This is a genomic window from Mangrovimonas sp. sgz306409 (assembly GCF_059735265.1).
Genome location: NZ_JCAPEU010000001.1, coordinates 115,344 through 576,716 on the forward strand (window position 1 = coordinate 115,344; position 461,373 = coordinate 576,716).

At 39.2% G+C, this 461,373-nt stretch carries 390 protein-coding genes and 3 tRNA genes (2 of these 393 running past the window's edge); 226 read left to right on the plus strand and 167 right to left on the minus strand.

The genetic code is table 11. The features are described from left to right. Positions 1–536, minus strand: partial view of an Ig-like domain-containing domain gene (locus AC6I5C_RS00565; RefSeq protein WP_497903450.1) — the start only. Its footprint begins 1,075 nt before the window's first position; only the first 536 of its 1,611 coding nucleotides appear in the window; its start codon is at positions 534–536; its stop codon lies off the left edge, out of view. Between the two features lie 99 nt (positions 537–635). Next, entirely contained in the window at positions 636–1,313 is a 678-nt protein-coding gene (locus tag AC6I5C_RS00570; protein ID WP_497903451.1) for a ComF family protein, read from the minus strand. A 72-nt stretch (positions 1,314–1,385) separates the two neighbouring features. Between AC6I5C_RS00570 and AC6I5C_RS00575 the strand changes: the two genes are divergently transcribed. Then, on the plus strand, positions 1,386–2,270 hold the full coding sequence (locus AC6I5C_RS00575) for a DUF8428 domain-containing protein (protein ID WP_497903452.1): 885 nt from the start codon (positions 1,386–1,388) through the stop codon (positions 2,268–2,270). A gap of 60 nt (positions 2,271–2,330) precedes the next feature. Then, entirely contained in the window at positions 2,331–3,872 is a 1,542-nt protein-coding gene (locus AC6I5C_RS00580) for a glycine--tRNA ligase (protein WP_053992706.1), read from the plus strand. A 74-nt stretch (positions 3,873–3,946) separates the two neighbouring features. Here AC6I5C_RS00580 and AC6I5C_RS00585 read toward each other — a convergent pair whose 3' ends face one another. Together AC6I5C_RS00585 and AC6I5C_RS00590 are read right to left on the minus strand one after the other, a co-directional pair. Next, positions 3,947–4,546, minus strand: a complete 600-nt coding sequence (locus tag AC6I5C_RS00585) for a DUF3575 domain-containing protein (RefSeq protein WP_497903453.1) — start codon at positions 4,544–4,546, stop codon at positions 3,947–3,949. Between the two features lie 77 nt (positions 4,547–4,623). Then, on the minus strand, positions 4,624–8,034 hold the full coding sequence (locus AC6I5C_RS00590; RefSeq protein WP_497903454.1) for a DUF8818 domain-containing protein: 3,411 nt from the start codon (positions 8,032–8,034) through the stop codon (positions 4,624–4,626). Between the two features lie 245 nt (positions 8,035–8,279). Between AC6I5C_RS00590 and AC6I5C_RS00595 the strand changes: the two genes are divergently transcribed. From AC6I5C_RS00595 to AC6I5C_RS00605, 3 genes are all read left to right on the plus strand, one after another. Further along, positions 8,280–9,041, plus strand: coding sequence for an exodeoxyribonuclease III (locus AC6I5C_RS00595; RefSeq protein WP_497903455.1), 762 nt, complete (start codon positions 8,280–8,282; stop codon positions 9,039–9,041). A 42-nt stretch (positions 9,042–9,083) separates the two neighbouring features. Continuing rightward, positions 9,084–10,043, plus strand: coding sequence for an OmpA/MotB family protein (locus AC6I5C_RS00600; protein WP_497903456.1), 960 nt, complete (start codon positions 9,084–9,086; stop codon positions 10,041–10,043). 103 nt (positions 10,044–10,146) lie between these two features. Then, positions 10,147–11,187 carry an aldo/keto reductase gene (locus tag AC6I5C_RS00605; RefSeq protein WP_497903457.1) on the plus strand — a complete coding sequence of 347 codons (1,041 nt, stop codon included), beginning with the start codon at positions 10,147–10,149 and terminating at the stop codon, positions 11,185–11,187. Between the two features lie 64 nt (positions 11,188–11,251). Here AC6I5C_RS00605 and AC6I5C_RS00610 read toward each other — a convergent pair whose 3' ends face one another. Further along, positions 11,252–12,793: an Rne/Rng family ribonuclease gene (locus tag AC6I5C_RS00610; protein ID WP_076662915.1), complete on the minus strand. Its 1,542-nt coding sequence runs from the start codon at positions 12,791–12,793 to the stop codon at positions 11,252–11,254. A 314-nt stretch (positions 12,794–13,107) separates the two neighbouring features. Beyond that, positions 13,108–13,398 carry an HU family DNA-binding protein gene (locus tag AC6I5C_RS00615; protein WP_053976877.1) on the minus strand — a complete coding sequence of 97 codons (291 nt, stop codon included), beginning with the start codon at positions 13,396–13,398 and terminating at the stop codon, positions 13,108–13,110. A gap of 133 nt (positions 13,399–13,531) precedes the next feature. Here AC6I5C_RS00615 and mutY point away from each other — a divergent pair, with 133 nt between their 5' ends. The 4 genes from mutY to gldD all read left to right on the plus strand — a co-directional run bounded on the left by mutY (position 13,532) and on the right by gldD (position 17,032). After that, complete coding sequence (mutY, locus tag AC6I5C_RS00620; protein ID WP_497903458.1) at positions 13,532–14,578, plus strand: A/G-specific adenine glycosylase; 1,047 nt, start codon at positions 13,532–13,534, stop codon at positions 14,576–14,578. 77 nt (positions 14,579–14,655) lie between these two features. Then, positions 14,656–15,093, plus strand: a complete 438-nt coding sequence (locus AC6I5C_RS00625) for a single-stranded DNA-binding protein (protein ID WP_053976875.1) — start codon at positions 14,656–14,658, stop codon at positions 15,091–15,093. Between the two features lie 24 nt (positions 15,094–15,117). Further along, positions 15,118–16,428: a gliding motility-associated protein GldE gene (locus AC6I5C_RS00630; RefSeq protein ID WP_497903459.1), complete on the plus strand. Its 1,311-nt coding sequence runs from the start codon at positions 15,118–15,120 to the stop codon at positions 16,426–16,428. A gap of 31 nt (positions 16,429–16,459) precedes the next feature. Further along, complete coding sequence (gene gldD / locus AC6I5C_RS00635) at positions 16,460–17,032, plus strand: gliding motility lipoprotein GldD (protein ID WP_497903460.1); 573 nt, start codon at positions 16,460–16,462, stop codon at positions 17,030–17,032. A gap of 74 nt (positions 17,033–17,106) precedes the next feature. Here the strand turns inward: gldD and AC6I5C_RS00640 are convergent, their stop codons facing one another. From AC6I5C_RS00640 to uvrC, 10 genes are all read right to left on the minus strand, one after another. After that, positions 17,107–18,786, minus strand: a complete 1,680-nt coding sequence (locus tag AC6I5C_RS00640; RefSeq protein ID WP_497903461.1) for a choice-of-anchor J domain-containing protein — start codon at positions 18,784–18,786, stop codon at positions 17,107–17,109. 9 nt (positions 18,787–18,795) lie between these two features. Beyond that, positions 18,796–21,339, minus strand: coding sequence for a TonB-dependent receptor (locus tag AC6I5C_RS00645; protein ID WP_497903462.1), 2,544 nt, complete (start codon positions 21,337–21,339; stop codon positions 18,796–18,798). Positions 21,340–21,497: 158 nt separating this feature from the next. After that, positions 21,498–23,120: a glucose-6-phosphate isomerase gene (gene pgi, locus AC6I5C_RS00650; RefSeq protein ID WP_497903463.1), complete on the minus strand. Its 1,623-nt coding sequence runs from the start codon at positions 23,118–23,120 to the stop codon at positions 21,498–21,500. A gap of 2 nt (positions 23,121–23,122) precedes the next feature. Then, positions 23,123–24,424: a peptidoglycan DD-metalloendopeptidase family protein gene (locus AC6I5C_RS00655; RefSeq protein ID WP_497903464.1), complete on the minus strand. Its 1,302-nt coding sequence runs from the start codon at positions 24,422–24,424 to the stop codon at positions 23,123–23,125. Positions 24,425–24,439: 15 nt separating this feature from the next. Continuing rightward, on the minus strand, positions 24,440–25,372 hold the full coding sequence (locus tag AC6I5C_RS00660) for a tryptophan 2,3-dioxygenase family protein (RefSeq protein WP_497903465.1): 933 nt from the start codon (positions 25,370–25,372) through the stop codon (positions 24,440–24,442). Between the two features lie 7 nt (positions 25,373–25,379). Continuing rightward, positions 25,380–26,159, minus strand: a complete 780-nt coding sequence (locus tag AC6I5C_RS00665) for a DUF3108 domain-containing protein (RefSeq protein WP_053977105.1) — start codon at positions 26,157–26,159, stop codon at positions 25,380–25,382. 148 nt (positions 26,160–26,307) lie between these two features. Then, positions 26,308–27,468 carry a 4-hydroxyphenylpyruvate dioxygenase gene (hppD, locus tag AC6I5C_RS00670; protein ID WP_497903466.1) on the minus strand — a complete coding sequence of 387 codons (1,161 nt, stop codon included), beginning with the start codon at positions 27,466–27,468 and terminating at the stop codon, positions 26,308–26,310. A gap of 12 nt (positions 27,469–27,480) precedes the next feature. Then, on the minus strand, positions 27,481–28,641 hold the full coding sequence (locus tag AC6I5C_RS00675; protein WP_497903467.1) for a homogentisate 1,2-dioxygenase: 1,161 nt from the start codon (positions 28,639–28,641) through the stop codon (positions 27,481–27,483). 301 nt (positions 28,642–28,942) lie between these two features. Continuing rightward, a complete protein-coding gene (locus AC6I5C_RS00680) occupies positions 28,943–31,195 on the minus strand; it encodes a patatin-like phospholipase family protein (protein ID WP_497903468.1) in 2,253 nt (750 codons plus the stop codon). Next, a complete protein-coding gene (gene uvrC / locus AC6I5C_RS00685; protein WP_497903954.1) occupies positions 31,192–32,985 on the minus strand; it encodes an excinuclease ABC subunit UvrC in 1,794 nt (597 codons plus the stop codon). The genes AC6I5C_RS00680 and uvrC overlap by 4 nt, the downstream gene beginning before the upstream one ends. Positions 32,986–33,111: 126 nt before the next feature. Here uvrC and AC6I5C_RS00690 point away from each other — a divergent pair, with 126 nt between their 5' ends. The 4 genes from AC6I5C_RS00690 to AC6I5C_RS00705 are packed head-to-tail and all read left to right on the plus strand — an operon-like array spanning position 33,112 to position 35,949. Then, a complete protein-coding gene (locus AC6I5C_RS00690) occupies positions 33,112–33,540 on the plus strand; it encodes an ATP-dependent zinc protease family protein (RefSeq protein WP_497903469.1) in 429 nt (142 codons plus the stop codon). Then, positions 33,537–34,409: a 30S ribosomal protein S6--L-glutamate ligase gene (rimK, locus tag AC6I5C_RS00695; RefSeq protein ID WP_497903470.1), complete on the plus strand. Its 873-nt coding sequence runs from the start codon at positions 33,537–33,539 to the stop codon at positions 34,407–34,409. Before AC6I5C_RS00690 ends, rimK begins: the two co-directional genes overlap by 4 nt. Further along, on the plus strand, positions 34,410–35,411 hold the full coding sequence (locus AC6I5C_RS00700; RefSeq protein ID WP_497903471.1) for a succinylglutamate desuccinylase/aspartoacylase family protein: 1,002 nt from the start codon (positions 34,410–34,412) through the stop codon (positions 35,409–35,411). Next, positions 35,380–35,949: a 5-formyltetrahydrofolate cyclo-ligase gene (locus AC6I5C_RS00705; protein WP_497903472.1), complete on the plus strand. Its 570-nt coding sequence runs from the start codon at positions 35,380–35,382 to the stop codon at positions 35,947–35,949. The genes AC6I5C_RS00700 and AC6I5C_RS00705 overlap by 32 nt, the downstream gene beginning before the upstream one ends. On the opposite strand, the gene AC6I5C_RS00710 is transcribed toward AC6I5C_RS00705, so the two are convergent. The 9 genes from AC6I5C_RS00710 to panC form a co-directional block, all read right to left on the minus strand. Beyond that, positions 35,931–36,626, minus strand: a complete 696-nt coding sequence (locus AC6I5C_RS00710; RefSeq protein WP_497903473.1) for a lipoprotein signal peptidase — start codon at positions 36,624–36,626, stop codon at positions 35,931–35,933. The two genes, AC6I5C_RS00705 and AC6I5C_RS00710, sit on opposite strands and share 19 nt — an antisense overlap. 139 nt (positions 36,627–36,765) lie before the next feature. Further along, entirely contained in the window at positions 36,766–37,149 is a 384-nt protein-coding gene (locus tag AC6I5C_RS00715) for a TraR/DksA family transcriptional regulator (protein WP_497903474.1), read from the minus strand. A gap of 4 nt (positions 37,150–37,153) precedes the next feature. After that, positions 37,154–40,558 carry an isoleucine--tRNA ligase gene (ileS, locus tag AC6I5C_RS00720; protein WP_497903475.1) on the minus strand — a complete coding sequence of 1,135 codons (3,405 nt, stop codon included), beginning with the start codon at positions 40,556–40,558 and terminating at the stop codon, positions 37,154–37,156. Positions 40,559–40,651: 93 nt separating this feature from the next. Then, positions 40,652–42,013, minus strand: a complete 1,362-nt coding sequence (gene radA / locus AC6I5C_RS00725; protein WP_497903476.1) for a DNA repair protein RadA — start codon at positions 42,011–42,013, stop codon at positions 40,652–40,654. Positions 42,014–42,124: 111 nt separating this feature from the next. After that, positions 42,125–43,294, minus strand: a complete 1,170-nt coding sequence (locus tag AC6I5C_RS00730; protein ID WP_076662898.1) for an alpha/beta hydrolase-fold protein — start codon at positions 43,292–43,294, stop codon at positions 42,125–42,127. Between the two features lie 87 nt (positions 43,295–43,381). Beyond that, entirely contained in the window at positions 43,382–44,524 is a 1,143-nt protein-coding gene (locus AC6I5C_RS00735; protein WP_497903477.1) for an alpha/beta hydrolase, read from the minus strand. 39 nt (positions 44,525–44,563) lie between these two features. Next, on the minus strand, positions 44,564–45,517 hold the full coding sequence (locus AC6I5C_RS00740) for a lysylphosphatidylglycerol synthase transmembrane domain-containing protein (RefSeq protein WP_497903478.1): 954 nt from the start codon (positions 45,515–45,517) through the stop codon (positions 44,564–44,566). A 9-nt stretch (positions 45,518–45,526) separates the two neighbouring features. Then, complete coding sequence (gene panD, locus AC6I5C_RS00745; protein WP_497903479.1) at positions 45,527–45,877, minus strand: aspartate 1-decarboxylase; 351 nt, start codon at positions 45,875–45,877, stop codon at positions 45,527–45,529. A gap of 12 nt (positions 45,878–45,889) precedes the next feature. Next, a complete protein-coding gene (panC, locus tag AC6I5C_RS00750; protein ID WP_497903480.1) occupies positions 45,890–46,738 on the minus strand; it encodes a pantoate--beta-alanine ligase in 849 nt (282 codons plus the stop codon). A gap of 112 nt (positions 46,739–46,850) precedes the next feature. Here panC and AC6I5C_RS00755 point away from each other — a divergent pair, with 112 nt between their 5' ends. The 7 genes from AC6I5C_RS00755 to AC6I5C_RS00785 all read left to right on the plus strand — a co-directional run bounded on the left by AC6I5C_RS00755 (position 46,851) and on the right by AC6I5C_RS00785 (position 57,881). Next, entirely contained in the window at positions 46,851–47,660 is an 810-nt protein-coding gene (locus tag AC6I5C_RS00755; protein ID WP_053976852.1) for a glycogen/starch synthase, read from the plus strand. A gap of 11 nt (positions 47,661–47,671) precedes the next feature. Continuing rightward, the gene (bamH, locus tag AC6I5C_RS00760; protein WP_497903481.1) at positions 47,672–49,393 is read left to right on the plus strand and encodes a BamH family beta-barrel-assembly machinery protein; all 1,722 of its coding nucleotides are present in this window, start codon (positions 47,672–47,674) and stop codon (positions 49,391–49,393) included. A gap of 6 nt (positions 49,394–49,399) precedes the next feature. Then, complete coding sequence (gene glmS, locus AC6I5C_RS00765) at positions 49,400–51,247, plus strand: glutamine--fructose-6-phosphate transaminase (isomerizing) (protein ID WP_497903482.1); 1,848 nt, start codon at positions 49,400–49,402, stop codon at positions 51,245–51,247. A 205-nt stretch (positions 51,248–51,452) separates the two neighbouring features. Continuing rightward, the gene (locus tag AC6I5C_RS00770) at positions 51,453–54,233 is read left to right on the plus strand and encodes a TonB-dependent receptor (protein WP_497903483.1); all 2,781 of its coding nucleotides are present in this window, start codon (positions 51,453–51,455) and stop codon (positions 54,231–54,233) included. Positions 54,234–54,254: 21 nt separating this feature from the next. Then, positions 54,255–55,859 (plus strand): G-D-S-L family lipolytic protein, encoded by a 1,605-nt coding sequence (locus AC6I5C_RS00775; RefSeq protein WP_497903484.1) that lies wholly within the window; start codon positions 54,255–54,257, stop codon positions 55,857–55,859. Positions 55,860–56,061: 202 nt separating this feature from the next. Beyond that, positions 56,062–57,570 (plus strand): F0F1 ATP synthase subunit beta, encoded by a 1,509-nt coding sequence (gene atpD / locus AC6I5C_RS00780; protein WP_053976847.1) that lies wholly within the window; start codon positions 56,062–56,064, stop codon positions 57,568–57,570. Between the two features lie 14 nt (positions 57,571–57,584). After that, the gene (locus AC6I5C_RS00785; protein ID WP_053976846.1) at positions 57,585–57,881 is read left to right on the plus strand and encodes a F0F1 ATP synthase subunit delta/epsilon; all 297 of its coding nucleotides are present in this window, start codon (positions 57,585–57,587) and stop codon (positions 57,879–57,881) included. A 77-nt stretch (positions 57,882–57,958) separates the two neighbouring features. Here AC6I5C_RS00785 and AC6I5C_RS00790 read toward each other — a convergent pair whose 3' ends face one another. The 3 genes from AC6I5C_RS00790 to AC6I5C_RS00800 all read right to left on the minus strand — a co-directional run bounded on the left by AC6I5C_RS00790 (position 57,959) and on the right by AC6I5C_RS00800 (position 60,246). Next, positions 57,959–58,165 (minus strand): helix-turn-helix domain-containing protein, encoded by a 207-nt coding sequence (locus AC6I5C_RS00790; protein ID WP_053976844.1) that lies wholly within the window; start codon positions 58,163–58,165, stop codon positions 57,959–57,961. 2 nt (positions 58,166–58,167) lie between these two features. Continuing rightward, the gene (locus AC6I5C_RS00795; protein WP_497903485.1) at positions 58,168–58,677 is read right to left on the minus strand and encodes a DUF2975 domain-containing protein; all 510 of its coding nucleotides are present in this window, start codon (positions 58,675–58,677) and stop codon (positions 58,168–58,170) included. A 78-nt stretch (positions 58,678–58,755) separates the two neighbouring features. Further along, positions 58,756–60,246: an aminotransferase-like domain-containing protein gene (locus tag AC6I5C_RS00800; protein ID WP_497903486.1), complete on the minus strand. Its 1,491-nt coding sequence runs from the start codon at positions 60,244–60,246 to the stop codon at positions 58,756–58,758. A 70-nt stretch (positions 60,247–60,316) separates the two neighbouring features. Between AC6I5C_RS00800 and AC6I5C_RS00805 the strand changes: the two genes are divergently transcribed. From AC6I5C_RS00805 to AC6I5C_RS00815, 3 genes are all read left to right on the plus strand, one after another. Continuing rightward, entirely contained in the window at positions 60,317–62,137 is a 1,821-nt protein-coding gene (locus tag AC6I5C_RS00805) for a TonB-dependent receptor (RefSeq protein ID WP_497903487.1), read from the plus strand. A gap of 92 nt (positions 62,138–62,229) precedes the next feature. Then, on the plus strand, positions 62,230–63,096 hold the full coding sequence (locus tag AC6I5C_RS00810) for a cupin-like domain-containing protein (protein ID WP_497903488.1): 867 nt from the start codon (positions 62,230–62,232) through the stop codon (positions 63,094–63,096). Positions 63,097–63,141: 45 nt separating this feature from the next. After that, positions 63,142–63,633, plus strand: coding sequence for a DUF6646 family protein (locus AC6I5C_RS00815; protein ID WP_497903489.1), 492 nt, complete (start codon positions 63,142–63,144; stop codon positions 63,631–63,633). 53 nt (positions 63,634–63,686) lie between these two features. Here AC6I5C_RS00815 and AC6I5C_RS00820 read toward each other — a convergent pair whose 3' ends face one another. Further along, entirely contained in the window at positions 63,687–64,160 is a 474-nt protein-coding gene (locus AC6I5C_RS00820) for a regulatory protein RecX (protein WP_497903490.1), read from the minus strand. A 115-nt stretch (positions 64,161–64,275) separates the two neighbouring features. On the opposite strand from AC6I5C_RS00820, the gene AC6I5C_RS00825 reads away from it, so the two are divergent. Next, positions 64,276–68,712: a DUF8693 domain-containing protein gene (locus tag AC6I5C_RS00825; RefSeq protein ID WP_497903491.1), complete on the plus strand. Its 4,437-nt coding sequence runs from the start codon at positions 64,276–64,278 to the stop codon at positions 68,710–68,712. 29 nt (positions 68,713–68,741) lie between these two features. Here AC6I5C_RS00825 and recO read toward each other — a convergent pair whose 3' ends face one another. From recO to gdhA, 3 genes are all read right to left on the minus strand, one after another. Further along, entirely contained in the window at positions 68,742–69,461 is a 720-nt protein-coding gene (recO, locus tag AC6I5C_RS00830) for a DNA repair protein RecO (RefSeq protein WP_497903492.1), read from the minus strand. A gap of 12 nt (positions 69,462–69,473) precedes the next feature. Then, positions 69,474–71,846 carry a type IX secretion system anionic LPS delivery protein PorZ gene (gene porZ / locus AC6I5C_RS00835; protein ID WP_497903493.1) on the minus strand — a complete coding sequence of 791 codons (2,373 nt, stop codon included), beginning with the start codon at positions 71,844–71,846 and terminating at the stop codon, positions 69,474–69,476. Positions 71,847–71,977: 131 nt separating this feature from the next. Beyond that, positions 71,978–73,321, minus strand: a complete 1,344-nt coding sequence (gdhA, locus tag AC6I5C_RS00840) for an NADP-specific glutamate dehydrogenase (protein ID WP_497903494.1) — start codon at positions 73,319–73,321, stop codon at positions 71,978–71,980. Positions 73,322–73,550: 229 nt separating this feature from the next. On the opposite strand from gdhA, the gene AC6I5C_RS00845 reads away from it, so the two are divergent. Then, complete coding sequence (locus AC6I5C_RS00845) at positions 73,551–74,390, plus strand: THC0290_0291 family protein (RefSeq protein ID WP_053976830.1); 840 nt, start codon at positions 73,551–73,553, stop codon at positions 74,388–74,390. Between the two features lie 60 nt (positions 74,391–74,450). On the opposite strand, the gene AC6I5C_RS00850 is transcribed toward AC6I5C_RS00845, so the two are convergent. Beyond that, complete coding sequence (locus AC6I5C_RS00850) at positions 74,451–75,590, minus strand: cystathionine gamma-synthase (RefSeq protein WP_497903495.1); 1,140 nt, start codon at positions 75,588–75,590, stop codon at positions 74,451–74,453. 86 nt (positions 75,591–75,676) lie between these two features. Here AC6I5C_RS00850 and AC6I5C_RS00855 point away from each other — a divergent pair, with 86 nt between their 5' ends. After that, a complete protein-coding gene (locus AC6I5C_RS00855; RefSeq protein WP_497903496.1) occupies positions 75,677–76,396 on the plus strand; it encodes a DUF3298 and DUF4163 domain-containing protein in 720 nt (239 codons plus the stop codon). Here AC6I5C_RS00855 and AC6I5C_RS00860 read toward each other — a convergent pair. Both AC6I5C_RS00860 and AC6I5C_RS00865 read right to left on the minus strand, forming a co-directional pair. Continuing rightward, positions 76,389–77,636 carry a cation:proton antiporter gene (locus AC6I5C_RS00860; RefSeq protein ID WP_497903497.1) on the minus strand — a complete coding sequence of 416 codons (1,248 nt, stop codon included), beginning with the start codon at positions 77,634–77,636 and terminating at the stop codon, positions 76,389–76,391. The two genes, AC6I5C_RS00855 and AC6I5C_RS00860, sit on opposite strands and share 8 nt — an antisense overlap. A 3-nt stretch (positions 77,637–77,639) precedes the next feature. Continuing rightward, the gene (locus tag AC6I5C_RS00865) at positions 77,640–78,095 is read right to left on the minus strand and encodes a DinB family protein (protein WP_497903498.1); all 456 of its coding nucleotides are present in this window, start codon (positions 78,093–78,095) and stop codon (positions 77,640–77,642) included. A gap of 99 nt (positions 78,096–78,194) precedes the next feature. Between AC6I5C_RS00865 and AC6I5C_RS00870 the strand changes: the two genes are divergently transcribed. Beyond that, positions 78,195–78,551, plus strand: a complete 357-nt coding sequence (locus AC6I5C_RS00870; RefSeq protein ID WP_497903499.1) for an arsenate reductase family protein — start codon at positions 78,195–78,197, stop codon at positions 78,549–78,551. A 20-nt stretch (positions 78,552–78,571) separates the two neighbouring features. Beyond that, positions 78,572–79,459 (plus strand): DMT family transporter, encoded by an 888-nt coding sequence (locus AC6I5C_RS00875; RefSeq protein WP_497903500.1) that lies wholly within the window; start codon positions 78,572–78,574, stop codon positions 79,457–79,459. On the opposite strand, the gene AC6I5C_RS00880 is transcribed toward AC6I5C_RS00875, so the two are convergent. Next, positions 79,456–79,932 (minus strand): acyl-CoA thioesterase, encoded by a 477-nt coding sequence (locus tag AC6I5C_RS00880; protein WP_497903501.1) that lies wholly within the window; start codon positions 79,930–79,932, stop codon positions 79,456–79,458. The two genes, AC6I5C_RS00875 and AC6I5C_RS00880, sit on opposite strands and share 4 nt — an antisense overlap. Positions 79,933–80,059: 127 nt before the next feature. Between AC6I5C_RS00880 and AC6I5C_RS00885 the strand changes: the two genes are divergently transcribed. The 3 genes from AC6I5C_RS00885 to nadD are packed head-to-tail and all read left to right on the plus strand — an operon-like array spanning position 80,060 to position 82,079. Then, positions 80,060–80,917 (plus strand): YicC/YloC family endoribonuclease, encoded by an 858-nt coding sequence (locus tag AC6I5C_RS00885; RefSeq protein ID WP_053976822.1) that lies wholly within the window; start codon positions 80,060–80,062, stop codon positions 80,915–80,917. A 7-nt stretch (positions 80,918–80,924) separates the two neighbouring features. Continuing rightward, positions 80,925–81,497 carry a guanylate kinase gene (gene gmk, locus AC6I5C_RS00890; RefSeq protein ID WP_053976821.1) on the plus strand — a complete coding sequence of 191 codons (573 nt, stop codon included), beginning with the start codon at positions 80,925–80,927 and terminating at the stop codon, positions 81,495–81,497. A gap of 3 nt (positions 81,498–81,500) precedes the next feature. After that, positions 81,501–82,079: a nicotinate (nicotinamide) nucleotide adenylyltransferase gene (nadD, locus tag AC6I5C_RS00895; RefSeq protein WP_497903502.1), complete on the plus strand. Its 579-nt coding sequence runs from the start codon at positions 81,501–81,503 to the stop codon at positions 82,077–82,079. Positions 82,080–82,126: 47 nt separating this feature from the next. On the opposite strand, the gene AC6I5C_RS00900 is transcribed toward nadD, so the two are convergent. After that, positions 82,127–82,780 carry a hypothetical protein gene (locus tag AC6I5C_RS00900; RefSeq protein ID WP_497903503.1) on the minus strand — a complete coding sequence of 218 codons (654 nt, stop codon included), beginning with the start codon at positions 82,778–82,780 and terminating at the stop codon, positions 82,127–82,129. 136 nt (positions 82,781–82,916) lie between these two features. Continuing rightward, complete coding sequence (locus AC6I5C_RS00905) at positions 82,917–83,276, minus strand: YraN family protein (RefSeq protein WP_497903504.1); 360 nt, start codon at positions 83,274–83,276, stop codon at positions 82,917–82,919. A gap of 127 nt (positions 83,277–83,403) precedes the next feature. On the opposite strand from AC6I5C_RS00905, the gene AC6I5C_RS00910 reads away from it, so the two are divergent. The 5 genes from AC6I5C_RS00910 to AC6I5C_RS00930 all read left to right on the plus strand — a co-directional run bounded on the left by AC6I5C_RS00910 (position 83,404) and on the right by AC6I5C_RS00930 (position 88,566). Further along, positions 83,404–85,341, plus strand: a complete 1,938-nt coding sequence (locus AC6I5C_RS00910) for a S9 family peptidase (RefSeq protein WP_497903505.1) — start codon at positions 83,404–83,406, stop codon at positions 85,339–85,341. Between the two features lie 711 nt (positions 85,342–86,052). Continuing rightward, positions 86,053–86,658 (plus strand): hypothetical protein, encoded by a 606-nt coding sequence (locus tag AC6I5C_RS00915; protein WP_497903506.1) that lies wholly within the window; start codon positions 86,053–86,055, stop codon positions 86,656–86,658. Beyond that, positions 86,655–87,185, plus strand: coding sequence for a GNAT family N-acetyltransferase (locus tag AC6I5C_RS00920; RefSeq protein ID WP_497903507.1), 531 nt, complete (start codon positions 86,655–86,657; stop codon positions 87,183–87,185). The genes AC6I5C_RS00915 and AC6I5C_RS00920 overlap by 4 nt, the downstream gene beginning before the upstream one ends. Positions 87,186–87,369: 184 nt before the next feature. Next, the gene (locus AC6I5C_RS00925; RefSeq protein ID WP_497903508.1) at positions 87,370–87,894 is read left to right on the plus strand and encodes a Crp/Fnr family transcriptional regulator; all 525 of its coding nucleotides are present in this window, start codon (positions 87,370–87,372) and stop codon (positions 87,892–87,894) included. 78 nt (positions 87,895–87,972) lie between these two features. Continuing rightward, the gene (locus tag AC6I5C_RS00930) at positions 87,973–88,566 is read left to right on the plus strand and encodes an NAD(P)H-dependent oxidoreductase (protein WP_497903509.1); all 594 of its coding nucleotides are present in this window, start codon (positions 87,973–87,975) and stop codon (positions 88,564–88,566) included. Between the two features lie 7 nt (positions 88,567–88,573). On the opposite strand, the gene AC6I5C_RS00935 is transcribed toward AC6I5C_RS00930, so the two are convergent. Together AC6I5C_RS00935 and AC6I5C_RS00940 are read right to left on the minus strand one after the other, a co-directional pair. Further along, on the minus strand, positions 88,574–89,587 hold the full coding sequence (locus tag AC6I5C_RS00935) for a S66 peptidase family protein (RefSeq protein WP_497903510.1): 1,014 nt from the start codon (positions 89,585–89,587) through the stop codon (positions 88,574–88,576). Positions 89,588–89,681: 94 nt separating this feature from the next. Next, positions 89,682–90,299, minus strand: coding sequence for a hypothetical protein (locus AC6I5C_RS00940; protein WP_497903511.1), 618 nt, complete (start codon positions 90,297–90,299; stop codon positions 89,682–89,684). A 208-nt stretch (positions 90,300–90,507) separates the two neighbouring features. Here AC6I5C_RS00940 and metG point away from each other — a divergent pair, with 208 nt between their 5' ends. The 9 genes from metG (at position 90,508) to AC6I5C_RS00985 (ending at position 102,668) form a co-directional block, all read left to right on the plus strand. Continuing rightward, complete coding sequence (gene metG, locus AC6I5C_RS00945; protein WP_497903512.1) at positions 90,508–92,577, plus strand: methionine--tRNA ligase; 2,070 nt, start codon at positions 90,508–90,510, stop codon at positions 92,575–92,577. Between the two features lie 42 nt (positions 92,578–92,619). Then, positions 92,620–94,080, plus strand: coding sequence for a hypothetical protein (locus tag AC6I5C_RS00950; RefSeq protein WP_497903513.1), 1,461 nt, complete (start codon positions 92,620–92,622; stop codon positions 94,078–94,080). Between the two features lie 4 nt (positions 94,081–94,084). Then, complete coding sequence (locus AC6I5C_RS00955; protein ID WP_497903514.1) at positions 94,085–94,711, plus strand: class I SAM-dependent methyltransferase; 627 nt, start codon at positions 94,085–94,087, stop codon at positions 94,709–94,711. A gap of 105 nt (positions 94,712–94,816) precedes the next feature. Beyond that, entirely contained in the window at positions 94,817–95,266 is a 450-nt protein-coding gene (locus AC6I5C_RS00960) for an META domain-containing protein (RefSeq protein WP_497903515.1), read from the plus strand. 53 nt (positions 95,267–95,319) lie between these two features. After that, entirely contained in the window at positions 95,320–96,222 is a 903-nt protein-coding gene (locus AC6I5C_RS00965) for a DUF6268 family outer membrane beta-barrel protein (protein ID WP_497903516.1), read from the plus strand. A 5-nt stretch (positions 96,223–96,227) separates the two neighbouring features. Then, positions 96,228–98,357, plus strand: coding sequence for a Tex family protein (locus tag AC6I5C_RS00970; RefSeq protein WP_497903517.1), 2,130 nt, complete (start codon positions 96,228–96,230; stop codon positions 98,355–98,357). 84 nt (positions 98,358–98,441) lie between these two features. Then, positions 98,442–99,329 carry a DMT family transporter gene (locus tag AC6I5C_RS00975; protein ID WP_497903518.1) on the plus strand — a complete coding sequence of 296 codons (888 nt, stop codon included), beginning with the start codon at positions 98,442–98,444 and terminating at the stop codon, positions 99,327–99,329. 57 nt (positions 99,330–99,386) lie between these two features. Further along, a complete protein-coding gene (locus AC6I5C_RS00980) occupies positions 99,387–99,905 on the plus strand; it encodes a ferritin (RefSeq protein ID WP_053976808.1) in 519 nt (172 codons plus the stop codon). Between the two features lie 369 nt (positions 99,906–100,274). After that, positions 100,275–102,668 (plus strand): hypothetical protein, encoded by a 2,394-nt coding sequence (locus tag AC6I5C_RS00985; RefSeq protein ID WP_497903519.1) that lies wholly within the window; start codon positions 100,275–100,277, stop codon positions 102,666–102,668. Between the two features lie 33 nt (positions 102,669–102,701). On the opposite strand, the gene AC6I5C_RS00990 is transcribed toward AC6I5C_RS00985, so the two are convergent. Continuing rightward, positions 102,702–103,034: a single-stranded DNA-binding protein gene (locus AC6I5C_RS00990; protein WP_497903520.1), complete on the minus strand. Its 333-nt coding sequence runs from the start codon at positions 103,032–103,034 to the stop codon at positions 102,702–102,704. A gap of 192 nt (positions 103,035–103,226) precedes the next feature. Here AC6I5C_RS00990 and AC6I5C_RS00995 point away from each other — a divergent pair, with 192 nt between their 5' ends. From AC6I5C_RS00995 to AC6I5C_RS01005, 3 genes are read left to right on the plus strand one after another with little or no spacing between them, the layout of a single operon-like run. Then, a complete protein-coding gene (locus AC6I5C_RS00995) occupies positions 103,227–103,871 on the plus strand; it encodes a spermidine synthase (protein WP_497903521.1) in 645 nt (214 codons plus the stop codon). A gap of 53 nt (positions 103,872–103,924) precedes the next feature. Next, on the plus strand, positions 103,925–104,275 hold the full coding sequence (locus AC6I5C_RS01000) for a hypothetical protein (protein ID WP_497903522.1): 351 nt from the start codon (positions 103,925–103,927) through the stop codon (positions 104,273–104,275). Between the two features lie 49 nt (positions 104,276–104,324). Beyond that, positions 104,325–105,020 (plus strand): hypothetical protein, encoded by a 696-nt coding sequence (locus tag AC6I5C_RS01005; RefSeq protein WP_497903523.1) that lies wholly within the window; start codon positions 104,325–104,327, stop codon positions 105,018–105,020. A 313-nt stretch (positions 105,021–105,333) separates the two neighbouring features. Here AC6I5C_RS01005 and AC6I5C_RS01010 read toward each other — a convergent pair whose 3' ends face one another. Then, positions 105,334–105,801, minus strand: coding sequence for a CBS domain-containing protein (locus AC6I5C_RS01010; RefSeq protein WP_497903524.1), 468 nt, complete (start codon positions 105,799–105,801; stop codon positions 105,334–105,336). Between the two features lie 112 nt (positions 105,802–105,913). On the opposite strand from AC6I5C_RS01010, the gene AC6I5C_RS01015 reads away from it, so the two are divergent. The 8 genes from AC6I5C_RS01015 to AC6I5C_RS01050 all read left to right on the plus strand — a co-directional run bounded on the left by AC6I5C_RS01015 (position 105,914) and on the right by AC6I5C_RS01050 (position 122,924). Further along, the gene (locus AC6I5C_RS01015; RefSeq protein WP_497903525.1) at positions 105,914–108,217 is read left to right on the plus strand and encodes a M28 family peptidase; all 2,304 of its coding nucleotides are present in this window, start codon (positions 105,914–105,916) and stop codon (positions 108,215–108,217) included. Between the two features lie 161 nt (positions 108,218–108,378). After that, positions 108,379–109,776: a sensor histidine kinase gene (locus AC6I5C_RS01020; protein WP_497903526.1), complete on the plus strand. Its 1,398-nt coding sequence runs from the start codon at positions 108,379–108,381 to the stop codon at positions 109,774–109,776. Further along, positions 109,773–110,477 (plus strand): response regulator transcription factor, encoded by a 705-nt coding sequence (locus AC6I5C_RS01025; protein ID WP_497903527.1) that lies wholly within the window; start codon positions 109,773–109,775, stop codon positions 110,475–110,477. Before AC6I5C_RS01020 ends, AC6I5C_RS01025 begins: the two co-directional genes overlap by 4 nt. Positions 110,478–111,454: 977 nt before the next feature. Next, entirely contained in the window at positions 111,455–114,358 is a 2,904-nt protein-coding gene (locus AC6I5C_RS01030; RefSeq protein WP_497903528.1) for a T9SS type A sorting domain-containing protein, read from the plus strand. Positions 114,359–114,689: 331 nt separating this feature from the next. Next, positions 114,690–117,620, plus strand: coding sequence for a T9SS type A sorting domain-containing protein (locus AC6I5C_RS01035; RefSeq protein WP_497903529.1), 2,931 nt, complete (start codon positions 114,690–114,692; stop codon positions 117,618–117,620). Between the two features lie 372 nt (positions 117,621–117,992). After that, positions 117,993–118,820 carry a T9SS type A sorting domain-containing protein gene (locus tag AC6I5C_RS01040; RefSeq protein WP_497903530.1) on the plus strand — a complete coding sequence of 276 codons (828 nt, stop codon included), beginning with the start codon at positions 117,993–117,995 and terminating at the stop codon, positions 118,818–118,820. A 370-nt stretch (positions 118,821–119,190) separates the two neighbouring features. Then, on the plus strand, positions 119,191–121,776 hold the full coding sequence (locus AC6I5C_RS01045) for a T9SS type A sorting domain-containing protein (RefSeq protein ID WP_497903531.1): 2,586 nt from the start codon (positions 119,191–119,193) through the stop codon (positions 121,774–121,776). Positions 121,777–122,237: 461 nt separating this feature from the next. After that, entirely contained in the window at positions 122,238–122,924 is a 687-nt protein-coding gene (locus tag AC6I5C_RS01050; protein WP_497903532.1) for a tetratricopeptide repeat protein, read from the plus strand. Between the two features lie 321 nt (positions 122,925–123,245). On the opposite strand, the gene AC6I5C_RS01055 is transcribed toward AC6I5C_RS01050, so the two are convergent. Together AC6I5C_RS01055 and AC6I5C_RS01060 are read right to left on the minus strand one after the other, a co-directional pair. Continuing rightward, a complete protein-coding gene (locus tag AC6I5C_RS01055) occupies positions 123,246–125,315 on the minus strand; it encodes a M13 family metallopeptidase (protein WP_497903533.1) in 2,070 nt (689 codons plus the stop codon). Between the two features lie 113 nt (positions 125,316–125,428). After that, on the minus strand, positions 125,429–125,956 hold the full coding sequence (locus AC6I5C_RS01060) for a hypothetical protein (protein ID WP_497903534.1): 528 nt from the start codon (positions 125,954–125,956) through the stop codon (positions 125,429–125,431). Between the two features lie 155 nt (positions 125,957–126,111). On the opposite strand from AC6I5C_RS01060, the gene AC6I5C_RS01065 reads away from it, so the two are divergent. Further along, the gene (locus AC6I5C_RS01065; protein ID WP_497903535.1) at positions 126,112–127,077 is read left to right on the plus strand and encodes an NAD-dependent epimerase/dehydratase family protein; all 966 of its coding nucleotides are present in this window, start codon (positions 126,112–126,114) and stop codon (positions 127,075–127,077) included. Here AC6I5C_RS01065 and susR read toward each other — a convergent pair. From susR to AC6I5C_RS01155, 18 genes are all read right to left on the minus strand, one after another. Then, positions 127,074–128,675, minus strand: coding sequence for a SusR family glycan utilization regulator (susR, locus tag AC6I5C_RS01070; protein WP_497903536.1), 1,602 nt, complete (start codon positions 128,673–128,675; stop codon positions 127,074–127,076). The two genes, AC6I5C_RS01065 and susR, sit on opposite strands and share 4 nt — an antisense overlap. Before the next feature lie 195 nt (positions 128,676–128,870). After that, entirely contained in the window at positions 128,871–129,287 is a 417-nt protein-coding gene (locus AC6I5C_RS01075; RefSeq protein ID WP_497903537.1) for a DsrE family protein, read from the minus strand. A gap of 12 nt (positions 129,288–129,299) precedes the next feature. After that, positions 129,300–129,977, minus strand: a complete 678-nt coding sequence (locus AC6I5C_RS01080; RefSeq protein WP_497903538.1) for a Tat (twin-arginine translocation) pathway signal sequence containing protein — start codon at positions 129,975–129,977, stop codon at positions 129,300–129,302. Positions 129,978–129,979: 2 nt separating this feature from the next. Next, positions 129,980–130,894: a c-type cytochrome gene (locus AC6I5C_RS01085; protein ID WP_497903539.1), complete on the minus strand. Its 915-nt coding sequence runs from the start codon at positions 130,892–130,894 to the stop codon at positions 129,980–129,982. A gap of 317 nt (positions 130,895–131,211) precedes the next feature. Beyond that, the gene (locus AC6I5C_RS01090) at positions 131,212–131,679 is read right to left on the minus strand and encodes a protein-disulfide reductase DsbD domain-containing protein (RefSeq protein ID WP_497903540.1); all 468 of its coding nucleotides are present in this window, start codon (positions 131,677–131,679) and stop codon (positions 131,212–131,214) included. Further along, the gene (locus tag AC6I5C_RS01095) at positions 131,657–132,208 is read right to left on the minus strand and encodes a peroxiredoxin family protein (protein ID WP_497903541.1); all 552 of its coding nucleotides are present in this window, start codon (positions 132,206–132,208) and stop codon (positions 131,657–131,659) included. Before AC6I5C_RS01095 ends, AC6I5C_RS01090 begins: the two co-directional genes overlap by 23 nt. Before the next feature lie 110 nt (positions 132,209–132,318). After that, on the minus strand, positions 132,319–132,765 hold the full coding sequence (locus AC6I5C_RS01100; protein ID WP_497903542.1) for a hypothetical protein: 447 nt from the start codon (positions 132,763–132,765) through the stop codon (positions 132,319–132,321). 158 nt (positions 132,766–132,923) lie between these two features. Further along, positions 132,924–133,439 carry a hypothetical protein gene (locus AC6I5C_RS01105; protein ID WP_497903543.1) on the minus strand — a complete coding sequence of 172 codons (516 nt, stop codon included), beginning with the start codon at positions 133,437–133,439 and terminating at the stop codon, positions 132,924–132,926. A 161-nt stretch (positions 133,440–133,600) separates the two neighbouring features. Beyond that, positions 133,601–134,155, minus strand: a complete 555-nt coding sequence (locus AC6I5C_RS01110) for an NUMOD4 domain-containing protein (protein WP_497903544.1) — start codon at positions 134,153–134,155, stop codon at positions 133,601–133,603. A 165-nt stretch (positions 134,156–134,320) separates the two neighbouring features. Continuing rightward, the gene (locus AC6I5C_RS01115) at positions 134,321–134,902 is read right to left on the minus strand and encodes a DUF1287 domain-containing protein (RefSeq protein ID WP_497903545.1); all 582 of its coding nucleotides are present in this window, start codon (positions 134,900–134,902) and stop codon (positions 134,321–134,323) included. 113 nt (positions 134,903–135,015) lie between these two features. Then, complete coding sequence (locus AC6I5C_RS01120) at positions 135,016–135,876, minus strand: beta/gamma crystallin family protein (protein WP_497903546.1); 861 nt, start codon at positions 135,874–135,876, stop codon at positions 135,016–135,018. 255 nt (positions 135,877–136,131) lie between these two features. Next, positions 136,132–136,755, minus strand: a complete 624-nt coding sequence (locus AC6I5C_RS01125) for a hypothetical protein (RefSeq protein WP_497903547.1) — start codon at positions 136,753–136,755, stop codon at positions 136,132–136,134. 660 nt (positions 136,756–137,415) lie between these two features. Continuing rightward, positions 137,416–137,562 carry a hypothetical protein gene (locus tag AC6I5C_RS01130; RefSeq protein ID WP_497903548.1) on the minus strand — a complete coding sequence of 49 codons (147 nt, stop codon included), beginning with the start codon at positions 137,560–137,562 and terminating at the stop codon, positions 137,416–137,418. Positions 137,563–137,806: 244 nt separating this feature from the next. Further along, positions 137,807–138,073, minus strand: a complete 267-nt coding sequence (locus AC6I5C_RS01135) for a helix-turn-helix domain-containing protein (protein WP_053976770.1) — start codon at positions 138,071–138,073, stop codon at positions 137,807–137,809. Between the two features lie 358 nt (positions 138,074–138,431). Further along, positions 138,432–138,758, minus strand: a complete 327-nt coding sequence (locus AC6I5C_RS01140) for a DMT family transporter (RefSeq protein WP_497903549.1) — start codon at positions 138,756–138,758, stop codon at positions 138,432–138,434. 207 nt (positions 138,759–138,965) lie between these two features. Next, positions 138,966–139,760: a cation efflux transmembrane domain-containing protein gene (locus AC6I5C_RS01145; protein ID WP_497903550.1), complete on the minus strand. Its 795-nt coding sequence runs from the start codon at positions 139,758–139,760 to the stop codon at positions 138,966–138,968. Between the two features lie 157 nt (positions 139,761–139,917). Then, positions 139,918–140,124, minus strand: coding sequence for a hypothetical protein (locus AC6I5C_RS01150; protein WP_497903551.1), 207 nt, complete (start codon positions 140,122–140,124; stop codon positions 139,918–139,920). A 518-nt stretch (positions 140,125–140,642) separates the two neighbouring features. Next, complete coding sequence (locus AC6I5C_RS01155) at positions 140,643–140,933, minus strand: GIY-YIG nuclease family protein (RefSeq protein WP_497903552.1); 291 nt, start codon at positions 140,931–140,933, stop codon at positions 140,643–140,645. Between the two features lie 741 nt (positions 140,934–141,674). On the opposite strand from AC6I5C_RS01155, the gene AC6I5C_RS01160 reads away from it, so the two are divergent. The 13 genes from AC6I5C_RS01160 (at position 141,675) to bglX (ending at position 165,320) form a co-directional block, all read left to right on the plus strand. Further along, entirely contained in the window at positions 141,675–142,196 is a 522-nt protein-coding gene (locus tag AC6I5C_RS01160; RefSeq protein ID WP_497903553.1) for a DUF5004 domain-containing protein, read from the plus strand. A gap of 10 nt (positions 142,197–142,206) precedes the next feature. Then, on the plus strand, positions 142,207–143,289 hold the full coding sequence (locus tag AC6I5C_RS01165; RefSeq protein ID WP_497903554.1) for a hypothetical protein: 1,083 nt from the start codon (positions 142,207–142,209) through the stop codon (positions 143,287–143,289). Between the two features lie 31 nt (positions 143,290–143,320). Next, on the plus strand, positions 143,321–146,254 hold the full coding sequence (locus tag AC6I5C_RS01170) for a SusC/RagA family TonB-linked outer membrane protein (protein WP_497903555.1): 2,934 nt from the start codon (positions 143,321–143,323) through the stop codon (positions 146,252–146,254). Between the two features lie 32 nt (positions 146,255–146,286). Continuing rightward, on the plus strand, positions 146,287–147,792 hold the full coding sequence (locus tag AC6I5C_RS01175; RefSeq protein ID WP_497903556.1) for a RagB/SusD family nutrient uptake outer membrane protein: 1,506 nt from the start codon (positions 146,287–146,289) through the stop codon (positions 147,790–147,792). A 78-nt stretch (positions 147,793–147,870) separates the two neighbouring features. After that, on the plus strand, positions 147,871–149,127 hold the full coding sequence (locus AC6I5C_RS01180; RefSeq protein WP_497903557.1) for a glycoside hydrolase family 99 protein: 1,257 nt from the start codon (positions 147,871–147,873) through the stop codon (positions 149,125–149,127). A 21-nt stretch (positions 149,128–149,148) separates the two neighbouring features. After that, entirely contained in the window at positions 149,149–151,170 is a 2,022-nt protein-coding gene (locus tag AC6I5C_RS01185; RefSeq protein ID WP_497903558.1) for a glycoside hydrolase family 97 protein, read from the plus strand. A gap of 101 nt (positions 151,171–151,271) precedes the next feature. Next, on the plus strand, positions 151,272–154,100 hold the full coding sequence (locus AC6I5C_RS01190) for a helix-turn-helix and ligand-binding sensor domain-containing protein (protein ID WP_497903559.1): 2,829 nt from the start codon (positions 151,272–151,274) through the stop codon (positions 154,098–154,100). 236 nt (positions 154,101–154,336) lie between these two features. Further along, entirely contained in the window at positions 154,337–157,411 is a 3,075-nt protein-coding gene (locus AC6I5C_RS01195; protein WP_497903560.1) for a SusC/RagA family TonB-linked outer membrane protein, read from the plus strand. Positions 157,412–157,414: 3 nt separating this feature from the next. Continuing rightward, positions 157,415–158,884 (plus strand): RagB/SusD family nutrient uptake outer membrane protein, encoded by a 1,470-nt coding sequence (locus tag AC6I5C_RS01200; protein WP_497903561.1) that lies wholly within the window; start codon positions 157,415–157,417, stop codon positions 158,882–158,884. Between the two features lie 11 nt (positions 158,885–158,895). After that, on the plus strand, positions 158,896–160,977 hold the full coding sequence (locus AC6I5C_RS01205; protein ID WP_497903562.1) for a PKD domain-containing protein: 2,082 nt from the start codon (positions 158,896–158,898) through the stop codon (positions 160,975–160,977). Between the two features lie 11 nt (positions 160,978–160,988). Beyond that, positions 160,989–161,873, plus strand: coding sequence for a glucan endo-1,3-beta-D-glucosidase (locus AC6I5C_RS01210; RefSeq protein WP_497903563.1), 885 nt, complete (start codon positions 160,989–160,991; stop codon positions 161,871–161,873). Between the two features lie 20 nt (positions 161,874–161,893). Next, the gene (locus AC6I5C_RS01215; protein ID WP_497903564.1) at positions 161,894–163,003 is read left to right on the plus strand and encodes a family 16 glycosylhydrolase; all 1,110 of its coding nucleotides are present in this window, start codon (positions 161,894–161,896) and stop codon (positions 163,001–163,003) included. Between the two features lie 7 nt (positions 163,004–163,010). Next, positions 163,011–165,320: a beta-glucosidase BglX gene (gene bglX / locus AC6I5C_RS01220; protein ID WP_497903565.1), complete on the plus strand. Its 2,310-nt coding sequence runs from the start codon at positions 163,011–163,013 to the stop codon at positions 165,318–165,320. Positions 165,321–165,365: 45 nt separating this feature from the next. On the opposite strand, the gene AC6I5C_RS01225 is transcribed toward bglX, so the two are convergent. From AC6I5C_RS01225 to AC6I5C_RS01255, 7 genes are all read right to left on the minus strand, one after another. Continuing rightward, positions 165,366–167,258 (minus strand): M61 family metallopeptidase, encoded by a 1,893-nt coding sequence (locus AC6I5C_RS01225; protein WP_497903566.1) that lies wholly within the window; start codon positions 167,256–167,258, stop codon positions 165,366–165,368. Positions 167,259–167,379: 121 nt separating this feature from the next. Beyond that, entirely contained in the window at positions 167,380–168,393 is a 1,014-nt protein-coding gene (locus AC6I5C_RS01230; protein ID WP_497903567.1) for a phytase, read from the minus strand. A 3-nt stretch (positions 168,394–168,396) separates the two neighbouring features. Then, positions 168,397–171,243 (minus strand): TonB-dependent receptor, encoded by a 2,847-nt coding sequence (locus AC6I5C_RS01235; protein ID WP_497903568.1) that lies wholly within the window; start codon positions 171,241–171,243, stop codon positions 168,397–168,399. Positions 171,244–171,405: 162 nt separating this feature from the next. Then, on the minus strand, positions 171,406–173,007 hold the full coding sequence (locus tag AC6I5C_RS01240) for a tetratricopeptide repeat protein (protein ID WP_497903955.1): 1,602 nt from the start codon (positions 173,005–173,007) through the stop codon (positions 171,406–171,408). A 122-nt stretch (positions 173,008–173,129) separates the two neighbouring features. Continuing rightward, positions 173,130–173,390, minus strand: a complete 261-nt coding sequence (rpmA, locus tag AC6I5C_RS01245) for a 50S ribosomal protein L27 (RefSeq protein ID WP_053976751.1) — start codon at positions 173,388–173,390, stop codon at positions 173,130–173,132. Positions 173,391–173,415: 25 nt separating this feature from the next. Next, positions 173,416–173,898 carry a 50S ribosomal protein L21 gene (rplU, locus tag AC6I5C_RS01250; protein ID WP_053976750.1) on the minus strand — a complete coding sequence of 161 codons (483 nt, stop codon included), beginning with the start codon at positions 173,896–173,898 and terminating at the stop codon, positions 173,416–173,418. 76 nt (positions 173,899–173,974) lie between these two features. Further along, a complete protein-coding gene (locus AC6I5C_RS01255) occupies positions 173,975–174,430 on the minus strand; it encodes a DUF4199 domain-containing protein (protein ID WP_497903569.1) in 456 nt (151 codons plus the stop codon). 192 nt (positions 174,431–174,622) lie between these two features. Between AC6I5C_RS01255 and AC6I5C_RS01260 the strand changes: the two genes are divergently transcribed. Next, positions 174,623–175,945, plus strand: coding sequence for a M16 family metallopeptidase (locus tag AC6I5C_RS01260; protein WP_497903570.1), 1,323 nt, complete (start codon positions 174,623–174,625; stop codon positions 175,943–175,945). Positions 175,946–175,962: 17 nt separating this feature from the next. Further along, on the plus strand, positions 175,963–178,011 hold the full coding sequence (locus tag AC6I5C_RS01265; RefSeq protein WP_497903571.1) for a M16 family metallopeptidase: 2,049 nt from the start codon (positions 175,963–175,965) through the stop codon (positions 178,009–178,011). Between the two features lie 60 nt (positions 178,012–178,071). Here the strand turns inward: AC6I5C_RS01265 and AC6I5C_RS01270 are convergent, their stop codons facing one another. Then, positions 178,072–178,950 carry a DMT family transporter gene (locus AC6I5C_RS01270; protein ID WP_497903572.1) on the minus strand — a complete coding sequence of 293 codons (879 nt, stop codon included), beginning with the start codon at positions 178,948–178,950 and terminating at the stop codon, positions 178,072–178,074. 115 nt (positions 178,951–179,065) lie between these two features. Between AC6I5C_RS01270 and AC6I5C_RS01275 the strand changes: the two genes are divergently transcribed. Continuing rightward, entirely contained in the window at positions 179,066–179,476 is a 411-nt protein-coding gene (locus AC6I5C_RS01275; protein WP_497903573.1) for a heavy-metal-associated domain-containing protein, read from the plus strand. Between the two features lie 52 nt (positions 179,477–179,528). Here AC6I5C_RS01275 and AC6I5C_RS01280 read toward each other — a convergent pair whose 3' ends face one another. Further along, positions 179,529–180,071 (minus strand): YciI family protein, encoded by a 543-nt coding sequence (locus AC6I5C_RS01280; RefSeq protein ID WP_497903574.1) that lies wholly within the window; start codon positions 180,069–180,071, stop codon positions 179,529–179,531. Between the two features lie 21 nt (positions 180,072–180,092). Continuing rightward, positions 180,093–180,563, minus strand: coding sequence for a CYTH domain-containing protein (locus AC6I5C_RS01285; protein ID WP_497903575.1), 471 nt, complete (start codon positions 180,561–180,563; stop codon positions 180,093–180,095). A gap of 63 nt (positions 180,564–180,626) precedes the next feature. Here AC6I5C_RS01285 and dinB point away from each other — a divergent pair, with 63 nt between their 5' ends. Next, positions 180,627–181,739, plus strand: coding sequence for a DNA polymerase IV (dinB, locus tag AC6I5C_RS01290; protein WP_497903576.1), 1,113 nt, complete (start codon positions 180,627–180,629; stop codon positions 181,737–181,739). Here dinB and AC6I5C_RS01295 read toward each other — a convergent pair. Further along, the gene (locus AC6I5C_RS01295) at positions 181,736–183,211 is read right to left on the minus strand and encodes a helix-turn-helix domain-containing protein (RefSeq protein WP_497903577.1); all 1,476 of its coding nucleotides are present in this window, start codon (positions 183,209–183,211) and stop codon (positions 181,736–181,738) included. The two genes, dinB and AC6I5C_RS01295, sit on opposite strands and share 4 nt — an antisense overlap. A gap of 125 nt (positions 183,212–183,336) precedes the next feature. On the opposite strand from AC6I5C_RS01295, the gene aceB reads away from it, so the two are divergent. Both aceB and AC6I5C_RS01305 read left to right on the plus strand, forming a co-directional pair. Beyond that, on the plus strand, positions 183,337–184,935 hold the full coding sequence (aceB, locus tag AC6I5C_RS01300; protein WP_497903578.1) for a malate synthase A: 1,599 nt from the start codon (positions 183,337–183,339) through the stop codon (positions 184,933–184,935). Between the two features lie 71 nt (positions 184,936–185,006). Continuing rightward, positions 185,007–186,638, plus strand: a complete 1,632-nt coding sequence (locus AC6I5C_RS01305) for an isocitrate lyase (RefSeq protein WP_497903579.1) — start codon at positions 185,007–185,009, stop codon at positions 186,636–186,638. Positions 186,639–186,722: 84 nt separating this feature from the next. Here AC6I5C_RS01305 and pyk read toward each other — a convergent pair whose 3' ends face one another. From pyk to AC6I5C_RS01330, 5 genes are all read right to left on the minus strand, one after another. Next, positions 186,723–188,168 (minus strand): pyruvate kinase, encoded by a 1,446-nt coding sequence (gene pyk, locus AC6I5C_RS01310; RefSeq protein WP_497903580.1) that lies wholly within the window; start codon positions 188,166–188,168, stop codon positions 186,723–186,725. A 3-nt stretch (positions 188,169–188,171) separates the two neighbouring features. After that, complete coding sequence (locus AC6I5C_RS01315; protein ID WP_497903581.1) at positions 188,172–188,651, minus strand: IPExxxVDY family protein; 480 nt, start codon at positions 188,649–188,651, stop codon at positions 188,172–188,174. Between the two features lie 129 nt (positions 188,652–188,780). Next, the gene (rnc, locus tag AC6I5C_RS01320; RefSeq protein WP_497903582.1) at positions 188,781–189,527 is read right to left on the minus strand and encodes a ribonuclease III; all 747 of its coding nucleotides are present in this window, start codon (positions 189,525–189,527) and stop codon (positions 188,781–188,783) included. Positions 189,528–189,534: 7 nt separating this feature from the next. Beyond that, complete coding sequence (gene fabF, locus AC6I5C_RS01325; RefSeq protein WP_497903583.1) at positions 189,535–190,785, minus strand: beta-ketoacyl-ACP synthase II; 1,251 nt, start codon at positions 190,783–190,785, stop codon at positions 189,535–189,537. A 13-nt stretch (positions 190,786–190,798) separates the two neighbouring features. Beyond that, a complete protein-coding gene (locus AC6I5C_RS01330; RefSeq protein WP_009778413.1) occupies positions 190,799–191,032 on the minus strand; it encodes an acyl carrier protein in 234 nt (77 codons plus the stop codon). A 273-nt stretch (positions 191,033–191,305) separates the two neighbouring features. On the opposite strand from AC6I5C_RS01330, the gene purN reads away from it, so the two are divergent. The 4 genes from purN to AC6I5C_RS01350 all read left to right on the plus strand — a co-directional run bounded on the left by purN (position 191,306) and on the right by AC6I5C_RS01350 (position 195,552). Then, a complete protein-coding gene (gene purN / locus AC6I5C_RS01335) occupies positions 191,306–191,884 on the plus strand; it encodes a phosphoribosylglycinamide formyltransferase (RefSeq protein WP_053976735.1) in 579 nt (192 codons plus the stop codon). Positions 191,885–191,952: 68 nt separating this feature from the next. Further along, the gene (locus AC6I5C_RS01340; RefSeq protein ID WP_053976734.1) at positions 191,953–192,594 is read left to right on the plus strand and encodes a ribonuclease H1 domain-containing protein; all 642 of its coding nucleotides are present in this window, start codon (positions 191,953–191,955) and stop codon (positions 192,592–192,594) included. 56 nt (positions 192,595–192,650) lie between these two features. Further along, positions 192,651–193,571, plus strand: coding sequence for a PfkB family carbohydrate kinase (locus tag AC6I5C_RS01345; protein ID WP_053976733.1), 921 nt, complete (start codon positions 192,651–192,653; stop codon positions 193,569–193,571). A gap of 82 nt (positions 193,572–193,653) precedes the next feature. Then, positions 193,654–195,552: an amidophosphoribosyltransferase gene (locus AC6I5C_RS01350; protein ID WP_497903956.1), complete on the plus strand. Its 1,899-nt coding sequence runs from the start codon at positions 193,654–193,656 to the stop codon at positions 195,550–195,552. A gap of 518 nt (positions 195,553–196,070) precedes the next feature. On the opposite strand, the gene AC6I5C_RS01355 is transcribed toward AC6I5C_RS01350, so the two are convergent. Beyond that, positions 196,071–196,679 carry a superoxide dismutase gene (locus tag AC6I5C_RS01355; RefSeq protein ID WP_497903584.1) on the minus strand — a complete coding sequence of 203 codons (609 nt, stop codon included), beginning with the start codon at positions 196,677–196,679 and terminating at the stop codon, positions 196,071–196,073. 121 nt (positions 196,680–196,800) lie between these two features. On the opposite strand from AC6I5C_RS01355, the gene AC6I5C_RS01360 reads away from it, so the two are divergent. The 4 genes from AC6I5C_RS01360 (at position 196,801) to AC6I5C_RS01375 (ending at position 205,459) form a co-directional block, all read left to right on the plus strand. Continuing rightward, entirely contained in the window at positions 196,801–199,938 is a 3,138-nt protein-coding gene (locus AC6I5C_RS01360; RefSeq protein WP_497903585.1) for a UvrD-helicase domain-containing protein, read from the plus strand. 23 nt (positions 199,939–199,961) lie between these two features. Further along, positions 199,962–201,155 carry a glycine C-acetyltransferase gene (gene kbl / locus AC6I5C_RS01365; protein ID WP_497903586.1) on the plus strand — a complete coding sequence of 398 codons (1,194 nt, stop codon included), beginning with the start codon at positions 199,962–199,964 and terminating at the stop codon, positions 201,153–201,155. A gap of 123 nt (positions 201,156–201,278) precedes the next feature. Then, the gene (locus tag AC6I5C_RS01370; RefSeq protein ID WP_497903587.1) at positions 201,279–202,625 is read left to right on the plus strand and encodes an OmpA family protein; all 1,347 of its coding nucleotides are present in this window, start codon (positions 201,279–201,281) and stop codon (positions 202,623–202,625) included. A gap of 71 nt (positions 202,626–202,696) precedes the next feature. Further along, a complete protein-coding gene (locus tag AC6I5C_RS01375) occupies positions 202,697–205,459 on the plus strand; it encodes a PD-(D/E)XK nuclease family protein (RefSeq protein ID WP_497903588.1) in 2,763 nt (920 codons plus the stop codon). Between the two features lie 50 nt (positions 205,460–205,509). Here AC6I5C_RS01375 and AC6I5C_RS01380 read toward each other — a convergent pair. Then, a tRNA-Ala gene (locus AC6I5C_RS01380) sits at positions 205,510–205,583 on the minus strand. 103 nt (positions 205,584–205,686) lie between these two features. Here AC6I5C_RS01380 and AC6I5C_RS01385 point away from each other — a divergent pair. The 3 genes from AC6I5C_RS01385 to AC6I5C_RS01395 are packed head-to-tail and all read left to right on the plus strand — an operon-like array spanning position 205,687 to position 207,706. After that, the gene (locus AC6I5C_RS01385; RefSeq protein ID WP_497903589.1) at positions 205,687–206,187 is read left to right on the plus strand and encodes a GNAT family N-acetyltransferase; all 501 of its coding nucleotides are present in this window, start codon (positions 205,687–205,689) and stop codon (positions 206,185–206,187) included. Beyond that, the gene (locus AC6I5C_RS01390) at positions 206,184–207,518 is read left to right on the plus strand and encodes an MATE family efflux transporter (protein WP_497903590.1); all 1,335 of its coding nucleotides are present in this window, start codon (positions 206,184–206,186) and stop codon (positions 207,516–207,518) included. The genes AC6I5C_RS01385 and AC6I5C_RS01390 overlap by 4 nt, the downstream gene beginning before the upstream one ends. A 26-nt stretch (positions 207,519–207,544) precedes the next feature. Beyond that, positions 207,545–207,706: a hypothetical protein gene (locus AC6I5C_RS01395; protein ID WP_497903591.1), complete on the plus strand. Its 162-nt coding sequence runs from the start codon at positions 207,545–207,547 to the stop codon at positions 207,704–207,706. A gap of 109 nt (positions 207,707–207,815) precedes the next feature. Here the strand turns inward: AC6I5C_RS01395 and AC6I5C_RS01400 are convergent, their stop codons facing one another. Continuing rightward, the gene (locus tag AC6I5C_RS01400; protein ID WP_076662794.1) at positions 207,816–208,457 is read right to left on the minus strand and encodes a 2OG-Fe(II) oxygenase; all 642 of its coding nucleotides are present in this window, start codon (positions 208,455–208,457) and stop codon (positions 207,816–207,818) included. 91 nt (positions 208,458–208,548) lie between these two features. Here AC6I5C_RS01400 and AC6I5C_RS01405 point away from each other — a divergent pair, with 91 nt between their 5' ends. The 3 genes from AC6I5C_RS01405 to AC6I5C_RS01415 are packed head-to-tail and all read left to right on the plus strand — an operon-like array spanning position 208,549 to position 210,224. Further along, complete coding sequence (locus AC6I5C_RS01405; protein WP_497903592.1) at positions 208,549–209,001, plus strand: 6-pyruvoyl trahydropterin synthase family protein; 453 nt, start codon at positions 208,549–208,551, stop codon at positions 208,999–209,001. Between the two features lie 33 nt (positions 209,002–209,034). After that, positions 209,035–209,475, plus strand: coding sequence for a DinB family protein (locus tag AC6I5C_RS01410; protein ID WP_076662793.1), 441 nt, complete (start codon positions 209,035–209,037; stop codon positions 209,473–209,475). Beyond that, complete coding sequence (locus AC6I5C_RS01415; RefSeq protein WP_497903593.1) at positions 209,472–210,224, plus strand: UDP-2,3-diacylglucosamine diphosphatase; 753 nt, start codon at positions 209,472–209,474, stop codon at positions 210,222–210,224. The genes AC6I5C_RS01410 and AC6I5C_RS01415 overlap by 4 nt, the downstream gene beginning before the upstream one ends. Here AC6I5C_RS01415 and AC6I5C_RS01420 read toward each other — a convergent pair. The 3 genes from AC6I5C_RS01420 to AC6I5C_RS01430 all read right to left on the minus strand — a co-directional run bounded on the left by AC6I5C_RS01420 (position 210,221) and on the right by AC6I5C_RS01430 (position 213,850). Beyond that, positions 210,221–211,492, minus strand: coding sequence for an MFS transporter (locus AC6I5C_RS01420; protein WP_497903594.1), 1,272 nt, complete (start codon positions 211,490–211,492; stop codon positions 210,221–210,223). The genes AC6I5C_RS01415 and AC6I5C_RS01420 overlap by 4 nt on opposite strands. Before the next feature lie 230 nt (positions 211,493–211,722). Next, positions 211,723–213,426, minus strand: coding sequence for a single-stranded-DNA-specific exonuclease RecJ (gene recJ / locus AC6I5C_RS01425; RefSeq protein WP_497903595.1), 1,704 nt, complete (start codon positions 213,424–213,426; stop codon positions 211,723–211,725). A 1-nt stretch (position 213,427) separates the two neighbouring features. Beyond that, the gene (locus AC6I5C_RS01430) at positions 213,428–213,850 is read right to left on the minus strand and encodes an OsmC family protein (RefSeq protein ID WP_497903596.1); all 423 of its coding nucleotides are present in this window, start codon (positions 213,848–213,850) and stop codon (positions 213,428–213,430) included. Between the two features lie 66 nt (positions 213,851–213,916). On the opposite strand from AC6I5C_RS01430, the gene AC6I5C_RS01435 reads away from it, so the two are divergent. The 4 genes from AC6I5C_RS01435 to AC6I5C_RS01450 all read left to right on the plus strand — a co-directional run bounded on the left by AC6I5C_RS01435 (position 213,917) and on the right by AC6I5C_RS01450 (position 218,498). After that, the gene (locus AC6I5C_RS01435; RefSeq protein ID WP_497903597.1) at positions 213,917–214,507 is read left to right on the plus strand and encodes a carboxymuconolactone decarboxylase family protein; all 591 of its coding nucleotides are present in this window, start codon (positions 213,917–213,919) and stop codon (positions 214,505–214,507) included. Between the two features lie 104 nt (positions 214,508–214,611). After that, positions 214,612–215,427, plus strand: a complete 816-nt coding sequence (locus AC6I5C_RS01440) for an alpha/beta hydrolase-fold protein (protein ID WP_497903598.1) — start codon at positions 214,612–214,614, stop codon at positions 215,425–215,427. Positions 215,428–216,398: 971 nt separating this feature from the next. Continuing rightward, positions 216,399–217,151, plus strand: coding sequence for a hypothetical protein (locus AC6I5C_RS01445; protein ID WP_497903599.1), 753 nt, complete (start codon positions 216,399–216,401; stop codon positions 217,149–217,151). 312 nt (positions 217,152–217,463) lie between these two features. Next, positions 217,464–218,498, plus strand: coding sequence for a redoxin domain-containing protein (locus AC6I5C_RS01450; protein WP_497903600.1), 1,035 nt, complete (start codon positions 217,464–217,466; stop codon positions 218,496–218,498). 390 nt (positions 218,499–218,888) lie between these two features. On the opposite strand, the gene AC6I5C_RS01455 is transcribed toward AC6I5C_RS01450, so the two are convergent. The 6 genes from AC6I5C_RS01455 to AC6I5C_RS01480 all read right to left on the minus strand — a co-directional run bounded on the left by AC6I5C_RS01455 (position 218,889) and on the right by AC6I5C_RS01480 (position 223,005). Beyond that, the gene (locus AC6I5C_RS01455) at positions 218,889–219,233 is read right to left on the minus strand and encodes a cupin domain-containing protein (RefSeq protein ID WP_497903601.1); all 345 of its coding nucleotides are present in this window, start codon (positions 219,231–219,233) and stop codon (positions 218,889–218,891) included. Between the two features lie 451 nt (positions 219,234–219,684). After that, the gene (locus AC6I5C_RS01460; protein WP_497903602.1) at positions 219,685–219,930 is read right to left on the minus strand and encodes a hypothetical protein; all 246 of its coding nucleotides are present in this window, start codon (positions 219,928–219,930) and stop codon (positions 219,685–219,687) included. 95 nt (positions 219,931–220,025) lie between these two features. Continuing rightward, a complete protein-coding gene (locus AC6I5C_RS01465) occupies positions 220,026–220,565 on the minus strand; it encodes an AraC family transcriptional regulator (protein WP_497903603.1) in 540 nt (179 codons plus the stop codon). 514 nt (positions 220,566–221,079) lie between these two features. After that, on the minus strand, positions 221,080–221,424 hold the full coding sequence (locus tag AC6I5C_RS01470; RefSeq protein WP_497903604.1) for a HopJ type III effector protein: 345 nt from the start codon (positions 221,422–221,424) through the stop codon (positions 221,080–221,082). A gap of 34 nt (positions 221,425–221,458) precedes the next feature. After that, entirely contained in the window at positions 221,459–222,130 is a 672-nt protein-coding gene (gene rsmI, locus AC6I5C_RS01475; protein WP_497903605.1) for a 16S rRNA (cytidine(1402)-2'-O)-methyltransferase, read from the minus strand. Between the two features lie 134 nt (positions 222,131–222,264). Beyond that, entirely contained in the window at positions 222,265–223,005 is a 741-nt protein-coding gene (locus tag AC6I5C_RS01480; protein WP_497903606.1) for a DUF8457 domain-containing protein, read from the minus strand. Positions 223,006–223,109: 104 nt separating this feature from the next. Between AC6I5C_RS01480 and AC6I5C_RS01485 the strand changes: the two genes are divergently transcribed. The 7 genes from AC6I5C_RS01485 to AC6I5C_RS01515 all read left to right on the plus strand — a co-directional run bounded on the left by AC6I5C_RS01485 (position 223,110) and on the right by AC6I5C_RS01515 (position 230,768). Further along, on the plus strand, positions 223,110–223,754 hold the full coding sequence (locus tag AC6I5C_RS01485; protein WP_053976711.1) for a thymidine kinase: 645 nt from the start codon (positions 223,110–223,112) through the stop codon (positions 223,752–223,754). After that, positions 223,754–224,860 carry an alanine racemase gene (gene alr / locus AC6I5C_RS01490; protein ID WP_497903607.1) on the plus strand — a complete coding sequence of 369 codons (1,107 nt, stop codon included), beginning with the start codon at positions 223,754–223,756 and terminating at the stop codon, positions 224,858–224,860. Before AC6I5C_RS01485 ends, alr begins: the two co-directional genes overlap by 1 nt. Positions 224,861–224,934: 74 nt before the next feature. Further along, positions 224,935–225,336, plus strand: a complete 402-nt coding sequence (gene mscL / locus AC6I5C_RS01495; RefSeq protein WP_497903608.1) for a large-conductance mechanosensitive channel protein MscL — start codon at positions 224,935–224,937, stop codon at positions 225,334–225,336. 146 nt (positions 225,337–225,482) lie between these two features. Then, entirely contained in the window at positions 225,483–226,472 is a 990-nt protein-coding gene (locus AC6I5C_RS01500; protein ID WP_497903609.1) for an aspartate-semialdehyde dehydrogenase, read from the plus strand. Positions 226,473–226,622: 150 nt separating this feature from the next. Further along, on the plus strand, positions 226,623–227,726 hold the full coding sequence (locus AC6I5C_RS01505; protein WP_497903610.1) for a hypothetical protein: 1,104 nt from the start codon (positions 226,623–226,625) through the stop codon (positions 227,724–227,726). Positions 227,727–227,744: 18 nt separating this feature from the next. After that, positions 227,745–229,793, plus strand: coding sequence for an FG-GAP-like repeat-containing protein (locus tag AC6I5C_RS01510; protein WP_497903611.1), 2,049 nt, complete (start codon positions 227,745–227,747; stop codon positions 229,791–229,793). A 63-nt stretch (positions 229,794–229,856) separates the two neighbouring features. Then, positions 229,857–230,768, plus strand: coding sequence for an ABC transporter ATP-binding protein (locus AC6I5C_RS01515; RefSeq protein WP_497903612.1), 912 nt, complete (start codon positions 229,857–229,859; stop codon positions 230,766–230,768). Here AC6I5C_RS01515 and AC6I5C_RS01520 read toward each other — a convergent pair. From AC6I5C_RS01520 to pdxA, 10 genes are all read right to left on the minus strand, one after another. Next, positions 230,763–232,217: a TlpA family protein disulfide reductase gene (locus AC6I5C_RS01520; RefSeq protein WP_497903613.1), complete on the minus strand. Its 1,455-nt coding sequence runs from the start codon at positions 232,215–232,217 to the stop codon at positions 230,763–230,765. The genes AC6I5C_RS01515 and AC6I5C_RS01520 overlap by 6 nt on opposite strands. A gap of 48 nt (positions 232,218–232,265) precedes the next feature. After that, positions 232,266–232,727, minus strand: coding sequence for a 3-oxoacyl-ACP synthase (locus tag AC6I5C_RS01525; protein ID WP_497903614.1), 462 nt, complete (start codon positions 232,725–232,727; stop codon positions 232,266–232,268). Continuing rightward, positions 232,717–233,412 (minus strand): monofunctional biosynthetic peptidoglycan transglycosylase, encoded by a 696-nt coding sequence (mtgA, locus tag AC6I5C_RS01530; protein WP_497903615.1) that lies wholly within the window; start codon positions 233,410–233,412, stop codon positions 232,717–232,719. Before mtgA ends, AC6I5C_RS01525 begins: the two co-directional genes overlap by 11 nt. Positions 233,413–233,416: 4 nt before the next feature. Next, positions 233,417–234,532: an NAD(P)/FAD-dependent oxidoreductase gene (locus AC6I5C_RS01535; protein ID WP_497903616.1), complete on the minus strand. Its 1,116-nt coding sequence runs from the start codon at positions 234,530–234,532 to the stop codon at positions 233,417–233,419. 169 nt (positions 234,533–234,701) lie between these two features. Further along, positions 234,702–236,057, minus strand: coding sequence for an acetyl-CoA carboxylase biotin carboxylase subunit (accC, locus tag AC6I5C_RS01540; protein ID WP_497903617.1), 1,356 nt, complete (start codon positions 236,055–236,057; stop codon positions 234,702–234,704). A gap of 81 nt (positions 236,058–236,138) precedes the next feature. Continuing rightward, positions 236,139–236,624 carry an acetyl-CoA carboxylase biotin carboxyl carrier protein gene (gene accB / locus AC6I5C_RS01545; protein WP_497903618.1) on the minus strand — a complete coding sequence of 162 codons (486 nt, stop codon included), beginning with the start codon at positions 236,622–236,624 and terminating at the stop codon, positions 236,139–236,141. 35 nt (positions 236,625–236,659) lie between these two features. Beyond that, positions 236,660–237,655, minus strand: coding sequence for a beta-ketoacyl-ACP synthase III (locus tag AC6I5C_RS01550; protein ID WP_497903619.1), 996 nt, complete (start codon positions 237,653–237,655; stop codon positions 236,660–236,662). Positions 237,656–237,834: 179 nt separating this feature from the next. After that, positions 237,835–238,038, minus strand: a complete 204-nt coding sequence (rpmF, locus tag AC6I5C_RS01555) for a 50S ribosomal protein L32 (RefSeq protein ID WP_076662774.1) — start codon at positions 238,036–238,038, stop codon at positions 237,835–237,837. Positions 238,039–238,046: 8 nt separating this feature from the next. Continuing rightward, positions 238,047–238,586 (minus strand): YceD family protein, encoded by a 540-nt coding sequence (locus AC6I5C_RS01560; RefSeq protein ID WP_497903620.1) that lies wholly within the window; start codon positions 238,584–238,586, stop codon positions 238,047–238,049. Positions 238,587–238,658: 72 nt separating this feature from the next. Continuing rightward, positions 238,659–239,705 carry a 4-hydroxythreonine-4-phosphate dehydrogenase PdxA gene (pdxA, locus tag AC6I5C_RS01565; protein WP_497903621.1) on the minus strand — a complete coding sequence of 349 codons (1,047 nt, stop codon included), beginning with the start codon at positions 239,703–239,705 and terminating at the stop codon, positions 238,659–238,661. A 142-nt stretch (positions 239,706–239,847) separates the two neighbouring features. On the opposite strand from pdxA, the gene AC6I5C_RS01570 reads away from it, so the two are divergent. Beyond that, on the plus strand, positions 239,848–240,438 hold the full coding sequence (locus AC6I5C_RS01570; protein WP_497903957.1) for a riboflavin synthase: 591 nt from the start codon (positions 239,848–239,850) through the stop codon (positions 240,436–240,438). Positions 240,439–240,445: 7 nt separating this feature from the next. Here the strand turns inward: AC6I5C_RS01570 and AC6I5C_RS01575 are convergent, their stop codons facing one another. The 11 genes from AC6I5C_RS01575 to AC6I5C_RS01625 form a co-directional block, all read right to left on the minus strand. Beyond that, positions 240,446–240,655, minus strand: a complete 210-nt coding sequence (locus AC6I5C_RS01575; RefSeq protein ID WP_497903622.1) for a PID-CTERM protein-sorting domain-containing protein — start codon at positions 240,653–240,655, stop codon at positions 240,446–240,448. A 521-nt stretch (positions 240,656–241,176) separates the two neighbouring features. After that, a complete protein-coding gene (locus AC6I5C_RS01580; RefSeq protein WP_497903623.1) occupies positions 241,177–242,094 on the minus strand; it encodes an alpha/beta hydrolase in 918 nt (305 codons plus the stop codon). A 31-nt stretch (positions 242,095–242,125) separates the two neighbouring features. Then, positions 242,126–242,887: a rhamnogalacturonan acetylesterase gene (locus AC6I5C_RS01585; RefSeq protein WP_497903624.1), complete on the minus strand. Its 762-nt coding sequence runs from the start codon at positions 242,885–242,887 to the stop codon at positions 242,126–242,128. Then, positions 242,874–244,901: a pectate lyase gene (gene pelA, locus AC6I5C_RS01590; protein WP_497903625.1), complete on the minus strand. Its 2,028-nt coding sequence runs from the start codon at positions 244,899–244,901 to the stop codon at positions 242,874–242,876. Before pelA ends, AC6I5C_RS01585 begins: the two co-directional genes overlap by 14 nt. Positions 244,902–244,936: 35 nt before the next feature. Further along, a complete protein-coding gene (locus AC6I5C_RS01595) occupies positions 244,937–246,121 on the minus strand; it encodes a sialidase family protein (RefSeq protein ID WP_497903626.1) in 1,185 nt (394 codons plus the stop codon). Continuing rightward, positions 246,121–247,731: a glycoside hydrolase family 43 protein gene (locus AC6I5C_RS01600; protein ID WP_497903627.1), complete on the minus strand. Its 1,611-nt coding sequence runs from the start codon at positions 247,729–247,731 to the stop codon at positions 246,121–246,123. The genes AC6I5C_RS01595 and AC6I5C_RS01600 overlap by 1 nt, the downstream gene beginning before the upstream one ends. Positions 247,732–247,753: 22 nt before the next feature. After that, positions 247,754–248,989 (minus strand): glycoside hydrolase family 88/105 protein, encoded by a 1,236-nt coding sequence (locus tag AC6I5C_RS01605; protein ID WP_497903628.1) that lies wholly within the window; start codon positions 248,987–248,989, stop codon positions 247,754–247,756. A 3-nt stretch (positions 248,990–248,992) separates the two neighbouring features. Next, positions 248,993–249,409, minus strand: coding sequence for a cupin domain-containing protein (locus tag AC6I5C_RS01610; RefSeq protein WP_497903629.1), 417 nt, complete (start codon positions 249,407–249,409; stop codon positions 248,993–248,995). Next, positions 249,409–250,431 carry a DUF4861 family protein gene (locus AC6I5C_RS01615; RefSeq protein WP_497903630.1) on the minus strand — a complete coding sequence of 341 codons (1,023 nt, stop codon included), beginning with the start codon at positions 250,429–250,431 and terminating at the stop codon, positions 249,409–249,411. Before AC6I5C_RS01615 ends, AC6I5C_RS01610 begins: the two co-directional genes overlap by 1 nt. A 12-nt stretch (positions 250,432–250,443) precedes the next feature. After that, positions 250,444–251,391, minus strand: coding sequence for an alpha/beta hydrolase fold domain-containing protein (locus AC6I5C_RS01620; RefSeq protein ID WP_497903631.1), 948 nt, complete (start codon positions 251,389–251,391; stop codon positions 250,444–250,446). 279 nt (positions 251,392–251,670) lie between these two features. Next, complete coding sequence (locus AC6I5C_RS01625; RefSeq protein WP_497903632.1) at positions 251,671–253,131, minus strand: glycoside hydrolase family 28 protein; 1,461 nt, start codon at positions 253,129–253,131, stop codon at positions 251,671–251,673. Between the two features lie 281 nt (positions 253,132–253,412). On the opposite strand from AC6I5C_RS01625, the gene AC6I5C_RS01630 reads away from it, so the two are divergent. From AC6I5C_RS01630 to AC6I5C_RS01645, 4 genes are all read left to right on the plus strand, one after another. Continuing rightward, positions 253,413–254,438 carry a LacI family DNA-binding transcriptional regulator gene (locus tag AC6I5C_RS01630; protein WP_497903633.1) on the plus strand — a complete coding sequence of 342 codons (1,026 nt, stop codon included), beginning with the start codon at positions 253,413–253,415 and terminating at the stop codon, positions 254,436–254,438. 530 nt (positions 254,439–254,968) lie between these two features. Next, positions 254,969–258,235, plus strand: a complete 3,267-nt coding sequence (locus AC6I5C_RS01635; RefSeq protein ID WP_497903634.1) for a SusC/RagA family TonB-linked outer membrane protein — start codon at positions 254,969–254,971, stop codon at positions 258,233–258,235. An 18-nt stretch (positions 258,236–258,253) separates the two neighbouring features. Continuing rightward, complete coding sequence (locus tag AC6I5C_RS01640; RefSeq protein WP_497903635.1) at positions 258,254–260,044, plus strand: RagB/SusD family nutrient uptake outer membrane protein; 1,791 nt, start codon at positions 258,254–258,256, stop codon at positions 260,042–260,044. Positions 260,045–260,071: 27 nt separating this feature from the next. Beyond that, the gene (locus tag AC6I5C_RS01645; RefSeq protein ID WP_497903636.1) at positions 260,072–261,625 is read left to right on the plus strand and encodes a DUF5123 domain-containing protein; all 1,554 of its coding nucleotides are present in this window, start codon (positions 260,072–260,074) and stop codon (positions 261,623–261,625) included. A gap of 387 nt (positions 261,626–262,012) precedes the next feature. On the opposite strand, the gene AC6I5C_RS01650 is transcribed toward AC6I5C_RS01645, so the two are convergent. The 12 genes from AC6I5C_RS01650 to kduI all read right to left on the minus strand — a co-directional run bounded on the left by AC6I5C_RS01650 (position 262,013) and on the right by kduI (position 274,795). After that, the gene (locus AC6I5C_RS01650; RefSeq protein ID WP_497903637.1) at positions 262,013–262,504 is read right to left on the minus strand and encodes a hypothetical protein; all 492 of its coding nucleotides are present in this window, start codon (positions 262,502–262,504) and stop codon (positions 262,013–262,015) included. Positions 262,505–262,593: 89 nt separating this feature from the next. Next, a complete protein-coding gene (locus AC6I5C_RS01655; RefSeq protein ID WP_497903638.1) occupies positions 262,594–264,063 on the minus strand; it encodes a right-handed parallel beta-helix repeat-containing protein in 1,470 nt (489 codons plus the stop codon). 24 nt (positions 264,064–264,087) lie between these two features. Continuing rightward, positions 264,088–265,704, minus strand: coding sequence for a UxaA family hydrolase (locus tag AC6I5C_RS01660; RefSeq protein WP_497903639.1), 1,617 nt, complete (start codon positions 265,702–265,704; stop codon positions 264,088–264,090). A 5-nt stretch (positions 265,705–265,709) separates the two neighbouring features. Beyond that, positions 265,710–267,155, minus strand: a complete 1,446-nt coding sequence (locus tag AC6I5C_RS01665) for a tagaturonate reductase (RefSeq protein ID WP_497903640.1) — start codon at positions 267,153–267,155, stop codon at positions 265,710–265,712. 31 nt (positions 267,156–267,186) lie between these two features. Beyond that, positions 267,187–268,482 carry a TRAP transporter large permease gene (locus AC6I5C_RS01670; protein WP_497903641.1) on the minus strand — a complete coding sequence of 432 codons (1,296 nt, stop codon included), beginning with the start codon at positions 268,480–268,482 and terminating at the stop codon, positions 267,187–267,189. Next, positions 268,482–268,943, minus strand: coding sequence for a TRAP transporter small permease (locus tag AC6I5C_RS01675; RefSeq protein ID WP_076662756.1), 462 nt, complete (start codon positions 268,941–268,943; stop codon positions 268,482–268,484). The genes AC6I5C_RS01670 and AC6I5C_RS01675 overlap by 1 nt, the downstream gene beginning before the upstream one ends. 1 nt (position 268,944) lies before the next feature. Continuing rightward, positions 268,945–269,922 (minus strand): TRAP transporter substrate-binding protein, encoded by a 978-nt coding sequence (locus AC6I5C_RS01680; protein WP_497903642.1) that lies wholly within the window; start codon positions 269,920–269,922, stop codon positions 268,945–268,947. Between the two features lies 1 nt (position 269,923). Further along, positions 269,924–270,595 (minus strand): bifunctional 4-hydroxy-2-oxoglutarate aldolase/2-dehydro-3-deoxy-phosphogluconate aldolase, encoded by a 672-nt coding sequence (locus AC6I5C_RS01685; RefSeq protein ID WP_053976682.1) that lies wholly within the window; start codon positions 270,593–270,595, stop codon positions 269,924–269,926. 85 nt (positions 270,596–270,680) lie between these two features. Next, complete coding sequence (locus AC6I5C_RS01690; protein WP_076662754.1) at positions 270,681–271,727, minus strand: sugar kinase; 1,047 nt, start codon at positions 271,725–271,727, stop codon at positions 270,681–270,683. Between the two features lie 27 nt (positions 271,728–271,754). Further along, on the minus strand, positions 271,755–273,149 hold the full coding sequence (gene uxaC, locus AC6I5C_RS01695; protein WP_497903643.1) for a glucuronate isomerase: 1,395 nt from the start codon (positions 273,147–273,149) through the stop codon (positions 271,755–271,757). Between the two features lie 18 nt (positions 273,150–273,167). Next, on the minus strand, positions 273,168–273,953 hold the full coding sequence (locus AC6I5C_RS01700; RefSeq protein WP_053976679.1) for a gluconate 5-dehydrogenase: 786 nt from the start codon (positions 273,951–273,953) through the stop codon (positions 273,168–273,170). A gap of 5 nt (positions 273,954–273,958) precedes the next feature. Further along, complete coding sequence (kduI, locus tag AC6I5C_RS01705; RefSeq protein ID WP_053976678.1) at positions 273,959–274,795, minus strand: 5-dehydro-4-deoxy-D-glucuronate isomerase; 837 nt, start codon at positions 274,793–274,795, stop codon at positions 273,959–273,961. A gap of 241 nt (positions 274,796–275,036) precedes the next feature. Here kduI and AC6I5C_RS01710 point away from each other — a divergent pair, with 241 nt between their 5' ends. Then, positions 275,037–277,337 carry an FdhF/YdeP family oxidoreductase gene (locus AC6I5C_RS01710; RefSeq protein ID WP_497903644.1) on the plus strand — a complete coding sequence of 767 codons (2,301 nt, stop codon included), beginning with the start codon at positions 275,037–275,039 and terminating at the stop codon, positions 277,335–277,337. A 172-nt stretch (positions 277,338–277,509) separates the two neighbouring features. Here the strand turns inward: AC6I5C_RS01710 and AC6I5C_RS01715 are convergent, their stop codons facing one another. Then, positions 277,510–277,665, minus strand: coding sequence for a hypothetical protein (locus AC6I5C_RS01715; protein WP_497903645.1), 156 nt, complete (start codon positions 277,663–277,665; stop codon positions 277,510–277,512). Positions 277,666–278,134: 469 nt separating this feature from the next. On the opposite strand from AC6I5C_RS01715, the gene AC6I5C_RS01720 reads away from it, so the two are divergent. After that, on the plus strand, positions 278,135–279,022 hold the full coding sequence (locus AC6I5C_RS01720) for a dienelactone hydrolase family protein (RefSeq protein WP_497903646.1): 888 nt from the start codon (positions 278,135–278,137) through the stop codon (positions 279,020–279,022). A gap of 629 nt (positions 279,023–279,651) precedes the next feature. Then, positions 279,652–279,918: a helix-turn-helix domain-containing protein gene (locus AC6I5C_RS01725; RefSeq protein ID WP_053976673.1), complete on the plus strand. Its 267-nt coding sequence runs from the start codon at positions 279,652–279,654 to the stop codon at positions 279,916–279,918. 120 nt (positions 279,919–280,038) lie between these two features. On the opposite strand, the gene AC6I5C_RS01730 is transcribed toward AC6I5C_RS01725, so the two are convergent. Then, entirely contained in the window at positions 280,039–280,680 is a 642-nt protein-coding gene (locus AC6I5C_RS01730; protein WP_497903647.1) for a DUF6266 family protein, read from the minus strand. Positions 280,681–280,686: 6 nt separating this feature from the next. On the opposite strand from AC6I5C_RS01730, the gene AC6I5C_RS01735 reads away from it, so the two are divergent. The 32 genes from AC6I5C_RS01735 to AC6I5C_RS01890 all read left to right on the plus strand — a co-directional run bounded on the left by AC6I5C_RS01735 (position 280,687) and on the right by AC6I5C_RS01890 (position 316,158). Continuing rightward, the gene (locus tag AC6I5C_RS01735) at positions 280,687–280,860 is read left to right on the plus strand and encodes a hypothetical protein (protein WP_497903648.1); all 174 of its coding nucleotides are present in this window, start codon (positions 280,687–280,689) and stop codon (positions 280,858–280,860) included. Between the two features lie 406 nt (positions 280,861–281,266). After that, positions 281,267–283,009, plus strand: a complete 1,743-nt coding sequence (locus AC6I5C_RS01740) for an AIPR family protein (protein ID WP_497903649.1) — start codon at positions 281,267–281,269, stop codon at positions 283,007–283,009. A 162-nt stretch (positions 283,010–283,171) separates the two neighbouring features. Continuing rightward, a complete protein-coding gene (locus tag AC6I5C_RS01745) occupies positions 283,172–283,576 on the plus strand; it encodes a DUF4348 domain-containing protein (RefSeq protein WP_497903650.1) in 405 nt (134 codons plus the stop codon). 419 nt (positions 283,577–283,995) lie between these two features. Further along, on the plus strand, positions 283,996–284,364 hold the full coding sequence (locus AC6I5C_RS01750; protein WP_497903651.1) for an endonuclease domain-containing protein: 369 nt from the start codon (positions 283,996–283,998) through the stop codon (positions 284,362–284,364). A gap of 528 nt (positions 284,365–284,892) precedes the next feature. Beyond that, on the plus strand, positions 284,893–286,440 hold the full coding sequence (locus AC6I5C_RS01755) for a sulfatase family protein (protein WP_497903652.1): 1,548 nt from the start codon (positions 284,893–284,895) through the stop codon (positions 286,438–286,440). A gap of 441 nt (positions 286,441–286,881) precedes the next feature. Beyond that, complete coding sequence (locus AC6I5C_RS01760; RefSeq protein ID WP_497903653.1) at positions 286,882–287,145, plus strand: hypothetical protein; 264 nt, start codon at positions 286,882–286,884, stop codon at positions 287,143–287,145. 41 nt (positions 287,146–287,186) lie between these two features. Continuing rightward, positions 287,187–287,486 carry a DUF1905 domain-containing protein gene (locus tag AC6I5C_RS01765; RefSeq protein WP_497903654.1) on the plus strand — a complete coding sequence of 100 codons (300 nt, stop codon included), beginning with the start codon at positions 287,187–287,189 and terminating at the stop codon, positions 287,484–287,486. Positions 287,487–287,627: 141 nt separating this feature from the next. Further along, positions 287,628–288,401 (plus strand): peroxiredoxin family protein, encoded by a 774-nt coding sequence (locus tag AC6I5C_RS01770; protein ID WP_497903655.1) that lies wholly within the window; start codon positions 287,628–287,630, stop codon positions 288,399–288,401. A gap of 94 nt (positions 288,402–288,495) precedes the next feature. After that, entirely contained in the window at positions 288,496–289,260 is a 765-nt protein-coding gene (locus AC6I5C_RS01775) for a DUF6090 family protein (RefSeq protein ID WP_497903656.1), read from the plus strand. Between the two features lie 13 nt (positions 289,261–289,273). Continuing rightward, positions 289,274–289,729, plus strand: coding sequence for a c-type cytochrome (locus AC6I5C_RS01780; protein ID WP_497903657.1), 456 nt, complete (start codon positions 289,274–289,276; stop codon positions 289,727–289,729). A gap of 147 nt (positions 289,730–289,876) precedes the next feature. Further along, positions 289,877–290,659, plus strand: coding sequence for a DUF6090 family protein (locus AC6I5C_RS01785; protein WP_497903658.1), 783 nt, complete (start codon positions 289,877–289,879; stop codon positions 290,657–290,659). A gap of 10 nt (positions 290,660–290,669) precedes the next feature. Next, entirely contained in the window at positions 290,670–291,209 is a 540-nt protein-coding gene (locus tag AC6I5C_RS01790; protein WP_497903659.1) for a YfiT family bacillithiol transferase, read from the plus strand. Between the two features lie 11 nt (positions 291,210–291,220). After that, entirely contained in the window at positions 291,221–291,649 is a 429-nt protein-coding gene (locus AC6I5C_RS01795) for a DoxX family protein (protein WP_497903660.1), read from the plus strand. 14 nt (positions 291,650–291,663) lie between these two features. Continuing rightward, complete coding sequence (locus AC6I5C_RS01800; RefSeq protein WP_497903661.1) at positions 291,664–292,086, plus strand: hypothetical protein; 423 nt, start codon at positions 291,664–291,666, stop codon at positions 292,084–292,086. A gap of 128 nt (positions 292,087–292,214) precedes the next feature. Continuing rightward, positions 292,215–292,772, plus strand: coding sequence for a hypothetical protein (locus AC6I5C_RS01805; RefSeq protein ID WP_497903662.1), 558 nt, complete (start codon positions 292,215–292,217; stop codon positions 292,770–292,772). A 180-nt stretch (positions 292,773–292,952) separates the two neighbouring features. Continuing rightward, positions 292,953–293,822: a cation diffusion facilitator family transporter gene (locus AC6I5C_RS01810; protein ID WP_497903663.1), complete on the plus strand. Its 870-nt coding sequence runs from the start codon at positions 292,953–292,955 to the stop codon at positions 293,820–293,822. A gap of 148 nt (positions 293,823–293,970) precedes the next feature. Further along, a complete protein-coding gene (locus AC6I5C_RS01815) occupies positions 293,971–294,729 on the plus strand; it encodes a hypothetical protein (RefSeq protein ID WP_497903664.1) in 759 nt (252 codons plus the stop codon). Positions 294,730–294,869: 140 nt separating this feature from the next. Further along, entirely contained in the window at positions 294,870–296,627 is a 1,758-nt protein-coding gene (locus AC6I5C_RS01820; RefSeq protein ID WP_497903665.1) for an amidohydrolase, read from the plus strand. 90 nt (positions 296,628–296,717) lie between these two features. Continuing rightward, a complete protein-coding gene (locus AC6I5C_RS01825) occupies positions 296,718–297,467 on the plus strand; it encodes a hypothetical protein (RefSeq protein ID WP_497903666.1) in 750 nt (249 codons plus the stop codon). A 119-nt stretch (positions 297,468–297,586) separates the two neighbouring features. Continuing rightward, complete coding sequence (locus tag AC6I5C_RS01830) at positions 297,587–298,186, plus strand: c-type cytochrome (protein WP_497903667.1); 600 nt, start codon at positions 297,587–297,589, stop codon at positions 298,184–298,186. Positions 298,187–298,202: 16 nt separating this feature from the next. After that, on the plus strand, positions 298,203–299,099 hold the full coding sequence (locus tag AC6I5C_RS01835; protein WP_497903668.1) for a hypothetical protein: 897 nt from the start codon (positions 298,203–298,205) through the stop codon (positions 299,097–299,099). 178 nt (positions 299,100–299,277) lie between these two features. Further along, positions 299,278–300,834 carry an arylsulfatase gene (locus AC6I5C_RS01840; protein ID WP_497903669.1) on the plus strand — a complete coding sequence of 519 codons (1,557 nt, stop codon included), beginning with the start codon at positions 299,278–299,280 and terminating at the stop codon, positions 300,832–300,834. Positions 300,835–301,067: 233 nt separating this feature from the next. Then, on the plus strand, positions 301,068–302,258 hold the full coding sequence (locus AC6I5C_RS01845; RefSeq protein WP_497903670.1) for a ligand-binding sensor domain-containing protein: 1,191 nt from the start codon (positions 301,068–301,070) through the stop codon (positions 302,256–302,258). Between the two features lie 132 nt (positions 302,259–302,390). Further along, positions 302,391–304,283, plus strand: coding sequence for a DUF3604 domain-containing protein (locus AC6I5C_RS01850; RefSeq protein ID WP_497903671.1), 1,893 nt, complete (start codon positions 302,391–302,393; stop codon positions 304,281–304,283). A gap of 43 nt (positions 304,284–304,326) precedes the next feature. After that, positions 304,327–306,222, plus strand: coding sequence for a DUF3604 domain-containing protein (locus AC6I5C_RS01855; protein ID WP_497903672.1), 1,896 nt, complete (start codon positions 304,327–304,329; stop codon positions 306,220–306,222). 38 nt (positions 306,223–306,260) lie between these two features. Then, positions 306,261–308,135, plus strand: a complete 1,875-nt coding sequence (locus AC6I5C_RS01860) for a DUF3604 domain-containing protein (protein ID WP_497903673.1) — start codon at positions 306,261–306,263, stop codon at positions 308,133–308,135. 6 nt (positions 308,136–308,141) lie between these two features. Beyond that, positions 308,142–309,014 (plus strand): peptidyl-prolyl cis-trans isomerase, encoded by an 873-nt coding sequence (locus tag AC6I5C_RS01865; protein WP_497903674.1) that lies wholly within the window; start codon positions 308,142–308,144, stop codon positions 309,012–309,014. Beyond that, positions 309,011–310,003, plus strand: coding sequence for a HupE/UreJ family protein (locus AC6I5C_RS01870; RefSeq protein WP_497903675.1), 993 nt, complete (start codon positions 309,011–309,013; stop codon positions 310,001–310,003). The genes AC6I5C_RS01865 and AC6I5C_RS01870 overlap by 4 nt, the downstream gene beginning before the upstream one ends. 679 nt (positions 310,004–310,682) lie before the next feature. Next, positions 310,683–311,321 carry a DUF6266 family protein gene (locus tag AC6I5C_RS01875; RefSeq protein WP_497903676.1) on the plus strand — a complete coding sequence of 213 codons (639 nt, stop codon included), beginning with the start codon at positions 310,683–310,685 and terminating at the stop codon, positions 311,319–311,321. A gap of 277 nt (positions 311,322–311,598) precedes the next feature. Beyond that, on the plus strand, positions 311,599–313,017 hold the full coding sequence (locus tag AC6I5C_RS01880; protein ID WP_497903677.1) for an amidohydrolase family protein: 1,419 nt from the start codon (positions 311,599–311,601) through the stop codon (positions 313,015–313,017). Positions 313,018–313,181: 164 nt separating this feature from the next. Next, on the plus strand, positions 313,182–314,249 hold the full coding sequence (rsgA, locus tag AC6I5C_RS01885) for a ribosome small subunit-dependent GTPase A (RefSeq protein WP_497903678.1): 1,068 nt from the start codon (positions 313,182–313,184) through the stop codon (positions 314,247–314,249). Between the two features lie 151 nt (positions 314,250–314,400). After that, positions 314,401–316,158, plus strand: a complete 1,758-nt coding sequence (locus tag AC6I5C_RS01890) for a cation:proton antiporter (protein WP_497903679.1) — start codon at positions 314,401–314,403, stop codon at positions 316,156–316,158. 36 nt (positions 316,159–316,194) lie between these two features. Here the strand turns inward: AC6I5C_RS01890 and AC6I5C_RS01895 are convergent, their stop codons facing one another. After that, the gene (locus tag AC6I5C_RS01895; protein WP_497903680.1) at positions 316,195–318,084 is read right to left on the minus strand and encodes a hypothetical protein; all 1,890 of its coding nucleotides are present in this window, start codon (positions 318,082–318,084) and stop codon (positions 316,195–316,197) included. A 165-nt stretch (positions 318,085–318,249) separates the two neighbouring features. Here AC6I5C_RS01895 and AC6I5C_RS01900 point away from each other — a divergent pair, with 165 nt between their 5' ends. The 10 genes from AC6I5C_RS01900 to mutT all read left to right on the plus strand — a co-directional run bounded on the left by AC6I5C_RS01900 (position 318,250) and on the right by mutT (position 326,706). After that, entirely contained in the window at positions 318,250–320,493 is a 2,244-nt protein-coding gene (locus tag AC6I5C_RS01900) for a molybdopterin-containing oxidoreductase family protein (RefSeq protein ID WP_076662719.1), read from the plus strand. Then, complete coding sequence (locus AC6I5C_RS01905; protein ID WP_053976641.1) at positions 320,490–321,023, plus strand: 4Fe-4S dicluster domain-containing protein; 534 nt, start codon at positions 320,490–320,492, stop codon at positions 321,021–321,023. Before AC6I5C_RS01900 ends, AC6I5C_RS01905 begins: the two co-directional genes overlap by 4 nt. A 12-nt stretch (positions 321,024–321,035) precedes the next feature. Continuing rightward, a complete protein-coding gene (nrfD, locus tag AC6I5C_RS01910; protein WP_497903681.1) occupies positions 321,036–321,992 on the plus strand; it encodes an NrfD/PsrC family molybdoenzyme membrane anchor subunit in 957 nt (318 codons plus the stop codon). A gap of 10 nt (positions 321,993–322,002) precedes the next feature. Further along, positions 322,003–322,533, plus strand: coding sequence for a YeeE/YedE thiosulfate transporter family protein (locus AC6I5C_RS01915; protein WP_497903682.1), 531 nt, complete (start codon positions 322,003–322,005; stop codon positions 322,531–322,533). A gap of 18 nt (positions 322,534–322,551) precedes the next feature. Continuing rightward, complete coding sequence (locus tag AC6I5C_RS01920) at positions 322,552–323,142, plus strand: YeeE/YedE thiosulfate transporter family protein (RefSeq protein ID WP_497903683.1); 591 nt, start codon at positions 322,552–322,554, stop codon at positions 323,140–323,142. A gap of 15 nt (positions 323,143–323,157) precedes the next feature. Next, a complete protein-coding gene (locus AC6I5C_RS01925; protein ID WP_497903684.1) occupies positions 323,158–323,820 on the plus strand; it encodes a rhodanese-like domain-containing protein in 663 nt (220 codons plus the stop codon). Positions 323,821–323,848: 28 nt separating this feature from the next. Further along, positions 323,849–324,466, plus strand: coding sequence for a rhodanese-like domain-containing protein (locus tag AC6I5C_RS01930; RefSeq protein WP_497903685.1), 618 nt, complete (start codon positions 323,849–323,851; stop codon positions 324,464–324,466). Between the two features lie 143 nt (positions 324,467–324,609). Continuing rightward, positions 324,610–325,374 (plus strand): FkbM family methyltransferase, encoded by a 765-nt coding sequence (locus AC6I5C_RS01935; RefSeq protein ID WP_497903686.1) that lies wholly within the window; start codon positions 324,610–324,612, stop codon positions 325,372–325,374. A 96-nt stretch (positions 325,375–325,470) separates the two neighbouring features. Beyond that, the gene (locus AC6I5C_RS01940; protein WP_497903687.1) at positions 325,471–326,244 is read left to right on the plus strand and encodes a S1 family peptidase; all 774 of its coding nucleotides are present in this window, start codon (positions 325,471–325,473) and stop codon (positions 326,242–326,244) included. A 57-nt stretch (positions 326,245–326,301) separates the two neighbouring features. Continuing rightward, entirely contained in the window at positions 326,302–326,706 is a 405-nt protein-coding gene (gene mutT / locus AC6I5C_RS01945) for an 8-oxo-dGTP diphosphatase MutT (protein WP_497903688.1), read from the plus strand. 231 nt (positions 326,707–326,937) lie between these two features. Here the strand turns inward: mutT and AC6I5C_RS01950 are convergent, their stop codons facing one another. Both AC6I5C_RS01950 and AC6I5C_RS01955 read right to left on the minus strand, forming a co-directional pair. After that, the gene (locus AC6I5C_RS01950; RefSeq protein WP_497903689.1) at positions 326,938–328,305 is read right to left on the minus strand and encodes a T9SS type A sorting domain-containing protein; all 1,368 of its coding nucleotides are present in this window, start codon (positions 328,303–328,305) and stop codon (positions 326,938–326,940) included. Between the two features lie 152 nt (positions 328,306–328,457). Continuing rightward, a complete protein-coding gene (locus tag AC6I5C_RS01955) occupies positions 328,458–329,843 on the minus strand; it encodes a T9SS type A sorting domain-containing protein (RefSeq protein WP_497903690.1) in 1,386 nt (461 codons plus the stop codon). A gap of 253 nt (positions 329,844–330,096) precedes the next feature. On the opposite strand from AC6I5C_RS01955, the gene AC6I5C_RS01960 reads away from it, so the two are divergent. The 3 genes from AC6I5C_RS01960 to AC6I5C_RS01970 are packed head-to-tail and all read left to right on the plus strand — an operon-like array spanning position 330,097 to position 332,119. Next, on the plus strand, positions 330,097–330,516 hold the full coding sequence (locus AC6I5C_RS01960; protein ID WP_497903691.1) for a hypothetical protein: 420 nt from the start codon (positions 330,097–330,099) through the stop codon (positions 330,514–330,516). 1 nt (position 330,517) lies between these two features. Next, complete coding sequence (locus AC6I5C_RS01965; RefSeq protein WP_497903692.1) at positions 330,518–331,159, plus strand: YiiX/YebB-like N1pC/P60 family cysteine hydrolase; 642 nt, start codon at positions 330,518–330,520, stop codon at positions 331,157–331,159. Positions 331,160–331,219: 60 nt separating this feature from the next. After that, complete coding sequence (locus tag AC6I5C_RS01970; RefSeq protein WP_497903693.1) at positions 331,220–332,119, plus strand: peptidase associated/transthyretin-like domain-containing protein; 900 nt, start codon at positions 331,220–331,222, stop codon at positions 332,117–332,119. 101 nt (positions 332,120–332,220) lie between these two features. Here the strand turns inward: AC6I5C_RS01970 and AC6I5C_RS01975 are convergent, their stop codons facing one another. From AC6I5C_RS01975 to hutH, 3 genes are all read right to left on the minus strand, one after another. Further along, positions 332,221–332,781, minus strand: coding sequence for an imm11 family protein (locus AC6I5C_RS01975; RefSeq protein ID WP_497903694.1), 561 nt, complete (start codon positions 332,779–332,781; stop codon positions 332,221–332,223). A gap of 295 nt (positions 332,782–333,076) precedes the next feature. After that, complete coding sequence (gene hutU, locus AC6I5C_RS01980; protein WP_497903695.1) at positions 333,077–335,074, minus strand: urocanate hydratase; 1,998 nt, start codon at positions 335,072–335,074, stop codon at positions 333,077–333,079. Positions 335,075–335,180: 106 nt separating this feature from the next. After that, positions 335,181–336,671 (minus strand): histidine ammonia-lyase, encoded by a 1,491-nt coding sequence (gene hutH, locus AC6I5C_RS01985; protein WP_497903958.1) that lies wholly within the window; start codon positions 336,669–336,671, stop codon positions 335,181–335,183. Between the two features lie 81 nt (positions 336,672–336,752). Here hutH and AC6I5C_RS01990 point away from each other — a divergent pair, with 81 nt between their 5' ends. Next, a complete protein-coding gene (locus AC6I5C_RS01990; RefSeq protein ID WP_497903696.1) occupies positions 336,753–337,640 on the plus strand; it encodes a LysR substrate-binding domain-containing protein in 888 nt (295 codons plus the stop codon). A gap of 59 nt (positions 337,641–337,699) precedes the next feature. On the opposite strand, the gene AC6I5C_RS01995 is transcribed toward AC6I5C_RS01990, so the two are convergent. From AC6I5C_RS01995 to AC6I5C_RS02020, 6 genes are all read right to left on the minus strand, one after another. Further along, positions 337,700–341,062: a T9SS type B sorting domain-containing protein gene (locus AC6I5C_RS01995; protein ID WP_497903697.1), complete on the minus strand. Its 3,363-nt coding sequence runs from the start codon at positions 341,060–341,062 to the stop codon at positions 337,700–337,702. 121 nt (positions 341,063–341,183) lie between these two features. Next, positions 341,184–343,052: an OmpA family protein gene (locus AC6I5C_RS02000; protein ID WP_497903698.1), complete on the minus strand. Its 1,869-nt coding sequence runs from the start codon at positions 343,050–343,052 to the stop codon at positions 341,184–341,186. A 19-nt stretch (positions 343,053–343,071) separates the two neighbouring features. Beyond that, positions 343,072–344,004: a PorP/SprF family type IX secretion system membrane protein gene (locus tag AC6I5C_RS02005; RefSeq protein WP_497903699.1), complete on the minus strand. Its 933-nt coding sequence runs from the start codon at positions 344,002–344,004 to the stop codon at positions 343,072–343,074. 70 nt (positions 344,005–344,074) lie between these two features. Continuing rightward, positions 344,075–350,866 carry a choice-of-anchor J domain-containing protein gene (locus tag AC6I5C_RS02010; RefSeq protein WP_497903700.1) on the minus strand — a complete coding sequence of 2,264 codons (6,792 nt, stop codon included), beginning with the start codon at positions 350,864–350,866 and terminating at the stop codon, positions 344,075–344,077. Between the two features lie 164 nt (positions 350,867–351,030). Then, a complete protein-coding gene (locus tag AC6I5C_RS02015) occupies positions 351,031–352,179 on the minus strand; it encodes a tetratricopeptide repeat protein (protein ID WP_497903701.1) in 1,149 nt (382 codons plus the stop codon). 3 nt (positions 352,180–352,182) lie between these two features. Beyond that, a complete protein-coding gene (locus tag AC6I5C_RS02020; protein ID WP_497903702.1) occupies positions 352,183–353,760 on the minus strand; it encodes a helix-turn-helix domain-containing protein in 1,578 nt (525 codons plus the stop codon). A gap of 295 nt (positions 353,761–354,055) precedes the next feature. Between AC6I5C_RS02020 and AC6I5C_RS02025 the strand changes: the two genes are divergently transcribed. The 16 genes from AC6I5C_RS02025 (at position 354,056) to AC6I5C_RS02100 (ending at position 365,296) form a co-directional block, all read left to right on the plus strand. Next, positions 354,056–354,391: an L-rhamnose mutarotase gene (locus tag AC6I5C_RS02025; protein ID WP_497903703.1), complete on the plus strand. Its 336-nt coding sequence runs from the start codon at positions 354,056–354,058 to the stop codon at positions 354,389–354,391. Positions 354,392–354,396: 5 nt separating this feature from the next. Beyond that, a complete protein-coding gene (gene fucP / locus AC6I5C_RS02030; protein WP_497903704.1) occupies positions 354,397–355,665 on the plus strand; it encodes an L-fucose:H+ symporter permease in 1,269 nt (422 codons plus the stop codon). A 220-nt stretch (positions 355,666–355,885) separates the two neighbouring features. Beyond that, on the plus strand, positions 355,886–356,572 hold the full coding sequence (locus AC6I5C_RS02035; RefSeq protein WP_497903705.1) for a hypothetical protein: 687 nt from the start codon (positions 355,886–355,888) through the stop codon (positions 356,570–356,572). 286 nt (positions 356,573–356,858) lie between these two features. After that, positions 356,859–357,749 carry a TraB/GumN family protein gene (locus AC6I5C_RS02040; protein WP_497903706.1) on the plus strand — a complete coding sequence of 297 codons (891 nt, stop codon included), beginning with the start codon at positions 356,859–356,861 and terminating at the stop codon, positions 357,747–357,749. Positions 357,750–357,906: 157 nt separating this feature from the next. Further along, entirely contained in the window at positions 357,907–358,257 is a 351-nt protein-coding gene (locus tag AC6I5C_RS02045) for a hypothetical protein (protein WP_497903707.1), read from the plus strand. Between the two features lie 284 nt (positions 358,258–358,541). After that, positions 358,542–358,868 (plus strand): DUF4907 domain-containing protein, encoded by a 327-nt coding sequence (locus AC6I5C_RS02050; protein WP_497903708.1) that lies wholly within the window; start codon positions 358,542–358,544, stop codon positions 358,866–358,868. A gap of 18 nt (positions 358,869–358,886) precedes the next feature. After that, entirely contained in the window at positions 358,887–360,107 is a 1,221-nt protein-coding gene (locus tag AC6I5C_RS02055) for a T9SS type A sorting domain-containing protein (RefSeq protein ID WP_497903709.1), read from the plus strand. A gap of 92 nt (positions 360,108–360,199) precedes the next feature. Further along, the gene (locus AC6I5C_RS02060; RefSeq protein WP_497903710.1) at positions 360,200–360,556 is read left to right on the plus strand and encodes a bleomycin resistance protein; all 357 of its coding nucleotides are present in this window, start codon (positions 360,200–360,202) and stop codon (positions 360,554–360,556) included. A gap of 200 nt (positions 360,557–360,756) precedes the next feature. Beyond that, entirely contained in the window at positions 360,757–361,092 is a 336-nt protein-coding gene (locus AC6I5C_RS02065) for a hypothetical protein (RefSeq protein WP_497903711.1), read from the plus strand. Next, positions 361,043–361,603, plus strand: coding sequence for a DUF4349 domain-containing protein (locus tag AC6I5C_RS02070; protein WP_497903712.1), 561 nt, complete (start codon positions 361,043–361,045; stop codon positions 361,601–361,603). The genes AC6I5C_RS02065 and AC6I5C_RS02070 overlap by 50 nt, the downstream gene beginning before the upstream one ends. An 18-nt stretch (positions 361,604–361,621) precedes the next feature. Next, positions 361,622–362,203 carry a hypothetical protein gene (locus AC6I5C_RS02075; RefSeq protein ID WP_497903713.1) on the plus strand — a complete coding sequence of 194 codons (582 nt, stop codon included), beginning with the start codon at positions 361,622–361,624 and terminating at the stop codon, positions 362,201–362,203. A gap of 200 nt (positions 362,204–362,403) precedes the next feature. Further along, a complete protein-coding gene (locus AC6I5C_RS02080) occupies positions 362,404–362,700 on the plus strand; it encodes a hypothetical protein (protein WP_497903714.1) in 297 nt (98 codons plus the stop codon). 142 nt (positions 362,701–362,842) lie between these two features. Next, complete coding sequence (locus AC6I5C_RS02085; protein ID WP_497903715.1) at positions 362,843–363,331, plus strand: hypothetical protein; 489 nt, start codon at positions 362,843–362,845, stop codon at positions 363,329–363,331. Positions 363,332–363,488: 157 nt separating this feature from the next. Next, complete coding sequence (locus tag AC6I5C_RS02090) at positions 363,489–364,232, plus strand: DUF6794 domain-containing protein (protein ID WP_497903716.1); 744 nt, start codon at positions 363,489–363,491, stop codon at positions 364,230–364,232. 58 nt (positions 364,233–364,290) lie between these two features. Then, entirely contained in the window at positions 364,291–364,887 is a 597-nt protein-coding gene (locus AC6I5C_RS02095; RefSeq protein ID WP_497903717.1) for an RDD family protein, read from the plus strand. A gap of 55 nt (positions 364,888–364,942) precedes the next feature. Beyond that, entirely contained in the window at positions 364,943–365,296 is a 354-nt protein-coding gene (locus AC6I5C_RS02100; RefSeq protein WP_497903718.1) for a lipocalin-like domain-containing protein, read from the plus strand. Between the two features lie 40 nt (positions 365,297–365,336). Here the strand turns inward: AC6I5C_RS02100 and AC6I5C_RS02105 are convergent, their stop codons facing one another. From AC6I5C_RS02105 to AC6I5C_RS02115, 3 genes are all read right to left on the minus strand, one after another. After that, positions 365,337–366,500 carry an FAD synthase family protein gene (locus tag AC6I5C_RS02105; protein WP_497903719.1) on the minus strand — a complete coding sequence of 388 codons (1,164 nt, stop codon included), beginning with the start codon at positions 366,498–366,500 and terminating at the stop codon, positions 365,337–365,339. A 178-nt stretch (positions 366,501–366,678) separates the two neighbouring features. Continuing rightward, entirely contained in the window at positions 366,679–367,701 is a 1,023-nt protein-coding gene (locus AC6I5C_RS02110) for a DUF4421 family protein (RefSeq protein WP_497903720.1), read from the minus strand. 113 nt (positions 367,702–367,814) lie between these two features. Beyond that, positions 367,815–368,918, minus strand: a complete 1,104-nt coding sequence (locus tag AC6I5C_RS02115) for a histidine decarboxylase (protein WP_497903721.1) — start codon at positions 368,916–368,918, stop codon at positions 367,815–367,817. Positions 368,919–369,067: 149 nt separating this feature from the next. Here AC6I5C_RS02115 and AC6I5C_RS02120 point away from each other — a divergent pair, with 149 nt between their 5' ends. Next, positions 369,068–369,529 carry an Lrp/AsnC family transcriptional regulator gene (locus AC6I5C_RS02120; RefSeq protein ID WP_497903722.1) on the plus strand — a complete coding sequence of 154 codons (462 nt, stop codon included), beginning with the start codon at positions 369,068–369,070 and terminating at the stop codon, positions 369,527–369,529. Positions 369,530–369,578: 49 nt separating this feature from the next. Here the strand turns inward: AC6I5C_RS02120 and AC6I5C_RS02125 are convergent, their stop codons facing one another. Beyond that, positions 369,579–370,295, minus strand: a complete 717-nt coding sequence (locus AC6I5C_RS02125; protein WP_497903723.1) for a glycine-rich domain-containing protein — start codon at positions 370,293–370,295, stop codon at positions 369,579–369,581. A 226-nt stretch (positions 370,296–370,521) separates the two neighbouring features. Between AC6I5C_RS02125 and AC6I5C_RS02130 the strand changes: the two genes are divergently transcribed. Beyond that, a complete protein-coding gene (locus AC6I5C_RS02130; RefSeq protein WP_497903724.1) occupies positions 370,522–372,570 on the plus strand; it encodes a M13 family metallopeptidase in 2,049 nt (682 codons plus the stop codon). A gap of 76 nt (positions 372,571–372,646) precedes the next feature. Here AC6I5C_RS02130 and AC6I5C_RS02135 read toward each other — a convergent pair whose 3' ends face one another. The 3 genes from AC6I5C_RS02135 to AC6I5C_RS02145 all read right to left on the minus strand — a co-directional run bounded on the left by AC6I5C_RS02135 (position 372,647) and on the right by AC6I5C_RS02145 (position 375,126). Further along, on the minus strand, positions 372,647–373,096 hold the full coding sequence (locus AC6I5C_RS02135; protein ID WP_497903725.1) for a nuclear transport factor 2 family protein: 450 nt from the start codon (positions 373,094–373,096) through the stop codon (positions 372,647–372,649). Positions 373,097–373,188: 92 nt separating this feature from the next. Then, positions 373,189–374,655: an alpha/beta hydrolase family protein gene (locus AC6I5C_RS02140; RefSeq protein WP_497903726.1), complete on the minus strand. Its 1,467-nt coding sequence runs from the start codon at positions 374,653–374,655 to the stop codon at positions 373,189–373,191. A 45-nt stretch (positions 374,656–374,700) separates the two neighbouring features. Next, positions 374,701–375,126, minus strand: coding sequence for a MotA/TolQ/ExbB proton channel family protein (locus tag AC6I5C_RS02145; protein WP_497903727.1), 426 nt, complete (start codon positions 375,124–375,126; stop codon positions 374,701–374,703). Positions 375,127–375,307: 181 nt separating this feature from the next. On the opposite strand from AC6I5C_RS02145, the gene AC6I5C_RS02150 reads away from it, so the two are divergent. Both AC6I5C_RS02150 and AC6I5C_RS02155 read left to right on the plus strand, forming a co-directional pair. Further along, entirely contained in the window at positions 375,308–376,372 is a 1,065-nt protein-coding gene (locus AC6I5C_RS02150; RefSeq protein ID WP_497903728.1) for a sensor histidine kinase, read from the plus strand. A gap of 3 nt (positions 376,373–376,375) precedes the next feature. Beyond that, complete coding sequence (locus AC6I5C_RS02155) at positions 376,376–377,092, plus strand: LytR/AlgR family response regulator transcription factor (protein WP_497903729.1); 717 nt, start codon at positions 376,376–376,378, stop codon at positions 377,090–377,092. A gap of 34 nt (positions 377,093–377,126) precedes the next feature. On the opposite strand, the gene AC6I5C_RS02160 is transcribed toward AC6I5C_RS02155, so the two are convergent. After that, positions 377,127–377,927, minus strand: coding sequence for a hypothetical protein (locus AC6I5C_RS02160; protein WP_497903730.1), 801 nt, complete (start codon positions 377,925–377,927; stop codon positions 377,127–377,129). A 520-nt stretch (positions 377,928–378,447) separates the two neighbouring features. Here AC6I5C_RS02160 and AC6I5C_RS02165 point away from each other — a divergent pair. The 5 genes from AC6I5C_RS02165 (at position 378,448) to AC6I5C_RS02185 (ending at position 382,228) form a co-directional block, all read left to right on the plus strand. Next, positions 378,448–378,969 carry a hypothetical protein gene (locus tag AC6I5C_RS02165; protein WP_497903731.1) on the plus strand — a complete coding sequence of 174 codons (522 nt, stop codon included), beginning with the start codon at positions 378,448–378,450 and terminating at the stop codon, positions 378,967–378,969. A gap of 364 nt (positions 378,970–379,333) precedes the next feature. Then, positions 379,334–380,623 (plus strand): tyrosine-type recombinase/integrase, encoded by a 1,290-nt coding sequence (locus AC6I5C_RS02170; RefSeq protein WP_497903732.1) that lies wholly within the window; start codon positions 379,334–379,336, stop codon positions 380,621–380,623. A gap of 20 nt (positions 380,624–380,643) precedes the next feature. Then, positions 380,644–381,414 (plus strand): hypothetical protein, encoded by a 771-nt coding sequence (locus AC6I5C_RS02175; protein WP_497903733.1) that lies wholly within the window; start codon positions 380,644–380,646, stop codon positions 381,412–381,414. Between the two features lie 78 nt (positions 381,415–381,492). Beyond that, positions 381,493–381,786 carry a helix-turn-helix domain-containing protein gene (locus AC6I5C_RS02180; RefSeq protein WP_497903734.1) on the plus strand — a complete coding sequence of 98 codons (294 nt, stop codon included), beginning with the start codon at positions 381,493–381,495 and terminating at the stop codon, positions 381,784–381,786. 1 nt (position 381,787) lies between these two features. Continuing rightward, on the plus strand, positions 381,788–382,228 hold the full coding sequence (locus AC6I5C_RS02185; RefSeq protein ID WP_497903735.1) for a hypothetical protein: 441 nt from the start codon (positions 381,788–381,790) through the stop codon (positions 382,226–382,228). Between the two features lie 34 nt (positions 382,229–382,262). On the opposite strand, the gene AC6I5C_RS02190 is transcribed toward AC6I5C_RS02185, so the two are convergent. Then, positions 382,263–383,147 (minus strand): helix-turn-helix transcriptional regulator, encoded by an 885-nt coding sequence (locus AC6I5C_RS02190; RefSeq protein WP_497903736.1) that lies wholly within the window; start codon positions 383,145–383,147, stop codon positions 382,263–382,265. A gap of 87 nt (positions 383,148–383,234) precedes the next feature. Here AC6I5C_RS02190 and AC6I5C_RS02195 point away from each other — a divergent pair, with 87 nt between their 5' ends. From AC6I5C_RS02195 to AC6I5C_RS02270, 16 genes are all read left to right on the plus strand, one after another. After that, a complete protein-coding gene (locus tag AC6I5C_RS02195; protein ID WP_497903737.1) occupies positions 383,235–383,432 on the plus strand; it encodes a hypothetical protein in 198 nt (65 codons plus the stop codon). A 247-nt stretch (positions 383,433–383,679) separates the two neighbouring features. Next, positions 383,680–383,889: a DUF6140 family protein gene (locus AC6I5C_RS02200; RefSeq protein ID WP_497903738.1), complete on the plus strand. Its 210-nt coding sequence runs from the start codon at positions 383,680–383,682 to the stop codon at positions 383,887–383,889. A gap of 187 nt (positions 383,890–384,076) precedes the next feature. Beyond that, positions 384,077–385,927, plus strand: a complete 1,851-nt coding sequence (locus AC6I5C_RS02205; protein WP_497903739.1) for a dynamin family protein — start codon at positions 384,077–384,079, stop codon at positions 385,925–385,927. Between the two features lie 5 nt (positions 385,928–385,932). Next, positions 385,933–386,322, plus strand: coding sequence for a hypothetical protein (locus tag AC6I5C_RS02210; RefSeq protein ID WP_497903740.1), 390 nt, complete (start codon positions 385,933–385,935; stop codon positions 386,320–386,322). An 8-nt stretch (positions 386,323–386,330) separates the two neighbouring features. Next, a complete protein-coding gene (locus tag AC6I5C_RS02215; protein WP_497903741.1) occupies positions 386,331–388,205 on the plus strand; it encodes a dynamin family protein in 1,875 nt (624 codons plus the stop codon). Further along, on the plus strand, positions 388,195–390,300 hold the full coding sequence (locus tag AC6I5C_RS02220; protein WP_497903742.1) for a dynamin family protein: 2,106 nt from the start codon (positions 388,195–388,197) through the stop codon (positions 390,298–390,300). The genes AC6I5C_RS02215 and AC6I5C_RS02220 overlap by 11 nt, the downstream gene beginning before the upstream one ends. 3 nt (positions 390,301–390,303) lie before the next feature. Continuing rightward, positions 390,304–390,759 carry a hypothetical protein gene (locus AC6I5C_RS02225; RefSeq protein WP_497903743.1) on the plus strand — a complete coding sequence of 152 codons (456 nt, stop codon included), beginning with the start codon at positions 390,304–390,306 and terminating at the stop codon, positions 390,757–390,759. Between the two features lie 243 nt (positions 390,760–391,002). Further along, positions 391,003–391,206, plus strand: a complete 204-nt coding sequence (locus AC6I5C_RS02230; protein WP_497903744.1) for a hypothetical protein — start codon at positions 391,003–391,005, stop codon at positions 391,204–391,206. Between the two features lie 3 nt (positions 391,207–391,209). Beyond that, a complete protein-coding gene (locus AC6I5C_RS02235) occupies positions 391,210–393,630 on the plus strand; it encodes a type I restriction-modification system subunit M (protein WP_497903745.1) in 2,421 nt (806 codons plus the stop codon). After that, a complete protein-coding gene (locus AC6I5C_RS02240) occupies positions 393,621–394,814 on the plus strand; it encodes a restriction endonuclease subunit S (RefSeq protein ID WP_497903746.1) in 1,194 nt (397 codons plus the stop codon). Before AC6I5C_RS02235 ends, AC6I5C_RS02240 begins: the two co-directional genes overlap by 10 nt. Next, positions 394,811–395,320, plus strand: a complete 510-nt coding sequence (locus tag AC6I5C_RS02245) for a hypothetical protein (protein ID WP_497903747.1) — start codon at positions 394,811–394,813, stop codon at positions 395,318–395,320. Before AC6I5C_RS02240 ends, AC6I5C_RS02245 begins: the two co-directional genes overlap by 4 nt. Before the next feature lie 6 nt (positions 395,321–395,326). Then, positions 395,327–397,147 (plus strand): DUF262 domain-containing protein, encoded by a 1,821-nt coding sequence (locus AC6I5C_RS02250; protein ID WP_497903748.1) that lies wholly within the window; start codon positions 395,327–395,329, stop codon positions 397,145–397,147. A gap of 9 nt (positions 397,148–397,156) precedes the next feature. Next, on the plus strand, positions 397,157–399,607 hold the full coding sequence (locus AC6I5C_RS02255) for a GmrSD restriction endonuclease domain-containing protein (protein WP_497903749.1): 2,451 nt from the start codon (positions 397,157–397,159) through the stop codon (positions 399,605–399,607). A gap of 8 nt (positions 399,608–399,615) precedes the next feature. Further along, on the plus strand, positions 399,616–402,654 hold the full coding sequence (locus tag AC6I5C_RS02260; RefSeq protein ID WP_497903750.1) for a type I restriction endonuclease subunit R: 3,039 nt from the start codon (positions 399,616–399,618) through the stop codon (positions 402,652–402,654). Further along, complete coding sequence (locus tag AC6I5C_RS02265; protein ID WP_497903751.1) at positions 402,644–403,372, plus strand: M48 family metallopeptidase; 729 nt, start codon at positions 402,644–402,646, stop codon at positions 403,370–403,372. Before AC6I5C_RS02260 ends, AC6I5C_RS02265 begins: the two co-directional genes overlap by 11 nt. 1 nt (position 403,373) lies before the next feature. Next, the gene (locus AC6I5C_RS02270; protein ID WP_497903752.1) at positions 403,374–403,802 is read left to right on the plus strand and encodes a hypothetical protein; all 429 of its coding nucleotides are present in this window, start codon (positions 403,374–403,376) and stop codon (positions 403,800–403,802) included. Positions 403,803–403,819: 17 nt separating this feature from the next. Here AC6I5C_RS02270 and AC6I5C_RS02275 read toward each other — a convergent pair whose 3' ends face one another. From AC6I5C_RS02275 to AC6I5C_RS02295, 5 genes are all read right to left on the minus strand, one after another. Next, positions 403,820–404,488: a hypothetical protein gene (locus tag AC6I5C_RS02275; RefSeq protein ID WP_497903753.1), complete on the minus strand. Its 669-nt coding sequence runs from the start codon at positions 404,486–404,488 to the stop codon at positions 403,820–403,822. 211 nt (positions 404,489–404,699) lie between these two features. Beyond that, positions 404,700–405,815 carry a Fic family protein gene (locus AC6I5C_RS02280; RefSeq protein WP_497903754.1) on the minus strand — a complete coding sequence of 372 codons (1,116 nt, stop codon included), beginning with the start codon at positions 405,813–405,815 and terminating at the stop codon, positions 404,700–404,702. Positions 405,816–405,926: 111 nt separating this feature from the next. Continuing rightward, positions 405,927–406,268, minus strand: coding sequence for a cyclic-phosphate processing receiver domain-containing protein (locus AC6I5C_RS02285; protein WP_497903755.1), 342 nt, complete (start codon positions 406,266–406,268; stop codon positions 405,927–405,929). After that, complete coding sequence (locus AC6I5C_RS02290; protein WP_497903756.1) at positions 406,258–406,671, minus strand: hypothetical protein; 414 nt, start codon at positions 406,669–406,671, stop codon at positions 406,258–406,260. Before AC6I5C_RS02290 ends, AC6I5C_RS02285 begins: the two co-directional genes overlap by 11 nt. Before the next feature lie 227 nt (positions 406,672–406,898). Continuing rightward, entirely contained in the window at positions 406,899–407,393 is a 495-nt protein-coding gene (locus tag AC6I5C_RS02295; RefSeq protein ID WP_497903757.1) for a YqiA/YcfP family alpha/beta fold hydrolase, read from the minus strand. 146 nt (positions 407,394–407,539) lie between these two features. Here AC6I5C_RS02295 and AC6I5C_RS02300 point away from each other — a divergent pair, with 146 nt between their 5' ends. Further along, entirely contained in the window at positions 407,540–407,977 is a 438-nt protein-coding gene (locus AC6I5C_RS02300; protein WP_497903758.1) for a DUF6557 family protein, read from the plus strand. Here the strand turns inward: AC6I5C_RS02300 and AC6I5C_RS02305 are convergent. Beyond that, positions 407,932–409,914, minus strand: coding sequence for a DUF2779 domain-containing protein (locus AC6I5C_RS02305; RefSeq protein WP_497903759.1), 1,983 nt, complete (start codon positions 409,912–409,914; stop codon positions 407,932–407,934). The genes AC6I5C_RS02300 and AC6I5C_RS02305 overlap by 46 nt on opposite strands. 2 nt (positions 409,915–409,916) lie before the next feature. After that, the gene (locus AC6I5C_RS02310) at positions 409,917–410,825 is read right to left on the minus strand and encodes a helix-turn-helix transcriptional regulator (protein ID WP_497903760.1); all 909 of its coding nucleotides are present in this window, start codon (positions 410,823–410,825) and stop codon (positions 409,917–409,919) included. Between the two features lie 150 nt (positions 410,826–410,975). On the opposite strand from AC6I5C_RS02310, the gene AC6I5C_RS02315 reads away from it, so the two are divergent. Further along, complete coding sequence (locus AC6I5C_RS02315) at positions 410,976–411,557, plus strand: hypothetical protein (protein WP_497903761.1); 582 nt, start codon at positions 410,976–410,978, stop codon at positions 411,555–411,557. Between the two features lie 101 nt (positions 411,558–411,658). Here the strand turns inward: AC6I5C_RS02315 and AC6I5C_RS02320 are convergent. Then, a tRNA-Ile gene (locus AC6I5C_RS02320) sits at positions 411,659–411,732 on the minus strand. A gap of 56 nt (positions 411,733–411,788) precedes the next feature. Then, positions 411,789–412,190 carry a methylmalonyl-CoA epimerase gene (mce, locus tag AC6I5C_RS02325; protein ID WP_497903762.1) on the minus strand — a complete coding sequence of 134 codons (402 nt, stop codon included), beginning with the start codon at positions 412,188–412,190 and terminating at the stop codon, positions 411,789–411,791. Between the two features lie 112 nt (positions 412,191–412,302). On the opposite strand from mce, the gene rbfA reads away from it, so the two are divergent. Beyond that, entirely contained in the window at positions 412,303–412,698 is a 396-nt protein-coding gene (gene rbfA / locus AC6I5C_RS02330; protein ID WP_053976570.1) for a 30S ribosome-binding factor RbfA, read from the plus strand. A gap of 81 nt (positions 412,699–412,779) precedes the next feature. Continuing rightward, a complete protein-coding gene (locus tag AC6I5C_RS02335; RefSeq protein ID WP_497903763.1) occupies positions 412,780–413,991 on the plus strand; it encodes an ABC transporter permease in 1,212 nt (403 codons plus the stop codon). Here the strand turns inward: AC6I5C_RS02335 and dusB are convergent. Continuing rightward, a complete protein-coding gene (gene dusB / locus AC6I5C_RS02340) occupies positions 413,972–414,964 on the minus strand; it encodes a tRNA dihydrouridine synthase DusB (RefSeq protein WP_497903764.1) in 993 nt (330 codons plus the stop codon). The two genes, AC6I5C_RS02335 and dusB, sit on opposite strands and share 20 nt — an antisense overlap. Before the next feature lie 97 nt (positions 414,965–415,061). Then, positions 415,062–417,479: a TonB-dependent receptor domain-containing protein gene (locus AC6I5C_RS02345; RefSeq protein ID WP_497903765.1), complete on the minus strand. Its 2,418-nt coding sequence runs from the start codon at positions 417,477–417,479 to the stop codon at positions 415,062–415,064. A gap of 157 nt (positions 417,480–417,636) precedes the next feature. Here AC6I5C_RS02345 and lepA point away from each other — a divergent pair, with 157 nt between their 5' ends. After that, complete coding sequence (gene lepA / locus AC6I5C_RS02350) at positions 417,637–419,433, plus strand: translation elongation factor 4 (protein WP_053976566.1); 1,797 nt, start codon at positions 417,637–417,639, stop codon at positions 419,431–419,433. A gap of 80 nt (positions 419,434–419,513) precedes the next feature. Here lepA and AC6I5C_RS02355 read toward each other — a convergent pair whose 3' ends face one another. Together AC6I5C_RS02355 and AC6I5C_RS02360 are read right to left on the minus strand one after the other, a co-directional pair. Next, positions 419,514–420,383, minus strand: a complete 870-nt coding sequence (locus AC6I5C_RS02355; protein WP_497903766.1) for a tyrosine-protein phosphatase — start codon at positions 420,381–420,383, stop codon at positions 419,514–419,516. Positions 420,384–421,525: 1,142 nt separating this feature from the next. Then, on the minus strand, positions 421,526–423,346 hold the full coding sequence (locus AC6I5C_RS02360) for a cation:proton antiporter (protein ID WP_497903767.1): 1,821 nt from the start codon (positions 423,344–423,346) through the stop codon (positions 421,526–421,528). Between the two features lie 112 nt (positions 423,347–423,458). Between AC6I5C_RS02360 and AC6I5C_RS02365 the strand changes: the two genes are divergently transcribed. The 9 genes from AC6I5C_RS02365 to AC6I5C_RS02405 all read left to right on the plus strand — a co-directional run bounded on the left by AC6I5C_RS02365 (position 423,459) and on the right by AC6I5C_RS02405 (position 434,114). Then, positions 423,459–424,307, plus strand: coding sequence for a universal stress protein (locus AC6I5C_RS02365; protein WP_497903768.1), 849 nt, complete (start codon positions 423,459–423,461; stop codon positions 424,305–424,307). After that, the gene (locus AC6I5C_RS02370) at positions 424,304–426,493 is read left to right on the plus strand and encodes a SulP family inorganic anion transporter (RefSeq protein WP_497903769.1); all 2,190 of its coding nucleotides are present in this window, start codon (positions 424,304–424,306) and stop codon (positions 426,491–426,493) included. The genes AC6I5C_RS02365 and AC6I5C_RS02370 overlap by 4 nt, the downstream gene beginning before the upstream one ends. 82 nt (positions 426,494–426,575) lie before the next feature. Then, on the plus strand, positions 426,576–427,433 hold the full coding sequence (locus AC6I5C_RS02375) for an MBL fold metallo-hydrolase (RefSeq protein WP_497903770.1): 858 nt from the start codon (positions 426,576–426,578) through the stop codon (positions 427,431–427,433). Positions 427,434–427,436: 3 nt separating this feature from the next. Then, positions 427,437–429,035, plus strand: a complete 1,599-nt coding sequence (locus AC6I5C_RS02380; protein WP_497903771.1) for a S8 family peptidase — start codon at positions 427,437–427,439, stop codon at positions 429,033–429,035. 125 nt (positions 429,036–429,160) lie between these two features. Further along, positions 429,161–430,567 carry a nicotinate phosphoribosyltransferase gene (locus AC6I5C_RS02385; RefSeq protein WP_497903772.1) on the plus strand — a complete coding sequence of 469 codons (1,407 nt, stop codon included), beginning with the start codon at positions 429,161–429,163 and terminating at the stop codon, positions 430,565–430,567. Between the two features lie 3 nt (positions 430,568–430,570). Next, positions 430,571–431,176, plus strand: a complete 606-nt coding sequence (gene pncA / locus AC6I5C_RS02390) for a bifunctional nicotinamidase/pyrazinamidase (protein WP_497903773.1) — start codon at positions 430,571–430,573, stop codon at positions 431,174–431,176. Position 431,177: 1 nt separating this feature from the next. Continuing rightward, entirely contained in the window at positions 431,178–431,555 is a 378-nt protein-coding gene (gene rnpA, locus AC6I5C_RS02395; protein WP_497903774.1) for a ribonuclease P protein component, read from the plus strand. A gap of 11 nt (positions 431,556–431,566) precedes the next feature. Continuing rightward, complete coding sequence (locus AC6I5C_RS02400) at positions 431,567–433,201, plus strand: S41 family peptidase (RefSeq protein ID WP_497903775.1); 1,635 nt, start codon at positions 431,567–431,569, stop codon at positions 433,199–433,201. Between the two features lie 70 nt (positions 433,202–433,271). Beyond that, positions 433,272–434,114 carry an OmpA family protein gene (locus AC6I5C_RS02405; protein ID WP_053976554.1) on the plus strand — a complete coding sequence of 281 codons (843 nt, stop codon included), beginning with the start codon at positions 433,272–433,274 and terminating at the stop codon, positions 434,112–434,114. A 3-nt stretch (positions 434,115–434,117) separates the two neighbouring features. On the opposite strand, the gene AC6I5C_RS02410 is transcribed toward AC6I5C_RS02405, so the two are convergent. From AC6I5C_RS02410 to rpiB, 3 genes are read right to left on the minus strand one after another with little or no spacing between them, the layout of a single operon-like run. Then, positions 434,118–434,561 carry a GNAT family N-acetyltransferase gene (locus tag AC6I5C_RS02410; RefSeq protein ID WP_497903776.1) on the minus strand — a complete coding sequence of 148 codons (444 nt, stop codon included), beginning with the start codon at positions 434,559–434,561 and terminating at the stop codon, positions 434,118–434,120. Then, the gene (locus AC6I5C_RS02415; protein WP_497903777.1) at positions 434,561–435,472 is read right to left on the minus strand and encodes a cation diffusion facilitator family transporter; all 912 of its coding nucleotides are present in this window, start codon (positions 435,470–435,472) and stop codon (positions 434,561–434,563) included. The genes AC6I5C_RS02410 and AC6I5C_RS02415 overlap by 1 nt, the downstream gene beginning before the upstream one ends. After that, complete coding sequence (gene rpiB / locus AC6I5C_RS02420; RefSeq protein ID WP_497903778.1) at positions 435,473–435,907, minus strand: ribose 5-phosphate isomerase B; 435 nt, start codon at positions 435,905–435,907, stop codon at positions 435,473–435,475. Between the two features lie 648 nt (positions 435,908–436,555). On the opposite strand from rpiB, the gene rnr reads away from it, so the two are divergent. The 3 genes from rnr to AC6I5C_RS02435 all read left to right on the plus strand — a co-directional run bounded on the left by rnr (position 436,556) and on the right by AC6I5C_RS02435 (position 439,833). After that, a complete protein-coding gene (gene rnr / locus AC6I5C_RS02425; protein ID WP_497903779.1) occupies positions 436,556–438,748 on the plus strand; it encodes a ribonuclease R in 2,193 nt (730 codons plus the stop codon). Between the two features lie 15 nt (positions 438,749–438,763). Then, the gene (locus tag AC6I5C_RS02430; RefSeq protein ID WP_497903780.1) at positions 438,764–439,066 is read left to right on the plus strand and encodes a YbjQ family protein; all 303 of its coding nucleotides are present in this window, start codon (positions 438,764–438,766) and stop codon (positions 439,064–439,066) included. A 92-nt stretch (positions 439,067–439,158) separates the two neighbouring features. After that, positions 439,159–439,833 carry a LysE family translocator gene (locus AC6I5C_RS02435; RefSeq protein WP_497903781.1) on the plus strand — a complete coding sequence of 225 codons (675 nt, stop codon included), beginning with the start codon at positions 439,159–439,161 and terminating at the stop codon, positions 439,831–439,833. A 47-nt stretch (positions 439,834–439,880) separates the two neighbouring features. Here the strand turns inward: AC6I5C_RS02435 and AC6I5C_RS02440 are convergent. Together AC6I5C_RS02440 and folB are read right to left on the minus strand one after the other, a co-directional pair. Then, positions 439,881–439,951 (minus strand) — tRNA-Cys (locus AC6I5C_RS02440). Between the two features lie 51 nt (positions 439,952–440,002). Beyond that, on the minus strand, positions 440,003–440,365 hold the full coding sequence (gene folB, locus AC6I5C_RS02445; protein ID WP_497903782.1) for a dihydroneopterin aldolase: 363 nt from the start codon (positions 440,363–440,365) through the stop codon (positions 440,003–440,005). Between the two features lie 225 nt (positions 440,366–440,590). Here folB and AC6I5C_RS02450 point away from each other — a divergent pair, with 225 nt between their 5' ends. From AC6I5C_RS02450 to AC6I5C_RS02465, 4 genes are all read left to right on the plus strand, one after another. Further along, positions 440,591–442,600 (plus strand): glutamine--tRNA ligase/YqeY domain fusion protein, encoded by a 2,010-nt coding sequence (locus AC6I5C_RS02450; RefSeq protein ID WP_497903783.1) that lies wholly within the window; start codon positions 440,591–440,593, stop codon positions 442,598–442,600. Positions 442,601–442,747: 147 nt separating this feature from the next. Beyond that, positions 442,748–443,230 carry a DUF1761 domain-containing protein gene (locus AC6I5C_RS02455; RefSeq protein ID WP_053976545.1) on the plus strand — a complete coding sequence of 161 codons (483 nt, stop codon included), beginning with the start codon at positions 442,748–442,750 and terminating at the stop codon, positions 443,228–443,230. Between the two features lie 62 nt (positions 443,231–443,292). Further along, on the plus strand, positions 443,293–444,447 hold the full coding sequence (locus AC6I5C_RS02460) for a GNAT family N-acetyltransferase (RefSeq protein WP_497903784.1): 1,155 nt from the start codon (positions 443,293–443,295) through the stop codon (positions 444,445–444,447). A gap of 50 nt (positions 444,448–444,497) precedes the next feature. Beyond that, positions 444,498–444,701, plus strand: coding sequence for a hypothetical protein (locus AC6I5C_RS02465; RefSeq protein ID WP_497903785.1), 204 nt, complete (start codon positions 444,498–444,500; stop codon positions 444,699–444,701). A gap of 51 nt (positions 444,702–444,752) precedes the next feature. Here AC6I5C_RS02465 and AC6I5C_RS02470 read toward each other — a convergent pair whose 3' ends face one another. Beyond that, positions 444,753–445,679, minus strand: coding sequence for an SPFH domain-containing protein (locus AC6I5C_RS02470; RefSeq protein ID WP_053976542.1), 927 nt, complete (start codon positions 445,677–445,679; stop codon positions 444,753–444,755). Positions 445,680–445,826: 147 nt separating this feature from the next. Between AC6I5C_RS02470 and AC6I5C_RS02475 the strand changes: the two genes are divergently transcribed. Further along, positions 445,827–446,513 carry a hypothetical protein gene (locus AC6I5C_RS02475; protein ID WP_497903786.1) on the plus strand — a complete coding sequence of 229 codons (687 nt, stop codon included), beginning with the start codon at positions 445,827–445,829 and terminating at the stop codon, positions 446,511–446,513. A 59-nt stretch (positions 446,514–446,572) separates the two neighbouring features. Here AC6I5C_RS02475 and gltX read toward each other — a convergent pair whose 3' ends face one another. Beyond that, positions 446,573–448,084 carry a glutamate--tRNA ligase gene (gltX, locus tag AC6I5C_RS02480; RefSeq protein WP_497903787.1) on the minus strand — a complete coding sequence of 504 codons (1,512 nt, stop codon included), beginning with the start codon at positions 448,082–448,084 and terminating at the stop codon, positions 446,573–446,575. A 188-nt stretch (positions 448,085–448,272) separates the two neighbouring features. On the opposite strand from gltX, the gene AC6I5C_RS02485 reads away from it, so the two are divergent. From AC6I5C_RS02485 to AC6I5C_RS02515, 7 genes are all read left to right on the plus strand, one after another. Continuing rightward, positions 448,273–451,644 carry a hypothetical protein gene (locus AC6I5C_RS02485; RefSeq protein WP_497903788.1) on the plus strand — a complete coding sequence of 1,124 codons (3,372 nt, stop codon included), beginning with the start codon at positions 448,273–448,275 and terminating at the stop codon, positions 451,642–451,644. Next, positions 451,637–452,047, plus strand: coding sequence for an rRNA maturation RNase YbeY (gene ybeY / locus AC6I5C_RS02490; protein WP_497903789.1), 411 nt, complete (start codon positions 451,637–451,639; stop codon positions 452,045–452,047). The genes AC6I5C_RS02485 and ybeY overlap by 8 nt, the downstream gene beginning before the upstream one ends. Before the next feature lie 80 nt (positions 452,048–452,127). Further along, positions 452,128–454,008, plus strand: a complete 1,881-nt coding sequence (mnmG, locus tag AC6I5C_RS02495; protein WP_497903790.1) for a tRNA uridine-5-carboxymethylaminomethyl(34) synthesis enzyme MnmG — start codon at positions 452,128–452,130, stop codon at positions 454,006–454,008. A gap of 68 nt (positions 454,009–454,076) precedes the next feature. Further along, positions 454,077–454,928 (plus strand): class I SAM-dependent methyltransferase, encoded by an 852-nt coding sequence (locus AC6I5C_RS02500; protein WP_497903791.1) that lies wholly within the window; start codon positions 454,077–454,079, stop codon positions 454,926–454,928. Positions 454,929–455,147: 219 nt separating this feature from the next. Continuing rightward, positions 455,148–455,669, plus strand: coding sequence for an OmpH/Skp family outer membrane protein (locus tag AC6I5C_RS02505; RefSeq protein WP_497903792.1), 522 nt, complete (start codon positions 455,148–455,150; stop codon positions 455,667–455,669). Between the two features lie 105 nt (positions 455,670–455,774). Next, positions 455,775–458,150 (plus strand): TonB-dependent receptor, encoded by a 2,376-nt coding sequence (locus AC6I5C_RS02510; RefSeq protein ID WP_497903793.1) that lies wholly within the window; start codon positions 455,775–455,777, stop codon positions 458,148–458,150. A 4-nt stretch (positions 458,151–458,154) separates the two neighbouring features. Continuing rightward, on the plus strand, positions 458,155–459,000 hold the full coding sequence (locus AC6I5C_RS02515; protein WP_497903794.1) for a DUF4249 domain-containing protein: 846 nt from the start codon (positions 458,155–458,157) through the stop codon (positions 458,998–459,000). A gap of 24 nt (positions 459,001–459,024) precedes the next feature. Here the strand turns inward: AC6I5C_RS02515 and AC6I5C_RS02520 are convergent, their stop codons facing one another. Beyond that, positions 459,025–460,173: a DNA polymerase III subunit gene (locus tag AC6I5C_RS02520; RefSeq protein WP_497903795.1), complete on the minus strand. Its 1,149-nt coding sequence runs from the start codon at positions 460,171–460,173 to the stop codon at positions 459,025–459,027. Between the two features lie 158 nt (positions 460,174–460,331). Between AC6I5C_RS02520 and AC6I5C_RS02525 the strand changes: the two genes are divergently transcribed. Continuing rightward, positions 460,332–461,373, plus strand: the 5' portion of a protein-coding gene (locus AC6I5C_RS02525; protein ID WP_497903796.1) for a phosphoglycerate kinase. The gene runs 146 nt beyond the window's last position; 1,042 of the gene's 1,188 nt are visible here — the first part of the coding sequence; the start codon lies at positions 460,332–460,334; its stop codon lies beyond the right edge, outside the window.

Genomic DNA, 461,373 nt, shown 5'->3' on the forward strand with positions numbered 1-461,373 from the left:
TTTTTATAGACTACAGAATCCGTATATGTAGAGTCCATTTCATAAAGCATCACAGACACAAATGTATCTGGCTCTTTATTTTCTGCATCCAAAATCAAACCTTTAACCGACAACGAATCAATATAGGTTCCTGTAGAAAACACATATTTGTAATATGGGTAAGGATTCTCTTCATTATTATCCACAATACTTTGCCCAAAATTGAAAGCATAGGTAGTATTGGGCTGAAGCGTATCCTTTATTTTAATCTTGATATACTTACTGGCAGATCCCAAAGGCGTGATATCCGGTTGGTACTCCATAGGTGGTGAAATGATCAACTGCTTTTGCATGTTTTTCACCTTGATGTACTCATCGAAGTAAATTCTAATCTCTGAAGCCTTAAAATTTGTAGAAAAATTTTCTGGAACGGACTTTACAATTTTTGGTGGATCCACATCTTTTTCTCCTCCTGTTGGCGTTCCTCTATTGGCACACCCCACAATACTAAGAATTACAGTAAATACCGCTAACGTTTTAAAACACTTTTGTAACATCCTAAGGCTTAATTTTTACGCAAATTAACAACTTATTTGGTATACAAACGGTATGCTCTCTTGAAAATTGTCGATTACAGGAAGCCTCAAAGTGTTTAGCTAATCGGTTATGGCCATAGTAGCCAAACTCAAGGATACCCCTTCAATATTCAACAATACTTGGGCACATGCTTCCACCGTTGCACCAGTAGTTATAATATCGTCCACCAATAACAAATGCTTTCCTTTTAAGGATTGTGCGTCTACAACTTTAAACGTAGACGTATCGGTTTCCAAACGTCTCAATCTATCCTTAAATACCTGTGTTTTGGTAGGTGCTTGTTTCTGTAGAACTTCTGTATTGAAAGGTATTTGTAAAACAGTTGCTATTTCTTGACCAAATTTATGTACTTGGTTAAAACCTCGTTTTCGCATCTTAGCCTTATGAATGGGGACAGGCACAACCAAGTCTATATTTTGATAGGCCTCCAAACTTTTTAATTCCTCTCCTAGCCATTTTCCTAAAAACGTCCCAACCTCCTCTTGACCACGATATTTTAAGTTATGTAATATTTGCTGAACAATGCCTTTTTTGGAGAAATACAGTAAAGAGGTTGCTTGTTGCAAAGGCACTCTTCCATAGAGCACATTTTTAACACGCTCATCTCCATTGAAATGAAAATTTGTAAGAGGTAACTGATGCCGACATTCCAAACAAATACAGGCTTCATTATCACCCAAATGGTCACTACAACCCATACAAACCTTCGGAAAGAATAAGTTTAACAAATTTTTCATCACTTCATCGATAAAAATAATATAATCTTAACATTAAACTATATTTTGGAAGCGATAAATAGCGAATTAATAATGATAGTTAACCCTCAATTTTTTAACTACAGATTAATTATTGGTTCATTAATTATTGCTTTAGCTGTTTTAACTGTTTACAGTTTTACAAGTCACCAATCCATTAGAGCTAACGAGCAATTTTTAGAGAGTGAAAAACACTTAATGGAAAACGAACTATCTCAAATGATCTTGAGATACGACGACATTATAGGGTCCAATAATTTAATGTCCTCTCAGATAAAAGAGGCTAAAAGAAATGCAGAACTTACCTTAGATTCTCTTCGAGTCCTTCGCAGCGACCTATCTGTCATCTCTAAATTCAAACACCAGGTTACCCTGTTAAAAACCAGAAACGATCACCTGTTCAGGGCCATCGATTCTCTTAAGGATGCCAATTTGTTACTGCAGCGTGAAAAGTTGTTAGCTTATAATGAGCTAAAGAAAGAGCGCAGTACCAACAACAGCCTGAAGAAGGAAAATAAAATTTTGAGTGAACACATTAAAAAAGGTTCCCTGCTAACCGCCAACTCTTTTGAAGCCAAAGCCTACAAAAGCTTTTTAGGTAGAAACAAAGAGACTAAAAAAGCAACAAAGGCAGACCGTATAGAAGTAAACTTCACTCTAGCTGAAAATGCACTGGCCGAAGAAGGTGAAAAGGAACTGTACATTCAAATTGTGAACCCTCAAAACAATGTGTTGGCTGATAAAGGCTCGACCTTCTTTGGAGATTCCTCATTAATTTACAGCACCAAAAAAACCGTCAACTATCACGGTGACGTTATGGACATTACCGTCGATATTGAACCCAACAATAATGAAAAACCACTTTCAAAAGGCACCTATTTTGTAAATGTCTTTCACAAAGACAGAAAACTGGGAGCCACCCAAGTTACGTTACAATAATCCTTAAATATATTTTAAAAAACCGCTCCCATAATCAGAGCGGTTTTTTATTTTTGCAGCATGGCAAATCAAGACGATCAATTTAAAAAAGTAATATCGCACGCAAAGGAGTACGGATATATATTTCAAAGCAGTGAAATATATGACGGATTGAGTGCTGTTTACGACTACGCACAAAATGGTGCTGAACTAAAGAAAAACATACGCGACTATTGGTGGAAAGCTATGGTACAGATGCATGAAAACATTGTAGGTATCGATGCCGCAATTTTTATGCACCCGACAACCTGGAAAGCGTCTGGGCACGTAGATGCCTTTAACGATCCATTGATAGATAATAAAGATTCCAAAAAACGATACAGAGCCGATGTTTTAATTGAAGACTATTGCGCTAAAATAGAGGCTAAAATCGACAAGGAAGTGGCCAAGGCTGCAAAGCGTTTTGGAGAAGCTTTCAACAAAGAAGAATTTGTCTCTACCAACGCTAGAGTTTTAGGGTACCAAGAGAAAATCAACAGCATATTGTCACGCATGGCAAAATCTTTGGAAAACGAAGATTTGGCAGATGTTAAAGCACTGATTGAAGAATTGGAAATTGCAGATCCACTAACAGGTTCCAAAAACTGGACCGATGTGAAGCAATTCAACCTTATGTTCGGGACCAAGCTTGGTGCTTCGGCAGAAAACGCGATGGATTTGTACTTGCGCCCAGAAACGGCACAAGGTATTTTCGTTAACTTCCTAAACGTTCAAAAAACGGGCCGCATGAAGATTCCTTTCGGAATTGCGCAAACAGGAAAAGCGTTTAGAAATGAAATCGTAGCAAGACAGTTCATCTTCAGAATGCGTGAGTTTGAACAAATGGAAATGCAATTTTTCATCAAACCGGGCACTCAAAAAGAATGGTTCGACCACTGGAAAGAAGCGCGTTTGAAATGGCATTTGTCCTTAGGCCTTGGAGCGGATAACTACCGTTACCATGATCACGAAAAATTAGCGCATTATGCCGATGCTGCTACCGATATAGAATTCAAGTTCCCATTCGGATTTAAGGAATTGGAAGGGATTCATTCCCGCACGGATTTCGACTTGAAACAGCACGAAGAGTTTTCTGGTAAAAAACTTCAATATTTCGATCCTGAAGAAAACGCCAGCTACACACCTTATGTATTGGAAACCTCCATTGGTTTGGACCGTATGTTCTTGGCCGTGTTCTCAAATGCCTTGGAAGAAGAAGAATTAGAAAACAATACTACTAGAACAGTATTGAAATTACCTGCGGTTTTAGCACCTACGAAAGCGGCTATTTTGCCACTGGTGAAGAAAGACGGTTTACCTGAAGTTGCAAGACAGATTGTAGAAGACTTGAAATGGGATTTCAATGTGGTATACGATGAAAAGGATGCCGTTGGAAGACGCTATAGAAGACAGGACGCCCTAGGAACACCATTTTGTATTACTGTAGATCACGACACCTTGGAAGACCAAACGGTTACCATCCGTCACAGAGATACTATGGAGCAAAAGCGCGTGAAAATTGAGGAATTAAGAGATCTCATCAAACAAGAGGTTGATGTTAAAAATTGGTTGATGAAGATGTAAATTTCATCTCTCTTATAGAATAAAAAATCCCAACCAAATGGTTGGGATTTTTTTATGCATTTTAAAATAGATAATTAAAATCTATATCCAAAAGTCGCCCCAAAACGAGGCACCAATTCTGTTCCAATATCATCATTTGAAGAAAAAATATTTCTTCCCACACCTCCATAAAACTCAAACAAAAATCCTTTGCTGCTTACAAACTTAGCTCCAACAGACATCCCAAAGGCCACATTACTAGAAGTATCTTCATAATATCTTTCATTATAGACATCATTAACTGAATCGTATGTATATTCCCAATAGTTGTCTTCTTGGATATTGTACATACCAAAAGCTTCCAAAAAGAATCCCCAGGCATATCTACTTGAAAAATAACGACGATAGTAAGGCGTTAAGGCAAACTTTTCATTATAATTAGGCTCATCATAATCAACATCTTGAGAATCGTTTAAATTAAAAAGTGCGGAGATCCCAACCGAAGATTCCGAATCGATTAAATATTCAAACGAAATATCTACCGTTTTAAAGATAATGAGATTGAAGGCATTGGCTTTTAGCTCCATCCTTTCAGGCCCATCTGCATCATCCTGAGCCATAACCACAGAAGAAAACAATACAAAGGCACAAAACGTCAGCACTTTTGCAAAGGTCATTTTTTTAAAATGTTTCATAGAATTAAGGATTGATTGGTTATCTAAATTTAGATGTGAAATCTACAAAAAGGTTGCGTAAGAATTTTACTTTATCTCTAAAAATATGCTTTCAATTGAACCGTCCCCGTATGAATGGTTTTGGAAGTTTCGGTTTTACGTCCAAAATAATTGAGATTAAGGTCTAAAAATTTGGTCAGCTTCTTTTGCGCCAAAAGCGTCCAAGTAAAGTTTTTCCCAGGCTGCAAGCCTTCCAAAATTTGATATGATACCGGTGTATTCAAATTTCCTTCAAAAGTATTTTGAAACATATTCAACTCTCCCGTCAAGGACACCTTTTGGGCCTTGTTATATGTAAATGACAGCCCGTAATTGTTCTGCGACAATGTTTCCAAACCTCCAATTATATTTTCTTTGGTCGTGTATTGATAAAACACATCAAATCGAGCATTTTCATTAAATAAATAGGATAGTTTTGGATGACACCTTACCTCTTCAATTTTATAATTTCTACTAGCATAATTTTCACTTAAACTTTCATTGGTCCCCACACTATTCTGAAAGTTAAACAACCAACTCTTGGCAAACTTATGGTTAAAGTTGAGCTGATGGCTTTTCAATTTATTCTCTTGAAAACCAATAGACAGCACCGTCCTATTGCGATTACTTAAAAACGTGTACGAAGTCGTATAAAGCTGCTTGCCACGATTAAAAAACAATACATTCCTGATACTTTGGCTCAAGGCCAAAAGATCATCCTCTTCCATTACAAGGGGATTTAAATTGAACTCACCGCCTTCCCTTCTGTTTTTGCTGTCTATTAAAAAGGAAGTCTGATTGTAGAAATGAGACAGAAACTTCTTTGTTCCCTTCTCCTCAACAGACCATTGCGTAGGATTTAAGGTCAAGGTCTGGCTCAATCTGTTTTGATGAGTCTTTACAAATACTTGGTTTGGCAACAACACCCTGATGAATTCACCTTCATCCTGAAACTGGGCTATTTCAAATTCGTTGAGTTCCTGCACCCCATTGTCGTTATAATCAATCCACTTGTAACTTCCTTGCCCTGGCTCCACTTCTACATAGGTAAAGTCTTGTTGAGGCAAAGTCCCCGAATTGGTTTCATAAATGGTATTCCATAGCACCATTTGGTTGAATAACTTTTGATTCAACACCACCCTTGAATTTAAAGATTGTTCATCTTCAACCTCAGCATTAGCCGACTTCAAATTTCGATAATTAACATACACCCCAAGGTTGGTATTGGTATTTTGGATGAGCTTAGATTTAAAATAGTAAGTATTGGAGTGGCTCACTTTTGTAATACTGTCATCTCTTAGACTATCATTGACACGATGTTTATAGCCCAACTCCACAAACACTCCTGTACTGTCCCCAACTCCAGTAAAAACTTCATAAGCTTTAAAACGCTGACTCAAATTAGTAAGCTCATCCGTAGCACGTTCCCGCTGCTCATTATCTTCCATGGCGAATTTAGCTCCCACCCATTGCTTTTTAAAACTATAGATAACACGGTTAAAACTTCTTAAGAACGTAGATGTCGTCAAGCTACTTCTATTATCTAAAAAGCTAGAATTTGAATAAATATTCCACTTATTCAAATACAAGTTGGCAAAAACATTATGCTTATTGCCATTAAAGTTTTCAGAGAAGTTGAGATGTTCAAACCTATAATTGGCCATCCCTTTTTTAGAGTGCAACAATTCCACACCGACAGTCAATAGACTTTGATTTCCCAAAGGATCTTCCAAATTCCAGTCTCTATTAAATTCAGCGTAGTACAACCGCTGAATGGTCTTAAAATTCTTTTGGATGATATCCCCATCCACAAACACATTTAAGTTCCACAGACTATCTGTTTTCACCAAAGCCTGTTTCACTTTCAACTTCGCCGCAAAACCATCATTATTACCATCGTCCAAAGTAGAAAATAGGTTTTCATCATTTTTGCTCCCAGCTACTTCAAAATAAATATCGGTTTTATCCGTAGGCTGATAGGACGCATTTACCACCGCCAATTGTAATTTGGTGGGCGCTATTAGTTTTACAACAGGCTCATAATTTCCTTGTGGGACGCCATTTATCGGCGCAACGTATTCATAAATATTGGAGATAGCGTCGCTACTTACCAAAATATAATTGCCTTGATTGTTCCCAACCAAAGTAAACTTTACGCTGTACAGTTCATCCTCAGGATTGCTCGAGAACACATAAATTTCTTCTCCGTCAACAACCTCCTTCCTATAGAGAATTCTGTTCTCACTATAGGTTTCTGGAATGGCAGATGGTGCTACCATCAAAGAATTATCGTCTCCTGCGTTGGATAGAATTTCCTTTTGATCGTCGGACAAATTTTGCTGCAAAGGTTGATTTTTCGCATCCACTTCGGAATAGACTGAAGCACCAATTTTGAGTTTTTCGGTTTCGTGAGCGGCACCACCGAACACTATAAACCTGGAATAATTGCGTTCACTGAATTGATAATCGACCGTGATCCGCATTTCCGAAGTAATTGGATAGGTAGAATTGAAAATAATCTCTCCAGCATTATAATCTATGATATAATCCTTGTTTTCTCCCCGCTCCACAGGAACTCCATTTACATAAACCGTTTCACTCCCTGACACTATCAACACAAACAACTCATTATTGGGCCCTCGCAATTTATAAGGCCCTTGATTTCCTTCTTCTGCCGTAAATTTACTCGTGGTAAACTGCCCTCTCACCAAAGCTCCAGAAGCAAATAGGTTTGTTTTTGAGTTGGGGTGCTCCAAATTGGCATTTACCAACAAGCCTTGAACCCGCTTACTAAAATTTCCAAAATAGGTATTGGTGGTTCCCAAATCGATATCTCCCGCCCTGATGTTCCATCGGTCGCTCATCAATTCAATAAACACCTGATCAAATTCATCCAAACGTTGGGAATAGCCACTTTCCTGCAGAGGAATATTGGCATCTTGAATAGATGCCCTAAGCGATACTTTATCACTCAATTTTCCAGAAATCTGCAAATCCAATTCACTATTCAATACAGAATTCTGATTGTTCCCAATCGTTACTCCACGAGAAATACTCCCTGAAGTAGACAATCCTTCAAAAGGCGTAAATGTTTTCTCCACAGTAGACTGCTGCAGTTTGTACAAGCGCTGCATATCTTTAGTATCTTCAACGATGATTTTGTCATCCAATTGAAAATAACGCCGTGTCATAAAATCAGGGAACCTCAAATAGTCTACAACAATAGTATCCGTTTCAACTGGCTTCTTAAATACCAATAAGGCTTTTGAAAAATCGATGGAATAAAAGGACGAATCTACAGGAGTGTTCTGTTTTGTTTTCACCAAAAATCTACTGGAATTAATACTCACGGTATCAATTTGAACGGTATCACGAACTGCCAACTTTTTAGTCCTGTAATCTGACGGAAGTTCCTGCGCAAATGCACAAAACGACAGGAACAAACTTATTACACTTAGCGGTATTCTCATTACGGGATTTAAACTTCCTTTTCAGCAGATGTCAAACTTTGGTCTTACATATCACCTTTAAGACTGTAGTATTTCATCTGATACTAAAACTTCATAAGATAAAAATTATTTTATCGTTAAAAGCTCCATAAAATAATGGCGTAAAAGTACTGTATTATTTATTTTAGCTGAAATTTGCCGTTTCTTAAATCGCATCTGTACAAAACAGAACAAATGGCAGCATTCTATTTAATTTACAATCATATATGAAAATCATTTCTTACAATGTCAATGGCATCAGGGCAGCTATTAACAAAGGATTTATGGACTGGCTCAAAAGTGCAAATCCCGATGTTATCTGTCTTCAAGAAATAAAGGCTATGGAAAGCCAATTGGACCTCGAACTTTTTACCGAAGCGGGCTATACCCACAACTATTGGTTCAGCGCACAAAAAAAAGGCTATAGTGGCGTTGCCATTCTAAGTAAAATTGAACCTGATCATGTAGAGTATGGCACGGGAATTGAGTCCATGGATTTTGAAGGTCGCAACCTAAGAGCTGACTTTAATGGGGTTTCTGTAATGAGCATGTATTTACCTTCAGGAACCAATGACGATAGGTTGGCCCACAAATTTGAATATATGAACATGATTCATGAATATTTAGACAACCTGCGTGAAAGCCACCCAAACCTAATTGTGTGTGGCGATTACAATATTTGTCATGAGGAAATTGATATCCACAATCCTAAAATGAAGGGAGTTTCTGGTTTTTTACCTGAAGAACGCGAATGGTTGGGACAGTTTATCGATAGCGGATTTATAGATGCCTTCAGACATTTGCACCCAGAAAAACAAGAATACACTTGGTGGAGCTATAGAGCCAATTCCAGAGCCAATAATAAGGGCTGGCGTTTGGACTACAGCATGGTAACCGAGCCTTTACAAGAAAAAATCAAAAGAAGCGTTATCCTGTCAGAAGCAGTTCATAGCGACCACTGTCCAATTCTATTGGAAATAGAAGCTTAAACCAAATTTTATTACTAAACAACATTTAAAAATTTATCCCGTATGCTTAAAAAAATTTCAGTTGTTGCCCTTTCACTTATGTTGGCCACTTCCTGTGTTTCCAAAAAAATCTACACCGATTTGGAAGACAAATATGCCGAATTGAAAAAGGAGAATCGCGATTTGGCTGACCAAAAAAGCAGCCTTTCGGAAAACTTGAACAAGACCAAAAACGATCTTGACAGATTACAAAAAGAATATGATGCTGCTGTGGCACAGCGTGACGCCTTAAAAAGTGACTACGAAGCTACCAAAGCCAACTTATCCAACTTGAAGTCGTCTTACGACGCCCTTGAGAAAAACAGTTCTTCGGAAATTGCAAAGAACGCACAGAAAAACCGAGAGCTCCTAGCGCAATTGGAAGCCAAAGAACAAGCTTTGGCCAATGAAAATGCCCGTTTGGAAAAACTAAAACAAGAATTAGAATCCCGCTCACAACGTGTGGCAGAATTGGAGCGTGTGATTGCTTCCAAAGATGCAGCCATGGGACAACTTAAGGATGCCATTTCCAAAGCCTTGACCAACTTTGAAGGCAAAGGATTAACCGTTGAGCAACGTGGTGGAAAAGTTTACATTTCTATGGAGAATAAATTGTTATTCCAATCTGGAAGCTGGGCTGTAGGTGCCAATGGTAAAGAGGCCGTTCAGCAGTTGGGTAGCGTATTGGCGGAAAATCCAGATATTGCTATTTTAATTGAAGGCCATACAGATGACGTGCCTTACCAAGGCAATGGTCAATTAAGCGGAAACTGGGATTTGTCAACCAAACGTGCTACAGCCATTGTAAACATTTTAAGAGAAAACCCTTCCATCAATCCTGAAAACTTGACGGCTGCTGGACGTGGAGAATTTGCTCCAATTGCTTCCAATGATTCTGCAGAAGGGAGAGCAAAGAACAGACGTATTGAAGTGATTCTAACACCTAAATTGGACGAAATATCGAAACTGTTGGAGGATATATAAACCAATAACATTAACATAGTTTTAAAACCTTTCCATGCTTAGCGCGGAAAGGTTTTTTTTATCTTTAACCTTCTATTTTTCGAATACAAAACAGCAACATACAATGATATACACCACTTTACCTCATACCGATATAAAAGTTAGTAAAATTTGTTTGGGCACCATGACTTGGGGCAACCAAAACACCCAAGAAGAAGGTTTTGCCCAAATGGACATGGCTTTGGATAAAGGCATCAATTTCTTTGACACTGCCGAAATGTATCCTGTTCCTGCAAGCCCTGAAACACAAGGATCGACCAGTACGATTATCGGCAACTGGTTAAAGGAACGGGGAAATCGCGACAAAGTGATTATCGCAAGTAAAATTGTTGGGCGCCCTAGTGATTATACAGCCCATATTAGAACTACAGGACTTCAAGGAGATTCCATTGAAGAAGCCGTAAACAACGAGTTAAAACGTCTTCAAACGGATTATATAGACCTGTATCAAATTCACTGGCCGGAACGTGAGACGAACACCTTTGGAACTCGTGATTACAAACACAATCCCAATGATGCATGGGAAGACAACTTTAAGGAAGTACTTCATAAATTAGATCTTCAAATTAAAGCTGGAAAAATTCGGCATATTGGTTTAAGCAATGAAAAGGCTTGGGGAACCATGCGTTTTTTGGAAGAATCCAAAAAGAACAGCTTACCTAGAATGAAAACCATTCAAAATGCCTACTCTCTTTTAAACAGAACTTTTGAAGGCGATTTGGCAGAAATCTCCATGCGGGAAAATATTGGCTTATTGGCCTATTCACCAATGGCTTTTGGAGTGTTGTCTGGAAAGTATATCAAAGGTACGGCTGCAGACAATGCTAGATTAAAACTATTCCCTAGATTCTCTAGATACAGTAGTGCTCAATGTACTGAAGCGACCAAACGCTACCTAGAAATTGCTGAAGACAACAATATGACATTGGCCCAAATGTCTTTGGCTTTTGTAACCCAACAACCTTTTGTAACCAGTAATATTATAGGCGCTACCAGCCTAGAACAGCTTGAAGAAAATATCGAGAGCATTCATGTAAACTTAATTGATGATCTTTTAAAAGCTATCAATGACGTACATACAGCAATGCCAAATCCTGCTACTTAAACATAACATCATTAAAACAAAAAACCCCTTCCAAAACTGTTTGAAAGGGGTTAATTTTTTGATATTATTTGATTTCCTTACCATTTTTATCATAAAAATGATATTCAAGATACGTGTAAGCATCTCTGGGTAAAACTTTTACCCATTTTTTATGTTCTAAAAACCATTTAGAACGTATTGAAGGAAAACCTTTGGTTAAAAAGGCTGCTATAAAAGGATGTGTGTTTAGGGTCACCTTTTTGTAGTCTTTTTTGAAAATACGTTCCATGTCTTGGGTAATCTTTTGCACAATTTTAATTGGTGCTTCTATTTCGTCTCCAGCACCATTAGGATTTTCTTCCTTGGTTTCAATATTGCGCTCTGGACGTACTCGTTGTCTGGTAATTTGCACGAGCCCAAACTTACTAGGAGGCAATATTTTATGTTTTGCTTTATCATCCTGCATTTCATCGCGAAGATGATTATAAAGTTTTTTACGGTTCTCTGCTTTCCCCATGTCAATGAAATCCACTACGATGATCCCACCCATATCGCGCAAGCGCAGCTGTCGGGCTATTTCTGATGCTGATATTAAATTGACTTCTAAAGCAGTGTCCTCTTGATTTTTTTCTTTGTTGGAGCGATTACCACTGTTAACATCTATAACGTGAAGGGCTTCGGTGTGTTCAATTACCAAATAAGCGCCCTTGGCCATAGATACTGTGCGTCCGAAAGATGTTTTAATTTGGCGCTCGATACCATACTTTTCAAAGATTGGCACGCCATTTTTATACAACTTTACAATAGACTCTTTGTTAGGTGCAATTTCTTGCACATAATCTTTAATTTGACCGTACATAGCCTCATCATCTACGATAATGCTAGAGAATGAATCGTTAAAAATATCCCTTAAAATAGAGGATGCTTTGTTCATTTCTCCAAGCACTTTACTTGGATGATGTGCTCTGTTCAATTTTTTACACATGGCCGTCCACCTGTTTAGCAAGTTTTGCAGATCCTTGTCCAATTCGGCAACCTTTTTGTCTTCGGCTACGGTACGTACGATTACTCCAAATCCTTTTGGCGTAATGCTTTTTACCAAGCGTTTCAAACGGTCCTTTTCCTCTTTGGATTCAATTTTTTGAGAAATTGAAATGCGATCTGAAAACGGCACCAACACCAAATAGCGCCCTGCAATAGACAATTCTGAACTGATGCGAGGACCCTTAGTGGAAATAGGCTCCTTTACAATTTGAACCAAGATGGATTGGTTGGCTTTTAATACATTTGAAATGCTGCCATCCTTATCGATATCCTTTTCAAACTGAAAATTTTTGAGTAAAAAATCGGTGTTTTTTCCTGTGCTTACACGTTTTACGAATTTTAAAAGTGAAGGTAACTTTGGCCCTAAATCATGATAGTGCAAAAAGGCATCTTTTTCATAACCCACATTCACGAATGCGGCATTTAGGCCCGGAACAGCTTTTCTAATTTTGGCTATAAACACATCACCAACCGAAAAGTTGTTATCCTCTTCATCTTTATGTAATTCAATAAGTTTTCCATCTTTTAATAAGGCAAAATCAACAATATCGGAACCTGATCTAATAATCAATTCTTTATCCATACTGTAAATTTATATCCACCCCAAAAAGCTTTGGAGGCAGATGGATTATACTTTTAATTTTTGACACAGAAAGTATTTTCCGTTAAGTCCATGCAAGCCAAAGTACTAGCAAAATGGGCATGAACTAAATATCAAAGAACGTTACATTAAAAAATGAAAAAGTAGTTAAAAAACTACTTTTTCATTTTATTTCTTTTTGTGACGGTTAGCGCGTCTTCTTTTTTTACGCTTGTGCGTTGCTACCTTGTGTCTCTTTCTCTTTTTACCACTTGGCATAAAATTGTATTTTAAAAATTAATATTTAGGTTAAAAAGTTAGTTAACTTCTACGTTTGTTTTTACGCCTTCTACAAATACTTTTGCAGGTTTGAACGCTGGGATATTGTGAGCAGGAATTTTGATAGTTGTATTTTTAGAAATATTTCTTCCTGTTTTTTCTGCTCTAGTTTTGATGATGAAACTTCCAAATCCTCTCAGATAAACATTGTCTCCATTCTCTAAAGAAGCCTTTACTTCTTCCATGAAAGTTTCTACTGTTGCTTGCACGTCGCCTTTTTCCATTCCTAATTTATCGGAAATCTTCGCTACTATATCAGCTTTTGTCATCGTATTTAATTTTAGGGTTATTATTAATTATTAAGGGATGCAAATATAGGAATTTTAATTTCAATATTTCAAACCTAATTAATTAAAATTTAAGCTTATAAAGGATTATTTTCGCAAAAATTAAAAATTTGAAATGAATTTTAAGGAGAAATTAACTCACTGGTACTCAATAAATAAACGAAGCCTTCCATGGCGAAAAACAAAAAACCCATATCACATTTGGCTCTCCGAAATTATTTTACAACAAACTCAAATCAAACAAGGATTACCCTATTATGAAGCTTTCGTTAAGGAATTCCCCACCGTATTCGAGCTTGCAAACGCCAACGAACAGGACGTTTTAAAACTGTGGCAAGGTCTGGGGTACTACTCAAGAGCTAGGAATCTTCATTTTACAGCTCAATATATTGCCAACGACTTGCAAGGTATATTCCCTAACAACTATAAAGGCCTGCTACAATTAAAAGGTGTAGGCGATTATACCGCCAGCGCCATCGCCTCCATTTGCTTTAACGAACCTGCTGCCGTGGTAGACGGAAATGTATATAGAGTACTCGCTAGACACTTTGGCATCCACACTCCTATTAATAGTACAAAAGGCATCAAGGAATTTAAAGAATTGGCAACCTCGCTACTTGACAGCCACAATCCCTCCGACTATAATCAAGCCATCATGGAATTTGGAGCCATGCAATGCAAACCCAACAATCCAGATTGTGGCCAATGCGTCCTGCAGGAAAGCTGTGTGGCACTTCAAACCAAAACGGTTACCGAACTTCCAGTAAAGTTGAAAAAAGTAAAGGTCACCAAAAAACATTTCAACTTCCTGGTATTGATATCTTCTAAAGGGGAAACCATTTTTAAAAAACGTACAGGAAAAGGGATTTGGCAAAACCTTTATCAATTTCCTTTAATTGAAACCGAGCAGCCATTAAAATCATCGAGCTTTAAAACATATCCATTAATTCAGGATTATTTCAAGGAATTGGATTTTGAATTCTCCTTATATAATAAGGACACGATTGTGCATAAATTATCGCACCAACATTTACACACCAAGTTTTGGATTATTGAAATAGACCAATTACCTGAAAAAGGCCTCCCAATTTCGAAGCTGAAAGAGTTACCCGCACCAATACTGATTGGCAACTTTTTGGATGAATTTCGATTCCCGTTATAAAGACTCACAAATTTTTCTTACTTTTAAGAAAGTCATTGAAAAATGGTTAATTTTGCTAATACAAACACACAAATTATATGTCTGGAACCTTAAATAAAGTGATGCTTATTGGGCATTTGGGAGATGAAGTAAAACTACATTATTTTGAAGGAGGCAATTGTGTGGGCCGCTTCCCTTTGGCAACCAATGAGACATACACCAACAGACAAACCAACGAACGTATCACCAATACCGAGTGGCACAATATTGTGGTAAGAAACAAAGCCGCAGAGATTTGCGAAAAATACCTAACCAAAGGTGACCGAATTTATGTGGAAGGCCGCATCAAGACCAGAAAATGGCAAGATGAAAAAGGTATGGACCGCTATTCTACGGAAATACACTGTACCGACTTTACATTTCTAACCACAAAAGGCGAATCCCAGAATTCGGGATCAAGCCAGCAACCGCAAATGCCACAAGCACAGCCAATGGCTCCAGATACAATGGATGACAATGACGATCTTCCATTTTAATTTGTTTAACTAATCTCTTTTGAATTGGACCCTGAACCCCCGAGTTTCATATTACCTTTAATTTCCATCAACGTTCCCTTAATTTCTGGAATTGTACTGCTTGTTATTTTATTAATATGTTCCGCCCTTATTTCAGGGGCAGAAGTTGCCTTCTTTTCTTTAACCCGGTCAGACATCGATAACGGTCTAGAAGAAAAACCCAATACTTTTAAAATTATTTCCAACCTTTTGGAGCGCCCCAAAAAGTTATTGGCCACCATTTTGGTTGCCAACAATTTTATAAACGTGGGTATTGTGATCTTGTTTGCATTTTTGGGCGAACACCTATTTGCTTCCATTGAGAGCTATTGGATGAAGTTTTTCTTGGAAGTGGTCGTGATTACCTTCCTAATTTTATTGTTTGGAGAAATCATCCCTAAAATATACGCTAGCAGAAACAGGGTAAAGTTCTCCACTTTCATGAGCATTCCGCTCCAAGTTTTGGATGTTATTTTCACCCCCATCACTTTACCAATGCGCTATATCACCATTGCCATCCACAACAAATTGGGCAAGCAAAAATCCAATTTAAGTGTGGATCAATTATCACAGGCTTTGGAACTCACAAGTGAACAGGACACCACTCGCGAAGAGCACAAAATTTTACAGGGAATCGTTTCCTTTGGAAATACCGATACCAAACAGGTGATGAAACCTAGAATGGACATTTTCGCTTTGCAAACCGATCAAAAGTATAGTGAAGTCATTGAACAAATCACAAAAAATGGCTACTCCAGAATCCCTGTCTATAAAGATAGTATTGACTCCGTTATTGGGATTCTATATGTAAAGGATTTACTCCCACACATAGATAAAAAACAGTTTGACTGGACAACGTTGCTTAGAGAGCCATTTTTTGTTCCTGAGAACAAAAAATTGGACGATTTGATGCTTGAATTCCAAAGCAAAAAAGTGCACTTAGCCATTGTGGTTGATGAGTATGGCGGGACATCAGGCGTTATTTCTTTGGAAGATGTTATCGAGGAGATTGTTGGCGACATTAGCGACGAGTATGACGACGATGATTTGTCATACACCATTATTGACGACAAGAACTATTCCTTTGAAGGCAAAACCCCTTTAAAGGACTTTTACAAAATCATCAAGATAGATGACGAATCTATTTTTGAAGACCATAAAGGCGAAGCCGAAACCATCGCCGGATTTGTTCTTGAAATTTCTGGGCTGTTCCCTAAGCGCAACAGCAAAATAAATTTCAAAAACTACGTTTTTACCATAGAGGCTTTAGATAAAAAACGCATTAAGCAAGTAAAGTTTACTATTTTAGACGCCTAAAAGTTCCTTTTTAGGATAATATCATATTAAAATGAAGAGATTAGTAGCAGTTATTTTGGCAGGACTTTGTCTATCATGTGCAGAAGACCCAATTCCAAAACCAAAGGCTTTTTTACGTTTAGATTATCCCCAAGCAAATTACCATACGGTACAGACTGCATTGCCTTTTTCATTTGAACAAAACGAAATAGCTGAAGACATTGACAATATTAAGGTAGATAAATCCAAAAACACTTTTGGTTTGGACATTCAGTATCCAGAAATGAAAGGGACCATTTACCTAACCTATAAACAAGTGAACAAGGATAATTTGGAATCCCTGATTAAGGATGCCCAAAACCTTACCCAAAAACATGTTGTGAAAGCCGATGAGATTATCGAACAACCTTACGAGAACAAATTACATAACGTTTTTGGGATGTTTTACGAAGTTGGTGGCAATGCCGCCAGTCAATCGCAATTCTACGTTACAGACAGCGTAAATCACTTCCTAACAGGTTCTTTGTACTTTTATGCAAAACCAAACTACGATTCCATTTATCCTGCTGCCGTGTATTTAAAAAACGACATCAAGCATATCATGGAAACCATTACTTGGAATTAATTGTTTACATATAAAAAAGAAAAAGCCATCAACGTGTTGATGGCTTTTTCTTTTATTATGCTTAGCTAGAATTTCTATTCATTCAAAATCCATTCTCCACCTTCTTTAATAAGACTCATGGTCTCAACAGCATTACTTCCATTGTAAACATCATAGCTCAACACATATTTCTGTCCTTCTTCTGCCGTAGGATCAACCACATTGGCCATAAGGTCTGTTAATACCGTAAACATCATATCGTCACTCCAAGAAGTACCTCCCCCTGTTCTATTAAAGTTACCATAGTTTGCCAAATTTCCAGCGGCCGCCTCAAATCCAGGCTCAGACGCATAGGCTGTAGCAATATAATCGTAATCAGCCCCTGTTAAAGTATATTGGATTGTATTATCTGGCACCCATTCCGTTCCATCATAACCAAATTGTAAACTAGATTCAATAGTAGACTCATGTCCAGTCCAAACCCCATCAATTACCGTATATAAATTCCCTCTTAACTGAGCACCTGACGAACTCGAAGAATAGTCATAAATCACAAAAAGTTGCTCCTCCTCTTGGCCGTAAGGGAAATTAATACTCATAAACGTTGGCAAATAATTATTTGGTGGAATTGAACTTCCAAAGGTATTGTTCTCTCCTGGTTGCCCTTCACCTTCTCCCATGGCATCAAAATCGGCAGAGCTTAAAAAATAAACACCTTCCATTGGTGTCCACTCCTCTCCCGAATACATAAAAAACTCACCTTTTGAATTATATTCACCTGAAACCCCTAAAGCTTTTACAAGCAACTGGTCCACCTCCCAAGAGGCCGCATCGTCTGCTGTAGATTCATATTTTAAAGCTATATGGATGGTCTCCCCGTCATACGCCGACAAATCATAATCTTCAGAAAGTATAAAATCCCAATTATTTCCGGCTGGCGCATCTGCAAAATCAATGAGTTCCCAAGTTGCTGCCATCACGTCTCCTCCAGTGGTATAATCTGAAGAAACTAATACTGATAACAATGACACATCATCAGCATAGTTAATGGCTTGTCTAATTTGAACTCTTATATCTGTTTCTCCAGACAAATCCATTTCTGGAGAAATCAACCAGTCCTCATTTACGACAGAGCCACCATCATACCCGCTCATATAAACATATTCCACTCCTCCAAATGATGCAGGTTCCCATACTTGACCATCTCCAGCAACACTTATGTTTTCAAATCCATCAAGTGACCCGTTAAAATTATATTCAAACAAGCTTGCAAAACCAACTTCAGGATCCTCAAAATATTGTCTGTATCTAGCCAATACAATTTGCCCTTCAGTAGGTGCCTCAATTTGGTTTTCCAAAACAGATATTATTTCCGAAGTAACATCCACATTAGGATAATACCCAAAAGCATCACTGCCAGAAGCGGCATAATCTGCGATTGTTAATTCATACTCATCTGCCCCTGTAAAATCGCTTACTCCTTCTGCATTCCCAATATACAGGTTATAGAATACATTAACAGATGACCCTGTGTCCAAATAAGGATACAATTCTGCCAAATATGGAGGCAACAATTCCCGAGCTTCATCTTCGGAATTGAAACTCCCGTATTGCAAGTCCAACTCATCGTAATCATCATCCGTCAAAGTCAATTCTATCGATTCAACAACTCCAACTGCATTTTCTCTTGCTTCATCGTGAAGGTCATCCATGGGGTTACAAGAACATACGATTGCCCCTAAAAAAATTGCATATAAATAAAATACTCTTTTCATCGCTTTTCTTTAAAAATTAAGTTTTAATCCTATACTGTAAGTTCTACCTGCACCATAGTAAACTAAAGCACTAGCAGCTGTTCCATCCACATCATTAGAATCTGATATATATTCTGTATTAAAAACATTATTGATCTTTCCATTCAATACGGCCTCAAATGATCCCATATCGAAAGCATGGCTCACACCCACATCAAATAGTCCATAGGCTGGTGTTTCCCATGTATCAGGAAGATCAGCACTTCCACGACTAGTAACCAAATAGGAAGAATACATATTCCCCGCATAATTATAATCCAAATAGATTCTAGATCTATCTGCAAACCTATAATTAGCCCCTAAAGCAAAGGTTGTTTGAGCTGCATCACCTACTTTCAAATCTTTCGCAAACACATCAACCACATCTATCTCCTCACCGTCTTGGTCTCTAATAATGGCCGATACATCACTTTTCCATTTCCAATCACCTATAGAAGCCATCCCTGTAAAGGTAAGGTCATCCGACAATCTATAACGCAAATCAATTTCGATCCCCTGGTGTAAAGCATCCATTCCCGTTAAATTATAATAAATTCTGTCTGCCTCTGGAGTAGCTCCTGGATAAGATCCATTGATTGCTTTGTCCAACCAACTGGTACGGTACAAATTCACGTTTGCAGACAACTTTTCTGCTCTAAACCCATAACCAACTTCTACACTAAAGACCTTTTCATTTGTTGCATCCTTATTGGCATCTAACGTATCTTCATCCAAGAATACCGAAATCACAAAAGGTGCCTTTGAAAAATATCCAACATTAACAAACACATTGTTATTGATATCCAAGTTGTAGTTCCCTCCTCCTTTCACACCAAAACCAAGAAAATCCACATTGTCTGAAGTTCTGCTACCGGTGATCTCACTATTCATAAATTCCTTTTTCTTGTAGTTAGAATTAGACACATCCGCAGCAAGGAAGAAGTTTAAGTCATCTGTTAATTGGTATTCAGCTTGACCAAAAAGGCCATATCTAAGCACAATACCATCATAATCCTTATTATAGCGATCTCCAACTTTTAATGGCTTGCCATAAGCAAAGGTATCCGACTCATTATCTAGGAAAAACTGACCTCCAAGCAAATCATCTACCTCATACCAGTGCGATCCTATATAATAACGCGTATCCAATCCTCCCGAAATTGTCAAGTTATCGCTTAGTGAATTTTTGTAGGTAGATAAAATCCCGTACCATTCGTGAGAGTTTCTAGATGAAGAAATAATATCTGTAGAACCAGCAGCTCCATTAGCAATATTTTCATCAACAATTCTATCAAAATCTATAGGCTGCAAACCAGAACTACCCATTCTATAATCATTTGACCCAATTTTATTTCCTTCATCTCTACGTCCACCACCACTACCAAAAGAAGCATAAAGCGCAGTTGATAAAGCAGAATTATCATTAATCTCCCATAAATGATTTAAGGACAATTGTGGTTTGTGGTAAAAATTAAAAGATTGATGATAAACCTTCCCGTTTTTATATCCCCAATCTTTATTGGCCCTTCTAGGTCCTGACTCGGTAGCTTGCAACTCTGAAATAGTAGATCTATTAAAACGTTGCCCATGCTCTTGCTGTGCTCCAAACGCACTGAAGGTCAATCTATTCTTTTCATTCAACTGTTGAGACAAACTCACAAAGTAGTTAAAACCAGAAAATTCAGTACCATCAACATAACCATCTCCTGAGATTTTAGCAGCACTTACCGTAGCAGCAAAACCTTTTGAGGTTAACCCCGTGGAATATGTCATACCATACTTTAAGTACCCATTATTACCAATACTGGAAGCAATATTTCCGCCTGCTTCGGCATCCGTACTTTTTGTAATAATATTAATGGTTCCCCCAACAGAAGGAACCGCTACTTTGGAAGCTCCCAAACCACGTTGCACCTGCATAGTAGATGTTACATCTCCTAATCCAGCCCAGTTAGACCAATAGACCCTTCCATTTTCCATATCGTTAACAGGAACACCATTAATCATAACAGCAACATTTTCTGAATCAAATCCCCTTAGGTTAATCCTTCCATCTCCATAACCACCACCAGCTCTTGTGGCATACACCCCTGGCGTTGATTTTAAAATTTCAGGAAATTCCTGGGTACTCAGCTTTAAGGCAATTTCTTCTGCCTTTACCGTAGACACTGCCACCGGCGTTTTCCTATCTACAGCCACGGAAGCAATGATTTGGACTTCCTGCAACCCAACCTCGCTAGACTCCAAAGTAATGACTCCAAAGTCCTGATCACCACTAAAGGTAATGGTCTGGGTGGTATACCCTACGTAGGTAATCACCAATTCTCCCGAACTTGCTTGTGTAGTAATTGTGAAATTCCCATCAAAATCGGTGGTTGTCCCGTTTGATGTCCCCTTTTCAATGATGTTTGCACCTGGTAAGGGTTCACTGAAGTCTGAACCGATGATTTTACCTTTGATAGTGCTTTGTGAGAACAGCGCCGAACTACATAAAAATACAGCAGCTGCACATAGTAACTGGTAAATGTTTTTCATGTTTAATTGTTGAAATTTGAATTAGTCTTAGCAAAATTACCTAATAAAAATAATCAAATATTACCTTAACATTAGCAATTAAGCACTTGAAAGTTAACGATTAATATCAAACCGTCAACAATTAAACATGAAAGCTGTTAAAAGTTTTTTAACATTTGTTAAGAAAGTTTTTTATAAAACTCCAAAAGGTTTTGTGTGGAAGCATCGTGGCTATTAGCATTTCCTGTAGCATTGATATCTTCCAAAATAGTATTGGCAAGTTGTTTTCCTAACTCCACACCAAACTGATCGTAGCTGAAAATATTCCAAACAACCCCCTGAACAAAAATTTTATGCTCATACATCGCAATCAATTTTCCAAGGCTTTCTGGCGTTAATTTCTCAATTAGTATAGAGGTTGTAGGCTTATTACCTTCAAAGACCTTAAACGGCACCAAAGCACCAGAAGCACCTTCTTCTTTCACCTGTTGCTCTGTCTTACCATTTAGCAAGGCTTCTGTTTGCGCCAAAAAGTTGGACATCAATTTATCCTGATGATCCTTATCTCCATGTAATGCTTGGGCAAACCCAATAAATTCGGCTGGAATTAATTTTGTCCCTTGGTGGATCAATTGGAAGAAAGCATGTTGCGAATTGGTTCCCGGCTCTCCCCAAATTATGGTTCCTGTTTGGTAGTTTACTGGACTCCCACTTCGGTCGATACTTTTTCCGTTACTTTCCATAATCCCTTGTTGCAAATAGGTAGCAAACTGATTTAAATATTGAGAATAAGGAATCACTGCTTCAGTTTCAACACCAAAGAAATTATTGTACCACACACTTAATAGTGCAGAAACCACGGGGATATTTTTATCAAAACTGGTAGTTCTAAAATGTTCATCCATCTTGTGGGCTCCCAACAATAGCTTGTCGAAATTCTCAAAACCAACAGAAAGACTGATAGACAGTCCAACCGCACTCCATAAAGAGAAACGACCTCCTACCCAGTTCCACATTGGGAAAATATTGGTTTCATCAATTCCAAACGCCTTTACACGTTCTATATTGGTAGACACCGCTACGAAATGTTGAGCAACGGCTTCTTCTGGCGCATTGATTAGGAACCAGTTTCTGATGGTGCTTGCGTTAGACAAAGTTTCCTGAGTAGTAAAGGTTTTTGACACTACTACAAACAAGGTTGTTTCTGGATCTAAGTGCTTGATGACTTCATTCACATGATCCCCATCAACATTACTTACAAAATGCGTCTTTAGGTGATTTTTATAATAGGTAAGGCTATCCACAACCATAGCTGGCCCCAAATCAGATCCACCGATTCCTATGTTCACGATATCGGTAAACGCTTTCCCTGTGTACCCCTTTAACTCTCCTGAAACTACTAGATTGGTAAAAGCCTTCATCTTTTCCTTTACCTCATAGATTTCGGTCATTACGTTTTCACCATCCACCAAAACCTCAGCAGTTTTTGGAGCTCTTAAAGCGGTATGTAAAACCGCTCTACCTTCCGTTTCGTTAATAACATCACCTCCAAAATACTTAGAAATGGCATCTTTAAGATCTACTTCCTCTGCCAATTTCAGCAAAAGCTCAAGAGTTTCTCCTGTAATCCTGTTTTTTGAAAAATCTACGTAGAAGTCTTCCCATGAAATGGTCATATTATTTGCCCTTTCTGAATTTTGAGCAAACCAATCTTTCATATGAGCATCTTTAACGGTTTCAAAATGCTCTTTCAGCTGCTTCCATGCCTCTGTAGTCGTAGGGTTTATTGCTTTTAATGCCATTTTTATTTTACTTGTGTAATTAATGTTTCTTCCGCCAACAATTCTTCATCTTCCTGAAGCCCTTCAAATTGAATGGCATCCAAACGAGCTCTAATTGGCGTAATATATTCCATGTATCTTGTTTTCAAACTATCCGAAATAGGCTTGGCCTCTGGCAATTTTTCCCTAAGAGGATCCACTTGCCTACCATTTTTCCAAAAACGGTAGCAAACGTGAGGCCCTCCTGTATTACCTGTCATACCTACCCAACCAATAATATCTCCCTGTTTTACAAACTGCCCCTTTTTAACATTTTGGGCCTTCATATGAAGATACTGCGTTTCGTAAGTGGCGTTATGTCTAATCTTCACATATTTTCCATTACCACCACGTCTTGTAGACTCGGTTACGGTACCATTGGCAGTTGCCATAATAGGCGTCCCAATTGGCGCCGCAAAGTCAGTTCCCTTGTGAGGTTTTACTTTATAACCATAATAAGCAATTCGGCGGTTAAGATTATATCTAGAAGAGATTCTTCCAAACTGAACCGGCGCTTTCAAGAAGGCACGTCGCAAGTTTTTAGCCTCATCGTTGAAGTAATCCACGATACCCTTCACAGTATCGGTTTTAAATTGAAAGGCATAAAAAGGCTCATTATTATGCTCGAAATAAGCCGCCTTTATTTGATCTACCCCTACATAAATACTGTCATCTATATATTTATCGGTATAAATCACCTTGAAACGATCTCCTTTTTGCAAACGTCTAAAATCGATAGTCCAGGCGTAAATTTCATCTGCCATTTTATAGGCCAATCGTGGACTCAAGCCTTGGGATTCCAAAGTTTCGGAAATATTACTATCTATAATTCCCGTAGCTTCCTTTTCAATATACTTGATAGGTTTCCTGTTGGTATAGGCATGAATGGAATCTTTGAAATTAATTACCACATATTCCTCCTGATTAGGTTGGTAAATAAAACACTGTGGCAACTCTAGGGAATCTTTGGAACACAACAAGGTATACGGCTTCCCTACCTGAAGTCTTCTTGCAATATCGAAGCTATCCTTGGCGCTCTCTACAATATTGTAAATAAGAGGATATCCAATTCTATTACGCTCCATGATAGCTCCAAAACTATCCCCATTTTTAATGGTATCGCGCTTTACAATAAACTCGTTAAGATTGAATCCGAACTCGTGAATTTCTGCAGGTTCAACAAAAGTTTGTAACGGCTCAATTTTCTCTTCTTTCACCTTTTTATCATCCTTACATGATAAAAATGTCACACACACAAATAGTGCTGTTAATAATCTTGTTTGCATTAAATTATATCAATTTTAAATATTCTCTCCCCAGTTATCCAACTCCTCCTGCGACCATAATTCCGGAAAAAATATACGCCTTTGATATTTGGGGTGCATATATTTCTTCCAGTCACTTCCTCCTGTTGCTTCTCCGTCTCCAAGACCACTTTCAATATAATGTCTTGCGGTATTGTAATGTGCCATCACCCATGTGATATTGACTGTATAGTCAAAATGCCTCATGGCCTGCACGAGATTTTCATCTTTTTGAGCTTCCATTGGCAGCTCTTTAAATCTAGTCCAAAGGTTTTTGGTATTGTAACTCTCCATAAACCTCAAGAAATCATCCTTATAGCGCTTTTCAAAATTAACTAAAAGCGTCGACTTTTTCCCTGTTTTGTAATCCTTTCCCGCCGCTTGCCAATACAAATGCTCAAAAGCATGGGTATATGGGGTATTTCTGTCTATGGTGGCACGGAACCTATAATCGATCAAATTGATCAGCTCTGTTGAAGCAAATTCTATCATTCGGTACTGCGCACTTTGGAAACCACTGGCAGGAGTCAATGTATGTCGGAACTTCATATATTGCTCCACTTCCATACCTTCTCGCATGATATTGAAAGAAGTGGTCAACATATCAAAATAGCGACTAACGCGCATTACCTTTTCTGCAAAGAAATCGGCTTTTAACTCTTTACATTCGGCTACCTGCTCAATTTCCCACAAAATCATTTTGAACAACAGTTCATTGATTTGGTGATAGGCAATAAACACCATTTCATCTGGCAATTGCGTGCGCTGGATTTGAAGCCCCAAAAGGGCATCGGTTTGGATATAATCCCAATATGTAATGGGCTTACTGTAAAGCAGCCCTTTTAAATGGTCTTCGGTACTTTGGTTGATGGATTGGAACTTTTGCTCTAGTTCCTCAATGACATTATCAAATTTATTTGGGTTGGCCATATGTTAGTTAGTCAAATTGAATTTGGAAGGAGTGTTTCAAGCCTCTGAAGGATTCCAGTTCTGCCCGTAACGATCCCACCGCCAAATCTGCTTTAATTTTTAATGGGATCTTGTTTTCGTCTGCACTCACCCATAACGTTAAACTTTCTTGTTCTTTAAACACCCTTCCTGCCATTACGTACGGCCTGAATTTAAGTGTCTTTACTTTTCCAAAATCTGTCTCGATAGTTTCTCTTCCCAAAAACTTGAGCTTGAACACATAGTTTTCTTCATCAAAAAACATGTTCAGTTTCACTACATCTCCAACCTTTATCTTATCGGTATCGTAATTGTTGCGCAAATAATAAAACGCCGACACCATGTCCTGAACATCTTTTTCTGTAGCAAACACTTGTCTCCCGCCGTTTTTATAGTTTTTGACATGCGCTTTGCTTTCATTGTGATCAAACTTGATTTCAATATCCTTGGTATGTCCACCTTCGTCAATCTTCCTTATGAACTTATACGGCGCACCGGTTTCCCTATCGAAATAACTTTCGTAATGGTCGTCTACTTTAAAAAACCAACCTATGGCTCCTGTAGTCCATCCTTTACCTACTACATGATATACTTCTTTACCATCCAGCATTTTTTCATGCACCTCAAGTGTTGCGTTACCCGCCTTTAAAAAGCCACTGTAACTCATCTTAAACTTGAACCATTCGCCTCCGCCAAAAGCCGTTTTGTCCTGAGCCGAAGCAATTTGCGCAAAGAAAAGAAAACTGAGAAAAAAAAGATTAAATTTCATGTTAAAAGTATCTTGTCCTCCTAACTTTTGACAAATCATGAGGCTGTTTAAAAAGCTGACAAACAATTACTGTTCCAAATGTATAAAAAACAAAAAACTCCATAGTTGCCTTATGGAGTTTTTTAAAACGTGGAACGTTAAAAATTTGTTATAATGTACCTCTCTTTTCTTGCTCTCTTTCGATGGATTCAAAAAGGGCTTTGAAATTTCCAGCTCCAAATCCGCGAGCCCCCATTCTTTGGATAATTTCGAAAAACAGGGTTGGTCTATCTTCAACCGGTTTGGTAAAAATCTGTAATAGATATCCTTCTTCATCGGCATCGATCATGATTCCCAAACCTTTCAAGGTTTCGATATCCTCACGAAGCTCATGACTGAACTCTTCCAGCCTTCCAGGAACTGCGCTGTAATATTCTTCCGGTGGTGTTGATAAGAATTCCACACCTCTAGAGCGCAAATCAGTCACTGTTTTGATAATGTCATCTGTAGCTACCGCAATGTGCTGCACTCCTGATCCTTCATAAAAATCAAGATATTCTTCAATTTGAGAACGTTTCTTTCCTTCGGCCGGCTCATTGATTGGGAATTTGATGCGACCGTTACCATTACTCATTACCTTACTCATCAAAGCAGAATATTCCGTATGGATTTGCTTGTCGTCAAACGATAGGAAATTCACAAAGCCCATCACGTCTTCATACCACTTTACCCACGTGTTCATTTCACCCCAACCAACATTTCCTACCATGTGGTCGATATACTTCAAACCTGTTGGCGTTGGATTATAATCCGATTCCCATTTTACAAATCCAGGTAAAAATTGTCCATTGTAGTTTTTACGCTCCACAAACATGTGAACCGTTTCTCCATAGGTATAAATACCAGCTCTTACTACTTCACCGAATTCGTCCTTTTCAACCGTTGGTTCCATATAGGATTTCGCACCTCTTTTGGTAGTTTCCTCATAGGCACTTCTTGCATCTTCCACCCAAAGCGCCACAACTTTCACACCATCTCCATGCTTTACAATATGCTGGTTAATTGGTGATTTACTGTTCAAAGGCGTGGTTAAGACCAATCTAATTTTATCCTGAAGTAGCACATAGCTCACCTCATCTCTTGAACCAGTTTCCAAACCTTTGTAGGCATATGATTGAAATCCAAAAGCAGTTTTATAAAAGTGAGCCGCTTGTTTGGCATTACCCACATACAACTCCACATAATCAGTTCCTAACAACGGCAAAAAGTCTTCTGCCCCCTCAAATATTTTTTCCAGTCCGTATTCAACCGACTTAATTTCTTTACTCATAATCTTTATTTTTTAGTGTTCCAACCAAGATTTAAAATAATCTTCGTCTGCTATTTTTAATGCTTCTTCTGTTACTTTCAACGGCTTAAAGGTATCTACCATAACGGCCAATTCATCTGTTTTTTCCTTCCCGATACTACGTTCGGTTGCTCCCGGATGTGGTCCATGAGGAATCCCCGCTGGATGCAATGAAATATGCCCCGCAGCAATATCATTTCTACTCATAAAATCACCATCCACATAATACAGCACCTCATCGCTATCAATATTGCTATGGTTGTATGGCGCAGGAATACTTTCTGGATGATAATCATACAAACGTGGCACAAAACTGCACACCACAAAAGCATCGGTCTCAAAAGTTTGGTGCACCGGTGGCGGCTGGTGGATACGTCCGGTTATAGGTTCAAAATCATGGATTGAAAAAGCGTACGGATAGCAATAGCCATCATAACCAACCACATCAAATGGATGTGAGGCATAGACCATATCAAACATATCATCCTGCTTTTTCACTTTGATCAAAAAGTCTCCCGATTCATTGTAGGTTTCCAATTCTTCAGGACGCCTAATATCACGTTCACAGAAAGGTGAATGCTCCAACAATTGCCCAAACCAGTTACGGTAACGCTTAGGCGTGTAAATAGGACGACGTGACTCTACAATGAACAAGCGGTTATCTTCCGTATCAAAATCTATTTTATAGATAATGCCTCTTGGCACCAACAGATAGTCTCCGTATTTAAAGTCAAGATTCCCGAGATGCGTGCGCAATTTCCCTGTTCCCTTATGGATGAAAATCAATTCATCTGCATCGGTATTCTTATAGAAATAATCGGTAGTGGATTGTTTTGGAGCCGCCAAAATAATACTACAGTCACTATTGGTCAACACTGTTTTTCTGCTTTCCAAATAATCGTTTTCCGGCTTCACTTGAAACCCTCTAAAACGATAGGATTGCATGTTGTTTTCCCTAGCAATCTTTGGAGCCACGCTATATTGATTTTGAATAGCTTTGACCTGAGTTGGTCGTTGTTCGTGATAGGAGTTGGTGGACATCCCATCAAAACCTATAGTCCCAAAAAGCTGCTCGCTATACAAACTTCCATCTGGCTTTCGGAATTGTATATGACGTTTTGGGGGTATTTTCCCTAGTTTATGATAAAAAGGCATTGTTAATAATTTTTTAAGTTGAAAGTAAAAAGTAACAAACAGCATTGCCGCTTGCGCAGAAGGCACAAAACGCCTACTTACTCAGGATTTCTCTTGATAAGAAAATGAAGATGCGCCAATAAACCTGTCCAAAAATGTGTCACTTAAAATTCTTGTTTAATATTTATCAGGAGCGTTTTGCAACCTTATAGTTTTCTCTTAAAACCACACGGTCTTCTGCAAATATCGTAAAATTTTTGTAGATTTTTAATAAATCATGAAGAGCTTACATCCTCAGAGCATTAAGTCAAATTTTATACCACTAAAACCAGAACCCTAGATTGAAGAACCAATAGTCTCTTTTGGTATCTGGCGACCACGTATATTTGGCTTCAATAGGCCCTAAAAAGGTCTCAAAAGAATACCCTACAGCAAAGCCTGTATAGTCTGGAGTAGTTAACCATTCGCCTGTTTCAAAAATATTATCTTCTACATTGCCAATGTTAGCGGCTAGCAAAAAATGGTTCTTTTTAAAAAACTCATAATCCAAGGTAAATGTACTTTTCACAAAGCTATTCCCAGTAATTGACATAAAATCGTAGCCATAAAAGGAAACGAAATTATTTATGAAATTATTGGCATAGCCGCCCAATCCGAAATCCATCGAGTTAGTTGTGTTTTCTCCTATTTTGAATCCTCCCTGCTCCAAAATAGTCATGGATAGGCCATTCGCTATCTTAAAGGCATAACCAATATCCGCCTTAGCAATGGAAAAAGGCTCAAAATTCTCATTAAAACTAGAAGCATAGAAATACCAATGGATATCACCATTAAAGTAGAAGCCTTTTTTGGGAAAATATCGACTGCTATACGTATCCAATTTAATATTACCATAAACACTTAAATAATCAGTGTTTTCAAACAAATAATCATCGTCACTGTTAGTACTAAACTGATTTACCAAGGTTTGAGAAGTTATCCTTAGATGCTTATGCTCTGCCCCTGCAATCAAGGCAAAATCCTTTCGGAACAAGGTCTGTACATAAAATTGCGAACTAAAATCCCGAAGATCCACATCAACCTTATTGACATTACTGACTTCTTCCTCAAAAGTCCGAAATATTAATTGTGAATTGACATCTCTATCAAATTGATTGAATCGCGTCCGTAATCCCACACTCCAATAAAATCCTCTATCAATAAAATAGTCCAAGTTATAGCGAATATTATCGCCTAGAACCACATCAAAAGACAGTACATCATTATCAAAAAGGGCCCGCTTTCGAGTAAGGTTCACTATGGCGGCACTTTTATAAAGCTCATCATAATGCAATCCCAAACGGAAAAAGGTTGTAGTTTCATTTTCCTTAATAGTTGCTAACAAATCATAGCCTTCTATACCGTTTGATTTCTGAAACCGGTACTCAAAAGTGTCAAAATTATTGGTTGCCATCAAATTATTCACACCTCTACTAAATTCGGTATAATTCACAGTGGTGTTACTTTTAAGCTTCAATTTTCCCAAAACATAAGCTCTAGTGTACTTTTGATACCCTTTAATCTTGATGGAATTAATCCTTATACTATCTGGACTTTTCAAGGACTTTGCAGTAGATCTATATGAAGCCCCTACTTTTTTGGCCAGTTCAACAAGAGGGCCAAGTTGCTCCCTTGCCGCACTCTCTCCATTTTTCACAATTCGCTGCCCTTCACTAAACGAGATCACCGAAAAATCCTTGATATCAGGTTTGATGTAAATATCAGTTTTATCCGATTTCCAAACCATGTCATTAATGGTCCTGTAATTATTAATCTGCAGTAAAATATCAGGCGCAGAAGTCAGTTCCTCCCTAGTTGCTAAATCATCCTGAACATCTACCCCTATTATCACATCCATACCTTTAGCCTTCAACTCATCAATAGGGTAGTTATTGGTCACTCCCCCATCTATTAACAACTCATCATTTATAACTACCGGTTGAAACAAGGACGGAAATGCACCACTGGCCGTAACCGACTGCGCCAAATTACCCTTTTCTAAATAGACAGCCTTTCCTGTTTCCACATCGGTAGCTGTACAAAAAAAAGGGATTGGCAACTTATCAAATTCCTTGACATCGCTCACAGGAAGTGTTAAATAAGTCAATAAATTATAGACATTTTGCCCTGAGGAAATGGCCGAGGGCAACTTCAACTTGAATTTATTAAACGGTAAGGTCACGGCATATTTCTCTGAATTGTCCCGCTCATAGAAAGTTTTAGATTCCCTAGGCAAATAATCGGTGATGACCTCATCAAAATTGACGCTTCCAAAAATGGAATCCAACTGCTTTGCCGAATACCCCGAGGCATACAAGGATCCTACAATGGCTCCCATACTGGAACCGGCTATATAATCTACCTTAAGTCCAATACTATCTAATACTTTTAGCACACCAATATGGGCAAATCCCTTAGCCCCTCCACCACTCAACACCAAACCTATTTTCAAAGAATCCTTTGCAGGGGTTTCTTGAGCAAACCCAACTCCCGCAAACAATAGGCAAATGGCAATGATGGCTAGAAAGTGTTTCATTTGTTTACATAATAGGCCTTTATTTTCTGTGCCTTGGAAGGTCCAACTACCGAAGTGAGATCCTCTAGAGAAGCTTGGGAAATCCGTTTTACCGATTTAAAGTGGGTCATCAACTCCACTATGGTTTTCTCCCCAATGCCCGGAATGGTTTCCAGCTCCGTGTTAAGGGCATTTTTACTTCTTCTATTTCTATGATGCTCTATCCCAAAGCGATGCGCTTCGTTTCGTAATTGTTGAATGACTTTTAGGGTTTCGCTTTTTTTATCTAAATATAAGGGAATTGGATCTTCTGGGTAAAATAATTCTTCCAAACGCTTCGCAATTCCGATGATTGCAATTTTTCCGCGTAAACCTAAGATTTCCAAACTATTAAGTGCCGAAGACAACTGTCCTTTTCCTCCATCAATAATGATTAATTGAGGCAGTGGCTGCCCTTCGTCCAAAAGCCTTTTGTAACGTCTGTGAACCACCTCTTCCATAGAAGCAAAATCATCTGGACCTTCTACCGTTTTTATATTGAAATGGCGATAATCCTTTTTACTTGGCTTGCCGTTTTTAAACACCACACAAGCAGCCACAGGGTTGGTCCCTTGAATATTGGAGTTATCAAAACATTCTATGTGCCGTGGTTCTTCATGCAATCTCAAATCGGCCTTCATTTGTGCCATGATGCGGTTGGCATGTCTATCGGGATCTGTGATTTTAACTTGTTTGAAACGCTCCATTCGGTAATACTTGGCATTTCTGATGGATAGATCCAAAATATGTTTTTTATCTCCCAACTTAGGAACCGTTACTTTTATAGTTTCTCCAATATCAATTTTGAAGGGGACAAAGATTTCTTTGGAATTGGAATTGAAGCGTTGCCGAAGCTCGGTTACGGCCAACTCCAAAAGCTCCTTGTCGGTTTCTTCCAATTTCTTTTTGATTTCCAAAGTATGGGACCGAATGATTGAACCGTAGGATAACTGAAGAAAATTGACATACCCATAGCCTTCATCGCTCACTATTGAAAACACATCTACATTACTGATTTTTGGATTGACAACTGTAGATTTTGCCTGATAGTTCTCCAGCACTTCAATCTTCTCCTTTATTTTCTGTGCCTCTTCAAACTTCATATCTTGCGCCAAAGCCTGCATTTGCTTTTTAAAATGAGACAGCGAGTCCTTAAAATTCCCTTTTAAAATCTCTTTTATCGAAGCGATATTGGCATGGTATTCTTCTTCGGTTTCATAACCTTCACATGGCCCTTTGCAATTTCCCAAATGGTATTCTAAACACACCTTGTATTTGTCGGCTTCAATTTTTTCTTCAGCTAAATCGTAATTACAGGTTCTTAATTGAAATAAGCCCCTAATTAATTCCAACAAAGTAGATACCGTTTTCATGCTGGTATAAGGCCCAAAATATTCTGAACCATCTTTGATTACCCTGCGAGTTGAAAACACTCTTGGAAAACGCTCCTTCTTGATACAAATCCAAGGATAAGATTTATCATCCTTGAGCATCACATTGTATTTGGGCTGGTACTTTTTAATCAGGTTATTTTCCAACAGCAAAGCATCGGTCTCTGTATCTACCACAATATGTTTGATACTAGCAATCTTTTTCACCAGTACTCGGGTCTTCCCATAATCATGCTGTTTCGTAAAATAAGAACTGACTCTCTTTTTAAGGTTCTTTGCTTTCCCAACATATAAAATCTTCCCCTCAGCGTCGTAATATTGGTAGACTCCCGGCTGATTGGGCAAGGTTTGCAACTGAATTTCAAGTGAAGTTTGGCTCATCATTCAAAGGTAACTATTTTCATGGTTTTCAATCGGCAGCCAAAATGTTAATTGCCCTAAAAATTATCTTGGCAAAGCTAATTTTGAAATCAGTAATTCACTAACTTCGTACATTTATATTCAGCAATGAAAACACAAACCATTGGCCGCATAGACAAGATTGATTTCCCTGAACTACAACTATTTGAAGTTGATGTTAAGGTAGACACTGGCGCCTATACTTCTGCCATACATTGCTCAAAAATCATCGAAAAAAACAACAGCCTGATCTGTACATTTCACAGTGACGGCCATCCAAACTTTAGCGGTGTCGAGGTGAGCTTTAATTCCTATTCAAGAACCAATGTAAAGAGTAGTAACGGTTCCAAGGAAAACAGATTTAAAATTAAAACCGATGTCATATTTTTTGGTAAAACCTATAAGATTAACTTAACTTTAAGCACCAGAGACGACATGAAATTTCCAGTTCTTATTGGCAGACAGTTTTTAAGCAAAAAATTTCTCGTTGATGTAGACCAGAAGAACGTATCTTTTAACGCCAGTAAACGCGCATGAACATAGTAATTCTATCTAGAAATTCTTATTTATATTCTACCCAACGGCTTATTGAAGAGGGCCGAAAAAGAGGGCATCAGGTTGAAGTGATAGACCCCCTGAAATGTGACATCATTATTGAAAAGGAAAAACCTACCATCTTTTACAAAGACCGCTATTTGGATTATGTAGATGCCATTATCCCAAGGATTGGCGCCTCTGTTACCTTTTACGGTTGTGCGGTGGTACGTCAATTTGAAATGATGAACGTGTTCACCATTGTAACCTCAGACGCTATTCAACGCTCACGGGACAAACTGCGCAGTTTACAGCGCTTGAGCAAAGCCGGAATCGGCATGCCAAAGACGGTATTCACAAACTATTCTAGAGATGTTGAAGAAGTTATTGAACACGTCGGCGGAACTCCTGTAATCATCAAGCTACTTGAAGGCACTCAAGGTTTAGGTGTTGTTTTGGCTGAAACAAAAAGCGCAGCTGAATCTGTTTTGGAAGCTTTCAATGGGTTACAGGCCAGAGTAATTGTTCAAGAATTTATCAAGGAAGCCAAAGGGGCCGATATTAGAGCTTTGGTGGTAGACGGACAGGTAGTTGGCGCCATGAAACGCCAAGGAAAGGAGGGTGAATTCAGATCCAACTTACACCGTGGAGGAACCGCTCAAATTATCAAACTTAACGATGCCGAACTTAAGTTAGCTATGCAAGCCTCAAAAGCGTTGAAACTCCCTGTTTGCGGTGTTGATATGTTACAGTCGGCCAGAGGACCTCTATTATTGGAGGTGAACTCTACCCCAGGATTGGAAGGCATTGAAAAAGCCACTGGAAAAAATATTGCCCGCGCCATCATAACTTATATAGAAAGGAACCGATAGATGACCTACACCCAAAAAACAATCATTTCCATACTTGGCAAAGACATTAAAGCGGGTGAGCGTTGTGAATTGAATTTTGGGGTGGCCAATCTGCATACCACTTCCAGCATCGATGTGCCCGTTATCATTGAACGCTCCAAAAAACCGGGGCCAGTTGTACTTTTTACGGCTGGCATCCATGGAGATGAAGTGAATGGTGTGGAAATCATTAGGCAGATTATCGCCAAAGGCATTAACAAACCTAAATGCGGAACCATTATTTGCATTCCTATTATCAATGTTTTTGGGTTTATCACCCTGAAACGTGAATTCCCTGATGGCAGGGATTTAAACCGCGTTTTTCCTGGCACTAAAAAAGGCTCTTTAGCAAGTCGTGTTGCTCACAAATTGGTTAGTGAAGTAATTCCTGATGTAGATTTCATCATGGATTTCCATACAGGTGGAGCCGGAAGGTTTAATGCACCTCAAATACGCATTACCAAAAACAATCCTCAATTGGACGAGTTGGCCAATGCATTTGGAGCGCCCTTTATATTATATACCAAAAACATCAAAAAGTCCTTCAGAAATACTTGCAGCAAGCTAGGAAAGCCAATTTTGTTGTTTGAAGGCGGAAAATCTACCCATATAGATATCAATATTACCAATACTGGGGTTAATGGCGTAAAACGCGTGCTACACCATTTAGGGATGTTATCTACTAAATTCAAGGTATCCAAGCCAAAAACGCAAACAGTCACAATTTTGGACAGCAGTTGGCAGCGCGCCAACTATTCAGGAATGTTCAAACCTTCCATCGCCTTAAACACAAAAGTGACCAAAGGCGATATTATTGGGAACATTACAGATCCCTATGGCAAATTCAACCATTTTGTAAAAGCCATTTATTCAGGCTATGTTATTAATGTGAATGAATTGCCTATCGTCTATCAGGGTGACGCCCTATTCCATATTAGTACCAAATTAAAAAATGACCAAACAAGAATTAAGAACCCTATATAAATCCAAGAGAGAGGCGCTTTCGGAGGATGATATTGACCAATTGAGCATAGAAATTGCCAATCAGTTATTGAAGATGGATATTTGGAACTATTCTTTCTATCATCTTTTTTTGAGCATTGCATCGAAGAAAGAAATCCAAACCGATTTCATACTGAACATTCTTTCTGGAAAAGATAAAAACATTGTTATTTCAAAAAGCGATTTCAAGTCGGGTACTATGACCAACTTTTTATTGACAGACAACACTGTAATAAAAGTGAACTCATACGGTATTCCTGAACCTCAGGACGGCATTGAAATTACCAATGACAAGCTGGACGTGGTATTTATCCCTTTATTGGCTTTTGACGATAACGGACAAAGAATTGGCTACGGAAAAGGGTTTTACGATCGGTTTTTGGCCAACTGTAAACCTGATGCACTAAAAATTGGACTGTCATTTTTTGAGGCAGAACCTTCATTCGACGACATGCATGAAGCAGACATTCGTTTAGACTATTGCGTTACACCAAAAAACATCTATACATTTTCTAGCTGAGTCGCGTCCTTTTCCTTTTCTACTTCTTTTTCTACATCCAAAACTTCCAATTCATCTGAAGATTTCGGGAACGCTTTTTTGTTGAAGACAATGAGAATGCCTATTCCCGTACTAATGGCCATATCGGCAATATTAAACACAGGTTCAAAAAAAGAAAAGCTTTTACCTCCCACAAAAGGAAACCATTCTGGATAAATTCCACTATAAATAGGAAAATGGAGCATATCCACAACGTTGCCATGAAACAAACTGGCGTAACCCCCTTCAACAGGCAGAAAAGTGGCCACCTTATTGATGCTATCGCTAAAGATGACGCCATAAAAAACCGAATCGATAATATTGCCCAAGGCACCTGCAAAAATCAAGGCTACGGCCCAAATTAAGGTTTTGGAAGCTTTCTTTTGGATGGAAGACACCAACCAATAGCCAATACCAAAAACAGCCACAATTCTAAACAGTGTTAAACTCAACTTAGCTGTTTTATCTGAAATAAACGAGGCAAAATCACTGATTTTAGTTCCCCAGGCCATCCCGTCATTTTCCACAAATGCAATATGAAACCATTCAAACACCTCTATACGATCCCTAAGTTCAAAATGGGTTTTAATGTATAGTTTGCTTATTTGATCGGCAAGCAATATTAAAATAATTAAGAGGAATGCTTTTTTTAATGACATGGATTAGAATTGATGAAACACAAAAATAGGATTTATAAATTGATTGTGAACACTTAATCAATTTTGAACATCCTAGAAAGAAGACAAAAAACAAACGCCCTGTATATACAGGGCGTTATTCTAAAAATATAAATTTAGTTTATTGTTGCATGTTTTTTGCCTCAATACTTAATGTAGCGTGCGGCACTAACTTAAGGCGCTCCTTACTGATCAACTTGCCCGTTACACGACAAATACCATAAGTTTTGTTCTCAACTCTAATAAGGGCATTTTTTAAGTCTCGGATAAATTTCTCCTGTCTGATGGCCAATTGAGAGTTCGCTTCCTTACTCATGGTTTCGCTACCTTCTTCAAAAGCCTTAAATGTCGGCGAAGTATCATCGGTTCCATTATTAAGGTCGTTCATGTACGCACTTTTCAAAAGTGCTAAATCATGTTCGGCCTTTTCAATTTTATCTAGAATCAATACTTTAAACTCTGCCAAATCCCTATCGGAATACCTGTTGTTAGTTTCTACTGCCATAATCTTATAATTTTTCAATAAACAGTTTGGTATTTACATCATCAAAGGCTATCTCAATCCCATCGGTTACAATGTCTAAAATTTCCAATTGATCTGTTAACGTCTCTGTTTTTATATAGTCAATATTTTGTTTTACCGCATTACTAATCTGTTCATCATTTTGCAAGTGGACTGCAATCCTGTCGGTAAGCTCAAATCCTGAATCTTTTCTAAGGTTTTGTATTCTGTTTACCAACTCTCTGGCGATACCCTCTTTTTTCAATTCATCATTGATTGTAACATCCAGTGCAACTGTTAAAGCACCTTCGTTTGCTACAAGCCAACCTTCGATATCTTGTGAGGTAATTTCCACATCAGAACGTTCTAATGTAATACTTTTTCCATTAATTTCAACATTTACCTCCCCTGTTTGCTCCATATTTTTTATATCCTCAGACGTAAATCCACTGATTATCTGAGCGATGGATTTCATATCTTTTCCAAAACGAGGACCTAAAACCTTGAAATTTGGCTTGATCTGCTTCACCAAAATCTCAGAAGCATCTTCCAAAACTTCGATTTCCTTTACATTCACTTCCGAAGTAATCAAGTCTGCAACCGCCAAAATCTCAGTTTTTTGTTGCTCGCTGTTCACAGGAACCATGATCTTTTGCAACGGTTGACGCACTTTTATCTTTTCCTTGGCACGTAATGACAAGACCAAAGATGAAATAGTTTGTGCACTCTCCATTTTACGCTCCAATTCCTTATCTATAAAAGCTGGATCACTAACAGGGAACTCCGCCAAATGTACACTTTCAAAGTTTTCTTTTTGTGTCACTTTTGTTAAGTCCTGGTAAATTTTATCCATGTAGAATGGCGCAATCGGCGCTCCAAGTTTCGCCAAGGTTACCATACAGGTGTACAATGTTTGGTAAGCCGAAATCTTATCGGATTGGTAATCGCCTTTCCAGAAACGTCTTCTACTTAAACGCACATACCAGTTACTCAAGTAATCCTGTGTAAAGTCTGAAATTGCTCTGGCCGCTTTTGTAGGTTCGTATTCGGCATAGTACTCATCAACCTTTTGAATCAATGTGTGTAATTCAGATAAAATCCAACGATCAATCTCTGGCCTTTCTTCCAATGGAATATCAGCTTCACTATAGGTGAAGTTGTCCAAATTGGTATATAAAGTGAAGAACGAATAGGTGTTGTAAAGTGTTCCGAAGAATTTACGTTTTACCTCTTCTACTCCTTCAATGTCAAATTTCAAATTGTCCCAAGGATTGGCATTGGAAATCATGTACCAACGTGTGGCATCTGGACCATAATTGGCCAAAGTTTCAAACGGATCCACGGCATTCCCTAAACGTTTGGACATTTTTTGACCGTTCTTATCCAACACAAGTCCATTGGACACTACATTCTTATAAGCCACCGAATCAAACACCATAGTTGCAATGGCATGAAGCGTGTAAAACCATCCACGTGTTTGGTCTACTCCTTCCGCGATGAAATCGGCAGGGAATGACGTATGGGCATCAATTTTCTCTTTGTTTTCAAAAGGATAGTGCCACTGTGCATACGGCATAGAACCCGAATCAAACCAAACATCTATCAAATCGCTTTCGCGCTTCATAGGTTTCCCTGAAGCCGACACCAAAGTGATTTGATCCACAATGTTTTTGTGCAAGTCTAATTTTGCGTAGTTAGCATCGTCATTATTACCAACTTCAAAATCCTTAAAAATATCTTCAGCCAAAACACCTGCTTCAATAGAACGTTGCATTTCGGCTTTTAATTCTTCTACGGAACCAATACAGATTTCTTCCTTGCCATCTTCAGTTCTCCAAATTGGCAATGGAATTCCCCAATAGCGAGAACGTGACAGGTTCCAGTCATTAGCATTTGCCAACCAATTCCCGAAACGTCCTGTTCCAGTAGCTTTAGGCTTCCAGTTGATGGTTTCGTTCAATTCAAACATACGCTCCTTCACATCGGTCACCTTGATAAACCAGGAATCCAAAGGATAGTACAAGATTGGTTTATCAGTTCTCCAACAATTAGGGTAGCTGTGTTTGTATTTTTCAACCTTAAAGGCTTTGTTCTCTTCTTTTAAACGAATAGCAATCTCAACATCAACAGAACGCTCAGGCGCTTCACCATCGGCATAATATTCATTCTTTACATATTTCCCAGCATGCTCACCCATTTCTGGTCTGAACTTCCCTTGTAAGTCCACCAACGGCACCAAATTTCCTTGCTCGTCCATCACCAACATTGGCGGCACTTCTGGAGTCGCTTGTTTAGCTACCATGGCATCATCGGCACCAAAAGTTGGCGCGGTGTGTACAATTCCAGTACCATCTTCCGTGGTCACGAAATCTCCCGAAATCACTCTAAAGGCATTCTCAGGATTGTTATGTGGCAACGCGTAAGGCAATAATTGCTCATAGCTAATCCCTACTAAATCTGCGCCCTTAAATTCCTTAATCACACGATAAGGAATCTTTTTATTTTCTTTTGAATAATTAGCAATGTCTGCTTGAGATTCGGCAACTATGTACTTCCCTGCGAACTGTTTTCCAACCAACGGTTTTCCAAGAATCACTTTGATTGGTTCAAAAGTGTATTGATTAAACGTTTCAATCAACACATAGTCAATTTTTGGTCCAACGGTTAAAGCCGTGTTACTTGGCAAAGTCCAAGGAGTAGTCGTCCAAGCCATGAAGTGAATATCTCCTTCGTTTTGCAAAAACTCAGGTAATGACTCTGCTTTAGCTTTAAATTGGGCTACGATTGTGGTGTCCGTTACATCCTGATAGGTCCCCGGCTGATTCAGCTCATGAGAACTCAAACCTGTTCCTGCCTTTGGAGAATATGGCTGAATTGTGTAGCCTTTGTATAATAAATTCTTATTATAGATTTCTTTCAACAACCACCATACGCTTTCCATGTATTTTGGCTCGTAGGTGATGTAAGGGGCATCCATATCCACCCAGTACCCCATTTTTTCGGTAAGGTCGTTCCACACATCCGTGTAACGCATAACCGCCTTACGACAAGCTGCATTATAATCTTCTACTGAAATAGTTTTTCCAATATCCTCTTTGGTAATTCCCAATTCCTTTTCAACACCTAACTCGATTGGCAATCCATGAGTATCCCATCCAGCCTTTCTTTTTACCTGAAACCCTTTCATGGTTTTGTAGCGAGGAAAGATATCCTTGATGGCACGTGCCAAAACGTGGTGTACTCCAGGAAGACCATTTGCCGACGGAGGCCCTTCAAAAAACACAAAAGGTTTTGCGTTGTCTCGAGACGTGACACTTTTTTCAAAAATGGAATGTTCTTTCCAGTAGGCCAACATTTCATCGGCTACTTTAGGTAAGTCAAGACCTTTATATTCAGGGAATTTCGTACTCATATTGTCATTAATTCTTTTGGACCTGCGAAATTAATGATTTTTAGAGAAATAGCCGTGCTATTTGGAGGAAAATGGCGACTTTGAAAATACCACTTACACAATAAAGCCCACCAAATCTTCGATTTTGGAAAGTAACTGAATTTTAATAGCTGTTTTTTTCAGTGAAATTTTATTGTATTTCGATACGAAAATGGTAGAAAATCCTAGTTTCTCTGCTTCAAGAATGCGTTGTTCCACGCGTTGCACCGGTCTAATTTCACCGGAAAGACCAACTTCGGCCGCAAAACAGTAGTCTTTTGGCAACGCTTCATCTTCGTTTGAAGACAAAATGGCTGCTACTACAGCTAGATCGATTGCCGGGTCGTCAACCGTAATGCCTCCCGTAATATTTAAGAACACGTCTTTGGCTCCCAACCTAAAACCGGCGCGCTTTTCCAAGACCGCCAATAACATATTGAGACGTTTAGCATTAAACCCCGTGGCACTACGCTGTGGCGTCCCATAAACCGCAGTACTTACCAAAGCCTGAACTTCGATCATCAAAGGACGCATCCCTTCCAAAGTAGCTGCGACTGCATTCCCAGAGAGTTCATCATCCTTTCTAGAAATAAGAATTTCCGATGGATTACTAACCTCCCTTAAACCTGCTCCCTGCATTTCATAAATCCCCAATTCGTTAGTGGATCCAAAACGGTTTTTATTGGCCCGCAAAATTCTAAATACATGGTTTCGGTCCCCTTCAAACTGCAACACGGTATCTACCATATGCTCCAAAATTTTAGGGCCAGCAATATGTCCATCTTTGGTAATATGTCCAACAAGAATCACTGGGGTAGCAGTTTCTTTAGCAAATTTGATGAGCTCAGTTGTGCATTCCTTAATTTGGGAAATACTTCCTGCAGAAGATTCTATATAATCACTATGAAGTGTTTGAATGGAATCAACCACCACAACATCCGGTTGCAAATCTTCGATCTGTTTGAAGATATTTTGAGTTTTGGTTTCAGTTAAAATATAGCAATTACTAGCGACTGGATTGATGCGTTCGGCACGCATTTTTATCTGCTTTTGGCTTTCCTCTCCAGAGACATAAAGTGTTTTATAAGGCAATCGCAAGGCCATTTGCAATAACAATGTACTTTTCCCAATTCCAGGTTCCCCTCCCAAAAGCGTTAAGGATCCAGGCACCAAGCCACCTCCCAATACCCGATTGAACTCCAAATCAACAACATCAATCCGAGCGTCTTGTGAAGCGTCAATTTCATTGATAAGCAACGGTTTTGCCGTACGTTTTACCGAAGCTGAAGCAGGTGATTTCCAATCACTCTTTTCAGGAGTTTGAAGCACCTCTTCTGCTATGGTGTTCCACTCCTTACAAGCAGTACACTGCCCCTGCCATTTTGAATACTGGCTTCCACAATTCTGACAATAAAACGTAGTTTTTACCTTGGCCATCTCTAGAAATTTAGGCTAAAATAAGGAATAAATCTCCGCAAAAAAACAATCCCCAACACAAGGTATTGGGGACTGTACATAATTGAGTGATTGGTATTGGTTTCTATATTTTTAATCTTCTCCTTCCTCCTCTACTTCTTCTGCCACAAACTTTAAATCTTCCACTTTTGACAAGATAAAATCTTTGTCTATATGCGCCATGTCATTCAACTGTAAAGCCGTTTCATACAACTTAACCGCCTTTTTGGTTTTCCCCATTTTTTCGGCATACAATGCTAAATAATAAGTTCCCAAAGAGGAATTAGGATCCTGCTTATCGGCTAATTTCCCAATTTTCTCCAATGATTCCACATCCTCGCGTTGCTCTGCTACAGCCACAATTTTTTCAAATTCTTCTTCGGTAATAGGCTTATAAATTCCAAAAAGTTCTTCAATTCTTTTGTAGCGATCTACAATGTAATCATCCAAAGTTCCTTCATAAGGGAATACTTTTTCTTTAAGCTCCTTTTCATCCAAAGGCTTATACAATTCGAATATTTTATCCAAAGCCTTAGAGATACCTCCCGTTACCAACATATAATGTGTATCTCCTTTGAACTCGTCAAAATAATAAGTCAATGAATTGTTTTTTGCTCCTTGAAGGTTAGCATTCACCTCACGAATATTATCCTTTAATGGGGCTAAATCATGATCACTGGTAACCATGTAATAAAAAATTTCCTCGTCAATCCACTTCAAACGGCTCACCACATTTTCCTTCATTTCGCCCTTAAAATCAGGACTTAAATTTACATAGGCATGAAACATTGGATCTGAACTCAACAAGAATGAGTTGATAAAGTTCCCCATCACGTTATGACCAACGGCCACTCTAAACTTACTAGTATTGTACTTGCTATCAATGTATGGCAACAATTCTTCTGACACGAATCTATAGAATCTCTCTCCAGATTCAATTGGCATTCCAGTTACTTCATCATGGTAACTATCGTAAAATCTCTGCTTACCTTGCTCGATTCCAACGATGATAGACTTGGGCATTTCATCGAAATAAGTTTGAAAAGCCACCTGTCCAGCAACGGCTTCAAAAAGATAATCCCCATCAAAAACCACAATAACCGGGTGTTTTAAAGGGGAACTTGGATCGTAACCTGCTGGAAGTTTGATTTTTATTTCACGAGTAGTATTTAGCTTTCTAGATTCAAACTTTTCTCGGGTAACCTGAGCAAAACTAACACTAAAGGAAAGTAGTGCTAAGACAAAAAGTAGATTTCTATTCATCGTTTAGTAGGTTTGGATTAGGATAGTAAACATACCAAAAAAATAGTTAACCTGCTAAAAAAAATCGATGAACTGCAATTATTTGTATTAATTCTGGTCTTTGATGTCGTAAACCTTCTCCAAAAGCATGTCTTTGTCGATGTATTCGGACTCGTTCAACAACAATCCAGATTGGTAATACTGTAAAGCCTTTTTCAAGTCGCCATACTCCTCATAATACATACCCTGATAATAGGCACTAATCATAGAATCTGGGTATTCCTTTTTGGCCAGTTTGGAAACATTCTTCAAAGATTCCATATCGTCCTTTTTCTTGGAAGCAGCAGCGGTAGCCTTTAAATCGATTTCCACAACCTTTTTCTCAAAACCATAGAACAATTTGATATCATCATATTTCTTCATCAAATAGTCATAGGGAGAGCCTTCGTAAGTAAGCATTTGCTCTGAATATTCCTTTTTATTGATGGGTTTATACAAAGAAAATATCTGGTTCATGGCCTTTGGAATAGCCAAACCTACCAAAGAATAGTGGTTGGCATCATCAAAATTATCAAAACGGTAATGCAACTTTGGGTTTTCAATAGTACTCAAAGTCTTGTCTAAATTAACAATACTTTTGTTCAAATTCCCTAAATCGTTTTCAGCAGTGGCCAAATAAAAGAAAGTATCAATAGGAATATTGTTCAAACGTTGCTCCAAACGACTGGCCATTTCAGGCGCCAAATCTGGGCTAAATTCCACAAAAGCCCTAAAAATAGGATATTCCTTGAACACATAATAGTTCATAAAATTAGCACTTAGATTATGCCCAACGCCAATTCTAAATTTGGAAGCTTTATATCTACTTTCGATGTAAGGAATCAACTCTACCCCAACAAACTCGAAAAATCGTGCACCTTCATGTGCCGGAAAATAGGTTTCGTCATCATAAAAGAAATCCACCTCCCTAGTTGACGCTTGATTGATTCCCACCACAATACATTTTGGCATTTCCCCCCAATAGGATTGGTAATTCACATTACCAATAACTGGTTCAAACAGATAATCCCCATCAAAAACGATAATGATTGGATACTCTGTTTTGTCTTCAGGATTGTAATCGGACGGCAATTGGATTTTCAATTCCCTACTTTCCCCTAAAATGGACGATTCCATTGTTTCGAACAATACCTGGGATTGTAGTGTTTGATAGCCCAAAACAAATACCAAAAGCATGAAAAACTTATGCATAATTTTCCTTCATTTATATTGTTACGGCAATTTATAAAATTATTTGGTTCTATTATAGATTGGAAGGCAAATTAAAGATATTCCTCCCAAAAGTGTAAGCATGAGTGTTTGCGTGGACCACATTATCCATCCAAAAGCCCTACTGGGATCTTCCGGTAACGCAAAGAGCATAAAAGCCAAAACTACCGCTTCGGGATAAGATCCAATCCCGCCATTTGTCGCCGCAATACTAAAAGTTGCAGAAATAAATCCAACCAAAATGGCAGCTAATGGAATGGGCTGTAATTCCTCTATTCCCAACGAAGTCACGTAGAACATTAAAAGATACATGATCCAAATGAACAAAGTATGCCCTATAAACGCCCACTTTTTCTTCATTTTGAGAATACTCAATACGCCCTCTATCAAGCCAACCACAAATGCCCTCACCTTGACCGCAAACTGCGACTTCCCATTTTTAAAGTAGATAATCAGCCCGAATCCCAAAACAAGCAGCAAGGCTCCAGCGGAAAGCACCTTAACGGTATCAAATTTCTGTATGAAGAAATTATAAATGAATTCAAATTCCAAAAATAGGGTTGTGAGTATAATTAAAAGCAGCACCAAAAGATCGGCCACTCGTTCTGAGACAATAGTTCCGAATCCCTTTTCAAAAGGCACGCCTTCGTAATTGGTTAACACAGTTGCCCTAGTAACTTCCCCAGCCCTTGGAATGGTAAAATTCACCAAATACCCTGCAAATACCGCCATTACCCTATTGGGCATTTTAGGGAAATACCCCAAGGGTTCCAATAAAAACTTCCAACGGTACGCCCGAGATAAATGGCTCAAAAAACCAAACAGAATTCCTAAGGCAACCCAAAAATAGTTCGCCTTCTTGAAATGTAAAATGAGTTCCCCAATTGAAATTTTGGACAGCGAATACCACACTAAAACAACACCCAACAATAATGGCAATGTTATTTTAAGAATGGTTTTAAGCTTTGAATTCAATCTCGGGATTTAGTTTAACAAGTTAGTGGCTTCATTTGGAAACACCAATGCAGGCTTGAAGGTCTTAGCTTCTTCAATATCCATAACGGCATAGGTAATCAAAATCAATGTATCGCCAACAGCTACCTTGCGGGCTGCCGCCCCATTTAAGGTGATTTCACCACTGTTGCGAGGTCCAGGAATTACATAGGTTTCCAATCGCTCACCATTATCATTGTTCACAATTTGAACTTTTTCTCCTTGGATAATGTTGGCGGCTTCCATAAGATCTTCATCAATGGTAATACTACCAATGTAATTAAGATCTGCACCTGTACATTTAACTCTATGAATCTTAGATTTTACTACGTGAATTTGCATGAGGCAAAAATATTAATTTAAGGCGATGTTGTCTATAAGTCTAACATCTCCCGCATATACGGCTATAAAACCGCGATATGTATTTGAATTAGTTTTTTCTGTAATTGTTTTCAGGGTCTGCTCGTCTGCAATAATGAAATATTCCAATTCCAACAAATCATTGGCAGCAAACTCACCTTCAACCCAATCGGTAACTGCTTTAGCACTTTCTGTGCCAAACTTGACTTTGGCAGCTTGCAGGGTTTTGTAGATAAAAGGCGAAGCCTCTCTATGAGCAGGTGTCAAACGGATGTTTCTAGAGCTCATAGCCAAACCATCATCTTCCCTATAAATGGGGCATCCAATCACATTTACTGGAATATCATACTTTTCAACAAGCTTCTTAATGATCATCAACTGCTGAAAATCCTTTTCTCCGAAATAAGCATTATCAGGCTGAGCAATTTCAAACAAACGTTTTACAATGGTTCCAACACCGTCAAAATGTCCGTCCCTAAAACGACCTTCCATTTCATGCTCCAAGCCATCGTAAGAGAAAGATGTTGACTCCACATCGGTTCCGTAGATATCTTCAACCGAAGGCGCGAACACCATAATAGCGTCGCTTAGCTGCTTTAACAGCTCCACATCGGTCTCCAACATTCTTGGATATTTCTCAAGATCTTCTGGATTATTGAACTGGGTAGGGTTTACGAAAATACTCACCACAACGGCGTCATTTTCGTCCAATGCCTGCTTGATTAAGGATAGATGTCCTTGATGCAGAGCTCCCATGGTAGGCACCATTCCAATGCTACGCTTCTGGGTTTTTAGTTCCTCGACAGTGCTTTTTAACTCACTGGATTTATGATAAATTCTCACGTGACAACAAAACATTAACAGCGTGCAAAACTAATATTTTACTGGCAATCTGCATAAAATTTTGTAATTTTGCATGTTTTTTATTTCTAATTTACTAAATCGAACCTATTTTATGAAAGATAAGCGAATATTGTATGTGTCTTCCGAAGTTGTACCATATTTACCAGAAACAGAGATCTCATCGATGTCATTTGAAGCTCCAAAAATGGTAAACAAACAAGGAGGCCAGATACGAATATTTATGCCTAGATATGGTAACATTAATGAAAGAAGACATCAATTGCACGAAGTAATCCGTCTTTCCGGTATCAATCTAGTAATAAACGATTTAGACATGCCACTTATCATTAAAGTGGCCTCCATCCCTAAAGAACGTATTCAGGTTTATTTTATTGACAACGAAGAATATTTCAAGCGAAAAGCAACCTTGACAGACGAGGAAGGAAAGCTGTTTCCTGACAACGACGAGCGCGCCATATTTTTCGCAAAAGGGGTGATCGAAACCGTAAAAAAACTCAATTGGTCACCAGATATTATCCATGTTAACGGATGGATGGCTTCTTTGCTTCCATTGTACTTAAAAGAATTTTACAAGAACGAACCACTTTTTAACGAAAGTAAAATTGTAACTTCGGTATACAATCAAAGCTTCGAAGGTACGTTAGATAAAGAAATGATCAACAAAGTAAAATTCGACAATATCGATGAAGATCTGGTAAAAGTCTTGGAAACGCCTAATTATTCCAACATCATGAAAGTGGCTATAGACCACTCTGATGCCTTGATAAAAGGATCGGCTGTTATTCCTGACGAATTGACCGAATATCTTAAAGCCTGCGGTAAACCGGTACTTGAGTACTATGCTCCCGATGAATTTATGGAGCCTTATACCGAATTTTACACTACCGAAGTCTTAAAATAAGAATCGCTTACATGAAAAAGAAAACAATTGCCCTAAAAAACATTGCGGTACTGGCGGTACTATCTTTGGCTACCATTGCTTGTAATGAAGATTTTTCCACTCTGGATTCGGACCTTATCAACAGCGATAACAACTCCCATTTCAATTCAGAAACAAGCCTATACGATGTAATCACTTACAATAGGGCACTTGGAGGGGAAGGTGCACAATTCCGTCCCGTTCAATCCAATAATTTACCGTCCAACCTTTTGGGAATCTATGACGACCCTACTTATGGACGCACAACGGCAAGTTTTGTCACCCAATTGGCACAATCCACTTCAGATCCAAGTTTTGGGGAAGGCACCCAAATTGACTCTGTTGTCATGACCATTCCTTTCTACAGCTCCGTAACAGGAACTGCAGATGAAGGTGGCAACACTTATGAGTTGGATTCTATTTTTGGTGATGCTCATATCAAATTATCACTCTATGAAAGCAACTATTTCCTAAGAGGATTTGATCCAAATTCTGAATTTAACGAAAGTCAACGTTACTATTCAAATGGGGCCACTTCTCTTACTGAAATGATAGACCCTGCTTCCTTGGAAGGAACACCTATTGTTGAACTTTTAAGTGACACAGAGCCATCTGTTCTTGATAATTTCAAACCTAGCGAAACACAGATTATCCTTACAGAACCTTCCGATGATGAAGTAGCCGAAGGAGAGGAACCTGAATACGAAGTAACCGAGCGCTTGGCACCGGCACTAAGAGTAAAATTGGATCCAACCTACTGGAACGAAAAAATCATTGCTAAAGAAGGTGACGTAGTTTTGAGCAACTCCAACAATTTCAATAACTATTTTAGAGGTATTTACTTTAAGGTTGAAGCCATTGGCGAATCGGGTCATATGTCTATGTTGAACATGTCTTCAACTTCCGCAAACATCACCATTTATTACACCAAAGATCCAAGTGTTGAGGATGGAGACAGAATTGAAGCCAGTTATACCTTAACGTTTTCAGGAAATCGTGTTAACTTCTTCGAAAATAATTTCAACCTTCCATTATTGGATGGGGATGAGTTGGACGGAGATGAAAAACTGTACCTAAAAGGAGGACAGGGATCCATGGCAATCATCAAACTTTTTGACGGTGAAGACATCGACGAAAACACAGAAAGTGATAACACTTTTGAAAACTTTAAAAACTTCTTCGCCCAAACAGACGAAGAAGGAAAGTTTGTAAAAAGAAGACGACTAATTAACGAAGCTAATCTTGTTTTCCACGTAGATCAATCTCTAGTGAATGGTCAAGAGCCCGATCGTATTTATCTTTACGACATTGACAATGAAAGATATTTGGCTGACTATTTAGGAGATCTTGCAAGTACTACTTCGCCTTTGTATTCAAGAACCAATCACTTAGGTAAATTGGAGCGCGTTGATGATGAAGCTGATGGTGAAGGAATCAAATACAAACTTAGAATTACCGAACACGTAAAAAGCCTTATAGAAAACGACTCTACAAATGTAAAATTAGGTTTAGTGGTTTCAACCAACGTAAACCTAGAAGTTAATAGCAGTACTGGTCTACCAACCAATCAAGCAAAGATGCTTACTGCAGACGACGTAAAAGTACCTGTAAGCTCTGTCCTTTCCCCAAGGGGAACCGTACTTTTTGGAAACAACACGGCGGATGAGGACAAGAAGGTATATTTGGAGATTTTTTATACAGAACCAGAAAACTAAAACATTATGTGTGGCATTGTAGGGTATATTGGGCATCGTGAAGCCCACCCCATTATCATAAAAGGACTAAAGCGTTTAGAATATAGAGGGTACGACAGTGCAGGTATTGCACTTTTTGATAACTGCGACATCAAACTTTCCAAAACCAAAGGAAAAGTTACCGATTTAGAAGATCGTATTGCACAAGAAATTACTACGGAAGGAACCTTAGGAATTGGCCACACTCGTTGGGCTACCCATGGGGTTCCAAACGATGTCAATTCGCACCCACATCTTTCCAATTCAGGGAATTTGGTAATCATTCATAACGGAATCATTGAAAACTATGAATCCCTTAAAAAAGAATTGATCCAAAGAGGGTTTACATTCAAATCGGATACTGATACCGAAGTATTGGTAAACCTGATTGAGGACGTCATGCAAAAAGAAAACCTGAAACTTGGTAAAGCTGTTCAAGTGGCCTTAAACCAAGTAGTAGGTGCTTACGCCATTGCTGTTTTTGATAAGACCAAACCTAACGAAATTGTTGTTGCTAGATTGGGAAGCCCATTAGCCATAGGTATTGGCGAAGGTGAATTTTTTATTGCCAGCGACGCATCCCCATTTTTGGAATACACTAAAAATGCAGTATACCTTGAAGACGAGGAAATGGCAATTATTCGTCGTGACAAGGATATCAAAATCCGAAAAATTTACGACGACACCAAAGTAGATCCTTATGTTCAACAGCTACAACTAAACCTTGAACAAATTGAAAAAGGAGGTTACCCTCATTTCATGCTTAAGGAAATCTATGAGCAGCCAAGTGCCATCTTGGATACTTTTAGAGGACGTTTGTTAACAGATCAAGCCATCATAAAAATGGCAGGTGTAGAGGATAACATGAAAAAATTCCTCAATGCAGAAAGAATTATCATTGTAGCCTGTGGAACCTCATGGCATGCCGGTTTAGTTGCCGAGTACATTTTTGAAGATTTGGCCAGAATTCCTGTTGAGGTAGAATATGCTTCGGAATTCCGATATAGAAATCCTATCATTACTGAGAAGGATATCGTCATTGCTATTTCACAATCAGGTGAAACTGCCGACACCTTGGCAGCCATCAAATTGGCAAAATCTAAAGGTGCTTTTGTATTTGGCGTTTGTAATGTTGTAGGTTCATCTATTGCAAGAGAAACCGATGCTGGAGCTTACACCCACGCAGGACCTGAAATTGGGGTGGCTTCTACAAAAGCGTTTACTACACAAATTACTGTACTGTCTTTAATCGCTCTTCGCTTGGCAAGAGCCAAAGGCACTATTTCAAGTTCAGATTTCAGACATCATTTAATTGAATTGGAGCTTATCCCGGAAAAAGTTCAAAAGGCATTGGAAACAGATGAAGCTGTTAAGAAAATAGCCGATATCTATAAAGACTCCAAAAACTGTCTTTACCTAGGGAGAGGCTATAATTTCCCGGTTGCTTTGGAAGGTGCCCTTAAACTAAAAGAGATTTCATATATCCATGCTGAGGGCTACCCGGCTGCAGAAATGAAGCACGGTCCAATTGCCTTAATTGATGAAAACATGCCAATAGTTGTAATCGCGACCAAAAAGGGCCATTACGAAAAAGTGGTAAGCAATATTCAGGAAATTAAATCCAGAAAAGGAAAAATTATAGGAATCGTGATGGAAGGTGACGAGAGTGTTAAGGAATTGGCAGATCACGTCATTGAAGTTCCTGAAACTTTGGAGTCTTTATCTCCATTGTTAACCACCATTCCACTTCAATTACTATCATACCATATAGCCGTAATGCTAGGTAAAAATGTGGATCAACCACGAAATTTAGCAAAATCGGTGACCGTAGAATAGTACAAACTCTAAGGTCTAGAAATCAAAAAGCCTCTAAAAATGCAATATGAATTATGCATTTTTAGATGCTTTTTTTATCTATTTCCCATTACAAATAGGTCTTTTTTATCAAAAAGTACTATGCGCGCATAGTTTTTTGATAATTCTTCATTGTAAGTTCTCAAACTTTATATATATTGGCAGCACTAATAACTAATTTTTAATAATGAAAACACTCCCTAAGATTCTTATGCTGCTTTTTTGTGCCTTTTCGTTTGCACAAACAACCGTATCAGGAAAAATTACCGACCACAACGGCCAACCGCTTCCAGGAGCCAACATTATAGCTCTTGGTTCCTCCGAAGGTACCATTTCGGATTTTGACGGAAATTATTCCTTTGTTGTCAACCAACAACCTCCATTTAGCATCCAAGTAAGTAGCGTTGGATTTCAAAGTGTCACTAAAGAAGTTACTACCAACCCTCAAACCATAGACATTATTTTAACCGAAGGAACCGAACTGGACGAAATTGTTATTTCTGCCTCCAGAACTCCGGAACGTATTTTTGAATCCCCTGTTACAGTGGAACGTTTTGGTTTAAAGGAAATCAAAAATACCGCTTCTGCAGATTTCTACGACGGACTTGAAAACTTAAAAGGTGTAGACGTTAACACCAACAGTTTAACCTTTAAGGCTATCAACACAAGAGGTTTTGCCACCTTCGCCAATACCCGTTTCATGCAGTTGGTAGACGGCATGGACAACTCTACACCTGCCCTTAACTTCCCAATCGGGAATTTGGTTGGGATGAATGAAACCGACATCCAAAGTGTAGAATTATTGCCTGGTGCTGCTTCGGCTTTGTACGGAGCTAACGCCTTCAATGGTATTTTGTTCATGCGTAGTAAAAATCCATTTGATCATCACGGAATTAGCGGGTATTACAAGCAGGGAATTACTTCGCAAGATGCTGCAGGAGATAACACCTATAGAGACGCTGGGATTAGAGCCGCTTACAAATTCAACGACAAGTTTGCAGCCAAAGTAAATTTTGGTTGGTTAAAAGGAACCGATTGGGTAGCGAACAACTACCAAGGAAAACCAGGTACAGGAGACACTAGAGCAAGTGTTGGATATGATGGATACAATATTTATGGAGATGAAGTTTCTACAGACATTAGAGACGTGGCCTTAGCATTGGTTGGCTTGGGAATTCTTCCAAGTGGTGCCGAATCGTTAGTGCCTTCTGTAGACGTAAGTAGAACAGGATACGAAGAACGCGACTTAACCGATTATAATGCGGAAAGCATTAAAGCCGACTGGGGATTGTACTTCAGACCAATGGCCGATGACTTTGAAATTGCCTATGTTGGTAAAATTGGAACAGGTTCTACCATTTATCAAGGAACCAACAGATATACTATTGACAACTTCTTCCAGCAACAACACAAATTGGAAGTTCGCAACAACAACTTCTTTGTAAGAGGTTATGTAGTTTCAGATAAAGCCGGAGATTCTTACGATATGGTTTTTACGGGAATCAATATCAACAGAGCCTGGAAAGATGACCAAACTTGGTTTGGAGAATATACAGGAACCTATGTACAGGCCACTTTGGCTGGAGCAACAAATGAACAAGCCCATGCTATTGCCCGTGCCCAAGCCGACACAGGAAGATATGAACCAGGCTCTCCTGAATTCCAAGCGGCTTTCAACAGAAGTATCAGCGATCCAAACTTAAGCACAGGGTCTAAATTCCAGGATGCTTCCAAATATTACCATGCCGATGCCAACTACAACTTCACACATTTATGGGATGTTGTTGAAATTCAAGTTGGAGGTTCTTACAGAAAGTACAGCCTTAATTCTTCTGGAACTATCTATACCGATTATGACGGAGCTATCGATTATTCCGAATTCGGAATCTATACACAAATGCAGAAACTTTTCAAGTTCAACAACGATATGTCCTTAAAGTTAACAGGCTCTATTCGTTATGACAAATCAGAATTCTTTGATGGGTTCTTGTCGCCAAGATTATCGGCTGGTTTAACATTGCATGAAGACCACAACATCCGTGCTTCTGTACAAACAGGATTCAGGAACCCAACTACACAGGATTTATTCATTGGGTTGGACGCGGGACGCGCCGTTTTGGTTGGTGCTGCCCCTGATAACTTAGACCGTTATTCAAGAGATTATGCTGTAAGCGCTTCGGGACAATTGTTAGGACAACCTTCTAATATTACGCAAACAGGAGCTGCCGCTTATAACAACTCCTATTCAGCATCTTCCGTACAAGCCTTTGCACTAGCAGGGAACCCTGCCCTTTTGGAAATAGGAAATCCAGACTTAGTAAAACCAGAACGTGTAACTTCTTTTGAAGTTGGGTATCGTGGTAAGTTTGAAAAGAACATTATTGACTTCAGCGTTTACTACAACAAGTACAAAGACTTTATCTCTAGTGAAAATGTGATAGCACCACTTTACGGTGAAGTTGGAGACAACACACTTTCTATTGCCGCCATTGCTAATGGTGATTACAAGGTTTACCAAGCATACACCAATTCAGAGGCTGATGTAAATTCTTACGGTGGTTCCCTTGGGGTTTCAACAAAAATATTTGGTGATTTCGATTTAGGAGGAAGCTATACTTACACAAAACAAGATTTTGATCAAGCAGCCTATCTAGATTTCAGAACCAATTTCAACACTCCAGAACATAAAGTGAAAGCGTCTTTTGGGCATACCGATTTGTTCAAAAACTTTGGATTTAACGTTGCTTGGAGATGGAGCGATGATTACTACTGGCAAGCAACCTTTGGTGACGGCGCTATTCCAGCATACCACACCTTGGATGCCCAAGTTAACTATAGAGTACCATCTATTAAATCTAGCTTTAAAGCTGGCGCCACAAACCTATTGGGTGATGAGTACTTTACGGCCATTGGTACTGGATACATAGGATCTATGTACTACGTTTCATGGACAATCAACAACCTATAACAATTAGCAAACATCATTAATATGAATACAAAATATATATGGTTGCTCGCCATCTCCTTAGGATTCATGGCCTGCGACAGTGACGACACAATAGCGCCTTCTACAGAACCCCTACCGGAATTAACCGCAGGAGAGGCCGATTTTTCAAATTACGTTTCTTTAGGAAACTCATTAACCTCTGGTTATACCGATGGAGCCCTATTTATAGCCTCTCAAGAAAATTCCTATCCTAACATTTTGGCCTCACAATTCAGCCTAGCTGGAGGAGGAAGTTTCACCCAACCGCTAATGAACGACAATTACGGAGGATTGGCCCTAGCAGGAAACCGCATTGCCTCCCCAAGATTGGTGTTTGGGGGAGCAGGACCAGTACCTTTAGAATCGGTAATTGGACCAGTAACCGTAACTACAGATATTGCTACCAACAATCCCACCGGGCCTTTCAATAATATGGGAGTTCCAGGGGCGAAAAGTTTTCATCTTTTGGCTCCAGGTTATGGAAATATAGCCAACCTTTCAGCAGGACTGGCCAATCCTTATTTTGTAAGAATGACGGGGGCGACTCCAGATGCAAGTGTTATTGAAATGGCCATGGCTCAAAACCCATCCTTCTTTACTATGTGGATAGGAAACAATGACGTTTTAGGATATGCTTTAAGTGGTGCCGATGGGTCTTCACCTATCACAGATCAAGCAACCTTTGATTATGCCATCTCTACGTTGGTGACCACATTAACCTCAGGAGGTGCTAAAGGGGTGGTTGCAAACATTCCAGACATCACAACAATTCCTCATTTTACAACCGTTCCTTACAATCCGCTAGATCCTTCCAACCCTGATTTTGGGCCTCAAATTCCAACCTTGAATGCTATTTTTGGTGCTTTAAACCAAGTTTATGTAGCTATCGGAGCTCCTGAAAGAGCCATTGTATTTTCTGAAACAGAAGCAAGTGCCGTAGTGATTAAGGACGAGAGTTTAGAAGATATTTCATCTACCATTACGGGAGCCTTAATGGTCAGTCCAACCTTCCCTGCCTTTATAGGCCAATTTGGATTGCCTGAAGAAGCAGCTCCATTAGTAGCCGCCTTATTAGGTCAAACCTACGGACAGACAAGACAGGCCAACGAAAATGACTTATTTGTTTTGACCAGCAGTACTGTAATTGGTACAGTGAATACCTCCTATGCAGGAGCCTTAATGGCGCAAGGATTACCTCAAGCTTTAGCTGGACAGTTTTCAATAGAGGGGATTACCTTACCTTTGGAAGACAAGTGGGTATTGATTCCAACAGAGCAAACCGAAATAGCCACTGCCACCAATAGTTTTAATGCAACAATTCAAGAGGCGGCCTCTGCAGCTGGTTTAGCAATGGTTGATGCCAACGCTATGTTGTACCAATTGGCTAACGGAGGTTTAACAGATGGTGATTTTACCTTAAGTGCCAATTTGGTTACGGGAGGCGCCATGTCTTTGGATGGTGTACACCTTACCTCAAGGGGTTACGCTGCAATAGCAAATGCCTTCCTAAAAGCCATAGACCAAACTTACGGTTCCAATTTTGAAGCCTCAGGAAATTTAGTAGATATAGGAAACTTCCCAACAAACTACACTCCTACCCTTCAATAAAATAGCTAAGAAATTTCATAAAAAACGCCTACTTGTCAAACTCTATCAAGTAGGCGTTTTTTTATCCTGAAAAACTAAAAAAAATGGCTTTATTATTAAATTAAAAAAATATATCTTTGCAGCGCAAAAAACGGGGAGCCCGCTTCAATGCGTAGTCCTTGTTTTTCAGTATTAAAATATCTAAACATTAAACATATAAGTAATGTCAAAAGTTACAGGTAAAGTTGCACAAATTGTAGGACCGGTTATCGATGTTGAATTCGGTGCTGATTCAGAACTTCCAAAAATTTACGATTCGTTAGAGATTAAGAGACCTGATGGTTCCACTCTTGTTCTAGAAGTACAGTCTCACATTGGTGAAGATACTGTAAGAACAATTGCGATGGATTCATCTGATGGTTTGAGCAGAGGAACAGAAGTTATCGCTACTGGTGCTCCTATCCAAATGCCAATTGGAGATGATGTTTACGGACGTTTGTTTAATGTAATTGGAGATGCTATCGACGGTCTTGGTGATTTACCAAAAGCAGGAACATCTGGTTTGCCAATTCACAGAGAGGCTCCAAAATTTGAAGATTTATCAACTTCTACTGAAGTATTATTTACAGGTATTAAAGTAATCGACTTGATTGAGCCTTACGCAAAAGGAGGTAAAATTGGATTATTTGGTGGTGCCGGTGTAGGTAAAACAGTATTGATTCAGGAGTTGATTAACAATATTGCAAAAGGTCACGGTGGTTTATCAGTATTTGCTGGTGTAGGTGAAAGAACTCGTGAAGGAAATGACCTTTTGAGAGAGATGTTAGAGTCTGGAATTATCCGTTACGGTGAAGACTTCATGCACTCTATGGAAGATGGTGGATGGGATTTATCTAAAGTAGATAAGTCTAAAATGAAAGAATCTAAAGCAACTTTCGTATTCGGACAGATGAACGAGCCACCGGGAGCACGTGCACGTGTTGCCTTATCTGGTTTAACAATTGCTGAGTATTTCCGTGATGGAGCTGGAGACGGACAAGGAAAAGACGTTCTTTTCTTCGTAGATAACATCTTCCGTTTTACACAAGCTGGTTCGGAGGTATCTGCACTTCTTGGTCGTATGCCATCTGCGGTAGGTTACCAACCAACATTGGCAACTGAGATGGGTGCGATGCAAGAGCGTATTACTTCAACCAAAAAAGGATCTATTACATCTGTACAGGCGGTTTACGTACCTGCGGATGACTTAACTGACCCGGCACCCGCAACAACGTTTGCCCACTTGGATGCTACAACGGTATTGTCTCGTAAAATTGCTGAGCTTGGTATCTACCCTGCGGTAGACCCATTAGATTCTACTTCTAGAATTCTTACTGCTGACATTTTAGGAAACGAGCACTACAACTGTGCACAACGCGTAAAAGAGTTATTGCAACGTTATAAAGAATTACAAGACATTATCGCCATCCTTGGTATGGAAGAATTGTCTGAAGAAGATAAATTGGCGGTATCTCGTGCAAGACGTGTACAACGTTTCTTGTCTCAGCCTTTCCACGTAGCAGAGCAGTTTACTGGAATTCCTGGAGTATTGGTAGATATTAAAGAAACTATCAAAGGATTTAACATGATTATGGACGGTGAATTGGATCACTTACCAGAAGCAGCCTTCAACCTTAAAGGAACTATCGAGGAAGCTATCGAAGCTGGAGAAAAAATGCTTGCTGAAGCTTAATAAAACACTAAACTATGTATTTAGAAATAGTATCGCCAGAAGCTACATTGTTCAGTTCAGAAGTGGACTCAGTAGTGTTGCCTGGAGTTGATGGTGAATTCCAAATGTTGCAAAACCACGCGCCTATTATCTCGTTGTTGCAACAAGGTACCATCAAAATCCATACGCACACCAAAAGTCAGCCTGGATTTAAGGAATTGCCTGCCGAAATCATCCCGTTGCATACAGATGATAAGGTCTTGACCTTAAAAATAGATTCTGGAACTGTTGAAATGAAAGACAATAAAGTAATCATTCTTGTTGAAAAATAAGAGTTAAGAAACTTGAATATAGAAAAGCCAAACAGTATTGTTTGGCTTTTTTGCTTTTATGACTCAGTTCATAGAATTTAATCCTCCACATACTCCAAAATATCCCCTGGTTGACAATCGAGTTCTCTGCAAATGGCTTCCAAAGTCGAAAACCGAATTGCTTTGGCTTTGCCTGTTTTTAAAATAGAAAGATTAGCCGTGGTAATCCCAATAGCCTCTGCGAGCTCATTACTTTTCATTTTACGCTTGGCCAACATCACATCCACATTCACAATAATCCCCATCCCTAAACTGTTAATTCATTCTCCTCTTTAGCAGTTTTGGCTATTTTAAACAGTTCACTTAAAACCATAAAAAACAACCCTAGACATATAAGCATTATAATTGGTCCTGGAGTTACTGAAAAAGTCCGTTCAATATCATTTCTGAGATAAACCGAAAATAAAAACGATGGTATACCCGTAATCAAAGCACTAACAACAAAGAGAACTCCTATTTCTTTGAAATTTTTGATTACAGATTGACTAAACGGTTTTAAGTTTTTAAAATAGTCCAGTGCATCATCCAACAGAAAAACCGCTTTAAGCACCAAGCCCAAAGAAATATAGATTAACAATAATAAAATGTGCTTTTCCATTGTCATTCCCTGCACTTCAACACCATTAATCTTTACAACGGCATTAAGTGTACCGGTAAATAAGAAATGAAGATAGGAGAATAGCATTACGCCCATAGCAAGAACTCCTGTAATCCACAGGTATCTCACCAACCATTTTAAAAGGATTAATTTCTTCATAGGACAACTTCTTTTAAACAAACTTATGAAAAATTATCGTTTTTCAATAATTTTTAATCGTAAAAAGATAAAATATAGTTAAACCACCTCATCATACGCCCTTTCCAAACGTTCAACAACAAATTGAATTTCCTCCTCATTTAAATGCCCAAAACCAAACCTAATAGCACAAGTTTCTACATCTTGATACAAAATGGTTTTTGGCAAAAACAAATCATGTTTTTCAGCTTGTTCGGATAATTTTACCAAAGAAATTTTGGATTTGAATTCCAACCAAATAGCTAACCCTCCAGCCGGAATTTCATAAGAAATGATATCCTTAAAATAAGTCTTCAGCAGACTACACAAACAATCACGCCGTTGTTTATAAACAATGACATTCTTTTTAATCAATCGGTACATTTCCCCTTCACTAATCAATTCCGAAAGCATTTGCTCCTGAATTAAATCACCTTGACGGTCCAACAATTGCAAATAGTTTTTTGCCTCCAAAATTAAGTTCTCAGGAGCCACAACAAACCCTGTTTGAAAACTAGGGAACAAGGACTGCCCCAATTTCCCCAAATAAATCACCAAGCCATTGGCATCGGCGCTCGCCATAGGTAACATGGCAGAGCTTTCAAATTGGAAATCGTAATCATAATCATCTTCGATAATTGCAAACTGATATTCTTTGGCTAATTCCAAAAGCTTTAAGCGCCGTTCAGCACTCAAAGTTTTAGTGGTTGGATAGTGTCGATGAGCACACACATACACACAGCGAATACTTCGCTTTATAAAATGGGTTCTAATATAATCTACATCCAAACCATATTCGTCCACAGGAATAGTCCTTATAGCAGCACCGGCCTGCTGAAAAATCATGTTCGAGGCATAATTACTCAACTGCCCAACCAATACCACATCATTCTGCTTGATCAATAACTGCGAAACAATGTACAGGCTCATTTCGGTACTTCGGGTACTCAACAAGTTGTTTGGTTGAATATGAAATCCCCTGGTTGCATTTAAATAGTTACACAATTGGGTTTCAAACACTGAAGCAGACAATTCACTTGTATGGTTCCATTTCGAGATTAAAGACTTTCGCTTCATGGCCGCACTGTACCATCTTGAAAATTGATGTACCGGATGCAGCCTTAAATCAGGTTGCCCATCATTAATGGTATATTTCGCATTTGTTTCCTGAGCCGTAGACGCTAAATGAAAGGACTGTTGAAATGGAAAACCAGTAGTTTTAGAATAATTATAAACCTGATCTATTTGCTGAACCGAAGCTTTTATGGGAGCTGTTCGCTGTTCGGGCAACAATACAAAGGTTCCTTTATTGGGAAGAATCTCCACCCAACCCTGCGAGGCCAATTCGTCATAAACCGCCACAGCCGTATTTCTATGAATACCGAAAAGCTGGCTAAAACTTCGTGTTCCCGGCAATGCCGTACCTTTGGAAAGGTAACCACGTTGAATGGCATTGATAATTTGTTGTGCTATTTGAATATAAACTGCTGTTGAACTTGATTTTTCAAAAAAAATCAGCTGTTTTAGAAGGTCATTAACCGGACTATTCATAGTTTTAAAACTGGACTAGTTTACTCGTCCGGAAAGTTACGACTTTTGCAGGGTTAAATTACATCAATTCATGAAAACCAAATTATTGTCATCAGCATTTATATTATCAACCTTAATGGGAACTGCCCAAGTGGAACCGGTTAAAATGGACTCCCTGGACGAAGTCATCATTACCTCCACGCGTATTGACCTACCTTTTAAGGAAAACTCCAGAACCATTACTGTAATTACCGCAAAGGACATCAAAGAAAGCCCTGCCACCAATCTCGCCGATTTATTACAGCAAGTAGCTGGAGTGGATGTTCGCCGCCGTGGAACTTATGGTTCACAAGCCGATCTTTACATTCGAGGAGGAAGTTTTGACCAAACCCTGTTGTTAATTGACGGCATTAAATTGGAAGATGCCCAAACGGGGCACCATAGTATGAACTTAGCCTTACCGCTGGAAGTAATTGAACGTATTGAAATCATCAAAGGGCCTGCCGCTAGAGTCTTTGGCCAAAATGCCTTTACGGGAGCAGTCAATATTGTGACTAAAAAATCTATGGACAACCGAGTAGATTTAGGGGTACAAGCTGGTTCTTTCGGGCAGAAAAATGCCTCAGTAACTGTGGGTAGCGAGCTTAGCAATACCTCACACATCATTCACTATTCCCGAAACACGTCTGAAGGCTATCGTTACAACACCGATTATGACAATCAGAATTACTTTTTGAAAAGTAGTTTTAATAAAAACCATATGCCAATAGATTTGATTGCTACATTCCAAGAACGCGATTTTGGAGCCAACGGATTTTATGCCTCTCCTTCGGCAGTTAATCAATATGAAGAAACCCAAGCTAGTTTAGTGGGATTGTCGTCTGCTTACAACCATAACAACCTAACACTGAAACCCCGTTTGTACTGGCGCAGAAATCAGGATATGTATTTGTATACAAGAACCAATCCTGAAGGTTACAGAAACCTACACCAAACCAACAAGATAGGAGCAGAACTTCATGGTTCTTACAACTCCAACATTGGGACAACCGGATTTGGAATGGATTTGGCACAAACCTATCTTTCCAGTAATAATTTAGGAAAACGCGACCGTTTTATGACCAACTTGTTTTTGGAGCACCGTTTCAAATTTTTCAACAACAAATTCGACGTGACTCCTGGAGTGGCCGTGACCTATTTTTCAGATTTTAAATTCCATGCATTTCCTGGAGTAGATGTAGGGTATTCTGTTTCCGATCAATTAAAACTTTACGGAAATATTGGTTATACATACCGCATCCCAACCTACACCGATTTATACTACAGCGACCCAACAACTTTAGGAAATGACCAATTGGATCCTGAAGAGGCCATTGCAGAGGAAATAGGGTTGAAATTCCTAGGAAAATCTATCAATGCTACCGTTGCATTCTTCAACAGAGATTCCCAAAAACTTATTGATTATGTAAAAGTAAATGAGGACGACCTTTGGCAAGCAGAAAACATAAGAGATTTGAACACTAAAGGTTTTGAAGCCAACCTCAATTATCATTTTGAACTGTCTGGACTCACACAACACATCGACCTTGGCTATACCTTTATAGAAGATGAAATTAAAGATTTGGATATCGACTATTCAAGATATTCTATCAACTCTTTAAAGCATCAGGCAACAGCAACCTACCGTGGTCATTTCTTTAAAATTGTACAACCAAGTTTGACCTATAAATATGCCGAACGCACCTCAGGACAAGCCTATACTGTCTTTGATGCAGGACTTACGGTAAGTATTCAACAATTGGACTTGTCTTTTTACGCCAACAACATTTTCAATGAAGAATATTACGAAACTAACTTAGTACCAATGCCTAAAGGCAATGTACTGTTCGGGGCAACTTATCATTTCAATTAAGGATCAAAGCAAGTTTTCAACAATAGCAAAAGTATGAATATCATGTCCTAACGTTTTCTTAACTTTAGACGTTAACTATTCATACTTTTCTATTGAAGCTTCATAACATTCCTCGTGTAAAAACAATTACCAAAGAGGACTTTATTGCAAACTACTTCAAGCCGCAGAAACCTGTGGTTATTGAATCTTTAACTGAAGATTGGCCTGCTTATTCCAAATGGTCGTTGGAGTATATGAAATTGGTTTCGGGAGACAAAACGGTTCCCCTTTACGATGATCGACCAGTACATCACGAAGATGGTTTCAACCAACCTCACGCCACCATGAAAATGGCGGAATACATCGACCTTTTAAGAAGCGAGCCCACCAAATACCGCATTTTCCTTTGGAATATCCTCAAGGAAGTGCCCGAACTACAAAGCGATTTTTCATTTCCTGATTTTGGTATCAAGCTCATGAAGAAGCTGCCAATGTTATTTTTTGGAGGAGAGAATTCGCATACGTTTATGCACTACGATATTGATTTGGCCAACATTTTTCATTTCCATTTTGAAGGGGAGAAACAAATCATCCTGTTCGACCAAAACCAAAACAAGCATCTCTATAAAATTCCTTATTCCTTAATAACTAGGGAAGATATTGATTTCTCGAATCCGGATTTCAATCAGTGGCCTGCCCTAAAAAATGTAGAAGGCTACACTACTAAATTGGAACACGGCGAAGTACTCTACATGCCCGAAGGCTATTGGCACTATATGAAATATCTAACACCTGGATTTTCCATGAGTTTGAGAGCTATCCCAAGACATCCAAAAAATTTGGGAATCGCCATTTATAATGTCTTCGTATTGCGCTATTTGGATAATTTTATGAGACGTTTACAAGGACAAAAATGGATAGACTGGAAAAATGAACAAGCCATTACAAGGACCCATAATAGAATAAATCTTAACGCATAACTTCTTTGGTTATGCTATATTTGTCCACTCAAAAAACCAAATAACATGAAGAATATTCTATTTGTGGCATTTTTGTTATGTGCCACCTTAACCTACTCACAAGCCTTTCAAGGAAAAGGCGACAAAAAATTCCAAATTGGAGCCAATTTTCAAGACCGCGCTACGGGAATCAACGCAACTTACGACTTCGGGCTTGGTGAAAACATCTCTTTAGGATTTGCCTCTACTTATGCTTTGGATGTACCAGAGTTCCTTGATGCCGATTTTATTGACCGTTTTGATGTTAAAGCACGCTTTAATGCACATTTGGGAAATGTCATCAACATTCACGAAGATTTCGATTTATACCCTGGATTGGATTTTAGCATCAAGAATTTTGGAGGGCACTTGGGAGCTCGTTATTTCTTTACCTCAGGTTTTGGTGTGTTTACCGAAGCTACTTACCCTATCGCTTTTTACGATACTGGCAATTTATCACCAGCAGAGAAATTACACAATCAGTTTACCATTAGCTTTGGAGCTTCCTTCAATCTGTAAATTGAAGTAACAAATCATATATAAAAAAAGGCTGTTTAATAAACAGCCTTTTTTTATCGGATCAATTCATTCACCTTTTCATAAACCAAGTGGGATTCCCATCCACGGTACAATAGGTAATCTGCTAGCTTTTTCTTTTTCTTAAAAGGATTGGTTTCCCTAATAGTTTCACATTGCTTTTCTGCCAAGCTTTGAAACACTTCCAAATATTCCTGATCGTCAATTTCCTTTAAGGCTGCATTGATATTATAAGAAGAAATTTCCTTGGCCTTGAGTTCATTCTTTAGCCGACTCCTTCCCCATTTCTTGATTCGGAACTTTCCCCTCACAAAACTTTTGGCAAAGCGCTCTTCGTTTAAAAACTTATGCTCAAGCAAGTGCACGACGATATGGTCAATAGCCTCTGGAATCATGTGCATTGTTCGTAATTTTTGAACTACTTCCTTATGGCAACGCTCCTGATAGGCACAGTAATGTTCCAACTTTTTAACAGCTTCCTCTACCGTATACGTTTTGTGTGTTTGCATGTTTCAAAAATAACAACAATTAAACAATTTGGCGAAAACAAACTAACTATCTGAATATTAGATATTTTACTTATATTTAAGTCTTATTTTTTAACCAACCAATAATTAATCCGTAATGACAAAACAACCAACCCTCAGTTTTGTTGCTATCGCCTTTGTGGCAACATATAGTTTTGGACAATTAGAAATCAACTCAACCGGTGTCCCTTACACTATTGATTTTGACAACACCGTAACCAATGTAAACAGCAATGCCTTTACTGGTACTGGCTGGTCTCCAAACCCCAACAGTGGACAATTAGATTCCGATGCCTGGTCCCATACAGGAAACAGTGATGGAAATCTAAGCTTTGGAGATACTGGAGATTCAGGAGATTATGCTGGAGGGACTTCTACTTATGGCGAATCAATAGGAGGTTGGTATGCCTTTAGCAATAATGGCGATATCGCATTAGGAATCCAACCTGGTGGTAGCGATTGGACTCCGGGAGACCTAACACTGCGTATTCAAAACAACACAGGGAACCTTATTAATTCTTTGGAATTGACTTACGACATTCTCTGTTTTAATGACCAAGAACGAAGCAATAGCTTCAATTTTTCACATTCCGATGATAACACAACATATATCCATGAAACAACACTAGATTACAATTCTCCACAAGTAGCAACCGATGTTTTAATAACTTCCCCAAAAAGTATCACCCTTACAGATTTGGCTGTTGCAGATGGTTCCTTTTATTATTTGCGTTGGAGTGGTGATGATATTTCGGGAACAGGATCTAGAGATGAATTTGCCATAGACAACATTTCAATAACAGCCTTTAGTGGAAGTCCTAGTCCTGAATTAAAACTTTTGGATGCCGATGCCACCCCTCATAATTGCGGCTACACTATAGACTTTGGTATTACAGAAAGCAACAATGGTTATACGGATGTCAATTTCACCATTGAAAATATTGGCAACGCCGATTTGGAAATTAACAATTTCAACCTCACAGGGGATTTTTCAATTATTGATCCCTTAACCCTTCCAAGTGTTGCAACGCCTCTAGTGGTCAATCCCAGTTCAAGCACGATTGTTACAATAAGGTTTTCTCCTCTTAGTGATGGCCTCTTAAATGGTACTTTGGAAATAATTAACAATGATAATAACGAAGGAGATTGCGTTATCAATTTATTAGGAGAAGGATATACGCCCGCTCCAAATATTATTGTGAGAGGTGTGATTGGAGCAAATCCCACAATTGCTAATGGTAGCACCACAACTTCTGGATTAAACAATACCCTTTTCGCATCACAAACCATCAATTCCGGGAGTCAAACCAAGAGTTTTCGCATTGCAAACGAAACTGGCAGTGACGTTCTTGAAGTTTCCAACATTTCCCTTTCTGGAGATACGGCCGATTTCTACGTAACGGCCTCCATTCCCTACGCCATTTCCATTGGCAGCTATGCAGACTTCAGCATTACCTTTCAACCCACAACAAATTCTGGGACCAGAAGCTGCGTTGTTTCCATTGCAAATTCCGATCCCTATAAAAATCCTTATACGTTTACGATTGAAGGCACCGCAACCTGTCCTTCTACAAGTGGCACAATTACTCCTACCGAAGGACCAATTGGCACCGAGGTCACCATAAGTTCCACAAATAATCTTTTGGGAGCCACCGCATCACTTAATGGCACATCTCTTCCCATAGTTTCAAACTCCTCTGAAGAACTAACGGTTAGCATCCCGTCGAACTTCACCATAGGTGGTCCTATCAGTGTAGAATTGGCCAGTGGTTGTATCTTCAGCAATACATTTACGCTTATTGACCAATCAATCTCTGGATGTGACACCAGTAATTCGGCAAATTTGGACAACTTGTTTATTAGTCAAGTAACGGATTCCCCAACCGGAAGTTTATCTTATGTGGAATTATACAATGCTACCAATTCTAACATTGATTTTTCAAGTACAAATTACAGTTTACGAGTCTATAACAATGGGAACACCTCCAACTACAATACTATTACTTTAAACTCTGGCACAATCCTTCAAAATAGTGCCTTTGTTGTCGTAATGGGAACCACGGACACCCAATGTGCCGCCGATGGAGCCGATGGATCTTTGGCCGAATTGGAAATTACTACCGTTGGTATGAGCATTAATTTCCATAAAGATTACAATACCAGTATTGGTCATGATTTTATTGGGCTTTATGAAAACAGTTCTTTAATTGATGCTTTTGGTGTTTTTGGTGACCAAACTTGGGCCTACGGATTGTGGCTTGGAGAAAGTGGCGCTACTTTTGAACGCATTGCTTCTTTATCCTTGCCCAACCCTACTTTTAGTACTTCCGATTGGAACATTTCCAATTGGGAAGATTGTAACGATGTAGATTATTCCGATATCGGAAACTATGATTTTTCTACTGGCATACCTCCTACCGTGAACACCATTTACGCCACGAGTTTAGGATGCACTTCTACGTCCCTAACCGTAGAAGCAAACGAGGGCTACAACGAAATCGATGATACTAATAACCTGACTTATCAATGGTATTACAATTCTTCATCCCAGTCCAATTGGACACCACTTTCTGATAATTCCATTTATTCTGGAACTTCCTCTAATACGCTTGTCATTTGGGATACTACCGAAATTGAAGATGCCCAATACTATTGTCAAGTCATGGAAAGCGGCACTACCTGTTACCAAAACTCCAGCGCCATATCCCTTCCTTCCACCATGGCTATTTGGGATGGCAGCTCGTGGTCCTCCCCTCCTACTTCAGACAAAGGGGTTATCATAAATGCAGATTATGACACAGGTACTAATCTGAACGGACAAACCAGTTTCGAAGCCTGTAGCCTAATTGTAAATTCAGAATATACTCTTACTATTGCCAACAACACCTATGTAGAGATAACAAGTGATTTAACGGTAAATGGCAATATCATTGTAGCTTCTCAAGGTGCTTTTGTGCAACTCAATGACGATGGAATAATTGAGGGAGACGTATTGAATGACCCTTCAAAAATTTCCGTTGAAAAATTTACTGCTCCAATGAACCATTGGTATGAATACACCTATTGGAGCTCTCCTGTTACCAATGAACAAATCCAAACGGGTCTAGCCGAATCTTCAGTGAATAGACGCTACAAATTTACCGCCGAAAATTATCTGGATGCTACTATGGAATCCAATAATGATAATACTGCATCGCCAGGGCAAGATGGTATTGACGACGATGGCAACGATTGGACATGGGTTCCAGGTTCTGAGTTAATGGAAATTGGCAAAGGTTATGCTTCCACCCATAATGCCGGACTATTCAACAGCACACTAGGAACTCCTCCCTTTCAATTCAAATATACCTTTGAAGGCCCATTTAACAATGGCAGTATTGAAGTAGATATTTATAGAAATGACACAGAACTTAACGATGACAATTGGAATCTTATTGGCAATCCATACCCTTCTGCCATTAGCGTGGAAAAGTTCTTTGAAGAAAACCACCTTACAGGAAAAATAGCTGGCGCGATATATTTATGGTCGCAAAACACAGCGCCTTCTAGCAGCGCAAATGGTAACGAAAATGAAAATTTTTCACAGGCAGATTATGCCATCATTAATTTGTCTGGGGAAACAGCTGGCGGAGATGGTGTCTCTCCTATTGTTGGAGCAGATAACGATAGATACATTCCTTCTTGTCAAGGTTTTTTTGTAACCATGAACAATGACGCTCTAGCATCTGGGACTTACCCAATTTACAGTACTCAAATTGTATTTAACAACGACATGAGGGTCAAGGACACAAATGGCAACAGTCAGTTTTTTAAAGCCGCCAATAACACTCCCAATGAAAGACTTTGGTTGAATTTGACCTCAAGCAACAATAGTTTTAGTCAAATTTTAATAAGCTATCTGGAAGGTGCAACTGACAGTTTTGATGGTATGTCCTATGATGCGCCCAGACAAAACCACAATGTATATTCCTCCTTTTATTCTATCATTGAGGGCACGGATAAAGATTTTGCCATCCAAGGGAAATCCCCAACAAGTTTAAATTTTGAAGAAGTGATTCCTTTAGGATTTCAAACGATGGCCCCGGCATCAACCATATACACAATTAGTATTGCTCAAACGGAAGGCACATTTATGGAGTCAAATACTATTTATTTGAAGGATAATTTACTCAACATTACGCATAATCTTTCTGAGGCCAATTATTCGTTCACTTCGGAAGTCGGTACTTTTAATAATCGGTTTGAAATTGTATTCACCGCTAATACGTTATCAACAAATGATTACTTTGCAAACCCTAGCCAATTATCAGTTTTCGAGCTTCAAAATGACGAAGTTCAATTCAAACTAAACGATGACCAATTACAAATCATGCAAATTGACATTTTGGATATGTTGGGGAGGAAAATGTATAATTTGGGAGGAAACAATAATACTGAGACCTATAGTTTATCTCGCTTAAGTACAGCATCCTATATTGCCAAAATCAGCTTATCCAACGGACAGATTCTGAACAAAAAATTTATCAAACAATGAATTGCTCTTACTTACCCCTTAAACACTTGTTAACTGAACACTTGATTAAACACCGATAATGATTTCGGTTTTCTGAAATCCCCCAAATGCAACTCATAATATAACAACAGCATATTAAGGAAGGATTGACGCTGTTTTGAATTCAGTTTCACATTGGAAAGGCCTTCAAAATTTGTATTCAACAACTGTTTTAAAATGCTCAAGTTTTCATCAGATACAGAATAAACACCATCATTGTGACTTTCAAACAAACCATTACTTAGATTAAAAAGAGGTTTAGAACTATTTGAAACGTCCGGATAAAAGCCCAAATGCCTCGTGAGCTGAAGTAAAAACAACAAATGGAAATTGGAAAATTGGGTTTCGTGATCCAACAGCAACAGGGAATTTTCCAAATAATCGTATAGAGCCTCGTTGGGCTCCTCTTCTCTCAAGGCGGTAGACAGGACTTCTGCCAGAAACATTACGATAGAACCCTTCAACACATTTGTATGCAAAGACTCATATGGATGCTCTACCTTAATATCTTTGATAGTTTGAAGCGAATGATTTGGCTTGTAATCTTCATCTATTTGCAACTGTGACAACATTTGAAAATAGGCTACCTTAGAATTTCCCTTTTTACTTTTAAGAACACCCCTTAAAATATAGCTCACCGTCCCTCGATTATAGGTGTAACATTTCACAATTAAATCGTGGTCACGGTATTTAAGCTTGGATAATACAATTATCTTGTTTTTCGAGAGCATGACTGAGAGATTTTATCTAACAATTAGCAACTTCAACACTTTAGTTTCAAAAGAATCCAAATCGGAAATCATGATAAGATACACCCCAGTAGCCACCACATTATTGGCAAGGTTTTTACCATTCCAAATCGCGGTGCCCCCATCGATGGCAAAATTATAACCCGCTCTTGAGGTACGTTGGTTTACTCTTGATTGGGCTTCAGCTACCAAATTCCCCTCTATATCTGTAATTTTAATATTGACATTCTCAGTAAGGCCTTTTATTTTGACTCCCTTGGTGATGTCATTTAGGTCATCAAATCCTAAAAGATTATACTCTGGCCTAACAGGATTGGGGTATACAAAAGCATCATCCAACTCCTCCTCGGTTTTGGAACCTCCCGCTAAAAAGGAAACCAAACCGTTGCTTGTTGCAAAATAAACTCTACCATTTTCACTATCAATGGAAATATCATTAATGGCATTGGAAGGTAGAGGAGAATTGCTTTTGGTAAAATGATAAATAGTTTCCTGACCGTCTGGGGAGAAGTAAAACACCCCAGAAGTTAAGGTTCCAATCCATTTGTTATTGGAGCCATCTACTTTGATATCGGTAATAAATTGATCTGCCAAAAGCTCTTGGGCAACATCGTCTTCTAAAATGACTATTTCATTCACCGATGGATTCGGATTATCTAAAAAATTGGTCATGTTATATAAAACTCTCAATCCTTTTATAGTTCCAATCCACAATTGATTTCTAGTATCTACTGCCAATGCCCGTACATTCTCAGAAGGCATGTTCTGATCCAAGCTATATACTCTATTAATAGAGTTTCCTTCTTCATTGTACCCTATAACCCCATTAAAAAAACCTCCAGTCCACTTGGTGCCGTTATTGTCGATTACCAAATCTGAGAATCCGAATTCATCACTAAATCCATTTGGTATTATCTCCTCGAAACTATAGGCATTCCATTGTCCGCTACTTGGGTCATATGACTTAAGAGGGCTAGCTACCCTACCTGTCATAGTCCACAGCACCCCATTTTTATCAAATTGAGAAGCACTCTGTCTAATACCAAATGCATTTGGATTCTCTGGAATAACGAAAGATTCCAATCCACTATTAGTATTGTCCAACAATACAGTTGGCACTTCATTTTCAACCTGTAAAATTCCATTCTGAAAAGAACTTATAAAAACCTGAGACAGCTTAAACGGATTTACCGCTATGTAATTTAGGTTTCTCGCTCCAAATACACTGTCCTTGGAAGTATTAATCCATTGTTCTCCCTTTAAATGACTAATTCCATACAACCTTAATGGTGAAGGGTTATACGACACTGTATAATCACCAAAAGTTACCCACAAATTATTATTCCCTGCTTGAATTTTGAAAGCATTATTTCTTAAAGGCCCTCCAGGACGAATTTCCAAATATGTTGAAGAACTGTTGATCTCTGTTTGAAGCAGCCCAACACTATCAGTCCCAATATAAATATGGTCATTCGAAATAGTCGCTGAACTAAAGTTAGTTGTATAAATTCCAGAAACCGAAGCGTCACTAACCAAATTAAAATTAGCGTCATAGACAAACACATCTTTTTTTGTAGCAACTACCAAAAACTCCTCCACAGATTTCATGTCCAAAGGAATATCCGTGTAGGTAAATAATTGGTTAAGTATAGTATCTTCTAATTTATAAATTGATTTATTAGACCTTATTGTGTACAAATTATCACTTACAGCTCTAATAGCTATAAAATTCCCAGCAACTACTGTTTGCCATTGTACAAAATCAATTAAGTTCGGATTATTAAGTTCCGCTCTTTTTATACCAATGCCATCTGAACAAGCTGCATAAATATACCCATTATGAATTGTGGTTTGGTTCACGGTGATTTGAGAGCCACCATTCCCAATAAAATAAGTATCTCCAAATTCCAAATACTCTAAATCATAAACTGAAATACCATAATCTGTTGAAATGTAAACCAACCCTTCATATTCATAAAAATCATTGATTCGTTTCAGCGAAGGGGAAATAGTTTCCTTTTCCAAAATATCAACGACCGATAGAATTTCATGCTCGCTGCCCTGAACAACTTCTATCAATCCGTTTTCATAACCAACCAATAACAAATCATAAATTTCGCTATAGGCAATGGTAGAAATAACATCTCCAGAAAGTCCTTCTACCGTGGTGACAGTTTCTAGGTCTTGTGTTGTTTCATCATAAATAAAGATGGCATTTTCTGAAGCGGCATATATTTTATCATTCCCTTGTACGACATCTTTAATGTCATAATAAGAAAAGTGCCCTTCCCAAAGAACAGAATAATCTTGTGAAAAACAATTTATTGCAAATAAAAAAATAAAGAATCGTATAGCGTTGTAAACCATCTTAAAATATTAAGTCTCAAATATATTTATTACAAACGAGAATTTATATATAATCATATCCATAAGGGTAATAAAAAAAGCCTCCATTTTTCAATGGAAGCTTTTTAAAATTTATCTGATGACAGTTTGTGTTACACCACTCCCTGAGCCAACATAGCATCTGCTACCTTAACAAACCCGGCAATGTTTGCACCTTTCACATAATCAATATAGCCATTTTCATCTTTTCCATATTCGATACATGCTTCGTGGATATTGGCCATGATCTCTTTTAGTTTGTTGTCAACCTCATCTCTTGTCCAGTTATAACGTAAAGAGTTTTGAGTCATTTCCAAACCTGAAGTCGCTACACCACCAGCATTAGATGCTTTACCTGGTGCGAAAAGGATTTTAGCTTTGTGGAACTCAGTAATCGCTTCTTTGGTAGATGGCATATTAGCACCCTCACTCACACAGATACAACCATTTTCCAATAGGATTTTTGCATCGTCTCCGTTAAGCTCGTTTTGAGTCGCACATGGTAAAGCAATATCACAGGTCACTTCCCAAGGAGTTTTGCCTTCGAAGAATTTAGCGTTTGGATATGCTTTTACATATTCACTAATACGTCCTCTTTTTACATTTTTCAACTCCATTACGTAAGCCAATTTATCGGCATCGATACCCTCTTCATCCAAGATATATCCAGAAGAATCGGATAACGTTACCACTTTACCTCCTAACTGAGTTGCCTTTTCAGCAGCATATTGCGCCACGTTTCCAGATCCAGAAACCACGACAGTTTTTCCTTCAAAACTGTCGCCTTTTGTTTGCAACATACTTTGTGCAAAATATACGTTACCGTAACCTGTTGCTTCTGGACGAATCAAAGATCCACCCCATGACAATCCTTTACCAGTCAATACTCCGGTAAATTCATTTCTAAGCTTTTTATACATTCCGAATAGGAAACCAATTTCTCTAGCTCCTACACCAATATCCCCAGCAGGAACATCCGTTTGAGGACCAATGTGACGGAACATCTCACTCATAAAGGAATGACAGAATCTCATTATTTCATTATCACTTTTTCCTTTAGGGTCGAAATCACTTCCTCCTTTACCACCACCCATAGGCAATGTGGTTAAACTGTTTTTGAAGACTTGTTCAAAGGCCAAGAACTTCAGGATGCTCATGTTTACCGAAGGGTGGAAACGCAAACCTCCTTTATATGGTCCGATGGCCGAATTCATCTGAATTCTATACCCTCTGTTCACTTGGATTTCACCTTCATCGTCAACCCAACAAACTCTAAAAGTAATGACACGTTCTGGCTCAACCATTCTTAACAGGATGTTCTTCCCGTGATAAATATCTTGCTCTGCAATGTAAGGAATTACAGTCTCTGCAACTTCCTCAACCGCCTGTAAAAACTCAGGCTCATGCCCGTTTCTTTCTTTTACCAGGTCTAAAAAAGCATCTATTTTTTCTCTCATTATATTAAATATTAAAAATCAAAGGTTCTTTTCGAGGCGCAAAGATAGGGAATCTTTAAAAAATTAAACTTATTTTTTTGATATTCTCAAAATAAATTTAACTCAATGTTAATCTCATAATTAAACCTCAAAATTGTACTTAATTACTTGTTAAAATGCTTTTATTTGTTTGTTAATGCACTTTTTCTATATTTGTTAACAACATTTGCCCTAGGACAAACCAAACCATATGAAGCTTAATTTCAAACTATTATCCATTATATTTCTCTTTTCAACCGCATATAATGGATTCTCTCAATTGGGTTTTTCACACGAAATCGGGGCAATTATAGGTCCGGTACAATTCCGTTCAGATTTTGGAAGCCGAAATGATGAAGAGACCAACTACGGTAACTCGGGGATTGGTATAGGGCTTATCCACTATATTAATTTTGCGTATAGAGCCGATTGTAACTGTTATTCTACCGATACTTATTTCAATGATCATTTCAAGCTAAGATCGGAAATTTCATGGAACAAAACCATTTTGGATCACCATGGCCAATGGGTAAGACCCAGCAAAACTAGTGAAAACGCACAACGTTTAAGAGATCATCATGGTGTTGCTGAAAATTTTGATGTGGGAATGCAGCTAGAATATTTTCCAAGAAGTATCCGTTCGTTTCAAGCATTTAGTTACAGATTTGCGCCTTTCGTAAGTTTGGGAGCGCACTATACTTCGGCCTCACCCCAAGCTAGCACTACACATGGCAATGGGAATATTAATGACCCTAGCAATATCTATTCATATTGGTTTGAAAATCCTGTTTACTTACCACCACTACCTCCTGGAGCCTCACCTTTAGCGAGAGAATACCCAATTAACACAGACCATATCAACACATGGTCGGTTGTTACTAGTGTGGGAGTGAGATACAAACTAGGAATCTTATCCGATTTGATGCTAGACCTACGTTGGCAATACTATTTCAGTGATTGGATTGATGGCTTTAACCATAAATTGAGCTACAACAAATATAACGATTGGTTGATCTGGTTGAATTTTGGATACATTTATTATCTCGATTAACTTATAACAGACTAATAAAAAAGCAGGCCGAAAGCCTGCTTTTTTATTTTATGTTCCCAACTATCCTATGGCTTGCTTCAAATCAGCAATCAAGTCCTCAATATCTTCAATCCCCACGCTTAATCGAATCAAGGAATCTACAATACCTGTTTGCTCCCTTTTTTCCTTTGGAATACTGGCGTGTGTCATACTCGCAGGATGGCCGGCCAAAGATTCCACGCCTCCCAAGGATTCGGCTAAGGTGAATATCTTTAAATTTTCAACAATCTTAATCGCTTCCTTATAATTGTTACCCTTCGTAGTAAAGGACACCATTCCGCCAAAATCCTTCATCTGCGCCTTAGCAATGTCATGATTTGGATGTGATTCAAATCCTGGCCAATACACATTTTCAATTTTAGGGTGTGCTTTCAAGTATTCGGCTACGGCTCGTCCATTTTCACAATGCCTTTGCATCCGTATATGCAACGTTTTAATTCCTCTCAACACCAAAAAGCTATCCTGAGGTCCACATACTGCGCCACTGGCATTTTGAATAAAATAAAGCTTCTCTGCCAAATCTTTGTCCTTTACAATCAAGGCTCCCATCACAACATCACTATGACCTCCCAAATATTTAGTTGCTGAATGCATTACAATATCAGCTCCGAGATCTAACGGCTGTTGCAAGTAAGGCGTAGCGAACGTATTGTCCACCGCCAATAAAATTTGATGCTTTTGGGCCATTTCAGCCACCGCTTTAACGTCAATAATATTCATCATTGGGTTAGTTGGTGTTTCAACCCAAATAAGCTTGGTATTGGTATTAATATAGCTCTCAATATTCTTTGCATTTTCCATTCCCACAAAATGAAATACAATTCCAAAACGCTCAAAAATCTTGGTAAACAAGCGGTAACTGCCTCCATACAAATCATTGGTTGAAATCACCTCATCTCCAGGATTCAACAATTTGATTACGGCATCAATAGCTGCTAACCCAGAACCAAATGCCAATCCATAATTCCCATTTTCAATACTTGCTAAAGCTTTTTCCAAGGCATGGCGTGTTGGGTTTTGGCTTCGCGAATATTCATAGCCTTTATGACCACCTGGAGTGGATTGCGCGTAAGTGGATGTTTGATAAATTGGGGGCATCACAGCTCCATAAGCCTTGTCATGTTCCTGCCCACCATGTATGGTTTTGGTATTAAATTTCATATAAAATGGTTTTAAACAAATTTAGGCTATAATTCGCTGTATTCAAATGGATGTTATACCTTTAACTTCCAAAATTGAACCTTCCTATGAAAAAATATCTGTCCCTGTTTGCCCTAAGTCTATATCTTTTCAACTGTGCCGAAGATGCGTCTTTAAAATTTGAAGATTCATTTCTTTCACTTCCTTCCGGAGCAAAAATCGAGGTATTGTATCCAAAGGCAAAAGGTTCTTCCGAAGCAGCCAAAAACATCAACACCACCATCGATTCGTATATTGCCAATCAACTATCTTTTAATGATAGTATCCCTCCTAGCAATATCAAAGATGCCATAGAAAAATTCAATACGGAATATACTGGTTTTAAAGATGAGTTTAAGGATACCGAAGCGAGATGGGAAGCTTTGGTTGAAGGGGAAGTACAATACCAATCACCAGAGATTTTATGCATTTCCATAAACACCTATTTATATACTGGAGGAGCTCATGGTAACGACCGTATTGATTTTTTAAATTTTAATCCCAATACTGGACAACAATATAGTACCCAAGACTTAATCACTGATATGTCAGGTTTTAGCAAACTTGTAGAAACCAACCTAAAAAAAGAGCAGGCCAAAAAGGCAAAGGATAAAGCCATGGAAGACCTTTTCTTCGGAAAGGATTTCCAACTCCCGGAATCCATTGGGTTTAATGAAGATGGTGTTATTATCCTTTACAACACCTATGAAATTGCCTCCTATGCACAAGGCATTACTGAATTTTTAATTCCTTATAGCGAGGCGAATCCTTTTCTAAGCATCAACTAATTTTTTGACTAAACCTTTTAATGATAGGTTCTACCGTCAAGCCTTGCCCAATAATGGAAAACACCACAATAATATAGGTAATTACCAAAAATAAATCTCGGTGCATTTCTGGTTTAAGGCTTAGAGCCAAGGCAATGGAAATACCGCCGCGCAAACCACCCCAAGTCATTATTAAATTGGTAAAAGGCACAAAGCCCAACCTTTGGGCGTAGACTTTAATTGGCACCCAAAGTGAGATGTAACGGCACAACAAGACAATTGGCACAGCAATCAATCCTGCTAAAACATAACTAGTTTCAAAACTCAAAACCAACATTTCCATACCTATCATCACAAAGAGAATGGTATTCAATAGCACATCTATAAGTTCCCAAAACTTATCTACATAAAGTTCCACAACGTCAGACATAGCCGAATTTCGTACGGTATCATTTCCAACAATCAAACCTGCCACTACAATAGCCAATGGTGCAGACACATGAAGTTTGTGGGACAATAGAGTCCCTCCCATCACAGCTGCAATGGTGATGATGACTTCAATTTCATAATTATCTATGGATTTCATTAAACGATAGGTCACCCATCCCAACAACAAGCCCAAGGCGATTCCTCCAAGCACTTCTTGTGCAAATAGTTTCAAGATATCCGTTGCTACCAGCTCCGAATTTGGAAAAGCTGCCACCGAAAAAATCGTCAGGAACACTACCACTCCAACACCGTCGTTAAACAAGGATTCTCCCACAATCTTTGTTTCCAATATTTTAGGCGCATTGGCTTTTTTCAAAATCCCTAAAACGGCAATGGGATCCGTAGGCGATATCAAGGCTCCAAACAACAAACAGTAGATATAAGCCACATCCAAACCAATCAATAACAATAAATAGTACATTAAGGTTCCCACCAAAAATGTAGACACCAAAACCCCCAATGTTGCAAATAGCAAGACAGGTCCTCTTTGTACTTTTAGTTGGGAAAAATTAGTATGCAAAGCGCCAGCAAACAACAGAAAACTTAGCATAACATCCAGTAGCACCGTTTTAAAATCAATTTGCGAAATGAACTCCTTTTCATGGGCCAACAGGGTATCGTCAAAATGAGACACACCCAAAACAACCAAAGTAAAAACAATGGTAATCACCATCAAGCCAATAGTAATTGGCAATTTTAAAAACCTAACATTTATATAGCCAAAAATGGCTGCAAGCACTATTAAAATAGTGGCTATACCGTAGTAATCCATAAATTAAATTGATTTTTTAAGGGCTAAAATGTAGCCTAAATGTATGCCTTCGTGAAAACAATTAAACCCAATGGCGTCTTCCACACAAGTTAAAGTACTGTTTGTACTGGTAGTATATTCGTTATAAGAATTAAAAATCCGGTTGGCGTAGTCGGTTTTTGTTTGTTCCAATGTAGCAAATAACAAATCCTTAATGTTATCTACTTCCTCTTGTGTTACTTCACGCTCCGGTTTTGTGCCTTTTTTAAACTGCTCTATAAATTCATCCGAAACCAAGGTTGGCAAACCAGACAAGCGGTACACCAAAATTTGTTGGGTAGCAATGGTGTGGGCTATGTTCCAAATAACATTGTTCTTAAATCCTGAAGGGATGGTATTAAGTTCTTTCAAACTCAACTGTTCCAAGATTCCTTTTAATAAAATTCTGTTTTTGTAAGTGACATCAAAAATCCAATCCATGTCTTAAATTTTCACTAAAAGTAAGTAAATTTCTTTTGAAATGATTTTACTTTGCACTCCAAATGAAAAGATTCCTTTTCGGTTTTATAATGCTTGGCCATGAAAAAAATATACTACCTAAAAACCTGTAGCACCTGCGTAAGAATCATTAAAGAATTGGACCTTCCCTCCGATTTTATATTCCAGGACATCAAGACCGAACCCATTACGGTGGCGCAATTGGACGAAATGGGGGCTTTAGCCGGTAGTTTTGAGGCTTTGTTCAGTAAGCGTGCCAAATTGTACAAGGAAATGGGGCTCAAGGACCAAAACCTAACCGAAAAAGATTTCAAACACTACATTTTGGAGCATTATACTTTTTTGAGCCGTCCTGTAATTATTTACAACGACACCATCTTTATCGGCAATAGCAAAAAAGTGGTGGAAGCTGCCAAACAAGCTATCCACAGCAACTAAACTTTCTCAGCAAATTACATATGAACGGTAGGATATGGGCACTCATCGCAGCATGTGTGGTACAAGTGCTTTATGGAGTAAATTTTACATTTGCCAACGATGTTATTGACGATGGACACGTACAACCTTTTGCGTTCATTCTACTAAGGGTATTAGGAGCAACCACCCTCTTTTGGATTGTTGGCATTTTTGCCCCAAAAGAAAAGATAGCTCCCAAAGATTTTAGAACATTTTTCTTGGCCTCCATTTTTGGAATTGGCCTGAATATGCTCACCTTTTTTAAAGGATTGCAATTTACCACTCCTATCCACGCCTCGGTTATCATGACGGTAACCCCCATTGTTGTATTGGTACTTTCTGCGGTGTTGTTGAAAGAGAAAATTACCAATCTAAAAATATTGGGCGTACTCTTAGGTTTTACGGGTGCCGTTGTCCTTTCGGTTTATGGTAGGTCCACCCAAGTGGGTGACCATATCTTACTAGGTAATTTCTTAGTGTTTATCAATGCCGTATCTTATAGCATTTACCTTATCATTATAAAAAAGGTTGTAGACAAATACTACCCGCTCACCTTTATAAAATGGTTGTTTACGTTTGGGCTTATTTGGGTAGTGCCTTTTGGGTTTAGTGAATTACAAGGTGTCAACCTCAGTACTTTTACTCCTTACACCTATTTTGCCGTAGGCTTTGTGGTTATTGGCGCCACTTTTGGCACTTATTTACTCAACCTGTTTGCGCTAACCAAATTAAGAGCTTCCACAGTTGGTACGTTTTTATACATGCAGCCCGTTGTAGCAGGCATCTTTGCCGTTGCCATGGGCAGCGACACCTTGAATGTTATCAAACTAAGTGCTGCAGCCTTAATCATGACAGGGGTATTTTTGGTAACCAAAAAACCTAAGAATTAACCTAGGTTTTTTGGCATTTTCCCGTGTTTACGGGTATCTTCTTTGGTCAATATTTTAAAGTCCTCGGCTTTGGGGAGTGACATAATTTCTTCTAGTAGATTTTCTGGCAAACCGGTGAGCTTTCTGGTTTTTAAATTAATCCAGGCCCCCATCAATTCACAATTCGCCAAATGGTTTCCTTTATGGTCGTAAAGGTCATGTTCAAACTTAAAGAACATCCCATCATCACTAAACCCTTTTATTTCTAAGGACACCGTAATAGGTGTTCCCATAAAAGCCTCCTTAAAATAGTAGATATGTTCATAAAAAATAACCGGGCTGATATCGAATTTGGCGAGATCGGCCAAGGAAAAATCATGATCGTCAAAAAAAGACACCCGGGTATGACTCATAAAATTCACATACGCCGAATTGGCCAAATGCCTATTGGCATCTACATCGCTCCATCTTATCTCAAAAACTTTCTTGTACATAGCTGTATTTTTGTTTCAAACAAATTTATGTTAATTTTACTATGCAAGCATAACAAATGGCGCTATTTTATAATATCCTTAACTTTAGCTTTTTGTTTACCTTTGCACAACTTTATAAACTAAGTTCATGATACAGTCAATGACAGGCTATGGAAAATCTGTACTACAGCTTCCTAGCAAAAAGATTTCCATTGAAATAAAATCTCTAAATAGTAAAAATTTAGATCTCAACACCCGCATGCCTTCTGTGTACAGGGAAAAGGAGCTGGATATTAGGAAGCTCATTGCTTCCCAACTGGAGCGTGGCAAGATCGATTTTTCATTGTATATGGAAATCACTGGGGAAGAAACCTCGTCACAAATCAATAAAACTGTCGTTAAGGAATACATCAAGCAACTTAAGGATGTAGTTGATGGCGATGAGACCGAACTACTTAAAATGGCCATCCGCTTACCAGACTCGGTGACCACAGAACGCGACGAGATTGACGAAGATGAGTGGGCAAGCATTGCTGCCACCATCAACGAGAGCATTGAAAAAATCCAGAAATACCGATTGGATGAGGGGAAGGCTTTGGAAACAGAGTTTGAAGACCGTGTTGAAAATATCCACCGACTATTGGAAGCCGTGATTGAAATGGATCCGGAGCGTATTGAAGGGGTGCGTGCCCGATTGGAAAAAGGCATTGCCGATATCAAAGAAAAGGTAGACGAAAACCGCTTTGAACAGGAATTGGTTTATTATATTGAAAAGTTTGACATTACCGAAGAAAAAGTACGCCTTCAAAACCATTTGGACTACTTTTTGAAAGCCCTAAAGTCCGCCGATTCCAACGGTAAAAAACTTGGGTTCATCAGTCAGGAAATGGGCCGTGAAATCAATACCATAGGTTCCAAATCCAACTATGCCCCAATGCAAAAACTGGTAGTTCAAATGAAGGATGAACTTGAAAAGATTAAAGAACAACTATTAAACGTATTATAATACCGTAATGAACAAAGGTAAATTAATTGTATTTTCTGCGCCTTCCGGCTCAGGTAAAACCACCATTGTCAAACATTTACTAAAACAAGAAGAATTAGGTCTGGAGTTTTCCATTTCGGCCACTTCCCGTGCTCCAAGAGGTGAAGAAGTAGACGGCAAAGACTATTACTTTTTATCCTTCGAGGATTTCAAACAAAAAATTAAAAACGACGAATTCCTGGAATGGGAAGAAGTCTACAGAGATAATTTCTATGGCACTTTAAAGAGCGAAGTAGAACGCATTTGGGCCAAAGGCAAGCACGTTATTTTTGATATCGACGTGTCTGGAGGTTTGCGCATCAAACGAAAATTCCCAGAACAGACCTTGGCTATTTTTGTAAAGCCACCAAGCATCGACGAGTTGAAAATTCGCCTAAAAAAACGCAAAACCGAAAGTGAGGACAAAATCAACATGCGAGTTTCCAAAGCCTCTGCCGAATTGGCCACTGCACCACTTTTCGATAAAATTGTCGTGAACAAAGACCTTGACGTTGCCTTGGAAGAAGCCTACAACTTGGTGTCCAATTTTATAAAGGAGTAAGCCATGAACATCGGACTCTATTTTGGAACCTTCAATCCTATCCATATAGGGCACCTTATAATTGCCAACCATCTTGCAGAACACAGCAATTTGGACAAAATATGGTTTGTGGTCACACCACATAACCCTTTTAAGAAGAAAAGCACCCTGTTAGACAATCATCATCGGTTGGAAATGGTGTACCAAGCCACAGAGGAGTACCAAAAACTGCAACCCAGCGATATTGAATTTGGACTGCCTCAGCCCAACTACACCATTAATACGCTAACCTATCTACAGGAAAAATATCCCAAGCACAATTTTTCCTTGATTATGGGAGAAGACAACCTGAAGAGTTTCCACAAATGGAAAAACTACGAGACCATCTTGGAACAATACAACCTTTATGTGTACCCGAGATTATCTGAAGGGAAAATGCACACACAGTTTGATGGCCACCCAAAAATCCATCACGTAGAAGCGCCTATCATGGAACTGTCGTCCACCTTTATCAGGAATGCCATTAAAGAAGGTAAAAACATTAGGCCCATGCTTCCGGAACCTGTTTGGAAGTATGTTGACGAAATGAATTTCTATAAATAAAAAAACCTGCAGATGCAGGTTTTTTAGTATTCCAATAGTACCATTTCCTAGGTTGGTAATGGCGCCTCTTCTTCTCCATCATCCTCACCACCATCGGTAGGGTCTTCCGTAGCAATATCTGGACAATCCAATAGAGAAGCCTCTACAAACATGGCCCAACTGTTACCATCAAACTGAGCACCTTCGGCCCAGGCAGTTTCTCCGCCCGTAGGTCCTTCAACCTCGGCATGCGCCGCAAAACAATAATTGTCACCTAAGCTCTCCAAGCTAATGGCGTACACCACTTCATACTCGGTAGCCGAAATAGGTTCGGTAAATGGAAACTGCCCTATCTGTGGATTTCCGGCACCGTTTAAAGGCACCCAATCATCCTCGCAATTTCCTAAGCTTAAATGCGTAGTTCCGAGCGTCCACTCGCCATTAGAGCTGAAGATAACAATTAAATGCTCCCCGTCATTGTAAACCGAAACGTCTCCGGCAATATGATGCTGACCTGCAATCAAATTAACACTTACGCAAGGATTATCGGTATCTAAATCACCCAAGGAAACTTCATCGGGATTTACAACGGCCTCCGGAGCACTTGAAGTTTGAGGCTTTTTACTGGCACTTTCAAAATCATCGGCATTGACACTTTCCACCTGGCAGCTTGTGCTTAGCAGAAGGAGCAACGCAGAAAGCGTGATCGTAATTTTTTTCATTATAAAAATAGATTTGGGGGTTAAATCAATGATGAAATTACGGAACGCATGACCAAAATCACAATTTAATCGATGTATGACGCAAATTAATAGTAATGAAAAGATTTTTTCCTACAAGTTTCGATGAACGACCTTCCTAGAAATAATAAAAGGCATCTTCCAAATGTTCTATGGAAAAGTCCTTGCCGTTTTTAACAATGGCCACAATGTCAAAACGCACTTCTACATCCAATGTATTTTCAGTGACATAGGCGTCTACAGCCTTTACCAACCGTTGAATCTGCTTTGGCTTTACAAACTCCTCAGGATTACCAAAATCGGCAGTGGAGCGTGTTTTCACTTCTACAATAGCCAAAACAGCGTCCTTTCGGGCAATAATGTCCACTTCGGCCTTATCGAACCTATAATTGCGCTCCAAGATGGCATAGCCCTTGTTCAGCAGAAAATCGACTGCCAATTGCTCTCCCTTATTTCCTAAAGTATTGTGCTGTGCCATTGAAAAATTTAGAAGCTTAGGGGAATTTAACACTTCCTGTTCAAAAAAATGGGGATACTTTATAAAAACTTTAATACCGTAACCGTGAAGTAATTGATATATTTGGCGCTGTTTAAAAATTAACTACATGAAGAAATTAATCTTAATCTTAAGTTTAGTGATTACTGCCAACACCATCCAAGCTCAACAAGTTATGGATCCTGAAATGTTGTGGACTGTAAAGCGCATTAGCGTTTTAGGACTATCTAAAGACAACACCCACATTATCTACAGTGTAAAAACCCCAAATATTGCCGAGAATGGCTTTGACACCGCTTACTTTCAAATTCCTGTGGAAGGAGGCGCTGCCATAGCCATTGAAAAGGAAGCCATTAGCGTAGCCGATAAAAACATTGCCCCAAACGGAGCTTATAAAGTATTCCACAAAGCGGTGCATATTGAAGATATCAAAGCTACCGACATTTATAAAAACTTGGACAAAGCAGATGCCTATGTGTTTACTGATTTGGACAACCGCCATTGGGACACTTGGCAAAATGGAAGTTTCAATCATGTATTCTATAAAGATGTGAATGCCGAAGATGATGCAGCCATAGACATCATGCCAAACGAGCCTTACTACGCTCCGCAAATGCCATTTGGTGGCGACGAGGATTATGTTTGGTCTCCAGACAGCAAGAGCATTTACTACGTAAGCAAGAAGCTAAAAGGTAAAGCCTATGCTACCAGCACCAACACCGATATTTACAAGTACGACCTAGATACTAAAACCACGACCAACATCACCGAAGGGAACATGGGTTACGATACCAATCCTACCTTTAGCCCAAAAGGTGCTTTGTCTTGGTTGCAAATGAAAACCGACGGTTACGAAAGTGATAAAAACGACATTATTGTTCTTGAAAACGGTGTAAAACAAAACCTAACCCAACAGTGGGACGGTACCGTAAACAGCTTTAAATGGAGCAACGACGGTAAAAAAGTATTCTTTACAGCGCCTGTAGATGGTACCATTCAATTATTTGAGGTAAACTATCCTGGAAAGAAAAGAATTGCCCCTGTGGTAACCCAAATTTCCAAAGGGCAGTTTGACATTAGAGGTATTGTTGCTCAATTGGACAATACCCTTATCGTTACCCGTGGCGACATGAACCACGCCACCGAAGTGTTTGCCTACAACCTAAAAAAGCAAAGCTTTAAGCAACTTACCAATGTAAACGACGAGCTTTACAGCAGCATCGATTTGCCAAAAGTTGAAAAGCGTTATGTAACCACTACAGACAACAAGCAAATGTTGGTATGGGTAATTTTGCCTCCAAATTTTGACGCCTCTAAAAAATACCCAACCCTATTATATGCGCAAGGTGGCCCACAATCGCCACTATCGCAGTTTTATTCTTACCGTTGGAATTTCCAATTAATGGCCTCCCAAGGCTATATTGTGGTAGCTCCTAACAGAAGAGGAATGCCAGGTCACGGTGTAGAATGGAACGAAGCCATCAGCAAGGATTGGGGAGGACAGGTAATGAAAGATTACCTATCGGCCATCGATGCCATTGCTGAAGAACCTTATGTAGACAACGACCGTTTGGGTGCTATTGGTGCCAGCTACGGTGGGTATTCTGTGTTCTACTTGGCAGGAATCCACAATAACCGTTTTAAAACCTTTATTGCCCACGATGGTGTGTTCGATACCAGAACCATGTTTGGCACTACCGAAGAGTTGTTTTTTGTAAACCACGACTTTGGTGGCAACTATTGGGACTTAGACAACAAAGTAGCCCAAAAAGCCTATAACGAATTCAACCCTATCAACCATGTGTCCAAATGGAATGCACCTATCTTTATCATTCAAGGAGGAAAAGATTACCGTGTGCCAATCGAGCAAGGTTTAAGTGCTTTCCAAGCTGCTAAAATGTTAGGATTGAAGAGTAAACTATTATACTTACCAGAAGAAAACCACTGGGTATTGAACCCACAAAACGCCCTGGTTTGGCAACATGAGTTCTTTAAATGGTTGGATGATACCTTAATGAACGAATCCTCTGAAACCATTTCAGAATAAGAAAAGCCCCAATATCTATATTCCGAAACATCCCAAAGGCAACACTAGCTTTTGGGATGTTTTTTTTTGGATTGAAATGAAATACGATTGCACCACAAGGTTGTTCTCGATACAAAATGATTTGCAGGCCTTTAACACGAACCGACGTTAATCACAAACTCTAAACAAACAGCACCATCGTCACTTCGAACAATTACTCTGCATGCTAACGAAGAGCAATTATATCGAGAAACACGTGACCTCTCATTATAACTTCCGGCCTGTTTTGACACGTCAAGACACTTCGTGCCCCCTTATGACACATCATCCCTATTTTTAGGGGGTTTTGTTCGAGGATTGTTCGGGGTTTGTTCGTGTTAGGCTTTGGGATGTTTGGGCGAGGTACCTCTTTGCACGAACAAAGGCTAAGGCAAGCCCCACTTATGGCAATTGTTGCGATAGGGTATCAAGGTAAAAAAAGTGATGTTTTTGCATTGCAATTGTACATCCCCCTAGCCCCTTCAAAGTGGGAATTTACTTGTTGATTGGAAAGGGATATGGAGTTGTAAGGATGTCAACAACTGTTTTATAAGTCTTCACCAAAGGGATAAATCCAGCCTTAACTTGTAAGATTAATCTATTATATTTACGGATAACCAACTGATGCTTGTATGTACCGTGGACCTTTTTTTGGGGTTACATGTATGTTATAAGCATTACTAAAACTAACCTATGAAAACAATATTAATTGTACTTGGAATTATTGGACTACCAATTGTACTATTTGTGATTTACAAATACTTTAAATTCCAAAAACAAAGTTCCCAAGCACTAAAATTACGATTTGAACGCATCCAACCTCTTTATGAGAAATTAGAAAATGGCATTGCAATAAATGAAGAAGATGTAAGGGAATATGCAAAAGACAATAAAACGAGGGAAATGACCCATCAACTTCTTTTGGAATATAAAAAAACTGAATTATTTCCAAAAGAATATTTAACAATAGAAAGTGGTGCAGAAAGTCAGTTGGTGAACTGGCTTGAATTTCCAACAGAATTGGACAAAGCACCTGACGAGATAGAACACCTTAAAAAAGTTACCATTCAATTTGATGGAAACAATATGTTTTATCATGTCTTTAAATATATGACCAATTCTCCTCATTGGGCTGCAGAAAATGGTTGGATGTTAGGAGTTGTAGGTCCTTATTTCGAGGATAGCAAACCTTACGATTTTGCGGGAGCCACATTTAGCAGATGCAACAGTCTCCTTGGAGAAATTGAACCAGAAGATGAAGCTAAATGGGTTCATGAAAATATTGCCTTAAAAAGATGAAAAAAGCATTCACACCCTTCCCAGTACTTACTACCGAGAGGTTGACCCTTCGGCAAGTGTTGATAAGCGATGTGAATGCCGTGTTTGCTTTGCGATCGGATAATGAGATCAATAGGTATTTGGACAGGCAACCCGCCAAAACCCTTGAAGAGGCCAAACACTTTATTGCCAACATCACCGAAAACATCCAAAAAAGGGAAGCCCTCTATTGGGGCATCACCTTAACCGAAAGCGGCACATTTGTGGGCAGCATTTGCCTTTTTGGGTTTTCAGACCAACATGATACCTGCGAGATAGGCTATGAACTTTTAAAAAACCACCAAGGCAAGGGGATTATGACAGAAGCAGCAAATGCCATTATTGCCCATGCCTTCCAAACATTGCCCGTTCAAACCATTGAGGCCAACACCCATAAAAGCAACGAAGCGTCTATCAAACTCTTAGACAAACTCCACTTCAAAAAAGCAACCACACAAGACCCAACAGGTCCCGATTTCCTTTTGTATATACTTGAGAAAAGGGAGTAGGGATTATGAAAGCTGTTAACAAAGACCTTACATTCAAATAACAAGACCTGATAAAAACAAATGCAGGTACAAACTTAAAAGTTAGGACTCTTTAGTTATCTTTAAAGAAACATTGCCGCAACACAGCCGTTATGCAAACTATTAGAGATAAGCAAAAACAGGTTATAGCAAGGGACAACATTGAATGGAAAAAATAGATTGGGAAGCTTTTCAGCAGTTTTTTAAAAAACAAGAGGTTTCAGCAAAAACCATACTTTTAAACGAAGGGGAAATTTCAAAAAAAGCGTTTTTTATAGAGAAAGGATGCTTAAGGTCTTGGTTTAACCACAACGGAAAAGACATTACATTTCAATTTTTTACAGAAGCGCAATTTGTGTCGTCCATAGAAAGCTTTAAAACCAGTCAACCTAGCCTTTTCTCAATAGAAACAATAGAACCTTCAATTATTCACTCAATCACAAAAAGTGATTACCAATTAGTATTAGACCAATCTCCCGCTATAAAAGAGCAACTGGAGGAATTAACCTTTGAGCGACTTATCACCTACCAAAAACTATTTCTTTCAAGAATAAAGGACAAACCTGAAGAGCGATATCGTGCCCTATTAGAAAATAGTCCAGAAATCCTATTAAGGGTACCTCAACACTATATTGCTTCCTATTTAGGCATCACCTCTGTTTCATTGAGCAGGATTAGAAATAGACGATAATTGCTTTCTTAACAATTGTTATCGCCCAACAGTTTAGCTTCCTCGACTTTTGTACTGTTATTAAAAATACAGTATACAATGAAAGTAGTTATCATATTTAATCATCCCTATGAAGGAAGTTTTTGCAATGCCATTTTAAAGGCTGTTACCATAGGACTGAAAAAAGGAAATCACGAAATAGACATCATACATTTAGACAACGACAATTTTAATCCTGTTATGACCAGCGACGACCTTAAAGCCTTCAGGAACAAAAAGCCAGTGACCCCTCAAGTAGCAGATTATGCAGAAAGGCTAAAAAAAGCAGACCACCTTGTCTTTATCTTTCCTATTTGGTGGGAATTAATGCCCGCATTAACCAAAGGCTTTATAGATAAAGTAATCTTTCCTGGAGTTGCCTACGACTATACAAATGAAAGCAATACCAGAATGAAACCCCTTTGGTCTAGACTAAAAGGCGTGACCATATTAACCACCATGAACACTCCAAAATTATTATATGGGATTATTTTTGGAAATGCTATAAAGAAAGCAATGTTAATAGGAACGTTTTGGAAAATTGGCTACAAAAACCGAAAATGGATTAGTTTCAACCAAGTAAAACAAGTCTCCAACTCAAAAAGAGAAAAATGGCTGTATCAACTCGAAACAAGATTCAGTAATCTAAAATAAAAAGTTACTACTGAAACACCACCGTAGTTCCCTCTTTGGTGACGGTCATTTCAATAGTTCTACCCAATATCATGGCACGATTGTCCTTTTCATGGCCAGCAGGCATATGAAAGGCAATCGGAAAATCATAGTCGGACAGGGCATCTAAAATCAATTGCTCAATGGAAGTGCCCCAAAGCGTAGTGTTTTTTCTAAGGTTACTCATATCTCCGACCAATACCCCTTTACAGTTATCAAAATAGCCTGCACGCTTTAAACTTTGTAGCATCCGGTCGATATGATATTTATACTCTCCTATTTCTTCAATAAAGAGGATGTCGCCCGAGGTATCGATACTCGTCTCAGAACCCAACATGGTATGCAATAAGGTGAGGTTACCTCCTACCAAAGGCGCTATAGCAGTTCCAGTTCTATTGTATGAAGAACCTTTTAACGTATAGGATAGAGGTTCCCCAAATATCGCCTTTTTAAAACTTGCAATGGTTTCCTGAATCTCGCTTACATCCTTTTTCAAACTGATACACATCATAGCATGAATGGACTCATATCCCAGATTATGGAATTGGTTATGCAAACCTGTGATATCACTATAGCCTATCAACCATTTAGGGTGTTGTTTAAATTGGGTGTAATCCAATTTATCTAAGATACGCACACTACCATAGCCCCCTCTAGCACACCAAATAGCACTAATAGTAGGATCGTCCAGAGCCTTTTGGAAATCTGCGGCACGCTGGACATCGGTTCCCGCAAAATGGTTATCCTGACTGAACACATGGGCTCCCACTTTGGCATGCAGGCCCCAACTTTCCAACAAGGCAATGGCATCCTGTACCTCCTCTTCCCTATTTTTCAATATTCCCGAAGGCGCCACTATGGCCACGGTATCCCCTGCTTTTAAGTATTCTGGTTGTATCAATTTGTTTGGAGTTTGTGAATTGGAATGCTGTGCATTACCAGTGGTCATAGCAAAGAACCATACGGCACAGCAAAGGTAAATTAGTTGAATGTTTTTCGACATAGGGTAAATGTACAGTTTTCATTTCAATATCATAAATCACTTTAGGAAATAAAAAAAGAGGCTTTAAGCCTCTTTTTAAACTGTATTGAAAAGATTATTTTCTTTTAGAAAAACCTTTTGTTTTTGTGGCTCCTGCTGCCATTCTTCCAAACTCTTCAGTAAACACCTCTAACTCCCCTTCATAATTCCCCGAGAACTCAAGACCTTCATCTGTCATCCCTTCAAACTCTAATTTATAAGTTGTTCCGTTTTCCAAAATGGTAACTGTCCCAGAAGTGATTTCAAGAAACGATTCCTCTTCGTCCATTTCATAATTAAGATTAATTACCATGTCTCCATAGTCAAAGGTATTTGGCACAGATTCAATACTCGTGTAATTATAGGTTCCTGGTTCAAGTCCCGCAGGATTTTCGGAAAACAGCTCAAAACTTAAACCGGAAAAAACATTGTTTTCGGGGATAAGTTCTCCCCACATCAATTCATAATTAGTATCCAATAAGTAAATATTAAAATTATATACACCTTCTACCTCAAATTCTCCATAATCATAAATAAACCCACTTTTCAATTGGTATTCTTCTCCATCATATACCAATACATTTGTCGCAGTTTCTGGTTCATTATTGTTGTCATTGTCATCACTGTTGGGTCCACAGTTGAATACAGAAAGTCCTAGCGTCATGGCTAGCAAAAAAGATACACGTGTTTTCATAGGTTGATTTTTTAAAAGTTTTACATTTTGTAGCTAAACATATACAAAAAATAAAAACGAGCGTTAAGCTTTAACCTTTCTTTAGGACATTTCTTACTTTATATTTTTTTCCTAAACCTCATTAAAATCCGTATTTTTGCCACCTATTTGAAACACTAAAACATTAGAGCCTTGTTGCCCTTGCAGCAAGTAGTAAACATACAAATCCATGACAGATCCTAAACGCTATACCATTACCGCAGCATTACCTTACACCAACGGTCCTATCCATATTGGCCACTTGGCTGGAGTATACGTGCCTGCCGATATTTATGCTAGATTTTTAAGACTTAACGGCAAGGATGTGGCCTTTGTATGCGGAAGTGACGAACATGGGGTACCTATCACCATCAAGGCCAAAAAAGAAGGGGTGACGCCTCAGGACGTAGTGGATAAATATCATGCCATCATCAAAAAGTCGTTTGAGGACTTTGGTATTTCGTTTGATAACTATAGTCGCACCTCCGCACAAGTGCATCATGAAACCGCTTCGGAATTCTTCAAAACGTTATATGACAAAGGAGAATTCATTGAAGAAGTCACCGAGCAGTTATACGATGAGCAGGCCAATCAGTTTTTGGCAGACCGTTTTGTAACGGGAACTTGTCCAAAATGTGGTAATGAAGAAGCCTATGGCGACCAATGTGAAAAGTGTGGAACTAGTTTAAACGCCACGGATCTTATCAATCCTAAATCGGCCATTACTGGAAATGTACCAACCTTGAAGCAAACCAAACACTGGTTTTTACCATTAGACAAGCATGAAGACTTCCTTAAGGAATGGATTTTGGAAGGGCACAAAAAAGATTGGAAACCTAATGTGTACGGACAAGTAAAATCATGGATCGATGACGGTTTACGTCCGCGTGCGGTAACAAGAGATTTGGATTGGGGAATCCCTGTACCACTTCCAGATGCTGAAGGCAAAGTATTGTATGTTTGGTTTGATGCACCTATTGGGTACATTTCTGCAACCAAGGAATGGGCTGAGCGTGAAGGCAAGGATTGGGAGCCCTATTGGAAAGACCAAGACACCAAGTTAGTACACTTTATTGGAAAGGATAATATTGTATTCCACTGTATCATTTTCCCAGCCATGTTAAAGGCTGAAGGCAGCTATATCCTTCCGGATAATGTACCGGCCAATGAATTCTTGAATTTGGAAGGCAACAAATTGTCTACCTCCAAAAACTGGGCGGTTTGGCTTCCTGAATACTTACAGGATTTCCCAGAAAAGCAGGACGTATTGCGCTACGCATTGACTGCCAATGCCCCTGAAACCAAGGACAACGATTTTACCTGGAAGGACTTTCAAGCGAGAAACAATAACGAATTGGTAGCCATTTTCGGAAACTTTATAAACCGAGTGGTGGTCTTGACCAATAAATACTATAATGGCATTGTGCCAACGCCTTCAGGGTTGACTGAGATTGACGAAGAAACCTTGGCTGCTGTAAAAGCATACCCATCTGTAATTGCAAGTTCTATTGAACGCTACCGTTTCCGTGAGGGAAGTCAGGAGTTAATGAACTTGGCCCGTTTAGGAAATAAATATTTGGCTGATGAGGAGCCATGGAAAGTGATCAAGGAAGATGAGGCCCGTACACAAACCATCATGTACGTAGCGCTTCAAATAGCTTCGGCTTTGGCAACCTTAAGTGAGCCTTTCTTGCCATTTACCTCTGAAAAATTAAAGAACATGCTAAATGTTGCCTCGGCTTCAGAAAGCATTTCATGGAATGACATTACATCCAAAGAGGTCTTGCTTGCTGCTGGACATCAAATTGGAAACGCAGAATTGTTGTTCTCAAAAATAGAAGATCAAGACATCCAAACCCAATTGGATAAATTGGAAGCGAGCAAAAAGGCCAATGAAGCGGCCAACAAAACCGTAGAACCTCAAAAGGACATTATCACTTTTGATGACTTCACCAAATTGGACCTTCGTGTAGGAACGATTTTAGAAGCTGAAAAAATGCCAAAGGCAAAAAAATTATTGGTGCTGAAAGTGGATACTGGTATTGACGTAAGAACCATTGTGTCTGGTATTGCCGAAAGCTTTTCTCCTGAAGAGGTTGTCGGGAAACGTGTGACCGTCTTGGTAAACTTAGCGCCAAGAGCTTTACGCGGTGTAGAAAGTGAAGGCATGATTTTAATGACCGAAACAGCCGATGGTAAATTGGTGTTCGTCAACCCAGACGAAGGGCAAAACGTTACCAACGGATTGCAAATAAGCTAACATTTTTTTAGCTTAGAAACCCAAACCATAAACCAACCACATATGACATTTATTAAATCTTTAAGCTTTCTAATTTTATTTGTAAGCCTGAGTACCTTTTGTCAAAAAACGGTACTTACGTTTGAAAACGATGAAGTATCAAAACGTTTAACGAAAGAGTCGTATACGTTTTCTAATACTGAAAACAATGATTTAGCCATTCTTCTCATTGAAGACAAAAAGGCTTTTGCCTACCTTTTTGATAAAGATTTCAACCAGAAATCCACATTAGAAACAAAGGGTCTAAAAAACAAGTACAATGAGGTGGTTGGCTATGCTGTAAATAATTTAAACTATCGTGTTTTATATGCAAACGACAAAAAAGACAAGTTTGCTATTTTAAATATCGATTTTGGCGTAGGCTCTATGGATATTTCTGAGTTTAAAATGGATTTTGATGGAGAAATTTATTTAAGCACCGTCAATTACAACAACAAACTTTTTCTTTTTACAGCAGAAAACAATTTAGAGCTGAGTATCTGGACATTCAATAATCTAAGCTTTAATAAAGTAAAGACCTTCACTTTAGATGACTTGAAGGACAAATCACTTTTAACCAAAAATCACCTTGTTAACGTTTATTCTTCTAATAATATTGGGAAGCCATCATGGAACGGGACAAAAGTTTCTGGCGTCTCAAAAATAGATCAACGTATCCCAAACATCTTAGAAGTAACCTCTAGCTTAGGCAAACTTTATCAAACCAAAAACAAGGTATACTTAACCTTAGAAAACGAGGAGGACAAAACTTATTTCTATGACATCGATATAGATAATTATGAAATTGACCTTAAAACTTTTGATTATCCAGAAGGCATTATTGAACCTTTTAAAAAATTCAATTCTTATATCTACGAAGACAAAATTTACCAAATAGCCAGCTCAAAACATGAAATGAATTTTTCAATCAAGAACCTCACTGGGGAATTGGTTAAAAGTTTTTATATCGACAAAGAGCACCCTATTGACTTTAAAAATTCTGCCATAATACAAGAAGGGACAACGGTGCCTTTTATTAGTACCCGTGAACTGGAAGAAACCCAAAAGTATCTTCGAAAAATATCTTCAGGAAATCTAGGTATAACCGTTCTTAAAATAAAAAATAGCTATCATGCATCCATGGGCGGTTATAAAATCACCAAAAACCCCACACCAATCCCTACTGATTTATCTGACCCATTAAATACTTTTACTACTCCTGCAGGAACTTATAGCTCTTACAACCCGACATATTTGGCTTATAATACATACACCAAAACAAAATCCACCTATTTTCACTCCATATTTGATTTAGAGTTTAATCACCAAACTGGAGAGATTGAAGAAAATATATTTGATAAAATCGACACCTTTAAAAAAGACAAAAAATATAGCACTGCAGATTATGTTTTCTTTCATGATAACACACTTTATTATGGGTATTTCGATTTAAAGGAAGGAAACTATAACCTTGTTACATTTTAAAGTAATGAATCACCTCAAATCTCATTGGGACAACGTTTACGATACCAAAGCAGACCCTGAATTAGGATGGTATGAACCTCATCCGGAAACTACATTGCAGCTTATAGATAAATGCAACCTACAACCTGACGCTTCTATTTTAGCAGTAGGGGCTGGCACTAGCAATTTGATCGATGCTCTGGTTTCCAGTGGGTACCCAAATATCATCGCTAACGATTTAAGCGAGGTGGCCCTAAGCAAATTAAAGGCACGTATCAAACATGAGTTTAACCATGACTTAAATTGTATTACAGATGATTTAACCCAGCCTAAAACGCTTTTAGAACACGATCAAATAGATCTTTGGGTAGACCGTGCTGTATTGCATTTCTTTTTGACGGAAGAGGAGCAGCACTCCTACTTTGAGCTGATCAAAAAAGTAATTGCCAAAGGCGGCTATGTATTGATTGCCGTATTTGCTTTGGACGGAGCAGAAAAATGTTGTGGCCTACCCTTACAACGTTACAACACAGACATGCTACAGGAAAAACTGGGCGACGAATTTCAACTTTTGGAAAGTTTAAACTACACGTTCATCAACCCATTTGGCGGTGAACGTCCATACGTATACACTCTTTTCAAAAGAGTCTAAAACACCACATTCTTAATAACCGCTCAATTGATTTTGGTACGGTAATTGGTTAACTTAGAGGAACTGTTTTCGGTATAAAAAACTGTTCCTCTAAAACCCTTGATTATGAAAATAAAAGCACTTTTCTTATTTACATGCATACTAATGCTAACGGCATGTAAAAGCTCAAAACAAACCACTAGTTCCAACAATAATACAACTCCTATTTCCTTAACAGACACCCCTTGGAGATTGGTAGAATTACAGGGACAAAAAATTACAGACATGACGCCACAGCCCTATCTATACTTGGATTCCAAAACCAATCGTGCTGGAGGGAATTCTGGATGTAATGGATTTGGTGGCAGTTACACGCTTGAAAATGAATACAAAATCAAATTGTCAGGACTCATTTCAACCATGAAAGCCTGCCCAGACATGAGTACTGAAAAAGCCTTTTTAAAAGTTTTGGAATCTGTTGACAACTATACTATTGTTAACGGAGTTTTAAGTCTCAATAAGGCCAAAATGGCCACCATGGCAAAGTTTGAAGTAGACCAATCGGTGATGGATTAAGCCATTCACCGATTAACCTAGCTTTATGTAGCTAGGTATAATTACACTATATTTTGAAAAATTTCTGGTTCCTTTTAATTTGGCTTCCCTCCTTCTTTTGTGCGCAAAATTACATTGATGTGCTTCAAGTTAGGTACGCCTACACCCCACATTCTAATTTTGAAAACACCCCTAATCATACAAATGTCAACTCGTTTGAAACGGTTGCCACCGTTCCTTTTCCAATCAATGAGTCCACAGCCATCATTGCCGGGGCCAACTTTACTTATAACAACCTAGAGTTATTTCCAAACGACGGCTACTCCCATCTTTACAATACCACACTAAGGCTAGGCATCAACACCAAACTCTCCAATACATGGCAGGGTACTTTTATTGCCCTCCCCAAAATTGCTTCGGATTACCAAAACATTTCCTCAGACGATTTTTACCTAGGAGGCCTTGCCATATTCAAAAACCAACGTAAGGAAAACCTGTTTTTTAGATACGGCCTTTACCTCTCGCAAGAGGCTTTTGGAGTTACGACCACTCCAATTCTAGGAATATACTACCTGAACAAGAACCAACTTTTTGAGGCTGACTTAGCAATTCCACTCTCTGCCAATATCAACTATACGTTGCCACATTTTAAAGTCGGAGTTGATTATTTAGGAATCGAACGCAGCTACCACTTACACAGTCCAGAACAAATAGGAAGGTATGTAGAGCAAAACCGATTGGAATTTGCTAGCTATATAGAGTTCAACACCTTTAACAAACAAGTCCTCTTTCGAAGCAAATTGGGTTACGCCACTAACAGACATGCAGTTTTTGACGATGACGACACCATTGGCTTAAAGGTGATTGACTTCAGAATTGATGACAAACGCACCCAATTAAATCCAAAGTTGAAAGGAAGTTTGTTCTTCAAAATTGAGGCTATTTATCGTTTTCATTTAAATTCGCAACAAAACTAAATATCATGTCCCAAAGCATCATTTCCTATATCATTTCATACACCAATTTACCAGAGTCTGGAGTTAGAAACACACTCCAACTTTTGGAAGAAGACTGCACCGTACCCTTTATTTCCCGATACCGAAAAGAGCGTACTGGAAACTTGGATGAAGTGCAAATTGGAGATATTGTGAAATACAAAGAGCAATTTGAGGCTTTGGAAAAACGAAAGGCAACCATTTTAAAAGCCTTGGAAGAACAGGACGTTTTAACTCCAGAATTGCAAAACAGCATTGAAAAGGCAGCAGATCTAACCACTTTGGAAGATTTGTATCTGCCCTATAAGAAAAAACGTAAAACCAAAGCCGAAGCAGCAAGAAAAGCTGGTTTGGAACCGTTGGCCAAAATTATCATGAGCCAAAATGCCTCTGATTTGGAAACCATCGCTTTTAAATATGCCAAAGGAGACATTAGTTCTACGGAAGACGCCTTGGAAGGCGCACGCCATATCATTGCCGAATGGATCAATGAACGCACTGATATCAGAAATCAAATTCGCCACCAACTAGAACGCTTTGCGCTTATTTCCTCCAAGGTAGTAAAATCTAAAGCCGAAGAGGAGGATGCCCAAAAATTCAGGGATTATTTTGAATGGGAAGAATCTTTAAGCCGCATTCCTTCACACAGACTTTTAGCCATTTTACGTGCAGAACATGAAGGTTTTATTCGCCTTAAAATAGATATTGATGAAGAGCGCGCCCTTTCAAAAATTGAAAGTCGCATCATTCGTTCCAACAATGCTTGCTCTGAACAAATTGAATTGGCTATAAAAGATGCTTACAAACGCTTATTGCTGCCATCGCTTTCCAACGAAGCCCTTCAAAATGCCAAGGAAAAAGCCGATGCATCGGCCATCTCTGTATTTGCCAAGAACCTTAAACAATTGCTTCTTGGATCACCTTTAGGAGAAAAAAGAATCTTGGCCATTGACCCAGGGTTTAGAACCGGCTGTAAAGTGGTTTGCTTGGATGCGCAAGGAACTCTAAAGCACAACGAAACCATTTACCCGCATGCCCCTAAAAATGATACTACGGGAGCCATAAAAAAAATTAGTTCCTTGGCAGAGGCGTATCAGATAGAGGCCATCGCCATTGGAAACGGCACTGCTTCCAGAGAAACTGAAGCCCTTATCAGACGCATTCACTTTAAAAATGACATTCAGGTATTTGTGGTGAATGAAGCTGGCGCCAGTATTTATTCAGCATCAAAAATTGCCCGAGAGGAATTCCCAAATTACGATGTGACCGTGAGAGGCTCTGTTTCCATAGGAAGACGATTGCAGGATCCCTTGGCCGAATTGGTAAAGATTGACCCAAAATCTATTGGAGTTGGTCAATACCAACATGATGTAGACCAAACCAAATTGAAAAACGAATTGGACACCGTTGTGGAAAGTTGCGTAAATGCTGTTGGCGTGAACATCAACACGGCGAGTAAATCCCTATTAAGCTATGTATCAGGAATTGGTCCAAAATTGGCAGAAAACATTGTGGCCTACAGAGAGGAACATGGTAAATTCTTATCCAGAACCGACATTAAAAAAGTGCCTAGACTGGGAGACAAAGCCTTTGAACAAGGCGCTGCCTTTTTACGAATTAAAGGCGCCAAAAACCCAATGGATGATTCCGCAGTTCACCCAGAAAGTTACAGTATTGTCAAACAAATTGCCAAAGATGAAGGCAAAACAGTTGCCGAATTGATAGGCAATTCCGAGCTTCTTAAAAAAATTGACCTGAACAAATATTGTACAGATAACGTAGGGCTGCCTACTTTAAAAGATATTGTCAAGGAATTGGAAAAACCAGGATTGGATATCAGGGAGCAAGCCAAGGTATTTACCTTCAACCAAAATATCAAAACCATCAACGATTTACAGGAAGGTCAGCTGTTACCAGGGATTGTCAACAATGTGACGAACTTTGGTGCTTTTGTGGATATAGGGATTAAAGAAAGTGGGTTGATTCATATTTCCAATCTATCCGATGATTTTGTAAGCGATGTGAACGAACACATCAGCCTACACCAACAAGTGATTGTTAAAGTATTGGAGGTTGACATTAACCGTAAACGCATTCAATTAAAATTGCACAAATAAGCGTATTTTTTCAAACCATAACACACTACAATACAGATTCATAATAAAGATTTAAGTACTTTTATGTTCTTTTATTTGTAACTGATGACAAAACCTAGAATTGCGCTTGTTATTGGCATTGTTTGCATCTCGATATTTCCTGTTTTGGTGCGGCTTAGCTTGACACCTGGGCTCATCTCTGCGTTTTACAGAATGGCCTTTGCCTCAGCCGTTATTGTACCCTATGTGTTGCTCGCAAAAAAGTTTGTTATTCCTTCCAGAAAACTATTCCTGCTGTCAAGCCTTTGCGGACTTATCTTCGGGTTGGATGTTGGCGTTTGGAACATTGCCATACAAGGCTCTTCAGCGACACAGGCCACATTATTGACCAATTTATCTCCCGTTTGGGTAGGTATTGGAGCCTTCCTATTTTTAAAAGACAAACCTTTAAGGAATTTTTGGATAGGAACCATCATAGCCTTGATAGGCATGGTGCTATTGGTTAGCTTGCGTTTCTTTTTAAATATGGAATTCAACATTCCATTTTTCTTCGCGGTATTATCTGGAATGCTCTATGCTGTTTACATGCTTGTAAGCAAATTTGTTTTAGGTGAAGTAGACGTGGTTAGTTTTATGACCATAAGCGTGATGTCTTCTACAATTACCTTGGGCCTTATTTGTGTTGCCCTAGGCGAACCCTTCAGTGGCTTTTCCAATGAAGGCTGGTTGGTTTTGGTAATTCAAGGGTTGGTTTGCCAATTATTGGCATGGCTGCTCATTAGCTACGCCACCAAACATATGCGGGCTACACGTGTTTCGGTGAGTTTATTGGGACAGGCCATTTTAGCCTCTATTTTAGCTTGGATATTCCTAAACGAAACTATTACCCTCCAAATGATTATTGGCGGACTTGTGTTATTATTGGGGATTAGGATTACCTTTTACACCAAACCGCTTCCTTTATTTAGATTGTCTAAAAAAGAAAAAACCTAAGCAGGAATGTTTAAAACCTAAAAGTTTTATAATTAACTTTGGTAAAAAACGAAGCTTATGTTATCAAAATCTATAGAAAAGGCTCTTAATGATCAAATACGCATTGAAGCCGAATCCTCGCAAATTTATTTGGCCATGGCCTGTTGGGCAGAGGTAAAAGGCCTGGAAGGAGTGGCGAATTTTATGTACGATCAATCCGATGAGGAACGCATGCACATGTTGAAGTTGGTACGTTTTGTAAACGAACGTGGCGGCCATGCCCAGGTATCGGCATTAAAGGCGCCTAATGTGACCTTTAATTCGTTCAAGGAAATGTTTGAAAAGCTTTATGAACATGAAATATTTGTTTCTGAAAGCATCAACGAATTGGTACATATCACTCTTCAGGAAAAGGACTATGCCACTCATAATTTCCTACAATGGTATGTATCTGAACAAATAGAAGAAGAAGCGGTTGCAAGAACTATTTTGGACAAAATAAACATGATTGGGAACGATAAGGGAGGCTTGTATTTGTTCGATCGCGACATCCAACAATTAAACGTAAGTACAGCCGCTGCCGAAACACCTGAATAATTTTAACATTAAATCTTATTTAGATTTATTTAAAATAACTATTTTCGCTCTCGTTTTGAAATAGTTATTATTTGTTTTGGGCAAGAAAAAGGACAAAAAGCAAAAAAAGAAAGAAGCGATAAAGCAGCTGCACGAATCAGGCATCATCAATGCCGATAAGGTAAAAAGCAGTTGTTGCAAGAAATATAAAAAGGGAGAAAACAAGCGCTGCAAAAAGTGCCCTTGTTTTGATTTGCTTAAAAAGGTGGCTTAATTTTCTAGGACCTCCTTTAACAATACGAAAGAGATTAGTTGAATGCTAATCTCTTTTTTTATGCCTTATCATTAATAAAATTTTTAACTTGAAGTTGTTATCATACCTCTATTTAAATGCTTCAAAACCGACAAATAAAAGCCAAAACCGCTTACAATATTACCTACATCATTTGGCTATTTTGCCTGCTTCCATTCGCTTCTTCCTATTCCCAAGAATCTTCTCAAATAAAGCATATTGCAGAATCCTTTACAACCTATACCCAATTACCAAGAGAGATTGCCTATGCGCATCTGAACAAATCCACATATATCAAAGGAGAAACTCTAGCCTTTACGGTGTATGTTTTCGACAAGAACAGTAAACAGTTGTCTACAGTCACCACTAATGTGTATTGTGCTATTGTTGACAATGAAGGTAACATCATAAAGAATAAAATGCTATTGGCTCAAAATGGGGTTTGTTATGGAAGCTTTTTTGTGGATGAACAATTTTCCTCGGGTAATTACAACTTTCAAGCATATACCAATTGGATGAAAAATTTTGACGAGCAGAATTTTTATGTTCAGGGTATCTCCATCATTGATGCCAACGAAACCACACCACCTCCGCTAGTTTCCTCACATCTCGACATTCAATTATTGCCAGAAGGAGGCCATTTGGTGGCCAACACGCCAAACACTATCGGTATTGTTGTAAAAGACACTTTAGGACTTGGGGTGCCCAATGCCACTTTTGAGCTTTTGGATTCCAACAACCAAAACCTGGGCAGTATGACAACCAATCAATTTGGCATTGGGAAATTTGCGCTCACTCCTAATAATGGCACTCTCTACAAAGTAAGAGTTAAAACACAAGAGATTACACAAATTCAGCCATTGCCTCCATCTGAACCTTTTGGCATTGCCATGACCTTAAACAAACTTACCGATAAAATTATACTTAGGTTCAACACCAATACAGATACCTTTAAATCCATTAAAAACAAGCCTTATACTTTAATGGTTCACAATGGGCATGATCTTAAAACTATTGGCATTCAATTTACAGATGCCACAGAAATCCTAACTCTAATCCCTCACAAAGACCTTTTCAAAGGCATGAATATTTTAACCTTATTTGATGAAGAAGGCAATCCTATCTTGGAACGCCTTTATTTTAAATATGACGGGATTCAGTTCGTAAAATCTGAAGAAGCTAATTTCCAAAAAGACGAAGATTCAACGTTGATTAAAATTCCAATTAAAACTGTCAACCCAAAAGCTTTTAATAATTTCAGTATGTCCGTTTTGCCTTCAGAAACCAAATCCTACCAACACCATCAAAACATTATTTCTGCACTGTATTTACAACCCTATGTAAAAGGATTCATTGAAAATGCCCAATACTATTTTTCAGATATTGATAGACAAAAGGAGTTTGAGTTGGACAATCTTTTGTTGACGCAAGGATGGAGCAGTTATAATTGGCAACAGATCTTCAACCATCCTCCCAATGCAAAATATCCTTTTGAACAAGGCATCACCGTTAAAGCGCACATCAACCAATCGAAGTCCAACACCTTTGCCATGTTCCCCATTACCAACAACAATTTTGAAACTTTCGAACTCAATGGCAGCAATGCCTATTTTGAAAAAAAAGGCCTATATCCACTGGACAAAGAACAATTGCGTTTTGTAGAACTGAACCGAAAAAGCTCAGGGATTAAACCTCATTTGTTTTTGGAGTTTACACCTTCCAAAATTCCTGATTTGGAAAAGTATCTTAAAATAGAACCTTTAAAACAACCCATCACTTTTAACTCCAATAACTCACAATCTTTTTTGATCAACTCCTGGAGCGGTGTGGAACAATTGGATGAAATCGTCCTATCCGTTAGAAAGAAAGACAGTCGCAAAGAACAACTGAGCGAGCAGCAACAGGGCAAAATTGATGTGTTTGATGATAACCTACGTAGGTCTTATATGGATTTTGCCTCCTACATACAAACCAAGGGTTTTAGGGTCTACCAAAACAACGGGCAACTCAATATCATCAATCCTTCGGCAGCTTCTGGAACCAACAATAGTCCAGCGGTATTCTTGGACGACATGAGACTGTTTGATTTGAATACTCTATACCAATACCGACTGGATATTGTGGATTACATCCTTGTTGACAAATCAGGATTTGGACAAGGTGTCAACGGAGGCGCCGGAGTCATTAAAATATATACAGATCCTAAAATTTCAGTCACCTTTAATGAAAACAGTCCGTTTCAAACTTTTAATATTCCACTTACCTTCAGCACTCCCTCCAAATTTTACACTCCCAAATATGCCTTTTACAAAACGCAATTCTATAAAGAGTATGGGGCAGTAAATTGGCTCCCTAATTGCCACGTAGATGAAGAGGGCAACATTGTCTTTAAAATTGACAGTATCCAAACCGGCGATCTAAAGATTTTTATAGAAGGGACTTGCAATGACGGCAGCTTGATTTCGGAGATGAAACAGTTACAGATTAATTAAAAAAAGGCTCCATTTGGAGCCTTTTTTATGAGCTTACTTCCCCAACATCAACAATTCGCTGCAGAGGATTTCCGTGGCATAATGTCGTTTGCCTTCCTTATCCTCCCACATACGGTTGGTAAGTTTACCTTCTACGGCAATTTCCTGCCCTTTTGTAATATAGCCTTCCACCACCTTTACAAGGCCACCTCGCACAACAATATTGTGCCAATAGGTGCGCTCTATTTTTTGGCCTTTTTTGTCCTTATAACTATCATCAGTCGCCAAGGAGAATCTCGCCATTTTGTTGCCATCTTCAAAATTTACAATTTCAGGATCTTGTCCTAATCTTCCAATCAACTGTACTTTGTTTCTAAGTGCATTCATAATTTTAAATTTTAAGGTTAAACAGTTAATACTATTGAATTTCATTAGTTCAATTCAACAGGACAAAGATTGTTAACCTCTTCAAAATTAGTCGGTAGTTACGCATTTATAGTCGTTTGTAAACGTTTGTAGTCGTTTGTACACGGATAATTATCCCCCACAAACCCTTATATTTGCAGCTTTTTTAGCAATATGAAACGCTTTCTAAGCTACCTCTACCCAATAAGTAAAAAAGTGCCTTCCCAATACAGTGGAAAGTTGGAGGTAACCTGGTATGATGGCAAAAAATACCTCAACACCAAAAATGCCAACTATTCGTATGGTTCCTTACAGGAAATTTTAAAGTTCGGTTTAGAGCATATCAACCTAAATTCCATCTCCAATTGCTTGTTGTTGGGTCTTGGTGGCGGCAGTGTGATTGACACACTTCGCAACGATTTCAACTTTCAACAGCACATTACTGCCGTGGATATTGACCCCGTAGTCATTGCCATTGCCCAAAAAGAGTTTCAGCATTACAACTCCCCTACTTTGAGTATGGTTTGCGCCGATGCCCAACAATTTGTATTTGAAAACACAAGTAGGTTCGACCTCATTATTGTAGACCTTTACATTGATGCTCACATGCCATCACAATTTATGGAGCTCTCCTTTTGGAAGGCTCTCCTAAAATCACATTCCAAACAAGGAGCCATTATTTTTAATGCAGCTTTACATGCTTCCAACTCAGAAAACTTACACCCTATTATTTCACTTCTGGAAGCCAATGGCTTTTTGGTTAACACCCTTCAAAAAGTAAATGGGACCAATACCCTGCTAGTGGCCCAAACCCAATAATCTATTATAAATGAATATTTCCTATATTGTATACGCAACCAACCCATTGTATTATGCAAAAAGCGTGTCCAGAATGTGGAGATACTATCCGCGGAAGAGTGGATAAAAAATTCTGTAGCGATGCCTGCCGAAACAGTTATAACAATAAGGTTAATAAGGACGTTAGAAACATAATCAGGAATACCAACAACAAGCTTCGCAAAAATTATAGGGTTTTAGAAGAACTTAATCCCGAGCAAAAATCTACGGCATCCAAAGGACGGTTGATTGAAAAAGGCTTCGACTTTAATTACATTACCAGCATTTACACCACCAAAACCGGCAAGGTCTATTATTTTGTGTACGATCAAGGGTACCTTCCACTTGAGGGCGACTTTTATGCCTTGGTAAAACGCGAACAGTAGTTGTAACATTTTAAGCCGTTTTCCTACTTATTAATAAAAGCTCCCTTTTATGATAGCATTAGCTTCATCATTTGTCCCTGCCATTATAGCCCTTGTAATTATTGCTGGCATTGGTTTGGGTTCCTACTATTTCAGTTCGAAAAAGGTCATTCTTCGTGCCCTAGCCAAAATACCGCACAAAACCATGGGGAGTATCAGAACCAACGAGCTGGTGAAAATTTCAGGAAAGGCCCTGCATGCCAATGCACCGCTTAAAGCCCCCTTAAGCAAACGCGATTGCGTATTCTATAGCATCACTATTGAACAGAAGAAGAGCAGCGGCAAACATTCGCATTGGAAAACCTTGATTCATGATGAACAATTTCACGATTTTTTTGTGGATTATCGAGGCGAAATGGTCATGATCAAACCTTCCCATACCCCGAAAAACTATGTCACCTATTTAGTGCACGACAAGAACACCGCCTCTGGAATGTTCAACGATCCAACACCAAAATTTGAAGCCTTGCTAAGACGCTACAATATTGAAAGCACAGGCCTATTGGGCTTCAACAAACAATTGCGCTATAGTGAAGGGATCATAGAAGTAGGTGAACGCATCACCGTATCAGGAATTGCCAAATGGAAAAGCTTTACCGAACCCATTGAAGGCTTCCCCTATTCCAAAATATTGTCGCTTGAAAGCGAAGGCAAACAAAAACTGATCATCACCGATTTGCCCGAGGCCCTTGAAAACCGGTCTTAAAAACCAATTCCGTTGTAAGGGAGATTGAAAAAAACCATACAAATACACATCGCATCCTTTTACTTTTTGTAATTCAGAATGAAGTGAAACGTAATAAAGAATCTATTGTAGACCAAGGGATTCCTCATGCGTCGGAATGACAATAATCCATAACCACTATCTATGATGTTCTAGATACAGCAAAGAACAATTACATCGAGAAGTACGTGACAACTCAAATCACCCTCAAAAAAAATGCAGCGATCCCAAAACCTATCGCTGCACATGTTTAACAAACCCAACTAAAGCGTGATTGTATAACGTTCATTTAATTTTATTTCCAATTATGCCCTTTCAGTTGAAGGGCTGCTTTTAAAATATCCTTTTGGCTTATTTGTCCTACCAATTTGCCGTCCTCTATAATGGGGAAACGGCGCATTTTAGACTCCAAAAACTTCTTGGCGGCGTCAAATACGTTCATATTGCCATCTATCGTTTCTACATCTTTAATCATGCGTTTTTCTACATTGTCCTGCGCCATTGGCATGTTGTAATATCTACTGTCACTAATCTGCTTTAAACAGTCCCCTTCCGAAATGATCCCAACCAGCTCATAATTGTCGTTCACAACAGGTCCCCCCGAAATCTTGTGGGCAATCAAAGCCTTGATTACCTCCTCTACAGACTGCTCTGGCTTAAACGTAATTAATGTTGTACTCATGAAATCTCTAACCCTAAATGGGGTCTCCTCTACCATATTACTTTGCTGCTTTCGTGACCCCTGAAAACTTTTAATACCCATAACCTAAAATTTTAATTCCTTCTAAATTTACTGAATTTAAGTCATTTAACCTAAAGTGAATTTTAGCAAAATATTCAGTACATTTAAGAAGAACTAACTAACATTACTTCCCATGCTAAAAAAAATCATCGCCTTAGCACTGATACTTTTGGCCATTTATTGGAGTTTTCTGGCCCTAAAACCCACTTCAATTTCTGGCTTGGAAACGACTGATACCGAATTTTCTACGGACAGGGCTTTGGGACACCTCAAAGAAATTTCAAAACAGCCTCATTATGTTGGCATTCCCGAACACCAAAGGGTTCGAGACTATATTGTAACTGTTCTGAAAAACTTGGGATTGGAAACCGAAATTCAGGAAGGTTACAGTCACAATGAAAAATGGGGAAGCATCACCAAGGCCAAAAACATTTTGGCCCGCATTAAGGGAACCGACAGTACCAAAGCACTATTGCTTTTATCACATTACGATAGCAACCCACATTCCTCGTTGGGAGCCAGTGATGCGGGTTCTGGTGTGGTAACCATTTTGGAAGGTCTAAGGGCTTTTCTACATGAAGGAAAACAACCTAAGAACGATATCATTGTAATGCTTTCCGATGCCGAAGAGCTAGGACTCAATGGCGCCGAACTTTTTGTAAACGAGCATACTTGGGCAAAAGATGTGGGCTTGGTTTTAAATTTTGAATCCAGAGGAAGTGGCGGACCAAGTTATATGTTGGTGGAAACCAATGGCGGCAACCATAAACTGCTGAAAGATTTTGTGGCAGCTAACCCCCAATACCCCGTGGCAAATTCCCTTGCCTATAGTGTTTATAAGAAACTTCCAAACGACACCGATTTGACCAGTTTTAGGGAAGATGGTAATATTGACGGATTCAACTTTGCCTTTATAGATGATCATTTCGATTACCATACGGCCTTAGACACTTTTGAAAGATTGGACCGATCTTCCTTGGAGCACCAAGGTAGCTACCTTATGCCTTTACTCCATTACTTCGCCGATGCTGACTTAACGGATTTAAAAAGCGATGAGGACGATGTGTATTTAAACATCCCTTTATTTAAAACCATAAGCTATCCCTTTGCTTGGATTGTCCCCATGCTTATTGTGGCTATCGTTTTGTTTTTAGGCTTGGTATTTTACGGCTTGAAAAAACGCATGCTCAACTCCAAACACATGGCCATAGGTTTTATTCCCGGTATGGCCGCCATTTTATTGAATGGACTTATAGGCGTTGGTGGCTGGAAGGTGCTAACGGTTATCTACCCTCAATATAATGAAATCCTCCAAGGGTTTACCTATAACGGGCACACCTATATTTTGGCATTCTCTATAATGGCAACGGCCATATGTATGTGGCTATACAACAAAGTCTATAAACCCGAGAACACGGCCAGTTTGGTTGTACCTCCGCTATTCCTGTGGCTGATTATCTGCACCCTTGTAGCCATTTACCTTAAGGGAGCCAGCTTCTTTATCTTTCCCGTATTTTTTGGTTTGATCAGCTTATGGATTTTGGTACGCCAAAAACGTCCGAACATTTTATTAATGGCACTCCTGCTTTTCCCAACCATTTGGATCTTGGTACCCTTTGTTAAAATGTTTCCCGTAGGTTTGGGACTAAAACTTTTAGTTGCGTCCACTGTACTGATATCCCTAATCTTTTCCCTGTGCATCTCGGTATTTGGTTTTTCCAGATATAAAAACCGTTGGGCCTATTTTCTATTTATAGTATCCATTGGCTGTTTTATCTATGCCCATATAAATTCCGATTTCAACGAGGAACGCCCTAAACCCAATAGTTTGATCTACTTTTTGGATATCGATAGCAGCAAAGCTCTTTGGGCCACTTACGACCAACAATTGGATGCTTGGACCAAAACCTTCCTGTCTGACAATCCAAGAGCCAACGACTCGCTTTCAAATTTTAACAGCCGTAGTAAATATGGCACACCAATAAGTTATGTGAACAATGCCGATGTAAAACCGGTTCCAAAACCTCATATAGATATTTTACAAGATTCACTAGTTGGAGAGGAACGCCATATAAAACTATTCATCGCGCCGCAGCGCGGAGCTCACAAATTGGTATTATTTGCAGACTCCACCCAACATTTCATTGATTTTAAAATGAATGGCTACGATTTTAAGAACACCAAACACAATGGATATGTCTTGGAAGAGCGTTTAGGGCAACAACTATTTGCCTACTCGGTTGTGGACGATAATTTCATGGATATAGAACTCACCATTCCAATGGGTACACCGTTGATACTAGACTATTTGGAAGTCTCTTTCGACCTCCCCAGCAACCCTTTATTTAAGATGCCCCAACGGCCTGCCGGCATGATCCCGAAACCATTTGTTAACAATGACGCAGTGATGGTCAAGGGGACCATTATTTTAAATTGAGAGTTTTTATTCTTATACAAATAATCTTACACGATAATCGAAATATTGCTGAAGAAAAATCAATAAAATTGTTTTTTATGTGAGAATACTCCATGTTAATAAAACGTTAACGCAACATATTTACCTAGCTCATCTTTCTCTGTTAACATAATTTTAAGACCATGAAACTGGTTAACAAGACAAAATTATTAATTGCGGCTTCTATTTTTACCCTATTGGCACTTACTGCCATTCAAGGGTATTTGATCCGTAATACCTACCAGTTGAAAAGAGCTACGGCTCAATATGAAAGCCAAAGCATTTTTACCCAAATTTACAATTCGGAACCTGTTGAATATTTACTTTGGGAATTGCGAAACGACGCCATAAAACAAGCCCAGGCCTATAAAAACAAACAAATTTCCAAAGAAGAGGTGATCACTAACCTTCAACAAAAGTCAGCCTCATTAAATCCCTATTTTCTAGAAGAAATCAACAAAGGCTTTGCAGAATATTCGATCCCTGTAGATATCTCGGTACAAAAAAAACTTATAGCCATTGTTCTTCATGACACCTTGGGAAATTCCGAAACTATTTATTCTGAAAAGGACAGTACCCTACTATTGTTAGGGACGCCTTATAAACCCACAGAAAACAGTGAACAAAAGCTTATCAATAACGCAACCTTTACCAAAGGTCTTGTTGCAGACATCAATGGAAAATCTTACACCTACATGCTTGAATTCAAAACCAAAGTGTTCATGTCTGAATCAACAGGTTGGAGCGGATATCTAATAAAGCAAATGTCGGGTCTGCTACTGTTGGCTTGCCTATTGTTTTTGTTTGTAACAGGCATTTTATTTTATTCCATTAATAGTCTCTTGAAACAAAAAAAACTGGCCGATATCAAGACGGATTTCATCAATAATATTACCCACGAACTCAAAACACCACTATCCACCTTGACCATTGCCATTAAAAACCTGAACAACGAAGCATCCAAGTACAGTGGTCTTTTTAACAATAGTGTTCTGGAAGTTATCAATCGTCAAAATTTAAGGTTACAAAAACTTATAGATCAAGTCCTCAATACCAGTTTGGGCTATGAAGACATTGAACTCAACCAAGAAATTTTCAACATGCCACAGTTTTTGATGGAAACTGTAGACGACTTTAAACTTAGCCTCAAAGGAGATATTGACATAACTACGAACATACATAAGGACGCCATCCTAATTTCTGCCGATAAATTTTACATAAGCACCGCTATCAACAACCTTTTGAGCAATGCTGTGAAATATGGCAGCACGGCTGTAAGCTTATACTACGATTATATCCCGAAAGAGCGCACGCATTTCATTAAAATTAAAGACAATGGTATTGGCATCCCTAAAAAATACCAACGATTCATCTTTGACAAGTTTTACCGTGTCAGCGAACAGGATACCCACAATTATAAAGGATTGGGATTAGGATTATTTTACACCCACCAGATTATCGAGGCACATTCTGGAAAAATCTCGGTAGCCAGCAGTAAAGGAAACGGAACAGAATTCACCATAATACTTTTTAACCAATGAAAAACATACTACTAGCAGAAGACGACCACGATTTTGGAGGTATGTTAACACAGTACCTTCAAAGTAACAAATTCAATGTGGAATGGGCCAAAAATGGCGAAGAAGCCCTTGAGCTGTTCAACACCAACACTTTTCATATTTGTGTATTGGACGTGATGATGCCCAAAATGGACGGCTTTACCTTGGCAAAAAAAATTACGCAGGTTGACCCCGAAATGCCATTTTTGTATTTAACCGCGCGTAAAACCAAGGAAGACAGAATAAAAGGGCTTAAGTTGGGAGCTGATGATTACATTGTAAAACCTTTCGATCCGGAAGAGTTTATATTACGCCTTAAAAACATCATCAAACGTACCGAACAGCAACAGTTTGTAATGCGTGAATATGGCAACCAGGACATCATCTCTATTGGGAGCTACCGTTTCGACTATAAAAATTCCCTTTTAAAAAGTAGCACCACTACCCATACCCTCACCAAAAAGGAAGCCCAGTTGATCTACTTCCTTTACAACAACAAAAACAAGTTGGTACGTAGGGAGGATATTCTTACCAAAATCTGGAACAACAACGATTTTTTCTCTGGCCGAAGTATGGATGTATACATCAGTAAGGTACGCAAGTATTTTAATGAAGATGACGAGATCAATATTAAAAGTATCCGTGGGCTGGGACTGGAATTTCAACTACCAACACAGGCTTAGAACACAGACAAACTTTATAACCTAAAATAGAACAGCCAAAAATAACGAAGCGGGTTTAAAACTATGTAACGCCAACCCTTTATATCTGCCATTGATTGTGCTCGTGAACAAAATGATTGGGTAACCTTTACCCAAAATAGCACAGGTAAACCCTAAAATATCTTTTCTTTAATTAAACGGTTTCCAGAATCAAAAAGGCAGAATGAAACGCTTAAAGTTAGGCTTCTACGACTACATTACAAAACCATATGAGCAGAGGAATTTAGATTGTACCACAAAACATTTTCAGGCCTTCGGAACAACAACAATTTACAATGCATTAAGGCAGCAACCAGAACATCACTGTTATTGGCAACTACTACTTGGAGTTAAAAAATTCTCTATTAAAAAGTAGCATCCTCCTCATCCCCTTATCTATATATATGGAATACCATCAACTTTTCTCAGGAAAAAGCTTAGATGTTTACATAGGTAAGATGCCCAATATTATCACGAAAAGTAAGTTATCACCATGAAAGGAAGTCTCGCCTTAGGACTGTAATTCAAGCTACCAACAAAGGCTTAAAAACAGAAAACCAATCCGCAGAATCATTAATCCTACATACGTATAATTATCCTTACAAAAAACACCTCTAAGTTAAATTAAGGTTAATGGATTAATTATTTAATTAATCTCACAAAGTATCGCATATTTTTAAGAATACTTTATCATATAATTAAAAACACAGCTAATGCCATTGATTTTTCCTACATTTCAAATTTTAGGTTTGACTAACTACCAAATGTTTTTTGGCCTAAAACGCAGTAAACAGCTGAGAGCGCAAGCCATTCTCGATCAAAATAACAGGATAAAATACCATCAAGAATGACCCCATGGCAGAAACAGACCATACTGTTTCTACGACCATAAAACGACATAACAACCTTTAGAAACCAATTACACAATTATAGTTTATTAACCCTTAACTTTTAAACACATGAAAAAAGTTACCCTTTTGTTTATGCTACTTTGTAGCTTGATTACGTACTCTCAGATTTCTTATCAACAAGACTTTAACACTGGTCAAGTGCCAACAGATTGGACTGGAGATTTTACCATAACAAGCGGAAGTTTTTTTAACAGTTGGCAGAGATGCGGCACACCAGGCTTTATCGGGGCCAATAACGCTACCGGAACAAAAACCTTTACCACCCAAAATTTTGCAGGTAGTTCAAACGGAACAGACCTTACCGTTTCCTTCAATTACAAAATTGTTCAATATGCAAATTTTGTTGCCCAAGCTCCCGCAGCCGATTGGGGAACCTTTACTATTGAGTACTCTACCAATGGTACAGATTGGACCGTAATTGGCACTATTGATGATGACAACTACACCTACAATGGTAGCTGTCAGGCGGCTTCTTATACAATTGATGGCGCCAACTTACCAGACGGTGGTGATTTTCAATTTAGAGGGACATTTAATTTAGTTAATACAACAGGAATTACTGGCGCCACCATTGATGATTTAGTATTTCAACAATCCGCTACAGAAGTTCCAAACTGTGATGTGACTTTAACCTCGGAAACCACAGACGTTTTTGTAGACACGACAATTACTTGGAGTGAGGCTACAGGATTACCTACTGGCTACTACGTAAGCGTTGGAACAGAATCGGGCGTATATGACATAGTTGACAATGCCGATGCATTAACCGCAACATCATATGCTTTAACCGATTTGGAATATGGCACCACTTACTATGTATTAATTTCCCCTTATAATGCCATCGGTACAGCCTCTTGTACAGAATTCAACTTTACAACCGTAGATGCTGTGGCACCAAATTGTGATGCAGCTATGACATCTGCGACTACAGAAGTACAAATCAACACAACAATTACTTGGAGTGCTGCAACAGGATACCCTACTGGTTATAATATCGCTATGGGTTACACAGCAGGTGATTATACAGTGGTTGCTTCTACTGACGCTGGCAATACCACTTCTTTCGAAGTACCTGTCACTTTAGACTATTCAACCACCTATTATGTATTGATTACACCTTACAACGAATTTGGAAATGCTACAGACTGTACAGTTTACAGCTTTGTTACAAGAGCCGAACCGATAGCAGGAGCTATTTGTGACAACGCCATCATAATTGAAGACATTGAAGCGGGCTATTCAGCTGATGCAATAAGTTTAAATTTATATGAAGACAATTATGGTACAGCACCATGTAACGCAGGATCGGGAGCTTCCATCAGTGGAAATGAAATGGTTTACACGTTTGCTGCCTTAAACGATGTCTCTTTAAATTTTGAACTCACCAACAACCACAACCAAAGAACCACAATGTATCTTTTGGACAGCTGCGTAGATGTAGCTACAAGCTGTATTGCATCTGGAACTACTGGATATGACAGTGACAATGGTGCTACCGATGATATTTATTATGATATTATTTTGGACGATGTTGTATTGACCCCAGGTATTTATTACTTAGTAATTTCAACCAACAGCACTTCCACTACAGACAACAGCCTTTTCGACCTAGATATTACAGTTAATGATTGTATTATTCCTTCTGCAACCTTAACTCCAATAGGCGATTGTGACAACCAAGAATTTTCCGTAGAGGTAAATGTTACTTATTTTGGAGACGCTACAAACTTAACTTTAAGTGATGGCGGCACCTATCCAGACCAAGAATTGGACACTTTAGGGCAAGTGACTTTTGGTCCTTATGCTTCTGGAACTCCAGTAACTATTGAGATAACTAGTGATTTAGGCTGTTCTATTGAGCCAACAACTACATTCTACTGTACACCTTTAAATAATGAATGTACAAATGCAACGGTACTTTTAGCTTCTACAGACAGTACATGCGATAATGCCGCTTTCGGGACTACCCATATGGCGACACACTCTGCTGGATACTCTTACAGCTGTACAACTGCCACCAATTATAAAGAAGTTTGGTATGTATTTACGCCAACTGTAACAGGAGAGTACGAATTCAATATAACAAGCTTATCTCCTAGTGGTACCAACAATTATAATTTCAATGTGTATACTGGAACCTGTGGAGACACCACTTTAACAGGACTTGTTGGTTGCTATAACGACTTAGACGCCTTAGTTAGCTTAACAGCTGGTACAGATTATTATGTTTCTGTAGCCTCTTTTGGAGCTACTGAAGAATCATTACCTGGAATCGATTTCAGCCTATGCGTATTTATGCCAGAAGGAGCTCCAGCTAACTACAATTGTAGCAACGCCGAAGTAGTAACAGAAACTGATGCAATTGGAAGTGTTACCGTGACAGGTACAACAGAAAATGCCTACTATTCTGCATCTGGATGTTATAGCGATGATAATGTGGCTGTATGGTATAGCTTCACCCCAGAATATACAGGGACGTACCATATTGACTTTACCCAGCTAACAGGCTCTGCTAATTACGTTATGTACAACAGTAGTGACTGTGCTACGGTAGACGATGAGTATGTTCCTGGAATTGGCTCTAGCTGTCATAGCAATACTGACAAAGCTGTTGAATTGGTTGCTGGAATCACCTATTTAATGGATGTGCATTCTGTAGGTGCAGCTACTTTTGAATTCTACATCTACCCAGACGCATCCTTAAGTACTGAAGATGTAAACTTTGAAGGGTTTAGATACTATCCAAACCCAGTGAAAAATACCTTGACATTTGAGTCTCCAAACATGATTTCATCTGTAGACATCTACAATGTAGTTGGTCAAAAAGTATTGGCAACCGCAGATAACAACACCATGTCTACCGTAAACATGGGTGCCTTACCAAACGGTATCTACTTTGCCAAAGTGAACATTGACGGAGCAGAGAAAACAATCAAAATTATTAAGGAGTAGTTAGTCTATGGGAAAACATATCTATAAATACAGGTTACAGCTATTTTTAATTGTGTTATATCTAGCCTTAAGCCTTTCCATATTTTTATGGTATATAGAATAAATCCCGCAAAAACTCTTTTTAAAAAGGGTAGCCAATTGGCTGCCCTTTTTTATTTAACAAAATATACCAGAGGTTAATTTAAGGTTAAACAGCTTCATAAAATTACGCCCAAAACAAGTGTGCTATATATTTAGCGCGTAGTACTTATACCACAAACAGCAAAACTACAACCGTTAAGAAACCAATTACACAACAATAAATTATTATTAACCTTTAACTTTTAAACACATGAAAAAAGTTACCTTATTGTTTATGCTACTCTGTAGTATAATTACTTACTCACAAATTAGTATTGTTCAAAACTTTGACTCAGGTACAGGTGGATGGACATCTGACTGGTATCAGTTCAGCATTGCCGACGGCTTTAATGCTGCATGTAGCAACGCAGCCCTACAAGCACTTGGATCGGCTGGGGGATCTACCACAGCAACTTCACCTGCTTCCACTTCTAATGGTACCGATGTTACTGTAAGTTTTGATTATAAAATTTCAAACTTTGGACCTCCTTATGCTCCTGTTGCGAACTGGGGATCATTCGTGTTTGAATACACAACCGATGGTACAACTTGGACAACCCTAACCACCATCAATGACTCCAATTACACCTATTCTGAAACATGTGCCAATTACAGCACAACTATCGCTGGAGCAGAGGTACCTGACGGAAGTAGCTTTCAATTTAGAGCTACTTTAAACACTGTAACCACATCTGGCACAGGACCTTCAGTATTTTTACTTGGAGGTATTGATAATGTTTCCATTACTCAAGCAGCTACAACGGTACCAAACTGTGACGCTGCTTTAACATCTCCAACAACCGATGTTTCTGTAATGTCTCCAACAATTACATGGAGTAATGCAACTGGAATCCCAACAGGTTATAAACTTGCGGTTGGTTTAATAGAAGGCGACTATACCGTTGTGGCTTCTACTAATGTTGGCAACGTTACCTCATATCAATTGCCAAACCTTCAGTTTGAAACCACCTATTATGTATTAATTACACCTTATAACGAGTTTGGAGATGCTACTGGTTGTACGGTAGCTAGCTTTACAACAGAAGAAGAGCCGCTATTAGGAGATGTTTGCTCTAACCCAATTTTAATTGACATGCAGAGTGGAAGCTACAACACTTCAGTTGATTTATATGGATATGAAGATGACTATGGTACATCTCCTTGTAGTTCCAACACTTATATTGGAGGAAGAGACATTGTATATGCCATTACCCCTTTTGAAGACATTTCAGTTAATATCAGCTTAACAAACATTGCCGGTAGAAGTACAACTGTACATGTATTAGACAGCTGTGTAGATGTTGCAGAATATTGTGTTGCAACGGGTCAATCTCTTACTAGTGATGACTATCCAGATATTAACATGACAGATGTAGCATTTTACGCAAATACCATCAATTATATTGTAATTTCAAGTAACAGTGTCAACTCTCCAAACAGTACCTTTGATTTAACCCTTACCACCAATGACTGTATTGTACCTGCAGCTACGTTAACAACGGTAGCAGATTGTGACAATTATGAGTATTCGGTGGATGTAAATGTTACTCAATTTGGAAATGCAACTACCTTAACCCTTAGTGACGGTATTCATCCAAACCAAACCGCTTCTAGTACTGGTGTATTTACTTTTGGCCCTTACGAATCTGGCTTTGTACCAACCATTACAATCGCTAATGATTTAGGTTGCAGTATTACCCGATCAACTGTATACTATTGTACCCCTTTGAATGATGAATGCTCTGGTGCATTACCATTAACACTTTCTGGAGATAACACTTGTACTAATGCAACTGCTGGCTATACCCATTCTGCTACATTTTCCTCAGAAAACAATTGCGCTGCTAACACCATAGATGTTTGGTACACGTTTACGCCTACAGAAACTGGATATTACAATTTCGCAGTACAAAATATTTCTGGATCAGTTAATATTTCATTATATAGTGGCTCTTGCGGCGCAATGGCTTTAGAATCTGATTGTAATCATACAACAGGACTTACTGAACTGCTTACCGCTGAAACAACTTATTACATCATGATGAGATCTTACCAAACAACTGGACAAACCTTTGAAATTTGTACCACTATGGCTGCAGACGGTGAAGTGAACACAGAATGTAGCGATGCCATTGTTGTTGAGGTGTCTGATGCAAATGGGAGCAACACCATAAGTGGCGCATTGGCCAATGCTTATTTTTCTCCAGAATTGGAATGTGGAAACTCCACTTATATAGATGTTTGGTATAGCTTTACGCCAGAAACAACCGGTACTTATTACGTTAATTTTTCACAGTTAAACATTACTTTCCCAACTTTTGCTATGTATGATACAGACGATTGTAGCAACACAGCAACCGCCGGACTTGTAGAGGGGCTAACCACATGTAACAGCAAAGGATTAAAAGCAGTAGAATTGGTAGCTGGCAATACTTACTTAATGGATGCGCATCATAACAATGCAAATGGAGAATACGAATTCTACATCTACCCAGATGAATCAGAATGTAGTGATGCTATGGTTGTCGCAGAGTCTGACATGAGTGGTAGTAACACCATTACAGGTTCTTTAGCAAATGCCAAAAACTCTCCTGAATTAGAATGTGGCACCACATCATCAATTGATGTTTGGTATAGCTTCACCGCTCAAAGCACCGGTACTTATAATATTAACTTTACGCAGTCATCAGGGACTCCAAGCTATAAAATGTACAACACTGCCAACTGTGCTGACACAGCAACAGCAGGTATTGTAACTGGTCTTTCTGAAGTTTGTGACAACACTGGAGCAAACGCTGTAGAATTAGTTGCTGGATCTACATATTTAATGAACGTACATGGTACTGAAACTACAGATACATACTCATTCTACATCTACCCAGATGCTTCATTAAGCAATTCAGATGTTAACTTTGAAGGCTTTAGATACTATCCAAACCCGGTTAAAAACACGTTGACGTTTGAGTCTCCAAACATGATTTCATCTGTAGCTATCTACAATGTTGTAGGTCAAAAAGTATTGGCTACTGCTGGTAACAACACCATGTCTACCGTAAACATGAGTGCCTTACCAAACGGTATCTACTTTGCTAAAGTGAATATTGACGGAGCTGAGAAAACTATCAAGATTATTAAAGAGTAGTTAGTCTATGGGCAAAAACATCTATAAATACAGGTTACAGCTATTTTTAATTGTATTATATCTAGCCTTAAGCCTTTCCATATTTTTATGGTATGTAGAATAAGTCCCGCAAAAACTCTTTTTAAAAAGGGCAGCCTAATAGGTTGCCCTTTTTTATTGAGAATAAATCTATTCACTCCCCTATCCTATTTGCCAAAAGAAACCTCAGGTTAAATAAAGGTTAACCTCCTTTAACAACCCTTACCCAAAAAGAATGAAAACATAATTTTGAGATTGAAGTCTTGTACAATACAAGGCCTAAACTTACATGACGTCAACACAAACCACTAACTACACATTTTTACATTTTTAAACATTTAACAAGTAACACCAATGAAAAAAATTACCCTTTTCTTCATGCTACTTACAGGCATGATTACCTACTCGCAAATTGATATTAATGAAAATTTCAACTCTTATCTAACAGGTAACATGCCTCCAAATTGGACTGGAGATTTTGAAACTACCTCTAATGTCCCCAATTATAGTTATCTCATCTGTGATGAAAGATCATTTTATACGGCCGGTAGCAGTCTGGGCTCCTTGAGCTTTACTACAGAAAATTTACCTACCGCCAGCACAGGCACAGATGCTACCGTGACTTTCAATTATAAAATTGTAGCAATGAACTTAAGCACAGGTGCAAAAACAGCCCCAGCAGCTGATTGGGGAACCCTAATCTTTGAATACACCACCAATGGGACGGATTGGAATGAGATTGTGACCATAAATGATGATAACTACAGTTATAATGAAGCATGCCATTCAGCCTCTTACACTATTGAAGCGGCTAACTTACCCCTAAACGCAGATTTTAAATTTAGAGGCACTTTTAACATTGAAAATGTAGCTTCCTTAACTTACGTTTATGCCTCTATTGATGATCTTGTCATTTCTCAAACAAATTCACTAAGCAATGCAGAAGTAAACTTTGAAGGCTTTAGATACTATCCAAACCCAGTTAAAAACACCTTGACGTTTGAGTCTCCAAACATGATTTCTTCTATAGCTATCTACAATGTAGTAGGTCAAAAAGTATTGGCAACTGCAGGTAACAACACCATGTCTACCGTAAACATGAGTGCCTTACCAAACGGTATCTACTTTGCCAAAGTGAACATTGAGGGGGCAGAGAAAACCATCAAGATTATTAAAGAGTAGTTAGTCTATGGGCAAAAACATCTATAAATACAGGTTACAGCTATTTCTAATTGTATTATATCTAGCCTTAAGCCTATCTATATTTTTATGGTATGTAAAATAAGTCCCTCAAAAAACTCTTTTTAAAAAGGGCAGCCTAATTGGCTGCCCTTTTTTATTGGTATAAATTCCCTTTAGTATCTCTAAATGCTATAAAAAAACACCACGTTAATTAAAGGTTAACCTAGCTTTTAAAACCTTCTGCCCTAAAAAACATCCCATAATTTTGAGGGTATAGTTTTGCTCAATAAAAGACTTAAACAAACACAACAGTAACACAAACCACTAACTACACATTTTTACATTTTTTAACCTTTAACAAGTAACACCAATGAAAAAAGTTACCCTTTTCCTCATGCTACTCTGTAGTTTGATAACCTACTCGCAAGTTTTTCTTAGCGAAGATTTTAATGGCTCTAAACCTTCTTGGGCCGGTTCTGGATGGGATAATAATGCCTCTGCATTTCCCTATGTAGTTTGTGAAACAAAATCTTTATTCTATGCAGCAAGTTCAAATGGAACTAAAATATTAACAACTCCAGAACAAGAATCTGATGGAACAGATATAAACATCAGTTTCATTCATAAAATTGTAGGATCAGATAATTTCAGTGATCCATCAACACCTTTAGAAAACTGGGGAACAGTAGTCTACTCATACACCGCAAATGGTGGTACCAATTGGACGGTTTTGGAAACTATTGATGACTCCAACTATACCTACGATGGATCTTGCCAAGCCATGTCTTTTACTATTAATGGCTCTGAGGTCCCAAATGGTGATATTTTTCAATTTAAAGTAACATACACCATATCCAATACATCCTTTTTACTTTTATATGCAATAGACAACCTCAACATAACCCAAGGATTAACCACAATCCCTAATTGTGATGCTAGCTTAACTTCCGATTCTAGCAATGTAAGTATAGATATGCCTACCCTTACTTGGAACAATGCAACAGGAAGCCCTAGTGGCTATACTATAGCGGTTGGTCTATCAGCTGAGGATGACTCTGTAGTGGCAACCACCGATATGGGCAGTGCCACCTCCTTTACCTTCTCCAATACTTTGGAATATGCTACTACCTACTATGTAACTATCACCCCGTACAACAATGCAGGTGAGGCTACCGACTGTACTGTTCAAACCTTCACAACAGAGGAAGCGCCTCTTTTGGGAGATGTTTGTAGCCACCCTATTGAAATTGACCTAGGTACTGGAAATTTCAACCAAACGGCCGTAAGTTTAAATCCTTTTTCAGATGATTACGAAAGCGTTCCTTGCTACGAAGCAGGTTACAGTATTGCTGGCACCGATATGGTGTATGCGCTTACTACAACAGAAGACACTTCCCTTGACATTGCTATTACCAATGTGGAAAACCAAAAACTAACCCTTCTTGTTTTGGATGCTTGTATTGGCGTAGCAGACACTTGTATTGCATCTGGCACTACAGGCTCTGCTGTTGATGGCGTGTTTAATGATATCAACCTAAATGATGTGGTATTACCTGGAGGTAACACCTATTATTTCGTTTTTGGTTCTTTTGGAGTCTCCTCAACTGCCAATAGCCAATTCAATCTTAACATTACCACTAATGATTGTATTACACCTGCTGCTTCCTTAACCACTGTAGCAGATTGCGACAACCAAGAGTTTTCGGTAACGGTAGATGTGACTTCCATGGGTAACGCCACTACCTTAACTTTAAGTGATGGGGGAACCTACCAAGACGAAGACCTTGGCGCTTTAGGACAAGTAACTTTTGGTCCTTATGCTTCAGGAACTCCTGTAACTATTGAAATTACAAGTGATTTAGGATGTTCCATTGCACCGTCTACCATCTATTACTGTGCACCGGTTAACGACGAATGTGCCTCGGCGCTTCCATTAACCCTTTCCACAAACAATACGTGTGACAATGCTGTTTCTGGAGCTACCTACGGGGCTACACACTCCACAAATAATACATGTAATGCCGATTACAAAGATGTTTGGTACAGCTTTACGCCCACTACCTCAGGATACCATAACATCTCCCTTACCAACACTAATGAGGAGATAAACCAAAGAATCAATATTTACGGTGGTACCTGTGGTGAACTTACAGAACTTACAAACGAGTGTGACTTTAATTCTAACTTCTCTATCTATTTAACCGAAGGAAACACCTATTACATTCCGGTACAATCCGAAGGTGAGGACAACGACGTTACCGTTGGAAAAACCTTCGAGCTTTGCGCTTACAAACTTCCTGAAGCGATTGCCAATGACGAATGTAGCAACGCTATTGCCATTCAAGCTTCAGATGCCTCGGGAAGTTTTAATGTGGTTTCTGCAACTACTGCAAATGCTTACCACTCTGCAGAATTAACCTGTGCAGCTAGCTATTATGAAGATGTATGGTATTCCTTCACTGCGGAAAACAGCGGAACTTACTACTTTAACTTTGACATTCTCGTAGGCAACAACACGTTCTACACCATTTACGATACAGACGATTGTGCTTCGGTAGATGCAACCTACGTATCAGGTCTTACCAATTGTAATAATGGAACAGGCGAAAAAGCAATACAGCTTGTGGCGGGGTCTACTTATTTAATAAATGTGCATTCCCAACAAACAGCCACCTATGCCTTCTATATCTATCCAGATGCTACCTTAAGCGATGCAGACGTAAACTTTGAAGGCTTTAGGTATTATCCAAACCCGGTAAAAAACACCTTGACCTTTGAGTCTCCAAATATGATTTCATCTGTTGCCATCTACAATGTTGTAGGTCAAAAAGTATTGGCCATTGCTGGTAACAACACCATGTCTACCGTAAACATGAGTCCCTTACCAAACGGTATCTACTTCGCTAAAGTAAACATTGACGGAGCAGAGAAAACCATCAAGATTATTAAAGAGTAATTCTTCTATGGGAAAATATATCTATAAATACAGGTTACAGCTATTTTTAATCGTTTTATATCTAGCCTTAAGCCTTTCCATATTTTTATGGTTTATAGATTAACTCTCACAAAACTCTTCAAAAAAGGGCAGCCCATTGGCTGCCCTTTTTTTTTGTAGTCAATTTTCAATAGTAAGATAGATTATGTTCTTAGCAATAGTTCTCGATACAAAATTCTTTTCAAGAATTTCACTCGAACTGACGTTTCTACCACTCATTTAAAACCACACTGGAATACCTTCCATCACTTCGAGCCTGCAAGCCGCAGGTTGGTGATTGGTCGGCATGATAATGCTGAACAATCGTATCGAGAAGCCATTTAAACTTACATATACCCCTCAAACAAACCTTAAATTATTAGCATCTCTTTAAGAGAATATCCTTTGAATTTTTATAGATTTAGAACCTAAACTTTGAAACTATGAAAAAACGATTTTTTATGGTCTTGGCATTGGCGAGTTTTGGCCTAAATGCCCAAACCAACTCCGAACTTACCAAACACTTCGAAGCCTATTATAAACAAATGAAAGAACATGGGGATGTGCAAGGAGTGATTAACGCCCTAACACATTTGGACGTGCTCAAGCCTACCCAATCACGCAAAGACACCCTAGCCTACATTTACGTGTCCGAGGGACGCTATATGGAAGCTTTAAACACTATTGGAATTGATAAAAACCAAAACGATTCCAACCTCAACACCGAAGTAAAGGCTATTGCCCTTAAAGCCATCAACCAACCACAGCGAGCTTTGGAACATTATGAAGTCTTATTTGCTAAAGAACCTAATCCATATTTGGCTTATGAAATTGCCGACCTAAAAATGCAGGTTCAGGATCTTGCGGGCGCCAAAACCAGTGTAGAATATGGATTGGCTAATGCCACAGAAGATATGAAACGTACCTATTACGAATCTCAGCCACCTTACCAAGCTTCTTTAAAAGCAGGATTTTTATACCTAAAAGGCATTTTGGTATTCAATGAAAATAAAGATGAAAATGTTGAAAGTGCTCTTGCTTTGTTAAACCACGCTTTGGTAGTAGACCCAAGTTTTAAATTGGCCCAATTGGCCAAGGATGCCTTGTTATCTAGACAGCCGAAGTCGTAAGAAGGAGAAACCTACTTTGTCATTGACTGCGTCGAATCTTCTGTTTCAAAATGAAGTGGAACGCAATGAAGAATCTATTTAACAGCAACTAGATTCCTACTTCGTTGTAATGACAAATAACCTATAGTCACTTCGAGTAGGTGTTCAGAATGGAATGAAGAACAACGGTATCGAGAAGTCTTGGAGATTCATTCCTTAGTTCTCGATACAAAATCCTTTACAAGAATTTCACTCGAACTGACATGTTCGAATTACAATAAAACAAAAAAGGCGTTGGAACATCCCAACGCCTTTTTTATAAAATTTTGTTTGACTTTCGTCTTACCAAATTCTTACACGATCTTCTGGTGCCACATACATTGGGTCACCTTCTTTGATGTCGAAAGCTTCGTAAAACGCATCGATGTTTTTCAATGGCTGTGTAGCTCTTACTTGACCTGGAGAGTGCGTATCTGTTTTGATACGGGTTCTCAAAGCATCTTCTCTCATTAAAGTTCTCCAAACTGTAGCCCAAGACATGAAGAAACGTTGCTCTGGAGTAAATCCGTCAATGTTCTCTGGTCTACCATTCTTTTCTATATCCAATTGAAGGGCATCATAAGCTCCCAATACACCACCTAAATCTCCAATGTTTTCACCAAGAGTAAAGGCACCGTTAATGTACACGCTATCCAATACTTCAATAGCACTGTATTGCTCTGCCAATTGGTTACCACGCTTAGTAAACTCTTCCAAGTCTTGTTCTGTCCACCAGTTTTTAAGGTTTCCATCCCCGTCGAAACGTGATCCAGAATCATCAAAAGAGTGAGAGATTTCGTGACCAATTACAGCTCCAATACCACCGTAGTTTACAGCATCATCCGCATCGAAATTATAGAAAGGTGGTTGCAAGATAGCCGCAGGGAACACAATTTCGTTGTTCATTGGGTTGAAGTATGCATTCACGGTTTGTGGCGACATTCCCCATTCTTTCTTATCTACAGGCTCTCCAATTTCAGAAAGATTCTTTTGGTTAGACCAATCTGCAACAGCCATCATGTTTTGGAAATAACCATTACCTTCTTTAACGGCCATTTTAGAATAATCTTCCCACTCATCTGGATAAGCGATCTTAATGGTCATTTTACCCAATTTCTCAACGGCTTTTTCCTTAGTTTCGGCAGACATCCAATCCAAGGCTGTAATTCTGTTTTGGAAGGCAGTAATCACGTTCCGGATCATATCTTCAGCTTTTGTCTTAGCTTCTGGTGGAAACTTGGCATCTACATACAATTTCCCTACAGCTTCACCAGCAGCGCGGTCTACAGTACCCAAAGCACGCTCGTCAGCTGGTTGCATTTGCTTAGCACCATTCAACGTTTGCTCATAAAACTCCCAGTTAGCTCTTTCAATTCCGGTAGTCAAATACCCAGCCAAACCATCTAAAGTTTCCCAAACCATCAAAGTTTTGATATCTTCAATAGAAGTAGTCGTCAAGAAGTTTTGAACAGCAGCCATGTACTTAGGCTGCATTACATTTACAGTATCAAGAGACTTTTCAATTCCCATATCTTTAACAAACTTAGCCCAATCGATAGCAGGAGTCATCGCTTGCAAATCAGCAAAGGTGGTTGGGTTATTAAAGTTTCTAGCATCACGTCTTGCTACTTTATCCAATCTAGGCTCTGCCAATTGGGTTTCCATAGCCAAAATCTTGTCGGCAGCAGCTTTTGCAGTGGCTTCATCATAGTTAATGAACTGCAACATTCTAGCAATGTGCGCTACGTATTTTTGACGGATTTCCTGAGATTTCGCATCTTGATCTAAATAGTAATCACGTTGCAAACCTAAACCTCCTGGTACTACCCAAGCAATGTTCATTGAACTGTTGTTCAAATCGGCAGAAGCACCAATCCCTACAAAAGGAGCGGCAACACCTGTAGTTTTAGCATACACCGTTTGCATATCTGCCAAAGATTGGATACCGTTAATAGCCTCCAATAAAGGTTGAATTGGTGCAATTCCTGCAGCATTACGCGCCACAGTATCCAATTCGGTTTCATAAATTAAAAGCGCCTTCTTTTGGTCAGTTCCTTCTGCATAAGTTCCCAACTCTTTAGAAGTATTCACGATTTCAAGGACATCTTGTCTTGTATCTTTTCTCAATTGTGTAAACCCTCCCCATCCTGTTTCGTCATCTGGTATTTGGGTATTTTTCATCCAATTACCATTTACATAATTGTAAAAGTCATTCTTAGGGCTTACAGAAGGGTCCATATTCTCAAGAATGATTCCTGGAACCTTTTCTTCTGCCATAGCAGTCTCCCCAACCTTGGCTTCTTCTTTACAAGAAGTAAATGCTGCCAAACTTAGTACAGACACTGCCAATACATGTTTCATATTGGTATTCATAAATAAATAGTTAAAAAAATAGGGTTAAAATTAGTTATATAAGAAGTTTTGAAATTGCATTTGTTACATATTAACAGAACTTTATATGTTAAAATTGAAGTTCTTCCAAAAGTTTACTCAGGTCTGCCCACATTATTGGCATCCTTTTCAAATTTTTTGTTGATTTGAAGATTAAGATTGGCCAAGGCTTCCAAAAATTCCTTGATATCCTGAAGCAACTCTTTCTTAGACACATTATCCAATTCAGTAGCGCCGTTCAACTTTAACAATTTAGTTTCCAAAGCGGTCACCCTTGCCTGGATCACATTGGTCTTTACTGACTCCGGAATTCCTGCCTTAAACTCTCCTACAAACACCTTCACAATAGAATCTGATCCCGCAAAAAACGACAAGTCCCCTTTTTTCAGGAAGTCGGCTTGGGTATTCAATTCGTGTAATTTTTCCCAATCGGCCACTTTGGTCTGCGAACTGGAATTGAGCATATAATCGGTAAAATCAAGAGCTTCAATATCCTTGGAAGTAATTTGGTTGGGGTCTACCTTCGTCTCGTTTACAATTACGGTTTGCGTTTCAGAATCGCCTCCGCATGAAACCGCCAAAAAAACAGTGCAGCACAACAAGGCTGTTTTTAGAATTTGCATATTTCGTAGCTATTAACCTAATTAAAATCAGGTCACAAATATAGCGAATCTAATCTTCAGAGTGCTTATGTTAAAGCACACATATATTTCAATATTCTATTTTTCGGACACTATATTCTTATTACTTTTGCAAAAAATTCAAATATCTACAGTTTATGTCATCAAAAATATTAATCATTGGCGCTTGCGGGCAAATAGGATCTGAATTAACAACGAGACTTCGTAGCATTTATGGAAACGACAATGTGATTGCCAGCGATATCAATTACAACAATCTTGATGTGGTAAACTCTGGGATATTTGAAATTGTAGATGCACAGGATTATGGATCGATCAAGATTTGTGTTGAAAAATACCAAATCGATACCATTTACCTAATGGCCGCCATGCTAAGTGCTACTGGGGAAAAATACCCAATGAAAGCCTGGGATTTGAACATGGACTCCCTATTCCACGTATTGAACTTAGCCAAAGACGGTTTTATCAAACGTGTGTTCTGGCCTTCCAGTATTGCAGTTTTTGGTCCTACTACGCCAAAAGTAGACACGCCACAACATACGGTTATGGAACCAAGCACCGTTTACGGAATCACCAAGCAAGTTGGGGAGCGCTGGTGTGAATACTACTTCAACAAATATGGTGTAGATGTGCGAAGCATCCGTTACCCTGGTATCATCAGCTGGAAAACCTTGCCTGGCGGAGGCACCACCGATTATGCAGTGGAAATTTACCACAAAGCTTTGGCTGATGGCACTTACGAATGTTTCCTTTCGGAAGAAACCGAATTGCCGATGATGTTTATGGACGATGCTATTAATGCCACCGTAGACTTGATGCAAGCCGATGCCGACAGACTTACCATCCGTTCTTCTTATAATGTAGCTGCAATTAGTTTTACGCCTGCGCAATTGGCTGAAGAAATTAAAAAGCACATTCCTGATTTCAGCATTTCTTACAACCCTGATTTCAGACAGGCCATTGCGGATAGCTGGCCAAAGAGCATTGACGACTCTATCGCTAGAAACGACTGGAATTGGTCACACTCTTTCGATATGTCGAAAATGACCGAGGAAATGTTGACGAATTTAGCTAAAATCCAAAGCGAAAAAGACGCTAACTAAATAGCTCTAATTTCCATAATTTTTTCATCGAAGTCCTCTTTATAATTGGATCGAGCCTTGATGCGCGCCTTGTAGGTATAGATTGTAGACACGGTAAGTTCCAAAAATTGGGCAATTTGGCTACTGTCCTGTATCCCCAAACGGTAAAGTGCAAAAATACGTAGCTCGGTATTTAACAAATCGCCACGCTTTACAGCTGTGAGCTGATCTTCAGGGAAGAGCTTATTAAAGTCATCGATAAACGTTGGAAAGAGTTTCAGGAAGATTTCATCAAACTGATGGAACAACTGTTCGCGCTCTTCCTTGACATTGTACCGCTTTAAATTTGGGATAACCTCATTATGCTTTTTGGCAATCATCTTTTGGATGGTGCTCTTTTGAATATGGTCTATTTTATTGATAAAATCTGACGTAGCATTGATAAAATACTTGATGTATTCCTGCTTAATCGCATCAGACTCACTCAAACTTTTGTTCATTTCCTGCAACTTGGCATAAGAATCGGCCATTGCTTTTCTGGACTTATTTCGAACCTGAAGCTGTTTGAAGATAATCACCAAAAACACGATAATAATTACCGAAAGGACTGTCAATAATATAACAATGCTCGCCAGTTTATTGTTTTGGCTTTCTACCTTGTTCAACTGTGCTTTTTCGATAATGGGCAGAATTTTCGATATCTCAATTTTTCGGTGTCGCGCATTATAAAAGGTAGCATCTTCCATGGCCAATCCAATATAGCGGTTGGCCTTCTCCAAATCGCCCATTTTAAACAGCTCATTGGCCAAGTTTCTGAGGGCTACCGTTTCTTTGGTAGCATGCTTCACATCGGCAATTGCCGCTAAAGCCAAATATTCAATTGCCTTTTGAGGATAGCCTTCTTCCGAGTAAATATATCCCAAACTAGAGGTGGCAATCCCATAATATTCTGATGGCAACTGGAAATTGTTAATCCAATATTTAAAGGCGAATTCCGCCCCTTCCCAATCCTGCTGTTTCATGCGCTTCAAACTCTCGGTAGCCCAATATTCGTTGGTGTTGGGTTCTGCCAACTCTAAGGCCCTTTCCAAAAATTGCGTGCCTTGTTGGATGTAGTGAATGCTAAAACGTTCGTCCTTGTTATAATCGGCAAGGTCGTAGTAAGATCTGGCCTTTACAGCATAATACTGAAACTGGGAATTTCTATCCAACTCTCCAACATCAACACTATTAAGCGTATCCAAAGCCTCCTTGAACAAACCGGAAGACATCAATACAAAGCCTTCCTTGATCTTGGCCTTGTCCAATAATTGGGAATCCTGCAACACCAAGGCCCTAGCTTTGGCCTTGTCCAAAAAATGGTATGCCGAATCGTACTTAAACGATCGGTATTCATTGAACAACTTTAAATAGGTATCGTAAAGATTGTGATTATCCTGGCTTAGTGTATGCTTTTTGACCTCATTTTTTAAAGCATCTATTGTGGCATACTTTTCTTTGATATAGAGCTCCTTTTGTCCCAACACCTCATCCAACTGCTCCAAAACAGGCAGTTCTTTTACGGTGAAAGACGCAAACATAAAACTCAAAAAAAGTAATGCAATAATTCTGTAGGCCATGCAAGTTATTTAAATCCCTCTAAGGGTTACTCAAGAAAACCTTCAAAAGGATGGCCTAAAATACACAATTTTTAATGATACACTCCAAAAATTGATGTTTTCACAATACAACTTTACACGATTTACTTCAAAAGAAAACCGCTATTTCTGCGGTTTCCATAACTTAATTATTTTAAAAAATAACTCATTTAAGAACTACTGTCCCTCTTTAATATAGCTCCAACCTTGTTGCTGCTTTTCTACAATTTCTAAAATCCCATCTGGAACCGTCCTTACCCCCGTAATCAAATCGGAGTCCTTGGCATTGTAACGCTTCATGGTTCCTTGGCAAATCACAAAATCGACATTGTCCTTTTTTGCTAAAGTTTCCAATTCCTCTGCCACTACAGATTTATCCTTTAACACCATTTCCATAGCCCCACTATACATCACTACCTCAAACTTTGAATTAGGATAAGCCTGAGACATGGCCTTTACATGCCTAACCGTGGATTGATGCACCTTGGTATTTGGACTCGTAACATCAAATACTATTTTCACAGGTGTTTGCTGTGCCAACATTATCATGGTAGATAACAGGAAGACACATGCTGCTTGAATGATTGCTTTCATAATCCTAATATTTTATTCCCCAGCGAAAATATAGCCACAGCCATTTTCTTGAGCACGACCTAAAGCCCACACTCCAGAAGGCACCAACTGAATACCTGGAAGTACTCCATTTACCCATTCCTGATAAGTTTCCTTAGGATCTAAGCCCATCTTTATGGCTGCTGCCCCACTATACACTTGAATGGCTAGATCGCATACACAAAATAAAGCACCACGCTCCTGCAAGCGCTTGATACCTTCAATTTGTGCCATTGGAAAATCGCCTTCCTGTGGCGCATAATACGGATTTCGTGTATATGCATTACCACTGCTCATATTCACTTTAAACATGTCTCCAAAGGAATATTTCTGCCACAATTTGTCTTCCATAGCCAGAGGTATCGCATCATGACGTAGCACTGTAACCGCTGTCATTTCCTTATCCAACACCCCCATACTGTTATTACTGAGGTAATATGCCCAGTTCCAAATAATAGGAAAACCGTGATGCGGCTTAGATCCATCATATACAATGCGATGGGTTCCCTTGATATTTTTGAACCACTCTTCCGCCTCTGAAAGTTTCTTGGTATCATCCATTGGAATATTGGCATAAATAGGATTGGTAAGTACCGAAAGGGTACTTGCTGTAGCCCCAAGGGCCAGGGCCCCTAGAAATTGTCGTCTTGAATTGCTTTTGGCTGTTTTCATAATTATTTGTTTTTGGTTATGTTATGTGTGTTTTTATAGTATTCCATAATGGGCTGAAAAGGTCCCATTTGGTGTTGTTCCACAGGAAAATCATCGGCATAAGGAGGATAAGGGGTAGATACTGGCTTTTTTAGAAGATCTGGAAAGTCCTTTTCGGGATTGGCTTTTTGGGGACGCTCCTGTTGGTTGATATACCCTGCCACATCGTACGCTTCTTCATCTGTCAATACAGGGGCATTATGTTTCGTTCCAAAAGGCATATTGGCCTTTATAAACTGGGCCGAAGTAATCACCCTAGCCATTCCTGCTCCATGATTAAAGGAGTCGTCTCCCCACAAAGGCGGATATAGATAGGTATAACCGTTGGCATCCATCACTCCTTTTCCACTTGGGGTATGGCAAACCGCACAGTTTTTTGCAAACACCTCTTTACCATGCTCCAGATCGACAGCGCGATTGGGAATAAAAATCTTTACAAATCCCTGTCCTTTTATCTTCCCATCCTCCGGCGCAAATCTGCTTAACCATTCCAAATACTTTACCAAGGCTTGCATTTCCTTGCTCTCCTCGGGAAGCATCTTACCATTCATACTACGCTCAAAACAACCATTAATGCGTTCTTGGATGGTTCCCATTTTGTTTTCGCGTCCACGGAATTGCGGAAACCGTTGAACGATTCCTATCAATGGTGCCGAATAGGCTTTGGTCCCCGAATTGAGATGGCAATTTTTACAGGCCAGCCTATTTCCTTGGTACACCATATCGGCATTTCCATTATCAGGTCCCAGATACCTTGGGGTTTGATTGAACAATTGATACCCAAATTTTATGACGGCATCTTCTTCAGAATCACCTAAAGTAGTAGGATCGTAATTCTGGGCATAGACATCAAGTTTGGTTTCAATAGGAGCTATCAAAGGCTCTACCTCATGTTTTCCACACCCCTTTACAAGAAGAAAAGTAATTGCACTTGTCAATACTATAACAAGACCGCAATACAAAATACTTTTATTCCTTGAACGACTAAGCTTATGTTCCGAGGGCTCACCCATGAATACGTTCTAAAAATGCAACGGGTTAAATTGAAGGTATCTTTGAGACTTATAAGCAGGAAAAAATAAGGTTTGGGGTAGACTATTGGTTCACCTTTTTTAAAGATGAAAACTATTAGGAAGGGATTATGTTCTTCTAATTTACAAAAAAAGCGGTTTGTTTTACAAATTCTCCTACTTTTTTAATTTGGGTCCAATTGCAACATAAAAGACAATGTACGAGGATAATAGCATTGCTTATTATCGCAAGCTTGATAGCTCAAAGTTCCTTTCCACGGAATGGAATCCTTCGGAATTTCAGCAATATAAAATTCAAGTTGCACAATTAATGTCCCTGAAAAGACTTGTAATGGCTCCTTGATACCTATCAAGGAAATTTTATGTGGTTTGGGAAAATACACAGAAACATCAGACAATAGACTCCTTGTTTCCATGTTTAAGGTTGAAGGTATCACCCAATACAAAACACCAGTATTAGCTTGAATATGATAGCCCTCAGCAATTAAAAATTGGAGTTGAATTGTATTTTTTCCTTTCTGTATTTGGTATCCCGTATCCTGAATTTGCACCCATTGGGTTTGGGCATTTGTAGACCAAGAAACACCAATGAAAAATAAAAGGAATAACTTAATGTTTTGAAAGCAGCTCATCAAGCCGTGACTTAAGAGCCAAAAGTTTGGCATCAAAGTTTTTGGAATCCAAAAGCGACATAAATTGAATTTTGCCTTCTGGATCTATTAACAAATTAGAAGCCAACATCACTTCATCTCTAGCCAAATCCGGCAATACCCCCTCAGGGGCAAAACTAGCTGCTACAACACCATCTTCGTCCAACAATACGGGAAATGGAAAATCAAACCGATCCTGTAACTTTTCCTGCACCAAAGTCTGAGGCTCTTTTACATCAATAATTAAAACCTTTACATTTTTGGAGGCATACTCATTGGCCAACTCTACCAAATAGGGTGCTTCGGCATTACAAAATGGACACCAAGTAGTGGCGATATGCAACACCAAATAACTTCCATTATAAGAAGACATTTCAACTGTATTGCCTTTTAAGTCCTTAAGAGTGAAATCAGGGGCAGCTGTACCCACAAAAGAAGACTCCTTTTGTTGGGCTTGGAGAGATACCATGCAAAAGAAACATATCCCCCAACAAATCATTAATCGTTTCATAAGCTATTGATTTACAGGAGCCACACAAAGTTACTCAATTTATATAAACTACTGTAAATCAACAACCAAACACCTCTAAACAAGGTTCATTTCCATTTTTAGAAGAAATGCTAATGCTTTTTACCCTTGCCTTTTGATTGCTTTTTACCGGCTCCCTTGCCCTTTTTGGAATTGGCACTGTTCTTAAGCTGATGGAACTCTGCCGAGCCTGGCTTGATTCCCATTTGTTTGGCAATATAGCCCCACCCTTTGCTTTTATGGGTTTCATAGCAAACTAGCACATCATTTAAAGGTTTTCTTGTGATTTTTGCAATTTCGAGCGCCAAATACACTTCACCAAAAGCCATATGCAAATTGCCCGTCATATACTCAATGCTCTTTTCAGACACATTGTAAGACAATTTCATATCGGTTTTAAAGGCTCCAAAATCGGCACTCGCACGTGCATTGATGGAATTTAAGTCGGTATCTAATTGAACACTGCCCGTTTTGAAAGAAATTTGGGCAGTGGCAGAAAAGAAGCTGAAAGCCAGCATCCACATACATAACTGTTTCATAAGTAGGTTTTATTGGTTATAAATTATTCAAATGTCCATTAGGTGTTGGGGCACCTAAAAGACGTGTACAATATAACCAAATTTCTTACACAAGAACATATTTATGCCTGCCACCCTAGAATGGCTTCAACATCCCTATGTGAAACACCTATGGAAACTTATTCAAAAACCTGCTTTAATTCGGCAAACAACTTCTGTTCGTTTTCGCTAAACTGTTCGCCACCAAACCCAAGAAAACCACCTTCCTTAGCAGTATTGGCAACGGTTTCGGCAATATTTAGTACCCAAGTTTTATAATCGTTCACGACCGTTTCGGGTTCTTTTTCCTTTACAATTGACAAGGCCTTTTTACAATCTTCCAATACCAAATTGGCCAAACCTTCTTTGGAATTGACCTGAGCTTCCTTGATACGGTTTACAAACTGCTTGCGCTGTTCACTGGCATCAGACATGGCTTCTTTGGCTGCTTCCGGATCTGGAATAATGGCTGTAATCAATGGATTGCTAGCGTAGGTTTCCTTGGCGCCCATCATACTTCGGACGGTTGCAAACAACTCTTTACCAGACCCCACAATACCACTAAATCCTGCACTAGCCATAGTAGCGCCTACCAACTGCGGAATGGATGCCACTACATGCCATTCTTCTTCTGTGTAATTATCTAATTTTCCCATGGAAATTGACTTTAAGAATTAAAATCCTAAAGATAAAATAATTACATAACAATCTGATTAAGTGATAGTTAAAGATTAAAATAAACGCTTAATTTTAAACCATTCTGTATAACAGCTTAATTTCATGAACAAGAGACATGTAGCCAAAAACCAAGAGCACATTATTTCTCATAATCGGTAACCGAACCCCAATTCTCACCACTTTTTATGCGATACAACTGCATTTCTGAAATCCCAAATTGTTTGGCAATCATTTTCATGCGTGTACGCCGATTGGGATCGTGAATTTTACGTTTAATGAGTTTTACCTTGGCCTCTGAGAGTTTGGAATAGGTTCTTTTACGAGAGCCCGTTTTATATTCCGGATTGCTAAACTGATGTCGTTCCTTTTCTTTTTTGGTTGCCCATTTTAAATTGAGCACTCTATTGTCGGTTTTGTCATAATTAAGATGAATGACATAAAGACCGTCCCCTTGTTCCAAAAAGTGTTGTGCTACAAGTTTATGCACATAGCGGCTAGTAGCTTTTCCGCTGTGTTTTTGTTTGACCCGTAAATTCTGATACCCATTGATATAGGTTTTATTGACCAATACCTCTTCGTCTCCTTTGCAGTTAATCACCCGCCCATAATTGGAAATCTTAAACTTTTCATTATCCGCAATCTTGTCGTCGAAGGTAATGGTCTTCCACTCCTCCTTCCAATTGTTCGTTATCATATTTGTAAAATCTTAGCATGTATGAGGCTAAATATAAGCATTTTACAATATCCAACACAAAAGATTCCAATTAGTTAGCAAAGCAATGTTGTTTTCCAAGAACCAAAACGAGGCGCTCGAAATATTAATTGTCACCCCAAATTCAACCCAAAAAAAACGAATAGCCTATTGGACATACCTGTAATGCCCTATGATTTTAAAATCAAACAAACAATCCTCTAACACCTGGCCACCACCGATATTATGTACTATCAAATATCGTTTGCCATCAGAAGATTTTTTATTTACCACAATGCCTATGTGTGTAATGGCACCGCCCAAATTCCAACACACAATATCTCCTGGCACATAATCTTCAGCATTTTGGGAAATTGGTTTACTCGCACCTTTTCTACCAAAAAAGGTCATTAGGTTAGGCACCCTTCTGTGGTCAATATTCTTATCGGTACTTTTTAAGCCCCAAATATTGGGATAGCTTGAAAAGTTCGCTTTCATATCCTCATGCACTTCCTTCTGCAAATCTACACCAACCTGTCTATAGGCCCTTATCACCACATCGGTGCACACACCCTTATCACTTGGTACATCCCCATTAGGATAAGGAATTGAAAAATAACTAGGATCGTAAGTCACCTTTTGCTTGGTCAGATCCAAAGCACAGTCAGACAAGGCCAGAGCGGAAACAGCTGTTTGCGAAAAACAAATAGTTACCGCTGCCAAAAAGAATAGAATTACAACTTTCTTCATTATCAAAAACAATTTATGATTCTTAAAGATAACCAATATCTTGAAAGTCTATTACGGCACAAAAAAAGCATCAGCTACAGACTGATGCTTTATAACAGTTTTCGAATATTATTTTAATCTCTTTCTATTCTGATGCTTGAAGTGCGATCGTTCCAATCGTCATCGGTTAGACAGCTGACATCATTATAGTAGGTTCTGCTGCGCCCACCATAACGCTCATTTTGGTATATGGTAATTTTATATCCACGAGGGACTTCAATAGATGACAGATTATCATTTCCTATTCCCAATTCATCGTGATCGTAACGCCCTTCTCCCAAAGTGATGTTACCTCCTTTAAAACCACAATCTTTGTAGAGAGTTACACCTCTACCATAATCACGACTATCATGACTGGAATGGTGACTACTGTTAGAATGATGGCTACTGGAACTACTTCCTCCAGAACATAGAGATGAATTCACTTTTGTTACCGCAGAAACCCTATCGTTATGCACCGTCATCAACAAACACTTATCGTTCCTTTCATGCAGCCAATACAAGGAAATTACAGAAGAGCCATAACTTTTTACCACTTTATACCCATGGTCCTGTAATCTGGTTGAAGCCCTAGGTTCGTCCATACCCCTCAAATCCGATAAGTTCACATCGTCCCTGTCATAACTGGAATGACTAGAACTACCGCCATTTTTTCCACAATCAAAATCCGGTGATTTTACCACAGAACGCACACGGCCATCTACAAGGCGTACGGTTACACACTGACTCTTTCTGCTGTTCCACCAATTCTGGTAAATACCATTTGAAGATTTATCCACATTTTCCAAGTGATAGCCCCTGTCTTTCAAGACTTCTTCTGAAGAGGACCCTCGCATATCTACGATGTCTTTGAGGTCATAGGCCGTATCCTGCCCAAATACCACTGCCTGAAGCAATAGCACTGCCAACAATAAAATATGTTGCTTTGTTTTCATAAGGTTGTGTATTAAAAGTTGCATAAAACGTTATGTAGGAAATCAAAACTCAAGGCAAATGCTATTAATACAAACCGTACAGAACTGCAAAAACTAAGGAAACATAGAGAAGTCGGGGCTGTTCAGCTTAAGAAATGCCAACACCATACAGCCTCCTAAAATTAGTGAATTCTAAACTAAAAAAGAAACTTTTTTTCTTACAATATGATTCATAAAAACCTATTAAAAAGCAAATTAAAACTGAATAACTACTATTTAAGGCAACACCACTGCAAGCAAACTATCAATATATGTTTGTTGGGTACGCTTATACTCATTGGCCTGCCTGCTTCTTAACTTATAGCTATATGGAATGGAGTCGCCTTTATAAAAATATTTCCCGGTCTCCTCATAAATACCCATCCAATTCTCAGGCGGTAGAATACGGATATCGTTTCTGGAAATAAGCGACGGATTTAGATGTACAATATTGCTGTTTACAAGCCATTCTTTACCAAAGAGTCCCTTTCTGCTAAAATTGTCCAAAGAATTTTCATCGGCATCGTAGAGCACAAAAATATAATTCTCATCGGTCGCTATATGGATGTCAGCACTACTGCTGGAATAGCTGTACAATAGGTACCCTCCCCCAAGCAGCAGCAGTTCAGCCAACATGAGTAGAAAATAGTTTATTTGGTGTACAAGAAAGCGGTCTATGGCATACAAGCAAAGAATGAATAACGTTGTTGGGACGGCGACAATAGGATAGATAATAGCAGGACTCTCTAGCGTAAACCCTTTGTAAATGGCCAATATACTCAAGCCAATACTTAAAAGGGCTACCAAGGTGAGCAAGGTAACAGGATACAACAGCCGTTTAAGAGTGTTTAAAACTGACATGCCTAAATATTGTATTGAAAACCTTACTTAAAGATACGCAATAGATAGGAGTTCTATTATCAAAATATGCCTTTGTTCAGGGTGAAGCAAACTTTGCACAAGTTTCCCCGTAAATCAAGATATTTCCGAATAGGAGTTAGAGGGCAGTACCTAGAAGTGAGATAGACGCCCTACTGTTTGTAAGCTGTTACCACTGTCTCGATACAGATTTCCTGCGGAAATCCACTCGAACTGACGATTCCCATTCTCCTAACACCCAAGCAGCGCAAAGCTAACACCTACGTCTCTTCTAGTAGTTGCACAGAATGACAATGAAGTGCAACTGTATCGGGAAGCCATGAAAAGGCCTTATTTAAAAGTTAACAACCTAGAGGACAATTACAGCTACAAAACCCATAACCCTGGCAATTGAATTACAATTTTATAAGGGAATGCGGTAAATAGGATTGAGCTATAACGCTACCCCAACTAACAATTTTAAGTTCTACCCTTTACAATAATAATCAGTAACACAAAAACTCACACAATACTCTTGATCAAACAAATCTACAAATGCCAACAAACATGATTATTTATAGATAATTGAAAACGAATTAACGCTGTTTATAGAAATGCCCACCCTTTTTGCCGGCTCCCATTTAGCATTTTTAACAAACTCTCTTATCCTATTTTCAAACAAGTCGCGATATTTTTCGTTATCGGGATTTGCGAAACTTTTTCAGGCGTGCTGTTTTCATCTTCATTTGTAGAAAAGCCAATAAAATTTACCAGAATTGTTAATAGTGCTAATCTTAAAATAGTTTTCATAAAGTTGGTTTTCATTTAGTAATTTATTCAGGGGTCAATATATTCTTGAGGCAAGCAACAATAATAAATTACACTATAGCCACGCATTTTCAATGCTTAAATATATAAGAATTTTCATAACAATTGCATTCCAAAACTTTATATATAAACATGCCAATTCCAGCAGCACAAAATTACTTGAGTTTTTGGCTGCTGGCTTCGGCTTTCATCACTATATCTCAGGGAAAAGATACTTCTTAAGGCACTAGGCCGCCGACCCCTGTTTAAGGGCCAGCATACTGTTTTGCAACAGATACTTGTTAATAAGGTTTTTAGGGTAACATATTACCCGCCCCAACTTTATGTAGGGGATCCGCCCATCCTTTCGGTAGCGGTAGAGCGTACTGGAACTAATGTTCAACAAAGCCATTACATCTTCAGAGGTAAGCCAATCTTCCTTTTGGGCCAGTTTCAGGTTGAATACCAACTGACCCTGATCCGCAATGGGCACTGTGTGTCTTGGGTTTTGCATAACGTTTATTTGAGTTGGTTAACATACCCTAAGATATTCATTTTCAACACGTCACCACAAAACACTCTTGTTTATTATCAACAACTTATTGTTTATAAGTGAGTTAGGGTTAGTTAAGTATAAAAGAGCTTAGAAAAGAAGAATATGCATTGAGAAGGTATCGAACGAAGCCCAACGATGCGCCAACAAATCAAGCAATAGCACAACTGTCATTCCGACGAAGGAGGAATCCCATCTAAGGCCAATGGATGCTTCATCGCATTGTGCTCCACTATGAAATCCAAGATACCACGCATATAATGACAAAACAATTTTGGAATTTGTTTCAAAGTTACAGGGGCTCATAACACACATACCCCTAATGCGACACCATTTTCAACCCTACAATGGAAGCAATTAAAGTAGTAATGAAGAAGAGCCTCCAGAAAGTTGCGGGTTCCTTAAACACCAAGATACCCACCAACACGGTACCAACGGCCCCTATGCCCGTCCAAACGGCATAGGCTGTACCAATGGGCAGCTGTTTGGTAACCTTAACCAAGAGAAACATACTAATGGCCAAACACACCAAAAAACCAATGTACCAATAGGTAACGTCCACGCCCTTGGCCTCCTTTGCCTTTCCCAAACAGGCCGCAAAGGCCACTTCAAAAAGTCCGGCGATAATTAATAGTACCCAATTCATGGTTTGTAGTCTTGCTATATAATGGTTCTCTATTGCTATGGCTTGAGCCTAGTAACCCTATGGCAATATACACGAAATCTTAAACAAAAATAGAGGTCTCATCTTGAAAACATGAGCTGTTTACCTCAATAGCCACTAGTGATAACACAAAAAAATGTGCACCCTCCATCTCACTAATCCATACTAACTCCTCAATACTCCCAAACCCTACTTGCCCAACTGCAAAATCCTAATGGCACCCTGTACCACCAAAACAAATACAATGCTGCCAATGATCAAATCGGGTTTATTGGAGTGCAACCAGTGCACCAAAGCACCGGCTATTATAACACCTAGGTTGATGATTACATCGTTGGAAGTAAAAATCATGCTGGCTTTCATATGGGCCTCCTCCTTGCTTTTGGACTTCTGCAGCAAGTACAAACAGTAGCCATTGGCCAATAATGCCAAAACAGACACCCATATCATGGTATTAAAATCGGGAAGCTTTTCGCTGCCAAAAAAGCGGCGCAGTACTTCTGCAAAACCAATAAGGGCCAACAGTATCTGAAAATAGCCCGCTAGCTTGGCAATGCGTTTTTTGCGTACCAAAGTACCGCCCACCGCAAACAGGCTAATGCCATACACAAAGGCATCGGCCAGCATATCAAGGCTATCGGCTACCAAGCCCATCGATTTAGAAAGCAGCCCCGTAGTCATTTCAACCACAAAAAAGGCAAAGTTAATGACCAAGACGGTCCATAGCAGTTTGCTCTGGTCTTTGTGTTCGGAGAACTCGGTTTGTTCGGTAGGTTCACTGCTAATCTGTTTCCCTCCTAAATTGAGTTCTACAATAGCCTGTTCTATTTGCGCGAGGTGGCCTTCGTGAAATACGGTCAAGGCCCTATTGGGAATATCAAAATCCAGTTGCTGGATACCCGGCATGCCCTGAAGTTTCATACGGATGAGGTTCTCCTCTGAAGGGCAGTCCATTTTACTAATCTCGAAGATGGTTTTTTCCATGTACAGTTATGTTATAGGCCATGAGCCCAAACAAATATACAATTCCCCAATTGGATACCATTCAAAAGGTAGGCAATGGAAAGAGGTGACATCACAAAATCTTGTAAAAAATCTGTGATTCTATCTATCTACTCTATATTAAATACTTAGTACTAAGCTACACTGTAGCCTTTACATATAAAAGACGCATGAGTTGACGGTACATTAAAAGGGTACCAATGGTAGTAAACACAAGGGTTAATACATTGAGAAAGAAGGAGGATGGCATAACCTCAGCAACATTGGTTCTAATCTGTAGGCTCAAGCCAACACCCAACACAAAGGATACAAGGCCTAAGGCTACTTTTAAATTTTTGGTATGCATATAGTTCTAGTTAATGGATTACTAACTTTAGTTATTATTTAATTAATATGGGTTTATAATTCCGGATGGCGGGATAGCTCATCCAACAAACAAGATACTTGGTCAGGAAATTGTTTGTAATTATGTTGACACAATAGGGAATTAGACCTTTGTGCCTGATAGCGTGACCAATATAATAAAACAAGTTGAATATGCAGTATAAAAATTTCCTATAATTTCCACATAATGCACTGGAACGCAAATTTTTAACACTTCATCGAAACAATCGATTACAAATTGACCGTAACTACTTAAAATACATATAAAAAAGACTACAATGTGTTTGAGCTTGCATATGCTGAAAGCTGGCAAGTAATTACATGCTTAATACTTTCAACATTAATGTTTGGAACACGATATAATCTTGTATGAAAGGTGAATAGATCAAAAATTAAAATAGGATAAATACAACAAACTCGAACTACGTCAGTTCGAGTGGACTGCTTGCAAAGCAGGCTGTATCGAGAACTCTTCAAAAATCATTTAAATTTCTTTTTAGCTAAATTAGGAAGCGCTTCAAACCTATTTGAAATCAAAGCCTCTTTTTTAGCTCTAGACCATTTTTTGATTTGCTTTTCATAGGCAATGGCAAGATTGATGTCTGTGAAAGTAGCATAAAACACCAAGCTTACCGGGCGGCGTTTAAACGTATAGCTTTCAGCATGAATACCTGTGTGATGTTCAACAAGCCTTTTATCTAAATTAGAAGTGACACCAGTATAATAACTATTGTCGGAGCATTTAAGAATATAGACATAGGAAAGGTTCATAACTAAAAATATAAAATTTCTTGATATTATTTACAAGTCAGTTCTAGTACCATCTGCAAAGGGGATGGTGTATCGAGAAACTGAACAGACAACACATAACCTTCTCGATACTATTGCCCTGCATTGCCATGCTTACCAATCACTCGAAGTGATGAAAACCTTTATAAACAAAAGAATAAATATACAGAATTATCCCACCACGTCAGTTCGAGCGCCATCTGCGAAGCGGATGGAGTATTGAGAACTATTGCAGGAGGTAAAAACACTTCTCGATACTATTGCTCTGCATTGCCATGCAAACCAATCACTCGAAGTGCCGAGTAGCTCAAAACATCAAAAAGAAAGAACATAACAAATATTAATTCATAACCGGGCCCAAAAAGAACCAAACCAAAACTATAATAGGCTCCTTATTGTCAAATTGACAATAAATGTTTAGCTGTATTATTTTTAAACGAATTAAAAGAGCTTTATTTGCGAATTAGCAAAAAACACGCCTTTTATATTATGAAATTCACATTATTTTCAGCAAAAAATACTTTGATTTTTCTTAATATCATCTTGATTTTTTCCATTTACCAATTTCAATAAACCCATATACTACAACGTTTTAGGAGAATTTTCCGTCTTGAAACACTTTGATTTTAACTCAATCTTTTTTTTAAGGATTTCTTAACAGATAATTTAGACCATCACTTAATTGAAGTGGTACAAGTCTAACAATCACCAATTACTTTTTTTATGAAATACACTAACATTCGGTTTCTAATGATCATTGGTTTCTTGGCATTTTTTGGATGCAACAAATCCGATGATGGGAGTTATGTAGCCCCCATTACCGTGTACGAAAAAATCGCGGGCCAATGGAACTTGATGAACCTAAAAATGGTGGACGAAGTGGCCAAGGCCAGCAACATCTCCCCCAACGAACAAAACTTGAGCACTTGGTTCAATTATGACACCTTCCAAATTACCTTTAATGTAGATGGAGACAACCAGCCTACTACCTATGAGGTAATGGGCAATGTGCCGCCTTTGTTTGCTGCCAGTGGGTACTATGAGTTGAGCACGCCTTTTCAGCCTACCACTGCCAATCCAATCCTGATCCATCTGTATAGCGATGCGGCCCACACCAACCTTACCCATGTGCTACAGCTTACCGCGGTGCCTGGTACCAACGCACAAATGCAAATTACTTTGGTGCGCACTTCGGGCGGAACTCCATTTGTATCCTATGTATTCAACTTAATGGCTAACAACTAATCAAACTAACATGAAGAAACTATTATATACCTTATTAATGGCACTGTACCTCATCCCCAACCTGACACAGGCTCAGGAGTTGGTAGGCTCGGTAGGCTCTATGTGGTCCTACCCGGTAGTGTACCAATATAGCGAGGAGGTCACTTGGTACTTTGACCTTTCGGGTACCACCCTTGCCGAAAACGAAGACGTATACATCTGGATCTGGTCACCAAGCGAACCCGATGCAGGCAACTGGGAAAACTCCTCTGAGTTTGCACACCTTAGTTATGAAGGCAATTTTATTTGGAGCTTTACCTTAACCCCTACCGAGTACTTTTCTATGAGTGCCGAAGACATTGCCGCTAGTGCAGGCTTTTGGTTCCGTTTAAAAGACCTTACAGGAAGCAAACAAACCGAAGTGGCCAACATGCCCTACACGCCAATAGACTCCTTCTTTACGGCAGATGAAATGATGCGTTCCTACCCAACCGAAGCAAGCTTGGATGGAGGTTTGAGCATCCTGTTCAACTCCAATTTGGTAGATGGTTTTGCAGACGCTACTAGCGTACACATGCATTCCGGAATGAACACTTGGGCCATTTTACAAGAATACCAATCGTGGCTCCCAGAGATTGTGGAAAAGACCAAGTTGAAAGACATGGGCAACGGCTTTTACAAAATGGACTTGATTCCTTCAGAGTACTATAATGATATTCCAGAAGGCTTTATCATGGAGAATATTACCTTCTTGTTTGTAAAGGACGACTGGGCAGGCACTTCCCCTGAACTGGTAATCTATGCCGCTGAATATATTCCGCCACCACCACCAGAGTTTAGATTCTTTCCGTTGCAGATCAGTCAAAAGGACTTTCTACAAATTTCCCGTATCAATAACGAAACAGGCATCAATACCTTAATCTATACGATTACAGCGGGAAGTACGGAAATCAATGGTGAATTCTCGGGCAATATGGACGAGATCAAAGGGTTTATCGATTTGCCTACCCTGTTAGAGGGCATTCCTAACCTTACCGAAATTCAGGTATTGGTAGTAGACAACCAGGGCAACACCATAATTGACACTACCCTTCCATTGAAAACTCTAGACTAACTAATACTATCACTTTAAAACATCGATTAGAATGACACTTAAAAACATACACAAAAGTCCAAATCCATTCAGGACTTTTAAGGCGTTGTTTGCTCTATTGCTCCTGTGTTGCCTGTCTGTGACAGCCTATGCCCAAGAAAAGCTTTTGGTAACAGGAACCGTATTTGACAACAACGGATTAGAATTGGCCGGTGCCACGATCTTGGAGGTGGGAACCTCCAATGGAACCACAGCAGACTTTGATGGAAAGTTCAGCTTACAAGTGACCACCGGCAATGACATTCAAATTTCCTATATAGGATATGCCACACAAACCATTAACATTACCGCCAATACGGCCATGCCTTTGCAGGTGACCCTTCAGGAAGATGCCTATGCCTTGGACGCTGTAGAACTGGTAGCCGTTGGTTATGGTACTATGAGAAAATCGGACCTTACCGGAGCTATTTCTACCGTATCGGCAGACGAGCTTGAAAAAGGGGTGATTTCTTCTACAGAGCAGGTGCTACAAGGGAAGGTAGCAGGTTTAACCGTAATACAAGGCACAGGAGATCCAAGTAGTGGTGCTTCCTTACGCCTTAGAGGAGGCACCTCCTTAACGGCCAGCAACAATCCGTTGGTGGTAGTAGACGGGATTCCAGGAGTAGACATCAACACTGTACAACCAAACGACATCAAAACCATAGACGTTCTTAAGGATGCCTCGGCTACCGCCATTTATGGATCTAGAGGAGCCAATGGGGTCATCATCATTACCACAAAGAGTCAAAAATCTGGTTTCAATGTGACTTATAATGGGTATACCGGGATTAGCTATGCCAGCAACAACCTAGACATGCTTTCGGCCAACCAATGGCGTCAATATGTACGTGACAATAATGTTACGGGTGCTATCGACTACGGTGGAGACACCGATTGGCAGGAAGAATTGCAGACGACTTCAGCAACCATGTCGCATACCGTAAGCTTAGCTTCTGGAGCAGAGTATAATGGTTTAAGAGCATCGGTGTCTTATTTGGACAATAAAGGGATCATCAAAACTACCGGATTAGAGCGTTTGAGTGGAAACTTGAGCATTTACCAATATGCCATGGACAAGAAGTTAAAGTTTGATGCAGGAATGTTTGCTACGGTTGACAAATGGAATCCACTGGATTACCGCATCTTCGAGCGTGCCTTCAACTTAAATCCAACCATCCCAGTATATGACGAAAACGGAAATTTCACTTCTGTAGACGGAACCTTATACGAAAACCCTGTGGAAATATTGACCAACCGTACCGCAGACAGCAAGCGTAACCGCCTATTGGGATACTTTAAAACAGAGGCTGATCTTTGTACAGACCTTAAGGCCGTATTGAATCTTTCCTACGAGCATAATGCCAGCACAGGAAATACATACAAGCCTTCTTATGCTATTTTGGAAGGAATCACCGAAAACGGTTATGCCCAAAAAACCTATGGAGAATATACCAACATGCAGTTGGAGACCTACTTAAACTACACCAAGGAATTTAGAAAGAACAACCTGAACTTAATGGGTGGTTATTCCTTCCTTGAAAATGTATACGAAGGTTTTGGAGCACAACGTAGTGGTTTTGTGACCAATGCTTTTGGCTATAACAACCTTGGCGCGGGTACCAACTACCGTATTGGTGACGTATACTCTTACAAAGGGAAATCGCGTTTGGTATCCTTCTTTGCAAGAGCCAACTATAGCTTCGACAGCCGCTTTATGCTTACCGCAACTATTAGAGAGGATGGCTCTAGCCGCTTTGGTAAAAACAACAAATGGGGAACCTTCCCTTCGGCTTCCGTTGCTTGGAGAATTTCCAACGAAGCATTTTTGGAAGACTCCAGTTGGTTGAACAACCTAAAACTTCGTGCAGGATATGGGGTAACCGGTAACCAAGATGGAATTGGCGAGTACAAATCCCTTTCTATTTTGGGTGTAGGAAACGATTCTTACTACGACCCTGCAACCGGCGATTGGAGTTTAGCCTATTCACCAACACAAAACCCAAATCCAGACTTGAAGTGGGAAACTACTGAGCAGTTCAACATTGGTTTGGACTTTAGTTTGTTCAACTTCTTGAACGGTACTATTGAGTGGTACAACAAATACACTAAAGACCTATTGTACACTTACGAAGTACCTCAGCCACCTTACTTAGTGGGAACCATGTTGGCTAACGTGGGTGAACTTTCCAACAAGGGGATTGAGTTGAGCTTAAACGCCAACATCATCAACACCGATAAGTTTACTTGGGATGCCAACCTTACCATGGCACATAACAAACAAAAGATAGAAAAGCTATCCAACCAAACTTATGAAACCGATGTGATCTATAGTGGATCGCTTCACGGCTTGTCAGGATTGTCCAACCAATTCTCTCAAATCATTGCCGAGGGTTACCCTGTAGGAACCTTCTGGGGCTATGAAAGTTCTGGTTTGGATGAAAACGGAAACTTCATCCTGAGCGAAGAAAAAACAGACATAGGAAACATTCAACCGGACCTATCTATGGGATTGGCCATGAACTTCACCTACTCCAATTTCGACTTTGCCATTACAGGTTACGGAATGTTCGGGCAAGAAGTATTGAACGCTACCAACATGGTATTGTACAACCCAAATCGTTTGCCTGCCTATAATGTACCAGACGGATATTTGGACAGCGGCATTAATGAACCTTCTCCTACCTACTCTAGCTACTGGATTGAGAATGCTTCCTTCTTCAGATTACAGTCTATGAGCTTGGGTTACACCTTTCCGTTTGAGAAATCCAACTCTAAATTGCGTGTATACCTATTGGGAGAAAACTTGGCTGTATTTACAGGCTACGAAGGTGTAGATCCTGAAATTGACATGAGCGGATTGGCAAATCCTGGAATTGACAGATTTAATAATTACCCAAGACCAACCACCATTTCTTTGGGTCTTAACTTAACACTAGGTAATTAATAGAGCGATAGTAATTAGAAAATATGAAGACAATGAAATTTAAAATATTTGCAGTACTACTAAGCAGTTTGTTTGTGACGGTATCCTGTACCGATTTGGACGAGGATCTGTACGACCGCGTAGAAGACAACAACTTTGGGACTACCCCAGATGAAATAGATGCCCTTGTTGGGGGTGCCTATTCGTCCCTAAGAGGCTTTAGCGACGAGATCTCCAATGCCTTTCCTGGCAGTGAGTTTGTGTTTTTTCTTAACGAAGTAGTGTCAGACGAGGCTACCATCCCAACCCGAGGCACCAACTGGTACGATGGCGGGGTGTACCAACGCGCCCAAAACCACACATGGTTGGCAGAAGATGGCATCATCCTTTCGGCATGGCGTTATTGCTATGCAGGAATTGCTAAGGTGAATTCCATCATCTATCAAGTGGACCAATCTGGTTTGACGGAAGCTGAAAAGACCCCTATCTATGCCGAATTGAGATCGGTGAGAGCCTATTATTACTACATGTTATTGGACATGTTTGGAAATGTGCCAATTGTAACCGACTTTGAAGATACGGGATTACCTTCCAATTCATCCCGTCCGGAAGTGTACAACTTTGTAGAGGCTGAATTGTTAGAATCCCTACCGTATCTGAAATCGGAAATTGTGTATTCTAAATTCACTAAAAATGTAGCTTATGCCTTATTGGCAAGGTTGTATTTAAACTCCGAAGCGTTTGTAGGAACTCCAAGATGGCAGGACTGTATCAACATGTGCCAAAACATCTCTGGATACACTTTGGAACCTGATTATTTCGCCAATTTCTTGACAGAAAATGAAAACTCCAGTGAAACCATTTTCGCAATTCCCTATGACAATGATGCAGGAACTATCGGTAACTACATGAACTCCATGTCCCTACACTATTTGCACCGTTTAACGGTTTCGGCTTCAGGAAATGATTTCCCTTGGTCTGCCAACGGAATGTCGGCCCAACCAGGAGTATATTCTTCTTTTGCTGAAAATGATATGCGAAGAGAGGCCATCCTTATTGGGGATCAAATCAATGTGGCAACCAACTCGGTAATCATGATGGACAACGGATCGCCATTAACCTATACGGAAGAGATCAGCAGCCTTGCCGATGCACAGGAAAATGAAGGAGGCCGCCTGTTCAAATACGAAACCAAAGCCGGCGAACAATGGGAACGCGACCATGATTTGGTAATTATTCGTTATGCCGAAATCCTAATGATGCAAGCCGAATGTTATGTGCGTTTAGGGAATCCAGATGGTGCCATTCCGTTCTTGACCCAAATTACTGAAAGAGCAGGTACAGACATGCCAGACATGATCGACCTACAGTTCATCAACCAAGAGAGTTTAAGAGAATTTATATTTGAAGGAAAACGACGTACAGATACCATCCGTTTTGGAACGTTCTTTGAGCCTTGGTGGGAAAAAGGATCCACCGAGCCTTATAGAGCTATTTTCCCAATACCTGCAACGGTACTCAGTACCAATACTAATCTAACTCAAAACCCAGGGTATTAAGTTGTTTTCATGTTGGCCTTCTAAGATATTTGAATTAGTTCTTAGGAGGTCAACTCTTTATCGATTAATTTTATAACAATGATAACTTCCAAAAGTTTAAAAACAGTTTGCGCAATGCTATTGGTGTCCATGTTGAGCTGTGGTTCCGACGATGGTGGCAGTGATAATCCTGATCCTACCCCAGAAGTAGAAGTACTGGATCCCATAGCCGTTAGCAAAACCAATAGCACCAAAGTGTACATGCATTATATGCCTTGGTTTGAGACCAACGAGAGCAGTGGCAATAACCAATGGGGCTACCATTGGACCATGGCCAACAAAAACCCCAACAATGTGGATGGGACAGGAAAACGGGAAATTGCCTCGCATTTCTATCCGTTGATTGGTCCTTACCACTCAGGTGATAAAGATGTCATAGAATACCATTTGCTATTGATGAAGTATGCCGGTATTGATGGCGTTTTAATAGATTGGTATGGTCGATATGATGTAAATGACTACAGGATGATTCGCGACAACACCGAAGCCCTAATAGATCTTTTGGATGAAGTAGGCATAAGCTATGCCATAGTTTATGAAGACCGCTTTTTACAGGCTATTGTGGACCAAGGAATGGCACCAACCATAGAGAGTGCTGCCAAGTCGGATATGAGTTATATGCAAAGCAACTACTTTAACAATGATGCCTACATTCAAATAAACAACAAACCCTTGTTGCTCAACTTTGGCCCCATTACCTTGACTACTCCAGAACAATGGACAGAAACCTTTAGTGTTTTGAACCCTAAACCTAGCTTTTTGACGCTGTGGTATGAATCGGCAGAGGCTGGCAATAATGCCCAAGGCGAGTTTTCTTGGGTTTATGAAGACAATACCCATCTCACCAATTTTTACAACAACCAATACCCAAATCTAGATTTAGCTTTCGGAAGTGCCTACCCTGGCTTTGACGATTTTTACTTAGAAGGCGGTGCCGAGGCAGGTATCGGTTGGAGCATAGACCATAACAGTGGAGCAACCTTAACTGAAACCTTATCTTTAGCTACTAGCTCTAATGCTGAATATTTACAGTTAATAACTTGGAACGATTTTGGAGAAGGCACCATGCTGGAACCCACTCAGGAATTTGGATACAGCTCTTTGGAAAGCATTAAATCCTTTGCAGAGGTTCAAAACCTTCCTAATGTATTCAGCAGCATATATCAGCTGTATACCCTTAGAAAAGCGCATGCCAGCAATACCAACATACAAAAACAATTAGATCAAGCATTCTATTATTTCGCGGCTTTGCAGGTGGATGATGCCCTTGCACTGCTACAGGCAATTGAAGACTAAATAACCACTCAATATATCACCATGAAAAATTACCTCTATACATTTGGCCTCACCCTTTGCAGCTGCGCGCTCATTGTGTCCTGCGCCAAAGAGCAACCAACCTACAAGCTTAGCTCTCCAGACCAAGCAACCACATTAGAGTTTAGCCTCACCGAATCAGGAGCCCCTCAATACAAGGTATCTCATAACGGAGCCTCTGTTTTGGGGCCTTCCTTATTGGGGTTTGAATTTGAAGACCTGAAAAGCATGACCGATGGTTTTGAAATTATTAGCAGTGAAGAGCATAGCACCGACACCTCTTGGGAGCAACCTTGGGGTGAATTTAAAACCATAAGGGATCATCACAACGAATTGGTGATACACCTTAAAGAAACCGATGGTGAACAGCGTTTGATGGACTTAAAATTCCGTTTGTTTGATGATGGACTTGGGTTTAGATATGTCTTCCCAAAGCAAGAACATTTGGACAGTGTCAAAATCTCAAACGAGTTGACCCAGTTTACCTTTCCACAAAACCATGATGTATGGTGGATTCCTGTTCATACTGAAAACAGCTACTACGAGAGTCTGTATAAAAAAAGCCCCATGAACACCACTGATACTATCAACACCCCTGCAACATTCGAAACCAAAGACGGCCTGTATTTGGCACTTCACGAAGCTAACTTAACAGACTTTGCTTCGATGACCTTATTGAAATCCAAAGACAATCAATATGAAAGTGATTTGGTGCCTTGGGCCAATGGTGTAAAAGTCTACGCCCAAACTCCTTTTGAAACGCCATGGAGAACCTTAATTATTGGTGAGCAACCTGGCGATTTGGTGACGTCAACCTTAATGCTCAACTTGAACGAACCGTCTAAAATTGAGGATTTGTCTTGGATCAAACCTTCCAAATACATCGGAATTTGGTGGGGAATGCACCTAGATAAATATTCTTGGGGACAAGGAGATAAGCACGGTGCCACTACCGAAAACACCAAAAGATACATCGACTTTGCCGCGAAGCACGGTTTGGATGGCGTTTTAGTGGAAGGTTGGAATGTAGGATGGGATGGCGACTGGACCGCCGATGGAAGAGCATTCAGTTTTACACAGCCTTACCCCGACTTTGATATTGAAGCGATAGGTGAATATGCAGCCATGAACAATGTGCGTTTAATTGGTCACCACGAAACCGCAGGAGCTGCCAAACATTATGAAGACCAATTGGAGGACGCCTTCAAACTTTACAACAGGATTGGTGTGAATGCCGTAAAAACAGGCTACGTAAACAAATATCTGGATAAAAAAGAATGGCACGATGGCCAGTATGGCGTGCGTCATTACAGAAAAGTAATTGAAACCGCAGCCAAATACCATATCATGATCGACAACCATGAACCTGTAAAAGGTACGGGGTTACAACGCACCTACCCCAACTTGATGACCCAAGAAGGCGGTAGAGGACAAGAATACAACGCTTGGTCTGCCGATGGCGGTAATCCTCCGGAGCACACTACGATTTTACCATTTACAAGAATGTTATCTGGCCCCATGGACTTTACTCCAGGAAACTTCGACTTTAGTTATGAAACTCCTAACAAAGCCATGGTACCAACTACCCTTGCAAAACAATTGGCTTTGTACGTTACTATGTTCAGCCCGCTGCAAATGGCATCAGACTTACCCAAAAATTACGAAGGCCAAACAGCGTTTCAATTTATAAAGGATGTCCCTGAAATTTGGTCGGAAACCGTGGTGCCAAATGCCGAAATTGGCAAGTACGTCACTATGGCTCGCAAGGATTGGGATGGCCCAGATTGGTATCTAGGAGCCATTACCAATGCGGACGCCCGCCAACTACAGGTTCCCTTAACCTTTTTAGATGAAAACACTTCTTATACAGCTCAAATTTATGAGGACGACGAAGGCGCCAATTACATAAGTAATCCCTACCCAATTAACATAACTACTAAAACAGTGGACCGAAACACCACTTTAGAATTGCACTTGGCTGCTGGTGGAGGAACCGCCATTAGGTTCACCCCAGTTACCGAGTAGTTCATTTGTTTAAATGTTAATTTGAAAGCCATATCACTATCAAAAGGATATGGCTTTTTTTTATGGATTCCTTAAAAATCGACATTATTTAATTTGTATTATTGTATATTAACAGCAAGGAATTGCCAATTGTGAAATTATATCTCATCCCTCTTTTTGCACTCTGTTGTATATTTAATTTGGTAGGCCAAGAGCTGCCTCCCATTGAAATTTATACTCCCACACAATACGGTGCAGAAAACCAAAACTGGGGCATTTCACAAACTTCCAACAAAACCATTTATGTAGCCAATAATAAAGGCCTTTTAGAGTTTGATGGTGCCAAATGGCGGTTATACGCTTCTCCAAACGAAACAGTGATTCGCTCAGTTAAAGTTATTAATGATGTGATTTACACTGGCTGTTATATGGAGTTTGGATACTGGCAAAAAAATTCATTGGGAGCTTTGGAGTACACGTCACTTTCTAAAGACCTTTCCACTCCTTTAATTGAGGACGAACAGTTTTGGAAAATTCAAGCCATAGACAACTGGATTCTCTTTCAATCCCTTAACAGGATTTATGTTTACGACACGACAACTTTTGAATTCAATGTGATTGAATCTAAAGTCGCTGTTACCAAAATGTACAAAGTAGACAATAGCATTTATTATCAAGACATTGGTTTGGGAATTTGCAAGATTGAAAATGGTCAATCAAAAGTAGTGTCAGGCGATCCTGTAATGACCCAGAATATTGTCGTTAATGTTTATTGGCACAACAATATGCTTTTAGCGGAAACTCAAGACAATGGTTTTTATATAATAGAAAATGGGACAACCAAACAATGGGATATCCCGGCTAAAGATCTACTCTCCAAAGTCAGTGTCTATAGCAGCATCCAATTACAGGATGGGAGTTTTGCCCTTGGAACCATTTCCAAAGGAATTATTCATCTAACCAAAGACGGAGAAGCCAATTACATCATTAATCAGCAAAATGGCTTAAGTAACAACACCGTGCTTTCCATTTTTGAGGATATGGAACAGAATATCTGGCTAGGATTGGACAATGGCATCAATTGCGTAAATATCACCTCGCCATTTCGTATTTACAAAGACGAAAATGGCACCTTAGGAACGATATATGCTTCGGCCATTTTTAAGGGTCTGCTATATTTGGGCACCAACCAAGGACTATTTGCAAAGCCTTTAAATTCTTCAGAGGAATTCACTTTTGTTGAAGGCACCAAAGGTCAGGTCTGGTGTTTGGTTACCCATAACAACACACTCTTTTGCGGCCATAACATTGGCACCTTCATAGTTGAAGGCTACAAAGCCTCCTTAAAAATTCCTATAGATGGTACTTGGGATCTTAAACCTGTCCCAAATCATAACAACTTATTATTTCAAGGAAATTATAACGGCATCAACGTACTCGAAAAAACAAATGGCGAATGGACCTTTAGAAATAAAATTGAAGGTTTCAACAATTCCACTAAGTTCTTTGAAGTATTGGGCACCAATGAATTTTTTGTGGATCACGAGTACAAAGGGGTTTATAAAATTACCACAGACAAGAATTACACAAAAGTTCTCAACGTCGGAAAAGTTCCTATTGAACAAGGCATCAATTCAAGTCTTGTAAAATACAATGGACAAATTCTTTATGCATATAAAAAGGGAATATTTGCTTATACCTCAGAAAATAAAACCTTTGTAAAGGACACCATTTTAAGCCAAATGTTTGATGAAGAATCCTATACTTCAGGAAAATTGATTTCTGAGAAACTTACCAACACCCTTTGGGGATTCTCAAAAGAAGATATTAGCTTCCTCTCAGAAAGGAATTTCAGCGGCCATCCAAAACTCACAAAAATTGCCTTTCCAAATACCTTAAGAAAAGGAATGACCGGCTATGAAAATATAAGTTACATCAACCAAAACAACTACTTATTTGGGTCATCAACAGGCTACACCATTTTAGATCTTGACAAAATTTCCACAAAACAATATGAAATTTCTTTAAACACGGTAAGCAACCAATCCTTAGACTCAGATATCTTTTTTGCTGACAAAACACAAACAGGGCAATTCAAAAACAAGCAGAATAACCTTGAATTCACCTTTAGCATCCCTGAATTTGACAAATACCTAAAGCCCGAATACCAGTATCAATTAGAAGGTTTCTATGATCATTGGAGTCCATGGAGTGAATCTTCCTCTGAACTATTTAAAAACCTACAATACGGCACATATATTTTTAAAGTAAGAGGCAAGGTAGGGGATACACTAACGGATAATGTAGCTAGCTACAAATTTACGATTGGCAGACCTTGGTATTTATCAAATTTAGCTTGGGGATTTTATGCTATTTGTTTTATTTTACTGTCTTTACTACTTCATAACGTTTATAAGAACTACTACAAAAAGCAACAACACAAACTGTTAAAAGAGGCAGAACATGAACTTGAATTGAAAGAGCTTGAAAATGAACAGCAACTCATGCAATTTCAAAATGAAAAGCTACAGCAGGATATTGAAAACAAAAACCGGGAATTGGCCATCTCCACTATGAGCCTCATCAAGAAAAACGAATTCCTGAATGGCATTAAAAACGAACTCAAAAATTCAAAAGAAGACAAGAGCATTAAATCGGTTATTCGTATTATTGACAAAAACCTCAACAATAAGGAGGATTGGAAATTCTTCGAGGAAGCATTTAACAATGCTGACAAAGACTTTTTAAACAAGATCAAAGACAAACATCCATCCCTTACTCCTAACGATTTAAAACTTTGCGCTTATTTAAGGCTCAACCTTTCATCCAAAGAAATTGCACCCTTGTTAAATATTTCTGCAAAAAGCGTGGAAGTTAAACGTTACAGACTTCGAAAAAAAATGGATTTACCTCACGAAGCTAGCTTAACAAATTACATTTTGGAAATATAGAGCCTATACAAAGCTTAAAATTACCTATACATTACCACTACACAGACTGATTTTCAGCATTTAGAAAACGTTTTCGCAACAAAAACACTCCACCTAAAAGCCTTTATACACAAGGACTTCATTATCATATTCTCATAAAAACACCAATATTTTTAAATTGTATGTTTTTTGTTGTGGTCTATTTTAAGGATTTCACACTGTATTATAATAAGTTTACCTTACTAAAAGCTAATTCTATGATTTCAAAACTTATTTCAACGACACTTTTCCTTTTAGTGTCGACATTGGCATTCTCCCAGAATGTCAATGTTACTGGAACGGTATCTGATACAGACGCCCTACCGTTACCAGGTGTCAATATCATTATTAAGAATACCAGTAAAGGAGTAACCACAGATTTTGACGGTAATTTCCTTTTGGAAAATGTCCCTATCAATTCCATTTTGGTGTTCTCCTATGTAGGTTACCAAACCCAGGAAATTGTCATTACAGAAAGTACAACTTTAAATGTCATACTTCAGGTAGACACCGAAACTCTAGATGAGGTGGTAGTGGTAGGATACGGAACCCAAAAACTAAGCAAGGTATCTGGTTCTGTAGCCACAGTAAAAGAAGAAGCGGTAGAGCAACTCAAGCCAGTTCGAGTTGAAGAAGCCCTTCAATCTAATGCTGCTGGTGTCAATATTATTTCCAGTGGTTCCCCAGGTGCGGGTCCCGCAATAGCCATTAGAGGAGTTGTTTCCAACAGTGGAAGCAGTCCTTTGGTAGTTATTGATGGTATTCAGCAAACTTTGGCAGATTTAAACTCCCTTAACCCTTCCGATGTCGCTTCCATTAGCGTCCTTAAAGATGCTGCCTTGGCTGCCATCTACGGAGTAAAAGGAGGAAATGGGGTTATTGTAGTAACCACTAAATCTGGATCCAAATATGGAAAAACCACTTTTAACTTCGATTCGTATTATGGAGTTCAAGAAGTTACCAAAACCATTGACGTCCTTAATGCCAGCGAATATGCGGCAATTCTAAATGAAGCCAGCGCCAATGCAGGAGAGGGCATTATATTTCCGGATATTTCCCAATTTGGGGTCGGCACCAATTGGCAGGATGAAGTGCTTCGCACAGCTCCAATTGAAACCTACAACATTTCTGCCGCAGGAGGTGGGGAAAAAGTAGATTACTATGTTTCTGCAGGATATTTAAGTCAAGAAGGTGTTGTTGGCGGAGGAGACAAATCGTTTTTTGACAGATTGACCTTGGCCAATAGATTGAATGCCGACCTTTCGGACAAATTCAAACTTCTTCTAAACACCAATTACACCAATATAAAAGGTAAGGGGCTGGCAGAAAACAGTGTGAACAGTGTACTAGCCAATGCTTTGAACTTCGACCCCACTGTTCCTGTATACAATGAAAATGGCGACTACAGCATCAGTAACACCATTACTCAGGAAATCGTAAACCCACTAGCACAAATTGCAAACACCTTTAATGAAAGTAATACCAACAAACTTTTTGGTAAAATTGAATTGCAGTATGATCTTTTGGACAACCTAAAAGTAACGTCTCGCTTAGGTTATACCTATGTAGACATTTACAATAAAAATTTCTCTCCTTTTGTATTCTACGGAGTTGGACATAACGCTACAAATTCAAATCCAGATTTATCCCCAATTGTAACAGTGGATGCAGAAACAGGTGAGGAAACTAGAACACATAACAGAGTAAGCGAGTCCAAGACCAATTACTTCAATTATACGTACGAACTGTTTGCGAACTACAATTTCATGATTAATGAAAACCACAATTTTGAAACCGTTCTGGGAATGTCACTTCAACGTGACAAAGGCGAAAACATCACTGCCAATGCACAGGATATTCCATTCAACTCATGGACCTACGCCGATGTTAGTTCAGCTACTGGAGATGCCGAGTCACAGACCTCTAGTTCTTGGCAATATGTAAAACGCAACCTATCTTATTTTGGACGTGTCAATTACGACTATAAAGGAAAATACCTGTTATCTTTCACAGGGCGTGTGGATGGTTCCACCGTATTTGGAAAGAACAACAAGTTCGGATTTTTCCCTTCAGGATCTCTTGGTTGGGTTATTTCAAACGAAGACTTTTACAGTTCCAACACTTTCGACTATCTAAAAATTAGAGGAAGTTATGGTACCGTAGGAAGTGACAATATCCCGAACCAATTCTCAAGAATCTCTACGTTCCCAAAATATGTGTTTGATGGAAACATCATTAGTGGCGCTACTTTAGGAACCATTCCAAACGAGAATGTATCCTGGGAAAAACAGATACAGATCAATGCCGGTTTTGATTTAAGAGTGTTCAATAACTCATTATCGCTAACAGCGGATTACTATCAAAAAACTACTGACGATTTACTTTTTGACCCTACGCCTTCCCTATATTTGGGTTCAATCACGGCACCGCCTGCCAATATTGGAAAGTCCAAAACTAACGGGGTTGACCTTTCCTTGGGTTATAACAATAGTTTTTCAGAAAACTTCTCATTTAGCACTAGCGTAAACTTTACAACGGTAAGCACCAATGTTGAAGAAGTTAGCAATGACAGTAAGTTTATATGGGGATCTGGTTACGGTATTCCTTACACAAACATCACCCGCTTTGAAGAAGGCTTTACCCCTTGGTATTTCTTTGGCTACCAAACAGACGGAATTTTCCAAAACCAATCAGAAGTTGATGCTCATGCAACTCAAGACGGCGCACAACCAGGAGATATTCGTTACAAAGATGTTAATGGAGACGGTGTCATCAACGACAACGACCGCACCCAAATTGGAGATCCTTTCCCTGATTTTACCATTGGATGGAACCTATCCTTCAATTTTAAAAACATAGACTTCAACGTATCCACGTTTGCTTCCGTAGGCAACGATATTTATCGTGCTTATGAAAGAAATCTAAACTACACCAACAGATTTGCTGCAACATTGGACAGATGGACAGGAGAAGGTACAAGCAATAGCGAGCCTAGAGTAACTTTTGTAGACACCAACAACAACCGTAGGGCTTCAGACAGATATATTGAAGATGGAAGCTATTTCAGAGTTAAAAACATCCAATTGGGGTACACACTTCCTCAATCCGTATACGACCAAACTGGTTTGAGCAGTGTGCGTCTCTATGCGCAGGTTAAAAATGCCTTTACGTTTACCGACTATTCAGGTTACGATCCTGAAATATCTGCCGGTTCTTTTTCTGATACAGGAATTGACCGAGGAACCTATCCAATCCCACGAATTTGGGCCATGGGTGTAAATGTTAAATTTTAAAAAATGAAAACGATGAAATATCTAAATAAAATTTTCGTGATAGGTACCGCACTTTTAACAGTTAATGCCTGCACAAATTACGTCGATTTTGAACCATCCGAGACACATGAAATTGTTGCCGGGGTATACTTTCAGTCTAAAGGCGATTACGAAGCTATTCTTACAGGCTGCTACGACCCACTGCAATGGCTTTACCTCAACACGTTGATTGGGGACATTGCTACAGGAAACTCCCTATGCGGTGGAGAAAGTGCCACTGACGTTATAGGATTACAGCAAATAGATGATTATACACATAACCCAAATAATGACAACCTAACCTCTATTTGGCAATGGTGTTACGAAGGTGTGAACCGCGTAAATTATTTGGAAGAAAACAAAGCCAAGCTAGATTTCGAAGGCAAGGATGCCATTTACGGTCAAGCCTATTTCTTAAGAGCATACTATTATTTTGAGTTAGTTAAGTTTTTTGGAGACGTTCCTTTATTTACAGAGCGCAGACTCGACGGTACAGATTCAGGAACGCTTCAAAGAACATCTAAAGAAGAGGTGTATGCTCAAATAGAAAACGATCTATTGGAAGCCGTTAATAGCCTTCCAACCACACAAAATCAAGCAGGACGCATCAATAAATATGCAGCACAGGCACTTTTGGGAAAAGTATACCTGTTTCAGGATAAATTCCAGGAAGCGGCTTCAATGCTACAAAATGTTATTGGCGTGTACAGCTTAGTTCCAGACTATGAAAGTCAGTTTTTAAAGTCTGGAGAAAATGGTCCCGAATCCGTATTTGAAATTCAATATTCCAACGAATCAGAATGGTACGATTGGGGCTGTCCAACCTGTGGAGAAGGAAACTTCGGTATCATCCACAATGGCCCAAGAGCTTTCTCTGGACCCCAATTTGCGTCTGGATGGAGCTTTAATGTGCCTACTTCAGCGCTTTACAATTCTTTTGATGAAGGAGACACCCGCCGTGATGCTTCCATCCTAAACATTGTAGCGTTTTCCGAAGAAACCGGAGCCTCCTACGCTGAGGGTTACGAACACACGGGATACTTCAATAGAAAGTACATTCCTAGAGCAGGTGAAAGTGGCGCACAAACAGAATTGAACTACCTCACCAACTATAGAGCGATCCGTTACGCCGACGTGTTGTTAATGGCGGCGGAAGCCAACGCCAGAGGTAACATCAATGAGGATTTGGCCAGACAATACTTAAACCAAGTCCGCGAACGTGCCTTTGGAAATTCAGACCATAATATTTCAAGTTCAGGAACCGCTTTAGTACAAGCAATTTGGGCCGAACGCAATTTGGAACTTTCCATGGAAGGCCATCACTTTTTTGATTTGGTAAGAACGGGGCAGGCAGCTACCGAAATTGAAGGCTTTGTTTCTGGCAAACATGATGTATTTCCTGTGCCGCAACGCGAAATTGATATTTCCGGATTAACCCAAAACCCACAATACTAAAATTGAATCATATGAAAAATATTAAATACATAGCTTCCATTTGTCTGATAGCATTGTTGGTGTTTGCCTGTAGCAATGACGATGACAACGCAGATTTTGTAAACTCTGCCGTAGCACCTTCCAATGTCTCGGCGGCTTTTAATGTTACCCAAGACAATACAGGCTTGGTAACGATTACGCCAACCGGGCAAGGCGCCGTAGCTTTTGATGTGCATTTTGGAGATACTACCGAAGAGCCTACTACTCTAACAGCAGGAGAAAGCGTTGAACACATTTATGCAGAAGGCACTTATAACGTACAATTAGTTGCCTATGGCATTACAGGTCTGGAAACCGAAGCCTCCCAAAGTTTGGTAGTTTCCTTTAATCCTCCTGAAAATTTAATGGTAACCATTGAAAATGATTTGGCGGTTTCAAAACAAGTCAACGTCACAGCAACGGCCGATTTTGGAATCACCTACGATGTCTATTTTGGAGAACCTGGAGTTACAGACCCTGTAAGTGGTAACATGGGTGAAACCGTTTCCTATGTTTACCAGGAAGCCGGCACTTACACCATCACAGTGGTAGCCATGAGTGCCGCTATAGAAACAACTACTTATACAGAAGAATTTACGGTAACCGAAATTCTACAACCTATCAACTCAGCACCTGCTCAACCATCGAGATATGAATCGGATTATATTTCAATTTTTGCAGGAGCCTACACCAATGTTGCAGGAACTGATTACAATCCGGATTGGGGACAATCTGGACAAGGTAGCAGTTATGCCATGTTCAATCTAAATGGTGACGAAATGCTGCAGTACATCAATCTTAGCTATCAAGGCATTCAGTTTGGAGAAACGGTAGACGCTTCCCAAATGGAGTATTTGCATATTGATGTTTGGACTGCCGATGTAGACCAAATACAAATATTCCCAATCAGCTTAGGAACGGGAGAACAACAGGTTACCCAAGATTTAACTCCAGACCAATGGAATAGTTTCGACATTCCACTTTCGGCATTTACAGATCAAGGATTATCTATGGCAGACTTACATCAATTTAAATTTGTTGGAGAGCCATGGGCCGGAGGAACTGTATTTATAGACAATCTTTATTTCTGGAAAGCACCAGCAGCAGCCTCTGGAATTGAAGGCATTTGGCAATTGGCACCAGAAGCAGGAGCCTTGATGGTTGGCCCTAACCCTGGTAGTGGAGATTGGTGGTCCAACGATGCACAAGTAGTAGCGGATCGTGCCTGTTTCTTTGACGATAAATACGTATTCTCATTAGGTGGCACTTTCAATAATGTATTGGATGGAGAAACTTGGATTGAACCTTGGCAAGGAATGGATCCTGAAGCCTGTGGTGCGCCTGTGGTCCCACACGATGGTTCCAATCCTGCTACCTTTACATACAATGAAGGTGATGGCACTTTAACATTGAATGGAACTGGTGCTTATCTAGGCCTTCCTAAGGCCAATAACAATGGCGAACTTCCTAATGTAGTCGTGCCGAGTTCCGTCACTTACGACATTACACTTTTAGACAACAACAATACCATGATTGTGAGTATTGAAGCTGGTTCTGGAGTTTTCTGGACCTACAAACTGGTGCGTTACATTTCTCCAATCGTTGGGTCTTGGCAAATGGCTCCTGAAGCGGGATCCCTTATGGTTGGGCCAACTGCTGGAAGTGGCGATTGGTGGTCAATTGATGCGCAGGCAGTATCAGACAGAGCTTGTTATTATGATGATGTATATCTCTTTACATCAAACGGTTCGTTTAGCAATATCCTTGGAGATGAAACTTGGGTAGAAGGCTGGCAAGGTGCCGATCCTGAAGGCTGTGCTGCGCCTGTAGCACCTCATGATGGCTCAAACAGTGCTTCCTTTGATTATGATGAAGCTGCAGGAACATTAACACTAAATGGTTCTGGAGCATATTTAGGACTTCCAAAAGCCAATAACGATGGAGAGCTTCCTAATGTGGCTGTTCCAAGTGCCATTACCTACAATGTTACCCTTACAGATAATGACATGACCATGACCGTCAGCATTGAAGCCGGATCAGGCGTATTCTGGACCTATAAATTGATTAAGCAATAAAAATAAACAAGATGAAACATTTAAAATATATCATTGGATTATTACTTGTTGGCTTCTTTACTTTCTTTAGTTGTGAGGAAGAAGACTACGAATTTGGAGATATCATAGCTCCTTCCAATCTGCAGATTACTGCCAATATTGTTGGCCAAGATGCAGATAATCCTTATGGGGATGGAAGCGGAAATGTCAACTTTTCGGCAAATGCAGACAACGCCATTACTTATCAATATGTTTACAACGGTTCAGAATCGTTGGCTCCTAGCGGAGAAAAGACCTATAGTTTTGGCAACACAGGAGTACATACCTACACCGTAACTGTTTTGGCTTTTGGAACTGGAGGCGCCACCACCAGTGCTACCGTAGAAGTGGAAGTTTTAGCGCTTTATGCACCTCCAGCAGATTTACTGACCATGTTGACCAACGACAGTTCTAGAACTTGGCGATTGAAAGCTGAAGCAGCAGGACACTTTGGTGTAGGACCAGCCGATGGAACCAGTCCAGTTTGGTGGGCAGCCGCTCCTTATGACAAGGAAGGATTGGGAGCCTACGACGATCGCTTTATTTTTAACATTGATGGAACTTTCACACACATAACCAATGGTACCGGATACGGAAAAGCAACACCTCTTGACCAAGATTTTGGAGTTGCAGGACAAACGCCTAATGCCGATGACGAATACGTTAACTACCCTCTAGATGATTATTCCGAATCATGGTCGTTAAGTGCTCCTGGAGGACAGGAAACCTTGACTTTCTCAAATGTAGGATACCATGGATTTTACGTTGGTGGCGATCATAGTTATGCCATTCTGGAACGTTCAGCCAATGAAATGATGATTAAAACGGTAGGATCTGATGGGAACGGTTGGTTTGCAATTTTGATCGCCGAAGACTAGACTCAACAAATTGATTTAAAATGAAACATATCATGTTAAATATATGTCTTAGTTTGCTTTGTGCTCTTTCTATATCATGCTCTAGTGGTGGTGATGATTCACAATCCACTGGAGATGATGATGGGGGCATTGTGCCAATTATTCCTTCGGCTTTGGTATTAAATATTACCAAAGTTGGAGCCAGCGAACAATTTCCCAACGGAGATGGCTCCGGCACCATTCAATGTACAGCCTCGGCAATAGATGCCGTGAGTTACGGCTTCCGTTTTGGAAATGGAGAGGAAATACCGAGTACCGATGGTACTATGGAATTCACCTATACCAATCCCGGCACCAACAATTACACCATCTATGTTTTTGCCTATTCCAGTACCAATGACAATATCAGCACCTCAGAAACCATCTCACTTTATGTAGACGATTCCGTGCAATTAGTTTGGTCTGATGAATTTGATGTCAACGGCACGCCTGATGCCTCCAAATGGGGCTATAATATTGGAACGGGACAAAATGGCTGGGGAAACAATGAGTCGCAATATTATACCGATAGAGCGGACAATGCTATTGTTGAAGATGGGGTGTTAAAAATCATTGCCAAACGTGAAAACTATCAAGGATCAGAGTTCACCTCAGCGAGATTGCTGACCAAGGACAAGTTTGAATTCACCCATGGTAAAGTTGAAATTCGCGCTAAACTTCCAGAAGGAGGAGGTACTTGGCCTGCACTATGGCTATTGGGTGCCAATATAGATGCGGTGGGATGGCCAGCCTGCGGCGAAACCGACATTATGGAACATGTTGGCAACAACCAAGGCTATATACAAAGTGCCATACACACCCCTTCAAGTTTTGGGAATACTTCCAATTTAGGCGGACAGCAAGTCGCTAATGTTTCTAGTGAATTTCATACCTACGAGCTAGAATGGACTTCTGAGAAAATGGTGTTTTCTGTGGACGGCAATGTTCATTACACCTATCAACCAAGCAATAAAAATGACCAAACCTGGCCATTTGATTTAGATCAATTTATCATTATGAATGTTGCCATGGGAGGAAATCTAGGCGGTACTATCGACCCCAATTTTACGGAATCCACCATGGAAGTAGACTATGTAAGGGTATACCAATAATAAGCACATGAAAACACGGTTAAATTATGTTTGGGGCTATGCCCTAGCGGTACTTTTTTGTGCCTGCGGAAATACAAACGACACTGGAAAATCAGCTGATACCAATGTAGCATCTCAACAAGGACTCAATCCTGATATTGAAAGAAAAGTAGATTCTCTTCTCTCACTTATGACCCTTGAAGAAAAAATTGGTCAGATGAATCAATACACTGGGTTTTGGGAGGTTACGGGCCCAACTCCAAGCGAAGGGAATCAAGCCTTAAAATACGAACACCTTAAAAAAGGATGGGTAGGCTCCATGCTGAATGTTACGGGAGCCAAAGAGGTGACGGCCCTACAAAAAATTGCGGTTGAAGAAACCCGCTTGGGAATTCCATTGATCATTGGGTTTGATGTGGTACACGGCTATAAAACGGTTAGTCCCATTCCATTGGCCGAAGCTGCCAGCTGGGATTTGGAAGCCATCCAACGTTCAGCCGAAGTAGCCGCTAAAGAAGCAGCTGCCTCAGGAATAAACTGGACCTTTGCCCCAGTGGTAGACATTTCTAGAGATGCCAGATGGGGACGTGTAATGGAAGGTGCCGGGGAAGACCCCTTTCTTGGCAGTAAAATTGCAACTGCTAGAGTACAAGGATTTCAGGGAGATGACCTTTCTGCCAACAGTACCATTGCAGCCTGTGCCAAGCATTTTGCTGCCTATGGATTTCCCGAATCCGGAAAAGACTACAATACTGCAGACTTAGGAACCTCAACACTATACAATGTTGTACTCCCCCCTTTCAAAGCAGCCAATGATGCTGGCGCAAGAACCTTTATGAATTCCTTTAATGAACTCAATGGCATTCCTGCCACTGGAGATGCTTTTCTTCAACGCCAAATTTTAAAAGGCGATTGGAACTTTAATGGCTTTGTAGTGTCCGATTGGGGCTCCATTGGTGAAATGATTGCCCATGGCTATGCCAAAGACGGAAAGGAAGCTGCCAAAATTGCCGCCAACGCAGGCTCTGACATGGATATGGAATCTCATTTATATGTAGAACACCTTTCGCAATTGGTAAAAGATGGCTCAGTGAAAGAGGCCTATATTGATGATGCTGCGAGACGTATTTTAAGGGTGAAATATGAATTGGGATTATTTGAGGATCCTTACAAATATTCCAACGAAACCAACGAAGCCAATGTAGTGGGTAGTGTCGAAATTAAGGAAGCAGTTTTGGACATGGCCAAAAAATCTATTGTACTTCTTAAAAACGACAAACAATTGCTTCCACTTAAAAAAGACGGTCTTAATATTGCTGTCATTGGCGCACTTGCCAACGATAAAACAAGTCCCTTGGGAAATTGGCGATTGGGAGCAAAAAACGGAACAGCCGTATCCCTTTTAGAAGGACTTCAGGCTTACAAAGGAAATACCATCACCTATGTACAAGGCCCCAATTTTGTTGAAAACGACATTGCTTTTTCGCGTCAGTTAGAATTTAACATCTCCAATAAAAAAGGCATACAGGAAGCTGTATCGGCTGCAAAAAATGCCGATGTGGTATTAATGGCTTTAGGGGAACATGCTATGCAAACAGGTGAGGGACGAAGCCAAGCCAATATTGAAATGGACCCATTACAACAAGAATTATTGGAAGCAGTTTACAAGGCAAACCCCAATGTTGTTTTGGTTTTAAGTAACGGACGTCCTTTGGCAATTAACTGGGCCAACGAGAACATCCCTGCCATTTTGGAAACTTGGCATTTGGGAACACAAAGCGGAAATGCCATTGCCCAAGTGCTTTATGGTGATTATAACCCGAGTGGGAAGTTGCCAATGACCTTTCCTAGAAATGTAGGACAAGTACCAATTTACTACAACCACAAAAGCTCAGGTAGACCTAATGAGCCTTCTCCAGGGGAAGTGTTTTGGTCGCATTATACTGATGAAAGCAATACGCCTTTGTACCCATTTGGATATGGCTTAAGTTATACATCTTTTGAGTATGGCGACCTACAAGTTTCGAATGTTGAAAATAATAGCGTAAAGGTTTCAGTTACCGTAACCAATACGGGAGCTTATTCTGGAAAAGAAGTGGCGCAATTGTATATCCATGATTTGTTTGCAAGTGTTACCCGCCCAATAAAAGAATTGAAAGGTTTTGAAATGATTTCCTTAGAACCGGGAACTTCCCAAACCGTAACCTTCACTTTAACAGAAAAAGAGTTAGGTTTCTACGATAACCAAGGGAAGTACATTGTAGAGCCGGGAGATTTTAAAGTGTTTGTTGGTGGAAGTTCAGCAAGTGGTCTAGAATCTGAATTCACAATAAATTAATCCATTCCAATAACTAACTAAATGGAGACTCTAGAGGGAATACCGTTATGGTGTTCCCTTTATTTTATAGTACTCCCCTCCTTTTAGCCAAGCATCTTTAAGTGCTTTTTTGGAAGTATCAGTAAATTTATAACCTTCTCCCTCCGAATAATTGAGGACTACATTGCCCTTCAGTTCCATGATTTCTCCTGCGCGCTCAACTTTTATGGTCATGGGCGCTCCTTCTTGAAGATCATAACCCATCATCAAGGTTTTTTGAAGATTACTACTATCAAATTCGGTTCCATTCATTTCCAACAGAATATCCCCTTGTTCAATTCCCATGCCATTGAAAAATGCATTTTTATCATCAGGAACCACAGCTATAATCTTCCCGCTAATTTGGTCCAAACCTATATAGGGCTTACCTCCCTTAAGAAACACCAAAGGGTCTGCCACGGGCATTCTCGCTCGGGTAATTCCCATTCTACCCAAATACGCATCATAATTGATAGGCGAACCATTTACTATGTAGTCGTTGATAAACTCGCCTACTTCCGGATACGTTAGTTTTACAAACACAGGGATTAGCTCCTCATCATCAAAGGCTTTGCCTGGACCATACATTTTGGCCAATTCGGCCATGACATCCATAAGGCTACGCTCCCCATTGGACTGCTCCCGAATGATAATATCCAAACACATGCCCATCAACGCTCCCTTTTGGTATACATTGGCATACTGTACCTGCATTTTACCATCCAAAACATTTTTGCTCATTTCGATAAAGGACAAATGGTCGTTATAGCGGTAGGATATTTTTATCTTTTTCATCATATTGGCTAAAAACGCAGCCTCATCTATCAATCCTTCGTACACCTGAAAATGTTGGGCAAAATATTCTGTAATGCCTTCATACATCCATAAATGCTCCGACATTTTAGGATCGTTAAAATCGAAATATTGGATTTCCTTGGAATGGATGTGCAGAGGTGTTAGCGTATGGAAAAACTCATGGGAAATAACATCTACCAGATCATTGCTGTTCATGCTTTCCATGAACACGCCCACCGTAGAATAGTTGTGTTCCAAGGCTCCAATACCCTTGGCATCATCTTTTTCAAAAGATGTAATATAATTTAACACCGCATATTTTTTGGTATTGTTGGCCTCTCCCATATAGTTTTTTTGAGCCACAATAATCTTTTTTAAATCCGGTAAAAAGACTTTTGATGTGATGCTTGTATTTTTAGGCGAATACACGCTCAACAGCACTTCCATATCATTATAATTGAAGGTTGAAACATCTAGCGCTGCATACATAATTGGAGAATCTACCAATTCAGCAAAGCGTGAGGTATAAAAACTATCTACATCATTTTTGGGATTTTGGTCCGCTAGGGCACTGCTTCCCAATAAATTCTCAGGGTGCGTTATGGTTACTTCATAAGGATACTCCAGCATTTCAGAAAAATACCCCACAAAACCACTCATATTAAGCACGAAGTTTTTATCGGCTAAAATATTAGTCCCTGCTGGAGAAAAAATGGTCTCGGAGTCTGCCGAAACGAAATGGGAAACCCCTTCATTGTCAAAAGTATCATCCACCAAATAAGTGATATGATGTAGTTTTTTGGCGTCCTTGATTTCCCAAGAATTAACATCCTTATTAGTAACTACCAATAAATTCCCTTTGGAATCGAAAGCCTTAACTTCAGAAATATAGCGCCCATAATCCGCTATGGCATAGGTACCCGGAATGATTTTCGCCATATAATAGGTCACCGCTGAACTGCCTATTGCAGGTGGCGTTACGGTAACCTTTACTTGGTCATTGGTAACATTTACGAGGTCTACGGCTACTTTTATTGCTGAAGACACCTTTGCAGTTTCCTTAGTTGTTCCACAGGACCACATTAAGGCCGAAAAGCCCACGACACACCATAACTTTAGTTTCATTGGGAGAAATATTAGTTTGTGTTGAAAGATACCCATTAATTCCCAATTACTTATTCCTACACACGAAAAAACCCTTTCCGTAAACGGAAAGGGTTCATCGAATTAAAACAACTGCTGATATTTATTCAGCTAACATAAGTGTACCAAGTTCATGATAAAAGAAATCCTGTTCATCATTCATTGATACAAATAAACCTTTTGGATATTTAGCTCCTAATGGCGTGGTGGTTACATCACAACCATCGGTTTCCTTGGTTCCCAAATTGATCGTTTTTACATAAGAGTTATCGCTACGCTTGAAAATATTAAAGCTGTGGTCCTGTTGGTTGGACACAATCAAGAAGCCTTCTCCATTATCATAGGCCGCAATGGCAATACCTTCGATATCTTCCTTGAAATGTTCACCTCCAAAAAGCGCTATCTCTCCATCTCCTTTTGATGGGTCGGCATGGTATTTTCTAATCCCAACACCTTCATCGGAATAATATACGTAACCTAAGGCATCGTCTACCGCAATGGCTTCGATTTCCTTTTGACCACTAAACGTCCCGAACTTTCTCAACAACGTAGCCGAAACTCCCAAAGAATCGGATGCCAAAGCATATTGATGCAAATACCCTTCTTTAGGTCCGTTTTTACGGCTCACGATAAATGATATCTCTGCTGTTTCTGGATTCTTGTAAACAGACACTCCCATAGTGCGCTTCATTTCAACATTGGTTTCATCTTCAAACACCTTAAAACCACCATTGTCCAACTCTGTCATATCCGGCACAGAAAACACACGCACTTGGTGCTTCTCCCTTTCAGTAAACACTATGATATCGGTAGCTGTAGAATCATTTAACTTAAAACCGTATTCCACATCCACATTGTTAGGATAACTGATGCCCACAATGCTTTTTTCTGGAATGATTTTTCCGTCCAAATCAAAAGCATACACACCGCCATTGGTTTCATCCTTATCAGTTCCAAAAACAATGCTCTTTGCTGGATCGTTTGGATTGATCCAAATAGCTGGATCGTCACTATCATGTGGTGTTTTTTCCGTTACTAAAGTTGGAGCAATCACAGGTAAAGACTCCTTACACCCCATCAATGCTAAGGCACAAACTAAACTTAATATATTCTTCATTCCTTATTTCTTAAACAGATCGTATTTCAATCCAAAAGTTAAACGCTTTTCATAGTATTCCATCTGCATTGTTCTTCCTTTTGACCCTTGGAAGTAGCGTAATGGTTGGTTGGTGATGTTATTCAAATCAACATACAAACTCAAGTTTTTGGTAATGGCAGCTGTTGCATTGAAGTCTACAAATAATTGCTCATCATAGTAACGGTCTTCGAATGGGCGTCCTCCGATTTCATCGATATAAGAATCTGAATAGTTAGCAGACAAACGTACACTAAAATACTTTCCGTTATATCCCAAAGATCCGTTGAACATGTTAGGAGCCGTGTTAGGCAAATCCAAATCTGTACGCTCTTCCCCATCTTCATTGAAAATACCATCAGCATCCGACTTTAAATAAGTGTAGTTTAAATAGATGTTGAAATTTTTAGCAAAGCCTGGTAAGAAATCCAAACGACGTTGTAAGGACACCTCAGCACCAAATACGCTGGCGCCATCGCCATTTAAAGGCTGGTAGATTTCATATCCGTTAGCATCCTCCGTTTGTCTTGTGTATACAAATTTATCGATGTTTTTATAGAACACACCTCCAGAGATGATTCCAACAGATTTAAAATAGTGCTCGGCCATGACATCAAAGTTCATAGACGTGGTTGGATCCAGTTCTGAATTTCCTAAGAAGATTTCTTCATCCTCGTTGTTCACTTCCATATAAGGCACTAAGTCTACATAGTTAGGACGCGCCAAAGTGTTGGTCCAAGCAGCTCTTAACACCGTATTCTCTCCAAATCCGTACTTTAAATGTACACTTGGCAGTACATTAGTGTAGTTGTTTTTGTCTTTGAGTACATTGGTGCCTGCAAAATCACCATCTTCATCAAAAATAATTTCATTCCCTTCACTCTCAATAGCCGTGTGTTCAATTCTAGCTCCAAACAATACACTAAATTTACTAGAAAAGTTCTGGCTCATCATGGCATACCCCGCATACACGTTTTCATTGACGTCGAAGTTGGCAGTTAGGTATTCCTCTGGTAAATCTTCTCCTTCAAAAAGGTTGGTATCGTATAAGTTCAAACCTCCCAAAAAGTTTGGATTAACAAACGACCCTACTTGGTATTGGCCACCAGCCAAGAAATCTGAATCTGAATAGTTTCTCGTTGGCACATCGCCTAAGAAATCGTAGTCGCTTCCTTCTGGGCTGAATTCTGTAAAATCGTTCTCTCTATTTTTATTCTTTAATCTGGTTTTTCCACCAAACTTCAAGAATCCTTCCTCTCCGTCAAGAAAGCTTAACGGTACTTGTGCATTTACGAAGAAGTTAATGTCCTGCTCTTCCGTATATTGATTTTCCTCTGATAATTCATCAAATTCGAAAAGTGCGAAATCAGCATCGCCAGCATCTACTGGAGAAAATAATGGCTTATCCTCATTTCCATTAAATGTCACGGCATACTCACTTTCGTAAGTCATATAACGCTCGTTTAGACGCTCTTCAGAAGCTTTGGAATACGATGCCAACCAGTCAATTTTCCAGTTGTTCAACAAATGATCCCCGCTTAAGCTATAGTTTTGCATACGTTGGTCCTCCAAACGTGCATTTTGGTTACGTCCACCTGAGATCCCTCCTTTTGTTTGACGTTTTGCCTCTACAGGGAAGTTTGTTAAGTTGCCATTGCTATCTACTGTGAAATCACCCAATTCAATATCCTCTCCATCCAAAATTTCATTTTCCAAACGGAATCTGTTTTCGCGGTCATCTCTCCAGTTATAAATAGACTTGAAATAAAGTGTGTTGTTTTGATCTAATTTATAGTCAAAATTGGCAGAGAAACTTCTACGAACACGCTGTACCAAATACTCTCTAATTTCAAATACACTGGCATAAGGGTTTACCTCTACTTCTTCCAAGTTATCCTCATCACCATTGTTGAATTCAAATTCATCTTCCCACTCTGCTTCCACGTTATCACTTCCAAAATCATTGTCGTTGATAGAGGCAGCTACCATCCAACCAAATTTGTCGTTTTTAGAACGGTCTCCCACCAAAAAGGACCCGTTTAGAATTCTTTTATCGGTAATGAAGTTGATACCCGATCCAGCAGTAGCTGACAATCTGAACCCTTGCGGCGAAGATCTTGTAATCAAGTTCACCGATCCACCCAAAGCATCTCCATCCATATCAGGGGTTACAGCCTTGTTTACCTCAATAGTTTGGATCATGTCCGAAGGAATCAAGTCCATTTGTACATTTCTATTGTCACCCTCTGCCGAAGGAATTCTACTTCCGTTTAAGGTTACAGAGTTCAATTGCGGCGACAAACCTCTTACAATAATATTTCGCGCTTCCCCTTGGTCTACCTGCATCGTGATACCAGGAATACGCTTTACAGCATCCCCAATGTTGGCATCTGGAAATTTCCCAATCTGGTCGGTAGATACAATATTGGTAATGTTGGTTTTGTTCTTCTGGGTGTTCAAGGCTCTTGCTTGACCACTTAAACCGTACCCTGTTACCAATACCTCATCCAATTCTGTATTTTTAGAGGTTAAGGTAAAATCAAGAATCACGGTTCCACCAGGAACAACAGTGGCCTCTTTGCTGATATCGGAATATCCCAAATATTTCACCGTTACAGTATGGGTTCCCTCAGGAACTTCCAAAAGGGTATAGGCTCCGTCAAAATCGGAAACAGCTCCCTTTTTTAAACTGTCAATTGCCACGGTGGCTCCTGGGACGCTCAATCCATTGTCATCTGTAATGACCCCGCGGATAATACCATTTTGTGCCAAAAGCGCATTTGAACCAAATACTAAAAGACACCAAATAAATAAACTTTTGAGTAGTTTCATTTCTGTTTGTTATATAGATTAGTTGAGAGCAAAACTATATTTAGAGCTTGGATTGGAGCTGAAATTAGCGTTAACAAAATGTAACAACCCTCTGGTTTTAGGCTATATAACAAGGCAACATTAACATTGTGGTAACATACGGGTAAACCTTAGGAAAACTCATTAGAGTTGTAAGAGAAATGCCTGTAAATCGTCTTTGGAATCTAAGGATAATTTTTTACGCATTCTATACCGTGCTATTCTCACACTGTCAGGAGTTATCCTTAAAATGGAGGCTATTTCCTTTGAAGACAAATTTAGGCGCAACAGCATACATAAACGCAATTCGGCAGGTGATAATGGTTCAACGGCAAAAGCATTCAAACCTTGGAAAAATTGTGGATGGATCTGTTCAAAATACCCTGTGAATTCCGTCCACTCATTTTCTTTGGAGAGATCAAAATCAATTTCCTTTACCAAAGCTTCCAACTTCGAAGCCACCATTGTTTGGTTCCTTCCTTTTAAATTAGACAGGGTTCGGGAAATGTTTTCCAACATTTTATTTTTATTGGACAAATGCAAGCTATAGTTGGTTAATGCCGAAAGTTTAAATTCTATTTCCCTTTGCAAGGAAGCTTCCTCCGCTGTTTTTCTGTCTAAATCGGCCTGTAAAATCTGTTGCTTGTATACACTTATTTTAGCTTCTTGTTGCTTCTTCTTTTTGAAATAGATAAACCATCCTGAAAGTCCCAAGAGAATAAAAACACTCGTGAGGGTCATAATATTTTGTCGAATGCTTTGGATTTCATTTCGTTGATTCAACAGAGCCACTTGCGCTTCCTTTTCCTTCACTTCGTACAGCACCTGAAGCGCTCCAACCTGCTCTGTATTTTTACGTTGGATTTCTTGTTTGTTCAGATCGGCATGGGCTTCCATAAATTCAAAGGCCTGTTGGAAATTGCCGAGTTCCGCATACACTTTAGCCATATCCTTCAAGGCACTTTCCTCTTGATGGGTATTGCCTGTACTTTTGGCCAACTCCAAAGCCTGTTGGGTATACTCCATCCCCTTTTCAAACTCTCCGTTTTTTCGTTTGATATCCCCTAGGTTATTGATAATGTTCACCTGAACACTCAAAGGACTATGAAGTGCATAATTCCTTGCTTTCGTAAAAAATTCATAGGCTTTGTCAAAATCTTCCAGATCCTCATAAATACTTCCCATATTTTCAAAGGTAACCGCCAACCCTGTACTGTCACCTAACTTCTCAAATAAGACAAGACTCTGCTGCTGATACCCCAAAGCCTTATCGTAATCGGACTCCTTTTCGGCCACACCACCCAACAAACCTATCGCTGTAGCTTTTCCTTTTTCAAATTGCAGGGCCTCTGCTAGATTTAAGCTTTCACCTAAATGAATTTTGGAAGGTCCGTACTTTTTTAAGGACAAATGCAACGCCCCCAATTTGTTATTTATGTATACTGATAAGGTATCTTGAGTAGTTTGAACCTCCAAAGCTTCGTGATAGTGCTTCAAGGCTTCATTGGCAATTCCTAAACTTCCATAAAAATCGGCCATTTTAATATGGGCCTTTACAATTCCTAATTCGTCCTGAAGATTTTCTGATTTCTGGAGTTGTGTTTTAAAATCCTTAAAAATAGAATCTACAAAGTGATTTTTGAGGCTACTTTCTTGGGCATGTACCTGACAACCCAAAAAGAAATAAAGTATAAAGATATTGGTAATTGAAGGAAGGGCTTTGGCAATTTTCATCATCATTAACATGTAAAACAACCAAAGGAACGGTTTGCATGTTACTTAATGTTGATGCCAATGTTAAATGACTGCAAACAAAAATCCCCACCTGTAATAGGTAGGGATTTTTTAGAATATATGAGAATTGTTTCTTAAGCTTCGAAAGGCTCAATAGAAACAAAAGATTTTCCACCTTTTCTTTTCTCAAATTTAACGATACCATCTACTTTAGCATGTAAAGTGTGGTCTTTTCCAGCATACACATTCTCACCAGGATTGTGTGCAGTACCTCTTTGTCTAACGATAATGTTTCCAGCTACAGCAGCTTGACCACCAAAAATCTTAACACCTAAGCGTTTCGATTCTGATTCTCTACCGTTTTTCGAACTTCCGACTCCTTTTTTATGTGCCATTTTATTTCGATTTTATGTTTTGTTATTAACTTAAAGCAGCGATTAATTCAGCTTTCTTCATAGTAGAATATCCTGAAACGTCTTTTGCTTTCGCCATTTCTCTTAATTCAGCAACAGTTAAAGCGCTTAAATCTTGAGACGCTTCAGCCTTAGGAGCTGCTACTTTTTTCTCAGCTTTTGCAGCTGGCTTAGCACCAGAAGCAACGATACTTTCAATAACAATCTCTGTTAAAGCTTGTCTGTGACCATTCTTAACACGGTAACCTTTTCTACGTTTCTTTTTGAAAACGATTACTTTATCACCTTTAAGGTGCTTTAAAACTTTTGCTCCTACTTGAGCTCCGTCTATAGCTGGGGCGCCAACAGTAATGTTCTTTCCGTCACCAATTAGAAGTACATTATCAAAAGATACTGCATCTCCTTCTTCAGTAGCTAAACGGTGAACAAACACTTTTTGGTCTTTTTCAACTTTAAATTGTTGCCCTGCTATCTCTACAATTGCGTACATAGCGTTACGTTTAAATTAAAATGTTTATTAAAAAATGAGTGCAAATATACTCCTAAATAATTAATCTACAAACCTTTTATACGTTTTGAGGCGTATTATAGCTTTTTTTGAAGATTTGCATGAAGGATAAGGTAAGAACAATACTTGAAGTTAGGCCTTCTATTAGAATGATAAACACCAGAATTCCAGGCCCTGCACCGTAGTTCGCAAACCATTCTCCGAGCAGGTATTTTGTAAATTCAGGATCTATATGATACATGTAAACCGCCATAAAACCAGTAAAAATTAGAGTCCCTACAACCCCTGACATCAACCCGGTTTTAAAACCATCTATATAGGTAAAAGCTTCTTCTGAGGCAAGTTTGTAGTTTTTAATAGCGTAGTAAATGCCAGCAGCCATAATAATCCCGTTAAAAAGTCGCAGCCAAGGATTTTGATGTAGCCCAACCAGGCGTACCAATAAAAAATAAGCCGTCAAACCAACCGCAATAATAATTCCGAATTTTACGGAAACAGAAAAAGGTGTCTTCATAATCCAATCCATTAAAAATCAACCACCTTTAAATTTCGTGAAAATTTATGTATTAATATAATTTTTATAATACTTTTTACATAATTGCTATACAAAGCCAACTTTGATTTCTATTTTTGCAAGGAGTGTAACATTTTCAACCCACGTTAGACTTACATTGAAACTTATAATTTTAAAACTAAAAAACGCACAATGAAAAAAGGCTTATTTTCTTTAGCTTCTTTGTTGCTTATTGGTAATTTGACCATGGCACAAAAAGTTGAATTTGAAGAGTATGACTTAGATAACGGGATGCACGTCATCTTACATCAAGATAATTCTGCTCCAGTAGTAACTACCTCTGTTATGTACCATGTTGGAGCTAAAGACGAAAATCCAGACCGTACTGGATTTGCCCACTTTTTCGAACACTTGTTGTTTGAAGGAACCGAAAACATCGATAGAGGAGAATTTTTCAAAATCGTTGCTGCCAACGGTGGAAAAAACAACGCCAACACTACAGATGACCGTACATATTACTACGAAGTATTCCCTTCCAACCAAGTAGAGCTTGGATTATGGTTGGAGTCTGAGCGTTTAATGCACCCAGTAATCAACCAAATTGGCGTAGACACCCAAAACGAAGTTGTTAAGGAAGAAAAGCGCATGCGTGTAGACAACAGCCCTTACGGTAAGTTTTTGGAAAATGTAAAGGTAAACCTATTCAAAAAGCACCCATACCGTTGGACTACCATTGGTAAAATGGAGCACTTGGATGCTGCCACTTTGGAAGAGTTCCAAGATTTCAACGCAAAGTTCTATGTACCTAACAATGCTGTTTTGGTTGTAGCTGGAGACTTCAACAAAGCAGAAGTTAAAACCATGATCGAAAACTACTTTGGAACAATTCCACGGGGAGAAGATGTGGTTAGAAACCTTCCTAAAGAAGATCCTATCACAGAGACCATCCACGCTAAAGCTTACGATCCAAACATTCAAATCCCAGCGATCATTGCTGCTTATAGAACACCTTCTTTTAAAGATAGAGACGCTTATGTTTTGGATATGATTTCAACTTATTTAAGTGGAGGAAAATCTTCAAAATTGTACAAAAAGATTGTAGACGAGAAAAAAATGGCTTTGGAAGTAGCTGCTTTCAACTTTAGCCAAGAAGACTACAGTGCTTATATCTTGCTAGGATTACCTTTAGGAGATGTAACTCTTGATGCGATCATCAAAGAAATCGACGAGGAAATTGTGAACCTACAGAGCAACCTAATTTCTGAGCGTGACTACCAAAAACTTCTCAACCAATTCGAAAATCAATTTGTAAATGCCAACTCAAATGTTGAAGGTATTGCCAATTCTTTAGCAAGATACTACATGCTTTATGGAGATACCAACCTTATTAATAATGAGATTGATATCTACAGATCTATTACTAGAGAAGACATTCAAGCCGTTGCTAAAAAGTACCTAAACCCTAACCAACGTTTGTTATTAGAGTACTTACCAGAAGAAAAAAGCAACAACTAAAAACATAAATTTCACAGATGAAAGCAAAAATATCAACTTTATTAGTCTTGTTTTTAATGTCTTTAGGTGCCACTGCACAAATTGACAGATCAAAACAACCAGAAGCGGGGCCAGCTCCAAAAATCACCCTCGAAAAACCAAATGAATTTGAACTAAAAAACGGTATCAAGGTGCTTGTGGTAGAAAACCACAAATTGCCAAGAGTATCTTATTCACTTCAAATAGATAACAAGCCTATCATTGAAGGCGACAAAGCTGGCGTATCCAGTTTATTGGGATCTATGTTAGGAAACGGGACAACTACCATCTCTAAAGATGCCTTTAACGAAGAAATAGACTTCTTGGGAGCGCGTCTAGGGTTTAGCTCACAAAGTGCTTACGGAAGCTCTTTGTCTCAATACTCTGAAAGAATTTTGGAATTGATGGCAGATGCTGCAATCAACCCATTATTGACTCAAGAAGAGTTTGAAAAAGAGAAAGCAAAAGCTTTGGAAGGCCTAAAATCTAGTGAAAAAAGTGTTGACGCCATTGCTGGTCGTGTTGGTGGTGCTTTATCTTACGGTTTGGATAACGCTTATGGAGAGTTCATGACAGAGGAAACTTTGAACAACGTAACTCTTGATGACGTTAAGGCTTTTTACAACAAATATTTTACTCCAAACCACGCTTATATTGTAGTAGTTGGAGATGTAAAAGTTAAAGACGTTAAAAAGCAAATCAAAAAGTACTTTGGAAAATGGGAAAAAGGTCAAGAAATCACTACTGCTGTACCTGCACCAAAAGCTAACGTAGCTACAACTGAGATTGATTTCATCGACATGCCAAATGCTGTACAATCTAACATTTCTGTGACCAACAATGTAGATTTGAAAATGAATGACGAAGACTACCTTGCAACAAAATTAGCCAACTACATCCTTGGTGGTGGCGGTGAAGGTTATTTGTTCATGAACCTACGTGAAGCTCATGGATATACTTATGGCGCTTACTCAAGCATTGGATCTAGCAGATACAAAACATCACGTTTTAACGCTTCTGCTAAAGTTAGAAATACCGTAACAGATAGCTCTATCGTAGAAGCTTTAAAAGAAATCAACCGTATCAAAACAGAACCTGTAGATGCAGAAGCACTTAAAAATGCAAAAGCTAAATACATCGGTTCCTTTGTAATGAACTTGGAAAACCCTTCTACTGTTGCTGAGTATGCCCTTAACATTAAATTGAATAACCTTCCAGAGAACTATTACGAAACTTATTTGGAGCGTGTTAACAATGTAACTGTTCAGGACATTACCAATGCTGCCAACAAGCACTTTGCTACAGAAAATTCACGTGTAATTGTAGTTGGAAAAGGAAGCGACGTATTGGAAAACCTTGAAAAAACAGGATTTCCTATTAAATATTATGACACTTATGCAAAGCCTACCGAAAAGCCGGTTTACGAAATCCCAATGCCTGCTGATATGGATGCCAACAAGGTATTGAACGCTTATATCGCTGCTATTGGAGGTCAGGCTAAATTGGACGCCGTAAACTCTGTATACATGTCTGCTGAAGCTGAATTGCAACCAGGAATGGTTATGAACCTTGAAATGAAAAAAACGGTAAAAAACCAATTCCTTCAAGAAATCACCATGATGGGACAATCCCAAAAACAAGTTTTAGACGGTAATTCTGGTTACTCTTCTGCTCAAGGTCAAAAAATTGACATGAACGAAGAGCAAGTTAAAGCTGTTCAAGTAGAATCATCTCCTTTCCCAGAAGTAAACTACCTAAACGGTGGTGTTACTTTGGAAAAAATTGAAGTAGTTGATGGCGAAAAAGCTTATAAAATTAAAGTTGACGCTGAAACTGCTATCTTCTACAGTGTAGAATCTGGATTAAAAATTAAAGAAGAAAAAACAACCCCAATGGGTGTTCAATCTACTTTCTATACCAACTACCAAGAAGTAGCTGGAGTTAAGTTCCCATTCACTATTGGTCAAACATTTGGTCCACGTCGTTTCGATTTCACAGTAAAAGAAATCAAAGTAAACGAAGGTGTTAGTGATGCCGATTTCAAATAAGAAACAAGGATTAACATGAATACAAAAGGGCAAAACATATCGTTTTGCCCTTTTCTTTTATCAACGATTCCTTCTATGCGAAAGATAGACTCCAAGCAGCACTATAGCGGTAGCTAATCCCTGCAACACACTGAAAGACTCTCCATCCAATACACCCCACATTAAGGCCACCACAGGCATTAAATAGGTTACCGAAGAAGCAAATACAGGGGTTGAAATCTGTACCAAAGTAGTGTACAGCACCTTTGCCAATGCGGTCCCAAAAAAGGACAAAATCGTCACATACACCAAGGACATTTTAAACTCTGGATTTGTAAAAGTAGTTTCAGTAAAAAATCCAGACCAAACCAACACCAATATCGCAGGCACAATAATCGCCACATAATTTCCAGTAGCAATTGCCAAAGGCTTTACATCTTGCAGATATCTTTTAATAATGTTTACATTACTTGCGTACATTACCGTGGCCAACAACACAAACCCTGCATATAAATAATTCTGTTCCGGATTCAGGGCTGCACCTTTTAAAATAAGCAAACAGGTCCCAATAAAGCCAATGATTACACCTAACAATTGTCGTTTGGTGGAACCTATTTTGAATACCGCCATCCCCATCAGCAAGGTATTCAAAGGCACTAAAGAATTCAGCACAGAAGTTACCGCACTATCAATTTCGGTTTCGGCTATGGCAAACAAAAACGCAGGAAAGAAGGAACCTAAAAAACCAGAAATGGAAATCCACAACCATTGTCTAGCTTTTACTTCTTTTAAATGCTTCACTCCCACAGTAAAAAGGAACAACCCAGTAATAATCGTCCTCAAAGCCCCCAATTGCCAAGGTGTCAAGCCCAACAAAGATTTCTTAATAAGTATAAAAGAACTCCCCCAAATCAATGACAGAACAACGAGGTAAATCCATTTAATATTGATTCTTTCCATGCTTCTTATTTGAAAATCACAAAATTCGTTAATTATTCTGCAGGAAACATCAATAATTATTAGATTTGTCTTACATTAACATACAGTCCCTCCCTAGGGGCACAAACGAAAAACTATGAAATCTATCTTTACTATTTTGGCTGTTGGCGCATTAACATTAAGCAATGTGGCATGCAAGGACAATTCTGCTCCTGAAGTTAAGACCGTTGCAATTGAATCTCATGCAGAAGAAGCAAAGCAATTGGATCCTAATGCAACTTACGCTAAAGCCGAATTCAGCATTGAAGGAATGACCTGTGCCATTGGATGTGCCAAAACCATTGAAAAGAACATTTCTAAAATGGAAGGTGTAAAATCTGCCACTGTTGATTTTGACAAAAAATTGGCTATGGTTGAATATGACGAAGCAAAGGTAACACCAACTTCTTTGGAAGAAACCGTTACAAAAACAGGAACCATGTACAAAGTGAGCGATATGAAAACCGTAGAAGCTTTCACTGAAACTTCCACTGCAAGTGCTCACTAATTTTCACTATTGAACACATAAAAAAAGCCGCTAATATCAAGCGGCTTTTTTATTATCTAAGCTGAAATCCTTTGGCGGCCCACCATGGATGAACCTCAATCTCTAATCTGCCTGCTTTTACCATAGGGTCCGAATTAGCCAAACTATCTGCTATCTCTATTGTTGGCACATTATAAATAGTAATCCCTCTTATATCCCCATCATCTCCAAAAGGTCCTGAGATATCTGCATAACCCAGCTCGTACATTTTCCCTAGATGTTTAAGATGTTCCTCCTGAAGCAATGCTGCTTCCTCTTCATTTTGATTTCTAACTGCTCCTTTCTTTAAAAAAACTATAAAATATTGTTGCATCAACACCGTATCTTTGGTCTTGGCATCCACATATTCGAAGGTTTGAAATCCTTTTGAGGTCAATGAATCCTTAAGAGCCCTAACTGATATTTTTTTCTCGACAGGCGTCTCTTCTTGAACCACAATGGAATCTACAACAGCTTCTACGGTAGTTTCAATATTGGACTCCTCATGTCCTTTGGAGTTGTCTTTACAAGCAAACAACATCCCAAAAACGAAGATCATTACTATTATTTTTTTCATCAACTCTGATTTTACGTCATTCTATTTCCAAGTTTTATAAGGCGATTTACTTAAATGGGAATTATAATATTCCACTTTTCCAGTCACCTCTTCTCCTAACCATGCAGGCTTCAAAAAGTCTTCATCTACAGCATTCAATTCAACTTCAGCAACTATTAAACCTTCGTTTTCATCATGAAATTCATCTACTTCAAACAAATGGTTTCCCATTGGGATTTCATAGCGTGTTTTATTGATGACACCGGGCTCACAAATCTGCAACAAAGCTTCAGCTTCTGCCTTATCGATTATGGTTTCCCATTCAAATCTGCTCAATCCATTTTCAGTGCTCTTCCCTTTTACCGTCAGGATACCTTTATCACCTGAAATCCTCACTCTAACTGTACGTTCTTTATCCGTATTCAAAAACCCCTGAACAATCTGCTTGCTACTGGTTGCTTCAGTTTTAAACGCTTCCGAGGACACTAAAAATTTACGTTCTATTTCTATCATAAACCTTTCTTTCTCCTTTTAAAAACCAATTATTAAAAGGCATTTAATGCCTAAATTTACGGCATGCAAAGTGATTTACCAATAAGAAAGATTATACATGTAGACATGGACGCCTTCTATGCCTCTGTGGAACAAATGGATAATCCTGAGCTGAAAGGTAAAGCCATTGCGGTTGGAGGCAGCAGTAAACGTGGCGTAGTAAGTGCCGCTAGTTATGAAGCGCGGAAGTTTGGCGTGAAAAGTGCCATGAGCGGCATTCAGGCCAAACGCCTATGCCCGGAACTAATTTTTATCCGCCCTAATTTTGAACGCTACACAGAAATCTCCAAAAGAATCAGGAAAATCTTTTACGATTACACCGATTTGGTAGAACCCCTATCCCTTGACGAAGCCTATTTGGATGTTACCACCAACAAAAAGGGACTTTACAGTGCTTCCATGATTGCCAGGGAAATCAGACAGCGCATTTTTGATGAGATAGGCTTAACAGCTTCCGCAGGGATTTCTATCAATAAATTTGTTGCCAAAGTTGCCAGTGATTACAACAAGCCGAACGGACAAAAAACGGTTGGACCAGAAGAGGTCTTGGATTTTCTCGAAGCCTTGGATATTCGGAAATTTTACGGCGTGGGGAAAGTGACGGCCGAAAAAATGTACCAATTGGGGATTTTCACAGGAAAGGATTTGAAATCCAAATCTATGGAGTATTTGGATGATCACTTTGGAAAATCGGGGCGCTACTATTATAATGTAGTTAGGGGAATCCATACAAGTGAAGTCAAGCCCAACCGTATTAGAAAGTCTTTGGCTGCAGAACGCACATTCAGTGAAAATCTATCTTCGGAAATATTCATGCTTGAAAAACTTGAGCATATTGCAGAGGAAGTTTCCAAACGATTGACCAAAAGCAAAGTGGCTGGAAAAACAGTGACTTTAAAAATAAAATACTCCGATTTCACCCTACAAACCCGAAGCAAAACTTTGCCCTATTTCATAAGTGATAAAAGTATCATTCTTGAAACTGCAAAGGACCTCTTGTACCAAGAAAAACTTGACAATTCCGTAAGGCTATTGGGAATTTCCATTTCCAATTTAAACACTGAAAAACACAAGGATAAAGACAAAATCAAAGACGAAGAAAGCACTGTAAGTGTACAATTGAAATTTGATTTTTAAGAAAATTTATCGTTCAAGGTTTCTACAATATTCTCTATTTTTTTGTTTTTATAGGCCTTTTCCAAAGCTAAGGCAGAAACCTGCCTTACCTTACAATCCATGATAGAACAGCGCTCGCAAGTTACCCCAACTTCTTGTGTTTTAATTCTATCGTCATTTAAAAAGTTTAGCTTCCGTTCCAACTGCTTATTAATGAGCAAACCAATGGTAATACTTCTGTATTGATGGTCTCGAAATGGATCACGCGTAGCAGACGACAATACCAAATACTTCATGTCATCACTAACATAATTAGAAATTTGAATATCAAATTCATGGTCCTTATTACTCTTGCTAATATCCTCCAAAACTTTTAGCGCCACCCAACGCCTACAATAATGCTCATTGGTTTCGTTGGCCCTTGGCGAATGTTGATGTGCTAAGTGCAGCTCCTTTTTCAAGTAAAATTTGTCGCTATTAGCCCTATGTGTAAACCTTAAAAAAAACAGGTCTTGTATATTGAATGATTTAGGCAAAATATTTGTCAACCGTTGATAAAAGGACTCTGGCGAGGCATTAAAACTTTCCATTGTTTTCAAAAACAAACTGGTATCAAAAGTGTCTTGTTCAAAGAGTGTTTCTAATTTCGTTGAAAGTTGAGCTTTTGGAAGAATCAAAGCACCTGCAAAATAGGACGCATAAAAGTTATTAAGTACCTGATCGAAACTTTTAAATTTTATCCAAGGAAAAGTGTACAACCTATCATTAATTTCCAAATAATTATAGGCAATCTCTTTAGCAAAAATAAAGGTGCGTTGTGGCTCATCAATACCATTTGCCAAGAGCAATGTTTTACTTTTGGGTACAAAAACAGACCTTAAATTACCTAAGGCTTCATGTTTGCCCAATTCATTTTCATTAATGCTATATCCATATTCTTCAACTAAAATTTCCTCTAACTCTTTGGACGAAATTGGCATTGTTAAATCCACTTGATAAGATTTTGCAAACCTTAAAACGCCGTGTTCTAAATCCTCAAAATAGTTGTTATTGGCCTCCTGAAAAGAGCGTACTGAAGCCAGAAAAAAACTCTCCCTACTAAAATTGTAATGTTTTGCAATCTCAATAATAGTGCTCACAAATGCATTCACTTTGGCCGGTGCATTGGCCACAATATCAATAAGGTTACTCTCCTTTATTCCAAAAAGATCCAAGGGAATTTCCTTTAAAATTTTTGACTGCAGCAACTCTCCAATGGGCGCCAAATTTTTGTCAAGCTTTAAGGAAACCATTTGGTCATACGGCACATCCAATTTTTCAGATAATACGGCAATTTTGTCTGGCTTGGGGTATTTTTTGCCCTTTTCTATTTCATTTAAATAAGATTTTGACAGTCCCGTAAGCTTGGACAATCCAAATAAGGATAAATTCTTATCTGTTCTAATTTGCTTCAGCTTAAGCCCAAATATGAGTTTTATATAATCTTGTTCCATACTACATTAACAAAAATAACAAAATTTGCGAATCAAACTAAAAAAGCGAAAATACATTTTTAGCGAACGTTCGCTTGTTTTTTAAAAATCTTTATTCTAATATTGTATTGTAAAATTCTGAAAACATGGAAAATACAATTTTAAAAACGTCAAAAATCAAATTGGAGAGTAGCGTTCAAAACTATTACCCTGAAATTTTAACCAAGGAAGCCTTAAAGTTTATTGCCCTGCTTCATGATCAATTTAATTCTAGGCGACTGGAGTTACTTAACGATCGAAAAATACAACAACAGCTGTTTGACAAAGGAGACCTTCCAAAGTTTCCTGAGGAAACCAAAACCATTAGAGAAAGCCAATGGACAGCTGGAGAAATCCCAATTGACCTTCAAGATAGACGTGTTGAAATTACAGGACCTGTGGACAGAAAAATGATTATTAACGCCTTAAACTCCGGAGCCAAAACCTTTATGGCCGATTTTGAGGACAGTAATGCCCCTACTTGGCAAAACTGCATGCAAGGCCAACAAAACCTAATTGATGCCAATAAAAGAACCATTAGCCTAATAGACCATACGAAAGGAAAAACCTATTCACTAAACGACAATCCTGCTGTCCTATTGGTGAGGCCTCGTGGTCTACATTTAAATGAACGACACTTATTATTAAACAATGTTGAGGTCTCCGCAAGTTTAGTGGATTTTGGTCTGTATGTTTTTCATAACGCGAAAACACTTCTAAAAAACAACACTGCCCCCTACTTCTATTTACCAAAATTAGAGCATTACCTTGAGGCGCGTTGGTGGAACGAGATATTTATGTTTGCACAAGAGTACCTTAACATTCCCAACGGTACATTTAAAGCCACCGTTTTAATTGAAACAATCACAGCTAGTTTCCAATTGGATGAAATTATATACGAACTAAAAGACCATATTGTAGGCCTCAATTGTGGCCGTTGGGATTACATATTTTCATATATCAAAAAATTCAGAAATCATACTGAATTCAATGTCCCAAACAGAGATCAAGTCACCATGACCACACCATTTATGGAGGCCTATTCTAAATTGGTGATTCAGCGTTGCCACAAACGCGGCATTCATGCCATTGGCGGAATGGCTGCTCAAATCCCCATTAAAAACAACCCAACAACTAACAATTTCGCTTTGGAAAAAGTGCGAAAGGATAAGGAGCGTGAAGCTAAAAACGGGCATGATGGCACATGGGTTGCACACCCTGATTTGGTACGCGTTGCTATGGACGAATTCGACAAATATATGCCTACCCCTAACCAAATACACTTAAAGAGAGACGATGTTAAAATCACAGAAATGGATTTGGTTGCACAGACTCAAGGTACCGTTACAGAGGCTGGAATACGTAAAAACATAAATGTTGGCATACTCTATTTAGAAGCATGGCTAAGGGGTTACGGAGCAGTGGCCCTCTACAATCTAATGGAAGATGCGGCCACTGCAGAAATATCGAGAACCCAGGTTTGGCAATGGCTTAAAAACGAAGTAATCCTTGAAGACGGAAGAGCCTTTTCCAAAAACCTTTATTCAGAAATATTTGATGATGAAGTAGAAAAAATCATCACAGAACTAAGCGGAAATAATATTAAGGATTCGAAGCTTAAACAAGCCATTAGCCTATTCAACGGCTTGGTACTTTCTGAAGAATTTGAAGAATTTTTAACGATTCCTGCATACAAGTACCTATAAAAAACAATCCTGCGATTGCGGCAACAATCAACAGGATCTAATTATTAATAAAAATAACGTATAACAAAATTATGAAAAATCTACAACAAAGCAATTACTGCTCGGCCTTACACACTGTAAAAAATCTAAAAGAAAAATACGGTGAATCCTGGAAATCAATTAGCTCAGAAAATGCAGCTAGAATGATTGCGCAAAATCCTTTTAAAACAGGTTTGGACATAGCCAAATACACGGCTAGCATCATGAGAAAGGACATGGCAGAATACGACGCTGATTCTTCAAATTACACCCAGTCTCTTGGCTGTTGGCACGGTTTTATTGCCCAGCAAAAAATGATCGCCATCAAGAAGCACCATAAAACCACTAACAAGAAATACCTTTATCTATCGGGCTGGATGGTAGCCGCCTTGCGCTCAGAATTTGGACCATTACCAGACCAATCCATGCATGAAAAAACAGCAGTGCCAAAATTGATTCATGAAATCTATCAGTTTTTACGTCAAGCGGATGCCATAGAGCTTAATGATTTGTTTAGAAGATTGGAAAACGGTGAAGATGTCCAAGAACAGATTGACAATTTTGAAACACACATCGTCCCCATCATTGCCGATATCGATGCTGGTTTTGGAAATGAAGAAGCCACTTACCTCTTGGCAAAACAAATGATCCAAGCCGGAGCTTGCGCTATTCAAATTGAAAACCAAGTATCCGACGCCAAACAATGCGGCCACCAAGATGGTAAAGTTACCGTTCCTCATGAGGATTTTATAGCCAAACTTAATGCGGTGAGGTATGCGTTCCTTGAATTAGGTGTTGAAGATGGCATTATCGTAGCCAGAACAGATTCAGAAGGTGCTGGTCTAACACAAAAATTACCGGTTAACAAAGAGCCCGGTGATTTAGCTTCGCAATATCTAGCCTTTATTGAAGCTGAAGAAACTAGTATTATTAATGCCAAAGAAGATGATGTCCTCTTTAAACGTGGTGGTAAACTAGTAAAACCTGTTAGGCTTCCAAATGGGCTTTATAAATTCAGAGAACACACAAATATTGATAGGGTGGTTTTAGATTGTATAACAAGCCTTCAAAATGGAGCAGATTTGCTTTGGATAGAAACCCCAACACCAAACCTAAAACAAATTGCCCACATGGTTAACCGAGTAAAAGCTGTTGTTCCCAATGCCAAATTGGTTTATAATAATTCTCCTTCCTTTAACTGGACCTTGAATTTTAGAAAACAGGCGTACGAAGAAATGCTTTCATCTGGAAAAGATATGTCCTTTTATGACAAGGATAATTTAATGGATATAAAATATGATAACTCAGAACTATCTTATATAGCAGATGATAAAATAAAATCGTTTCAAAAAGATGCCTCAAATGAGGCAGGGGTTTTTCACCATTTAATTACCCTTCCAACATACCACACCACAGCTCTCCATATGAATGATTTATCGGAAAACTATTTCGGAGAAGATGGCATGTTGGCTTACGTTAAAAAGGTGCAGCGACAAGAAATTCGAAAAGGTGTTTCCTGTGTAAAGCATCAAAGAATGGCAGGTTCGGACTTAGGTGATGACCATAAGACGTTCTTTTCTGGCGAACAGGCCTTAAAAGCAAGCGGCAAGAAAAATACTTCTCATCAATTTGAAAGTAATAAGAATGAAAATAAAACTATTAAGAAGCTCCCATTGACAGCATAGTTTTTCAGTTTACACATTTCAAATAAAAAGAAAGGCGTCTCGATAATTTCAAGACGCCTTTTTGATCAATTTTTGACCAATCTTTTATTTAATATTACAACTTGTAATTTCGGTAACCCTCAACGTATTTACCATTCCTTTTTCCTGAATAGGCATAGCGGCCAAACTTACCAACATATCCCCTTCGGTTAAATAGCCTTTTTCACAAGCAATGGCGTTCACATCTTCGATGGTTTCATCGGTACTTACAAACCTGTCATAATAGAATGCATTCACACCCCAAAGTAAACTAAGTTGAGTTAGAATACGCTTGTTAGAGGTAAACACCAAGATATGTGATTTTGGTCTCCAAGCCGAAATCTGGAATGCTGTATAACCACTGTTTGTCAATGTAGAAATAGCTTTAGCATTGATTTCGTTAGCCATATTGGCAGCGTGGTAACAAATTGACTTTGTAATGTAGCGCTTTGTACGAATGTGAGGTGGCGATTGTGGCACTTGGATTAAATGAGAATCTTCCACACTACGAATAATGTTAGACATAGTTCTAATTACCTGAACAGGATACGACCCAACAGATGTTTCTCCAGAAAGCATTACCGCATCGGCACCATCCATTACCGAGTTGGCAACGTCGTTTACCTCGGCACGGGTTGGCGTTAAACTGGAAATCATAGTTTCCATCATTTGGGTAGCAATAATTACTGGAATCCTAGCTTTTTTAGCACGTAATACCAATTGCTTCTGAATTAGAGGAACTTCCTGAGCAGGAATTTCCACACCCAAATCTCCACGAGCTACCATTAATCCATCACAGTAAGCCACAATCTTATCGATATTTTCTACGGCCTCTGGCTTTTCAATTTTGGCTACAATTGGAATTTTATATTCGCTGTGTTCTTTGATCAGCTCTTGAAGTTGCATTAAATCTTCAGCGTGGCGCACAAAAGACAATGCAATCCAATCTACATTTTGACCAATAGCGAAAATAGCATCTTCAATATCCTTTTCTGTAAGAGCAGGCTGCGAGATGTTTGTGTTAGGAAGGTTAACCCCTTTTTTAGACTTCAAAGGCCCTCCTTGAATTACCCTAGCCTTAACTTCGGTTTCGTTATTTGTAGATACAACTTCAAAGATCAGCTTCCCGTCATCCAACAAAATTCGCTCTCCAGGTTTGGCATCTTGAGGGAATTTCTCATAAGTCATGTAAACACGCTCTTTGGTTCCTTCAAAGCGCTCTCCAGTCGCAAAAATGATCTCGTCTCCTTCATTCACTACCACTTCACCTTTCATAACTCCAACGCGAAGTTTTGGCCCTTGAAGATCCGCCAATATGGCTGTGTTAAATCCAAATTCTTCATTCAGCTCTCGGATCATTCTGATGCGTTCTGCCACATCATTATAATCTGCGTGAGAAAAGTTAATTCGGAACACGTTAACACCTTCTTCCATCATCCCTTTCAATACTTCCTTAGTACTGGTTGCAGGACCTAAAGTGGCAACTATTTTAGTTTTCTTTCTTTGTTGCATTAATTAAAAAATTAAATAATCTTTAGATTTCAATTGTTCGGTATCTACACTGTAGGCCGTAATAACCTGTGGTATAGACTGTATTTTTTCGAGAGCCAATTTTTCATTAAACTGTTCATTCTCGTCTGTTATCTTTACTAAATAATCAACATTTTTTAGTTCAGGAATCAAATTATAGGTTTTCAACACCTTTTCCTGAGCATCAAAAAGCGACCCAGAGCTTTGCAAACTGTCTTCTTCTTTTTTACATACATTGGAAATTAAATTCCAAGTCATGTACTTCTGTTCATTATCCCATTCATAAATAGCGTAAGTAGCCGCAAAATATTTATAATCCAAATCTTGGGGTTTACGCTTCAATTTGATATCTAAGTAGGAATTCAGCAGGTAAGCCAATCTGTAATCTTCCAACCTACAATGAATGGCTAAAAGTGAAAAAGAGGCATCATAAAAATCGTCAACAAGTAATTTATGCAAAGCCATGCTCCCATCAAAATATTGATGGTGTAAATATACTATATTAAAATAATTTAAAAATGAAGTTTCCGTTAATCTTCTTCCAAAACCCAACGAAAACGTTATAGTTAATTATAATTTATTGCAATATTATGGCTATTCGTTAAAAAACTTTGAGATTTTATTTTGATAGGCAAAGAAGGCTCTTTTGGAAGCTTTTTCCTCAGCCTTTTTCTTGGATGTGGCCCTCGCCTTTGCCACCACCTTATTGTCTATGGACAATTTTACAGAAAAGTGTTTTAAGTTGTCGTTACCGGTATCTTCGTATACATTGTAATCGAAGGTTTTCTTTTCCTTTTGGCACCATTCAATCAACAAACTTTTATAGCTGATGACCTTTCCTTCTAATGTTTCAATGTCTACATGGGGATTTATGACACGATCATAAATAAATCGTTCGCAGTATTTATACCCACGGTCTAAAAATATGGCTCCAACTAAAGCCTCAAAAAGGTTTCCGTGAATATTGTTCCCAAAGTTGGATTTGGCAATTTTACTTTCCACCAAATCAATAAGCTTTAGCTCCTTTCCAAGTTCATTTAAATGCTCACGGCTTACTACCTTGGAGCGCATCTTGGTAAGATAGCCTTCATCTCCTTGGGGCACTTCACTAAATAGGTAAGATGCTACAACAGCACTTAACATAGCATCGCCAACAAACTCCAAGCGCTCGTAATTGATTGGGTTCCCCTTTTTGTCCCTTAAATTCATGGAACGATGGGTAAATGCCTTAACATACAAGCTTTTATCCTTTGGCCTAAACCCTAGAATACTTTTCAGTTGTAAAAAAAAATTCCCGTCATTTTTAGAACGGGAATTTAATATGTTACGAATGTAATTCATTCGGGAATTAATCTAATTTTTTGAATAAGACACAAGCATTGTGTCCTCCAAAGCCAAAGGTATTGCTCATGGCAACCTTAATGTCGCGCTTTTGAGCTTTGTTCAATGTTAAATTCAATGATGGGTCAATATTTTCATCTACAACCTCATGATTGATCGTTGGCGGTACAATACCGTGCTCCATCGCCAAAATAGAAGCAATTGCTTCGATAGCTCCGGCAGCTCCCAACAAGTGACCTGTCATGGATTTGGTAGAATTAATATTGATGTTTTTGGCGTGATCACCAAAAACTTCAGAAATTGCCTTAAGCTCCGCAACATCCCCTAAAGGCGTTGATGTTCCGTGAGTGTTGATATGATCAACTTCTTCAGGAGCAATTCCTGCATTCTCCAAACAATTTTTCATTACCGCAATTACACCAATACCGTCTGGATGTGGCGCTGTCATATGATAGGCATCTGATGACAACCCGCCTCCTAAAAGTTCAGCATATATTTTGGCGCCTCTTGCTTTGGCATGCTCATATTCTTCAAGGATAATAGCGCCTGCTCCTTCTCCTAAAACAAAACCATCTCTGGTGGCATCAAAAGGCCTTGAGGCCGTTTCCGGACTCTCGTTTCTTGTGGACAAGGCATGCATTGCGTTAAATCCTCCCATACCTGCAATGGTTACGGCCGCTTCGCTTCCTCCTGTTACTACTACATCACAATGCCCCAATCTAATATAGTTTAAAGCATCGATCATAGCATTTGCAGAAGAGGCACAGGCAGAAACCGTTGTGTAGTTTGGCCCCATAAATCCATTTTTGATGGAAATGTTACCAGGTGCAATGTCTGCAATCATTTTAGGAATAAAGAACGGATTAAACCTTGGGGTACCGTCTCCAGAAGCAAAGTTTAGCACTTCATCCTGAAAGGTCTCCAAACCTCCAATTCCTGCTCCCCAAATAACTCCTACACGTAATTTGTTAATGGCGTCCAAATCCAATTTTGCATCGGCGATTGCCTCGTCTGAAGCTACCATTGCATATTGGGTGAAACGGTCCATTTTACGAGCCTCTTTTCTATCGATAAAATCGGTAGCGTTGAAGTTTTTTAACTCGCAAGCAAATTTGGTTTTGAATTTTTCAGCATCAAAATATGTTAAAGGTGCTGCACCGCTTTTTCCACTCACAAGGCCTTCCCAATATTCATCCTTGGTATTGCCTATAGGGGTCAAAGCACCCAGACCTGTAACTACTACTCGCCTTAATTCCATAAATTGTTTTTAATTATTTTGCTTCTTCTATGTATGAAATAGCTTGACCAACTGTTGCAATGTTCTCAGCTTGATCGTCTGGAATTTGAATATCGAATTCTTTTTCGAACTCCATAATTAATTCTACAGTGTCCAATGAATCTGCGCCTAAATCGTTAGTGAAGCTTGCTTCAGCAACCACTTCGTTTTCATCAACACCTAATTTGTCTACGATAATCGCTTTTACTCTTGATGCAATGTCTGACATAATCTTTAATTTTAAGTTTTAATTAGTTGGCAAAAATAAAAAACTTTATTCTTATAACACACCTTTACTTTAAAAATGTGTTTCTAAAATTACTAAATTCTCATCTAAGTATTTTCATTTTACGCTTCTTATTGTGAAATATTATTCTTTTTTTTGTTTAGGTTTTTAGGGGCGCTGTTAAAACATTATAAAGAACAAAACACCAATACCTAAGGAAGCGCGCGCAACCCTACTGTTATTTTCAACGTAATATCCAAAATAGAAGACTGAAACATGAAACGTATTGTCATATTTGCATCGGGCAGTGGCAGCAATGCCGAGAATTTAATCAAGTATTTTTCGAAATCAAAAACAGCTTCGGTAGTTCAAGTTTTGACCAACAATCCGCAAGCCACAGTCTTGGATCGCTGCAAAAAACTAGAAGTGAGCGCCCTTTCGTTCAACAGAGTTTCCCTTTATAAAACGGATGATGTTTTAAATATTCTCAAAGCCTCCAAACCAGACTTGATTGTATTGGCAGGCTTTTTATGGAAGTTCCCGGAAAATATCCTACATGAGTTCCCAAACAAAGTTATCAACATCCATCCCGCCCTACTACCTAAATATGGAGGAAAAGGCATGTATGGCATGCATGTGCACGAAGCGGTTGTAGCCAACAAAGAACTGCAAACAGGAATTACAATCCACTACGTTAATGAAAACTATGACGAGGGAGCCATCATTTTCCAAGACAGTTGTTTTGTAGACACTTTGGATAATGCAAATGATGTTGCCAAAAAAATTCACGATTTGGAGATGAAACATTTTCCTGTTGTGGTTGAAAAACTCCTAACGGAAGAACATTTAAAATAACTGTTTTCCCTTTTAAAAGAGACACCGTTTACTACTACTAAAATTTACTATTATATATTAAGGTATAAATGGCCAAGAAAAAGCAAAAATACTACACCGTTTGGAAGGGCCATAACACCGGTGTGTTCGACAATTGGAATGACTGCAAAGCCCAAATAAAGGATTATCAAGGAGCTCTTTATAAATCTTTCCCCACTTTTGAGGCCGCAAAAGCTGCCTTCAAAGGGAATTACAAAGATTTTATCGGACAGCCCAAAACCTTTAAAAGCACGCTTTCTCCTGCAGAACTCCAAAAGATAGGACAACCAAATTACAATTCCATTTCGGTGGATGCTGCCTCAAGTGGCAACCCAGGCATTATGGAATACCGCGGCGTGGACACCAAGACCAAAAAACAACTCTTCATTCAAGGCCCCTTCCCTGAAGGCACCAATAATATTGGTGAGTTCCTCGCTATTGTACACGGCTTGGCAATGCTCAAAAAAAACAATAGTAACCGCATTATCTACACCGATTCTAAAACCGCCATGAGCTGGGTGAAGAAAAAAACCTGCAATACCAAGCTTCCTCGCAATGAGAAAAACAAGGCACTTTTTGAACTTGTAGACCGCGCTGTAAGTTGGCTAAAAAATAACGACTATACCACCACCATTGTTAAATGGGAAACCAAAGCTTGGGGTGAAATTCCAGCAGATTTTGGAAGAAAATAATATTCGTAATTTAGAGCGTAAAACACTATATTTGCACAAAATTTTGAAACCTCTTTATGAGCAAGTTAGTTATTGTTGGAACGGTAGCATTCGATGCTATTGAAACCCCTTTCGGAAAAACCGATAAAATTCTTGGAGGTGCCGCAACCTTTATAGGATTGGCAGCTTCAGAATTTAATGTAGACGCCTCAATTGTATCTGTAGTTGGAGGCGATTTTCCACAAGACTACTTGAACCTTTTATCCAACAGACGTTTAGATATCTCTGGGATTGAAATAGTGGAACACGGCAAAACATTCTTTTGGAGTGGCCGCTACCACAACAATATGAATTCCCGAGACACCTTGGTAACCGAACTGAACGTTTTGGCAGATTTCAACCCAGTGGTTCCTGAAAAATATAGAGATTCTGAAATTGTAATGTTAGGAAATTTACACCCTATCGTACAATCTAGCGTCTTGGACCAAATGGTGAACACCCCAAAATTGGCCATTTTAGACACTATGAACTTTTGGATGGACCATGCCTTGGAAGATCTTTTAAACGTCATCAAGCGCATCGATGTGATTACCATCAACGACGAAGAGGCCAAACAGCTGACAGGAGAACACTCTTTATTAACTGCTGCTAAAAAAATCCATGAAATGGGTCCTAAATATGTGGTAATTAAAAAAGGTGAACACGGCGCTTTGCTGTTCCATGAAGAACATATGTTTGCAGCTCCCGCGTTACCATTGGAGCAAGTTTTTGATCCAACAGGCGCAGGCGACACCTTTGCAGGGGGTTTTGCTGGATATTTGGCAAAATCCAAAGACTTGTCTTTTGAGAACATGAAAAATGCGGTCATTTATGGGTCCGCCATGGCATCTTTCAGTGTTGAAAGATTTGGAACCGAGCGAATGCAGGATTTATCATCCAATGAAATCCATAAACGCATACAGCAATTTGAAAATTTAACGCAGTTTAAAATTAACTAGCATAATACAACGCGCTCTTATACGAGTGCGTTTTTAATTAAACAATTATCCTGCTTCGGCAGAAACCTTGACAACAGACATTATGAGTGATGCTTTAAAACATGAATGCGGAATCGCACTTATTAGACTTTTAAAACCATTGGAATTCTATAAAGAAAAGTATGGAAGTGCTTTTTATGGCGTTAACAAAATGTATTTGATGATGGAAAAACAACACAACCGTGGTCAGGACGGCGCCGGTTTTGCCAGCATTAAATTAGATACAGAGCCAGGAGAGCGCTATATAAGTCGTGTGCGGTCTATTGCCCAACAGCCAATACAGGATATTTTTGCTCAAATCAATTCCAGAATCAACAAGGAATTGAGCGAGAATCCAGAATATGCCGACGATGTAGAGCTTCAAAAGCGTCATATTCCTTATGTAGGCGAATTGCTTTTAGGACATGTTCGCTATGGAACTTTTGGAAAGAACAGTGTAGAAAGCGTTCACCCATTTTTAAGACAAAACAACTGGATGCACAGAAACCTTATTGTTGCAGGTAACTTCAACATGACCAATGTAAACCAATTGTTTGATGGATTGGTTCGTTTGGGTCAGCATCCAAAAGAAAAGGCAGACACCATTACCATCATGGAAAAGATTGGTCACTTTTTGGATGATGCCGTTTCTAAAAAATACAAACAACTTAAAGCAGAAGGTTACAGCAAAAGAGAATGTTCTCCAATTATTGCAGAACGTTTAAACGTAGCTAAAATATTAAAAAGAGCCGCCAAGAATTGGGATGGAGGTTACGCTATGGCCGGTTTGTTAGGTCACGGAGATTCCTTCGTTTTACGTGATCCAGCAGGTATTAGACCAGCTTATTACTACAAGGATGATGAAGTTGTGGTAGTAGCTTCCGAACGTCCAGTAATCCAAACCGTATTCAATGTGGATTTTGATAAAGTAATTGAATTGGATCCGGGTCATGCCATCATCACCAAAAAATCTGGAGAAGTTTCCATCAAAAAGATTCTTGAGCCATTAGAGCGTAAAGCTTGTTCTTTTGAACGCATCTATTTTTCAAGAGGAAGTGATGCAGAAATATACCAAGAGCGCAAGACCCTTGGTAAACTTTTAATGCCAAAAGTTCTTGAAACAATAGAGAACGATACTAAAAATACGGTATTCTCCTTTATTCCAAATACTGCGGAAACATCATTTTTCGGAATGATTGAATCTATTGAAAAACACCTTAACGAAAAGAAAACAAAAGCCATTCTTGACGGAGGCGGTAAACTTTCTGCAGAACATGTGACTGAAATTTTATCAGAAAGACCAAGAATTGAAAAAATTGCCATCAAGGACGTTAAATTAAGAACCTTCATTACTGAAGACAGTAGTAGAGATGATTTGGTTGCACACGTTTATGATGCCACTTACGGGGTTATTAAACCACAGGACAATTTGGTAATTATCGACGACAGTATTGTTCGTGGAACCACTTTGAAAAAGAGTATCATTAAAATGATGGACCGTTTACATCCTAAGAAAATTGTTGTTGTATCCTCCGCTCCACAAATTAGATATCCTGATTGTTATGGTATTGACATGGCAAGACTTGAAGACCTAATTGCTTTTAGAGCCATGTTGGAATTGCTAAAAGAAAATGACAAATACCATATGGTTGAGGACGTTTACCACAAATGTAAAGAGCAGGTGGACTTAGAAGACAAAGATGTTCAAAACTTTGTAAAAGAGCTTTACGATCAATTTACAGATGATGAAATATCTGATAAAATTTCTGAATTGATATGTGATGACAGCATTAACGCCGAGGTTAAAGCCATCTTCCAAACAGTGGATAATTTGCATACTGCATGTCCGAAGAACTTAGGAGATTGGTATTTCACAGGAGACTATCCAACAGCTGGAGGTAACCGAGTGGTTAACAGAGCGTTCATCAATTTCTTTGAAGGAAACAAAGAAAGAGCTTATTAACAGCTTTGATATTTTAGAGCACTTTATCCGATAAAACGACTTTTTATCTAATTTAAATGCATTTCATCTAATAATTATCAACAGTTAAGCAAATTACGTATACTTTAGCATCACCATAACATAAGTAGGTTAAGTTCATGGTAGATTTGGGGCAAAAAAAGGTGAACAACAGTTCACCTTTTTTTATTTTCGGTCAATTCTACACCTAATCACCTCTATTTCAGACTGCATTTCGTCGAACAAATAACTTTCAGGGATTCCATAACATATCAAAATAAAATCGCTTTTTACCGCTTAAACCGATTTATGGGTCTTTAATCTAAAAAATTTAAATGTTAAAATTAAGACCTTATATATTTGTCAATACCATAACATAAGTAGGTTAAGTTTATGGTAGATTTGGGGCAAAAAAGGTGAACTAATGTTCACCTTTTTTATTTGTCATAGCTTCTTAAAAATACATGACATAAAAAAAGCAAGCCTTTTGGCTTGCCTTTATAAATTTAGCTATACTAAAATTATTTTGCTTCAGCATACCTACGCTCAACTTCATTCCAGTTAATAAGGTTGAAAAATGCGTTGATATAATCTGGTCTTCTGTTTTGGTAGTGTAAATAGTAAGCGTGCTCCCAAACATCCAATCCTAAAATAGGGGTTCCTTCGCAACCAATTCCAGGCATTAATGGGTTGTCCTGGTTAGGCGTAGAACAAACTTCTACTTTTCCTCCTTTGTGAACACACAACCATGCCCATCCGGATCCAAATCTAGTTGCCGCAGCTTTACTGAACGCATCCTTGAAGGCCTCTTCCGAACCAAATGCAGTTTCGATAGCGTCTTTTAATTCTCCAGACAAAACTCCTTTTCCTTCAGGATTCATAACCTCCCAAAATAAATTGTGGTTGTAAAATCCTCCACCATTGTTTCTTACAGCGGTATTGTCCATATCTAAATTGGTAAGGATATTTTCTATCGTTTTTCCTTCCAAATCAGTTCCTGCAATAGCGTTATTCAAGTTGGTGGTATAGCCGTTATGATGTTTTGTATGATGTATTTCCATAGTACGCGCATCGATGTGTGGTTCCAAAGCATCGTATGCATATTTTAATTTCGGTAATTCGAAAGCCATAATATTTGTTTTATTTGATTAATATTAATTTCATCCAAATTTACACATAATACAGCGCAATTAAAAATATTAAATAGCTATGAAATGATTGATAGTTTCTATCTTGTCAAAAATTCGTTGTATGCAAAACCTGAGCCCATTTTCAATCTATAATGCCTCTGCCGGAAGTGGAAAAACATATACTCTAGTTAAAGATTACCTGAAAATTCTAGTTACCTCCACACACCCAAAACAGTTTAAGCATATCTTGGCCATCACGTTTACCAACAAAGCAGTTGGAGAGATGAAGGAACGTATTATAAACACCTTGCAATTATTTGCAAAACCCGAGATTTTGGATCAAGGCAATAGTATGTTTGAAGAGCTTTGCATGGAAGCCAAATTGTCCCCGAAAGAACTTCATGACAAATCCAAGCGCATCCTAAATGCCATTGTACACAATTACGCCAGTTTTGACATTTCTACTATAGACGGCTTTACCCATAAACTCATAAGGACTTTTGCACACGATTTAAAACTCCCTTTAAACTTTGAAGTAGAACTGGACCAAAACACTTTATTGAACGAAGCTGTTGACAGTCTTATTTCAAAAGCTGGCACCAACAAAGAACTTACTAAGGTTTTGGTAGATTTCGCCATTGAAAAGGCAGATGACGATAAAAGTTGGGACATTTCATTCGATTTTAACAAGATTGCCAAATTATTAATCAATGAAAATGAATTGCCTTTTGTAAAAACCTTCAAGGACAAATCCTTGCAAGATTTTACAAGCATAAAAAAGGAATTGATCAAAAAAAGTTCCAACCTAGACAACTCTATTAAAACAGAAGCGGAAGCTGCCTTGGAATTGATTGATGAAAGTGGTTTGGAACATGGTGATTTCACAAGAGGAAGCCTCCCTAAGTTTTTTATTAAAGCTACAGACAGCAACTTTAAATACGACTTTGGTTCCACACAATGGGAAAAAGGATTCGTGGAGGGCGAGCGTTTATACCCTAAAAAAGTAACCGAGAATGTTGCTTCCACAATTGATGCCATTCAGCCCCAACTCATAGAACACTACAACAATATAAAAAACGCCTTTTATCAATCTAGATTTGCAAAGGCCATATACAAAAACAGCACACCTCTTTCGGTGCTCAATGCCATACAACACGAACTCACAACTATTCAAAAGGAACAGAACAAACTATTGATTTCGGAATTTAACAACATTATCCATAACGAAATCAAAGGCTTACCTTCCCCTTTTATTTATGAGCGCCTTGGGGAAAAATTTCGCCATTATTTCATCGATGAGTTTCAGGATACCTCCGCATTGCAATGGCAAAATCTCATTCCGTTACTTAACAACACCTTGGCGTCGGAAAGTGGAACGGCCATGTTAGTAGGGGATGCCAAACAGGCTATTTATCGTTGGCGAGGTGGTGAAGCAGAACAGTTTATTGATTTGTTCACAGACGTCAATCCATTCCAGGTGGAGAAAAAGGTGGAAAACCTCCCTACCAATTACCGTAGTTTTCAAACCATTGTTGAATTCAACAACAATCTATTTGATTTTATCTCGGAGCACACCTTTAACCATCCAACCTATCAATCGCTTTACCAAACCGCTTCCCAAAACACCTTTTCCAAGGATCAGGGATATGTGAACCTTTCCTTTTTGGAAATTTCCAAGGATGATGACAGGGACGAACTTTATTGTCAAAAAACATATGAAAGCATTTTAGCCTGCATGGACAATGGTTTTGAAGCCAAAGACATTTGTGTGTTGGTAAGAAAAGGCAAAGAAGGTGTTGCTATAGCCGATTTTTTAAATGAAAAAGGCATCGATATTGTCTCTTCGGAAACCTTATTGATTAAAAATGCTCCTGAAGTTGCCTTTACCAATGCCTTTTTAAAACTCTTGATACAGCCAAAAAACAACGAGTTAAAGGTCGACGTATTAAATTTTCTATCCGAAAAATTGAATCTTGAAGATAAGCATGCTTTTTTCAAGAAACACATTCCTTTGGAACTGAAAGAATTCATTCAAAGCCTTTCAGAATATGGGATTTTCCTTGACAGTTCTGCGCTCTTGCTTCTGCCAATCTATGATTTAGTAGAAATTGTCATAAGAAGCTTTCAACTCACAGATACCTCCAATGCCTATATTCAGTTTTACTTGGATTTGGTTTTGGAATATTCCCAAAAGCACACCTATGACCTTGCTGGATTTATTTCCTATTTCGAAAACAAGCAAGATCAATTGAGCATCATCTCTCCCGAAGGTCAAAATGCAGTACGGATTATGACCATCCACAAATCTAAAGGGTTGGAATTTCCTGTCGTGATTTTCCCTTATGCGGACATGGATATATATAGGCAAATAGACCCAAAGGTTTGGTTTCCTTTAACACCGGAAGATTTTCACGGATTCGACTATGCACTACTTAACTACGGAAAGGATATTGAACACTTTGGCGAGATAGGCCAAATGCTCTACGAAGTACAACAGGCTCAATTGGAATTGGACAACATCAACCTGCTCTACGTGGCTTGCACAAGACCCATTGAACAACTTTATATAATTTCAAAAAAGGATGCCGACTCCAAAGGAAACTTTAACAATAAAACATATGCCGGTATATTAACGCAATATCTGGCAAAGGAACAACTTTGGCAAGAAACAACTCTAGAATACACCTTTGGAACGCCACAAAGACAATCTAAAAAAATAGAATTGGCTGAACCCAACCTCATTCAAGAAGCCTTTATTTCCACCCCAAAAGAAGATCACAGCTTAAGGATTCTTACAAAAGCGGGATTACTTTGGGAAACCGAACAAGAAAGAGCCATCGAGAAAGGGAATTTGGTGCATGATATTATGGCCTTGGTACATTCTGATCAGGATGTAGATTTTGCTCTTAGACAATTCCTTGATACAGGAAAACTGAGTTCAAAACAACACGAAGAATTAAAACCATTAATTCTGAAAATCATTAACCATAGTTCCCTAAAACCATTCTTCAATTCAGATTTGGAAATTTATAACGAAAGGGACATTATTACAAAACATGGTGACATTGTAAGACCAGATAGAGTGGTCATCAATTCCCAAAAAGAAGTTACCATCATCGATTATAAAACCGGAACGGAAACCACTTCCCATCTCAAACAGCTAGAAGGTTACCAAACAGTATTGGAAGATATGGGCCTCAAGGTTGCTCACAAAATTCTTGTCTACGTCAATGATGATATTCATATAAAAGAATTTTAACTTTGCAGTAAATTGAAATTATCATGTACGGAAAAATTAAGGAGCACTTACAGCAAGAACTACAAGACATAAAAGATGCGGGATTATTTAAAGAAGAACGCATCATTACTTCACCTCAAAATGCAGAAATTACTTTAAACACGGGGCAAACCGTTTTAAATTTTTGCGCCAATAACTATCTAGGACTATCGGACCATCCAGAAGTCATCCAAGCAGCCAAGGACGCTATGGACACACATGGCTTTGGAATGTCATCCGTGAGGTTTATTTGTGGGACACAGGATATCCACAAAACTTTGGAAGCCAAAATTGCTGAATACTACGGCACTGAAGACACCATCCTTTACGCTGCAGCTTTCGATGCCAATGGAGGAGTTTTTGAACCATTATTAGGCGCTGAAGATGCCATTATCTCAGATTCACTGAATCACGCTTCCATTATTGATGGTGTACGTTTGTGTAAAGCGGCAAGATATCGTTACCAAAATAACGATATGGCCGATTTAGAGAAACAGTTGATCGCTGCCAATGAAAATGGCGCCCGTTTCAAAATTATTGTAACGGATGGGGTATTCTCCATGGATGGACTCGTTGCTCCTTTGGATCAAATTTGTGATTTGGCAGATAAATACGATGCCTTAGTAATGATTGACGAATGTCACGCTGCTGGCTTTATAGGAGAAACCGGAAGAGGTACCTTGGAAGAAAAAGGCGTAATGGGGCGTATTGACATTATTACCGGAACCCTTGGAAAAGCCTTAGGAGGCGCTATGGGTGGTTATACAACTGCCAAAAAAGAGGTTATCGAAATGTTACGTCAACGCTCTAGACCTTATTTATTTTCCAACTCATTGGCACCGGCCATCGTAGGAGCTTCTATTAAGGTATTTGAGATGCTTTCCGCAGACACTTCACTTAGAGATAAACTGGATTGGAACACCAAATATTTCAAAAAAGGAATGAAATCTGCAGGCTTTGACATTATCGATGGTGACTCTGCAATTGTACCTGTAATGCTGTATGATGCTAAGTTATCCCAAACCATGGCTAAGATGCTTTTAGAGGAAGGGATTTACGTTATTGGCTTCTTTTACCCAGTGGTTCCAAAGGACAAAGCACGTATCAGGGTACAGCTATCAGCTGCTCATAATCAGGCTCATTTGGACAAAGCAATTGCCGCTTTCACAAAGGTTGGAAAGGCCTTGGAAATTATTTAAAATTAGTCCAAACACTTATACTTTGAAGCAAATAAGCAATATTTTTATATATTTGTCTTTGTTAATAAATTTTAACAACTTACATTTGTTTACAATTAACACTTAAAATTAAATTATTCGAATATGAAAAATCTTAGCAGATTATTATTGGCTTCGTTGCTTTTATTAGGCTTCAATGCTAATGCTCAAGATGAAGACAATCCTTGGGCAGTAGGTATCGGCGTAAACATGGTTGATTTCTATCCAACTGGTGAAGATGCGCCTCTTGGTGGTTATTTTGATGAGTATTTCAATGTTGGCGATCACTACAACATTCTTCCATCATTATCAAGCCTTAGCGTTTCTAGATACATGGGTAGCGGATTTATATTTACTGCTGCTGGATCTATCAATCAAATAGAACACTTCGGTGACCAATCAGTTGATGATTTATCTTACTATGGTCTTGACGGGACTATCTCTTACAGCTTCTTAAGACATTCTACTTTCAACCCATTCATTGGAGTTGGTGGTGGTTACACTTGGGTTGATGAAATTGGAGCTGGTACTTTAAACGGAACTTTAGGATTTAACGTATGGTTTACTGAAAACATCGGTTTAACTGTACAATCTGCTTACAAACACGCGTTTGAAGATTATTTAGATACACACTTCCAACACACTGTAGGTATTGCTATCAAATTTGGTGGTAAAGATACTGATGGTGACGGAATCTATGACAAAGATGATGCTTGTCCAGAAGTTCCTGGATTGGAAGCATTCAACGGATGTCCTGACACTGACGGTGACGGAATCCAAGATAGCGAGGACGATTGTCCAAACGAAGCTGGTTTAGCTGAATTCAACGGATGTCCTGATTCTGACGGTGACGGTGTGCCAGACAAAAACGACGACTGTCCAACAGTTCCAGGATTGAAAGAATTAAATGGATGTCCAGATGCTGATGGTGACGGTGTTGCTGATAAAGATGATAACTGTCCTAACGAAGTTGGTCCAGCTGCTAACAACGGTTGTCCTTGGCCAGATAGAGACGGTGACGGTGTTGCTGATAAAGATGATAAGTGTCCAGACTTAGCTGGTCCTGCATCTAACGATGGTTGTCCAGTTGTAACTGAAGAAGTGCAAAAAGCATTGAACGCTTATGCTAAAACTATCTTGTTCGACACTGGTAAATCTTCTATCAAAGCTGAATCTGAAAAAGTACTTGCAGATATCATCGCAATCTTGAACGAGTATCCTAACGCTAAGTTTACCGTAGAAGGTCACACTGATAGTGTAGGTCGTGAAGATTCAAACATGAAGTTATCTGAAGCTAGAGCACTTTCTGTAAAAGACTACTTAGTTGATCACGGTATCGATGAGTTCAGATTATCTTCTAGAGGATATGGAGAGTCTAGCCCAATTGACACTAACGATACTAAAGCAGGTAGAGCTAACAACAGACGTGTTGAAATTAACTTAGTAAAATAAGAGGTTCTAAACCTTAAAAATAATAAGTGTAAAAACGCTCCGATATTCGGAGCGTTTTTTATTTTTATGCTATGACAAGTTTTATTGAAGACGTTATAGCAGACCTTAACCATAAAGGCCTTAACATACCCCAGTTAACCTTTGTATTACCTAGTAGAAGAGCCGGAGTGTTTTTGAAACATCAGCTTTCAAAACATAGTACTCAAACTTTTTTTGCTCCCGAAATTGTTTCTATTGAAGAATTTGTAGAAACTCTATCAGATCTCCAGTACATCACCAATACCGAGCTAATTTTTGAATTTTACGAAGTCTATCTAAAACTGACAGACAAGGAAAACCAAGAGTCATTTGACGAAGTCTCTAAATGGGCACAATTGCTCATTCAAGATTTCAATGAAATAGATCGCTATCTTATTCCCCCAGCTAAGATTTTTGATTATTTATCGGCCATTAAGGAAATTGAACATCACCATTGGTCATTAGATGAAAACCCTTCAACTTTTGTCAAGAATTATTTGTTGTTTTGGAACCAACTCAAACATTATTACAACGCCCTTCAAACCCAACTATTGGAGCAAAATAAGGGCTACCAGGGCTTGGTATACAGAAAAGCTGTAGATAACCTAACACAGTTTATTACTGCTAATCCGAATAACAAATATATTTTCATGGGCTTTAACGCTCTAAATAAGGCGGAGGAAACCATTATTCAAGAATTGCTACAGCAAGGACTTGCACACATCTATTGGGATATTGATGAAACTTTCATCAAAAATCCAGAGCATGACGCTGGGCTATTTATCAGACAGCACAAGGCTACTTGGCCCTATTTAAAACAACATCCTTTCAATTGGCTTCATCACCATTATACCAAACCAAAAAACATAAAGGTTACCGGAGTTCCAAAAAATGTGAGCCAAATAAAATATATAGGTGAGCTACTTTTGAAACTCGACAGCGAAAGCTTAAAAAAAGCAGCCATTGTACTGGGAAATGAGGAACTACTGCTGCCCTTGCTCAATTCCATTCCAAAAAGCATAGGGGCCGTTAATATCACTATGGGACTTCCATTAAAAAGTGTCCCACTGGTAGCATTATTCGATCAGCTTTTAAAGCTCCACATTAAAGATGGTGACAATTTCTATTACAAAGATGTGCTGGCAGTATTGTCAAATCAATTTGTACGACCATTACTAAATGATGCCAAAATCAAGGTAGCCGATGTCATTTCAACAATTGAAGAAAACAACATCATCTATCTTAACTTAGATAAACTAATTACCCTATTTAAAGCAGAATATAACTCGGTTCTCAGCCTCCTATTTGGTCCTTGGAAAGACAATCCGAATACGGCTTTAGAGAACTGCTTTAAGCTTATTTCCCTGTTGAAATCATATTTGGACCAAGATAAACCATCCAACATGTTGGCTTTGGAATATCTGTACCGTTTCAATGCCCTGTTTAATGAATTAAGCTTACTGAACAGTCAGCACAAACACATCAAAACCATTGCAACACTTTATAATTTTTACAAGGAACTTCTAAGCACCGAAACTTTAGATTTCCAAGGGGAACCTCTAGAAGGCCTTCAAATTATGGGAATGCTGGAAACTCGTGCCTTGGATTTTGAATCTCTTATAATTGCTTCCGTCAACGAAGGTATTCTTCCCGCAGGAAAGAGCCACAACTCTTTCATCCCGTACGATGTCAAACTAGAAAACAAGTTACCAACCTACAAAGAAAAAGACGCTGTATACACCTACCACTTTTATCGTTTGTTACAGCGTGCCACCAATGCCCATATTCTCTACAATACGGAAACAGATGCGCTTAATTCAGGTGAAAAAAGTAGATTTATCACCCAATTGGAAATTGAGGGTATACATCCTATTCAGCATAAAGTGGTAACACCAAAAGTTCCAAAGATTACCAAACAGTTAAAAACTATTAAGAAAACGGATGCTGTCCTAGATCAAATTAAACGGCTTTCCAATGCAGGGTACTCTCCTTCCTCCTTGACCAATTACATTAGAAACCCCATGGATTTCTATACCCAAAAGATTCTAGGCGTTAAAACCTATGAAGATGTAGAAGAATCAATTGCAGCCAATACCCTAGGGACCGTGATCCATAATACTCTTGAGGATCTATACAAACCACATATTGGGAAGTTCTTAAAACCTGAAGATCTTGAAGGCATGAAGCCCAAAATAGATGAATGGGTAAAAAAGCATTTCAAGGAAACCTATAAGGAAGGTGATATATCTACAGGTAAAAACCTTATTATTTTTGAGGTCGCGAAACGCTATGTGTTGAACACCATAAATTTAGAACTAAACGAATTAAGACTAGGCAATGAGATTAAAATAATCGCCCTTGAAAAAGGATTCAGAACGCTATTGGATATCCCCAACCTGAATTTCCCAGTATATATTACTGGTAAGGTAGACCGTATCGATGAATACAATGGCATTACAAGAATCATCGACTACAAAAGTGGCAAGGTAGACCAAAGTAAAGTAGAAGTGGTGGAATGGGAAGATTTAACCACAGATTATGACAAATACAGCAAGAGCTTTCAGGTACTCACCTATGCCCTTATGATGGACAGTGTTCCCGAAATGAAAACCGAAAATCTGGAAGCGGGTATTATTTCCTTTAAAAACCTAAATGCGGGCTTTTTAAAATTTGCCAAAAAGGACAAACCAGGTGCTTATGCAAAGAAAGACCAATTGATTACTTCAGAAACATTGGAGAATTTCTCTGAAGTCCTAAAAAACTTGATTTTAGAAATCTGCAATCCTGATATTGATTTTATAGAAAAGGAGGTATAAAAACAAAAAACGCAATCAATTAAAACTTAAAAGATTGCGTTTTCGTAAAGTGGAGCATATCGGAGTCGAACCGATGACCTCTACGCTGCCAGCGTAGCGCTCTAGCCAGCTGAGCTAATGCCCCTCAACTGTCTCTCATAACATAGCTGTGATGAGACTGCAAAAAAACGAAATATTATTTAATTTCAAAGCCAAAAAATTAAATTTATATCTAAAAAATTCAGCTGTTGATTAGAAAAGCTACCCTACAAGATTTGGAGGCTGTTGTTTCCATAACATCGGCCTGTGCTAAGCATATGTGTGCCAATGGCATTTTTCAATGGAACGACAACTACCCCAACAGAGCTGCCTTCAAGAATGACATTGATCGAGAAGAACTTTTGGTATTTGAAAGGCAAAATAACATCCTCGCTTGCATAGTAAGAAGTATTCTCAAGGACGACGTTTACAATAGTGTAACTTGGCTTACCAAGGATGAAAACAACCTATATATCCACAGGTTGGCTGTACAGCCAAATTATCAAGGACAGAGCATTGCCCAACAACTTATGGATACTGTTGAACAGTATGCCAGAACCAATTCGTTCAAATCCATTCGCTTGGATACCTTCTCACAAAACACAAGAAACCAAAAATTTTACGAACTTCGCGGCTACAAACAACTGGAAGCAATATACTTTCCTAACCAAAGTGAGCATCCTTTTTATTGCTACGAACTAGTATTGTGAGCACAGACATTAGCCTAAAAAATATCAACAAATTAGCCATACCTGCCCTCATTGCCGGTATTTCCGAGCCTATCCTATCCCTAACCGATACGGCCATAGTAGGCAATGTTCAGCATCATCCAACAGAATCCTTGGCAGCAGTGGGTATTGTCACTACATTTCTATCCATGCTTATTTGGGTGTTTGGACAAACACGCAGCGCCATTTCATCCATTATTTCTCAGTATTTGGGAGCAGGAAAATTAAATGAAGTACAATCATTACCGGCTCAAGCAATTATGATCATTACGTCCATAAGCCTGTTGATAATTGCAGCTACTTATCCCTTTGCCAATTATATTTTCAAATTGTACAACGCTAGCGATTTGATTTTACAGTATTGTGTAGACTATTATAGGATTCGCATTTTTGGTTTTCCATTTACATTATTCACAATCGGTGTATTTGGTGCTTTTAGAGGACTTCAGAACACCTTTTATCCAATGATTATTGCCATCGTGGGAGCCGTTTCCAATATCGTTTTGGATATCGCTTTTGTATACGGCGTAGAAGGTTTTATTCCGGCAATGCACATCAAAGGCGCTGCCTACGCCAGTGTATTGGCGCAATTGCTCATGGCTATTATTTCAGCCATATACCTCCACAAAAAGACCGTCATTCCTTTACGGGCAAGGCTTCCTTTCAATAAAGAAATCAAAACGTTTATGGTAATGGTCATCAACTTATTTGTAAGAACCATTGCCTTAAATGTCACCTTATATTTCGCCAGTTCCTTTGCCACAAGTTATGGCGCCAACTACATTGCGGCCTACACCATTGCCATTAACCTTTGGTTTTTAGGCGCCTTCTTAATTGATGGCTATGCTAGTGCCGGCAATATTTTGTCTGGAAAACTTTTAGGAGGCAAACAATACAAACAACTCATAAACCTAAGCAACAGACTCATTGTCTATGGCATCATTGTCGGATTCGTTATGGCGGGTATTGGTGCACTTCTTTACCACCCTATCGGAAGGATTTTTACTCAAGACGAATTGGTGCTGACTGAATTCTACAACATATTTTGGATGGTCTTGGCCATGCAGCCCATTTGTGCCTTGGCCTTTATTTTTGACGGGATGTTCAAAGGTTTGGGTGAAATGGCCTATTTAAGAAACCTTTTGCTATTTGCAACATTTCTAGTGTTTGTACCTATCCTTTTCACACTTGATCATTTCCACTATCAACTCTACGGTATCTTTATAGCATTGACCCTTTGGATCATTGCCAGAGGCATTCCATTAATCATAAAATTTAGAAAAATGTTTATGCCTCTTTCCAAAAACAGTTAACTTTGGCCGTTAAGCAAATTTGAGCCATGTTATTGACCACTCTACAAGTTGACATAGAAGAGAAAATCAAAAATGCGCCCGATTCCGGATATGAAATTGGCGTGTTTATTGGTTCCTTGTTACCATTTGTAATTTTGGTGGCCATTGCTTATCTCATTTTTAGATACAACAAAAACAAACAAAACTAAACAGTACCATGAATTTCCTAAACTTTTTAAGCGGCAACGGCTTGTTTTTAATCCTAGCCATTGTATTGATTGTGATTTACATCTACAACCGCAACAAAAGACGCTAAGATTAACGCGTCTTTAACCAACCTGTAATACTCAATCTTTGGGTATCCACAGGTTTTACCTCATGCTCTATCACCTGGCTTTCAAAAATCACCACGCGCCCAGGAAACGGATAAATCACTTTCTCCTGTTCCACACCATTTTCATCAAGATATAATACCAACTCGCCTCCATTTTCTGGCTGCCAATCTTCGTCATTCAAATAGCAAACAAAAGACAGTTTACGACGATCGTCATTTTGGAAGGTATCCAAATGTCGTTTGTAAAAAGTCCCCTTCGGATATAAAGCATAATGGAATTCCTTCTGTAAAATTCCCATAAAGCAGGTCTTGTTAAGATAGCCTACCAAATGATTGATCTTATCAAAAAACAATTGCTCTGTAGCATTGGCATTTACCTCATCAATCCAAAGAATCACATCGCCTCGAATGGACTTTTCTATGGTTTCATTCACACGGTTGCCAATAGCCGCTTTTTTAAAAGCATCCAATTGGTGCTTTTCCATTAAAGAATCGCGCAAAGCGGCGACCTCTTCAGCAGTAAAGAATTGTTCAACAACACTGTACTTCTGCGTTAAAATATCCGCTATAACATTCTCATATAGCGGGTTTTCAACAAAATCCAATTGCTCAAAGAGCACACTCATGGTTTCATAGATCTAAAAAAAGTGCGCAAATGTAATCTAAAAACCATTTGCTTTTACAAATTCAATACCTTTGCAATGAAATATTTTGACTATGAGCAACATTCGAATTACGAAGCAATTTTCTTTCGAAACAGGACACGCACTTTATGGTTATGATGGGAAGTGCAAAAATGTACACGGACACAGTTATAAACTCTCGGTAACGGTCATTGGACAGCCTATTTCAGACACCTCCAATGTGAAGTTTGGGATGGTGATTGATTTTGGAGATCTGAAAAAGATTGTAAAGGAAGAAATTGTTGATGTATTTGACCACGCCACCGTGTTCAACAAAAACACCCCGCACGTAGAATTGGCCAAAGAATTGGAAGATCGCGGGCACAACGTACTTTTGGTAGAATACCAACCTACCAGTGAAATGATGGTGATAGACTTTGCACAAAAAATAAAAAATAGGCTGCCCCAAAACATACAGCTCCATTCTCTTAAACTACAGGAAACCGATTCGTCCTACGCCGAATGGTTTGCGAGCGACAATAACTAACAGCACCAACTTTAGTAAACAACACCAACATACATGGAGGATTTCTTTAAAGACATTTTTGAGTACCATCATCATATGAACCAAACGTTGATAGAGGTATTCTTAAAGTATCACCAACAGGTTTCAGAGCGTACCCCTGCCATGTTTTCGCATTGTTTAAATGCCCACCAAATATGGAATTCACGTATTTTGGAAACCACCCCTTTCGAGGTAAACCAATTACACCCTTTGGAGAACTTTAAAATCATAGATACCATTAATTATAGGACCACCCTTAAAATAATTGATACTTATGAGTTTGGAGAACCGATCGTCTACCTCAACTCCAAAGGAGAACCCTATGAGAATTCGGTACAGGACATTTTGTTCCATATTTCCAACCACCATACCCACCACAAGGGGCAGTTGATTTCCGATCTTAGAAAGTACGGAATCACACCTCCTGTAACCGACTATATTTTTTACAAACGATGAACATCCCCCAAGGAAAACACATATACTTTGCTTCCGACAACCATTTGGGAGCCCCTACACAAGAAGCCTCACGCCCAAGAGAACAAAAGTTTGTCGCCTGGTTAGACGAAATCAAGCAGGATGCTGCCGCCATCTTTTTAATTGGTGATCTTTTCGACTTTTGGTTTGAATATAAAACCGTAGTGCCAAAGGGTTTCACAAGAACTTTGGGCAAATTGGCCGAAATCAGTGATTCTGGGATTCCTATTTACTTCTTTGTAGGCAACCACGACCTTTGGATGGATGGTTATTTTGAAGAAGAACTCAACATCCCGGTATACCACGAACCCCAAGAGTTCACCTTCAACGATACCACGTTTTTCATAGGTCATGGCGATGGTCTTGGCCCGGGGGACAAGGGTTACAAGCGCATGAAAAAGGTGTTCACCAATCCTTTTAGCAAGTGGCTGTTCCGTTGGTTGCACCCAGATTTAGGCGTAAAACTGGCCCAATACCTTTCTGTGAAAAACAAACTCATCTCAGGGGATGAGGATGCTGCCTTTTTAGGAGAAGAGAAAGAATGGCTGGTACAATATTCCAAACGAAAATTGGAAGACAAACATCGAGACTATTTCGTGTTTGGACACCGTCATTTACCAATGGAAATAGACTTAGGCAACAACGCTAAGTACATCAACCTAGGTGATTGGATCAACTATTATACCTATGCCGTATTTGATGGCAAGGAAATGCACTTAAAAGCCTATTAGTGCTCTTCCTTCTGGTGTTCTTCCAAATCTTTGGTAAGATCCAATTTTCTAAACGTAGGCGATACTAATCCCGTAGTAATTACGGTGATCAAGGTCATCGTACCACCAAACACTACAGCGGTAACAGTTCCCATCAATTTGGCGGTCAATCCACTTTCAAAAGCACCTAACTCGTTGGAAGATCCTACGAACATGGAGTTTACCGACGACACCCGTCCACGCATATTGTCTGGTGTCTTGATTTGAAGAATGGTTTGTCTAATCACCATGGATACCCCATCGGTCACACCACTAAAGAACAGCGCCACTACCGAGACCCAAAAGATGGATGACAACCCAAATACTATGATGCATATTCCAAAGCCAAATACTGCCCCCAATAGCTTCATCCCGGCTTTTCTACTGATAGGAATATAGGCCGTGGTCAACATCGTTAAAAAGGCCCCTACGGCAGGAGCAGCTCTTAGCACTCCAAACCCTTCACTACCTACCTTTAGAATATCTTGGGCAAATACCGGTAATAGGGCAATCGCTCCCCCAAACAATACAGCTACCATATCCAACGTCAAAGCTCCTAAAATAGCCTTGGTTTTAAATACAAAGCGTACACCTTCCTTCAAACTCTGCAACACAGGTTCCCCAATTTTAGGGTTCAATACAGGTTTCTTTTTAATTTGAAATAATACTATCAAAGCCAACATCGCCAATCCAAACACAAAACACAAAGTCCAATGCACGCCTATGATACTGATAAGAATTCCCGCCGTTGCAGGCCCCAAGACACTGGCCATTTGCCAAGTAGAGCTACTCCAAGTCGCGGCATTGGGGTAAATCTTTTTGGGGACGATCAAGGCTACCAACGAAAAGATAGTTGGCCCGAAAAAGGATCTTACAATCCCACCGAAAAACACTAGAGCATAAATCCCATACAAGATGGTTCGTGTCTCCCAATCAGCGACTACCACATCCCAAGTCAAAAGGAATAACCCTAAACTAATCAAAGAAAAAGCTGCGATACACAGGGCCAACAGGTTCCGTTTTTCCCTTTGGTCTGTAATATGCCCTGCAAACAGTGCCATAGATAGTGCCGGAATGATCTCCATCAAGCCAATAATCCCCAAAGACAACGGGTCTTTTGTGATACTGTATACCTGCCACTCTATCACGATAAACTGCATAGACCAGGCAAACACCAATGCAAAACGAACTATTAAAAAAGTGTTGAACTCTTTATATCTCAAGGCCGCATAAGGGTCGTTTTTTGCCATAAGTTAGATTTTGATGCTGTAGTACTACACTACTTTAATACAATTTATTGAATGAATCTTCTGCAATAATATCTACTTTCAAAAGTCGTGAATTCGAGTGACATTCTACAAAAATATTATATCGAGAATACGACTTCCAAAAGGTATTTTAGTTTCGATATCCTTTTCTCAATGCAATTTCGATAAACTAAGCAACCTAATCAAAGTGGTCTTCAATATCTCTAAGGTAATCACTTAATATCCCGTAACTTCATTTGCAAGGACACTGTACCATTCCAATGGTTTTCGTCTATGGAATACACGGCCTTAAAAGCTTGCTTATCCTGAATTAAAGGAAACTTATCACCAAGACCAAAGCCAATGCCCACAAGGGTATTGCCATTAGCCTGGGGATTATGCGGTTGGCCCACCACAACACGCAAATGCTTATCGTCTTCGCCCACACATTTTCCGTAGCCGGTATCTACAAGGTCTTCGGTCATGAAAATGGGGGACATATTGCCCGGTCCAAAAGGTGCGAACTGCTTCATGATACGCCATAGTTTGGCATTCACTTCGTGCAATTCAATCTTGGTATCAATTTTTATCTCAGGCGTTAACAGGGTCTTGTCTATGGTTTGCGACACCACATGTTCAAAAGCCTGCTTAAAGGCCTCATAATTTTCTTCCTTCAAGGTTAGTCCTGCCGCATATTTATGCCCTCCAAACTGCTCTATATGATCGCTACAGGCCTCTAAGGCATTGTATACATCAAAGCCACTTACAGAACGTGCCGAAGCTGCCAACTTATCCCCGCTTTTGGTAAATACCAGCGTAGGGCGGTAATAGGTTTCTATCAAACGGGAGGCCACAATACCTATCACACCTTTGTGCCAATGCTCTTGGTATACTACCGAAGTATAGCGTTCCTGCTCCTGTAACTGCACAATCTGCTCCAAAGCTTCCACCGTAATTTGTTGGTCCGCTTCACGTCGATCGCTGTTGAAGGTTTCAATTTCGCTGGCATATTGTTCCGCAAGGGCAGGGTTTGTTTCGGTGAGAAGCGTCACCGCATGATTCCCGTGTTTCATACGTCCTGCCGCATTGATACGTGGGGCAATAATAAACACCACATCCGTAATACTCAGGTTGCTTTTCTTTACTTGGTTGATGATGGCCTGAAAGCCCGGTCTTGGTTGCGCATTGATGACCTGCATGCCAAAATAGGCCAGCACTCGGTTTTCTCCAGTAATGGGAACAATATCCGCCCCAATGGCCGTTGCCACCAAATCCAGATATTCCGTAAGGTCATCTATAGTTTTGCCATCATTGGCCGATAAGGCCTGAATCAACTTAAAGCCTACCCCACAACCACACAATTCCTTATAAGGATACGGGCAGTCTTCCTGCTTGGGGTCCAACACAGCCACCGCTTGGGGAACTTCGCTCCCCGGTCTATGGTGGTCGCAGATAACAAAATCGATGCCTTTGTCCTTGGCATAGGCTACCTTGTCAATAGCCTTGATACCACAGTCCAATGCCACAATAAGTGAGAAGTCATTATCATCGGCAAAGTCAATGCCCTTGTAGGACACCCCATACCCTTCATCGTAACGGTCCGGAATATAGGTAGCCACTCTATCGGTTCTGGTTTTTAGGTAGGACGACATCAGGGCCACAGAGGTAGTTCCGTCTACGTCATAATCGCCATACACCAGAATATTTTCGCCTTGTGAAAGTGCCAGCTCAACCCTAGCCACCGCCTTGTCCATATCCTTCATCAGATAGGGATCGTGCAGATGTTCCAAAGAAGGTCTAAAGAAATCCTTGGCTTCTTCAAAGCTTTCAATATTACGTTGCAGCAACAAGGTTGCCACAATATCATCTACTTGAAGGGCCTCCTTTAGGGCCGTAATCTGTTCCTTTGGTGGTTTGGGCTTAAGCGTCCAACGCATGTTATTTGTTGTGATAATGAATAGCGGTATTTACAGTTGCAAATTTCCTAAACATTTCCATAACGCCACAATATTTTTCGACAGATAAATCTACCGCCTTTTTTATTTTGTCCTCATTAAGGTTTTCGCCGTAAAAATGGTATTCCACATTGACCGTATGGTAGATTTTTGGGTGCTCTTCTGTAAGTTCGCCAAAAGTATCTATTCTGAAATCGGATACCTGCACCTTCATTTTGTCCAAGATGGATACCACATCCAAACCGGAACATCCCGCCAAAGACGACAACATCATGGCCTTAGGTCTTAATCCCGAATTGTGCCCCCCGTGTTCTTCTGAAGTGTCCATAAACAGGGTCTTGCCGCTTGGGTTATCCGATTCAAATTGAGAGTTCCCTTTCCAGTGCGTTACAACTTTATGTGTCATCGTTTGTGATTTTTTCGTTACTTGTTAGTTCAAAAATACTACTTAAAACCCTAAAACGGAACAATTATGCCACTTGTCACACCATTATCGCCAGATTATGATCAGGAAACCAAGGAACTAGCCAAATTCTTTAACGAAACCTTGGGATTTTGTCCCAACTCGGTGCTTACCATGCAGCGGCGTCCAGCCATTTCCAAGGCCTTTATCAACCTCAACAAAGCGGTGATGGCTAACGAAGGACGGGTGACTTCTGCCCTCAAGCGCATGATTGCCTGGGTAAGCAGCAATGCCACAGGTTGCAGGTATTGCCAAGCCCATGCCATTAGGGCGGCCGAACGCTACGGGGCACACCAAGAGCAATTGGACAATATTTGGGACTACCGCACCCACCCAGCCTTTAGCGAGGCCGAACGTGCCGCACTGGACTTTAGTCTTGCCGCCAGTCAAGTACCCAACGCCGTGGATGCCTCCATCGAACAACGCCTGAATCAATATTGGGACGAAGGCGAGATTGTGGAAATGCTAGGTGTGATTTCCCTGTTTGGTTACCTGAACCGTTGGAATGACAGCATGGGCACTTCTATTGAAGAAGGTGCTGTTGAAAGTGGGACACAGTATTTAGGGAAACATGGATGGAATAAAGGAAAACATGTTTAGGGGTTGGTATTTCCTAGTGGGGATTGGGGATTGAGGTTTATCAAGCCAATCCAAGCCTGAAGCCACAAACCCTAAAACAATTGTTCCAAACTATTGCAATGAACATGAAAACCTTAGTATTCGTTATTGGATGCATCTTCTTATCAACCCTTTCCTGTAATTCAAAACTTGATAAAGGAAATGCAACATCTGAATTTTTCACAGATTCCATTTACAGCAAAAACCTTTCCGAATATAGGAAGCATATTGTGTATTTGCCCAAGGGATTTAACCCAAGCAAGCAATACCCCATTATGTATGCTACTGATGGCAATAGCCACTTAACGCAAAAGAAGCACTTATTAGATTCGTTAATTGAGCACCAGATTATAAAACCCCTAATTTTTGTTGCCAGCTTTTCTAACAGTAAAATTGCAGACAGCACAAGCACAACCACTGGCGATGGCAAAAAAGTACTGCTCACCTACCGAAATTTTGAATACATAGACAGACACCCTTCGAGAGAAGAAGATTCCTTATTGGTCCACAGATTTAAAAACCATAAAGCCTATTTTGTTGAAGAGTTCATTCCGGAAATAGAAATCAAATACCATCAAAAACCCAAAAAAGATAATCGGTACTTCTACGGTGTGTCCAATGGAGCTGGATTTGGAGTCAGTCTCTTGAACTCGCATCCAAACATCATTGGAACCTATCTATGTTTTTCAACTTTTGGAGGCGACATCCAAAGCAATACTTGGAACAGCAACATACAATACCCCAATTTGTATTTACGCTACGGAAGCGAGGAACCCTTTTTCCTTAAAGAGGATGCCGAATTTATTGAGGCAAAATATGCCGCAGTCAAGGCATTTGCCGAAATACAAGAATTTGAGGGCGGCATGATAACAGCTTGTGGAACGAAGCGTTTATTGACGTAGTTAGTAGGTTGTTCGCTTTGGAGTAAAAGAAAGATTCCTTAGTAATAGTTCTTATATCCATTTCATTTAAAATATGGACTCTACGTTCATTTTATTCATTCACTCTATTTTAAAGTATTCATGAATGCTACGCATTTGCCTTGATGCAATACTTCGCCAGGCTCAGTATAAACCAAGCCAAAAAATCAAGACGGTCTGAGGAATTTAACTGCCGCTGGCAGTTACCGTTCGCTCCCGAAGCTACATGCTAAACGCTGCGCGTTGCACTTCCGCTTCTACGCTCCCTATTTCTGCAGACCTCCACGTTCCGCCCATGGCGGAATGAGGTTTTTATCAATAGGAAACCTTAAAACATCATCACCCATCTTCTTTCCAAAATTCAAACCACATTCCGGCACGGCCGGAAGTACCTGTCGTAAGCATAGAGAGCAAATTCCGTTAAAAACTTGGGAAGCCTTGGACCAAGTTTAGGAATTTGTGAACGGTTTTGGGATTCTGAAAGAAGCACAAAAATGCCTACCGACAGGGCGTCTTTTCCTTTGGTTCGTTTTCTTTACTCACACATAATTATTACTTAATAAAAATAGGTGTTCATGAATGCGCAGCATTTGGACGAGCAAAGAAATCGAAGATTCGGCGTAGCCAAAATGAACAAACACCAACAGCCAAACAAGCACCACTCCCTCCTCACAAAAACCCCAAACCTCCGCACTAATTTCTTAACAATTACCCCATCCCTTCATATCCCTTCCTTCGCTTTTCCTTCGTGTTTCCTTCGAGGATTGTTCGGTAAAAGCCCCGTTTTACGAGGAAAACACGAAGAATCCTCGAACAAAACCCCTAGAAAGCCCCTAGAAGGGGTATTTTAAGAGTGAGAGATATGATAGAATTGATATGTTGGAATAATGGTTATATTCGAGAATATTAAACGGCATATCCCAGAATTAAATGAACCATTCTAAACCCATATAATGTTTAAAACTATTTTATCAGCTTCTATTGTAACCCTTTTATTGGTTGGTTGCAAACGCGAAACAGAAGTTAAGGCACCGCCATTGAACACCATTACAAAACTGATTCAAGTTGATTTTTACGACGACATCCCTTATCTCATGATGCAAAAAAACATTGATACTGTACTGTATGTTGTTTCAAAAGGAGAAATGAATGATGGATTAGTTAAAGGTGACACTTCTGGCATATACACCAGAGTATCTCCATTTCAAATTAACAGACACCTTAAAAGCATTATGTGCTGCTATAACGAATATTTGTATGATTCTTTAGGATTGCTAATGGAAGAAACTGAATTTACAGATTATACAATGGAATATCGATACCAATGGGAAGCAACTGAAAATAACATCTATAAAATTAGGCAAGGCCAATACAAACATGCAGATACAACGTTCTATAAATTAGATAATGGCAAGGTTATTAGCAAACAGTATACCACAGAAAATGGACCACTCTTTAAAACTTTTCACTATACCAACGGACAACTAAGTTCAACATCTGAAACAAGGAATAGTGATGTGAATCCAATTCTTAGAAGCACCACAGAATATGATTGGAACGGTGCTACCTTATCAAAAATCCATGAATATTATGTGACGGTCAATGCCATTCGAGTACAGTTATTTGACGACACCTCATTTCCTTGCTATGAAGCCTTTATATCTAATGGGGACACTTTGGTTGAAATGTCTATAATTAGGAAATAAAATACATGATGCATTAGCTTTTCTGAATCTTGGATCTCGTGCGGTAGCGTAAGGTACTGGACAGAACACCCCTATAGTCCCCTCAAGGGGACAATTATAAAAAGACTACCTTATCAAAACCCAAGTACATTCCCCCTTTGAAGGGGGACTAAGGGGGATGTGAACAGGCTGATTGAAAACCAAAACTTCATACCCCAAATTACCAAATGCATTAATTATGCTACCCCTTCTATTTGAAATCACATTACTAAGAAGTATCTTACAATGATTTTTATATTAAATACCTTAACCTAAACCCCAAACCAACCATTTATGACATTTAAACACAACCCTTTAGCCCAAAAAACAAACAAATCAATCGTACAAATAGTTCTTGGCGCAACAGTATTGCTTAGTTATTCCTGTAAAGAAACCCCTAAAAAAGAATTCTCACTACAGGGCATAACCAACGGTATAGAAAATGGTACAACCATATACCTGGGAAATAAAGAGTTTAAAGATTCAACAATCGTTAACAACAACACTTTTAACTTTAAAACCAAGTTACCCTATACTCCCATTGAGGCCATTTTAAAAACAAAGGACAATTCAACCTATAGGTATCTTTGGCTAGAAGATGCTGCCATGACATATGATGCCAGTAATGCTGATTTAAAAAAGGCAACCGTAACAGGTTCAGAATCTGAGAATTTAAAACAGAGTCTATACAGAGCTGCTGACTCCTTGCCTAATGCAGGACCCTGGGAAAGAGAGATGGACTTTATCAAGAGTAATCCCAACAGTATTGTGAGCGCAAGCATGCTTGCCCAATATATTACCATTTTTGGAAAAGAAAGAACAATGAAACTTTTTGAGCCATTTTCCGAACAAAACAAAGCTTCTAGGTTTGGCCAAAAAATTGCCCGCTACATAGCACTGAATAAAAATCCTAAAATAGGAGAGCAATTTGCAGATTTTGAAATGACCAACCAATACGGCGAGCCATTAAAACTATCCAACACCAATGGAAAAGTGATTTTTTTAGAGTTTTGGGCTTCATGGTGTGGGCCCTGCCGAGAAGAAAACCCAAATCTTGTAAAAACCTATAAAGAGTTCAACCCAAAAGGCTTTGAAATATTTGCTGTATCCTTAGACGAACATAAAGAAAAATGGATCAAGGCTATAGAAAAAGACAGTTTAAACTGGTTGCATGTAAGTGATTTAAAAGGAGATGGCAATGAAGCGTCTTTGATATATGGCATCAATGCCATCCCTGACAACTTTTTAATTGCTGAAAATGGTGAAATCATTGCTCGGGATTTATATGGGGAGGAACTGACGCAAAAATTGGAAGAACTACTTAATTAATTGTTCCAACCTCAAAAATGGCATAGTTTAGTGTTCTTATAATAAATAACCAAGGCCGAAGGACAGGTGAACATATTCAACCCAACACTCCTGTCTGAATGCATCGCGCGGTATCCAAGCACAAAGCACCTCATCAAGTTATGACGGGGTGCTTTATGTTTATCTAACATACGTCAGGTTACCTGGTTTTTCGCAATGGTAATGAGAAAACCTGTAATGAAACCTAAAGGCCTTTCAAAACCCTTTTTCTCGATACAGCATTTCTGTGAAATGCCACTCGAACTAACAGGTGTTGAGCTATGGTTAAAATTACTTCCACGCAATGCATGGGCTTTTCTGTACCCGCGGTTTGACTCCATTGCCCCTTGGATGGCTTACACATGGTTATAGCTATAGCGCATCACTGTCACTTTTTAAAATAATGGACAGCATTTTAAATCTTTCGTTAGCCTCCATAGAATAGCTTACATTCCCTGGAATAATCATACAATCACTATTTTGACAATAGGTCGACACATTGTCTATAACTACTTCGGCCTTGCCCTCAATAACCTTTATAAAGGTTGAAAAAGGAATAGCTTCTGGGTTATATACTTTACCGTAATCTAGAGCCAAAGCCATGATGTTGCCTGCTGAAGCATTAAAAATATGCTTTATAACAATAGTGTTTGAAACATACTGTAAAGTATTTTTGATGTTGAAAGGCGTAAGACTCTCAAATTCATAATTTTCCATAATTCCCGATATATTTTTGGTTAACTAATTCTGTAGGCTTGATATTCCCATATTTGGTAGCCTACTACCAATACAGTCCTCTGGTTTGGCTCCCATCTACCCTTTGCCCTATACCTTGATTTCGATGCATGCTCCCCATACCTTTGTTTTATAAGTCCTCACAGACTTGGCCGAATGGATTATAAATTTCTCCTAAAAAATTACTGATATTACTGTTTTCCAAACAAGTAAAAAGCAGTCTTCCAGACTGCTTTTTAATGCCAAACACACAAGTTGCTTGGGCTTTTCCTAGCTGATTAATAGCCACACAAGGATGGTTATACGCTCACCCATGCCCCCTATACCTCAAAGGTATTCTGTTATATGTATCACAGCATAGAGAAGCTTCCCTATTAAAGGCACAGATTTGCAATTGAATTGCAATTAGAAATTTAGCTTGAAATGCCTACTTCTATGCTTCTTTTGTCACAGCAGCATAGTTGGTTTTCAAAATATCTACAATTTCATTTTGGTCTTTACCCAATTTAGTTTCCAATCGATGGATTAATTCCGATTCTTTTCCTTGTTCAAATTTCACATCTTCCGGACTCAGCTTTGGATATTTTACTTTTAATGCATCAGATTGTTTTTCCCAATTTCCTCTTACTGTAAATAGTTGTCTTGCACCTTGCTCTCCTGCGTTGTTCTTGGTTTCCATAATTATAAATTTACTCAGTACTTATTTGCACTGTTACAAAGATGGCGCTAACTGACTGGTTCCTGTTACATATCAACCAGTTAAACTTACACATATCACAGGTTTTCCAAATTAACTTTCCTTCTTTTCCCAAGCTTCTTATAAAAGGAGGGCGCATGCCCGGTCACTTTTTTGAACTGATTAGACAAATGCCCCACACTGCTGTAGTGCAGTTTATATGCAATCTCGGTAAGGTTTAATTCATTATATAAAATCAGTTCCTTTGCCCGTTCAATCTTGTGCATAATGATAAAATGTTGGATGGTAATACCCTTTACTTCCGAAAATAGATTGGCCAAATAGGTATAGTTATAGCCCAGCTTCTCACCGATATAGTCGGAATAGTTAACCCTTGGAACCTCTTCTGAGTAGTGTATCATTTCAATGATGACATTTTTGATGCTTTCTATAAGAATGCTCCTTTGGTTGTCCATCAATTCAAGACCAGATTGGGCCAAGTTAATGCGAAGCGTTTCTAAAAGCGTGGGACTAATAATTTCTGTTATCTCCACCATTCCCAATGAAACACGGGTATAGTGCAAGCCCAGCTTCTCCAATTCTTGTTTTACCATAAGCTTACACCTTAAACTTACCATGTATTTTATGTAAAGCTTCAATAGTTCTCATAAATTGATAAACACCTCCTTTCCTTAAAGGTAGGCTTTATAAATAACTTATGGATAATCTTAATGAAAGAACCCTCTAAAATATGTCACAATTTGACAATCAAAGGCTAAGACACAGCATTAATTGGTGATACACTTGTTGGCTGCCATAAATTCTATATTGAAAATGCCAAAAGATATTTCAACTAAAATTTCACTAACTCATCCTGCAAAATGGAGATTCAGTAAAACTGATATATCGCGCGGTATCCAAGCACAAAGCACCTCATCAAGTTATGACGGGGTGCTTTATGTTTATTTAACATACGTCAGGTTACCCAGGTTTTCGAAATGGTAATGAGAACAACGGTATCGAAACCTAAAAGCCTTTTAAACCCCTTTTCCTCGATACAGCATTTCTGCGAAATGCCACTGGAAATGACGGGTTTTGACACTCTCTTCAAGAGTTTAGAGGTAAAGCCAACAACCCGCTACTTGCCCGGAACTATTTTTCCTGCAATGGCGCACCTTCAAAGCGAAGACCTTCAAAGCCTGTAACCATAAAGTTCCTAATGTTTTGGTGCCCCGTACCGTTTGGGTCGTTCAATACCTCATCAAAATAGAACTTCCCGAAGCAGGCCAAAGTGTCTTCTTGGCTAAAGCCTTGCAATTGGGCAAAGGCCAACAATTTGCAGGAGCCCGAGTTTTCTCCCGCCTTGTTATGAAGGTTACCGTTAGTAAAAGCCGTAGGCGTAAAATTATAATTGGCTTCTACCACTGCCATGGTTTCTGCAAACTCTATCTGTGTTGGTGTGCTTTGTAATTTTTGTTTGAATGCGTCAATCGTCATGTGTCTCTATGTTTATTTTATGTTGTTTTAGGGCCTATTTCTTTCCGCCTACTATAATCACAATTTCCCCTTTGGGTGGCTTTTGGGTGTAGTGGTCTAAAACCTCTTGAGCAGTTCCCCTCACGGTTTCTTCGTACAGCTTGGTAAGCTCTCTGGATATGGACACGGGACGGTCGGCACCAAAGTATTCGCAGAAATTGGCCAAGGTCTTCAATAGCTTATGTGGACTCTCGTAAAAAATCATGGTTCGGGATTCTTCGGCCAAGAAGGTAAGCCTAGTTTGACGTCCCTTTTTCACGGGCAAAAAGCCTTCAAACACAAACTTGTCGTTAGGCAAACCTGAATTTACCAAAGCAGGTACAAAAGCCGTTGCTCCTGGCAGGCATTCTACATCGATACCGTTTTCAATACAAGCCCTAGTCAATAAAAACCCGGGATCTGAAATGGCCGGTGTCCCTGCATCGCTAATCAAGGCAATGGTCATACCTCCTTTTAACCTTTGAACCAAGCCTTCTACCGTTTTATGCTCGTTGTGCATATGGTGCGATTGTAAGTGTGTGGCAATCTCGAAATGCTTCAGCAACTTCCCTGAAGTACGAGTGTCTTCGGCTAGGATTAAGTCGACCTCCTTTAAAACCTCAATGGCCCTAAACGTCATGTCCTTAAGATTACCAATAGGCGTGGGAACTATGAAAAGCTTACTCATTTTAGGCGGATTAGGGTTCAAAAGTACAATCTTTTCCATTCATGCACTCCACTAAATAAAATAATTAGGCAATGAAAAAAGATTTCAATGCCTAAAAAATGTCTATCACTCAAAAGGAAAATGGAATTGAATACTTACCCAAACTTACTCTCTATGATTTCCATAAAGCGTTCTTCGTAGGGCTCTTTACCTTGCCATTGGTTGTAATCGGGTTTTACGATGTTTTGGATGAGGTTGCTAGCCTCTTCAAAAGATTCTGAAGTATTGATTTGTGACAGGACACGATCGTAGTCTTCATTCCTACCATCAAATAGATGTTTGATAAAGGCTATTTTATCATTAAGACCTATGGCGATACCGCCACGCTTTAGTTTGTCATTAAGCGACTTTTTGGCTTCAAAGCGCGCGTTGGCTTCGGTTACAGGCTCAAACACAGGAGTCTCTTCAAAACCGGCTGTAATATCTTCAAACACATCGCTTCTATATTCATTTTTTGGCACCGCCGATTCAAACAATTCATCAATTTGATGTGTTTCCTCTGGCATTTGCGCCACAATGTCTTTGATTTTTTCAATGGCTGGCTCCATGATTTCCTCATGTTGGGTATCATCAATATCAGTATACACCCTATCCTCTACTTCTATACTATCGCTAACAGTATTGTTGAATGCCTTGTCCAACATTTCGAAGAAAGAAGAATCGCTTCCAATACTGGGCATCTCCCCTTCAAAATTGCTATGTAAAAATTTTAATACGGAAAGTTTCTCATAAAGCGCTCCTACCTCGGTGTGCATTTTTTCCACATCATCCCTCCCTTTCAGTTTTAGGATTCTGTGGGCAATGCTCATCAATTCGGATTCCAACTTCTTCTTCATAACTTTAAAAATTTAATCTAATGTGTGCTTTTGTTTTTTTGATAAATTTACGCCACCTTTATACAAAACGAAAGTTAGCCTAGTTTTAGCGTTAAAATTACAAAATGTTTCTTGAAAATACAGTAAACCCCAAAGAACAATTTGGCTGGATTGAAGTGATATGTGGCTCGATGTTCTCTGGTAAAACAGAGGAATTGATACGCCGTTTGAAACGTGCCCAATTTGCAAAACAGAAAGTTGAAATCTTTAAGCCTGCCATCGACATGCGGTACGATGACGAAAAGGTGGTGTCCCACGATGCCAATGAAATTCGTTCTACACCCGTGCCGGCAGCTGCCAACATTCCTATTTTGGCCGATGGTTGCGACGTGGTTGGTATTGACGAAGCCCAGTTTTTTGACGATGAAATTGTAAGGATTTGCAACGACTTGGCCAATAAAGGGGTTCGGGTGATTGTCGCTGGATTGGATATGGACTATAAAGGCAATCCCTTTGGCCCCATGCCCAACTTAATGGCTACTGCAGAGTATGTTACTAAGGTACATGCCATTTGCACCAAAACAGGAAACTTGGCCCAGTACAGCCACCGAAAAACCCAAAGTGATGCACTCGTTTTGTTGGGGGAAGTAGATGAATACGAACCCTTGAGCAGAGCGGCATTTTACAAATGCATGCTAAGGGACAAAGTGAAGCACATGGACGTGACCGATGCCGAAGATCTTTCACCAAAAAACAAAGAAGAACAGTAATGCCCAAAGCCCAGGAAACTACCCTTGAAATAGACTTAAAAGCTCTCAAGCACAATTACAATTACCTTAAGTCTAAACTCCAACCTGACACTAAATTTTTGGCTGTGGTTAAAGCCTATTCCTATGGGCATGATGCCAATGTAATTGCAAAGTATTTACAGGAACTTGATGTAGACTATTTTGCAGTGGCCTACACCAGTGAGGGGATTGCTCTTCGAGATGCCGGAATTACCAAACGCATCTTAGTATTGCACCCACAGCCTGCGCATTTTAAGCTGCTTATTGAGCGTTGCTTGGAGCCAAGTTTATACAATTCCAAAGTATTGAATGAATTTATTGCTGTCGCAGAAACAGAGCACCAAGTTAATTACCCAGTGCATTTGAAATTCAACACTGGCCTGAACAGATTGGGCTTTTCAGAATATGATGTAAAAGGGATCGCTTCCATTTTGAATCATACTAGAGCTGTAAGCGTGAGATCTATATTTTCTCATATGGCCGCTAGTGAAGACTTAGATGAAAAGGAATTCACTCTGAACCAAATTGAAACTTTTAAAGCCATTGCCAAAGACTTTACCGAAACCCTTGGTTATAAACCTATGTTGCATATGTGCAATACCTCTGGGATCTTAAATTATCCAGACGCCCATTTTGATATGGTACGCAGTGGCATTGGACTGTATGGCTTTGGAAATTCGGAAGAAGAGAACCAAAACTTCCAACCTATCGGGACGCTTAAATCGGTTATTTCACAAATTCACCATATCAAGAAAGGGGAAACCGTGGGCTACAACCGCGCCTTTAAAGCCGATAAATTTCAGAAAACTGCCACCATCCCTATTGGTCATGCCGATGGTATTGGTAGGCAATATGGACAAGGCAAAGGCGCCGTAACTATCAACGGTCAACGCGCTCCTATTATTGGGAATGTATGTATGGATATGATTATGGTAAACATCACCGATATTGACTGCAAAGAAGGAGATGAAGTCATTGTTTTTGGCAAGCAACCAACGGCTTCAGAGTTTGCACAAGGTGCCAATACCATTTCCTATGAAATCCTAACAGCCATCTCTCAAAGGGTTAAAAGGGTCATTCTAGAATAATCTTTTTAATTGATTTTGAGCTGATTGTTTTTTTGGTATTTTAGTGTTCTAATAACCTAATTAACACACATCTTATGCTAAAAGAATTCAAGGAATTTGCCATGAAGGGCAACTTGGTAGACATTGCCGTGGCCTTCGTAATGGGAGCTGCCTTTAGTAAGGTAGTGGCCTCTTTTACAGGAGGCATTGTATCTCCTTTAATCGGCTTAATTTTCAAATCAGATTTCAAGGACCTCAAGTATGTCATTACCGAAGGCACTGCCAATGACGCAGGTGAAATTACAGGAGAAGTTGCCTTACTTTACGGAGAGTTTTTGACTAATGTTATTGACTTTATCATTGTGGCTTTCGTGATGTTTATGCTTATAAAGGGCATCAATGCAATGAAGAAAAAAGAAGAGCCTGCTCCCGCTGCACCTTCAGGACCAACCCAAGAAGAATTATTGGCAGAAATTCGGGATTTGCTCAAAAAATAAAATTGTTAAATAATTAACTTTTTGTTATTTGTTGTAAAAAAGCCTTGGTTTTAAAGACACTGAGGCTTTTTTTGCACCCTAAATACTCAATTAATACTTAGCTTTGCTCAAAACAATTCAAAAACCCTTTAAATACAAAATGTAACATGAAAGTAGCAGTAGTAGGAGCAACCGGAATGGTTGGAGAAGTTATGCTTAGAGTTCTTGCAGAACGCAATTTCCCATTAACAGAATTAATCCCAGTAGCCTCAGAGCGTTCTGTTGGAAAGTCAATTACATTTAAGGACAAGGAATATACAGTAGTAGGTTTGGCAGATGCCGTAAACATGAAGCCCGATGTGGCCTTGTTTTCTGCCGGAGGAGACACCTCTTTGGAATGGGCACCTAAATTTGCAGAAGTAGGCACCACAGTAGTAGACAACTCGTCAGCTTGGAGAATGGACCCAACTAAAAAATTGGTAGTTCCTGAAATCAACGCCAACGAATTAACAAAAGAAGATAAAATTATCGCCAACCCAAACTGCTCTACGATTCAGTTGGTAATGGCTTTGGCACCACTTCATAAAAAATATAAAATGAAACGTGTGATCGTTTCTACTTACCAATCAGTTTCCGGAACTGGTGTTAAGGCAGTAAGACAATTAGAAAATGAAATTGCTGGTGTAGAAGGCGAAATGGCCTACCCTTACCCAATTGGACGCAATGCATTGCCTCACTGTGATGTGTTCCAAGACAATGGTTACACTAAAGAAGAAATGAAATTGGCCAAAGAGCCTCAGAAAATTTTGGGTGATTATTCATTTGCAGTATCCGCAACAGCGGTTAGAATTCCAACAGCTGGAGGACACAGTGAATCTGTAAATGTGGAATTTGAAAATGATTTTGAATTAGCAGATATCCGAACTATTTTAAGTGAAACTCCAGGAGTGATTGTTCAAGATGACACAGCTACAAACACCTACCCAATGCCAATTTATGCACATGATAAAGACGAGGTATTTGTAGGAAGAATACGAAGAGATGAATCCCTACCAAATACTCTGAACATGTGGATTGTTGCCGACAATTTACGTAAAGGAGCTGCGACTAACACTATTCAAATCGCTGAATATTTGTTGGAAAACAATTTGATTTAATAAAAATATCATAACCAAAACCACCTTAAATTAGCAAAAGTTAAAACCTTAAAACAACATTCAAATAAACAGTAAAAACATGTAATTCAACTAATTAATTGCTTTTGCTCTGCACAAACAATTATATTAGTTGTCCAAATTTTACTGCGAATGTTAAAAAACTATGTAAGGGTATTTGGCTTTTTTTGGGTGGTCTTGGTATTTTTTTCTTGCGCCAAGGACGATGACCAGTATATTCCCATCGTCGAGCCAGAAGAAATCTCTCCCGTAGTTTTCGACATTGAAAACGTTCCTTATCCCACACTTTCCGAATACAATTTTTTCGAAGGAAACATCGCTGATTTAAATCCTGTTTATGGAGTGTTGCCTTACGATGTTATTGCGCCACTATTTTCGGACTACGCCCATAAAAAGCGCTTTGTTTGGATGCCCAAGGATTCTCAAGCTCATTATATCGATGACTACTCCATTATTGAATTTCCATTAGGCACCATTCTAATCAAAAACTTCTACTATGACGAAGTTCTTCCTGAAAGCTCTAAAAAACTAATAGAAACTAGACTTCAAATTAAGAAAGAAGAAGGTTGGATTTTTGCCAATTATGTTTGGAATGAGTCGCAAACAGAAGCAACTTTCGATCTTACAGGAAGCTTTAAATCTTTCCAATTTAAAGAAAATGGTGTGCAAAAAAACATCAATTATCGGATACCAGCTAATCCAGAATGTCATACATGCCATAAATCGGAAAATGACACGCCCTATCCTATAGGAGTAAAACCACAAAACCTAGATAAAAGTTATACTTACCAAGATGGCAGTACGATGAACCAGCTTGAAAAATGGGTTGAGTTTGGTTATTTAAGTCCTGATTTCCCAGACACTATTGACCATATGGTTTCTTGGGATGACGACTCAAAGGATTTGGAAACCAGAGTGCGTTCATATTTAGATATCAACTGTGCACACTGCCATTCCGATTTGGGTCATTGCAATTACCGAGCTCTTCGCTTTGCATTTAATAAAACAGATGACCTAACGAATTTGGGGTTATGTATGGTAGCTCAAGACTCATTCGACTCAATGCCTTCCGACATTATCAGTCCAGGTCATGCTGATAATTCGATATTACTAACTAGACTCAATACAACAGAAGAATCCCTTAGAATGCCAATGCTAGGAAGAACCTTAAAACATGAAGAAGGAGTTGAACTGCTAGAAACCTGGGTCAATTCTCTAAATATAAACTGTGAATAATAATTAATCCATTTAATTATGAAAAAACAATTACTCCTGTACACCTCCTTACTAGCCTCAATGGCTATAAGTGCCCAAAGCTACGATTCTTGTGAGGATGCCTCAAACCAACCTTCTGCAACTGAAGGAACCTATACTATCGACGCGATAAATGGAGAAGCTCCTTCAAATTACTGCATACCAGATGCAGAGGATGCAACTGCAGCCGAATGGATAAAATACATCCCAGAAGAAGACTACACAGTATCCGTAAGCTCTAAATTAAATGCTAATAATGATTTAAATACACGCCTTCATATTTTCTCTGGAGATTGTAATTCTTTAACCTGTATCGCCGGAAACGATGATCATGGAATGTCAATTAATGAAAGTAATTTATCAGTAGTAACCTTCGATGCACAAAGTGGTACATCATATTATATTGTTTGGGACAATAAATGGGATGATAGCCCATTTGAATTTACAATCACGGAATGTACTATAGATTTTAGTGACCAGTTCGAAACTGCTACTGGAACAGATTATGCAGTGGTAGACATGAATGGTGATTTTTTGGATGACACTGTTTCCGTCAACAACCAACCTGACAACTATTTAATAAATATAAATTACCAACTGCCTGAAGGAGGTTTTAATAATGTAACCATCTTAACAGAGGAACCAGACTATCCTCCATCATGGAGTTTAACTGCTGGTGATTTCGATGCAAATGGGTTTAACGATCTTATGTATGGTTCATCTAATGGAGTCACATTTATGCAAGCCAATGATGATGGGACATCTTTTAACCAAGTTTCAGGAACTGAATATGTTTTTTCTCAAAGAGGCAATTTTATCGATATTAATAACGATGGACATTTAGATGCCTTTATGTGTCATGATTTGGCACCAAGCGTTTCCTATATTAATGATGGAAATAATAATTTAATTTATGATAACACCAACGGTCTTGGTGATTATGCTACCGGCGGCAACTACGGATCTGTTTGGATAGACTATGATAATGACTACGATATGGACATGTTTATGGCCAAATGTGGAGGTTCTGATGCCCGACGCACTAATCAATTATACCAAAACAATGGAGATGGCACTTATACGGAAGTTGGCGAGGCTTCAGGACTTGCCGATGTTGTCCAAACATGGTCTTCAGCCTGGGGAGACTTTGATAATGATGGCGACATGGATGTTTATGTAGGCTCTTATGAAAACAATAACGACCCTTTATCAGTTAACAACCATAAACTAATGATGAATAATGGAGATGGCACTTTTACAGATGTGTCTGTGAATATTGCAGATACTCATGCCAATTTTGGACGCGAGAATATTCCAGGAGATTTTGACAATGATGGAAATCTTGACATTTATACCAATGGCGATATTCTATTTGGAAATGGAGACATGACCTTTAGACTTGTTCATGACTTAAATGTCCCAGGGGCTGGTGGGATTGGAGATTTAAACAATGATGGCTTTTTAGACTTCTTTTATCTTAATAAAGTATATTTCAACAATACCAATAGCAATAATTGGATTAAAATAGCGACTGTAGGCAAAATTCATGAAAGTGAAGACATGAGCAACCGCAATGGCATTGGAGCTAGAGTTGAAATAAGTACAGCTTCCGGCACTCAAATTAGAGATGTAAGAAGTGGAGAAGGCTTTAAATATATGCACTCCCTTAACACCCATTTTGGAATTGGCTCAGACACAACCATAGCTTACCTTAGAGTTTACTGGCCATCTGGAAATATTGACGAAATTCTAAACCCATCTATAAACGAATTAATAATTATAGAAGAAAACCAAACTCTAAGTCTTGAAAATTCAATAGTGGACAATTTGATCATTTACCCTAACCCGACCAAAGACATGTTATATTTAAGTTCTGCCTTGGAATTGGAAAATACCGTCTATACGGTTTTTGACCTCCAAGGAAAACGGGTTTTAAATGCAAAACTAATAAACAACTCAATTGATGTGTCTACTTTGGCAGAAGGAAACTATATTTTACGACTTGTCAATAACAACTTCATAAAAACCCAGAAGTTTATCAAACAATAACCACTCGGGAACATAACTTAAACGCTCAGTAAACTGAGCGTTTTTTTATGCTATTTTTGCAGCATGCTTCAGGTAAAAAACTTATCATTTCACTATAAAGACAACTCGGTTCTAAAAGATGTTAACTTTGAAGTTGGTGTTGGCGAACACCTTTCCATAATTGGGGAAAGTGGCTCAGGTAAAAGCACCCTTCTAAAATTGCTCTACGGTGAACACGATTTGGATCAAGGCGAAATTTTTTGGAAAAACATACAGATTTTGGGGCCAAAATTCAATTTGGTCATTGGCTACGATTTTATGAAATATGTGGCCCAAGAATTTGATTTGATGCCTTTCACTTCCGTGGAAGAGAATATTGGAAAATTCTTATCCAACTTTTATCCTGAAGAGAAGCAAAAAAGAGTTGCTGAACTCTTGGAGGTTGTAGAATTGACCAACTTTGCCAAAACCAAAGTAAAGACCTTAAGCGGAGGGCAAAAGCAGCGTGTAGCATTAGCCAGGGCCTTGGCAAAACAACCCGAAATCATGTTACTAGATGAGCCCTTTAGCCACATTGACAATTTTAAAAAACAATCCTTACGCCGAAATGTGTTTCAATACCTAAAACAACATAAAATAACGTGCATTGTTGCCACCCATGACAGTGAGGATGTTTTAGGATTTTCGGACAGAATGATTGTTTTGGACAAGCATCAAATTGTAGGCAATGATTCCCCGGAAAATTTGTTCAACAACCCACAGACACCTTTAATAGCGTCCTTTTTTGGAGAATTCAATATCATTGAAGGAAACATTGTTTACGCTCATCAATTAAAAGTGGTTCCAAATTCCAACCTTAAAGCAACCGTCAAACAAGCCTATTTTAAAGGGGATTATTATTTGATTGAAGTAGATTTGGATGGAAAACCCATTTTTTTCGAACATCCCGAATCAATTGAATTAGGCACCCCTATTTATATTGAAAAACAACTATAGGCTTTCCTCCTTCAATACTGCTTCAAGTTGTTCCAATTTACTTGGACTTGGAGCGTCTATAATTTTTATATTTCCTTTTTCATCTACTAACAAATATTGCGGAATAGCTACAGATCCCACATAAGGTGAAAAGTTATTCGCAAAGTGAGCAAAGAATTCTTGACTTGCTAAATGGTGATAGCCTAAAAGGTTATAATATTTAATCATATCCAACCAACGTTGCTTATCCTCTTTCCTATCTAATGACACGTATAACTTTTTGTAGTTATATTTCTCCAATAGTTGGTTTAGAGCCTCATTATGTTCAAATTCCTTTTTACATGGCCCACACCAAGTCGCCCAAACATCTAAATATAATTTTTCCCCTTTAATTTTAGAGAGCAATGCTTTAAGGTCATTAATGTTTTCATTGTCCAAAAATCTTACCTTTGAGGGCATTTCACCCTTTATTTTATCATAAAACTCTACAATCTCATTAATTTCTGGTTCTATGTAGGGTATAAACTTGCTGTTAGGATATGAGGATTTAAAATCTTTGAAAGCAACTACCAAACTCTTTTCAAACTTTTTGACCTTTAATGCAGAAAACAAGTAATAGGCTATATATCGTTCCTGATATTCTGGAGATAAATTTTTATTTATGGTCTCAATCATAACAGGATGCAAACTGTCCTTTTCATACAAATCATCTCTTTGTTCCCAATTAAACTGACTTTTTAATTCAGGCCATATAATACTACTCCTTACATAGTTAAACCAATTTATTGGTGTATCCTTGATGTTATATGGATATTGACGAAGGGTAATAGTGAAAATAGAATCGATTTCCTTTTTCTCCGCGAAATTACCCTTTCTACTTGACCCCGAAACCAAGCTAACCCGTGCATTGGCATAATAATAATTGATATCATTCAGGCTTAACTCGTAAAATTGCGGATCTATTTTTTCTGCATTCAATAAAGATTCTAATTGCTTGAGCTCTGCATTCCTCAACTCTAACAAACTGTTTTCCAACATTGTAAAAGTACTATCCTTTACAAATCTATTATGAAAAATAACAGCATCGGTATCAATTCTGTCGAATTGATTAAACAACTCTTGGCCTTCTCCATTATCTTTTGAAAAAGAGACTATATCATTATTAATTGCAATATGGTATGTTTGATTTGGTAATAAAACCATCCTGCACCAATTGTCCCCTACCTTAAGCTTTACGTATTCAGGTTCCAGGAGGTCAACATCTATTCTAAACTCTTTATTGTTGTTTCGGAGAATACTATCTTTTTTTGCCCCCCATAAAAATATGCCATCTTGAGGTCTGTAAAAATCTGCATATAAAAGACTGTCTTGGTCGGTAGTTATAATAATCTGTGTTTTTGGTTTTTCAATGGCCTTTTGACAACCAAAAAACATCCCTGTAAGAAAACATATTATTGTAATATTTTTCATAATTATATAAATATAGTACTACAATATAAACTATAAATTAAATACTAACTATAATACTCTGATAATATTAAATTGAGTTCCTCTAAAAACAAAGCTATCACCCGCTTGTTTCCCCAATAACAATTGCCCAATTGGAGTGGCTGCAGAAATAGCATAAAAAGACGTGTTTTCAATATTCAGTTCTCCCAAACTTACAGCAATAAAATAATTTCCTTTATCGGTAAACACCACACTTCCCAAACCAATTATTTTCGAGCTACTATTAGGTTCTATTTTGGATAGAACAGCTTTGGTGCGTTCCAGTTCTGCTAATTGTTGGCCTGCCTTTTCCCGTTCCAATTGTAACATGGCACGACCAGTTTCGTGCTTATCTCCAGCACTGCTTTTAGTTTCGGAATTCAGGGATTCTTGAATATCCTGAATACTTTGTTGGCTTACTCTTAACCGCGTTTCAATTAACTCAAAACATTGCTGCAACAACCCGAGTTTTATTGTTTCCTTATTCTTCATTGGGAACGGAATAATCTAAAGGTCCATAAAAGCCCATTTGTTTGACAATCCACTGATTTCTCCCTTGAATATATGCTGTGGCAGGTTTAGCTTTGTAATGTCTTGGATTGGGTAAAATTGCCGCAATAGCGGCTGCCTCATATTGGGTTAATTTACTTGCAGGCTTTTTAAACCAATAGCGAGAAGCGGCTTCTGCTCCATAAACCCCATTTCCCATTTCAATACTGTTAAGGTACACCTCAATGATACGTTCCTTTGGCCAAACCAATTCAATTAGAAATGTGAAATACGCTTCCAATCCTTTACGCAACCAACTACGCCCTGGCCATAAAAACACATTTTTTGCCGTTTGCTGGCTAATGGTGCTTCCTCCTTTTATCCGCCTGCCTTTTTTGTTATTTTCATAGGCCTTTTCAATGGCTTTTACATCAAACCCATGGTGCTTTACAAAGGTCTGGTCTTCACTACAGATAACCGCCAACTGTAGATTTTTAGAAATTGCTTCCAAAGGTTCCCAATCGTGTTTCCACATTTGTCTCTCTTTCTCCTTTGGCTGCTCATAATACCGAATTACCATCAGCGGTGTGATGGGTACCGGCACCCAACGATAGATAATCACCAAGCCTGCAGAAAGGATAATCCACAGAAAAATAAGTTTTATGAAAAATCGTAAAAGTTTTTTCATGATATCAATCTAACAATTCTGCCATTTCACTTCCTATCAAGCTGCCAATGGCAACACCCATGCCTCCCAGTCTAACGCCACAAAACACATTGTTGGACACTTGCTTTACTATTGGTTTCTTTTGCGAGCCAACTCCCATAATACCACTCCATCTGTTTTCAATTTCAAAAGGGGTATTAGGTAAGATTGTATTTTTAAGCAAATCTTCCAATTGATTTTGCACCAATTCCGTAAGCCCAAACTGCACGGTTTCTTCTGTTTTAAAATCTAAGTTTCGACCCCCTCCAAAGAGTATTCTATCCCCTACATTTCTGAAATAATAATACCCTCTATCCAAATGAAAGGTGCCTTTAAACGGTAAGTTTTTGATAGGTTTGGTCACCAACACTTGAGCTCTAGCCGGCAATACGGTTTCGTTTAAAAGTTGGGACGCAAATCCATTGGTGGCCACAAATAATTTGGAAGTTGACACTTCAAAATCCTTCATTTTTATAACTACACCTGTATTCGTTTCCGAATAACCTTCAACAATAACCTTATTTAAGATTTTCACCCCCAATGACTGAACTTTACAAAGTAAAGCCTCCATCATTTTTCCAGTATCAATCTGACCTTCGAAAGGGGTATATAGAAATTTGTTTTGCACATTTTGAAAGCCAAATGTATTTTCCTTCAGTACAAATACATCTTCCTTAAACAAAGGATGAAGCAACTTGTTAACGGATACCATTTGCTCCAAACAAGCATCAAATAAAGCACTCTGTTCTTGAGTAAAAAGTTCGTAACCTCCGTGTTGTTTGAAATCAATAATAGTATCGCTTAAATTTTGACGTAATAGTTTTAAGCCCTCCACACGTTTTTGTACCAATTCAAACACCCTCTCCTCATCATGAAACTCCAAATCCTCCAAAATCTCGCTAAGGCTCCCAAAACAGGCAAAACCGGCATTTTTAGTACTAGCCCCTTGAGGCAAAATCCCCTTTTCCAAAACAAGCACCTTGGCCTTGGGATATTTTAGCTTTAAATGTAAAGCGCAGTTCAACCCAACAATACCACTTCCAACAATGGTAAAATCCACGTTGGAGAACCAAGATTGTATTTCCCAAAAAGACCAATTCATATTACGAAGTTACTGTTTTCGTGTTAAGGATGGAAGTGACATCCTTTTTGTTTTTCACAAAAAGATACAACGGACAGCCTGCCTTTTGACCAAACACTATTGGACAAAAGAACACCATAAAAAAACTCCGAACTTTACAATTCGGAGTCTTTATTATTGTGGTAATTTATTACGCTTCTTCAGTTATAGCTTGCATTTTAAAACCTTCCATAAATTTGGTGGTATAGTTTCCTGCAAGATAATCTGGGTGGTCCATCAACTGTCTGTGGAAAGGAATGGTTGTTTTAATTCCTTCGATAACGAACTCATCCAAAGCACGCTTCATCTTGTTGATAGCTTCTTCTCTAGTTTGAGCGGTTGTAATCAACTTAGCAATCATAGAGTCATAGTTTGGTGGAATGGTGTACCCTGCATAAACGTGGGTATCCAAACGCACACCATGTCCTCCCGGTGCATGCAATGTAGTGATTTTCCCTGGTGACGGTCTGAAATCGTTGAACGGATCTTCCGCATTGATTCTACACTCGATGGAATGTAAATTTGGCTCGTAGTTTTTACCTGAAATTGGCACTCCAGCAGCCACCAAAATTTGCTCACGGATCAAGTCAAAATCAATTACCTGCTCGGTAATTGGGTGTTCTACTTGAATACGCGTGTTCATTTCCATGAAGTAGAAGTTACGGTGCTTGTCCACCAAAAATTCGATGGTTCCCGCTCCTTCGTATTTAATGTATTCAGCAGCTTTTACAGCAGCTTCACCCATTTTATTTCTTAATTCCTCTGTCATAAATGGCGAGGGAACTTCTTCAGTCAATTTTTGGTGACGACGTTGGATAGAACAGTCACGCTCGGACAAGTGACATGCTTTACCTCTGGAATCTCCAACAATCTGGATCTCGATATGTCTTGGCTCTTCGATAAGTTTCTCCATATACATATCATCGTTTCCAAAGGCTGCTTTAGATTCCTGTCTGGCGGAATCCCATGCATTTTTAAGGTCTTCAGCCTTCCAAACAGCACGCATTCCTTTTCCGCCACCTCCGGCAGTAGCCTTCAGCATCACAGGATATCCAACTTCCTTGGCTAACTTTTCGCATTCCTCGTAACTAGCAATGATTCCTTCACTACCAGGAACACATGGTACACCGGCTTCCTTCATGGTTGCCTTTGCAGTAGCCTTGTCCCCCATTTTTGAGATCATCTCAGGAGAGGCACCAATAAACTTGATATCGTGTTCTTCACAGATTTTTGAAAACTTGGCATTTTCAGACAAGAATCCATAACCTGGATGAATTGCATCTGCATTGGTAATTTCTGCAGCTGCAATGATATTTGCCATTTTCAAATAAGATTCTGAACTTGGGGCTGGACCAATACAAACCGCTTCATCGGCAAATTTAACGTGCAAACTATCGGCATCTGCTGTAGAATATACAGCTACCGTTTTAATGCCCATTTCCTTACAGGTTCTAATTACACGAAGTGCAATTTCTCCTCGATTGGCAACTAATACTTTTTTAAACATAAATTCTTCAAATTTTCAATATTCAAAAAACAAACCCCGAAGAACCTCTTCAGGCTTGGAATTGAAAATTGGGATTTTACATTAAGATGGGTCCACTAAAAATAGAGGTTGATCAAACTCTACTGGAGAAGCATCATCCACCAATATTTTTACGATTTTACCTGAAATCTCAGATTCTATTTCGTTGAAAAGTTTCATAGCTTCGATTACACAAAGCACATCTCCTTCTTTAATGCTGCTACCAACCTCTACGAATACAGGTTTGTCTGGAGCTGGCTTACGGTAAAAAGTACCAATAATAGGAGACTTTATAGTTACATATTTTGAATTCTCGTCCGCTGGAGCCGCTACTGGTACAGCAGGCACTGTTGCCTGTACCTCCGCTATTGGAGCAGCTTGTGCGATTGGATTGCTAACTGGTATTTGTTGTAGGATGGTAGTAGATTCACCTTTATCTTCACTTCCTGTCTTAATGGTGATCTTGATATCGTCCATTTCCAATTTAACCTCACTTGCACCCGACTTGGCCACAAACTTGATTAAGTTTTGAATTTCCTTTATATCCATAATAGTTTAATTATATTATTAGTTTAGTTTAAGAATTAGGAATTATAGGCCCATTTTAAATAGACCGATCCCCAAGTAAATCCGCCCCCGAAGGCAGCAAATATTAAGTTATCTCCTTTTTTGAATTGTGATTCGAAGTCGCTTAACAACAACGGTAAAGTAGCCGAAGTTGTATTTCCATAACGATGGATATTTTTAAGAACCTTCTCATCTGGAAGGTTCATTCTGTTAGCCGTAGCATCAATAATACGCAAGTTAGCTTGGTGTGGCACCAACCAAGCCACGTCCTCATGACTAAGGTTATTACGTTTCATGATTTTTTCAGCTACATCGGCCATATTGGATACGGCAAATTTAAATACCGTACGTCCATCTTGATGAACAAAATGTTGACCACTCTCTACAGTCTCAACACTTGGAGGCAAAATAGATCCTCCTGCTTCAATTTTAAGATACTCTCTTCCTGCACCGTCGCTTCGCAAATATTCATCTTGAAACCCTAAACCTTCTGTATTTGGTTCAAATAATGCTGCACCGGCACCGTCACCAAAAATAATACAGGTAGTCCGGTCTGTATAATCAATGATCGAAGACATTTTGTCGGCTCCAATCAACAGAACTTTTTTGTAACGTCCAGATTCTATATACGCCGATGCTGTAGACATTCCGTAAAGGAAGCTAGAGCATGCTGCTTGTAAATCGTAAGCAAATGCATTGGTAGCTCCAATTTCTGAAGCTACATAAACCGCAGTAGATGCCACCAATAAATCTGGGGTAGCCGTAGCCACAATCACCAAATCAATTTCCTTGGGATCTATCTGTTTACGTTCCAATAAGTTTTCTGCTGCTTTGATGGCAAGGTAAGATGTTCCTGCCCCTTCTTTTTTAAGTATTCGCCTTTCTTTAATACCTGTTCTAGAGGTTATCCATTCGTCATTGGTATCAACCATAGTTTCTAGAACTTTATTTGATAGCACAAAGTCTGGCAGATAGGCTCCTACAGCTGTAATTGCCGCTGTGATTTTACTCATTCCTTATTTATTAGTTGTCCGAAATTTTGGCAAAAAAGGCCAAAAACAAGTAAATTTTGACGAAATTACTACTTTTTTAGTCAAATATGACGCAAATTAACTTGTTTTTGAGACTTTAGAAAATTAATCATAAAAAAAACGCTCATTGCTGAGCGTTTTATTATATGCATGCATAATACTTATGCTAAATTCTCTTCTTTTTCAGAGTTGTCAATTAGCACTTGACCTCTATAGTACAACTTTCCTTCGTGCCAATGAGCTCTGTGGTATAAGTGCGCTTCTCCTGTAGTAGGACACGTTGCTATCTGAGGAACAGATGCTTTGTAGTGTGTTCTTCTCTTATCTCTTCTTGTTTTAGAAATCTTTCTTTTAGGATGTGCCATTTTATATGTTATTTATCCGTTAATAGTTTTTTTAATGTATTCCAACGAGGGTCAATCTCCTCTGATGTCTTATGCTCCTTTTCGCCCTTTGGGCTCAACTCTTCCAACTTTTTAAGTACGTCTGACTGCAAAGTGCCATCCAAAACTCCTGGATGCACACGCTTTGCCGGCACGGATAATATAATCAATTCATAAATGTACTGCGCCACGTTTAGTTCGTATTCTCCATGAGGCAAGATCAATATATCTTCATATTCATCATTGTACTCCTCTCCAAACTTCACAACTAAATCAAAGTGACCTTTAATGTCTTGGTCAAATGGCTCATTGGTTACATCGCAATTGACATTTACGGTACCTTCAACTATAAAATGCAACTCCATTAAAGTGGACTTTTTCTCAAAATCCAAATGGGTGTTAATTTTTACATCGTTGAACTCTTCGTACTCAAAATGTTCAAAGAACTTATTATCAATTTGATAATCAAAATGATGCTTTCCAACCTTTAAACCTACAAATTGTATGGTATATTCTTTTAAGGGCTTCATAGTCACTGTCATTTTGAGCCTGCAAATATATAAATTTTTTATTTATTACTACTTGTTATAAACAAAAAATGTTCATATCTTTTTTGGCGCCTTTTTTAACGGGTTTTTTGAGAGTATTTCGTACTCACTTCTATTTTTATAAATCTGTAACGCGGTGAATACCGCTTCTTTAAACGAACTTTCATCCGCTTTATTGGCTCCGGCAATCTCATAAGCCGTTCCATGATCTGGCGAAGTCCTAATTTTATCCAATCCCGCGGTAAAATTCACCCCCTGTCCAAAAGAAATAGTCTTGAAAGGGATTAAACCTTGATCATGATAAGACGCCACCACCGCATCAAAATTTTTGTAATTATTGGAACCAAAGAAACTGTCTGCCGAATATGGTCCATAAACCAACTTTCCGGATTCCCTAATTTTCTTCAAGGTTGGTCCCAATACTTTATCGTCCTCTTCACCAATTACCCCATTATCACCAGCATGTGGATTAATGCCCAACACAGCTACACGAGGTCTATTAATATTAAAATCCTTCACCAAAGAGGTATACACCGTATTTATTTTCTCTTGAATTAATTGTGGTGTAATTTTTTTTGGAACATCCTTAACCGGAACATGATCGGTAAGCAATCCTACCTTAAGATCTTCGGTTACCATAAACATCAAACTCTTACCGCCCAATTCCTTTGCCAAATAGTCGGTATGGCCAGGAAATTTAAATGTTTCGGACTGAATATTATGCTTATTGATTGGCGCAGTCACCAAAACATCTACAGTTCCCTTTTTAAGTGCTTGGGTGGCAGCCTCCAAAGATCTCACTGCATAAGTCCCCATTTTCAGATCTTCCTTACCAAAATCAACAGTGACATTTTCTTTCCAAACATTCAAGACATTAATTTTCCCTTCCACTATTTGGCCAAGATCATGGATTCCATGTAAATTAACGCTACTTCCTGTATGTTTCTTATAAAATGACATCACTTTTATGGAGGCAAAAATTACAGGAGTACAAAACTCCAACATTCGTGGATCCTCAAACGTCTTTAAAATAATTTCTGGTCCTATGCCATTTAAATCCCCTACTGAAATCCCAACTCTTATTGTATGTTCTTTTTTCATTAAATATGGTTCAATTTTCATACTGCCCCGTGAACATGACTTTCAAACGATAGCCAAATTCTAAAAAATGACAGTTCATTTAAGTAAATACCGTAATTGTACGTACTTTTATACCTGCAAATTTAACCATTTATTCGACATTATGTTTACTGGAATTATTGAAGACTTAGGCGAAATTACAAAACTGAATACAGAACAGGACAACCTTCATATAACCTTAAAAAGCAAGATTACCCCCGAACTCAAAATAGATCAAAGTGTTGCCCACAATGGTGTTTGCTTAACAGTAGTAAATATTTCAAATGAAGAATATACGGTTACAGCCATTAAAGAAACACTGAGCAAAACCAATTTAGGCTCATTAAAAGTAGGTGACCAAGTCAATTTGGAAAGAGCCATGAAATTGGGAGACCGCCTGGATGGTCATATTGTTCAAGGCCACGTAGACCAGATTGCAACCTGCAGTTCTGTAACCAATGAAAATGGCAGCTGGGTATTAACCTTTAGTTACGACCCATCTTTACATAATATAACTATTGAAAAAGGATCAATTACCGTAAATGGAGTAAGCTTGACCGTAGTAAACTCTAGGAAAGGAGAATTCAGCGTTGCTATAATTCCTTACACATTTGAACATACCAACTTTAATCAGTTTGATAAAGGAAGTGTCGTAAATCTAGAATTTGATGTTGTGGGAAAATATATTAGTCAACTACACAGATTGTATCAATAGAGCGTTTCTATTTTTCCTGTTTGATTTTCATTCTCACACCATAGAATCCTGCCAAAGCCAATAGCCCTGGGACTAAACCATCAATAGGTAAACCAACAGGCGCAGGAGGACCTGCAGGTTGAGGAGGGGGAGGAGTGTTCTCGCCTTGTGCAGAGCATATAAAAGTCACCACCACAAATAAGGCTGAGGCAAATATTTTTTTGTTTTGTATTTTCATTATCACTTTAATGCAAAAGCGAGCTTTTCAACTCCTAAATTAACAATCGTTTTTATCCTTACTATTAATCAATTCTGAAAACAAATGTTAAAACGAAACGCCTCATAGGGTAAAATTCTTATAGGATTCGAGGCAATTTGGTTTGTAAAATTATAAAAAAAAGTGACCTTACAAAATAAAAGCAAAAAAAATATTCCATAAAAAGCAAAAAAATCCGATAAAGTGCATTTTAAAATTTGAACCCAAAAGATAAGTAATGACCGATTCAATGATAAAACAAATAGGTTAATCCAATGTTAGGTTAACCTCAATAATTCCCTAAAATATTTAATGTTTTCTTATTTTCAGTAGTACCACCCAAATTGAAACACGCTTTTAAACTACGAATAAATTGATTTAAAAAACTGAATAGAAACATATATTTACGTACAATTTTTCTCACTCTCATCCTTTAACCGCAAAATGACAAGTTTATTAGCAAAAAAAAGTGCGATTTATTGCGCTTTTCATAAAAAGTAATACTAGTCACAAAATCCCAAATCCTTTAACCAATCATCCAACGCTTTGGTCCAACCTGTACTACTTCCTCTTCCTTTCAAACCAAATCCATGTCCACCTTGATTATAGACATGAAGTTCCGCTGAGATATTATTTTCAACAAGACTGCTGTAGTATCTCAAACTATTTTCAACAGGTACCGCCCCATCATCTGTAGCATGCACCAAAAAAGCTGGTGGTGTTTGCGCATTAATTTGTTCATCTGCAGAAAACTTTTCGATTTCTTCTTTAGATGGATTTTCACCAAGAAGATTGGTTTTCGAACCTTTATGTGTCACACCTTCCTCTATTGAAATTACCGGATAAACTAATATTGAAAAATCAGGTCTTAATGACACCGTCCCTTCCTCATAAACAATTTCATTGTAAAGCGTAGAAGCCGTTGCAGCTAAATGCCCTCCTGCAGAGAAGCCCATAATCCCAATTTTATTTTCATCAATATGTAATTGATTGGCATGGGTTCTCACATATCGAATAGCTTGTTGTACATCCTGTAATGGTCCAAAAGATTTATCTTTCATAATACCATAATGCGGAAGTCTATATTTTAAAACAAATGCTGTGATCCCTTGCTCATTCAGCCATTTCGCAGGTTGAATTCCCTCTTTATCAAATGACAAATATCCGTAACCACCGCCCGGACAAATAATCACCGCTGTACCATTACTCTTTTCAGGTCTAAACACTGTTAACGTTGGCTTTGAAACCTTATACACTTTAATCACCTTGCCATCCTTCACCTCTGCTTCCTCTTGATACCCCTTATCTTCAATAGCATTAGGAACACCATTTGGATACAAGTCAATTTCCTCTTGCGAAACCATTTTAAATTGCACAACCAACAACATTGCTCCAAAAACTAGCCATTTAATCCAATTCATCTTTTAAAACTTTATTTTCAAAATTATACTTCTATTTCAAATAATCCGCCAAAAAACTATTAGAATCCTTCAAAGCTTGTACAAAGCGTTTCGCCACTTCATTTGCGCCCAGGGCCGATAAATGCGTATCATCCGTTTTTCCTTCAGGATAAAAAGGATGTTCCCCAGAAGCGAAATGAAGATGAAGTTTTTTGGAATCCTCCACTCCATAAGACTCTTCCATTTGTTCTGTTAAATACTGCATATCGACAAAAGGAATCTCAAATTCCTGAGCAATCAACCTTACCTCCAGAGGATACGCACCATGCGTATCTGCCAAAGTACCTTGCTCGTTAAAATTTCTCCTTACAATAGAAGAACACAAAATTGGTCTTGCTCCTTTATCCTTCGTTTCCTGAACCATTTTTATTAAATTATACCGATATGCCGTATGAGGATTGGTATATCTTTTTGGATCGTTTTCCTTTTCATCATTATGCCCAAACTGAATAACAACCACATCTTTTGGTTTTAATTTGGCAACTACCGAATCCCAACGTCCTTCAGCAATAAAACTTCTGGTACTGCGTCCGTTTACTGCATGATTTTCCACAGTCACCTTATCGTTGAAAAATGGCGGCAACACTTGCACCCAACCATGCTCTGGATTTTCTTCTGGATCCTTCTTATCTGCCATTGTAGAATCACCCACAGCATAAATTGTAATAGCCCCTTGCGGTTCTACAACCTGTCCACTTAGCTTTTGACAGCCTATCAACACTGTTAGCAGCAACAATATTTTAAAATAGTTCATACCACTCTTGTTCATTACTTTTTGGATATTCGCCCAAGATGTTCCTTTTCGTATATTTCTTTGCTTCTTTCTTATTTAACTGATGCGACCACGGCACTCTTTGTACTGGATGAAATCCTTCTCCCTTACAATTGTATTCGGCATAAAAGGCATTTTTTTCTGCTTCAGGTTTCGACCAATTATGCCAACCTTCAGGAAGAATATGCCCTTCCATTTCGCAATTCAAAAACACGGTTTGCGCATAAATACGCCACGGCCTTCCCAAATACACTTCTGTCACACCTTTTTCTGCAGTCAACTTACAGTTTAAAAAAACATATCCAAAACTAGCGCCTTTAGGAGTAGATGCCGCCGTTATATATGAATCCTTTTTACTGTGTATTACACAATTCTCGAAGAGTGCCGTAGCCCCTCCAAAAATAAAGTCAGTCGTGCCATCAATATAACAATTCTTATAATATTGCTTCCCAATCCCTGAGGCATACAAAGTATCCTGATTTCCTAAAATATTACAGTTATTTATTATAACACGATCGGAAAACACGGATAAAGCAACAGCCTGCCCAACATCACCCGACGTATTTTGAATGGTCAAATTCCGAGCTTCAAAATCGTTAGCCTCCACCAACATGGTAGGAGTAAAAAAGGTAGAATTTCTTCCAAGATTAATTTTATCAAAATAATCGTCGTAGGTGATAATTGTATGCTCCTTACTTTCTCCAACCAATGACAGGTTAGTATTCCACTCATGTATCTTTACCTTTTCATAATACACCCCATTTTTCACAAAAATGGTTATGCGATCATACGGAAACGACTTTGTATTATTAATAGCCTCTTGAATACTGGCATATTCTCCAGAACCATCTTTAGCCACCACCATATAACGTTCATTCATTGGTTTTTTATGAATGATTTGCGCTTCTTTCCCGTACTTCTCTTTCCATTTTGGGTAACGTTTCAACACCTCTTTAGGCTCATTAGTGTACCACGCATAACCATTTCTTCGCTCAGCACCAATTTCAGCCATTGAATACTTTTTAATCCCATCACGATCGCAGAAGAAAGGCCTGTTATCCTCCAATTCCATAAAGCGCGCCCAAATAGCTTCGGCATTAGGATCCTGAACCATTATTTTATCAGTTAATTTCCCAGAATCATCATAATACCGTTCTTCTCGCAAACCTTCAATCTTTACCTTTTTAAACCAAACCACAGCCGCATCTACAGCCTTTACTACTTCAGGGGAAGGCTGATCTAAAGCCATTAAAAGCAACACAATGTTAGCCGATTCCTTCCCACTTAAAGACGGCAATTCATAAGCCCTTGCCTTAGCAGGCGAATAAGTTGTCTCATCATGTTGGGCACACCATCCTGTTAAAACCCCATTTTGAACATACTGTGTTTTTAAGATACAGTCAATGCCCTTTTCAAAAGCAATATTTACCTTAACTAAAGTTGTTTCATCTGGTTCTATGGAATAATACCCCGACTTATTTTTTAATTCCAAAAGCAGCTTCATGATATTGGCCATGGAATCGTCATTATAGGTGATATATGAATAATACCCCTTTTTAAGTGGATAAAACTGAGGCCAGCCTCCGTTGTCATATTGGGCTGCCAGTAAATAATCCACGCCTTTTAGAAAGGCCTCTTTATATCTTTCATCGGGAATTTGACGATACATTTTAGAAAGAAAACGCATTTCCTGAACCGTACCACCATTATCTGTCGTACAGCCTTCGCCCTGAGTTTTCAACTCCTGCAACTCCTTTTTTTCATTTGAATTCAAAGGCAAATGCATTTGGATGTTTTTGGGCCAACCACCGATATCCCGTTGGTATAACAGAACATTTTCGGCTATTGTCTTGGCTTCTTCCGAAGCAAACCATTCACCTTCTTCCTGATAAATTATTGCCCTCCAAGATTGGTCATGTACTTGGGCCAATACGCTCAAGTTCACCGTTAAACTTATGGCTAAAAATAAAGTATAATATATCTTCGTTAATTTCATTTTGATTCAAAACTGAAGACTAGTCTTCCTTTTAATTAATCTTTCAAACTTTCTAATGGAATCCTAGTAAATTCTACATCTTCCTTATTCGTAGTATAGGAAACATAAAGATACCCATCATGCACCATCGATTTGGGATAATGGTACCCCAATCGTTTGTATTTTCCTTCATAACGCAGTGGTTGAATACCTTCCTCTCCCCTTCTAAGCACAAATGACCTATCAAAAAACTTTCCATCTTTGCTCAAAGAAATTGCCAAGGGCATCCGCATTTTTGAATGCACAGGATTATTTACCAAATACGCTGTACCATCTGGCAAATTACCAGCACTTTGTTTGGAGCGCGAATCTGGCATTTCGGTTAACATTGGACTCGTCCAAGTTTCACCAAAGTCATGACTTACAGATGCCATAGAAAAAAACGAACTGAACTGATCTCTAAAAACCATCACCAATGTCTGATCGTTTTGACTAAAACAACTTGGTTCGATTTCCCGAGATACATCATTTTTGGAGGAACTATTTGAAAAATCAGCCCTAATCCAACCTCTTACACCCGAAGGATCATCCGTAAAAATGGGAGCAACGTGTAATCCTGGTTGAAAATGAGCTGCATTAATAATCCTTCCATTTTCCAAACTACGTGGGTCTTGCTCAAATACGCCTTGCATAGAAGAACCATCTTTCATTAATACCGGCTTTTTATTAGACCAATGCATGCCGTCCACACTCGTTTTATAATAGGCAAAACCTCCTTCGGGCACTAGTTTTGATGGCCAAACATTGAAATAGGCCACCAAAGTATCCCCATTTCTCCACCATCCACCAGAGGTGCTATAGCCCTTAGGTTGTGTCTCCGCTAACACCATTGGCTTAGACCAAGAACGACCATCCTTACTTCTACTGTAAGCTACCCATGTATCTTCTGAGTCTTCATCTTGTTTGGAGCTTTGCCACTGACAATACAAGTAGCCATTAAAAGCTGTCATAACAGCGCCATTACTAAAATGATCGGCACTATCGGACGGTTTAAACACAGAAAAAGTTTCAATTCCCTTAGGTGTTTTCAAACCCAAATCAGCAACTTGCAAAGAATCAAATAAGCCTGATTTCACGGAAAAAGGAAGTTCGGTAGATGACTCTAACTTGCAGCCTTGAAACAACAAGCAACTACCCTCCAAGAACAACGATAACATCAATATTGCCGTTGATTTCTTCATTATTCGGTAAATCTAATCCAATCAATATCCACACTACCTGCATCGTTGATAACACCATCGCGCAATGCCAAAAAGCCTATTTTACTTCCTATCCATTTCCCTTCTCTAGATTTAAAAGAAGTTCCTATCGATTTAAATTTCTTACCATTTTCACTATAGAAGAATTCACAAATACCATTTTTTCTAACCTTCACCTGAAGATAGAAGGTATTATTTTTTAATGCTACGGAAGAGTTTTCCTTTTCAACACCATTTTTATCGGCATTCATGCAAGTTACCTGAGACAACCTTAATTTACCTGATTGCTGTTCCACCTTAAGATAACTATAATCCAATCCCATGATCAAAAACCCAACTTGCTCACCATCAAAACGAGCATTGAAAGTCATTTTGGTGGTTGCCGTAAATTCTTCCGAAGGAAACTTTTGAAGTAATAAATTGGGAGCATCCATTAAATTCTGAGCGTCTCCTTTGGGCATGCAATACATGGTGTAATGTCCCATACTTGTTGGAAAACCCCAATACACTTTCGGGTTGGCATGCCACTGCCATTGCAATCCTAAAGCAGGATTATTGAACTCATCAGAATCTGGAGGTGTTACTTTGGAATAAGTCGCTCCTACATTTGGTTTTTTATAAGAAACCATAGGAACTCCAATACCGTCACCATCCTTATCCTCTCCAATAACAGGCCAGCCATCAACCCACTTCATAGGCTGCAAATGGACAATTCTACCATACGTGCCTTTATCCTGAAAATGTATGAACCAATCTTCTCCTTTTTGCGTTTGCACCCAAGCTCCTTGATGAGGCCCATTAATGGAAGTCTTTCCTTGATCCATTACCTTGCGCTTTTCATAAGGCCCATAAATTTGCTTAGACCTCAGCACAGTTTGCCACCCAGTTGCCACTCCACCTGCAGGTGCGAAAATATAGTAATAGCCATTGTGTTTGTAAAATTTAGGTCCTTCTATTGTTGGTTCTTCCTCATGTCCATCTATAATCATGACCTCATCATCATTGGCGACCGTACCTTCAGCATTCATGGTGCAAATTACCAGTAGACTTTTAATCCCTGCCCTACTTCCTGCAAATGCATAGGCTAAATATACTTGGCCATCATCGTCCCAAAGAGGTGTCGGATCAATCAAACCTTTTCCGCTTTTTACCAAAATAGGCTCAGACCAGTTAGCCTTGGGATCTTTAGTCTTGACCATGTAAATACCATAATCCGGATCGGGATAGTAAATGTAGAATTCACCATCATGATATCGAATGCAGGGCGCCCAAACGCCATTTCCATGTTGGGGCTTATCAAACACCTCATAAGGCGGTTGTTTTGGCAATGCATAATTGATCAATTCCCAATTCACTAAATCTTTGGAATGCAAAATGGGCAAGCCAGGCACACAATTAAACGATGAAGAGGTCATATAATAATCGTCTCCCACCCTTACAACATCAGGATCGGAATAATCGGCATGAAGGATTGGGTTTTTATAGGTCTCATCACCATTGTCCGCTACCCAAACCTGAGATAATGGTGTGGAATTTTGCGCAGAAAGACCCAAGTATAAGCAGGATAAAAATAAACTAATTGCTAGTTTCATAAATGTGAGGAAAGCTTTTTGATTATTGATTCAATTCCAAAGCGGCCATGATAAATGGTCCAGTCCCCTTAGGATCATTAGCTCTAATTTTTTCTCCGATGTAGTATTCAAAAGTACCGTCACGGTAAGGATTTCCTCCCAAACCTGCTACGGCACAACACTTATTAAGATTTACCATGCCATCGGCTTCAACAGTTACAAAAGTGTCCAAAACACCCTGAAACCCTTTTTGAGCGTAGGCCAAATATGATTTTGGCAGATAGCCTTTGTTAACTCCTTTAGCCAAGGCATAGGTGAACATGCAGCTACCTGTAGCCTCCAAATAGTTTCCTTCTCTTTCAGGCATGTCCAATACTTGATACCAAGTACCGCTCTTGTCTTGATATTTCACAATAGCCTCGGCGTATTGGTTTAGGTACTTGATAATTCGCTCTCTTCCCGGGTGGGTTTCTGGCAAAAAATCCAATACATCCACTAAAGCCATCCCGTACCAGCCCATACCGCGGGACCAAAAGTTTTGGGACAGACCAGTTTCCTTGTCGGCCCACTTTTGCTCTTTGCTCTCATCCCAACCATGATAATACAATCCTGTTTTTGGATCTCTATTATACTTTTCAATTAAATCAAATTGAAGCACGATTTTGTCAAAAGTTTTTGCTGCCTCGGCACCATCCATAAATGTTGTGGTATACTTGGCATGAAAAGGCTCTGCCATAAAAACTCCGTCCAACCACATTTGGTACGGATATATTTTCTTATGCCAATAGCCTCCCTCTGAAGTCGTAGGCTGCCCCTCCAATTGCTTATGAAGGGTGTCCATGGCCATTTTGAATCTCGGCTGCTGCTTTTTATTGTACAAATAATACACAGCATCTCCAGATTTAATCATATCCAAATTATAATTACTAAGCTTATAGGTATCAATTGTTCCATCTTCGGCAATCATCCTGTCGGCATAATCGTAGATATAATCAAACAAACGTTCATCATGATTTTGCTCATAAACCCTAGACATGGCCTGCAACACCAAGCCGTTCGTATAACTCCATCTTGGCTTGTCACGAAAATCAAGCTTAGTAGGATCTGGAAAACGCACAATTTCGGACAAGGCCATACGCTCAGACCATTTTAAATTCTTTGGAATTGTCATTTCTTTTTGAGGTTCTTCTGCAGCTACAACCTCCTTTTTATTTCCTTTACAGCTCATTGCCCCCATTAAAACGGCGAGAACAAGAACTGATTTTACATACTTTTTCATTTGTTATTTCTCATATTTTTTAATCACCAAATATTTCAATTCGGTTTCTCCGGCATTACTAATACCGTGCATGCTGTTTGACGGACAATACAAACTGGTATTGGCACCCACCACTACTTCCTTTCCATTTAAATGAAATCTGGCTGTCCCTTCCAGAACATAAAAGAATTCATCTTCGACATGTTTATGAGGCGCATGGGTTGATTTTCCTGGTGCCACCACACTCATTTTAATGGTCCTTCCGTCTAGGAAATCCTTGTCTACAAACCAATATTGATAACCAGCTTTGGTAGACACTGTTTGGTCTTTTGAGAAGGTATTGACGCAATCCTCAATAGTGAATGATGTTTCTTGTGCACAAAGCATTTGGATTCCTAAAAAAAGCCCTCCAAAAAGAAACATTTGGACACCTCGTTTCATTACAAGGTATTGTTATTTAATTCTGACAAAAGCCCATCTAAATACGTCAAGAAACCTTCTTTTGTAGTAATACCATCTTTTTCTTTTTCCCAAGCTCCTAAGAAATAAAATGACACTGCTTCTGTTGTTGGTTTGAACACCACAATGTGGTCATGAGGTCCTTCTACAACTTGATCCACTGTTGACTTTTTATAGAATACGGCCATCCCCAAATTATCAGGTACCAAACTTTGCTCACCATAAGTTGCAATGTAGACCCAATCTGAAGTATCGCTTTCCTTCTGTATTAAATCAATTCCATCAAACTTTACAATTCCGGTACAAATTCCTGAAATTGCTTTTGAAGGCGTCATGGTATGTTTAGTCATTCTACTATCAGGCTGAATGCTCAATTGTGATTTTAAATCGATTTTATCATCCATGGTCTTCCATCCAAAATAGTCTACATTCACCACAGACCTGCTTGCCATATTCTCAACATTGGCAAAGGTAGAATCCACTTCATTGAAGTGCAATACTTCCTTGCCATCATATCTTCCTAAAGAACCAACTCCCATGGATTTTCCTGCCTTTAAGATGTCCATTCCCCAGGACTGCAATTCATGGTACGAATCAAAACCATCTTGCCCAACTTGAGACAAGACCATCTCATCGGTTACCTTTCCAAAAATGTCAATGGCATTTCTCCAATCCAGATATAGTCTGTAACCCACTTTACTGCTTTCCCAACCTGGACCTTCATAACGGATATACCAAGAATGGTCTGTATGTTGCTCTGGAACCTTTAGAGATGCTACATTTTTAAATGACGTTCCACCACTGTATTCCTTATGATCTCTAGGACCATCTATCCACTGGCCTCCTTCGGCAATGGAAATCTCGGCATAGGTTTTAGGCGTTTCAACTACCTCTTTTACCACTTCGGGTTCTTGAGTTGCTTCTGCTTCTTTTGAAGCTGATTTATCTTTACAGGACACCCCAAAAATCATCAACAAAAGGAGTATGGTACTTATTCTTGTCATAATATTTTATTTTTAATTATTGGAAAACACGGTTTTTAAAAATTGATCCACACTTAACAACACCTCATCAAACCAAGGCTGAAACAACCAAAAGGTATGCGGTGCATTGTGTATGGATTTTATCTCATAATATATATCATTTTGTTCTAAAATTTCAACAAACTCATCTCTTCCCGCTTGAAATCTCTCAAAGTCACTTTTGATGAAAAGTGAAGGCGGCGTATTTTCATTGACATGCGAAAGTGCCGAAGCTTGATTCCAGATTTCAGGACGCTCTTGGTAAGTGCCTCCCAACCATTCTGAAGACAAAGTGCCTTCCTCTGATTTGGGATGATGAAATGCCAAAACCCCATCTAAATTAATTAATGCTTCAACATTAGATGAAATTTCTGAAAGGACATCTATATCCTCAAATACTAAATTTCCATTGGTAGTGGCAATTAACGAGGCCATTTGAGCACCCGAAGAACACCCCAAAACAGCGATCTTGGAAGCATCCACCCCGAAGGATTCCGCATTAAATCGTACATATTTTACAGCCGACTTGACATCTTTGATTCCTTCTGGGAATTGCGCTTCAAGCGACAATCGATATTCAACTGTAAAGCAAACCCATCCCTTTTCTGCCAACTGTTGAGCTAATGGCTGCTGCATGGTTTTATTCCCAGATTTCCATCCGCCACCATGAACCAAAATAATTGCCGGCCTCAGTTCCTTTTGAGGTTTAAAAAACGCATCCAAATGTAGATCTCGCCCACCAATACTTTTATAAACAATATCTCTTTGCGCTACCACTTCAGACTCGGCTTTCAAGGTGACCAATTCAATTTCAGGGTATTTTTTTTGAGCTTTCAAAAAGGCACTTCGAGAGGTATAACTAGTATCTAATGGCTCCCTATATTGAGCCATGGTTTGCCCCATAGCAAACAACACTAATACTATTTTTAATAGATTTTTCAAAGTCATTTTCAAGTTACAGCTTTCAAAAAATAGGAGCTTGATATAAAATTATCAAGCTCCTACCCAACTAATTCAAATATGCAAACACTTCTAATTGCATTTCAATTTAACCTCTAACAAATATGCAATTACAATATTATGAACAGGTTGGATGTTATGGAAAATCGGCACTACCCGACTATTGAAATCTTTTATCTCTAAATGATCAAAATATCCCATACATACTCCTACCATACTTTAGTTACACACCCATCTACAAACTTTCATCACATCTGTTGCTTAGTTTGTGATAAGTTCCCCATTGATATGGGTATTGATAAACTTCATGTTTTCCACATTTTCCAATGAATACACCGAATCTACTTGTTCGATAACAACATCCTTAAATGTGATATTTTGCACTGGTGAATCTGGATATCCTTTAGCCAAGATTCCAAATTTACCCCCATTCTTAACCTTTATATTTTCCAAAGAAATATTTTTAACCGTTGGAATAAATTCTCCTGTTTGGTTAGAATAAGTCGCATAAAAAAGGTTCACTCTAAGCACGGCTTCCTTGACCTGGCCAACTTCTACATTTCTCACATACACTCCATCTACAACACCACCTCTTCTGGAATTGGTTTTAATACGAATGGCACGATCCAAATGAGGACTGTCCATACTACAATCTTCTACATATACATTAGACACTCCTGCAGACATTTCACTTCCAATCACTACACCACCATGACCATCAATCATTTTACAATTCTGCACCACGATATTTTCGCTTTTGATGCCAACACGTCTGCCTTCGGCATCTCTTCCTGCCTTAATCGCGATACAATCATCACCAGTATTGAATACACAGTTTTTAATGATGACATTTTTGGAATATTCAGGATCACAACCATCATTGTTAGGTCCATGACTTTCGACAGTTACACCATCTACAATTACATCATTGGACTTTATCGGGTGAATCACCCAAAAAGGGGCATTGACAATTTTCACCCCTTGAATAAGCACATTGCTACACTCAAATGGCTCTAAAAACGTTGGACGCAAATAGTGTCCTTCACCAAAAACACGTTCGGCGACCGGCACTCCCGTTTCTCCCATTTCCATCAATCTAGGCAAATTCAAACTATCGCGTTGGGAAGCCATCCCTTCTATCCAACCATACTCCTCTTTTTTGCACCATGGCCACCAATTCTCATTGGAAGCCTGCCCGTTTAAAGTTCCTTCTCCGGTAATGGCAATATTCTTTTTTTGATAAGCATATATTAAAGGTGAATAATTCATCAACTCAATACCTTCATAAGACGTGTGCACCAATGGATAATCTTTAGGATTGGTACTGAACAAAATTTCGGCACCAGCTTCCAAATGCAAATTGACCTTATCTTCCAAATGAATTGGGCCTGACAAATATTTTCCCGAAGGCACTACAACTTTCCCTCCTCCTTTTTGAGAACATTCCTGAATAGCTTTCCTAAAGGCCTCCGTATTTTCTGTTGTTCCATCTGCAACTGCTCCATAATCCAAAACACTAAAAGTCACATCCGGAAAATTGGGAACTTTAACCTGTTCAACAATTTTTTGCATCGCTTCCCAAGGCCCATCCTGCTGGCTCATTTCTGTAGTTTGCTGCTTTTTTTCAACACATGAAAAAAAGCACACTATCGCCACAAACACAAACATTACGAGATTAATAAAACTAAGTTTAGATAGATGTGCTTTTAACATATGGTTCATTTCAACTTTCTTTAATTTCTTTCTAAAATGCAATCGATTACCCAAACCTAATTAAAATGTCATGAGCAACCAAATTTTTTTCAAAAAATATTATATTAGTAGCAAATAACAGATTCGATTTTTTTTAATTATCTATTTTTAAGCTGTTTTTTTTATAAATTGTAAAAATTCACGCGAAAACAACTAATTTCAAAACATCTAGGTAATCGATAACATTGCAATGAGCACAAGTCCAATGCTTTTGCTTATGTTTGCACAATCATTATGTAACGTTACTTTTAATGAACAAGAAAACAACTATCTACGACATTGCCAAAAAGCTGGACATTACAGCTGCCACGGTATCCAGAGCCCTTAACAATAACCCAAAAATTAGCAAAGCCACAAGGGAGCTGGTACTAAAAACAGCGCAAAAAATGAACTATGAGCCAAATAAATTGGCCGTAGCCCTTAAAAGCGGCAAGAGCAATAACGTAGGTGTAATTGTCCCTAGAATTGACCGTAATTTTTTCTCAACCGTTATTCGTGGCATTGAGGAAGAGTTGCACCCGCATGGGTACCATGTTATCATTTGCCAAACCCATAACGATCAGGATTTGGAAGCCAAAAATCTAGAAGCTCTGTTGAACGCACAGGTTGATGGCATAATGATTTCTGCCTCCAACGTTGCTTTAGATGAAAATCATATCATCCATAAAATCATCCAAAAGAATGTTCCGTTAATTTTCTTTGACCGTAAAAAGAACATTCCGGGAGTAAGCTCAGTAACCATCAATGACTATGAAGCAGCATACAATGCTACCAAACATCTTATAGACCAAGGATGCCAACACATTGCCCACATAGGAGGAGATCGCAGCATTGAAATTTACGACGAGCGTTTTTCAGGATACAAACAAGCTTTGATTGATAATGGCTTTGAATACAACGAAGACTATGTGGAATTGGTTAGAAGTAAAGTGGAAGAAGGTAAAAAGGCTGCCAAAAAGTTAATGAAACTAACCCCCAAACCGGATGGCATTTTTTCATCCAGTGACCCCGTTATTCTGGGAGCGATTCAAGAAATGACAGCACAAGGCGTAAAAATCCCAGAAGATTGCGCCGTAGTAGGGTTTAGTAACGAACCTTTTACAAAGTTTATGGAGCTACCTATTACTTCTGTAGACCAATCGCCTTTGGAAATGGGAAAAATAACCGCACAAGTATTTTTGGAACAGGTGAACAACACCAATAATGTAAAGGTTGAGAAGAAAGTGGTTCTAAGTCCTGAATTGATGATTAGAAAATCTTCATTAAAAAAAGGCTAGACCAGCCACCGCTCCTAATTAACATAAAAACATTTATATAACTGTATATTTTCAGTTAACTATTCCCATTGGATACAAATCCAAAATTAAATCCAAAACCTGATATAGAATTTGTCTTTTATTTTCAAAGATGATACCAATAGACACCTCTCAATAAACACATTCTTCCTCTCCCAACAATTTGCATCAACACTCCTTCATCAATTACAGGCAATACGTTTTAACATATTCACAATCGATTACTCTCTATAATCCAAGAATTTTAGACTCCATTCTTATACAATCAACATGAAATTGGAATCCAAGTTTATAAAATAACACCTTTACCGTTAAAATTAGTATGAAATCATATTTCGGTTAAAAAAACTTTATAAAAGCCACCCTAGCTGCAGATTATCACATCGATATTTCAAGGCCTTTCAATTCATAATTTTTAAAAAAAATTAACAAAAAATTGTATTTTTCAAAATATATGATAACTTTGGGTAATCGATTACATATCATACTAATATTCTAAACTAACTCATTTTATGCACAACAATTTAATTGATGCTTTGTTTTTACACTCTCTAAGGAGAAAAACAAAGGGACTTTATCCATTAAAGTTTCATTCGATAATACTATTGTTCACATTCCTTTTTAGTGCGGCAACTTTACACGCACAAAGTATTACCGTTAAGGGAACGGTGACGGATGGCGAACTGGGAGGCCCCATGGTAGGCGCCACCATTTTGGTTAAAGGCTCCACCAATGGAACAACAACCGATTTTGATGGGAATTACTCCCTAACAATTGAAAACGCCAATGCTACCCTAGTATTCTCATATACTGGATTTGCTACTCAAGAAATCCCTGTTGCAGGACAGACAACAATCAATGTTACTCTTGAGCCTAGTCTGGAATCACTGGATGAAGTAGTAATTATTGGGTATGGTACTTCAAAAAAATCAGACCTAACTGGTTCCGTAGTAGCCATTGACGGGGATGACTTAGCTGCCCAACCGATAGCAAGCGTTGCAGAAACCCTTACCGGTCGACTTGCCGGGGTACAGGTAGTATCTTCAGAAGGTTCACCAGATTCTGAAATAAACATTAGGGTTCGTGGTGCCGGATCTATTACTGGAGACAGTTCTCCTCTAATTATCGTAGACGGCTTCCCGGTACCAAGCATGAGCGATATTTCTCCTTCAAATATTGAAAACATCAGTGTTTTAAAAGACGCTTCTTCAACTGCCATTTATGGATCTAGAGGTGCCAATGGGGTTGTAATCATCACAACAAAAAGTGGGAAATCTGGTAAAATTTCTGTGAGTTACAATATGTTTTATGGCTTTAAGGAAATTGCCAATACAATTGACGTGTTAAGCCCTGAAGACTTTGTAAAATGGCAATACGAATATGCCTTACTAGATGACCAACCAGAAACCTATGAAGAATATTTTGGATCCTATGAAGATTATGATCAATATATAGGTATGGAAGGCAATGATTGGCAAAGACAAATTTATGGGCGAAAAGGTGAAGTACAAAGCCGTGATTTAGCCATTAGAGGAGGAAGTGAGTTGATCAACTACAACTTCAACTACGCCTTATTTGATGAAAAAGCCATTATGGTTGGCTCAGATTTTAAAAGAAATAACGTCTCGTTAGCTTTAAAAAGCAAACCAAGCGACAAAGTAGATTTATCTTTTACTGTACGTTATGCAGATACTGAAGTAAATGGTGGTGGTGCCAATGAGCAAAATGAAGTATCTTCAGCAGATGCGCGTCTAAGACATAGCGTTGGATACTCTCCAATTCCATTACCTGGCTTAACAACCACCAATACAGATGAAGCCTTATCTTCTTATTTGGTGAATCCGTTTGTTGCTGTAGATGACAACCAACAAAGAAAACTAAGCGAAAACCTTAACATGACGGGGAGCTTTAGCTGGGACATCCTCGAAGAGCTTACTTACAGAACAGAAGTAGGTTTTAACAAAAGATATGATTTAGATTATCGTTTCTACGGAAGATCTACCTACTACGCTAGAAACAGGCCTGAGGTTGAAAATCAAGAAAAGCCAGCATTGAGAATACGCGACCGCAAAAGAGAGGGCTTTAGAAATGCTAATACTCTTAACTATGACTTCAAGAAATTACTAGGGGACACTGACAATCATCACCTAAAAGTATTATTGGGAGAAGAAATGATTGTGAACAAAAACCACTTGGTAGAAAGCGAAATTCATGGGTTTCCAAAAGATTTTGATTTTCAAACCTCTCTTAATTTAACAACGCAAGGAGACCCTTTTTCAGTAGATAATTTTTATAGTGCTGATGACAAGCTACTCTCCTTCTTTGGACGTGTGAATTACGACTTTAAAGACCGCTATTTATTAACGGCTACTTACCGTATGGATGGTTCTAGTAAGTTCTTAGGAGACAACCGTTGGGGGTACTTCCCATCTGCAGCATTGGGGTGGAAAATTTCTGAAGAAGCATTTTTAAGTGATTCTTCTTGGCTAGATTTATTAAAATTAAGATTAAGTTATGGTGAAGTTGGAAACAACAACATTCCTACCGCACAAACTTCTCTGGTCTTCCAGTCTTCAAATACATCGTATTTAAATGACATCCCTAATTATTGGGCAGCATCCAACATTATGCCTAACCCAGACTTAAAATGGGAAACTACCGTATCTCAAAACTTTGGTCTTGATTTTGGTTTTTTCAAAGGGACTTTGAGTGGTTCATTTGAACTCTACAAAAACATCACAGAAGATCTGTTAATTAGATTCCCAACACCAGGTACGGGTTATGATGCCCAATATAGAAATATGGGAGAGGTTCAAAACACTGGTTTAGAAGCCTCCTTAAACATTGCAGCCATTCAGAAAGAAAACTACGGATTGAACCTTTCTTTCAATATGGCTATGAACAAGAATAAAATCAATTCATTGGGAATCATGGAAAACTTTGGTGAAAACACCAATTGGGCTTCATCCCAAATAGGGAATGATTATGCCGTTTATGTAGGTGAATCTATTGGAACCATGATTGGCTATCAAAACGATGGAAGATATGAAGTATCAGATTTTAGTTATGATGCAGCCACTGGAGAATACACTTTATTACCTGGGGTTGTAGATAGCGGAGCTGCATTAGAAGACGAAGTGCAGCCAGGATCTATGAAATTAAAGGATATTACTGGTGATGGCATTGTTAATCAAGATGATATAGGCATTATTGGTGATTCCAATCCAGACCTAACCGGAGGTTTTGTACTTAACGCCTACGCTTATGGCTTCGACTTGACTGCAGCATTTAACTATAGCATTGGAAACGACGTCTACAATGCCAACAAAATTGAGTTTACAACCTCCAATGAAAATGGTCAGTACAGAAACTTGAGCACCCAAATGGCCGATGGTGTTAGATGGACCAATCTAAATCCAGAATCTGGACAACTAGTTACCGATCCTGAGGCATTAGCTGCACTAAACGCCAACACAACCATGTGGTCACCTTACATGTCAAGATATATGTTTACGGATTGGGCAGTTGAAGATGGTTCTTTTTTACGATTAAATACCTTAACTTTAGGCTATACCATTCCTAACGATTTATTAGAAGCTACTGGAATCACCAAATTAAGGTTTTATGCTACGGCTAATAACGTATTTATAATTACCAATTATTCAGGACTTGATCCAGAGGTGTCAACTAGAAGAAACACACCTCTAACCCCTGGGGTGGATTATTCTCCATATCCAAGAAGCAGACAATTAGTATTTGGTTTTAACCTAAACTTTTAATTCAAAATGATTATTAAGATGAAACAGATATATATATTAACCGGAATTTTGCTCATAGGCTTATTTTTTGGTTGTGAAGAATTTGAGGAAGATTTTCTTGAAGCTCCTGCCCAATCCACCTTGGATGAATCCGTAATTTTTTCCACATTTGGTTTGGCAAAAGGGGCCGTGGATGGAATAATGGAACCCATGGGGCAAACAAACTCCTACAGAGGTAGATTTATTCCTTTTTATGGCTTCAATACAGACTGTGAGTATCATTACAGCTCAAACGATGGTGGAAGCTCACAAGCGCCATTGATGATTTATGATGCCACTCCAACAAATTCTCAAATGAATACAGACAATAATGCCTGGGCTATGATGTTTAAAGGAATTGAACGTGCCAATATTTGTATTCGTGGTTTAAGAGAATTCGGAAATCCAGTTCCTGGCAGTGATATGGGGCAACTTTTAGGGGAGGCATTAACACTTAGAGCTGTCTATTACGCCGACCTAATGAAAGCTTGGGGAGATGTTCCTTATCGATTTGAGCCTATTACTACAGAAACCACGTATTTACCTAAATCCAATCGTGATGACATTTACAAGCAACTTTTGGTCGATTTAGCTGAGGCTAGCACATTAGTAGCTTGGCCTAGCGAAACTGCAAATACAACTAGTGTAGAACGCATTAACAAAGCATTCGTAAAATCTTTCAGAGCTCGTTTAGCTATGGTGGCTAGTGGTTACCAACAATACCCTGATGGTGTTAGAAGAAGTAATGACCCTGAGCTATCAGTTCAAAACATGTACACACTGGCGCTTCAGGAAGCTACGGAGGTGATTCAAAGTGGTACTGCCCAATTAAATCCTTCTTTCGAAGGCTTTTGGAGAAGTTACAATGAAGAAAACATATCCGCAGGAGGTGAGTCTTTATGGGAAATTCCTTTTAATGCAGGTCGAGGACGCGTTTTATTTTCTTTTGGAGTACGTCATAGAGGACAAGATCAACATACCGACCAACCTAGAGGAGGCGCAGCTGGCCCATTAGCCACCGTATTCTATGATTACGATGAAGCCGATACACGCCGCGATGTAACTTGTGTACCGTACGAGTACGGAACACCAAATGATGTACCGTTTGCGCAACAGGAATTAACAAATCTAAACACTTGGTATTTTGGAAAATACCGCTATGAATGGATGACAAGACATGTGACGTCCACCAACGATGATGGTCTTAATAAAATTTACATGCGATTTGCAGAAGTATTATTAATTGCTGCCGAAGCCGCTAATGAACTTAATGGACCTGGCGCTGCTGCACCGTATTTAAAAGAAATCAGAATGCGTGCATTCCCTTCTGAACTTCACCCAGAAAAAGTAGACAATTATGTTAATAGTTTAGGTAGCCAAGAAGCCATGTTCAATGCCATTGTTAAAGAGCATCAATATGAGTTTACTGGTGAAATGGAGCGTAAACAAGCCTTAATTCGTTGGAACCTTCTTGGCGCTCAATTGGAAGAGGCAAAAACAAAAATGACCAACTTATTAAACCGTACCGGTGACTATGCCGATGTTCCAACAACTTTATATTATAAATACGAAGAAGATGGAGAAACCCTAGACATCTACGGACTTAATAGAAATGAAACAGAGAATCCTGGTCCAGAATATTTCACTAAAGATTGGACCACGATTGAAGATAATTTTATCGAATTCATTTTTAAACCAGGTGTAGACCCTGATACCAGACAATTTTGGCCTATTTGGCAAACTTTCATCGATGGTAGCAACGGTCAGTTAGTAAACGATTATGGATACTAAAATGCAACTAACAAGAAACAATAAACTATGAAAACAACACATATATTGAAATCATTCTTCGCTCTCATGGTACTACTGGGTTCATTCGCTAGTTGTACCAAGCAAGAGCCATTGATTGAAGAATTACAAATTGACAGAGAATTCATGCCTACTGAATTGGAGGCTTTCATTAGAAACCAAATAAACATTGAGCTTAATTGGAATACCGATGATGCTGTAGACACCTACCTAGCGGAATTTAGTACATCTGAAGACTTTAGCACAATTGCAGAATCCGTAACCGTAAACTCTGATGAACTTCCGGTATTAGTACCGTTACAAGCAGAAACGCTTTACTACATTCGTGTAAAAGCCATTAGCAACAGAGGTTTGGACGATTCTAAATACGCCACAATTACTGCTGAAACAGAAACAGAACAGATATTTCTTGCTGAGGAACCAGGCGATATTTTGGCAACAGAAGCTACTTTACGCTGGATAGCGAATAGCGAAGTAACACATATTTCACTTCAACCAGGCGATATTGTACATGACATCACCCCTGAAGAAATGGCGAGTGGAATTGCTGTTGTAACAGGTCTTACCGGTGAAACAGAATACACCGCGCAGATTTTCAACAATGCCACCGTACGAGGTAACACAACTTTCACTACTGGGATTGATATTGGAGATGGCCAATTGGTAACGACAGAAGATGATTTATTGCAAATGATCGCAGATGCCGAGCCTGGAGCAACTTTAGTATTGGATGCCGGAGACTATACAGCTCAGTCAGGTTCTGTTACTTTAGACAAATCTATTACCATTACAGGGCTTTATAGCTTTGACAAACCTTTATTAATGTTGAGTTTTTCTATAGTTGGTGGTGCTACCGATGTTAATCTAATCGACTTGGACCTTACAGGTGATACTGCCAATGAACAAATAGATGTGGTAAGATATACTGGAGCTGGTAATTTCGACAACTTAACAATTAGTGGTTGTAATATTCATGACTACGACAGATCCTTTGTTGCTGGAAATGAAACAGGTGCCATTTTAAGTTCGCTTACAGTTGAAAACTGTATTGTAACCAATGTTCTAACCAACGGAGGAGACTTTATAGATTTTAGAAACTCCGATGTATTAAACGTTAATGTGAATACCAGCACCTTCAATAATTGTGCTCCAGGTAGGGATTTCTTTAGAATAGATGCCGCTGGAGATTCTAACGGTACTGGATTGACCTGTAACATCAACCTAGCAAACTGTACGTTATATGCCTGCTCAAATAATTCCAGCAGAAGAATCTTCTATGTAAGGTTTGCTAGCAACGATATTACTTCTACCAACAATCTAATAACAGATACCGAAGTAGAAGGCTATTCAGATAATAGCGCTACAGATGAGAGTATCACCTTTGCAGATAACAACTATTTCAATGCACCTACATTGTATGATTCGTCGGTTGCAAGGTATGATGATTCTACTACTTATACCACTGTAGACCCAGGGTTTGCAGATCCAGTTAACGGAGATTTCTCTGTGAGCACCCAATCTATTATAGACTATAATATTGGGGACCCACGTTGGCATAATTAAGAAATTATATTCTTTCAACTAGTCAAAAAAAGAGGGGTGATTTAAAAATCACCCCTCTTTTTTTACTTTATAAAGGATGCGTCCTTCACAACTATATTCTATTGAATATAGTTTCTGAAACACTTAGCCTTTCCCTCTCCGAAAGGAAACCTGTCAAAATGGATCTTTTAAGACCTTTCCCCGCCTTCTTTTCATCAAAACCCATATAGACATAACAATAGTGGAATACGAGGCTCAACACCTCTAAAACCAGTAAAAGCTCCGATAAGGAGTTTGTAGATTTTAGAACTCATCAAATTGGAGTGGAAATACATTTATGGGGAGAAAAGGAAACTGCCATTACACGTTTGGGAGTAATTTCCGAAGGAAAATCGAAGGCAATGCTTCTTACACGATGTTGTGCCCAGTTTTCATCTTTTCAATACCGATTATTTCTGTCAATTTTTTTAGTCCATTTTTAGTTATAATTCGAAAAATCAACTCAATAAAAACAAAACGAAGAATGAGGATAAGCAATAGTGTTGGAGTTAAAAGGCCCAATGAGTCTTTTAAGCCATTTTTTATTATAGAAGTTGTCATCCCAATAATTGGAAATAGAAATAAAGCCGATAGAATAATCCTTATTAATTTATTAATTCTGATTTCTAAAATTCCATTTTCTTTTATTAGTTTTCCCTTAAAAACACAAAAGGAACCATATAGTTTTTTCGAAAGTTTTAACTCAAATCCTGATTCATTAATTTCTCCAATGAATGATTGTTTATCCCAATTAGAAACAAATTGTTCGTTTGATATAGTTTTCTTTTGCAACTCATTTAGTGATACCGAATAATCTTCCTGAAGTTTAATGAGATATTTTTGAGTAGGAAAGATTGTCATCGAGATCAGCCATATTATTTAATTGGGCACAACATTAAAACATAGAATATAAACCAATAGTCTTATTGAAAACCACCAAAAAGTAGCTATCAGTCTTGATACTCAAAAGCCCCAATATCAGGAGCTGCACCTAAAAACGGCAAGCCAACATCAACCCCTTGATCAATTAAGTCACTACCTGATGATAGTTTTAAAAAATCAATATCCGGCAAACTACCATCGGCATTTCTTGGAGACGCTAAAAGATCCATATCCAAACTCACAAAATCTGAAGCATTTGTTGTTAATCCAGACTGCCATCCATTATTGGAAATATCTGTTTGGGTTGCCGAATATAAATCGGAATTGTTCCCTTCAAATGACAATGAATTCTTAATCAATAGGAAGTTCGCAATATTGGTACTACTAAAACTGATATTACGTCCGTTGTTATATGCCGAACAATTATACAATTCTATATCACCTCTATTACTATTGTGATCAAAACCGTCATAAATATTTCCCGCAGCAATACAGTTTTTATAAACACCATGATGCTTTAGAGTTTTGTCATCGCTACCGCCAGTTTTAAATCCGTTACCGTCGCCAACTCCAGCACTACCATCCATTAAGTAGCCATTTTTAAAGGCCCAACAATTTTCATAATAGGTAGTAATATTATCATTATCGCGCAAATAACCGTCCCAGCCATCATCCAAATTTTGCCAAGCCCTACATCCAATAAATTTATTGTCAGTTCCAGCTGTTAGTTTGCATGCAAAACCGTCGGCATTTTCAAGTGAAGAATCGGCATTGTAAAAGGAATCACAATTTAAGATCGTGTTATTACTTCCACCTCCTGAAATTTGCAATCCAGAATCGGCATTCTCGCTAAACGTACAAAATTCCACAAGATTATAGTGTCCCGTTATATACATTCCGTTGTCCCCAGCTCCAAAAACATCAATCCCTTTAATATGCCAATTGTCTCCGGAAAGTTGTATCCCTCTATTACTTGAGTTTTCAGACATCGCAGAGAAATTGAATTGTGGACGCTCAGAGTCATCTGGATCACCCATGAAAATAATGGCATCTTCTGAAGTTCCATCTGCACTAAAATTAATGGTAGATGCAAATTGATATTCACCTCCTTTAACATAAATAATATCTCCTGCTGAAGCAGTGATAATAGCCTCGGTAATTTCCTGACTGGTCTGAACAACTATTACTGGGCCAACTCCTACTCCTGATATGGTAAATGAACGTTCTCCAAAAACACCCGAACCATCTTGAGAAGTAGCCGTAACATTTACAGATCCATTAGACACAGCCGATAATAAACCATTGTTGGAAATTGTAGCTACCGAAGGATCTGAAACAGACCAAGTCAGCGAGGTTTCTGTAGCATTCGCAGGCACAATTTGCACAGATAATTGACTACTTAACCCATCTGTTATTGTTTCGCCAAGTATGGTTATAGAAGTGACTTGAATCTCCTCAACATCCGAAGAATCATTACTACAACCAACCGCAAATAACACTAAAGACAATACAAGTAACTGAAAACTAAACTTCCTCATACCAGGCAAAGAATTAAATTAATATTATAGAGACACCCCTCTTTTCCAGGGTATAAAATCGTTTTGATTGAGCAGCTGCGCTTTGGTTTTCACCTCTCCGCTCGCTACCGCTACAATATATTCCAACATCTCATCAGCCATTTCTGCAATGGACTTTTCTCCACGTATTACACCGCCTGTATCCACATCAATAATGTCCGGCATTTTCGTTGCCAATTCTGTATTGGAAGACACCTTTACAATTGGTGCGATAGGATTCCCTGTAGGTGTTCCCAAACCTGTGGTAAACAGCACCAAATTAGCTCCAGAACCTACCAAAGCTGTCGTACTCTCTACATCATTACCAGGCGTACACAACAGGTTCAATCCGGCTTTATGAATGTATTCGCCATAATCCAACACATCGACAATAGGTGAAGTCCCTCCTTTTTTAGCTGCTCCAGCCGATTTCATAGCATCTGTAATCAAGCCATCTTTGATGTTTCCAGGAGAAGGGTTCATATCGAATCCAGACCCTGCATCTACCACCGACTTTTCAAAAGCCTGCATCAATTGCAAAAACTTATTGGCAGATTCTTCTTCAACACATCTATTTACCAATTCCTGCTCTACCCCACATAACTCTGGAAATTCGGCAAGAATAGCAGTGCCTCCCAAAGCCACCAACATATCAGAGGTATAGCCCAATGTTGGATTGGCAGAAATACCTGAAAACCCATCAGAACCACCACACTCCAAACCTACTTTCAATTTAGAAAGCGGTGCAGGTTCTCTTTTAATGTTATTGGCCTCTTTTATGCCCACAAAAGATTCTTTGATAATGGTAGATAACATGTCATCTACCGTTCCCATTTGCTGTTGTTCAAATATTTGAACAGGCTTTTTATTATTCGGATTGATGGCTTCCAATGCATCCTTAAATATCTGAATCTGCAAATTTTGACAGCCCAAACTCAATACCGTAGCACCAGCTACGTTAGGATTGTTCACATAGCCCGCCAATAGTCTCGCCAAACTTTCAGAATCCTGACGAATACCTCCACAACCACCGGCATGGGTGATAAATTTCACTTCAATATTGTCAAATACGCGGTTGGAAGTCGCATTTTTTAGCTGACTTTCATCCCCTTCATCTCCATTCACCAAAGCCCTTAACAGCAACTGCTGTTGGCTTACTTGCTGTTGCAAAAGTTCCTTTTCAAAAACTTCCTTAAGCTTTTCGATATTTCTGTTTTCACAGAATACCAAAGGGAAAAACAACCATACATTTTCGGTTCCTACTTGTCCATCTTCCCTGTGGTAACCCATAAAAGTTCTGTCTTTCCATTTATTAACTTCAGGAACCGACCAACCAATATCGCCCGTTTTCTTATATACTTTTTCACTTTGGTGCGTTACATTTTCGGTGGTAAGCACCTCGCCCAAAGCTATAGGCTTATTGCTTTTTCCAACCAGTACACCATACATAATGATACGGTCATTCGTATCAAAATTGGAAAGAGCTATTTTATGCTTTGCCTTTACATGAGAAATCACTTTGATAGTGTTTCCCTCAAAGGTCACCTCCTCACCTGCATTCAAATCTATCAATGCTACGGCCACATTATCCGATGGATGGACCTTAATTAATTTCTCTTGCATAATGCTTAAATTTTGTCTTTAAACTCCTTCAAACCTTGTTCAATTCCTTTAGTCTCTATTTCTTGTAAAGCTAACGTAATGGCACCGGTCAGACCTTCTACCTTATTTAAATCTTCACCCCAAAATTCAACATTCCCCAAAGTTTCCTTGGCTACCTCATCAAGATTTGGCAACGCCCATATTCGGTTGAACTCTGCTACCACGTCTTCACTATCATTCACAGGCAATGTCATTTCTTTCCATTGGCCTTTGTAAAATTGAATCAAGCAGGCCATAGCATAAGTTAAATGCTTTGGCAACGCTTGTTTTTCGGCCACATATTCCAAAAGGCTTGGCAATACGCGCACTTTAAATTTCGATACCGAATTCAAAGCGATACTTGACAACAAATGCTTGATAAACGGATTTCTAAATCTGTCGAACACCTCATCTGCGAAGGTCTCCAATTCTGCTTTGTCCATATCCAAGGTTGGAATAATCTCCTCAAACACCGCTGCATTCAAAAATGCTCCCGTAAAGGCATCGTCTACTGATTGTTTTACAGTTTCATTTCCATAGAGAATAGACAACGGCACCAAAGCGGTATGCGCCCCATTCAGGATGCGTACTTTTCGTGTTCTATATGGCTGCATGTTGTCTACAATCTTCACATCCAAACCAGTCTTTTCGAATGGTAATTTCTTTTTAAGATCGTCACCTCCTTCAATTACCCAAAGGAAAAAGGTTTCTGCCGTTACAATCAAATTATCACTATAGTCCAACATGGCATTATAGCTCTCAATTTCATCTTTTGGATACCCAGGCACGATTCTATCCACCAAGGTATTGTGGAAACTATTATGCTCTTCAACCCACTGTTTAAAGGCATCTCCCAATTCCCATTCCTCAACATATCTTAAAATGATATCTTTAAGCGTATCCGAATTATAATTGATCAATTCACATGGAATAATCGTCAGGCCTTTTGAAGCATCTCCATTGAAATATTGAAACCTGTGATACAACAAGGCTGCCAGTTTTCCTGGAAAAGACTTTTGCGGTTGCATATCTAGAGTATCATTGGTATCGTAGGCGATACCGGCTTCGGTAGTATTGGAAATAACAAATTCCAAACTGTCTTCCTTGGCCAAAGCCAAATACTGATCAAAATCGTTATACGGATTAATCCCTTTCACAATAGAGGTCACCAATTCCTTGTCACGGATTTCCTCACCCTTCTTAATACCGTTCATAAACAAGGTGTACAAGCCATCTTGATCATTCAGCATATTCACCATCCCATGTTCAATAGGCTGCACTACGGCAACACCACCATTGAAACCAGCTTTTTTGTTAAGCTCCTGAATGGCATAATCCACAAAAGCTCTTAAAAAGTTTCCTTCTCCAAATTGCACCACCTTGATTGGCAGTTGCTCGTTAATGCTTAGGTTTTCTCTATTTAATGTTTTCATTGTATGAAATTCTACGTTCGTAATTCAAATATTAAAGGTCAAATAAGCTTGGTAACCACAAGGATAATTGCGGGAAATAAGTTACCAAGAACAAGGCCAAAATCATTGCCAAAAACAATGGTATTAAAGGCTTTATTACTTTTTCTATACTGGTTTTGGCCACACCAACCCCAACAAACAGCACCGAACCTACCGGAGGCGTACAAAGGCCCACACAAAGGTTCAATACCATGATGATTCCAAAATGCACGGGATTCATCCCCAACTTGGTCACAACCGGTAAAAAGATGGGGGTAAAAATCAACACCGCTGGTGTCATATCCATAAACACTCCCACAAACAATAGGAGTAGGTTAATGATCAATAAAATAATGATTGGGTTATCGCTAATACCTAGCAATACCGAACTAATGTTCTGAGGAATACTTTCATAGGAAAGCACCCAAGACATACTCATGGAGGTCCCAATAAGCAACATTACAATTGCTGTAGTTGCGGAAGAATCCAACAAAATACTCGGTAAGCTTTTAAAGGAAATTTCTTTGTAATAGAACCCTAGAAGTAAGGTGTACAGCACCGCAATAGCCGAAGCTTCTGTAGCCGTGAAAATACCAGAAACAATTCCTCCAATAACCACTACCAATAAAAACAAACTAGGCACCGCTACGATAAAGGTTTTAAATACCTCTCTTAAAGAACTGCGTTTTCCTAACTTATATTTTTTCTTTTTAGCCCAAAAGGACGCCACAATCATCAAGAACAACCCTGTTAAAATTCCAGGAATATAACCTGCCAAAAACAAGGCTGCAATAGACACACCACCACTGGCAAGTGAGTAAACGATCAATACATTACTTGGTGGAATTACCAATCCCGTGGTAGCAGAGGTAATGTTTACCGCTGCGCCAAATTCTTTGGAATAGCCTTCCTTTTCCATTTCTGGCCCTAAGATGCTCCCCATAGCCGAAGCCGATGCCATCGCCGATCCTGCAATCGCTCCCATCAACATGGCACCAATGACATTGATCAAGGCCAAGCCTCCTGGTAATGCTCCCACCAAAGTTTTGGCAAAGGCAATGAGCCTATGGGCGATGCCTCCCTTATTCATGAGCTGTCCCGAGAGGACGAAAAAGGGAATTGCTAACAAGGCAAAACTATCCAAACCTGTTCCTATACGCTGTGAAATAGTCGTAAAAGCAGGCATGGCAGGGATACTTACCAACATGGTCAATAAAGCCGAAATGGCAATACTCCAAGCCACCGGTACTCCAATGGCCAAAAAACAAACAAAACTGAGTACTAAAACTAATATTGGGATAATATCCATTATAAGGTCTTTTTAATATCTGAAACTTTGTAATAAATAATGAGCAGGCCACTTAAAGGAATCACCATATACACGAAGGCCAACGGAATTTGCAGTGCCGGGGAATGTTGTCCCAACAAAAAGGTGATATACACCAATCGTATACCACCTACAACCATAGCCGCAAAAGCAAACAGAATGATCAATCCATACACCAATAAGTGCAACCTTCTTTGAATCTTTCCACTACTTCTAGAAGGAATTACATCAATGGCTACGTGCATATTTCTTCCGGACACATAAGCTGCCCCTAAAACCCCTAACCAAATCATTAAGTAACGGGCCAACTCATCGGTAAAGGAACTGGGCGTTCCCACCACAAAACGGGTAAAGACCTGCCACAGTACATTTACCACCATAACGCTCATGATAATAATGAGCGCTTTGCTTAACACATTGTCTATTTTTTCTCTAAGCACCATATTATTCGGTTTCCTTAATTTGTTGGATTAAACGATACATTTCAGGATTGCTTTTATATTGCTCGTAAATGCCTTGCACCTTATCTGAAAAGAGTGTTTTATCCGGTCTAATAATTTCCACACCTGCCTTTTGAACCTCTCTCAAGGCTTCCGCTTCCGCTTCCGCCCACAATTCACGTTGGTATACCACCGATTTGTCCACAGCTTCCTGCAACCACTCCTTTTCTTGATCAGAAAGGCGCTCCCAAAGGTGCGTTCCAATCAACAAAACGTCAGGTAAGGCCGTATGCTCGTCCAAACTGTAATACTTACAAACTTCGTAGTGACGTGAGAGATAAAAACTAGGCGGATTGTTCTCAGCACCATCTACAACCCCCTGTTGCAATGAGGTGTACAATTCTCCCCAAGAAATAGGTGTTGGCGAACCTCCAAGGCTTTTAACCATATCAATGGCGGTCACACTTTCCATAACGCGAATCTTCAATCCCTTTAAATCCTCTGGCGTGTGAATAGGCTTATCCTTAGTGTAAAAGCTTCGGCTACCTGCATCGTAGTACGCCAAACCTTTCAGCCAGTATTTAGTACCTCCATCCAACAATTGTTTACCAACAGGGCCGTCCAATACTTCAAAGGAATGGGCGCGATCCCTAAACAAGAACGGAATTCCAAACACCTTCATATTTGGGGAGAAGTTCTCCATCACCCCAGAAGATACTTTGGTCATGTCCAAACTACCTATCTGAAGCAGCTCTAAACACTCCCTTTCGGTCCCCAATTGTTGGCTGGGGTATATTTCCAATTGCATTTTTCCTCCTGAAATTTGGGCCAGGTCCTCGCCCATTTTTTCCATGGCCTTGTGTACCGAATGGTTCACGTCCAAACCATGGCCTAGTTTAATAACGCGATGTTCCTGAAGATCACTACAGCCCATAAGCAGTAGTCCCAAAAAGGAAAAGGCTACAATTAGTTTATGATGCATGCTATTTGTTTTGTACTTTTTTAATGATGTCCAAAGCTTCTCTTACTTTAGCTTCCAGACCTTTAAAATCTTTGTTTGCCAATACGTCCTTGGAAATAAGCTGAGAACCCATTCCTACGCAGGTTACACCGGCATCAAACCAAGCTTTTAAGTTTTCTTCGGTTGGTGACACACCTCCTGTTGGCATGATAGAAGTCCAAGGCTGAGGGCCCTTTACGCCTTTTACAAATTGAGGTCCGTAAATATCCCCAGGGAACAACTTTACAATTTCACAGCCTAATTCTTCGGCACGTGCAATTTCAGTCAAGGTGCCACATCCAGGAGACCATAATACTTTTCTGCGGTTACATACCACCGCAATATCTTCACGCAATACTGGGGTTACCACAAAATTGGCTCCCAATTGCATATACAATGAGGCTGCTGCCGCATCGGTTACCGAGCCTACACCCAAAATCATTCCCGGTAGGTTGGCATTGGCATATTTTACCAATTCCCCAAACACCTCATGGGCAAAATCCCCTCTTGAGGTAAATTCCATTAAGCGGGCACCCCCGTCATAACAGGCCTTTAATACATTTTTGCTTAATTCTATATCTCTGTGAAAGAACAAAGGAACCATTCCTGTTTCTTTCATCACACTAGCCACTTCTAGTCTTGAATATTGTGCCATTTTAGTTTACTATTGAAGATGGGCCTACATGTTGGGAATTAGACTAACCCAACATGTATGTACCCAATATTTATTGTCTGTTGAATTATCTCGCTACTCTTCCGGAAGCATCTCCTCCCATCAATTTTTTAACCTCATCGATGGTTACCAAGTTGGCATCACCTTTAATAGTGTGCTTCAAGCAGGACGCTGCTACCGCAAAATCCAATGCGTTTTGATCATCTTCTGGATATTCCAACAATCCATAGATCAAACCTCCCATAAAGGAATCTCCACCACCTACGCGATCCACAATATCAGTGATTTGGTACTGACGGGTTTCAAACATTGTTTTACCATCGTATAATACCCCTGCCCATGTGTTGTGGGATGCCGAAATAGACCCTCTCAAGGTCGTGATCACTTTTTTGGCCTTTGGGAATTTCTCCATCATTTGTTGACATACAGACAAGAAGGCTTCTGCTTTTACATTGTGCCCTTCTGTTTGTACTGAAATCCCTTCTGGCTTGATTCCAAAGTGCATTTCTGCATCTTCTTCATTTCCTAGAACGATATCACAGTAAGCCGTCAATTCGGTCATGATTTTTTCTCTATGCGCCGCATCACAATACTTCCATAATTTAGCACGATAGTTCAAATCGGTTGAAATGGTGATCCCCTTGGCACTTGCCGCTTTTACAGCTTCCAAGCACACATCGGCAGCACTTTGGGAAATCGCTGGTGTAATCCCAGTCCAGTGGAACCATCCTGCGCCTTCAAATACCTGATCCCAATCGATCATTCCCGGTTGAATTTCACTAATGGCAGAATGCGCTCTGTCATACACCACTTTAGAACCACGGGATACGGCTCCAGTTTCCAAAAAGTAGATTCCCAAACGGTCACCACCAAAGATGATGTTTTGTGTATTTACCCCTCTTTTACGCATTTCCATAAGGGCACATTCTCCAATATCGTTTTTAGGTAATCTGGTCACAAAATCTACAGGAACCCCATAATTTGCCAACGACACAGCAACATTGGATTCTCCTCCTCCGTACACTACATCAAACGAATTGGTCTGTGAAAATCTCAAAAATCCTGGAGGCGCCAAGCGCAACATAATCTCTCCAAAAGTGACTACTTTTTTCATTGGTATGTATTGTTTTTTATTAGTTTATTAAAATTTAAAATATTCGTTTGCATTGTTATAACTGATGTCAGACACCAGTTTGCCAATCCATTCCATATCGTTTGGCAATTCGCCTCTGTGCATTTCGTTTCCAAACAGGTTGCACAACACTCTACGGAAATATTCATGGCGCGGGAAAGACATAAAGCTTCTGGAATCGGTTAACATTCCAATAAAGCAACTGATCAATCCCATATTGGACAGGGCGTTCATTTGTTTTTCCATCCCGTCCTTTTGGTCCAAGAACCACCAACCGGAGCCCAATTGCACTTTTCCTTTGATAGTCCCATCATTGAAGTTTCCAATCATGGTAGCCATCACCTCGTTATCGGCAGGATTAAGGTTGTACAAAATAGTCTTGGTCAATTTGTCTTTGGTATCCAAGGCATTTAAGAACTTCGACAAGGTTTCTGCTTGGGAATAATCCCCAATAGAATCCCATCCGGTATCTGGCCCCAATTGTGCCAACATACGGGTATTGTTGTTTCTTAAAGCTCCTAAGTGGTACTGTTGTACCCAGCCCAACTCGTGATAAGTTTCAGCCAAGTATAACAACACAGCTGTTTCAAATTGAAGCACCTCAGTACGGCTCAAAGCTTTCCCTTCTCGTTTTTTGGAGAAAATAGCTTTCACTTCACTTTCGGTAGCAGGTTCAAATGAAATTTGGTTCAATCCATGATCTGACAAGCGACAACCATGTTCATGGAAATAGTCGATACGCTTGCGCAAAGCCGTTTTCAAATCGTCATAAGTACGAATGTCCATTTCGGCCACCTTTTCAAGACTGTCCAAATAGGCATTGAAGGCATCGCTGCCTATCATGATGGCCTTATCTGGTCTAAAAGCGGTGCTCATTTTCACTGTAGCATCGCTTTGTGCCAATCTCGCGTGGTGATCCAAAGAATCTATTGGGTCCTCAGTAGTACACACCACCTCCACATTCATTTTCTTCAACAAGTTTTGGCAGCTATAGCCTGGCGAGTTCAACAACTCTGCTGTTTTTGCATACACAGCATCGGCAGTCTTCTCACTCAACAGGTCGTATACGTCGTAATAACGTGCCAACTCCAAATGCGTCCAATGGTACAAAGGGTTTCGCATGGTATAAGGCACGGTTTTGGCCCAATGCGCAAACTTCTCCTTATCGGAAGCATTTCCTGTGATATAGGTTTCGTCTACACCCAAGGTACGCATGGCGCGCCATTTGTAGTGGTCGCCATTGATCCAAATCTTGGTAATATTTTCAAACACGGTATCATTGGCAATATCTGCCGGCGGCAAATGGCAATGGTAATCTATAATAGGCATTTTGGCCGCGTAGTTGTGGTACAACTCTTGGGCCTGCTTCGTTTCTAACAGAAAATTATCATGTATAAATGACATATCCTTTTTTGTTTGTTGTTAATCTTCGTTGGACGGTTTCCCAATGGTTGCAAGGATTCCCCCATCCACATATACAATTTGGCCATTGACAAAGTCACTAGCTCTAGAGGCCAAGAACACAGCGGTTCCGGCTAAATCTTCAGGATTCCCCCAACGCGCAGAAGGGGTTCTGTTGATGATAAATTCATTGAAAGGATGTCCATCCACACGGATAGGTGCCGTTTGCGAGGTCGCAAAATACCCAGGACCAATCCCATTCACTTGAATGTTGTACTTAGCCCATTCGGTAGCAAGGTTACGTGTAAGCATCTTCAAACCACCTTTGGCAGCAGCATAGGCACTTACGGTATTGCGTCCCAATTCACTCATCATGGAGCAAATATTGATGATCTTTCCACCACCGTTCTTCACCATGCGGTTACCCACTAGTTGCGCCATGATAAAGGCACCAACCAAGTCTACATCAACCACACGTCTGAACTCGTCAATTTTCATAGTCAAGGCAGGTTCTCTTTTAATGATCCCGGCGTTGTTCACCAGGATATCAATTTCGCCCTGTTCCTGTACCATTTGCTCCACCATCTGTGCCGCCAAGGTTTCATCGGTTACATCAAAGAGATAGCCCGATGCTTGATAGCCCTTGCCACGGTAGTGCTCTAGAGCCGCTTCCAATTTGGCTGGTGTGGTACTGGTTATGATCAATTGTGCGCCTGCGTCTGCCAGTCCTTCGGCCATAGCCATTCCAAGACCATGGGTACCTCCTGTGACCAAGGCAATTTTTCCCGTTAAATCAAATAGTGTCATAGGGCCTATCTTAATTCGTTAGGAGTACGGGTATCCATATCGCCATAGTCTAGGTTCTCCCCAGCCATTCCCCAAATAAAGGAGTAGTTAGAGGTTCCCGATCCGGAGTGGATAGACCACTCTGGCGACAATACCGCCTGATTGCTTTCCATAAAAATATGGCGTGTATGTTCTGGCTCTCCCATAAAGTGACTAATGGTTTGCCCTTCTTCCAAATCAAAATAGAAATAGGCCTCCATACGTCTGGTGTGGGTATGGGCAGGCATCGTGTTCCATACATTCCCTGGCAATAACTCGGTCAATCCCATTTGTAACTGACAGGTTTTTACAATGCTGTTCACGATCAATTTGTTCAAGATGCGCTTGTTGGCATACTTCTCGTCTCCTAACTCAATAACTTCGGCATTTTCCTTCCCAACTTTCATGGTTGGGTATTTTGTATGGGCCGGTGCAGAATTGATATAGAACAAGGCCTGTTCTCCTTCGGCACTGGCAAACACCACATCCTTGGTATCTTTTCCAATGTATAGCGCCTCCTTCTTAGCCAATTCAAACACTTCGCCATCTACGGTCACGGTTCCTCGACCGCCCACATTTACAATTCCCATTTCCCTACGGTCCAAAAAGTTTTCAGACTTTAAGTAAGGAATGGTTTCCAACTTCAATTCTTTACCAACAGGCATGGCCCCTCCAACCACATACCTATCGTACATGGAATACGTCAAATTAATCTGATCCTCAACGAATAAGTTAGGGATTAAAAAGTGTTGGCGTAATTCCTCTGTTCCGTAGGCTCTGGCATCTACTGGATGGGATGCATACCTAAATTCTGAATGTGTCATATCTCTGTTTTATGTAATCGATTACACAAATATAGTATAAATTATGATATATCCTATCATTTTACCCCTGCCCCAACAAAAAAACCACGAATACCCTCTGTTCGTGGTTATTGCGGCATTATGAATTTCACATAAAAAATACGGTTAATTTGCGATAAATTAAAACACATCCCCTTAAAAATTGTAATTTTATCCCTTTGTTACAAATCAAGCCCTTTTTACAAGTTAATTACAATACCCCATGAGCAAAACACGCAAGCGCGATATCAGCATACATAGCAACCCAGAATTCACAGGTCTAGAACTCACAAGTCCAGGCCAATATGCCGCCGGCACACCCGCCATAAAGGTAGCCTTTGAGCATATTTATAAGGAAATGGGCATTGTACGCGGCTTGCGCACCCTGTCTCACATGAACCAAAAAGGAGGTTTTGATTGCCCTGGTTGCGCATGGCCCGATCCTGAAAAGCGTTCCAACCTTGGGGAATACTGCGAAAATGGGGCCAAAGCCCTTGCCGAAGAGGCCACCACCAAAAAGGTAGACCGGGACTTTTTCAGCAAATATTCGGTGGAGGAACTTTCACGTTGGTCCGACTATGAAATAGGTCGCAGTGGCCGCTTAATGGAGCCTATGGTACTGCGCCCCAATAGCATTCATTACGAACCCATCTCTTGGGCCGAGGCCTTTAGCCTTATTGCAGAGCAGTTGCATAGCCTTCAACATCCAGACGAGGCCATTTTTTACACATCCGGACGCTCCAGTAACGAGGCGGCCTTTTTGTACGGTCTGTTCGCCCGTGCTTTTGGCACCAACAACATGCCCGACTGCTCCAATATGTGTCACGAATCCAGTGGTGTTGGCCTCTCGGAAACCTTAGGGATCGGCAAAGGTTCGGTAACGCTGGAAGACTTTAACAAAGCCGAAGTGGTGATGGTCATTGGTCAAAACCCAGGTACCAACCATCCGCGTATGCTGTCGGCGCTTGAAAAATGCAAGAGCAATGGAGGAACGGTTATAAGCATCAACCCGTTGGAAGAAGCTGGCCTAATCCGATTTAAAAACCCACAGGAAGTGAATGGTCTTTTAGGTAGTGGCGTAGCCCTTACCGACATTCACCTACAGGTAAAAATTAACCAGGATATTGCCCTGCTAAAACTCATCCAAAAACGTTTGGCTGCTTTAGACCAACAAGGGCAACAGGTATTTGATCATGAATTCATCAAGACCTACACCCACGGTTATGATGCCCTTATCAAAAACCTTGGCAACGATTCGGAAGCAGCCCTGTTGAACGCCTGTGGCGTGCCTTCGCACCTCATTGACGAGGTGGTCAACATCCTCGCCAAATCAAGCAAGATTATCATCTGTTGGGCCATGGGCCTTACACAACATAAAAACGGTGTCGACAACATCAAGGAATGTGTCAACCTACTCCTGTTGAAAGGCAGTCTTGGCAAGCCCGGTGCCGGTACCTGCCCAGTACGCGGGCACAGCAATGTACAAGGCGACCGAACCGTAGGAATCATGCACTATGTGTCCAAAAACTACAACCAGGCCGTAAAGGACACCTTCAATTTTGACCCACCCACCAAGTCGGGTTATGATGTGGTACACGCCATTCAGGCCATGCACAATAAAGACGCTAAGGTATTTATAGGCTTAGGCGGTAACTTTGTCTCAGCTGCCTCGGATACCGAATTTACAGCAGAAGCCCTGCAACGCTGTGAACTCACCGTGCAGATCAGCACCAAATTGAACAGAAGCCACCTTATCACTGGTCAAACCGCCTTGATATTGCCTACTTTGGGTCGTTCGGAAATTGACATGAAAGGCAACTCGCGCCGTCATTTAACCGTAGAAAACAGTATGGGTGTGGTACACCAAACCAAGGGCATGTTACCCCCGGCCTCCTCGCATTTAAAGAGCGAACCCGAAATAGTCTCAGGTATTGCCCATGCTTATTTTCAAGGCAACCATCCTGTAGATTGGCTCTCTTTGGGGTCTAACTATGATTTGGTACGTGAGAAATTAGGGCAAGTGGTCCAAGGCTTTAAGGATGTAAATACCAAATCTAAAGATGGCGGCTATTACTTACCCAACAATGTACGCCGTTTAGACTTTAGCCGACTGCCCAACCAACGGGCCCAGTTCAGCATTACCCAAGCGCCTAAACACGAATTGCACGAGGGCGAATATTTATTGATGACCATTCGTTCGCATGATCAGTTCAACACCACCATCTATGGGCTGGACGACCGTTACCGTGGTATCCATAACGAGCGCCGAGTGATCTTCATGAACCCCAAGGATATGGACCAAGCAGGCTTTGCCCAACGCGATGTGGTGAACATCATGAGCCATTACAACGGTGTGGAGCGCAAGGTATATGGGTTTATTGTAGTGGCCTATAACATCCCTCAAGGGAATTTAGCGGCTTATTTCCCAGAAACCAATGCCTTGATTCCTATTGATCAGTTTGCGGATAAGAGTCATACGCCAATTAGTAAGTCGATTAAGGTGAGTTTGGAGCTTCGTAGTTGAAAACACTCTTTTATTCATCCATTTTATTTGTAGGTATTCATGAATGCTTCGCATTTGTCTTGATACAAAAGAGCCAAAAAATCAAGTCTGCATGTGCTTATTCACCCAACAACACTTCACGCCCTAAATAAAAAGAACTCGGTTTTACTCTCGTAAAACCTCAAACAGCTTTTTATTTTACGGCCGTTTCAGCGGTTGGGTCCCGAAGTCTCACATGAGGACGAAAACTTCTCTCAACATTCAAACCCCATTCCGCTGGAAGCGGAACACGGCGGTCTGCAGAAATAGAGAGCGAAGAAGCGGAAGCGCAACGCGTAGCGTTTAGCATGGAGCTTCGGGAGTGAACGGTAACTGCCAGCAGCAGTTAATTTCCTCAGACCGTCTTGATTTTTTGGTTCGTTTTGCATCAAGGCAAAATGAACGCACAGTGACAGCAATGACCCTATAGAGCACTACGTGCGGTACCTTCGAGCAAAGCAATGCTTTTCTCTCAGTAACCTCAAGAGGAGAGAACACCCCTGTAGCCCCCTCAAGGGGACAATTAATGAGCGCTATTTGATTCCCCCTTTGAAGGGGGACTAAGGGGGATGTTCTTTTGAAAAGCAAAAAAGACTAAGCAATTAGCCCTAACCGATACCCCCTCCTTTTGGCCTTTTACAACGCTTTACATCATTTTAAAACAAACAAATAAAAACCTCCCTTTCAAGACTTTTCGTATCTTAGAAAGTCTTTGCACATAGTATCCTACATAACACATAGTACCAAAGTCAAAGATTACGAACCTAAAATTCGCAGTTATGAAACCTATAAAAAAAGAAGACCTCAACCCCGAGGTATTTGAACTATACGATGCCTACGCCCATAACAAACTAGACCGCCGTCAGTTTATTGAAAAGCTGTCTTTATATGCTATTGGCGGGCTTACGGTGACCTCCCTGCTGAGTTTTATTTCACCTAATTATGTGGATACCTTAGAGGTGCCGGCAGACGACCAGCGACTGAATTCCTTTTACATCCAATACCCTTCCCCAAAAGGTGGAGGCGATATTAAAGGTCTGTTATCTGAACCCAAAGACACCAAAGGGCCCTTGCCCGGTATTGTGATAGTACACGAAAACCGTGGCCTGAACCCCTATATTGAAGATGTTGGCAGGCGTGCCGCTTTGGAAGGCTTTATTTCCTTGGCCCCCGATGCCCTCACCCCTTTAGGTGGCTACCCTGGCAATGACGACGATGGGCGTACGCTTCAGCAACAGCGCGACCGCAATGAGATGTTGGAAGACTTTATTGCCGCCTACGAGTACTTAAAAGGGCATCCTAATTGTAACGGCAAGGTAGGTGTGGTAGGCTTTTGCTTTGGTGGTTGGATATCGAACATGATGGCAGTAAAAGTACCCACCCTAGGGGCCGCCGTGCCCTTTTATGGCAGTCAGCCTAACGATGAGGAAACAGCCCAAATAAAAGCCCCCTTATTGCTGCACTATGCCGAACTGGACACCCGTGTCAATGCAGGATGGCCTGCCTATGAAGCCTCCCTTAAAAACCACAACATTTCATATACGGCCTATATGTACCCAGGCGTCCATCATGGGTTCCACAATAATACCACCCCAAGGTATGATGCGGCTGCTGCGGCTTTGGCGTGGGAACGAACTATTGCGTTTTTTAAAACAAAATTGGTGTAGTGTAGATTTTATTTCTAAATTCTTCTATGTTCATTTTGCCTTGATGCAAAACGAACCAAAAAATCAAGTCTGCATGTGCTTGTTCACCCAACAGCACTTCACGACCTAAATAAAAAGAACTCGGTTTTACCCTCGTAAAACCTCAAACAGCTTTTTATTTTACGGCCGTTTCAGTGGTTGGGTCCCGAAGTCTCACATGAGGACGAAAACTTCTCTCAACATTCAAACCCCATTCCGCAACAAGCGGAACACCCTGTCGTAAGCATAGAGAACAAATTCCGTTAAGAACTTGGGAAGCCTTGGACCAAGTTTAGGAATTTGTGAACGGTTTTGGGATTCTGAAAGAAGCACAAAAATGCCTACCGATAGGGCGTCTTTTCTTTTGGTTCGTTTTCTTTGGACGAGCAAAGAAAATGAACAGACGGAAAACACAAACACACAACTACCACCACCATAAACCCCTACCCAAAAAACAACCAATTCCCCTTTCCAAAAATCCCAAAACAAAAACCCCACAAACACCACGTTATAAACACCTTTCTGTTAAAAACAATACCAACCACAACTCCAAACACCTTCACATTTTCAGTATCTTAAAGAACATGTTAAACACTTAAAAACCAACAGCTATGAAAGTACCACAGGGCCTTGTGCCGTTACCCCAACAACACCCCTTTGCCATTAACCACCTCATGGTAAAAGACGAAGACTGGCTGGTTACCGAAGAAGCCATGGCCTTTTTAAACGTGAGCCGCAGCACTTTGTACCGACTGCGCAGCAACGGCATCCTTCCGGCCTTTAAGTTGGGGCGGGTGGTAGTGTACCCCAAGAGCCTACTGAACAAATGCATGCTTATGGGCGCCATCATTAGCATGGGCAAGGGGCCACAACCCTAGGCACGGCGCGTATTCCCACCCTAACAGCAGCACACTTATAGCCACAACAAACCGGCAGCCTGGGCCTTACAAAAGGTATCCAGCGCTGCCGGTTGTGTGTTTGCTTGTATACAGCCCCTGCTAGCTCACCACCACGGCTCCCAAGTAGGTGCTGGTAGCGGCCTCCTTTAGGTCTTGGGTAACAAAGCCCGCCCAGGCCACCACATCGAAGCCCGCAAAAAAGGCAGGCAGGTTAAGGGTAGCGGCCCCATCTTCCCTTAGGGCCACGCCCTCAAATATCTGAAAGAACCCCTCGTTATAGGCATACACCACAATCAATGCCAGATCGCTGCCACTGGCATTACCCTGCCCGCTGTTGTCGTCCCAGGTAACGGACAGCTGTTGGTTGGCCAAGGCCTGAAACTGCGGGTTGTCCATCCCTCTTAGGTCGCCTTTGCTAATGAGCACTTTAGGGAAATCCATTTCGTAGGTGCCGCCCATATCCTCGATGGCCTCCCTAATGTGGTAGCCCGTAGCCAGGTTAAACGGGCTCTTGTCGCCCTGCGGCTTGCCAAAGTATTGGCCCACAATGCTCTTAATGGGCGTTAAAAATCTAATGACCAAGCCAAACTTTTGGCGCTGTGCTTCCTGCAAGGGCGTTGCAGGGTAGTTGCTCTTTGCGGGAAGGCTGCGCATCACGTCTTTGCCTCTCCAACGTAGTCCCACTACGTTGCCCACTTTTCCTGAAAATCCGCCTAGGATTCCCTTTTCAAATGTTGCCATAATTTTATGGATTTAAGAATTAGTAATAGCACCAAAGTAGCACCCAAAACACTAGCAAACAACAGGATGACACACCCAGACCCGTTACGACACGCCAAGACCCAACAAGACCTGTTAAGACCTACGCAGACCACCCTAGACACCCCTGGACACCTACAGACCCATCCTGACCTATTGTGACACGTCCTGACACATACTGACACATAGAGACACCTACAGACCTGTACAGACACACTGGGACACGTACTGACCCACCACCCCAAAAAACAGGGGGTTTTGTTCGAGGATTGCTCTAGGTTTGTTCGTGTACGGCCCAAGGCTATGTGCTTGGGAAGGGACGTTGGACGAAGCACCCTAGGGCCATACGCTAACCGTAACCATGGTTATGGCCAATAATGCACGTTTAACGATAGAAATTACATCAAGCAACCATTGAAAGAATTTTTATACAATTTTAACGAAAACATTAAGGTTTATCATGGTTTAAAAAAATGAACAGATATCTTTGGAGTAGTAACCAACAAGCAAAAACATTGTAAATACAGTAAAGTATTTATTAAAACATATTTGCATTTAAATTTATAATATGAGTAATGAAAGAATAATATTAGAAGGATGTATCTCTCAATTTAAAGAAGACAATGAATTAAACGATCTTCGAGATGGAGATGTTTTTGAACTATTTTCATTAAACGAAATTACTAAACCCTATCAACTATCGTTTGAAAATATTCAAAATTCAATTGTGGATGGGGGACATGATGGAGGCATAGACTCAATAATATTATTAGTTAATGAAGAAGTCATTGAAAGCCTTGACGATTTGGAAGGTTTCAAGTTCAACAATAAAACCGTTACAAAGGTAATTATTGGGCAATGCAAAAAGGAAAACTCCTTCAAAGAAGGCCCTCTTGACAAATTAATAACTTCAATTCCTGAATTATTCGATTTGGGCGCAACCGATACTTCGCTATTAACTAGGTTCAATGCAAATATTGTTGATCGAGCCATGTTAGTTAGAGATGTTTGGACAAAAACAGCTGTAAAAGGAGGCAAGATCGAAATAGAATTTGTATACGCGTGTAATGCTGATGAAATAGTTGTTAATAGTTCATTTACTAGCAAAGAAACTCAATTAATTACCTTAACAAAGAAAACATTTTCTAGTGATATAGTTAAAATGTCCAAGTATAGCTCAATGCAACTACTTGCTTCATTCAGAACAACTTTTCTAGACCGCCTTACACTGGAATTTAAAGAACAACCTCTATCAACTTCATTTGGACAAAATGGGATAGGTTATATTGGAATGGTAAAACTAGGGAAATATAAATCGTTTTTAACTGCGGAAAATGGTGATATTAGAGATGACCTATTTGAAAGTAATATCCGTCATTTTCAAGGTGCAGTTGATGTAAATATAAAAATTAGCGAATCCATTAAAAACAATATTGACAGAGATTTTTGGTGGTTAAACAATGGAATTACAATAATAGCAGAGTCCCCTAATCAAATTGGAAGTAATTTATCACTTGAAAATATTCAAATAGTTAATGGCTTACAAACTTCATACTCTATTTTCAACACACATGACGGTAATTTAACCGATGAACGAGCAGTTATGGTTAAAGTAATCATAACAGAAGATAAAGAGACTATAGATAATATCATTGCCTCAACCAACAGTCAAAACCCTGTATCCGCTACGCTTCTTAGAGCAACTGACACCATCCAAAGAAATCTTGAATTATATTTCTATAACCATGGCTACTTCTATGACAGGAGAAAAAACTATTACAAAAATCAAGGCAAACCCGCATCAAGAATATTCAGCATACAATTCACGGCTCAATCAATACGGTCGATAGATGGAAGCGACCCCCATACTTCAAGAGCCAAACCTACTTCCCTACTAAAAGATGACAAAAATTACGACCAGATTTTTGATTCTAGCAAAGATTTTAAGGGATACTTAAATTCATGCTTGATTCAAAAGACATCGAATGACTTTTGGTTGTCACTTGTAGATGCTGATGAAAAAAGAAAAATAGCCAACTTTAAACTGCATATGGCATGGTTAACGCCAAGATTTATTTTAGAAACGGATGAATTGTCATTCAAGCAAATATGCGAATTTGATTTCTCACTTTTCACACAAGTGAAATATAATGAATCAAAGGATTTTTTAATTGAACAAATTGAAAACTACCTGAAGGAAAATGAGGGATCAAACCTTATTAATATGGCGAAATCTGCAAGTTTTACTGATTATCTAAAAATTAAATTAGAAGATAAATTAAAAACTCCAGCAAGCGAAAAATCACTATAAAAGATATTATTTTGGTGGTCGCCTCTAATACTACGCGCGGTACCTTCGAGCAAAGCGGCAGCAAAAACAAAAAGAAGAATGGTCAAAAATCAAATGGTCGAACTTATGATGAAATGCCTGAAATAGCATTACAACATAGCGTATAAAATTAACGAGCTAAAAATGAAACAGCTTTTCATACTTCTTTTACTTATCTCTAGCATTGGATTTTCGCAAGAAAACAAAGAGCTTTTTGATGATTTTATAAAGAACTTTGAGGATAAGGAATTTCAACTTGACAGGATTAAATTCCCTGTAGAGATGACTTCTATAGACAAAGATACTTTTGAAGAAGTCAATACAGAAATAACCAAGGAAGATTGGACGCATACACACTTTTATCAGCTTCCTTTATTAAATGGTCAAGATGCTTACCCGCAGCTCTACGATAATTTTGAAAGACAACTAAGGGACACAGATGAAAGGGTCTTTTGTTGGAAAGGCTACACAGATTTAAATGTCAATTATTTTTTCAAGCGCATTGAGGGAAAGTGGTACTTAATTAAAATTGAAGATTTTTCTATTTAATCTTATCTAACATCCATGTTACGTGATGAACACCCCTATAGTCCCCTCAAGGGGACACTAAAAGACACAATGAATTCCCCCTTTGAAGGGGGATTAAGGGGGATGTAAAAAAGCAATTACCAAACACCTTTTTAGCATTAGAACTGAATAGCCAGCTACGTGATGGACATCCTTGTTCCTCAATGAACACCCCTGTAGCACTGCGTGTGGTACCTTCAAGCAAAGCAGTGCTTTCCTCTCGCTAACCTCAAGCGGATTGAACACCCCTGTTACGTGATGAAAACCCCTATAGTCCCCTCAAGGGGACATTAAAAAGGCGCAATTGATTCCCACTTTGAAGGGGGATTAAGGGGGATGTAAAAAGAGCCATAAAACAAACAGATATGTAACTACACTACAAAAAACCATATCTTTATGTAATGCGCAATAAAATCATTCCATATAACCCTGAACTGAAAGCCTTTGCCCGCCATTTACGGAACAACAGTACACTTTCTGAGGTGTTATTGTGGCAACACATTAAACAAAAAGCTTACAGTGTGCAATTCCATAGGCAAGTACCCATGTTGGACTATATTGTTGACTTTTATTGTCACGAACTCATGTTGGCCATTGAAATAGACGGCAACAGCCATGATTTTAAATACCACTACGATGCCAAGCGCCAAGGCAGGTTGGAAGCCTACGGGGTTCGGTTTGTGAGATTCACCGATATGGAAATAAAGCAAGAGATATTTAGTGTTCTGTTGGCTTTGCAACAAACAATAGATGCTTTGAGGAGTGAGTAAAAATAAGTAATGAACACCCCTTTTAAGTAACGGACACGCCTATTAAATCATGGACACCCCTATAGTCCCCTCAAGGGGACAATTGCGGAGTGGATTCCCCCTTTGAAGGGGGACTAAGGGGGATGTAAAAAAAGCAATTATTAAAAACATCTTTTTAGCATTAGAACTGAATACCCAGCTACATGATGGACATCCATGTTATGCAATGAACACCCCTGCAGCACTGCGTGTGGTACCTTCAAGCAAAGCGGTGCTTTTCTCTCGGTAACCTCAAGCGGATTGAACACCTCTGTTGCGTGATGAACACCCCTGTAGTCCCCTCAAGGGGACAATTACTGAAAGGGGACAATTGCGGAGTGGATTCCCCCTTTGAAGGGGGATTAAGGGGGATGTAAAAAAGGAGCTATAGAATTAGCAGGCTTCATTCACCTAAAAAAGGGTATCTTTGAGGGATCAAACAACCAAGGCGTTAATGCGCTTGAAACACCCAATTATAGGACCTATTTTAAAGATTTTCAATTAACAAGCATGACCTATTTCCCCAAAACACTTTTAGCTTCCCGTAATTTAGGATTCCTTTTGTCACTGTTCGGTGTACTGGCATTAGCAACAAGCTGCCAGACCAAAGAGGAGAAAAGACCAAACATCCTGTTTTGTATTTCGGACGACCAATCGTACGTACATACCTCGTTACAAGGTACCAATGAAATTAAAACGCCCAATTTGGATAGGATTGCCCAAAGCGGGATCATGTTTCAAAACGCCTATTGCAATGTGGCTTCCTGCTCGCCATCGAGAGCTTCTATTTTAACAGGGAAGAACATTTGGGAACTTGAGGAAGGCGGCTTGCTGTTTGGAGCCCTACAGAAAAAGTTCGTGACCTTTCCACAGGTATTGCAGCAACACGGCTATGCTACCGGCTATACCGGTAAGGGATATGGCCCTTCCAAACTTGAAGAGCCTTACCAAACCCAACCAATAGCCCAAGGCTATAACGCTATTAAAATGAAGGCCCCAGAAGGCATTTCGGATATTGACTATGCCGAGAATTTTAAAGCCTTCCTTGCACAAAAGGACAGTGAACAACCTTTCTTTTTCTGGTATGGCGGGAATGAACCCCACCGCGGTTACAAGCAGGGCATTGGTGCCGAGAACGGTAAGGACATTTCCAATATTCAAGTACCGGGATTTTTACCAGACAGTGAAGCCGTGCGTAGTGACATTGCCGATTATTACTATGAGATTGAATGGTTCGATTCCCACTTAGGGAAAATGATCAAGATGCTGGAAGCAACAGGCGAACTGGACAATACCATCATTATTACCACCGCCGATAACGGTATGCCTTTCCCTCGTGCCAAGGCCACCAACTATGAGTATGGCACACATATGCCCTTGGCTATTTTTTGGGGCAATAAAATTAAGTCAGGCTTAAAGATTGAAGACTTTATCAGCTTTACGGATTTTGCACCAACCCTATTGGAAGTAGCTGGGATAGAGATTCCAGAAGGCATGAGCGGCAACAGTTTTAAAAACGTGATGCTTGCCAATAAAAGCGGGCAGGTAGATGCTAAAAGAGACCGAGTGTTTACGGCATTGGAACGCCACACCTACTGCCGCCCAGACGGAATGCCTTACCCTGTAAGGACCATCCGCAAAGGGGATTGGCTGTACTTGGTAAACTTTGAACCAGACAGATATCCTGCTGGCGACCCAGACTTTCTATCGCCGCACCAAGGATATGTTGGCGATATAGATGCCGGACCATCCCGCGATTACATCCTTGCCAACAAAGAGGTAGATTCCTTGAAACAATTTTATGAGTTAGCTGCCGGAAAACGCCCAGGCACCGAGCTGTACAATGTAAAGGACGACCCTTATCAATTGCACAACCTAGCCGCTCAACCAGAGTATGCCAACCTATGCAAGGAACTGCAAACCGAGCTGTTTGCCTATTTGAAAGACACCAACGACCCTAGAATGGAAGGCCTATCGCCTTGGGACAACTATCCCTACTTTTTTACGGGTTACGATACCAAACACCTAAAACCTATTGGTGAAAGGGATGTAGAATAAGGTTGTGATTTCTATTGGGAGTTTTTGAAAGCATACTAATGTTGTAGCACTGCGTGCGGTACCTTCGAGCAAAGCGGTACTTTCCTCTCGGTAACCTCAAGGGGAGAGAACACCCCTGTTGCGTGATGAACACCCCTATAGCCCCCTCAAGGGGACACTTAAAAAGGTACAGTTGATTCCCCTTTGAAGGGGGATTGAGGGGGATGTGAAAAAGCAATTACTAAACACCTTTTTAGCATTAGAACTGAATACCCAGCTACGTAATGGACATCCTTGTTCCGCAATGAACACCCCTCCAGTCCCCTCAAGGGGACAATTAATGAGCGCTACTTGATTCCCCCTTTGAAGGGGGATTAAGGGGAATGTAAAAAGAGGCTATGCCATTAGGAAAAAAAAGATATATTTGTAAGAATAGTCAACAATAAAAACTTACAAAACCCTATGTTTAAATTAAAACCAACCCTCATTTTAGCACTCTTAATATCCCTGGAATGTTTTAGCCAACAAACAGGAAGCAACAATATACCAAGTATTGCAATAAGAACTGGTGTGGGCATATTGGGAACCATTTTAGCCATGGTAGTGTCTTGGGAACGCAACAAATCTATTCTATGGGCGATATTCCATGGTATCTTTGGTTGGTTCTACGTCATCTATTTTGCCATAACCAGAAAACTACAACAGTCCTCGCAGAAAATGGTATAAAATAAATTTGCCGTGTATTATGGCTATCTTTAGCTAAAAGTATGGAAGGCAAAATTACATATCAATTCACCAGCCGCATTTGGAAACATGAAGCTCCTGGAGGCTGGTATTTTGCTTCATTGCCTAAGGACATCTCCAAAGAAATCAGGGCACAGCTGAAATGGCAGGAAGAGGGTTGGGGAAGAATGACTGCCGTTGCTATTATAGACACCTATGAGTGGCAATCAGCCATTTGGTTTGACACCAAACTGGACACTTATCTCCTTCCTATAAAAGCTGAAGCAAGAAAGAATGCTCATATAGCCCTTGATGAGGAGATTGTTATTTCGATTAGGGTTTAAAAGGAAGAAATCATCTTCATTTTGGTTGATGCTTAAATCATACTTCATCGATACCCTCCAAAGAGGATGCAAAGATGATGTATAGAATTAACTAAAAAAAGATATATTTATAAGAATAATCAACAATAAAACCATCCAACCATGTCCTTCAAACACACCCTAGTTATCCTTTTCAGCCTTTTTATGGCCAATGTTTACAGTCAGCAAAACGCCCCAGACAACTGTGTTGAAATAACGCGAGAGACCTTTGCCCAATTAAGAACAAACAACCCCGATATAGGCATAAGTACCATATTTGAAAACGGGCAACCTTTTACAAAAAAGGACTCCGACTCTATAAGGGCATTGTCCAAACGCTACAACATCAAGCAACTCATTTACCACGATACCTTGGCCAACAGTATGGTCTTGGTGAACAAAGTGCTTTCAGAAGCCGAAATGAATGAACGCGACAAGCTTCGAGACACTCAAATGAAAGAAGAGGAGCAAGAACGCAAGCAATTGGACGGCACCGTACTGAAAGAGCTGACTCTTGTAGATATAGACAACAATACCCACACCCTTGAAAGCCTTAAGGGCAAGGTAGTGGTATTGGACTTCTGGTTTATACATTGCAAATCCTGTATTGAAGGATTCCCAGATTTAAATGCTTTGAAAAAGAAGTTTAAGGACGAACCTGTGGAATTTTTTGCAATAACTTTTGATGACAAGACTGCCGTAGAGACCTTCCTTAAAACCCACGAGCTTGATTTTACCATTATTCCAAATGCCAGACCTGTTATAGACCAATTCAAGGTATCCTACTACCCTTATAATGTGATCATAGATCAAAATGGCAACATGGAATTCATTGAAAACATTATGTTATTGGATGTATACAACAATTTGAAACGCAAAATTAAAAAACTGTTGTAACATCTGAAAAGGGCACCTGTGAAAAGGGAATCAACTTACAGCAAAAAAAAGTATCTTTATTCCCAACACAGATTCTTGACATCCAGCCTAAAGCATGATTCTATTCTTTAAAAAACTTAGGCAGCAACTGCTCAACAAGAATAAATTCGGGAGATACCTCCTCTATGCCATTGGGGAAATTGTTCTGGTGGTCATTGGTATTTTAATTGCCTTGGCGGTGAACAACAGTAATGAAAAGCGCATCCTCAAGAACAAGGAACAGACCTATTTACAGGGCCTACACGATGAGTTTACCACCAGCCAGTTGAAACTTAAGGAACTGATTGCGGTAAATAAGCGCAATTTTGAAGGTGCCAAAACACTATTGCAATATACAAGGCATCAAGAGACACCACCTACCGAAAGAGTGTTTTCAGAATTGCTGTTCAACAGCTTAGCATCGGATATTTCCTTTAACCCCAACAACTCCCTGTTGAATGAAATCATCAACTCCGGAAGCTTAAAGGATCTGTCCAATGCCCAATTACGGATTTTATTGACCAATTGGATTGCCACTATTGAAGACATTGGCAAACAGGAAACCGACTTGGGGATTCAAAGAGAAAAAGTACTGGATCTTTTTAGGAGCGATGCCTACAGTTTAAAAACCATATTCGACCTAACAGGCGCCAGTCAAGAAATAGATCTGCAGCCTACAGCACAACCTATAAGCAATCTGGAATTGTTGCAGTCGCAGGAATTTGAAAACAACCTTTTAATGTTCGCCCTATCTAGTAGCGCTATGGAAGCCACACATTACAGCCCCCTTATGGACGATTTAAATGCCATTTTGGAGTTGATTGATGCGGAGCTGGAATAAACAACCTTAACTCGTGATAAAAAACATATCGAGACATATTTTCTGTGTTCTAGCATCTGTAACTGTTATTTTAATTGCCATTGCATCTCTTCTGTTTTGCTTAACACCAAAGGAAGAGATTGGGAAAGCGGTTGCTTCTGATATTGCCTCCCCACAATTGGAAGACTACTCTTTAGGGCGTGATGTTTTCAAAAGACATTGCATTACTTGCCATGGGATAAGCAGCATTAGCGACCCTGATTTATTGCAGAACTTAGATAAAAAAATGGAACAGGATTATTTCTTCAAGTTCATCACCAAACAAGATTCCTTAATTGCATATAAAGACAGGTATGCCACAGAAATGGGCTCCTATACGGAGTTCCAAAATATCGCCATTAGCCACACCTTCGATACAGTTACCAAGTACAGTACAAATAAACTTTACGAATATATTGTTGCAGCTAAAAGCGGAAAGCTTGGCTTATAATTCTAGTAAAACAAAGCTTACCTCCCGGTAATCCTCATGGGTGACAGTTTAAATTCCCCCTTTGAAGGGGGATTAAGGGGGGATGTAAAAAGGGCATATTATCCTAAATCAAAAAAGGGTATATTTATACAAACCAACCCTTTGGATATGATTACATTCTTTAGGAAGATACGTCAGAACCTACTTTCGGAAGGACGCACTGCAAAATACTTCAAATATGCCATTGGTGAAATTGTTCTGGTGGTAATTGGTATTTTAATTGCGCTACAGGTAAACAATGCCAATGAACGACATAAAGAACGCCAAACAGAGCGCTTGATATTGCAAGAAATACGCGATAACCTTAACTACGACCTCGAAGATATGGAAAGTAATATTGCGCATTTGGAAAACAAGATTGCCTCCTGCCAGCTACTGCTAAAATCTTTAGAGCATAAAACACTCTATCAAGACTCGTTAGGATATTTCTTCTACTATTTAAAAGTCAATCCGCATGTCAGCCATAAAACCAGCGGCTACAATCTGTTGACCTCTAAAGGCGTGGATATCATCGAAAATGATGCGCTTAGAAAGGGCATTACCAACCTCTATGAAGAGGGCTACGAATACCTGACCAGCTACGAACGCGAACGCCTTGACTACAATGCCTTTTTAGAACCAAGGATTGTGCCCTATTACAGTGCTTCGGCAGTGCTGTCCACAAAAGCTCCAAAGGCATTTAAGGGACAAGCTACAGTAGAGAAAATGGCAAAGATTGGGTTCTTTAGAACCATTAGAAATTACGAAGCTATGCAGGACGATTTGGAGCTACAAGGCATATTAAAAGACATGGAAGTATGGGAAGCCTTTGGCCTCTTAAAACATAAAAATCTCAAAGCAGACACCCAAGAGCTGATTGCCCAAATAGACAACTATTTACAGAAGCACTAAACAACAAAACATGGATATAGAAGCATTAAAATACCCCATTGGCCCTTACACGCCCACAGCCAATCCAGATACTACAATATTGGAATCGTGGATCAAGAACATAGAAAACTTCCCCTCCCAATTGGAAGACTTGACAAAGGATGTATCTGTAGCGCAACTCAATTGGAAATACAGACCCAATGGATGGACCGTAAAGCAAGTAATCCACCATTGCACGGACAGCCATATGAACAGTATCATGCGTTTTAAGCTGGCCCTAACAGAAGACATGCCAACCATTAAACCTTATTTTGAAGACCGTTGGGCCGAATTGCCCGACGACCTTGATGATGACATTTCGGGATCGATGGCACTGCTGAAAGGGCTGCACCAAAAATGGACAACACTATTAAAAAGTTTATCTCCAGAACAATTGGCACGTGAGTTCATTCACCCAGAGCACGAAAAACCTTTGAGTCTCACACAAACCATAGGCATCTATTCGTGGCACTGCCAACACCATTTGGCACATGTAAAAAATGGGCTGACATCTAACGGCATTTATCAATAAATAAACACAACATGAACCCAAAATTGGTTAAACTATTCTTACGACTTTCTATTGCCACTGCCTTTTTATCGGCGGTCGCAGATCGCTTTGGCCTATGGCCAGAAAACATATCGGTTTGGGGCAATTGGTCCAATTTTTTGGACTACACCCAAGCCATCATTCCTTGGTTACCTAATGGCATGATTTCTATAGCAGGAACATTAGCCACCGTATTGGAAATCCTATTTGCACTTTGCCTAATTATTGGCTTTAAAACAGAACTGTTTGCCAAATTAAGCGGCCTGTTATTACTCCTGTTTGGCATTGCAATGACCTTTTCAACAGGCATTAAGGGCGCCTTTGATTATTCGGTATTTACGGCCGCAGCAGCAGCCTTTGCCTTAAGTGCTTTGCAAGAAAAACATTGGGAATTGGACAGTTTGATTTTTAAGGATAAGTAGAAATAGAGTAGTGTATGACAGTATCATGTAAAGATTACAGTTTGATAATGACATTTTTAATTTTAGCGACCTTAATTCCGATTTTAACTTCCTGTAAAGAATCTAAAACGCCTATTAACGAAAATTTAATCGGATTTAAATCTGAAGAAGTAGGTGAACCAGGAGCGATGTTTAAGAATGGTAATTGGATTGATTATGAATTTGACACTGATAGAATTGAAGTAAATTACTTTGAAGATATCATTATAGCTAAAACTTTTTCTGCAGGAAATGCTTGTGGAAACTATCAACTGAATATAAAATTTAAAAGTGATACAATTAAGCTTTTATATTCTTTAGGTAAAGAAACGAAGGATCTATGCGAGTCTCTTAAGATTGAAAGATTGACTTATGTTATTAATAATCCCGAAAAATCAAAATGGAAAATAATAAAATAACAGTTGCCAACAAAGTTGTTATATATACTCTTCATTATGTAAGAAAATAAAGCTTAAATGTAAGGTTAAGAAGTCCAAAATAGGGATAACATCCGTATTTATAATTAGATATCCTAAACCTACCTACTATGAAACCGCTTCTCACCCTATGTTTTCTATTCGTTTGCTTATTGTCCCATGCCGAGTATAACAGGGGCACCGTTTTTTTTAAAGACGGCTCTCTTTCCAAAGGCCTCATTAAGATAAAAACAGAAGGCGGTATTAAATTCAAAGTCAATGAAGATGCCGAGGTTGTGGAATACGACTATCACAGTATTGATGGCTTTGACACCGAAGGAAAACACTACAAATACATTTTGGTTCAAGATAAGGAAACGCCAAAACTATTACATGAAACACTAAAAGGGTCCATTACCTTATATTGCGATGAGATGTACAATCAAAACTTTAACTTTCCCAATGCAGCCACGGTTATGGCAAGCATGTCCACCAAAGGAAACAACGACCCTTCCTATTATTACATAAAGGTCAACGACGACATTATTCGCATTGGTATGAGAATCAAAAAGAAGCATTTGAAAATCTTCAGTTCCTGCACTTCACTTATGGATAAAATTGAATCCAAAGAATTAAAAAAAAGAAATGTAGAGGGCATTATCACCTACTACAATGAGCATTGTTGGTAGGCTTTATTCAGTTCAGTTGAAATCATAAACCTCTTCCTCTATTTAAATTTACCGACGATTCCAAGCACAATAAGGCAATGGAATTTCTTCAGAAATGATGTAGTTTTGTCACAGCGTTAGCTCAATCTCAAAACAGCAATAGACTTTGAATTTAGGCAACGCTCCTGCTGAACACATTGCATGACTAAAGAACACTCCGCCATACGTACCGCTTATTTTAGCATTATTGGCAATACCTGTTTGGCCTTAATAAAAGGGATTGCGGGTATTTTTGGGAATTCCTATGCCCTTATCGCAGACGCCATAGAATCTACCACAGATATTTTTTCGTCGCTTTTGGTGTTATTCGGACTTAAATATGCCAGCAGGCCTGCAGATGACAACCACCCTTACGGTCATGGCAAAATAGAACCTTTGATTACGTTTATTGTAGTCGCTTTTTTGGTGACTTCGGCCACCATCATTGCTTATGAAAGTATCGAAAATATTCAAACTCCCCATAAGGTTCCCAAAGCTTGGACCTTATTGGTGTTGGGAGGCATCATTATTTGGAAGGAAATCTCTTTTCAAATAGTGATTAGAAAAAGTAGGGAAACACACAGCAGCGCCCTAAAAGCCGATGCTTGGCATCATAGAAGTGATGCCATTACTTCCATCATGGCGTTTGTTGGTATTTCCATTGCGCTTGTTTTTGGAGAAGGTTATGAAACCGCCGATGATTGGGCGGCCCTATTGGCTTCCGGCTTTATTCTGTACAACAGCTACCTGATATTACGTCCTGCTTTAGGCGAAATTATGGACGAACACCAATATGACGACCTCGTTGAAGAAATACGCTTAAAATCACTGGAAGTAAAAGGCGTTTTAGGCACCGAAAAATGCTTTATAAGAAAATCGGGGATTACTTACCATGTGGACTTGCACGCTAGGGTTGACGGCAACATTACCGTAACCGAAGGGCACGATATTGCCCACGACCTAAAAGACTACCTAAGGGAACACATCCCTAACATTGGGCACGTACTCATCCATATTGAACCCAACGAGTAAAACTTTAGGAACACCGCTTTTTTTAGTTGAAATAAAGTGTATGTAGTTGTTCAGAAATAATTTATATTTAAGCAACGCAACCTAACCGCCTATTGAAAAGATAGTTCTGCTTAGGTTTTAATCAACCATACTAAAAAACTAATCAACTATGGCAGAGCTTAACGACTGGACTCGGGTACATTTCAGCAGGCCGCTGGACAGCCCTTATATGTTTTATGTAGTGTATGGCGATTTTGATGTGGATTTTAAACTATCGGGAGCACAATACCATACCAAAGGACTTCCACAAGGTATCGACTTGATGCAGTATGGTCCCAATGCCCACCCCGAAGTTCCTAAAAGCTATTTGGAAGGCTACTTTTGGGAAACACTAAAAGAGGACAACCCTAACCTAGCCCTGCAAATTGAAGCAGCAGAGCAATGCTATATTTTTGTAGGCAATGTCCCTGACACCAATACTTTGAACTATTACAGAGACGTGATTGGCTTGGTGACCTATTTATTGGATCACGGCGGTGTAGCTGTTTACGATTTACAAACGGTGACCTTTTGGGATAAAAAGGACTGGAAAGACAACATCTTCACTCCCAACACCCCACAACCCAAAGAACATGTCATGATTCTTTGTTATGACGAAGATGACGACAATACCAAGTGGTTCCACACACGAGGAATGCGAAAATACGGCAGACCCGACATCAGCATTCAAGAAGTTCCAGAAGATAAGGAAGAAGCCATTATAGATTTATTAGGCAAACTAATAGAGTTTCAGGCGCAAGGAGGCATTGTAGATGAAGACTACAAAATAGACATGGAGACCTTGCCCAAAACCATGTGGTGCGAACCCCAAGGCGACTTTGAAGATCCTATGTTTAACAATACCCATGTAGAGATTTATTGGGAATAGCACTCCATAAAAAAAACAAACATTCAGCTGACTACCAAAAAGTTAAGACACTAATTTTGTAAATTAGTCATTGAAAAGTTTTCATTCGATAACTCTTCTTTTACAATGACTATTATTTAACATCCAACAACTGTGTCATCATGAAAATCAACAAACCAATAGTAGTCTTGCTTGCACTGATTATGTTTATGAGCTGCAAACAAAAGGAAACTAACACAACCGAAACACCAGTAAAAACCAACAGCGAACAGACCCTTTATTTTGGTGGAGACATCATTACCATGGAAGGGGAGCAAGCCCAATATGTCGAAGCTGTGGTGAGGGAAAACGGCAACATAGCGTATGTTGGCACAAAGGAGGAAGCCCTTAGTAAATACCCCCAGGCTTCCCAATACAATTTAGAAGGGAACACCCTCATGCCTGGTTTTATAGAACCCCATCTACACCCTTCTATCGCCGCTATCATGCTTCCCAATGAAACCATTGCACCTCATGGCTGGGACAAACCTACGGGAGCTACAGAAGCAGCCAAAACCCCCGAAGAATACAAAACCCGTCTCAAAAAAGTAATAAAAACCAAAGCACAAGCAGACAAAATGCTCTTTGTTTGGGGCTACCATCAATTATGGCACGGCCCCATGTCCAAGGACACCTTAAACCTATTGTGCCCCGATGCGCCCATTGGCATCATCCACAGATCTTTTCACGAAATCTATTTGAATGACAAAGCCGTAGAGCTCTTCAAAATCAAAGAAGCCGATTTTGAAGGCAATCCGCAGGTAGATTGGAAAAACGGCCATTTCTTTGAAGGCGGCTGGTTGGCCCTAGTACCAGCTATTGCTCCCTACCTCATCAACCCAGATTCCTATAAAAAAGGATTGGCCATGATGAGCCAACTCATGCTTAAAAACGGCATCACTACTATAGCAGAACCCGGGTTTCCCAGTTCCGATTTTGATATGGAATACAACCTATTAAAAGATGAAATGGACAAAAACCCACCCTATGATGTGTTTTTAATTCCCAATGGTACACAGCTCTATAGTATGAACGGAAACGACAATGCCAAGGCTATGGAAGCTATGGAGGCCATGCCCACCAAATACAATACAGACAATATCACCTTCTTGCCAAAGCAGGTAAAACTGTTTTCCGATGGCGCCATTTATTCCTTGGCCATGCAAATGAAGGAACCCTATTTAAGTGAAGAATTTAAAGGAGAATGGATGACCCCCCTGCCGTTATTTAAAGAACAATTGAGTTTTTATTGGAACAACGATTACAAAATCCATGTCCATGCCAACGGCGATTTGGGCATACAACAAGTATTGGACTACAACAAAAAGGATCAAAAAAACCACCCAAGAAAAGACCATCGCTTTACCCTTCATCACATGGGCTATTTTGACTCAAGTATAGCCCAACAAATGCAAGCACTTAACATGGAAGCCTCCGTAAACCCCTACTACTTATGGGCCCTGTCAGACAAATATTCTGAATTTGGACTTGGACCAGACCGCGCCGAAAACCTAGTAAGAATTAAAGAACTCAGCCAACGTGGCTTTCCTGTATCCTACCATTCCGATTTTGCCATGGCTCCCGCAAACCCATTGCTATTGGCTTGGACTGCCATCAATAGGGAAACCGCCGAAGAAAGCCACTTTTCACAAGATCAAAAAGTAGATGTTTTTACAGCCATGCAGGGCATTACCATAAACGCTGCACGAACCCTGAACCAAGAAAACACTATTGGCTCCATTAAGGAAGGTAAAACAGCCAATTTCACTATTCTAAAAAAGAACCCTTTTAAAGTGGCTCCAGAAACCATTAAGGACATTCCCATTCTTGGTGTAGTTCACAAAGGAAGACTCGTTTCAACAGTCGCGATTAAATCATAAGAAAACAGACAGTCCGCAAAACAGACAAAACACCTTAAATTGCTTTATTTCTGATTTTTAACTAACTTTAAAAAGAAAGAAACGAAGACCATGCCAACCACAGTAGTTTCAAATCAGGACCACCACAAGAAATTCGAGCATTATTATTTTGCTGCCACCGCCATTTTATTTTTGATATTTTGCATTGTTGGATTCAGTGCCGGCATTCGGAACAAAGCTTCACAAGGCATCAATATGGCAGCCTCCCGCTATATATTACATGGCATTTTTGGATTCCTTTGGATACTACTTTATGTTATTCAAACCCAATTGGTATTTCGCAAAAAAATACAGTGGCATACCAAAGCAGGAAAGGCAGCCTTTGTAATTCTAATTCTATTGACCTTGAGTACGCTATACCTTATCATTTCAGCTAGGACCAGCCACCCTGAAATCCCAATTGAAGGACTTAGTTTTTTAGTGGGCATATTTGGGTTTAGCCTGCTCACAGTGATCCCCCTTCTTTTTATTGGTATTGCCATGAGAAAATCGCCATTCCACCACAAACGATTGATGTTTTATGGCACCTTACTACTCGCCAATACAGGGATAGATCGAATTCCATTAGCCTTTGGAATTCCAGATAACCCCATCTTTACAATGGTTGTTGACCTAATAATTGCACTGCCATTGTTAATTTATGATTTACGAACGGCCTTAAAAAAAGAAAAACGCTTTAGTGTCTTATTTTACTTTTACCCACTATCCATGTTCATGGTTAATGTATTTGTTTTTGCACCGCAAATATATGCTTCCAAAACCTGGATGAAGTTTGTAGATTGGATCTCCTTTTCAGCATAAATACAAGTCTTCTAAATCGCTAATACACAACATTTAGAAATTTCCAGTCGCTTTTACTATCTTAGAGGCATTAACCAACAACAGGCGAGTATATTCACGTCTGTTTCAACAACAATCCTATGACATTCAAACACCAATCAACACTTTTGGCAATTGCCTTAACAGCCTCATTAAGTATTGTATCCTGCAAAGAAGAAACCTATCAAACCGCCAGTGCAACTGCTGAAGTAGTCACACCTTCACCTGAAAGCGTTATTGAAAAAGGAAAATATCTTGTTGGGGTTATGGGCTGCAACGACTGCCATTCACCCAAAAAAGTAGGCCCAAACGGCCCCGAACTTATTCCTGAACTATTGTTATCGGGCTACCCATCGGATAGACCTGTAGTTACATTTGACAGCCCAATGATCAAGGAAGGTTTCGCCATGTTTTATCCAGACCTTACAGCTGCGGCAGGTCCTTGGGGCATCTCCTTTGCCGCCAACCTAACGCCGGACGACACCGGTATTGGCAGCTGGACCGAAGCGCAATTTAAAAAAGCGTTGACCGAAGGCAAATTTAAAGGGATGGACAATGGTCGTATGCTTCTTCCTCCTATGCCTTGGATGAATTTTGCCAATATCAAGGATGAGGACCTTCATGCCATGTTCATGTATCTAAAAAGCATCAAACCTGTGGAAAATGTGGTACCGGCACCTGTAGCTCCTGACCAAATGTAAGTCCATGTAAAAAAACATGTCTGCATTACAACATATCAAATCCTATTGGGTGTTGGCCATCGTAATTTTGAATTCTTCAAGCATTTGGGCCCACCCAACGGGAAATATGATTGTAGTGGACAAGCAAGTATTTTGGTCCTATATCCATCCTATTGATGATGTGCAGCACCACGCTTGTATCATGGTATGGGAAAATGGCAGTACTCCTCGAGTATTCCTAAAATCTGAATATCCGGTGAGTGATTTTATGCTCTATGCCAAAGGTCAGGACATTTACATCTTGGAACGGCGATACCTACAAGCGTCCGACACCTTTGAAATTCGTCTCCTTAAAACAACTAAAAACCAAAAGCCGAAAGTTCTTTGGGAGTGGTTTGAAGACCAATGGCACATTGGAGAAGCTGGGTTCTTCATGCTTTCGGACACCCAAATGGTCTTCGGTAAGTACCCAAGTGTTTACATTCTTCAAAAAAATGGAGAGCCTTCCTTATATTTTGAATTTGAAGCCCCCATCAACCGCATTAGGGCTTTACCTGACGACACAATACTTCTATTGGGAGATACCTCCTGTTTCATGGCAACCCAAACAGGAAGCATACTTCAAGAGTGGAATAATATCACAGAACCGAAAATTACCAATGCCCCTCTGGACCGCAACAAAGTGTTTGATGTTGATTTTCATGAAGGACAATTGCTCATAGCCTACTGGGGAAGACGAAGTTTTGAGATAATTGACGCCCAAGGCAATAAACAGATATTATACAAGCACGACCCTCCTTTAACCCCACATTGGGTAGCCTTTATGGGTAAGGACCAACTATTGTTTGCCTCAGAACTCATCTTTGACGGCAGTACCCCCAAACCAAACCTTATCAAACTAAGCTCCAATGGTACATCCACTAAAATTTGGTAGGATATAAACTTAATATGTCCAAATTACCTATTTTCAAAACAATAAAAATATAATTCACTGCAATTCAATATTTTGAAAGAAATATTTTATTAAATTAGATACCCCCTACAACTAAACTTTCTCAAGCCCTAATCTTAACGGTCGTAAAATCTCTTATTAATAACCAATAGATACTATTATGAAACATGTTGTTACTACATTACTCTTGAGTTTAAGTTTACTGGGCTTCTCCCAGGAAAAGCCTAATATTTTAGTCATCATGGTAGATGACGTAGCTCCCAATTCGCTTAGCTGCTACTCCTTGGGCATGCAATATCCCACACCCAATATCGACAGGATTGCCAAGGAAGGGGCCATATTTACAGATCACTACTCCCAACCAAGCTGCACTGCTGGTCGAGCCGCCTTTATTACCGGACAAAAACCTGTAAGAACCGGTCTTACCACCGTAGGGCAACCAGGAAACCCACTCGGCATCAAACCCGAAGACCCTACCATTGCCGAACTTTTAAAACCTCTTGGCTATATGACAGGGCAATTTGGTAAAAACCATTTAGGCGACCGCAACGAACACTTGCCTACCGTACACGGTTTCGACGAATTTTACGGCAATTTGTACCACCTCAATGTATCGGAAGAACCAGAACAAGGCGATTATCCAAAAACTGAAGAATTCGCCAACAAATATGGCCCTAGAGGCGTCATAGAATCCTATGCCAGCGACAAGTTCGACAAAACCGAAGACCCTCGCTTTGGAGTGATCGGCAAACAAACCGTTAAAGATGTAGGCCAATTGACTTCAGAAAAAATGAAAACCTTTGACGAGGTCTTGGTGAGCAAAAGCAAAGACTTTATGCGCCGTGCCAAAGATGCCGGCAAACCCTTCTTCATTTGGCATGCTACTAGTAGAATGCATGTGTACACCCACCTTAAAGAGGAATCCAAAAATTTGGCCACAGGCATCAGTACAGACATGGATCTTTTTGGTCACGGACTTATTGAGCACGACGGCCATGTTGGGCAGTTGTTGGATTACTTAAAAGAATTGGGCGTAGACAACAACACCATCGTCATCTATACTACCGACAACGGCCCTGAACAAAGTACGTTCCCAGACGCCGGGGTTACCATGTTTAGAGGTGAAAAAATGACCACATGGGAAGGCGGGTTACGAGCGCCTTTTATGGTACGTTGGCCAGGACACATTCCTGCAGGCTTGGTCCGCAATGGTATTTCTGCTCATGAAGATGTTTTGCCAACGTTAATGGCTGCCGTAGGATCTCCAGATATCAGTACCAAACTAAGAAGTGGCTACAAGGTAGGCGACATGAACTATAAAGTTTATATCGACGGTTTTAACAATTGGGATTATTGGGCAGGACGAACAGATACCTCAGCCCGTAACTACTTTTTCTATTATTACGAAAGCAGCCTTACCGCCATGCGTGTGGGCCCGTGGAAAATGCACTTTGCCACCAAGGCACGCTATTTTGACGACATGATTACCCATACCATGCCACGACTGTTCAACTTAAGGAAAGACCCTTATGAAAAATACGATGACCTTACGGCCTTTCATCTAATTATGCATAAGTCTTGGGTGTTCCAGCCAGCTATTGGTTACTTAAATGCCCACCTTATGACCTTTAAGGATTATCCTCCCAGACAAGCAGCAGCTTCTTTAGACATTAATAAGGCCATCGATAAAATATTAAAAGCCGATTCTAGGCAATAAACATATTATGTATCTAGCATGATGCAAGCGTTATGTAGCACAGTCCCTAACCTGTTTCTGCATAACGCTTTTGTGTTTTAAACCATTCATAACAATCAGAATAAAAAAGTACTATCTTTAATCTTATGTAAAATCACTAATAAACGTCAGTTCGAGTGAATTTCTACAAGAAATTTGTATCGAGAACTGCACGTTTCAATATTAAAAGTTTTTACCCTAGGCAACACCAAAGTATGGCAACAGCAAGCTCCCCAATATTCTCCAAAAAACACTCCAACTACTACAGCTTGTTTTTAGCCTTCCTCCTGTTGTGTTCCTGTAAACAACCTCAGCAAACCAAAATATCTGAAGCTCCTAACGTTGAAACAGACACCACAGTGTTTTCCATTTTTGATACAGCGAAAGGTCCTAAATCCCTATATAAGGGCAGACCGCTTCCAGACGATTTCCATGTGGATTTGTTTTATAATGACCAACTCTGCCATTGGGTACGGGATTTGTTCGAAGATTCCAAAGGCAATCTTTGGATGGCTACCAACCACTATGGAGTCATCAAATTGCAAAACAACCAAGTGGAATATTTCACTACCGAAGAGGGCTTTCAAGCCAATAGGGTCAACCAAATTACCGAAGACGCACAAGGCAATCTCTGGTTTGCCACAGGCAATGGCATTATCAGTTACAACGGTAACAGCTTTACCAGCTACAAAGAAGAAAATGGATTGCCAAGCAGAGAAGTTTGGAGCATGATCATAGATCGCAACGGACTATTCTGGCTAGGAACTTCCAAAGGGGTGTATCAATTCAATGGAGCAACGTTTAAAGCCTTCCCGATTCCTAAAGCTACGGTAAAGGATACCACATCCATCATTTCGTATGATAGGGTGAGTACCATTTTGGAAGACAGAAAAGGTAATTTATGGTTTGGCACCGATGGTTTTGGTCTCTGCAAATACATCCCAAATGCCACGCATACCGCAACAGAAAGTGCTTTCACCATCTATTCCAAAAGCAATGGTCTTCAGGACAACAATATCAATGGTCTTTTGGAAGACCGCAACGGCAACCTTTGGATTGGCAGCATGTTTGGAGGACTCAGCCGATTTAATGGCCAAAGCTTTGAACATGTCACCCAAAATGGCACCATTCAAGGGGAAGAAATTGGCGCACTTTATGAAGATCCCCAAGGAAACATTTGGATTGCCCCAGAACACCACGGCATCTACCGTTTCGATGGAAAGGACTTCTCCCACTACACCGAAAAAGACGGCTTGGAATCCCAAGGTATCATCAGTATGCTTCAGGACAGTCAAGGCAGATTTTGGCTAGGTGGTTGGAAAGGTCTCTTCCGTTTTAGCGAGGACCAAGCCAAAGAAAACAACACTTCCTTTTACCACGTGGGCAAATACGGCCCATGGAACTAACAAATAGGTAATCTTCTATTTTTAAAGAGTTACCTTATTCATTTCCAAAGAAAAACGCTACCTTAGTAGTTCCCTCTGTAAATCTTAAGCTACCTACGTTTCATCTTAATATAATGAAAACATACAGGTATTATGAGACTACTGCTATTACCGTTTCTTAGTCTTTTCCTCATACTGGGCTGCAAAGACACTCCAAAAGAAGACACCACAACCGACAATACTCCTGCCGAAAAAGAAGCTATAACACCAAGTGTGCCAACCAATCCTTTAAAAAATGTGTATTGGGGAGACCAGCACTTGCACACTGCTTGGTCTGCCGATGCTGGTGCCGTAGGGACCCGCCTAGGACCAGAAGGGGCCTTACGTTTTGCCCGAGGGGAAGAAGTCATCAGTGCCACCAAGCAAAAAGCCAAATTGAACCGCCCCTTGGACTGGTTGGCCATTACAGACCACTCCGATGGCGCTGGGGTAATTACTGCTGTTATCGACGGAGATGAAGCCGTTATGGGCGACCCTATTGTAGCCCAATACCATGCCGACATGGAAGCCGGAGGCGAAAAAGCTGCTGCGGTAATGATGGACCTCATCAACCGTCAATCCAACAACAACCTTCCTCCCGTTTTTACAGATCCGGAATTTGCCAAGTCTGTTTGGCTAAAAAATATCGACATTGTTGAGAAGTTTAATGACCCAGGAAAGTTCACCGCATTTATTGCCTACGAATGGACTTCCAATTTTGGGGGCGGTAACAACCTGCACCGTAACGTGATTTACCGCGACGGTGGGGATATCGCTAAACAGATGAGTCCGATGACCACCTTCGATTCGGAGAACCCAGAAGACCTGTGGAAATGGATGGCAAATTTTGAAGCCAAAACTGGCGGTTCCCTATTGGCTATTCCGCATAACGGAAACCTATCAAACGGACTCATGTTTAAAACTACGGCTTTCGACGGGTCTCCATTGACCAAGGAATTGGCCACGCTTCGAAACAAATATGAAGTCCTCTACGAAATCACTCAAGGAAAAGGCACCAGCGAAACCCATCCCATTTTATCGCCAAACGATGAATTTGCCAATTTTGAACTTTGGGACAAAGGGAATCTTGTGATGGTGCCTAAAACCAAAGACATGCTACAAACCGAATACGCTAGAAAGGCCTTAAAAGATGGTTTAAAACTGGAAAGTGAACTGGGGGTGAATCCCTTTAAATACGGTTTTGCTGGAGGTACCGACTCCCATACGGCGCTTACCACTGCCGAAGAAGACAATTATTGGGGAAAATATGCTTCCTCTGAACCCAGTGCCGAACGTTGGTCTGAAAAAGCTTTGGATTTTCCTTCCGGATTTGTTCGTGGGTGGCAGTTGGGTGCTTCGGGATATACAGGTGTTTGGGCTACATCCAACACAAGAGAAGCCCTTTGGGATGCCATGAAACGCAAGGAGACCTATGCCTCTACCGGTCCTAGAATGACCGTGCGCTTTTTTGGAGGCTTCAACTATACCGATGCCGATATTGCCGATGCCAACAGCGTACAAATTGGTTACGACAAAGGCGTGCCTATGGGGGGCGACCTTAAAACAGCCCCAGAGGGCAAGGCACCTACCTTCTTGATCCATGCCGTAAAAGACCCAACCAGCGGAAATCTAGACCGTATTCAAGTAGTGAAAGGCTGGCTGGATGCCAGTGGCAATACCCACGAAAAAGTCTATAATGTAGTTTGGGGAGATGCCGACAAACGCAGCTTGGATGCCAAAGGCAACTTACCTCCTGTAGGCAATACCGTAGACGTGAAAAATGCCTCATGGGAAAATACCATTGGCGCCACCGAATTGAAGACCTTTTGGCAAGATCCCGATTTCGACCCAACGTTAAAGGCCTTCTATTATGTAAGGGTTATTGAAATTCCAACCCCCCGTTGGACCATCTTCGACATGAAGAACTACAACCTTACCATGACAGACGATGTACCGCGAACCATTCAGGAACGGGCCTATACCTCGCCTATTTGGTATAACCCCTAATCTATTGAGACACCTGCATTTTTAAAACAAAGTATAGATTATTATGAAAGCCATTATTTCAAGCCTCATGTTCTCGGTTATCATTGTGGTAGGCTGCAAGGATACTCCTAAAGAAACAAGCATTGCTCTTAATTCTTCCCCTGAGGAAACCACCATGACCACTAAGGTACCTTCCAATGCTTTAAAAAATGTGTATTGGGGAGATACCCACAACCACACCGGCAACTCTTTTGATGTGTTCCTATTCGGAACCCCAAATTCAACCCCAGAAATTGCCTATCGGTTTGCCAAAGGGGAAAAAGTGACAAGCCCTACCACGGGCAAACCCTGGAAATTAAGCAAACCTCTAGATTTCCTTGTGGTGGCCGACCACTCCGAGTTAATAGGCTCTATTCCATTAATGTATGAAAACACAACGGGTATTTCAGACACAAAAACCGGAAAAGCTTTCTTAGCAATCGCTCCCAACAAATCGGAAGAGAACATGCAAAAAATATACGATATCCTAAATTATGCTGCGTTCGACCAACCCAACGATGCCAATCTCGGCGCTAAAGATTTAGTCAACGACATTGGAGGCAACAAAGTAAAAGAAGCTTGGACACGCTATGTAGAAACAGCCGAAAAGCACAACAATCCAGGAAAATTCACCACACTCATAGGTTGGGAATGGTCTTCCAATAACAGTGGCGCCAACCTGCACAGAGTGGTTTTTATGCCTCAAGGCGGCGATGTGGCCAAACAGTTTATTCCATATAGTGCTCTAGATAGTGACAACCCTGAAGATCTTTGGGCCTGGCTGGAGACCACAAGTCAAAAAACAGGTGCCGAATTTGTAGCCATCCCCCATAACCCCAATATTAGTTTGGGACTAATGTTTCCCGAAACTCGCTTGAATGGTAAACCTATTGATAAGGCATATGCAGATGCTCGAATGAAGTGGGAGCGTTCTGTAGAGATTACCCAAATTAAAGGAGATTCTGAAGCTCACCCAGCCTTGTCACCTAATGATGAGTTTGCCGATTTTGAAACCTATGATTTTGCTTTAACACCAGATGGCACACGACCTGCCCCAACCAAAGCAGACTATGTGCGCTCTGGACTGAAAACCGGATTGGAACTTGAAAAGAAAATTGGAGCCAACCCTTATAAAATTGGATTTGTGGGCAGCTCCGATTCCCATACAGGAATGTCTGCCATTGAAGAAACCAACTTTGCTGGTAAAGGCCAACATGATTCCGAACCCAAAAAACGTGCTCACCCTACAGGCATTGGGTCTTCCAAAGGCTGGGATATGGGCGCTGCTGGATGGGTAGGCGTTTGGGCCGAAAGCAATACGCGCCAGAGCATTGTGGATGCCTTTCAACGTAAAGAAGTCTATGCTACCACAGGGCCACGCATCACCTTACGTGTGTTTGGCGGCTATAATTTTGCTGAAAACGACCTGAATGCAGATATGGTAAAAACAGGCTATGACAAAGGGGTTCCTATGGGTGGCGATTTAAATAAAACTGCCAATGGTGCGGCTCCTGGATTTTTGATATCCGCATTAAAAGACCCTGACGGCGCCAATTTGGATAGGATTCAAGTGGTTAAAGGCTGGTTAAAAGCCGATGGCACAGCTGAAGAAAAAATATATGATGTCGCCTTATCCGACGGCAGAACAGACGGTAAGCAAAAAGTAGGCAACACTGTAGACCTAAAAACAGGAAAATACACCAATTCCATTGGAGATACCGAACTAAAAGTATTTTGGAAAGATCTAGATTTCAACCCTAGCCAAAGTGCCTTTTATTATGTGAGAGTTCTGGAAATCCCAACTCCTAGATATTCTTTATACGATGCTATTGAACTGGGTATTGATGTAAAAGAAACAAATCATCCCGCGACCATTCAAGAACGCATTTATAGTTCCCCAATCTGGTATAACCCAAACTAAATTGAAAACGTTTTATTTCAAAATTAAAACCAGTTATTATGAAGTCATTATTATTAAGCACTGTGCTATCCATAATGTTTTTGGTAGCGTGTAAAAATGACCCAAAAAGCAGTAGCGACAAAAGTGTTATTGAGAAAATTGATTCTACTTTAGTTGAAACAACCATTAAGGTAAACCCTAATAAAGAGGTGTATTTTGGGAACCTTCACGTGCATACCAGTTGGTCTTTTGATGGCTATATCAACGGCTCTGTAACAGGCCCCGATGATGCCTATCGCTGGGCCAAAGGCGAAAGTATTCCTGGCGGTGGCGATGGGACACCTCTTCAAATAAAAGTCCCATTAGATTGGTATATCGTGTCAGACCACTCAGAGTTTATGGGGGCATTGCCTTTAATGGCAGACCCAAGCAGTCCGGCAAGCAAACACCCACTTGCCGCAGATGTCACAGGAGACGATCCTAAAAAATCATTTGATGCCTATACCAAAATTTTGGATGACATCTCAAATGGAAGGAACGATAGTATTTTAGGCAACCCAGAACTACAGAAGAACATATGGGCAGAAATCATTGACATTGCAGATAAACATTACGAGCCCGGTAAATTTACCACCATGGCAGGCTATGAGTGGACCTCCAATCCCAAATGGAGAAACTTACATCGCATTGTTATTTTTAAGGACACCAAGCATGTGGCAGACGTACCCTTTTCAGCCATCGATTCGGATGTCCCAGAAAAATTATGGGCATGGATGGATAGCCAACGCGCTCAAGGCAATGAGCTATTGGCCGTTCCACATAACGGAAATGCCAGTGACGGTTTAATGTTTCCTGTTGAAGAATCTTATGGCGGCAGTAAAATTGGCAAGGCCTATTCTGAAACCCGTATGCGTAATGAGCCTGTTTACGAAATCACCCAAATTAAAGGCACCTCAGAAACGCACCCTGCCTTATCGCCTAACGACGAATTTGCCAATTTTGAACTTTGGGATTATACTTTGGCTTCTACTGCAACCCCTCCAAAAAATAAAAAAGGCGGTTATATGCGTGAAGCCCTGATTCGTGGTATGCAATATGAAAAAGCAGATAAGGGAAACCCGTTTAAATATGGTTTCATAGGAGATTCAGACACTCATAATTCAGCATCGACTATAGAAGAAGACAACTATACGGGGAAATTCGGCTTTGAAAACGACCCAAAACACCGTTTAGACGGACCTCCGGGAGTTAGTGATGCCGCTGCGAAACAGGTTAGACAGTTCAGTAGTGGTGGCGTCGCTGCGGTATGGGCCGTATCCAATACACGGGAGGCTGTTTTTGAAGCTATAAAAAGAAAGGAAACCTATGCTACCTCTGGGCCCCGCATGAAAGTACGTGTGTTTGGCGGTTATGGCTTCGATAAAAATATACTAAGCAGTGCTGAATGGGTACAAACGGCCTATAGCGCAGGTGTCCCAATGGGAGGCGATTTGAAAGCATCAACAGGTGAAGCCCCTTCATTTATCATTCATGCTTTAAAGGAAGCCAATGGTGCAAATCTTGACCGTATCCAGGTGATAAAGGGATGGATTGATGACAAAGGTGCGGCTCAAGAAAAAATTTACAATGTTGCGCTTTCCGATAACAGAACGGTAGATGCCATGGGCAAAGCAGCTCCGGTAGGCAATACTGTAAATGCCGCCGAAGCTAGTTATACCAACGATATTGGAGCCACCGAATTGAAAACCGTATGGACCGATCCCGATTTTAATGCTGAACTGTATGCGTTCTACTATGTAAGAGTCATTCAAATTCCCACGCCCAGATGGAGCACCTACGATGCAAAAAAATTAGGAAGAGAACCTCGTAAGGATTTGCCTGCAAGCATTCAAGAACGTGCCTGGAGTAGTCCAATATGGTATAAACCAAACTAATTCTAAATGAAACAACTACTTAAAGAACCCCTGATCCACTTTTTCCTGCTAGGCGCCCTACTATTTGTGTTGTATAGTCAAGTAAACAAAAGCGATACCGAACAGGATATCATTGTTGACAATGCAGATGTTGAACATATGGCCGAACTTTGGCGCATGCAATGGCAACGACCTCCAACCTCAGAAGAGTTACAGGGCCTTATCGACAAATATGTGAACCAAGAAGTCTTGTACCGGGAAGCCCTCAGGATGAACCTAGACCATAACGACGAGATTGTAAAACGCAGGCTCGCCCAAAAGATGGAATTCCTTGGGCAGGACCTTTCCGGTTTGGTGGCACCAGCTTCCGAAGAGAACCTAAAAGCCTATTTTGAAGAGCATAAAAAAGACTTTGCCACACCTTACAGGTATAACCTGTACCAAATACTGTTTACGGCAGACAATCATATGAATCCTTTTGAAAAGGCCAAAGCGGTGTTAAAGGAATATAGTGATTTAGACACACAGGACATGCGCGAAAAGGGCGATCCCTTCCTTTTGGATTATGCCCTTCAAGACACCGATGCCTTTTACCTGAACCGCGAATTTGGGGAACAGTTTACCCAACAGTTAGAAACCTTGCCCACCGGGCAATGGACAGGACCCGTCGTGTCTGGCTATGGGGTGCATTTGGTTTTCATTGAATCACGAACACCGCCAAGCATTCCAAACTTTGCAGACGTGAAGGACAAGGTACAGCGCGACTACGAATACCAAATGGAGCAGGAAAGCCAAGCAGCCATCCTAAAAGCGCTTAAGGACAATTACAAGGTGCGCATTACAGCAGACAACCTTGAAAAAGCAACTATTGACGAACTGGCCCAAAACCAACAACCATGAAACGCTCCCTACGCTATATTCTATTGACGCTTGCGCTATTGTTGACCCTCCCCATTGGTGCCCACGAGATCAGGCCCGCCTATTTACAGATTGTACAGCAAAGCGACAACCAGTACCAAATTTTGTGGAAAGTTCCTGCCATGGGAGACCTATCACTAAAGATATACCCACGTTTCGAGGATGGTTTTCAGCTTAGTGAAGCTGGAATCCCAAGACCCGTAAGCGGTGCCATGATACACAACTACATCCTAAGTGGTAACCGTCCATTGGAAGGCAGTCCTATTGAAATTGTCAACCTCAACAAAACCATGGTAGACGTTTTGGTTAACATTACCTACCTCAACGGCGAAAAGGTCTCCCTGATGCTGCACCCAGATGCACCCATGGCCCTTTTACCCGGGAGCAGTAGCAAATGGCAGATCGTACAAACCTACACGGTGTTGGGTGTGGAACACATTTGGTTTGGTATCGACCACCTATTGTTTGTCTTGGCCCTCATCATCATTACCAAAGGCTTTAAAAAATTAGTGACCACCATTACCGCCTTTACCCTGGCACACAGTATTACTTTAAGTATGGCCGTACTGGGCTTTGCCAACCTTCCCGGCCCACCAGTGGAAGCCATCATTGCCTTGAGTATTGTGTTTTTAGCTTTTGAAATGACCAAAATCCATCAAGGAAAGCCCACCTTAACTGCCCAAAAGCCATGGTTGGTCGCTTTCAGTTTTGGATTGCTCCACGGTTTTGGATTTGCAGGTGCCCTAACGGAAGTAGGTCTGCCACAACCTGAAATTCCTTTGGCATTGGCCTTTTTTAATGTAGGTGTAGAATTGGGACAGTTGGCATTTGTAGTTGCAGTATTGGGTATTTTAAGGTTATTGTCACTAAAAAAAGACTGGCCTCTGGTTGTGAAAAACATTCCGGCTTATGCCATTGGAAGCATTGCTGCCTTTTGGACTATTGAACGTGTGGTAGGATTTTTTGGTTAACACATAAAAATTTTCCTTTACTACACAGAAGCCTTATCATTGAAAACCTGTTTGATGTAGACTAGAACGAAACCCAGTTTGCCACCGAAAGTCGCTTGTTTAATGAGGCTGTACCCGTAGAGGAAATTCACTTTACCCCAGGCACACCGTTTTTTGCCAAAAGTACCGTAAGTTATAGGTTTTAAATAAGCCCCCTTTAGATTTATAAATGCCCTGAATGGGGCATTTTTTGTTTGGGATAGTATGAGGTTTTGGTAAGCAATGGTCTGTCATTATAACGGATTATAAGATATAAAAGAACTTTTCTCTATGTTCATTTTATTTATTCACGCTATTTTAAGGTGTTCATGAATGCTTCGCATTTGAATGAGCAAAGAAATCGAAGATTCGGCGTAGCCAAAATGAACAACCGAAAACAGCTAAACAAACACCAACCCATCCACCCCTTAAAAGTCTCTATTCACCCACCTTTACTCACTCCTTCTTCGTGTTTCCTTCGAGAATTGTTCGTAAAAGCCCCATTTTACTGGGAAAACACGAAGAATTGTCGAACAAAACCCATAGATAGGCAGAAGAAAGTAAGACAAAATCAAAAAAAAATCTCACAATATTTTGCGTAACTCACAGAAATACAATAATTTAAAAGCCCAATATTAACCATTTAACTAAACTTTGCATCATGGCACAACTTCCCAAAGGGATTATGGGAGGCGTTTCAGGAAAATTAGGTCCTCTATTAGGCAATTCCTGTAAAGGCATCAATGTGTTGCGCAACATACCGGCGAACACCAACCACCAACCCACCCCAACTCAACAATTACAACTCCAAAAATTTAAAACAGTTTCTGCGTTTTTAAGTCCGTTAAAGCAATTGCTCACAGAAACTTTTGACGCTACGGAACTACAAAAAACAGGTTATAACACCGCCATGTCGTACCATTTGCGCGAGGCATTACTACAACAAGGAAACAACTTTAGTATAAATTACTCCAAGGCCCTTGTTTCCATGGGTTCCTTGAGAGGCCTGGAAGATGCGACCATACAACTTTCCTTTTCCAGTCAACTGCAACTGCAGTGGACAGACAACAGCCATAAGGCCATGGCATATCCCACCGACAAACTAATTATCGTTCTATATAATCCACAAACCCTCAATTATCTTTGGCAACTCACGGAAACCCCTAGAAACGCGCAACAATTCAGCATGTCGCTCCCCGATGTTAGCGAAGGGATGCAATGGCACGTATGGGCCGCCTTTATGGACACCAATACCCAAACGGCGTCACTGAGTGACTATTTTGGGGTGGTGGAAGTGTAACTTCTATAACTTTTATGCAATGCAGAACGAATTGTGAGCATCCCAAAATAGGATGCTCATAATTTCTTGATCGCCGCGCGATACAATCGAGCGGGAGCGGCTTTGTGTGCTGACGCGCGAAATCGCAAATTCAGCGCAGCTAATGCATCGCGTGGTCAATAGCCATAGGTTGAAACTATTTCAACAGAGGTCCAACACCGCTTACATGGATGAAGCAAAGCAGGGGTTTGTTAAGATTTATTATATTTAAGCTACCTGTTACATATTTCGAATTGCCATGAAACCATCCTTCTCCATAATCATTATTGGTATTGCAATGATACTTTGTGCTTTAGGATGTACTACCAAACATCCTGATGCTACGGTATTGAGCAACCTGAATGTTATTGATATAAAAAGCGGCAACATAGCCTATGGGCAAGATTTATGGATTGTGGACGAGCACATTGAAAAGCTTACTTCGCACAGAGATAAACTTCCCAAACAGGCTACAGCAATAGACTGTTCGGGTAAGTATGTTATTCCGGCTCTTTGGGATATGCATGCGCATACAGCCTCCTTCAATTGGGTGCCAAAACTTCTTATTGCCAATGGCGTATTGGGGATACGGGAATTGGACGGGAACGGCAAATTATATCATTTAAACCAGAGGAAGAAGGGTGTTTACAACGGCCTTGAATTTTACTGTGCGGGCAATACCATTGAGGGCGATGGCCCCCATGGCATGGCTTTGGAGCTTGACCACAGCTATACCCCCGAAGAAGGCAGGCAGGAGGTACGACGGCAAAAAGACCTTGGCTTTGATTTTGTTAAGACTAGATTGGGACTCTCTAGGGAAACCTTTTTTGCCATAGCTGATGAATGCCAGAAACAAAACATCCCCATGGTGGCGCACCTAAGTCTGTCGGTAACCCACGAAGAGGCCATAAAAGCGGGCGTTGCAAGCATAGAACACACGGTTGCCTTACAGGAAGCCTTAACAAACAAACAGGCCTTGGCCCTAAGAATTGACCACCGAGACACTACTTTTTTTGATAGCGAGGGCCTTTTTAATGTTCCTAAGTATTATGCACAATTCCTGGATTCTCTAGATTCCAATTTATATCCTAAAATCTCTAAGATTACCAGTGCTGGCAACACTTGGTTTTGCCCTACATTGGTAATGTGGCGGGGTTGGGCCGGGAACGACACGCTCTCCTACCATCCGGAAAAAAACAAATATATCCTAAAGGATGAACTGGACACTTGGTATGACATAAACGACACTTCCAATTCCGAAGAAATCGTTGCGCCAGATGATGCATATAAAGAAGTGGCCTCTAGGTTATTTGATGAAATTCTAAAAGTCATCAAGCCTATGAATGATGCAGGCACCCATTTTCTTGCCGGCACTGATTATATAACGCCTTTTATATACCCAGGCTATGACCTCCATGATGAACTTCAGTTATTTGTAGCAGCTGGGCTTACACCTTTGGAAGCACTACAAACGGCTACCATAAATCCCGCCATATTTTTAAATAGAATGCATGACCTTGGTACTGTTGAGAAAGGAAAAATAGCCAACCTAGTGCTATTGGACAAAAACCCTTTGGAAAACATTGAGAACACTGAAACCATTTTTATGGTGATTCAACATGGCAATATCTATGATAAGGAACGCATCGCGGCTATGCTGGATTCCATTAACAACTGAGTCAATATTAAGATGACACTTCTTTTAGAGACATTACAACTACTATTCTTTCTGTAGAACAATTAAGCAGGCCTAAAAATTCACTATCTTTAATAGACCATATTTAGGCTGATTGACCAAAGCAACATCATCGGCCTTTACTTGTTTTAAATCCCTCTTTAAAAATGACACTTGAAGATTTAGGATACAATAACAGTTTGGAAACCTATCGCATACAACATAGCCTTGACAGCTTTGAAGTAGGACGGGTAATTGCCGAACACAAGGAGCGCTATATTGTAAAAACGGTAGAACAGGACTATGAAGGAGAAATATTGGGCAACTTAAGGTATACGGCCCAAAGCAGAGCAGATTTTCCTGCGGTTGGAGACTGGGTCGCCATTTCCGACTACGATACCGATAAGGTCCTTATCCATGCCGTGTTTCCAAGAACTTCCATTTTGCAACGGCAAGCAGTGGGCAAAAAAGGAGATGCACAAATCATTGCTACCAACATAGACACAGCATTTATAGTACAAGCTGCCGACAGAGATTTCAGTATCAACCGAATTGAAAGGTACTTGACTATTTGCAATGACTCAAAAGTAGATCCGGTAATCATTTTGAATAAAATTGATTTGGTATCAAAGGAAGTTCTTTCGGAACTATTGGAAAGCATTGCCAAAAGACTGCCTAAAATTCCTGTTTTTGCCATAAGCAACACCTCCCAACAAGGGATTGATATCGTAAAAGCCCTTATAGAAAAAGGAAAAACCTACTGTTTGCTCGGCTCTTCCGGGGTAGGAAAGTCGACACTTTTAAATACACTGTCAGGACAAGAATTGATGAAAACCAATGCCATCAGCGAGCATACCAGCCGTGGGCGCCACGTTACCACACACCGGGAACTGCAGGTACTTGACAACGGGGGCATCATTATAGACAACCCCGGCATGCGGGAAGTAGGCATTACCGATGTTACCGAAGGTTTGGAGCTCACTTTTGAAACCATTTTGGAACTAGCTAAACAGTGCAAGTTTAAAGATTGTACCCACACCTCCGAACAAGGTTGCGCTGTTATTGCCGCTGTGGATAGCGGCGAAATCGATGCGATGTCCTACGACAACTACCTAAAAATGGAACGGGAAAAAGAACATTTTGAAGCCACTATTGCAGAAAAACGCAAAAAGGACAAAGCATTCGGAAAAATGGTCAAGGAATTTAAGAACGCAAAAAAGCGAGGTAAGCACTAAAAGCTTCATTAGACAATTACACCACAGCATTCCACATTCACACAACAAACTGACTTCCCGAGCACATAGAGACACAACTATTGGTTTAGTGTAGAAAAAAATTTATATTTAGGAGGCATTGGAAGCTTTCGACCTAAATATCATCAACCTATTGGCAGTACTTGTAGCTGCTTGGCTTGGAGGGGCCGCTGCCAGACGCATTGGCTACCCCTCTATTTTAGGCGAACTTGTGATTGGTATCCTATTAGGTCCCGGGCTGTTGGGGTGGTTGGAGTATACAGAAACCATTAGGGTGCTTTCTGAAATAGGCATCATGCTGCTGATGGTGTATATTGGTATTGAGATTGATTTTAAAGACCTAAAAAAAGCATCCTGGCCTGGACTTTTGGCATCTATAGGTGGCTTTGTTGTGCCATTTGCTTTAGGCTATTATGCCACTATTTGGTTTGGCGGCAATGCCATGGCCGGCATGTTTGTTGGGATGGCCGTAGGCGTGACCTCCCTAGCCACCAAAAGCAGAATACTGGTAGATCTAAAACTCTTGAACACACGGATTGCCTACGTGCTTATGGCCGGCGCATTGATTTCGGATACTTTGGCACTTTTGATTTTTGCCGGCATCCTTAGCGTGGCTGCCATGGGAACCTTTGACGCCTCTGAACTTTTAATTGTGGCCCTTAAAGCCATTGCCTTCTTTTCAGTGACCATTCTTATTGGCATCTACCTATTGCCCAGATTGGGGAGGTATCTTTCTAGGTTTAAATCGGCCAGTAGCACCTTCTTTTTCACCAGCATTATTATTGTGGCCCTAGCCTATGCAGAATTGGCGGAGTTGGCAGGCATGCACAGTATTTTAGGAGCTTTTATGGCAGGGCTCTTTATCAAGGACAATTTATTTCCCAAGAATATTTCAAAAGAAGTACATAAAGCCTTTTATGATGTTTCCATTGGCTTTTTGGCGCCTGTATTTTTTGTATCGGCCGGTTTTATGGTAAATCTAGACGTATTTCATACGGACCTCCCCATGCTATTGACCATTATTGCCATGGCCATAATTGGAAAGATCTTAGGGGTTGCTCTATTTTATCTGCCAACTAGGCTGGGCTGGAGAGAGGGTGTTACCATTGGGGCAGGAATGAATGGCCGTGGAGCAGTAGAGATTATCATTGCCGGTATTGGGTTGGAAATGGGCATTATTGACCAAAAGATATTTTCCATACTGGTATTTATGGCTATATTAACTACTATGACTGTTCCTTTTTTATTGAAATGGACCACCGATTGGCTGAAGAAACGGGGGGAACTGGTAGTGATCAACAAACGTGAAGGCCTATTAATATTGGGAGCTAACCCCTTAAGCCTTTTGATTGCCCAATACTTAAAAGACCAAACCAAAATTACCTTTATAGACGCCAACCAAGATATTGTCAAACAAACCAATGAACAGGGTTTTGTTTGCTATCACGGGAATGCCCTACAGGAAGAGGTATTGGCAGAAACCGGTGCCGCTACCATAGAGACCTTTATAGCCGCAACAGCTAATACGGAAGTCAATATCCTTGCAACCCAATTAGCGAGTGGCAGTTTTCAGATACCCAACACACATGTCTTACTTTCCAAAAGCAACTACCTAGCAGGAATAGATATTTTGGAACTGTCCAATACCTCCAGTCTCTTTGCCTCTGGGGTAGATGTGAATTATTGGTTCCAAAAGATTTCTTCGGAAGAATATTCTAAAGGCATTGACCAAATTTCAGTTCCAATGGATAGCAGGGCATGGATAAAAAAACAGATGGCATCTAATTTAAATGTCTTACCACTTTTGATTGAAGGTCCCTCTGGGCATAAAAAACTATTTCATTTTGGACATCAACTACAACCTTTGGAAAAGGTACATTTTATAACATGAAATAACAACTCGCATTTCAATGCTGCAGTAATCCCTCTATTGAACTGGCAAAATACAAGCCTTGCTCAATTGTTTCATACTCATTTCCAATCCCTGTTCCAAAGTTTGTTGCATGACCTTGGACGTATTATCATGGCACTGTAAACAGGCCCCGACAAACAAGAGGCGCTGTTGTTCAGCTACATTAAAAGGCCTAAAATTGGTTCTTGTTGAGGCTGGCTCTTGGGCTGTCCCCTCCTTCATAAAAGGTATCCATGCATCTTCCGGCAAACCATCATGAGGATTTAAGGCATATTCTGGAGTAAAGACCCATTCCCCTATTTCTTTATTTGTTTGATATACCAAAGTTCCGTTGCCATAGCCCAAAGTATAGGGATTGGCATGGCAGGATTTACAATCGCGCACCGCTTTTGTAGTAGTATGTGGTGCATTGGGCGCAAAGAGTCTATGAAAGGACACATCGGTATCGGGGTGACCACTGTAACTACCTTTATCTATAGTCATGACCATCCCCGGTATGGCGGGTTCAACCAAAATACCGTCGTTATGTTCCCTAACTCCTAAAGCCGGTTGCGAGGCCGAAAACTCAGCAACATATTCCTTCCATTGGCCTTTCACCAATTTCTTATCCAACAAATCGAAGGCTTGGGCTTCATTGCCATCAAACTTATTGTGACAACCAATGCAACGTGGCGTCCAAGAGGAATGACAGGCACTACAACTCACATTTTTATGGGCATTGTCACGAGAACAAACAGCCGATTGCGGATCCAAAGGATGCAATTTCTGATCCTTTTTTCCTATTAAAAAAGCATTCCCCAAAGAGTCCACATAGGTATTTATTAAGGGACGCCCATCTTTTTCCTTAACTAAAATTTCTTTATCACGGTGCTCATAGCCCCTGTGTAAATAGACCAATCGGCTTTCCCTATCAATCGAATCGAAAGGAACCGTACGAAGCTTGGATTTGAAATGGCAATCATTGCATTTCAGGGTAACGGCATCTTCGCCGTGGGAATAGATCTTACCATCGCCCATCACCTCGTGAGAGGAATGACAATCAATACACAATAGACCCTTAGTATGGTGCACATCTTCCTGCAACTGTTTATAGACCCTTTTGTCTTCCAACACCATATGCCCCTTGGCATGGGCCACCTCAGCTTCATCCAATAAAGTTTCCTGAAGCCCTATATAATTGGTGGAAATCCTGCTGGAACGACTATGACAGCCAAAACAATGGGTATCATCCATAAACACATCACTGGAAGGATGCACTTGTGGCAGCTGGGTTTTGTTGGATGCCATGTAACTAGTAAGGTCGGCTTTGGCTTGTTGTGAATAATTTAAATGACAAGCATTACACCCTCCCCCCCGACTTAATTGGGCAATAGGGCCATAATCGGTTTTTTGGGCACCCAAATGGCAATTGGCACACAAATCCCGCAAGTGTTTATCGGCAGCCGAATACTGCAAGTCTTTAATATGGTAATGGGCATTCAAACTATCTGATTCACCAAATACAAATTTATCAACCGCCACCAACCCACTATTGGTAGTCATAAGGGAGTGCTCTACATTGTGTAATTCGTTGGCATGACATTTTCCACAGGTCTTTTGGGCATCTGCTAAATTACCGGGCACCAAAACCATGCCTTCATGCGCTTCCTCTTTATTAAAGGAACCCGTGTTTCCCAAATGGCAATTGGCGCAACCTATGAGTTCTGGATTGTGGTATTCTGAAAACCCCTTGGTTTGCTGATGGCACTGCAAACAGGATTCACCTCCAGAAACGACCTTACCTTCATATTGCTCCCCTGAAAATTCCTGAGACCTAAAAACATCCGTATGCCTCACAACATAAAGCAAGCCAAATAACAAAATGGCCAGTACCAAAATCCATCTGAAATAGGTCTTTTCTTTCATAGTGAGCGCTTGTTCAAATTTACAATAAATCTTCCCCCGAAACACTATCAAAAAAGGGCTTCCACTGTAACAATTGTTACAAGAAACCAGGTGTAGAAATGATACTTTTAATCTCTCTAAAAAGATTGAAAAATTCCTTAACTTTAAGAACCAATCCAAATAGCTATGGTGACATCCAGAAGAAAATTCATCAAAATTTCAGCTTTAGGGTTAGGGGGCTTAGCACTTTCCTCTTCAGCAGTCAATTTATTAGCACCCAATCCATTATTGGATGCTGCCGTAAAAGAAAATATTGCCAAAAAACTTTCTAGAACTGCTACCTATTGTGAGGTATGCTTTTGGAAATGTGCCGCATGGGCCTATACAGACGAAACTGGCGACATCAAAAAAGTGATTGGAAATGATGATGACCCGCACTGTAACGGAAGACTCTGCCCAAGAGGTACGGGAGGTATTGGTATGTACAGCGATGAAGATCGTTTAAAAACGCCATTAATAAGAACCACTATAAACGGTGAAGAAACCTACAGGGAAGCCAGTTGGGAGGAGGCCTTGGACCTGATTGCCGAGAAATTCACGGAAATAAAACAGAAATACGGACCTGAGTCGTTTGCCCTTTTAAAACACGGGTCTCCAGGAAGTCATTTGGAACACCTCTTTAAAGCCTATGGTTCCGATACCATTGCTGAACCGGCCTACGCGCAGTGTAGAGGTCCAAGGGAAACAGGCTTCGGACTTACCTTTGGCTCTTGGGTGGGCTCTCCAGAACCTACCGATATTAGAGACACCAAATGCCTGGTCCTTATTGGCTCCCATATTGGGGAAAACATGCACAATACCCAGGTTCAGGAAATGTCTGACGCCATCGATAATGGTGCTACCATTATTACCGTAGATCCTAGATTTTCTACAGCGGCCAGTAAATCGTCGCATTGGTTACCTATCAAACCCGCGACTGACATTGCCTTACTACTTTCTTGGATGCATGTGTTGATTGAGGAAGAGCTTTACAATAAAAAATACGTTGAAAAATATGCCATTGGTTTCGAGGAACTAAAAGCCCACGTAAAACCGTATACTCCGGAATGGGCCTACGGCATCACCACCATAAAACCGGATAGCATTAGGGAAACAGCTCGCCTTATGGCTGCGGCAGCCCCAGCTACTATCGTTCACCCAGGACGCCATGTGACTTGGTATGGAGACGACTCGCAACGCGAACGTGCCATTGCCATATTAAATGGCCTTTTGGGCTCTTGGGGCAATAGAGGTGGTTTCTATTTTAAAGAGAAAATTAGTATTCCAAAATATCCGCATCCAGCCTATCCAGAGCCTAAATGGGGCTGGCATGAAATAGGTCAGCAATATCCATTTGCTGAAATGGGCAATACTTCGGAAGTAGTCAAGGCTACAATTCCCAATGAAGATAATCCATATCCTATTAAAGCATGGATGATTGCCGGAACCAACTTAATAAACACCCTGCCACAGCGGGAACAAACCCTTGAAGCGATTAATGCGGTTGAATTTTTGGTCGTGGTAGATACCATGCCAATGGAAATCACAGGCTATGCCGATGTGGTGCTTCCGGAATGTACCTATTTAGAACGTTATGACGGTATTCGCTCTGCCACCAACAGGCATCCATCTATTGCCGTTCGTATTCCAGCTGTAAAGCCTAAATACAATTCCAAACCGGCTTGGTGGATCAGTAAACAAATTGGCGACCGTATTGGTTTGGGAGACTATTTCAATTACAACGATTTTGAAGAGGTCATTGAATGGCAACTCAACAAATTGGGGACTTCTTTGGATGAAATGAAAAAGATTGGTGTTAAGAATTTTGAAAGAACTTCTGGACCATTGTTCCTGGAAGAAGGACAGGATTATGTATTTGGTACTCCAAGTGGAAAAATAGAGTTCTATTCTCAGGAATTGGCAGATTTAGGATTCGATCCTATGCCTGTCTACACGCACCACCCGCAACCACCTCAAGGCTTTTATAGGTTGAATTACGGAAGATCCCCAATGCACACGTTCAGTAGAACGATTAACAACCCTTATTTAAGCGATTTAAAAAGTGAAAACACCCTTTGGGTCAACCCTAGGGTAGCCCGAATCCTAGATCTTAAAAAAGACCAGCCCGTTTGGCTTAAAAACCAAGATGGCATACTATCTGCTTTCCCTATAAAAGTGAGAGTTACAGAGCGTATTCGTTGGGATTCTGTGTATATGTACCATGGCTTTGGCCATAACAATAAAAAATTGACCCGCGCCTTTGGAAAAGGTGCCAGTGACGCCGAACTTATTTCCCAAATCGTCGTAGATCCACTAATGGGTGGCACCGGCTTAAGAGGAAACTTTGTTTCCATTTTAACCGAAGACCCACATAAAAATACAATGGTATGAGATATGCAATGGTGATAGACACCTTAAAATGTGTTGGCTGCAGTGACTGTGTGGTCGCTTGCCAAACAGAAAACAATGTGCCCCATGGCTATTGCAGGGATTGGATTACTGAAGCTGTTAGCGGTTCCTACCCTAATTTAGAATTGGAATTGCGCTCGGAACGTTGTAACCATTGCGCCAATCCGCCATGCGTAAGATGCTGTCCAACTGGGGCTAGTCATGTTGTAGAAGGCGGTATTGTTTTGGTGACTGCAGACCAATGTATCGGCTGCGGGGCTTGTATAGAATCCTGTCCTTACGATGCCAGATACCAACACCCCGATGGCTATGTAGACAAATGTACGTTTTGCCACCACCGATTGGAAAAAGGGCAACAGCCCGCATGTGTCTCTGTATGCCCAACAAAATGCATGTATTTTGGCGATTTGGACGACCCAAATAGCGAAATATCCCAATTGTTGAAAAACAGAAAACATAAAACCCTATCCCCAGAGGCAGGGACCGATCCTCACGTGTTTTATCTCATTTAACGCTAAAGTACCATGGAAGAAGAACTATTTACAAGCGGCCGAAACATTCCAAACATTGATCCTTCATTACAAATTTGGCATTGGCCCATCTCCCTGTATCTATTTTTGGGAGGACTTGCTGCAGGCATCCTATTCTTTGCAGCTTTATTCTACCTTATGGGAAAAGAAAAACAGTATCCCGCTCTGAAAGCAGCCGCTGTTATACCGCCAATCGCCCTATCCATTGGTCTCTTGGCATTGGTTTACGATTTAACCCATCCACTATACACATGGCGATTATACACCACTTTTAGGATAGAATCCCCTATGTCCTGGGGCGCTTGGGTATTACTCATTACCACACCGCTGTCCTTTTTATGGTTATTCAGCTTTTACCGAAGTGCTTTCCCTAAGTGGGAATCAAAACTCAAACTCTTTAAAAAATTTAAGTTTTTAGAGAAATTCGAAAAATTCCTTATCGCCAATAGGACCTATATGGCTTATGCCCTTATCCCCCTATCGATAATTTTGGGGGTGTATACAGGTATTTTATTATCGGCCTTTAATGCACGTCCTCTGTGGAACAATGCTATTCTGGGGCCACTGTTCTTAACCTCTGGTTTATCTACGGGAGCCGCAGCCATTATTTTACTGTCCAGAAATAGAGAAGAACGCCATCTGTTCAGCAAAATAGATTTAGCCTTAATTGTCATAGAAATTGCCCTGATTACCCATATGATTATGGGTTATTATGCTGGCTCGCAAGTACAATTGGAAGCCATGGACCTTTTGGTTGGCGGTGAATTTACCCTAATGTTTTTTGGCTTCGTGATCCTTTTGGGCTTACTCGTTCCTGCTATTTTGGAAGTCATTGAATTATTAGGTTATAAAGTCCCCGTAGCAGTTCCGGCTATTTTAGTCATCATCGGTGGGCTTATCTTTAGGTTTATTATGGTAGAAGCAGGACAACTTACCCGATACCTCTATTAAATTATTTGTTATGAATACAAAACATAAAGCAAACCCACACCTATACTGGAACCCATATTTTGGAGGTTTCCTTTTGGGCATCATCATTATTTTCACCTTTTACCTTACCGGTAGAGGTTTGGGAGCCAGTGGCGCCATGAAAAGCAGTGTGGTAACAGTCGTTGAAAATGTCGCTCCCAAACACGCCGAAAGCAACAGTTATTACAGTCAGTTTATCAAGGAAGGGGACTCCCCAATGAACACTTGGCTGGTATTTGAGGCTTTAGGTATTTTGACAGGCGCGTTTATTTCAGGGAGCATCAGTGGGCGCATTAAGTGGCGCGTTCAACATTCCCCTAAAATAACGACTAAACGCCGTTTGATTTTTGCGCTTATAGGAGGTATTTTATTCGGACTCGGCGCTCAAATTGCAAGAGGATGTACCAGTGGTGCCGCTTTAAGCGGTATGGCCGTATTGTCAACAGGAGGGTTTCTTACCATGCTGGCCATTTTTGGATCGGCCTATGCCTTCGCTTATTTTTTTAGAAAGAACTGGATTTAAAATTTAAAAGATAGAATTATGGGACCTTTAATTCCTGGCGGTTATATTCCAATGGAATGGGATAGTATCATAGCAATATTCATTGGCATTGCCTTTGGCTTTGTGTTGGAAGCTTCAGGCTTTTCATCCTCGCGAAAATTGGCCGGTGTGTTTTACGGCTATGATTTCGCCGTATTGAAAGTATTCTTTACCGCAGCAGCCGTATCAGTGATTGGCATTTACTATATGGATTACTTGGGATACCTTGATATTTCAAAACTCTATGTGCACCCAACTTATTTATGGGGGGCCATCATAGGCGGCGTCATTATGGGAGTTGGTTTTGTAACCGGCGGGTTCTGCCCAGGCACCAGTTTGTGTGCCGTAGCCATAGGTAAATTGGATGCTTGGGTTTATGTAATTGGCATCATGATTGGCGTTTTTATCTTTTCGGAACTCTTCAATCTTTTTGAACCCATCTATGACGGCTACAACTTTGGCAATATTACATTGATAGATTCCTTTGGTTGGAATCCCTATTGGGTCATTTTTGTGTTTGCCATTATTGCCGTAGTGGCGTTTGGCATTGCCGATATGGTTAGAAAAAGAGTAAAAAGTGTGTTTTACTAATTAAACTTGATCCTCATGGACAAAAAGAAAACCGTAAAATTCCTCTCGTATCGCTATCAAATACTGGCTGCAACCTTGATTATTCTTGCGGCTGGATTGGTATTACTACCCAAATATGAAAAACAGGAAGGCATTCGCTCCAAACAGTTATTAAGCCACGCCATCAGTCCGGAGCGTTATATTTCCACCGATGACATTTCACATAAACTCATTAGCCAAGATCCTTCTTTTATTTTGGTAGACGTGAGGGATGAAGAAAGCTATAATAATTATAGCTTACCAAATGCCATTAATATCCCGCTGTCAAAATTGTTGGACGAAGACTCTCTTACCTACCTCAACCAAGACCAGTTTTACGTGGTGTTCTATTCCAACGATACCTTTCATGCCGACCAAGCTTGGATGTTGTGCGACCGCCTAGGGTTTAAAAATCTACATGTTTTACAAGGAGGACTCAACACTTGGTATAATACCATTATCAACCCAACTAAACCAAGTGAGGCCATGCCTGAAGCGGACTTTAAACTGTATGCCACCAGAAAAGCGGCCAGTATGTATTTTGGCGTAGCATACCCAGATCAAAATTTAGGTACCGAGTTGCCCTCTGCTCCTTCAACGCCTAAAAAAGTAATAACCGTAGAAAAGAAAAAGAAGCGCAAAGCAGAAGGCGGCTGTTAAGTCTGAAATTGACCTTATACCTAATACCATGAAAGAATTAGAGAAAACCAAACGAATATCCATTGCTGCCACGCTATTTATTCTAGCCGTATTGATAGGTTTTTTAACCTATAAACGCCCCAAAAACACTTATGCTTTCAACACTAAAAGCACTTTGGAAAAAATCACCTCAACAGATTATTTCCTCCCCTATTCCCTTATTGAAAATGAAGATGTGGCATTTATAGACATTAGAAACCCATATGAGTACAACAAAGGTCATTTACAAAATGCCATAAACATGCCTTCCGTGGATATTATGAGTGAAGCCTCCCAAAAACTGCTGCAGGATTTAAAAAAATCAAATACACCTACGGCGCTTTACGGAAGCACTCCCGAAGAAGCCAACATTCCTTTTCTTATCCTCTACCAGTTGGGATTCGATAATCTTAAAATCCTACCTGTAGAACTCAGTTACTCGCAAAACAAACTCATCACAAAAGAGTCAAAAACAGAAACCCTACCTTACGATATCAATGAATTTATCATGGATTCCCAAAAGCATTTGGATAGCTCCAATACCATAGTCCCTCCAACAGCTGACGTCCCCAAAAAAGTGATTACAGTTGAAAAGAAAAAGAAGCGCAAAGCAGAGGGCGGCTGTTAAAAAATATATACATACTATACTTCTTTTGCTTTAAAGTTCACCTCCCTTATTTCTAGAGAAAAACAAAAATAAGGTTCTAAAAACGGCCAAATATTTGATATTTTTAACCTATAGTTTACAGCCACTTAGCTAATATGAACCGTATGAAAAAAACTGTTTACGATCTAGTATCAAAAGCCGTTAAAACTTTTTCAAAAAGTGATATTGTTGCAAAGAAAATCAACAATCACAACAAAGTTCTCTATTATGAAAGATCGCAGCATCTTACATTTCTATTTCAGAAACAGATTCAATATGAAGAACAGATCCAGAACAAAATTAAAGCCTATATAAAGCCTGGAGATATTGTTTTTGATATAGGGGCTAACATTGGTCAATACGCTTTGCCTTTTAGCGAAGCCGTTGGCAACTCAGGAACCGTCTATTCCTTTGAACCCGACTTTAAAAACTATGCGTTTTTGCAATTCAACACCAACATCAATAAATGCACCAACGTTAGGTGTTTCAATTATGGGCTTGGTAAAGAGAACACCCAACAGGAGTTTTTTAGGGACACCGAAACGGGAGGAAGAAAAGGCTCGTTTAAAAGAAAATTTGTGGAGGATAGTTATAAAGGATTTACAGAAGAGGTTTCCATAAAAAGTCTGGATGGCGTAATTGCTGAGTTCGGCCAACCCAATCTAATTAAAATAGATACCGAAGGTTGTGAAGACGATATCATTTCAGGTCTAACCATCGATTTGAACGATTGTGTTTTTGCTGTGGAAGTTAGGGAAGACACCAAACACTTTATCTTTGACTACTTCACCCAAAAAGGATATGATGGTATTTGGATAGACCATAAAGATCGCCCTATTAACAATGCCGAAGATATTCCTGGCTATGCCAATCTTATTTTTAAAAAATGACCTATCAACAAAATAAAAACCTCACAACTAAAGGCAATGGTAAATAAGCATTAAATAACCATTAGCAGTTACAAATCAATCTAAAAAATTGCTAACATGGTAAATGGAATTAAATCAATTGCAATCGGAGTGCTTTTAGCAACCTTAGGATGCCAAGAAGAGCCTGAGCCACCTAAAGAACCTTGGATTGATAAGCCAATTGCACAATGGCCAAGCTTTTCCCTCACCAACCAGATTGAGTTTAAAGACAAAGTTTACAAAGATTTCGCCAACGCATTCCTCATTGATACCGGACAAGATACTTTAGGAGTGTCCTGCAAACATTTGTTCATGGTACTTAAAAACCAACTAGGATTAGAGACCATAGATTTGGGGCCAACATTTCAGGATTGGAAACTCTACCCCAAAAACAACAGTAACAATACTGTAGCCGTCAAACACTTGATCAACACCAACCCAAAAGAAAACATTGGAGAATTCAATACGCTTAAAGTAAGGGATTGGATTCTCCTTGAAATTGAAACCCCTCCTTCAAACCTTTACCCTCTAAAAATACGGTACACACCAATACAGATAAATGAAATTGTGTATGCAGTGGGATGGGGAGCGAAACAACAAGATAATAGTGCGCCTGCCTTGACAAAACTGCAATGTGTAGATAATCTAGGAGACCATTATTATATGAAATCCTTCGATACAAACCCACAGCCACAAGGAAGGAGCGGCTCACCTGTCATTGACAAAAACGGTTATTTAGTAGGTATTATTTCTGGCGCCGAAGGAAAGCTAGCCGTTATTGGCAGCGTGCATTATTTAAAGAAATTATTTGAGGATTATAATATAGATTACCGTAAAGCCAATTATAAATGAATAGACCTTGAAAAGAAACAGACAAACCCTACATTTGATACTTTAAACTTCCATAGTATGCTAAAAGTAGCTGCAGGCATTCTCATTGATCAACAAAACATCTTTATTGCAAGGCGTGCCTCACATAAAGATTTGGCTGGTTATTGGGAATTTCCAGGCGGAAAGATAGAACCCAACGAAACCGCAGAAACCGCCTTGATTCGTGAGTTTCGGGAGGAATTTCAAGTAGAGATTAAAGTCCTCAGGGCTTTTCACAAAAATGAACATATGTATAGTTCCAAGACAATATTTTTAGAATCTTACATGGCCCAACATGTCTCCGGGGAATTTCAACTGAGGGACCATGATCAATTGGCTTGGGTCTCCCTACCCGAATTAAGACACTACCAAATGGCTCCTGCGGATGTGCCAATTGTAGAAAAATTACAACGTACTTTTAGAGAAAATGGCACACCTAAATAAGAAAATCAACCACTTGAGTCTTTTAAAACAACAAGAAATATAGGAGTATTTAATGACTACACTCCTTATCTCACAAGAAAAGCGCCAAAGAAAGTCCTCAAAAGAAAAGATTTGAGGACCATTCAAGTCATTCTTATTAACGGCTCATTGTTTACTATTTTGATTGCCAAACAGGTTAGCAACACCAATCATCTCCCTTTGCAAACGAGACCGAATGGAAGAGCTCAATATTTACTTTAATATCATTTTTACCAACGTCCCTTTATTGGTAACTATTTTGGCCATATATAAACCATTGCTAAAAGCCGAAAAATCAATTTCGTTACTTGAGGCATGCAAAATTTCCTGTCCAGATACATTATAAATACTCACCTCATGAATTTCAATAGATTCCGGGTGCTGAATCACTAATACATCTTTAACAGGATTTACAATGCTTACAGCCTCAAAATCCACTTCAGAAACACTTAAGGCCGTACATTCAGGGCTTAGTTCTGTTTGTTCATCTATATGTAAAAAAATAGGATTTATAGTTTCACCTTCATCAATGAGCACACAATTAAGATCGGGATTATCGGTGAATTTTAAATTATAAAGTCCCCCTAAATCTACATTGGTTAAATTCACTTCATTTAAATTGTTATTGGCAGCGGAAATAAAGGATATTATATTTTCGCTATTACTAAAATCCAAGGAGCTAATGTTATTGTAATCACAAGTAAAGTGATTCATATGTTCTAGGTTATTGGAAACATCCAATGCCATTAAATTATTATAGGAACAATCCAATATCTCTAAATCGGTACAGGTTGAAATATCCAATAGATCAATTGAATTGTTACTGCAATACAATCGGCCCAAGTTGTTATTGGAAAGGTCCAATTCGGTTAGATTATTATTATTGCAATACAACCAATCTAAATTTGGGTTATTGCTAACATCTAAAGCCTGCAACCCATTGCCATTACAATACAACCTATATAGGTTGGTTGAATTTGACAGGTCTAAAGCAGTAATGCTATTACCATTGATATTTAGTTGTGATAAATTATTATTTGACACATCAAGAGAGGTAAGATTGTTCCCGTTGAGAAACAACGTCTCTAAAGCACTGTTATTGGAGACCTCCAAAGCAGTTAAACTGTTGTTTTCAGCCACTAGCCACACCAGATTTGCACAATTACTAATGTCTAAAGAGCTTAGATTATTGTCGGAACATGCCAAATACAATAAAGCGGTGTTATTGGAAATATCCAATGCACTTAAATCATTGCCATAGATGAACAACTTTTCGAGATTTGTGAGTGTGCTCAGGTCCACCGAGGTTAAATTATTCAAATTACAATAGAACTCGGTAAGTGATGTAAAATCTTCGATCCCCGACAAATCACTTATGCCAGCATTACCTAAAGTAAGAAATGTAATCCCATCGATACTACTGGTAAGCACCTCCCCATCCAATACATCATCATACCCTAGATCAATCAATCTTTGCTCAAAATTGCTATCGGGTATTAAAGTCACTGCAGTTTGCGCATTCAAACCCGCACAAAGACATATAAAAAGGGCACAAAAATAATAGTGTAGTTTTCTATTCATAATTTCATTTTTAAAATATTTAAAACAACAGGTAAAACCCCAATTAAACTATGATTTTAAGTTTAAGAAATTTCGAAAACTAACAGACCAAATAATTGAAAGCCATAGCTTCCATTATGAACCAGTCAAATACCTGCAAGAGACTTCAATAGTTACTTAAGTATCTTTTTCACCAAGGTCCCCTTATTGGTTACTATTTTGGCCATATACAAACCATTGCTAAAAGCTGACACATCAATGTCGCTACTTGAGGTATGCATAATTTCCTGTCCAGACAGATCATAAAGGCTCACCTCATGAATTTCAATAGATTCCGGGTGCTGAATCACTAATACATCTTTGACAGGATTTACAATGCTTACAGCCTCAAAATTCACTTCAGAAACACTAAGAGCAGTACATTCGGGGCTTAGCTCTGTCTGTTCATCTATATCCAAAAACAAAGGATCCACACTTACCCCTTCATCCACAAGGATACAGGTAAGATCTGGATTAGAAGTGAAGTCCAACTGAATGTATCCGGATAAATCCAAATTACTTAAGTTTACCTGTGAAAAATTATTATTGGAAGCCGATATTTTAAACACACTATCCGTTCCCAGTGCACTAAAATCCACCGAAGTCAGCTGGTTGTTATCGCACACAAACTGAAATAAACTATTTGAAGTAGCAGAAGACGCTCCTGACACATTTACAGTTGTTAAAATGTTATTTGAACAATCAATGGAATAAATACTTTCACATAACGATATATCCAGTTCAGCAAGTGCATTATCCATACATTTTAACTCACCCAAATCTGGGTTATTACTGAGATCCAATTCGGTTAAATCATTATTGTGACATTTTAATATGGATAAATTTGGATTGTTACTTACATCTAGAGACGTTAATCCAGAATTAGAACAGTCCAAAAAATTCAACGAAGGTAGATTAGAGAGGTCTAAAGAATTCAATGAATTCCCCTCTGTATTTAACCCTGTAAGAGCACTATTGGACAAGGCAAGTTCTGTAAAAGAGTTATTATTTAAAAATAAGCTTGTTAGTGAGGTATTATTACTTATATCTAAATAAGATAAATTGTTATTGTAAGCTTTCAAACTTATTAGTTGACTACAATTACTAATATCCAAACTAGACAAATTATTTCCTGTAATATCTAAATGTTTTAAAAGCGAATTATTGCTAAGATCTAACTCGCTAACATTGTTACCATTTAAGTATAACTGTTTTAATTGAGTTAAAGCACTAACATCTATTTCGTCAAGGTTATTATAATACAGATACAAAAATTTAATTGACGTAAAATCTTCGATTCCCGTAAGGTCGCTAATATTTGCACTTTGTAAATCAAGAGAACTAATAGTATCAATGCTATTAGTAAGCACTTCCCCATCCAAAACATCATCATATCCTAAATCAATCAATTTTTGTTCAAAATAGGTGTCTGGTATCAAAGTCACATCAGTTTGCGCATATACCCCTGCAAAAAAGCCTATAAAAAGGGCGCAAAAATAACAGTGTAGTTTTCTTTTCATAATTACATTTTTCAACCTATTTAACATCAATCATTTATAAATATATGTAAAAAATGTTAAAACAACACTTATTTCGTAGCCACCAAGTGATTTCAAAAAGCTTCAACACCAAAAATCTGTAAAGACAAAACCCCTTTTCACCCCCTAGTTGTTCACTCCTCGCACTTCTCTTCCCAACTCTAAACTTTCAGCGACCATGCTTCCAAAAATTTTATCTATTTTGGCTACCATCTAACTAACATTACACATTGCAATGCGAATCGTAAGAAACATTTTATCCCTTATTTTAGGATGGCTTGGCGGAAGCGCCGCTAACATGGGCCTGGTAGCCTTAGGACATTCCTTATTCCCTTTGGAAGGACTCGATCCCAATGACATGAATGCTCTAGCGGAAGCCATGTCTACTATGGAGCCCAAACATTTTCTGTTTCCATTTTTGGCCCATGCCATAGGAACTTTTGTAGGCGCCATTATAGCCGTTCGCGTAGCTGCGAGCCATAACATGATTTTTGCCATGGCCATAGGAGTGCTGTTTTTTATTGGCGGCATCATGATGGCCTATATGCTCCCCTCTCCTACTTGGTTTACAACTTTGGATCTGGTGGTTGCATACATTCCAATGGCTTGGCTTGGAGGTAAAGTCGCTTTAAAAAAAGCAAAGACATCCATTTAACATGAACAAAAAACACATCACCTTTCTGCTACTTACCATATGTGCAATAGCTATGCAAGCACAGGATGTCATTTTGCAGACTGGTGATGTATTATTTAGGGAATCTGCCGAAAGCAGCTTATCCAAAGCTATAGATGCGGTGACCCAAACCGATAAAGCCACCCATTTCTCCCATATGGGATTGGTTGAAAAAGTGGACGACAGCATTTTTGTATTGCATGCCGATACGGAAAGTGGTTCCAGCAAGATTAGTTTGCGAGAGTTTATCTACCCTCCATCAGACAGCTTACCACAAGAGAGAACGGTGATCGCTTATCGCTTGAAACCAGAGTATCAAAAAGCGATTCCTGACGCTATCAGCAAAGCCAAAACCATGTTAGGGAAGCCCTATAACTTTAGTTATGTCATGAATGACAGTAGCTATTATTGTTCTGGATTTGTGTACAGAGCTTTTGCAAAAGACAGCATTTTTAAATTGAACCCCATGACCTTTAAAGATCCAGACACCGACAAATTCAATCCCTCTTGGATTGCGTTTTACAAAGAACTGGGCATGGAAGTCCCCGAAGGCCAACTAGGCTGTAACCCTAACGGTATGGCCGCTTCTGAAAAGTTAATGCTGCTTGGAAGAGTTAGGTTATAAAAGATGATAGTAAAGACAGTTTTGCTATAATAGAATAATATTGCTATCCTAAATTTAAATATGAAAAGACCACTCATCCTAACAACTCTACTTATTACTCAGTTTATTTTTTCGCAAAATATAGTTATAGCTGACACCATAAATAAATCTCCAATTCCATTTGCAACCATAAAGTACAACAAAACAGATGGCAATTACAGCAACCCAAAAGGGATCATAGATTTAACCCAAGTATCATTTGATACTTTAGAAATTTCTCATTTGGGTTATAATACGGTCAAGATACCAAAACTTCAAGTTATAGACACTATTTACATGACTCCTCATGCAACACAATTGGAGAGTGTAACTGTAAAGGCTAAAACGGATGAACAAATTACATTTAAACCTTTAAAAAAGTCTTCGCTCTGGAAAAGCTGCATTTTAACACCTAAATTAGAGTTGTGCGCTTTGGTATACCCCAAGACAGAATATTGGGATTATTATTTAGATATGGTCTCCTTTTCCTTTTACAACGACATCGGTAAAAACGACATAAAAAAACTACATGACGAAATTGATGCCTTAATAAGAATAAATATTTATCACAACAACAAGGGTAAACTTGGCGAACAAATATACAGCGGTACACCTATAAAAATTAATAACATAGAAAAAGACGAAATTCAACATGACATTTCATCCTTAATGCTGAAAGCTACTCCTGACGGTTATTGGTTTACCCTAGAAATGCTTGGATACTACAGCAACAATAACGAAGTAACTATTGATGGAATTCCTTTTGTAAGACCCCGCCTAACACAAAAAGAGTCCAAATTTTGTCAGGTTGAAACATACCATAAATATGTATTCAATGAAAATGATAATTTTGTACACATAGATAAAGTATTGAAAATGGGAGGTTTTTATGGAGAGAATGAACACAGGTATTTATCTATTGGTTTTACAATATCCAAATAATCTACGTTTGCAACGGGGGCTTTTTTTTGCTCAACCATAAATCCACAAAACCTCTTTGCTTAAAGATTTAGGACAATTTTAGCTCTTGTCACAGACGAGTGCTAGCTCCGATTATCGGATGTTATCTTTTGAAAATAACAACCTGTAACTTTATTTTTTATCAGCAAATCTTTTACTTTTTCAGAAATACAAAATGACGAAGGGTCAAATTCCTCGTAACAAAATACATTGACATTTTTAGGCATTTTATTTCTATCAATAATTGGATTGATTAGATTATCTCTCATTTTATTTCTATCAAGCACATCTATTTTGATTTTGAAATGCATTATATAATATTCATGACTTTCGGAGCCCTTTAAAACACTAGTTTTCACAAACTGAATTTGACTTTCATCTACATAATCTTGGATTAATCTCTGCATTTTTGTCGAAATCAACCTTATAGGCTGATATGGCATTTGGTAATCTGCAAGTTGTTTTCCTACTCCTCCTTCAAAATTGAATTTAATTCCATCTAGCATACCTTTGTAAATTTCAACACCATCTTCAAGTGTCTCTAGTAGGTCTGACATTTCAATATTTTCTGTATCTACTATACCGTACTTTCCCTTTGTCTTGGCGTATTCTTCACCTAATAGGACTCTATAATATTTTTCCATTTCTTTATTTATACAATTCTAATTAATTATACAACATCCCCATATTTTCAAAAGAGTTACTCTCTTATTAGAAACCTACGAACAAAGATTATGGAAATGTTCATTTATAATAACATTCTTAAAGAAACAAAAAAGTCCTGTCGTAAAACAGGACTTTTATATATTATTGCTCTTCACAAGTTAGATTAACGGAAGAGAACAAGAAGAGATTCCTTCTTCGTTGGAATGACACAACTCATCTCTACTCCAATCCTTTAAACTCCAAGCTTCGTGCTTCAAACTACTAACGTCTCACTTAAAACAAATCTGTCAAGACATCTTCAGCCACCAAATGAGGCAAGGTCACTTTTAAGCTAGGTGTACGCTGCATCTCGCGTTCAATGGCAAATCTTGCTTCTTTGTTTCTAGCCCAACTACGTCGGGCAATACCGTTATTGACATCGTAAAACAACATGCTTTTGAGGCGTGCTTCGGCCTCCTTGGTACCGTCCAACAGCATTCCAAAACCTCCGTTGATCACTTCTCCCCAGCCAACACCACCACCATTGTGGATTGACACCCAGGTAGCGCCTCTAAAGCTGTCACCAATCACGTTTTGAATGGCCATATCAGCCGTAAACTTACTTCCGTCATAAATATTGGAAGTTTCACGGTATGGAGAATCGGTACCACTCACATCGTGGTGGTCGCGTCCCAATACCACAGGGCCAATTTTTCCTTCTGCAATAGCATTATTAAAAGCTTCGGCTATTTTGGCACGCCCTTCGGCATCGGCATATAGAATTCTGGCTTGTGAACCTACCACCATTTTGTTCTGCTTTGCATTTTTAATCCAAGTGATGTTGTCCTGCATTTGCAATTGGATTTCCTCTGGGGACACTTCCATAATTTGTTGCAATACTTCCATGGCAATTTGGTCCGTAGCATCCAAATCCTCCGGCTTTCCTGACGTACACACCCAACGGAACGGTCCAAAACCATAGTCGAAACACATTGGGCCCAAAATATCCTGAACATAGGAAGGATATCTGAAATCTATTTGATTTTCGGCCATCACATCAGCCCCTGCACGAGAAGCTTCCAATAGAAAGGCATTTCCATAATCGAAGAAATACGTGCCTTTGGCTGTATGTCTGTTAATAGCCGACGCATGTCGACGTAAACTTTCCTGAACCTTTTCCTTAAATACTTCGGGCTCCTCACGAATCAAGCGATTGGATTCCTCATAACTCACATCCACAGGATAGTAACCACCCGTCCACGGAATGTGTAAAGAGGTTTGATCTGACCCGACATGGATAAAGATGTTTTCTTCATCAAAACGCTCCCAGACCTCCACAATATTTCCAATGTAGGCAATGGAAACCACTTCATTGGCCTCTTGGGCTTTTTTCACACGAGTAATCAAAGCTTCCATAGAATCAATCAATTCATCTACCCAACCCTGTTGGTGACGTTTGGTGGCCGCTTTTGGATTCACTTCGGCACACACCGTGATACAACCCGCAATATTCCCTGCCTTAGGTTGCGCACCACTCATACCTCCCAAACCGGCAGTTAAAAATATTTTTCCAGCGGAAGACTCCTCTTTCTTCAATATTTTTCTAAAGGCGTTCATCACGGTAATCGTGGTTCCGTGTACAATTCCCTGTGGACCGATATACATAAAAGAGCCTGCAGTCATCTGACCATATTGGGTAACGCCCAAAGCGTTGAACTTTTCCCAATCGTCCGGTTGGGAATAGTTAGGAATCATCATCCCATTGGTTACCACCACTCTTGGCGCTGCTTTAGACGATGGGAACAATCCCATAGGATGGCCAGAATACATGTGCAAGGTCTGCTCCTCTGTCATCGTGGCCAAATATTTCATGGTCAACAAGTACTGGGCCCAGTTTTGGAACACGGCACCGTTTCCTCCATAGGTAATCAATTCCTCAGGGTGCTGAGCTACGGCAGGATCCAAATTATTTTGAATCATCAACTGGATAGCTGCCGCCTGTGAACATTGTGCCGGATACTCCGAAATAGGTCGTGCATACAAGTCGTAATCGGGTTTGAAGCGGTACATATAAATGCGTCCGTATTCTTTCAATTCCTCAGCAAATTCAGGCGCCAAAATCGCATGCCAAGCTTCTGGGAAATATCTTAAAGCATTTCTAACGGCTAATTGCTTGTCTTCCTTTGATAGGATATCCTTTCGTTTTGGAGCTCTATTAATACCTTCCGGATAGGCTTTTTTTGCCGGTAACTCTGTTGGGATTCCTTGTAATATTTGTTCTTGAAATGTCATATCGTTCTCTATTTTACTCGATAATCGAGATTTGAATACTCCGAGACCTGCCTCGAAATTAAAAAATTGTACCTTCTAATGCATTACGGGTTTGCCCCAAGGCAATTTACTGCACCCTAAAGGCTTGTTCTTTTACAAATTGAATGATGGCATAAATATCGTCCTTCAACACACGGTCATCTTCCAACTTGGCCACTTTACTTCTGATCAACTTAAAGTTTTCTTCCACAATATCGGAAAAGGTATTTGGACGTCTAAATTCCAAGGCTTGGGCTGCGTACATCAATTCGATGGCCAAAATCTTTTCAATATTCCCCAAAATTTGGTTGAATTTACGCCCAGAGATACTCCCCATAGACACGTGGTCTTCCTGTCCTAAAGAGGTTGGCACACTGTCTGCGGAAGGCGGGAAACACAAAGATTTGTTTTCGGTTACCAAAGCCGCGGTAGTGTATTGAGGAATCATAAATCCAGAATTCAAACCTCCAGATTCCGTCAACAAACGAGGTAATCCAAACTTCCCTTCCAACAACAAATAACATCTTCTATCGGCAATATTTCCTAATTCCGAAGCTGCTATCGAGGCATAATCCAAGGCCATTGCCAAGGGTTGCCCATGGAAATTTCCTCCTGAAATAGCTTCGGTTTCACTCAACACAATTGGGTTATCGGTTACGGAGTTCATCTCAATTTCTGCCAATTCATTTAAGTGATAGAAAGCATTTCTTGAAGCCCCGTGCACCTGCGGTATACAACGCATGGAATAAGGATCCTGCACGCGGGCACAATCCAAATGCGATTTGATATTTTGCGAATCCTTAAACAGTCGGCGCATGCGCTCGGCTACTTTTAGATTTCCTTGAAACGGTCTAATGGTATGTAATGCTTCCTTAAATGGCGAAGCACTTCCTTGGTAGCCCTCAATACTCATAGCACCAGACACATCGGCCAAGTCCAAAAGATATGCCATTTTTTTAAGCCCTTTGATGGCATGCGCCAAAATGAACTGAGTGCCGTTGATCAATCCCAAACCTTCTTTAGCCTGTAATTGGATAGGCTCCAAATTATGTGCTTTTAAGACCTCTGCGGCAGGTTTAATGACATCGCCTACCCAAAACTCACCTTCGCCCAACAACGGCAAAAATAAATGCGATAAAGGCGCCAAATCACCCGATGCTCCTACCGAACCTTGTTCAGGAACTACTGGCAACAAATTATTTTCAATACAGTACAACAATCGGTCGATCACTTCCATTCTCACACCCGAAAATCCTTGACATAAGGCCTGCACCTTACAGATCATCATGATTTTGGATAATTCCTTATCAATCGGGTTTCCCACACCAACGGCATGGGTAATTACCAAGTTCTCCTGTAATTTACTGGTTTCCTCTGGGGTAATCTGTACATCGCACAAGGGCCCAAATCCTGTATTGATTCCGTACACGGCCTTATCGGAATTGGCCATGATTTCCACTTTCTGTCTGCAAGCATCTACTTTAGCTTTGGCCTCTTCTGTTACAATCCCTTTCAAAGTTCCTTCTGCAAGAGCCATTACGGTATCAACCGTAAGCTTATCTATACCATATTTAAACATCATTCTCTCTCGTTTTCTATTAGTTTTTACAAAGTTATCGCTATTTTTGATAGCAAATAATATCATTTACATCACTCATTGATGCCTGTAAGTAATCAAATAGAATTGCGTCACCTGCACTATTTTTTGGCTGTCGCCGAAGAATTGCACTTTAGAAAAGCGGCCGATAAGCTGTTTATTTCCCAACCAGGCTTAAGTAGGCAAATCAAACAGTTGGAAGAATTGTTGGGCATCACGCTTTTTGAGCGTCATAACCGAGATGTAAAACTTACCAAGGCTGGGGCCTATCTTCATACTGAAATCAGCAGAAACTTATCCCGACTAGATGGCATTTTTGAACATGCCAAACTCTTGCAGGACGGCAAGCAAGGCCGCCTGAATTTTGGTTATGTAGGCTCGGCGATGCAGGAGCTTATTCCGAAATTGCTTTTGGCTTTTGAAGAAGAACACCCCAATGTGATATTTAGCCTTAAGGAAATGGACAACCAAAGTCAAATAGACAGTCTTATTACTCATGATATTGACATTGGCTTTGTGAGATTGGAACGTGTACCTAGAGGACTTTCGATCAAACAGATTTTAAAGGAACCCTTTTGTTTGGTACTTCCGAAGGATCACCCATTGGACAACAGCAATTTTAAAAGTTTGACCCAATTAAAGAACGAATCCTTTATTCTTTTCGATCCCAAGTACAGCACGTCTTATTACGAAAAAGTAATGCAAATTTTTGATGACAGTGGTTTTAGCCCCATCGTGTCCCATAATACCATCCACGCCGATTCCATTTATTCGCTTATCAAGAATCGATTTGGGGTTTCCATTGTTCCTAAATCCCTTCAAGTGGGCCATGACCCTGGGGTGAAATTTATCGAACTTTCAAAGATTCCACAACGCACGGTATTGTCTATGATTTGGGATCCAAGCAACATGAATCCTAGCTTGGAGCACTTTATCCAACTGATCAAATAAAAAAAGCACCTATACCGAGTATAAGTGCTTTTCTTATTATTCCCTTAATAAATAATAATTTATCTCTTGATTGAGAAGTGTGCTTGGAATTGTTTTTGCACTCCAAACTCCTCATAAGTCAACACAAACCAGTAGTCAGTTGACGGTAATGGTTTCCCGTTGAAACTTCCGTCCCAAGGCATTCCTGAAGGTTTGATTTTAGCCAGTATTTTTCCATACCTGTCATAAATCAATATTTCGGCCTCCCTATGATCTTCAAGCGCAAAGATGTTCCAAAAATCATTGAAAGTATCTCCATTAGGGGTAAACACTTTAGGATAATCGATAATTCTAATATTCTCAATTACCAATGGATCACAAGAAACCTCTCCTGTCATATCATACACATACACCGTATGCAAACCTCCGCTAACATTGGTAAACACACCTCCGTTATCAACAATAGGCCCGTCATCCAACTGATACCAATACTCTCCGTATCCTTCCACTTCAACAATAATGCTTGGATTTGGAGAAAAGGCTCCAGATTGGTTCACACTTACCAATACCGCTTGACTGGATTGGAACACTTCAAAAGCCTGGCTGATTTCAGAGGTACAATTGGTCTCCGATTGAATTTCTTCAATAGATACCGTATACAATCCTGGAGACGCTGTATTTACGGTATAGGTCCCTTGGGTAGCGCCAGCAATTTCGACACCATTCAAATACCAAGTATAGGCATAATTGGCATCCTGTAAATCACTTACCAAGGTCACAGAATTTAACACCTCTCCTGTTTCATAATCCACACAAATAGTATCGTTACCATCTTGCGAATAAATTTCAGGATTCAACAACGGCGCCACTGTATATTCAAAAGAAGTAGTATCAAAACACTCGTCAGGAATATTATTGTTGACCACTCTAATGTAGATTGTCTCGCCATAAGCCATTGAATTAACATAGCCAGCAGGATCTTCAATTGGATTACTACCATTAGCTGCATCGGTTTCCGAAAGGTAATAACTCACAGAAAAATCGGTTGGATTTTGCCCATTCAGTACTTCTCCATCCAGACTTGTTAAGTCCAAGGCGGCATAGCCGTCATTCTCACCATCATAATCACAAACCGTCATTGGCTCTGGCATGTTGGCAATGGCTGCCGCTTCCACATTCAATTCAAATGGGAACGTCTCGGCACAACCGGAAGCACTGCTAGCAATTACCACATAGATAGTTTGATCGAAAGCAGTTGTATTTGTATAAGGATTACTTGAAATTTCATTTGTCGCAGCAGCATCTTCAAAGAAAGATACTGTATAGTCTGCAGAACTTTGTCCAGCCCCTAAAATATTGTCCGTTTCAGCAATTAAATCAAAAGCATAAAAACCGCTTCCGTCTGTACTACAAACCGTCATACTGTTCTCTGCAATAATTGGTATTGGCTGAACTTCCAAATCGAAACTAAATACCGCATAACAACTCGTTGTTCCTGCATTGGCACTGGTGACATTTACATATACCGTGCTTGTTCCTGCAACATAATTGCCAGGATTTGGAATTGGATTAGCACCAGATTCCGCCTCTGCTTGAGTAGTGTGATAGGAGTAATTCAAGTTAGCAATCCCATTGGCAATGGTAGTTTCATATTGCGTTAAATCGAACGGCTCTTGACTGTCATTAGGAGTCTGCAAATCGCAAAGTACTATAGGATCCAACACTGTAGTACTTGGGTCTGGCAATACGGTTATTTCCAAGACCAATGCTGCTGTATTGGAACACGCCGAACCTTCCGTAGTTACTCTTATCCCCAATACCGTTTGAGGGTTTGGAGATGTAGTATAAGCACTAGCATTTGTTATTTCGTTGGTATCATCGATGGCATCCTGTTGCGTGGCATGGTAGCTCACCACATAATTGGAAGGATTGGTGGCATTGGCCAAGATATCGGCTTCATAATCCAACAAGTTGAAAGTATATTGTCCATCTCCATCCGTATCACATTCAGACACGATATATTCTTCTTCCAAAGCCACTATGGTTTCCACCACAATAGTTTCTACTTCATTGAGGTCTAGCGAACAAAATGGTGCAGTATTACTAGTTACCGATTCGATGGTCACATCTGTAGTGCTCATTAAATCGGGAAATTGCAAACTAAAGTTCCCTGAAGCATCCAAATTTATTGTGGTAGAACTGCCACTTCCTATATGGTATACAACAGTAGCATTAGGGTCTCCTGAAAAGGTAATTTCTCCAATTTCTCCTTCGCAAATTGGAGAGTTGTTGGTTACCGTTAATTCAGAACCCGTATACACCGTAATACCCAAAACTTCACTCAGGGTTTGTGAGCAAACCACATCGCCATTACTATCAAGGATTCTGGCATACTTTAATTCGAAAATCGTATCCTCTGTATAGGTTTGGGTTAAAGTAGCTTCTCCTGAATCGTCTAATACTAATTGTTGGGTAGTACCGGCATCAATGCTATAACCTACCGTAGCACCAGGTGTTCCTGTGAATGTGAAAGTTACTTCTTCACCAAAACAGACAGCAGTATTATCTACAGTAACCGTGGCATCAGGAATTTCCGTAACAATTAAATTGAATTCCACCAAATCATAGCAACCGGACACATTTTCAACCTTAGCATAAATTTGCTGTGGATTTGAGGTATTGGTATAAATACCCGGCAGAGGATTATTATCATCTGTGGCATCCGCCAAACTAGCATAAAACTGGATGGTATTGTTTGCCAGATCTGAGTTGATATCCGATTTGACAGCATTTAAGTTGAAGATTCCCGTAGCCCCATTAGTGCTACAGGTCATCAAATCATCTATTTCGTTTGCCACTGGGGATTCTGGAAAGGCCCCATTTCCATCCATGGCTGATCCTGTCCATTGAATTTCAAAACCACCGCCATCATATGGTCTATCAATAACAATATAATAGCTATCCCCAACACTCACATTCAACCAATACACATATCCTGAATCTCCATTAGCACCAGGTCCCTGAGTGGTACCTAAAGTACCATCAATTCCAGTATTATTATAGGTTAAACCAGCTTCTAATGGATTGATAGTATTACAACGAATAGGATTACTCCAAAATTCCCCACAATTTCCATCATTGGCATCATATACCCAAAAGTCATAATCTACAGCCAAATCAGCATCGTCCGGGATTAAATCAAACCCTAGATTACCAGCCTGTACAATATCTACTTTTAACCAAATGGTATTGTGTTCAATACTTCCACAAGCAGCAACTTCATCAATATCTCCAGCCCCCTCTGCATTACTACTAAAGCTTCCATTTCCACATACAATAACAGCATCGGCACAATCATTTGGGGTTAGCTGTGCATTAGCTTTTAGTAAGCACATTGCAAAAAAACCAAACATTAAAAATTTCTTCATTCTAACTTTCTTCATTTCATAATTTAAAACTCCAATAGTCAACCTGCAATCTCAAAATTTGCAAATTGACTATCAGAAGCTTATAGATATTTTTAGTTTTTTTGGCTGGTCGGCAAATTTATACTAAAAAATGGAATTACTTTTTAACGATCAGGAATTCTGAGCGTCTATTTTGTGCATCCTCTTCTTTAGTACACTTAGACTTACAGTCTATTTTTGGTTCTGAACTTCCCATTCCCTTAGCTGAAAGTCGTTCCTTGGCAATCCCTTTAGAAATTAAGTATTGTACCGTGGCTTGCGCACGTCTTTCAGAAAGTTTTTGGTTATAATCGTGATTTCCTTTGGTATCGGTATGTGAACGCACCAAGATTTCCATTTCTGGGTATTCTTTCATGACAGCCACTAATCGATCCAACTCAAAGGCTCCTTGTTGGGTGATGTTACTCTTATCAAATTCAAAATAAATATTGTTCAACTTCACCTCTGTTTCTGTAATCAATTCATGCTCTGGCTCCAAAACCACAGTTACATTGGTAGTCCCCCCTTTGCTTGGAGCTACTTCAACCATTGCCGTTTTGTATCCCTGTCTTGACACATTAAAATAGTATGCCGTTTCGCATTCTATTTTGAAAGTAGCCGTACCGTTTGCGGCATTAACTTCAGTAGCAATAACATTGTTTTGGCTGTCCAAAATTGATACTGAAGCGTTTGCAAGTACAGAGCCTGACATGGCGTCCTTAACCAAGGCCACAGCCTCGGCAATACAAACAGGAATTGCTGTATAAATATTGTCTACTCCTGTTCTATTTGAAGAAAAATAGCCAACATTGTATTTGGTATTTACACTAAAAGAGAAGTCGTCACTTTTAGTATTTACAGGCTTTCCCAAGTTAATGGCATCTTCATTTTTGCTCAAGTCTACCTTAAAAATGTCGAAACCTCCCAACCCTTGCTTTCCTGTAGACGCAAAGTATAAAATGTGCTCTTCACTGATAAATGGGAATCCTTCTTTCCCGGCGGTGTTAACATTAGCACCTAAGTTTTCAGGAGTGCCATAAGCACCACCATTAACACTAACTTTCCAAATATCGGTATCCCCAAAACCACCAGGCATGTTAGAAGCAAAATATAAAGTTTTACCATCGGCGCTTAAGCTTGGGTGACTTACTGAATATTCTGTACTGTTGAATGGTAAGGCTTGGATGTTACCCCACTTACCATCTTGTTTGGTAGCACTGTACAATCCTTGTTGCCCAACTTTCACCTTGTTCTTCTTTACTTTCTTATAGTTTCCAGTACTCAAGCCATCACGAGCAAAAATCATGGTGTTACCATCGGCACTCAAAGTAATAGGCCCATCGTGGAACGGCGTATTCAAGCTTTTTAATTCTTCTGGCTCAGACAAAGTACCGTCGTCATTTCTAACAGATTGGTAAATATCTAAATATGGGCTATTGGTCCAAGTGTCCTTTTTGTTACCTCCTCTTGAACTCACAAAATACAATGTATTATCGTTGGAAAGCACACTACCAAAATCACTTTGTTCCTGGTTGTTGATGCTCACATTATCCACATCAAACAATTTTGATTGATCAGCCAAACGTGGTACATAGTTTGGATTTTTCAAGTGGTTAATGGCACGTTGATCTTCTGGCATCAGTTTCGCAAATACATCCATTTGCTTGTTGGCCTCTTCGTATTTTCCTTGCGACTTTAAAGTTTGTGCATAGCGGTAATAGGTTTCCGCATCTTGAGTAGATTGGGTTGCCATAGCATACCATTTGGCAGCCTCTTCGGTATTGAATACATTGTAGTAACAATCCCCCAACTGCTTATACACATAGGTATCGGCTTTTTTATTGTCTACCAACTTCAAATAGGCATCGATAGCATCCATATACTGGTAGCTTTCAAACAATTGGTCTGCCTTCTCTGTTTGAGCGTTTTGTCCGTAGCTAGCTGCAACACACATCAGCAAGCATAAAAGACTGTATATTTTTTTCATTTTTTATAGGCTTTTTTGGTTAGAAAAATCTTGGTGAAACAGACACCTTCTTAGCAAAGTTCAGGTCGAATAACACCATAATTTCGTGCGACCCCGAAGTACCTCCACTTAAGTCAGACGTAATTGCATCGTAGGCATACCCTACTCTTAAATTTGGTGTAATGGCAAAGTTTGCCAATCCTGATACTGAATCATCCAAACGGTAAGACGCTCCCAATTCGAAACGCTCAAAGAACAAAACATTGGCTGATACATCTAGAGAGGTTGGCGCATTGAAGGCCGATTTCAACATAAAGGAAGGCTTGAACTTAGTATTTTCTGAAAGGTCAAATACATATCCCCCTGTTAAGAAATAGTGTAATTCTTCCGAACCGAATGTGTATTCCTGACCATTGTTGGTCACATCCAAGTGGGTGCTCTTCAACATGTTTGGCACAGAAAACGCCACATAATATTTATCGGTATAATAGAAAAATCCTGAACCAATATTTAAATAGGTATTGCTGGTGTTTTGGCTAAAGGCTTCATCATCACTCACAAGTAATGATGAGTTGATATCACTGAACAAGCCAATGTTTTGAAAGGTTGCGCCAGCTTTCATACCAAATGCCAAACGGTGCTCACCACCTAAATTCAAAGTATAGGAGAAATCGGCGTATACATTGTTTTCTTCAACTGGCCCGATGTTATCAGAGATGACAGACAATCCCATCCCTACTTTTTCCCCTACCGGACTATGGATAGAGAAGGTAGCCGTTTTTGGCGCTCCTTCTATATCTACCCACTGTGATCTGTACAAAACTCCAATAGATAAATTGTCTTTAGAACCCGCATAGGCAGGGTTGATCACGTTCATATTGTACATGTACTGCGTGTACTGTGGATCTTGTTGGGCCTTACCACTTACCATAAAAAGCAGTGCAAAGACCAAGGTCACATATAGTTTTTTCATCTGTATAGTTTATGCTATAATTGGAAGCTATCTGCCGTATGATAGGCAGATAGCTTATATTAATTTAGGGTTACTTTGCTCTGTTTATATAAACCCATCCGGTCTCATTGGTACCATTTTGGGTTTCGATACTGTAGAAATACGTACCTGTTGGCAACTCATCTCCATCATTGGTCTGACCTCCCCATTGGTTGGTATAACTTCCACTGAAGTTATACACCTCTGTACCGTAACGGTTAAAGATGCTCAATTTCACCACTTGGAAACCTGTTAAGTCAAACGTATCGTTTTTACCATTGCCATCAGGTGAAATTCCTTTAGGAATCTCTCCACAAGAGAATTTTTCAACAGTATAACTAGCCGATGTACTACATCCTCCCAACGTTACGGTTACCGTAAATTGTGTTGGTACCGTAGCATCTGGATTATCAAAAGTTACATAATCGGTTACATTGAATGTATTAGAGTTTTCCCCTACTACCGTTCCATTGGCATCCGTCCAAACGTACTCTACATCATCTGGGTTATAAGCCTCACCTACTGGTGCAGCGGTCAATACAATTTCAGCATTGTCACAGTCTTCCGTGATTTCAGAAGTTAAGTTAGCCAAGATTGTAACTGTGTATGAACTCATACCACCCAACAAACAGATATCCGCATCTTCAACAATTTCATAAGTAACGGTATACTCACCAGGTGTACTAGCTGCTACATTGATTTCACCCGTATCAGGATTGATGTCCAATCCAGCTTGAGAACTAAAGCTTCCACCTAAGGTGAATTCTTCAGATAATACCGGCATTGCAGATCCACTATCTGGACAGTACACATCCTCATAAGTAAAGTCTGTAGTTGGTGTTGTAATATCATTTACTTCCACCACAATTTCAGAACGAGGTCCTTCACATCCACTAGCATCAACATAACCTACATAGTAAGATGTTGTGCCTGCTACCGACGTATCAGGTGTTGGTGCCTCAGTAGAACCAGTACCTCCCACAGCTTCGGTGTACCATAACAAGGTATAGTCACCTTCAACAGTCGCCGTTAATTGCTCAGCAACAGCTCCTACACAGTACATGATTGGCGACTCCACTACTGGACTCTCTTCAATACCGTCATACTCAACCGTTACCATATCGTCACAGTAACGCGTTTGCCAAATAAAGGTATACGTTCCAGGCACAGCAAATCCGCTTACGGTTACCTCTCTTGATGACGCATCAGAAAACAATACCGGCCCTGGGTTATCTTCAGCAGAAATCCAAGTTCCTGTACCCTCTGCACTCATTTCGATACTGTTGTTCGCACAATCCAACTGATCATTTGTGAAGGTATTGATGCTATTGTTGGCCATAAAATTAGTACCATCCAAAATTACACCGTACCCTGAGTATTTATTTCTGAAAATAAATCGTGTGGTCGTTTGTCCTTCCGGAACATTATAGGTTCCTGAATAATTACCCCAAGATCCAACCACTCCGGCTTCTTCACGAATATTCACATACGGTCCTTCTGGTGGTCCTGCAAATAACTGGATAGTATTTCCAGCTGCACGTGGTAAATGTGCAAACGTATAGAACATCTGAGTAATTTCTGAGGTATCAAAATCTCTATAAATTCCTTTGATAGGATCATTTTCTTGAGAGATATCTGCAGCAGGTCCTAACAAGGTTATAGCTTGTCCTCCTTCGTATATTGTAAAGAATGAGTTATTAACCGCTTCCCAGAAGAACAAGTAAGAAGCACCTTCTTCTGTTATTTGCACAGATGATGTCCATCCTGGAATCACAGCTTGATCCACTCCATTCAAATAAGAACCTGAATACGAAGGGATAGATGGATGCTCAAATCCGCCGTTAGGTGCACTCATAGCACACAAATCTTCCGGCGTAGTGGTACATAATGTAAACGTTCTAGTACTTACCTCCGGAGTTGTTAAACTCAAACGTAATTTATAGTTATCACCCACTACCAATTCTGTTGAATAGCTGGCCACAAACAAATTATCAAAGGTACAGCCCATTTCTTCCAAAGAGCCATCAGTCAATTCCTTGTACAAAGTCATGGTGATGTGAGGGAATGGCTCTACAACCATAGCCGTTCCAGCGTGTAATGGCGTTTCAAATCCATCAATCATAAATATCTGTACTCTAGAAGTCGCTGTAAACTCAAACCAGATATCAGATTCCACTTCATCCCCACAAGACAGAGCTTCTGGTGATAAGCTGGCATTTCTAAAGCTAATATCTACAATAGCTTCCTCACAATCCTCACCCTCATTAATAGGGATATTCAAGGCAGTAGAGATATCATCACCAACAGCAAACGCATAAGGTCCAGACCAGTAACTAGTCTCTCCATCGCCACAAATAGCTCTTACAAAATATTCGTAAGTACCCACATTGTCAAACACAAAGTCTGATGCCGTTGGCACGTAAGAAGGCGTATTCACCACAGTTCCAGATTGTGGAAGTGTTCCATTGTCTACAGGCTGCACCGCCACTTCCCATTGGGTTTCGTCACCACCTGGAGTCCATGAGAACTGAGCAGCACCATTAGCTGTAAGATCTGTAGGCTGAGGACAAGCTACCTCACCACATTGGGCTATTCCAGTATAGAAGGTTTGTTGCGGTGGAAGACCTGTGATTGTAGCCACTTCTTCCCCTTGATAATCTTCTAAAATAACTTGCCAATCTGAGAATTGATCAGGGTTGTAACCAACAGTATTGAAATACAATTCAAATTCTACACCTGTACACAAGAACAATGTAAACTCTGGGAACGTGTCATCACCATTATAGAAATATAAGGTTTGCACCAATTGTCCATTTTGATATACATCTACAGAAGGGAACTGAGGAAAGTTTTCATCAATCAAGGTAATCGTGTATTCACACAAGTTATCCAAATCACATCTGGTAGTTACCTCCATTGGCCCTACCCATTCACTCTTATCTGTATCACTACAAATGGCGCGAACGTACACATTATATTTGCTAGCTTCTGTTAAACCTGTCACCGCATATGGATTGGCATCTGCAATATAGGAATAGGCTGGGTCTACATCACCTACAGGCGCATCCTCTTCAAAAGGAATTACAGCAATTTCCCATGAATCCTCGCTTCCGTTGCTATCCCAAGAGGCCGTAAAGCCTTCATCTGTAACAGAACTAATAGCCAAGTTAGAAGGTTGAGGACAACTAGGAATATCCTCAACAATTACATTATCGATAATCAAGATCTGTCCTGAACTTGCTATTTGGAACCCAAAATTAAGGGCTCCAGATAAAGGAATATTGATAATCTTTTCAATATAGGTCGTATTATCAACAGGACCATCTGCTGCAGAATCATACAGCTCAATGTTCATTGATGCCGGATCATTTCCTGAAGTGGACATGAACACTTTAAAGTGATCAGGGTACCCTGCATTGTACGCTGCTCTGTAGAAGAAACGCAATCTTTGGTTGGCCTGAACATTAATAGTGGGCGTAATCAACCAGTCGTTAATGCTTTGTGGGGTAAAAACAGCTGCCGATTGATCACCTTCGTAAGAATACATCACGTTATTTGTCTCCCATCCGCCTGTTGGAATGCTCCAACACGCCTCTGTTTCAGAATCGGAATTAAAGGTTTCAATAAATGGTGTATCAAATGCATTACATGCAGTGATAAAAGTTACTGGTCCAACCCATCCACTACTTGAGTCTCCACAAGAAGACTGAACATACACCTCATATTCTGTTCCTGCTTCCAAACCAGTTGCAGTAAACGTTGTTTCGTCAACCGTTGCCGTTGTATTACTTGGCAAACCAACACCTGCAGGTTGTACTGCAACATTCCAAGCCGTTTCATCATATCCTGCACTCCAGTTGATATTGGCTGAACTTCCCGTAACTCCAGATACAACAATATCTGTAGGTGTTTGACAGTCATCCGCCGCTTCAATGCTTACGTTATCCAAATGCAAATGTGAAAAGCCATTTTCTGCATCAAAGGCTGGTGGTACTCTAAAGGCAACATATATTGTTCCTGCTTCTGCTTCAAAATACAATGTTTTGGTTTCAAAAGCAGCATTGGTAATTTCGAACAACGGATCCAATACGGTAAAACTTGAAGGATCCGTATCTGTAGTAGAAATTAATACTTCCATTCCAAATCTACTGGCAGGGAACAAAGCACTAAACAATACTTTATAATCAAACTCCAATTTGTTCAAACCACCATTCACATTAATGGCAGGAGAAATAAACCAATCGTCAAAACCAGTTGGTGGCGCAAATATGGATGTTTGCACAGCCGCCATATCTGGCAAAGTAGTCCATTGTACGTTATCTCCATTGGCATTGTTTACAGACCAACAGAATTTATAAGAATCTTCATCCTCGTCATTGAAAGACTCGAAATAAGGCACATCAAAACTATCACATAAAGTGGTAAACTCAAATGGCCCAACCCACTCACTGTAATCATCTTCCCCACAAATGGCTCTAACATAATATTCGTAATGCGTAGCCGAATCCAAATCATTAGCTGTATAAGGATTTTGATCTGTAATTACTCCAGGCTGCGTAAAATCTCCCGGCTCTGTAGGCACACCTGCACCTGGCGCCTGCACCATAACTTCCCACTGAGACTCATCAGAACCTAAAGTCCAGCTCAATTGAGCCGATGTAGTTTGAATGTTCGCTACAGTCAAATCTGAAGGCTGCGGACAGGTAGGAATATTTTCAATTAAAATATCATCAATAGACAAACGTGTTGCCTGTTCCAAAGGATTAGGAGTCACCACCCAAGCAATGTTTACTTCACCAGTTACAATTGGAAGTTCTACTGTAATTTCCTCCCATGCACCGTTAGTAATCACGGTTTCCGGCAATACTTCAGTTGTAAAATTCTCTGCTCCAATACCTGTAGTCGACAATTTAACAGAATAGGTAGAGGTTCCGTTGGTTGCTCTATGCTTATAGATCAAACGTTTTGGCTGCGCCGTAAAGTTCAATCTTGGAGATGAAAAGATATCATTGTTATTCCCCGGATTGTCCAAGGTTGCAATGGTAGGATATCCTGTAAGGTAGCCCCATTGAAATTGATCTTCATTTACGTTGATACCGTACCAACATGGTTCAGGAGTACTTGAGTTTGCTCCTGTAAAGTCTTCAAAAAATGGTATTGTAAAGGTCTCACATTGCGTGGTAAAGGTATAAGGGTTAGCCCAGGCACCTGTAGCACCCCCACAAATGGATCTTACATAAAAATCATAAGTTGTTCCAGCTACAAGTCCAGTATCAATAACATTACCTGTTAAAGAAGAGGTCGCTACAATACCTGTAGTAGGCGCTGGATCTCCAGTTGGTACCACTGCATACTCCCAAGAATCTGCAAATCCACCAACATTTTCCCAAGACATAGACACGCTAGTGGCCGTTAAATCGCTATAGTCAATTCCGGTTGGAGCCGCACAAGAGGACCCTTGCATTTCAAAAGTGAAACAGATTCCTGCATTCATAGTAAGGTTGGAAGAGATCACAATAATATAGGTATTGCCAGCTTCTACCAAAAAGCCTTCCAAAGAAGCGTTCATATTACTTGTTGTAGTATTGATTCCATCCAAGCAAGTCACTCCAACATCCTCACAACTCTCATATATTAATACTGTTGAATACGCATTCCAGCAGTTTTCACCGGCACCGGCGCCCGTTGCTGTACTTTGATAAAAGTTTACCAAGCCATCTTCTTCTGGCGTATAGGATAAAAATATTTTATCTCCATTCAACATATTCCAAGTAGCTGGTACACCAGAAATACAGTTTGACCCCGCGGTATCGTAAACAATATCAGGATTACTGTAGTTACTTAAATTATCTTGAAGAATAAAAGGTTCGGTTAAATCTGAAATTACAATCGCCTCGTCACAAGACAGTCCCAGCTCATTGGTTGTAAAGTTTACAGGTCCAACCCATGCACTTACGGTGCCGTTATCACAAACTGCTTGCAGATATACATCGTACGATGTACCACCTTCTAAGCCTGTAATAGTATACGAGGTTCCGTCTACAGGCGTAGTATCTTCATCAGGCAAAGCTCCTGCTGGCGCTACATCTAAATTGAAATTGGTAGCAGATGGGTGTGTCCAAGTTACCAAACCACCTTCGGTAGTTAAATTTGAAATGTCAATATCGGCTAATGCTACATCAGCACAACCTTCCAACACTTCTACATTATCTACAAACCACTCATCGCCAGTTGGTGCAGCACCGTTTTGTGTATTAATAGCCACAAACGCTACATACACGTCTACACCAGCAATACTTGACATGTCTACAATCTGCTGCTCGTATTCTGTACCTAAATCGTCCTCAGTAAACGTGGCCAAAGTCACATTAAAACCAAACACATCTGGCTGAGCGGCCGTAGACACTCTAATTTCATAGGTGGCTCCATTATCTACAGCATTTGCTTGCTTGGTGTAGAAATGAAGTTCTCCATTGGCTGGAATGGTAAATTGTGGTGTTACCAAGAAATATTCGGCAGTATTGGTATCTCCAATATTATCTGCACTAGGATTTACAGATACGGCATTAGTACCTAAATATCCGTCTGAGGTCATCCCCCATTCGGTAGCACCTACTCCATTATCTAGAAGTGTCCATGTTGCAGGCACACCACTTTCAAATGATTCGTTAGCCAATTGTGAAAATCCTTTGGTCGATAAAAGGAAAAACATCCCTATCGTAAATAGGAGTTTTAGTTTCCCTTTAAAGAGGTCCATTCCAGTAGACGTGTCAACATCCACATGAAAATCTCTTCGCAAAAAGAGGGCGGTTTTTGCTACACTTGATTGTAACTTGTTTTTCATCGTTTGCAATTTCAATTAGTATTTCTGCTCTAAAACTATACATAAATATAACATATATATAGGTAAAGACTTTAGTATTTACTGAAATTTGAAAGCATAAAACACCTTTCAAACAATTGAAAAACAAAAGAATAGCCAAAAATCAATGCAATCTTAAGGAATTGTTAAGGCTTCCTCTTCTGAAGGGTCTCAACCTGCTTTTTGAGGGCTTTAATTCGGGTTTTTTGTTTCATTTCCATAAAAACAATGGCCCCTAGAAGTATGATTCCGGCCGCTAAAATAGCCTTTACATTAAATGAAAACTGGGATTCAATAGTGGCAATTTCGGCATCCCTCAAGCGGTCATTTTCTTGAATGGCATCACTGATGGAATTCCTTTCAGATCGCTGAATCTCATCCTTAGTCTCCAAAAAATAATTGTAGTAAACTTTGTATTGCTCCCAATTATCCAAAGCCAAATAGTTTTCAAAAAGTCCTTGGTAAATGCCTTGGTTCAACACCAAGTCGCCAACATCTCTAGAATGGCTAAGGGCATTTTGCAATAGGTCGACAGCCTCTTGATACCGCTCTTCACGCGTATATACTTCGGCCAATCCTTTTTGTGCAAAAGACACCAAACTGTTGGCGCCCTTTACTTTTGCCAGTTCAATAGATTGGTTATAACTCTCTTTGGCCTCTTCGTATTGCGATAAGGTAGTGTAGCAATTCCCTTTATTATAATAGGCAATGCTTAAGTTGGTTTCATAAAACAGTCCCTTTGCCTCATATTCCTTGATGCCCTTGTCAAAAAAGTTTAAGGCAATATCGCAACTCAAGTTTTCTCTATAGATAAATCCTTTTACTATATAGGTCTTAGCCAAAAAGGTGCGTACCGAATCTCTCACAGGATAGGCCAAACAGGCCTTTTCGGTTTTGTCCAAAAACTCTATAGACTTGTCATAGATATTCATTTGCTGATAAAGGATGCCCGTCTTGGACAAAATCTCTATCGCCAATAAAGGGTTATCTACCAGCACCATCAATTCGTTGGCCAACGAGATATACTCCAAGGCTTTTTGATAGTCCCTTTTGGAAGAATACGCAAGCGATACCAAGGCCAGAGCTTTTACCCTAATGTCCATTTCATTGCCTTCATCTCCATAAACCTCTAAGCCAAATTCAATACAACTCTCGGGGTCCTCATAAATCTGGTTGGTCTTCAATGCTATCAAATCTTCCAGATCCTTATCACTTAAAGCATTCTGTGCATAACCTTTCAGCATCCCAAATAGGACCAGCATACAAAAACCCAAAAGCCATTTCCTGATGTCCATAATCTAGTTGTTGCTTAATTCTTCGTTACGCTCTTCCCTTAACAAATTGATATAGGTTGCCGGTGGCATACCTACAATAGACTTAAATACCGTAGCAAAACTACTGTGCGATGAAAAGCCACTCTCCTCTGCCAATACACTTATTTTATAATTGATATAGTTAGGGTCTTCCTTCAACTTCTCAATAATATAGTTAATACGAAGCTTATTGATAAAAGTATTAAAGTTGTCGTTATAGTGCTTATTGATAATTTCCGACAGGTATTTGGTATTGGTTTCAAACTGACCAGCCAATACTGCTATAGACATGTCCTTACTCAAGAACTTTCTGGAATTCTGGAACTTCTTCAATTTGGACAAAATTGCCTTTTCAGTGTCCTCTGGAATCACCAACTTTTTGGCCGCTTTGCGTTTGGCAGGTTTAATTTTGGCCAAATTGGTATGGTTGATCTCCAAATACCGAATGATTTCTCCCAAACGTCGTTTTTTATAGTAACTTCTCAAAAACACCAATAGCCCCATGCCTATCACCAATAAAAAGCCCCCAATAGCCAAATAGATATATTCAGTGAATTTGTTCTTTGTTGCGGCAACGGCTCCCTCGTTTTCCTTTCCTATTAAATTGTAAATAGTATTTACCGCTTCACGCTCCTTAATTTCCACTTCCCTGTTCAACAACAAAAACTCGTAATTATAAACTTTGTGCTGATTGTTCTGCCCCGCCGAAAGGTAATTGAGTCCCAATTCTTGATTGATTTCTTTCAACAAAGAACGGTTATCCAAAATTTCGGCAAACTTTAAAGCGACAAACAAGGTTTCCTCACTTTTTCTAAAATTCCCCTGTTTGTGGTACAAGGTCCCCATAGCCTTAAAAGCCATAGCCTTGCCGTATAAATTACTACTGTTGGATTGGTCTATCAATTGCAGGGCCTTATCCACTTCGGCCAAAGCCGCCTGATAATTTGCCCCATACTGCAAAGCAGTCTCCTTGGCCAAATAAAAATCAATGTAATCTGCAGGTGAACTCTTTAGGAAGTCACCAAATTCCTTTTCCATCTGGTCCAAAAGCGCTAAAACTTTTGCCCTATCATCAGCAACTTTCAAGTCCAACTGTTCCAATTGCAACCTAAAGCGCAAGGAATCCTTAGTAGTTTCCGAAGCGACCTCATCAATCCACTTGGAGGTATGTTCACTATAGGTAGAAATAGCCCCTTGCAATTGCAGCTCACGCAACAATTTAACCTTAAACACGCCTATGGCCGCCCTATCCTTATAGTTGTTTTTTGGTACTTGAGCACTCGCCTTAAACAGCCAGTCGGCAGCTTGTTTATACTCGCCTTTTACCCAATAGCACTTGGCCAAAAGAAGCCCCATTTGTGCCTGAATCTCATCATCGTTCTCATGACTTTTTATAATGACCTCAGCAATTTTAATGGCTTCCTCAGGGTTGGAATACACCAATTCATTGGCCTTAAGCTGCAAATCATCGGCTTGGGCATACAGAACAGCAGCCTCCGTAACACCCCACGAAAGCCCAAGGACAAAGGTGATGGCATAAAGGCGTTTAAAACACAAATTCATTGGCTTGCGTAGTCTGATCTGTTACTAATTAATTGAGGTGCGCTACAAATATAGCTTTAAAAACATAATTTCTACCATCTGTTTACACTGACCATCTAATATGATTATTCTTACATAAGCCACTAGGCTTTTCACAGCCCATTGTTACTGAGGTTTTCCTTTTCTACTTTTCAAAAAATAAAAATATACACCCTCCTCGCCCATTCCTTTCAAAAAGCACTTTTTTGTAGAAGACTTTCAATTTATACTATCTTTATCGGCACAAGCACTACGGACAATTATTATAACGCCATCCATGACCTATTGTTTTACCTTGGATTTAAAGCCTGACCCAGAACTTATTGCCGAATATGAACATTGGCATTCCCCACAAAAAATAAAACCCGAAATAATTGCGGGTCTACGCAACATTGGCATAGAAGACATGCAAATTTTCCGATGGAACACCCGTATGTGCATGGTCGTAACCGTACCCGATGGCTTCAACTGGGAAGCCCAAATGGCTAAACTAGCCGAAATGCCAGGACAACGGGAATGGGAACTCCTTATGGACGCCTACCAACAGCGCCTCACCAATGGCGAAGACAAATGGCTTGAAATGACCCCAATTTTTAAACTTACCGATTGCTAACTCACATGAATAACACCACCAACGGGCCTGTTGTAGCGCCCAAATATTTATTACCCTTTATTTTATTGTCCCTTTGCTTTATGGGCTGGGGTATTGCCAACAATTTAACGGATCCGCTGGTAAGAGTTTTTAAGGCCGTGTTTGGAAACCTCAGCACCTTCCAAGCGTCCCTCATTCAGTTTACCTTCTACTTTGGGTATTTCTGTATGGCCATACCTGGAGCCCTTATCTCACGCAAATACTCTTATAAAACTGGAGTATTGGTAGGCCTGGGACTATATGTGGTGGGCTGCTTTTTGCTATACCCTTCTACTTTGTTGCAGGAGTTTGTGTTCTTTTGCCTGTCCTATTACATTTTAGCCTGTGGGCTTGGCATCTTAGAGACCAACGCCAACCCCTACATGCTTAGTTTAGGCCCTAAAGACACCGCCACAAAGCGCTTGAACCTTGCCCAATCCTTCAACCCCGTAGGTTCGGTCATTGGGGTGTTAATGTGCCAAATCATGATCATGGCCAAAATGCCTTTAGATGCCGAAGGCAACATTTCGATAGAGGCCTCACAAATTCAGGAAACACTTAACATTGTTATTTTCCCCTACCTCTCGGTGGCAGGCGTATTGGTATTGGTGTGGATTTTAATTGCCGCTACCAAGATGCCCAAGGAAGGCAGCCCCGACCAAAAAGTAAGGATGAAGCAGACTTTTATAAAACTCTTTAAACAAAAGAACTACCGTTTTGCGGTGATGGCCCTATTTTTCTACGTAGGTGCGCAAATTTCGGTGTGGACCTATACCAACTTTTACATTCCAGAAGAACTGGCCACCACACAGGAAATGGCGCTACAGTACCATACCTTGGCCTTGATTCTTTTTGGGGTGTTCCGTTGGATCTTTACCGCTCTTATGCAACGTTTCCGTCCGGAGAGCCTATTATTGGTGGCCGCCATTATTGCTATCATCCTTACACTGAACGTTATTTTTATTGGTGGCCTTGTGGGCGTGGCCTCGCTTATTGGCATTTCGGCTTTTATGAGCTTGATGTTCCCAACCATTTTCGGGATGGGTTGTGAAGGGCTCAACGACGACGAAACCAAGGTTGGCTCCTCCGGCCTTATCATGGCCATCTTGGGTGGCGCAGTGTTGACTCCCATACAAGGCGGGCTTCTAGATGCGTTCGGAACGGCCTATTCCTACCTTATCCCCTTAATTTGTTTTATCGTGATTGGGGCGTATGCTTGGTATTATAAGGGATTGGGGAAGGCAAGCAACCTGTAAAACATATATTTAAACCTCAATGGAATAGACATCCCTATAGCCCACTATAGGGGACATTAAAATTCCCCCTTTGAAGGGGGATTAAGGGGGATGTCAACACAAGCCATAATAACCCGAGGAAGCAGAAGGCCCAGACACGGCATCACCTTCATTTCCAAGACCATTTTATCTGTAAGAAAATTAGTTATATTAGTGCCCTTTCATTAAAACCCCTAGCCACATGAAAAAATCGCTTGTAGTTATTGTCCTGTGCACTTGTTTGTTCTCCTGCAAATCGGCCTTGATGAACATGCTTATCAAGGACCCAAAGGTTGAAAACACTGAAACCATTAAAGCCTTTCAACAGAAACACGATTACCCAACTAGCAACTCTTTAATCTTGGCGGCAGATACTACAGCCATTGTTAAAGAAATGTTCAAAGGCCTCTCCTCTGGTTATCATATTTTTAACTCCAAAGGCGAGCTACTATGTTACAATGGCCAATCCACTTGCGGCGGCCAGCAATTCATGGAATTTTTAAATACAAGTTCCGAAACCTTTGTGCATTGCGAGGATAAAGACCTCACCCTTGATACGGTATTGGCACAGACCTACGATTTAAACAACCAACCAGTACAAAGAGCGCAGTTTGAAAATACCGATTACTATATCGTGAGCTATTGGGCCAAATTTATGGGCGGCAAACGAGGCTATGAGGATGACGTTTTGTGGATGGAAGAGGAACTGGCCAAAAACACTACCGACACCAGTGTCACTTTCATAAAAATAAACACCGACTTACAGGAAAGCTGGGGCTTGAAAGCAGGCGAAAAGGTAAAACTGAAACTGAAGCTAAAGGACGACTCCATGACACTTGAACTTTCGGACCTCCCTTATAAAAACCCGCCGTCAACCATTAAAAGTTAAGGGGAGCAAATACCTTCATGAAGGATAACACCCCTATACCACTACGTGCGGTACTTTCTAGCAAAGCGGTGCTTTCCTCTCGGCAACCTCAAGGGGACAATTGTTAAGTACATTCCCCCTTTGAAGGGGGATTAAGGGGGATGTCTTTTTAAAAACCAATGAACCTAAAAGATTACTGCCATAGACTCCATTCAAAATACCGGTTCCTAACATATATTTATCTATCTTAGAAGTCAGTCACAGGAATCAACAAAACACATTTCGTTAAAACAACTTGGTTTACTGTATGAAACACCCCTTCTCCATTCAGCTTTTTGCTTGTTTGATGCTATTGCCGTGGTGCCTTTTAGGGCAAGCACAAACTAATGGCGACACCCTTAGCACCGCCACCATCCTCTTTAGGGTCACCCACCCCAAGAGCCAACAGGTATCCTACCTGTTTGGTACACACCATGCATTTGGAAAATCGTTTTTTGATTCGCTGGTTCCTGCCAACAACGCCCTGGCCTCCTGCAATGTACTCATCAAGGAAAACCTGAACCTTCCAGGACAGGAAGCGCAGGACATCATTAATGCACGCAGCACCACCACGTCATGGACCTCCTATTTAAATAAAGACGACCTAAATTTTGTAAACACCCTTTTTGCCAACAGCCCTACCAACTACCACAAAATGACCCCTACCGAATTATATGTATTTCTTAACAGGCATTTTAAAGAGCAGGTATGCCAGAGCAAAGACAGCACAGATACCTATCTGTCCCTAGACGACTATATTGGCACCAAAGCCCAAGACCACCAGCTTAAGCTGATAGGCCTGGAAACAACCGAGGCCCAAATTGCCCTTATCAACAAAGATGTAGAAGGCATGCCAAAAAAAGTACACAAAAAACGATTGGCCAACATAATTGCCAAGCTAAAAGCGCCAAACCCTAACAACTGCCAAGAAACCGATTGGTACCGCCAAATGGATATAGATTACCAATTCCATACACCTTGCCAAAACAGTTTGATCCTCACAGACAGAAACAAGGCATGGCTTGCAAGAATCACCCCGCTTTTGGAAACCAACAATTGTTTTATTGCCGTTGGGCTAAGCCATTTAATGTACCAATGCGGCCTTATTGTACAATTGCAAAACCTTGGCTATACCATAACACCTATTTCATTAAAATAAGCGCTCCACCTAAACTTGCACCCCGTTTTTTCTGAAAAAGTATTCTTAGTCTAAAAATCCCCTAGAGCAGCTTTTACATACTTCATAAACTCTTTTGAAAAATGGCAATTTAGGCCCATAACTTATAATACCTCTACCTAACTTAACTACTCACAAAATGACCAACCTATTTAAAAACTTAACCATAATCCTAAATTTAGTATTAATAACCGCCTGTAGCAGCGATGACAGCAAAGACAGCACCCCCTCTGTAGACCCACTTATTGGAACATGGCAATATGTAACACAGTTTAAAAATGATGTTCAATATACCGCGAACGACTGCAGCCCTTCAACCATAGTCTTTACCCAATCTGGAAATAGAACAGATGCCTATTATGATACAAACAATACCGGAGACTGCGTTGTAGTTGACACGGTAAACATGACTTGGCAACAATTAAATGATGGTACATATCAGTTCACCCAAAATGGCTGCTTTTTTTCTGAAACAGTATTGTTTTCTTAAAACAATAATACCTTAACGTTAGAAAACACGGATGAGGATGGAAGTGGCAATGTAATTACCTATAGTTTTAAATATACAAGGATTAATTAGGAAATAAACCTTAGCCCCCATACTCAACAGTCGAGTGCTTAAACTCCCAAATTGATATATCAACATATTTTTAAATAATACTTCAATTAAGGCCCCTGCAACTCAGCACTTCAAGCTAAAAAGAATAATTACGCAATTACTATCGTTGTTTTCTTACAAAAAACTTTACTTTTAAGCCGCCTACTAAAAAAAACATGTATAAAATATTATTTCTATTCCCCGTTTTTGTTTGCCTTTTTACTTCCTGTAAAAACAAGACAACAAATAATTCTTGCAGTGAAAAAAACATCTCAATTTCACCTTTAAAAATTGCGGAAGGCTGGGGCTATGATATACTGGCAAACAACAAAGTCATCATTCACCAACCTTATATGCCAGCAATGAGCGGCAATAAAGTATTTGAAAACAAAGAAGCCGCTCTATCGGTAGCAACATTGATGAAAGACAAAATATGCAACAACATATTTCCTCCGGCAGTCACTATTACAGAAATAGATAGCATTATTGCGCTTCATAAATAAAACCAACATCTACTTATTATGACAACACTATTTAAGACCCCACGTTTACTAAACTGCATACTTCTTTTAATTACAAGCACTTCCTTAATAGCTCAAGAAGGAAGCTGGGTGCAAAAGTCTAATTTTGGCGGCGGTGGCCGCGCTAGGGCCATTAGCTTTTCAATAGGAGACAAAGGCTATATAGGTACCGGAAGATTAGAAAGTGAATATACTGAGAAAAAGGATTTTTGGGAATATGACCCAGCAACCAATATTTGGACCCAAAAAGCAGACCTTAGCAGTGTAGGAAGAATTGCTGGGACGGGCTTTTCAATTGGCACCAAAGGATATGCTGGATTAGGATATTCCGGTGGTCAAATAAAAAGTGATTTTTGGGAATATGATCCTGAAACCAATACTTGGACACAAAAGGCATACTATCCTGGTGAAGGAAAGAGCGAAAGCGTTGGATTTTCTATTGGAAACAAAGGCTATATAGGAACAGGCTCTTCCAGTAGCCAAATTGGAAATGAAACCAATGCATTTTGGGAATATGATCCTGAAACCAATACCTGGACCCAAAAAACAGATTTCCCTGGAACACCTAGAGATAGAGCCGTTGGTTTTGCATTAAACTCAAAAGGCTATATAGGAACTGGCTATAGTCACGATGGTCAATTTCCTAGTAAACATGCCGATTTTTGGGAATATGACCCAACATCAAACTCATGGACAGAAAAAACTTCTTTACCAGAAACTAAAAGTGACGCCATAGGCTTCTCCACCTCATCTAAAGGCTATATCGGAATGGGTTATTTAAATGATGTTGATTTTTGGCAGTACGACCCTTTTGCAGATAGCTGGACTTCTGTTGCCTCGTTTCCCGGAGAAGGAAGAGTTTTCGGAACAGGATTTTCAATTGGAGATACTGGCTATATAGGTACAGGTTATAGCATTCCTGTTTCAGATGTTATTAGCTACGACGACTTTTGGAAATATACCGAAGAACTTTTGGGTGTCGATGACTTAACTCTAGAAGAAACAATTAAAATTTACCCTAGTCCAACAACTGCTATTGCAAACATTTCAATAGATCCATCCCTTATTCAATTTATTGCGGTTTATAATAGCACAGGACAATTACAATTGGAGACTTCTCAAACAAACTCAATTGATTTAAGTAACTTTAAATCTGGCATCTATTTTTTCAAAATAACTACAAGCACGGGAGAAGCATTTAAAAAAGTATTGAAAGAATAGAAATAATACACCATTAAATCTAAGGTTACAAACCTATACGACTAACTAGCCATTATAATTTTACATTATTAATTATTACAATTCAATGGAGCATGCTCACCGCTATACACCCCAAACTACCCATGCGGGATAAGTCCGCAACCAAGGCGTTTTATATAGACCAACTGGGCTTTAAGGAATTTGGAGCCCAAGACTATGAAGGCTACCTCATGCTGGAAAAAGACCAGATACAGTTGCACTTCTTTGCATTTAAAGATTTGGATCCCGCACAAAACTATGGGCAGGTGTATATTCGTACCACCCAAATAGATTCGCTATACCAAACCTGGGTAGCCAAAGGCGTGTCCATACACCCTAACGGCCCCTTACAGACCAAACCTTGGGGACAACGCGAGTTTGCACTTTTAGACCCCGACAACAACCTGTTAACCTTTGGGGAAGCCGTGTAACGCTTTTGGAAGGGAGCCGCAACCTATGAGCGGCCCCATAGTTTCCGCTTATCCATTAAAGCTTGCATTAGTAAGAAAATAAACTAGATTTGCAAGTAGGCTTTCTGTGAGCATTTTACAAGAACACGCCTTGAAAGCCACATCCCCTATCATAGCAACCCAAGGATAGGCTGGCATACCAACAAGTAATCTGTACGACCATGAAAAAATTCATGCTTTTGGCCATTGGCATCCTCCTGTACACCTCTTGTGGACAAAATAGAAATGACAAGGCAGCCCTTGAATATGCCTTAGAAGAAAATGGGCCAGTAATGGCCAAACAGTTGCGGTTGGCCGGTACAGAAAACAACACGCTACCCAAAACGGAGACACCACAGGATACCTTAAAAAAAATCATCAAAGACGGGCGTCTAGGCTTAAAAACAACGGCACTTGAAGCCAGCAAAGCACGCATAGACAGCTTGCTAAAACCTTACAGCGCCTATTATGCCAAAAAACTTCAACAATACCGATTACGAGTGGCCATACAACCTTAAAATAAGAATCTCGAGCGCCCATTTTGAGCATTTTATAAACACTCTTGAAACCGGCAACAACGAAGTGCTCTACAAAGAAATTGATGCTAGGGACGTTACATCCCAATTTATTGATTTGCAAACCAGACTTGAAAATAAGCGCAATTACCTAAAACGCTACCAAGATTTACTAAAAAAAGCCAATAGTGTTAAAGAAATATTGGAAATAGAAGAGAAAATAAGAGTTCTGGAAGAAGAAATAGAAAGTACTATGGGCCGTCTGAAATACTTGAACAACCAAGTAAACTACGGTACCTTAGACCTAGAAATAAGCCAACCAAAAGACTTTAATTACAACCCTAGGGACAGGGATAAATTCTCAGAAAAACTTAAAGAATCCTTTTCCAAAGGATGGTATGGCTTTGTCGATTTTATATTGGCTCTCTTCTATATATGGCCTTTCTGGATTCTGTTGTTTCTAGTGTTCTATGCATGGAGACGTTACAGACGAAAGAAAAAGAAGAATTTATAAATATTTAAACCATAAACAATGAACATTCCAAAATTAAAACTTAACCAAAGTATCTTAAAATATGCTTATTTTATATGCACCATTCTCATACTGGTATCTTGCAGTTCTGATGATTCTGAAGAGTCCGCTTCCAATAACTCAACCAATTTTGAAGTTGATATTCTTGGCACCTGGAACCTCACCCAACATAGCTCATCAAATAGCATTGCCGAAACAGGCACTACCATTAGCTCAACAGGCAGCAACTACAACTATACAATTGAATTTACGGACAATCCAAAGTATATAAATACAAATGGTAGCTATACTGTAAACATGACTGAAACAAACAGCGATAATGAGAATAGTAACTATACATATATGGTAAATTCCAACGAAACACAACAAGAAGGATTTCACATTGGTGAATGGAGCATTGTTGATGGTAATTTAATAACCAGAGTTTACGACAACGAACCTTTCGGCCCTGGTTCTTATGAACAAACAACTGAAATCCTTGAGTTAACAGCCAACAAACTTGTGCTAATAACCGACGATTCACCTTCAAGTTCCGAAAACTATACAGTAATAGGACACACCACCCTCATTTACGAAAGGTAACCATACAATTCAAGATGATATCCCACATATAGAATTCCCCCTTTGAAGGGGGATTAAGGGGGATGTGTATTGCAAAACATAAAAAACAGCCACAACAAATTACGGTCGGCATTGATAAATAAATCCGCTTTATGAGAAAACAAATAAAAACACTCGCTTATGCAATCATCATTTTATGTTTTGGCTGTAAAAATGGCATTATGCAAACCTTCACTATTATTGCAGATTTAAGGGAGGAATTTCACATTAATGCAGTGGAGCTATCTCAGGACATGAATGGACAGCACTTAACCTTCATTTTGCGTGATTTAGACTTTTCTGAATTCAATGAAAATGAACTAAAAACCAAAGCCTCGGAAATACATACATATGTAATAACTAACTACCCTAAACTAAGTACTGCTGAAACTATTAGATATAATTTTACAAGTCCCGTAGATGTTGGATTTGTAGTATTTAATGATAAAAGGGAAATAATAGACTTTGCATTCCTTTAAAAGGATGGAAACTCACACAAAATAGACTTGACCTTTGATTAATAACCCTTACCAAAAACTTTTGCATAATTGGTAGTTTTGACTGTTCACTGAAATGAAACGTTTAGCCCACATAACATGCATTACCATACTTGTCCTAACAATGAGCGGCTGCAGCCGCGTTAAGGACAAGACCAAGGAGCTTTCAAACCAAGTTAAGGAACAAGCCAAAAAGGAACTAAAGGCGCAATCCAGAAAAGTGATTGACAAGGTATTTCCTCCGTTTGACCATAAAACTCCCGACACGGAGCACAACAAAGCACGGTTTAAAGACTTCCTAAAAGTGTCCCTAACGGAAGACATCCAAAACATTTATTGCTTTGATGACACTATTGGTATTGATGCCTCCTATATGTTTTCATTTAATTGCAGCCCAACAACTTCAAAGAACATTATTGAAGTGCACCAATTAGCTTTAGACACACTCGATAAGGACAACGCATTTGGCCTTCAGGAGGACTTTGCTTGGTGGGACAAAAACCATATTGCACAGCTACAAAAATACAGTTGGACGGATGGCAATAACTATTTTAAATATTATTGGTACGATGTCAAAACCCAAAAAGCCTACTACTTCGACTTTGACCTGTAGGCCACAAAACCCATTTTCAGGTAGCCGTCTGTGGCACAGAGCAACAACATAAGACAAAACCAAATTTTGTAAGAATATTATACTATATTAGTCATGGTTTTCTTAGAAACGCCCTCAAATCATTACTAAACCAACACCGTTGTCTACACCTATTTCTATGAGAAACTATTTGTTTTGTCTCCTTTCTATTTGGTTATTAAGCTGTTCAAATAAAAAATGCGAAATCTATGAAGCTGATTATATTCCCAAAAATTTAACCGAGGCACTGGAATATCTTGACTGCAAAATGCCCGATGAGGATAAAGCGGTATTTGCAGAAACAGATGAATCTGAAATTATAGGAATCTACCATATGTCCTTGGGTAGATTTATTAGAAATGACTTTAGCCTTTGGAACGCAGACAATGAATTGTATACATTTTTTAAGAATGAGGACATAACCAACCCTGAAACCATCTCCTCCATACTTATCACTTCTTTTCACCGAAAATTAAACCACAAAGACATTGCTTTTGAAACTCAAGTTCAAGAATATCATGAATGGCTTCAAAAAGTAATAAAAGAAAAGAAGGAGAAAGAAAAAAAAGATTTGGAATACTACGAATCCTTTAAAATAAATGATACTGTTGAATTTGATTTTGACGTTAATTTTAACGGAGACAAAAAAATGGAGCTTCTCGAATACGATTACCATGAAGGAAGACATTGCTGCCCTTGTAAAGGAAAAGGAACGGTGGCAGGCAAAGTTGGGAATGACCAATTCTATGGTTATGAAATAAACATCAAATTAATTGATTATTGCGATTACGCCAACCTATCGAAAGATGGCAAAATTGTAAAAAAAGGAGACACCATAAACTATTACATTATGAGACATAACATCCATAGAAAAGCTAATTAATGCTCTTATTAAGACAATTTTGAAGCTCTAAATATCCCCACTACTAACAGTCAACTTTATGAAAAACCCATTTCAACAAGTAATGTCAAAACGGACGAACGAGGAACTCATTAAAATTGTAACCGTAGACAAAATTAAATATGAACCTAACGCAGTGTCCGCTGCAGAGGCCGAAATTGAAAAGCGAAATATTGATCCTTTACTTTTTGAAAAAGTAACCGAAAAAGTCCAAGAACAAAAGCAACAAAGCGAAAGGGAAAAACTAAATGTAGCTGGTAGCAGTATTCGTTTCATCAACTTTATAGTTGATATTATAGCTTTTTCAGTTCTTATCTATATCACAACCTCATTGGTGGGATCCTTAGTTAATCCATTAACAGAAAAAATGGCAACACTGCTTTCATATGCAACCTCCGGCACAACCTTTTTTGCCTATTACGCAATTATGGAAACAAAGTTTCAAAAAACTATCGGTAAATTCCTTACTCAAACTTCCGTGGTTACGCTTGATGGACAAAAGCCTACAGATGCCGATATTATTGCTAGAACCATCTGTAGATTCCTTCCTTTTGACAGGCTTTCCTTTTTACTGATTAAAAACGGTATTCATGACTACTTATCAAAAACAACCGTAATCAAAGACTCGGCTAATTAAAAATATTACTACAAAAAAATACAATCAAATACATAACCAAACAAAAACCTCCACTATGAAAAAACTACTTTTGCTTCCCTTAGCGCTTAGCTTATGCAACTGCAACTCTGAAAAATACGAATTACTCAACGGCAAATGGAACTGCCACAGTTGGACCATAGAATCCAGCGAAGACAACCAATGCAGCAGCAATGTCTATTTTATGTTTTCACCAGACAAGACCTACAGCTCCAAAATTGGCAGCCTTGAAGAAAAAGGACATTTCATGCTGTCTGGAGACAAATTGATCTGCACTCCTGAAGGCAAGATGGATATTGGCGTTGAAATAAATACCCTTACTCAAGACACCTTAAGGTTCACCATGAGTAGAAGCGGACAAAAAGAAATTGTGACTTTACTTAAAGAGTAGCAACTAATTTATTGTACCAGTCACAGACTGGTACACTGTTTTACAACGACGCCTTTCTCCTAATATTAATACGCATGGCATCTTCTATGGGTGTTTCAGATACCAAGATAAGGTAACCACCGCCACCGGCACCGGCAAGCTTCCAAGCGAGGGCTTTATCTTTATATTTGGCAATTTCCTTGTTCACCTTTTCGTTTACCATGGCTGGAAACATAGTAGTTTGTGCATCAAAAGATTTTAAAAACCCTTCTGCAAAAGCCTTAAGATCGCGTTGTTTGATGGCATCCCAAACGGCATCAGCTGCCTGGGCAAGAGCCTTTACATTGGTTTCGTCTATGTAAGTTTCATTTAGTAAATCGAGATCCTTTTCCCTTGGCCAAAGCAGCACCATATAGATGTGTTCTTCCAACCAAGACAACGTTGCTTCATCGTGAATGGATTCAAACTTTAAGGGCCAATAGGCATTGTCATAATAATGTCTTACCAAACCAGGCATACAGATCCCTATGGCATCCTGCGCTCCCGAAATAAGGGTAGACCCAGGTGTATTTTCAAACTTAAAGAGAATTTCAGCCAACTTTTCAGGCTTCTCTAATGGCAAATAATAAGGCCATATCTTTTTGGCGGCATTACGCGTAGAGGTAGACATCCCGCAGCGCTCGTTATACTCTACAATAGGTTCCAAGGACACGGTCAAGGCCCAACCTGGGTGATATTTGGACACGTAGGGTTGGTCAATCCAAGTGCCCGCCAAATCAATTCGGTACGGTAAGGAACAATGTCCATTGGTTCGGATAGCCGTGGTAGAGCGTTCGGGCAAACCAGCATCGGGAGTACGGCGTAACACATGAAGCTCTATATTCAGCTCGTTGCACAGTTCTTCCTTGGCTGGCGAAAAGCCGTCTTCATTAACCACAAAAAAATCGGGCTGCAACTGCCTAAGATCTTTTTCAAAATCCATCATCCCAGACCCTGAATTTACAAAGGCTTCCTTCACATATTTTACGGCATTGATCATATAAAGGCGTTCCTGCTCTGAATTGATGGTATGGCGCCCCTTTAATTCCTGGATAGTACTATCGGAGCCAATGCCCACATACAAATCGCCAAAAGAAGCGGCTTCCTTAAAAAATGCAATATGCCCGCTATGCAGCATATCGAAACATCCCGATACAAATACCTTTTTATTATTGGTTGCACTCATAGGTCTAGTCCCTTATAGGGTTTTGAATTTTGGTGTTAAGAGCTGGCAAGTTATTTTATTTAGGGCAGTTTGGCAAGCCATACTAGTAGTGTTTTAGGGTACTTTTGATCTATTTAGGAAACCCCAGACTTTGCGAAACCCTTAACTATTTAAAGACAAACCACCTAAAGAAAAGCCGCTACATATTCAATTTATACCCAAACGACAATTTCGCCATAGAAAGATTGAACTTATAATTATGACCAAAATCCAAAGAATTGGCATAAATACCCGTTTCATACATCAAGTTAATGTAAAAGCGCTTCACATTATAGCTTAAAGCCACACTCGCATCCAATTTATACAACATAGGCATAGAACCACTACGGCTGCCGTCTTCCAAAGTCACCCTATTGTTCATTAGGGCAATCCCGGGCATTAAATTACAGGTGGCAATCATATTATCAGGAAGTACAAAAGCGCTCATCACCCCTGCCAAAAACCCCAGGGCACGCCCGCTATAGCGTTTTACTCCCTGTACATCTTCATAATACAACCCTACACTTTCCGGAAAAATGGAACCATCCGAATCAAAATAATCGAACATCACAAAAGAACCAATTCCACCTGTGATATACACATCTTTGTTTCGGGTAGGCAACCCTGCTTTCAATAAGGAATAAGAAAACTCAATATCCGTAAACGTGTAAAGATGATTGAATCCAACCGTTCTAGATTTGATATCAAACCTAAATTCTTTGGGTTCGTCAAAACTGTTCTTTACATTATAACCGTTATAAATCTGCAAGTAAGCATTGATGTAATTCCGCTTTTTGAAGATGATGGTACCTTGGGCATCAAATCGGTTGGTTACCTCTTCCTTGCCATTTTTAATATTAATGGCCAAATCCAACAACACCTTACTATTGGCCACCCCAACCCCAACCCCATAACGGTTTTTAGGAACGTACCTAGTCTTAAAATCTTCATTGGAAATCTTAAAACGCTTCACCTTATAGTTGGAAAACAAGCGAAGGGAATAGTTTTCAGGATTGTGGTCTATAAACAGGGAGTCTATCGCTTTACGGAATTTAGTTCTTTGCCCCTGCGCATGAAACGCAAAGGATAGCAATACAACAACAAGCAAAAAATAGCGTCGTCTCAAGGGATCAAGATCAATTAAAAGGTATTCCCTCAAAGGTAGCATAACGCAAGGACGCATACAATAGCTGAATAACAACTAATGCTCCGAAATAAAAAACCTCTTCCTAATTGTAAAAGAATCAAGAAGAGGTTTGCATAAAGGGGCGCCTTTGCAGGTCATTATGACTAATATCAACTAGCTTTCAATCTCTCAAATTGCAAATCTTTGATAAAGGCATCAATTTGTGCCTTTTGAAGTCCTGGCACACAAATAACGTGGGCGATAGCACCTTCTGAAGCCAATTGATAATGTTTACACAACACCTCCGAAGGTTTTTCCAACACAACCGTAAGGGCATCGTTGTTCCGCCATGCCTTCACGCCAATAGCCTTCAACTGTAGTTCGGTATAAGCCGCCAATTCCTGACATTCCTTAACCCGTTTGGACAAACCGTCCTTTCCAAACTTGTTAATGACATGCCACATAAATAGAGGGGTCAATCCATTCCTGGAACCAGTAATCGTGGTATCCATAGTCCCTACATAGGAAATGGAATTGGCAATCCGGTTACGGTGCTGGCGCTTTACAAGCACGACACCACAAGGTATGGGCCCTCCCAAAAACTTATGTCCTGAAATGGCGATACTATCCACACCTTCGGAAAAATCAAACTTTGGCTTGGGCTCTACAAAAGGGGCAATGCTTCCTAAAAAGGCAGCATCACAATGGATGTAATAATCCTTGATGGCATACTGGCGAATAATGCGTTTTACCTCATCCAACTGGTCTACAGCCTCCGTCATGGTAGTTCCAATATTCAAAAAGAAAATGGCAGGCAAATCACGACGCAACATTACCGATTGCTCTAAATCCTGATAATCAATTTCTCCATTCTCCTGACTGCGTATCACAATATTTTTAAGGTTCAGCAAATGCAAATTCTTTTTAACACTGTAGTGCGTAGACTCGCTATAATAAACCACGGCATTGGGAAAACGCTCCCTTGCCAGGTACAAACCATATAAATTACCCTCAGTTCCGCCGTTGGTTACATAACCCCAAACTTCCTCCATATTTGAAGAAAGAATGTCGGCGAAAAAGACAATACACTCCTTTTCAACATCCTTGGTATCGATGGCCAAAGTAGAAGGCGCCTCGGGATCACCAACATTATTTAAACACACATCCAAAAAAGGAGCAAACTCTTGAAAGGAAAAATCTTTAGCCAATGGATAACCCAAAAAGTTTTGGGTACTATTGGAAATCCTATTCAACACATCATCTATTCTATTCATAATCATTATTTTCTGATGCAAAGGTATCATTAAAGTAATTATTCATACATACCAATTCTTTTTCAGAATATTATACCATAAAAGACAATATTTAAAGTATTTTTCATCTGGTTTTCATTAAATTATGTCCTCATATAAAAATATATTCCATGATACGCCTAGATGATATTGACCGCATGCTCATAAATGAGCTTCAAAACGACAGCAAACAATCCATAAAACAGCTTGCAGAAAAGGTCAACCTTTCCATTACCCCCGTTCACGAACGCCTTAAAAAAATTGAAGGCAGCGGGATTATTCAAAAATACGTGGCTATAGTAGACCCCGAATTGGCAGAGAAAAACCTCATTGTATACTGTCAGGTTACCCTCGTAAAACACCAAGGCTCCGATTTCGAAAAATTTGAAGCCTACATAGACGCTTTGGATGATGTTTTGGAAGTGTACTATATTGCAGGAAACTACGATCTTTTATTAAAAATTCTATTGAAGGATATGAAGGCTTACGAAGAACTCATTTTACAGAACATGTCCAGATTGGACATCATTTCGCATATTCAAAGTTCTTTTGTGATCAGACAGATTAAAAACGAAACCCGCATAAAGCTTTAGCCATAAAAAGAGAAAATAAAAAAATAACGATTCAGCCTGGATTTAATAATCAATCACTACATCCTCCACAGCCACTGCAGCCATCTGAACCACAACTGGAATCATAGGAGCAATCATAAGAACATCCCGAACCTCCTCCTCTTTTATTTCGTCCAATGAATAATATGATAAAAAAAATGACAATAAATATGATAAAAGGCCCAGGTGTATCATTATCCTTGGCACTCATAAACAAATAAGGAATTAAAATAATCACTCCAAAAAACTTCAGTGCAACTCCTAACAATTTTGAAGGCTTCTTAACAAGCCAATAATTATTGACATTTATTCTTCTATAATTAACATCTTTAAACCTTTTCGTATGATCCAACCATATATCCGATGGAGGCTCTTGGACGAACTCCTTCTCATACCTTTCAAAGGTAAAGTTGTAACAATTCGAGTATTTTTTTTGTTCACTTTCACCTCCTTTGGTAGGACTATGATGAATTTCCTTTTCTAGAGTGGTTTCGCAAAAATCCTTCCAGTAAGATTTTGTATAAGTCAAATGAAGGTGCCAAGCTTGGTCCACAGCGTCAGAAGGCGTAATTGGCTCGCTACTGATACAGCATAGGTATATAAACTTCTTGTATTCTTCTATTACCCTGAAGGAAAATTCAATATCCCAATTATTATCCCTCGCAAGTCTTTCAGAAAAATTGAAATCAATATTCTCAAAATCTAGCCTAAACGCTTCTATTTTATTCCAAAGTTGTCTATCCGTCATGTATTTAAATTACCTGCATTTTGTTTAAAAGTAAGAAAAGTTTCAACTTTCACAAGTTAGTAAACTCCTTATTCCTGTTTTAAAACAATGGAAATCAAAAACACTACATTTCAAATACATGAACAAACTTAAACATCCACAAAAAACCCTATATTTAACCTCCTGAACTACAAAACACTACACTGTTTGGTTTCTTAAAAAAATTGTCCAACCTAAAATGTGACGTATGAAATCAAAAATCAATCACTCATTAGCATTCCTTACCACCTTCCTGTTGATAACCAGCTGCAAAACCGAAGTCAATGAAACAATTACCGAAACGGAACCTCTAAAATCCGGAATCCTCAAGGAACATATGGACACCTCAGTAAAACCAGGGGATGACTTTATGGGCTATGTCAATGGTAAGTGGATCAAAAACACCGAAATTCCTGCCGACAAATCTTCTTATGGCTCTTTTTATCTTGTGCATGAAGAAGCAGAGGAAAACGTCAAGGCCATCATAGAAGAAGCGGCCAACAATGGATTTATATTGGGATCGGACGAACAAAAAGTAGGCGACCTTTACAAATCCTATATGGATATGGACACCCGCAATACACTAGGTGTTGCCCCACTACAAAGCGAACTAGATAAAGTGGACGCCATCCAAAACTACGATGATCTGGCCAGCTATTTTGCCTATGCCAACAAATACAGCATCAGGGTCCCTTTAGAACTCCTTATATATCAAGACTTCAAAAACCCTACCATCTACACGGTTTACACTTGGCAATCGGGTTTAGGCCTTCCTGATCGCGAGTATTACCTTAGCAACGATACTCGCTCCAAAGAAATTAGAACCAAATATGTAGCCCATATTGCCAAAATGTTTGAATTGGTAGGGGTACCTAATGGAAAAGAAGCCTCCGAGACTATCATGGACCTAGAAACCAAACTGGCCAGCAAACAGATGAAAAAGGAAAAAACCCGAGACTTGGAGAGTTTATACAACATGTTTCCCATAGACACTTTATCCAACATCATGCCCAAGTTCAACTGGTCTGCATTTCTGCAAGAAGCAGGCATTCAAAACGAGAAACATCTTGGAGTCCTTATGTTGGATTATACCAAAGCCCTGGACCACATTATCACCTCAACTAGCATTGACTCTTGGAAAACCTATTTAAAATGGGGTGTGATTAACCACAATGCCTCACGTTTAAACGAAGCCTTGAACAAACAAAACTTTGCCTTTTACGCTCAGGAATTATATGACATTCCAAAACAGCGCCCTTTATGGAGAAGAGGCGTATCAACCGTAAACAGCACTCTAGGGGAAGTGGTAGGTAAAGTATATGTGAAAAACCATTTTTCGCCCGAGGCAAAAGAAAAAATGGAAACCTTGGTTGCCAATCTCCTAAAAGCCTATAAAGAAAGTATTACCGAATTGGATTGGATGAGTGCCGACACTAAAAAAGAAGCCTTAGATAAATTGAGCAAATTCACCCCAAAAATTGGTTACCCAGACAAATGGAAACCCTACGATATCCACATCAAAGCAGACGATCTATTCGGCAATTTGCAAAGGGCAGACCTTATGGAATACAACAGGGAATTGGCCAAACTAGGCCAACCCATAGACAAAACCGAATGGGGCATGACCCCACAAACAGTCAACGCCTATTACAACCCAACGCTTAATGAAATCGTCTTTCCCGCAGCCATCTTACAACCGCCATTTTTTGATTTAGAGGCTGAGGATGCCGTAAACTACGGTGCTATCGGCGCTGTTATAGGCCACGAAATAGGACATGGTTTTGACGATATGGGAAGTACTTTTGATGGGGATGGGGTCATGCGCAATTGGTGGACCGATCAGGACAAGGAAGAGTTTAAAAAGCGTACTGCAAATTTGGTAGCACAATACAATGCCTTTGAAGCCCTACCCGATGTATTTGTCAATGGCGAATTCACCCTAGGCGAAAACATTGGAGATCTGGGAGGCCTATCCATTGCCCTTAAGGCTTATCATATCGCCCTGGGAGGTAAAGTGGCTCCCGTATTGGATGGCTTTACTGGAAATCAACGTGTCTTTCTAGGCTATGCACAGGCCTGGAGAAATAAAATGAGAGATGAAGCCTTACGCATGCTCATAAACACCGACGAACACTCGCCTGCAAACTATCGTGTAAATGGCACTGTTAGAAATGTTCCAGAGTTTTACACCGCCTTCAACGTACAGCCTACAGACTCTTTATACCTGTCACCTGAAGAGCGCGTTAAAATTTGGTAGACTATTTTAATTTTAAGCATTCAAGCTCCTATTTTGCATTGAATAGGAGCTTGAATTTTTCATCTATATTGAACTCTTATTTATTCTTCGGAAATTCCTTTACCGTAGATTGCAAATGCACAATTTTCCATTCGCCATTTACCTTCTTCCAAATTTTAGTGACCACTTCTTTAATCTCTACCTGTTCATTCTTATCGTATGCAATAATCCTTACAACATAGGCACTGTCGGTAGTCAAAGGATACACCGTGAGAGACTCACTTGAAGGCTCCGGAAAGGGACGTGGAATCTTTTCGCAGAAAATAGCAATCATACTTTTTGGAGGCGAGGGGTTGCCATTGGCATAAAACGTAATTTCGGCATCCATCAGGGACATCACGGTTTCACAATCACCCTCCTTAAAAGCCTGTTGCTCTATTAGGCTTAGGCTTTCAATCTCCCTTTTCACTACATCCAAATCATTTTCCGCTTGAACTGAAAACACTGAACAAAGGGTCCATCCAAATAAGAATACAAGGTGTTTCATAGGTCTCGGTTTTTTATACCATGCAATAAACCAAGATAATAAAAATGTATGAATTTACTTAACAACTCAAAATTCCGAACCCTTCAAAAAAATCACCTTGTCAATCCTCCCTCATAAACCCGCAGTTCCAACAAGTCATAAATAGCACTCAGCTTTTCAGGCTCAGTATTGGGTAACTGCTTTAAATGGGTATCAAAAAAAGAAGCGACTAGTCTACTGGTTATCTCCATGCCTTCATAAGGATTGATAGTTCCAGTGCCAGCCAGCGCAGGCACGGGTACCATAAACGGAATGTCCATAAAATTGGGATGTCCAGACTGCAGGAGCTTGCATTCATAAAACAAATCTTGACTCTTATGGGCATACACATGGGCATTGATATCTTCATGCTCTGCAGGCCAATCGGCAGAGAGATAGAGATACGGCACATGATAACTGCTGTCTATCATCGTCCCCCACTGAATCCCATCCAAATTGGCCGCGGCCTTTATGCGCTTGTCGTTCATGGCTACCTTTCCTGCCGCACCACCTCCTACCGAATGCCCAAAAACCCCAAGCCGTTCCAAATCCAAGGCTCCCTTAAGTGGTCCTTTGGCATTCCATTCCTCCAATAAATCTATGGTGCCTATCACATCCTCAGCCCAACGCTCTTGAATAGCGCCTTCAAAATAATCCTTGATAGCCTCCCTAACAACAGGATGCCGCTCCTCATAATTCAATCCTTGTTTAAAAGCTGTAGCAATCGGTTCTATAGTCGCCATGGCATTCGCCGAAATCCTTCGTTGATAATCATAATCAAAAGAAGCAGAGTGCCCATCCGAAAAGCTCACCCCCAAACTTTCATAAGTATGATTCATATTCACAACAATATATCCTTGACTGGCCAGCTCCGTCAACAAGGCATAATACCCTGTGGCCTTCGAGCCATACCCGTGCGAAAACAACAACACAGGAAAGCGTCCATAAGCCACCGAAATCCCCGGATACACATACGTCTGCACCTTATCCAAATAATCCAAGGCCGCTGGCGGCAAGCCGTATTTGGTTGCAAACCCCGCCCGGCTTGCTTTGTCCACATAAGGCTCTGCTTTCATATTCGTGATAGCCGCCTCACTGGGGTACCAAATCTTATACAACAGTTCCCTTTTATCGTTGGGGGCTTCGGTAATCACTTCGTCCCTATCGGTCTGCTCATAAATCAAAGCCGTCCCCACTTGATAGGAGCCTCGTGGTTCTGGTAACGAAAACACCGGCAACACTATAGGCAGCACCCATCCTATTACCAACCACAAACACAACAAAACATACCCAAGCCCTCGAAACCACGAGAACTTTACGGGGGCAAAACCATCCACCACCTTCAGCCTCCAGGAAATAAAAACCAACAACACATAGGCCGGGACCATCTGCCAGCGCCACCCTTCCACAATCAAGTGCAAGGCCAACAACACCCATAAAAACAATAAGGCATAATCGGCATGGATGCGGCGCAGCAAAGGACGCTTCGCAAAAGGCAATAGGGTGACTGCCGCCAACAGGAGGATTTCAAAAATTCTCATAAACAATAAAGGAGCTCTAATTAAAACAAAGTGAAGACAAGCAGGTTAAGCCTTAGGCTCTTGATTGGCAATCAAACCTCTCAACACCAAAATGCCCAAGCGGCAAACCACAAAGGTAAACAGGCCAAAAGTAGCCGTAAGCAAGGACACCTTTAGGCCACCAGCAAAAATAGCAGGTTCGGCATCGCCCATGGCTTCAATGGAATCAAAGGCCATAATCAAACCAATAATGGAGCCCAAAAAGCCAATCACCAGGCCCAATAGGCTGCTATCGATAGCCAAACGCAGCATTTTTTGGGACTGCTCCAAATGGCCTTTCAAGCCCATAAAGCCTTTCGCCAAAAAGAACAGCGACAACACAAAACAGATTAAAATAAGCGACATCATAAGCGGACCACCCTCATTAAAACGGTCTACAATAGAGCCAAAGATTAAAAAGCGATTGAAAACATACATTGCTAAAGGGTTCATAACGTTCGTTTTTTGAATGAATACACCCCAAACTTACGCCATACAGGCACAAGATAATCCAAAATGCGACGAACAACCAAATTAGCTCCCAATATAACCGTAGGTCGAATCCCCCGCTAAATTGGTCATCCGTCTACAAAAGCAACCATCCTGCCAAAAAGTGTTGTATCATTGTAAGGTAATGAGCAGCCTCCTTTCAAAACAAATCCTTTTAAAAACCTTGGCACGCAGCCTTAAGCACCTCCTATTTTGGTGCTTGGTCCTGCTGTTCTTTACCTATTTCTTTGGCTCACAAAGCAAAGATTTCCACAACGCCCTACTGTTTTCGGCTTTTTTAATGCCCATTACCATCGCCACCACCTACGTGTCCATTTACAAGCTCATTCCAGAGTATTTAATCCCCAAACGCTACGGCAAATTTGCATTGTATAGCTGCTACACGCTCATCATTTCGGGCTACCTCATCATGCTTTCCATTTTCTTTAGCTTGATCTATTTGGCCCACTTCAATTACAACGAGATGAACCCCGTTACCAAAAACATCATCTTGGTAACTTCTGGCGTATATTTAATTGTCATTTTGGTAAGCGCCTACAAACTCTTGCAGCTAAATTTGGAACATGCCGAAAGAACCAAAAAGCTCCAAACCCAAATTCTGGAAACCCAACTTAAGCTCAAGGAACAGGAACTGCAGTACCTCAAAATGCAAATCCACCCCCACTTTCTGTTCAATACCCTCAACACCCTGTACGGGTTTGCCCTTAGAAAGGCCGACGAAACCCCAGAAATGATCCTAAAACTTTCCAACCTCTTGGATTATTTGCTGTATCAGGCCGACAAACCCTTCGTATTACTAACAGAAGAAATAGAGCACATTAAAGACTATATTGCCCTCGAGGAAATGCGCTTCAACGAAACCCTGAAGTTGCAGTTCACCAGCAACAACATCCCCGAAACCCTCACCATGGCCCCCATGGTATTGGTGCCCTTTGTTGAAAACAGCTTTAAGCACGGAACCCTACACCAAGGCAAGCTCCATATCAACATCCACTTGGAGTGCCAAGGCCAAACCCTGCATTTCAACATAGACAACACCCATAAAAAAGGGCATACCTCCTCCAAAAAAGGCATCGGACTGGAAAACATCAAAAAACGACTTAATTTATTGTATAAAGACAACTACACCCTGCATATCCAAAATGAAAGTGATATTTTTAAGGTGCAGTTACAACTACAGTTACACTAGCACGTGCACAACCAAAACACCATATCCTGTATCATTGTAGATGACGAAGCCATTGCCAGGGAAGTCATCCAGACCCACCTGTCCAAAATCCCCAATGTAAACGTAGTGGCCAGTTGCAGCAGCGCCATCGAGGCCTTTCAGTGCATTCGTGAGCAGGAAGTAGATGTGGTGTTTCTGGACATCAACATGCCAGAAATATCGGGGATTGCCTTTGCCAAGTCCATCAACAAAAACATCAAGATCATCTTTACCACTGCCTATAGGGACTATGCCGTAGAAGGCTTCGAGCTACAAGCTGTTGATTACCTTCTAAAGCCCATTTCCTTTGACAGGTTATTAAAGGCCGTCAACAACTATTTTGAAACCCATACCGAAAACACCCCTAGCCCATCAGCTCCAACAGAAGCACCCAACTTTATGTTTGTTAGGGCCGACAGACGCATGATAAAAATAGATTTTGAAGTCATTACCTATATTGAAAGCTATAGCGACTACCTTAAAATACATCTGGGCAACCAAACCATCGTCACGCGCGAAACCATTAGCGCTATCGAAGCCAAACTGCCCTCAGAGAAGTTTTTGCGCATCCACCGTTCCTATATCATCGCCATCAAGCACATTGCCTCCTTTACCAACGACGAAATCATCGTTCAAAACAAGGCCCTGTCCATCAGCCGTAGCTATAAAAAAGATGTGTTAAGTGTGTTGGAGCGGTTTTAGAATAATTATTTGAATGCCTTTAGACTGAAAACAACTAGTCAGCCACACCATCAAAACCTCCGGAATCTGCATAGCCACCACCATAATCGCTAAAATCGCCACCGTAGTCACTGTAGCCACCGCCATAACTATCCCCGCCTCCAAAGTCATCATAACCTCCAACATCATCGGAATCATAGTCATCATACCCAAAATCAAATTCAAAGTCATCATCGTAATCATCAAAATCAAACTCGAAATCATCATCTTCCTCATAGGTATCATCCAGCACGCTAAAATCCCTATCAAATCCATTGCGATAATAAACTAGTACAGGGATGGGCCTTCCCTTAAGTCGTCTTTTAGTCTCCTTAATAGATATACGCTCCAATTCCCGCTTTCCAAGACCTACCCAAACCCTTTTATCTGGGCAATTGGATTTTGGAAACCCATAAGTGTAGTGCTTGCCATCAATAACATACTCCTGAAACACACGATACCTCCCATTCTCAAAACCGGATGTTAACACTACTTTAGAGCCTAGTTTTTCTTTAGGCAGCACTTCTTCCTTAGGGGTTAATTCCGTTTTAGGACTTATAACTGTTGGTGTAACGTTTCGGGCTGCAATTGCAATGGCTGCTAGTTGCTCATCCGCTTCTTCAGCAGAAATAAGACCTCCCTCCTTTGTTTTCTCACCAGATAATACGACAGTACTTTCGGAATCATTCCCGGCCCCTACTGTAGACTTAGCATCTCTCTTAGTCGCCTTTTCTTTACTCTGCGTTTCGTTGGGCTTTAAAATTGCAATAATCCAAAACAGCAGTGTCACTGCCGAAATTAACAACAATCCTATCATATATGTATAATTCTAGTGCTTAACCTTGAGATCATCATGACAAACATAATTTATTTTCCTACAAAATCACCTCCACTTCACCTACAAATCACTTCATATGAAAACCTCCTTCAAACCACTTCACTTACCATTACCTAAACTTGTATAAGACATTGTTCGCCCAAAGTCCCTTCTCAACCAAATATGACAAAGCCGTACACGAACAAACCCCGAGCAATCCTCGAACAAAACCCCTTAAAAATGGCAAGTGTGTGTCAGGAGAGGTCTCAACGGGTCTTAACAGGTCTCTATGTGTCATAACGTGTCAGTATGTGTCACAACGTGTCAACCTATTGCATATGTGGAAATTATTTTGTAGGTAATATAACAAACCAACTCCCCCTTCGAAGGGGGACCAAAGGGGATGTAAAAACAAGCTCATCCAACCCACAAAAATCGCCACACATTCATTATCTTTAAGGGACTAAGGTACACCCACTTCAAACCACCCTAAACTAACCCACAGCACACATTGTACAACATGAGCTTAGAGTTAGCAATCAATCTATTAACATCCATTGGGCTCATCATTTCGGTAATCTTTCTTGCCATAGAAATCAAAAAGAACACCCTGGCCGTCCGCTCCAACTTCTACGACTCTTTTGCCAATTCCAACAGAGAGTTCCTCCACCAATTAATTGCGGATAAAGACCTTGGAAAACTGTTCGAAAAAGGCACCAAGTCTTGGAACACCCTAAATGAAGACGATAAAAGGACCTCCAATTTCCTGTACATCCAACTCTTCCGCATTTGGGAAAACCTCTATTACCAAAACAAGATGAAAGTCCTGGAGCCCTGGCTTTGGGTAAGCAACCGGAATACCATCATTTCCTATTTTCACCTTAAGGGCATACAGGAATGGTGGCAAATCCACCGGCAATCTTTCTCAAAAGAATTTGTTGAATTCTTGGAACAGTCCAAAAAACCAGAAAACCAAATCAAGGTTATTGAAGATTTAATGCCTCGTGTTTCAAAAGACAACAAACCAACCAATGACTCATAGTCATTATAGCTTAGTCTTGTTTAAAACACTATTTCCATCCTAAGGTCATCCTAAGGTCATCCTAAGGTCAAGTTCAGACACCTCAGCCAAAAATCCAAACAACCATACAGAAAAATTCAAAAATAACAACCGTTATTATAGGAATAAAAAAAGCTCTGCATCACTGCAAAGCTTTTTAATTGTGGTCCCACCTGGACCATATTTTACTTAAATCTACGTTACACCATTTTATAAAAACAAACGCCACAAGCCCTTATTTTAAAAGGTTTTGGCGATTATTGAAATATTTTATGTAATTTTGGATTACAATAAATTAAACAAAATTGTTGCCCCTTATGTTGCCCCCTTTTTTAAATCTTGTAAGATGAGTAATATAAAATTAACAACAGGAACCGTCGCGTATCGATTGAAGCAAACAACGTCAAAAAAAGAGACACCCATCCTCTTTGAATACAGTTTTGGAAGAGGGAATCGTCTAAAATATTCTACTGGATACAAAATCCTTCCAAAATTTTGGGACAACGGAAACCAGAGAGTAAGATCTATATCCACAATCGATAACAGGGAAGAAATCAATAGTCGGCTCTTAGAAATAAAATCTAAGTTCATCAAAGAGGTTTCTATCCTCGAAGACCATGACAAACAAAATAAATTGGTGCTCAAATCCATATATGACGACATCATGGGAAGGAAAGAGGAAACCGCCCCTCCTACAATTACTTTTTTAAGCTACGCCGATGAGTTTGTAAAAATTCACGAAGGCAATCAAATTAGTGCTTCTGCAATGAAATTGAACCTTATCACCGTAAGAGCATACAAGCAGACCATTAAACAACTAAAAGACTTCAACAAGGCTTACAATTTTGGATTAGACTTTGACAAAATTGACATGAAGTTCTACTATTCGTTTGTCAGCTTTTTAGAAGAAAAAGATTACTCATTAAACACCATTGGAAAACACATTAAAAACATCATAGCCTTGATGAACAGAGCTACGGAAGACGGCATTAATTCCAACTTAAAATACAAACACCGTGATTTTAAACGTGTTTCCGAAAGAACAACCTCTATATATTTAACTACACAAGAAATTGACGATCTATACAATTTAGATCTTTCCTTTAACAAGGATTGGGAACGTGCAAGAGACATTTTTTTAATAGGCTATTATACAGGACAACGTGTTTCGGATTATAACGGCCTATCCACCAAAGACATCAAAACCTTCAATGGAAACGAGGTATTTGAAATATATCAGAAAAAAACAAAAAAGACCGTTTTTATCCCAGTTCATCCAAAAATAAAATCCATAATGAAAGAACGATACAACGGGAGTTTACCAAAAAAAATGGCTGACCAACAAATTAATGAATACATTAAAAAAGTAGGCAGGAAAGCAAAAATCAAAGATATCGTCATCACAAAAAAGACGATTGGCGGCAACATCAAGGAAGACCCCATAAACAAATACGATCTCATAGGAACCCACACAGCAAGACGTTCCTTCTGTACCAATGCCTATTTATCAAAAATGCCCGTTATAGATATAATGGCCTTAAGCGGACATACTACCGAAAAGGAATTTTATAATTACATTAAAGTTACCCCTCAGGAAAGAGCTGTAAAAATTGCCGACTCTTCCTTTTTTCAATAATCTAAACCAACTTATTTATTATGTACCAAAATATATTTGCCATCGACGAGACCCCTTACAAAGATCGTAAAGCAAACAACGATACGACACCTGAATACCTACTAAACAATTACAACTACTATCTTCCAAAGCTAGACAAGGACATCTACTTAATGGCCTTTATGCAAAAAGGCTATTTTGACATCGATATTTTGGAGTTAGAGGATTTTCTATTCACCCAGTATGAGAACTCAGAGAATCCCGCCAAATTTTTAAAGACCATACAACTTAAAGTCATCCCATTGATAGAAAACATTATCAATAACTGCAGACCTTCTTTCGAAGGCAACGGAAGCTTTTACAACGAACACCCTTTAGAAGATGGTTTTGTTGAAACTGAGGGCACAATAAAAAACAATCGTTACACATTAGACCTTCTTTACCATAAGGCAGCCTTTGGCCAACTAAAAGAAGACTTAAGTGAAAGAAAACACATAACAAAGCAGTTCTTAACGGAAAACACTTCTCTAGAAAACCCTGATCAACTTAAATGGAACGGTAAACCTAGCCATCTAGCATTCTTTGTAAGAGCCTTTATCGACCAAGGTTATATAACTCCGCCTATAGGAAATGACAATGAAATTAACTTAACAGAACTTTCTAGGCAAATACTTAAATCCTTTCAATTACAAAAAGGATCCATAAACACCTTTAGAGCCTACTTAAATACCGATTCCGAAAAGCACATAGAGCTTAAAGAATCTTTTGACAATGAAGATTTTAACATTCCAAATTCTGGACGTTTAGGTTAGGTATCAATACCCTATGACACCCGATAAAACTCCATTTATTTAAACCTTTGCATCAGCAAACCAATTAAATAGAGTAAAATGCACACAAGTCAAATAATCATCCACAACACTTCACCAGAAGAGCTTTCGAACCATATTTCGAATGCTGTGGAAGCAAAATTTAAAGAATTCCAACAAGCTAAGACTCAACTTGAAAAAGTTCAAGACCAAGAAGAGTTAATGTCGGTTGAAGAAACCCTTGCATTTCTTAAATGCTCCAAACAAGCTTTATGGAACTGGAGAAAAAATGGCATCCTCCCTTCATACCGCTTAGGAAACCGTGTCTACTACAAAAAGAGTGATATTTTCAAGAAACTTGTAAAACAATCGTAACATGAAAATCATAAAACACTGCAAGCATTGTCAAGAAAAATTTAGAGCCAGGCGCCGCAATCAACTGTATTGCTGCGCCAGCTGCAAAACTTTAGCTAGCTACAAACGCAATAACTACAAATACGTTTCAGGCCATTATCAAAAGTCTTCTGAACAAAATAAAGAACAAGAAACAGGACTAGCAGTCCCCTCAAAGGAAATGGACGCCAAACTGAATGAAGTCAATGAAAAGCTAAACAAAATCAACCTTCCCGCAATTTCCAACTCCACCATAGGGAATCTAGCCGCAGATGCTATTCAATATGGCACAAAAAAGTTCTTTGCGCCCCACACCCTGCCCGCAACAAAACAAGACATCGCAGAACTCAATAGAGCCATTTACGAGCTAAAGCAAATGATCCAGCAAAACAACTCCACCCAATTTCCTTGGGAGTATCAGTAGCGACTTTTTTAAAACCACTTCCTAAATCGCTTTATCAATATAGCTCAAGTGCTTTTTTGAGTTCATTTCGAAAATCGTCCTGAATCCATTCAGGCTCCAGCACCTTTAGATAACTGCCATATTTTAAAAGCTCCTGCCTCAACTCAAAGTTATATTTAACGAATAGCGTAAGCTCAAACCTTCCATTTTTATCTTCATATATTTTCTGAGTACTATGGATCGGCAAAGACTCCAAATAAGGCCTTTGGCTACTATCTATGGATAGCCGAATTATTCCTAAATCATGCTCGCTATGGTTTAAGCCTACCGTGTTCTCAAACGCCTCCATTGCCTTCTCGAATTTCGAAGGCACAACCTCATCATTCACCACCAAACCACTTACCCTATCCAATCCAAAAGCTCTAATCCCTTTCTTAGTTTCACCCACAACATACCACCTATTTTTATACTCCTTTAGAAAATAGGGAGACAACTTATACTCCTCTACCTTGCCCTTATGGTAAAAACTGTGGTGAGAAAAACTTATGGAACGTTTGTTACATATGGCTTCAAAAATGGTGGTGAATATGGAAAAATTTGAAACCGTATTACTATTTCTATCGAATTGAATGTACCTTAAAAAATCAGAATCCAGCTCTACAGCCCGCTCACATAAAGCTGCCATTGCCAAATGTTTAAAATAGTGTGACAAAAAATCGTAATCTTTGGTCAAATCCCTATCCAATGTGAACGAGCCATTATTATCATTTTTTATACAGTACCCCCTATTCCTAAGGAAATCAATATCCCTGTAAAATTGACTTTTGCCATACTTTATTCCTTTTTTTTGATATTCAAACTCCACCATTGGGATTGTTAAAAACTCATTGTTTTCCAACAGTTTCAGTATCCTTAAATGCCTTATTGTTGCTGTACTCATAATTCAAATATATATCTTTTTTTTAGCCGTCCCAAAATATGGGAAAATAAGGTTTTAAGTTTGCTCAAACATCAAAAACAACATCTTATGGCACTTAAAACAACATTTCAAAACGACAATTCAATTCAAAACACTTTACAATCCATTAACGAAATCGTATCCGCATCTGCCATGGCATCCCTAGCGATTGCCAAGCACACAAATTCCGATAAAAATACAGCCTTATTAATTGGCGTAGGAACATCTATTTTGATAACTGGATTGTTAAAATATCTAGATGAATAACTAATAAATAGTTAAAATAGGATAAAAGTTCAAAAATGAACGCGCATAACAATCCTTATTAAGCCACCTAAATTGGGAAATTCTCACGAACCTCCAACCCTAATAAACTAACATACAACAAGTAAGATATTACTTCTATTTGTAGGGTGTTATTTAGTAAAAAAAATTTAAATTGTAACCGCTGTTGACTTCCTGAAAACCCAGGATCCCAACAGAACCAGCTAAACCAACCAAAACCAATATACATATGGCTACTTTTGAAGTCAAAACCAAACATCCATTTAACCTAAATGGAGAATACGTAGATCGCGGTCTAAGCGTACAAATAAGTTCAATGTTTTCTAACCCTTTTGATGAAGCAGAAAAAATCCACAAGGCTTTTCTTCGTGTTCATGGACTTGATTTAAAAGCAGAGGGATACTTAAGCCCTGGATATTTGGAATACAAAACCATATAAACAGTCCTTATGTTCGAGGAAGCAGCTCGCCTGCAAATGTCAGTTTTCTAACGAGCCATACCCTATCAACATCCATCTATTTGGACACAATACTAACTTAAAATTGTCTTGTATTAAAACCCTTTGGCCAACAACAGGCTGAAACACAAAAATTACAATTAATTATTACCAAAGAACAATTATAAAAATGAAAGACCTAACCAAACTCATCGAAATAGCAACAGAAGTAAATTTAATTGATGTTGCATCGGAATTGACTTATATTCAAAAAACATTTGAATCTGAACACAAAAACATTGTCCTTCCAATAGTAGGCGAATTTAGTTCTGGAAAAACAACTCTTATTAACAGATTAACAGAAGGCAACAAACTTGAAACTGCCTCGAAACCAGTTACCTCAGTAATTTACGAAATTTATTTTGGGAATGAACAAGAGCATGCAGAACTAATCTCTCTCAAAGGAGAACCTACCACCATTAAAGACATTACCACGATCAAGAATGACAACTTAGAAGGCGTTGAGAAAATTAAAATTTACGACACTAGTCAAAAAATTGATTCAGGAACAATAATAGTAGACACTCCAGGGCTTTCATCAAATGATCCAAAACATCAAGAAGCCTTAAGCAAATACTTGCCTAACGCAGATGCCTTACTATTATGCATCGATGCTAACCAACAAATTACAAAATCACTATTAGATTTTCTAACAGTACAAAAGTTAACGCATCTGAACATTTTCTTGGTAATTACTAAAGCGGATACCAAAACAAGCGAAGAACTTAACGCAATTAAAACATACATCTCGGAGAATATCGAATTTCCTATTAACAAAATGATTACCATTTCATCCCAGGAAAATCAACTAGATGAATTTTACACCCTGCTAGATGAAATATACAACAAAAAAAATGAGATAGTATCCTCTGTTCTTGATTATAGAGTCGAAGCAACTTGTCAATACATGAAAGAATATATTCAAGAGTTAATTAAAAACAGTAACACAAGTTCTGAAATCGAACAAAAACTCAAGGATAAATCTAGGCAACTTGATAAAATAATGAACTTTATCGATTCAGTATCTTCCGATATGCATCAGGAGGCAAATGACATTCAAAGGATTTCATCAAGAAAATTTGAAAATGCAATTTCAGAAAAACTAGATGGAATAATCCAAACTAGAGACGCCAACATGGACATCAAAGCGCAATCTGCTGTAAATAGCATTGCAACAATTGTCTTTGCCGAATATCAAAACATGATTAGATCTCGCTTTATTGAAGTAGCCAAAAACAAAAAAGGTCAAAATTCAGAAATAAGTCTTCGAACTTTAGAGAACATAGATGTATCAGCTTTCCAAATAAGCAGTTTAGAGTACGGTATAGACCTTTATAGCGCTGGGAAAGAAACAACTAAAAAATGGTCTACGGGACTGAAAATTGGCGGCGCCATTGCCGCTGTTGGCGCAGCAATAGTGGCAGCACCAGCAGCAATAGCCGCGGCTTCCGGAGCTACTGCAGCTGGGTCTGCAGGGGCAGCGGTCACTACAGCAACAGCAATTAACGCAGTCGATGCCGCCACAGATGTTGCAAGTATCGCATCTAATAGGCGTATGGCAAAATTAATGGCTGCCAAACAAAAAATCCAAGGCCACATTGAATCCGCAAAACAAAGTTATGATGCGATAAATCAATACGAACAAAAAATAGACACCATGATGAACAACTCCGAAAAAGAAGGATTTGTTGAAAGGTTCGTAAGTAAAGCTGGAGACGGCTCTTGGGGTAAACCACAAAGACGCAAAATGATTCAGGATTATATTGAAGATAGCCTGTTACCACAGTTCAAATCCAAACTTGACAATATTTCTGTTTCAATTTTACAAGAATCTGAAAATAACTTAAAAAATGAAGCCAAGCAATATATTGACCAGCAATCGGAAGCTCTTCAAGAGCTAAAGGAGCTACATATTATTGAAACGGAAAAATTAAAAGAAACCCTTCAAAACTACAAGGGATATATTGAATACTTAAATTAAACAACATGGGAATAATATATTTAGGAGCAGGAGCGGTTGCAGGCTATTTAGCTTGCAACCTCATCCAAGGAAGCAAGTCTTCTGTCGTGTCAAATACCAATAATAATGAAGTTAGCGAGCTACAAAATAAACTAAACAATCTTAAATCAGAACTTCGTCATAAAGACAATGAGTTAGAAGATATAAACCAATCCTCTATCAAGCTAAAAAAGAAAAATGACACGCTCGAGAACAAACTCGAAGACACCAATTATGAGCTAGAAAAACTCAAGAAACAAAACAGGCAATTACAACAGGAAGTAGCCGAATACAAAACTCAACTTAATGATTTCGAACAGCTTTATGCAGAAAGAAAGTCCGAAATCGAAGAATTGAAACAAAAATTGACAAAATAATTCAAACTATGGAAAACGTTGTTTACCTCATTACAGGCGCTGTCGTAGCTTCATTAGTTTTTATCGTTTTTTATAGAATTAAAAACAACAGGACCACCCCTTCAAGCCAAGAGGAAAGCGATCCGAAATTAGAAATTGAAGATCATAGCTCTGAATATATCAAAAAAACAACCAATGGAAATGAAACCTTAGGAAAACTTAAAAACGAAGTCCAAGAACAAAGGTACAATCTTGAAGCTCCTTCAATTAACGGCAACTCTCACAATCAACTAAAAACACGGATGGACCAAAGTCCAGAGATTGCTGTGATCCAAAAAGAAAACAAAGTTGACGACACTAAATTTAGAGCAAAAATCAGAAAATTGGAGGATGACATTGAGGAACTAGAAGATGACCTAGAGACTTCCAATAAGAAAATTTCCAAATTGAATGAAGAACTGAGAGAGCATGAAGATCGTCTCAGGATTACAAATAAAGAATTTCGAAAGCAGGCAGAAGAAAATGAAAGCTTAAAAACAGAGTTAGAAACTAAAAAGGAAAAGTTGAATAACAAAGAACAAACCCTAGAGTTAGTTAATTCAATCCTAAATGCTAAAAAAATATCAAATCAAAACTTTGAGGAACTAGCGAACAAATCCCATGAAATTGTCACATTTATTAACGATGAAGTAAAACCTTACCTCAAACACATTCCTGAATTCAACAACATAACCGAAGAGGCTTGGAAATGGGAAAATACAGAACGCAAAACATGGCTTAATAATAAAAAGGTAATTGCCATAGTTGGTGAATTCTCAGCAGGGAAGACTTCAATAGTGAATCGCATTCTTACACAAGATGACCCAAACGCTGTATTACTACCAACAAGCAGTAAAGAAACAACAGCTATTCCTACTTATATTTCATACGGAGTAGATTTTAAAACACAGCTATTCACCCCAGGTAATGAGCTAAAATCTGTTGACAGTAAGGCATTTAAAACTATTACAAAATCTGTACTTGATGAAATTAATCTCTCCTCGTTAATAAAATATTTTGTACTTAGCTATAAAAATAAAAATCTTGATAAAATATCCATATTAGACACTCCTGGATTTGCCTCCAATAGTGACAAAATAATATCCCGAACCACTGAAGTAGTAAGAGAATCCCATGCTTTATTTTGGGTTATTGATGCCAATACAGGGGACCTTAATCAAACTTCACTAGATGTTATCCAAAAACATCTCAATGAAATACCTCTCTACTTTATCATCAACAAATGTGATACCAAGAGTACACCTGAATTAGATGATTTAGAAGCAAAGATTGCCAAAACAGCTAATGAGAATAAAATCGAATATAGTGAGATATTACGCTTCTCCCAAAATGAAGACATAGCTATCCTAATGGAGCCTATCAATAAAATTGAAGCTAGTACAAATAGCCATTTAATTGAACGCATTAATGAGTCTCTGAAAAAAGAAATTGAACATTTTAAAAAAGATATCAATAGTAAAAATAAAGAATTTAACAAATGTGAAAATAAAGCAGATAGGCAAATTTATGATTTCAACAATGCCAATATAAACATTAGCAACAACACAAAAGACATTAAAGGATTAGCTAAAAAAAACAATGGCCTATTCGGTTGGAGTGCCACAAAACTTGTAATTGAAAACGAAGACCTTAACAGTTTTAATAGTTTACTTCAAAATATCGACCGTGATTCAATATTTGTGAAGAAAGAAATTCCAAACTTTAAGAAAACAATTGAAGAAAGAGAGAATATATATAAAGCGCAACAAGAGGCTAAGAATTCACAAAATAGACTCAATTTTCTCTCAAAAGAGCTCAACAAAAAGCACAATGAATACACAAAACTTAAACACAATGGAAACTAATTTATTTCAAGATATTCAAAACAAAAAGATACAATTCAGAAAATATGCTGAAAAGGCTCTTGAACTATCATGGATTACCCAGGAGCAGCATGACACTTTTATTTATAATATTGAGAACGAAAAGTTAACTATTGGTGTCATTGGCCAAATGAAGGCGGGAAAGTCGACATTTTTAAACGCACTGATATTTAAAGATGAAATTCTCCCCGCAGCAACCACACCTATGACTGCTTCTCTAGCAACAATCACTTACGGCACAGAAGAAAAACTGGAAGCAGAATTCTACACCAAGGAAGAATGGGAAGATATTAAACAAACTTCATTATTGTCATTTGCTGGAGACAACTCTAATAATGATGCAAAAATAAAAGCAGCAAAGGAAATTGTACAAAGGTCTGTACCAATACAAAATGAACTGGAAAGTTTCTTGGGACAAACAAAAACCGACACCATTGACAAGTTAGTTGAATATGTAGGAGCGGAAGGCAAATACATATCAATTACTAAAGCTGTAAAACTTGAATATCCTTTGGACTACCTAAAAGGGATAGAAATTGTAGATACTCCCGGGTTTAACGACCCTATCGTATCTCGCGAAAAGCGCACCGTGGAATTCCTACAAAAAGCAGATGCAGTAGTCATGCTTACTTATGCTGGTAGAACATTCGACGCCACAGATAAAGATATTATTTTCAACAAAGTAAGATCGGTCGGCGTGGGCAAGCTTTTAATCGGCATAAACAAATATGATATCAATTATGCACAGGGCGAGTTGGAATCTAATATGATTGCAAACATTGAAAGTTGCTTACTTAATGCGTGCAACGAGTACCACAACAGTACAATTAGTGAGCTTATAAAAGAGACTAAGCCTATGTTGATTTCTGCCAACATGGCCTTAATGTCAAAGCTAGATATTAAGAGAATTCGTTCCAATGAGACCTTAAACTTCCATTACACAAAGGCTCTGGACACTTTTGAAATTACTTCTCAATCGGAAATGTACGGGAAGAGTTTAATGAAAGAGTTTGAGGACGCTATAAAAGACATAGTTTTAAATTCCAAAGGCAAAATTCTTTTACGCAAACCAATCAATCATATTAAACAAATTGGGGAGAATGAAATAGACAAACTTACAACTAAACTTACTAACCTTCGCAATGAGCAAAAGATTCTCAAAATGCCAGACGATGAACTCGAGGATACAATTTATAAAGTTTCCAAGCTTGAGAAACGTGTTCATAAAAAACTAATTCACATAAATGATGAAATTGAGGGAACCTTGAGAAAACATTTCAAAGATTTCAAATATGAATTAGAAGATATTGTTGATAAAAATCGAGAAAAGATTTTGAACAATGTTGAAGATCATAATTTTTTGTTCAGAAAAGATAGCAAACTACAAAACAAAATAGATGATGAATTCAGAAAACTTGAAAAAAACTCAAATAGAACTATAGATAGGTTTAATAAAGAAGTCAACGAAAAAACCATAAAAATTTGCACGGAATTCAGTGATGATATTTGTGATATGATTGGAGATCGTTTCCTTATCGACTTCGACCTTAAAGATTTCAATAGATCTGTAAAATCAAGGTTTCAAAATCAGAATATTGTAGACACACAATTTTCGGATCTATTTATTGAACGAAAACAAGAAAGTGAATCCATTTGGAATGATATTTTTGAAATAATAAATATTATTAATCCAATGTCCTATGTTTTAAAAGGGGGATCTAGACTTTTTGGGAATGAAAAAGAGAAATGGAGAGATAGCATAAATGAAATATTTAACCTAATAGAATATGAAAGGTTAGAAAAGCGAATCAACAACAATCTTAAAGATTTTATGAAAAATGTTGAAACCCTTTTAGTCGACGAGTTTATCAAACCCCTCAAAAACACTCTAGATGAGGCAAATAACCAAAAAACCAACAAAGAATCAAAAATCAATGAGGTTAACCAGAAACTAACCCAAAAGGAGCAAGAAAAGAATACACTTGAATCCCAAATTACAGAAATGAAACAACTTGAAAGAATGATAGATTTCAAACCAAGTCAAAAAAACAATTTGGAGCTACAAAAAATCATTTAAAACATGATAGGACTTGTAAAAGACCGCCCCTACCACCGCACCGAGATTGATTTAGTCTTTACCAAAGTTAAGGCTCAAATGCAAAAAGAAGCCTTAAATAGAGGTGGTGATGGCTTAGCATTGTATATAGATTGCTACACAGGTGAAACGCTGCGGGGTGGAGACAGATATGATTACGAACATATCCGATCAGCAGAGGAGGTATTTATGACCTATAGAGGCCAATTAACTAATGAGCAAATAGCAGAAGTAGTTAATTGCCCAGAAAATGTATCTGTAACCTTGCGGACCATCAATCAATCCAAAGGAAAAATTAGGATGGAAGAGTGGCTAGCAATTCCAAACAATGTTTCAAGGAACAATATCGATCTAAAGTTGACAAAAGCAACGCTTATTAATGCCGATAAAGGCATCCGAAAAAAGGCAGAACAGATATTAAAAGGTTCCAAAATTCCTTGAGCAACAATAGTGGGAAGCGTCTAAATATTCAATATCGGGAGCCCAACCTCCCGATATTTAAACTTTACACACTTAGTGAGATACTACCTCTTCAAAAAACCAAAACCGTTAAATTAAACTTATTTTAACGGTTTTTTTGTTTAAACAGAATAGAACTGGCGCATATTTTAGCTAAAAGCATTACGGTAAACCACATTATTTTCTTGGCTTTTTTTGTAAATTTAGACCAAACCAACCCCTGCATTGAAAAAGTATCATACGTTTATTTCTTCTAACCCTACCTTTCAAATAGTTAAGCAAATTGTTGTTTTTAAAGCGATAACAATAGCTAAACAAAAATCCACAACATTAGTGGCACTTTTCATTGCAAATACGGTCGATTTAGTTGTATTGTTGTGGCATGCTTCAAAAACAGAATTATCAATAAAAGAATTTTATAGAATATAAATAATGGCGATAAAAAAATCCGAATTATATAGCTCGTTATGGGCAAGTTGTGATGAATTGCGAGGCGGCATGGATGCCTCTCAATACAAAGATTATGTACTTACCATGCTTTTTGTAAAGTATGTAAGCGATAAGTATGCTGGGGACACAATGAGTCTTATAGACATTCCTAAGGGTGCCTCATTTGACGATATGGTGGCTTTAAAAGGGCAACCAGACATAGGAGATCGTATCAACAAGGAGATTCTTCGACCTCTATTTGCAGCCAATGGATTAGAGGGCGCCATGGAATTAACCGACTTCAATGACGATGAAAAGCTTGGTGAAGGAAAAGATAAGGTGGACAGGCTATCGAAATTAATTGCCATATTCGAAAATCCAGCTCTTGACTTTAAGGGCAATCGTGCCGAAGACGACGATATTCTAGGAGATGCCTACGAATATTTAATGCGCCATTTTGCTACCGAGTCTGGTAAGAGTAAAGGACAGTTCTATACCCCTGCCGAAGTGTCTCGAATCCTTTCTAAAGTCATAGACGTACACAAAGCCGATAAGCCATCATTTACAGCCTATGACCCAACCTGTGGATCGGCATCCCTCTTGTTAAAAGTGGCCGATGAAGCCCCTAATGGTTTAACCCTATACGGACAGGAAAAAGACATTGCCACCAAAGGACTGGCCATTATGAATATGTGGTTGCATGGCTATCCTGAAGCGACAATTGCGGGGAAAAACACCATTGCCTCCCCTCAGTTTAAGGAAGCTGATGGCTCCCTAAAACGCTTTGACTTTGTAGTAGCCAATCCGCCCTTTTCTGTAAAAAACTGGGTAAGCGGCATCAATCCTATGGATGATGAGTTTAACCGCTTCAGAAACTACGGCATACCTCCAGAAAAGAATGGCGATTATGCCTTTTTACTGCATATTGTAGCCTCCTTAAAAAGTACTGGGAAAGCCGCTGTTATTTTGCCTCATGGGGTGTTGTTCCGTGGGAATGCAGAAGCCGAGATTCGTAAAAACATCCTGGAACGCAAGTGGATCAAAGGCATTATTGGTTTACCTGCCAACCTGTTCTATGGTACAGGTATTCCAGCCTGTATTATTGTTATTGACAAAGAACATACCGAAGACCGAAACGGCATTTTCATGATCGATGCCAGCAAAGGCTTTATCAAGGACGGTAATAAAAACAGATTACGGGAGCAGGACATTCACAAAATTGTGGATGCCTTTAACCGCCAATGGGAAATTGATAAGTTCTCTCGATTTGTACCCTACAGTGAGATTGAAAAGAATGAATACAATTTAAACATTCCTAGATATATCGACACTCAGGAAGAAGAAGATGTCCAGGATTTAAATGCACACTTAAATGGGGGCATTCCTCAAAAAGACATCAATGAATTACAGGGCTATTGGGAAGTGTATCCGAATCTAAAAAAAGAGCTATTCTCTTCAATTCGCGAAGGCTATTCGAAATTGAATGTTGAAAAGTCAGAAATCAAGGCTACCATTTACGAGCATGCAGATTTTACACAATACAACCAGCAGTTAGACACCCTGTTCCAGGAATATGTCACCAATAACAATGATAGATTACATGCTATTGACGAAAACACTAAGCCAAAAACCTTTATAACAACCGTTTCCGAAGACTTACTGGAACGTTACTCCAACAAGCCCCTTATTGGGCGCTACGATGTGTACCAACACCTACTGGATTACTGGAACGACACCATGAAAGATGATGTATATATGTTGGTAGAAGACGGTTGGGTAGCCAAAACCAAACGCATCTTGGAAAAGAACAGTAAAGGCAAGGAAGTTGACAAAGGCTGGACCTGCGATTTAATACCAAAGGCATTGGTGATTAATCGCTATTTGGCAGAAGAACATCAAGCTTTGTTGGATAAGGAAGCCGAACTGGAAAGTACGCAGGCCGAAATAACCGCTTATGGTGAAGAACACACTGGCGAGGATGGCTTGCTGGCCGAAGCTACTAATGACAAAGGTGCCATTACCAAAACCACCTTAACAAAATTCTTAAAAGACAATAAGACGAATAAGGATGAAAAAGAAGCCGTTGCACTTGGCAAAACCTTACTGCAATTGTTTGAAACGGAAGCCAAATTAAAGAAGCTTATAAAAGCCAAGGCCACAGAACTGGACGATTTAACCCTTGCACAGTACGGCAAACTCACAGAAGCCGAAGTACGGCGTTTGGTAGTAGACGACAAATGGCTAACCAGTTTACAAACGGCCATACAAACCGAAATAGATGCCATTTCCCAACGCTTAACAGGACGAATTAAGGAACTGGCAGAACGCTATGAAAACACTTTAGGTGAATTGGATGACCACACCAAGACTTTGGAAGATAAAGTAAGTGCTCACCTTGAAAAGATGGGATTAGTATGGAGCTAATGAAAAAAATTGGGTATAAAAAATCTGCAGTTGGGGTAATTCCAAAAGATTGGGATGTTGTCCCGATGAATGAACTTACTACAATGATGACAAATGGCTTCGTAGGTACGGCAAAAACTCATTATACAGAATCTAGAAATGGAGTTACTTATATACAAGGCTTTAACGTAAAAGAAAATGCTTTTAATTTTACAGGAATAAAAAAAGTAACACGAGAATTTCATAAAAAAAATAAAAAATCCAATCTCAGAGAAGGTGATTTACTAACTGTCCAAACTGGTGATGTTGGTTTGACGACCATTGTTCCAAAAGAGCTTGAAGGCAGTAATTGTCATGCATTAATAATATCTCGTTTTAATTTTAATAAGGCATACCCTTGGTTTTATGCTCAGTATTTTAATTCCAAAACAGGCAGAGCAAGGTTGGTAGAATTAGAAACAGGAACCACAATGAAACACATTAATGTTGGTGATTTAATTCATTGGTTAGTTCCTCTCCCCCCAACCCTAGAAGAACAACAAGCCATAGCCACAGCCTTAAGCGATGTCGATGCCCTTATAACGTCTTTAGATAAACTCATCACCAAAAAGAAAGCCATCAAACAAGGGGCGATGCAGCAGTTGTTAACACCGCCACATAAAGGTGGTAAACGCTTGGAAGGTTTTACAGGGGAGTGGATTGAGAAAGAACTGGGGGAGCTTTTAACTTTCGGAAGCGGAATGGACTACAAACATTTAGGTCATGGAGAAATTCCTGTTTATGGAACTGGAGGGGTAATGACTTATGTTGATGACTATTTATATGAAGGTGAATCAGTCGGAATAGGAAGGAAAGGTACTATAGACAAACCAACTTATCTCAAAGGAAAATTCTGGACTGTAGACACCCTGTTTTACACATTTGGTTTTACAAACTGTATTCCTAAATATATGTTTTACCAATTCTTATTGATTAATTGGAAAGATTACAATGAAGCCTCTGGTGTTCCTAGTCTAAATAAACACACACTTAGTAAAATAAAAATCTTCATCCCAGAATCGAAGGAAGAGCAAGAAGCCATTGCACAAATCCTATCAGATATGGATAAAGACATTGAGCAATTGGAAACTAAAAAAGCAAAATACCAAGCCGTTAAACAAGGCATGATGCAGGAATTGTTAACGGGTAAAACGAGATTGGTATGAGTGAGGTAAGCGCTATCGCCTTTTATGAAAACTGGGAGTTTTATTCCAACATGGCCAGTATTGCCGTTACAGGCTTTCTGGGAGTGGCCGTTTGGTTTTCTACCAGAAAATTCAATAAAAACCAATTAAATATATCCAACCACCAACTCCAAAAAGAGCTGTTTGGGGAGTTCAATAAACGATATGACATTTTTAATGGCTACCTGGAGAAAATCACCAAATACAAATCCTTGGAGGAGTTAATGGAACATGAACCTCTGGAATACGATAAATGGAGGTATAAGCTTAACGATTATTTTAATCTCTGTGCCGAAGAGTTTTATTGGTATAAAAATAAACGAATCGACGACGATTTATGGCAGTCCTGGGAAGCAGGCATGAACTCCTGGTACAATAACCACCCTATTATTAGAGAAGCCTGGCAAAAGGAGTATACTAGCTTTGGCCATCAATCCTTTTACCTAAAAAAGGATGAACAGTTTTTTAAACGTGTAAAACAAGATTGATACAATATGGAAATAGACTTACCAACCACAAAACAATTGAAACAAATAAACCTGGAACTTAAACCCATTAACGATCTGCTTGGACAACAATATTTTATCCCTTCCTATCAACGAGGGTATCGTTGGAAAGCACTTCAAGTACAACAATTATTAGATGATATTTGGGAATTTAGAGCAAATGCAGAGAATCAGACTAAAGATGCCTTTTATTGCCTGCAACCTATTGTTGTATCCAAATATCTTAATCCAAAAACAGAAGAATTCGAATGGGAGGTGATTGATGGCCAACAACGTTTAACAACACTTTTTATAATTCTTGATTTTTTAAAAGAAGGATTAGCTTTTTTTGGAAAGGAAAAATACCAAATTCATTACCAAACAAGAAAAGAAAGTTCCTCATTTTTAAACAACATTAATGTTGAGAGGCAAGAAGAAAATATAGATTATTTTCATTTTTGCGAAGTCCATACAGCTGTAAAAAACTGGTTTACGGATAAAGATGGTACCGCAAAAATAAACTTCTTAACAACCTTATTAAATGATAACAAGACTGGTAAAAATGTAAAGGTAATCTGGTATGATGTTACGGAAGAAAACACCTCTAATAAATATGCAATAGACATTTTTACTAGATTAAACATAGGTAAGATTCCCTTAACAAATGCTGAACTGATAAAGGCTCTTTTTCTAAAAAGGGATAATTTTAATACCTCTGAGGCAAGTTTAGAGCAAATCCAAATCGCATCTGAATGGGATGCTATTGAAAAGCAATTACAAAATGATGCATTTTGGTATTTCATTTATACACCAAAAAAAGGGTTCCATTACGAAAATAGAATAGAATATATTTTCGATTTAATGAAAAACAAACCTGCTGATGCCGAATTACATTATACCTTTTATGAATTTCAAAAGGATTTTGCCTCGATTCAAACGGCAGACCATAAACCAGATGTTCGTAAAATATGGCTTGACATAAAGAAGTACTTCTTAACTTTTGATGAATGGTTTAACGATAGGGAATTATTCCATTTAATTGGATACTTAATAACGTTTAACACGTCTATAAAAAGTATCAAAACGTATTCTGAAACAAAGACAAAACTTCAGTTTAAAGATAAGTTACACGATTTAGTAAAGAGTGTAGCTATTCCGAAACACAAAAACGAGGAAGAATCTTTTGAATTGGAAAACCTGTCTTATGGAGACCCCGTTATCAAAAAAATTCTATTGTTATTTAACATACAGACTATATTAACAACAAACGATACCGATATTAAATTCCCATTCCACCGTTTTAAAACTGAAAATTGGGATATTGAGCATATCCGTTCTCAAACAGACAAAACCATTGCCTCTGATGAAAGAAAAAAATGGATGGAGGATATTTACGAGTATTTAACTGGAAATTTATGGCAATCTGAAACTTTCAATAAAATTCAACAAACCTCTCAGCAAGACATTATTAATGAACTTACTGAGCTGTTGAAAAAAGAAAAAGTTACAGATGGAGAGTTTATTAAGCTTTATGACAAAGTAAAAAAAGCTTTTAAGGAAGAAAATGAACCTATTGATAAAGACGGCATAAACAATTTAGCTCTACTTGATGCCAAAACAAACAGAAGCTATGGCAACGCCATGTTCCCTATAAAAAGGAATACCATTATTCAAAATGATATGACAGGTGTGTTTGTACCAATTTGCACTAAAAATGTATTCTTAAAGTCCTATAGCACTAACCTTTCCGAAATTATGTATTGGAGCGATGATGACGCAAAAGACTATTTAAAAGCCATAAAATCTGTATTATCCAAATATCTAAATTAAAACAAGCCCATGAACAATTTAGCAAGTAAAGAAATAGCAGAAAGAACCAGCTTTTATAATTTATTTAAAGAATCTTCCTTAGACATTGAAGTTCCTATTATACAACGAGATTATGCTCAAGGTCGAAAGAGCAAATTTGAAGTAAGAGAAGGCTTTTTAAATGCATTATTTGAATATTTGGAAGAAGGGAAACCAAACAGAGATTTAGATTTTGTGTATGGAAGTCTTACTAATGGTGAAACCAAAAATTTCACACCACTTGACGGACAGCAACGTTTAACTACTCTATTCCTCTTACATTGGTATTTAGCACTCAGATCCGAAAATCTAGAAGCCTTCAAAGAAGTAATGCTTCATAACAATGAATCCAGGTTTACCTATCAAACTAGAACAAGTTCTAAAGAATTTTGTGATGCCCTACTCAACAATGACATTGACCTAGAAGATTTATTGGAACCCGATCAAGAAAAAAATAACAGTTTATCCAAAACTATTAAAAACAATGTGTGGTATTTTAGTTCTTGGAAATACGATTTAACCATACAGTCCATGCTAGTAATGCTGGATGCTATTCATGATAAGTTTTTCGATCATCCTGATTTTTATTATAAATTAATAGATACAGATAATCCTGTAATCACCTTTTTATTTTTAAACCTTCAAAAATTTTCACTGACCGATGACTTGTATCTAAAAATGAATGCAAGAGGTAAACCTTTAACAGATTTTGAAAATTTTAAAGCAAAACTTGAACAATATATTGAAGGAATAGACTGGGACAACAAACTATATACGTTGAACTTAAATAATGATTTAACAACACAGGTATCTACAAAAGATTATTTTTCGTACAAAATTGATACTAAATGGGCAGATTTTTTCTGGAAACACAGAAACAAACAACAGAATAACTTTGACACAGAAATCCTGAATTTCATTCGTTTAATATTTACCAATCAATATGCATTAAATACAAAAGACGAAAAGGATCCAAACCTGGAATTTTTGATTGGTTCAGCTATTGCAAAAAAAAGAGCAGATTATACAGATAATTTTACATTTAGCATATTTAAAAATTTGAATGCACTTACCAAAGAGGCGTTACTGAATTTAATTGATGCTCTGGATATTTTATCTAACCAAGAAACCAGTTTTTTCAATTCCTCTTTTTTTAGCGAAGACGAGTTATTAAAAAGCATTTTTAAAAATGAAGCTTCAGCAAAACAGAGAATTCTATTTTATGCTTTTATCGAGTTTTTAAACCAACCTAATTGCAATCATGGAAGTTTAAAAGAATGGTTAAGGGTTGTTTATAATTTGGTTGAAAATCGGGAATTCGATACTACCTCGGATTATGTAAAAGGCTTAAAAGAAGTGCTGTCTTTACTACCTAAAAGTAACAGTATTTTAAATCACTTAATTTCCGAGGATTTAAAAATAGGATTTTATGTAGGTGCCCAAATCTTAGAAGAACGCATTAAAGCGCATCTTATATTAAAGCATCCAGATTGGGAAACAACAATTAAAGACGCTGAAAAACATAGTTATTTTAAAGGTCAAATAGGTTTTTTACTGGAGTTTTCTGGGATTATCAAATATTTTGAAAGCAATAACAATTGTTACTGGTCCATTGAGGAAGATACTGAATATTACAAGAAATTTAATTTTTATAAAGAAAGAGGCGTTGCTGTTTTCAACTTCTTTAATTCCGATGAAAACTCAGAATATAATTTAGAAAGAGCTGTATTGAGCAAAGGTAATTACTTAGTAAATGCTTCCAGGTACAGAATGAATTTTTTAAGTACCAGTAAAAATCTTCGTGACTACAGTTGGAAAAGACTACTTAGATATAGCAAAACAGAGTATGAAAAAGAGAGAAGTTATTTAAAAGAGCTTTTTGATGATGAGCTATTTAAATCTAGTGATTTAAAAAAATCCCTTTCAGCTATTACTAGCAAAACCCAAATCTCCGATTGGAGGCAATATTTTATTGAAAATCCAAGGCTGTTGGAGTATTGTAGTCAAGGATTTATTTACAAGGAAGATGATAATATACTGCTGTATAATGCATCTCAAAGAAATCATAAGCATAAAGAAATGATTGTTCATGATTATTATTTAAGACACATAGAATCGCTTGATAAGACTCCTTTTACTATAGCCTATTCAACTGAAGAGAAAGCAGATGATTTTAAATCATATATCATTTTTGAAGGGTTTAACTTCAAAAAAGTTGAGTATCAATTGAAAATTAGCTTTAACAAGGAACAGGCTGAGATATCCTTTTATAATACAGATCAAATACAATTTAAATATCCAGATCAGTTAATCCATATACTAGAAAGCAATCCTTTCCAACTATATTCTATAGATGAATTTAATATTTGGAAAAAGGACTGCAAAATCCCTGTATTATTAGATCATATTAAACTTTTCTTTAGTCAATTACCTGTAAAATAAGCTTATCAATGAATTTAATCGGAAAGCCAGAAAGAGAATCTCAAAATCGGGTAGTCAAAATGTTCCAGGATGTTTTGAATTACGAGTATTTAGGTGATTGGGAGGATGACGTTCGCAACCAACCCATTGAAGAGGAAATTCTAAAAAAACACCTCATCAAAAGAGGCTATAGTAATTCATTAGCTAATAAAGCTGTCGACGAGTTGGTTTCTCAAGCTAAAAATTTAGGAAACGGCTTGTATGAGGCAAATAAAAAAGTATATCAATTACTAAGATATGGGGTATCCGTAAGAGAAGAACTCAGTCAGCCCAAGGAAACCGTTTGGTTAATTGATTGGAAGAATGTAGATAAAAATGACTTTGCCATTGCTGAAGAAGTAACAGTAAAAGGAACGTATACAAAACGTCCAGATATTGTTATTTATGTAAACGGCATTGCATTAGGTGTTATTGAGTTAAAGCGCAGTAAAGTAGGCATTGAGGAAGGCATCAGGCAAAACCTGGATAATCAAAAGCCTGAGTTTATTCAAAAGTTTTTTACCACCATGCAATTTGTTTTGGCAGGAAACGATACTCAGGGTATTAGGTATGGAACCATTGAAACTTCTGAGAAATATTATCTAAAGTGGAAAGAAGAGTCCGATAGAGAGTTTGATTATTTGTTGGATAAGCATCTGTATTTGCTATGCCAAAAGGAGCGCTTTCTAGAGTTAATTCATGATTTTGTGGTGTTCGATAAAGGCACCAAAAAGCTGTGCCGTCCCAATCAGTTTTTTGGTATTAAAGCAACCCAAAAAAACATCCATACAAAAACAGGAGGGATTATATGGCATACCCAAGGTTCTGGTAAATCATTAACCATGGTTTGGCTAACCAAATGGATTCGTGAGAATATTAGGGATAGTAGGGTACTCATAATTACTGATCGTGAAGAATTGGATGACCAGATAGAAAAATTATATACTGGTGTAGATGAGAGTATTTACAGAACCAAAAGCGGCAGGGATTTAATCAATGTATTGAATCATAAAACAGAGATGTTGGTTTGTAGTTTGGTTCATAAGTTTGGTAGACAACAGGAAGAAGGAGATTATGATGCCTACATAGAAGATCTTAAAGCAAATTTGGGGAGTGATTTTAAAGCAAAAGGCAATATCTATGTCTTTGTAGATGAATGTCACCGTACACAGTCTGGAAAACTTCACGACGCCATGAAGACGATTTTACCAGAGGCATTATTTATTGGGTTTACAGGGACCCCACTACTTAAAAAAGACAAACAAAAATCTATAGAGGTTTTTGGACCATATATTGGCAACCCCTATAAGTTTGATGAAGCGGTTGAAGATGGTGTTGTTTTGGATTTGTTGTATGAGGCCAGAGATGTAGAGCAATTTGTTACAGACCAGCAAAGTATTGATGAATGGTTTGATGCAGAAACAAAAGGCTTAACAGATGTAGCCAAAGTGGAGCTAAAAAAGCGTTGGGGCACCATGCAAAAGGTTTTGGGTTCAAAATCTAGGCTTGAAAAAGTGGTATTCGATATCATAAAAGATTTTAAAATAAAACCTAGACTTTCAACAGGCGAAGGCAATGCCATGTTAGTTTCGGGTTCTATTTATCAGGCCTGTAAGTACTATGAGTTATTTCAAAATAGTGGGTTCAAGGAATGTGCTATTATTACCTCATATCAGCCCCATCATGCACATATTAAAGGAGAAGCAACAGGAGAAGATAATCCTACCGATAAGCTTTTGAAATATGAGGTGTATACCAAAATGCTAAATGGTAAAACCACTGAAGAATTTGAATCAGAAGCTAAAGCAAAGTTTATCAAAGAGCCTAACAAAATGAAACTGCTCATTGTGGTAGACAAGCTTTTGATTGGTTTTGACGCCCCTTCGGCAACGTATCTATACATTGATAAGAAAATGCAGGACCACGGCCTTTTTCAAGCGATTTGCCGTGTTAACCGAGTGGACACAGAAGACAAAGAGTACGGTTATATTGTAGATTATAAAGACCTTTTTAAAAGCCTCCAGAAATCCATTACGGATTATACCTCTGAAGTATTCGATAATTTTGATGAAGAAGATGTACAGGGATTATTAAAAGATAGGCATAAAGAAAGTAAGGAAAGGTTAGAAACGGCTTTGGAAGTTGTAAGAGCCATGTGTGAACCTGTGCATCCTAAAGATGAACCCTCATTTATTAGATATTTCTGTGGGAATACGGAAAACCCAAATGATATAAAGGCAACAGAAGAGAAAAGAGCGACACTTTATAAAGCAGTGGTGGCATTAATTAGGGCATATTCCAATGTAGCCAATGAAATGCAAAAGCTTGGGTTTACTATTGCAGAAGCTGCTAAAATCAAAGAGGAAGTCCAATATTATTCAGATCTAAGGGATACCATAAAACAAGCCAGTGGAGATTATTTAGACTTTAAAAGGTTTGAACCTGGTATGCGTCAATTGATGGATATGTATTTGAATGCCAACGCCAGTAAAAAGATATCGGATTTTGAGAATAAAACCTTGGTAGAACTTATTGTTAAGCTTGGTGCTGAAGTAGACGCCAGTCCTGAAGGAAAAAGAAACAGCAAACAACAGGCCGTAGCAGAGACCATTGAAAATAATGTAAGAAAGGTAATTAATGAAGAAGCTCAAACCAATCCGAAGTATTATGAAAAAATGTCTAAACTCTTAGATGAAATCATTGCCTTGAGAAATCAAGAAGCTTTAGATTATAAAGAATACTTGGAGAAGATAAAAGAGTTGGCTGATAAAATAGTTACCCCATCATCTAGCTCCAATTATCCATCATCAATTGATACAAGAGCAAAGCAAGCTCTTTATGATAACTTAGACAATGATGAAGAGCTTACAGTATTATTGGATGAAGCCGTTAACTATAATAAACTAGACGGTTGGAGAGATGGTGGCATTAAAGAGAAAAAGCTTCGAATAGCCATAAGTAAGGTTGTTGAAGACCCTCAAAAAGTAATGGAGTTGATGGATATTATAAAAGCCCAGAATGAGTACTAGTGAAGAAACATTACAAATAGCAAATATTGAGATTGATGTGGTACGTAAAAACATCAAGAATATGCATCTCGCGGTCTATCCTCCTCATGGAAGAATAAGGTTAGCTGTACCACAGAAAACAGACAAAGAAGTCCTTAGATTATTTGCTATAAGCAAACTAGCATGGATAAAAAAACATGTCAAGAATTTTCAGGAGCAAGCTCGGGAAACAGTTAGAGATTATGTTTCTGGGGAAAGTCATTATTTTCAAGGGAGACGCTACATCCTTGAGGTTATAGAACATGATGGTTACAGTAAAGTAGAGCTTTCAGGAACAAAAACAATAGTTCTTAAAATTAAAAGCGGAGCTGCCAGAGAGGATAAATCTAAGGTGATGAAGGAATGGTACCGAAAACAATTAAAGCTTCAATTACCTGAACTTATAGAGAAATGGCAACATATTATTGGTGTACAAGCCAATGATTGGGGTATCAAGCAAATGAAAACCAAATGGGGAGCTTGCAATACCGATGCAAAACGAATTTGGTTAAACTTAGAGTTAGCTAAGAAACCTCAAATTTGTTTGGAGTATATACTAGTACATGAACTTGTACACTTACATGAAAGAAATCATAATGATAGGTTCATCAAACTAATGAATGAATTCATGCCTAAGTGGAGGCTTTATCGAGACGAATTAAACAGTTTGCCTATCATTCATAACGATTGGGGATATTAAGATGTTTAAATACTTTGAAAAATATAAGGATCAAGGAAGTTTTGAGTTTTTGCAGTCGGATAACCTAAATAGCGTTTGCAATATTCCTAAAGGAATTAATAGCGGACTATACATAATTTTCGCCAATGAGGTTACACTTGACAACCTGATTTATATAGGAATATCAGGACGAGAAGGACGGTCTGGAGAAATTATACATCGAAAAGATGGCTTAAGAGGCAGAATTGTAAAAGGCAAACAATTTGGTGAGGCTCGTCGCAAATCTTGGCCACTGAAAATGAAAGAAGATGGCATTGACAAAATAATTGTTAATTGGTATGTAACTCATGGGCATCACAATTATGATATCCCTAGACCTTTGGAAGAAAAGTTACTAGCCCTCTTACATTTAAAAAATAATAAATTACCTCTTTGGAACAAAGAAATTTAAAGCCCTTAAAACAATTTTCATTCCACAATTGGGTAGTTTATTTGCCCCCAGTCTTCCTTATGGTTAGTAATTAAAATATCAATGATGATAGGCATTAAAAATTCCAAAATTTGACTGGCATCATTTACCTGCGAACGGTTTAATTTACTTTGATAAGTGGCACCCCCATGAATTAACTGATTGCGGACCGTATAGAGCCTATCAAGAACAACTTCCAATAATTTAGATACCTGCTGGTGAGCCAAATAGTTCCTGGAATTTACTATGGACCGCTTGAAAAGAGTTTCCCAATCTACCTTCTCCCCTCTTTGAGCATCCCAGAATTGCTTATAAGCAAATTTATTATCGATCAGTAATCGTATTGGACCTGAAAATTTAAACCACAACAATTGAAAGAATTTTTCATCCTTGTCGAACTCTACTAACTTATTGATAAAACCTCTAAAACGCTTTTTTTCGGATAGCGTATTACCATGAGCATCACTGTGGGCATAACAAGCATTAAAAGCAATCCAAAGAGTTATAAATTTTAAATCTGGATTATCATGCTGCTCTTCGGAACATTTCAGCCAACTTATAGCCCTATGCAAACGAATACGATCATTTTGATCGCCATCTATCTCCTTCAATTTTGATTTTAAATGAGAGGCTTCAATAATCTCTATTTGGGTATCTAAGTTTTTCATATTTGCAGACCAATAGTATTACCACTTAAAAGTATCAAATTTTATTGAACCCAAAGGTGAATTAACCTACAAATACATGGATAATACCTGCAAATATCGAATTCTTCCTGTCTAGATTTTAAGAGATATATTCACACTTTGAGCATTGTACTCACTGAATGCAGAATATAAAAGGTTAAATTAAACCTTATTTAACCTTTTATTTGAAATATTAGTACTTAATATTCAACCAATACCGAGTCCCTTTTAAAGCTCCAGTTTTTAAAAGAATACCTTTATCCAACAAGTCTTTGAGGTCACGTGTAGCGGTGGAGGCTGATGTTTTCGCAATTCGGGTGTAGTTTTCTGCGCTTAACCCTCCTATAAAACCTTGTGGACCCGTAGCAAACAAACGGTTGATGACTTTTAATTGGCGTTCATTGATTTGCTTGGAATACCTATCAAAGAACTTAGCCTTTTCAATGATAAAGTCAATAAGTTTGAGTGTGTCCTCTTGGGCATCCAAAATGGTTTGGCCAAAATAGAGTAGCCAATCCGTAACCTCGCACCTTTTATTATTATTAGCTAAAGCATCATAATAGGCATTTTTATGGGCTTCAATGGTTTTGGAAAGGGTAATTAAGGCGGGCTGTCCAATACTCAAGGAAATAGACTTTTCTGCCAATGCACGGGCAATACGTCCATTCCCATCTTCAAATGGGTGGATGCTTACAAAATATAAATGGGCAATCCCAGCTTTGGCAAGGGGTAATAAAGTTTCATTTCCTAGCGTATGCACTTGATTGAACCAATCTACAAATTGCGTCATTTCTTTCTGCATTTCATCAGATGGTGGCGCTTCAAAATGGACCGTTGGTCTATCCAGCCGTCCCGAAACCACTTGCATCGGATCTTCATGGGTACGATAAGCTCCAATATCGATTAAATCACGTCTGCCATTGGTAAGCATTTTATGCCAATCAAATAATAATTCATGTGTAAGTGTATCACTGTAGTTTCTATAGAGATCCACCATCATTTCAGAAATACCAAACTCCGCAGGAGGCACTCTCTTTTTATCAACGCTTAAGCCAAGATTCCTCTTAATTGATGATTGTATACTATCTCTATCCAAGTACTCCCCTTCTATCTCAGATGTTTTAAGGGCTTCATTAGATAAAACTTCAATTATAAACTGGTCTCGTTCACCGTCACTAACATGCCTAAAAGCTCCCAAAACAATGCCTATATTTTTAGAAAACTGAAGTTCCAATGCTTTTAAGGCGTCTTCATCATAGCTAAAATGAGGCCATTCTTTAGACTGCCAATTCCAAATGTTTCGTGACATGAGCTATATTTTACAACTTTATAGCTCAAATATAGTCAAAATTTGAGCTATAAAATATCTTTTTTTAGCTCAAAAGACATAAATCTTCACATTTGTGAAACCATTTGGCCTTTATATTTTGTTTAAAAAGGAGATATAATTTGTTAGAAGTCCTCTAATTTGCTCAGCAGCCACAGGGTTTGCAGAATGAACTTTGAACTTAAGATTTCTTAAGTCAAGCCCTGACTCATAAACCAACCATTTGGCCGCAGCCAATCCATCGGGGGCAACCTCACCATGGTCATCCAGTCCTAAATCATTGTCAAAACTTATAAAGTCAGGTAAGCCATTTGTCATGATATAGCCTACAAATTCCTCATAAGTCCGTACAATATCAAAATTAGCTACCATTTCCTCGTCATAGACCATATCCACCGTCCTGACATCATCTAAAAATAGTTTTTCATTCTTCATTTTGAAAATCATCCAAAAGTTCTTCCATGGCAATCAGAAACTGATTCCGTAAGGACATCCCATCCTTTAACATTGCCACTCTCCAAGTAATTTTGCTGAAGGAGCGAATCTCGCAATTCAATAGATCTGGTTGCAATTGATTTTGAGCCACAGCAATAAGTTTACGCTGTCTAATATACGGTATTCTTTCTCCAACCAATTGTTGCAACCGAACATCAGTATTAAGAAAAAACAAAATACTAACATTAGAAGAATTAATTTGGAAATATTCCAAAGGAATATCCTCGTTTCCGTCTGAATATTGTTTCCCAGGAACCACTGTAATGTTATCCAAGACCGCTTTTGGGGCCACACACTTAAAAAAGCTTTCTTTAATAAAGTCATAACTAAATAGACGTTCCATTTTTTCGAAAGAGGTGAGGTCCTCAAAATGCTTAACCATAAAAACTAATATATAAATTCACTCCTAAGGTTTTCAGTCCCAATTACCCGCAACTAGAAAAAAAAAGAGCACCGTTGCTTTCCTTACATTTTACGCATTTTCATTATTCCTTCTTATTGAGAAATTGTATCAATAAGCGCACTTTTCTCTACTCCATTATCATAAACTTGCAGAAGGACACTACTCACTTAATAACATAACTGTCCAAAAAACACTTTCACTTCCTCCTCGAAAACCTCCAACGGTATCCGATGTGCGAGATCGTTACGCAGATGGATCTGATATTCTGGTTGCAAATCCACGGTATTAGCCAAAAACCGAAGTGTTTCCCTCGGGTCCACTACTTCATCTGCACACCCCAACACAATTTGTTTGAAATTACTCTTTTGCTGTTCCATTTCAGGAACTAATTGTTGCACCGAGCGATGAGCTATGGCAGGATTAAACAATAGTGCTGGTCGCTGTAACGCATTGGAAATATAATAACCTGCAAAACCTCCCATACTACTCCCAATAACCACATTAATATCTATTTCCTGATACTTCTCAACTATACTCAAAATACTATTAGGATCCGATTCATAATCAATTGATGGCGAATATACAGTCCCATAACTTTCCAAAATAGTTCGTTTTTCAGGACTCAAACTACCATTAAGTCCGTGTAGGTATAATATGTTCATAGTGAAATTTGTTTTAAAATGTCATTAACTTTTACTGATACAAAAGTGAAACATATGTTCGCCAAAACATGTCGGACTAACCTTAAATTTATGTCCGACACAATTTGACGGAGTAAAGAATTTACTTTACTACAAAATAAATAATTATGAAACTTATAGAACTTATAAGCAAAAACGAATGGATAGATGTCAAACCTATTTTGATTGAACTATTTTCAAAAGAAAATAGAACATATCAATTAAAAGCTTACGAATTTGTTTATTCCAAACTTCAAAAAATGAAAACAATTCCAAGTAAGGACACCATTATATTGGAACGAGTTTGTACCCCAGAAGAAGAATTTGTCGATGTTTACAGTATAAAACCTACAGACAAAGAAAATTGGGCTTTAGATTTTGTGCCATGGCAGGAATGCTTAGGCATGAATATTAGCACAAAATCTTTATCTGAGTTCAATGAACTGGAAATTATTAGCTTTTGTCTCTACGAAATGACATTTTATGGCTTTTCTCAATCAAAAATTAAAGAACAGTTTGATCAATTTATAAAAGGTTCAGATGTAATTGATAAAAAATACTCATAAATCATTACCATAGCAAGGGTGTCCATTTCACAGTATTTCAAGAGACCTTTGGAAATAGCCTCACGTTCTTGATCCATCATGGTTTCAAACTGCAACTTACTATAGGCTGTTAAAGCGGCCCCACCATCGGCAATCATTCCCATGTCGGATACCAAGGTTTCCAAATCCTCATCACTCCAGTTGTCAAATAAAGGAGGTAAGGTTTTATACGGACTTTTCACCTTACCATTTTCAAGGGTAATAAACACGTGGTCTTTACTAAAATTTTTACTGCTCACTTCTATATCCGAAAGTGGCTGTGAGTATTTGGCCTTTAAAAAGTCACTGGAATTTAAAACAGCTGGCAACACCGCTTTGATAGAAATAGATCCTTGGGTGGCTGGTTCATAATAGAAGTTTTTCACTACTTGAAACAAATCAATCATATCCCGTTCACCACTCCATGAATTTGGATTACTTCCTGTGGTATGCGTAATATCCCGTATAAAACCTTGGAGTACTTCCTTGTCTGCTTCGTCAGAATCCTCCAGTTGTAGATAGATTTGGTTAAGAACAGTATTTTCATGATTATGATACCTAAAAATACTGCCACTATTTGTTTCTAAAGCCGCCTTTAAAGCCCTTACAAAATCAAAATTTGGGAACACACCTACTTGGGCATTCAAATACTCCGTTTTGTGCTCTACGCTACCATCTTCATATACCATATGGTGTGAAAACTGAAAAGCCGTTTGTTCATAAGGACGTCTTCCCTTTGTAAATGGCAAGGCTACCATAGAAGTTTCAAAATCGATAAAGTTCAAAGGGTAAACCCAAGTAGCCATTTCTTCCCTCAAACCGTCTAGTTCAAAATAAGGGTCTTTGTTCAGCTCCTGTGTTTTGACAATTTGGATCCATTGCCGTTCGCTATTGGAAATTTTACCAGCTTCGAGGTTCAAATTAACATCAGATTCCTGTAAATCTTCCATAAACAAAGTGCCATTTTCCATAATTTTTTTAGCGCCCCTAAAGTTCCAAACGTCATAGACCTTTGGTTGGGTTACCTGTGATGGCCTGAGCTGTGTTTGAGAAGTCCAGCATTCATGGAAGCCGCTTTTATGGGTATCGGTTGGAGTTTCTGTGTAAAATTCACACCCCTTACAATGATGTCCAATAGGCTGGTTAATTTTGACGTCGTTTTGATAATGGTCCCTAAAGTGGATAACGGTGTCTTCAAAAGTCAAACCATCAAACAAAGGGTTGCTGCCAAGAATCAAATCAATTTCATTTTGAACAGGAATATTGGCTAGTAAAGGAGTGCCCAAATCTTCTAAGGTCAAACCCTCTTTTTTAGTTATTCCCGTTCTCAAATCAGAGTTTTTACTGATTTTAAAGCATTGATTAATCCCGTCAACAGAAGCTATGGCATCTTTATTTACCAATTTTAGATATGGTCTGATTTGCCATTCTGGATAAGCTTTTTGGATGACATAGTTTTGAAAGGCAATATCATACAAATAGGCAGTCCATTCACCATTTAAGCCTCCCCTTGCTCCAATAAAGCTGTCGTGAGTTAGGCCATTTATGGATTTCGCTTTTACTTCAATAAGTTGGACCTTGTCTCCTTTTTTCTCCAAAATATCCACCCGTATAAATAGGCCCTCATATAAAAAGGCGGCTTCAAAAATAACCACATTCTCTTGTTGTAGCAGTGTTGCAGTTTTTTGAACCAATAGCTCATAATTCCAATCGTCTCCAAGAATGGCGATGCCCTCTGGATAATACATTCTGGCCAATTCCTCGACTTGGAAACCTCCTTCTGCCAAGGCTTCTAGAAAGGGATCGCTTTCACTTTGGTCTTCATATTCTGGTTTACGGGTATAAAATAATTTTGTAGGGCAATCTAATGCCAGTTTAAAGCGTGATTTGGTTAAATACCTTTGGTTGGTTGTAGTCATAATTACTGATATTTCTTATAAATCTGTTCAATTGCGTTTTTGATATGCTCTCGGTACCGTTGGGGAGCAATCACCTCAACCTCCAGACTCATTTTAAAAATCTGGATATCCAATTCATAATTCGGGATAAGGCGATAGGACACTCTCGAAAAGCCATCTTCTGGATCAGGCACTACTCGTTGCGATGAATGCAAAGGCAAACTTTCAAGGTATTTAAGATGGTTATTGTTTACCTTCAATACAATCTCCTCCTGTTGCTTTCCACTATAATTAAGACCAATGATATTATCAAATTGGGCCAATTGATCTTCAAAATCTTTTGTTTTGATCTTGCTCAAGCCAGTCAGTTTGGTCTGTTCCATTCGGTCAATCCCAAAAGAGCGGATCTCATCCATACCATCGGGTACTCCAATCACATACCATCTGTTCATATATTCTTTAATAATCAAAGGGGTTATGGTATAGGCTTTACGGGTATCGTTATAGTAATTGTAATGAGTGAAGGATAGTTGCCTATTCTCCTTAATCCCTCTTAAAATCACCTCCAAATTATCCAACCCCTTCAATTGGTTGCTATCGTCAAAATGGACATACCCGAAAATATCCCGACTGTCCTTAAGTCCATCCGTAAATACATCAGCTAGGGTAACAAACTCGATAAACCGAAAAAATGAAGCCACATCCATACTATTCTCGCGGTCTATATAATAACTGTTTGTTCCCTTTTGATAACTAATTTCCAAACCAAAGTCCGTTCGTATCTTGCTGAGGTCCCGTTCAAAAGTGCGCTCAGAGACCTGGCAATCCTTTTCCTCTAAAAATTGAAGAAGCTCTTCCTTAGTGGCTGTTTCACGATCCTTTAGATATTGTATAATAAAACTTAAACGTCTTGGGATTTCATATGTTGACATAGTGTAAAAGTATATCTTATGTCCGCCAAACCTTGACGGCCTTGTGAAAATAGCAATAATAATGGTGAACGACATCATTTGGCGGGTGTATAAACGTCTTTTGCAGTTGAGTTCATAACCAACCCCAAAATTCAAGGCTAGCAAAACTGTATGGAGAAGTCATTGCGCATTAAGCTATACGGCGAATCATTTAAAATCCATAAACTTAAAATTGACGATAAGGACTATAGAAAATGCCAATCAGTAGCTGAGCTACTCAAACAGCCACTAGAAATGGCTTTGATCAACATTGATTTCTTTAGATTATTGAACCATCCAGATTTGAGCTCCATTAATGATCTTATAGAAAAATCCTTTGGAGGTTTAATCAATAACCCCAAGAATAGTATAGAAATAACCTGGGGAAGAAAAAGAGTGGCAAAGTTTACAATCAATGATCTTTTGTTGACCAATACCCTATTTCCTTTGTATAATTCCAAAATATACCAAGTCGACACAGAAAATATGCTTTCTGGAATATATCTTATGGAACGGGAAATTGGATTGATAGGGCAATACGAAACCGTGGTGAATGATTTTAATTTCGATCACCTTCAATTCCATTTAACAAAAAGTAATTTTCAAAACACTGCCCTCGAACTGTTGAATTTCGTTACCTTTAATGGATCTAGGATGCAAATATCCAAAACCGATTGCCTATTGAGGCATCAACAAGCATTTAGGTGCAAATAAATTAAATATTATTCAAGAAATGGTTGCCCCCAATGTTGTAACCCCTAAAAACAAAAAACCCAAAAACTCCTTTATTTACAAGGGTTTTCGGGTTATTTTCGTGGTCCCACCTGGGCTCGAACCAGGGACTTTCTGATTATGAGTCAGATACTCTAACCAACTGAGTTATAGGACCTGAAATTGGAGTGCAATATTACTACTAATTTTATTATACTGCAAACCTTTTTTTAATTACTTGAGGTCTTGGCAAAGCTCCACTAACACACCGTTTGTGGATTTGGGATGCAAAAACGCCACTAACTTATTGTCAGCCCCTTTTTTAGGTATTGGGTTCAAAACAGTAAAGCCTTCTTTGGTTAGTCGCGCAATTTCCTGTTCAATATCATCCACCGCAAAAGCGATATGGTGGATTCCTTCTCCCTTCCTCTCTATAAACTTGGCAATGGCGCTATCTGGATTACTCGCTTCCAACAGCTCTATCTTGTTGGGACCCGATTGGAAAAAAGAGGTCTTCACTCCTTCGCTTTCCACAGTTTCCTCTTTATACTTTGGTACACCCAATAAGGCTTCAAACAAAGGATTGGACACTTCCAAATCCTTAACGGCAATACCAATGTGTTCTATTTTATTCATTTTAAGTTTGTTTTCTTTCTGAGAGTCAAATTTAATGGGACTAAAAATAAGATATTCCTCAAATATGCTCTATTTTTGCAGTGTATTTCCTAATTTATAAAACCTAAACACGTTGGAAGAGAGTCAAAGACAGAAAAAAATTGGAGGTGTTTTACAGGAAGATCTTGTAGACGTATTACAGGGAGCTGCCACAAAAGGCGGCCTTAGAGGCATTATTATTTCGGTAAGCAAGGTTAAAGTCACTACAGATTTATCCGTTGCCAAAGTCTATTTAAGCATTTTCCCTAACGACAAAGGTCAGGAACTTTTAGAAGGTATTCGTTCCAACACACCATTGATTCGTCACGAATTGGCACAGCGCACCAAAAATCAATTACGCCGTATGCCTAATTTGGAATTCTTTATCGATGATTCTTTGGAATATATAGACCGCATTGAAAAGTCGCTAAAAGGCGAAGAAAACCCTATACAAAATCCAGACCTTCTGGATAAACGTAAAAAATCATAATCATCACCACTCCACTCGGAGTGGTTTTTTCTTTAGTACTGTCTTTTCGATTATTATCTTTTTTCGCCTTAAATTACGGCCATGAATGTATCCCTTTACATTGCCAAACGCTACCTGTTTTCCAAAAGCAGTAATAATGCCATCAATATCATGACCCTTATTGCGGCCTCTGGTATTGTAATTGCCTCAGCCGCCCTGTTTATTGTCCTTTCGGGATTTGCTGGCTTAAAGGATTTTAGTCTTCAGTTTACTTCCTATGTAGATCCTGACCTTAAAATACTTCCCTCAAAAGGGAAATCCTTTCAATTTACTGAACAGGATTCTTTGGAACTTTCCAACATTGAAGGTGTGGCACTCTTTTCCGAAATCATAGAGGAACATGTTATTCTGGAATTTGATAACAAACGAAAATTGGCCACCCTTAAAGGTGTTGACGAACATTATACCCAAGTGACCCATATTGATTCTATGGTTGCTTATGGATTTTGGTTTGAAAAAGGAACGGATCAAGTGGTTTGCGGATGGGGTATTTCCAGCAGTTTGTCTTTGGGCGTTTTAGATTATGCCAAGCAACTTAAAATTTATGTACCTAAACCAGGAACGGGTCAAATTACTTCTGTAAAAGGCGCTTTTAATTTTATAAATGCTGTGAATACAGGGGTTTTTCAAATCAATGAAGATTTAGACAATACCTATGTCTACTCCAATTTAGAAACCGCTAAATTTCTATTGAACTACAGCGACAACCAAATCAGTAGTATTGAACTAAAACTACATCCAAATGCTAATGAAGCGCAGATAAGACAAGCTCTAAACGACACGTTTGGAGACCGTTTTATCATTAAAAACAGAACAGAGCTTAACGACTCACTCAACAAAATGCTCAACTCTGAAAACTTGTTTGTATACCTGGTCTTCACTTTGGTAATTGCTATTGCCCTGTTCAACGTTATAGGATCACTTATCATGATGATTTTGGACAAAAAGGAGTCCTTACACACCCTTTTTAATTTGGGGACACCTACCAATGCCATAAAGCGTATTTTCTTCCTTCAGGGAAGTTTAATGACGGTTTTGGCAGGTATCACTGGAATTGTGATTGGATTTATTCTAGTGATATTGCAACAGCAATTCAGTTTGGTCATGATTACCCCATCATTACCCTACCCCGTAGTTATACAACCTATCAACTTTGTTGTGGTATTTGTAACGGTAGGACTTCTAGGAGTGGTCGCTTCCAAAATTGCTTCTGGAAGAATATCGAAAGCTTTAGTTAGACAAACTGGTAATTAGAAAACTGATCCAACACCTCATCAAAAGCATCGAATACATCCTTGGCATCATCACTGGTTACCATTTTGGTTCGGTATTCCTTGAAGTTTGGAATTCCCTTAAAATAATTGGTATAGTGACGTCTGGTTTCAAAAACGCCTAACTTTTCACCTTTCCAATCGATGGCCATTTGCAGGTGACGTCTAGCCGCTTCCACACGCTCTTCCAATGAAATTGGTGCTAAGTGCTCCCCTGTGTTGAAAAAGTGCTTTACCTGTTTGAAAAACCATGGATTCCCAATGGTTGCACGACCAATCATACAGCCATCCAAACCATAGCTATCACGCATTTCCATAGCGCGCTCAGGAGTGTCTACATCTCCATTTCCAAATACTGGAATGTGCATTCGTGGATTGTTTTTCACCTCAGCAATCGGGCGCCAATCGGCATTACCCTTGTACATTTGCGCTCTGGTACGGCCATGGATAGAAATAGCTTTACAGCCCACATCCTGAAGACGTTCGGCAACCTCTACAATCCTAATAGAGTCGTGGTCCCAACCTAAACGGGTCTTCACGGTAATGGGCAAATTGGTACGCTTCACCATTTCGGCTGTCAAGGTTTCCATTAAGCATACATCCTTAAGGATTCCTGCTCCAGCTCCTTTACTTACCACCTTCTTTACGGGACACCCAAAATTGATGTCAATCATATCCGGATTGGACTTTTCAACAATATCAATGGTTTGGAGCATACTGTCTAAATTGGCACCAAAAATCTGAATGCCTACAGGACGCTCCTTCTCGTAAATATCCAGTTTCATGGTACTTTTAGCCGCATCGCGAATAAGTCCTTCACTTGAAATAAATTCCGTAAACACCACATCTGCCCCCTGCTCCTTGCACAACGCACGAAACGGTGGATCACTTACATCTTCCATAGGTGCCAAAAGCAACGGAAAATCAGGAAGTTCTATATTGCCAATTTTTACCATAATAGCCCATTTTGGTGCAAAATTACATCTTTTTGGCTAATCCACTTCTATTCCAATAAAATAGTACTGTAGTGACGAATGCTTGTTGTGAGAAAAATTAATTTTCCTGTGTTTCCAAACGATCCAATTCCTGAAGATCTTTAACAGATTCAGTCTCTGATTTAAGGGTCGTATTTCCGAAGTTATAGCGGAGTCCAACTTTAACGGTACGGCTGTCCACATCGTTGTAGCGAGAATTGTATTGATTCAAGAACCTTGTAGCATCTTCCATGTCCTGCATGTTAAACAAATCTTCAGCAATCAAGGAGACTACTAATTTCTTCTTGCAAAGCGTTTTAGAAATAGACAAACTAGACACCAATCGATCTTCCACAATTCTGAACCCTTGCATATTCTTACCTACCCAAATTAAATTAAGGTTGGCATTTAAGCTTTTATCCTTTAAAAATTGCCAATTATTGCTCAACTCACTGTAATTAGACCACTGATCCTTTGATATGTCATTACCCCAAAAATTGGCCTCATCCTTAATGTTATAAAACGACGTCACCGCATAAAGATACCAACGAGGTGATACATAAAAATTCACTACAAAATCGAAACCAAACTCAAGGGTTCTATCAAAATTAACAGGCGCGTAAGTGAGAATGTTATTGGCATTGTCCTGTGCAGGCAATTCGTAAATATTGTTCTTGTTCACTTTGTAATAGGCCTCTACCGTATAGGTGTTTTTAAAGGAAGCTCCAATAACCGCATGGTCAATAAACACAGGTTGTAACTTAGGATTTCCAACCACAACTGTATTGTCATTCAAATAGAGTTTGAAAGGATTCAAGCTCTGGTAATCCGGCCTATTAATGCTGCGTTTGTAATTGGTATACAGACTTAAATCATCCGAGGCTGTAAAACTGATACTCGCGGTTGGAAACCAACTCAAGTAATCCTGTTTGTTCACTTCATTGTTGGTGATTGAAATCCCTTTTAATTGGGTTTTCTCAACCCTCAAACCAAAATTCAAACTCCATAAATCCCAATCGTTTGAAAAGTCCACATACCCTGCGTAAATAGATTCCTTGTAATCAAAAGCATCTGAGTTGTCCGGATTCAAAGTTTCCTGGCCTTCAAAAATATCGTATTGGGTGATATCGCTATTGGTGGAAATGTTAGAGTACTTAAATCCTGTTTCAAAACTAGAAGTTTCAGAAGCCGCTCTGGCATAATCCAATTGGGACGTAAAAATATCTGTGTCTTGATTGCTAAAGGTATTGTAACTGGTGGTTTGCAAAAACTGATCGTTGTTGTCAAAATAATTACTGCTCACACTTTGGTCACGTGAATAACTGTAGGTTGTATAGTGTGCATTTGCCGAAAGTTGCTCGCCTTCCTCATTAAAATTATGGACATAATCCATGTTGAATCCCAAATTGTGCTTTTCATCAAAAGACAGGTTGTTGGCATCAAAATAATACATTAAGGATTCGTTGGCATCAAACACTTCACTGGTGTTGTTGATGTTGTATTTAAAATCTGGCATCCAAAGTGTATTGGCCGAAAGGCTCAAGGTACTTTGCTTGCTCAACATATAATCCAAATACACATCCAAATTATGGGTTTTAGACCAAGTATTTCTATTTACCGAGGATAACCAAATTTGATCCACATTGCGGTTACTGTCAAAGTAATTGATTTCCTCATCGGAGTCCCTGTTGATCTTGTTTTGGGTATAGCTGTAGTTGGCAGATACATTCAATTTTTCAGTTTTGAAATAATGCCCCATACCACCATTATACCTAGGAAAAACCCCTTGTGTAAAATTGCCAAATACATTGCCTTTGTAACCTGTTACCAAATTCTTTCCCATCACAATGTTGATCACCACACCGCTCTCAGCATCATATTTTGCTGGCGGATTGGTAATCACTTCAATGGATTTTATAGAGGATGCTGAAGATCCTTCCAATAGTTGGGTCAATTCTGAAGAAGATAAATTTACCTTACGGTTATTGATATATACCGTAGGCGCCACACTTTTCACCATAATACTGTTGTCTACCACCAACACCCCAGGTGTGCTTTGTATGGCCTGAAGCATATTGCCTTCTGTAAGCGCTGTACTTTCCACATCAAACACCAATCTATCGGCTTCCTTTTTAATGGTAGGCTTTTTATACGTAATGTTGATTTCCTCTAAGCTTTGCAGATCCTCTTGCATCACCATCACACCAAAATCTAAATTGCCACTCAAGGTAATTTCCTTGCGGATGTCTTTATACCCCATAAATGAAATGGTCAATAGATACGTGCCCAGATCTAGATTGATAACTTGAAACTCTCCTCTATCATCAGTGGCACTGCCTTTTACGAAGGTTTCAGTGTCACTGGTCTCAATCATAACATTGGCATAGGAAACAGGATTGCTGTGTTCATCCACAACCTTTCCTTTTACGAAGGCTCCTTGTCCAAAACTTAATGATGTAACCAGAAATAGTAGGTTGATTATGGGTGTTAATTTCAAGTTAAATTAGCTTTAGGATATTGCAATATACTATTTGTTTCGATATTACATTTATGGATTTCCGTTATTTTTATCGTTTCTTTTGTTATAAATAATTCATCACAAAGCATAATAAATCAACTATATTTGCAAAATCTTATGCATGTAAGTACCAATTATGAAGCACATTAGAAATTTTTGCATTATAGCACATATAGACCACGGTAAGAGTACCTTAGCCGATCGTTTGTTGGATTTTACCGGCTCGGTAACAGAGCGCGAAAAACAAGATCAGCTATTGGACAATATGGATTTGGAGCGCGAGCGTGGTATCACCATTAAATCGCATGCCATTCAAATGGAATATGTCCATGAAGGCGAAACCTATATCCTTAACCTTATTGACACCCCTGGTCACGTAGATTTCTCTTACGAGGTATCCCGTTCCATTGCCGCCTGTGAAGGTGCCCTATTGATTGTAGATGCCGCACAAAGCATTCAGGCACAAACCATTTCCAACCTGTATTTGGCTTTGGAAAACGATTTGGAAATCATCCCTGTATTGAACAAAGTAGATTTGCCTAGTGCCAATCCAGAAGAAGTAACCGATGATATTGTAGACCTTTTAGGTTGCGATCCTTCGGAAGTGATTCCTGCAAGTGCCAAGACTGGTTTGGGAATCCAAGATATTTTAACCGCCATTATCGAGCGTGTCCCTGCTCCAAAAGGAAATCCAGACGAACCTTTACAGGCCTTGATTTTCGACTCTGTATACAACCCATTTAGAGGCGTTGAAACTTATTTTAGGGTCATCAACGGTTCGATTAAAAAAGGACAGCAAATTAAGTTTATTGCTACCGGCAACACCTATTTTGCAGATGAAGTAGGAACCTTAAAATTGAAGCAACATCCTCAAAAGGAAATTAAAGCTGGTGATGTAGGGTACTTGATTACTGGTATCAAGGAAGCCAAGGAAGTAAAAGTGGGTGATACTATTACCGATGCCAAAGAACCTACCAAAAATGCGATTGGTGGTTTTGAGGACGTAAAACCTATGGTATTTGCGGGTATTTACCCTGTAGATACTGAGGATTATGAGGAGTTAAGAACCTCTATGGAAAAACTGCAGCTTAACGATGCCTCATTGGTATTCCAACCAGAGAGTTCTGCGGCTCTAGGTTTTGGTTTTAGATGTGGTTTCTTAGGAATGTTGCACTTGGAAATCATCCAAGAGCGTTTGGAACGTGAGTTCGATATGACCGTAATTACAACGGTACCTAACGTGTCCTACCACGCCTTTACCAACAAAAACCCGGATGAGGTTATCATTGTTAACAACCCGTCTGATTTACCAGACCCTTCCACACTAAACCGTGTAGAAGAGCCTTATATAAAAGCCACCATCATTACCAAGGCCGACTTTATCGGAAACGTCATGTCGCTGTGTATTGAAAAACGTGGACAGATCACCAATCAAACCTATTTAACGCCAGAGCGTGTAGAGCTGAGCTTCGACATGCCATTGGCAGAAATTGTATTCGATTTTTACGATCGCCTAAAAACTGTGTCCAAAGGGTATGCCTCTTTTGACTATTCTCCTATTGGGATGCGCGCCTCCAAACTGGTGCGTGTAGACATCCTGTTGAACGCACAGCCTGTAGATGCCCTATCGGCCCTTATTCACGCCGATAATGCCTACAACATTGGTAAAAAAATGTGTGAGAAGCTTAAGGAATTAATCCCAAGACAGCAGTTCGATATTCCTATCCAAGCCGCGATTGGCGCCAAGATCATTGCGCGTGAAACCATTAAGGCCCTTAGAAAAGACGTTACCGCCAAATGTTATGGTGGGGATATTTCCCGTAAGCGTAAGTTATTGGAAAAACAGAAAAAAGGTAAGAAACGTATGCGCCAAGTAGGGAACGTAGAAATCCCTCAACAAGCCTTCATGGCGGTTTTAAAGCTTAACGATTAAGCTTGTACCTTCTAGATATCAAAAAGCCCTGTAATATTTACAGGGCTTTTTGTTTGCATTATCTAATATCCTCAAAAATATTATTTTTCCAAATAGTTAGCTCTCATTTTAGCAACATCTACATCCAATTCTGTCAAGAAGTTTTCCATTCCCCCGTGATTGGTATCAATATCATCATAAAAAGCATCGATAAACTCTATTTGCACCCCTAACAACGGACGCATGTTTTCGCCTGCTTCTTCACCATAGGCCTGACTAATATAAGCTACAGTCCCTTCTATAGAATCGTGCAAATAAATATTAGATGCTAAGAAGTCTTCAATAATAGTCTCCTTATCTACTCCCAAAGATGCCAATATTAAAGCCGCTGTCATCCCTGCGCGGTCTTTACCGGCAGTACAATGCCAAAGGCTTACTTGGTTGTCCTGTTCCAACATGTTAAAGATGGTAGTCCACTTTTCTATTTTATGCTCATCAACGGTGTAAGCACTCATCATCAATTCTACAGCATCTACTTCACCAGAAATAATCTGAGCTGTAATACTTGAAGCTCCTGTAGTGCCGTTTTCGCCGGTTTCCTCAATTAAAGAGAAGTGTTGCGACACCAAACCTTCCGGAAGCGCATCTGGGTGCTCTTCACGCTCCTCAGAGGTGCGTAAATCAATAACAGTGTTAATACCTAAGTCTGTAATTACTTCAAAGTCGTTAGCAGTTAAGCCCGATAATTCTCCAGAACGGAACAATTTATGGTACAACACACGTTTGTTACTAGCGCCAACATACCCGCCAAGGTCTCTCATGTTGTCTTCGCCATCAAGCACAATGTGCGACTCGTACACTTGATACTCTTCTTTAGTTACCTCATCGTCTTCACTACAAGAAGTGAAGCTAAATGCGGCAGCAGCCATTAATACAATTAGGTTAAGTTTTTTGTTGTTTAAAATTCTCATGGTTTTTTGCATTTTTTTGAAGTGCAAACTTACCCATGAGTGTGTTAAGTGAAAGTCGCCTTTGTATTAAACAATGTTTAAAGAATTATAGTTTTGTAAGGTTTTTAGTAACCTTTAGTTTACAAATAAACATATAGAAACACCCCTAGAGCACTACGTGCTGTACCTTCGAGTAAAGCAGCGCTTTTCTCTCGGCAACCTCAAGGGGACAATACCAAAACAAAATTCCCCCTTTGAAGGGGGGTGTAAAAGCAGAATATTCCTCCTAACATTCACCATTACCAAAACGTGGTCAAGCCATTGTTCGTCCAAAGCCCCATCTTGCCCAAATACCCCAAAGCCGAACACGAACAAACCCCGACCAATCCTCGAACAAAACCCCCTAAAAATGGCAAGTGTGTGTCAGGAGAGGTCTCAACAGGTCTTAACAGGTCTCTGTGTGTCACAACGTGTCAGTATGTGTCAGTACGTGTCAAGGTATTGTGTATGTGGGAAATATTTTGTAGATGGAGTATGGTTTTGGATATGCTCCTCTACCATTTTTTGGAAAAATTTGAACTAAAAACAAAGGGTATTTGCTTTTTTATATCTCCCAAAAAAGTAGCAAAAAATGCTAGTAGGCATTTTCTTCGTCAATCAAATGCTTTTTGTTTCGGAATATTGCCATTAATGGATGTAGATGGACATCCCCCTTAGTCCCCCCTTCAAAGGGGGAATTGGTTACAAAAGGCACTAGTCTAAGATTGGTGAAAGTGGAAGAATACCCTATAATTGGTCACTAACTTTGAAATATAAAATCTAATTCCGCAACAAGCGGAACATCCTGTCGTAAGCATAGAGAGCAAATTCCGTTAAGAACTTGGGAAGCCTTGGACCAAGTTTAGGAATTTGTGAACGTTTTTGGGATTCTGAAAGAAGCGCAAAATGCCTATCGACAGAACGTCTTTTCTTTTGGTTCGTTTTCTTTATTCACACAATATTATTACCTAATAAAAATAGGTTTTCATGAATGCGCAGCATTTGGACAAGCAAAGAAAATGAACATAAAGAGGCGACAAACACAAATATCCCTTCAGCATAAAACCAATACAGATAAATAATACTTCACCTACTAAACCATTCCCTTCTCACACATAATCTAGCTACACCCCTTCTGGCCTACCCAAATACACTAGCTGATACCCTTTTTCAACCTTGAAATCCTTATCCAAAGAGCAGATGATGTGCAGTTCGCCAGTAAGGTCCTTTACGAAGAGAGGAATCATCTTTTGTTCCGAATTTAGGAAATCGATCTTTTCCAAATAATCCTTTTTAGATCTTAAATCTATCTCGTTGATAACCGGATAATCACGTGCTACTTCACTAAAGTTGATAAAATCGTCCTTAATGGAGAAAATCATGTCCTTATCAATGGTTTCTGGATGTTTGATTTCTTCAGAAGAAATCAATCGGTATGCGCCAGATTCCCCTAAATAGGTTTTAAACTTATTGATGGAATGACGGTTCACCTCATCACTTCCCGTAAAGGCCAACAGATAGCCAATATCGCTCAATTCGACGTCGTTGGACAGATCTTCGGAATATACGTTGGCTTCCATGGCATCCAAGTCCTTGGCGCGGGCCTTGTCGATGTTTTCCTTATTGCTATCAATTAACACCACATGGCGCCCATTATCGATTAGGTAACGGGCAATGATTCTAGAGGCTTCGGAGGCACCCACAATTAAAATACCATCGCTGGTTTTTAGGTACACCCCTACCCATTTGGCAAAGGAACGCGCCGTGGTAGCATTCAACAATACCGTTACCAATACAGTAGTAAACACCAAAGGTGTAATGTATTCAGCTCCGGGCTCACCCTTAAGTACCAATTTGGTACCAAACAGCGAGGCAATCCCTGCGGCTACAATCCCCCTTGGACCCACCCAACTTATAAAGAGCTTTTCGTTAGTTTTAAGTCCTGATTTTGTGGTACTTAAAAACACGCCCAACGGACGCAACACAAATATAATTACCGCCATAAGAATGGCTGTTTTCCAATTGTAAACAGTCAGCAAATCTTCAATATTCACATTGGCAGAAAGCAAGATGAAAAGAATGGAAATGAGCAATACACTCAGCGATTCCTTAAAGTACAGTAATTCCTTTAAATTTTGAAGCTTACTGTTCCCCAATACCATACCCATGACTACAACTGCCAAAAGCCCAGATTCATGGGCAAAAATATCGGACTCTACAAACACCAATAACACGACAGACAAGGCTGCTACATTCAATAAATAATGAGGAATTAACTTCTTATTAATGGCAAAATACAAGGCCAAAGCTGCAGTGGTTCCAAAGGAAAATCCAATGATGACAATCTTACCAAATTCAATAAATGCTTGAGAAGTATACCCTGCATCATCACCAATACTAATAAACTCAAATACCAATACCGCTACCAAAGCACCAATAGGATCTATTAAAATACCTTCCCACTTCAACACCGCCGAGACATCCTTTTTAAGTGGAATATTCCTTAAAATAGGTGCTATTACCGTTGGTCCGGTTACAATAATCAAGGCCGAAAACAGGAAGGACATCTTCCAGCTAAGATTGAATATAAAATGCGTAGCAATACCCCCACCAATAAAGGTCACGGCAGCTCCCAAACTGATAAGTTTCATAATTACAGGGCCTACCTTAGAGATTTCATTGCGCTTAAGGGTCAGACCACCCTCAAATAGAACGACCCCAATGGCTAGGGATACAAAACTGTACAAACTGTCGCCGGGAAAGAGACCTTTTTCGCCATTCCATACAGGTTGAATCCACTTGGAACCATCGGCAGAAATCAAGGTAGAAAAGGGCCCAACGAACAGCCCAATTAAAATTAAGGGTAAAATTGCAGGAATTTTAAAACGCCATGCCACCCATTGTGCCAAAATTCCTAAAATTACAATGCCCGAAAGTTCAATCATACATTCAAATTTTTGTTAAAATAACAATAAAAGCGTCAATTTTCATCGCGAAATAGAAAATATTCAATTTTTAAAAAAATAGTATCTTGCCCATCCAACACAAAACCAAACCTTGACTTTAAAGCCTTTTCATACCATTGGCATTGGCGTTGCCTTCTCTCCTAACCTCGTTTCCAACATTTATGAAGCGTCTCGACTAGCTCTATTTTTTGACTGTAAGTTGCTCTTGATTCATGTTGGGGAAGCTTCGGAAAAAAAAGAAAAAGAAATTGAAGAGGTCCTACAGCCCTTTATTGCTCAGCAACTCTCCTATCAAATCGTTTTTAAAACTGGAGATCCTGTGGAAGTGATATTGTCGGCTACAAAAACCTATAATATTGACCTTTTGATTATTGGTGCATTAAAACGTGAAAACCTTCTAAAGTACTATGTGGGTTCCATTGCCCGAAAAATTACCCGTAAGGCCAAGTGTTCCATTTTGTTGCTCACCAAGCCTTCGGTTCAGCGTGTGCCGTGTCAACATATTGTCGTAAACGGGTTGAAAGATCCCAGAACCCAAGAAGCCATTTCGGCGGCCTTTTTTGTGGCCAACAAATTAGGTTCCAATAAGATTACGGTTGTGGAAGAAATTACCAAACAACAGGTAGCGGTAAGTGTTGAAGACCATAGATCCCTTAGAAAAGCCAATATTGTTAAGGAACGTTTGGTCCTTAGAGAAGACTCTAGGGTGAAAAAAATAATTGCTGAAATTCCCCAAGAATATAAAGACTCTGTGTTGGTAAAAACACAGCCTATCTTTGGAAAACGAGGCTATTCCATTGGGCATTATGCGGAAGTGGTGCGTGCCGATTTACTGGTTATGAACGCTCCCTTAAAAATGTCGTTTTGGGACCGCCTGTTTCCGCATGACATTGAATACATTTTAACCGAATTGCCAACCGATGTTTTGATTGTACAGTGAGCCCAAGGAAAAACAACATAAAGATCTTTTTTAACCAACTCCCTCGCAACATTTTTTCGGGATTTGTGGTCAGCCTTATTTCACTTCCTTTGGGATTGGGATTGGCCATGGCCAGTGAAGCACCGCCCATTGCAGGAGTAATTACTGCCATAGTTAGTGGCCTTGTGGTATCCATCCTTGGAGGTAGCCATGTTACCATCACAGGACCTGGTAACGGTATGGTGGGCGTTACACTTGTAGCCATTACAGCTTTGGGACTCAATGGTGCTTATGCGGCCGTAATCTGTTCTGGATTGGTGATGATTGCTCTTGGTTTTTTGAAATTAGGCAAACTGTCCGACTTCTTTCCTTCCTCTGCCATTCAGGGGATGTTGGCTGCCATTGGACTTATCATATTGGGTAAGCAGTTCCATATCATGCTGGCACACAAAATACAGCGGACCGATGCCATGGATTACCTGATAGAGATTCCTGTAACCATCAATGATGCTCTTCATTACGAAAGGAAAGGTTTGATTTTTGCCGCAATTATTGGTGTGGTGAGTTTAATAATTATGGTTATTTACCCCAAACTGCGCAACAAATACCTGCAACTGATTCCTGCCCCCATGTGGATTGTTTTGCTCTCTATTGGCTTTAGTTATTATTTTGAATTGGTGCTGCATGAAGACAACCCAATTAGTAAAAGCTATATGGTTTCGGGCATTCCACATTTTAACGAAATCATCACTCAAATCCCTACGGTGGATTTCAGTCAATTGGGAAGTGTTCCTTTTTGGTCCAGTGTTTTGGCCCTAACATTAATTGCGAGCATTGAATCTTTATTGAGCATTAAAGCTGTGGATAAATTGGATCCTGAAAACAGACGTTCCAACGTTAATAAAGATTTGAAAGCACTAGGGGTTGCCAGTATAGGCAGTGGTTTTTTGGGTGGACTTAATGTTATAACCGTGATAGCCCGAAGCTCGGTAAACGTCAACAATGGCGGCAGCAATACCTCATCCAACTTCTTTCATGCCTTCTTTTTGGTAATTTTTATTGTTCTGTTCAGTACACAGCTTACTCGAATACCATTACCAGCCCTTATGGCTATTTTGGTATTTACAGGATATAAGTTGGCCTCTCCAACCGTCATCAGGAATATTATTTTTATAGGAAAGGAACAGCTGATCATTTTCTTTGTAACCTTGTTTGTAACCCTTAAGATTGGCTTGATTACAGGGATTATTTCCGGGGTTATTACCACGTTGATCATTCATATCATCATCAACAAAAGTTTTATGCTTTTTGTAAGAAACTTGATGAAACCCAACGTTCTGATGTACAAAGAGGACAATGGCAATTATTATGTAAGTGTGAAACATTTCTGCAGTTTTTTAAACTACTATAAGCTGAAGGAAAAACTGGACGCCATTCCACCGCAATGTGATGTTATTGTAGACTTTTCGCTATGTAATTTTGTAGACCATACGGTCATGGAAAACCTCAACGGTTACCAAGATATGTTCACCAAAAATGATGGCCATTTTGAAATTGTTGGCTTGGACACCTACAAGGCCGATTCTGAACATCCTTTGGCCATTAGAAGAAAACTTTCCGGAACGAGATTGTTTGGACGCCACTTAACCAAACGTCAATCGCAACTACAAACCATTGCCGAGGATTTTTCATTGGGTTATAACCCCACCAAGTGTAAGGACACCTTGTTTCTTAAGGACTTTTTGTTCTTCAAGACCAAACAAATCAACCATATTTATAACCGTCTTTTTAACGATATTCATTCCATCAATCTCTTTGATATTGAGTTTTCCGAAGGAGAATTTATTGCCAAGGAAGTGGTGCGTACCACCATGTTACACATTGATCTTGAAAATGAAGTGCCCATATTCACCTTAGACCGCGAAGGCTTTTTAGAAAAAGTATATGCCCTTGCAGGTTTTAAGGACATCCCCATCCAAGACCACGACGACTTTTCCAAACGCTTTTATTTATTAGGTGAAGATATAGAAGGCATAACGTCGTTCTTTAATGATGAATTGGTACTCTTTTTTGAAAGCAATCCCTATTATCATATTGAGTCCAATGGTAAAAGTTTGCTTATTTTCAGCAAAGAACGCTTGGCCAGTATCAAGGAGTTAAAGGCATTATTAGACTTTGGCAAACGCCTTCAAATAACCATTGATTAATTCCTTTGGGCATTCTTAATATTCTCTAAACGATACCCAATAATCCTTCGGCTTTTCATAATTTGCATAAAAATATTTTGATATGAAACTCTACCCTATAGAATCAGGAAACTTTAAGCTTGACGGGGGAGCCATGTTTGGCGTAGTCCCTAAATCTCTTTGGCAACGTACCAATCCTGCCGATTCCAATAACATGATAGACATTGCAGCACGCTGTATGTTAATTGAAGATGGTGATAGGCTTATCTTGATAGACACGGGAATGGGCGATAAGCAAAGCGACAAGTTTTTTGGCTACTACTACATGTGGGGCGATGATACTATAGACAAATCCTTAGCTAAATATGGCTTCCACAGAGATGATATTACCGATGTGTTTATGACCCATTTGCACTTTGACCACTGTGGCGGGAGCATTCAATGGAATGCCGATAGAACAGGGTATGAGCCCGCTTTTAAAAACGCTGCGTTTTGGAGCAATGCCGACCATTGGCAATGGGCAACCAAACCTAATAGGAGGGAACAGGCCTCTTTCTTAAAAGAGAACATTCTCCCAATGGAGGAAAGCGGACAGTTAAAATTTACCGAGCTTCCAAAAGGCAACATTTTAAAAGATTCTCCCTTAGGCTTCGACATCTTTTTTGCCGATGGACATACAGACAAACAAATGATTCCGATGATTCATTACAAAGGAAATACCATTTGTTTTATGGCCGACTTATTACCTACCGCTGGTCACCTGCCATTGCCTTTTGTGATGGGCTACGACACCAGACCTTTGTTGACCCTTGATGAAAAAGAACTGTTCCTGAACATGGCAGCCGACAATAATTTCTACTTATTTTTGGAACATGATGCCCATAATGAAATCATCACCGTACAACACACCGAAAAAGGCGTTCGCATGAAGGATGTCCTACATTGTAACGATATCTTTTAGCCTATGAAAGCCTTGAAACTTGTTTTTGCAACAGCCCTTATTACCCCTTTTTTGGTAGGATGTGGAAGTACCCGTGTAAGCGGTGTTTCCATGGAAAAAGTCACCCAATCCTTCTACAAGAAAACACCCATAACCGAAAAGGAAGAACACCATTGGGGCCATTTGGACCTCTTGACCGACACCATTCCTGGAATGAGTGTAGACAGGGCCTATAAGGAGCTTCTTAAGAACCAACAAGGCAAAACTACTGTGGTAGCGGTAATAGATTCGGGGATGGATATTGACCATGAAGATTTAAACGATGTTATTTGGACCAATCCCAATGAAATTCCCAACAATGGGATAGATGACGATAACAATGGATATATGGATGATATCCACGGTTGGAACTTTTTGGGCGATACTTACAACGAGCAATTTGAGTACACCCGTGTGTTGGCAAAGGGAGACACCACCCATCCGCAGTATGCCGAAGCAGAAGCTAAATACGAAGAAGAATTTAAAAAATACAGCAATCTAAAGGATACTTACGATAAGATCACGGCACAGTTGTTAACGGCAGACTATTACTTGTCCACCCACTTAAAGAAAAGCACTTATTCCAAAGCAGATATTGACAGTATTAGCACCAACAACCAATCGTTATTAACTGCCATTGAAATTGTTAAATACTATACTGTGGGGTATGATTCCTTATCAGACTTCAAGGAGGCTATCAAAAATGATTTAGTACTTATCAATGATCATTTAGACTACCATTTGAATAAAGATTTCCACGGAAGAACTACAGGGGACGATCCAGAAAATTTATCAGATGTTGGTTATGGTGACAACAATGTAAAACCACACGATCCAGAAGAAACCCACGGTACCCATGTGGCAGGAATTATTGCTGCAGAACGCAACAACCAGATTGGAGTAGACGGGGTTGCCAACAATGTACAACTAATGGCTATTCGCAGCACTCCCAATGGCGACGAATACGATAAGGACGTTGCTTTGGCCATTCGCTATGCGGTAGACAACGGAGCCAAGATTATCAATGGAAGCTTCGGAAAGTACTTTTCCATTCACAGTGAATGGGTACACGATGCCATTATATACGCAGCACAGCACGATGTGCTTTTGGTAATAAGTGCTGGCAATGATGCCTATAATTTAGATGTAACTCCTTCCTTTCCAAATGATGTGGTAAACGGTAAGGAAATAGCAAACAACTTTTTGGTTGTAGGTGCCCTTAACCCAACTTATGGCACCAAGGTAGTGGCCGATTATTCCAACTATGGCCAACAAAATGTAGATGTGTTTGCTCCAGGTAGCGAGATTTATTCTACCATCCCTAACAATGCCTATAAAAGTGAAAATGGTACTTCTATGGCTGCTCCAGCCGTGGCCGGTGTGGCAGCTTTAATACGTTCGCATTATCCGCATTTAAGCGCCTCACAGGTAAAACAGATCATCATGGAATCTGGTGTAGCTTTACCTTTAGAAGTACAGGTTGGAAAGGATTCCACAAACATTCAAGCCTTTCAAAAATTATCAAAATCAGGGCATATTGTTAATCTTTATAATGCCTTGTTGATGGCTTCTAAATTGAAGTAAAAAAGGTTTCGGAGAACATAATTTATTGATGTTTTTTTTATAAATATATGTCATTCAACCAATTTCAAACTTGCGTGGAGGTTTTCTAAAAAACATACCGTATTTTTATAAGAAACTTTAAGACCATGGATTTACAATCTGCACTTTATACCGATTTGTACCAGCTAGCCATGGGACAATCCTACTTTTTAAAGCAAAAACACGAGGTGACAGCCACCTTTGATTATTTCTTTAGAAAGACTCCTTTTGAAGGAGGGTATGTGCTATTTTGTGGTTTGGAAGAAGTACTGTCGCACTTGGAAACCTTTACCTTTTCTGAGGAGGATATTGCGTATTTGGCTTCGGAAGGATTTGATAAGGGCTTTTTAGAATACTTAAAAACATTCCAGTTTAAGGGTACTATCAAGAGCATGCCCGAAGGCACTATTGTGTTTCCGTTTATTCCTATTTTAACGGTGAACGGTACTATTTTGGAGTGTCAACTTATAGAAACCTATCTCCTCAACACCTTAAACTTTCAATCTTTGATAGCTACCAAAGCCAGTAGGATCAGGCATATTGCAGGTGATTCCAAAAGTTTGGCAGAATTTGGTTTGCGCCGTGCCCAAGGATTGGCAGGTATGCAGGCCAGCAGAGCAGCCTTTATTGGAGGGTTCGATCATACCTCAAATGTACTGGCAGGAAAAGCCTACGACATCCCTATTTCAGGAACCATGGCCCACGCCTTTATTCAAAGTTATGATGATGAGCTCACGGCCTTCCGTGATTTTGCCGAAACCAGACCCCACAATTGCGTGCTTTTGGTGGATACCTATAATACTTTAAAACAAGGGGTTCCCAATGCCATTACCGTGGCCAAGGAAATGGAAGCCAGAGGCGAAAAACTTTTGGGCATTCGGTTGGACAGTGGCGATTTGGCCTATTTATCAAAAGCCGCCCGAAAACAGTTGGATGACGCTGGATTGCCCTATGTAAAAATTGCAGCCTCCAACCAATTGGACGAACATGTAATCCGAAGTTTAAAAGAACAACAGGCACAAATTGATTTGTATGGGGTAGGCACCAATTTGGTAGTAGGCAAGGAGAGTGCTGCCTTGGACGGGGTTTACAAACTGTGCAGTTTTAACAATACCCCTCGAATCAAGATTTCGGAGAATTTAAAGAAAATGAACTTCCCAGGAGAAAAGCAGGTCTACCGTTATTTCAATGAAGAACAACAGCATATTGCCGATGCCATTACCTTAGATGATTTGGACGCTCCCAACACCATGGCACATCCTTTCGAACCACACAAACAAATGGCCTTGTCTCCATATCAAGCGGTTCCATTGCTTCAGGTAGTACTCAAGGAAGGTAAGCGTTTACATCCCGAATTATCAGCCAAGGAACTAGCCAACATTGCTAAACAAAACCTAGAGAAATTGCCTATTGAACACAAGCGCTTTGCTTATCCACATATCTATAAAGTAGGGTTAAGCCCCGAGTTGGAAGCTTTAAGAAACCAATTAAAAAAGGAAAAACTGAAACGCTAAGGTATGAAGGCATTAATATTAGTAGACATTCAAAATGATTTTTTACCCGGAGGTGCTTTGGCAGTTCCCGATGGCGATGCCATCATTCCCATAGTCAATGCTATTCAATCAAAATTTGATTTGGTTGTAGCCTCACAGGATTGGCATCCCAAAACCCATAAAAGCTTTGCGTCCAATCATGAAAAAGCACAGGTACTTGATGTGATTGACTTATATGGAAATCTACAGGTATTGTGGCCTGACCATTGCGTACAGGGTAGTAATGGTGCCCAATTTTCGGAAGCACTTCATACCGATAAAGTTGCCGCTATTTTTAGAAAAGGGATGGATATAGAAGTTGATAGCTACAGTGCTTTTTATGATAACAACCATAGCAATGCTACGGGCTTAGAGGCTTATTTAAAAGGAAAGGGGATAAGCGATGTCTATGTGTGTGGATTGGCGGCCGATTATTGTGTGTATTATACCGCAAAAGATGCTAAATTAGCCGGTTTTAATACCTACTACCTTACAGATGCTACCCGCTATATAGATCAGGCCAGCTATGAGGCTGCATTAACCGATTTAAAGGCGCATAAAGTTCATCTTGTAGAGACCTCAAATCTTTAGTATGAAATATACGTTTAACGCTTCAGAAAAACTTAAAAGCAAGATTGTCATTTCCCATTTGTTTGAAGAAGGCAAATCGGTTTCGGCCTACCCATTAAAAATGATTTATTTGCCAACGCCCCATGCCGATGGCACTTTAATTAAGGCTGGGGTGTCCGTAAGCAAGCGACGATTCAAAAATGCCACCGATCGCAACCGTATAAAACGACTTATGCGAGAGGCCTATAGATTGAACAAACCAACTTTTTTTAACAACATAAGTGAGCCTTATGCGTTAATGATTTTGTACATTGGTAAAGATGGTAAATCTTTTGAGCAAGTTGACAAAAAAATGAAGCAACTGCTCACAAAATTTACACAAACGATTACCCTAGATTAAACGTTACTGCTATGAAACATCGATTACGTAAACATATCCTTGTTCCGGTTATTATTGCCTCAATTTTTTTAACGGGAACTGCTTTTAAGAGTGATTTTTTTGAAATTGCCAAACAGATAGAAATCTTCACCACTCTTTTCAAAGAACTCAACATGAACTATGTTGATGAAACCAATCCTGGCGAGTTAATGGATACGGCCATTAAAAGTATGTTGGAGGATTTGGATCCCTATACCAATTTTATGAACGAACAGGATGTGGAAGCCTCTAGAATTAACAATACAGGAGACTATACAGGCATAGGCGCCAGTATTTTGACGCTTAAAGATAAATTGGTAGTCATTGAGCCTTATAAAGATTATCCCGCCGATAAAGCTGGCCTAAAAGCCGGTGATGAAATCATTAAAGTTGAGAATGTTGTGGTTGCCGATTTCAAGGACGATGCAGGAAACTTGTTACAAGGGGCCGCTGGTACCAATGTAAATGTGACTTATTTACGTCAAGGAAAAACTCATACGGCCACTATAAAACGCGAAGCTGTAGAGATTCATGCCGTACCCCATTATTCTATGGTGAATGACCAAACTGGTTATGTGGTGTTGCGAAAATTCAACGAAAAAGCTTCTGCTGAAACCATCAATGCCATAAGAAGTCTAAAAAAAGAAGGGGCTAAAAAATTGATTTTAGACCTTAGAGGTAATCCTGGAGGCTTATTAAGTGAAGCCGTAAATGTGGTGAATATTTTTGTGCCACAAAACCAATTGGTGGTTACCACGAAATCTAAAGTAAAAAAATATAACAAGACCTATTATACCTCAAAAGAACCTTTGGATACGGAAATCCCTTTGGTAGTGCTAATTGATGGTCGCAGTGCTTCCGCCAGTGAAATTGTATCAGGAGCTTTACAGGATTTGGATCGTGCCGTAGTGGTAGGAGCTCGAAGCTTTGGAAAAGGTTTGGTACAACGCCCTAAACCGTTGGTATATGGCACCCATATGAAAATTACCATCTCAAGATATTACACACCTTCTGGCCGTTGTATTCAGGCTTTGGACTACTGGAACAGGGATGAAGAAGGAAAAGCAACCAGAGTAAAACAGGAAAATTACAATGCGTTTAAAACAAAAAAAGGAAGAACTGTATATGACGGTGGGGGTATCCAACCAGATGTAGAAATGGAGGAATCTATATACAGTCCAATTACTACAGCAATCTTAAACGACAATCTCATTTTTGATTATGCTACAAAGTACTATTACAACCATAAAGTAGCAGATTTGAACAGTTTTAAGTTTACAGATGCCGATTTTAAAGATTTTAAAAACTTTTTGAAAACCAATAATTTCAATTTTGAAACCAAGACTGAAAAGGCTTTTGACGATGCTCTTGAGGTAGCAAAAGAAGAACAGTTAAAATCAGTGGTCAATCCAGAGTATGATGCCTTGGTTAAAGCTTTAAATTCCTATAAAAACCAAGCTGTAGACGCCGATAAAACACAATTGTCTTCTTTATTATCTGACGAGATCGTTAAGCGTTATTTTTACAGAGAAGGTTTGTATACTTATTACATAGCTACCAACACTGAAATTCAAAAAGCTACCGAAATTTTGGGGAATTTATCGACCTATCAAGGGTACTTGAAGTAAAAAAATTCTTAAGTACATTTTTAAAAAGTAGAAAAATAAAGTATATTTATTTCCCCTTATTGTAATAATAATGAAAAAATTAATAGCATTTTTTATTTTAATTACACAATTTTTATGTGCCCAACAAGATCTAACCCACGAGGTATATTTCGAAACTGACAAGTTTGAAGTTCCACCAACTGAGCACAATAGATTACTGTTATTTCTCTCTGAAATTGAAGGTTTGGATATTGAAAAAATATCCATTTATGGCTTTACGGACGACCGCGGAAGTGATACCTACAACTTAAAACTTTCCCAACAAAGAGCCAATTCCATTAAAACTATTTTCTCCAATAATGAATTTGACGAATCTGTGATTACCAACGTTGATGGCAAGGGAGAAGTACTTTTGAAGGTTGTAAAAGAGCAAGATGTTAATAAAATAAGAGGCCTTAACCGAAAAGTTGAAATTATCGTACATCCATACAATCCACCAAGAGTAGTTATCGAGGAACCTAAAAAAATGGATGTTACAGAGCAATTAAAAGGAGATTTAAAGGCTGGAGATAAATTCACTCTTGATAATATTTTGTTCAAAACTGGATACAGTTATTTACTTCCGGAATCCATTAAAACTTTAGAAGAACTTGCCAAAGTTATGGTGGAACGGGACGATATTTACTTCACCATTCAAGGTCATGTGTGCTGTACTCAAAACAGCAGGGATGCCATAGACAGAAAGACCAAAAAGCGTAATCTTTCTGTAGCCAGGGCCAAGTATATCTATGATTATTTAGCCAAAAGAGGCGTTGATAAAAAGCGTATGAAATACGTTGGAATGCGTCGTCTATTTCCACTTGGTGGCGATCCTAAATTTGACAGACGCGTAGAAATTTTGGTTACTTACGTTGGAGGCGTAGCTAGCAAATAAAACCTAGTTTCTCAGCATGGCAATATGTGGAATGCCATCCTCTAAATAGGATTCTCCAATTTCCTTAAATCCAAGATTGTTATAAAATTGTTGCAGGTAACACTGTGCCGATATTTTAATGGTTTTCTCATTGAAATATTCAGAAATAGCTTCAATAGAAGTTTCCATTATTTGGTATCCATACTTATGTTTCCGTCTGTTAGCAGCCACCACAACCCTTCCAATGCTAGCCTGTTCAAAATAATCACTAGGTTTGAACAATCGAGTGTAGGCTACCAAAGTATTGCCTTCATAACCCAAAACATGTAAAGCCTTTTGGTCCTTGTTATCTACATCTTGATAAACACAATCCTGTTCCACCACAAACACTTCAGATCTTAAGCGCAAAAGATCATACAGTTCTGGAACCGTCAATTCTGAAAAATATTTAATAGTTATTGACAACATTAATCTTGAACGATCACTTCTTTAGGATCTTTTTTGTTGAATTCTGGCTGTATGGTAACATGATTGATTTCAAACTTATGGTGCAACAGTTCTTCTATCTCATGTAAAAGTTCGTTGAACTCCGTTATAGAAATATCTTCATTTAAATCTAAATGCGCTTCCAAATGCAATTCATGATCGCTCAAATTCCATATGTGAACGTGATGTAGTTTACTCACTTTAGGCAATTTGTTTACAGCTCGCACGACATCCTTTATGTTAATGTGATCTGGTGTGAACAACATCAACATTTTGGTAGACGTCTTTAATAAATCGTAGCCTACCCAAATAAGGTAAAGTGCAATTAAAAAGGTAAGCACACTATCTACCCAAAACAGTTGGTAATACTTCATTAACAGTCCACCAACCAACACAGCAACACTTGCCAACATATCTGTTAACAGATGTAAATAGGCAGAACGGATATTAATATTCTTTTCTGAATCACCTTTCAACAACAGCACACTAAACCCATTCGCCCCAATGGCTATTAAAGATAACCATATAACCAAATTGGATTCAATTTCCTGTGGCGCTTTAAAACGTTTGATAGCTTCAATTATCAACAAAATAGCCACTACTACCAAGGTAATGGCATTTACAAAGGCTGCTAATATTTCGGCACGTTTAAAGCCAAAAGTTCTGTTGATGGAGGCTTTTTGTCTAGAAAGTTTTGATGCCGCGTAACTTACAATAAGCGATAGGACATCGCTAAAATTATGAAGTGCATCACTTAACAGAGATAAACTTCCAGAAATTAGCCCACCGATAACCTGGGCTACGGTGATAAGTATATTTAAAAAGATAGAAACCATAAGATTTCTATCTTTTGTACTAGCGTGTAAATGTGTATGTGAGTGTGAATGCCCCATTTAGCAAGACACTGGGATCTTGTTCACACGGTTTTGGTGGCGTCCACCTTCAAATTGGGTTTCCAAAAACGCATCTACCATTTCAATGGCTTGTGGAAGCGCGGTAAAACGCGCTGGAATACTCAATATATTGGCATCATTGTGCTCTCTGGCTAAGGTTACAATTTCCTTTGTCCAGCAAAGCGCAGAACGTACACCTTGATGTTTGTTGGCTGTCATGTTGGCACCATTGCCGCTACCGCAGATAATAATTCCAAAATCTGCAGCTTTGCTTTCCACATCATTTGCCACAGGATGTACAAAATCTGGATAATCTACACTGTCATTACTATCTGTTCCATAGTTTTTAACAGTATATCCCTTAGCTTCCAAATGCTTTACAATAGCAAATTTATACTCTGTTCCTGCGTGATCGTTACCGATTGAAATGTTCATTGTATGTATTAAATTGATTTAAAGCTACAAAGGTACAAAATGCCCCCATACAACCTATAGTTATGCACATTTTAAAGTAACGGTTCATTACTTTTAGTATTTCTCTTTATAAGTTGTTAATAAGTGTTAATTAAATTCTGAAAGATATTTTTTTAAAAGTCAATTTTATTTTCAATACAGGAATTGGATTGAGATGACCAAAATATAACTTCACTTTTTTTGGATGAGTTTTCAGCATTGAATTTTTCATTATAAACATCAAGATTTCTAAAACTTGTTAGCCTAAAACTATTAACATTCGTTTTAAACAGGTTTTGATAACTGTATAAATTTCATTCAAAATGAAGTGTTTAACCAAATAAATATTGTTAATAACATTTTAATAGTCCGTAAACTGTGAGTTTTCAAAATAAAATTCAAGAAAGTTATACCTGTTATTAACAACCTATCATAAACAACAATATTTTTTTTAAAATTTCAAAAAAGAAAAGTAATTATAGTATTAATTGTGAATAACGTTTGGATTGACAAATTTTGGTTGAAACCGATTAATTGAAGACTGTTTAGGGATTCCTTTAAAATCTTAGTGTAAAAGAAATATGATTTAGTATATTAAAGCTTAGATTTGTTACTATTAGAAAAAAGAGAATGGCTAGAAAGAAAAAAAGAAGGAAATCAAACAACGAGATTTCCAACCTTACCAATACGATATTAAGTATTTTAAAAAAGGAACGTAACAAAACCTTTAACTATAAGCAGATTGCTGCTAAGCTTGGAGTGAACGATGCCAGCAGCAGGAACCAGATCATTAAGAAACTTCAGCAACTTAAAGCAAAACAGGAAATAGAAGAAGTAGAACGTGGCAAGTTTAAGGCTATTGTTACTACGGAGTATTATACGGGTATTGTAGATATGAGCGCAAGAGGATCGGGGTATATTATTTCCGATCAGTTTGAAGATGACGTGTTTATAGCCTCCAATAATATGAACAGAGCGTTGGATGGTGACGAGGTTGAGTTTTACGTTTATAAAAGACGTATTAGAGGTCGCCAGGAAGGAGAAGTGACCCAAATTTTAAAACGTTCTAAAACAGAGTATGTTGGGGTGGTTCAGTTACATAGCAACTATGCGTTTGTAATTCCTGATAGCAATAAAATGTACAAGGATATTTTTGTACCTATCAATAAAACCAACGATGCTGAAGATGGTGACAAAGTGTTGGTGTCCTTGGAAGATTGGCCAGAAAAGGCCGATTGTCCCTACGGTAAAATCCTTAAGGTTTTAGGAAAACCAGGGGATCATAATACCGAAATACACTCAATATTAGCGGAATATGGTTTGCCTTATGAATTTCCTTATGAAGTAGAGGAGTACGCCAACAATTTAGATACCTCAATAACCAAAGAGGAAATAGCTAAAAGACGCGATATGCGAGACATATTGACCTTTACAATCGATCCAAAGGATGCTAAGGACTTCGACGATGCTTTGTCCTTTAGAGTGCTTGAAAATGGCTTATATGAGATAGGAATCCATATTGCGGATGTGTCGCATTATGTACGCCCAAATACCGTGTTGGATGATGAAGCTTATGAGCGGGCCACCTCGGTGTATTTAGTGGATCGCGTGGTACCAATGCTTCCTGAAGTTTTATCCAACAATGCCTGTTCCTTAAGACCACATGAAGAAAAATACACCTTTTCGGCTGTGTTTCAAATGAATGACAAAGCAGAAGTTAAGGACCAATGGTTTGGTAGAACGGTGACTTATAGCGATGCGCGTTTTGCTTATGAAGAGGCACAGGCCATCATTGAATCGGAACTGAACCACATTCCGGAAGAAGTGTCCTTAACAGGAAAGGCTTATAAGGCAGATCAAGCCATTGCCGATGCGATATTAACCATGGATAACTTGGCGAAAAAAATGCGAAGCAGACGTATGAGGGCTGGAGCTATTTCTTTTGATAAAGTGGAGGTGAAATTCAATTTGGATAAAGACAATAATCCGGTTGGCGTATTCTTTAAAACCAGTCAGGATGCCAATAAATTGATCGAGGAATTCATGCTGTTGGCCAATAAAAAAGTAGCCGAATTTGTTGGGAAACAGAAACCACCGAAGACTTTTGTGTACCGTGTTCATGACGAACCGGATGAAAGTAAATTGGCCGCTTTGCAAGGTGTGGTGTCTAGATTTGGATATAAATTGAATTTCAAGGATCGGAAAAGTATTTCTAGTTCGCTTAACAATTTATTATCTGAAGTAAACGGGAAAAAAGAACAGAATTTGGTGGATACGCTTACGATTCGAAGTATGAGTAAAGCCGAATATACCACACACAATATTGGGCATTATGGATTGGCTTTTGATTACTATAGTCACTTTACATCTCCTATTCGTCGTTATCCAGATGTCATGGCACATCGCTTGTTGCAAATGTATTTGGATGGCGAAAAATCGGCGAACGAAGAGATTTTTGAAGACAAGTGCAAGCATTCCAGTGATATGGAATACTTAGCAACCAAGGCCGAGCGTGATTCCATAAAATACATGCAAATCAGGTTCATGCAAGACCATAAGGATGAAACCTTCCTAGGTGTAATTTCCGGGGTGACCGATTGGGGAATTTATGTGGAAATCATTTCCAATAAATGTGAAGGCATGGTGAGAATTCGAGACATTCGTGATGATTATTATGAATTTGACGAAACCCAATTCGCTATTATTGGTCGTGAAACCAAACATATGTATCAGTTGGGTGACGAAGTATTGGTAACGGTTAAGGAAACCGACTTGGTTAAAAAGCATTTAGATTTTAATTTAGTGGGAAAACCAGAGGTATAACTAAGTGTTGATAACATGATTTTAACTACAACTGATAATATAGAAGGCCATCCAATTTTGGATTATTTGGGAATTGTTTCAGGGGTTTCCACCAGAATGCAAAAGGCTGCTTTTACTTTCAATATGGAAAAATATTACCAATCCATGGAAGATAATTTGAATGAAGTGAAGGAAGAGGCTTTTCAACAATTACGTGATAATGCCTTGAAATTAAAGGCGAATGCTGTTGTAGGCATTAAATTGGACATCGAAACTTTTCCTAATTCTGCCATTATTATTGTTTCCATTACTGGAACCGCAGTGTTGGTAAAGGCCTAATATTATTCAGAATTGTATTTTTGTACTTCCAATTTGGAATTTGGAAACCTTATGTTTTCCTTTTTCTAACTTTGTAAAAACAAACATCTTTTATGCTCGATGCTATTTTAGCAGCTGTACCTTTTGGTATTATTTTAGCCTTTACCATAGGTCCTGTTTTTTTTGTGCTGTTGGAAACCAGTGCCACTAAAGGTTTTAAGAGTGCCCTTATCTTTGATTTGGGAGTTATTTTTGCGGATATTCTCTTCATCCTTGTTGCTTTTTTCAGTACCAGTAACTTGATTGAAAAATTGGAAGACGATCCTAATTTTTTAATTTTTGGAGGGGTGCTGTTGGCGGTGTATGGTTTTATTTCATTTATAAAAACTTCCAAGTCGTTTAGGGAAATTGTTAGGGAATACCATCGCGTTGAAATCCAAAAAAACTACGGAAAACTCTTTTTAAAGGGCTTTTTGCTCAACTTTATTAATATTGGTGTTTTGTTGGGATGGTTGGGGTTTATTATCATCGGTAATTCACTCACCGAGGGTAGGGAAGCATTGTATGTGTTTTTAGGTACCATTTTAGCGGTTTATTTCATTGTAGACCTTATAAAAATTGTGGTTGCCAAAACACTTCGGAATAAATTAACGCCCAGATTAATCTTCAAAACAAAGAAAATTGTGGCTTTGGTAATTCTTGGATTCGGGATTTTATTGTTGCTTCAGGGCTTCTTTCCAAAGGAAAAAGAATTGATAAAGGATAAATTGGAACAGATCAATCAATAGACCTAAAATAAAAAAGCCTTAAGAATCATTTTCTTAAGGCTTTTTTGAGGCGTCTAGCGGATTCGAACCGCTGTACAAGGTTTTGCAGACCTTTGCCTAGCCACTCGGCCAAGACGCCCTGCTTGGTGCGGCAAATGTAAAAAAAATATACGTTTTACACTACTTACAACTATTTTTTTCTTTTTTCCGTCATCTTTATCGTGACCATTTCAACATCGCCACCAATAGGAGGATTCAATTTACTCACCCAAACCGTAGCTTTTGTAACCATTGGGCTTTCGTTAAGTATCCTAACCACAATGCGTTTGGCAACGGTTTCCAACAGTTGTGAAGCCTTGTACATTTCTTCCCTAACAATTTTGTTCAAGAGCACATAATCTACAGTATCTACTAAATGATCAGTCTGTGCCGAAGTCTGTAAATTGGCCTTGATTTTTAAATCCACACGATAGTCACTGCCTATTTTGGTTTCTTCCTTTAAGCAACCATGGTTGGCAAATACCCTAATGTTTTCAACTTTTATGATTCCCATGTTGCAAAGGTACGGGATAAAAGGCTGGTTTGTAAATATGAATTGAAAATATTAGTGCGTAAATTCTAGGAATTAGGTATTTGTTAGTTGGTTGAAAATAAATAGGAAACCTTACGGTTTATGGGTGTTTAGATTACTGTTCATTAATGATATAGTTTCTTTAAATTTGACTAATTTTGTGGAAAAATTTAAAAGAAAAATTTAGAGCAATAATTCCGATACTTTATGTCTGAAGAAAAAAGACCACTCAATTTTATTGAGCATATCATTGAAGAGGATTTGGCTAATGGTTTATCTACCGATAAACTGCGTTTTAGGTTTCCTCCAGAACCCAATGGCTATTTGCATATTGGGCATACCAAAGCCATTGGTATTAGTTTTGGATTAGGGGAGAAGTACAATGCTCCTGTAAACCTTCGTTTTGACGATACCAACCCTGTTAAGGAAGAACAGGAATATGTAGACGCCATCAAAAAAGATGTGTCTTGGTTGGGATACCAATGGGCCAATGAATTGTATTCTTCAGATTATTTCCAGCAGTTGTATGACTGGGCAGTAGCGTTGATTAAAGAAGGAAAGGCTTACGTAGATTCACAGTCTAGCGAAGCTATGGCTGAACAGAAAGGAACGCCTACACAACCTGGAACCGATAGTCCATATAGAAACAGATCTGTTGAAGAAAACCTGGATTTGTTTGAGCGTATGAAGAATGGTGAATTCGATGAAGGTTCTCATGTATTACGTGCCAAAATTGATATGGAGCATCCAAATATGTTGATGCGGGATCCTATCATGTATCGTATTTTGAAAAAGTCACATCATAGAACCGGTGATGCTTGGTGTATCTACCCAATGTATGACTGGACACATGGTGAAAGTGATTATTTGGAACAGATTTCGCACTCCTTATGTTCTTTGGAATTTAAGCCTCATAGAGAGCTTTACAACTGGTTCAAGCATAATGTACACAAATATCAGCCAGAAGTGCTTCCTATGTTACCAAAACAGCGTGAGTTTGCCCGTTTGAACTTGAGTTATACGGTAATGAGCAAGCGTAAATTGCTTAAATTGGTAGAAGATGGCGTAGTAAGTGGTTGGGACGATCCAAGGATGCCAACTATTTCTGGGTTGAGACGACGCGGTTATACGCCTGCTGCCATCAGACAGTTTATTGAAAAAGTTGGTGTTGCCAAGCGTGAGAACGTAATTGATGTGTCGTTGTTGGAGTTTTGCGTAAGGGAAGATTTGAACAAAACGGCACCTCGTGTCATGGCGGTTTTAGATCCAGTAAAATTGGTCATTGACAATTATCCAGAGGATAAGGAAGAATGGTTGGAAGCTGAAAACAATCCTGAAGATCCAAATGCAGGGTTTAGAAAAGTTCCGTTTTCAAAAGAATTATATATAGAATGTGACGACTTCAAGGAAGAAGCCAATAGTAAATATTTCAGATTGAAGCTTGGTGGGGAAGTACGTTTGAAAAATGCCTATATAGTGAAAGCAGAAAGCGTTGTAAAAGATGCTGCTGGTAATATAATAGAAATACATTGTACCTATTCGGAAGATACTTCCAAAAAAGTTAAGGGAACCTTGCATTGGGTATCTGTAAAACATGCTGTCAAGGTAGAAGTACGTGAATACGATCGTTTGTTTAAAAACGAATCTCCAGATGGAGATCAGGAGGTTGATTTCATGGAATTTTTAAATCCAGACTCTTTACGTATCATTGAAGCCTATGTGGAGCCAAGCTTGAAGGAGGCTCAGATAGGGGATCGTTTTCAATTCCAACGTTTGGGATATTTCAATGTGGATGACGATACTTCTACAGATACTTTAGTATTCAATAAAACTGTAGGATTACGTGATACTTGGGCAAAACAGCAACCCGCTCCAGAACAAAAAGCGCAAGCTAAACAGCCACAGCAAAGTCAGCCAAAGCGTCCAGCTATTGAAGTCATCAAGCAATTGGGAAAAAAATATACCAATCTTCCAGAAGCGAAGCAATTGAAAACCAAGGCTGAAATTCAAAAATTGGCTAAGGAAGTTAGCTATGAAGAACTGGAACCTTTGTTTGAAACAGCAGCTAAAAAAGTGGGAACACGTATTGCGGCGATGTTAACTTTAGGCGTGTTATTGGACGAAGGTCTTGAGAAGAATGACGCTATTGAAGCATTTATCAACAAGGCTCAGGAAGATCAAAATGAACTGTTGGTGATGGAAGCCAATTTGGTTTAGTTATAAATAAAATAAATAGATTTTAAAAAGCATCAAATTCTAAATTTTGATGCTTTTTTATTGATATATTATTAGTTATGGGATTTAAGATATATTAAATATTTACAATTTGACTATATTTATCATACTAACTGAAACAAATTATTTATGGAATTTAATATTCTGGCACTCGTTGTCGCAGCGGCTTCAACCTTGGTTGTTGGTGCCATTTGGTATAATCCTAAAGTGTTCGGTACTGCTTGGATGAAAGCGGCAGAAATGACCGAAGAAAAAATGAAAGGCGCGAACATGGCAAAGATTTTTGGTCTCGCCTTGTTATTTGCGTTTTTTATTGCTGCTACTTTACGTGCTTTGGTTGTTCATCAATCAGGGGTTTTTAGCTTGATTGAAGGTGACGTAGACGGTGCTTTGCCATCCTATGCAGCCTTTATGAACGACTATGGGACTTCTTTTAGGACCTTTAAACATGGAGTGCTTCATGGATTTATAACTGGGGTCACTATGGCTTTACCAATCATTGGTACCAATGCCTTATTTGAAAGAAAAAGCGCCAAATATATCTTTATAAACAGTGGTTTTTGGATTGTCTGTATGATGATTATGGGAGGTATTATTTGTGCTTGGGAATAGTTTGTAACAAATCATATAATCAAAAGACTGACAGTATTGTTCAGTCTTTTTCTTTTTAAACATTGATTGATTTTAAAATTTATAGTTCGGTAGCAGAATTGCCCAAAAGTTGGGATCCATTGGTGGGTCACGATATTTTTTTACAACAAGGGTATCTAAAAGCATTGGAAAAAGCTTCACCAAGCAATATTACCTGGTATTATATCGGTTTTTTTGAAGATGAAATGTTGGTTGGAATTGGAATATTTCAGAGAGTTCAATTGTATTTGGAAGATATTTTCAGAAACCCCGATGACCATTGTTTGGAACAACGTTTTAAAAATTTTGTTTCAAAAATATTGAAGGGAAATGTGTTGGTGGTGGGTAATTTAATTCACACAGGACAGCATGGTTTGTATTTTAAACAAGAAATACCTGGAAAGGATAGGGTGGAAATTATTCTTAAGGCGCTTTCTTATTTAGAAAAAATCATCAAAAAGGAATCTGGCAAAACGATTAGATTATTGCTTTTTAAGGATTATTTTGATGATGATGGTATTCATAGCCAATCTGAAATCTTTGAGCAGCATAGCATCTACAAAGTAACAGCCCAACCCAATATGATCATGTCCGTCCAATCCAATTGGCATTCTATGGAAGATTATGTGGGTAGTTTGAATAAAAAATATCGACGACGATACAAAACCGCTATAAAGAAATCACAGGGAATTGTTAGAAGAGAATTGACTTTAGCAGAAATTGAAAGGCATTGCAAAGAGCTGTATCAGTTATATAAAAATGTGTGCGATAATGCTAAAATCAATACTTTCATCTTACCAGAAGGGCATCTTTATCATTTAAAACTTCAGCTTGGTGAAAAGTTCAAAGTGATGGGCTATTTTCAGAATACCAAGCTTATTGGTTTTTATACTTTAATACGGAATAAAGATATATTGGAAACCTATTTTCTAGGATACGATAGCGAACATCAATTTGAAAATCAACTGTATTTAAATATGTTGTATGACATGGCTAAATTTGGTATTGAACATTCCTTCTCAAGTATTGTATATGCCCGTACGGCCATGGAAATAAAAAGTTCAGTGGGAGCCAAAGCCATTCCTATGAGCATGTATATGAAACATACCAATGGATTTTTGAATGGGTTGCTGAACCAGATTTTTAAGTTGATGAATCCTTCAACAGAGTGGGAGGAACGGCATCCCTTTCAACAATAAATCTTTTCTTCAGCTCTTAAATTTCGTAACTTAAGGGAAAAATAGGAAAGATGAAGAATGTACATGAATTGCTGACTAAAATTGCCGATATCACCCGAGAGATTGAAACCAATTACCCTGAGGTGTATAACTATTTAAACGAAAATCCCATGACCATTCCAAACATGGAACACCCAACGGTAGATGAAACCGAATTAAGGGAATATTTAGCTAGTTTGGAGATGCTTTTGGAGAAATATAAGAAAGACCATTAAAAAAGCCCCAAACGTTTGTTATGGGGCTTTAAATTACTTTTAAAGGAGTTCTTATTGTTTTCCTTTGTTTTTGGCTTCTTTCATAGCTTCACCAATTTGGTTACTGGCCGTAAAGCTGGCAACCATTTCATTTAGCATATTACTTCCTGCTTGTGGAACGTTAGGTAACAAAATCAAGTTACTATTGGTTTCTTCACCTAAAGATTGCAAGGTATCGTAGTGTTGGGTAACAACAATCAAGGCAGAAGCTTCTTGTGAATTGATACCAACTCGGTTCAATACTTCCACAGATTCTTCCAAACCACGTGCGATTTCACGACGTTGGTCGGCAATACCTTGTCCCTGTAAACGCTTGCTTTCGGCTTCGGCTTTAGCTTTTTCCACGATTAAGATACGTTGTGCATCCCCTTCATATTGCGCCGCTGTTTTTTCTCTTTCAGCAGCATTAATACGGTTCATGGCGGCCTTTACTTGGGCATCTGGATCAATATCGGTTACCAAGGTTTTAATGATGTCAAAACCGTAGTCTAGCATGGCATCATTCAATTCAGCTTTTACAGCAAGGGCAATATCATCCTTTTTTACAAAGACGTCGTCCAATTTCATTTTTGGAACTTCGGCACGTACCACGTCGAATACGTAAGAAGTGATTTGCTCATGGGGATAATCCAATTTATAGAAGGCATCATACACTTTATCGCGAATAACTTTGTATTGAACAGACACTTTTAAGCGTACAAATACATCATCTAAAGTTTTGGTTTCCACAATCACATCCAATTGTTGGATCTTTAAACTTAAGCGTCCTGCAACCTTATCCACCAAAGGAATTTTTAGCTGAAGTCCAGAGTGCCTGATGCTTTGAAACTTACCAAAACGCTCAATGATTACGGCGGTTTGTTGTTTAACGATAAAGAGAGCTGAGATTAAAATTACGACTCCAAAAAAGAGAATCGGAACTAGGATAAATTGTCCCATGATAAATTTTTTAAGGTTAATTATTTAATGATTACTAAATTAAGCTTATTTTGCCCGTAAGAATTATATTTCGATAATAATTACGGCAATCTAAGTGCTATTTTTTATTAAAATGAGTTGGATTGTTGATACCCTGATAATTACATTATGAAGCACAACAACTTTATCTTATTAGTAGTCTTTTGTATTGGTTTTGTTACAACTTCTCTGGCACAGCACAAACGTTATAAAATTAAAAATGGGATAGGCATCCATGGAGGGATTACCCAATTTGATATTCTTACGGATAATTTTGAAACAAGCTCCTCAACAGGTTGGATTGGAGGTTTGAGCGCTACAGTTGATTTGCCGCACAAATGGTATACGGTTAGTTATAACATTCATTTATCTGAAAACAATGTGAACGTTATGGGAAGTCCAGAACTTTTGTTGTTCCAAGAGGAGGAAATAGAATATAAAATGTTTACGGCCCAAGTGTCCTTTTTGTTCCACGCGAAAATTGTAGAGGATTATATCACAGCAGATTTTGGTCCTATGATTCAATACAACAGTGAGCTGGAATTAAAGGACGACTCGCAAGAAAACTACAGGTTATTGGGCTATCAAAATTTAAGAGCTCAGGATATCACCGACATTTCTAAATTCAATGTGAATGGAGCTGTGGGATTGTCGGCAGGGTTTCCTGGTTTTAAATTGCGTGGGCAATACATTTATGGGTTTACCAACATGTTAAACAAACTGAACAATAAAAACGATATTGATACTTTTGGAGGGCCTTCCAAATTTAAAGGACATCAATCGATGTTGGTATTTACAGCGATGATTTTGTTCTAAACATATATTTTAAATAAAAAAGCGAGCCCTAGAGCTCGCTTTTTTTATGAGATATACTTTTATAAAGTGGCTATCAATTTCTCAATTCTGGAAACCGATTCGTTTTTGCCAATCAGGTACATGATTTCAAAAACATCAGGACCTTGTAATTCTCCAACAAGGGCAATACGCAATGGCATCATTACTTTACCAAAACCTATTTCCTTGGACGTGATCCATCCTTTAATGGTATTTTGAAGCGTTTCTGCAGCAAAATCTTCTACATTGTTTACCTGTGTTAATAATTCTTCCATTAAGGCTTTAGTATCGTCCTTAATGGCTTTTTTATAAGCTTTCTCGTCATAACTTTCTGGTGCAACAAAGAAATAGCTTCCTAACTGCCAAAAGTCACCAACGAATGTGGCACGTTCTTTAATCAAACCTATTACCAAAGAAATATAGTTGACATCAATATTGGCCAATTCTGGTCTACTTTCTTTAAACGTTGCAGCCAAATCATCGTTGTGTTGGTCTTGCATGTAATGGTGGTTGAACCATTTAATTTTGTCTGGATCAAAACGGGCACCCGCTTTATTTACACGTGTTAGATCGAACGCATTGGTCAATTCTTCAAGACTGAAAATTTCTTGTTCGGTACCTGGATTCCATCCCAAGAATGCCAAAAAGTTGATCATGGCTTCTGGGAAGTAACCATCTTCTTTATAACCTCTAGAGATTTCATTTGATGCTGGATCTAACCATTGCAGTGGAAATACAGGGAAACCTAATTTATCGCCATCGCGCTTGCTCAATTTCCCTTTTCCGGTAGGTTTTAAAATCAATGGCAAGTGAGCAAATTCCGGTGCGTCCCAACCAAAGGCTTTATACAATAACACGTGAAGTGCTAGGGAAGGCAACCATTCTTCACCGCGGATCACGTGTGTGATTTCCATTAAATGATCATCCACAATGTTTGCCAAGTGATAGGTTGGCATCCCATCGCTTTTGAACAAAATTTTATCATCTAAAATATTGGTATCTATGGTCATATTGCCACGAACAATATCCGTAAGGTGCAAAGTTTCATCTTGTGGCGATTTAAAACGAATCACATAAGGCTCACCAGCGTCCAATTTGGCTTGTACTTCTTCTTCTGAAAGTGAAAGTGAGTTACTTAATTTTAAACGGTTGTGCCAATTGTAAATAAAGGTCTTTCCTTTTTCTTCGTGGTCTTTTCTGTGGAAATCTAAAGATTCTGCCGTATCAAATGCGTAGTAGGCATTCCCGGAGGCAATCAGTTCTTCGGCGTAAGCCTTGTATAAATGTTTGCGTTCGCTTTGGCGATAAGGACCAAACTTTTCATTTTTACCTGGACCTTCATCAAATGGAATATTGCACCAGTTAAGGGCATCTACAATGTATTGTTCGGCACCTTCCACATAACGGTTTTGATCGGTGTCCTCAATTCTCAACACAAAGGTTCCATTGTGTTTTTTGGCAAATAAATAGTTGAATAGGGCCGTGCGAACCCCTCCAATATGTAAAGGCCCCGTTGGGCTAGGGGCAAATCGTACGCGAACTTCTTTGGTCATGTTTTGTAAATTTGTTGCAAAGATAGATTGATATCGTGTAAGATAAAAGTAGTTTGATGAAAAGACTTGTGGTGATTTTGATAGAACGGATTTTAAGTTGAAATCATCGAGTTTAACAGAATGTTATTACTTTCGTCTAATTACAGCTAAAAATAAAATTGTAGATTAGTAAGTCAATCCCATTCCACGTGAGTCATTTTAACAGCATACAACTTAAATTAGAGGAATTTATCAGGCGATATTACTTCAACGAATTGCTCAAAGGAGCCATTCTTTTTTTCGCCATTGGCCTTTTATATTTTTTACTCACATTATTTATCGAGTATGTGTTGTGGCTCAATCCTACGGCAAGAACTATTCTGTTTTGGGTATTTATAGCTGTTGAATTTGGACTATTTATAAAATTCATCTTGTTGCCATTGGCTAAGTTGTTTAAACTTCAAAAAGGGATCAATTACGAAGAGGCTTCCGAAATCATTGGGAAACACTTTCCTGAAGTAAGTGATAAATTATTGAATGTGTTGCAGTTGCAACGCTCTTCTGGTGTACAAACAAGGGAATCTGATTTATTGTTGGCTGGAATAGAACAAAAGGCTGCTGAATTGCAACCCGTACCTTTCAAATTGGCCATTAACTTCAAAAAGAATTTCAAATATTTAAAATACGCAGCCATTCCGTTGCTCATAATTGGCTTATCCTTCCTCACAGGACATTTCAATCTGTTTAGCGACAGCTATGAGAGGGTAGTTAATTACAAAACTGCCTATGAACCGCCAGCCCCGTTTAAATTTTTTGTGTTGAATGACAATTTAACGGCTGTTGAAAACAAGAATTATGTACTGAAGGTGTCAACGGCGGGAAAAGTGATTCCGGAAAATGCCCAGATTGAATTTAACAACGAAACTTATTTTTTACAGCAAACCTCGCCAGGACATTTTGAATATGTGTTTGAGCAGCCCATGGAATCTTTAGATTTTAGGATGATGGCGAATGATGTGGTTTCAAGAGATTATACTTTGGAAGTGACTAAGGTTCCTGCTTTAGTGAATTTTGAAATGCTTTTGGATTATCCGGCTCATACCAAAAAGGGAAATGAGGTTTTAAAAAGCACCGGAAGTGCTACCGTTCCTGAAGGCACTAAAGTGACTTGGAAAGTTAATACCAGATCTACTGAAGGAGTGACCTTGTATGCTGAAGATACTTTGCGTTTTGAAAAACTTGACGAGAATAATTTTGAAGCTAGTAAACAGCTCTTTAATAATAGCGATTATCAAATCAGCACAAGCAATCATGCTTTAAAGGATTATGAAAGTTTGGCTTTTACCTTGAAAGTGATTAAGGATGATTATCCAGAAATCCGTGTGCAGTCACAAAAAGATAGCTTGGATCAACAGAGTTTGTATTTCTACGGACAGGTGAGTGACGATTATGGACTGAGCAAATTGCAATTGGTGTATTATCCCGTGGAGAATGAATCAGCAAAGGAATTTGTTTCCATCCCAGTAAACAATTCGAATTTTGACGAATTTGTAAGCGCCTTTCCAAACCAGTTGAATGTAGAACCTGGAAAAGCTTACGAATTGTTTTTTCAGGTGTTCGATAATGACCGTTTGCATAATTACAAGCAGGTAAAGAGTCAAGTGTTTTCCTATCGAAAGCTTACGGCGGAAGAGGAAGAGTCAAAACAATTGAATGAACAAAACGAAACGATTAAGGATTTAAATAATTCCTTCGATAAATTAAAAGAACAGGACCAACAGCTTGAAGAGTTTTCCAAAACGCAAAAGGAAAAGGAGGAACTTAATTTTAACGACAAACAGAAGTTGCAACAATTCTTGAAACGTCAAAAGGCACAGGAGGAAATGATGCAAAATTTCAATAAAAAGCTTCAGGAGAATCTAGAGGAATTTCAAAAGGAGAGTAATGAAAAGGATGAATTCAAGGAAGCTTTAAAGGAACGTTTGGAAGAACAAGAGCAACAATTGAAGCAAGACGAGAAACTATTAGAAGAATTGGAAAAGCTTCAGGAGAAAATTCAAAAGGAAGAATTGACCGATAAATTGGAACAATTAGCTAAACAAAATAAAAACAAACAACGCAGTTTAGAGCAGTTATTGGAACTTACTAAACGCTATTATGTCGCCAAGAAAGCTGAACAATTGCAACATGATTTGGAGGAATTAAGTGAAAAGCAAGAAGATTTATCCAACAAAAATTCTGAAGAAAATAATAAGGAAGCACAAGATGAATTGAATAAAGCTTTTGAGGAATTCCAAAAAGAAATGGATGAGTTGGAAAAGGAAAATGAAGGTTTGAAGGAACCTATGGATTTACCTAAGGATGATATGACCGAGGAAGAAATCAAGGAAGAGCAACAAGGGGCGTCGGAGGATTTGGAAAAGCAGGAACAACAAGAAGAGAAAAACGATCAACAAGGTGCACAGCAAAGTCAACAAAATGCAAAGCAAAAGCAAAAGTCGGCTGCGCAAAAGATGAAACAAATGAGTTCTGAAATGTCCCAAGCCATGATGGGCGGAGGTGGTCAGCAAATGGCAGAGGATGCTGAAATGTTAAGGCAGATTTTGGATAACTTGGTGGTGTTTTCTTTTGATCAGGAAGCTTTGTTGAATACATTCAAAAGCATTGAAGTGAACCATAATGAGTATGGCAAATATTTGCGCAAGCAAAGCAGTTTAAGGGAACATTTTGAGCATATCGATGATAGCCTGTTTTCATTGTCCTTAAGACAACCTATGTTGTCTGAACAGGTAAATAGTCAAATCACAGAGGTGTTTTATAACATTGACAAATCTTTGGAACAGCTTTCCGAGAACCAATTATATCAGGGTATCGCTGCCCAACAATATACCATAACCGCCACCAATACGTTAGCTAGTTTTTTAAGTGATGTGTTGGATAATATGGAAGCGCAAATGAATTCTTCTCCAGGACAAGGGCAGGGTAGTGAAATGCAATTGCCGGACATCATTAAAAGTCAAGGGGAATTGAATAAAGAGATGCAGGAACAAATGGATAAGCAACAGGGTAAACCTAAGGATGGTCAACAACAAGGCGAGCAAAAGGGACAAGAGCCACAGCAAGGGCAGGAGGGCGAACAAGAAGGAGAATCCGATCAGAACAATGAAGAAATGAATGGTGAACTTTTTGGAATCTATCAAAGACAACAGGAATTGCGTAATGCTTTAGAAGAAAAGTTGACTAAGGAAGGACTGAATGGGCAAGCGCAAAAGTTGTTGAAAGATATGGAAGAGGTGGAATTGGATTTATTGAATAAAGGTTTTACCAATCAAACGCTTCAAAAAATGATGGAATTGGAACATCAATTATTGAAGATGGAGAACGCTACGTTCATGCAGGGAGAGGATAATAAACGTCAATCCGAAACTAATTTAAAGGATTACGATAATACTGTTCCAGACCAAATTCCAACTGCCAGAGAATATTTTAACACTACTGAAATTTTAAACAGACAAGCTTTACCTTTGCAGCAAATTTATAAAGTAAAAGTACAAGAGTATTTCAAGAGAACAGATGATTAGTTTTAATTACGAAACGGAGTTCGAGCTTTCCAATGAAGGCAATTATTCCAAATGGATTTCAGAGACTATTAACGAAGAAGGCTGCAAAGAAGGAGAGCTTAATTATATTTTTTGTGATGATGAATATCTACATAAAATCAATGTGGAATTTTTAGATCACGACACCTTGACGGATATCATAAGCTTCGATTACTCGGTAGGAAAAGAACTACATGGAGATATTTATATCTCTATTGAAAGGGTCGAGGATAATGCTAAGGATTTTAATGTAGAATTCAAGGAAGAATTGAAGCGCGTGATGATTCACGGAATCCTACATTATTGTGGGTACAAAGATAAGACAGATGAGGACGCTTTGCAAATGAGGAGCAAGGAAAATTACTATATTTCCAAGTTTGTATAATAGTCACTAAATCAGTGTATATTTGCAAACTTATTTTTTAACGATTAAATGAAACATGGAAGAGTGTTTCACGTGGAACAATGATGAGTTTATTTCAAGAAACATATGATGTAATTGTGGTTGGTGCAGGTCATGCTGGTAGTGAAGCGGCGGCGGCGGCAGCCAATATGGGATGTTCAACTTTGCTGGTGACCATGAATCTTCAGAACATTGCACAGATGTCCTGTAACCCTGCTATGGGGGGAATTGCAAAGGGTCAAATTGTAAGAGAGATTGATGCTTTAGGTGGTTATAGCGGTATTGTTAGTGATACTTCGGCTATCCAGTTTAAGATGTTGAACAAATCCAAAGGGCCAGCTATGTGGAGTCCGCGTGTGCAGAGTGATCGTATGAAGTTTGCTGAGGATTGGCGTTTGATGTTGGAGCAAACTCCTAATATGGACTTTTACCAGGATATGGTTTCTAGTTTGTTGGTAGAAGGAGAGCGTGTGGTTGGAGTGAAAACGTCTTTGGGAATTGATATAAAAGGAAAGGCTGTGGTGCTTACCAATGGAACTTTCTTGAACGGTTTGATTCATATCGGAGATAAGAATTTTGGTGGAGGTAGAGCAGGTGAAAGAGCGGCTAAAGGAATCACTGAACAATTGGTTGATTTAGGATTTGATGCTGGAAGAATGAAGACTGGAACACCGCCTAGGGTTGATGGTCGTTCATTGGATTATTCTAAAATGATTGTACAGCCAGGGGATGAAAATCCTGAGAAGTTTTCTTATTCTGATGTGACAAAACCCTTGACAAAGCAACGGGATTGCCATATGTCTTATACAAGTTCAGAGGTTCATGATTTGTTGCGGGAAGGCTTTGATCGTTCGCCTATGTTTAATGGGAGAATTAAAAGTACAGGACCAAGATATTGTCCTTCTATAGAGGATAAGATCAATCGTTTTGCAGATAAGGATAGGCATCAATTGTTCGTTGAGCCAGAAGGGTGGAATACGGTTGAAGTGTATGTTAATGGCTTTTCTACATCTTTACCTGAGGATGTACAATTTAAGGCATTGCGTTCTGTTGCTGGGTTTGAAAATGTGAAATTCTTTAGACCAGGATACGCTATAGAGTATGATTATTTTCCGCCTACACAGTTAAAGCATACGTTGGAAACAAAGTTGATTGACGGTTTGTATTTTGCTGGGCAGATTAACGGTACTACGGGTTATGAGGAAGCGGCTTCTCAGGGTTTGATGGCTGGTATTAATGCTGCTTTGAAAGTACAGGAAAGGGAAGCTTTTATATTGAATCGTAGTGAGGCTTATATAGGTGTTTTGATAGATGATTTGATTACAAAGGGAACTGAGGAGCCTTATAGAATGTTTACCTCAAGGGCTGAATATCGCACTTTGTTGCGTCAGGATAATGCAGATTTAAGATTAACGCCTAAGTCTTTTAAGTTGGGATTGGCTTCTGAGAAGCGTTTAAAACGCATGGAGGAAAAGCATTCTTCAGCTGAGGATTTTGTGTCGTTCTTTAAAGAGACTAGTGTAAAGCCAGAAGATATTAATCCTATTTTGGAGAGCAAGGATTCGGCTTTGGTTAAGCAGTCTGATAAGATGTTTAAAGTGTTTTCTAGGCCGAACATCACGATTGATGACATGCGTAAATTGTATGTTGTTGAAGCCTATGTTCAGGAACATGATTTGGATCCTGAGGTTATTGAGCAAGCCGAAATACAAGTGAAGTATTCCGGGTATATCGAGAAGGAAAAGAATAATGCTGATAAGTTGAATAGGTTGGAGAATATTAAAATTCCTGAGAATTTCGATTATTCTAAAATCACAAATATGAGCTTTGAAGCTCGTGAGAAATTAAATAAAATTAGGCCTGTTACCATTTCTCAGGCGTCACGAATAAGTGGGGTTTCTCCAAGTGACGTTTCTGTGCTTTTGGTGTATATGGGGCGATAATTTAAAATATAAATTAAAAGTGTTTCACGTGGAACATAACATTCCTGCTTTTGCAGGAATATTTTTTTATGGCAAAAACAGATAAGTTTTTAAAGGTTAAGGATCATTCCGTATCGGGTGAAGAATTTGTTTTGGTCCGTCATCCAGAATTGGATTTATTGGAGACAACTCCAAAACCTTCTTTAGAACGTCTTCCTGAATATTATAAAAGTGAAGATTATATTTCGCATACCGATGCTAAACGAAATATTTTTGAAAAGGCATATCATGTTGTTCGGAATATTTCACTTCAGAGAAAATTAAAACTAATCAATTCTGTAAGTAAAGAATCCAAATCACTTTTGGATATTGGTTGCGGAACTGGAGATTTTTTAAAAGTGGCTCAAGATGCCAATTGGAATGTTTGCGGGATTGAGCCTAATGAAGAGGCTAGGGGAATCGCTAATAAAAAAACAAAGGATAATGTTTTTGATGTTTCGAAATTGCCGACGTTAAAGGAACAAAGTTTTGATGTAATTACGTTATGGCATGTTTTGGAACATTTGCCAGATTTAAAAAAGGAAATCGAACAATTGAAACGCTTATTGCGAACAAATGGTACTTTGATTATTGCAGTTCCAAATTTTAAAAGTTACGATGCCAATTATTACAAATCATATTGGGCGGCTTATGATGTGCCGAGGCATTTGTGGCATTTTTCTAAAACATCTGTTTCAAAATTGTTTTTGGAACAGGATATGGTTGTGCAAAATATTTTACCAATGCCATTTGATGCGTTTTATGTGAGTCTGCTTTCAGAAAAATACAAAAATGGCAAGATGAATTTTTTTAAAGCGTTTTGGGTGGGATTTCAATCGAATCTCAAAGCGAAGCGCTCCGGAGAGCATTCTTCTCTAATTTATGTGCTAAAAAATAAGTGAAACTTTAAATAAGACTTTCAAATTAGCTTCTACGGGGTGTATTGTTGGATTACCTTAGCTTTTTTAGAAAGTGGCTTAAATCGCTTTAAAACGCGTTGTTTTTAATAGGGATTTTTAATAGTAGATTATGATTGTTATAAGATTATTTTATAGAAGCTTGTTTTGAGAAATAATCGCCTAAGTTGATACATTTACGAAAAATTTAATTGTATACATAAAATGAAAAAAATTGCGTTGCTTTTAGGTTTGGGACTTGGATTGTTATCATGTCAAAACCAACAAAAAATTGCTTTCGTGGATAACGGGAAAGTAATTAACGATTATCAAGCTAAAATTGATGTCGAAGAAAAATTTAAGTTAAAGGACTTAGAATTTCAAAAGTTGAGAGATAGTTTGATTGCCAAATATCAATTGGAATATAAATCGGCTCAAGACAAGGCTAGAGGGATGTCGGATAATGATGTTCAAAAATTGTCCCAGGAATTGGGGATGAAGGAACAGCAATTGATCCAGCAAATCAAAATGGAACAGGAACAAATGACTCAGGAGTTTCAAACTGAAATTGACTCAGTAATTGTTGAAGTTAAAGAATTTGTAAAAGAATACGGCAAAAAGAACGATTATACTTATATATTGGGTACTAGCGAGGTTGCTGCTAGTGTTTTATATGGAAAAGAAGATAACGATCTTACCGAAACCATTACAGAAGCTCTGAATGAAGCTTACAAAGCAAAAGAGTAGTTTTACATATCATATTGGCCAGTTAAAGTAACTGGCTTTTTGTTTGACTACTATTTAATATTTCCAAATTATTTTCATCAATCAATATAACTAAATCATTACTGCATGAAGCATTTCCTATGTATTGCTTACTTTCTTTTTAGTTTTTCTGTTTTTGCCCAAGAAAAATTTACGATTAGAGGAACTATAACTGATGCTTCCAATGGGGAAACCTTAATGGGGGCTACAGCTTTTTTGCAGGGAACGGATAATGGATCTGTTACCAACGAATATGGCTTTTATTCCTTAACGGCTATTGAAGGAAATTACACTTTAATCATTTCCTATATGGGCTATGAAACCCAAACCAAACAAATTAGTTTGGATAAGGATCAAACCATCAATTTTGAACTGAGCGAATCCGCAACTGCTCTAGATGAGATTGTAATTACCGCCGAAGAATCTGAACAAATCAATATTAAAAAACCTGAAATGAGCGTCGCTAAACTTAATGCGGCCACCATTAAGCAAATGCCGGCTGTTTTAGGGGAGGTAGATGTTGTAAAATCCATTCAAATGCTGCCTGGGGTTACCAATAATGGGGAAGGTTCTTCAGGGTTTAATGTGCGTGGTGGTGCGGCAGATCAGAATTTGGTACTTTTAGATGAAGCAATTATTTATAATACCTCGCATTTTTTCGGTTTTTTCTCTGTGTTTAATAGTGATGCTATTAAAGACATTAAACTTTACAAGGGAGATATTCCTGCGAAATTTGGTGGACGTGTATCCTCGGTTTTAGATGTGCGCCAAAAGGAAGGAAACCGTAAAAACTTCAATTTAACTGGGGGTATTGGTTTGATTTCTAGTAGATTAACTGCTGAATCTCCAATTTTTATGGATAAAGGTTCCTTTTTAATTGCCGGAAGGACTTCTTATGCACATCTGTTTCTTAAGGCTGTCGAGGACTTTAAGGATGATAAGATTTCATTTTATGATTTGAATCTAAAGGCTAATTATGAGATTAATAGTAATAACAAGATTTATCTCTCTGGATATTTTGGGAGGGATGTCTTCAACTTAAATAAAATCATTGAAAATGGCTACGGTAATGTTTCTGGAAACTTGCGTTGGAATCACGTATTTACAGATCGTTTGTTTTCTAATTTATCTATGATTTATAGTAAATATGATTATCAAATTGTGCTGGATTTTATCGAGTTGGATTGGATTGCAGATATTGCCAATTATAACCTAAAATATGATTTAAAGTATTACTTGAATGATAAGCTTGATTTGGATTTTGGGGTTAGTGGTATTTCTTATTTATTAAATCCCGGAGAGGTTAGTCCAACATCAAGCGAGTCTCCAATCAACTATTTAAAATTGGACGACAAACGTGCTTTTGAAGGGGCGGCCTATATAAGTGCGGAACATCAAATTAGTAAAAAATTGACGGCTCAATATGGCTTACGATTTAGCCAATTCATGCGTCTTGGGGGACAGGCCATGACTACCTATGTGAATGATCAACCTGTGATTTACAATGATGAATTGGAAATTTACGAAAGGGGAGAAGTCTTGGATGACATCTATTACAGTAAAGGTGAAACTATTAAAGATTATAATGGTCTGGAACCTAGGCTGGGGCTTTCTTATGAGCTTAACAGTGCTTCTTCTTTAAAAGCCAGTTTTACCAAGTCTACCCAATATTTACATCTGTTATCAAACACTGCTTCTGTGACACCGTTGGATGTTTGGACGCCAAGTGGTCAATACATTAAACCGCAGCGTTCAATACAATATGCTGTGGGATATTACAGAAATTTTTCAGAGAAAGGGTATGCTTTGGAGTTGGAAACCTACTATAAAACCATTAAAAACCGAATTGATTATATCGATGGTTCAGATTTGATTGGGAACAACAACATTGAAACCGAAATCCTAAATGGTGAAGCTCGAGCCTATGGTATGGAGGTGTTATTGAGAAAAACCAAGGGTAAATTTACCGGTTGGCTAGCTTATACACTTTCAAAATCGGAACAACGTACTTTGGGAGGAAAGGCTGGAGGGCCTGGAATTAACGGTGGTAATTGGTATAATACACCTTATGATAGAACGCACGATGTATCTGTTACAGCTGCTTATCAACTGAATGATAAATGGAGTTTCAGTTCCAATTTTGTGTTTCAAACAGGGCGTCCCGTAACGTATCCAAATGGACAGTATGAATACGAAGGACTTTCTATAGCGAGTTATTCCAATAGAAATAGGGATCGATTGCCGCAATATCATCGTTTGGATATATCGGCCGTTTACAAACCAAATAAGCATCCTGAGAGACGTTTAAAGGGAGAATGGGTATTTGGCATATATAACATCTATAATAGGCGAAATGCGGCCTCTATTTCGTTCGGTCAAAGTAAGGTGTCTGGACTCAATGAAGCCACTAGATTGTCTATTTTCGGAATTATTCCTTCGGTAACGTATAACTTTAAATTCTAAAAATATGAAAATCAATATATACATAATTCTACTGGCTATTTTTGGAATCTTCATGTCTTGTGAAGATGTTATTGATGTTGAAGTTACAACAGCGACGCCTAGGTTGGTAATTGAAGCATCCTTGGATTGGGAGAAGGGTACTTTAGGCAATGAGCAGCTTATAAAACTCAGCATGTCTACACCGTATTTTGATGTTACTTCGGATAGTGGTGTATCTGGAGCTTCGGTGAAAGTGACCAATACAAATTCAGGAGAAGAATTTTTGTTTGAGGACCAAAATGACGGAACCTACACAACGTCTAATTTTGTTCCTGTTTTAAACGATTCGTATACTTTGGAAGTTGTTTACAACAACCAAACTTATTTGGGTAGTGAAACCTTGATGCCGGTAACAGATATTACCAATGTGACGCAGTCTGTTGAAGGAGGTTTTGATGACGAATTATTGGAACTTAACGTGTATTTCAATGATCCTGCAGATGAAGAGAATTATTATTTCTTTAGGTATTATGAAGAAGGGGATCTCTTCCCATTGTTGGCAGATTTGTCAGATGAATTTTTCAATGGGAATGAAGTTCATGATTTTTGGGAAAAGCAGGATGATGAAGATAACAATGAGGAAGCTTTCGAACCTGGAGATACGGTTGAAGTTAGCCTTTATGGAATTTCAGAACGCTACTACAATTATGTGCGTTTGTTGATAGAACAATATTACTCTGGTGGTGATCCTTTTAGTTCCAATGCTGCGCAATTACGAGGCAATTGTGTCAACCAAACCAATCCAAACAACTATCCATTTGGATATTTCAGGGTGACAGAATTTGTAAAAGCCTCCTATACGTTTGAATAAACTGAAGGCTTGAAAAGTTTGTACTTATTTTTTGTGAAGCAACCGTGTGAGTTTAATGGATAAATCTGTGAGGATGATCTTTGAATTTCCATTCCGCTCAATGTGGTAAATGGCATCCTGCAGCTCTTCGCTAATCTCCAAAATGTTGGCATTGTGCACAAAGGGTGCAAACTTTTCAAGCTTGAAATTCTGGGTTTTGGGTTCCATATATACCAAATCATCAGCGCCGTAATTCATTAGAAGCGCCTGTCTGAAAAAGTCGATGCAGAAATGCAAAAACTGTTTTTGGGTTTCTCTCCCTGTTTTGGCAATGTCCTCGCTCCACGTTATTAAATCCAAGATAGCACCTTTGTTGCCTTTGGCTTTAAATGCAGATCGAATCCAGAATACAAACCATTCTTCAAATTGTAAATCTTCAGAATCTTGATATACAATATCGCAGGCTTTATTGTAGTTGCCGTTGGCTTGATGTGCAATTTTGGTGGCTTCTCCTTCGTTGAGATCGTATTGCTTCATCAAGGCCTGTTTGATTACTTCTTCGGCCAAAGGCGGAAAGTGCAAAATTTGACAACGCGATTTGATGGTATTGATAATCTGTTCCTCATCTTCAGCTATCAAGATGAAAATGGTTTTGCTAGGCGGCTCTTCAATCAATTTCAGTAGTTTGTTGGCGGCAGCGGTATTCATCTTATCTGCCATCCAAATCAACATAACCTTGTAACCTCCTTCGTATGATTTTAGGGAAAGCGCTTTTACAATATCTTGTGCTTCGTCCACACCAATTTGTCCCTGCTTGTTGTCAATTCCCAAAAGTTTGTACCAATCAAACAAGTTTCCATAAGGTTGTTCTGCTACCAATTGACGCCATTCTTCCAAGAAATGCGAGGACACTGGGTGACTTTTCACCTTGTCGTTGGTAGCCACCGGAAAGGCAAAGTGCAAATCGGGGTAGGAGAGGTTTTTAAACTTCAAATTACAAGCCTCGTTGCCTCCTTCGTTTTCAGAATTTTGGTTTTTGCATAAAATATACTGCGCATAGGCGATGGCCATGGGCAAGGTACCGCTGCCTTCCGGTCCAATGAATAATTGTGCATGTGCAATACGGCCATTGTCCACACTTTGTGTGAGATGGCTCTTTAAATGTTCCTGTCCTAAAATATCTGAAAATAACATACGGCAAAACTATGTAAATTTCTCTTATAAAGAAGAGGAGGACTTTATAATCCAAGAAGGTAAAATATTTTTCAACCTATAACGATTTCGGTTGGAAAACGCATTTTATGGCATTGTTTATTTAATTACTTTTGTGTTACACTAAAAAACATCACATTATGAAAACGATTAACGACTTCAATTTTAAAGATAAAAAAGCCTTAATTAGAGTAGATTTCAACGTGCCTTTAAATGAGCAGTTTGAGGTAACAGACGATACCAGAATTGTATCTGCAAAGCCAACCATCATCAAAATTTTGGAAGATGGCGGAAGCTGTGTGTTGATGTCGCACTTAGGAAGGCCAAAAGGTGTTGACGATACGTTTTCATTGCGTCATATTGTAGATAAGGTTTCTGAGGTTATTGGCGTTGAAGTAAAATTTGTGGCCAATTGTGTGGGAGCTGAAGCTGAAGCAGCGGCCAAAGCACTACAACCAGGCGAAGTGTTGTTATTGGAAAACTTAAGATTTCACTCGGAAGAAACCGCAGGAGATGTAGCCTTTGCTGAAGGACTTTCAAAATTGGGAGATATTTATGTGAACGATGCCTTTGGTACAGCTCACCGTGCCCATGCTTCTACTACCATTGTGGCACAATTTTTCCCAGAGCACAAATGTTTTGGATACCTATTGGCTGAAGAAATTGAAAGCATTGAAAAAGTGATGAAAACAGGTGAAAAACCTGTGTTGGCTGTATTGGGAGGTGCTAAAGTATCTTCAAAAATTACAATTATTGAAAACATTTTGGATAAGGTAGACCACTTGATCATTGGTGGGGGAATGACCTTTACCTTTATCAAAGCACAAGGTGGTTCTATTGGAGAGTCTATCTGTGAAGATGATAAATTGGATATGGCCCTTGAAATCTTGAAGAATGCCAAAGCCAAAAATGTACAAGTACATATTCCTGTTGATGTAGTTGCAGCCGATAGTTTTAGCAACGACGCTGCTACACAAATTGTTGATGTTACCAAAATTCCTGACGGATGGCAAGGTTTGGACGCGGGTCCAAAATCGTTGGCCAATTTCCATGATGTGGTAATGCAGTGCAAAACCATTCTTTGGAACGGTCCATTAGGAGTATTTGAAATGGAAAACTTCTCAAAAGGAACCATTGCTTTAGGAAACTCTATAGCTGAAGCGACGAAAAAGGGGGCGTTTT

What these genes read in the sequence shown, in the direction of transcription:
- AC6I5C_RS00570 (WP_497903451.1), bottom strand. Translation starts at nt 1,313, where the DNA reads ATGAAAAATTTGTTAAACTTATTCTTTCCGAAGGTTTGTATGGGTTGT.
- AC6I5C_RS00575 (WP_497903452.1), top strand. Translation starts at nt 1,386, where the DNA reads ATGATAGTTAACCCTCAATTTTTTAACTACAGATTAATTATTGGTTCA.
- AC6I5C_RS00580 (WP_053992706.1), top strand. Translation starts at nt 2,331, where the DNA reads ATGGCAAATCAAGACGATCAATTTAAAAAAGTAATATCGCACGCAAAG.
- AC6I5C_RS00585 (WP_497903453.1), bottom strand. Translation starts at nt 4,546, where the DNA reads ATGAAACATTTTAAAAAAATGACCTTTGCAAAAGTGCTGACGTTTTGT.
- AC6I5C_RS00590 (WP_497903454.1), bottom strand. Translation starts at nt 8,034, where the DNA reads ATGAGAATACCGCTAAGTGTAATAAGTTTGTTCCTGTCGTTTTGTGCA.
- AC6I5C_RS00595 (WP_497903455.1), top strand. Translation starts at nt 8,280, where the DNA reads ATGAAAATCATTTCTTACAATGTCAATGGCATCAGGGCAGCTATTAAC.
- AC6I5C_RS00600 (WP_497903456.1), top strand. Translation starts at nt 9,084, where the DNA reads ATGCTTAAAAAAATTTCAGTTGTTGCCCTTTCACTTATGTTGGCCACT.
- AC6I5C_RS00605 (WP_497903457.1), top strand. Translation starts at nt 10,147, where the DNA reads ATGATATACACCACTTTACCTCATACCGATATAAAAGTTAGTAAAATT.
- AC6I5C_RS00610 (WP_076662915.1), bottom strand. Translation starts at nt 12,793, where the DNA reads ATGGATAAAGAATTGATTATTAGATCAGGTTCCGATATTGTTGATTTT.
- AC6I5C_RS00615 (WP_053976877.1), bottom strand. Translation starts at nt 13,398, where the DNA reads ATGACAAAAGCTGATATAGTAGCGAAGATTTCCGATAAATTAGGAATG.
- mutY (WP_497903458.1), top strand. Translation starts at nt 13,532, where the DNA reads ATGAATTTTAAGGAGAAATTAACTCACTGGTACTCAATAAATAAACGA.
- AC6I5C_RS00625 (WP_053976875.1), top strand. Translation starts at nt 14,656, where the DNA reads ATGTCTGGAACCTTAAATAAAGTGATGCTTATTGGGCATTTGGGAGAT.
- gldD (WP_497903460.1), top strand. Translation starts at nt 16,460, where the DNA reads ATGAAGAGATTAGTAGCAGTTATTTTGGCAGGACTTTGTCTATCATGT.
- AC6I5C_RS00640 (WP_497903461.1), bottom strand. Translation starts at nt 18,786, where the DNA reads ATGAAAAGAGTATTTTATTTATATGCAATTTTTTTAGGGGCAATCGTA.
- AC6I5C_RS00645 (WP_497903462.1), bottom strand. Translation starts at nt 21,339, where the DNA reads ATGAAAAACATTTACCAGTTACTATGTGCAGCTGCTGTATTTTTATGT.
- pgi (WP_497903463.1), bottom strand. Translation starts at nt 23,120, where the DNA reads ATGGCATTAAAAGCAATAAACCCTACGACTACAGAGGCATGGAAGCAG.
- AC6I5C_RS00655 (WP_497903464.1), bottom strand. Translation starts at nt 24,424, where the DNA reads ATGCAAACAAGATTATTAACAGCACTATTTGTGTGTGTGACATTTTTA.
- AC6I5C_RS00660 (WP_497903465.1), bottom strand. Translation starts at nt 25,372, where the DNA reads ATGGCCAACCCAAATAAATTTGATAATGTCATTGAGGAACTAGAGCAA.
- AC6I5C_RS00665 (WP_053977105.1), bottom strand. Translation starts at nt 26,159, where the DNA reads ATGAAATTTAATCTTTTTTTTCTCAGTTTTCTTTTCTTTGCGCAAATT.
- hppD (WP_497903466.1), bottom strand. Translation starts at nt 27,468, where the DNA reads ATGAGTAAAGAAATTAAGTCGGTTGAATACGGACTGGAAAAAATATTT.
- AC6I5C_RS00675 (WP_497903467.1), bottom strand. Translation starts at nt 28,641, where the DNA reads ATGCCTTTTTATCATAAACTAGGGAAAATACCCCCAAAACGTCATATA.
- AC6I5C_RS00680 (WP_497903468.1), bottom strand. Translation starts at nt 31,195, where the DNA reads ATGAAACACTTTCTAGCCATCATTGCCATTTGCCTATTGTTTGCGGGA.
- uvrC (WP_497903954.1), bottom strand. Translation starts at nt 32,985, where the DNA reads ATGAGCCAAACTTCACTTGAAATTCAGTTGCAAACCTTGCCCAATCAG.
- AC6I5C_RS00690 (WP_497903469.1), top strand. Translation starts at nt 33,112, where the DNA reads ATGAAAACACAAACCATTGGCCGCATAGACAAGATTGATTTCCCTGAA.
- rimK (WP_497903470.1), top strand. Translation starts at nt 33,537, where the DNA reads ATGAACATAGTAATTCTATCTAGAAATTCTTATTTATATTCTACCCAA.
- AC6I5C_RS00700 (WP_497903471.1), top strand. Translation starts at nt 34,410, where the DNA reads ATGACCTACACCCAAAAAACAATCATTTCCATACTTGGCAAAGACATT.
- AC6I5C_RS00705 (WP_497903472.1), top strand. Translation starts at nt 35,380, where the DNA reads ATGACCAAACAAGAATTAAGAACCCTATATAAATCCAAGAGAGAGGCG.
- AC6I5C_RS00710 (WP_497903473.1), bottom strand. Translation starts at nt 36,626, where the DNA reads ATGTCATTAAAAAAAGCATTCCTCTTAATTATTTTAATATTGCTTGCC.
- AC6I5C_RS00715 (WP_497903474.1), bottom strand. Translation starts at nt 37,149, where the DNA reads ATGGCAGTAGAAACTAACAACAGGTATTCCGATAGGGATTTGGCAGAG.
- ileS (WP_497903475.1), bottom strand. Translation starts at nt 40,558, where the DNA reads ATGAGTACGAAATTCCCTGAATATAAAGGTCTTGACTTACCTAAAGTA.
- radA (WP_497903476.1), bottom strand. Translation starts at nt 42,013, where the DNA reads ATGGCCAAGGTAAAAACTACGTTTTATTGTCAGAATTGTGGAAGCCAG.
- AC6I5C_RS00730 (WP_076662898.1), bottom strand. Translation starts at nt 43,294, where the DNA reads ATGAATAGAAATCTACTTTTTGTCTTAGCACTACTTTCCTTTAGTGTT.
- AC6I5C_RS00735 (WP_497903477.1), bottom strand. Translation starts at nt 44,524, where the DNA reads ATGCATAAGTTTTTCATGCTTTTGGTATTTGTTTTGGGCTATCAAACA.
- panD (WP_497903479.1), bottom strand. Translation starts at nt 45,877, where the DNA reads ATGCAAATTCACGTAGTAAAATCTAAGATTCATAGAGTTAAATGTACA.
- AC6I5C_RS00755 (WP_053976852.1), top strand. Translation starts at nt 46,851, where the DNA reads ATGAAAGATAAGCGAATATTGTATGTGTCTTCCGAAGTTGTACCATAT.
- bamH (WP_497903481.1), top strand. Translation starts at nt 47,672, where the DNA reads ATGAAAAAGAAAACAATTGCCCTAAAAAACATTGCGGTACTGGCGGTA.
- glmS (WP_497903482.1), top strand. Translation starts at nt 49,400, where the DNA reads ATGTGTGGCATTGTAGGGTATATTGGGCATCGTGAAGCCCACCCCATT.
- AC6I5C_RS00770 (WP_497903483.1), top strand. Translation starts at nt 51,453, where the DNA reads ATGAAAACACTCCCTAAGATTCTTATGCTGCTTTTTTGTGCCTTTTCG.
- AC6I5C_RS00775 (WP_497903484.1), top strand. Translation starts at nt 54,255, where the DNA reads ATGAATACAAAATATATATGGTTGCTCGCCATCTCCTTAGGATTCATG.
- atpD (WP_053976847.1), top strand. Translation starts at nt 56,062, where the DNA reads ATGTCAAAAGTTACAGGTAAAGTTGCACAAATTGTAGGACCGGTTATC.
- AC6I5C_RS00785 (WP_053976846.1), top strand. Translation starts at nt 57,585, where the DNA reads ATGTATTTAGAAATAGTATCGCCAGAAGCTACATTGTTCAGTTCAGAA.
- AC6I5C_RS00790 (WP_053976844.1), bottom strand. Translation starts at nt 58,165, where the DNA reads ATGGGGATTATTGTGAATGTGGATGTGATGTTGGCCAAGCGTAAAATG.
- AC6I5C_RS00795 (WP_497903485.1), bottom strand. Translation starts at nt 58,677, where the DNA reads ATGAAGAAATTAATCCTTTTAAAATGGTTGGTGAGATACCTGTGGATT.
- AC6I5C_RS00800 (WP_497903486.1), bottom strand. Translation starts at nt 60,246, where the DNA reads ATGAATAGTCCGGTTAATGACCTTCTAAAACAGCTGATTTTTTTTGAA.
- AC6I5C_RS00805 (WP_497903487.1), top strand. Translation starts at nt 60,317, where the DNA reads ATGAAAACCAAATTATTGTCATCAGCATTTATATTATCAACCTTAATG.
- AC6I5C_RS00815 (WP_497903489.1), top strand. Translation starts at nt 63,142, where the DNA reads ATGAAGAATATTCTATTTGTGGCATTTTTGTTATGTGCCACCTTAACC.
- AC6I5C_RS00820 (WP_497903490.1), bottom strand. Translation starts at nt 64,160, where the DNA reads ATGCAAACACACAAAACGTATACGGTAGAGGAAGCTGTTAAAAAGTTG.
- AC6I5C_RS00825 (WP_497903491.1), top strand. Translation starts at nt 64,276, where the DNA reads ATGACAAAACAACCAACCCTCAGTTTTGTTGCTATCGCCTTTGTGGCA.
- recO (WP_497903492.1), bottom strand. Translation starts at nt 69,461, where the DNA reads ATGCTCTCGAAAAACAAGATAATTGTATTATCCAAGCTTAAATACCGT.
- porZ (WP_497903493.1), bottom strand. Translation starts at nt 71,846, where the DNA reads ATGGTTTACAACGCTATACGATTCTTTATTTTTTTATTTGCAATAAAT.
- gdhA (WP_497903494.1), bottom strand. Translation starts at nt 73,321, where the DNA reads ATGAGAGAAAAAATAGATGCTTTTTTAGACCTGGTAAAAGAAAGAAAC.
- AC6I5C_RS00845 (WP_053976830.1), top strand. Translation starts at nt 73,551, where the DNA reads ATGAAGCTTAATTTCAAACTATTATCCATTATATTTCTCTTTTCAACC.
- AC6I5C_RS00850 (WP_497903495.1), bottom strand. Translation starts at nt 75,590, where the DNA reads ATGAAATTTAATACCAAAACCATACATGGTGGGCAGGAACATGACAAG.
- AC6I5C_RS00855 (WP_497903496.1), top strand. Translation starts at nt 75,677, where the DNA reads ATGAAAAAATATCTGTCCCTGTTTGCCCTAAGTCTATATCTTTTCAAC.
- AC6I5C_RS00860 (WP_497903497.1), bottom strand. Translation starts at nt 77,636, where the DNA reads ATGGATTACTACGGTATAGCCACTATTTTAATAGTGCTTGCAGCCATT.
- AC6I5C_RS00865 (WP_497903498.1), bottom strand. Translation starts at nt 78,095, where the DNA reads ATGGATTGGATTTTTGATGTCACTTACAAAAACAGAATTTTATTAAAA.
- AC6I5C_RS00870 (WP_497903499.1), top strand. Translation starts at nt 78,195, where the DNA reads ATGAAAAAAATATACTACCTAAAAACCTGTAGCACCTGCGTAAGAATC.
- AC6I5C_RS00875 (WP_497903500.1), top strand. Translation starts at nt 78,572, where the DNA reads ATGAACGGTAGGATATGGGCACTCATCGCAGCATGTGTGGTACAAGTG.
- AC6I5C_RS00880 (WP_497903501.1), bottom strand. Translation starts at nt 79,932, where the DNA reads ATGTACAAGAAAGTTTTTGAGATAAGATGGAGCGATGTAGATGCCAAT.
- AC6I5C_RS00885 (WP_053976822.1), top strand. Translation starts at nt 80,060, where the DNA reads ATGATACAGTCAATGACAGGCTATGGAAAATCTGTACTACAGCTTCCT.
- gmk (WP_053976821.1), top strand. Translation starts at nt 80,925, where the DNA reads ATGAACAAAGGTAAATTAATTGTATTTTCTGCGCCTTCCGGCTCAGGT.
- nadD (WP_497903502.1), top strand. Translation starts at nt 81,501, where the DNA reads ATGAACATCGGACTCTATTTTGGAACCTTCAATCCTATCCATATAGGG.
- AC6I5C_RS00900 (WP_497903503.1), bottom strand. Translation starts at nt 82,780, where the DNA reads ATGAAAAAAATTACGATCACGCTTTCTGCGTTGCTCCTTCTGCTAAGC.
- AC6I5C_RS00905 (WP_497903504.1), bottom strand. Translation starts at nt 83,276, where the DNA reads ATGGCACAGCACAATACTTTAGGAAATAAGGGAGAGCAATTGGCAGTC.
- AC6I5C_RS00910 (WP_497903505.1), top strand. Translation starts at nt 83,404, where the DNA reads ATGAAGAAATTAATCTTAATCTTAAGTTTAGTGATTACTGCCAACACC.
- AC6I5C_RS00915 (WP_497903506.1), top strand. Translation starts at nt 86,053, where the DNA reads ATGAAAACAATATTAATTGTACTTGGAATTATTGGACTACCAATTGTA.
- AC6I5C_RS00920 (WP_497903507.1), top strand. Translation starts at nt 86,655, where the DNA reads ATGAAAAAAGCATTCACACCCTTCCCAGTACTTACTACCGAGAGGTTG.
- AC6I5C_RS00925 (WP_497903508.1), top strand. Translation starts at nt 87,370, where the DNA reads ATGGAAAAAATAGATTGGGAAGCTTTTCAGCAGTTTTTTAAAAAACAA.
- AC6I5C_RS00930 (WP_497903509.1), top strand. Translation starts at nt 87,973, where the DNA reads ATGAAAGTAGTTATCATATTTAATCATCCCTATGAAGGAAGTTTTTGC.
- AC6I5C_RS00935 (WP_497903510.1), bottom strand. Translation starts at nt 89,587, where the DNA reads ATGTCGAAAAACATTCAACTAATTTACCTTTGCTGTGCCGTATGGTTC.
- AC6I5C_RS00940 (WP_497903511.1), bottom strand. Translation starts at nt 90,299, where the DNA reads ATGAAAACACGTGTATCTTTTTTGCTAGCCATGACGCTAGGACTTTCT.
- metG (WP_497903512.1), top strand. Translation starts at nt 90,508, where the DNA reads ATGACAGATCCTAAACGCTATACCATTACCGCAGCATTACCTTACACC.
- AC6I5C_RS00950 (WP_497903513.1), top strand. Translation starts at nt 92,620, where the DNA reads ATGACATTTATTAAATCTTTAAGCTTTCTAATTTTATTTGTAAGCCTG.
- AC6I5C_RS00955 (WP_497903514.1), top strand. Translation starts at nt 94,085, where the DNA reads ATGAATCACCTCAAATCTCATTGGGACAACGTTTACGATACCAAAGCA.
- AC6I5C_RS00960 (WP_497903515.1), top strand. Translation starts at nt 94,817, where the DNA reads ATGAAAATAAAAGCACTTTTCTTATTTACATGCATACTAATGCTAACG.
- AC6I5C_RS00970 (WP_497903517.1), top strand. Translation starts at nt 96,228, where the DNA reads ATGTCCCAAAGCATCATTTCCTATATCATTTCATACACCAATTTACCA.
- AC6I5C_RS00975 (WP_497903518.1), top strand. Translation starts at nt 98,442, where the DNA reads ATGACAAAACCTAGAATTGCGCTTGTTATTGGCATTGTTTGCATCTCG.
- AC6I5C_RS00980 (WP_053976808.1), top strand. Translation starts at nt 99,387, where the DNA reads ATGTTATCAAAATCTATAGAAAAGGCTCTTAATGATCAAATACGCATT.
- AC6I5C_RS00985 (WP_497903519.1), top strand. Translation starts at nt 100,275, where the DNA reads ATGCTTCAAAACCGACAAATAAAAGCCAAAACCGCTTACAATATTACC.
- AC6I5C_RS00990 (WP_497903520.1), bottom strand. Translation starts at nt 103,034, where the DNA reads ATGAATGCACTTAGAAACAAAGTACAGTTGATTGGAAGATTAGGACAA.
- AC6I5C_RS00995 (WP_497903521.1), top strand. Translation starts at nt 103,227, where the DNA reads ATGAAACGCTTTCTAAGCTACCTCTACCCAATAAGTAAAAAAGTGCCT.
- AC6I5C_RS01000 (WP_497903522.1), top strand. Translation starts at nt 103,925, where the DNA reads ATGCAAAAAGCGTGTCCAGAATGTGGAGATACTATCCGCGGAAGAGTG.
- AC6I5C_RS01005 (WP_497903523.1), top strand. Translation starts at nt 104,325, where the DNA reads ATGATAGCATTAGCTTCATCATTTGTCCCTGCCATTATAGCCCTTGTA.
- AC6I5C_RS01010 (WP_497903524.1), bottom strand. Translation starts at nt 105,801, where the DNA reads ATGGGTATTAAAAGTTTTCAGGGGTCACGAAAGCAGCAAAGTAATATG.
- AC6I5C_RS01015 (WP_497903525.1), top strand. Translation starts at nt 105,914, where the DNA reads ATGCTAAAAAAAATCATCGCCTTAGCACTGATACTTTTGGCCATTTAT.
- AC6I5C_RS01020 (WP_497903526.1), top strand. Translation starts at nt 108,379, where the DNA reads ATGAAACTGGTTAACAAGACAAAATTATTAATTGCGGCTTCTATTTTT.
- AC6I5C_RS01025 (WP_497903527.1), top strand. Translation starts at nt 109,773, where the DNA reads ATGAAAAACATACTACTAGCAGAAGACGACCACGATTTTGGAGGTATG.
- AC6I5C_RS01030 (WP_497903528.1), top strand. Translation starts at nt 111,455, where the DNA reads ATGAAAAAAGTTACCCTTTTGTTTATGCTACTTTGTAGCTTGATTACG.
- AC6I5C_RS01035 (WP_497903529.1), top strand. Translation starts at nt 114,690, where the DNA reads ATGAAAAAAGTTACCTTATTGTTTATGCTACTCTGTAGTATAATTACT.
- AC6I5C_RS01040 (WP_497903530.1), top strand. Translation starts at nt 117,993, where the DNA reads ATGAAAAAAATTACCCTTTTCTTCATGCTACTTACAGGCATGATTACC.
- AC6I5C_RS01045 (WP_497903531.1), top strand. Translation starts at nt 119,191, where the DNA reads ATGAAAAAAGTTACCCTTTTCCTCATGCTACTCTGTAGTTTGATAACC.
- AC6I5C_RS01050 (WP_497903532.1), top strand. Translation starts at nt 122,238, where the DNA reads ATGAAAAAACGATTTTTTATGGTCTTGGCATTGGCGAGTTTTGGCCTA.
- AC6I5C_RS01055 (WP_497903533.1), bottom strand. Translation starts at nt 125,315, where the DNA reads ATGAATACCAATATGAAACATGTATTGGCAGTGTCTGTACTAAGTTTG.
- AC6I5C_RS01060 (WP_497903534.1), bottom strand. Translation starts at nt 125,956, where the DNA reads ATGCAAATTCTAAAAACAGCCTTGTTGTGCTGCACTGTTTTTTTGGCG.
- AC6I5C_RS01065 (WP_497903535.1), top strand. Translation starts at nt 126,112, where the DNA reads ATGTCATCAAAAATATTAATCATTGGCGCTTGCGGGCAAATAGGATCT.
- susR (WP_497903536.1), bottom strand. Translation starts at nt 128,675, where the DNA reads ATGGCCTACAGAATTATTGCATTACTTTTTTTGAGTTTTATGTTTGCG.
- AC6I5C_RS01075 (WP_497903537.1), bottom strand. Translation starts at nt 129,287, where the DNA reads ATGAAAGCAATCATTCAAGCAGCATGTGTCTTCCTGTTATCTACCATG.
- AC6I5C_RS01080 (WP_497903538.1), bottom strand. Translation starts at nt 129,977, where the DNA reads ATGAAAACAGCCAAAAGCAATTCAAGACGACAATTTCTAGGGGCCCTG.
- AC6I5C_RS01090 (WP_497903540.1), bottom strand. Translation starts at nt 131,679, where the DNA reads ATGAGCTGCTTTCAAAACATTAAGTTATTCCTTTTATTTTTCATTGGT.
- AC6I5C_RS01095 (WP_497903541.1), bottom strand. Translation starts at nt 132,208, where the DNA reads ATGAAACGATTAATGATTTGTTGGGGGATATGTTTCTTTTGCATGGTA.
- AC6I5C_RS01100 (WP_497903542.1), bottom strand. Translation starts at nt 132,765, where the DNA reads ATGAAACAGTTATGTATGTGGATGCTGGCTTTCAGCTTCTTTTCTGCC.
- AC6I5C_RS01105 (WP_497903543.1), bottom strand. Translation starts at nt 133,439, where the DNA reads ATGGGAAAATTAGATAATTACACAGAAGAAGAATGGCATGTAGTGGCA.
- AC6I5C_RS01110 (WP_497903544.1), bottom strand. Translation starts at nt 134,155, where the DNA reads ATGATAACGAACAATTGGAAGGAGGAGTGGAAGACCATTACCTTCGAC.
- AC6I5C_RS01115 (WP_497903545.1), bottom strand. Translation starts at nt 134,902, where the DNA reads ATGAAGAAAGTTGTAATTCTATTCTTTTTGGCAGCGGTAACTATTTGT.
- AC6I5C_RS01120 (WP_497903546.1), bottom strand. Translation starts at nt 135,876, where the DNA reads ATGAAAACAAAGCAACATATTTTATTGTTGGCAGTGCTATTGCTTCAG.
- AC6I5C_RS01125 (WP_497903547.1), bottom strand. Translation starts at nt 136,755, where the DNA reads ATGTCAGTTTTAAACACTCTTAAACGGCTGTTGTATCCTGTTACCTTG.
- AC6I5C_RS01130 (WP_497903548.1), bottom strand. Translation starts at nt 137,562, where the DNA reads ATGAAAACTATTTTAAGATTAGCACTATTAACAATTCTGGTAAATTTT.
- AC6I5C_RS01135 (WP_053976770.1), bottom strand. Translation starts at nt 138,073, where the DNA reads ATGCAAAACCCAAGACACACAGTGCCCATTGCGGATCAGGGTCAGTTG.
- AC6I5C_RS01140 (WP_497903549.1), bottom strand. Translation starts at nt 138,758, where the DNA reads ATGAATTGGGTACTATTAATTATCGCCGGACTTTTTGAAGTGGCCTTT.
- AC6I5C_RS01145 (WP_497903550.1), bottom strand. Translation starts at nt 139,760, where the DNA reads ATGGAAAAAACCATCTTCGAGATTAGTAAAATGGACTGCCCTTCAGAG.
- AC6I5C_RS01150 (WP_497903551.1), bottom strand. Translation starts at nt 140,124, where the DNA reads ATGCATACCAAAAATTTAAAAGTAGCCTTAGGCCTTGTATCCTTTGTG.
- AC6I5C_RS01155 (WP_497903552.1), bottom strand. Translation starts at nt 140,933, where the DNA reads ATGAACCTTTCCTATGTCTATATTCTTAAATGCTCCGACAATAGTTAT.
- AC6I5C_RS01160 (WP_497903553.1), top strand. Translation starts at nt 141,675, where the DNA reads ATGAAATACACTAACATTCGGTTTCTAATGATCATTGGTTTCTTGGCA.
- AC6I5C_RS01165 (WP_497903554.1), top strand. Translation starts at nt 142,207, where the DNA reads ATGAAGAAACTATTATATACCTTATTAATGGCACTGTACCTCATCCCC.
- AC6I5C_RS01170 (WP_497903555.1), top strand. Translation starts at nt 143,321, where the DNA reads ATGACACTTAAAAACATACACAAAAGTCCAAATCCATTCAGGACTTTT.
- AC6I5C_RS01175 (WP_497903556.1), top strand. Translation starts at nt 146,287, where the DNA reads ATGAAATTTAAAATATTTGCAGTACTACTAAGCAGTTTGTTTGTGACG.
- AC6I5C_RS01180 (WP_497903557.1), top strand. Translation starts at nt 147,871, where the DNA reads ATGATAACTTCCAAAAGTTTAAAAACAGTTTGCGCAATGCTATTGGTG.
- AC6I5C_RS01185 (WP_497903558.1), top strand. Translation starts at nt 149,149, where the DNA reads ATGAAAAATTACCTCTATACATTTGGCCTCACCCTTTGCAGCTGCGCG.
- AC6I5C_RS01195 (WP_497903560.1), top strand. Translation starts at nt 154,337, where the DNA reads ATGATTTCAAAACTTATTTCAACGACACTTTTCCTTTTAGTGTCGACA.
- AC6I5C_RS01200 (WP_497903561.1), top strand. Translation starts at nt 157,415, where the DNA reads ATGAAAACGATGAAATATCTAAATAAAATTTTCGTGATAGGTACCGCA.
- AC6I5C_RS01205 (WP_497903562.1), top strand. Translation starts at nt 158,896, where the DNA reads ATGAAAAATATTAAATACATAGCTTCCATTTGTCTGATAGCATTGTTG.
- AC6I5C_RS01210 (WP_497903563.1), top strand. Translation starts at nt 160,989, where the DNA reads ATGAAACATTTAAAATATATCATTGGATTATTACTTGTTGGCTTCTTT.
- AC6I5C_RS01215 (WP_497903564.1), top strand. Translation starts at nt 161,894, where the DNA reads ATGAAACATATCATGTTAAATATATGTCTTAGTTTGCTTTGTGCTCTT.
- bglX (WP_497903565.1), top strand. Translation starts at nt 163,011, where the DNA reads ATGAAAACACGGTTAAATTATGTTTGGGGCTATGCCCTAGCGGTACTT.
- AC6I5C_RS01225 (WP_497903566.1), bottom strand. Translation starts at nt 167,258, where the DNA reads ATGAAACTAAAGTTATGGTGTGTCGTGGGCTTTTCGGCCTTAATGTGG.
- AC6I5C_RS01230 (WP_497903567.1), bottom strand. Translation starts at nt 168,393, where the DNA reads ATGAAGAATATATTAAGTTTAGTTTGTGCCTTAGCATTGATGGGGTGT.
- AC6I5C_RS01235 (WP_497903568.1), bottom strand. Translation starts at nt 171,243, where the DNA reads ATGAAACTACTCAAAAGTTTATTTATTTGGTGTCTTTTAGTATTTGGT.
- AC6I5C_RS01240 (WP_497903955.1), bottom strand. Translation starts at nt 173,007, where the DNA reads ATGTTAATGATGATGAAAATTGCCAAAGCCCTTCCTTCAATTACCAAT.
- rpmA (WP_053976751.1), bottom strand. Translation starts at nt 173,390, where the DNA reads ATGGCACATAAAAAAGGAGTCGGAAGTTCGAAAAACGGTAGAGAATCA.
- rplU (WP_053976750.1), bottom strand. Translation starts at nt 173,898, where the DNA reads ATGTACGCAATTGTAGAGATAGCAGGGCAACAATTTAAAGTTGAAAAA.
- AC6I5C_RS01255 (WP_497903569.1), bottom strand. Translation starts at nt 174,430, where the DNA reads ATGAAGACACCTTTTTCTGTTTCCGTAAAATTCGGAATTATTATTGCG.
- AC6I5C_RS01260 (WP_497903570.1), top strand. Translation starts at nt 174,623, where the DNA reads ATGAAAAAAGGCTTATTTTCTTTAGCTTCTTTGTTGCTTATTGGTAAT.
- AC6I5C_RS01265 (WP_497903571.1), top strand. Translation starts at nt 175,963, where the DNA reads ATGAAAGCAAAAATATCAACTTTATTAGTCTTGTTTTTAATGTCTTTA.
- AC6I5C_RS01270 (WP_497903572.1), bottom strand. Translation starts at nt 178,950, where the DNA reads ATGGAAAGAATCAATATTAAATGGATTTACCTCGTTGTTCTGTCATTG.
- AC6I5C_RS01275 (WP_497903573.1), top strand. Translation starts at nt 179,066, where the DNA reads ATGAAATCTATCTTTACTATTTTGGCTGTTGGCGCATTAACATTAAGC.
- AC6I5C_RS01280 (WP_497903574.1), bottom strand. Translation starts at nt 180,071, where the DNA reads ATGAAAAAAATAATAGTAATGATCTTCGTTTTTGGGATGTTGTTTGCT.
- AC6I5C_RS01285 (WP_497903575.1), bottom strand. Translation starts at nt 180,563, where the DNA reads ATGATAGAAATAGAACGTAAATTTTTAGTGTCCTCGGAAGCGTTTAAA.
- dinB (WP_497903576.1), top strand. Translation starts at nt 180,627, where the DNA reads ATGCAAAGTGATTTACCAATAAGAAAGATTATACATGTAGACATGGAC.
- AC6I5C_RS01295 (WP_497903577.1), bottom strand. Translation starts at nt 183,211, where the DNA reads ATGGAACAAGATTATATAAAACTCATATTTGGGCTTAAGCTGAAGCAA.
- aceB (WP_497903578.1), top strand. Translation starts at nt 183,337, where the DNA reads ATGGAAAATACAATTTTAAAAACGTCAAAAATCAAATTGGAGAGTAGC.
- AC6I5C_RS01305 (WP_497903579.1), top strand. Translation starts at nt 185,007, where the DNA reads ATGAAAAATCTACAACAAAGCAATTACTGCTCGGCCTTACACACTGTA.
- pyk (WP_497903580.1), bottom strand. Translation starts at nt 188,168, where the DNA reads ATGCAACAAAGAAAGAAAACTAAAATAGTTGCCACTTTAGGTCCTGCA.
- AC6I5C_RS01315 (WP_497903581.1), bottom strand. Translation starts at nt 188,651, where the DNA reads ATGGCTTTGCATAAATTACTTGTTGACGATTTTTATGATGCCTCTTTT.
- rnc (WP_497903582.1), bottom strand. Translation starts at nt 189,527, where the DNA reads ATGAATTACATTCGTAACATATTAAATTCCCGTTCTAAAAATGACGGG.
- fabF (WP_497903583.1), bottom strand. Translation starts at nt 190,785, where the DNA reads ATGGAATTAAGGCGAGTAGTAGTTACAGGTCTGGGTGCTTTGACCCCT.
- AC6I5C_RS01330 (WP_009778413.1), bottom strand. Translation starts at nt 191,032, where the DNA reads ATGTCAGACATTGCATCAAGAGTAAAAGCGATTATCGTAGACAAATTA.
- purN (WP_053976735.1), top strand. Translation starts at nt 191,306, where the DNA reads ATGAAACGTATTGTCATATTTGCATCGGGCAGTGGCAGCAATGCCGAG.
- AC6I5C_RS01340 (WP_053976734.1), top strand. Translation starts at nt 191,953, where the DNA reads ATGGCCAAGAAAAAGCAAAAATACTACACCGTTTGGAAGGGCCATAAC.
- AC6I5C_RS01345 (WP_053976733.1), top strand. Translation starts at nt 192,651, where the DNA reads ATGAGCAAGTTAGTTATTGTTGGAACGGTAGCATTCGATGCTATTGAA.
- AC6I5C_RS01350 (WP_497903956.1), top strand. Translation starts at nt 193,654, where the DNA reads ATGAGTGATGCTTTAAAACATGAATGCGGAATCGCACTTATTAGACTT.
- AC6I5C_RS01355 (WP_497903584.1), bottom strand. Translation starts at nt 196,679, where the DNA reads ATGGCTTTCGAATTACCGAAATTAAAATATGCATACGATGCTTTGGAA.
- AC6I5C_RS01360 (WP_497903585.1), top strand. Translation starts at nt 196,801, where the DNA reads ATGCAAAACCTGAGCCCATTTTCAATCTATAATGCCTCTGCCGGAAGT.
- kbl (WP_497903586.1), top strand. Translation starts at nt 199,962, where the DNA reads ATGTACGGAAAAATTAAGGAGCACTTACAGCAAGAACTACAAGACATA.
- AC6I5C_RS01370 (WP_497903587.1), top strand. Translation starts at nt 201,279, where the DNA reads ATGAAAAATCTTAGCAGATTATTATTGGCTTCGTTGCTTTTATTAGGC.
- AC6I5C_RS01375 (WP_497903588.1), top strand. Translation starts at nt 202,697, where the DNA reads ATGACAAGTTTTATTGAAGACGTTATAGCAGACCTTAACCATAAAGGC.
- AC6I5C_RS01395 (WP_497903591.1), top strand. Translation starts at nt 207,545, where the DNA reads ATGTTATTGACCACTCTACAAGTTGACATAGAAGAGAAAATCAAAAAT.
- AC6I5C_RS01400 (WP_076662794.1), bottom strand. Translation starts at nt 208,457, where the DNA reads ATGAGTGTGCTCTTTGAGCAATTGGATTTTGTTGAAAACCCGCTATAT.
- AC6I5C_RS01405 (WP_497903592.1), top strand. Translation starts at nt 208,549, where the DNA reads ATGAGCAACATTCGAATTACGAAGCAATTTTCTTTCGAAACAGGACAC.
- AC6I5C_RS01410 (WP_076662793.1), top strand. Translation starts at nt 209,035, where the DNA reads ATGGAGGATTTCTTTAAAGACATTTTTGAGTACCATCATCATATGAAC.
- AC6I5C_RS01415 (WP_497903593.1), top strand. Translation starts at nt 209,472, where the DNA reads ATGAACATCCCCCAAGGAAAACACATATACTTTGCTTCCGACAACCAT.
- AC6I5C_RS01420 (WP_497903594.1), bottom strand. Translation starts at nt 211,492, where the DNA reads ATGGCAAAAAACGACCCTTATGCGGCCTTGAGATATAAAGAGTTCAAC.
- recJ (WP_497903595.1), bottom strand. Translation starts at nt 213,426, where the DNA reads ATGCGTTGGACGCTTAAGCCCAAACCACCAAAGGAACAGATTACGGCC.
- AC6I5C_RS01430 (WP_497903596.1), bottom strand. Translation starts at nt 213,850, where the DNA reads ATGACACATAAAGTTGTAACGCACTGGAAAGGGAACTCTCAATTTGAA.
- AC6I5C_RS01435 (WP_497903597.1), top strand. Translation starts at nt 213,917, where the DNA reads ATGCCACTTGTCACACCATTATCGCCAGATTATGATCAGGAAACCAAG.
- AC6I5C_RS01440 (WP_497903598.1), top strand. Translation starts at nt 214,612, where the DNA reads ATGAAAACCTTAGTATTCGTTATTGGATGCATCTTCTTATCAACCCTT.
- AC6I5C_RS01445 (WP_497903599.1), top strand. Translation starts at nt 216,399, where the DNA reads ATGTTTAAAACTATTTTATCAGCTTCTATTGTAACCCTTTTATTGGTT.
- AC6I5C_RS01450 (WP_497903600.1), top strand. Translation starts at nt 217,464, where the DNA reads ATGACATTTAAACACAACCCTTTAGCCCAAAAAACAAACAAATCAATC.
- AC6I5C_RS01455 (WP_497903601.1), bottom strand. Translation starts at nt 219,233, where the DNA reads ATGGAAAATTATGAATTTGAGAGTCTTACGCCTTTCAACATCAAAAAT.
- AC6I5C_RS01460 (WP_497903602.1), bottom strand. Translation starts at nt 219,930, where the DNA reads ATGGAAACCAAGAACAACGCAGGAGAGCAAGGTGCAAGACAACTATTT.
- AC6I5C_RS01465 (WP_497903603.1), bottom strand. Translation starts at nt 220,565, where the DNA reads ATGGTAAGTTTAAGGTGTAAGCTTATGGTAAAACAAGAATTGGAGAAG.
- AC6I5C_RS01470 (WP_497903604.1), bottom strand. Translation starts at nt 221,424, where the DNA reads ATGACGATTGACGCATTCAAACAAAAATTACAAAGCACACCAACACAG.
- rsmI (WP_497903605.1), bottom strand. Translation starts at nt 222,130, where the DNA reads ATGAGTAAGCTTTTCATAGTTCCCACGCCTATTGGTAATCTTAAGGAC.
- AC6I5C_RS01480 (WP_497903606.1), bottom strand. Translation starts at nt 223,005, where the DNA reads ATGAAGAAGAAGTTGGAATCCGAATTGATGAGCATTGCCCACAGAATC.
- AC6I5C_RS01485 (WP_053976711.1), top strand. Translation starts at nt 223,110, where the DNA reads ATGTTTCTTGAAAATACAGTAAACCCCAAAGAACAATTTGGCTGGATT.
- alr (WP_497903607.1), top strand. Translation starts at nt 223,754, where the DNA reads ATGCCCAAAGCCCAGGAAACTACCCTTGAAATAGACTTAAAAGCTCTC.
- mscL (WP_497903608.1), top strand. Translation starts at nt 224,935, where the DNA reads ATGCTAAAAGAATTCAAGGAATTTGCCATGAAGGGCAACTTGGTAGAC.
- AC6I5C_RS01500 (WP_497903609.1), top strand. Translation starts at nt 225,483, where the DNA reads ATGAAAGTAGCAGTAGTAGGAGCAACCGGAATGGTTGGAGAAGTTATG.
- AC6I5C_RS01505 (WP_497903610.1), top strand. Translation starts at nt 226,623, where the DNA reads ATGTTAAAAAACTATGTAAGGGTATTTGGCTTTTTTTGGGTGGTCTTG.
- AC6I5C_RS01510 (WP_497903611.1), top strand. Translation starts at nt 227,745, where the DNA reads ATGAAAAAACAATTACTCCTGTACACCTCCTTACTAGCCTCAATGGCT.
- AC6I5C_RS01515 (WP_497903612.1), top strand. Translation starts at nt 229,857, where the DNA reads ATGCTTCAGGTAAAAAACTTATCATTTCACTATAAAGACAACTCGGTT.
- AC6I5C_RS01520 (WP_497903613.1), bottom strand. Translation starts at nt 232,217, where the DNA reads ATGAAAAATATTACAATAATATGTTTTCTTACAGGGATGTTTTTTGGT.
- AC6I5C_RS01525 (WP_497903614.1), bottom strand. Translation starts at nt 232,727, where the DNA reads ATGAAGAATAAGGAAACAATAAAACTCGGGTTGTTGCAGCAATGTTTT.
- mtgA (WP_497903615.1), bottom strand. Translation starts at nt 233,412, where the DNA reads ATGAAAAAACTTTTACGATTTTTCATAAAACTTATTTTTCTGTGGATT.
- AC6I5C_RS01535 (WP_497903616.1), bottom strand. Translation starts at nt 234,532, where the DNA reads ATGAATTGGTCTTTTTGGGAAATACAATCTTGGTTCTCCAACGTGGAT.
- accC (WP_497903617.1), bottom strand. Translation starts at nt 236,057, where the DNA reads ATGTTTAAAAAAGTATTAGTTGCCAATCGAGGAGAAATTGCACTTCGT.
- accB (WP_497903618.1), bottom strand. Translation starts at nt 236,624, where the DNA reads ATGGATATAAAGGAAATTCAAAACTTAATCAAGTTTGTGGCCAAGTCG.
- AC6I5C_RS01550 (WP_497903619.1), bottom strand. Translation starts at nt 237,655, where the DNA reads ATGAGTAAAATCACAGCGGCAATTACAGCTGTAGGAGCCTATCTGCCA.
- rpmF (WP_076662774.1), bottom strand. Translation starts at nt 238,038, where the DNA reads ATGGCACATCCTAAAAGAAAGATTTCTAAAACAAGAAGAGATAAGAGA.
- AC6I5C_RS01560 (WP_497903620.1), bottom strand. Translation starts at nt 238,586, where the DNA reads ATGAAGCCCTTAAAAGAATATACCATACAATTTGTAGGTTTAAAGGTT.
- pdxA (WP_497903621.1), bottom strand. Translation starts at nt 239,705, where the DNA reads ATGAAAAAAGAACATACAATAAGAGTTGGGATTTCAGTAGGGGATTTA.
- AC6I5C_RS01570 (WP_497903957.1), top strand. Translation starts at nt 239,848, where the DNA reads ATGTTTACTGGAATTATTGAAGACTTAGGCGAAATTACAAAACTGAAT.
- AC6I5C_RS01575 (WP_497903622.1), bottom strand. Translation starts at nt 240,655, where the DNA reads ATGAAAATACAAAACAAAAAAATATTTGCCTCAGCCTTATTTGTGGTG.
- AC6I5C_RS01580 (WP_497903623.1), bottom strand. Translation starts at nt 242,094, where the DNA reads ATGAATTGGATTAAATGGCTAGTTTTTGGAGCAATGTTGTTGGTTGTG.
- AC6I5C_RS01585 (WP_497903624.1), bottom strand. Translation starts at nt 242,887, where the DNA reads ATGAACTATTTTAAAATATTGTTGCTGCTAACAGTGTTGATAGGCTGT.
- pelA (WP_497903625.1), bottom strand. Translation starts at nt 244,901, where the DNA reads ATGAAATTAACGAAGATATATTATACTTTATTTTTAGCCATAAGTTTA.
- AC6I5C_RS01595 (WP_497903626.1), bottom strand. Translation starts at nt 246,121, where the DNA reads ATGAAGAAATCAACGGCAATATTGATGTTATCGTTGTTCTTGGAGGGT.
- AC6I5C_RS01600 (WP_497903627.1), bottom strand. Translation starts at nt 247,731, where the DNA reads ATGAAACTAGCAATTAGTTTATTTTTATCCTGCTTATACTTGGGTCTT.
- AC6I5C_RS01605 (WP_497903628.1), bottom strand. Translation starts at nt 248,989, where the DNA reads ATGAAAAAGTATGTAAAATCAGTTCTTGTTCTCGCCGTTTTAATGGGG.
- AC6I5C_RS01610 (WP_497903629.1), bottom strand. Translation starts at nt 249,409, where the DNA reads ATGAAACGAGGTGTCCAAATGTTTCTTTTTGGAGGGCTTTTTTTAGGA.
- AC6I5C_RS01615 (WP_497903630.1), bottom strand. Translation starts at nt 250,431, where the DNA reads ATGACAAGAATAAGTACCATACTCCTTTTGTTGATGATTTTTGGGGTG.
- AC6I5C_RS01625 (WP_497903632.1), bottom strand. Translation starts at nt 253,131, where the DNA reads ATGAACCATATGTTAAAAGCACATCTATCTAAACTTAGTTTTATTAAT.
- AC6I5C_RS01630 (WP_497903633.1), top strand. Translation starts at nt 253,413, where the DNA reads ATGAACAAGAAAACAACTATCTACGACATTGCCAAAAAGCTGGACATT.
- AC6I5C_RS01635 (WP_497903634.1), top strand. Translation starts at nt 254,969, where the DNA reads ATGCACAACAATTTAATTGATGCTTTGTTTTTACACTCTCTAAGGAGA.
- AC6I5C_RS01640 (WP_497903635.1), top strand. Translation starts at nt 258,254, where the DNA reads ATGAAACAGATATATATATTAACCGGAATTTTGCTCATAGGCTTATTT.
- AC6I5C_RS01645 (WP_497903636.1), top strand. Translation starts at nt 260,072, where the DNA reads ATGAAAACAACACATATATTGAAATCATTCTTCGCTCTCATGGTACTA.
- AC6I5C_RS01650 (WP_497903637.1), bottom strand. Translation starts at nt 262,504, where the DNA reads ATGACAATCTTTCCTACTCAAAAATATCTCATTAAACTTCAGGAAGAT.
- AC6I5C_RS01655 (WP_497903638.1), bottom strand. Translation starts at nt 264,063, where the DNA reads ATGAGGAAGTTTAGTTTTCAGTTACTTGTATTGTCTTTAGTGTTATTT.
- AC6I5C_RS01660 (WP_497903639.1), bottom strand. Translation starts at nt 265,704, where the DNA reads ATGCAAGAGAAATTAATTAAGGTCCATCCATCGGATAATGTGGCCGTA.
- AC6I5C_RS01665 (WP_497903640.1), bottom strand. Translation starts at nt 267,155, where the DNA reads ATGAAAACATTAAATAGAGAAAACCTAAGCATTAACGAGCAACTGCCA.
- AC6I5C_RS01670 (WP_497903641.1), bottom strand. Translation starts at nt 268,482, where the DNA reads ATGGATATTATCCCAATATTAGTTTTAGTACTCAGTTTTGTTTGTTTT.
- AC6I5C_RS01675 (WP_076662756.1), bottom strand. Translation starts at nt 268,943, where the DNA reads ATGGTGCTTAGAGAAAAAATAGACAATGTGTTAAGCAAAGCGCTCATT.
- AC6I5C_RS01680 (WP_497903642.1), bottom strand. Translation starts at nt 269,922, where the DNA reads ATGCATCATAAACTAATTGTAGCCTTTTCCTTTTTGGGACTACTGCTT.
- AC6I5C_RS01685 (WP_053976682.1), bottom strand. Translation starts at nt 270,595, where the DNA reads ATGGCACAATATTCAAGACTAGAAGTGGCTAGTGTGATGAAAGAAACA.
- AC6I5C_RS01690 (WP_076662754.1), bottom strand. Translation starts at nt 271,727, where the DNA reads ATGAAAAAAGTAGTCACTTTTGGAGAGATTATGTTGCGCTTGGCGCCT.
- uxaC (WP_497903643.1), bottom strand. Translation starts at nt 273,149, where the DNA reads ATGTCATTTATACATGATAATTTTCTGTTAGAAACGAAGCAGGCCCAA.
- AC6I5C_RS01700 (WP_053976679.1), bottom strand. Translation starts at nt 273,953, where the DNA reads ATGACACTATTTGATTTAACGGGAAAAATTGCCTTGGTCACAGGAGGT.
- kduI (WP_053976678.1), bottom strand. Translation starts at nt 274,795, where the DNA reads ATGACACATTCAGAATTTAGGTATGCATCCCATCCAGTAGATGCCAGA.
- AC6I5C_RS01710 (WP_497903644.1), top strand. Translation starts at nt 275,037, where the DNA reads ATGAGCAAAACACGCAAGCGCGATATCAGCATACATAGCAACCCAGAA.
- AC6I5C_RS01715 (WP_497903645.1), bottom strand. Translation starts at nt 277,665, where the DNA reads ATGCTAAACGCTACGCGTTGCGCTTCCGCTTCTTCGCTCTCTATTTCT.
- AC6I5C_RS01720 (WP_497903646.1), top strand. Translation starts at nt 278,135, where the DNA reads ATGAAACCTATAAAAAAAGAAGACCTCAACCCCGAGGTATTTGAACTA.
- AC6I5C_RS01725 (WP_053976673.1), top strand. Translation starts at nt 279,652, where the DNA reads ATGAAAGTACCACAGGGCCTTGTGCCGTTACCCCAACAACACCCCTTT.
- AC6I5C_RS01730 (WP_497903647.1), bottom strand. Translation starts at nt 280,680, where the DNA reads ATGGCAACATTTGAAAAGGGAATCCTAGGCGGATTTTCAGGAAAAGTG.
- AC6I5C_RS01735 (WP_497903648.1), top strand. Translation starts at nt 280,687, where the DNA reads ATGGATTTAAGAATTAGTAATAGCACCAAAGTAGCACCCAAAACACTA.
- AC6I5C_RS01740 (WP_497903649.1), top strand. Translation starts at nt 281,267, where the DNA reads ATGAGTAATGAAAGAATAATATTAGAAGGATGTATCTCTCAATTTAAA.
- AC6I5C_RS01745 (WP_497903650.1), top strand. Translation starts at nt 283,172, where the DNA reads ATGAAACAGCTTTTCATACTTCTTTTACTTATCTCTAGCATTGGATTT.
- AC6I5C_RS01750 (WP_497903651.1), top strand. Translation starts at nt 283,996, where the DNA reads ATGCGCAATAAAATCATTCCATATAACCCTGAACTGAAAGCCTTTGCC.
- AC6I5C_RS01755 (WP_497903652.1), top strand. Translation starts at nt 284,893, where the DNA reads ATGACCTATTTCCCCAAAACACTTTTAGCTTCCCGTAATTTAGGATTC.
- AC6I5C_RS01760 (WP_497903653.1), top strand. Translation starts at nt 286,882, where the DNA reads ATGTTTAAATTAAAACCAACCCTCATTTTAGCACTCTTAATATCCCTG.
- AC6I5C_RS01765 (WP_497903654.1), top strand. Translation starts at nt 287,187, where the DNA reads ATGGAAGGCAAAATTACATATCAATTCACCAGCCGCATTTGGAAACAT.
- AC6I5C_RS01770 (WP_497903655.1), top strand. Translation starts at nt 287,628, where the DNA reads ATGTCCTTCAAACACACCCTAGTTATCCTTTTCAGCCTTTTTATGGCC.
- AC6I5C_RS01775 (WP_497903656.1), top strand. Translation starts at nt 288,496, where the DNA reads ATGATTCTATTCTTTAAAAAACTTAGGCAGCAACTGCTCAACAAGAAT.
- AC6I5C_RS01785 (WP_497903658.1), top strand. Translation starts at nt 289,877, where the DNA reads ATGATTACATTCTTTAGGAAGATACGTCAGAACCTACTTTCGGAAGGA.
- AC6I5C_RS01790 (WP_497903659.1), top strand. Translation starts at nt 290,670, where the DNA reads ATGGATATAGAAGCATTAAAATACCCCATTGGCCCTTACACGCCCACA.
- AC6I5C_RS01795 (WP_497903660.1), top strand. Translation starts at nt 291,221, where the DNA reads ATGAACCCAAAATTGGTTAAACTATTCTTACGACTTTCTATTGCCACT.
- AC6I5C_RS01800 (WP_497903661.1), top strand. Translation starts at nt 291,664, where the DNA reads ATGACAGTATCATGTAAAGATTACAGTTTGATAATGACATTTTTAATT.
- AC6I5C_RS01805 (WP_497903662.1), top strand. Translation starts at nt 292,215, where the DNA reads ATGAAACCGCTTCTCACCCTATGTTTTCTATTCGTTTGCTTATTGTCC.
- AC6I5C_RS01810 (WP_497903663.1), top strand. Translation starts at nt 292,953, where the DNA reads ATGACTAAAGAACACTCCGCCATACGTACCGCTTATTTTAGCATTATT.
- AC6I5C_RS01815 (WP_497903664.1), top strand. Translation starts at nt 293,971, where the DNA reads ATGGCAGAGCTTAACGACTGGACTCGGGTACATTTCAGCAGGCCGCTG.
- AC6I5C_RS01820 (WP_497903665.1), top strand. Translation starts at nt 294,870, where the DNA reads ATGAAAATCAACAAACCAATAGTAGTCTTGCTTGCACTGATTATGTTT.
- AC6I5C_RS01825 (WP_497903666.1), top strand. Translation starts at nt 296,718, where the DNA reads ATGCCAACCACAGTAGTTTCAAATCAGGACCACCACAAGAAATTCGAG.
- AC6I5C_RS01830 (WP_497903667.1), top strand. Translation starts at nt 297,587, where the DNA reads ATGACATTCAAACACCAATCAACACTTTTGGCAATTGCCTTAACAGCC.
- AC6I5C_RS01835 (WP_497903668.1), top strand. Translation starts at nt 298,203, where the DNA reads ATGTCTGCATTACAACATATCAAATCCTATTGGGTGTTGGCCATCGTA.
- AC6I5C_RS01840 (WP_497903669.1), top strand. Translation starts at nt 299,278, where the DNA reads ATGAAACATGTTGTTACTACATTACTCTTGAGTTTAAGTTTACTGGGC.
- AC6I5C_RS01845 (WP_497903670.1), top strand. Translation starts at nt 301,068, where the DNA reads ATGGCAACAGCAAGCTCCCCAATATTCTCCAAAAAACACTCCAACTAC.
- AC6I5C_RS01850 (WP_497903671.1), top strand. Translation starts at nt 302,391, where the DNA reads ATGAGACTACTGCTATTACCGTTTCTTAGTCTTTTCCTCATACTGGGC.
- AC6I5C_RS01855 (WP_497903672.1), top strand. Translation starts at nt 304,327, where the DNA reads ATGAAAGCCATTATTTCAAGCCTCATGTTCTCGGTTATCATTGTGGTA.
- AC6I5C_RS01860 (WP_497903673.1), top strand. Translation starts at nt 306,261, where the DNA reads ATGAAGTCATTATTATTAAGCACTGTGCTATCCATAATGTTTTTGGTA.
- AC6I5C_RS01865 (WP_497903674.1), top strand. Translation starts at nt 308,142, where the DNA reads ATGAAACAACTACTTAAAGAACCCCTGATCCACTTTTTCCTGCTAGGC.
- AC6I5C_RS01870 (WP_497903675.1), top strand. Translation starts at nt 309,011, where the DNA reads ATGAAACGCTCCCTACGCTATATTCTATTGACGCTTGCGCTATTGTTG.
- AC6I5C_RS01875 (WP_497903676.1), top strand. Translation starts at nt 310,683, where the DNA reads ATGGCACAACTTCCCAAAGGGATTATGGGAGGCGTTTCAGGAAAATTA.
- AC6I5C_RS01880 (WP_497903677.1), top strand. Translation starts at nt 311,599, where the DNA reads ATGAAACCATCCTTCTCCATAATCATTATTGGTATTGCAATGATACTT.
- rsgA (WP_497903678.1), top strand. Translation starts at nt 313,182, where the DNA reads ATGACACTTGAAGATTTAGGATACAATAACAGTTTGGAAACCTATCGC.
- AC6I5C_RS01895 (WP_497903680.1), bottom strand. Translation starts at nt 318,084, where the DNA reads ATGAAAGAAAAGACCTATTTCAGATGGATTTTGGTACTGGCCATTTTG.
- AC6I5C_RS01900 (WP_076662719.1), top strand. Translation starts at nt 318,250, where the DNA reads ATGGTGACATCCAGAAGAAAATTCATCAAAATTTCAGCTTTAGGGTTA.
- AC6I5C_RS01905 (WP_053976641.1), top strand. Translation starts at nt 320,490, where the DNA reads ATGAGATATGCAATGGTGATAGACACCTTAAAATGTGTTGGCTGCAGT.
- nrfD (WP_497903681.1), top strand. Translation starts at nt 321,036, where the DNA reads ATGGAAGAAGAACTATTTACAAGCGGCCGAAACATTCCAAACATTGAT.
- AC6I5C_RS01915 (WP_497903682.1), top strand. Translation starts at nt 322,003, where the DNA reads ATGAATACAAAACATAAAGCAAACCCACACCTATACTGGAACCCATAT.
- AC6I5C_RS01920 (WP_497903683.1), top strand. Translation starts at nt 322,552, where the DNA reads ATGGGACCTTTAATTCCTGGCGGTTATATTCCAATGGAATGGGATAGT.
- AC6I5C_RS01925 (WP_497903684.1), top strand. Translation starts at nt 323,158, where the DNA reads ATGGACAAAAAGAAAACCGTAAAATTCCTCTCGTATCGCTATCAAATA.
- AC6I5C_RS01930 (WP_497903685.1), top strand. Translation starts at nt 323,849, where the DNA reads ATGAAAGAATTAGAGAAAACCAAACGAATATCCATTGCTGCCACGCTA.
- AC6I5C_RS01935 (WP_497903686.1), top strand. Translation starts at nt 324,610, where the DNA reads ATGAAAAAAACTGTTTACGATCTAGTATCAAAAGCCGTTAAAACTTTT.
- AC6I5C_RS01940 (WP_497903687.1), top strand. Translation starts at nt 325,471, where the DNA reads ATGGTAAATGGAATTAAATCAATTGCAATCGGAGTGCTTTTAGCAACC.
- mutT (WP_497903688.1), top strand. Translation starts at nt 326,302, where the DNA reads ATGCTAAAAGTAGCTGCAGGCATTCTCATTGATCAACAAAACATCTTT.
- AC6I5C_RS01950 (WP_497903689.1), bottom strand. Translation starts at nt 328,305, where the DNA reads ATGAATAGAAAACTACACTATTATTTTTGTGCCCTTTTTATATGTCTT.
- AC6I5C_RS01955 (WP_497903690.1), bottom strand. Translation starts at nt 329,843, where the DNA reads ATGAAAAGAAAACTACACTGTTATTTTTGCGCCCTTTTTATAGGCTTT.
- AC6I5C_RS01960 (WP_497903691.1), top strand. Translation starts at nt 330,097, where the DNA reads ATGCGAATCGTAAGAAACATTTTATCCCTTATTTTAGGATGGCTTGGC.
- AC6I5C_RS01965 (WP_497903692.1), top strand. Translation starts at nt 330,518, where the DNA reads ATGAACAAAAAACACATCACCTTTCTGCTACTTACCATATGTGCAATA.
- AC6I5C_RS01970 (WP_497903693.1), top strand. Translation starts at nt 331,220, where the DNA reads ATGAAAAGACCACTCATCCTAACAACTCTACTTATTACTCAGTTTATT.
- AC6I5C_RS01975 (WP_497903694.1), bottom strand. Translation starts at nt 332,781, where the DNA reads ATGGAAAAATATTATAGAGTCCTATTAGGTGAAGAATACGCCAAGACA.
- hutU (WP_497903695.1), bottom strand. Translation starts at nt 335,074, where the DNA reads ATGACATTTCAAGAACAAATATTACAAGGAATCCCAACAGAGTTACCG.
- hutH (WP_497903958.1), bottom strand. Translation starts at nt 336,671, where the DNA reads ATGTTTAAATATGGTATAGATAAGCTTACGGTTGATACCGTAATGGCT.
- AC6I5C_RS01990 (WP_497903696.1), top strand. Translation starts at nt 336,753, where the DNA reads ATGCCTGTAAGTAATCAAATAGAATTGCGTCACCTGCACTATTTTTTG.
- AC6I5C_RS01995 (WP_497903697.1), bottom strand. Translation starts at nt 341,062, where the DNA reads ATGAAGAAAGTTAGAATGAAGAAATTTTTAATGTTTGGTTTTTTTGCA.
- AC6I5C_RS02000 (WP_497903698.1), bottom strand. Translation starts at nt 343,052, where the DNA reads ATGAAAAAAATATACAGTCTTTTATGCTTGCTGATGTGTGTTGCAGCT.
- AC6I5C_RS02005 (WP_497903699.1), bottom strand. Translation starts at nt 344,004, where the DNA reads ATGAAAAAACTATATGTGACCTTGGTCTTTGCACTGCTTTTTATGGTA.
- AC6I5C_RS02010 (WP_497903700.1), bottom strand. Translation starts at nt 350,866, where the DNA reads ATGAAAAACAAGTTACAATCAAGTGTAGCAAAAACCGCCCTCTTTTTG.
- AC6I5C_RS02015 (WP_497903701.1), bottom strand. Translation starts at nt 352,179, where the DNA reads ATGGACATCAGGAAATGGCTTTTGGGTTTTTGTATGCTGGTCCTATTT.
- AC6I5C_RS02020 (WP_497903702.1), bottom strand. Translation starts at nt 353,760, where the DNA reads ATGAATTTGTGTTTTAAACGCCTTTATGCCATCACCTTTGTCCTTGGG.
- AC6I5C_RS02025 (WP_497903703.1), top strand. Translation starts at nt 354,056, where the DNA reads ATGACCTATTGTTTTACCTTGGATTTAAAGCCTGACCCAGAACTTATT.
- fucP (WP_497903704.1), top strand. Translation starts at nt 354,397, where the DNA reads ATGAATAACACCACCAACGGGCCTGTTGTAGCGCCCAAATATTTATTA.
- AC6I5C_RS02035 (WP_497903705.1), top strand. Translation starts at nt 355,886, where the DNA reads ATGAAAAAATCGCTTGTAGTTATTGTCCTGTGCACTTGTTTGTTCTCC.
- AC6I5C_RS02040 (WP_497903706.1), top strand. Translation starts at nt 356,859, where the DNA reads ATGAAACACCCCTTCTCCATTCAGCTTTTTGCTTGTTTGATGCTATTG.
- AC6I5C_RS02045 (WP_497903707.1), top strand. Translation starts at nt 357,907, where the DNA reads ATGACCAACCTATTTAAAAACTTAACCATAATCCTAAATTTAGTATTA.
- AC6I5C_RS02050 (WP_497903708.1), top strand. Translation starts at nt 358,542, where the DNA reads ATGTATAAAATATTATTTCTATTCCCCGTTTTTGTTTGCCTTTTTACT.
- AC6I5C_RS02055 (WP_497903709.1), top strand. Translation starts at nt 358,887, where the DNA reads ATGACAACACTATTTAAGACCCCACGTTTACTAAACTGCATACTTCTT.
- AC6I5C_RS02060 (WP_497903710.1), top strand. Translation starts at nt 360,200, where the DNA reads ATGCTCACCGCTATACACCCCAAACTACCCATGCGGGATAAGTCCGCA.
- AC6I5C_RS02065 (WP_497903711.1), top strand. Translation starts at nt 360,757, where the DNA reads ATGAAAAAATTCATGCTTTTGGCCATTGGCATCCTCCTGTACACCTCT.
- AC6I5C_RS02070 (WP_497903712.1), top strand. Translation starts at nt 361,043, where the DNA reads ATGCCAAAAAACTTCAACAATACCGATTACGAGTGGCCATACAACCTT.
- AC6I5C_RS02075 (WP_497903713.1), top strand. Translation starts at nt 361,622, where the DNA reads ATGAACATTCCAAAATTAAAACTTAACCAAAGTATCTTAAAATATGCT.
- AC6I5C_RS02080 (WP_497903714.1), top strand. Translation starts at nt 362,404, where the DNA reads ATGCAAACCTTCACTATTATTGCAGATTTAAGGGAGGAATTTCACATT.
- AC6I5C_RS02085 (WP_497903715.1), top strand. Translation starts at nt 362,843, where the DNA reads ATGAGCGGCTGCAGCCGCGTTAAGGACAAGACCAAGGAGCTTTCAAAC.
- AC6I5C_RS02090 (WP_497903716.1), top strand. Translation starts at nt 363,489, where the DNA reads ATGAGAAACTATTTGTTTTGTCTCCTTTCTATTTGGTTATTAAGCTGT.
- AC6I5C_RS02095 (WP_497903717.1), top strand. Translation starts at nt 364,291, where the DNA reads ATGAAAAACCCATTTCAACAAGTAATGTCAAAACGGACGAACGAGGAA.
- AC6I5C_RS02100 (WP_497903718.1), top strand. Translation starts at nt 364,943, where the DNA reads ATGAAAAAACTACTTTTGCTTCCCTTAGCGCTTAGCTTATGCAACTGC.
- AC6I5C_RS02105 (WP_497903719.1), bottom strand. Translation starts at nt 366,500, where the DNA reads ATGAGTGCAACCAATAATAAAAAGGTATTTGTATCGGGATGTTTCGAT.
- AC6I5C_RS02110 (WP_497903720.1), bottom strand. Translation starts at nt 367,701, where the DNA reads ATGCGTCCTTGCGTTATGCTACCTTTGAGGGAATACCTTTTAATTGAT.
- AC6I5C_RS02115 (WP_497903721.1), bottom strand. Translation starts at nt 368,918, where the DNA reads ATGAATAGAATAGATGATGTGTTGAATAGGATTTCCAATAGTACCCAA.
- AC6I5C_RS02120 (WP_497903722.1), top strand. Translation starts at nt 369,068, where the DNA reads ATGATACGCCTAGATGATATTGACCGCATGCTCATAAATGAGCTTCAA.
- AC6I5C_RS02125 (WP_497903723.1), bottom strand. Translation starts at nt 370,295, where the DNA reads ATGACGGATAGACAACTTTGGAATAAAATAGAAGCGTTTAGGCTAGAT.
- AC6I5C_RS02130 (WP_497903724.1), top strand. Translation starts at nt 370,522, where the DNA reads ATGAAATCAAAAATCAATCACTCATTAGCATTCCTTACCACCTTCCTG.
- AC6I5C_RS02135 (WP_497903725.1), bottom strand. Translation starts at nt 373,096, where the DNA reads ATGAAACACCTTGTATTCTTATTTGGATGGACCCTTTGTTCAGTGTTT.
- AC6I5C_RS02140 (WP_497903726.1), bottom strand. Translation starts at nt 374,655, where the DNA reads ATGAGAATTTTTGAAATCCTCCTGTTGGCGGCAGTCACCCTATTGCCT.
- AC6I5C_RS02145 (WP_497903727.1), bottom strand. Translation starts at nt 375,126, where the DNA reads ATGAACCCTTTAGCAATGTATGTTTTCAATCGCTTTTTAATCTTTGGC.
- AC6I5C_RS02150 (WP_497903728.1), top strand. Translation starts at nt 375,308, where the DNA reads ATGAGCAGCCTCCTTTCAAAACAAATCCTTTTAAAAACCTTGGCACGC.
- AC6I5C_RS02160 (WP_497903730.1), bottom strand. Translation starts at nt 377,927, where the DNA reads ATGATAGGATTGTTGTTAATTTCGGCAGTGACACTGCTGTTTTGGATT.
- AC6I5C_RS02165 (WP_497903731.1), top strand. Translation starts at nt 378,448, where the DNA reads ATGAGCTTAGAGTTAGCAATCAATCTATTAACATCCATTGGGCTCATC.
- AC6I5C_RS02170 (WP_497903732.1), top strand. Translation starts at nt 379,334, where the DNA reads ATGAGTAATATAAAATTAACAACAGGAACCGTCGCGTATCGATTGAAG.
- AC6I5C_RS02175 (WP_497903733.1), top strand. Translation starts at nt 380,644, where the DNA reads ATGTACCAAAATATATTTGCCATCGACGAGACCCCTTACAAAGATCGT.
- AC6I5C_RS02180 (WP_497903734.1), top strand. Translation starts at nt 381,493, where the DNA reads ATGCACACAAGTCAAATAATCATCCACAACACTTCACCAGAAGAGCTT.
- AC6I5C_RS02185 (WP_497903735.1), top strand. Translation starts at nt 381,788, where the DNA reads ATGAAAATCATAAAACACTGCAAGCATTGTCAAGAAAAATTTAGAGCC.
- AC6I5C_RS02190 (WP_497903736.1), bottom strand. Translation starts at nt 383,147, where the DNA reads ATGAGTACAGCAACAATAAGGCATTTAAGGATACTGAAACTGTTGGAA.
- AC6I5C_RS02195 (WP_497903737.1), top strand. Translation starts at nt 383,235, where the DNA reads ATGGCACTTAAAACAACATTTCAAAACGACAATTCAATTCAAAACACT.
- AC6I5C_RS02200 (WP_497903738.1), top strand. Translation starts at nt 383,680, where the DNA reads ATGGCTACTTTTGAAGTCAAAACCAAACATCCATTTAACCTAAATGGA.
- AC6I5C_RS02205 (WP_497903739.1), top strand. Translation starts at nt 384,077, where the DNA reads ATGAAAGACCTAACCAAACTCATCGAAATAGCAACAGAAGTAAATTTA.
- AC6I5C_RS02210 (WP_497903740.1), top strand. Translation starts at nt 385,933, where the DNA reads ATGGGAATAATATATTTAGGAGCAGGAGCGGTTGCAGGCTATTTAGCT.
- AC6I5C_RS02215 (WP_497903741.1), top strand. Translation starts at nt 386,331, where the DNA reads ATGGAAAACGTTGTTTACCTCATTACAGGCGCTGTCGTAGCTTCATTA.
- AC6I5C_RS02220 (WP_497903742.1), top strand. Translation starts at nt 388,195, where the DNA reads ATGGAAACTAATTTATTTCAAGATATTCAAAACAAAAAGATACAATTC.
- AC6I5C_RS02225 (WP_497903743.1), top strand. Translation starts at nt 390,304, where the DNA reads ATGATAGGACTTGTAAAAGACCGCCCCTACCACCGCACCGAGATTGAT.
- AC6I5C_RS02235 (WP_497903745.1), top strand. Translation starts at nt 391,210, where the DNA reads ATGGCGATAAAAAAATCCGAATTATATAGCTCGTTATGGGCAAGTTGT.
- AC6I5C_RS02240 (WP_497903746.1), top strand. Translation starts at nt 393,621, where the DNA reads ATGGAGCTAATGAAAAAAATTGGGTATAAAAAATCTGCAGTTGGGGTA.
- AC6I5C_RS02245 (WP_497903747.1), top strand. Translation starts at nt 394,811, where the DNA reads ATGAGTGAGGTAAGCGCTATCGCCTTTTATGAAAACTGGGAGTTTTAT.
- AC6I5C_RS02250 (WP_497903748.1), top strand. Translation starts at nt 395,327, where the DNA reads ATGGAAATAGACTTACCAACCACAAAACAATTGAAACAAATAAACCTG.
- AC6I5C_RS02255 (WP_497903749.1), top strand. Translation starts at nt 397,157, where the DNA reads ATGAACAATTTAGCAAGTAAAGAAATAGCAGAAAGAACCAGCTTTTAT.
- AC6I5C_RS02260 (WP_497903750.1), top strand. Translation starts at nt 399,616, where the DNA reads ATGAATTTAATCGGAAAGCCAGAAAGAGAATCTCAAAATCGGGTAGTC.
- AC6I5C_RS02265 (WP_497903751.1), top strand. Translation starts at nt 402,644, where the DNA reads ATGAGTACTAGTGAAGAAACATTACAAATAGCAAATATTGAGATTGAT.
- AC6I5C_RS02270 (WP_497903752.1), top strand. Translation starts at nt 403,374, where the DNA reads ATGTTTAAATACTTTGAAAAATATAAGGATCAAGGAAGTTTTGAGTTT.
- AC6I5C_RS02275 (WP_497903753.1), bottom strand. Translation starts at nt 404,488, where the DNA reads ATGAAAAACTTAGATACCCAAATAGAGATTATTGAAGCCTCTCATTTA.
- AC6I5C_RS02280 (WP_497903754.1), bottom strand. Translation starts at nt 405,815, where the DNA reads ATGTCACGAAACATTTGGAATTGGCAGTCTAAAGAATGGCCTCATTTT.
- AC6I5C_RS02285 (WP_497903755.1), bottom strand. Translation starts at nt 406,268, where the DNA reads ATGAAGAATGAAAAACTATTTTTAGATGATGTCAGGACGGTGGATATG.
- AC6I5C_RS02290 (WP_497903756.1), bottom strand. Translation starts at nt 406,671, where the DNA reads ATGGAACGTCTATTTAGTTATGACTTTATTAAAGAAAGCTTTTTTAAG.
- AC6I5C_RS02295 (WP_497903757.1), bottom strand. Translation starts at nt 407,393, where the DNA reads ATGAACATATTATACCTACACGGACTTAATGGTAGTTTGAGTCCTGAA.
- AC6I5C_RS02300 (WP_497903758.1), top strand. Translation starts at nt 407,540, where the DNA reads ATGAAACTTATAGAACTTATAAGCAAAAACGAATGGATAGATGTCAAA.
- AC6I5C_RS02305 (WP_497903759.1), bottom strand. Translation starts at nt 409,914, where the DNA reads ATGACTACAACCAACCAAAGGTATTTAACCAAATCACGCTTTAAACTG.
- AC6I5C_RS02310 (WP_497903760.1), bottom strand. Translation starts at nt 410,825, where the DNA reads ATGTCAACATATGAAATCCCAAGACGTTTAAGTTTTATTATACAATAT.
- AC6I5C_RS02315 (WP_497903761.1), top strand. Translation starts at nt 410,976, where the DNA reads ATGGAGAAGTCATTGCGCATTAAGCTATACGGCGAATCATTTAAAATC.
- mce (WP_497903762.1), bottom strand. Translation starts at nt 412,190, where the DNA reads ATGAATAAAATAGAACACATTGGTATTGCCGTTAAGGATTTGGAAGTG.
- AC6I5C_RS02335 (WP_497903763.1), top strand. Translation starts at nt 412,780, where the DNA reads ATGAATGTATCCCTTTACATTGCCAAACGCTACCTGTTTTCCAAAAGC.
- dusB (WP_497903764.1), bottom strand. Translation starts at nt 414,964, where the DNA reads ATGGTAAAAATTGGCAATATAGAACTTCCTGATTTTCCGTTGCTTTTG.
- lepA (WP_053976566.1), top strand. Translation starts at nt 417,637, where the DNA reads ATGAAGCACATTAGAAATTTTTGCATTATAGCACATATAGACCACGGT.
- AC6I5C_RS02355 (WP_497903766.1), bottom strand. Translation starts at nt 420,383, where the DNA reads ATGAGAATTTTAAACAACAAAAAACTTAACCTAATTGTATTAATGGCT.
- AC6I5C_RS02360 (WP_497903767.1), bottom strand. Translation starts at nt 423,346, where the DNA reads ATGATTGAACTTTCGGGCATTGTAATTTTAGGAATTTTGGCACAATGG.
- AC6I5C_RS02375 (WP_497903770.1), top strand. Translation starts at nt 426,576, where the DNA reads ATGAAACTCTACCCTATAGAATCAGGAAACTTTAAGCTTGACGGGGGA.
- AC6I5C_RS02380 (WP_497903771.1), top strand. Translation starts at nt 427,437, where the DNA reads ATGAAAGCCTTGAAACTTGTTTTTGCAACAGCCCTTATTACCCCTTTT.
- AC6I5C_RS02385 (WP_497903772.1), top strand. Translation starts at nt 429,161, where the DNA reads ATGGATTTACAATCTGCACTTTATACCGATTTGTACCAGCTAGCCATG.
- pncA (WP_497903773.1), top strand. Translation starts at nt 430,571, where the DNA reads ATGAAGGCATTAATATTAGTAGACATTCAAAATGATTTTTTACCCGGA.
- rnpA (WP_497903774.1), top strand. Translation starts at nt 431,178, where the DNA reads ATGAAATATACGTTTAACGCTTCAGAAAAACTTAAAAGCAAGATTGTC.
- AC6I5C_RS02400 (WP_497903775.1), top strand. Translation starts at nt 431,567, where the DNA reads ATGAAACATCGATTACGTAAACATATCCTTGTTCCGGTTATTATTGCC.
- AC6I5C_RS02405 (WP_053976554.1), top strand. Translation starts at nt 433,272, where the DNA reads ATGAAAAAATTAATAGCATTTTTTATTTTAATTACACAATTTTTATGT.
- AC6I5C_RS02410 (WP_497903776.1), bottom strand. Translation starts at nt 434,561, where the DNA reads ATGTTGTCAATAACTATTAAATATTTTTCAGAATTGACGGTTCCAGAA.
- AC6I5C_RS02415 (WP_497903777.1), bottom strand. Translation starts at nt 435,472, where the DNA reads ATGGGGCATTCACACTCACATACACATTTACACGCTAGTACAAAAGAT.
- rpiB (WP_497903778.1), bottom strand. Translation starts at nt 435,907, where the DNA reads ATGAACATTTCAATCGGTAACGATCACGCAGGAACAGAGTATAAATTT.
- rnr (WP_497903779.1), top strand. Translation starts at nt 436,556, where the DNA reads ATGGCTAGAAAGAAAAAAAGAAGGAAATCAAACAACGAGATTTCCAAC.
- AC6I5C_RS02430 (WP_497903780.1), top strand. Translation starts at nt 438,764, where the DNA reads ATGATTTTAACTACAACTGATAATATAGAAGGCCATCCAATTTTGGAT.
- AC6I5C_RS02435 (WP_497903781.1), top strand. Translation starts at nt 439,159, where the DNA reads ATGCTCGATGCTATTTTAGCAGCTGTACCTTTTGGTATTATTTTAGCC.
- folB (WP_497903782.1), bottom strand. Translation starts at nt 440,365, where the DNA reads ATGGGAATCATAAAAGTTGAAAACATTAGGGTATTTGCCAACCATGGT.
- AC6I5C_RS02450 (WP_497903783.1), top strand. Translation starts at nt 440,591, where the DNA reads ATGTCTGAAGAAAAAAGACCACTCAATTTTATTGAGCATATCATTGAA.
- AC6I5C_RS02455 (WP_053976545.1), top strand. Translation starts at nt 442,748, where the DNA reads ATGGAATTTAATATTCTGGCACTCGTTGTCGCAGCGGCTTCAACCTTG.
- AC6I5C_RS02465 (WP_497903785.1), top strand. Translation starts at nt 444,498, where the DNA reads ATGAAGAATGTACATGAATTGCTGACTAAAATTGCCGATATCACCCGA.
- AC6I5C_RS02470 (WP_053976542.1), bottom strand. Translation starts at nt 445,679, where the DNA reads ATGGGACAATTTATCCTAGTTCCGATTCTCTTTTTTGGAGTCGTAATT.
- AC6I5C_RS02475 (WP_497903786.1), top strand. Translation starts at nt 445,827, where the DNA reads ATGAAGCACAACAACTTTATCTTATTAGTAGTCTTTTGTATTGGTTTT.
- gltX (WP_497903787.1), bottom strand. Translation starts at nt 448,084, where the DNA reads ATGACCAAAGAAGTTCGCGTACGATTTGCCCCTAGCCCAACGGGGCCT.
- ybeY (WP_497903789.1), top strand. Translation starts at nt 451,637, where the DNA reads ATGATTAGTTTTAATTACGAAACGGAGTTCGAGCTTTCCAATGAAGGC.
- mnmG (WP_497903790.1), top strand. Translation starts at nt 452,128, where the DNA reads ATGATGAGTTTATTTCAAGAAACATATGATGTAATTGTGGTTGGTGCA.
- AC6I5C_RS02500 (WP_497903791.1), top strand. Translation starts at nt 454,077, where the DNA reads ATGGCAAAAACAGATAAGTTTTTAAAGGTTAAGGATCATTCCGTATCG.
- AC6I5C_RS02505 (WP_497903792.1), top strand. Translation starts at nt 455,148, where the DNA reads ATGAAAAAAATTGCGTTGCTTTTAGGTTTGGGACTTGGATTGTTATCA.
- AC6I5C_RS02510 (WP_497903793.1), top strand. Translation starts at nt 455,775, where the DNA reads ATGAAGCATTTCCTATGTATTGCTTACTTTCTTTTTAGTTTTTCTGTT.
- AC6I5C_RS02515 (WP_497903794.1), top strand. Translation starts at nt 458,155, where the DNA reads ATGAAAATCAATATATACATAATTCTACTGGCTATTTTTGGAATCTTC.
- AC6I5C_RS02520 (WP_497903795.1), bottom strand. Translation starts at nt 460,173, where the DNA reads ATGTTATTTTCAGATATTTTAGGACAGGAACATTTAAAGAGCCATCTC.